Genomic DNA, 461,373 nt, shown 5'->3' on the forward strand with positions numbered 1-461,373 from the left:
ATCAAGGAAGAAATATCTTGTTCTCCTTTTTCTTTTACCCGGTATACTTCAATTTCTTTTAGCCATTTACTGGATCCTGAATTAACACTTGTCAATAAAGAATCGGTTATCTGATCTTTAGGAACATCAATATACCAGTGGGTTGAAGAGGGACCTATACTGGTGATTTCAATTTTTCGTGGATCAAAAAATAAATTGTCGGCATCAGGAAACATTTGTTTCGAACAATATTTTAGAAAATCCGCATCGAGCCAGGCTTTTTCGGAGCCGGGGCCATAATATTTTCTAATAACTGCTTTTGCCATATCCTCTAATACCGACTCATTCAAATTTTTAAAGATTTCCAGTGTCGCCTGGAACCTTAATTCACCTGCTTGTTCTGCATCAACTTTCTTGCCATTTGCAAGCTCCTCCATCCTATCTAAAATTTTTCCGTTCAAACGTTTAAATGAGGGTAAATCCATCCATTTTTGATTATCTATCACCCATGCACCTTCCTTAAGCATTGCTTTAAAAAAATCAGTCCCCCAATCGGACTCGACCATCGAACGACGTATCCCATTACTAAATTCACTCAATAACTCCCGCAATGAAAGACTATCCCAACCGGGGGCACTAAGCGCTTCTAACACATGTTCGAGGGTCTGAACATTATTAGAGCCCAGTATCCTATTTACCTGTGGCATATTAGTAAAAATAGTGCTGAGAATCTTACTCTTATTAATTTCTGCAGCCAGAACCCCATTGCTTTTAGCTTGCATTCCAAGATGCAATAAACCAACACACAGTGCATAATATCCGCAATCCCCCGCATCATAAGGGGGCTCGAGTTTGGAACGTTTTTGAACAGAATCACCTTTTGCGACACTCATTTTGCTTTTCATAATGTACTCAACATGCAAAACACATAATCAAATTATAGTACAATGACTCGGGCTGTTTTATTTTTCATCACATACTATCTTGCGTAGCACCGTGCTGTTTTAAAAAAATCTTTAAAATTAGTGTCTTAAGTAAAAATAGAAGCTAACATTGAATACAGATATTTTTATTTTTTTCCGAGAAAAGCGAGAAATAAAACTACTCGTTTTTTGATTGTCTCAAGATTACAATATGGACTATTTCATTGAATGATTATTGAATAGTTATGGACAAGGAAAGCAAATGATTACCAATAAATTATTTCAACGAGCTACCCTGATTTTTTATTTGTTAATGACCATACTTTCTCTAAGCGCCTGTGCGAATTCTGGCTCATCAAATAGTGGTATTGGTGAAGAATACGGTACCAGCGATCGGGGTTGGCATTAAAATGAAATTTGATCTTGATACAGAGCCAGGTCAAAATATCTCATCGTTGATTACTTTAATTTAAGAAAGTTTGTATGTCATTCTGAAGGCGGGAATGAGGAAAGCGATCCTATGCTTCCAAACTATTTATTCAGATAAGCCTTTTAGGGATACTCCTATGAGAATTTTTTTGTTCTTATTGGTCTTAATATACTGCGCTTTGGGTCAGGCTAAATCGATGATTGCTTTTGAACGTCATGGTTCGATTTGGACAGCTAATATAGATGGCAGTAATATCAAAAAAATTACAGAAGGATACATCCCTGAAATTTCCCCAAATGGAAAATATATTGCCTATAATGTAGTGGATAAGCGAAAATTCGAAAACCGTTACCTTGCAATCATCGCTCTTGAAACGGATCAAGTTACCTTATTGAAGAATATCCCTTCTCCAAACAACTTTAATCCAGTGTGGTCGCCTGATGGGCAAAAGCTATTATTTAATACCTTTGTAAACAATGATTGGCATCTGGCATTAATCAATGCTGATGGCAGTGGGTATCGCCTTATAAAAAATACCCAAAACGCATTCAGTCCGACATGGGCAGAAAATGACACTTCTTTTTTTAGCCATGATTTGTATTCAATTTATTGGAGAGACTTTGCAGGAAATCTAATAAAAAAATGGCGCATTAATGACATTATTCCACACGCGAGCATGAGTAGTGCTTCGCACATCCACGCGGCTCCCAATGGAGCAATGCTCATTATGGATGTAGATATGGATGAAACCATTCATAGAAACAATTGGAGTGAACCCCCACTTGCAATATGGACATTTGATCTTAATTCCGAAAAAGCAACTCGTATTACTTCGAAAGGCAGATTGACATGGAATCCTTTTTGGATTAACTCAGAAGAGTTTATTTTTTTAGAACAAGAAGCTAAAGATAAATCCCCCTCGTTATTTCGAGGCTCAATAAAAAGTCCGTCTAAAACACTCTTATTAAAAGATGCTCAAACTCCCAGTGTTTCAGGCTAGCGAATCATGTTCCTTTTGAAATAAGAAATAAATAGAGACAAATTAAAGTAAAATAGTTTATAAAGAAATAAGGCAAACTATAAAAAATACAATTATGGATCGTACGAAGAAAAAAAGTATTTTTGCTGGTTTATACGGAAATACTTTAGAATGGTTTGATTTTCTTCTTTATGCTAATTTTGCTCCCTTATTTGCACAAATATTCTTTCCATCTGATGTCTATTTTGTTTCCCTTCTCCTCACCTTTGGCGTATTTTCGGTAGGCTTTTTTATGCGTCCATTAGGAGGGGTATTATTAGGACATTATGCAGATCATATCGGTAGAAGAAAAACGTTGATTCTCTCCGTGTCGATTATGACCTGTTCCACAGCGTGTATCGCCTTAATCCCTGATTTTCATACTTTGGGAATCCTCTCTCCGTTGCTGTTCGTTTTTTTTAGATTAATACAAGGAATTGCCGTCGGAGGAGAACTACCCGGTTCGACTACTTTTCTCATAGAACATATGGCTGGTCATCGACGTGGTTTTGCCGGAAGTTTAGTTTTAAGTACTGCTTTTCTGGGTATTTTTTTAGGTTCTTTTACGGCCTCTGTACTCAGTGTTTTATTGACCGAGGATACGCTGCGATCTTGGGGATGGCGTTTCGCTTATTTAATGGGTGCCCTCCTTGGATTAATAGGCATTTATTTGCGTCGTACAAGTGTTGAACCCGAGGCTTTTTTGCACACCAAACCTACCACCGAACTTCCCGCAAAGCTTGTGGTCATAGCACATCAGCGCAAATTATTATTAGCTATTATTTTTACGAGCATATTAGCAATGAGCAATTATTTACTCATTGCTTATATAACCAGTTTTTTAGTGAAATCTGAAGGATTTTTATTAAAAGATGCTCTGGTTATAAACTTTATAGCACTACTGGTATTAACGATATTAATTCCGATAATGGGCTTATTATCCGATTTCTTAGGTAGGAAACCTATTTTTTTATTAGGAGCTGTTGGTATTTTTATTTTTATTTATCCTCTTTTTATTCTTTTTTTGAGCGGTAACTGGTGGCATGTCCTTGTGGGAGAAATAGGGCTAGCAATCATACTTGCACCATTGAATGCTACAGTGCCTACTATGCTTGCAGAGATGTTCCCCACCGCGATTCGCGCCAGTGGCGTATCTATTGGGTATAACATTGGCCAAGCAGTTTTTGGTGGAACCATGCCCTTAGTTTCCTTAACCTTGGTTGAGCTAACCGGAAATAAATATGCTCCTGCGTTATACATTATATTTTGGGTCGTTATCGCAATTATTTCGGTCCGGTACACCAAAGAGACTTACCTTGATGAACTGCATTAATGACTTTCAAATAGTCATGAAAAAAACTTGAATGGCTTTAATGATTGCTTAATAAAAATAGGATGCGGCGACTATGAATCACAAGATTATAAAAATTACTTTATTCAGTCTGTTTGTTGTTTATTCGACATTGGGTTTTTCCGAATCCCATAGAGACAGTGTTTCTAAAGAAGAAGTAAATGGTACCTTTATTATGAAATTTCCTGCCCCTCATAATGATATTTCCAATACCTTGACGGTTCGTGCTTTGGGAGGCGGCAAACTTAATATTTCCTTCGAATTAATTTATCCTTATATGGTAAATGGCGAGCTGCAAGCCAATACCGGGGAACTTTCGGGTGTGGCCAATATTAAAGGGGACACGGCCGTATACTCTTCTTCTGAATATGGCTCATGTATGATCACGATAACATTCCTCAAACCTGGTATGTTATCTGTTAACCAAGAAGGTTCCGATGCAGATTGTGGTTTTGGTCATAATGTTTACGCGAATGGGACTTATTTTAAGAAGAAAAAATAGTGATGAATCCCATCCTGTCTTGTCCGGATAGATTATAGGGAATTCGTCAACCTGATTTTATATTTTGAGTACTTGCACTTCAGGCAAACATTCAATATAGTGAAATATCAAGTTTGTATGTAGTTCCACATTTAGACTAATGGATTTAGCTTTAGAAGGAATTTTACATGACGAGACTAGAAGAATTAATTTATTCTCTGACTGCAGTTATAGTGCGCTATCATGACAGTCAACCGAAAGTAAAAAAATTAGTCACCGATACTGACGAAGAATTACTCAGAGAAAAATCACTCATTCGTGCCAAAGAAATCATCCAAAATAAGGATGTTCATTTTAAAATCCGCCTGAACGAGCTTATCAAGCAATGCAGTGATAGCGGCCGAAGACCTTTCTTATATTATATTTTGAATGAAATTACTTCGCTAAATACATTACTTAGCCAAAAAAACTCCCTTGAGCCTACCAAATTAGAAGAATACAAAAATCAAATTTTTCAAGTACTTGTTGATCTTAAAGTACTTTTAGAAACTCCAAAACACAAAACCTATAGAATGACTTATACCCAAGATGAAGATAGCAAAGAAATGACCATTGCTTTGTCGGGTTTAAAAAATGACGGGTATCTCGGCGGTGAACTATGCAATTCAGGGGATATTTTAAACGATAGTGTTTTAAAACGTTTTAACATCACTACCCAAACATCCAACGCTCGAATTAGTGACATTGCAGAACAAATATGCACCGAACATCAGCATACCCTTTTAGTAGCTGAGCTATCGGAAAAAAATGCCGCTCTCAACAAACTAAATTCAGAGCAGGAACAAGAGCTTGAATTATTATCAACCGAAAATAAAGAAGCTGAAAAAAAATTGTTAAGTTTCACAGCAAAAGAACGTACCGCTATTTATGTGTCCTATATTTTATTTAAACAAATGCAAGCAAAAGAAGAAAAACAACAAAAAGTGATTGAGCAACAACAAAATACCATTGGTGAGTTAAGACAACAAATTAGTGAATTGACCCATTCGGGCTCAAAATCCTCTAATCATAGGTTTTATACCCCTGCTATTTAAAAAGCCCGGAGATTGAAGAAGTTATATTTATTTGCTTAATCTGGGCTCGAAAAAATAGTGCAACCTGGACACTCGGCCCGGTATGACCTATCGCCGCTCAGTTCACTATTATCTTCAGTGCGCATTAGCAAGTCGTTTCCGGTAATAAACTTTAGCCTTTTTTGTTTTTAACTGAGCACTATTTAGATCAATAACAGAATAATTAATAAACTACTCGACATAAACAGTCGCGTAGCCAATCAAGAAATGGCCGTAACAATAAGCCACAAGCTGAAACCTAATAAAAAAGCTATAAATCCAGTCCCAAAATCTACAACTAATCCTACATCGGCCAAAACAACCAAAGGCTTTATGATGAGCCAGAGCATCTCTAAAAAACTAATAGCTTTAAAAATTGCACAATTAAGGTGCATTTTTTGCATTTTTATGGTAAATTAGTTGTCAATTTATTTCTTTATTGGATAGTTGATATGTTTTTTATGCGTTTAGATATAATATTAGTCGGATGTTTTTTGATGCTATTTCAACAGCCTGCTCATAGTCATGAACTCATAGAAAAACCGGTGTCACGAGAATATTTTTGTAACAAGGTGATGCAGCCACTTGCCTCGAATATTGATTTACTTATTAATAGCCATTACCAATAAGCGAAAATATACGTGTTTTTTTACAATTAACCGCGCCTAATCCTCTCGATTGGCCAGTTTACAACGCGCGCATAAACCTTTGATTTCTGTTGTGCAATTAATAATTGAAAATTGCAGTGAGTTTGCTAATTCTGTAATGCACGTGAAATCAATAATACATTCTAATTCTTTGACAAAATCACATTGATTGCAAATTAAAAATTGAGCTTGTCCTACATGATGCCCGTGCAAACAAGCAACATAAGATTTGAGGCTATCAATACAATGGATGAATCCCTCTTGATGCCAGAACTGAATCGCTCGATAAACTGTAGGTGGTTTGGGATTTTCAATTTGTGTGGAGAGTCTTTGCAAGATTTCATAAGCCCCTAGAGGTTTTCTTTCTTCTATTAAAATCTTGAGGACACGCTCTCTCGGGTCTGTGAACCGATAGCCATGCTGCACGCAATGCTTATAAGCCTTGTCCAACAAATTATATTTCATCAATCATATTATAATTTAATCACTTAATTCATTATACCACAGTCCTTGTTTTACAGAAAAATTATCAAACACCGGCACCGAATATTAGCTAAATTCCTCTGGTTTAAAAATTATTTAATATGACTTGTTCTTTGGCAAGACGATGTTACAATATAACACTTTCTGAGGCCTAGGATGCCTCGTAATAAAATACCAGACGCTGTTTTATCGGTTTAAACGAAATAAATTACTTGATCGTGCCGTTTCAAAATTACGTAATCTCTGTAACAGGTCTGAAGTGAATATTGATATACAACTGAAGTGGGCGTTGCTCCTCTTTAACATTTATGTTGTCCTTTAAATGGAGGAAACCAATGTATTGTAATTATAGATTCCGCCTTTCTAATAACGTGTCATCTTTGAATCTGGAGAACACTTCCACAAAAATCGAACAGATTTTGAACTCAGCACTAAGCTTAAAGCTCGTACGTATTGCTATCGATTTAACCAGTGAAGATAAAGGCATCAGTTTGTTATGTGAAGTGAACGATTCTATTACGATACAGACTGTAGTGACTCAGCTTTTATCAAAGGAGGGAATTATTTTAAGTGACATCATTGAAATGGAGACTATTGACTATCAAGAAGATATGCATATGGCCCCACTAATTTCCAAACCCACTCCCTCTTCTCCTATTAAAAAAAGCAGAAAAAAAACAAAACGTTTCAATTCCGATGATCATTTTGATGATCATACTCACGGTCATTCTGATGACCATTTTGATGATCATACTCACGGTCATTCTGATGATCATTTTGGTGATCATGCTCACGGTCATTCTGATGATCATTTTGGTGATCATAGCCATGGTCATTCTCATAATCTTTCTCACGATCCTTCCCAGGGTCATTCTCATTCGCACGGTCATGGCCACCTTCATACCCACTCCCACCATCACCACGGCTCTGAGGGGGATGAAAATCATTGGCTTAAAGCTGGATTAGGGTTGCTTTGGGGATTGGGTATGCTCGTTTTAGCAATTGGGAGTTTTAATATCCCTATGCTTGCCTATTATGCCATCACCGGTCTTACTACCTTAATGACCTTATATTTGGGAAATACTGTTTACAAATCAGCATGGCATGCATTGCTTGCAAAGGAATGGGATACGACCACTTTGTATGCAATAAGCACCTTGACTATCGTTGCGGTATCTATCGCTAGCTTGTTTATTCCTGGATTACCTATGATGTTCGAAGCAGCACCGCTGGTTTTAGGTTTCTGGCATTTAGGTGAAGGGATCGAACATACTTTAATTCATGAAATCAACAAAAAATTAGATGTCCGCGATTGTTTGTCTCAAAAAGCCTTATTAAAAGGTAATCCAGATAAAGAAATTTCCGTCAAAAATTTAATCCCTAATGATCTTATTATCCTTAAAAAAGGAGAGGTTATTCCTGTCGATGGAGTATTAACATCAAAAGCACTGCTTTATACTACACGCATCGATGGTTCACCGCACCTACAAGAATTTAATCCAGGCGATAAAGTTAAAGCAGGGATGCGCTTGGCGGATCATATTCCTTCATTGGAAATGCGGGTTACCAAAACATATCAAAATTCTTACTTATCTCTAATTGCAAAAAATATTGAACAAGCAAATGCTGAAAAAGCCCCTCTCGAACAATTTGCGAATAAATTATTAAAATATTTTATTCCCGGTCTGCTTACAATTGCACTGATCTCCGGCATCGTCATCGGTTCGGTGTTTAATCCTGTTTTGGCTATTCAATGTGTTATCTCAGTTCTTGTGAGTGCATGCCCATGCGCTTTGAGCTTGATTACGCCAATGGCAGTTAAAATCGGTATGAAAAAAGCATCCGAAAACGGAATCCATTTTAACAATGGTAAAGCATTACAAGCAGCTGCTGATATTGATACTGTTGTTTTTGATTTAAATGGCACCCTGACTCAAGGAAACATTGAAGTAGAGCGTCTGCGAATTTCTAATAGAAAATTATTAGCTCATGTTGCATTATTGGAAAGTAAGTCTGATCATCCTACAGCACAAATAATTAGGTCTTATATAGAAAATCAAGACATCGCTACAGAGTCGTTAAAAATCACATCCATTGATAAAAGTCATCACTCCGGAATAAAAGCTACTATTGAGGGTGAAACCTTCATGATTGGTAACGAAGATATGCTCAAAGCAAATGGAGTTACTCTTATTAATAAGCCTTATGATAATCCTGAAAATGGTAGCATTTATATTGTGCAGGGTACATCCGTAATCGGACAAGTTGCTTTAACTGACCCTTTGCGTAAAGATGCTATTGCCACTGTAAAGCAACTTCAACGCTTAGGTAAAACAGTGCATATTTGCACAGGTGCAGATAAAGTCACTGCCTTGAAATACGCAGCATTATTAGGTATTTCTGAAAATAATCTGTGCGCCAATACTGTAGGTGCGATCTCTAATCCAACGGAAATCTCAAAAATAAGTTATATACAACAGCTGAAACGCGAAGGCTGTAAAGTAGCCATGGTCGGTGATGCGGCCAATGATGTGAGTGCGATTGCGTATTCCGATCTTGGAATCGCGGTAAAATCCAGTATCGGAGATAGCATTACCCAACAACATGCAGGGGTTGTAATTCAGCAAGGTATATTATTTCCTATAGCGACTGCCTTCGACGTCGCAGAAAAAACCAAACAAAACATTGTCCAGAACTTATCCGTAAGTTTAAGTTATAACTCAATAATTACACTTGTAGCAGCCGGATTGTTTGTGGCAATAGGTTTTGCTCTTAATCCCGCAGTGGGTGTTGCCTTGATGGTACTCGAATCTGCGATTGTTTTAACTAATTTATATCGTTTTAAACATCAGGATGTGATGTCAGCAGCAAATGATACAAATGCAGGAAAGACGGTAGAAACTGCGGGGAATACAACGGTTAACCTGTTAAATACCTTTGGTTATGCCGCTGAGCCCAGCCCCACTCCCAGCAATTCCAATCCTCCGTCAACGAAGTCTAAGGCTCTAAGTTTCTTTGAAGCTAAGGTGGAACATTATGCGGCTCATCATGAAGCGCAACCAGGAAAGGGATGCGTTGTCTTTGATTAGAAAATCTTTGAGAAGATTCTAGACTTTGTTGTGAGCATAAACAAAACATTCGGATTCGAAATTGATGGCAACCTATTTTGGTGGCTTAAACCACAATAAACACAACCTAAAGTTACGTAACCAACGATTAAACTCAGTTCATTAAAACAACTCTAAAAATCCTTTTTATTATAACTTTTCCTATTCCTCCGGCTTTAGGTTCATCAAGACTAGATAGATAACCTTCTCAAAGCTCAAAACATGCACTATATGTACATTTGGTGTACAATAAAAGAAACAGATATTGTTTTTAGGACTTAGAAATGACATATAAAGAACTTCAGTTGTGGATCCAACAAATTGAGAAATTAAACCCAACAAACCAAGAGTTGATGGAGGAAATCAAAACGCTTAAAAGAATTGTCGACCTATGTAACGTTGCCACTATCTTTAATGATGTTAAAAATAGTATACAGGCTATAGCTGAGTTAGACAAATTAAATAAGATAAACTATGGCGAAGAGATGCTTACCGCAGAGGCACTTGCTAAAGAATTGAATTTATACGATTTCCAGGCGTCCCTGCCTATATCTAAAGTCCATAAAAAATTACCCCCGCCAGATCCCCCTCCAACAATAGAAACCCAAATTTTAAAAATTTTCCAAACGTATAAGGATAGAGTGGTGCAAGAAATTACAAAACTTCAACAGGATAATCTCACTTGGCATCAGCGTTTTGTAGATCATCAAGTAGAAACTAGAGACCATAGCACTGAGAATTTTGTAAATTTTTCATCCATATATAATAGAGGCGAACCAAGAGTGACTCCACCAAAAGTTGGATATAAAAGCAATGACGTGATCACGGATTACAGTCTTTCTAATGGAGATATCATTAAAGAAAAAGCAGCAACTAAATCAGAAGAAATAAGTCAGTATTCAATGATACTTGCAGAGAAATCCAGGTCATACAATTCTAATTTCGAATCTTTTAAAAGCGAATTTATTTATGATGATTGCTGTAAGGTAAAGAATGATCTTGCTGTTGAAGCGCTTAATGCAATAGTTGAACTAATAGAAAATACGAAGTGGCAAACTTGGAGAAGCAGATCCAGAATTGAAGTGGACGGAGAAGAGAAAGCAGTTCCCAATCATATTTATGAAATTTATCAGAAAGCACAAGAAGGCATTTCAGATCCTAGAAAAGCTAGCAGCTCAATGGAGGAAATCAATGAGATAGCCACAAGAGCGCTTAAGCATATGCCCTCAATCTTTAAAGAATTAAGGAAAAGAGATGAGCAAACTCAAAAGGCCTACGAGGAAATAGCCAGGCAAACAGCACCAAAATAAACAATTTTCCAGATTTTATGGAAATCAATTAGGAATACGAAGGTTTTATATAAAATGCAACCTAGGCGAGTTTTAAGTTATTAGACAAACCTTTACATAACCTACACTGCAACCTTTGGCGTGGTATCGCGAATGACCTCAATCTAGGAGCTTGATTATTTTCACGCTCAGTTACTTTTAAAAAAATCCTCCCTTAAGGAATCGTTGACCTGGCTGACATCGAATAAGACTCCTTTCCTATATCGAGCTTATCTGGCTTTATATTAGCCTGCCAAAATAGGGCTCTATTACCTGTGGGCTCCATCTCGGATGTATGATTTCGATTCTCAGTAGACTCTTCCCAAGTCAGATAACATGGATCCTCAAACCCATAATCCGCTAAATTGGTCTTTGGAAGTAACTTATTTTTGAATCGATCCCCATATAAAAGACACTGATATACTGAAATGAATTTTTGATAGTCTTTAAAAGAAAAATGATCATAAATCTTACTTCTGTAAGTATAAAGAATAAGTAACAGCTCTTTAACGGTTGTTGTGGGTTCCAAGGTCAGAACGATAGTTTCTGCACTATTTTTTTTATTGATTATAAATTTCATTGATGACCATTATTAGTTAGGCATTCTTTTAATATATTTTGAAATAACGAGAAAGCAAATAACATTCGAACTTTAAATAAAATTGATTTGGCAAATTCACTCTATGAATCGCAAGTTATAACTCAAATCCGAGCTCATTTATTCTAATTTCTGTAAGATAATTAACGGATGCACCAATAATTAGTTTATTTGTACTAAAATTATACTACATAACTATGTTGTATGGGTTCCAATGAGTGAAACAATTTACAGGCTTATCCTTAGAGGCAAAGCAACCTATGATGGTCAAAAAATCGAAGAAGCGATTAATGAAATCTTATCATTAGAGGATGAATATATTGGCCTAATCTGCTATGAGGCTTTTGAAGAATTAAAAAAAGCTCGAATCAGCGAAAATCATAATCAATATGTTTCCATTTTAGAAGCACTTAGCAAGGAGGACTTATTTGAAATTATTCTTGAATTTAAACATTCACTTCCCAAAATCGATAAAGAACTTAATCATTTGCAGAAGGATGTAGACGAACTGAAAGAGATTAACTTAGAAATCGAACGATTACAAAAAGAATGTGAAAGTAATACTGAAAAGATTATTCTACATGATAAAACAATGGGCACTCTTCTCTCAGCAGAACCAGGGATATTGGACCGTTTTTTAGCAGATGCAAAACCTGGTATAATAAAAGGTTTTTTCTTGCGTTTTGTACGCAAAGAATTAATTGAGGAAGCAAAAAGTAAATGTACTCAGTATGACTCGCGCAATTCTTTAATTGCAGAAATTAGGCGTTTAAAAGCAGACAATGCAAGACTAGAAGAAAAATCTGGTTTTTATACAAAACAAATGGACCAACTACAGAGCTCGGAAAAGGAGCATACACAATTATCAGCGAATAAAGTGACTTTACAAGCACAAATCGAACAATTAGAAAATGCTGTTGGATCCATCCCAATAGCTAAAAAATCTAAACATGTAGTCCAAGCTGCACAAAAGGTTGATGAAGATGATGAGCTGCAGTTTTCTATAGATCTGTAACGGATAATGGATATAAGCACTTCTTTTCTCCCAAATTTCACTATTACTTTAAAGAGTGAAGGCCAGTCGCTTAAAATTTTAAATACTATATACTGTTTCCATTAGAAAATACGCCTTGTGCTCTACTCCAAGAATTTCAATTTACAAACGATCATCAAACTGAATTAAACCGGATATCAAAATGAAAAAACTGTTTTACAGTCTGATTTTAATTTTATTGGGTATGGAGTTATTGTACTTATTTCAACCATTTCTTGGATTTAATATCGAGGTTTCGGAGCTAGTAGGGCAATCTCTTCCCTTTTTAAAATCACACCCTCCTACACATATTAATCTGAAGAATGATTTTATATTGAAGCCTTATATTCAAGGGCTCGACAAACCAAGATTTATGTATGTTACCGGCTCAGGGGATTTGCTAGTAACCGAGCCCTCAAAAGGAGCCCTCATCCTAATACCTTATAAAAAGCCGGAACAAAAACTCGTGCTTCTCACGGGTTTGCAAAAGCCTCACAGCATGGATTTATTGGATCACTACTTATACATTGCAGAAGAAAATGCGATTGGCCGAGTTAAATATGATGTACAAAAGGGACGTATTCTGGGGTCTTATGAGCGAATAATAACAAATATTCCCTATGATGGAGGGCATTGGACAAGAACTATTAAATTTGGTCCGGATGGATACGGCTATGTATCGATTGGTTCTTCGTGTAATGTGTGCATTGAAAAAAATCCTTTAAGAGCTTCTATCGCGCGTTTTAAACCCGGTGAGAATCATTTGACTGTTTATGCCAAGGGGCTGCGAAATGCGGTTGGGTTTGATTGGTCACCCATCGATGGAAGACTTTATGCAACTGAAAATGGACGTGATTATTTAGGGGACCACTTCCCTCCTGATGAGTTAAATCTTATTATAGAAAATCAATTTTATGGATGGCCTTATGCAAACGGAGATCGAGTACCCGACCCCAAATTTGGTATTGGAAAAGAACAAATTATTAATGGATCTCAACCGCCGGCATTCAAATTCGACGCGCACCAAGCACCTTTAGGCATTACTTTTATAAAAAATCCTGAATCTCCACTTTATAAAAAAGCATTAGTTGCCCTTCACGGTTCCTGGAATAGTTCAATTAAAGTCGGTTATAAGGTGGTGAGTCTTAGTTTTGAAAATGGAATAATAACTCAAAATGACTTTATTACCGGATTTCTTAAAGAAGGCAAAGTGATAGGTAGGCCGGTTCATATAGTCGAAGGTAAAGGTGGCGAATTGTATCTCTCTGATGATTTTAATGGAGTTATTTATTTAATTGAGGAAAAACATTAATCGGGCAATCGCCGCCCGAGTTTAACTTCTCAGGCTAAGCGCTATTCAAGTTTTTAAACTGATCTTGTATTAGTGTTGCCAGCCTGAAATCTGTTGTAAATAATGAACGGCCCCAGAGGAGTCAAACTTTCCTGCCTCCATTGACTCTTCTACAGTGTAATCATCATACAATTTAGAATGCTTTTCCAATATTTCCCGTTCCGGTGTCGCACTTCCAGCGGGGGGCCTACCAGGCAATGGCTTGGGTATCTCGTTAAAAAATCTGTATCTACGATTGTAGTTGATTTGATCGGTATAGACTGAATTTTGGGGATCCGCTGAGTATCCGTAAGTAAGCGACTCATAATTTTTTATTGAACCATCAGGTCGAGTACTGATATCAATGATCCGTGGATCCCAAGCATCCACCTCCCATGTGGAAGGATTGTTCTCACCTTTTAACTGCACTAATATTTCTAAATAGACATGATCACATTTAAGTGAGCTAAGAATACGAATTTTTGCAACTGCGCCTCTACGGGTAATTTCTTTACCAATCTCTACCAGAAGATAATCTGCAAGCTCATGGCAATTTCCTAAACCGGCATGCTCAATTAGATCATGTCGGTACATGTATTCATCTTCTTGGGTAGAGTTTAGAGGTTCGCGAACATTTTTAGTAAAATAGTCATTTTCTTTAATCTCGCGATGGTATTTTATATATCCACTTTTTTGATTACTGATTGTTATTTTTCTTCTAGTCTTCAAAATAGCTTCTGTACATATATTTACAAACTCTTTTCGTGATAAAAAAGGCATAATACTTTCCCAAAACTTTTCAATTAGGGACCTTATTATATCCTTTTAGTGTGTGTAAATTAAGCATAAAGTGGATTGTGTGGACTACTTTTCCCTCATTTACAGGGCGCGAACCTGTTTGCTTCTAACATCCAACTTAAGGTTTCTTCTAAAGTAAAACGGGAAAAGGAGCCTATAATTTGCTCAAGTTTTTGTTTGCATCCTACTAAATGCTTGACCTCATTGCTGCGAACAAACCTAGGATTTACGCCAATTTCCAGACTATGCCCTGTTAATTTGCTCAGCATGGAAAGTAACTGCTGCAACGAGTATCCTTGACCAGTACAAATATTAACAACTTCATTTGCAGTTCCGCCTACTTCTATAAGTCGTCGGTATGCGTGGACAACATCACGAACGTCAGAAAAGTCCCGCACGATGTCTAAATTACCTAATTCCAAAAAATCGGCACGCTGGGAAAAATGAGTAACTACTTTGGGTACCAAAAATAGAGATGATTGCGCTACTCCCGTATAATTAAATGGACGCACGATCGTAATGGGAAGCTCGTTCATCCAAAGTTTTGCCATCTGCTCCATAGATAACTTACTAACTGAATAATCATTGATCGGGGCGGCGGGCGCCGTTTCATCAATGAATTCGCGCTCTGTATTGCCATAAATATTTCCACTGCTGGCCAAAAGAACCTGTTCTGGAGGTTTTGATAATTGGGTTAAAGCCTCCAATAGATTCCGAGTACCGATAATATTCGTTCGATACATTGTTTCCGCATTATCCTGTCCTATAAAAGAAACCGCTGCCAAATGAACCACCACTGTAGGCTCTATTTCTTTAATAATATTGCTCAGCTCAGCTTGATTTAAAAGATCGGATGAAAAATAATTCATTCCTGGAATCGGATGAAGCGGTAACCGTTGGCAAAGACCGATGACATTCATTCCAGCACGCAACAGTTCCAAAGAAAGATAGTGCCCGGTAAACCCAGAAGAACCGGTAATCATAACCTTCTTCATTATAAAGTTACCCCACGCTTATTTCGTTCCAGATCTGCTTCTAACATCATTTGACATAAATGTTCTAAAGATATTTTAGACTCCCACCCTAATTTTTTTTTTGCTTTGGAAGCATCCCCAATGAGCATATCCACTTCAGCGGGCCGATAAAATTGAGGGTTAACTTGAACTATGGTCTTGCCGGTTCGTTGATCAATAGCTATTTCATGGGCACCACTTCCTTCCCAAGCAAGATCAAAATTTGCCGCTTGTGCCGCTAAGTTTACAAAATATCGCACGCTTTCAGTTCGTTGAGTTGCTAATACATATGTATCAGGCTCATCTGCTTGCAACATACGCCACATCCCATCTACATACTCTCTTGCAAATCCCCAATCCCGCTTTGCATCTAAGTTCCCTATTTCTAAGACATCGAGCATTCCTAATCTGATTTTTGCAATACCGTTGGTAATTTTTCGTGTAATAAATTCACAGCCTCGCAGAGGCGATTCGTGATTAAACAAAATGCCACTACAGGCAAACAAATTGTAGCTTTCACGATAATTAACCGTCATCCAATGAGCATATAATTTAGCAACTCCATAAGGGCTACGAGGATAAAACGGAGTTAATTCAGTTTGCGGTAGGGTTTGTACTTTCCCAAACATCTCCGAAGTACTTGCTTGGTAAAAGCGAATCATCGGATTCACTATCCGAATTGCTTCTAAAATATTTAAAGCACCAAGCGCGGTAATTGAAGAGGTCATAATAGGTTGTTCAAAAGAAGAAGTGACGAAACTCTGTGCTGCTAAGTTATAAACTTCTGTCGCTTGGCTTTTCCTAAGCAAGCCTATAATTGAACTCAAATCAGTTAAATCGAATTCAACTAAATGTAAATTTGGATGTTTATCGATACCTAATTCTTTAATTCGCCAAAAATTAGTTGCACTAGCACGTCGATAAGCTCCATAGACGATGTATTTTTTTTCCAATAGTAACTCAGCCAGATAAGCGCCATCTTGGCCGGTTATCCCAGTAATCATTGCGATTTTAGGAGAATTATTTAGTTGCATAGCTCCTCCTGTTCTGGTACTTCTTCCTTCTTAATCGAAAACTGATTCCAATCTGGTTCACACTGTTCTGGTGTTAATTGGGTATACCACTGCCCATTGAAAAGTACTTCCAAAAGTTGTTGGGTACTTTGTTCCCAAGTTAGCCATGGCATGTGTTCCGATAAAATATGGGTCTTTTCTTTGAAATTACCCACCCAAAAAAGAATTGCCTCAGCCAAATCAGTGGGAGCATTGGAATTAAAATAGGTAGCATGATTTCCTGCCACTTCCCGGAATACCTTAAGATCACGGGCTATGATAGGAAGTTTATATTTTGCTGCCTCAATTAAAGGCAAACCAAATCCTTCCCCTTCGCTTGCAGCCAACATACACGAAGAAACGGCGTATAGCTTTTCTAAATATTCATCACTCACCTGTTCCAGCCAGAATAAATGTTTAAACAATTCCGGGCTTGTGCGCAATTTTTTGACAAGATTATCGACTTCCCATCCCTTCTTTCCCACAATGACTAAATTAAATCGATGCCCTTGCGACCAGAGTAATTCAAATGCCTTGAGTACTTGTTGATGCCCTTTTCGTGGTTCAACCGTTCCAACCATAATAAAGGTTGGATCTTGTTTTAACTGTTGAAGTAGGTGTTCTTCATGACTATTGATCCCATGGGTTGGCAATGAATTTTCAATATCCGCTCCCAGGTGAAAATAGCCTATCTTGAAAGGACGGGCGTGTTCTGATTTAAAACTCTTTAAGTAGTCACACACATTATCAGCCACTGCTTTAGAGATACATAATGCACCATCGAACATGGAAATCGTGTTCATCCAGGCTTGGTGCATTTTCTCCGTTTTAGGAGTAAACATTTCCGGCATTAGAATGGGGAGTAAGTCATAAATAACAAAATGAATAGAAACGCCCTTTCGATGCAAATTCAGCAGATATTCTTTGTGTCTAGGAACAATACTGGGGCTTAAATCCAAACCTAAGAAAATATCCCCGGCATTTGCATCAATAGGTGAGTCTTCAAAATTTTCAGCAGAACACGCTAATAAATTAAGTGTGAAGTTACGGGCGTACCGATAAGTATGGCTCTCAGAAGCATAAACAGGCTCCACTCTATAACCGGCTGGAGGAGACTCCAATAATCTTTTTAAAATACTTCGTGTCACTCGTTGAATCCCTGATTTTACATCTTTAACAATGAGTACCGACACATCAATAAAGAATTGCCGTGTAGGGATTGATTTGGAAATAGACTGAGCCACATCTCTGGCTAATTGCATTAAATCGCGTGTATTTGGAGAATAAGATTTTAGTTGGGCTACTGACTTACCTAATGAGAAAATATCCGCTGAAGCGAGATCATACATTTTTTCAATGGAATGATAATATTTCTGTGCACAATCATAGGGCGCATGCTGAGTTCTTATATGTTTTTGAGCCAAGTCGCCCAGAGCCAATCGTCGATGTTTATCGTTCCAGAGGAGTTCTAGGGACTCTGTTAATTGATGATCAGTAAATTCTTCGGGTATCTTCCACACGCAGTGGTCAGGTATTTCGCTAAGACTACCATGTGCATTGATAATTGTAGGAACACCATAATTCATACAATCTAATACGGTTCCAGATGTTTCTCCCCGGGAGTTTTTTCGCAGTTGAATCGCTAGATCCGCCGCTGTTAAATATAACTCGTACGTTGGATTATCACACCATCCAGTAATAGTTATATTTGCCCCTGAACCCGCATTAATAGCGGTTAATAATTGGTTCTCATAAGAACTGGTAGACTGGTTTTCTCCTACAAAGATCAGCTTGCACTGTTTACTGTACACAAGCTCTGAATCCAACCAAGCCTTTATTAATCGATGGTTTTCTTTATTAGGCCCCAATATTCCAAAACTACATACTAAAAAAGCATCGGGGTTTAGACCTAATTGTTCGCGGGCGGCAATTTTATCAACGAGTTCGACAGGTTTTCTTAAATGGGGAATAACCGTCCATTCTCTTGCCGTATTGAGGCCATAAAAATGGTTTGCTAGATAACGAGAATATTCTGAATGAACAATAACGCCTGTTGCCTGTTGTAGGATGCGAAGGTTACATGGATATTTAGAGAGGGCCTTATCATGATCATTCACTCTATCAAGACATCCTTTATACCCATGGGAATAATATAATTCTAAATTTAATAAATTCTTGGTTTTATTCTGATAAGCGACATAATCGATAATACCGGATAGGAAAAAATCATGCAGTACAACAATACCAGGTATTTGTTGAATCAACTCAAACATATGTTGATGGAACATCGAGTTACCAAAATGATAAATCACTCGATCGTAATAACCAAGACCATTCTCCTTAAACCATTGAACTGAGCGAATGTGATGATTGGCTGTAATCCAGGAGTCATTAACCTCCTTTTGAGCGACAACAACTTCAATTTCATAAAATCGACTCAAAAAGGGCAAAAGTTCTGCACTATAATAGCTTATCCCACTACGTTCTGGGGGCAGAGGAGAAACATAGGCTAACTTGGGTCGTTGGTGTGAATTAAACGAGATGCCTTTCTGTTTCTTTTGTTTAACTAAGGCTTCTAATGCGTTAATCGCTTTGCGAGCGCTAATATCCCAGGAAAATAATTTAGATTGCTCCAGTGCCGCATGTTTCAATTCACAGCGAAAATCATCATTATCTAATACCTTTAAAAGCATATTTGCTATGGATTCATCGTCGCGAGGATCAAATAGATTGTCCTCTCTACCAATCACTTCTGGGATACTGCTGGTATTCGACCCAATTACCGCTTGACCACAAGACATCGCCTCAAGAACAGGTAAGCCAAATCCTTCATGCAGTGAAGGAAACACAAAAATTTTGCATAAATTATACAAGCTCAATAAATCAGTGTTGGATACAAATCCGGTAAATATTAATTCCTCAATAGCTAAACCCTGGGAGGCAGCCAATGAAAACAGTTTTTTCTTTTCCGAATTATTAATTGAGCATACCACCACCAATTGATGTTCATCACGAACGTCCTGAGGTAACTTCGCATAAGCCCGAATTAATCCTTCAACATTTTTACGAAAATCAATTCCCCCTGTATATAAAATAAAGGAGCGAGTTAAACCAAATCGAGCTCGGATCTCATCTTCTTTGGTTATCTTGATGGGCTTAAAATAATCATCTACTGCAGAAGAAATATTGATAATTTTGTCTTCTGAAAAATTTAAGTATTTTAAAGCTTCCTTTCTTGAATGTTCTGAATTAGATAACAATAGGTCTGCCTGTACCAGAGATTGAAGTTTTGTTAAATACCATTTTTTTATTTTTGAATCTTTTAGATAATGATCCGAATATACCAGGGGGATTAAATCGTGAAGTATGACGGCTACAGGTATTTTACTCAATCTGCCAATACTCGTAATCACACCCCCATCATTGGTTCCTTCAAAAAAACTCCCAATAAGAACTACATCGGGCTTTAAATGAGCCAGGAATGCCTCTTGTAGCAGCTCTGCAGTTTGATGAGACCAATTCTGTTCACTTCTAGATGCATTACGAGACCACACGCGAATATTCTCCGGTGGCAATATTCCCTCAAATGCGGTTCGTATAGGAACGATAGTTTCCGGAAATTGTCCATTAAGAGCAATAAACAGCTCATGCTCTCCACGATTTCTTGCAATCGCTGACGCGAGAGAAAGTACATAACGACCAATACCCCTAAAACGAGTGTGAGGTGTTTGAGCGCCTTGAAGATCTAAGACAATACGCATAACCACTCCTTCAATGCTTTCCATATGCCACTATCTTCATATAAATTGGAATTGAACCATACCTGAATCCCATCCAAGGTGGTCATGCCCGTTAGAGAATAAAGCTTCGGATTGAAATCAAATTTACAAGGTTTCTCATGAAGTAAAATCCATTTGTTTTGGGTGAACAGCTCTAACAATTCGCCTTCAATTGCTCGACTATGAGTTGCTACAAGCGTAAAACGAACTTTTTTATTTAATGAAGCTATCGAATGTTTTATTGATTTAAATTCGCCACCTTGAATATCAAGATGGAGGTAATCAACATGGTTATAATCATTTAAAATATCTTCTATCGTATAAGCTGGAACCTGCTTCTTAGGAAGCTCATATCCACGATAATCCTCTGCAGATGAGCTATTCGATACAGCCCCACCCCAGTCACCAATTCCATTTGCCGCATAAAATAGTGGCTCGTTGCTCTCACTAATACCCCCATAAATACAACGGGTAATAATCTGTTTTCCGGGTTTAATTACATGCTCATCCCATGTAGGAAGACCATTTTTAATAAAATGAGCCTTCATCAACGCAATTCGTTCTTTATCGGCTTCCACACCCACAAGAGTAATATCAGCTATTCCGTTTTGTTGAGCAATTTTAGCAGCGAATACTAACCAAGGCCCGTAGCCGGCACCTAACTCAATGCATACGAATTGGTTTTTAGCAGATTCTACTGCTTTGACAGCAGCGATGTATTCGAGCGCTTCTGCATGTAGCGTGTCACATGGAAAAGGGAGCCTACCAAGAGTGTGTTCATGGTGAGTATTATTAATAGAAAAAAAAGCTAAATCGGTTTTAATGCCAAAATAGTCTGTATAAAATCCTTTTTCCAGTTCTGAGTGTGGCTGATGATATTTTTCAAGTCTTTTTAAATCTTCAAGATTATACCCCAAATAAATCTGATTTTCTGTTAAATCCGTTTTCCAACAGTTGGTTTTTTCTAACATTATGCAATCCTTTATTTACATCTAATTCAAATAGTTTACAAAGTCTTTTGATGCTTATTTACTAAGCACCAACGTCAATGCATTGTTTCAGTCGAAAAAAAATATCACGCTCATGTTCCGATAAATGATTTAATTCGAATTCAACTTTATTTGTATTTTGGGCTAATATCTGTTGCCTGATTTTATTATTTTGTCTTTCATAAACTCTTCTAAAGTACGATCCAATCACAGGCCAATTTTGTCTTTTATAGCAGCGCATAGCCTTATTAAATCCCTTTATACGAATTTTTTTACTTTGTCCCTCAGGGGATTTGATTAAGTCTTTAAGTATTAATAACTTATTTTCGCCTCCATGCAGACGGGACAAGTAATACTTCATACCCTGTGGATCAGGTTCTCTATTCAATGCGGCAAGATAAGCATGATAAATAAAATCCTCTCCTTGTCGATGCAAAAGCACTTTGATAGAAGTGGCGTGTCTTATTGAAGTTTGAGTATTATGCTGCTGCATTTGCATCGATGCTTGCTCTATTCTACGTTGCTCTTTCTGCTCAATCAGTTCCTCATTTAAGGCGTTCATTTTTTCATGGGCACTATTTAATTCATTTTTTAAATTTTGAATATGTATTTGCTCTTTTCGTCGATATTCTTGTTCTGCAATGAGCCCATCGCTGAGGACACCTATTTTTTGGTTGGCACTATTTAATTCAAGCTGTAAGTTCTGAGCATGTACTTGTTCCTGCCTACGATATTCTTTGATTGTAATTAGTTCTTCGCTTAGGGCACCTAATTTTTGATTCACATTATTTAATTCAGTTTGTAAGTTTTGAACAAAGCCTTGCTGATGAGTTAGGTATTCTTTTTGTAAACCCACCTCCTGGACCAAAGCATCTTTTTCTTGTTGTAAACGTTGCATTGCGTCTTGCTGTTGTACTTGATTTTCTTTTGCTAAATTAAGTTGGTTTGCTGTTTGCTCCAGTAAGGTATTAATTTTTACCTTATAAGTCGCGAGCAATTCTTGACAAAGCCATGAGTTCTCAGTGATTTGCCATCGATCAAATATATTAGGGGGGCTCATAAAAGCATTAAGGAGTTCAGGATGTTCTTTGGCAACATAAAAACGATTGAGTCCATCGGAATAAACAAATAGATAATCGGCTGCAATCAGCAATGACTCCCATTGGGCATGATTTGTTTCAGGTGAATTAGGAACTGTCGCTTCAATTAATATTATCCAGGGGCGTAAGCTCGTGGAATCCCAACCGCTGAGAACTTGTTGCTCAAACCCTTCAACATCAATTTTCATCCAATGAATATCGTGCACAGTTAATGTATTCATAGCTGCTTGCAAGGTGAGCGTTGGCACTTGTACTTTATGGAAGGGTAAGCCTAATTCCTGGAGATGAGTTTCTGCAATGTGGTCGATGGCTGTACTTAATCCGGTTCCAGGAATAATATTAAAATCAAGTAATCCATTAGAGTCAGAGAGCGCGATTTGTAACACGGTTTCATCCGGTCGTTCGTTTCGCAATAGTTCAACAAATTCAGGGACAGGCTCAAAGTGAATGCCACGCCATCCCTTGTCGTAAAATGCCTTACTGACCGAGTCGATTATCGGATGTTGAGCACCAATATCAATATAGAATCCTTTCTGCACATGCTTTAGTGCGCGCCACAACATGATGTCTTCAAAATTTTGTGCGAAAGACATGAAGCTCATAAAAATCCCTTAATTTAATGCTATGCTGTTAAATTGACTTCTTCGACGTATACAATAGTTCTTCCGGAGAGGGCTCAAAAGTATAAGTCTTGTCCTATTTTTGTGAATCCATTATACTTTTTCAATTAGAAATAACAATCGTTTTAGCTCAAAGTTGAAGACTCTATCCCATTAGATTTTCTCTATTTATCGTATGGAAATTGCCATTAAATAGGATTTTTATGTCGTTGCAAAAGGACTCATTACTCAAAATACAAGCTCGGGTAATTGGCGCGCTGCTTATGCGGGAAATCTTAATTCGCTATGGTAGACATAATATTGGTTTTTTATGGATCATCGTAGAGCCCATGTTATTTACCTTGGGAGTGACTACATTATGGACATTGACCAAACTCACCCATGGTTCGAGTTTACCTATTACGGCTTTCGCACTTACTGGGTACTCATCAGTACTTGTGTGGCGAAATACAGTGACTCGTTGCACCATGGCAGTACGTGCGAATCGCAGCTTGTTGCATCATCGTTACATTAAAGTACTGCACTTGTTTTTAGCACGCATTACGCTTGAGATTAGTAGCGTGACAATGTCGTTTTTGATTTTATCCATTGCGTTCATCAGTATGGGATTAATGGATTTTCCGGATAATGTTTTAACGATTTTATGCGGTTGGTTATTGCTTATGTGGTTCGCTGTGGCGCTAGCCTTGCTGATTGGTGCGATTAGCGAGCACTTTGAAACAGTTGAGCGATTATGGCATACCGTAGCGTACTTACTTTTTCCCATGTCGGGTGCAGCATTCATGGTCGACTGGCTACCTGAAAAAGTGCAATCCATTGTTTTATGGTTACCAATGATACATGGTGTGGAATTAGTACGAGAAGGATTTTTTGGCTCCACGGTTCATACTCATTATTCAATTCAATATCTGTCTTCTTTTTGCTTGATCTTAAGTCTATTCAGTCTTGCGATGGTAAAAGAAGCGAGTAGACGCGTAGGTTCAGAATGATTCATATCGATAATATCAGCAAGGTTTATCCCGTTCGCAAAGGGGTACGTACCGTGCTCGATAAAATTAATTTAACCCTTGAGCGTGGTCAAAAAATAGGGATTTTAGGACGCAACGGCTCTGGGAAGTCAACCTTAATCCGTCTAATTAGTGGTGCCGAAAAACCGAGTTCAGGAAAAATACATCGGGAGATGAGCGTTTCATGGCCACTCGCTTTAGGGGATGCATTTCAAGACAATCAAACAGGACTCGATTGTATTCGTTTTATATGCAGAATTTATGGGATTACAAAAAAGCTCATGAACGAAAAAATCGAATTTGTTAATGATTTTGCCGAACTGGGTATTTATTTCCATGAACCTATTAAATCTTATTCCTCTGGAATGCGAGCGCGGTTGAGTTTCGCAATTTCCATGGCCGTTGAATTTGATTGTTTCTTAATTGACGAGGTGGTTGCAGTGGGCGATGACCGGTTTCACAAAAAGTGTTATGAAGAATTATTTGAAAAAAGAAACGATCGAGCGCTTGTTATTGTTTCTCATGATCCAGCTTATATAAAAACCCATTGTGAATCAGCAGCGGTGCTAAGCAATGGCCGGCTCTATTCCTTCGATAAAATAAATGAGGCATACGATTTCTATCAATCAACACGAATCAATGCACCCACTAAAGAACATGTCATTGCGGGTTATCGTTTTATACTCGGACGCGAACCTGAAAATGAATTTACGATTCAATTTCAACAATCGGCCTGTGAAACCGTAGAAAAACTAAGAAGATGCTTATTTTCTTCTGAGGAATTTAAAAAGCAATTATTCCACGATAAGTTTGAGGTGTTTTCAGATACACTTCACTCCAGCACCCCCCAAGAAGAGGACATTATGCTGGCATTTAATCTCCTTCTTGATCGTGATCCAGAACCAGATGAACTGAAAAAAATCAAAAAATCAAATAGTTCATTTGAACGATTACGAACTCGACTCCTGGAATCTAAAGAATTTCAGTTAAAGCTCAAAAGACTGTCTTTTTAAGTACAAGGCCTGGTAAGTGGCTCAAAGAGGTTTTTCCAAATAACATCCCTATTGAGCTAAAAATGCAGTTAATTTTAGACTGACTTTAAGAAGCCGCTATCGTTGCTGCATATAAAAATGGATTTAATGGCGCTGTAGCCGTAGCTAACACCCCCAGGAATTTTTGCAGTTCAGCCATCGGAGCATTCGATACATACAGAATATCATGATCCTTAATCGGGAAACTTTGAGCCACAAAAAAACTCCGCGGGTTTTTTAAATCCAGTCTATAAATCACCGGTACTCTACCCTCTGCGGTGATGAATCTAGGAGGTCTTGGCCAATGAATCGCCGTAGCCTGTTCGAAACGGAAAACGAACACGCCACTGATGTTTGCTCGGTGATCCTGTAGACCGCCTGAACGTCCCAGGGCTTGAGCTAAATTAATTCCTTGGGCCTCAAAATTAATTTCTTCACTTTTTCCAGTTGCCCCTAGCACTGTAAAGCTTTTAGATTGAAATAAGGCCGTAATTACATCCCCTGCTTGCAATACAATATTTTGTTGGGGATCACGGATGATAATATCTAGAGGTAAGGAATGTACTTTTTGTCCTCGGGTTACTTGGATCATGGTTTTATTTACTGGGGTTTTTACCCCTTTCGCAGCGGCTAATGCATCCAATAATCGCTCTTTACTAGGCGTTAATGGCAAGCGCCTACTCGAAACCACTTCGCCTACTATGGTCACTGCGGAGGTAGTATTTTTAGCAAGACGTACCAACACCTGAGGTTTATTAGCTTTACCTTTTAATGCACGTCGTATTTTATCTTGGATTTGTTGTACAGTTAGCCCTGCAACATGAATCGTACCGGCAAAAGGAAAACTTATCGTGCCCTCTTGGCTAATCACTTGGGAGGGTAAGGTGTTCATTGGGCTTGAGGTCTTTCCAGAACTCCCAACAAGGGTTGGTGAAGTAAACAATGTTGCTGGGGGTATTTCCCAAATGGAAAAATCAAGCACATCTCCAGGACCCACACTATAACGATTGGAGTGATTTGGTTTTAATGCATCAGAAAATAAATAATTTTTATGGCTTCGTGCTAATTGGTGGGTAATATCGGGAGTGATATCAATCAATTGAACATCACTATTTACGGGTTCAGCAGCCTGCTTTACTACTCGTGCACTGGGTCCACTCGACATCATGGTACAGCCTGAAGAAAGTACGCAGAGAACAACCAACGCTAAGCAAGACGGTTTAATCTTATATTTAATAATACGACGGTGCATAAACTCATAATCCTAACAATTAATTATTCCAAATGCTCTTTAACATTTGCAATCAGAAGGGATAGTACCCCCCAAGTAATAAGTCCCAAGATGAATATTGAAAAAATATTCCTACTACGATTCGGTTCAAATGAATTATCAGGCTCATTAGGATGAGCAATCATCTCTAAATATAATTGTTTGCGCTGCGCTTCGATTTGGGCTTTTTTTAATGAAGATAAAGCAAATACCAGTTGTTTATAGGCAAATTTTTTATTTAAAACCAATCGTTCATAACGGCGTACTTTGTTCGTGAGCGAGGTGAGATTTCCAGTGACCTTGTTTTTTTCCGTATTGATTGATAAACGTAAAGTTTCAATATTTTTTCGTAGTGAAGAAAGGTAAGGGTTACGCGGGGCCAAACTTTTAATTTGAGCTAATTGACCTTTTGCAGCAACCAATTCAGCTTCCATTTTGGATACATGCTGAAGCCTCATCGCCGATTCACGATTAGGATCAAAAACACCTTGAAAACCTCGATAATCCGACAAGGCGAGACTGGCTTCTTTTGCTTTTTGAATTGCGGCATCTACTTCTGCTTTTGCAAAATCAACATAATCTTTTCTTGATTGGATATTAAAACGATTAATAAATTGCTCAGCCAATTCCAACAAATATTGATTCATTTGATACGCATCTTTGGCGGTAAAAGCGCGCACTTGTAAGGTTGAAATGGAAGATGAGGAGTCAATGACAATATTGATTCGATTTTTATAATAACGATAAAGTGATTCAAAGCTAGAATCCACACCAAGTAATGCAAAACGGTGAAACCAATCAATCTTGTGGTCGCTATAAAGCTTTTTTAAATTAAGTCGGTCGTTCAGTTCCGACAATGCATCACGAGACAAGATATAATCATGAATACTATAATCTGCCTCCTCTGCCTTTGATAAAGGCGTCGAAGACAGTAAAGCAGATAAACCTAGGTTAACTGGAGGTTGCCCTGCTCTGCGCACAATAAATCGCGACTCAGACACATATACATCGGAAGCAAGGAAGCCAAAATAAAAAATAGACAATAATGTAGGAATAATAACTGTAAATACGAATAACTTATTTATTTTGTTTAAAAAAAGGGAAGCGCTTTGAAAAGATGATTTCCAGGGTAATGCAGTCACGGATGATAATCGATTAAATTGCTTCAAACTAACTCCTTTAGTTTTGGATCGATCTGGAATATTTCCTTTTTTTCCCCGCCTAGGTCGCAAAATATAGGGCTTAAGGGTATCAGCTTAACTTTGTGCCACTGAGGTATGCCGCGTTTTGCAAAAACAGTTCAAAACAAAGCTACAATCCAATCCCTTCGAATATACTGGGAATGGAAAATCTGAACTATGCCTTTAAAAGGGTAATTGGGGACATTCTACTGTCCTTAATTAAAAATAACAATGCAGGTAAATCAAGCACCCACAGACTAGTTCTGCTTATTACTAACTTTTAAAAAGAATTTATTATATTTTTGAACAATCAATCCTGCAAATGAATTATCTAGTTTAACTTTTTTATAAAAACTACCATTTAGTTGGGTTCTGGTGATTAGAAAATTAAGAAATTTTTTATACAAATCGTGATCGACAACCGTATTCAATGCTGATGTCCAAAAATCATCTAGCAATCCTTGATAAGTCAGTCCGGGAAGATTGTAAAGACACTCACCACAAACAAAGGTAGGCACTTTATGGTGTAATGCAGAAAGCCCGACTGAACTATTAATTACCACGACCCCAAGGGCATGCTCAAGTAATGAAGGTAAATGCTGATCATGGATGTATGCCACGCGTTCGTTTATTTGCGCTTGAATGGCCAACCGTTTAATTACATCTGCATAATCCACATATCCTCTATCCATAGGATGATGTTTAAATATGAGAAAGGTCTCGTTCTTCGATGATCGTGCAAAAGAATTTATAATGCACTCAATAAATTGTTTCACTTCTTTGAACTCGGAATGAGCTGTTACTTGATAATCAGAACAAACTTGCAAGGGAACTAAAAAATAGCGCTTACTTAATGCACCTAGGAGTTGTTGCTCAATGCCCGCTTCTCGCCATTTATACCAATGTTTCCTCCTTGCAGAACGCATCCATGCCAGTCCCTCTAAAATTTTAAGTGGCCTATGGTGAACATTTTTGCTAAAAAGACACCTGCCTAAAGCACCTATCGTAAAATAGCAGAATCCATACCAGATCATTTGCCAATAAGCGCCCTCTATTTGTTGTTCCTGATAATATTCACAGTACTGCGTGTCAGTTGGCTGAAAATGGGTAATCGCATATGAATTTGCATTGACCCCCATATACTCCAGAGTCACATAATTAGGTCTAATATAACCTTCTTCGAACACCCCAACGTCTATTTCATGTTGCGTTGCAATTTCAATAGCAACCCGATGTATCGGACGACAATCCCCATATACAAAAATAATGTCTATTGCAAAACGCTCTAAAAAATGTTCTAACCATAAAGGCCACTCTGCCAGACTTTTTCTATAGATCACTGCGCCAGACAAGAAAAAAAAGCAATCGCCTGCATTGAAGTTAATTTTATATACCTGCGCTCCTTGGGCTTTTAAGTCTTTCGCCAAACGAGCAAAGAAAGGTCCGACCGGTCCTTGAAGCAATAAAATGTTTTTACCTTGAAAAATAGAGGTAGAATTATTTTTATACATAAGTTCCATAAGTTCCTTTCCTGAAAGTAAGTACATAATATACAGAAAATAATCTTGGGATAAGAAAAAAATCGAGAAATTTGGTTCCACCTCTACAAAAAAAATTTAATCTTTGCCTCTCGCGTCTCGAATCTTTCTCTTAATTTTGGTTCATGGTATAAATGTTCTCGTATATGTATTGCAGTATACAGGCAGCATCAATGGATCATATTGTTCAATTGGCATGGATGTCTTTGCAATGAAAGTTCCCCCAATTTCATAAGCAATCTCAAGCTTAAATTGATTCATTCGGTGTTATTATCATTTTCCTATTATGTAGTCGGAATCCTTTAACATGATTAAAACACATGTCTTGTTTGCTTTATATTGATGTCACTCGTTTAATTCGAAGGCAATTGCAACAACTAAAACCAACCGGGATTGATCGGGTGATGCGTGCCTATTTGAAGCATTATCAAAACTCCGCAGGTGGTGTTATTTATTATTTTGGACGACTTTGGATTTTATCTGAAAAAGAATCCAAATATCTCTTTCATTCATTGTTGTTTGACCGTTTAAAGCCTAGAAGTTTCTATGCTTTCATCATTCAAGTTGTATTAAGTAGATTTTTTGAAAAAAAGCAGGATGGTATTTTATTATTATTAGGACATAGCAATTTAGAGCGCCCTCGATACGCCAAAGCCATTGAACGAATAGGACTGACCCCTATCTTCTTTATTCATGATTTAATTCCGATAACTCATCCTGAGTATTGCCGTGCAGGAGAAAAAGAAAAACATATTAAACGAATGATTCATGCCCTCAGCCTAGGAAAAGGCATTATTGTGAACTCTCAAGACACCTATAATGCTTTATTTAAGTTTGCACTTTCATTAGAAAAAAACCTACCCGCACTATGCATTGCAGCACTAGGAGTTGATTTACCTCCACCGCCGTTGTGTTCACGAACACTCGAGTCCCCTTATTTTGTGATGCTTGGTACGATAGAACCGCGAAAAAACCACCTAATGATACTTTATGTGTGGCAAAATTTAATTGATCGACTAGGTAGTAATGCACCTAAACTCATTATTATTGGCCGGCGTGGATGGGAGTGTGAGCATATTACTCGCATGATCGATCGTTGTACCAAATTACGTGGCTTTGTCTTTGAATGGAATCAATGTTCCGATCAAAAATTATCCTCATGCTTGCAACATGCTCAAGCACTCTTATTCCCTTCCTTTGTTGAAGGATATGGCTTACCCTTGATCGAAGCTTTAAATGCCGGTGTACCTGTTATTGCCAGCACAACACCTGCCCTTATAGAAATTGGTAAAAATATCCCAGAATATCTTGACCCCCTAGATACAGTGCAATGGATGAATACCATTTTGAATTATGCGCATTCAAACAGTACGTTAAGACAAAAACAAAAATCACGATTAATTGGCTATAAAGCACCGAGTTGGAGGAAGCATTTTTTGAGTGTGGAACATTTTATAAAATCTATTACACAGCAAAACATCGCAGGCTCTAAAGTTAGTCCTGCGATGTCTACAGATCATGACATCACTAGCAGTAAGCCCACACTGAGTGATTCAATGATTTATGCTTGGCGCATGCCTTATTGGAAGAGACCAATTATCCAACGATTTCTTACAGATCATGCTATCCGCTTTGTGCGTAGGGTACGCGCGATTAAACCTGAGAGCGTCCTTTTACTTTGGGGGTCGAGTCGGGCCCCATCTAAGCTGGATAGTACAGTTTCAATAGTTCGATTAGAAGATGGCTTTCTGCGCTCGGTAGGTCTCGGTGCCGATCTGACACGCCCATTATCTTGGGTTATTGATACGCAAGGAATTTATTACAATGCAACAAGCCCCTCAGATTTAGAATATATCTTACAATACTCTACTTTCGCTGAGCCATTATTGGAACGTGCAGCCTCTTTTCATCAACGGATCGTCGAGTTTGGGGTTACCAAATATAATCTACAAGGACAAACTTGGAAACCAACTACTCATGGCAAACGGATCATCTTAGTTCCCGGACAAGTTGAAACCGATGCTTCCATTGCTTTTGGAACTGGGATTATTAAAACAAACATAGAACTACTTCGAGAGGTCCGCAAAAAAAATCCTGACGCGTGGTTAATATATAAGCCTCATCCAGACGTGGTTGCAGGTTTGCGAGCAAAAGGAGTCAATGAACAAAACTCGCATCAATATTGTGACGAATATCTTGAGACAGTTTCTATCGATCATCTCTTAAAATACGTGGATGAAGTACACGTTATGACCTCTTTGGCTGGTTTTGAGGCGCTACTTAGGGGCAAAGAAGTTACATGTTATGGATTACCTTTTTATGCGGGTTGGGGATTAACAACAGATATGATGAATACCCCCCGACGCACTCGACGGCTAAAATTAGCTGAATTAATTGCAGGAACTTTATTACTTTATCCGATGTACATTAGCTGGAGTAAAGGAACACGAGTTTCCCCCGAAGAAGCTTTAGAGGAATTAATCTTGGGAAAAGAACTCAAACCAAGGATGAGCGCTACATTTTTTAGAATCTGTTATCGAATAGTACGCAGGTGGACAAAGCTCTATAAGTAATTCCGTCCTTGCTCCTTACAGATCAATCTAGATCTTAGAGACAAAGCGTGATAATTAATAAAAAGACTATATTAATTCAGCTTAATAATCATGAACATGAAATTTTTTTTCCGACAATTCTTTATTATGCTCAATTTTTTTACCCTATTTTCAAACAAAAAAACGTTTACGGGTCCTCTAGGCAATGTTATTGCTAATTACTGCGGCTTACATGTTGTTCGGATTATTCTGAGTGATGTAATACAATTTATAAAAAAGTTACCGTTTTACTTATTAGCACCTAAATCAGCTTTTGAGTTTAATAAAAATGGTCTATTGATCCTTGAAAATTTTCTAGATCCTCAAAAGTTTCTGTTAGTCCAAAAAGAAATTGAAAAACATATAAATCAATTGCCTCAAGCGCTACCTAATCTCGAACAACAAATGTATGGAGATAAGTTAAAACGAGCTACAGGGTATGATCGTTACGATGGTGACACTTTAAATCGTTTTGATCATGTTCCCAGAAATTCTATGGTGCAATTTGTTTTTAAAAACGCACGCATGCATCGCTTAACTCTAGCTTTATTTGGTATGCTGAATACACCGATGCGTTACTTCATGTATACGTTGTGCCATGGGGATGAAGCCTCATTACCTGACTCCCAGAAATTGACTCATCGTGATACATTTCACCACACTTATAAGATTTGGTATTTTACTCATGATGTAGAATTAGCTTCCGGTCCTTTCGAATATTCTACTGGAAGTCATGCCTTAACTTGGAAGCGTTTACGTTGGGAATATCGACGCAGCATACAAATCTGCTCTGACCAAACCATGTCGCGTGGAGGGGCATTGCGTATATCGGATGAAGAATTAGCAAATATGGATCTTAAACCACCACAATCTTTATGTGTGAAAGCAAACACGATGATAATCGCAAACACCCGAGGATTTCATCGTCGCGGTTTTGCTGAACAAGGAACAATACGTACGAGTGTTTTTGGTTATTTCAGACCTTTAGCTTTTTTCCCGCTGGTACATCCGTGAATAGTTTCGACGTACTATTTTAAGATTTTCTTATTATTAGATGCTCGAGGCAGCGACGATCCTAAGGGAATCGAGGCCGAAATTGAGAATACTCACCACCTTAGTAGCAAATACGTAGCTAGAGTTCCCAATTTTACTTTAAGATGCTCGAGATTCCTCTAGAACATCTTCTTACGAGATCTGTGAGAAACAAAATTAGTGTTTCGGACTCATGCCTTTCGCTTGAAGCTCTTGAAGGGCAGCTTTATTTTTATGTACATTTATATTCATCCCGGCCAACACTTCGGGGGTCTTGGTAAATTGGATATCAGCATATTCGATTACCTGAATATAATTACCCCAAGGGTCAAGGAAATCCAAAAATTTTCCGTCTATTAATTCCGCTCCAGCTTTTTTTGCCAATTCCTTGACCGTGGCACGATCATCGACCACGAGACCAAAATGACGTAAGTTGTCTTTATGTGAATTAGAGCTTTTCATTAACGCTATAAATTGATCTCCTAAATCAATAAAAGCGTGATGTTCATCTTTACCGCGCAAAGTAAAATTAAAAATTTTGCTATAAAACTCTAATGCTTTTTCCACATTACCCACTTCAAGGGCGATATGGTTAATTCCTATTAGATTTGCTTTTTCCATAGCGAGTTCTCCAGTGATTTTATAATAACAAATAATAGTCTAAGAAAATAAATTTCTTAAAAACTCGCTATAGATTTTTAATTCATTCATCAATTAGTGCACTATAAAAGACTGGTCTGCCAAAATTAAGAGGTCATTTTTATATGCAGTTAACAAGTGCTCGGTATCGTTTTCCATAATATCTTTCAATCCAATAAAGCATCCGAAAAAAATATAATGAGGTTATTTATAACCCATCGTCGTTTTGTCCTCTTCGGGATTGATATTTTTAAGCTGCGTAAATAAAAGGTCTACCTTCTCATACAATTGCTTGTCAGTCGCTGAGGGAGCTTGTAAAGAAGCGGTTTTTTTCTGAACTGCTGAAAGAACCGATGTAAGCTTATCAACAACAACCGGGTTATTGCGAACACCAATAGAAAAATGATCCTGTAAGGGATGCTCTTCCAAAACATCGATAATGCGACTGATTGACTTGGCATCAAAATGAGGTCGTTCTAATAACGCCTCAATAGCGAAGCTTAATGCTGTCGTGGAGTAAGAATAGCAATTGGATTGATACATGTTGCACATTTGCTTTTGGTTAATGAGTTGATCTGCAGAATCAAGAAACTTATTAATTTCTGGCTGAGTGAACGAAACTCCTGTTGGATAGCCAACAAAGTTGTATCCCTTACTTAGGTATCTTTTCTCATTGTCTTTTTGAGTATGGAACGTTACTCCATTTCGCAACCACTGGGAGAAATCCCAGGGGCTTTGACGTCCATATACAGAAAAAGTACCATTCTTACTGTTTTTTAAAGCAATAGCTGAATGTCTAATCGGCATGCCAGGAAGCGGTAGACCAGGTTTGGTCGCAAACATTAATTCAAAGGTGTCCTCTGTGGACGCATCCTTCAAGGAACACATTTTTTCGGGTTCTATAGGTTCTGGGCTCAATGAAATTGGCTGTTCTTCCTTAGCCTCTTCGTCCTTAGTCAGTAATTTTTGAGATTTATTTCTCATATGAAACAGAGCATACCGGCTAAATGCAGTCGCCTTATTCGAATATGCTATAGGACCTACTAACTTGGTTAACTTTGTAAGCATGCCAACTCCCTTTAATGCCAATTCAACACAGAGTGTACTTTATTTAGTTATCTTTAACACAGTATCCAGCTATCGTCAACGGCAAGCGATGGGAAAATAAAATTCACTATAGTCTATAATAATACAAAAATAGCATTAGAAATAGATTCTTGGAGGTAACAATGTTTACTCTAATAAGTCGACATGCTGGCAAACTAATAGGTACATCAGGAGCCGGGACTCTTTACCTTGCTTATGATACCTACAAATATAAACAACTGCAGGAAAAAATGACCGAACTGCAAATGTCCTCTCCAGAAGATCAGACTATTATTGACGCAGATCAAAAAAATTGGCTCCTATTAGGCCGGCAAAGTCCCGGTTATGTCCGAGATACTGACAAAACACCCAAGCAACATTTACATCACAAAATAAATTCGAGTACTCTTTGGTTTAAGACATTGGGGACCCAATTAGATAATGAAAAACACTTTGATTTATTTGTAGGCAGTGATTTCGTGGTTGAAATGTTTGCAAAAAAAGGAAAAACGCCAAAGGTACGGGTTCAACCCGAAAAGATGCTCAGCGATGACTTAGATACGATTAAAGATGATGATTTATTTGAAGTGGGTTTTGCACGGAAACAGGGCTTTGCAGATATCACCCAAAAATCTCCTTTTTTTCACTCATCTATCGCATTAAGAAGAATTAGTAAAGATGATGTTGCTAATTCAGAATTTGTGGTGGTTCGGGGAAGCGAAATAAAAGAGGTCATAAACAGAACAAATAAAGCGATTTGTGACGAACAATCGTGTAATCTTTTTAGCTCCAATTGTTATTCAGCATCAACCTATGCCAGTGCAGAACTTATTAAGGTAATCGATGAGCGCGTTATAAAAGCAGAAGACAAAAAAGAAGACTTGAAGGCAATTTCTGATGTACTTTCAAGACGAGCACTTGACAATTTTGCGCGTGGGGTTAGTAATAATTCGGTAGTTTCCGATCAATTGATTACTCAAATACCCAAAGTATTACAAAAATATGGGCTAGTAAATACCGAAAAACCCAAAACTCCAGATGGACCCACGTTATAAAATAATTACCATAAATCACAAGTATGCCTTTATAGGAGGTAGAAGATGAAATCCAGTAATATGTTTACAGTAGATGAAAATATTTTGAAAAGCCTTGGAGCAGATACTTTGAAAACGATTAGAACCAAAGGAATCCAAATGGAAGCAGAGATTGCTGCGAAATTGGAGGAATTAGAGTCATTGGTTGTGGAAGGAGTTTCTAGTGATGGTCTTGCTAAAGCCAAGGTGGATGGAACACATCAAATTATAGAACTTTCTTTGGATCCCTCCTATTCAGAATTAAACAATAAAACAAAAACATGTGCGCTGATGACTGAGGCAATAAATGATGCGATCTATAAAGTTAATCTAACCATCGAAAATGAAATATCTAATATAAAATATAGATATAGCGGAGAGGTTATCAAAAAATTATCTTAATCGTGTAATATATTTATTTGCGGTAATTATTTCGGTTCTAATGTATTTTTAGAGCGTTGATCATTTGCTTGGTCTTTATCCGTGTCTTCCTTGGTCGTGTTCCAAATAGATAAACCATGTAACGGTGAGGATTTTTTCTCCATAGATGAATCCTGCATCGTTAGGCTGGATTGGATCGCATGTTGATAGAGTTTATAACTTTTTAGGGCGTTATATAAATTCGCCACATGCCGATTAAAGCCGGCCCCACATGCTCCAGATAATAAATGATCGATATCTTCTACGAAATTACATCGACGTCCCGTTACGGCTGAATAGCTGCTGATGGGACCGTTGTTGGAGGTCAGAAAAATAAGTGGGTTCTTTTCTACTTTTTTTAATTGATCAAGATGCGTTTTAAATGCGGCGAGAGGTTCATGCAATTCAGCAGTAAGTTTATTCTGATCAGCACTCAAGAGCGTGTTTTCGAGAATTTGCGAAGCTAGAACCAACTTACCCATCAGATTTAAAGTAATCTCATTTACCCCATCAGCATATTCTTGTAACCCAGCAAAGATAGGGCTATTTTCAAATGCACTGCGGACGACTTGATGGGTTAAAAGCTGGGTAATATCTTTTTCGCTGAATAAGTTCAATGCCAATCCTTGCTCTAAATCTTTTGCATTAGATGCTTCCAGGGGTTCTTTATTTTTAAAATCTCGAAATACACCCGCTAGTTCAGAGGGGTTTTGGAAATCCGCAAATACCCAGTCTCCAGAAATGAATTCGGCGATTTGATTAATATCGTACGCATATCCACTTTCAGAAATAAAAATGTTCTCTTCAGGGATATCCATCAAATCTGCTTTATTTTTAACCGCAACAGTCTTTCCCATTTTCTCATTATCTTAGCTCGTCAAGGACAGAGTCAATTCAACTGAGTAATAATTAATTATACAACAATTTACATCAATTAATTTAGCTGGTATTTTTCAAATGACTTTGGAGTATAGGGGTAATCGTTTTTTTTCTCGAGTAAGGAACAATCCCCTTAATTTTGATAGTGTAATTAAAGGATAAAAAATGAAATGGAATTTTTCTTTTCTCTAGGAGTTTTTTCGCAAAAGACCTATTTTCAGGTGAACTATAAATTCTTGAATGCACTAAGGTTCTAATTGAGTCTAAGGGTTTACGTAGGATACTTAAACGTTCGGGAATTTAATATGCTCCATCAATTTTTCAAAGAGCCTCTTCTATCTTTTTATTTAAAACGTATCGGCGGTGTATTTCTTACTTTACTGGGTATCTTCGGATTCATAGTAACACTTCCTTTTTCATTTTTAGGAGGGACTCTGGGCTTGTTAAAGGCAATCCTTAATAAAACTGATCCATTGCCCTTAGGATTTCAAGGAATAAGAATTGGTTCTTTAGGTTCCATAGATGCAATTATTTTCGGAATAAAATTAACCCGTTCAACAACACCCGTTATGGAGGTTAACAAATTCAAAGAGCCGTTGCTAAAAAGAAGTGAATCAGACGTTGATGAGCACGCTCCAATTGTTGCCCCCGCTGACATGGAAGAAAGGGTAGAGACGACACCAACGCTAAAACCCAGTGCTCTTTCCGATACCTTTTTTTCCAAAACCGAGGTGAAAATAACATCAGAGATACCAACGGTTCTCTCTGAAACCAACGAGGTAAGAGAAACTCCCGTATTTTTAGTTAAAGTAAACCAAGTTATAGCTCAAGAAGAAGCACAAGGTATAATTAAAATAGACGATGAAGTCTCAAGTGTCACAGAACCTTATATCGACGAATTAATTCTACTTATCAAAGCTCCGACCTCAAAAAATGAGTTTTGGACTCGCTTGGAGCAAATGGGGAACAAGGACATTAAACTTCTTGTTAGTAAATTAAGCACTTATAAAGAAAAAGGCAGATTTAGTTCTACCGAACTGGATTATTTATGGCGTCAATTTATGGGTTTTGAATTTGAAATCTCAAAAAGAGAAAATAAAGCAAGCAAATTTGCAGTAATGCTCGAAGCTCTATCTGAAGAACAATTAAAAGCATCCTTTGACTCACCCGACTTCTTAAACGTGTTAAATAAAGACGCATTTGCAGATAGTGCGGTCAACACGTTTACTCGTAAGCAATTGGAATTGTTTGCCTCCGATAGCAAACGGCATGAACTATTAAACTCTCTCATCAAAAAACTCAACCCAAGTCCTTACTTATTAGGTAAACTGGTCTCTATTATGCCTTATGCCACTTGGAAATTGAGGATAGCGATCCTTGATCAAATAAGCCATATGGCGCATCCTGTCTCTTTTAAGGTTGAACTTACCAAATTAGTTGACCATTACATTCAAGCAAATTTTCAAAAATATAAAAAGCAACTTGAAGCCTCACAAGCAAATACTCAACACACCACACCCCCATCTCTGTTTACAAAAAAATGGGCACCAGTAACACCGGTTTCAAAGCCCATTTATATAAACAGTTCGTTACAAAAAAAAGAGTGGAGCGATGAGGCTTTTGATGCATTCATTAACGAGTTAAATAGGTCCACCTTTATTGCAAATGAGGGAAAAATAAGTGCAGATTTAGATAGCCTACCAGATTATCGAATTAAAATGCTTGTAGAACGAGCCACATCGGCAGCAGGCCCTAGAAATTTACTAAGTCACATTTGGATACTCGATTCCAAAACAATAAACCATAAATCGTCCCTAGAGTGTAGAGAACATAGATTAAAAATTATTTTGGAGAATATGACTCAGTCGCAGCTTGAGTGCTCGCTTAACGATAACAAATTTTGGGAAATTTTTAGAAATCCTCAAGAACCGTTTTGTGAAATGGCAGCACGCGTATTAACCCCCGAACAATTTACAACAATTAGTACCAAGGCACCGCTTGAACGCCATACAGATTTTGCAATAATCATTGCGCACATCAAGAAAGATAGCCCCAACGAAAAACAAAGACTGCAAAACATCTTGGAAGCAATTACCCCTCATACTACTCCTTGGATTGCTTTGGCCTTGGAGCGCCAGATAAAAAATTTATTAACACACGATAAACATCTATATGAACATTTGCACAATGAATTAAAAAGGTCACTTACACACTCATTAGAAAGACCTGATGTTAATTATAAATATAAACGAGATCGCAGTTTAAATAAGCAAGCAATTTCCTATCTTATTGAGTCCCCTTCACACACCTCTAATACGACACCGTAACCTTTAAAAAAAACCATGTAGAGAAAAAGGCCGCAAAACCACGGTCTCTAAAGACAATTGTTCTGCCATGAGTTGGATTTATTTAACATAAGTTGTGTAAGAAAATATTTATCTTTTTATTAATTAAATATAATCTAGATATTCATGCCCTAGGGCTTCCAATAGGTATGTATCACTATGGAATGGTGAATGATAAAAAGGAATTTGCAATAATGCGTATTAAAACACTATTAATATCCCTGAGCCTTCTTCTCTCTTCAATCAGCTATGCCACTATTAATATTGGTACGCTTATATTTAAACCCCCTTATATTTTCTCTCCCAAAAATGGATTTGATATCGATTTAGCACAATTACTATGTCAGCGCCTAAAAGAGCAATGTGACTTTATTCCCATGGGAATGGATGAATTGTACAAAAAACTACAACAGGGAAAAGTTGACCTAGCAATGGGGGGTATTCCGATTTCTCATGACCTTAAAACTAATTTCATTTACAGTCTCCCCTATATGTTAAGTAAGGGACAGTTCCTCATTTTAAAAAATAGTGAAATTAATTCAATTAATGAATTACAAGGAAAAAAAGTCGGTGTCCTGCGGAATCCGCTCAATGGTGGATTGTTTTATGAATATTTATCGACACATTATGCAAAATTATTTCAAATGAAACTCTATGAAGACGTTGAAGATTTATTAGCAGATTTACATAATAAAACCATAGCAGCGGCTTTTCTCAATCGCTCATCTGTAAATTATTGGACTCAGGAAGGTGGCGATCAATTTCAGCCATTAGGCGAGGTACATATCGTTGGAGACGGTGTAGTCATCTTGGCTCCCCCCAAGAATCAAGCACTCATCGGTCGGGTTAATAATGTATTAAAAGCAATAGAAAAAGAAAATACTTACATAAAATTATATAATACCTATTTTGCTGATGAATAATACATTTTGAAATCGCTAAAGAAAAACATTTGCTTGGATGTTTGCAATCCACTCAAACTGTTCTTTGGGGGGCTTTGTTTTTTCACTTTTAAATTTGCTTTCTAATTAAAGTAGTATTAAACAGCTGTGTAATCCGATAATAATGGAGTTCTGATTAATTAACAAAGGAGCATGTTATGAAAAAGAGCTGTTTACTAATTGCCTTATTTTTATCACCCCTTCTGGTTTTTGCACATTCAAAGAGTTCAGAGCATCTTATTTTTTCTCCATTGCCCAACAGTAAAAATACCATATCCAGACACCATACAAATGAACAAGAACCACCTAATCTGAGTCAAATGATGCAACGGACCATTGATTTTCCAACTCAAATCGTTCGTGTTCATGGTGATGTAAGCGGATTGAACCTCAGTTGTGAGGAAGTAGAACAGGAAATAGACCGGATATTTTCAAAAAAAATCTCTGCGAATCTGTTTATCTACAACACATATATTAACTGCAGTTATGATCCGGAAAGTCCAGAAGAATACGCCCGCAGTTTTTCAATCCAGAGTTATTTTGATCCACTAACAGATAAAGCCATCGATTATCTAAAATCGTATCTGGATCAATATAATGGATACAATTTATTTAATACCACCACCTTGCAAATTGAACCTGCTAGAGGCGTTATTACATCGATGAATTTCAATGCCGGTTTAAAAAGCAATCCCAACAAAACGCCCTTTATGCTCTATCATCAAGACCGAAGTAATTTCTATTTTAAAAGTAATTTCGAAATGAGAAAGAAGTTAATTGCCGATATCTATCAACGGTTTTATTCTAACGATCCCGAAATCATTCTCCCTTTTTTAAAACAATGGGTTTCCTCTTCTGCAGAAACCATCTATTACTCCATTTTAAAGGCTTCCAATTATCTTGAATTACAGCCTGAACGAATATTTGTTATGGAACAAGAAGGCGATATCTTTGTATCCAGTTTAAAATATTATTTTGCCAATCTTTGTATGCAAAGAAATCCCAATAAACATTGCCTGTGATTTATACGATACTCTAGTAAAAACCCCAAACCAAAGCCTTGGGCTGAAAGCCCATAGTTCCGATTGGGGTTAAAATTAAACAGCCCTGGCACCGATAACTGGGTGATTAATGGCTGTTTATTATGGGGCCATGCATTGTTCAATTAGATTGTCCGTTTTACTATGGTTTTCTTTTTGTTTTTTAAAGAAATTATTAAGTCCTCCAACAAGGGTATTCCCGGCAGAAAATAATTTATCGATAAGACTCGAATCCATCTCCATTTCAAAACATCCGACTGTATTGATGTCATTAAAGTCACGAACAATCATTTGCGAGAAACACATCAGCATGTAATTTTGAACCGTTTCATCCTGTTCTTTCTGCTTCATCTTTTTAAAGTCCACATCACTCTCTAATTTTTTCCAGGTATAAAAGTTAATACTACGCCCATGGTTAGGATCAAAAAAATAAGCCGTTTTTTTCTTTGGATCATAACGAAGATAGATAGCATGCCCCCAAGATGCTTGATTTGCGACTAGGTCCCCATCTTTTTTCATTGTATGATGGCCAATGGATATTTTTACAATTCCATAATTTTTTAATTTCGAGTTCTGTTGTTGAACCACTGCTTTGGAAAGTATTTGATAGAGAGCATCCGCACTAAACGCAGGATCCTCTGCATAATTAAATTCACTATGCAATGCTTGAATTTTCTTAAGATGAAGACGTTTTAACACTGCTCGCGATAAACCATTATTCGCCACCTCTCCTATATTTATTTGATATAAAGCTTGATTGTAACGATCTTGCGGGGAAATTTTCACTTCCGCTCGCCATTGAGAGTCGGAGAGTACTTGATTTCTAGCTAAGCTGGTCATTTCTCGAGTAATGACCCTGTAGGTATTTGCCTGACATACTCCTTCACCTAATATCTCGTTAGTACCCCCTATAAATCCCTGAATATTTTCATACTGAATTGGATCACCCCATTGATTAAAAAAGGCAAGGTCCTTTTTAACATCGTCTAACATTCGAGTTCTTATTTGACTGGAAGTGTTATCGGTTAGGGGAGAAAGAATTGCTTTTATCTGATCGTATTGGTCAGTAAATCCAGCCAGGCTATCTTTATTTTCTTTAATTTTTTTATCTATATAGCGATAAAACGATTGCAGCCATTTATTTTGTGATCTTTTCAAACAGCTATCAACATGTTGAGAAATACTTGGATTAGAGTCACACAATTCCTTTTTACATTGCTCATATTCTTGTTCTAACAAATGAGTTGCTTCAGCGATGATTTCTTGTCTTGCTTTAGTGAGTATGTGGATCAAGGGGGTTAAAGAAGACTCACCTCCAGCAGCGATAATTTTTTCTTTCAAAGCCAAAAGGTCAATTTGATGTTGCAGCTCCTTCAAGGTAGGGATCTCATGTTCTGCTTGGCCATTAAGAACTAGATTTTGCAATACATGCTTTATTTTTTGTTGGACTAATTCTTTATTAACCTTTATTTTGCTGGGATCTAAAGCAAGATCGGTGAAGACTGCTGACTCATGGGGATTTTGGAGGAATTTTTCAGGATGAGTGATCTGCTGATGTACAAATGCTCGCTTTAACACAAGCGAAAAGTCGGCGAAATATTCTTTAGGTAATCGGGTCAGTGCCTTTTTAAGCTTTGGAAACATTTTAATTACCACTTCTTCTTGGGCAGTAATCTCACCTCGTTCAAGCTTTACATTTAATTTAGACATTTCCTCTTCGTATTCTTGTTTTGTTTTTTTTCCTTGAGCATAAGCGATAATTCGAAGTTTATCGGATTCTGTCATCATCCGCTCACTATCACGAATATCCGTTCCGATTACATCCCAGTTGCTAATCATCTTTTCAGCTATTTGTTTGTTTGTGCTTTGCTCTAAACGATCATAAAGATTTATCAACGCGGCACGATTACACGCTGAACGCACATTCACCACAAACTGATCCAATGCTTGAACATTTTTGGAATAATCAACCAATGTAGGCTTATCAGACATGTGTTCGATCACATGCTGAATATCACGAACTACTATAGGAGCTAACATGGCTACATTATCAACACGTTCCTGATCCATTATTTTGGTTACTACCTGGAGAGGATTCGAATTCACTAATGAAAGCGATTCGAGGAGTTCATCTTCAGCTGCAATTTTTTTTAACTGCTCCGAGAGTATTTGTATAAATCCTTCATTAGTTGTTTCCTTAGCCTCTGATATGGATTGGGTTCGTTCGATTGCAATCGCAAACCCGGCAGGAGACCCCATCCACTCTTTCTTTTTTTCTTCAATCATCCTAAGTAACTGTTGCTCCGCAATAACTATTTTTTCCATGAACTCATTTACTTCGGATAGTGAGCGTAATGGAGGAGTATTGTCTTTTAGGAGTTTGGAGGTAGGCCAGTTTGTTTTATATAATTGTTCAAAGGGTATTTTAGAGTTTAGTCCCGCACATTTTTTTCTCAACTCATCTAGAATAGACTCATTGATTAGCACGATGAGTTCGTGAGTTAATCGTTGCTGTATTTGCTGCCAATATTCAAAATCATTTGCATGGATTGTTCGTTGCGTGGTATCGAGAAGTAACTCTTTTTCATGGATCAATTCTATAATTGCAGAAGGATTAAAAACGTTGAATTTATTGGGGATATCGGTTGGATTTAAGCTATCCCAAAGACTAACTAAATAACTATCAGGATGTGACCTTATTAAATTAAGTGCATCCAAAGCCATTAATTCATTCTTAAATTGCTCCAAATTGCTGCTCAGTCGAATTCTGTATTCATTTGGAGTTGGAAGCGTCTCTTGATTCTCAGTATAAAAATAGTGCGCTGTTTTTTGAAAAAGCCAATTTTTTACAACCTCAATATTAAATGCTCTTAATTTCTCCTCATCTAATTGTTGAGGCCAATCTCCATCCTTTTTCCAATAAGCAGCCGTATTCAAATATTCACATAATTGTCGCAGAGAACTCCTTTCTTCTAAGGAATCCAGTGCAGAAGGAACTGCACTCATCATCCATGCCATTTTATCGTCGCATTGAACTTTTATTTTACTTAAATACTCTGAGTAACGAGTACTTTCAATGGAATATTCATCATCTTCTGAGGTAATTGTAGGCAATATCTTTTCTGGTGGGAGTGGGATAAAATTTACATCCACTTGGTTCGGAAAATCATCGTAATAATAAACATATTGTCCACTATATATAGGATTAGGCATAAAAATCTCATCAAAATATAAACACTTTGCGCATTATATACAACATCATCCTTTATACCATGAGTAATGCCCTGATTTTTAAAAAATGTTAATAAAAAAGATCAGCCCATAAAAAAAAGATTTTATTGCAGCTACATCCTGATTGAGGAGCTTCCATTCTTTTTACAACTTCAAAGCCTCGGAGTTTTACTTTCCTTAATTAAGTTTTTGAGAATAACTTCTTTAGCTGGCCATTGTTGAATTAATGATTTATTTAATTGCGAACAATTTTCAGCAAACCAAGGGCCAAATTGAAGTAAGAGCATAGGTATTCTAGGCTGGATACATCCTTTGATCTCTTTTTGAGTATCCTTTGTACATGGGACTTTGCTTCCAAGGCAATTTTTTATAATGTCATCTGTTACAAACTGCCAATTTTCAGGTGGAGTAACCCCTAGAAAGGAAGCAGTGATAATTTTAGACAAGATATTCTGACTTATCGAAACAAGTTTTTGGGGATCAACGTGTTCTTCGCAAAATTCATGGCGAAAGATATCGTTAATTTGCTTTCCTATACGTTGCGCTTCATCCTTATTAAAACAGGGAATTATATTAGCATCTGATGCCTCCACTGGATTAGCACTGAGTAAATGACTAGTTAATAAAAGACTTAATCCAAATAGAATTCTTCTCATTCTTTAACCTTTAATAATTCGTAATAAATTAAATATAGAGGAAAAAATCAGCGGTTTCCTTTATCAGTATCATAACGATTTAAAAAATAGACCCCGAATTACATTTTAGGAATTTGGAATAATTCTTTATAGTGTTCTTCGCTAAAACCTATAGCGAGTGTTTTGTTATGTTCTACCAAAATAGGCCTCTTGATAAGGGACGTATTGGCGATAATGAACTCTACCTGTTCAGGGGCACTCAATGCTTCATAATGGTCTTTATATTTTCGGTATGTCGATCCCTTTTTGTTGACGGGAAGCTCGCCTAAGTAATCACCCCAAGCTTTTATTTGTGTAGGAGTTGGTGGAGTTTTTTTGAAGTCGATAAACTCATACTCAATTTGATTATTCTCTAAGAAAGTACGTGCTTTTTTTACAGTATCACAATTGGGTATGGCAAACATTGAAATCATTTTTGTGCAGAATCCGACGATTAACAGGGTTTCATTTTATAATGTTGCGTTAATTTCTTCTAGGATATGGTATTTCGAAATAGTACCTTCGAACTAAGGAAATCCATAGCCTAAATTCGTTTTCTTTTCCTATATAGTAATCAATCCTGAATTGCAGGTTTCCTAAAGTGCACGCCAAAAGTTGTGAAGGCATACAAGTTCTTAGAACACCATTTGGAAAACCACCCGCTGAGAGATGATTATGCCCAAATTAAGTATAATTCGTGATTATTATGAACCCCTTAAATTTATTAAATCTCACGCTCAAGAGAGACCAATTGATGAACAGAACTTAATTGAATATTTAAATAAAACGTATCGTCATGCTTTAAGAAAAATATTACTCGCCTATCCCGCATCTTTTGCAGAAGATTCACCCATATTCGATTTGTGTATTGATGTGATCTTAAACAGCGACGATCTAACTCAAGTCACTGTGGAATGGATTGAAACACAAATAAATAAAAATAAGGCTCTCAGTAAACTAAAAAATTTACAATCAGACGACTCCGATATAAAAAAACTTCAATTAATCAAAACGGTCACCAAGGCGCATCAAGAGAACTTGGTTATAGATAAATCCATTCTTTCTTTTATAAATAGTGCACTCATTTTTGAAGATCTTTTAAGTAAAGACTATACATACCGTATCTTTGCTTTTTCTGAACAAAACGCTTCCGAAAAGACAGCTATTAAAGCACTGAAAGAAGCCTTACAAGAAAATCCAGTGGATCTTTTAGCGCATTTATCCACCTTGCGTAGCGGTAAATTAGGTGACGCGATTAGGCTCTTTGTAAAGCAAGGACTGGCAGATAATTTATTGGAAGGCCAAATTGTCCGCACGGTAAGTGAGTTCATCACAGCACTACATCAGCAAGTTAACTCTAATTCATCTCTCATCGCCGGTATGTGTTAATACCCCGATCACAAAGATTAATTAAGGAGAATAAATAGATTTTGAACAACCAGGGTTCTCTTTAGGTTTACATACATTCAGCAGAGACTTTTTACTTAGATATTCGTCGGTCTTAAAAAAGGCAATCGCAGAATTTGGTGTTGCTAATTGGTTTTGTTCATATTGATGCAGTAAATTGCATAGTTCCGTATATCCTAATGCGGCTGCAAGTTCATGCAGTGATACAACAACTAAGGAGGATGCATCAATGGGTTGATTTGGGTGATTTTTTTTACGAACTAATTCGTCCACTAAGCCTTCATCTATTTGTGCAGCACGTGCAAATTGATACAGGGAATCGACCTGGATGTTTAAGCTCATGGTTTGGGTTAGTGGGCAAGCAAGTAATTCTTTTACAACATCGATATGGTTGCAGCAAATGGCAATTAACATGGGAGTAACCCCTTTAGCATCCGATACAAGATTCGGATCAATGCCCTCTTTTATAAGACTTTTAGCCATGACGGGATCATTATCTAATGCGGTAAGAAGCAGTAAATGGGAACCTGATTGTTTCATTTTTGTTGCATTAATTTGATGTATTGATCGGAATTCGCGGTGATTTTCCCATGCTGCCACGCGTTTTTTGAATTCTTCCTCATTTGATTTATTACAATAAATATTAGTTACAAACGCACATTGATTGCCCGACGAGAATGCGTTAAATACGCTCTGGGCTATCTCTTGTACCTTCGCTCCCGGGATGCGTTCAGGTTCATGACTCCCGTTAATAAATAGCCATTGATCCAGTGCCGGATCATATCCCACTGTAAGGGCATGATCGCCACTGCCAAGAATTAAAGCAATTGGTTTTTTTATTCCATTTAATTGACTTTTGAGGGTTAGAAAATATTGAAATAATTCCTCAGGGCTATACCCCCCTATAAAACAGCTTATCCTGCTAATTCCACCATTTTGTTCCAGCTTTTTGGAAAGTACTCGCGGAGCACTGAGCAATGTATCTTGTTTTAACTGCACGCCCTTTTCAAATAAAGGACCATGGAATCCAGGTCTCTGATATACTTCTACGCCCTCAAAAAAAGCCATATACTCGCGTTCTGGGTTAGAAAACGCTGTTTCCAATGAGTCTAGCTTTTTTTTGCAGTGTTCTAATTGCTGCTTTATAAAAATAGCGTATAAAAATTCATTCTCTTTCCTATTGAGTTCCCTTTTCAACTGACCAAAATCAATCTGCTCTACCTGTAACAAATGCAGGGACCATATTTTTCTCATCTCGCGAAGTTTATCGTCAAGATTTAACGTGTTTATTAAAGATTTTTTGGCTTCTTCTTGTAATTGCTGGCTAGGATTTACAACCTCTTCCTCCAACATATCGATAATTCTACGGATATCATCCCGTTCGTTATAAATATTGATAAGCTCTAGGAAACGTTTCTCAAATGGGTTGAATTCTTCGGCGAGAATTGCTTGCATTCCCATGTTGGCAACACCAAAGCACATTCCGCCAGGATCAGGGTGATATCCTGATTCGTTCATTAACTCAAAGAGCCAATCTTTATGCTCTTTATCTCTCACTTGTGGCACATTGCCTACTTTTTCATCACATTAAAAGAGATGCAAGCATAAAGCGTAGCTTGATGACTTGCAACCACCAACAATTGCAACCCAAACCCAGGGGCATCACGGTTACTTCTTTACAGGAACATTTTTTAACATGTCGCTAGATTCTTCCAGCGCATTATTAATTTTTGATACTACATCGTATTTAGAATGAAAAAATCTATTACGGCCGCTCTTTCCAACGGGTTGGGCTAAAGTCTTCGCCTCTTCTTTGGTAATTTCGGCTGCTTTAATATAAGTCTTAATCGATTGCCGCAAAGTTTTATCTAATTGAGAGATGATCTCGTAATAATTCTTTGATTCATCAATAGGCCTTGCAAAATCTCTCGTGAGTTGTTCCGTAGCACTCTGGATATGTTTTATCTTGTTTTCAATAACCTGGTATTTTTCATTATCTACCCCATATTTTTTTTCTAATTTATTGCGTATTTTTATCAGGGCTCGCTCTAAATTTACTGCTGCACCAACAACCATTTGCTGTTTTTTCTGAAAAAGATCATAAACCTCAATAAGGTGTTCTTGAGTATTATATTTTCTGATGTAGTCGGTATTATAATTTCTAATCAAGCCAAAAGTGTGTTTGGAAGGATTAAAATTCTCTACCTGATTCGTATATGTGTCGGAAACTTCGTCATATTCCTGGTAGTAATTTTTAGTTCGGGAACGATATTCTGAAGCTGGATATACATCGTTCGACCAAGGATCGCAAATATAAGCTTCTTTACCCCAGGTTTCCGGTTTTCGAGGGTCACTGTCTTTTTGTCTTCCAACTACAAGTACCACATGATTTCCGCCTTGTAATTGAAAAACTTCTGCATTTACATGAGGGACATAATGAGCAATATAATCTAAAGCCAATTCGGAAAGCTCATTACAATTTCCAATCGAATATTTTTTACTGCACTCAATAGATTGATAAAACTCATAAACATAATAGTCAAACTCTAGCCAGGAACTTACAGTTTTTTGAGATTGTTCTCTTACATCTTTTACTGCGTCGCTAAGACTTTTTTTCTTATCAAGAGGATAAGAATTATTAATAAGTTGAGTTCCACCTTCTATAATAAATTCTCTTGCGTATTTATTAGCGAGAAGAGCAGCATCCTTATTTGAGTAAGGAACAATAGCCTTGGGCAACTTCATAACAATCAAAATTAAGCAGATTTAAATCAAATTATAGTTCAGTATCTTCCTTTTCTGGGATTATTTAATCAATTTGACGCCTAAATGTTCCTATCAAAATAAATTACGTATGCTTTGTTTTTCCATGAAGAAACGCCGTAATGCGAGTACTTAGGGCATCAGGAATTAACTTAGCAGAATACGCAAGCATCTTATTTATGATCCCAGGAATAATAAATAGTTTATTTTGTTTAAGGCCTCGATAGGCCGCTTTTGCGACGTATTCCGTAGATTTGACCCCAATAAGACCTCGAGCTAAAAAACTATTTTCCATCCCAGCTTTTTTAAAAAAATCTGACTGGGTAGGACCAGGACAAAGTATGGAAATTGTAACCCCTGTGCCTTTTAATTCATAAGCCAGTGCTCGTGAAAAGAATACTACATAACTTTTTGAGGCATAATACATGGCCATAAAAGGACCGGGTTGAAAGGCTGCAGTAGAGGCGACTTGAAGTATCTTACCTCGACCTTTGTGGATAAATTTTTTGACAAAATAATAAGTTAATTTAGTTAATGCCGCCATATTGAGTTGTATCATTTCATTTAAATACTTCTCATCCATAGAGGAAAAATCGCCCAGGTAACCAATACCTGCGTTAATAACCAAACAATCTACTTCTATATTAAGAGTCTCAATTTGCTTCACTAAAGCAGCAGGAGATTTAAGTGCGCTGAGATCCAGTGGAATGATAGTTACCTCGACCGGATACTTTTCTTTGATTTGAAAAGCAAGCTCTTCCAACAGACGCTGATTTCTCGCAGTTAAAATTAAATAATGACCTTGACTTGCAAATTCAAACGCTAACGATCGGCCAATTCCTCTTGAGGCACCCGTGATGAGAGTCATCATTTTTAAAAACGTCGATTAATCACCTTCCCTATATTATAGATGATTACTGCACCAGATCGTGGCTCCCCCAAACAGACTATGCTTCACCTAAATTTAAAAGACTTGAGCTCGTTCTCTTCCAAATCACCCAAATAGATAGCGGGTTGTATCCCAATAGTGGAATCGGAAGTGTTAATTATCGTACCTATCTCCGTGTGAGCAGCTTTTTTTTCAACCTTAATAAATAGGGTCCCCGGGCGAGCTACTAAATTAGGTTTTTCTGCGCCATCAGCGATAATCAGCTGTACATCCAAAGATATATTGTTGTCATTAACAAAATTAGATAAAGAGCTTTGTACACTATCGTAACAAATTTCCACGCCCAACTTCAGTCCAGAAAACTCCTTAACTAAGGTGTCCTCCATCCCTGATTTGAAAAAAATTCGACGTAAATCCAAGTAATTTAAAAAACCTTCATCAGTATAATCAAAATCATAATTTGTATGGGGATATCTTTTTTTGTATTTTTCTACCTGGCCACGATGGAAAAAATATGCCGTGTTGCGATAATAATTTTGGGAATCGTGCTTTGATTTTTTATACCAACAAAATGTTCCTGGAGCAATTAACATGTCTGTGTCTTTGGACAGTTCTTGTATTCTTTTTTTAAATAAATTTTTTTGCGTTTGAGAATAATATTTGTGATAACAGGTTTCGGATTGATCTTTAAAAAGATACTCCGGTGCTACAAATATTGCTCGCGGTGGTGTCATTGCAGGCGGCTTTAATTGTTTTTCTTCCTTTTTTAGCACTTTAAACATTATAGACCAGGGTAAGCTTGTTTTTTTACTTTTAGGAGAAGGATGATTCATTTCATTGCTAGCTGTTTCTTGCAGCGTTTTTTTAGCAAGAAGAATGCGTTTTTCTAAAATGTTTAACCGTTCCTCAAAAGAAGAATAAAAAAACTCCTCATCGGGTTGAAATACAAAAACTTTAAAATTCGCAATTTCGCTTGAGAGGGAGTTGTTTTGCTTAGCTGTATTTTTAGGCGTGTCAATCACTTCTTTTTTATGACGCATACAGGAACCTTTAATGATAAAATGATAATTACCGTTTTGAGTTAAAAATTTACTAACTACGTCAAATCATATCAACTGAACACATTTTAATCAATTATTCAAAGCAAATCAGCTACACCCGTTAACGGTACAATGCGTGTAAAATTCCTCTCTTTGATGACTGACCAATAGTCCTATATAATCCTACTTACATCATCATGGTTGGGTAAAGGATACCAATGTTTCAATCCATTTTAATATTTGCACTTATGACATTTAGCCTCATCGCTCAAGCAGCCCTCCCTGATGATCCAATTCAGCGCTGCTTAGATGTTAGAAGGTTCGCCGACTTCACCACACGACAGAAAATGGCCGCCAAAGAGCCCGGAGTGTTGCGCTTTAAATTTCATAAAATTTCAGCATCTGAGCTACCGTTAGATAATCCAGCCGGCAATATGGGCGAAGTGATTAAAGCATTGAATAATCAGATTGAAAACTGCAAGAAACATCGAGGTGAATTTCAAGCAATGACCATCGCGGGTCATACATATAAACGACAAGAATGGTGTCATAATATCAACGAGAAAATGCTCGCTCTTGCAAAATCCGCCCGTGGCGATTTTAAAAAATATTTATCGAGCATCAAAACCGAATTTGACTGGTATAAAAGCGATGGCTGGCCCGAAAATCATGCGGGATTTAAAAAGGGTGAGTTTCAATTTACTGCTTATTATGCACCAGCTCCTGTTGAGGCACGCACCAAACGTGGCGGTGCATTTTTATATCCTATGTATAGTAATCCTGGTGTGGTGCATGTAGCTTCGGAATGCAAAAAATATAATTTGAAAGCGCCTCTTTGTGGGGTTGACCCACTCACTAAAATGGCACGTGGATTTTGTCTGAAGAATGCAGATGGCACATACTCCGTAGTGCCCGACCGAGAAGAGATTGAACACGGAGCTTTAAATCCCAAATATATACTTGGCTACGTTAAAGACCCAAATGATCCCGCTTTTTTAATGCTTGAAGGCTCTGGTTCATTAATTCTTGATGGCAAATTATTCCACATCAATTACGATGGGGCCAACGGCAGGCCACGCACTATGCTGGGTCGCATAGTCCAATGCGCGCAAGATCCGACCTGCGGCGGGAACCTGGACACAATGGAACGGTGTGCTAAAGATCCTAAATGTCATGATGAAGCAAAATTACGTTGTAATGTGTCTAAAAAAATTAGACAAAGTGCAGCATCGGAACAGTTGATTCGCCAATATTTAGATAACCCGCTTAACCGTGATAAAGCTGCCGACTTGCGCAATCGAGATCAAAGCTATGTATTTTTTACTAAAGAAGATGGCGGCCCTTATGGTTCAGAAAATATTTCTCTAACCCCCCATGCTTCATGTGCAACAGACCACAAGGTAATCCCTGTTGGTATGAGTTTTATCTACAATTGCAAAAAATCGACATCTTGGTGCGTAGCCCAAGACACTGGGGGCGCTATTATGGGGGCTCATGTGGATGTTTATACGGGAGAGGGAGACCAGGCGGGTGTGGAAGCAAATCAGCTAAATCATCCAGGCTCATTATATATAGCCCTTCCGAAACGTGGATAAGACTCAGAAAACTTTTCTTTAAACTCCAACGTAGCCTGGTTGTTCGCAACCAGGTTCAATCCAAGTTTCGCAATAATTCAAGCTTTGAAGGTATCTTTGAAATACCCATTTCTTAAATCCTCTTCAAAATCAGTTGGCCATATGGTTGCATAACCCGTATTGTACGTTTTGGTTATATCTGTGGCTTTGCACCTAATACTTACTTTGCCAAGTATAAGATAAGGATTTTGGGTGTAATCCGTTTCATCTTGCTCAATTAAGTCGAAATCATTCTCATCATACCCATAACGGGAGAGAATATCTTGATAATTATCAAATAAATCAGCTTCCATAATCTTAACTCCTCAAATTAAAATTATAGTACGTAATACCTGATTGCTAGCAACCAGACATCCATACCGGCTAAGCATTCCTCCACTATTACCATATGAACGGTATAAGCCGAGTTGTGACTTTTTTTTGATAGTCCGTATATCCGGGTAAATCATGGACGAGTATTTTTTCCTCATTTAAGATACGAGCAACTAAAAGGAATATGAAAATGGGAAGCAAAAGCAAGGTCCACAATGAACCGAGTGCAAGCGGCGTACCAATAAAAAGAAATAGGGCTCCAAAGTACATCGGATGACGAACCAATCCGTATAGGCCTGTGGTAATTACTTTCTGTCCTTTTTCCACACGAATATTGGCAGCAGCATAGGTGTTCACTTTTGAAACCAGATAGAACATGTAGAATGAGAACATCACGAACAGGTCACCGAGAATGGAAACATACCACGGCACTAATGACCATCCATTACGTACATCGAGCGGCGGTAGCAGGATCAGTACCAGGCAGGCAATATAGAGAAAAAAGATAATTATTTTCTGAATAGGTTCCTTTTCATAGGCTATCCCGACTTCAGTACGCCGCTTAAGGAGAGCAGGATCATGTATTGCAAGATATATACTGTAGGCAGCAGATGCACTAATAATTACCACCAGATAAACCCAACCTTGCCAATAGTTTAGGGTACCTGCAGGAATAAAAAGAAGCGCCAGAAACACAAGCATTCCTAAAACTGAAGATCGAATCAGCTGTTTATAGAGAGCGTTCATATCTACTTCTTTTCGGAAGTTATCATCAAATTATAGAACTTAAGTTCATCTAATACATAGCGCGCTTATACAAATACAACTATCAACATAGTCATGGCTAGTTTCAAAAAATCTGGAATAAGAGAAACGCAGGTATGGTTTTGATCCAATCTTTGTTAAAGAAATATGGCAAATAAGACGCCATATTGATTGAAATAAATCAAATCATTATAATCAAAGTTTAGTTTGTAGAGGCTTTTGTGGATAACAAATTTGAACTAAATTCTAAACCATCTTCACGTAAGTTATTTTTAAGAACGGATAATTCACCCTGCATACTTCCTAAGACAGTGGAGAAATATAATGCAACTCCGGCTATGCATTTAAATCTGCTCCCTAGCAATATAACTGGATATGTCGATTCAGGTTATTTGAGTACTTTTGAATACAAAAAAGGGCTAGGATTAGACTCGACCCTGGAATATAGTACCAATTACAAATATATTCACTTTCTTTTTTTAGACTCCGAAATTGCAGAAGTTATTCAATTAACTGGGGGAACGAGTGGATTGACCCATGATGGAGAACAGACCCATTTAATCGCGACGGAGGGAACCGTTTGGGAACTGCCTTGTTATCAATCGGAAATTCCACAAATTTTTTATACCGATGGGGTAGAGGTAGAATTAGGATCCTTAAAAGTTCGCTCTGCTTTTGAAGTTCTTCTTGGTGGGAATTGGGCTGATTTTGCGGAAATCATTAGCATTGAAGGCATTCTTGCCCATACATTATTCAAACAAGCACGGGGTAAAAGTGAAGAGGAGTTCTACACGCTTTTATTACAACTTGCACACCCGTATGTCATTGGAAAAACAGAAGTCCAGCCAGAAGCTTATCAACTACGCTATGATACGGCCTCAGAAAAAGCCATTTTAATTAATTGGTGGAACCGTTTATCCAGTTCAAATAAAAATCAATTAATCATTTTTTATTCCAATCTTCACAATAAATCGCAGAGCTACCCTCAACCTAATGATTTCAAGTTTTTAAAAGAACTACATCAGTTATATACAACTAAAAATAAATTAGAACAAAATCATCCTGAAATGCGGAGTTATTTCCATCTCGTAGAATCGGCGATCGATAAATTCGACGCGCTTTGTCGAATTTATAAAATGTATGAAAGTCCAAAACAAAGTTTTATTCGCATGGGGTTAATGGATATTCTCTCTGGTAATTTTCCTCAACAAATAACGCCAAATACTATTCATGATTTATGCAATACTCTAGAGACTTACATAGATTATTTAACATTGGAGACTCAATTTTGTCTGCTTGTTAGCGAGATCCATTCTTTAAAGTTAACCGTAGAAGAACAAGAAAAGTTATTCCCAACATTAGGTAAATTTGTATCCATTATTGAATTGAACTGTAAAAAAGATATAGATAATTTGCATGCAAGGCTAGATCATTACCGCCACAATATGGCGGATATTAAAATAAATTTACCCAAAATTAGAGACGGTCTCAAAGCATATAAATATCAAAAACATTATGCACAGGCATCAAAAGTCTGCAATTTTTGTAATGAGCTACAAATAATAGAGCTTCCTACTGGCACCTTAGCGGAGTGGTTAAAAAAATTTTATATGACTCAAGCCAGTACCGTTTTTCAATCATGCGATGAATTCGAAGAAGTCATTACATATGGTAAATTAATGGATAGTTTGCTGAATCATGCAAAAAGATTGCATGATTCAATCATAAAGTTCAATAAAGCAGGTGAACTCGATCCCCCCTTCAAAAAATATTTTCTTAGTGAATTACAAAATAATATCGTTTTTTCTATAGCATGTTTTAAAAAAATAAATGAACGCGATCCCTATCGCGCTGCTCAAGACATGGATTATAAAATTCAAAAGTTATCCAATTGGACCACCATTCTTGCAAGGGGAAATTATAAAACAATTTATCCAGAATCAGCTCGAATGTTCTATGAGCCCTTTTTTAATCCTCAGAAAAGAGATAGAAATCAAAATGAATCCCAATACGAATTAGGAGGTTATTCCAAGAAAGGCCGGACTTAGTTTTTGTATGAGCTCTTTATTCGAGTGACTAATGACCTTTTTTCGATTTACCTGAACTATAAATAAAAATTCTTTACCAATTTGCGTTTTCCTGAATTAATAAATACTTAATAAAATATTCCTGATAAATTCTTGTGATTTGAAATCAGGATAGAACCGATTTCTCTTTGCAATTTTGGAGTCTTTATGTTCACTCAGCGGATGATGGTAATTTTAGGATTCTTGTTTTGCACTCTAGCTTTCGGAGACAAAGTGTCTCCTATTGCTACGAAAATAAATCAGGTTATTTATATCACTTTGGACGGTGTTCGTTGGCAAGATATTTATCAAAATCAGCAGCATTTGCCAAAATTTTGGCAAATGCATGCGAACAAAGTTATTTTTTATGGAAACCCTAGGGGCAATAAGCCTATGTACACCGCTTCAGTACCGATAAGTCTTCCTTCATATCAAAGTCAAATGGCCGGGGCGGTACAACCCTGCGCAGATAATAAGTGCGGTAGAATTAAAGTTGAAACTTTGCCAGAAGTTATTATTCAGCAATTGCATCTACCTAAAAAGGATGTGGCAATCTTTTCCTCTTGGCCTGAGATTGCCTATGCTGTAGAGCATATTCCAGGGACAACATTCAATAATAATGGAAATGAATCAGTCTATGATCCTAACCATTTAAAACCAGATCAAGTAATGAAGGAATTGAACCAAAAACAACTTGAGGATCACCCTAAAGGCAACGATCGTTATGATCGTTACACGTTTGCCCAAGCATGGCATTATTTTATTACCTTTCAACCTCGCTTCTTATGGATCTCATTAAATGATGCCGATGAGGCGGCCCACGTCAATGATAGAACAGCCTATTACAAGATATTGTCCTATTATGATGGGGTACTCGATGAAATTTTGAGCTATTTAAAAAATAAGGGGATAGACAAACAAACCCTGGTCATAATAACTACGGATCATGGTCGCGGGGATGGGAGCAATTGGGTACATCATGGCCCGGAATATCCCGAATCTAAGAAAATATGGGCCTTTGTGATGAACGGACAATTGGCCCGCGATGCTGAAGATAAAAAGAAAAACCGCTATAGTTTATTGTCTATCCGTCCCACTATAGAAAAGGCTTTAGGTTTAGATAATTAACAGTTAAACAGTAGGCAACTGATTTATATTCATTTCAATAATAAGCTATATTTAAAGTACATCATCAAAAGGAACTGATATGGAACATACGAATATTGATACGCTTCATCCCGATACAAAAATCATCCAACGCCATAGGGGATGGTTTTTAGGTTTTGGAATTTTACTCTTGATTTTTGGGATGATTGGCTTGGGAATGGACATCTTTTTAACCATAGTCAGCATGTATTTTTTTGCCGCCTTACTTTTGATTTCAGGATTATCGCACTTTGCTGATGCGTTTAAACATAAAGAATGGAAAGGTACGGTTTGGCAAATTCTCGTAGCAATACTCTACATAATTGGCGCCGTTATTGTTTTATATGATCCTTTATTAGCATCGACCATCATAACAGCGTTATTGGCATGGACGCTTATTGTTATTGGTATTGTTCGCATTAGCATGTCCATATCCTTACGAAATACGCATGGCTGGGGTTGGATCTTATTTGCAGGAATATGCTCCTTAATACTCGGTATTATGATTCTATTGCACTGGCCAATGAGTGGATTATGGGTCATCGGGTTGTTTATTGCGATTGATATGATCATCAGTGGTTGGACTTACATTCTGATAGCAATCTCCCTACGCAACAAGGCTTAGCCGAGAATCTATCTCAAAGACACCATAAGGAATTAGTTCCTGCATCCGCGGGAGAACATTATAAGCAATGACATGGTGCCTAAAAGAAGGGAGGATACCCCAGGGGTGTGATCCACCCTTTTTACCATGCAACGTTCAAAGCATCCTGAAATAGAAATACTCTTTCTTTAATTTCTGCTATTCTTGTGTTAGTTATATAAATATTAAATTTTCAAGGAATGAATAATTATGAAAACTCTACCTATAGTTGCTGCTCTTTTGACAACTTCCTCACTAAGTTTCGCTGCATCTATTTCCTCTATGAGTAAAGCGGAAGTGACGGAAGCCATTACTGATAAAACGATCACCACAATATCAGCTGCTACCCTAAATGATAAATTACTCGCCAATAGTTTTACCGGCTACTATGGTAAAGACGGTAAGATGATGGGAGGATTTGCGAAACCAACCGAGGGAGCTCCCCAAAACGATAAAGGAACCTGGCTTGTAAAAGAAGACGGCAGCGTTTGCATGACTTGGGAACACTGGTTCAATGGAAAGGAAGATTGCGTTTATTTTTATAAGCTTAATAATGGATTACTGGTTGTAGGAGCGAACCAAAATTTTGAGAGTGTGATCTTAAATTCTGATATTAAATCAGGTAATCAAACTACAACCCCTCCTCAAACGAATCAATAATTATATTCTCTGATTGCGCTCTTTAGCAGCAATCAGAGAGTCGATACTCATTTCCAATGTTTCAATGCCAAAATTGTGTGGATATATTTACTAATTACTGCAATTTATTTACCCCCCGCTAAATCTGGGTTCTGCCACCAAAATTTCTTGATAAGAGCTGAAAAATAATGTAAAAGGCCACCACATTGAATAATTAGGAAAGAACGTGTTAAAAAAAATTTCTATAGGCTATTTGACTGGTTCACAAAAAGCTATCGAGAATCATCTATTATCAGATACGCTGGTACCAAAGACTCCCTTTACATGGGGACAAATGTTTTTTAAGCCTTATGAGTCGACCACAGAATATATTTATTGTGCTCGTCATACATTCATTTCTGCTGCTTTCCTTGGTTTGATTATTTTTGATCCTATGCGAGCATTAGAAATTCCTTTGATAGTGTTGGGGGGGGTTGCGGTATTATTTGGGGTAGAGACTGCTGGTAAAGCGATGGGTTCGAAGCAAATATCCTCATGGGCTTTTGAAGCAACCAATAATATAGTTCAACTTTTTTGCCAGGCCTTAATCGATCTTATTTTACTACCCGTATCCGCTATGGCTATGTTGACCAGGGTAGCTTCAACCGCTTTAAAAGAAAGAGGTATTTATGACTATGATGCCTCCTCATCGCAACCAGGAGAACATGCGATGGACCCTTTAACCCCCTAAATTTATATTTTATAGAGTAAGATGAGCAACGGTCTTAAATTGTTCATTCAATGCCGTTGCTTCAGCATAATAGACTGACTCAAATTATAGAAATAAACTATATACAATCAGAAATAAAACTTGTGCTGCAGTAACGGTTAATCCATTTTGTATCATTGCTTTGACATTTTCGCTTCCAGCAAAACCCATCGCAGCAAACATATTCGCCCCCGGATAAGCATAATTTGTAACACGGGTAGCAAAGATCATGCATAAAGCGAATGCGATCATGGGCAATTGCATTTGCAGCACACTTGGATAAAAGAGCTGATGCAACATTTTAATCGTTGCTTCCGCGGCCCCAGGCATGCCAAATGCACCGGTAAAGCCAATTAACATCGATAATATCGGCTTACCCCCTACATTAATTAAAGGAGTTAATAGTTCGGTTAAAGCACTAAATCCTCCTGCTTGATGAATTAAAACCATAAAAGGATCGAATAAAATAAATAAAAAGAAAAGGTGTAAACTTTTACGCATTCCCTCAACGAATAACCTAAAAATTTGATTTAAGCCTAATTTGCTCACCAATCCTGTACTAAGCCCTAGAAATAACATAACAAAAATAACATAAGAAGTTTTCGCATGCGAAAATAGGCCATAAATCAGGCAAGCCATAAACGAAATCAAAAACAGTAGGGTAGTGCGCTTTTGTTGTTTACTGGGCACAAATGGCTCTGAAGTGTCCTCATCTTCGCAAGATTCATGCGCATACTTTTGTTGTAATCGATTCGCCATAACCCAGGTCGTAATTAAAGTAACCAGGGCCACCGGAAGAGATGCATAAAGCAGGACCGTCTGGTAATTTAGTCCTGTAACGCCTAATAAAGCCACGACTGGGGGGGCAAAAGGGCCAAGAATTAAAGCTTCCTCCGCTGAAGCCTGCATTAATACCGCCAAACTCGGTCGCGATAGTCCTACAGACCCAGCAATCGGACGTAAGCTGGGTGCTAAAATTGCCAATCCGCCCGCTAAAGTGCCCAGCAAACCTACAATAATAAAAGAAGAAAGCACAATGCCAATTTTAGCGCGTCGTTGGGTATTAATTCCAATTCCATACACAATTTGATGCACCAAAGTATGACTGACCTGGGTATGCGTTAAGATCTCGCCCAATCCATGACCTAACATGATAATAAAACCCACTAAGGCCATGAAGGAGCCTAAAGCATTCGCCATAGAATTTCCAATGTCGATGGGGCTACTTAGATTCCACAAATAACCCAGTCCGACACAAATTGCAGTCGCTATTAAAGCATCGACATTGCGAAATAACAGTACCGCATAAAGAACAATAATGCTTAAACTGGCCAGCTGAATGTAAAATAACATTATTGGATCATCCCAATCTGATTTAATCCTTGAGTAATTCCTTCAATCCCCAAACCCGGCTTGTCTGACAAAATAATCTTACTGCCAAGGCGTTGCGCTCCGCCAAGTACATAGTTGTCACGAATTAAATAAATAGGATCTAGGTCCGCATAGAGGATATCCGGCTTACTTAGAGCAAAACTCGCTATCGCAGCGATGCCAATGGGTGATTCCAGCATACAACCGACCATGATGTTCATGTGTGCTGTTTTAGCAATATTATAAATTGATTGCGCATTCTCAAGGCCCCCTGATTTCATCAACTTAATATTGACACCATCACAGGCATTAATTTTTGCAAGATTCAGCGTATCTTCAGGAGAAAAACATGCCTCGTCGGCAATGATAAGACAATCAACCTGTTCACTAATCGCCTTTAAGTGCGCGAGATCTTGAGCATGAATAGGTTGTTCGACCAAGGGGATATTCAAATGTTGTTGTTTTAAAGAATTAATAACCATTAACGCATCTTCATAAGACCAGCCCTGATTGGCATCGACAAGTAACGTGATTGTATGACCTACCGCTTGGCGAATTGCACGGACGCGTTCAATGTCTTCAATTGGATTTACTCCTAATTTAATTTTTATAGTTTGATGCCCTTGCTGAACGAGCTCAAGCGCATCCTGCACCATAGCGTCAATCTCTTTAACGCTTATTGTAATACACGAGCTAATGCTATTCGTAGTACCACCCAATAATTTATAAAGGGGTAAACCTCTATGTTGGGCAAATAAATCATGCAATGCAATATCCATGGCAGCTTTCGCAGAAGTATTGCCGGCTATGGATTGATTATTCAATTGGAGTAATAAATTTAATTCAGCAATACTTCGCCCAATTAACTGGGGGCCGAGGATGGTTTTAATAGCAGTGATAATCGATTCGGTACTGTCGCCAGTAATTGCTGGGGTTGACGCGGCGGAACCATAGCCCCAATGGCCACAATCTGTTTTTATCATTACCACTACATCTTCAACACATTCGGTACGTCTTACGGCAGTAATAAAGGGGCGAATTAAGGGAATTGTTAATTGCGCAATATGAATCTCCGTAATCTTCATCGAAGCACCTTTTTTGTGTGGGTCCAGTTATAAGACATAGGGAATACCTTGTTTAATAACCTAAGAATGAGTAATAAGGGTATTATCATCACATCATAACTTAATTATGGGTTTTGGAGACAAATAATTTGTAAGGTAAATCGCTATTGCTTTTCATGCATCCACTAGGTAACCTTACTATTTTTCATCTTTAATTCAGGAGTCCATATGAAATCCATCACTGCATTTAAGATGAGCTTTCTTTTTTTAATGATAAGTCTCTGCTTTTTTGAAGCACATGCTGTTCATGCCGCACAATCTCCTAAAGAAGTTCGCATTCCTGAGTGCAAAGACATTCGCGTTCCTAACGCTGCAAACATACAAATTAGTAATGAAGGAACTCTTTATCGTTTCCATTTTGCGCTTCCTGCTTGTGGGCATGCTTCCTATCAAAATTACTATCCCACAGCCTACATCGTTCAAGAACTTGTGGAAGATTTTTATAAAAGCGGAACGGTGAAACTCACCGTAACCCAAGACCCGCCCTCTCAGCCTCTCGCAAAGGACACCTTCCTGCTTGAAGTAGAACAATCACTTTTTGGCGATCGTTTTGCTTTTCGAGAGGAAGTTCAGCTCGTTTATGAGCGTAACCACATCCATATGGTAAATCAATCTCACATCATCCCTGGCAGTGTTCGTAAAGCGTTAGAGCCCTATCAATTTTTACGTGATATTCAGTGGAAGAATGATTGCGAACAAGAATCAGCAGGCTGGTGCTATACATGGAATGGATATTTTTCAATCACTTGGGAATGGGATGGCCATCAAAATATTGAGAAGATGAAAAAGGAGGTAATCCAGAACATTTTACCCCTAGCTTTTAGAGAAACTTATCTTCGGTACGAACGCTACATCTATGAAGTAGCTAATCCTTAAAGTAATTGAAATAAAATATATAAGCGAGAGGTGCAATAAGCAAAGCATGTACGGGGCAAGCAAGCACCTTTGTATCCTCCAAAAATTTGATTTCAAACCTGAGTATTTGCATATTTATTTAACATTTTAATTGATTAATATCTGACCTCAAAATAAAATAAGTCTTCGATAGATATGGGTAGTTACCTGTATTTTCTATACTAAAAATACCAGAGGACTCTATGCAAAGTCATATTGAAATTACAGCTTTAAATCGTGGTGAGTTATTAAATCTGGCGTTGAGTAAGCTTATTAAGTATAAAAATGAACATCTAGATGAAGTGAATAAAGAATATAACTTTCAGCACCTGCCTTATGAAATAGAAAACCTAGCGGATCTTGTTTTTTTAAGAAGATATAAACCGCTCAATGGCTTATTCCCTTCCTCCCATTATATTTGTCACGTCAACAAGATGATCAAAGGAGTAGAACAAAGACTTGCTCAGTTTGAAAAGAGTAAAGTGATGATTGATCCAGTTATTGAGAAGTTGCAAGAAGAGTTAAATTTATCAATGAACGATGTGAATACCTTGAAAAAGCTCGTGTATATACCTCTTGATGACATGCCCTATGCTGAAGGTTTATCCTATGCAGCCTTGAATATCATTGAAGAACAAAACGTGCTTGAATGTGATTTGATTAAATCTAAGGTGGCTATCAAATTACTCGAACATGCGTTAACCCTTTCCATTAGAGATGAATCCGCCGGACTTTCAAAACGCCCTGCATTTCTACTGGCAGAAATTTATGCAAATGCAAGAAAAGAGGTCATAGGCCTCGTTGAATTTAATCCGGAAAAAGCTTTGTTCTATTTAAAGGAAGCATCGAAACATGGCTCCGAAACTGCGAAAAAATTACTGTTTGAAAAAAACCCAGTGATTGCTCTGTTAAAACAAAATGGGGTGGATGTTAACGAATCAAACGCTTTATGCCCACTTAGGATGTTTACCCACCCAGATAGTCCAATAACAAGTCCCCCTCTAGAGTCAACCAATATCACTTACCCTCAATAAGATTAATGACATATGTTAAGAACGTAACCTCGTTGCAAGCAACCAGGTTACACCCTAAACATCTGCGTATACTTGGGTATTTTCAGATTTTTTTTAGTAATTTAACAAGAGATTTAAGAATTATGAACTAAAAGACATCTATCAAAATCAAAAAGTATCTTCGGTTATGCCCCGTTTTTTATCAAAACATATCAATCAACTTATTGCAAAAATAATTGAGTTAGCAGGGAGGGTCATGACTCAATCTCATTCTTCTCCCCATAGTCTATTCAAACTTAGCCTTTAAATGCTAAGACCAAAAATGCTTGAGGATCGTGTTTAAAATAATTTAATATCATCGAGGTCCTCAGCAATGCCTGTTGTGAGCTACTAAGTTAAGGAGCGTTATGATCGTTATTTTCGTCCATGGTTGGAGTGCCACGAATACCGATAGTTATGGGGAACTCCCTCAATGGCTTGAAAGTCAGAGCAAGAATCAAACACTGAATATTCGAGTGGGCAATATTTATCTCGGCCGTTATATCAGTTTTGACGATTCAATAACGGTTGACGATATAGCACGTGCATTTGATCAAGCCTTACGTGATGAAATTGCGGATAAGCTTGGCGATGGAGAACGTTTTGCGTGTATCACTCATTCAACTGGTGGGCCAATTGTTCGGAAATGGATGGATTTGTATTTTAAGAATAATCTTGAAAAATGCCCATTAAGCCATCTTATCATGCTCGCCCCCTCCAACCACGGATCTGCCCTTGCCCAACTTGGTAAATCCCGTTTAGGCCGCATTAAGAGTTTTTTTGAAGGTGTTGAACCAGGACAGCAAGTCCTTGACTGGCTTGAGCTCGGAAGCGATATGAGCTGGCAACTCAATGAAAGTTGGCTTGATTATGAATGCACTGCTCATGGAATCTATTCCTTTGTACTTACGGGCCAGAAAATTGATCGACAACTTTATGATGCACTAAACTCCTACACGGGAGAAGCTGGCTCTGATGGGATAGTACGCGTAGCGGCTACAAATATGAATTATAGCTTGTTGAAATTACATCAGGAGGGAAATAATGGGGAAAATCTTGTTGTCTCCAAAATGATACGCTCAAAACCAATGGCATTTGGGGTTCTGCCTCGGCTTGCGCATTCCGGAAAAAATATGGGAATCATTCGAAGTGTTACTCTGGCTAATGCAGCAACCCACCCCACAGCAATATGGGTCATGCGTTGTCTGCAAGTAAAAAATACCGCTGCCTATAATGCAATAGCAATAGAGCTCGATAAACTTACTAAAGAAACTCAGAATAATGAGCACATCGAAATGGTGAGCACACTTATCTTTAAGCGTGAGTACATCACCAATCGCTACTCTATGATTGTTTTTCGACTTATTGATGACCGAGGCAATCATCTTGCCGATTATGATCTTTTTTTAACTGCTGGACCAAAATATAGCGAACAGGCGCTTCCTCAAGGGTTCTTCGTAGATCGACAGAGAAACCTAAATAATCGAGGAAAACTGACCTATTTTCTTGACTACGATATTATGGAAGCCGGGATTAATACACCCCAAATGCAAGGTAATCTTGGATTCCGGATTAGGGCCTACCCAGAGTCAAGTGCCCAAGCCCTTGCCTATTATAAAGTCCTTGATTTTCATTCCTCGCTTGCGGATATGAACCAAATCATCCATCCCAACGAAACCGTAATGGTTGAAATCATGCTTCAGCGACGCGTAGATAAAGCAGTCTTTCGTATTACTAATAATCTAACTCCAGCAAAAATTAGTGGAAAACCAACTGGTGAAAAAGTAGATTAGGGTTTCTGCATTTGCAAACGCACCTGGTTGCTCTGCAACCAGGCTACGCTTTAATTAATTGAAGAAACTCAAATACTCTTCTTCAGTAAACGTTTTAATAGGCTCATTGGAATTAGAATCATGGAACATGGATTGAGCACGTGGAGCAGTCAGTTTCGTGGCCTCCTGGTTCGTACCCGACTTTTGCTGAGTAGACATAAAAGGAAGAGGTAGAGCATCAGGTTTAGGAACAATAGTCTTACCCTCTATACAAATATTAGGATAAATTAGCGGATCAGGCATTGGAACCACGGTGTTTTTACTATTAAATGGAGATACATATATAGGCTTTAGATGGGTTCCCGTTGGAGCAAATTGGGGTGGGAAAAACCTTTGAGTGGTCCTTCCTTGTAACTTTAAAAGATTAGGCTGATTCCTTAATTTTACTTTTTCATCCCATGCAAGATACATTTTGTCTACAACAAGGGTTCGTTGTTTAGACTGTTTATCAGCAAGACCTTGCTTGGTTAAATCATTGACTAATGACACCTGTATTGGCGTACCATAAATTTGTTCTAAATAGTCTCTGGAAGCAATTAAAATAGGTCCCTCACACACTAGAGTAATATGTTCACTATTAGTCACCAGCGGAGTTGCCTTTTGTTTCTTTTTTTCATCCTCTTTAATTTTTGTTTCCAGCATTTTCGCAATTTTATGACTTGAACATCCATAGGCTGTAAACATTGGGCGTCCATGATGAGACTTGGCAGGTAGCCAAAGTACACTAAAATTATCACTTGGTGAAAAGAGTCCATTAAAATTATATGCTTCTTTTACTTGAGCACTCGTCTTATTCCTTTTAGTATATGAAGTAGCGCCTAAATATTCCTCCGAAAAATCAATGAGATCCTCTGTCATTGGTTCAGCTAAAATAGGTTTAATTGTTAGTGAGTTTTGGTTGTTATTTACGATAATCATACGGATATGTGAGTTATCACCATCACCCATATTTGACGCGTATATAAAGAATGATTTATTTTCAGATTGGTTCTCTTTGGGTACTTCTTCAACTTTTCCGTCAAAATACCTTTCTAAAAAATTCGTTGAAGCAATGACATAATTTCTATGGGTTTCTAGATAGTAATCGAGAAATGCAGGGGGGTGTTCCCCTAGATCCACATCCATAGAATAATCAGTCGTGAATGCTAATTTAATATTTTCCATCATCTTCTGAGCTTCTTCTGACGAACTGCATTCAAAAAGGCACAGATTATCCTCCTCATCTAAGGGAGATTTGGATTCACTAACTATCCATTTGGTTAAAGTAAGGTTTATCCCTGTAACAGATATAACTTTCATATATGACTCTCTTATTTATTTGGATTTTATTCGTTAAACAACTCATATATTGGAATTAAAAATGAATTAGTTAGAACATAAAATTGACAAAAGCTTTACATTTGCACATAAAAAGCGCAAATATAGCAGACAAATTAATTTATGAACAATAAAATTAAAGCCTGGCGCGAGTGGTGTGTTTCTAGAAAACCGTTTAGTTGCTGAAAATTCAAGAATTTATAAAATAGATGATACTGCTTGACCTTGCCGCAACGTTAACCCTTATTGTGTCTCTTGTGGCTTAAGAGGAATACGATATGAGGTATACAATTAAACAATTAGCTAAGCTTTCAGGTATCAGCACCCGAACTTTACGCTTTTATGATGAAATTGGTTTATTGAAGCCTGCATTTTATGGCGATAATCAATATCGTTATTATAAGGAAGAGCAGGTACTTTTACTCCAGCAAATTCTGTTTTTTCGTGAACTTGAGTTTCCTCTTAATCACATTAAGAAAATTTTGAGCTGTAATGATTTCGACAAAATAAAATCATTACAACAACAAAAATCTTCTTTGCAATCTCATGTTGAGCGAACACAAACACTCATACAGACGATTGATAAAACCATTTCCCATTTAAGAGGACAATATAAAATGAATATTGAAGAAATGTTTGAAGGTTTTGATCCCATCCAGCAACAAGAACATGAAAAATATCTAGTTGAAGCTGGGGTACTTTCAGAGCAACAAATTGATGACAGTTGGAAAAAAGTTTCTCATTGGAAAAAGCCCGATTGGGAGGCATTTAAAGCATCCGGGGAGCAATTAAATCGTGCACTTGCTGATGCAATAAGACAAGGCCTTAAAATAGACTCAAAAAAGGTTCAGGACCTTATACAACAGCATTATGATTGGGTGAATAATTGTTGGACCCCAACAAAAGAATCTTACATAGGGCTTGGACAAATTTATTTGGACCACCCGGATTTTCGTGACTTCTTTAATAAGTATCATCCTGATTTAGTTGAGTTTTTGACTGCAGCAATGGAAGTATATGCAAATCGTCATTTATCTTAATTTGCTTGCCTACCGTAAAAGTAGGCAAGTTTTATATTTTACTATAAGTTATAGAGGAGCAAACAAAAGCCAAAAAATCAACAGTCTTAATTGTTCAGAGCGTAGGTACTTTCTTTTTCGTGACGTTGATCGTTCCCAAAGCACTTCTGCAAAAATGAAAAGAACCATTCAAGAAAAATAAAATTGAGAAAAGAAGGTTTTTTAACAATATTAAAAGAGCGTGTATAGTCCTCATTCGTGTTTTCTCCGAAGACTATAAGTATATTGTGCAAATCACCCTTTTCATAAATTGACCGCCCATGAAGAATCATCTGTAAATCTTGGATCACACTGGACATACTTTTTCTATCAGGAGTTGAACGAGTACTTTTAGAATTAATACTGGGCACAAAAATACTTCTTGATTCCCCAAAATAAAAATCAGCGACCTCTTTACCGTACGAAGTAAATGATTGTCGTGCGTAACGCTTTAACAAATAATCAGCATTCTTATAATCTTCTAGAAATCCTGCATCTTTCCAAGCTTGTCGCCAATAATGCAAACCTTTGCCGCTCATATTAACAAATTGCTCAAATAATGATATTTGTTGCATTGTATTGAAATAATAAATTGATTGTCAAACTTGATTTAGGATCTGGAAAATTTTATAGCCATTCTCATCAGCAAGAATGGCTTCAATGTAAGGTTTTTTTGCTATTTCAGTTGTTCTAATTTCTGTAGATCAGTTTGTTTGTTATGGATGGATTTCAGAATTTCTCTCATCTGAGGATTATGGCTACATTTGAGTAAGAACGCCGTCATTTGCATTCCTCCTTTAAAATGATCGCTCATTTCACTGATATACATATCATCGAACTCCTTACCTGAAAGGTTATCAAACGACTTCATTTCCATAGGCTTCATTCCAGGAATTTGATAATTGGCATCAGAAGTCGCAGGTAATTTACTAAGTAATCCTTTCATCTTAGTAACCTCATTATTTTGACGTGCGAGCATTTTCTTTGTAATAGCCACAATTTTGGGATTTTGAGATTTCTTTATTGCCAGCTCCATTATTTGTATCCCTTGTTGATGATGGGTAACCATCATTTGCAAGTATTCTTTTTCGAGTGCTGCAGTTTGTTTCTTACCTTTAGGACATTGATTTTCACTCATATTCATCTGTCCCATATTTGATTGATCCATTGCAAAAACACATGAACTTATTAGTGTCAGCCCTAAAAGTATTGAACACTTCTTCATTTCCCTATCTCCTAATTATTTAAAGGACATTAAAATTATAGGTCATTACTACCAAATTGGTACTTTTCGCAACAGAATCTATCATAAAAGTAAATTTCAAGCCTAAATACAGGTTGTAGCTGTTGCTGGAACACGCAGGTTAATCATCTCATTATGCTGACTTTTCTTTGGCCAAAAAACTCCAGCGAGCAAGCAGCCTACCAACTCAGGATATCCTGGGATTGTTGGTTTTAATTTGGGGAAAACCGTCTTACATCAAAGGTCAGTAATTTAAAATAATCATAGGACATATAAAACTCCCCCTTATTTCCCAGGTTACTCCCCCAGGAATTGCGTAAAGTTAATAATCCCTTGTGTTTCTGGCCGTAATTATCAACAGCAACTGCATCATCATCGTACCCTGTAATGATCATCCCATGTGCAGCTTGTACGCTTGGCAAGCCAATCATTACATCTGAGGTAATTAACCAGGTGTCATTGTTGCTTTTATAATTTCCAACAGCACCCACAACTCCTATATCAAGGCGCGGTATCATAACCGCAAAAACCGATCGGTCACCGGAGATAAGCGCCTTTTTTACTTCATTTAAGGTCCAGGTAGAACTAATTCTCCAATATATATTGGACCAGTTAACCTGTTTGCCGAAGATCAATTCACTCATTGTGCTATATTCTTCGGGTTCTATAAAAGAATCCGGTTTCTTATTAGAATGAAGGGGATATTCAGTCAATCCACCACACCCTATTGTTGTTTGTTTGTCTTTATTTACAATTCCATACTGTTCAATCTGATTTATTACCGAAATAGGATAATTTCCATCCCAACCACTTAGAGCATAACCATGATCTTCCAGATAATTTCCGAGCTGTAAATGACAAAGTTGGCTAATATAATCTCCATGACCTATAACCGCATCGAGAGCACCCGTTATGGCAAATGTGATGCATGTTCCATGAGGTCCCTGGTCTAAAACAGGAACCTCGTTCATAGCCAATTGAACCCTTTTAGGAGTTTCATTATTTTGCAATGAAGGTGAGACCTGAGAAGGATTTTTGACAATATTTTTAATTCGTCCCTCTAGTAGCGTTTGAGCATCCTGAGACAGCTCGACTTTAAGCAATTGGATGACTTTTGGCTGATTTAACCCGCGGTGCGCGGACGAAGATTCGGTAGGCAGCTGTATGGAATGTTTTATGGAGCCAATAACATGAACATCGCCTGCAATGGCCCCTTTAATTATCAAGAAGGATAAAACAGCCACTTGCAGTAAGGAAGTTAAAGTTTTTGCTGGTTTCATAATACTCGACAATAATAAGTGATAAGGAACTGATTATTTTCTTTTATGAATCAATTTGCAACCTATGTTTACGGCCTTAAAATCAATAAAAATGATCCATCCAGGGTCCGCAAAAGATACTTTTTTAGTTATAAGACACCCGAGAATTATTTACACGAATAAAACCCTGCATGATTAATCAATAATAATTCCATTCTGTGTTAAGCTTTGACTCATAGATGAAAAAACGAGTTGATGATGATAAAAGTTGGGCAGTTTAATCGATTGAAAATGGTACGAGAAGCTCCATTTGGAGTATATCTTCAGGGTGGGGAGTGGGGAGAAATTTTATTACCCAATAAATCGGTCCCTAAAGGCGCGTTAGTTGGTGATGTAGTGGATGTATTTGTCTATTTTGATTCAGAGGACAAAATTATTGCGACAACAATGCGTCCTCTTGCCACCCTAGGTAGCTTTGCTTTTTTAAAAGTGATCGATGTAAACCCTGTGGGAGCTTTTCTTGATTGGGGATTAGAGAAAGATTTATTGGTGCCCCACTCCGAGCAACACCGCCCTATGGAAAAGGGGAAATTTTATCTGGTTTATTTAAAGCAAGATAATCAGGGACGCATCATTGCAAGCTCAAAAATCGACTATTTTTTGGATAAAACTCCAGCTCACTTTAACCCAGGTGATGAAGTGAGCCTGCTTATTGCAGAAAGTACCCCGTTAGGCCGAAAAGTAATCATTAACAACAGCCATTGGGGATTAATTCATACGGGCGATATTTTTCAAACTTTAACATATGGAAAAAAAATAAAAGGGTATATCAAAAAGATGCGCGAAGATGGCAAAATTGATATTACTTTACGACAAATAGGTCAAAGTAGCATCAATGACTTGGCGCAACGTATTTTATCTAAGCTCGAACAGTCCCAGGGTTTTTTAGCATTACATGACAAAAGCTCGCCTGCAGAAATTCAACAGATGTTTTCGGAAAGTAAAAAAAATTTTAAAAGTGCCATAGGCCAACTTTATAAACGAGGTTTGATTAATATTGAGGCCAATGGCATTCGATTACAAAAAGTAGAATAGATTAGAAGTTGAATTTATATTCCACCATAACTGTCAGTTTAACAATAATCCCTATGCAACGGTGTAATATAAAAGGAGGGTTTTTAAAAGAAGCTCTCTGCTGACCATCCTTGGTACAGGAGAGTGATCCTAGGAACAGAAATAAGCATAATAATCATCGTCTTTAGCTTTTGTATCTACTTTTGGAGCGTCAGTAAGATAGTGTTTTTTCACTTGAGATGAAAAAAAGCCCAGTTCCCCTTTTGCTGCTTGTAGATCTCGAGGTTTTGCACGAGTTACTTCTCTTAATCTTTTCTCATGTTGGCGTAGTACATGGTAGCCCAAGTCTGGATCCGAAAAGTGATTTACACCAATTTGTTCATCATAGTATTTTTCCTTTAGCTCGCTAATTTTTTGTTCCCTTGCTTCCGCACATGAACTTAGGACTGCTTCAGGATGATGTTGGAAGCCGATGGTATAAAATCTTCCAGTCCTTTTCTCAACACTTTCCACCATTCGGTCAAATTTACCCCGTCCAGTTACGTGAAGTGAGGTATTTTGGGGATCCTCTTGAACATGCTGATGATGCAAGCAAGTAACATTGTATTCGATATCACCCTCTTTTTGGTTTAGTTTATAACGTAATGCATTATTAAGTTGGCTTCCTTCATGAACCACTACCCTGCTATTGTAAGTAGGGTCTTTTGTTTCTTTATAAACCGCATCAAAATGCTCATAATGAATTTGATGTTGATCGGCATCTTCCGGGATGTCTGTCACTTGAAAGCGATGGAAATGTGCGACTGTCTGTTGTCCACGGCATATACCTAAAAGAGGAATATCTTTACTCTGGGCCAATTCCGTAAGGTCCCCTTCCAGCTTCTTACGTGGATCACTATCATCATGTACCGGGACATTAGGCCCACCGGGTAAATAGATCCCATTCACCTTACCCGTGAACGCTGGATGAGTTAATCCTTCCTGGGGGGTTACCGGAATAACATCAAATCCTTTACTGTGTAAATAATCAATTGTAAGGTCGCAATAGGTTGTACCTCCTTCCTTATCATAAAGCGCAACAATTTTAGGCTTTTCTTCCGACTGCTTTAATTGTGCTTTTTCCTCTTTACTTAAAGCGTATTCAAATTTTGGTCTTTCTTCGTTAGTATTTTGAACGGGACTCCCGTAAACAAATTCTCTCAATCTCTGAAACATAATAACTACCTCACTAACTTAGACCACAAACCATATATGGTCATCTAATATACAAATTGTACTCTTAAATTATTAAGTAATTATTATTAGGGCAGGTATTTTGATGCAATTTTTGTAGGCTTCGAATTTATTGCTTTACGCAGGAATCCAACAACCAACCTTGTTCTTAGCTAAGTTAGTGAAAAGAAAAAAAATTTGGAAAAAAAGTCGACGAGGCAATAACCGAGTTAGTGTATTAGGTATGAATTCTTTTAATTAAACCGAATAAATTATGGGGTTTTTAATCCAGAGTGACTTACCTCTTTGCCTTCCTTGGCTATAAGAGGCCTGTAGTATCAAAGAAAATTAGATCATGAAACTATAAAGTAAGCCTGAGTCGTCTCTGGGCTGTTTTTCTTTTGGTTTAGGCGCTTGTTCTAGAAAGTGTTTTTTAGCTTGATTGGTAAAAAAGCCCATTTCAGCTCTAGCGGCTCTTTCTTCTACTGATTTTGTTTTAGCTTCTCTTAGTTTCTGAACATATTTCATTTCGGTATCAAAGGAAGCCTCAGGATCAAAGAAAAGCGATTTTAAGCGATCTTCATTCGCTTCTTCTTCTACCTGAAGAATGCGTTCTTTTCTTTTATTCTCATAAGAACTTATAAGTACTTCGGGGTGATGTTGTACCCCAAATGAATAATACTTTCCAGTTTTTATTTCAACGCTTTCGACCGTACCATCAAATTTATTGCGGCCTGTAATATCCACATCATGATTATTTGCATTATCGCGTAGATGTTGATGATGAATGCATTTGACTGGGTATTCCATGGGCTCATTATCTCTCTTTTCCTTAAATTCATTTTGTAATGCAGCAAATAATTGACTTCCTTGTTTGACCACAACTGTATTATTCGAATCAGGATAATTCGAATTATCCGCACCTGAATAATGCTGTTCATAGTCTGGCAAATCATCAACCTCCAAACCATTATGATGACCAAGAGCTTGTTGGCCTCGACATACTCCAATGAGAGGAATATCTTTAGTGCGTGCAAGTTGCGTCAGCTGACCTTCAAACTGCTTACGTGGATCATCATCGCTATGAACGGGAATATCTGAACCACCAGGTAAATAAATACCATTAATAGATCCATCTGTAAAAGCAGGATGGTTTAATCCATCATTTGAAGAAACTCGAATAACGTCTAAGCCATCATTTTCAAAATGTTGAATGGCTAAGTCAGCATTCGCTGCCCCATCATTCTCCTCGTAAAGAGCAACAACTTTGGGTTTGCTCTCTGAACGTGCTAGTTGTCTCTTTTCGTCCTTATTTAATTCATATTGGAAGTTAGGTTTTTTTTCTTCCTTTGGGGTTTCAGGACGGGTTTCTGAAAATAAACCACCCAATGGTGACCAGGGTGATGAAAAAAAACGTGAAAACATATGCTCTCCATAAAATACAAGTGATTTGCGAAGGAGATATTAACATATATATGAAAAACTCAAATGGTAATTACTTAAATTTTGAACTGAAAGATATAATTTTTTACAATTTCAGCCAGTATGCTGGGTACTTTAAATCAAGGCATCGGCCAATTTTTTTCAAGAAATAGCTTCTATATAGTTTTTTTGCAACTTTGTTTGGGAGACACCCTGGCGGATGGAGTCCATTTAAAATAACGAGGAAAGTGATAAACCTTTTCTATAATTCAAGTTTAGCATCTAAATTAGGGGGTTTTTTATCATCTTCCATCCTTGATGATACAGTCTCAGGAGTGTTTTTGAAAAACCGATGAGTTTGTTGTTCTTCTACCAAATTTGGCTTTGTTGAATTTTCGTTTGCAACTAAAAGACATGAATTTATAGTTTCCTGTATAACGTCCGGATGAATACCTACTACCGAGTCCACCAACTCTCCAAGAATAGTATTTTCATCCAGTTTACGAGGAACAAAGGGCTCAAAACTTGCTACTAAACTTTTAAGAACTTTGTCCCGAACTCTATCCAACTCTTCTTGATGTTCGTATTGTTCTAAATAATCCTTTACCGTTATCGGATTATACCTAGAAAAAACATAATCGCTGGAAAGCCTATTAAACAATTCCGGGTATTTACGGTTATTTATTCCATGTTCTCTAGCCTGTATAAATAATTCCTCGGGACTCGGAAAATTTCCTAGTTTACCTTCGCGCTCATATAAAATACAAATTTTAAGTAAGGGTAAATCGAATCCTTGATGGAGATATTTTTGAATAAGCATAATTTCCAGTAAACTCAGATAAAAATCTTTTAAATCCGTTGCCGAGAAGTCTACAGCACGCACAAATAAACCCACTAATGAATCTTTTGTTGCATCAAGCAATACTTCATTCATTTCAAAACCACCGTTTTTGTCTTGAATTTCTTTAGCTAGCTCATCTAGTGTTTTAAGCTTTAGTTTTATAGTTTCTTCGGAAATGCTCTGTAGTTTAATGTCTTTTCTGTCTTCTCGTTTTTTTAATTTATCGGTCCTAGTGGTATTAGCATCCTTTGAATTAACATCATATACATAGGCTTCGTCTGCATTAATTAAAACCCCATAACGCCGTCCATCATATGAATAGGTCGGTACATACTTTTGGTAAACAAGTAGTGTTGTTGAAGATAGACAATTACCTTGTTTACTGATAAATAATTTAGCCTCGGTAGCCCAATCTGTTAAACTTACATGATCAGGCTCTACAGTTATTCGATTTACCGTTTTTGCAATGAGCCGATTTGCCTTAAAAAGAGTCCCGATTGTGGGTTTGTTTTCTTTTGTGTACATAAAGATCTCATACAGCTAATTGACTTATGTAAAAGTATAGATCAGAATGCAAATAATTAAACCAGGACGATAATTATGTTTTCTAATTTACCCAATGAAATTTTAGAAATTATTTGCTCGTATTTAAACGTTAAAGAAGAACGCAATCTTAGTCTTTTTTTTAAAAACGTGGAAAACGTAAGAAAATATACTCTGGAGAACCGATTAGCGAGAGTTCTTAACGGTTCAGAGCCGGTTATATTTTGTTACTTACTTCAATGCATTATAGAAAACGAAAAAACGGGACTTGCAATTTTACAAAATGAATATTGCAAAAATATCTTGATAACTCAAAAATCAAAATCTTTACCTCATTGGATTTTAGGTATTGGGGAATGCCAACCCCGTTTATTAGAATTCATTATGGAAGATAAGGATTACAGAAATTCACTAACCAAGTTAGAGACTGAATATGTCATAACCCATTATGAGAAATTATTATCTCCAGAATTGGCTGTAACAATCCATGAAGAATTAGCCAATAAAAAAGATTTTCCCTTCGAAGAAATATTATTAGATGAAGAAGAGGAGGATATACCCCGCCCTGCTTCCTTGCGATAGAGATATTAAGACTTAGTCCTATCCTCTTAGGCAGGTGTTGTATCAATCCGTATCCGTTCTTCTCGGTATTGATCAATATTGTGATTCAAATTTAGCGAACTGTTCTTCTAATTTCCATTGAAGTTGAGCTTTTTGATTCATTTTTAGAAAATTCTCACACGCTGGGATTGGCTGTTTTGTTTGGGATTTCATGGGGGTGCACAAGGGGTTCATAGCCTTATATTGTGAATTTTCCCAAAGATTATCGCCGGGTAAAAAAGAATAATACAGACTATTGCGGGCTAATTGTTTTAGGGTGAGATAAGACAGTTTTTGTTCTTCAACGGCACGCTCATATTGACGAGTTAAAGGCTCAAGGCTTATTCCTTCATCATCGGTTGATAATGCAACCGGTACACCATATTTTAAATATAAAGCTAAGGGATGATTGTCTCCTTTGATGCCTAAAATATAATCGTTACTACTTAGATTGACTTCAACGAGTACTTCTTTTTGAGCCATTTTATTTATTAATTCAGAGGCATTGTATTCGTATTGGATGTCAACACCATGTCCAATTCGTTCTGCAGAAGCAGTCTCTACGGCTTCATGAATATGAAATGTCAATCCGTCTGGTGTGACTAATTGAGGATTAAGTTCACCCGCATGGAGGGTAATATGAACATTAGGGTAGAGTTGATGCAAAAAAGCCACCATTTGCATATGTAGTCGATAATCGCGCATAGATATTGGACCATCCTCAGTCTGAACCATATTGATGCCTACTATACGTGGATCGTGTGAAGCAGATTCAAATCCTGCCAGTAATTGTGCAAATACCATCTCGGGTGGTTGTTCTCTACGAACCTGATACAAATAGCGAACCGTGATCTCACAACCTGCTTGTTCATTTTGGGTACCGCATTGTTGTAATGCATTCTTCTTAGCTTCATCTTTGTTCAAATTAAGAGAAATATTAGTCACTATTTGGTCAAAGTTAGCACTTAATAATTGATTGCGCAGGTATTCTAAATTAGGATTCCATCCCATACTTTTTCCGAGTTGACTGGCCTCGTTTCCATCTGGGGTCGTCATGATTTCTAAATAAAGTTCGTTTTGGGCTGCCGCACGTTCAGTTATTTCAGCTAAAATTTCTCCTCCATGCATTTTGGTAATCAGGCTAAATTTTCCAAAAGCATTAAAAAAATGATCATGACCTGATTCATTTCCCATTTTATCGAAATGGCGCATCGACCATGCGTCAATCAGTGAGTTGTATAACTTATTATTGAGTACCGCGTTAGCTAAATAATCTTCTGTGTTGCATGAAGGATTGATAAAAACCGACAAATTTTTATTCTCAATACATAAATCATCCATTTCCGCATAGTGAATTAAATTTTCAGGGAATGATGAGCCGCTCACGTGCATATGCAAATCTCCCCCTTTAGGCATCTGAGTTAGAAATTTTTTTAATAGCCTAGGAGTGCTTTTAACGGAATCAAAGTAAGATTGCGTATTTTCTTCAGGACTAGCGTAGGCTTGTATTTGAACTATTAAGAAACAAAACACATAAAAAAACTTATTCATATCGCGAACAATTTGCTTAAAATATCGACTATTTTTGCATGATAAAATTATTCGGTCAAATAAATTTGCTTTAATAAACATGCAATGACACGAATAATGAGACTACAAGCAATGATATTGATATAGAACTGTCCCTCTAAGGGCTCTAAAAAAATGTAAAATTATTCATAAGATTTGATTTTGTTGATAATTAAAAACCAATATCAGCTACTATTATCCTATAATTGATTTTGATCCACATTGAACCTAATTCCTTTCGTGGCCTTAGGTCGCCTGGGTCCACACGATATTATTGATCCATTAAGAGAGGTATTACTTTGGAAAAGCGTATTTTCATAGTAGGTCATATGGGTGCTGGCAAGTTTGTATTTACAGAAGCCTTGGCTAACAAATTAGGATGGCAGATTGTCGATGCAAATCCCAGTATTGAACGTTATATTGGACGACATACTCGAGAAATTCTTGGTGAGCAAGGCGAAGCAGCCTTTAATCGTTGCCAGGCCGAAATTATTTCTCATAGCCTAGAAAAAGAAAATGTTGTTGTCTTATTGGAAGAATGCGTAGTTTCGAGTGAGGAGTGTCGAAAATTGTTATCCTCTGAATTTGTAGTTTATTTGAAAGTTTCTATACCCACGCAGCTAGCTCGTATGAAAAATGGACGAACTTCCTCACTTCCAATCGATGATATGAAAAAATTTTTGGAAGAACAACATCGCGAACGAGACTCTTTTTATGAAGAGGTTGCTACTTTAGTCGTTGAATCCGTTGGTTATTCTGATCAAGTCTCGGAAATCAATAAAATTATTGATGAAGATGTTAGTAAAGTTATGAAGGCCTTGGAAAGTTAACCCATTCAGACTCATCCCTAAGAAGGCCATTTTGACCCAACCTCTTGAATTAGCTTGGTACTGGGTCAAAAATGTCCTACCAATGCTCATTCTAAAATACAACAGCGAATTTTCAATTTTTGATGTTATAAAAAGTTACCAAGTCAATAATTAAATCTCCCAATAGCTTTATTGCATTAAACCCTTATTCTATAAATGCCTCATCTATGATTTAGAATAATCAAAAAAAGGTTATGAACAATGAATGTTTACCACAATTCGCTTTTATAGCTTATGTAATGAATTTTCTTATCTCAATTTTAGGCATTACCTTCCTATTTGCCTTAATTTTTAATATTATTCCGGATGTGATACTTCAATGGAAAGATGTATGGTTGGGCGCTTTCATTACTGCACTTTTATTTTCAATAGGTAAATTTTTATTGGGTATTTATCTATCTCACTCCAATTTATCCCAAGGATTTGGTGCGGCTGGCGCTCTTATTCCAATTCTCGTGTGGATTTATTATTCCGCGCAGATTTTATTTACGGGAGCAGAATTCACAAAAGTCCATCTTCTTCATAAAGGAAAAAAGATTAGCAAAGAGGCACGGTTGGTAAGCAAATAATATAGGAATGAGAAAGGCGGATCCTATCCGCCTTCATCAATTAATGGATGGGGGCGTTCCAATCCTTTTCTAAGTCAGAGTAATCTCTATTCGGACGTCGTTTTACACTCATCACGATTCCTCCAGATTGTATTCCTCGCTCATATTCTTTTGCGCGTTCTTCTGGAATACCCCAACCAATTAATGCCCCAACTATTCCGCCTGAGATACTTCCGGCTCCCGCTCCGGCCAAAGCAGCAGCAATAGGTCCTGCAATTACGAGACCTAATCCCGGGATCACCAAACTAGTACCCACCGCAGCAAGCCCACCTAAGAGAGCGCCAAGCCCAGCTCCAATCGCGCCACCCACGCCTAGTCCTTCCGCAGCATAAGTTTCTTCGTTTTGGACTAAATCAGAATCATAATACTTTTTCTTGGAATCTTCTGACATAATGATATTAATATCATCTGGGCTGTATCCTCTATCTAAATAAGATTGATACGCTGCCTCTGCAGAATCTCGATCTGGAAAATATGCGGTAAGCATCTCATTATTTCGAGTTTCAGACATTGTCCCTTTTTGGACGCTATGGGTTCCTGTTCTAGGTCGTGTATAATTTGTCATGATAACCTCCTGTTCATTTTGTAATCCTTAATTGTAGAGTATAGTCCATTAATGGGATGATTGATTAATTATTGACCACTTATTCGACTTAACTTTTTTTGTAATAATGAGGTATTCAAAATGCGCTTGACAGACTATAGAAACCTGGTTGCAAGCAACCAGGTTACGTTTTAATTTCTACCTATTGGAGTATAACAACAGGTAAATTCAAATGGCTGAGAGTCGACCTGCTTGTTTAAATGTAAATAATATCCTTCATTCTTAAGTAATGAATTAACATTAAGTAAATGATCTACTTCATATAAATAATCACGATGCGGGGACTGCCAGTCAGAAATTTGAATGAGTGCTTTTTGTTTCGCTTCAAGCTCATTACCGGCCACTACAAAAATATTTTTATGTAATTCTGTAAATTGGGTTTTATCGTACCCCCCCAAATTTACGAAAAATAATTTATTACTATGATCTTCTGATTGTTCCTGTGAAACTTGAATCCTATATCCATCTGCATACTTTAAAATGCCCCAAGCATCTATATGTAAAGTTTTTGGTATTCCCCACCAGCTTTTTCTGAGTCCCTCATAGGTATCTTCAATGGAGTTGGCGACTAAAAAGCGTAGATCATGGAGTTCGATTAAAGAATTAGAGTGGCTTCCACCAATATAAATCACAAATAAATTCATCTAGTTATCCTTCAGTATTAAGAATTACATCACCACGGGGGGTAATTTTAATACTTTTCTTATTATTAATAATTATTTTTCAAATAATAGTTTATATGGCTTTTAGGCATGCAAGCAGCAAAATCTGCTCACCCCTTTTTTAGAGTATTAGCTGATTCTGTACCAGCAGATTCAGAATCGGGCGAAGTAGACTTTTGTGCCCCAGCGGCCGCTTCAGCTCCTGTATCATACTGCTTTACTTGGCGCCAATGGGTTGGCTCTCCTTGCTGAAAAGTTCTACTGAAAAAACTTCCCTGGTATTGATTTAAAGCGTTTGTATCAAGATGGAGCTTTAAAATTGATTTATATTTCCCTAAAGATGCATATTTATCCGCGCATTGTTCAATCTCTTGCACTATAGCTGTTTTTATTTGTTTCCATAACTCCTTATTTCCTCCTTCACGCGCTCTTAACATCATATCGCTTAATTGGGCTGGGTTATTGAGGGGAATATTCTCATTTGCCAAAGTAAAAGACATTTCTTTTACTGGGGAAAAATCTTTGTCGAAATGAATTTCTTCCAAACGTTGTAGGTCCTTTAATAATTCATCCCATCGCTGCTTATCCCCACGTAAACGGGCCCAATTAAGTAAATAAGCCAGTTGAGATAGATTTGTGGGAGTATCACTATAATCTACACAAGCCTCTTTTGAATTTAAATTTCCGCGTGCCACCAGACCATGGCAATTTATAAATTCGCCATATTTACCATTAAAATTTATACCGAAACTGAAACCTGACTCGTCTAAATTTCGACCATTACCGGCACAAAGTTGTAGACTGGTGAGTTGGAATCCTAACTCATTAAGTTGATTATCAAGGACTTCTAAAATTTCTTCATCATCAAACAAACCGTTTGGGTAGTGTGAACTGCTAAATCCAATTACTGCTTCAATTTCAGCACCTTCAGGCGCCTTAGCCACCATCGCAGCGATAACCTCTTTTCCCAAGGGTGAATCTAGAGTATAACTCGTAATACCTCCTGGAAAATGGATCAGAGATAACCGCTTCACTTCATTGTTTTTCTTGACGAAAAAGGCAAAGGATACACATTCAGTCATGCCAGAAGTGAAAATTCCATGAGCGTCCTCTGAACCTATATTAACCACGTTTTTTGGATCGCACTCAGCATAAAACGGCGCGTATTTATAAGAAATAACATCGTCATCGATCGGATCTATGTACATAATTAACCTCACACAGGATAATTATAGTACTGTGTGGATCATTTTTACCAATTGGGTCAGACTCGATTGATTGGCATCATGACGTAACCTTTGGGACGATTTAGCCCAGTTTTAGCAGTTAAATCAGGTTCTTAAGCTAGGAAACCCGAGATTTTGCAATTTCAAACTACTTCAATTTCAACAGGAGCAGTACCGGTTATACCGAGTTTTTTAGCAGCACCAAAGGATAAGTCAATTATCCTATTCGATAAAAAAGGACCTCGATCAGTAATCCGAACCACAATCGACCGGCCATTATTCAGGTTTTTAACCCGAACTCGGGTAGCAATTGGAAGCGTGGGATGAGCTGCTGTCATCGCATACATGTTATAGCGCGCTCCGGTCGATGTTTTTTGATGTCTACCGTGTGACCCATACCAGGAAGCAACTCCTTTTGCTTTGTAATTTTTGGCAGATTTCATCACATGATATGTTTTCCCTCTGACCACATAATGATCTGGCCCATTAGGTGGCTGATGCACACAAGCAACGAGTAGCATCGGGAGTAAGCCTGTAATGAGTCGTTTAATGGTCAACAAAATCGTATCATAGTTCATAAAATTTTCTTCTACTTCCGCAACAGATATTTTACATTTAAAGTTTCAATGTTATCGAGATGATCTTTTTTAAAAAATATCACGAGAACAAAAAACTTCCTTGCAAAAAAAATCATCAATGAGCAAAAAATTTTTTATCATTGCCCTTCAGTTGATTTGGATTATATATTTTTTTGATGAGTATATACCAATAAATTTTGTTGTATCACCTCTTTCCTAAATCAATGATGTTTATAAATAGTGGTTTCATGTTCCTGGAGGCTTAGTAAGATTTTAGATATTTAATTAAAAATGAAAAAAACAAAAACTCTAAAAAAATTACGGGTATTTAAGCCCCTTTTGTAGTTTAATGAGTATTTTCAATCTTAAAAAATCATTAAGTAATGAGTGGATTATATAAATTAACCAGGTTCAGTTTATTTCTAACTATTATCTTTTCATGCCAACAAATTTTGGCCAAAGATATCATTTCGCCACAAGCCGAAAATGAACCTCCAAATATAGGAAATTTTGCACTTCCCCCATCCCAACAACCTGGTCCTTTTCTCTCATTTGGCCAAAGTTTAATTGAAAAGGGTCAAATGCAATTTTATGTTGCACCAAATTATTTGAAAAGTAGAAGTGAGCATTTTTTAAGCACACCCATTTCATTTGTTTATGGCTTATCCGATAAAGCGTCCCTTTTACTATCACTCCCAATTGCTGCAAGTTATGTGAGCGATAATCATTCCTCGGGAATTGGAGATATTTACATTCAAGGAGAATACGCTCCTTATGACAATAGTACTTCAAAATATGCCGAACAGTTGACTGTTGTAGGTGGGTTGTCCGCGCCATCAGGTTCGTTTCGTAAAGACCCACCTACAGGTTTTGGGGCGCCTAGTTATTTTTTGGGAAGTACCTATAATCGCATGTCTGTAGATTGGCTATGGTTTGCTGCTTCTGGGTTAACATGGATAGAAAAAAATGGCGAGGTTAAATTAGGAACCCAATATCTATATCAATCTGGCTTAGGTCGAAACATTAAAAGCGTAACGGGGAAATACATTTTTTTTAGCTTAGTTGAAGTTCATGGAGTCCATATGGACAAAGATAAGGTCTCAGGGGAAGCAGATCCCGACACCGGAGGAGACTTATTATTAATTACCCCTTCTTTATGGTTTTCTACCAAGAAATTCTTTTTTCAGTTAGGATGGTCAACTCCAATTTACCAAGCCTTGAATGGGGAGCAAAGCAAGATTAACTATCATATCAATGGGGTTCTCGGTGTAACTTTTAACTAGGTAGTGATTGATTATGAAGCATTTATACTATCCCACTATAGGTGCCACTCATATTGATCAATGTGATAAGTATTAATTATATGATTTGGTTTGTTCAAAATTAAAGAATTAAATAAGCTTTATAGATACTTTGTTTGGGTCTGTCCAAATATCATTTAACTCCTCATAACATTCTTTACTTGGATGCAATTGTCCCTTGTTTCTATAAAAATTAGAAAAAACAGTTTGTTCTGCTAATTTTAATCGAGCATCTACTTCTGTATTAGCCCAAGTATCCTGGCCATTTTCAAGAAGATTTTCATAACCTCCTATATCTCTAATTATTTTTATTGTTTCCTTATCTATTATTCGTAATCTGTAATGATTCATTTTAGCTCCAGAAACTTAATATTCTCCTTTTGTTTTATATTAGCTTATTTTTAAATAGACCAAGGATTAATGAACACTAGATTCAAAAAAAATTTACAAAGTTGAGCCTATAAAATCTGCACAATTACTTGTATAGAACCCATCACTAATGAGGAGAACGGCAATCCACTTCATTTGAGGAATCTATTTGGAGATGCGACATAAGTAACCAAGAAATTAGGTAATAAAAAATTTATTAAGCATAATTCAAACATGTATTGGACAAGATAATTCAATATTAGCCACATTAACTCCCAAGGGGACTTCCCAGGCATTGGGAAATAACTTGAGTTTAAGTAAATACCCGCAAATTAATAATTCTTTATGTCGTTAAGTATAATTAGAGTTTTAATACTATAGTTATAAGTAGATGGCGTTTAAGGAGAATAATCATGCTGGGGACAATATTGTTAATTGTCTTGATACTCATTTTAATTGGTGCCTTACCAAGATGGGGGCATAGCAGAGAATGGGGCTATGGGCCCTCTGGTATTATTGGGCTTATTTTAGTAATTTATTTAATATTACTTTTGATAGGGCGGGTGCCTTTTTAGAATCTTAACTCTAAAAATAAACTCTACCTAGCGAAGCCATTGAATGAAATTATTTGTTGGGGGCTTTTGAAGATGGAAGGCTCCCTAGAGCAATTTACTTTTCTAATTATAGTAAATATTCCATCGGGTCCCAGGACTCTTGGGAAGGAATCTGCTTTTCGAATAGGAGGCACTCCTGGAATAATTGAAAAGAGCACATTGGGGTTCAATAAGCAGATATCCATTAATATGCAGACTATACTTAAAATAAGATTAATAATTGGATTAAATTATGAAAAAACATCCTTTCCAAAAAGGACTAGAAAAAGCAAACGAGAAATTAAAAGAAACTGATTTAGGGGTTTATAATCAAGAAAAGAAAGAAATTGGGCATCATCGAGATAATCATAAAAAAGGCAAAAAAAGATAACTCCTTCTCCACCCCAGTTTGTTCCTGAATATAATTAAAACTCTTTATAATCGGTTAAGCAAAGAAGGCTCGAGCACTTTTTAAACACCCTTATTTAATCGCATGCCACTCTTCATCGTGTTGCTCAAAGTTATAGCTTTTTATACTCATGCAAATAATCAAACAACTCTTTATCAGATAAATGCATCAGGTTTTTTTGTATCTTTAATTTTATTAAATCAGTCGCATTTTTATTAAGATGCTTGGAAAATAAACCCTCTATTTGAGCTGGCATTACAATTACCAATTCCTTATAAAGATTCTTATTTCTTGCTTCATTAAGTTCCAGGGCTATTTCTCTAGAGAAATTATTGTCTTGTACGTCTTCGATTTCTGTATGTGGGTCGTAGACTCCTCCTCCCCCCTTAGAATAACTTGAATTGTACCTTCCAGGTTTATCTGTAACAAGCTCACTATCCTTTAATTTATTTTCAGGACGACTAATTTCTTTAAGTAGATTCAAAGCATCCTCTTGATATTCATAAATTCGGCAATTATTCGTATTTGCAGTAACTATCCATTTCATTTCAATCTCCTTTTTAAAATCAGTGGATGCCTGGGATTTTATTAGTTTAGTACAAGATCTTGATGAGACAAAAAATAAAAATATGCTATCCCCTGCCATTTTGCAGAAAGATGAGGTTAAATATATTAAACCTGCGCATATATGAACGTAATACTATAGAACAATTTTCGACATAAAATAGCGGTAGAGAGATTTACATGAAAGGTACTATAACCGGTAAATTAGTAAATTTTGATCAAAAAATCATTGATCTACAACAGTCGACCAATATTCACATTAACCTCAAAATTAAGTATTATTGCACTCTTTTTTTTCTAGAGTAATAGTATGAAGCTAAGTGATTTAACAGCAATAGTTCGCGCCTCAGAAATAATGTATCAGCAAGTTGATAAATCTTCGTTTAAAGAATTAACCGAATTTATGGGAACTTTCAGTAAAATTTATTCCCTATTTCAAACTAGAGAACTCTATAAACTTGGTAATGCTGATATTCCATCTGAGCTCAAGATTTTTTTTGATGAAAATGACTCTGAACTTGATCTATTAACCCGAAAGACTTTAGCTTTGGCTGATTCTATTGACAATGAGTTTAAAAAATTTCGTGCCTCGAAAAACTCTTCTCTCATGGGACAATTTTTTTCATTCTTTGTGGAATCTGATTCTGATCGCAAAGTATCGTCAAGCAGTATATACAATACTGGAATGAGCCAAACAACGAGTGGCAGTTCGGTTACCCTGGATAGCATTCTAAAGATATATAACACCAAGGATAAAAATGTCGCCCTCCGAAAAGCAGCCCACCAAGGCAGTGTTACCCATGTTGAGTTACTAATTAATAACTTTGGGGCCGATATTAACAGCAAAAGTAGTAATGGCTTTACGGCTTTGGACTGGGCTTTCTATAATAATAAGATGGAGCCACAAGGCGTCTTCAATACACTATGCTGGCTAGGAGCAGATCAATCAACTCTTAAACCTCTTCTTGGAAAATATGTAACCGATGATGAGTCTGAATTTCCTACAAAGGATCTGGCTTTAGCAAGAGCCATGAAACAAGAAAATCAAAAAGATATCGGCATATTAGTCACTAAGTACAAGGCAGACACGGAAAAAGCTCAAGAAATTCTGAATGCTGAAACAAAATCTCTAAGCTTTTAATGGATAAAGCGGCGTAGGCTGGGCTGTAAAAGCCCAGCGTCCTGAGCATTCCTATTCTTGTTAACTCGAAAACAAAACATTAATTAATGGATCCATTCATTCGTAAGATCATGTCAAAACATATGTTTTTGGACGTAAACCATAAAATGCCCCTGTAAATTGCACTATAATTATAGAAATATACCCATTTGAGGTGATTTATGTGCAACTTACGAGATGTCGTTATCTTTTTAGCTGGTGCTGCGTTTTTGCATACCATAAGCCATATTGTTTTGCCATATTTTATTACTATGCCTCTGGATATGGGATTCATGGTGCTGACAACCCAATTTAATTTTTGGGTCATAGGTATCAGCGCTATAATTACAATTGCTTTGTTATGGTGGGCATGTAAGCTTAATAAAAAATAACTTTTGTGGCCAGCAAGCTCATTAGTTCCATTGTCCCTATGCTTTGTGGTTTTTGGACATGGAGCCCAAAATTATTCCTGCGTTCACAATCCCCATCTTTTCAAGATATAAAGGGGACTAAAATCTTAGCTCATTTTATTTGGCGCACTGGAATTTGCAATTAAACGTGTAGTTATATTCAATATATGAGAGACATCCTTGGTCGTTAAATAAATAACCTTGACTATATGAAAAAATACTCTTACAAATTGAAAGATATTCCCATTCACGTTTGAGGTTCATGGCAAGCTTCATTGATTTCAGGATCCACTTGAGCATAGGGCTTTTGTTATTATACTCGCCATTACATGCCTCTTTTATTGAGCAAACAATGGGAACTGCTGTAGTGAAGGATGCCACAGCTGTTTACTTTAACCCTGCGGCATTAACTATTTCACCCCATCAACAACTTATCCTCCTGAACACCCTGGCAAAAGCGCAATTTGAGTTTAGCGGGAGAGCGCAAAAAATACCTTTTGGTAATTTCGAGTCAGGATCAACAACCTCTAAATCCAATTTTTTCTTACCTTCCATGTATCTTAGCATTCCTATAAGTGAAAGATTCGTGGCGGGTTTTGCTGTCGTTGCAAATGATTTCAATCGCGAATTGGATAATCACTCAATTCTGCGCTATATCCTGGCACGCAATCAAACGAATAATATTGACTTCATTCCCGCGCTTGGCATTAAAATTAATCAATTCCTTTCCATAGGGGGAAACCTTAATTTTACCTATGCTCATCTCATCCAGGAGCCTATTTCTGCAGGCATACCCCGTTTGAATATTCCTGAAAGCCGTAGCTTGAATGACACTCAAGCAAACAGTTTGGGCGGTGATTTTGGGATACTAATTAAACCTGGTAAAAAGACAGCCTTGGGTTTTAATTACCGCAGTGCAGTGACTTATAATTTACAGGGGAGTAGCACGATAACTGGTACGCCGAGTATTTCTTCGGATGATTACCATTTTGAGTACTGGACACCAGCAAGAAGTGTCGTGACACTAAGCCATTTTCTTAATGAAAAATTAGGCTTTATAGGAACTGTTCAATACCTGCAATGGAATATCTTTAAAGAGGTTTCTGTGTATAATTTTGCTACGCAAGCCGCCTCCCAAGTATTTATAGTCCCCCGGGCTCGCATTAATTATCACTTTCACAACAGTTGGCTTTTAACCCTCGGGACAATTTATCAAGTTTCACCAAAGTGGGTAGTCCGAGTAGCAGGAACATATAATCAGTCACCCTCGAATGGGAGATTTCAAATAGGCCCTGGAGACAGTTGGATTACTGGTTTTTCCATGGGCTATCAATTGATGAACCATCTCACTGTTGATTTCGGTTATGGCCATGCTTTTTTTAAAAAGGAACAGATTGATATTAAAACTTCCCAGAATATTATAACGGGCACCAATGAAGGCGCCCATGACGCCGCCTCTCTCAAATTTACACTCACCGCTTAATGGTTACTTGAATGTGACATATATAATAGTCTAGATGGCAAAGTATATTTTGATGGAAAGAGATGGATATAGGCAGGGGAGCGGATATCAGAGTGAACGTCTAAGGATGAAAAATCTTATCTATAACAAACTTTTGATTTCCTTTTTTTTGGCGATCCCGTAAAAATCGTGATAAACCTTCTGAGATATTTTTTTGTTCAAGTAATTTTTATAATGTAGGTTCTGATTAAGCCTCACAACATGTTCCAATTGGAAATGGCTAAGTCATGGTATCCATTTTTAGTAATATAAACCACTTTCGATTATGACTTTAAATACTGAAGAAAATAATTTTAAAATGTAAATTAATAGGAGTACAAATGGTATTTTTTACAACTGCTGGAAGAGAACACACCCTTAATTTTAAGAAATTATCTGAATACGAAAACAATAAAGAAGAATATCTAAAACTTGCAGCTTCTTGGGCAAAAAAAGCATGGGGATATTTGCAAAATAATGATAAACAATTTTATCTCAAGGATGTTCGGGCAAAGCAGGATCAAATTTACGTTGGCACTTTTAATGATCAACCAGTGGGTATGTTTGGTTTATTTGAAAAAAATTTTCATCGATTTCAAAATGATGATGAAGATAGTGCTATCCGCGGTGAATTAAAAGTGGTTTATTTTGATTATATTTATGTAGAAGAAAACGCCCGGGGATTAGGTTTTGCCAGACAGCTTCTGGAGAAAGCAAAATCTCTAGCTGTTGAATTAGGTGCGGATTTTATTTACCTCGATACATTGAATCCGAAACTTAATAAAATGTATATAAAACTTGGAGCAAAAGTAATTTGTGAAGGGCAATACCTTGAAAATCCAACAGATGTTTTAAGTATTCATCTTTAGTAGGTATTCTTTTCTTTTAAAAATAGTCGGGCACTGCCCGACAACTCCATTCAAAAAAAGAACTTCTGAAAAAGATTACTTGCACCATAAAAAATTTAAATCTCTAAATACTCCAGAAAATGCATAAATGGTAATGACCCTTTTACAAGCGGTTCTGTATACTCTGAACTAAATCAATTAAGGAGCCATATTTTGAGTAGAACTTGGGCCTTCGTCAGAATGTTCTTGACGATGTCTCTTCAAATTAACCGTAGGTCTGCTGCCCCTTTGCATCCATGATAAAATAGGATAGTGTGACTTATCTTGTTCACTCCGCTGTCTAATTCTTGATAAAGTACTGGGTTTGAAATGAGCTAATTTAGAATAATCCACACCCTCTGAGCGAATTAATTGGCGTTGTTGTTCGAACGGCAAAGCGGCTAAACTTCTAACTTGCCCTAACTCAAATGTTAAAAAATTGGTTTTATATCGATGACTCACCTCTAATAGCGCAGGAAACTCGCTAAAGCCTTGTTTCTCAACATTCTGTTTTGGATTAAAAGGATCAAATCCTTCGGTAATTTGCGGATCAATGAGTGAGTGTTCATGAATATAAGGCTTTTTGTGATAATTGACCCAACGACAATGAGGATAGGACGCCTGAAAACTCCCATTTGTTTTGGTGAAAATAGTTTTTCCATATTTTTGGGCCGCAGCAAGAACACATCCATTTCCATAAGTTCCTCCTAATAATAAGGTCTTAGATCCTGCTCTTTGACACTCCTGATTAAAAGAACGCATGGTAGCTCCAGAAGCTATTTGTTCTTCAATTTTTTTCTGAATTAAATTATCGTTGCCCAAATATTGACTAATATTCAAAAATAACTCTTTTACATCCGTTGTATTGTAATGAATAAAGGCAGGATAAGAGGAATCTTTACACATTATGAGTCGTTCTTGAATATTATTTAAAATAGAAAATATATAGTTTTTATTCGAAATATCGTTAAAAATATTATGAAATGATTCAATGTATAAACTATCCCAGGCGGGTAAATGAGTGGCTTGACGATAAAAATAACGGTCGTTTATCCAACACTCTTTATGTGTTCTAAGACAGCTAAAAAATATGTCTAACTTTGCAACATCATTATCAAATCCACTCCGATATTGAGGATCGATTCGTAGTGGAGAAAGCATCGGGGTAAGAAATTTTAAAGCTCTTTTGGCATTGCTTAAAACACAGAAAGGAAGAATCTCATTTTCGATATTTTTGTCTTCTTTACTTCCAGTGATTATGAGTTCATTTTGATGTTTTACTACTTCATTCATTAATGCAAAAAAGTAAGCGACTTGTTGGGTTTTTAAAACAGAAGGGTGGGTTTCTTTCTGTAAACACTCAAGAAAAGCTTCCTCGTTTGGAAAATGTACTATTTGAGCAGCTAATTGATTCAAAGCAATTAAGGCATTTTGAAACTCTTGAATCGATGCAAAGAATGCCATCTCCTCCATAATAATGTCTATTCCTTCATTTAAAGGAACTTCCTCTCTTTGAGAGCCTTCTATGGCCTTGATTAAGCTAATCATCCTATCTCGTGTGAGGTTTTTTTTAGGATTTATCTTAAATCCTTCAATCGTACTCGCCTCTTTTTTATCTTGCATTAATGACAACCCTTAAATTTAACTGAGCAAAAAGTGTGTATTATAAAAATAAAATGGAAGAACTCCAGACAATTATCGAATTATTCAATGATCATATTTGGATAACGACCACTATAAGCATGCGTTCAGGGACCTAAGGGGAATTTCTATGTACTTTTTCAATCTAGACAAAAACTTCCTTAGTCTGATATATATATGGATACCCCAAAATCAAGGAAGAACATGAACAACATCATTCGTAAAGTTTTAATTTCTATCTCAGCAGGTACAATATTATTACTTAGTTTATCCACTTCAGGGTTTGCTCAGTGCAAAGGTAATGCCGAATCATTTGAATCGGGCACGGCGAAACATGAGAAATGGCAATCAATAGGCAATAGTTACAGCAAATCCACCCGACAAGCTGTCTTGTTTAAAGAAATGAAAGGAGGAATTGCCAAACTTCCTGCAGGCCACAACCATCCACCACATTTTTACAAACACAAATTGCTTGTTGTCATTATGGAAGGAACCCTTCACCTTCATATTAATGGTAAAACAACAACCTATAGCAAAGGAGAATATTTCATTCTACCTGCTTACACTTGCGTTAGCAGTCATTCTAAAAATGGCGCAACAATAGTTATGGTTGGAGCAAAACCCGGGGATAGTTATCCAGTTAATTCAAAAAACTAACCTCTTAATTTGAGTATTTGCCCTGAGATATCAGCAATGGGGGGCAGACGCAATTGATTGATGTTCCTCATTGATCAGGGAGAACAATTGAGCAATCGTAGGTTGGGTTCCTGAACCTACCTAAGATTGCTAAGCTGAAAATTGAATTTAATTCCTTATCTAAATGTCTTGGTGATATAATAATCAATATGACTAAGTTATATAAATTTATAGATTGGAATAGATGTTATGTTTTTAATTAGTTATAAAAATTCAAAAAATATCAAGATAAGAGAAAATTTTGAGTCAGATACCACCCTTGATAAGGAACTAATAGAAGAATTACTTAAAATAAGATCTGCAAATTTAGAACGATTTAATATGTTGGTCAAATCAAAAAGGACAGTTGTATTCAGTGATACAAACGATTTAAAAAAAGATGCAGAATATTTTGCAATTTTTAAGTCTTATGAGGCTAATTTAATAAATACCACCTATCTTAACCAACAATTTTGTCTTAATCTTGCAAAAGCCTGGCCAACAATTAAAGACATTTTAACGCAACTCGAAATAAGAAAAATTGCATTATCTTGCATGAGCCAAGACCCTCTCCAACGTGAAATAATTATCAAATTAGTTAGTAGTGATCGACGATTTAAATCACTAGAACATTTTAATTATGAAGTTGCATTTAGGTTAAATGCAGTCAAACTCATGAATAATGAGAAATTTCATTCGCTTGATGGTAATTATCAATATCCTACAGCTGAAGCTAATTATCTACAACTCAATAAAAACTATTGGATCCAAGCAAATAACAAATTAGGACTTTTTAAAGTAAAAGAAGAAGTATTACCCTCTGAAGCAATAGATTCCATTTTTGATGATACAACAAAAATAGTTCTTGAATGCCATAGCATGATGATGTGTATCCAGTATAAAGCATTATTAGATACTATCGGCGCAAAAAATTTTAATCACCTTTTTAAAAGCCACCCGCTTATAATCGCGGATGGTCTTTTGATTGGGGATCATAAACAGGAGATGTTAGAAATCTTTCCTTACTCTCCTGTCTTAAAAAAAGAAGATTATATCCCTGGCGATTGGTTGTATCTTTCCAATTTTCAAGAATACAGTCATGCAAGCCTGTATGATTATTCGAAAGATGGTAATGGCCTCCACACAATGTTTATGGGAAATGAGAAATATCGGGGTTTTGGCTCTCCGTTAATGACAGAAAAGGAAGCTGAGTTTCATTTTTTGGAAATTTATAACGAGGATTTTTGTGCATTTCCTATTGAATTAACACCTGAAAATATCGATATGAGGACCATGGGGCTGGATTCTTGCGAAGAAGAACTCCAAATAGGTAAAAAAGTAATAATATATGGACATATAAATTGTCCTCTACAAGAATGGCAACATGTTGAGTGTATTTATAACGGAAATGGAAGATTCGAGTGTAGTAAATTAGAAATGAAAAGCGCAACGGAAGAAGAGATTATATTAGCTTTATTAAAAAAATATAATTCATTACTTCCTAAAAAGAAAACCGAGGAGGATTTAAAAGATCTAAACATATTTAGGGGAGCGCATTATGTTAAAAGCATTAACTTTTCCGGCGAACGATTCAACTTCCTCTTTGAACCCGCTCTAAGCTTTAAATTTTTCGATAAACATAAATCTTTCGAGACCGATCTGAGCCAGAATATGAGTGATCTTTCTTTTAATTAGAATCTGTGTCCCCTTTTATTTTACCTAGCGACCCGCACTTTGGCTATGCAGCCTGAGGCAGTTGTATGCTGCATTCAAATTGCTCTATTCGCTTGATACATTCTTGTTTTGCATTATTGCATAGGGGATTAAAATTAGGTCCTGACTTCTCATTAAAAAAAAGTGGCGTTTTACTGTTTTGTGCTGAGTTACACATACCAATGACTCGATTAAATATATTCTCAATTGCGAAGCTAATTCCGTCTTTGTCAAACTCACAATGTTGAAGATCAGAAATAAAATCCGATAACTCAAATTGTAACCCATCGATTACATCGATATAAGTATAAGAAGATAGAAGCAACATGTAATCAATCAGTTCATGATCGTTATATATTTTATTGTGGAGTCTGATATCGATACTTTTTACCTTATCAGCATCTAAAGCGTTTTTATCGATGACGAAATGCACTACATTATTTTCTATTCTACGATATACAATCCACTCATTATCCTTATTTATTAGCGCAACAGTATTTTTATCGAGCTCAGCCTCAGTAGGCGGTTTATCGAGTATTACGAGTTTTGTATATCCATTATGATATATAACTAATGATTCTATAATTTGGTGAATGCACTGGATTAATGGTTGGGCTTGGTAATAATTTTTCCAATAACCATTTAAGTCATTGGATTGGGTATCCAATTGTGTAAAAACATTCTCGTGACTCAGTAGGGCTTGTACGTATTTATCATATCTAAATGAATTTTGATCCGCATATTCCATCGCATAACATACAGGAAGTAAGCCATTAGAGGTACGTTGGTTTACATTTATTTGCGGGTGTTTTATTAATAATTTTAAAATATCATAGTGCCCTTCCCTAATTGCAATTTCCAACGGATTTCCTTGATTCACATCAATTGCTTTATGCTTTAGTAATGCCTCAACAGCGTCAAAATTGCCACATTGGACTGCAGTACATAAGGGACTCTTTGAAGCACTATCGGCCAAATTCACGTCAATTCTTGAGTGATCTAATAGAAGTTCCAGGGTTTTTATTGACTCAGGAGTCTTTAAGCGAACAATTTGATTTAATAAAATTGGCTTAGATAATCCGCGTTGGTAATTTACATCGATATCGGGATGCTGAAGTAATTCGCGCACGATATTTAAATGTCCATTTTGGGCTGCAAGGTTAATGGCTTTATCGCGTTGCGGGCCTTCAAGATTCACATCGATAAATGAAATGATACTACCCGCGTGAACCAATGCAGAGAGTAGGCGCCGTTGTATATCTGGGTTTTCAAAAACTGAGTTAATTTCGGTGTGGCCTGCTTGTGTGAGGGCAAAGAGTATTCGAGATTGAAAATTGGGTTTCACTATTTCAATATCGAGTTCTTCCAAGTTTAAAATAGAAATAAAATCATTTGGAATAATCCCTGAATGTAGGGTTCCATTATGATTACGTACTATATAGGTGCCCTCTTGGGATAAATAGATATGACCAGGAAGTGCTTTTTCAGGATCATTTTCTAAACTCGAAAGCAATCCAAAGTTATAGGGACGCAATCCGGACAAATCAAAAGTACTCGTATCCACAGTTCCTGTACGTACTTCACCATGAATATTAAAAACCTTGTATTCGCCGGTATGGGAAAGATAAATAGTATTAGCGTGATAAGTAGGTGCAATAATTTGCTCAAAAGGCATCCAACGCCATAAGGTTTCGTCATTCATAGGGGTAACCTGTTTGCCTGTCGCCAATAAGGCTTTTGTCAGCGCAATATCCCCTCTTTCTGCAGCTAAATGCAATGCCCCGAATGACATGTGAGTTGAATTGAGTCCTATATCTGGGGAAGCTAACAATATATCAATTGTTTTACTGTCGCTTTTTTTATATAAGGCATACGGTAAAATACTGCTTTTTTTAATAGCAGGCTCTCTAAGCAATCGATGTATCACGTCATATTTATTATTGATCACTGCACCGCTCAAGGGATTAAGAGCATCTAAATAAATATTTGGAATACCAAACTTCTTTAACACTGCTTCTACAATTTCAACGCTACTATGAGCTGAAGCAAAAAATAGGGCTGATTCTAGTTCATGCATCGTAGCAGCTTTATTCATCGGATATTTTAATAGCTCGTTTACCACCTCCGCATGGCTGAACATTATTGCTAACATTAATGCGGAAAGATGACTGTCATTTATTCCATTTAAATCAATATCGTTTCTTTGGGCTAATTGTGAGACTTTATCGCTAAACCCATACATTGCAGCGACATGTAACAAAGTAGTTCCATATACATCTGTTCGATTAATATCGGATGTATTCTGCAGCATTTTTTCAAATGCTTGGTTGGTAATCTTAGTCAGATCCTGCGAAAGAGATTGAGCTCTTTCCATTTTTTTATCAGTATAAACACCAATAGAAATATTAACGATATCGTCTGTTAAGCGTCTTTTTTTAAATGCATAGATAATTTCTGCTGTAATCTCATCTATTGATTCACGTTCTAAAATATCATCATGATTAGTTAATACCCATTTATTGTTTTCTTTATCAAAAATAACGTGGATGTCATGATTTGCAGAGGAAATGACGCAACCGGGCGATACATCACCATACTTTTTATGGTTTCAAAAAAAGTTTTCAATCCATCACAATTATCATTGGATGCGGTAAATAGAAAACGATCGGGGTTGGGTAATGGAGAAATTGTTTTATCCACAGAATCCTTATCATACATTACTTCTTCAATTTTAAGTGTTTCAAGTTGATTGAACAATTGGCCATGATTAAGGTCTAAAAATTTCTGGGTTTCACTCGGGTTGAAGTGAGCCCAGATCTGAAAGAAAAAAGCATCTACGGTTAATAATATTTGTTCATTCTGGGATAAAGGGGCAATCGTTCTGTGTTCTCGCAAATCTTTATCGTGTTGCTTCGCGCTCAGTAATAAATCTTCTAATTGGTTTGGTTTAAGCCCGCGCAGGTAGGCCATTCTTGCTTTAAATTGATCAGATTGTCCTGCCCAATGCGCTCTTTGGGCCATAAGTGCTAATCCTTTACATACGCCTCCTTCACTAGTGGGATAGTGAAGTTCCTTCATCAGATCGATTATATTCATTATGCGCTCCTGGTTGATGTGCGATAGGCATGGCCTTCCTGATCTCATTTCTTTAATGACTCAAGAATTCAACTACATTTCAGACAATGATTTATCGACTTTAAGTTCAACTTTTATTTTAACTTTGGGAACTTAGGGAAAACTTACGCCTTATACGAAATAACTGCATATAAGAAAGAAAGTATGTAGGTGTGATGCTTAACAAACTTGTGTACGCGGTATTTAAATGGAGGGATAATTATTGAATAAATGGATAAATTAGGAAATCGCTCAATAGTTTACAAAAATTTAAAAAGCCATGTATCCCTCATTCTCTAACATGGCTAACCTAAAATTCTATTAAAAATTTTGGAGCGATGTACTAGCGACTAAATCATTTGTATTATCACTGAAAGTGGGCTCTTCAGGCTTTCTGTTTTTCTTCAGAACATTTGCGTTAATGTATTTTATGCAAGCGGACATCTTAGATAACTGACCTTGGGAATCATTATCACAAATCCTAAGAATATTGAGAAGATGGTCTTTTTCAAAAGTATCCGGCGGAATTTTTTGCCAAATATTGAGTCTTAAGCATTTTTGGTGGTGAATAATACGATCAAAAGATTCTTGGTTTAATAGATTACTTTGATTTAATAGTTTGAACAAAGGCGCCAGAGATTCGTCACATTGCGCAATTTTTTCATAATTTTCCTGTCCTTGTTCCTCCCTCAATAGATCAGCTGAATGAAGGCTGGAAACCATGGAGTGAAATGCTTCAAAATGTACTTTTCCAACAGCAAGATCAAAATTTCTTTGGGCAAGAGGTGCATTTAAAAGGTTGTTTTCTTGAAGGCAATTTAGGAGATCGATAAACTTTTTGGGAGCATTGCATGCAATAAGCAGCTTACGATTATTTTCTATGGAGGATAGTGAGAGGCCGTGTAAAGCGTTGAGAGCTAAAGGAATTTCTTTTGGAGAGTACATAAGGGCATTCCCGGCACAAATTTCCTTACCCATCCGTTCATCTAATAAACCTTCGAGTTGGAGGGTATGAACAACTGAAATAGCAACGAGAGGATTGTGACTTGTTTTTATCAGATCACGAATATCCTGAGCTAACGGTCCTTCTAATAAACCCGCTTGTCGGGCAAAACAAAGAGCCTGTACACTATCTCTAGAAGGTTTTTCTGCGATCAAAGTACGATCAGCTTGGTCTATTTTCTTTTGCGAACAATAGAGTAGATGGAGCGCTTTCCCAACTTGTCTCGGATTATATTCACTGCTTGCAATGGCATCAAGATCGGCTTGAAGGGTTTCTTTTGAATTTTGACTTGAAGCATAAATCGTTGAAATCTCACTATAAGAAAGAAACGCTACAAAGGAATCAAGAAGTTCATTCGGATTTTTATGATTTGCTATTCGTTCAAAATTAGCCTGTGCTCTGTGGCCAGTAAGAAAGACTACATTATGGGTATATTGGTCATCCAATTTTTCTTTATACGAAATTCCAATGGTCGATAGGGCATCCCAAAGATCATAGGGATTTTCATGTGCGGCTATCACATTAAAATTGTTTTCATTAAATAAATCAAAATTCCCTATAATTTGGTTGGATCGATGCAAATCACTTTTAGCAAAAGTGTCCAAAAAAGGGAATACGGAGCGCCAAAAAGATGAAAACCAGCTACTTAATAAAAAATTACAAATAATAAAGGCATTCTTTTCATTGGTTGGCTGTGTAAATTTGATTGGGAATATCCATCGTCGCCAACCCGAAAGTTCGTTATAATTTTTAAAAAAATTCGAAATGATGGTTTTATTAGTTTTAGATATTGCCAATTTCTTTACTCATAATGCTCGTTGGTGGTTGATTATACCAAATGATCATGTGGTGCAAAGTTTAAATTTTAATTATCTTGCCCTATAAAGACTCATTTTATTTGAGTGGTTCAAGACTTTCCATTGCTCAAACTAAGGGTTCGATCTGGTCTAGTAATTCCTCCTGTTCGATAAGGTTCACCAACAGATTTTGCCAATATACAGGCGTGTTAAACCATGGGAAACTTACCGGAAAAGCTGGGTCGTTCCAGCGTTTTGCAAGCCATCCTGAATAATGCAACATACGCAGCGTCCGTAAAGGTTCGATTAAATGACGTTCATGCGGCTTAAAATCATGAAATTCACAATAACCTTGTAAAATCTTGTCCAATTGTAAATTCATTTGATCCGTTTCACCAGAAAGCAACATCCAAATATCCTGTATCGCCGGTCCCATCAGGCAATCATCTAAATCAACGATATGAGGACCTGATTCACTCCATAACACATTTCCTGCATGGCAATCACCGTGTAAGCGTAGTGAAGAAACATTTCCAATGGCTTCAAAAACCTGTTTAATTTTGTGGAGTACCCTTTCTACAGTGTTGCAAAAATTGGTGACTAAATAATCTGGGATAAAATTTTGGTCAATAAGAAAGTTGTAAGGATCATGCCCATAATTTTGCACATTTAATTGAATGCGGTGATTGAATGCTTGGCAGGCACCTACTCGGTGTAAGCGACCTAAAAAACGGCCCATCCATTCCAGCTGCTCACTATTATCTAGTTCAAGTGCATGGCCTCCGCGTCTAGGAAAGAGTGCAAATCGGAATTCATGATGATGATGCAGGGTTTGATCCTTTATCATAAGGGGGGCAATAATGGGAATTTCATGTTGTGCTAATTCAAGAGAAAACTGATGTTCTTCTAAAATAGCTGCAGAACTCCAACGATTAGGCCTATAAAACTTAGCAATGAGGGGCTCAGCATTTTCTAATCCGATTTGGTAAACTCGGTTTTCATAGCTATTCAGTGCAATCAGGCTGCCTGTGCAAATAAAACCTGTGCTTTCAATTGCATCCAAAATGGCATTTGGATCCAGCTGCGCGTATGGTGTTTGATTCTCGTGATCCAAATGTGAGTTCTCTGGTGGTAAACATAGGGATGCATTATACACAAAGGCAATCCATAAAGATAAAGTTCACCCAGTTTAAATTTTGAGCTTGCATTTGGCTATTCATTGTAAATTAATTAAACAAAGTGATTTGACAAACAGACTTTCCTTATTAAGCTTTAATAGAAGAATTTAAAAAAGAGTATTGATTACCCAGGAATCTTACTAACTATTTGATATCGAATAAAAGTAATAACAGCTAGATGGGTAGCGTTACAATCGATTATATCCCTTAGTAATGAGAGTAAATGGAGAGCAGCAACTAAAGATACGGTAGCTGCTTAATCTTTAAATTATCAAACAAGGATGAAATAAAATGGCTAATTCAAATGTTCGTTCTGGAGAGGTTGTAGGTGTTGCAGTTAAAAACAACGCACTGGAAGATTTAGGAGAAGTCGCTGAAATGGTAATTGATAAGCTTTCTGGAAAAGTTACTTATCTAGTTCTTGATTTTGGAGGCTTCATGAATTTTGGTAATAAATATTTCGCAATTCCATGGAATGCTTTTACTTATAATCCTGATGAAGATTGTTTTATTTTAAATATAGATAAAGAACGATTGGAAAATTCCCCAGGTTTTGATAAAGATCATTGGCCTGATTTTTCCCCAGAAATGAGTAGAACAATTTCAGATTATTATGGTTTGTAAAATAAAGAGGGCTGGGATTTTACCCAGCCCTTATTGAAGGCCGACTCAAAATCATGTATCTGCATTTTTATTACGATACATATGGAAACAGCCAATTGCAGCACAGTTTTTTCACAGTAAACGGACTTAAAAATGAATTCGGTCTGATCAAAGCCTCTTCACTTAAGATTTGTATAAACTTCGCATATTACGAACATTACTTAATATTCAGTTAATTTCCTCTTTGTAAACTGTTTTTCATACCCGTTTCTTAAAGGCCTCAACCATGAAAAATCCCTTACACTTCATTTTTGAATCTAAAATTTATCCACATGCACGAACTCTACGTACCTCGCTTGGTACCAAATTTTTTGACTCTTTTATGGTTATTAACGGCGATATGTCGGTAACGGACGAAGATCCTTCCTTTGGTTTATTTGATGTCCTTACCTTAGGTATACCTGGTGCCCTTGCAAGACTTGACGTATTTATGACTGAGCGATATAACGAATTATCAAGAAAAAATAAAACTAATAGTTTCGAATCAACATTATTTGCAGTAAGCGGAATGATTAATTTTATTTTTAATCAAGTTCCGCGATTTCTTTTTTCTGGGATAGTAGCAATAGTCGCATTTTTACCAATAACTTTGCCGACTTATCTAATTGCAAATGTAATTGATAATTTAAGGGACGATAGTATGCCCAAAGCCTTCAACGTCAAAGGCACAGGAAAGGGCGGAGAAGAGAAAACACTGAAGGAAGCATTAGCTTGGCATAATTCTAAAAATACAACTAGCATTCTCTATGGCATTGAAGAACTTCAAAGTGAAAAACTGGATGAAGAAAGTGTAGTTTTATACATTCCCGATAACGGAAAATGCTGTAGGAGAGATTTATTTACCTTTAAATATCATTCGAATGACCTAGGCGTTAAGGCGTTGTTTACTCACAACATTGGTGGTGTTGCCAAACAATGCCCTGAGCAAGCGAGACAAATAGCTGAACAAAAATCTGACGAACAAACAGGATTGAAAATTTAAGCTAAACCGCAACCGTTAAAATACTCCTAAGAAAATTTTTTATCTTACTTTTCCACTTCCGTTGAGGAAAAGAAACGCACCAAATCTTTTAACTCCTCCTGTTGTACCTGAGCATTTATCCAATTCAGTTGCACCTGGGTGGTTAGCTGTTCTCGCTGATTCACTAGGAACAAAGTACTGTCCCCTTCATAGAATTTTTGTGACTCTCCTTGTTGAACCTTTAGTGCCAAATGATACTCTTTTTTTAAATAATCTACTTGTTTATGGATTCTTCTTATCCCAATGTAAAGATTGGTCAGTTGATTTTTAAGCTGCTCATACGTAAACCTTCTCTCGGCTCTTATTTGCTCCAATTCACTTTGGGTGCGAATTAATCTGCCTTTGGCTTCTCGTTGTAATACAGGAAATTTGAAAGAAACTCCTATAAAAGCTGCCTGTGGAATTAATTCAGGATATCCTCCACTGCCGTTTTGCTTAAATGTATATGCAGTAGCATCCAAATTGGGAAGTAGCTCATTTTGCGCTAAGTCACGCTTAAGCTTAATTATTCTTGAGTAATTTTGTAGCCTTTCTAATGAAGGATGGCGGGCTAACTGAGATAACCCTTGTGCTAATTGACGTGGCTGCATCAAAATATGCGAAGGAAGACTCTTTTCCAAAGGAATTTTAGGATTTCCTTTTTCATCTCTATAATACAAAGATAAATTAATTCCGGCCTGTTCAAATATCATCATTCCCTGGTTAAGTAATTGCTCTCTCTGGATTATTTGTTGCATATTTTCAATGATTGCCAGTTTAGGCAGATCACCTTGATTTGCTTGTTGTTCGATTGCGACCTGTCGCTTTCGAGCTAATTTCAATAACTGTCTAAAGGTTTTTAATTGCAATCCTGCTTCTACCCATTGCCAATACGCTTTAATTGTTTCTTGGTATATTTGAATTTTAATCGCCTCCGAGTCGTGCTTTTTCATTTCAATTGACTCAGCGGTAGTCAATAAATTGGTTCGTTCCTTATCAATTGCTCGGTCACGGAGTAAAGGAAATGAAAGTCCAGCTCGATACTCCCCTCCTGAATTCGTTAAGTAGTTTTGATAATAAATGGGCCAGTTCCCGTTCCCATTTCTATAACCTGCAAATAATTTGACTCCGTTATAGAAGGTAGGAACAGTAAGCTGGGTATCTCCGTAATTGTTAATATAGCCACCAAGGGGTTGTGATCGAGTGGCTGCATCGAGAGAGGGATCAAACCTTCCCAATGCACTCAAATGCTCGCCTTGAGCCTTGGTAATTTCCAGCCGTGCTATTTTAATTTTTGGATAATAATAAGAAACACTCCGGAGCACTTTATCCAGGGTTAATTTATTTTGTTCGCTTGCCGCACTGAAAGCCGAAAGGGGTAAACAAATAAAACCCAGGATGAGCTGATATTTAAATCCGGTAGGAGAGAAAAATCGATTCATGGCTGACTCTTCTCTGAAGTACTTTCAGGAGGGAAACCATTATATTGCCGCCACAGTTCGTACCATAAAGGCACCCTCCCCAATTGAACCCAACCATGAACACGGACACCCTGCCGTAAAAATCGTGTTTGTGGCCAAGGTTCATCAGGAACAATAACTGCACGAAATAATCCTATACCATTGTCCGTGGGATCTATAAAAGAAACAGTCCCTCCAAAAGTACCTACGGCAATTTCAGGCCAACCTCTAAATTGGATTGCAGGCCATCCTTCGAACTGTAAGCGAGCTTTTTGATGAAGTCGAACAAATGGAATATCATTGCCATCAATCCATAACTCCACCGCGCGTGATTCAGTCTCGGGAATGATTTGTGCCAGAACATCTCCTAATTTGACGACGACACTCTCTTGCCCTGTCAATCGTTTAAAAATAACACCGGCCACTTGTGCTTTTATGAGTTGTGTCTGTTGACGTGCAATTCGTACATCAACATCGACCATGTCAATATTTGCTTGTGCTAACTCACTTTGGTATTTTGAATATTCAATTTGTGCCAATTCAAACTGACGTTTTGAATTAATTCCTTGCTCGTACAATCTTTTTTGTCGTACTAAATTGGCTTTCCCCGCTACTATTGATTGTTCTGCGGCTTCTCTCCGCAGGGCTATCGCTTTCTTTTCCAACTCCAATCGCTTTAATAACTCCGGATCATTATCACTAATTTCAACTAGAAGATCGCCCGGTTTTACCCTCATCCCCTCATCGACATACCATTTTTTAATACGCCCATTGATTGGGGAGTTCAATGTATGAAGTCTTTCGGTTGGGGAGTAAGCGATCACCTTGCCATCGCCAAGAGCAAACTGTTGCCAAGGAGTAAAACTTAAAAATAAAACGATAACTAGAGCGATAATAAAAATTATTTTGGCAATTTTTTGCGGCTTTGGGAGTTTTGCAATCATGGTATAGGCATGTAATTTCATGGAAGCACCACGCAATTTGTCATTTCTTTAAGCTCATGAGTTTGAGTGATTAAGATCAAAATGGTATTTTTTAAATTCAGTAATCGCGTCATGAGTAAGTCAATTTTATCTTTCTCTAATCCATCAAAAGTTCGGTCAATAATGAGTAATTGTGGCTGCAGTAGGACAGCACGAATAACCATCAGGGCAATGAGTTCAAATTCTGTAAATTCATTTTGCCAATCATAAATAACTGTTTTTAAGCCATCAGGTTGATGCATTAGTTTTTTTGAGAGTCCCAATTCATTAAATTGCTCAATAATAATTTTGTGTGATGTATTTTTATGATTTAACACGAGATTGTCATAAATGCTGCCGGCAAACAATTCTGGTTTTCGCAACAATAAACTGTATTGACGTAGTGCTGTTCGATGCTCTTCATTACAAATACTTTGATTGACTAAAACGTCCATGTTACATTTTTTTCCAAAACCCAAAAGTGATTCGGCAAATGATTTGCAGGATTCTGCATCTTGAGAATAAACCACTAATGGCTTTTCCAATGAAGCATTTACTTTGGTCTCATCAAAGATACCTATTTCGATTGTCCTCATAGGTAGAAATAAAGCATGAAGCTCATTTTTGATTTCCTCAAGAGGTAAGTTCAGGACTGCATCCATCTTGCTTTCTGAGGACACTAAATCGTAATAATTTTCTAAAAGCACACCAAATCTTTTAAATGCATAAATTAATGCACCAAGTACAATTTCAGCAGCTACAAGTTGTCCCAAACTCAATTGATTTTTGATAACGAGATATCCTCCTAATCCCAAAAGGAGGCTACTTGAAAACGCAGAGAGGAGATAAAAACCAATTTGGTGCTTAATAAGTTGTCGAAAATGAGTGTTTCTTGCATTCAAAAAAGACACCAAATGCCTGTCGGACTGTAAAGTAGCATAGTGATTGTAGTTACTAAAGCGGAATAAAAATCGATTAATTAAAAGTTCTTCTAGCCAGGCACCTACTTGGTGTTTTTGCGCACACTCCTTTTTTGCACTATCTAATCCCTTACGATATGGGATGAAGATAATTAACACGATACTGAGAAGGATAAAAGTGTCAAAAATAATAAATAGCGGATGATAAACCAGTAGTAGTAATAACCCCAGGAAAAGTTGCAGACCTAAATTCACTCCATATAGCAAAAGGCTCGAAAGTGATTTTTTGATGGTAACCACTTCAAAAAAGCGATTCACCAATTCAGGACCATGATGCGTTGAAAAACTATCTAAGGACAAGCGAGTAAAATGATTGGTAAGGTTTAGACTTATTTTTACCATTAATTTTTGCTGAATGACCTCGAGAATTACTATTTGCCAAACATTTAAGGCACCAAGAGCCATCATCAAGATGAAAACAATGAGGCTCAAAGTAACTACAGGCTGCATTAATTTTCCAAAGGCAATTAGATTAATTAATGTCTGTGCTGCGATCGGGATGCTCAACGTTAATAGGCTTGCTACAAGACTGATGAGAGCAATTGATATCACTGTTGGTCTGTCTAAAACATCTTTAATAGAATTCATTTCTTTTCTAATTATCCTTTTTATCTTAAGACATTAATGTTTTAATTTCTTTAGTATAAAAAACTCAAGTGATTCAATCGCTTTATTATTTTCTTTCTTTTTTAACAAAGATACATGAATATCACTTAACTTTGGTAAAAAATCTTCATCAAGACGGTCAAGATCGCTGGGAATCATACTGCGTTGTATCGCAGTAATGCCTAAACCTGCCCGCACCGCAGCCATTTTCCCAGCAAAACTTGGACTACTAAACACAAGACGCCAGTTTAAGTGATGTTTCTCTAGAGAACCAATTACGTTCCCACGGTAGACACAAGGTGTTGGTGAAAGCACCAGCGGAATTGGTGTGGTTTTGTTAAATTGAGTCAAAAGCTCTCTTTTCGCTACCCAATCGACTGGCTCATTCCACACATCTACGCCTTCAGCAATTTGATTTCTTTGATTGGTTTTAATTAAGATCAAATCAAAATCGCCATGATTAAATCGCTCAATTAAATTAAGAGTCAGATCACACTCAACATTGAGCATCACTCGGGGATGCAGTCGGGAAAACTCAACTAGTACCTCCGATAAAATCATCGAAGCAAAATCCTCAGGTAAACCAAAACGAAGCTCGCCACGAAGATCTGGCGCTTTAAATCGGTCAAGTGATTCACGATGAAGTTCATAAATCCTCTTTGCATAGCCGAGAAAAAGCTCTCCATCAGGGGTCAGAGACAACTCACGCCCACGAAGAATTAATGGTTTTTCAATCAGTTGTTCGAGTTTTGCAATCTGCTGACTGATTGCAGATTGAGTGCGTCCGACCCGAAGGGCTGCTTTTGTAAAACTTTGTGTTTCTGCAACCGCCAAGAAGCATTGCAAGGTCACTGTATCAAGACTCATTAGAACTCCTAATGAAGTGCATAAAAATTATTAATTTTACTTATATCAGTTTATCTAATATATTTCCATTCTAGCAGAACAATTTCTAATGGTGAATACTGTGAATACAATAATACTTTTTTTATATAGTGCACTTCTGGCATGTCCAGCCTACGCACTGCTCATTAACTGTTTTAGTGACAGGAAAAGAGCTGGCTCTGCGGCTCGCTTGGCAAGTCTCTTTATCGGCCTTGGATTTATAATCGGTGTTTTTCTATTAAGCCATCTGAGCTTTTCAGAAATGCCGGTGACTTATTTGCTCATCAGCTTTAATACCTTAAGTCTATTATTATGTAGTTTAATTTTAGTAGTAAGCTTTATCGTTCATCGGTTTTCTCTAAGGTACATGGATGGCGACCGACTTTATTCGCGTTATTTTTGTACCTTAGCAGCCATTACCTTAAGTGCTGTAGTTATGGTTCTTGCTGACAACCTCTTTCTGTTTTGGCTTTCCTGGTCGCTAAGCAACCTGTTATTAGTTGTCTTAATGGTTCATAAAAGCGAATGGACTGCAGCCAGAAATTCGGGTCGGCTCACCCTAAATTGCTTATTAGCAGGGAGCATCAGTTTATTAACCTCCTTCATATTAATAACCTTAAGCACTGACACTACTTCCATTCAGGCTTTAAACCAGAAAGAAATTATAAGTTCTTCTGTTTTTGTGCCTGCAATGACGCTAATTATGCTCACCGCATTAACCCAATCCGCGATTTGGCCATTTCATCGCTGGCTGATTAGCTCTTTAAATTCGCCAACCCCTGTTTCTGCGCTGATGCATGCAGGTCTTGTAAATGGCGGTGGAATACTGATTGTAAAATTTGCCCCACTCTTTGCGGCATCGAGTCACTTACTCATGATTGTATTCATTCTAGGATCCATCTCAGCATTCTTAGGAACTTTTTGGAAGCTTATGCAGCATGATATTAAGAAAATGCTGGCTTGCTCCACCCTGGCGCAAATGGGATTTATGATGATGCAATGCGGTCTAGGATTATTTGCCGCCGCTGTAGCTCACTTGTGTTGGCATGGTTTGTTTAAAGCCTATTTGTTCCTAAGCTCGGGCTCTGTCATTGCGCAAAAAAGTAACGAGCCTAGAGAGTCTGCATACAAACCAATTATCTTTTTAATTGCAAGTATTGGTGGGTTTTTAGGCATGCTTGGTTTTGCGTTTATGACGAATAAGCCCATCCTATCTCTACAAGCAACCTCATTCTTACTGGTTTTTGCATTCATTGCAGGAACGCAATTGATGCTCGCATTATTGAGCAATCGCTTGTCGATCATCAACATGGCGATTGGACTCTTGATGTCTTCCTTAGCCGGTTTAGTTTATGGCGCAAGTATTCATGCGATTGAATTACTTCTTCCTAACTTAACTCAGTATTACTTGCCCAAGCTATCAATGCTGCATCTAGGTACTTTAGCTCTACTCGTATTGCCCTGGTTACTAATTAACCTTGGGTTTATGAAAAAAATTAAAGAATCCAATTTCTGGTGCAGGCTCTACGTGAACTTGTTCAACCAAAGCCAGCCTTCACCAAGCACTATCACAGCAGTACGGTCTGATTATAAATACTAATTACCCTAAGGAGTAATCATGAGCACAGCAAGAGTAATAACGAACAAAGAAAAAACAAATGAGCACCCTATAAAAACAAATACTTCAGTCAAAACCCAAAATAAGAGACTTGAAGTGCGGGCCTTAGTCGAAAATGCAGCCCAACGTATTGCTCCGGTTTGGCCATTAGAAACATTTATCGCGTGCAACCCCTTGCATGGATTTGAAGCTCAAAGTTTTGAAGAAGCCTTAGCAAAAGGTGGTTTTAGACGAAATGAAGCTCCACGCAATCGTCCTTTGGAAAACGTCAACCTGCAGATGATTAAATGGTGTGGTGGTTTTTTTGATGCTGGACAAGGTGCTATCGAAATGCCGCATCGAGACAAAGGGTTCTATTTTGGATTTTTAAAATTAGCGTGTTTTGACAAAAAGTTGCATCAGAATAAAAAAGAGGCAAAACAATGGTTAATGACTTTGCCTTGTTGCCCAGAAGAAGCAATTATGCTTTGTCTGGAAAAACTGCAGGTACCCGCAGACAAAGCCGAAGAATTCATCACCCAAACCTTTCTTTATTTACCGGGATGGGCGGGTTTTGTGAAATGGAAAACCCACTGGCAAAATCCCACAACAGCAGACAAACAACCGGTGACACTCACTGACTTTCTTGCGGTACGTCTGATCATTACCTGTTTGCTTTGGCCTGACGCAACTTGTGAAAAAAAAAGCGAAGAAAATGGCTATTTGGTTCAGGAGGCTCTTAAAGAAATAAAAAACAATGAAAAAAACTACGAGCAGGCATTGCTAAAAACACTGCTGCCTGAAGCTAATCAGGAGTTCACCAAGAACCAACGAGCAGATGCGCAACTGGTGTTTTGTATTGATGTCCGCTCAGAACCCATACGACGCGGTATCGAAAAGCTGGGAAATTATGAAACTCTAGGATTTGCTGGCTTTTTTGGCCTCCCCATTCGAGTACAGGAGTTTGGGAGTAGTAAAACAAAAGACTGCTGTCCTGTATTATTAAAACCACGTTTTCATGTTGATGAAAAACCAATTGCAGCAAATAGCTTTTTAATGGAGCAACACCAACAGGGAAAGACGATTAAGACTACCCTTGGCAAAATCTATCAAGAATTAAAATATAATTTTGCAACGCCTTTTGCTTTGGTTGAAACACTTGGTGCTTGGTGTGGCCTGAAGATGCTTTTGCAATCGCTTGCCCCAAGTTATACCAAAAAAACAAGCCAAGCATTAAATCATTTGATTGTACCTCAACTTCAAACAGAGCCCTCATTTGAATTAAATGAGGATAATGTGGAATGTGGCATCGCTTTAAGTGAGCAGATTGATTATGCCGAAACCGTATTACGACTTATGGGGCTCACTTCAGATTTTGCAAAACTGATTGTTCTTTGCGGTCATGGAAGCACCACCGAAAACAATCCCTACGCATCTGCTCTAGATTGTGGTGCTTGTGGCGGGAATCATGGTGGAACCAATGCCAAGCTTTTAGCCAGAATCCTCAATAAAAATGACGTTCGAAGAGCTTTGGAAGATAAAGGAATTCACATTCCAATCGACACGCTTTTTTATGCCGCACTACACAATACTACCACCGACTCTATTGAGCTTTATAACCTGGATACAAGTAAAGTAATTTATCCAGAATTAGTCAATCAGTTACTTATTGATTTGGAGAAGGCAAAATCGAGTAATAATTCAGAACGTGGTAGAAAATTAAATTCAAAGCATGCAGAAAAAGACATTACGCGAAGAAGTCAGGATTGGTCTGAAACAAGACCTGAATGGGGGCTTGCGCGCAATGCTGCTTTTATTGTGGCGTCACGGTCATTAACAAAAAACATCAATCTTGATGGCCGATGCTTTTTACATTCTTATGACTGGGAACAAGACCCCGAAGGAAGTTTCCTAGAAACAATTCTGACTGCACCCATGGTGGTTGCGCAATGGATTAATACGCAATATTTGTTTTCAACTCTCGATAATGTTGCTTATGGAAGTGGCAGTAAAATCACCCACAATGTCACCGGTAAAATGGGAATCCTGCAAGGCAATGGCAGTGATTTAATGCATGGGTTGCCTTTGCAATCAGTGATGAGTCGCGATGAAACCCCATACCATCAACCGCAACGTTTACTGACCGTAGTCTATGCACCAAAGGCACGTGTAGCAAACATCATTGCGCGTCAAGCGATTTTAAAAACATTGTTCTTCAATGAATGGGTTCACCTCATCATCATTGAACCAAGTGATGGTCAAGCCTATAAGCTCAATCAAGATGGCAATTGGATTTTAGCACACTAAAATGAGGAGAAAAAAATGAATGTTATCAAAGTTCAAGAACGCAAGGATATTGGTATTAACCTCCATCCTATGAAAAAAATAGAAATCATAGTCTCTGGAGAGCATGAGCAACTCATCAGCTCGATGATGGAAGAGGCAAAAGTCACCGGATTTACGATATTCAGAAATATATCAGGTAAAGGCCATAACGGATTTCATGAAGGAAAAATATTATTCAATGATAGGGCTTCATTGATTATGTTTCTTGCCGTAGCCCCGGAGGAAGTGATTGCAACCCTTGCTCTAGGAATGAAAACTTTATTTCAACAAAATTCCGGTGTAATGTTTGTTTCAGATGTTGATGTAGCCCGAATGGATTATTTCCACTCAATCACTGGAGCATAATGATGGACTATCGAAATAAGTCGGTTTTGCTTGCCTCAAAACATGAGAAAGAAAAAGCAATTGCTGAAGTATTTTTTGCTAAACTCTCGTGCACACTGGATGTGCACGATTTCGATACCGACCAATTTGGGACCTTTACTGGTGAGATAGCAAGGACATTAACTCCGTATGATACCTGCGTTTTAAAAGCAAGGCGTGGTGCGGAGCACTACGGGTATGATTTGGCGATTGCGAGTGAAGGAAGTTTTGGTCCGCATCCTGCATTTCCATTTATTCCCAGCGACCATGAAATCATGGTATTTTTAGATCGCAAAAACAATTGGGTGATTGCAGAGCAATTTACAACAACCAAAACAAATTATCGTATGATGACCATAACCCCAAAAACAGAGCTTGACGAATTTTTAGAAAAAGCCGGTTTTCCCGAGCATGCTCTAACCCTGCAAACCAACAAAGATAAAACGGTTATTGCCAAAGGAATCAGAGACAAGGAGGCCCTCGAGACCGCATTGTCTCTTGGCTTCCAACAAGAAAATGAACTCTTTCTTGCAACGGATATGAGAGCCATGATGAATCCCTTGAGGATGCAGGCGATTTCTGAACTCGCAGAAAAACTAGCTCATCGAATTCAATGTTGTTGCCCCAATTGTGGTGCTCCTGGTTTTGGGTTTAAAGAAACCTCAGGCAGTCTTCCTTGCAATGATTGCACATCCCCGACTTCCTTCTACCTTCACGAAGTTTGGGGCTGCATTCAATGTGATTATCGGGAGACTCACCCCAGGAAAGACGGGTTAGAAGCAGCTGAGCCACAATATTGTGATTATTGTAACCCTTAAAAAAGTAACCCGATTAGGAGTATATTGAAATGCAAGAAAAACCTTTAGTTGGCATCATTATGGGCTCTCAAAGTGATTGGCCGATACTCTCTGAGAGCGCAAAAACACTAAAGGGCTTGAAGATTTCCTTTGACGCAGACATTGTATCGGCACATCGGACACCAGACAAACTCCATGACTACGCACGAAATGCGGAAAAACGCGGAATACAGATTATTATCGCGGGTGCTGGAGGTGCGGCTCATCTTCCAGGAATGATGGCTGCAATGACCAGACTTCCTGTTTTGGGTGTCCCAATACCTTCTTCTTTACTTGATGGATTGGACTCCCTGCTTTCCATAGTACAAATGCCGGCAGGAATACCGGTTGGTACATTAGCAGTCGGTAAAGCAGGCGCAATTAATGCAGCTCTTTTAGCAGCAGCAATCCTTGCCAACAATAACCCGGAGATTTGCGAACGCTTAAATCAATACCGGGCGCAACAAACCCAAAAGGTTCTTGATAACAATAAACCCCAATTGGAGTCATGATGAAACTCGGTATTTTAGGGGGTGGGCAACTCGCAAAAATGCTGGTCTTGGCTGCCCACTCGTTAGGAATTAGTACGTTATGCTTATCACCCGATCCTAATCCCTGTGTGCGCCATTTAACTCGCCTAATTTCAGCATCATTTGATGACGAAAAAGCACTTACTGCGTTTTGTAATGAAGTCGATTGCGTCACTTTTGAAACAGAAAACATACCCTTGGCCTGTGCTGAGTTCATTGCCAAAAAAGTTCCATTTTATCCCTCTACTAAAGCGCTGCAGATAACTCAAGATCGCTTTTTAGAAAAATCATTTTTAAACTCATTAAAAATAAAAACAGCTCGTTTTACTGCGATTGAAACGCAAAAGGAACTGCAGGATGCCTTTATAAGTTGGAATAGCTCTGCTATTTTGAAAACAAGACGATTAGGCTACGATGGCAAAGGACAGTATGTTCTTCGTGAGCTGTCTGACTTAGCAAAAGCCTGGGAATTGATGCAGTCTTGTGATTTGATTTTGGAGCAGTTTGTTTCTTTTGAGGAGGAGCTATCGCTTATTGCGGTGAGAAATCAGCAAGAAGAGATTGAATTTTATCCTCTCATAAGAAATCAACATCATCAGGGCATCCTTCAATGGTCCGAAGCCCCATTGGAAAATAATTTATTGCAGCAAAAAGCCCAAGACATTGCCAGAAAGATTATGGATTCTTTGAGCTATGTCGGCGTCATAACTATCGAATTTTTTCACCACAAGGGCGAACTGATAGTCAATGAAATAGCTCCAAGAGTCCATAATTCTGGGCATCTAACCATTGAAGGAGCAATAACCAGTCAGTTTGAAAATCATTTACGTGCGGTTTTTGCTTTACCCTTAGGCCTTACGGAGCTTATGAGCAATTGCTTTTTGGTCAACTGCCTTGGCAAGATGCCCCCCATCCAAGCGTGCCTTGAGATACCAGGTGCCCATTATCATGATTATGAAAAAAAATCTCAACCTAAGCGCAAGGTTGGACATATTACTTTAGTCGATAAAAATCATGAGCGATACCAAGACAGCAAGCTGAAGCTCATCAAAATGCAAAATGAGTGCGCCATCGCTGATGGGTAATCTATGACAGGTAAGGTCAACGGGTAAAATAATGTTCATCGAGCAACAAAAAAGTATTAGAAAAAACTTTGCAATAAGGAGGTGTTACATCATAAAATTTGATTCGTACTGAGAGTAAATGTTTATGATTTATTAAATAAGCTAGGCTGAACTTAAGGACTATTTGAAATTGCTTTAATCAGTAAATAGTCTAGTTTTCAAATAATGTAAAAAACTCATAGGAATATTAATATGAAATTAATCAAACAGTTGTTCTTAGTTGCACTCATTTCCCTCTACAGCATCGCAGCAAGTGCAAGCGATACAATAGTTAACGTTGCTGAAGGCAACAAAGATTTTTCAACTCTTGTTTCTCTACTTAAAAAAGCGGGACTTGTGAGTGCACTTGAGGGAAAAGGACCCTTCACAGTTTTTGCACCGACCAATGAGGCTTTTGCCAGTGTTCCAAAAGCTGATTTAGATGCCCTTCTAGCAAGTCCCGACAAGCTGAAGGCTGTTTTACTTTATCATGTCGTCAATGGAGACATTACTTCTGATAAAATTAAACCAGGAATGGTTAAAACACTCAGCGGACAAGATGTTGATGTTACGGTTAAAGAGGGTAAAGTTTTTGTCAATAATTCCGAGGTTATAAAAGCTGATGTGAAAGCGTCTAATGGCGTGATTCATGTCATAAATCACGTTTTAATTCCTAAAGAGTAGTTACTTTGAGATGGCACTCATTTTTTTTGATTGTCATCTCATCAACATACGATAACTTCACGTACGGGGTCATGTCACGTAGCACGCAGGGGTCAGGGCTTGCACGAAACGCAGGGTCAGGCCTTGAATTGTGAATTTTCAAAACTATATTCGTAATTTTTTGATTATTTTACTCACACTAGAATAATGCACTCCCCAATTTCTTCACAATTCAAGGCCTGACCCCATTAAATGCATTAAATGCCCATCGATGAGTAAATTCATACATTTTTGAAAGAATCTATCGTTTTGAGAACTTTAACTTTATTTTCCCAAGCAAATAAGGGATAGAGCACCAACCGATAATACCTTCCATAATCAATACAATACCCAATGTAATATAAAAAAACTTTCCCATTTCAAGGATCGCAGCAATACACAATGCAGCACCAATTATTGTACGGTTTATCCGATCTGTTTTATCTATATTACAAGCAAGCTTCATTTAAATTCCTTTATTATTCAATTCTAAATTAACTTCAAATCCAGCATCGCTGGGTCGCTTAACCAGTTTATCTTTCTTACTTCTAGGCCGTGGGATAAGGCCTGGGATTGTAAATTTTCAAAACTTTAGTCGTAATTTTTGACTACTTTACTCACAATAAAATAATACAAGCAAAATATTCCACATTTTCTTCACAATTCAAGGCCTGCCCCCATGAAGTGACCCCATGAAGTGCATGAAGTGGAAATCATAGTCTCTGGAGAGCATGAGCAACTCATCAGCTCGATGATGGAAGAGGCAAAAGTCACCGGATTTACGATATTCAGAAATATATCAGGTAAAGGCCATAACGGATTTCATGAAGGAAAAATATTATTCAATGATAGGGCTTCATTGATTATGTTTCTTGCCGTAGCCCCGGAGGAAGTGATTGCAACCCTTGCTCTAGGAATGAAAACTTTATTTCAACAAAACTCCGGTGTAATGTTTGTTTCAGATGTTGATGTAGCCCGAATGGATTATTTCCACTCAATCACTGGAGCATAATGATGGACTATCGAAATAAGTCGGTTTTGCTTGCCTCAAAACATGAGAAAGAAAAAGCAATTGCTGAAGTATTTTTTGCTAAACTCTCGTGCACACTGGATGTGCAAGCAGCTGAACCGCAATATTGTGATTATTGTAACCCATAGTTAAGAGCAAATCGGGATGCAAGAACAACCTTTGGTTTAGCACCCTGTTTTTTGCTAACAATTAGCATCTGCTCTACTGCACCCTATACCAGTAATCTATGTAAAATGATAATTTATCCCGACTCTAACACTCCCAATAGAAGGAGTAAGTGCAGTACTCACAGCTGCACTTCCCCAAAGAACAGTGGGTGTTTCAGCACCATTGCGTTGAGCAAGTACAGCAGGCGTGTTCAAATTATTTAAACGATAGTATGTGTAATCAATTTTTGCACTCCAATTGGGTTTAAATAACCACTCCACTCCTGCACCAGCAGTCCAGCCGGGGAGAGTTTTACTTAAGTTATTTTGAATGGAGATCGCTGGAAAAACTGTTGGCCCTAATGATTCACGAGCTGTCCAAGAGGCATCCAATGCAACATTACCATAAGCAAAACCTCCTGTGCCGAAGATTAAAAAGGTTGGATGATACAGGTAGCCTAAACGAGCACTCACCGTTCCCAAATAATTAATCTTTTGTTTAACAGCCAGAGCCCCTACATAGTACTCCTCAAAGTCCATTAAATTGACCATTTTTTGCAAGGCATAGGAATGATCTGAATCAGTTAAACCATCCAAACTGATATCGAGTCCCAGTAGAACCTGTTTGCTCTGTTGATAATTGTAGCCAACTTGGCCTCCGCCTAAAAATCCATTGGAATGAAGCGAAAAATTGTTAGTAGCCACTTGAGCTAATGCACTTGCAATATTGCTAGCGCCTAATGGAAATGTTTGATTGATATAACTTGTCGAACCCGTGGTGACAACTTTATTGTCTTGAGAACTCCAGTATCCCGCATTAGCACCAAGATAAAATCCAGTCCAATTGGGCTCTGGGTTAATTGGCCCCATGCTGCCAGAAAATGTAAAACTACTGACAACAGTCATCATTAAAGAAAGCGCTATTTTTTTCATGTCTGTTTTTTGAAACTCCATTTTCGATTAGCCCAAATAGGGTTCAAGATACTATTAAAATTGTGCCAAAAACTGTGGGACACTCATATGGGTACCAGGTAGGTTATTATAAAAAACATCACCCGGTTTAACCGGTATCATATAAGACCAGTGAATTAAACCACTGACACCGTTTTGTCCACTATTCATTTGCATAATGAAAGAACATTGACCACTGCTTTTTACGTGCAAATCACCTATCCCAGTGACGAGATCCGTTCTTGATGAGGTCCCGGAATAAAAAGTAATGTAGACTTTTCCTTCGGAAGTCACAGAGCCTATTAAATATCTTTGCGATAAGACACTGTTACTTAAACTGGTATAAGATTGTCCAGTAAAATATCCATGATTATAACTGGAAATGACCCAAACCGTTTGGTCACTAACTGGAGTAAAATTAGCATTATCATAGAGATAGGCTAGCAATGTTTGGGGAGGAACTATCCATGTTGAATTTTTAAAACAGTATTGGTAGGGATCAGCTGAACTCAATGGTTCATTTGATTCAGTTGGCATAGAAGGAGGTAGTACTGAATTATCAATTGCATAGGATACTGATAATAAATTTGCTAGTACGATGGCAATTAAAATTTTATAACTCATTAATTATCCTTAACAATTTTGAGGGGTCTAATGAGATTCTACCTTACTTAAATTATGCCAATCAAACAAATTTTTCTTTCACTTAAGCTCTCTATCCTAAGTATAAATTTAGTTTTTAAAATACACTTTACGTTTTTATCGAGGCGATAAATGGTGACTTAAGTTGCCCTCCCTCTTTAACTCGCACTAATACAACCTCATAATGCCTATTGATTTCATTGAATGCAGAAAATGTCTCACTTAATGAATTGCCAAATTAAAACAGAGATTTGTCATATATTGTTTTGTATTAAGCTAGTTAAATTTTCATCTTAGGACGAACACGGCTTAAACCCCCGTCAACTGCAAGAACCTGCCCTGTTATCCAGCTATTCTCAGGACTAAGTAAAAACATAATTGCCTGGGCAATATCTTCTGGCGTTCCTATACGTCCAAGAGCATGCATCATTTTTGAGGCATTAGAGGCCAAAGGGTTATTTAATAAGGAAGCGGTAAGTGGGCTATTCACCATTCCTGGCGCTACGACATTAACTCTTAAGTTATTGGGTGCATAAGTAGCAGCTGCTGCTTGAGCAAGTCCGATTATCCCTGCTTTGGCTGCAGCAATTGCTTCATGATTTGCAATTCCAACCAATGCAGCTGCTGATGAAATCAATACAACCGAGCCGCCTTGTTTCATCATTAAACCAGCTGCACGAACTGTTGCAAATGCGGTTGTTAAAGAGGAATTAATGCTGGCTTGAAACTCTTCAAATGTTGTCGTGTGGGCACTCTTCAAAAGTAATGAGCCTGAGCAATTGACAACCCCATCAATGGAGCCGACTTTATGAAAAACTTCGGTAACTGCATCAAAATTACTGGCATCGAGTATAAAATCTGGATGAATCTTATGGTTATCCCTTGCAGTGGTGAATACTTTATCGCCACGCTTGGTCAAAAAAGTAGTAACCGATTGCCCTATTGCACTGCTTGCCGCAATAACCAAATAATGACCCATCGTGAAATTTCGCAAAAAAGGAAAATTGAATTCACTATGCTTGATTAAGTTTAAAAGTTCAATATTTTTCATAGAAAAACCATTAAATTTCATAGCAGATAAATCCGTTCTGCTAATAAATTAAAGGGACTCAGAAAAACACAGAACTTATGTGAACAAAGATTTTTTGTTACATTGAGACAAACAATCTAGTCATTGGAATTTAATCAAGATTATTGAATTATAATATTCCTACTAGTCAATAGCCGGATGAGGGAAATGCAATGGTACAAAAAAATGGTCTTGTTATATATTTAACTTATTTAGGAGCCCTCCCGTTTCTTATTGCTGCATTTTGCTCTCTTATAGGAATCACCGAGCTCCCATACCTCGGTTCCACACAACCATTGTTTTACTCTTATGCAACACTTATTGCTAGTTTTATGGCCGGAACTCTTTGGGGATATGTGATACGTTCGAATTCTTCTAGCCGCCTAATCCTTTTTGCAAGTGTCATAATAGTTCTAATGCTATGGGTTCTATGGGGCAGTAGTAAAACAATGCCTTATTCGGCATTTTTAGTCCCCCTTTACCTACTTCTTTGGTGCTTAGATTATTGGTTGTTAAAATACAAATATGAGGACCTTTCTTATTTTAAGATGCGCACAGGAGTAACCACCATTGTAATAGCAAGCTTATTGATAATTTTTTTGAAAGAATAGACGATATGTATTTGATTATTTATTGTGCATATACGATAATCTTATATTAGCCACGTAATGCAGTCATACTGCATTTTAAATGCAGTAGGTCATGTTCCTAATTTGATCAAAGACTACATTACAAAACTCAGTAGTACGAGCGGAGTAATGAAATGCTTGTAGAAATTCTTTCACGTGCCCAGTTTGGTTTTAGCATAGGGTTTCATATTTTATTTCCAACCTTGAATTTAGGCTTGGCTGTTTTTTTGGTCATCATGGAGTTTCTTTGGCTAAAATCAAAAAAAACAGTTTATCTCGAGATATGTAAATTTTGGACCAAGATTTTTGCTCTTACCTTTGGAATGGGGGTTGTTTCAGGCATTGTCCTTGCCTATCAAATTGGAACAAATTTTGGACCATTTATCACTCAATTCGGTAACGTTTTGGGTGCACTATTTGCCTATGAAACACTGACCGCTTTTTTCCTTGAAGCTGGTTTTCTGGGAGTGATGCTTTTTGGTTGGAAAAGAGTACCACCGGTATTCCATTTTATTGCAACCTTGTTGGTAGCTCTGGGGACAACCATATCTGCATTTTGGATTATGTCTGCAAATTCGTGGATGCAAACGCCTAGCGGTTATGAGTTAATTGGCGGAAAGTACGTAGTTGATAACTGGTGGTCTGTGGTGATGAACCCTTCATTTATACCTCGGTTTATCCATATGATTCTGGCCTCTTATGTGACCACTTGCTTTGTCATCATGGGGGTCGCCTCTTACTATTTGCTTCGCAAAAAAACAATGGAGGCAGCAAAGAAAACGATGTCCTTTGCACTTTGGGCGGCTTTGATTCTTGTTCCTATGCAAATTGGTGTTGGTGATGTTGTAGGTCTCATGGTTAAAGAGCATCAACCGCTTAAAACAGCGGCCATGGAGGGATTGTGGCATACTCAAAGTGGCGCTCCATTAGTATTATTTGCTTGGCCTTCTCAGACGCAACAACAAAATAACTATGCTATTGAAATTCCCAGACTTGCAAGCTTCATTAATACTCATGATTGGAATGGCAAAATGGTGGGTTTAGACTCTGTTGCACCTGACCAACAACCAAGAGTTGCTCCCGTATTTTTCTCATTTAGAATTATGGTAGGCATCGGTCTTTTGATGTTCGCCACGGCTATTGCTGGACTGTTTCTTCGTTACAAAAACAAAATTTATGAGACTAAATGGTTTCATTATTGGTGTTTTGCACTAACACCGCTCGGTTTTATTGCCAGCATTTCCGGATGGCTCACTGCTGAAATTGGAAGACAACCTTGGGTGGTCTACGGGTTATTAAAAACTCATGATGCCATCTCTGCGATTAGTGCTGAGGATGTGATTATCTCTTTTATACTGCTTGTGATTGCTTATGGAGTTGTTTTTGGGTTTTATCTGTATTATTTATTGAAACTCATTCGTTTAGGTCCTGAAGTCATTGATCAAGAACAAGTCGAACATCATGCATTTCAGTATATGACTGATCTAAATGTGGAGAAAAAATAATGCTTCCACTTATATTTGCGGTATTACTAGCTTTTATTGTCATGATGTATGTCATTTTAGATGGTTTTGATTTAGGGATTGGAATTTTATTTCCCTTTACCAACAGTGAAAGCGAAAGAGATAAGATGATGAATTCAATTGCCCCTGTATGGGATGGTAATGAAACCTGGCTGGTTTTTGGTGGTGCCATATTATATGGAGGATTTCCTCAAGTTTATGGGGCTCTTTTGCCCGTTCTTTATATCCCTATCATGTTCATGTTGATAGCATTGATTTTCCGCGGCGTTAGTTTTGAGTTTCGTTTTAAAGCGGATAAGTCGAAACCTGTATGGAATTGGCTATTTGCAACCGGTTCGATTGCAGCAGCATTTTTTCAAGGAGTCATCTTAGGATGTTTTGTTCAGGGGTTCTCAATGAACCCTCAGACGATGGCGATTAGTCAGTCCAGCTGGTTAACTCCTTTTAGCTTATTTACCGGAGTTGCCCTAATCAGTGGTTATGGGCTTCTTGGTGCTACATGGATGATTATCAAAAGCAGAAGCAGACTTCAGAGAAAAATGGTGCATTATGCCAGGGGGTTACTGGTTAGCGTAAGTTTCTTTTTGATTTTTGTTAGCATTTGGACTCCATTGCACAGCGCCGAAGTCTTCAATCGCTGGTATCAATTTCCCAATTTTTTAATATTAAGTCCACTTCCTTTAATTACGGCCTTTGCAATTTATCTTACCTGGAGAAACTTATCTTTAAATTCTAACAACGAACGCAAGCCTTTTATTTACAGTATTATCATTTTTTTGTGTTCTTATATTGGCATAGCTATAAGTGTTTATCCTTATTTGATTCCACATCAGATTACGATTTGGGAAGCTGCAGCTCCATCTTCGACACTCACATTTATTTTGGTCGGCGTGGCTATTATGTTACCCATATTGCTTGCATATACATTCTATGCCTATTCACTTTTTAGAGGTAAAACAGAGGAGCATTACCATTAGTCAATTATCAATTCATCAGCAAAGTGACAATTATAATTTAGCAAATACCTTTATAAGGAATATAAATCATGGCAAATCAAACTCGCGAAGGATTAATCAAACAGGCTAAGAGTGAATCTAGAGCAATCGCTTTAATTTACTCACCCATCGAGCTTCATGAATACATTGTTGAAATTATCGCTAAAGATTCTGATGAGTTCATTCATAAAGGAAAAGAACTATGGCATTTCAACTCTATTGACGAAGCTATGTCTCGGGCAGCAGAATATGGGGCAGAGGAATTTTTTCTGTGTGCTGATAATACTTACGATGAATGTGGCTCGGAAAGTGGCTCACCCAGTTTTGACTATATACCTCTTTACTCAAAGGCAAAGCACACCAAAAATAATTAATTATTCAATAGGTGAGCGTTTTAATTTAAAGAAGAGTTAGGGATTAATTTGATGAAGTCTTTAGGAAGTTTGATACACAGTTGGATTGTCAGTGAGAATCATTATAATCCTGACGAACCATTAAGTAATAAAATTGATTGGACTCGAGCCATCCCTTTCATCTTGATTAACCTTAGCTGTCTTTTGGTTTTTTATGTACGTTTCAGTTGGATTGCCTTGAGTGTTGCAGTCATTCTGTATTTTTTTCGTTTGTTTACGATTGGTGCGTTTTATCATCGTTATTTTTCTCATAAAGCGTTCAAAACCAATCGCTTTTGGCAATTCATTTTTGCAGCAGTTGCAGGAACGTCAGCCCAACGCGGTCCACTTTGGTGGGCAGCACATCACAGGCAGCACCATATGGTGTCTGATACGCCAGAAGATGCTCATTCTCCAGTTCAACATGGGTTTTGGTGGAGTCATGTAGGTTGGTTTCTAACAAAAAAGCATTACAATTACAATCCGGAGCGAGTTAGGGACTTGGAGCAATATCCAGAACTGGTTTTTCTTGAACGCTACGACATTTTAATGCCAGCATTATTGTTTTTTGTTCTTTTCATAATCGGTTGGATACTCCAGACTTATGAGCCTCAATGGGGCACTGGTATTGGTGAAATGTTAGTCTGGGGCTTTAGCGTTTCCCTGGTGGCATTGTTTAACACAACCGTAATCATTAACTCCCTGTGCCATGTGTATGGTACAAGACGTTATGAAACGCAGGATAACAGTAAAAATAATTTGTTCTTTGCTCTCATCACTCTTGGTGAGGGTTGGCATAATAACCACCATCATTATCCCGCGTCAGCACGTCAAGGCTTTCGATGGTGGGAAATTGATATTACTTATTATCTAATCAAACTTTTAGAACTCCTGGGAGTCGTTTGGGATGTTAAACCGATGCCGAAATCTTTATTAGAGCAGAATTTAGCTAAAAAGTAGTTAATCAAGGAGATGATAATGAAACTTATAGGACTTTTTTTCCTAACTATGGTCTGTATCTTTGTGTTGGATATGATTTGGTTGGGGATCATTGCGAAATCGGTTTATGCCCAAAACATCGGCATGTTATTACGTAAGTCGGAAGAGGGCATGACGCCTATTTGGTGGGCAGCAGGAGTTGTTTATGTTTGCATCGCCTTAGGAATTGTTTATTTTGTTCTGCCCAGCGCACAAGGTAATTACCTGCAAGCACTTACTGGTGGAGTAATCCTTGGATTGGTAACCTATGGAATTTATGATTTCACCAATTATTCAATCCTTGCGAACTGGCCTTGGAAGATAACATTAATCGATTTTATTTGGGGAATGGTCTTATGTGGACTGAGTAGTATATTTGCTGTCTTCATACAGAATCGATTTTTTTCTTAAACCAAGGAAAAAACATTGAAGTTTGCTTTTGATATTCAATGTATTTTTGTCCTCTTGATCGTATTGAGCCTTCTTCGGTCAAGGGGCCTGTGATGCGGGTAAAAACAATATATAACATCAAAGGCGAAAGTAAGCCTAGGTATCCTATGTTCGACTGTATCGCAAATAAAGCGAATCCAATCCAGCTTAACCAATCAAAGAAATAATTTGGATGGCGTGAATAATTCCATAAACCTCGGTTACATACCTCCCCTTTATGTTGTTTCTTAAACTGTTGCAGTTGCAAATCAGCTATAGTTTCTCCGATTACTCCTAGTGTAATAATACAAGATGCAAGGACATCGATCAGGGTCATATGAGTTAGTCCTGATTTGCTAATCAGTAAAAATACACTTGAAATGATTAGGATGAGCAGCCCTTGGAGTTGAAAGTTAATAAAAAAACCAAGAGAGGGGCTAATTTTCCAATTGGCACTGAGTTCAATATAACGCTTGTCCACATGTCCTTTTCTTATTCGCGTGTACCATAAATAGAGTGCAAGGCGTAAAGCCCATACAATGAGAAGAGAGCTAATAATGAGCGTACGAAAACTAAACGGTGTAAGGCTTAGATAAATTAACCCTGAAACCATTAATCCCAATGACCAAGAAACATCAACAACTGAAGGGTTTTTTAGAATACGATATAATCCCCACATAAAACACATCTGTAAAAAAAGATAACTTACTACTATGCCTATAGAATACATTATTTATCATCCTTTATCTTTTGATACCAGTAAACACAAAGTGGTAATAAAATTGACCAAATTATCCCGATAATAACAGAGGTCGTATTGCTGCCATACGGAAAAAAAGCAGCGCCTAAGCTCGCGCCAATGCGAAATGCCAAGGCAAAACCTACACATGACAAAAAGCCAAGTAAGAATAGGTGAGCAAATAAGCTACTCAATGTGGCATATAAAACAACCGTAAAACTTATCCATATCGTTATCATCCAAGGGGATGTAAAATAGGGAGAAAAAGGGTTTGCTGCATAAATTACAATTCCTTTATAAACCAAAGCACTGTCGATTATAGTACTGATGGAGACGACTATCGCTAGTAAAAGCCACAACCCTTCAAGGCTTCTTCTCGTTTGATATTGCCAGTACAATTGCAACACAACACAAGCAACTACAATAAGAGGGCTTATCCATGCATAGCCACGAGCAGCAAGAGTGATGCATGCAAACCAGGCAACATAATACGCAGTTGTATGAATTAGGAAATGTAATGTATTCATCGTCTTTTTCGCCACAAGGCATGAATATCGCTAATGTAATTGCTCTGAAAACCTGCAGCACAATAACAAAAATAGAATTCCCATGTGCGAATAAAAGACTCAGTAAATCCTTGTGCAAGAATTTCCTGTTTGTTCGCTAATAATTTTTTATGCCAATCATTCAAAGTAGAGACATAATGGTGGCCTATGTCTTCAAATGACAGCAATTGCATGGTTGTTTGACTGGCAATCGATTTATTTATGGACAACACTGAGGGCAGGCAGCCTCCAGGGAAAATATATTTCTTAATAAAATCAACCTCATCTTTTGCTGCTTCATAGGCTTGATCATTAATTACGATTGCCTGTAAGAAAAATAAACCTTCGGGTTTTAGCAGTCGATTACATTGACGGAAGAAGGTATTAAAATATTTATGTCCAACGGCCTCAATCATCTCGATTGAAACTACTTTATCATATTGCCCGGAAAGCTTTCTGTAGTCCTCTTTTAATAATTCAATCTGATGATCTAAGCCCAATTGACTGATTTTTTCTTTGACATAAAGATATTGTTTTTCTGAAATCGTTGTCGTGGTGACCTTGCATCCATATTCTTTCGCGGCAAAACATGCAAATCCACCCCATCCTGTACCTATCTCCAAAATATGATCACTTGGTTTTAGTTGCAATTTGTTACAAATGGCCTGAATTTTTTTCTGTGACGCCTCCTCCAAACTGATTCCCGAAGGTTGATAAAGGGCACATGAATACATCATTGAAGGATCTAGAATTAATTTAAAGAAATCATTTCCTAAATCGTAATGGGCTAAAATATTCTCTTTAGCCCGACGAATTGAGTTAATTTTTAATTTATAGCTTATTGTCCTAATGAAACTAAACAAACGGGCGATGGGACTTTCAATATTATTGAAGAGGGAGTCATTTTTTATAATAATCGCAATTAATTTTTGTAGGTTGTCTGCATCCCAAACTCCATCGATGTAACTTGCTCCAGCACCAACAGACCCACCCATGAGAATGGATTTATAGGCTTTGGGGTGGTTTATGGTAATGGTAGCAATTGAATCCTCTTTCTCTTTTTGATTACCAAATACATAGCTACCATTCGCATCATTGACTTTGATGGCTCCGTAGCTGATGCTGTTTAATAACTTGAAAAAGACTTTTTTGGAAAGTCTTGTGACCTTACTCTGGGTAGACAAATATTTATTTTGATCCATTAGATATCCTTTTATTCGAGCTTGGATGTGCATGAAATGGAACACCCTTAATCCATAATTTTAGTGCTTGCCAATAAATAGCAGCTGCAACTTTGTAAGTTATTAAAGGATGGTGCCAAAATATTTTTTTAATGGAGCAGTTATCTTGGGCCTTTAAAATTAATGTTGCATCAAAATCCTTCCTTCCTTCCGTATAATTTTCCATATGCACCACTATTTTTTCTTGACTCAGTTTCAAATTGAGTTGATAAGAATAATTCATGGACATAAAGGGAGATACATGTAGTTCTTTTTGAAATCGATAAGAATAGATTTCATTTTTAGGTTTGGCTGAATGTTTCAGCACATAATTATGCCGTTCACCCCAAGGTGTATTAGTGACCTCTAAAATTAAATAATCAAGATTTTGATTTGTCTCATCAAAGATAAAATAAATACTGATGGGGTTAAAGCAATACCCTAAACAGCTCAGTTGAGATAATAAATAAATTTTTCCTTTTGGGTAAGTTCCATACCGATTGATAACCAGTTGACGAGCATATTCATCAAGAGGGATAGTAGATTCGTTGAGATAATTTTTTCGTTTAAATGAAAACCAATTAAAACGCTCAATGGAAACTTGTTTGATGTCTTTGAAGGTATTATTTATGTGAGCCAGATCAAAGTAGAACATAAATAACTTATATGAAAACTGATGCCGTTTTGGAAAAAAGCGGCGATGTCGTACATAACCTGTAAAAATGGGATGGTTCATCATCTAGGCTCCTAGCAGCTTACAGGTATTGATCGCACTATTGACCCCGTCTTCATGAAAGCCATAACCCCAATAACTTCCAACATAGAATGTATTATTCATTCCATTAATCAAATTAATTTGCTTTTGAGCTTTTAACGCAGATAAAGTCAAACAGGGATGCGCATAGCGGAATGATTGGATTATTTGATTTTCAGCAATTTCATTTTCAAGGTTAACTGATACAAAAAAATCATCCTTAGAATGAATCGATTGCAGTCGATTCATATAATAAGTAAGTGTAGGAGCTGCACTCTGGTTATCGAGGTAATTCCAACTTGCCCAAGCCCTTTTATTTTTAGGCATTACATTTCTATCTTTATGAAGAACTACTTCATTCTCAGTATATTTTATTGCCGACAAAATATTGATTTCCTCAGGACTAGGTTTTTCGAGCATCATTAATGCTTGATCGCTATGAGTAGCGCACACAACCGCATCAAAGATATGTTCTTTAGAATCGATGATTAGTTTAATCTTATTAGGTTCTCGTATTATTCGTTCTACTTTTGAACTTAAGTGAACTTGATCTTTTAGCCGCTCAAGCATCGGTGTAATGTAGTTTTTTGATCCTTGTTTAATAACATACCAAAGAGGTCGGTTGAATAAATCTAGAAGCCCATGATTGTTATAAAAGTGTAATATAAATGAAGCAGAGCAATTTAGGGTATCGGCTTTATTTTTAGACCAAATAGCAGCCATCATTGGAATCAGATAACATTCTTTAAATTGCTCTGAATACTTGTTTTCCGTGATGAAGTCTTTGATGCTTATTTCGGGGTCGTTGGTTCGAGCCAAGAATTTTTTTGCATCAGAATTAAATAAAACGATGTCTTTGATGAGATGATAAAAGTCTAATTTAAATAGGTTTCGACGATCTGAAAAAAGAGTATTTAAATTATGACCACTGTACTCAAGTCCCCGAAGATCAGAGCGATAACTAAAACTCATTTCACTGGGTTGAATAGCTACATTTAACTCTTCAAGCAATTTACAAAAGTTGGGGTATGTTCTTTTGTTAAAAACGATGAAGCCGGTATCAATCGAGTATAGAGCTTCTTTAGTTTCGACAGATAGAGTATGTGTATGACCACCAAGATAATCGTTGGCTTCAAATAAGGAAACATCATGATTTTTGCTTAAAATATAGGAACTTGTTAAACCAGAAATTCCCGAGCCAATTACTGCAATCCTTTTCTTCAAAAATAATTCCTTTCTATAAGGGTTGGGTTTTAATTTAATGTTAAATAAGACACTTTGTAAGGGTATCTGTTCTTAAGTATTTATAGGAACATTTCGTCCTAGCTTATTTGTGGAGAAGAATTGTATCTCTGTATGCACTCCTGCTCAATCAGATTTTGAATTAGTTAACAATTACACCTTAGTTCTCTTGGAGGTCTAAAATTGTCTGCAAATGGTGCCCGATTTGGTGCCGCCATTAAAATCAGCCTAAGCTGCTTCTAATTCAATATGAATGCGTTGCCTAATCGCTGCACAATGTTTACCAGTGCATTTAATAAACTCTATACTTGATATAGCCATCGCTGGGCATGGCGCGTACGTCTGCTCCCTTGCCCATATTGACCTTGTACATCATTTTAAGCCATGCCGCACTTCATCTTCATATAAATTTTTTCCTGCATCGTCAGGGAAAATGGGTTCAAGAAGGGTTGCTATTTCCTTGATTGTTTCAATACAGGCTTTTGTCAAATTCTCTCTTTTTAACGTTATAGTAAATCCATTGATAATTGGATCCCAAGATTTTTCCTCAATTTTATTAGCAATCCTGTGATTGGGTAAAATATGAACATAATGTTCCGCTAGGGAGATAAACAGCAAAACAACAGGAGTCTCATGAGACACCGACTTAGTAATGGCCAAGATCTCCTCTGCACCTAAGTGAGATGCGCGATGGAACAGTAATTTTCTGGGTAAGAAGTAGAGCAAAACACGGTTTAAACCTGGAATAAAAGGAACCAGAAACATACATAACAATTGAATTAAAAAAAATAAAGGAAATTTATTTAATCCTGTAGTTTCCCACAATACAAAATTGATTAAACTTCCAAAAACAAAACCATACAGCATCATTTCGGCAATATAATGATCACTTCTGGGGACAACAACCACCGCAATTTCTGCACAAGTACGTTGCTCCGCCAAAGCAATTGCCTTGGTGATTTGCTCTGACTCTAAAGTTGAAAAAATCTTTACCATGATCCTGATGAACCTCCGCCGCCAAAACTACCGCCCCCGCCGCTAAACCCTCCACCGCCCCCTCCACCTCTTCCTCCGAATCGATTTCCGGAACCCGCAAATATTAAAAAGGCAAGACTAGGGTTGCGAATGAAAAAAATAATGATTAAAAGAAAGAAAAGCCATTCCAGCCAGCCGTATTTGGACGATGTTTGAGTTTTGGCTTTGGTTTTAGTAATTTTCCCCCCACCTAATACATCTAAAATACTCTGGGTTCCCTCGATAATCCCTTTTTGATACTCCCCTTTCTTAAAAGAAGGAAGGATAACCGTTTGAATTATTTGATTGGCTAACAAATCGGTAATAACAGGTTCTAATCCATATCCTACTTCTATCCGTACTTTTCGTTCTTTTGGCGCAACAATAAGGATCACCCCGTTATTCTTGCCTTTTTGTCCAATTTGCCAATGACGTCCGAGTTGATAGCCATAATCCTCTATATCATAGCCATTTAACGTAGGGAGGGTTAAAACCACTACTTGGTTCGTTGTAGTTCCTTCATATTTGGCTAATTGAGTTTCGAGGTCCTGCTGGGCCTGAGGGGTTAGGAGTTGCGCATTGTCGATGACTCTGCCCGTAAGGGTCGGGAAATTAGGTGCAGCAACTGCTAAGCTGCTGCCTAAATAAAAGAAAAGGATTAGTATGAATGCAATTAACGGACGCGCGTTCATACGCATAGGTTAAAAGCTCACCTGGGGTGCCTTTTCCGCACCTGTAGTTGCTGTAAATGAAGGTTTAATTTGGGCACCGTAAATTTTCGCCCAAATAATCCCAGGGAACGTCCTAATCGTTGTATTATACTCCTGAACGGTGTCGATATAATCTTTTCGCGCAATCGCGATTCGATTTTCTGTTCCTTCAAGCTGAGATTGCAGTGCCAAGAAATTTTGATTGGCTTTTAACTCAGGATATCGTTCTGCAACCACCATAAGTCTTGATAGGGTTGAAGACAGAGCGCCCTGTGCTTCTTCATATTTTTTCACAGCCACAGGATCGTTTAACATTTCCGGGGTAAGGGTGACTTTTGTTGCATTGGCGCGAGCATTAATCACATCGGTTAATGTAGACTTTTCAAAATTAGCGTACCCCTTAACTGTATTCACAAGATTAGGAATTAAATCCAATCGTCTTTGATATTGATTTTGTACTTGCATCCAGGATGCTTTAACTTTCTCATCCAATCTTGGAATTTTATTGATACCACTGATAATAAAAAATCCTAGAATAACGAGAATCCCTATAATAAATAAACCCGCTCGCCTCATATTAACCCCATTGATATTTATAAATTTTATAGTACGAATTTTACAGCATAAGTACAAGAGAGCATCCCGACGCACACCGAAAAGTGGCAATGGTTGATACACCTTAGTTGTACTTATAGTGCTGAAATTGTCTGCAAATGGTGCCGTTTTGGTGGCACCAATAAATATTTAATTCTTGATTTAGGTATCCTATCGCTGAGAGGTGTAAACCCGCAATAAACCCATTCTAACTTAGTGCTAAGATTCTTATCCCTATGCCTAAAGGTGGATGCAACTCGTTCGTGCAACTACTTTTTAGGCCCTTCTCCAAATTTAAATTCTTGTATTGGGTTAGTGCTTATTGGCTCTTTTGAATGATCAAAAAAGCCTTGTTGACTTTTAGATACCGTAGGTAAAAAAGCAGCTGATGTATCTTTAGACTTTTCTGATTCGGAAATTTCAGTTTTCTGTTCTTGAAATTTAATGAGCATTTCAGCAATTGATAGAAATCCTTTGGAATTGGCATACTCGACTGGAGATTTCTTATTATTGTCAATAACATCTATTTTAGCCCCTCCACCTACCAGCAATTCTGCGACCTCTTTTTTTCCCTGGGATGCAGCTACATGCAAGGGGGTTCTATTATCTTTACCCCGTATATTGGGATCTGCCCCTACGTCTAATAGGGATTCTACCGAAGTAGCAGTACCGAAAAAAACCGCATAATGTAATGGAGATATTCCTTTTCCTGGCATATTTGGATCTGCCCCGAACTTAACGAATGTTTTGAGAAGCTCAGTATGATTTGTTTTTATTGCATGATGAAAAATGGTTAAGTTACTTTTATCTTCAAAATTTGGATTTGCACCCTTTTTTAAAAGGACTTCTATCATTTCAGGATTGCCTTTTCTTAATGCGTATACCAAGGGGGGCAACCCATTTTGATCGAGAGTATTAAGCCCTCGACCTTCTTTAATTAACGCATCGATTATTAGGTTAAAGAGTGGCATATCACCTGAATTTATCGCGTGATGTAAGGCAGTAAGACCTTGTTTGTCTTGCATATCAGGATTAGCATGCCGCCTCAAAAGAGAGCCGACAATTTTATGTTGCTTCAATTGAATAGCGTAATGTAATGGAGGCACCCCATCACCATCTAACACATTAGGGTTAGCACCATTTATTTCAGGTAAGAGTGCTCTGACAAGATCATGACTGCCGCTTTTGACTGCGAGATGCAATGGACTTTTTCCAGCATAATCTAATGTGTTCGGATCCGCTTTCTTTTGCAAAAGTGCCTTAATCATTGCAGGTTTCTCAGATAAAACAGCCAAGTGGAATAAAGACATTCCATTCTCATCAATATGATTTAGGTCTCTTTTACTGGATAAATCCTCATGAGCCTTAGCCAAAAGAATATTGTCTAATTGTTTTTTAACCTCTGGGGAGACCTTTCGTATATTTTCCCTAAACTTGTCCATAATGATTTGTGGATTTTCATCGGAAATTTGGGGTTTTTCTTGCAACCAATTTTTTAATTGATGATATGCTTTGTCCACATGAGCACTAATTTCGATATTGTCCTTGGGTAACTGTTCAAAACACCTGTCCAGTTCTTTTAATGCTTCGAAAACTTGATGTAATTTAGCATTTAATATAATCATCTTGCGGTAGTCATCAGCATCAGTATTTCTAAGATTATGGAGCTCTTTTTCTAAGTGAGAAATGAGTTCATTTCGATTGTCTTGATCCTCACGCGGTTGTTTAAGATACTCAGTGATCCTTTTCAATATGATTTCTCTAACTTCAAGATGAGGTTTATGGCTGTTACGATACATTTTTACAAGAGGAAAACCATTTACTTTTGCTAAACTTGTATTGGTTTTATCAAATTGAAATCTCCATTTATTTAAATTATTGCTGGGTATTGAATGTAATGCTTTGGTAATGGAATCAATGATTAAGGATGCATTATTTTGATGAAACTTAAAAATTCTATGAATATCATCCACATTTTCGCGTATTATTTGCTGAACAGAATCCCATCTTGATAAATAGCTATCCAGTGCAACTCTAGGTTGATCTAATTTAGTAGGGGATGCATATAACATCCATGATTCGTACTCTTGACCCACAGGTGCTTTAAAATTATCTTCAAGTGGAAAAGTAAAGTGAGTTGTATTATCGGCAAATCGGACGCTTGCATCTAACGCATATCCACCTTCAGTTGCTAGTAAGAATAAAGAGAAAGCATCTTTAAAGGCCACTCTATCTACAATTCGATTGCGAGGTTCCGCCAAGAGCTCTCTTCTAACCTCCGACATTTTATTCGCTTGTTCCCGGATATAAGGATCCTCATTTTTTTGCATGGCTGCTATGTATTGATCTATTGATTTAACCTCTACAGTGCAATCATTCTTTTTGAATAAATCATGATAATGTGGAACATGTTCATCAAGACAATAATAGCAAATCTTATTCGAACATCTTCGTGAGACCTCAATAACATCCTCAACATCAGACCCTAACTTATTTTCTCCGGAAGAATCAATTTTAGGAGGACCAATCCATAAATAGTTAACATTGGGTAAATTCTTACTGTCCTCTTTCACAAAGGTATCTTCATGCTTTTTTAACACAATACGCTACCTCTAATTTCAATCACTCCTAAGATTAATTAAAAATCCTGATGATTTATTATAGTTTAAAATGTACACGATATTACCAAGTCAATGGGAAAAATAAAAAAGAATGAAGGAGCATAATGAACTATAGTTGAGGCTGCTCATTGAAAATGCTTTGCAGACCCTCACTTCTTGAATGATGAGATTAACGAAATGGCTAAGCCTATAGGCAAAAATTCTTGATATATCTTCTTTAATTCTGATTCGCTAATTTCCCCCCTTATAGCGCAATTATTCTCTATTTTTCCTACTATACTTTTTATAACTGCTCATCAAATCCTGGGCTAATCATGTATTCTAAAGAACTCAATCCAGATACGTTATATTCATGTGATCATTACTGGGGGAAAGACATTTCATTTCCTAAAGGAACTCAAGTGGGCAAAGACAGCTGGTTTGAAACGGCAATAGAACATGTCATTGGCTTAAGTGGTAATGATACCGGGGAGGGTCCGGGATTGGTTATCGAAGATATCGAACATTCTGATGTAGATATGTTATGGACTTCAGGCCTCAATGGATGTATGGGATTAGCCATCCTCGGCCTCAATCCAGTAACACAAAAAACAGACGTTTTTTTTACTCATGCCAGACACTATGAGAAGAACGATGCCACTACAGATAAAGATAACCCTATGTCTTTAGCACATCAATTCGTACAGTCGCATGAAGGTATTCGTGTTTTTTGGGGTACCGACTTCACGAAATATGGGAGTCAAACAGAAGCCCAACGTCAAGAGGCCCAAAAAAAGCTCAGCAATACTCTAGGGTGCTGGGTCCGGAACGATGATTGCTTTAACACTGCCGAAATGACCTTTTTCCCTAAACATAGTCTCCTTATACCCAAGTTACCTCCATCTGCATACAAGGATTACAAGGAAGACAACAATCGAGAGCGGAAAAAAGAATTCTCTGATAGCAAACAATTAGGCGAGTATAAACCTGATCCAAGTATAGAAGGTGAGATCCGCTTACATATTGCTGCCTTACGTAAAGACCGGAAATCTGCTGCCCGCTTATATCATCAGGATAAAAAAAGAGATTTGAAAATCCATGCGCTGACCGAAATATTGGAAGCTTATCATGTAGGCAATTATGATGTGTTAAGGCAATACCAGAGAGCAGCGAAAGAAAATAAATCTCCTTATATGGATCCTGATGGGAAAAAGATATGGGATTCCACCAAAGGCAAAACAGTAGAACTAGCGCAGAAAGCAGCGCAAGATGCGTTTAATAAGATTAGAGATATGGGGAAAGATGGGTGTGGATTACAAGAGAATGGGGAACCCATCCCGACTTATCGGCAATACCAACCTAAGACAAACGCTGAAGTATCATCTTCATTTCTGTGATAACCATGCTAATGGAACTTAGTTACCTTCCCCACTTTCATTCTAGGAATATTTTTTAAATTTTAATAAGAACAGTTCATCGTATTGGTGCTATTAATTAATCAGACTTATATTTAAGCGCATATTCTTCTTAACACTCAGAGATTATTTTTACAATTGCCCTACGCCATTTTTAGTCTTTGTACAAAGATGTAAAATTTTTCTGCATACGTATTTAGCGCAAATAGAGTCTTTGGAAAAACGTTTGGTACATCCTTTTATATAAAGAACTCGCATTTGTAAACGGACAATATCGTTAGTGTAATGAGGCATAAAGAGTGGCCCTTTATTAATACTACTCCGCTCGATATTTGCCTTCGCTATCAAATAGCTCTTCAATGATGGTTTGCATTTAATCTTGCCTGGCATTACGAAAAATTTCCCGCAAAAACCCTTTGATATTTAATAATGTCCAGATTTCCAACTTATACTTAAAGATTAAAAGTAATTAGACTTACCGTTTAATGTTGGCATACATAAGTCCCCAACAGCATCATTATTCCCAATGATAAATAAATAGCAACCGTTCCCCAAAATGAAATAGGTTCCTCTATGCGTGTAATAGTTCGTTTACAATATGTTTTACCTAATACTATGGAAATAAATCCACAGAGTAAGAATCCTCCCGCAACACTGCGTAAAATAGAAATATTGTTAGGATCAACTTTACACATCATAATTTAACCTTCGAGTCACACTTGCTTCGGCCTAATAACAAATTTAATCACTATCTGCTTTTCTAGCTCGCAACAAAATACCCTATTCTAAAAATTGAAAACATCTTTGGAGCGCTGTAATTCTTCCGGATTTTTACCCATTTTTACAGCCTGCTTGTATTAAATTGTTAATCAGTACCCAACTTTAGCCGAAAGACCTCGCCTTTCAATTCAATCGTATCTCCCGCAACCATCTTCTTTCTTTTTTGTTTTTCTATTACCCCGTTTACCAATACAGCGCCCGCAGCTATCATATCCTTAGCTTCTGCTCCACTCGAGGCGATACCTTCAAATTTAAGAATTTTGAAAAGTTCAACAGGTTCTTTATTAATGAAAACATCCTTCATATTAGTTAATACTCCAGTAATTATGGGTTGTCGCAATTTTTATTTTTTAAGGACGCAAGATAAAGGGCTTCTACTTCACTCCTTGCCCATGGTGTTCTGCGCAGGAATTTAAGACTTGATTTGATGCTGGGGTTCGAAGAAAAGCAATTAATCTTGACTCTTTCCGCCAAGCCTTCCCAACCATAACGAAGCAACAAACTATTTAAGATAGCCTCGAGGGTAATACCGTGCAGTGGATCATTAGAAGTTCTTTTCATCAATTACACCTTTCTTTATTGTCAGGTAATGAAAGCTTAAAAAAATAATCAACTATTCTATCTGCTATTTTTATTAAAACCATTATCTTTCAATTGAGTATAAAAAATTTTCTGAAGAATCGATTTCTGATTTCGTTAATAATAGATTTAAATCTAAAATTTTAACTAAGCCATTCATGAGTGGTAATTCTTTACCTGATCCGTTCCCATTTAAGGTCACTTACGGGGTCACACTTACGGGGTCACACTTACGGGGTCACACTTACGGGGTCACACTTACGGGGTCAGGCCTTGAATTGTGAATTTTCGAAACTATAGTCGTAATTTTTAACTATTTTACTCACACTAGAATAATGCAAGCAAAAATATTCTCCAATTTCTTTTAAACTAAATTGACCACTTTTGTACGCAACTTGAATTCCTTCATTTCTTGTACTGGTCTTTTGCTCTATCTCTTTTAAAGTGTAACTCTCTGTTTCATATTGAGTTTTTGGGATATCTATTAGATTCATTTGAGGGTCGATTTTTTTCAACATCTCATTAATAAACTCATCATTTCCCAAGTAAATTTGTTTTTTTAAATCACTCCATGGTGACTTACTCGTTATTCCATCAATGACAAATTCTCGATATTTATGAATGGCTACGGCCACATCTTCACTAAATAAACAAAGAATTTTATCTGTATGCAACCAATTGGGTTTAGACTCTTTTAATGTCGTAGCTTGATAACTACTCCATTTCCATTCATCTGGTGAAGTAACCATTTTTGCGCGTACAGGATTTAATACAATGTATCTTGATAACTCAAGCAAATAACGCTCTTTATCAACTAATATTGATTTGAATCGCCCTTGAAAAACGTGCCCCACGCGATTGTGGGTTCGATTAAATCTTTGAGTATAGACACCATTAAGTAATTGCATCCCTTTACTTAAATTTCCAGCTGGAGTCTCTATTAACAGATGGTAATGATTATCCATGAGACAGTATGCGTAACATACCCAAGTACATCTTAAGCATACCTCAGAAAATGTCTTTAAAAATAGATTTCTATCTTCCTCTGAAATGTAGATACGCTCCTGACCATCTCCTCTTGAGGTGATGTGATACAACGCTCCTGGGAACTCTATTCGCAGTGATCTTGCCATGTTGGACTATTAATTATCTTTTCCTTGACATGTTTTTAATTCATTCCATTCTGAGCGTCAATAGACTCCATCAATCTTCAATTGAAATTCACAATTCAAGGCCTGACCCCATTATTACACTGCAAGGCCTGACCCCATTATTAATATGGTCGTGAATTTTCCAAAACCGGAAATTATTTCGCTCACGCCCCTTAGCTTGAAAATACATGCTATATTTCATGAGAGAAGGATTGGAAAAAGTCGTTTAACTCATAAGCTCATTTTCACCATACGTTAAAGCTCTGGGCAGGAGGAGGTAGAAATGACTACTGCAGGGGTATACTACAAAGATTGCCCTAGAGGTATGACTATTGACGAATGGGCCGCACGTGTCGATTTAGCTGCACTCTATCGTCTTGTTGCCTGGAAAGGTTGGGACGATTTGATCTTCACTCACATATCAATGCGAGTACCTGGAAGCAAACACCATTACCTGCTAAGCCCATTCGGCTTGATGTTTGAAGAAGTGACCGCTTCAAGCCTGATAAAGGTTGATGTAGAAGGCAATGTGATTGAGTCGGAAAGCAAAATGATCAATCCAGCAGCTTTTGCCATCCACAGTGCAATCCATAAGGCACGAGACGATGCAAAATGCATTATCCATCTTCATACCCTAGATGGTGTTGCGCTTTCTGTGTGCGCAGAAGGGCTATTACCACTAACGCAGAATGCCATGATCATTGGTGGCGAGCTTGCCTATCATGACTATGAAGGTATTGTACTTGATTCTCACGAAGGGGAACAGCTGGTTGCTGATTTAGGCTCCAAACATCTCATGCTGCTTCGCAATCATGGAACATTAGCGGTGGGACCTAACTGTGGGGCTGCCTGGTTACTGATTTACTACTTAGAATCTGCCTGCTCCATGCAGTTGCGCGCCACAACCCATAGCAGAGAACTAAATAAACCGATACAGGGTATTCCTGAAAAAGTTCAAAAAATGAGTCGCGCTTGGTACGATGGAACCTTGGGGACATTTGCCTGGCCTACTTTTCTGCGAAAACTTGAGCGCATTGATTCTAGGTACCGAACCTAAAGAAACCTACGTATGAAAACATATACCATTTTAGAACAAGGCATTCATTTTCTTACCAGAAAGCATACGTCAATTCCTACACAAGAGCTTAAAGGAGAATGCGCCTGGAAGGCTAAGGAAATTGGAAGTCCTGAAACATTCGCCCATCATTTGTCTTTAGCGGAAATCAACGCTATAGATACTTTAGTTGATGAAGTGGAAGCAGTAGATATCAGCCTTGATGAAATCGGGCCAGGAGACTGGGGTAATGTCAATTTACAATTACTTATTGATGAATGTTGCACTGCATTGTTTAAAGGTCGAGGCTTTATCCTGATCCGCGGTATTCCGATTGAGCGTTGGTCAATAGCACGCGCTAAATTATTCATGGCAATTTTCGGCAGTCAATTTGGCCATTTAGGCATCCAAAACCCACAAAATGACCTCATTGGGGAAGTATGTAATCACCCTGAGGTAAATAATAACTATGCACGGAATTACCTCACTAACCGGGAATTTCTTCCTCATTGCGACGGCGCTGACCTGCTGGGGCTCCTTACCATCCGACCTGCGGCACAAGGCGGGGAAAGTCGCTTGACGAGTTCAGTTTCTGTATTCAATGCTTTACGCAGCGAGTCACCACATCTGATACACCGATTGTTTGAACCTGTATTACTCGACTTACGCAACGAACAAGCTCCAGGAACTCCCCCAGTTGTCTGGATAACACCTTGTGCACACCATGAGGGTCAACTTAAAACGGTTTATCTCTCAGATTATTTCCGAAGTGCAGAACGTCATCCGGGAGTTACAATTGATCCTGAAGCGAAAATTTTGTTTGACCTATATGATCGTCTTGCCACTCACCCTGATCTTGAATTACGCTTCACTCTAAAAGCAGGGGATTTACTGATTATCAATAACCACGTTATTCTCCATGCACGTGATGCATTTGTCGATGTACCCCATGCGAAACGACTTCTGCTTCGTTTCCTCGTATCCTCTAATCGCTAATTTAATAAATTATTGGAATTTGGAGTGTGCCCGACACTCAGTGTAGATACTGAGTTGATTATCGACAGTATCAATTTGTAAATACTTAACTCGTTTGAGAAGCAAAAAGATATGTAATTAACAAAGCTAAAAAATGGATTGATAATCAAATTAAATCAGGGACACTTAGACCAATCAAATAATACTAAATGGTGCCGCGATATAGTGGATAATGGGCTTATAAATCAAGGAGTTATATGGTGGGAGCGGCGGGAATCGAACCCGCGTCCGCAAATCCTCTGCCTTCAGCTCTACATGCGTAGCCGTGTCTTTTGATTTAACTGTGCATTCTCCGACGGGCAGGATACTACACAGCGATTCCCTGAATTTCGCATCTTAATACGGGATGGATTAAGACACTAGCTTATCTCTTATGACCGTTGATTCGATACCGATAAGCGGGCTCGGTCGATCACAATTCAAGGCCTGACGCCATTAATGCTTGATTTACACCTCTTTTTCTTTAATATGATTATAACTATTTGATAAAATCTGTTACAAAGCATACGAGGTTTGCTCTTCATTATGTACGTCATATTAACGAAATTTTGGCAATTTTAATTGAAAAATAAAGCAATACTCATTTCAAGTATGGGTAACATTATAGAATGGTTTGATTTTGGGTTATTTATTTTTATGGCTCCAATCATTGGGGGAAAATTTTTTCCTCAAGAATCTGCAAGCACTTCAACTATTGACGCCTTAATGGTATTTGCAATTGGCTTTATTTGTCGTCCTATTGGCGGTATTTTTTTTGGTTATTATGGAGATACTCGAGGCCGGGCAAAAACATTAAGAATTTCATTACTCATTATTACCTTATCCACCTTCTTAGTTGGTATTATTCCTACTTATAAAGAGATAGGAGTATTAGCTCCGACCCTATTTGTTTTACTGCGATTAATACAAGGATTATCCATAGGTGGTGAATACAGCGGTATAATGATTTATCTGGCTGAATCAGCTTCACCTAAACATCGGGGATTTATTACCAGTTTTGCAGCAAGTGGAGCAAATTTGGGGTTTTTATTTGCAACATTAACATTAATATTACTTAATTTATTTTTTTCTGTAGAAACTATCAATACGTGGGCCTGGCGGTTACCTTTTCTTGTAGTAGGTCTATTCGGTTCATTACTTACATATTATCGTTTTCAATTATCTGAAACCAAAGTGTACTCATATTTAAAAACAAATCATCTTATTGAAAATAGACCCTTTATTACTGCTATGAGATATGCCCCTTACCAACTCATTAAAATTTTGGGACTTACTTGTATGAGTGCCACATTTTATTATTTTTTTGTTGGTTATATCGCCACCTATTTAGAACATTACATGGGTTTCCCCTTCAAAACAGCGTTAACTTTTCAAACTATCATATTAATTACCATGTTATTTATCGTTCCCTTTGGAGGAGTTTTTGGAGATTATTTTAGTCGAAAAAAAATGATAATAATCACAAGCCTAGCTATTCTATTATTAATTTTCCCTTGTTTTTATTTATTGCAGTTTAAATCATTATTAATGACTTCTTTAGCTCTAGGTATAGCAACCCTTCTTAGCTCCTTAGACCAAGGTAATACCATGACCGCCATTGTTGAAAATTGCCCTGAGAATATACGTTACAGCGTCATCGCTTTTTCATACAATTTAGGAAATGCCTTATTTGGTGGGACTACCCCGCTAATTGTTACCTTACTTATAAACAATGTTAGTCCTACAGCCCCCTCATATTATCTATTTTTTATGGCCATTATAGGTTTGATTACAGCAATAACATTGCTTCCAAATAATCAATCCAGGGAGGCAATTTCTCCCGTACGGCCACAAGATCTATCGCTTTTGCCCATATTAAGCAAAACTAAAAAGTAAGTGCAAAACATACGTGCGGGGTCATACGTGCGGGGTCAGGCCTTGAATTGTGAATTTTCAAAACTCTAGTCGTAATTTTTTGACTCTTTTACTCACACGAGAATAATGCAAGCAAAAATATTCCCAATTTCTTCACCATTCAAGGCCTGACCCCATGAAGTTTCGTTTAGAAGATGGCTTATACCTTTTTGATACTCCAGGTATGTTGTGGCCAAAAATTGCTAATGAAAATAGTGGTTATCGGTTAGCTGTATCGGGGGCTGTTAAAGATACTGCCTTTGAATATGATGATATTGCCGACTTTGCAGCAGAATATTTACTTGTAGCCTATCCGGAACGCTTAATGGAGCGTTATAAACTGGAAGAAAAGCCTATGGGTAAAGAAGAATTAATTGCATCTATTGGTCGTAAGCGTGGCTGCGTCCGTAGCCGTGGTCATGTTGATATGCATAAAGCTTCCGTTATTTTAATTAATGAAATACGAGGTAAAATATTGGGTGCCATTACCTTTGAAATGCCAGAAAATATAGAAAAAGAAAATGCACATTTTGCTGAGATAGAAGCAAAGAAAATTGCCGCCCGTGCAGCGACGAAGTTAGCACGAGGCAGGGGACGAAAAAATAAAAGATAGTTGTATTTAAGGAATCAGTTTAAGTCTGAGATTTTAGTAAGCGTTCATTCTCATTATATAGATGGCTCCTTTACACCGAAATGCCTTAATTGTGGGATTTGGGGACATCCACCCTTCTGGATCGTTCATCGGGAAGAAAATCGGGGGTTTACTTTACTACCCGGCCCTAGTCATATGTTCAAAAGAATCAATGCCCTTTTAACCCCTTAGACGCGGTATTATTTAACTTGTAAAAAATAAAATACTTCAACCAATTTATGAGTGGTCTTTGTTTTAAAACAAAGTCAAATGAATAAGCAGGAATAAAAAGAGATTAATGGGGAACTATAATATAGTTGGCCCTAATATGGTTAATTTTTATTAAAATTGATTATAAATAATTGACTATAATAAAGAGGGAAACTATTAGCTTAAGGAAGAGACTATGATTTTCAGGGTTCTGACCATATTTGGTTACTGTCTGATTCTAGCGGCTTGCTCTACAACTAAAGATAACTCGGAACAATCACAATTTGCATTAATGGAAAATACAATTTTTCAAAATGCAAAAAAAAATGGATTAAAAAAAACAGATATCACTATTTACAGAAGGCAAACCTTTTTAGGGAATCATTACGCAATTGTAAAGTGCAATAACTCTCAAAAATGTAAAAATTCGGAAATAGTAATACCCGTTTCCAAAATCAATAGTTACTCTGTCCGCTCCTATAATTATAGTCCGAATAATAAAGCTAGGGGCTCCTCACCTTCATACATAAATACTGGAAACCCAGGTCCCGGATTTTCACCTTATCCCAATAACAATTGATAGAGGAAACCAAAATGAATAACAAAACATCGGGCCAACAAAAAGAAGAAATAGAACTCGAAATACATAAAAAATTTTGGGCTGTTTACTCTGATAACACAAAAACTCTTTCTAGTATATGCCGACAGCTTGCATTTGGAGAAGGTGGTGTTTGCTGGTTTTTTATACAAGAGGCATACTTTTCATTTGAAATAAAATTAATTCTAACTTTTTTATTACTTTTTTTTGTTGCCGATGCTGGCCAATATTTATTTTTAGCTACAAATAATAAAAAGCAGGCAGAATTTTATGAAGAGTTATTAAATAGGAACGACCCAGTGATAACTAATAAAGAACAAGTTCAAAGACCAATTAAAATAAACAGCGCCGGTAACATTTGTTTCGGATTAAAACTAATTTCACTCGCCATTGCTTCACTGCTATTAATAGCAACGTTTTATTATAATTCAAATAATATAAATGCAGGTTCTATTAAGCCTATTGTCAAAACGCGATTAAACTAAGATGCCATCACTGCCATCCAGATTATATGCTACCTTGCTCAATAATCTTTTGTATTTGCTGAATACGAGCTTGGATGTCCTTAAGATCAAATTTCTTATTTAAAAAAATCTATTCCATATTATTGTGTTTTTAGGACACCTCCCTTCTTGACTAGTTCATCAGTAAGAAAATCGGGGTTTTCCTAACTTCTTGGTCCTATTTTAAACGTTAATTTAAAATAAAATGAGTAAACAATTAACTTATTAAAATTTGTCTAAAATTAAAATAAATAGTAAGGAGATGTAATGAGCTCCGTTGAATGGAAGGATGTTAAAAATAAACCCGATAAGCTAATAATATGGCTCAGCATGCACTCAAAAATAAATGGAGGCAATCTTCCTATTATCATTAACGATTTTTTTACTACAGATTTTCAAAATTTCTTATTTCCGCAATTAAATTGTTTGACTGAATTTTTCAAATTTAATTCGAAATTGGATAATTCTCTCTGTCAACAATTAATCTATGACTCAATAAAGGAACTAATTGAAAAAAAACAAGAAAATTCAGATAACTTGTTAAATTTATTAGAAGATAAAATTAATAAACTAGTATTAGTCAATGAAACAAAGCATTGCCTCACCTCTATATCTGCCAAAAAAGTTTCATTTAGACAAATTCGAATATTTGAAAGTGAGATTAAATTTTACAAAAAATTTCCTTCTAAGTTTCAATCCAGAAAAACTATTTTAAATAGGTATAAATATAACGAACTAAAAACGTTTATAAAATGTGTGATCACTACTAATACCTCATCTAATGAATTAAATGACCATTTAAATAATATGGACATATTTCGCGCTTTAGTTAATATCTACATTAATAGTAATTGGGATATGACTTTTGATGGACGTTCTGAGCCCATAAACAAATTGAGGTTAGGCTCACACCATACCCTACATAAGATTCAAGGTGATCTTTTAAATCAGGATATTCACTGTGAAATTAATTCATCATCTACTGAACTAATTAATATCCCAAAAGAAACAAAAAAAAGAATTGAAAGGGATTTAAAAATTATTCATAAATGTCCTTATAAGGATATTATAAAAAAAAGTCTTTTATTGTATATAAGATCTTTAGACTGGAATGAATCGAATCTTTCATTAACCATTTTATGGAATTCAATAGAACTTTTACTTTCGAAGAAGAATCAAAACCAACGAACTAAAATTAAGGACTTTCTCAATAGATGCGAGGTTATTTTCCCAAATGAATCGTATATTGGAGAATGTCTAAATGCTATTCGGTTAATACGGAATAATTTTGTACATAATTATGAGGGTTACGAGCAGTCACGAAAACTTACTTTTCAACTACAATATATTTATAAACACATTTTGGCATATCACTTAAAGTCTCTAAGTCATTGTAATGACCTTAATACCGCAATAGATGAGCTAGACCAAATTTATAGTTTAACCCCAAGGATTACCTAGAGACATAAAAATAGTTTTTAGACATCCAAATCATGTTTTTTGGAACATTCTGTACAAACATGCTCTTTAGCTGTATTATATTTTGCCATCACATAAATCGAACATTTCTACTGCATATTATTTGCTGATCTTCTTCTCGAGCATAATGAATAATTGGAAACATATATATAAAACTATCCTCTGCAATAAGGTCACTAATTACATCAATGTATTCATTACTAGGTTTTTCGGTGCAAAAATCAGCCACACATTCATTTATTAATCCGGCCAACAAGTCTGCTATTTGCAACGCAGCATAATTTTCTGAATTTTCAAATTCAAAACTATGTATTGGTAAGTAATCAGGAAAAACATAAAAACCCTTATCTTGGACTTTTGAATTTAATATCCTTGGCTTATCCTTTGCAATCCCTTGTAATTTATTAATAATCCATTCTCTTTTTTTAATACCCAGGAAGCATCATGGACTACATCAAAATTTTTACCATCAAAAAAATATGCCCAATGATTTAGTAGCTGATACACGCAGGGTAATGTGGTATCCAACCACGACGGTTTGACGGATTCATCTTGAAATGACCCGCCATTAATAAGTTTCACACTGTCTTCAAAAGTCGTATTTAAAATCCAGTTATAAATTAGAGCTTCCTGTTCACATTCATTTGTTAAAATTTCAATATGTTTAATTAAAGACTCATACCCCTTCTCCGACTTCTCCTTTATAAAAGATGAGTACAGATCAATCAATTTAAATATATAGTCTAATCCTTTAATTCTAATAAAATGAAACCATAAAGCGTGCATCCTAGAGAAGGTCCAATCCGGATCACCAGTAACATGAGATTTATTAGGAAATTTTTTTTCATAAGCGCTATCGTGAAATAAAGTTAAAAAGGAATGAAATAGAAAGAGAGGTTTATATACAGAATACGCTTTAAAACAAGAGTCTCCGTTTTTCTTTAATTCAATCAGGACATTATAACATTTATCAACTCGTCCTTTTTTTCCCAGACTTGAATATTTGACTTCTTTAGCTTGACTTCGAGGGAAGTGGCTTTTCAGAATCTTTTTGCAACTACTTTCTGAAAAATTATGTGACGCAAAAGTAATAAAAGGCTGTTTCTTATCTTTGAATCCCTGCTCGGTATTACCTGACTCATCAAAATAAACGACATTTATACCTTTGCTCCCTATCATTCGATGGATTTCCTTATTGATCTAGCATTACATTTAAACTTTATTACTATTTTGTGCTCTTTCCGCCTTAGTTTTACTCCTTTATCAAAATTGGCAACTGACTATCTGTCAACCGTGAGCTTTAGATCCAGTATAAACATATTCAATTCATTGGTTGATATATTTATATAGTGTAGTTTTTCCTACGCCAACCATTTTGCAAATGGATTGAATTGAATGTTTTTTATTAGCATAAAGAGTTTTTACAAGTTCTTTTTGTTCATCACTAAGCTTTTCTGGCCTGCCTCCTTGTCGACCTCTAGCTCTTGCAGCTTCAAGACCCGTAAGGGTTCGCTCTTTAATTAAGTTACGTTCAAATTCAGAAAGTGCTCCAAAAACATGAAACATAAATTTGCCAGAAGGTGTTTCAGTATTAATGGCCTCGGTAACGCTATGAAAACCTATTCCCTTTTCCTCTAATTTACTGACATAAGAAATAAGATGTTTAAGGGATCTCCCTAATCTATCCAATCGCCAAACGACCAACACATCCCCTTCTCTAAGAAAATTTTCAACTTTTTCTAAACCAGGTCGCTCAGAGACAGAGCCACTTATTTTATCTGTAAATATTTGCTCACATCCTGCTTTCTTTAATTCATCAAGCTGTAAGTCCAAATTTTGTTCATGTGTTGAAACTCTGGCATACCCTACTCTCATTATTCCTCTTGTTCAGAAAGGCTAAAAGAATAGATTAAAATGAACTTTGATTAATGTATAGAGTTTTCGAACTGATTTTCGTGGTGAGTTAGACATTTTGAATATCAATTTTATTCGTTCGCAAACCCATCATTTTGTGGAAACCCGTTAACACAGAAATTCGATTTGATATAAATCCTTCTTATGGATATGTTAGTATTAAACACTACATATAATCACTTGAAATAAATATGGACGATTCATTAACTAATTTAATTATAAAACTTGAAGAACAATTATTAGAGAAGACTGATTCCTTAACCAATTTGATTGATTTAATTGATGACGAGTTTATTGAGATTGGAAGTAGTGCTAATGAGTACAATAAAAAAGCAGTAGCAGAATGGCTTAAGAGCAATGATCAATCTGAACGTACAGCTTCTTTATTCAAAGCACAGCAACTTTCTGGAGATATGATTTTACTAACCTATATTAGCTCTATAAAGGATACACCTGTTTCAGAAACTAAGCAGGCTGCAAGATCATCTATTTGGCGTTTAAGAAATAACAAATGGCGTATGATTTTTCATCAAGGAACGCCAATTAAATAATCTTATCCATCATAAACTTCGGATATCTAATTTTTTTCAATTCAGCCTGCCATTGGATTATGTAATAATCTTTTGCCCCATTTTAGCAAATTTCTTATGGATCAGGTACGTTATCTACCACAAGTTACTTCCCCCCATATAGCTACAATATGTAGGTGACTATAGTCTAACTAATTAAAACTCCTTTTTGGGCATAATTTGGGTACTTTTAAAATATACTATTTGAGAGAGAATAAATGATTAAAAAATAGGATTTCAAATATAATCAAATAGTTACTTATTAATGTTTATTTCAATGAAGCAATAATCAGCGGGAACAAATTAATAAAAATTTGTTATAAATCAATAGCTTGGTGGAGGCGGCGGGAATCGAACCCGCGTCCGCAAATCCTCTGCCTTCAGCTCTACATGCGTAGCCGTGTCTTTTGATTTAACTGTGCATTCTCCGACGGGCAGGATACTACACAGCGATTCCCTGAATTTCGCATCTTAATACGGGATGGATTAAGACACTAGCTTATCTCTTATGACCGTTGATTCGATACCGATAAGCGGGCTCGGTCGAACGGGATACTGGGTTTATTGGCCAGTACACAGTGATGGTTCATCTAAAGTGCTTATTAGGCAGCGATAGCTTCCCCACCAGCAAAGTTTTCATCGTTTGCATTTATATTTATTTGAGTCTGATTTACGAGAGTTCTCATTCTCGGCATGCACCTCTGGTTTTGCAACCCACGTCGAAGCCAGGTCGCCCCCTTTGTACACTATAAGTATAACATAAAATGTACACACAATAGCAGTTTTCTTTTGAAAATTCAGAGGGAATTTCCTGGGTTTGAGACTTTGCCCTCACCCAGGTTTGCTTTAACCTTGAATTCCATTGTGACGTAATAGCGCATCAACCGTTGCTGGGCGGCCTCGGAACTCTTTATAGGCCTCGGCCGCTTTCTTCGAGCTGCCGACTTCCAAAATATGATGCAAGAAATCGCGTCCGGTTTGGGGATTTAAAACTCCTTCCTCTTCAAATCGAGAAAAAGCATCGCTGGACAACACTTCTGCCCAACTGTAACTGTAGTACCCTGCTGCATATCCACCAGCAAATATATGACTAAAACTGTGTGGAAAACGGTTATATGGTACAACCGGGATCACGCTGGTTTTAGAACGAACATCAGCCAAAATATTCTCAACCAAGGAATCTTGGCTTGGCATATACTCTTGATGAATACGGAAATCAAATATAGAAAACTCCATCTGCCGTAACATCGCCATCGCCGATTGGAAATTTTTAGCAGCGATCAACCGCTCAAAAAGCGATTCGGGAATCGGTTCACCGCTGTCCACATGTGCGGTTAAAACATCCAAACCACTTTTTTCCCAGCACCAATTTTCAAAAAATTGACTGGGTAATTCTACGGCGTCCCACTCTACCCCATTGATGCCAGAAGCACCTAGATAATCGACTTGAGTTAAAATGTGATGCAGACAATGACCAAACTCATGGAATAAAGTAACTACTTCCTCATGGGATAACATCGCGGGTTTATTGGCGGATGCTTTGGCAAAATTACAGGTCAAAGTTGCTATCGGCAACTGTACCTTACCATCCTCCAATCTTCTGCGACTTTGCAATGAGTCCATCCACGCACCGCTGTGTTTGTTGGGTCTAGCAAATAAATCAGTATATACGTAGCCTCGAACCGTTCCATGTTCGTCGACCACACAATAACATTGGACATCTTTATGCCAAATATCCACACCCTTTACTTCTTCAATTGACATGCCATACAGCTTTTTAACTAAATCGAATAACCCTTGCATGACCTTAGGTTGTGGGAAATAGGGACGTAGATCTTCTTGTGACAAGGTAAATAAAGCTTGTCTTCGTTTTTCAGACAAATAACCCACGTCCCACGGTTTGACGGGATTTAGCTTAAATTGTTCTTTGGCAAATTGCTCCAGCTGCTTGAATTCCGTGGCAGCTTGGTCATGGATGCGCTTGACCAAGTCATTCATAAATTCTCTAACTTGATTGGTAGACTCGGCCATTTTGGTCGCAATGGACAATTCTGCATAATTGTTAAAACCTAAAAGCTCGGCTTTTTCGTGACGCAAGGCTAAAATTTCATTGATTAAAGGTGTATTGTCATAGGTATGCGCATTGGGTCCTTGGTCTGAAGCTCGCGTAATAAAAGCTTGATACATCTCTTCACGTAATGCCCGATCTTCGGCATAGGTCATTACCGCTTGGTAACATGGATATTCCAGAGTGAGTACATGTCCATCAAGGCCTTTTTCGGCCGCGAGTTCTTTCGCTGTATTTAAAGCGTGTTCCGGTAATCCGGCCAAACGCGTTGAATCTTTAATGTGCAACGTAAATGCTTGCGTGGCGTCCAAAATATTATGTTCAAATTGATTGGTTAATTCATCGAGGCGCGTCTGAATTGCTTCAAATCGTTTTTTACGCTCTTTATTGAGTGCGACTCCAGATAATTCAAAATCACGTAAACTATCGGCAATCAACTTTTGTTGCACTGGATTCAACGCGTGCTTATCAATGGATTTAATGGCCTCATACAGTTCATGGTTATGGCCCATTGCCGATTCATAGGCTGAAAGAAGCGGTAAGCAGGCATCATAGCATTTACGTAATTCTGGAGAATCCATGACACCATGCAAATGCGACATCGGCGACCAAAATCGCTCCAGCTCATCTGCCATATCCTCCAAGGGATACATTAAATTATCCCAAGTATAATGGGGGCTTTCTTTGAGCAAACTTGAAACCTCTTCCAAATGCTTTTTTAAAAGGGCATCCAGATGAGAATGAAAATGATTTACATCAATACGACTAAATTGGGGTAACCCTACTGGTGCAGACATGCTTTACCTTTGAAAATTGATACAAGAAGTAAAGCATAACATTCAATTAATAAAGCCTCTATACTTCGATGAATCATTCATGGAGTAATCCTGGGCTCTTATTAGGTAAGTTTTAGACTTGAGTGTTCAGCAGCTTATCATTTGGCAGCATTAAGGATTTCGCCGTAATCCGAAGGAAGAGTTTAATAATAGCTGCTCTAATTTAGATACAACACAATTGACCATCCAGTTGCAAATCATCTTCTTCATTGTGTTGTACATCGCGAACAACCTTGGGCTGTTCCTTTTGGTTAAAAAATCCCAACTTTGCCAAAGCGGTGGAACGGTCAATGGTATCTTGAGGCCGGCTCTTATTAACCTCTTCTGCTATAGCAAAATTAATAAAACAAATCGTAACCAAACACATTGCGGCAATCAGTGGAATAATTGGATTCGCGGCAAACATAGGAAGAGCACAACACATTGCCAGAAAAATTAGAGTGGTCGTGGTTACATGGGAACCGAGTCGGAAGCGTTCAAAGTCAATTTGGTTGTCTATAGCCTTAATATGTTCCTTAATTTGTCTTTGCTCTTTCTCATCCCTTGTAGTACTTAACATGGTCACATAGTGCGATCGCAGCTCGCTTAAACGATTCAGTTCGATATATGCTCTTGTCATTGCCATGATGACATCAAATGCAAAAACAGAAAGCGATACATAAATTCCAAATGGAGCCAAAGCACCAGTCAAAATAAAACAATTAATGAACCCTGAACTAACCCAGGCAATGTCATTTCCTAACTCGAACCAGCGACGTTTTAATTGAGTACTCAGACGTACATACCAACCTAAAGAGTACTCTTTATCATCCATCCACCATCCGGGCACCGTATGTTTTATTAGCACAATTAGATTCACTAACAAACGAGGTAACCAAAAAAACCACGATAAATGCGCCAAAATAGGATCGGTTACTGTATCCATAATTTTGACAAAATTTCGATAGGACTCGGAGCTCGTCTTCAGAAGAGCCAGGAGATCCAATGCCCTTTTGGAACGGATTAATAACAAACGGTATAAATTGATCTCGATGGTGGTATTGCGAACTTGTTGGGTAAACGACGGAGTTTCTTCTACTTTTTTCGATTTTTGTGTAGGAGCGCCTATTAGTTCTAACAATTCACGATATAAATTCTGTTGCTGACGTAAGCGCGTGACTTCTCTGGGGATGATCAAATAGTTTTTATAGATCTCTTCCAAAAGCTCAGCCATTATTAATGCAGCAAACAGCTGTTCTTTGAGCTCTTCTTGGGCGATTGCCTGTTTCGACAGGAATTTAGCTCTTAATTGTTGTCCTAAAAGGCTATATTCAAGATTCAACACCAGATGAAGAGGGACTATCTTACGATAAAAATCCGGACCTAGCTTTTGAATATGCTCTGATGCCCAGTTCTTAGGAATTTGCCCAGCCTGAGGAAGACATAATTCAGGAAAGCTTTCTTGTAAATGCCGAATTAGTGGGGTCATGATGTCCTAAAATGAATTTGGAATTTCGGGATATCAAATAAACAATTCTATATTTATCATTTGTTTATTGTCTATAAATAACTTCAAAAGTAAAAAAATAGGTCTGATTATATATAAAATTACACAAAAAGAAAATTTATGAACTATTTTAACTATTTATTGTTGCTATGCATGAGTATTTACCAATTAAAAATATACATGCTCTTTTGGTGCTTAGGAAGTCTTTTTATTAGAGTTATTCGATCTATACTATAGGTAGGTATTTTGTGGTTTTAGGAATGCTCATAAAACGAAAAAATAGGACAAAATTAGCTCTTTTTGCAAAAAAATGATCAAAAATGCGCTTATTTTCTTGCTGATTCCTGTCTTCTGAGCGACAATATCACACCCAGTTAAGTGCACAAGAGAATCCATGAATCTTTCCAAAGAATTAGCTAATGCCATTCGCATTTTAAGTGTAGACGCGGTAGAACAAGCCCAATCAGGACATCCCGGAATGCCTCTAGGGATGGCGGATATTGCCACCGTGTTATGGAACAAATTTTTAAAACACAATCCGCAAAACCCGCTTTGGTTTAACCGCGATCGCTTTGTATTATCTAATGGACATGGTTCCATGTTGCTGTATTCCTTACTTCATCTGTCTGGATATAATCTCTCCATAGATGATTTGAAAGATTTTCGCCAATTAAACTCGAAAACTCCGGGACACCCAGAGCTTGGTCATACCCCTGGAGTGGAAACAACTACCGGTCCTTTAGGGCAAGGTCTAGCTAACGCAGTGGGAATGGCATTAGCAGAGCGCGTTTTGGCGACTCACTTCAATCGCGATGATTTTGATCTTGTGGATCACTATACGTATGCTTTTACAGGTGATGGCTGCCTCATGGAGGGTATTTCCCATGAAGCATGTTCGCTCGCCGGAACTTTAGGTTTAGGGAAACTGATTGTCTTCTACGATGACAATGGGATTTCGATTGATGGTAAAGTGGACTCTTGGTTTACTGATGATACCGCACAACGTTTCAAAGCCTATCATTGGCAAGTCATCGAAGCAGTCGATGGCCATGATATGGATGCGATTGAGCAAGCCATTCTTAAAGCTCAAGCCAATAGCACCCAACCTACCCTGATTATCTGCAAAACTATAATCGGGCTTGGTTCTTCCGTCGCAGGCAGTGAAAAAGCTCATGGTGCCGCCTTGGGGGCAAAAGACATTGCCAATGTGCGCGAATTTTTTAAATGGAAACATGATCCTTTTGTGATCCCTGATGCCATTTATCAGCAATGGAGTCATAAAGAGCAAGGCGAAAAAGAAGAACAGCAATGGCTCACTCTTTTAAACGACTACCAACAACACTATCCACAAGAACATTATGAATTTTTACGCCGTATTAATGGCGATCTCCCAGATGATTGGGAAAGTAAAAGTAATGCTTTTTTTGAGCAATGCCTTACTAATGACAAAGCGATCGCGACTCGTAAATCGTCACAACAATGTATCGAATATTTCGCTCGTATGTTGCCGGAAATGCTCGGGGGTTCGGCTGATTTAACGGGCTCCAATAATACGGATTGGTCAGGCAGCAAAGCCATCACTGGCGAAGATTACTCGGGTAATTACCTGTACTATGGGGTACGGGAATTTGGTATGGCTGCAATCATGAATGGCCTGGCCGTCCATGGAGGATTTATTCCTTACGGGGGTACTTTCCTTGTGTTCGCAGATTATGCACGCAATGCCATCCGTTTAAGTGCATTAATGAAACAACGCGTCATTTATGTCTTTACCCACGACTCTATTGGTTTAGGCGAAGACGGTCCAACCCACCAACCCGTAGAACATGCGTCCATGTTGCGGATGACTCCAGGCATGAGTGTATGGCGTCCTGCAGATTTAATGGAAACAGCCGTTGCATGGAAGCTCGCTTTGGAGCATCATAATGGGCCAACATCCTTACTGCTTTCAAGACAAAATTTACCTGCATTGCCCCATGGAGCAACCGCAGCAGAATTAATAACTAAGGGAGGTTATATCATAATGGATTGTGATGGCACACCGGATGCCATCTTGATTGCAACAGGCTCGGAAGTGCAGTTGGCACTCGCGGCCGCAGAGCAAGTGAAAACACGTGCACTTAAGGTGCGTGTGGTTTCTATGCCTTGTGCAGAGCGATTCCTGGAGCAAGACCAAAATTATAAAAATCAGGTATTGCCCCAAAACGTCCATACACGTATTGCAATTGAAGCTGCAAGTTCGGCTTATTGGTACCAATTCGTTGGTTTGCAAGGTGCCGTAATTGGCCTGGATCGTTTCGGTGTATCAGCTCCAGCAAATCAGGCATATCAATACCTGGATATTACTGTAGAGCGTATAATTAAAACTTTGGAAGAATTAGTATCACATTAAAACATTATTAAAAATTTGTAGCCTGGGTGGCAAAGCATCACCCGTGGAAACCATCAAATATCTCGGGTCATGGCTTTGTCTTACCCAGGCTACGATTTACTGCTATTAAGTTAAAGAACAACCGTTCCCGCGAAAGTAGGAACCCATTTCTAGCGAGGCACCGCGCTACTTTAAGAATAGATTCCCGTCTTCGGGGAATGACAACATCCTTAACCTAGCGAAGCAACGATTAGAAGCTTAACTTGAGATAGTAACTCATTACTAAAAATTGGAGAGAAGTAATATGACAATACGTGTCGCTATTAATGGCTATGGCCGCATTGGCCGTTGTATCTTAAGAGCAATTTTTGAATCCAAAAAACAAAATGAATTTGAAATCGTTGCAATCAATGATTTATCTGCAATTGACACTACAGCCCATCTGACCCGTTATGACACAACACATGGCCGCTTCGCATCTGATGTCAGCGTGGAAGGCGACATGTTAGTAGTGGATGGCCATGCCATCAAAATCATCGCAGAACGGAACCCTCTAAATCTGCCTTGGAAAGAGTTAAACATCGATTTAGTTTTAGAGTGTACTGGCTTCTTTACTGAACGCGAAAAAGCAATGCAGCATATTACTGCGGGTGCTAAAAAAGTATTGATTTCCGCTCCAGGAAAAAATGTGGATGCAACCATCGTTTATGGCGTGAACCACCAAACGCTCAAAGCGTCTGATCTCATCGTTTCTAATGCATCTTGCACCACCAATTGCTTAGCACCCGTTGTGAAACCTTTAAACGATGCCTTAGGTATTGAATATGGTTTATTAAATACAGTGCATGCTTATACTAATGATCAAATGCTTTTGGATGGAAGTCATGAAGATTTACGTCGTGCTCGTGCAGCAGCGCACTCTATTATTCCAACTAAAACCGGTGCAGCCGCAGCGGTAGGGTTAGTTTTACCTGAGTTAGCAGGAAAGCTCGATGGTTTTGCGATGCGTGTTCCGGTCCTTAACGTTTCTGTTATCGATTTGACCTTTACAGCAAAGCGTGAGACTACCGTAAAAGAAGTGAATGACATCGTACGTCAAGCCAAAAGTCGTATCTTACAAATCAATGATGATCCTTTAGTATCCTGTGATTTTAATCATAATCCTGCATCATCTATTTTTGATACTACTCAAACCAAAGTATTTGGAAACCTAGTGAAAATCGTAGCCTGGTATGATAATGAATGGGGCTTTTCTAATCGTATGCTTGATACAGCACATCAAATGATGAGTTGCTAAACCCCAGTTTGGAGATATTGATGAGTCTGATACAAATGAGCGATATAGACCTGTCTGGGAAACGGGTACTAATTCGTGAAGATCTAAATGTTCCAATCAAAGAGGGAATTATTACCAGCGATCAACGCTTGCAAGCGGCATTACCCACTTTAAAAGCAGCCTTAGATGCTGGTGCGGCAGTGATGGTTTTATCTCATTTAGGCCGTCCTGAAGAAGGAAAGATTGAACGACGCTTTTCGATGAAACCTATTGCAGAATACTTGCAAAAACATTTGAACTATCCTGTTTATTTCGTAAGTGATTACCTCAATGGTGTGGTTGCTAAACCAGGAGAGTTAGTCGTTTGCGAAAACGTACGTTTCAATGTGGGTGAGAAGAATAATGATGAGCAGCTAGCCAAAAAACTTGCAAGCCTTTGTGATGTCTTTGTTATGGATGCCTTTGGTACAGCGCATCGAGCCCAAGCTTCTACCTATGGTGTCGCTCAATATGCACCAGTTGCCGTTGCAGGTCCCTTATTAGTTCGTGAACTCAACGCCATAGAGAAAGCACTCGCAGCGCCCCAGAAACCGATTGTTGCCATCGTTGGTGGTGCCAAAGTCTCTACTAAACTCAGTTTATTACGTCAATTAGTCACTTTGGTTGATTACTTAATCCCTGGAGGGGGTATTGCAAATACATTCCTTAAAGCCCGGGGTTTTGAAATTGGGGTTTCACTTTACGAAGAAGCACTACTGGATGAGGCACGAGAAATTCTCCAAATTGCTGAAGAAAAAGGATGTCGCATACCTTTACCCACTGATGTAGTAGTCGGTAAATCGTTTAGTGAACAATGTCCCGCATATAATAAGTCGTTACAGAATGTTGCCACTGATGACATGATCCTTGATATTGGTCCCATGACCGTTAGTGAGTATGTCGACATTATTAATGAGGCTAAAACCATCATTTGGAATGGCCCGGTTGGAGTTTTTGAATTTGCACAATTTGCTTATGGAACCCGGGCGTTGGCGATTGCAATTGCCGAAAGTGATGCCTTTTCCATCGCAGGTGGTGGGGACACGCTTGCTGCGATCGATCTCTATGACCTAAATCAGCAAATTTCTTATGTTTCCACGGGAGGTGGGGCATTTCTTGAGTGTTTAGAAGGAAAAACCTTGCCAGCTGTTGCCATTTTGCAGGAGCGTGCAAAAGATGTTAAGACAAACTAAAATCGTTGCCACATTAGGGCCGGCTAGTAATACTCCGGCGACACTTCGTGCCATGTTAACCGCAGGTGTTGACGTGGTACGGATTAACTTTTCCCATGCTGACGCCTCCGCATTACAACTTATTGCTTTAGTTCGAGGGATTGCAGAAGAATTAAATTGTCCACTGGCAGTAATGGCTGATTTACAAGGGCCTAAAATTCGTATCGGTCGTTTTAAAGAGAAATCGATCACTTTGATTGAAGGCCAAGAGTTTACTTTGGATTGTAATGCCGCAGAATTACTAGGAGATGAACAGGAAGTTTCTGTCGCATATCCCGACCTTGCTCGTGAACTGGCTCCAGAAGATCATTTATTACTAAATGATGGTTTAGTTGAGTTGGAAGTTATGAGTATATCTGGCTCCAAAATTCATTGCCGTGTTATTGAAGGCGGGGGCTTAAGTGATCTTAAGGGATTAAACAGAAAGGGAGGCGGGTTAGCAGCCAGGACCATGACAGATAAAGACAAGCGTGATTTACGTACAGCCATCGAAGCTGAAGTAGATTACATCAGTTTGTCTTTCGTAAAAGACGCTGAGGACATTCGCCATGCTCGTAGGCTCATGACTGAATTTGGCAAAAAAATACCCGTTATTGCTAAAATTGAACGCACGGAAGCATTACACTATCTAACCGAAATAATTCAAGAGGCAGATGCAATCATGGTTGCGCGTGGCGATCTAGGAGTTGAGATAGGTGCCGCTGAAGTCCCTGCAATCCAAAAGCACATCATTGGTGAAGCACGTCGATTAGATAAAGTAGTCATTACCGCAACCCAAATGATGGAATCGATGATTAACAATCCTCAGCCTACCCGCGCAGAAGTCTCAGACGTTGCCAATGCTATATTGGATGGGACAGATGCCGTGATGTTGTCTGCGGAAACAGCCAGTGGCCAATTCCCAGTTAAGGTGTTGACTATGGTCAATAAGATCTGCCTGAGTACTGAAAAACATGCTAGTTTTTACTATCACAACAATAAAACTGAAGCCTGCCATTATCAGCGAGCGGATCAGGCTATTGCCATGGCAACCATGCATGCAGCCAATCATTTTCCCATCCAAGCAATTATTACGTTGACCGAATCAGGGGATACCGCTTTATGGATCTCCAGACAACAAAGTAGAGTCCCTATTATCGCGGTTTCTGCTAACAAACGAACCATAGGTCGTTTGTGCCTTGTCCATAATGTTTTTCCAGTGTTCATGAATTATTATCAATTTAATGCGGAAACATTGAATCAACAAGTGCTTGAAGAGCTGGTAAAATCAGGTCATCTTGGATCAAAAAGCTTTGTCTTATTAACACGGGGTCGAATGATCGGTACCGCAGGAGGTACAAATAGCATGGAGATTATTCGGGTCTAGACTTAGTTATAGGATAGTAGATAGAAGAACAGTCCATCTACTATTTTGCGGGTGTAGTTCAATGGTAGAACCTCAGCTTCCCAAGCTGATGGCGTGGGTTCGATTCCCATCACCCGCTCCATTGCAATAGAACCGATGTAAAATCGAAGGCTTATGCACCAATGGCTCACATTTTCATAATTGGAGAAGAAGGATAATCTTTATGGAAATTTTCCTCCTCTGCAGCGAGCTCTTGTTCTTTACATTCCAAACATTTTCCACAACCACAACGGATCGTTCGAGAAACAACTAAAGGTGTTGTGCCCCCTACCCCCATACCCAAACCCGTGGCTATGATCCAAGGTAGAGGAGTAAAACAGGAAACTAGAATGCCTCCGATTACACCGAAAGTACAACCGCAACCGACTGCAACTTTCTCTTCTGGGGTGATGCACGATTTACTTAGTGGAACGTTCCATGTTTGATTGATATCATTTTTTTTGGCTTTAACGGCAATCTTAAGTTCTTTAATCGTTTGTTCTTTTTCCTCTCGCTTTTGGCGAACAAGTTCAGCCTGTTGGACTCGTAGGTGCTCTACAAATTGAGTATGTATCTGTGAATAGGTTCCATTATATTCTTTGTTACATATTTTAACGTAGAGCTGCTTTGGATATTTAAAAACCAGTTCTTTGAAGGTTGAATTAGTCCTAGCTAAATGATTTAAAGACTGCACGTCAAGAAAAAACATCACCAGATAGATTACGTCATTCGGAACTTGAGAAAAGTGTCCTTTGTTAGTTGCCTTTTGCGCTTCTCTTTTTTTAAACACAACGCCCCCATATCGATTAAAAACGGAATCGGTTGATATTAGCCAATAATATTTAACATTCAAATAGTTATTTCATTAACTTTCATTTCTTAATATAAAATATATGAACGCTGTTTGTATTTTGAAGGGATCATGAAGTTAATGCGGGGTTAGGTTTGCGGAAGAACCTGGGTATCGCTATGCTGCACCCAGGCGACATAATTCGAAGTAAAAAGTGAATTATTCGATGATTTCCTTTTTCTCACTTCGAGATAACCCCAATTTCTCTTTCAAACGTGCTACTGCATCTGGATCATATTGCCTTGTCGTTTTATTTTTAACGACTACAGCCGTAGTTCTCGGGGGTTGTGTTGGGGTATTTAAGCTGTTATAGGTTGAAGAACGGACTGGATAGGTAGGAAAGTGAGCCTCAGTGGATGAGGACGATTGGGTCGTTACCTGCGATTGAAAAGTCGTACTTTGTGGGGTAGAAGCGGCTTGATGTGTCGTCTTTTCTACTTGCGTTTTTCGAGCGTTTCTTACACTTTTTTCAACACGTTTTCTAATTTTGGTCGCAGCATGTTCCGCCTCTTCTTCACTTACCTCAGCAACTTCGTTACCTTGTAAATCAACACGCATCTCTCGTAGCTTGAGGCATGCCAAATAATCAAGTCGACGCGTAAATATAACCACGGCTTCTCTTAATTTACTTTTGGAAATTCCTGATTTTTCAGCTTCATCGGCATGCAGCAAAATGTCATCCATAATCCCCACTTTTAATGGACGGATTCTTAATGAATTATCGAATGCTGCGGGAAAATGTGCAGCGAGCCACAATAAGGCATCTGTTCGTGCTTTTTTAGAACTATTTTTTTGAGCTTTATTAATAACGGCGGTGCGTGGGTGCAGCTCCTGTTTTCTCATTAGTGGACCCTTGTTAGATATTGAATGTCATATCCTGAAAATGAAATCATTCGCCTTAGGAATGAGCGCACAATGTACAATGTTTGATGATTGTTTGCAAGCACTCTGAAACATGTTCAATACTTATATAAAAACAAGAAATCAAAGTAGAAAAAGAGGCCATGATAGTCCTATAATGAAAACAGGAAGGTCGTAATTTGATATAGATGCGATATGATTTCTGTATCTCGCCGAATTTGTCCCTTTGATTACGACTTATGGAGCACATATGACAGATTTTATAAAAAAATTATTTATATTATTTATTGCCTTATTCTTTCCATGGGTCATATTTCTTATGGATGATAATCCTGGGGGGGCCTTTATCGCCTTAGCATTACAAGCCACTGTCATTGGATGGCCATTTGCAACCGGCTGGGCTTTGCGAACACACTATCCTCCCAAAAAAGAAAAGCAACAATAAGATCATAAGGAGAACTATGTTAACTCGCGTCATTGTCAATGGGGCTAACGGTAAGATGGGCTCAATGGCCTGTGAAACTCTAAATAACCACAACGAATTTGAATTAGTCGCACAACTTGGCAAAGAGGATAATTTGGCGCAAGCCATTAAAGACACCCAAGCCCAGATTGTGGTTGATCTTACGCGCGCAGATTGTGTCTATCAAAATAGTCTTACGATTATTAATCATGGAGCCCATCCAGTTATTGGAACTTCAGGACTTCTACCCCACCAAATTAAAGAATTAACTGCCTTTTGTGAGAGCCGCCGTCTGGGAGGAATCATTGCCCCTAATTTTTCTATAAGTGCAGTTTTGATGATGATTTTTGCGGCCAAAGCAGCTGAATATTTTCCCGAAGTTGAAATTATTGAAGCACATCATCAACAAAAGCTGGATGCTCCCTCCGGGACTGCCTTAAAAACTGCTGAAATGATTGCTGCAGCACGGAAAAATCCTAAAAATAAATTAAATCTCAAAGAATTAATCCCTGGGGCTCGCGGAGGGGTACATGGTGAGGTCAATATCCATTCCTTGCGTCTACCTGGTGTTATTGCTCGTCAACAAGTCATTTTTGGTAGTGTCGGTGAAACCCTAACCATTACGGACGATTGCATTGACCGACGTTCTTTTATGCCGGGGATCATTTTGTCCTGCCAAAAAGTTTTAGGGTTATCTACATTGATTTATGGACTCGAGCATTTACTCTAAGCAAGGGCTTCATCGCTGACTCCCGCAAATAGGTCGCGGAAGATAGTCCCATAGCAAACGAGGATGATTGGGAAAAAATGGCGATATCCCATAAATAATTATTGGGACAATCTGTACTGAGCCTTGGTTTAATAGATGTTGACACTCCCTCCTTTCTTTTTTTAGCTATAATGCATCTAGATGCTAGCAATATTTAATTAGAGATGGCCCCCCAAATAAATATTAAGGTGGAAAGGATGCGTCAACGTAAATATTTTGGTACAGATGGCATACGTGGCCGAGTTGGGCAATCAAATATTAACCCTGAGTTTATTTTAAAATTAGGCTGGGCAGTAGGAAATTTACTTAATCAAAAGCCAGGAAGCAAAGCGGTAGTGGGGAAAGACACCCGAATATCCGGCTACATGTTGGAATCTGCTTTACAAGCAGGTTTATCCGCATCTGGAGTTGATATTGCATTGTTAGGGCCTATGCCTACTCCTGGAATAGCATATTTTACTCAAACCCTTAGAGCGGATATGGGAATCGCAATTAGCGCTTCTCATAACCAATTTGAAGATAATGGAATTAAATTTTTCTCATCTGAAGGTGGAAAATTTCCTGAGAGTATTGAGTTTGCAATAGAGGCTGAATTAGAGAAAAAATTGCAGACCGTACCTTCCGCGCAGTTAGGTAAAGCAATACGGATTCATGATGCGGCGGGGCGTTACATTGAATTTTGTAAATCTACAATTCCTTTCAAGTGCCGTTTTACCAATTTTAAAATAGTCGTGGATTGTGCCAATGGGGCAACCTATAATATCGCCCCTAATGTATTTTCTGAATTAGGCGCAAAGGTAATTCCCATAGGGGTGAAGCCTAATGGTTTTAATATCAATCACAATTGTGGATCCACAGCACCTGAGTTATTACGGAAAAAAGTCCTCGATTCAGGTGCGGATATCGGTATTGGTTTGGATGGTGATGGGGATAGAGTTATTTTAATAGACTCCCATGGCAATCTGGTTAATGGCGATCAGATTATTTACATTATTGCTAAGGACAGATACCAGCGAGGGGTACTACACGGTGGGGTGATAGGTACTTCGATGACTAATTACAGTCTTGAGCACGAACTTAAATCGTTAGGGATCCCTTTTCTCCGATCTCAAGTAGGGGATCGATACGTTCAGGAAATGCTGCGAGCAAAAAATTGGAAACTTGGTGGAGAATCCTCCGGTCATATTATTTGTTTTGATAAAACCACCACAGGAGATGGAATTATAACCGCCTTACAAGTTTTGGCGATTATGACCAGGCAGAATCAATCACTATACGAACTGACGCAAAGCATTCATTTGTTGCCTCAAGCCCTCATTAATTTTAAAACCAAAAATGCCACCTTTCTTCTCTCCCATCCCGACGTAATCCAAGCCGTTAAAAATCTGGAAAAGAGTTTGAAAGGTAAAGGGAGAATTTTACTAAGGCCTTCGGGTACAGAACAATTATTGCGAATTATGGTTGAAGGAAGGGATCAAATTGTAATTAATGGATATGCACAAATGTTACACGATATTATATCTAGTTTCGATAAAACATAATTCAACCCTAAATACCCAGGAATAGCTAGCACCGCTGACAGCTAGGAATGGGAGCGAACCTTCAGATTTAAAACTTGCGCAGGCAAAACAACCGGAATTTTGGCGTGTTTAATTATTTCTAAAATTTGCGCAAACTTTTCAGGGTTAATATGTCCTGGGATTTCATTATTATCAATTTGGTTAAAAACGAGAATAAGCCAGCTGTTAGAGTCAGATGCCACGTCTATTAGACTTTTAATCACTGCAGGGTTTGTTTTATTAGATACGGGATAGGACTTTAAATTATATTTATCATTTAAAGGCAAGGCGTTCAATTGCTCATCTAAAAATCGACTGGAGCTGTAAAATTGTTTTGAAAACTGCATCATTTTAGATGATTTATTATACGAACAAGGTGCCACAAAATTTTCAGCGCGCAATCCTCTTGATTGTAATACCTTTTTAGAGGCCAACAATTCTTTTTCCAAATTATAACTGAAGTAACTGCAATGTCCTGAAACTGAGTAGGAAACTGTTTCCCAACCTTTATTTTGTAATGATTTCAATTGATTCCATGATAAGTAGCTATATCCACATATAGAATCGGTGGGAACAGAGATCGCGGCAACAAATTTATTTGCATCCATAAGCTTTAAAACATCTTGCGAACCTTGAGATGAATAAGCCCCATCAAACCAAATGGTTACCAATCCTCGCGTGGGTTTAGGAATGGAAGGGATGCTTGCAGGGGGGGTGGTGTCAAAGGGTGCGTGTGTACAATTGTATCTTTTCGTTATTGCTACTGTAAATCCAATTAAAATGATTAAAGGAGCGATGACACCCAAAAAAAAATAAACTCTGAAGACCGTAGCCATAATCATCCCATCGTATTCCAGTTGATTCGATTCAATCACTCAATCAACGAGCTCTCGTGACCCTTTGATTGTAAATCAAATTTAATAATTTCACAGTTTTTTAAGGGATTGGAAGTTTCAAATTGTCTAAACTGTTGCATCCATTGGGGTGTTACCTCCCACCCGTGCTCTAATCCAAATTGAAATGCCCTAAAAAAAACACCGTGCCCTATAACAACAATAAATCCTGTGCGTAAAGATAATTTTTCATAAAAACTTTGAACGCGTTCTATAAAATGTGCAAAAGCCTCTACTTGCTCTCCATCACAAAATAAGGGATTTGCTTCTTGCCAATACCATTCGATGCGTTTTTTTCGTTCTGCACTATCCATGTTTTTTAATTTTATGGGCGACAAATAAGCGAACTCCTCTATGGGCCAAATCTCTACTGGGGTCTGCGGCCATAATTTGATAATAGGTTCTGCCGTTCTTAGTACCCGCTGCAAGGGTGAACGAATAATCAAATCCGGGGCTCTTTTGATTTCTTTAGCCACAGTGCAAGCCTGCTGGATACCTAGCGGTGTTAAGTCTGAATTATTTGGTTTATCCGTCCACTGGTGGATGTTAACAAATGTCTCACCATGACGAATTAACCAGAGAGTTAATTTTGACACAATTCCATCCATTCACTAAAAGGTAAAAAATGCTCGGTCCAATAGCGTACCATCATCGTTTCTTTAAAAGGCATAAGATGCTCAGGGAGCTCTTCATTATTTATATCTTTTATGAGTAATTTGGGCATATCGATTCCAGAGGCAGTGGTTAAAGGTAAGGTGCCGGGAAAACGAGGATTTATTTCCAAGAGTTTAAATATATTATCGGCAGAAGCTTTAAATTGAATATTGGCCGCATATTTGATATTCATAACCTTGGCAATTGAAAGAGCCGTTTGTTGCAATTCAGGAAAAAAGACACTGCGCGCTGTAACTGCTATACCCGAATCAATTTTCATCCTCAAACGAGGTACTGCTGCAAGAGGTCGGCCACTGCTATGGATATACACATCCACAGAGTATTCTTCTCCTGGTAACAATTCTTGAATTAAATAGCTGCCATCTCGGGGCAATCGCTCAAAATCGTTAGGATCTGTTATTTTCACGCATCCTCTGGATCCGGCACCAACTCGTGGTTTTGCAAAGCAGGGAAAACTAATTTTTAAAGAAGAGACATCTTCCATTACTAAATGAAAATCCGGTACGGGGGCTGTGTCTTTACATAGGTTGAGTAACAAATATTTATCAAAACAATTTTTTAAAGTAAGGTATGGGCTTAAAGGAATTATTGTGCCTATGTCTTTAAAAGCCTGGTCATGCGCTGCTAAAGGAGCTAATTCACTATCGACCGTGGGAATAAGGAGATCAATCTTATCCTTTTGACATAAATCCAGCATCTTATTTACAAAATCTGGTGCATCTCCCGGTAAAGACAAGCTGCGTTGAGCCGGAGGTACCAGATATAAACCCGCAGCATTGGGATCCATATCGCACATATAAATCGTATGGTCTTTAGCAAGACTTTTCCAAACACTAATTGCGGAAGCCCCTCCTGCACCAGTTAAAAGAATATTCATGTGACCTCCTGTACATTTATTTCTTCTTAAGGGATGACGATTTTTAGCTTATCTGTTGCTGCCGGATAACCTCCATCGCCTCTGCCATGCTGTAGTTTATATAGCGTCCCCAAAATGCAGCAGTTGCACATACGAGCTCGGAGCTAAGATAGGGTTTTGAAACCGATTGCGATTTGTATAAAGCTATTATTTCTAATTTTCGTTCGAGAACACTTTTAATATCAATAAATAGATTGGGCTTAAAATTAACCGTAGATGAAGGAGATGCATAGCAATATATATTTTTAACCTTACGGGCGGCAACAAGTGTTGCATGATGTACGTTGCGGTGATCTTGATGGGAGTCATGCAAAGAATGTGTATAGATATGCGTTGGATTAACTTCTTTAATGACTTTTTCAATATAGTTGATGGTGACACTGGTATTCGAGATTTGCGTGTCCATCAGATTATATAGATATAAATTGGCATTCAATTCGCGGGCAGCCTGTTCTGCTTCAATTTTACGTAATTGGGGATCACCACCTCTCTCACCCAAGGAAAGAGTCAAAATGTGGATAGAATCTTGGTTTAATTGATGGAGCACAAGACTTCCTCCACAACCAATTTCCACATCATCGGGATGGGCACCAATGGCCAAAATTACATTTTGCTTTTCACGTGAAGGTCTTGCTTCGTTCACTAATTTATAGACAGTTTCTACTAATTTATTTTTTTCTAATGGCCTAAATACAAGTGCATCTGCATGGAACTCTAGAGCAGCCAGGATAAAGTCTATTTTTTGATTGGCGGTAATGATTAAAACAGGAGTAAAAGGACTGGATATTTTTACCATCTTGGTTATTTCTAAAACATTACTATTTTCCAAATTGATATCGGTAATAACAAGATTCCAATGCTTTTTTTGCAACAAGTCCTTGGCTTCGATCAAGTCTTTGGCAGTGGTTATTGCCATGTCTTTTTTGAGCCAATTCGTTATTTTGTTAACAACATCTGCAGAACTTCCAATAATTAAAATGTTGTATAATTTCATTGGATCTAATCCGTTATTTCCTATCAGTTAAAAACCATTATTTTTTTATATTGAAAAATATCGTAATTTACCGAGTCACGAGTCCATTCTTCTTATTTACTATGCAGTATTTTATACCCTGATTCAAATATTATAACTCATATAACGCATTTTGATTCTAAATGAGGATAAACTGATGTAATGTATATCCTTTAATTTAAATATATAATAATAATTATGGTGTTAAACTGGCTTTTATTTGTCTAGGTATCCAGATTAGATTATTACAACCATTTCGTTTCACTTTTAAGTATACCTTGCGGGTGTGAAGCTTGATTGAGTGCAGGGAAGTAAAAAGGATTTTATATGTATATTTCGGTTAAATTTAAATTTTTAATTGTTTTACTTATTGCCTTTGCGTGGTTGTCCTTATCTATTTATTTAACAATTCCATGGATAAATGATCTGAGTGAGTACGTTAACTGGGTTGGGGCTTGGATTATTATTTCACTTATTGCCCTCATACCAGGTTTTATGTATGCGTTTTTCCTTGCCTCTTATATTTTCGACAAACGACCCAAAATTCGCCCTGTGCATGAATGGCCTGATATCTCCGTAATTGTACCCGCACATAATGAAGAATCAAATATTGTAAAATCGATCCAATCGGTATTTAACCAAGACTATGCGGGGCGTTTTGAAGTAATTGTTATTGATAATGCATCAACAGATAACACGCTTGCTTTGCTCAAAGAACTGAAAATGGAAAACTTAACTGTGCTGGAGGAATTGACCAAGGGAAAATCTCATGCACTGAACACAGGGATCGCAAAAGCGAAATATGACCATGTGCTCACATTAGACGCTGATACGTGTTTAATGAAAAATGCGTTAACTGAAATTGTGAAAAAATTTTTGAATTGCGCGCACCTGCCTACCCCTACGGCTGCCGTTGCAGGGAGTATCTATATTCAAAACTCCAGAGCGACTATGATTACCCGCATGCAGGAATGGGAGTACTTCCATGGTATCGCTGGGGTCAAGCGAATGCAAAGTTTGTTTCAAGGCACGCTGGTGGCACAAGGCAATTTTTCATTATATAAAAAGTCTTGCATTACCGAGGTGGGTCTTTGGCAACATACAGTTGGAGAAGATATCGTTTTAACTTGGGGATTATTATTGAAGGGATATCGTATAGATTTTGCCGAAGATGCGATAGCTTTTGCAAATGTGCCTGAAACTTATAAAAAATTTTTCCTGCAACGAAGCCGATGGGCTAGAGGGTTGATCGAGGCGTTTATTGCATACCCAACCATACTACTCCAACCCAGACTGATTACTTTCATTGTATACTGGAATTTACTTTTCCCTGCCATGGATGCGGCTTTTTTCTTTATTTTTATTCCAGCAGTTATTGCTGCCCTCTTCTTTGGCTTTTATTTAATGGCAGGTCCAATGACTCTGACTGTCATCCCTCTAGCAATTCTCTTGAATACCATCTTATACAAAGGACAAAAAAAAGTGTTTCAACGCCATAACCTCCATGTAAGGAGAAATAGACTGGGTTTCATATGCTATTTATTGTTTTATAACTTTATTATGAGCCCTGCTTGCATTCATGGTTATATGTCCGAGATTTTTAGTCTTCAGAAAAAGTGGGGAACAAAATAATGGGGTATTGCCGATTGATCGGAGCGTTAAGCGTGGTAATTCCGATGACTCTATTTGCGACTATTGCCAACACTTCAGCACCGCCAAAAACCAGCACCTTGCCTGAATCACAAAACAATAGTGATAATAAACAAAGCCTTAATATTACTAAAAATCCTGTTGAATCTAAAAAAAACCCGCAGGATCTGGAAGTAGCTAAGCCATTAGTAAATAAAGTCAATTATGAAGTTTTTTTATTAACTGCCCAGAGCTATGAACTTTTAAATAATTCTTCTGAAGCTTTAGTATTCTATAACAGAGCATTAAACTATGCGCAGACCAACGATGAAATTGAAACCATACGCTCAAAAATAGAAAAAGTTAAACAATTGCCCGTTAATGGTACTTTGAATGAAGAGCCTATTATTCAGTCTGCAAGAATTAATATCGCCAAAAAATACATTGATGAAAACAAAGGACAAGAAGCATTAAATGCTATAAAGCCACTATTAACCCAATCTCCTAATTTTGAGGTGTTCATTATAACAGCCCAGGCTTATGCAGAGATGGATAATCCTTCGGTTGCCATGGAATATTTCAATAAGGCGCTCCTTTTGGCCCGTTCAGATGTCGAAATCCAAATTGCCAAATCAGGCATTGATAAAATGAGCAAATGGTTGTCTGAATATAACAAGGCATTAATTGTAGAACAGAGTGATGTAGACGTTACCTTAGTTAAGAAATACATCAATGAAAACAACGGGATCAAAGCGTTGGAGGAGCTGAGGCCTTTACTTTCAAAGCCCCAAGTCCCCTTTGAAGTTTTAATTTTAGCAGCCCAGGCCCATGCCGAGTTAAATGAGCCTGCCCTTGCATTGTTTTACTATGAAAAAGCAGAGTTATTGGCTGACTCAGAAATTAAGCGCCAAATTACAAACTCCGGGATCCAAAAAATGAAAACTTGGCTTGCTCAAGCTAAAGTAAGTAAGAGCGCTACACCAAAACAGGATCCCAAACTGGATTTGGCAATCAAATATATCGACACGAATCAAGGTAAAAAAGCCCTTGAAATCCTTAAACCGCTGCTCAAATCCCAACAAAATTTTAAAATTTTCCGTTTGGCAGCACAAAGCTATGCTGAAATAAATGAACCTTCCCTTTCCTTGAGTTATTATAAAAAAGCCCTTAGTTCTGCCAAAACAGCCGATGAACAGAAAATTGCTTCCGAAGGCATTAAGAAAATGAACAATTGGTTGGCAAAAGAACGCAAGACAGCCAAACCTGCGCTCTCTCCCCTACAAATTAAATTAAACCTAGTAAGAGAATATATTTCGAAGGATCAAGGAGACAAGGCTTTAGAACTCTTGCAGCCCTTACTTTTGGATAAACCCAATTATCAAGTATTTATGCTTACCGCACTAAGTTATGCGCAAACTAATAAACCGCGACTGGCGTTAAATTATTATAGGAATGCACTGCCACTTGCCACAACTCCTAAAGACAGAGTGGCAACTCTATTGGGAATTGGAAAGATGCATTTCTGGATGGGGCAATACTTTCGTGCTGAACGAGCTTATGCAGAGATATTTAAATACCCTACCAACTCCAGGGAGTTCGATTTAGCCTTGGCCGGGAAAGTAAAAAGTCTTGCCTATGCAGATAGGCCTATCCGTGCATTTAAAAGTATCCCACCTGATTTGATTTATGAAACCCCTGAACTGGTGGTAGCGGCTATACAATCTTCCCTCTGGTCAGATTGGGCGGATATTTCAAAACAAATTTCGCTCGATTATGAACCTATCATAGCAAAAATCCCGCCTGAATCTGCTTTAGGAAAGGACATTAGCGATGCGTTTTGGCAAATTAATCAAGCAACATGGCCCAATGCTATCACTCCAGGTTATTTTTATTCTATTGATAGTGACGATTATCAAATTTCGCGCGGGTCTTTCAATTATAGCCACTATTGGTCTCAAATTTTTCAAAGTGAGGCCGGGTTCATTGATACTGTTTATACTCAACCCCTCTCCAAACAACCTGCATCGATTCAGTCTTTATCCAAGTTAGTATCCAAGACCGTATACTTTGGAGAAACCATAAGACCTACGCGTCAGCTAATCCTAAGTGGAAGAATTGCACCTTCAGATTATGAATTATGGCGCCCCTTTTTATGGTCTTCTCAATTAACTTATCGACCTAGCGATTATGTGAGTTTTCTTGTCCAGGGGTTTCATGAAGCGGTTGAGGCTTTACCCGCATTATCGCAACATATTACTGCAACTCAAGTTCATGGCAACATCAATTTAGCACCTCTTCCTTATGTTAAAGTACGTGGTGTACTAAATAATATACGTTTTAGTGACACCAATAATCGAGATGGATATTTCGTGTCCGTAACGACGCTTCTTTCAACTGAACTGGGATTAAGTTTTATTCTTCAAGAAAAAGCCTTTAGGAGTAAGTTTGTTTCTCCATATTATTTCAGTCCCAATAAGTATGTTTTGGATACAGCTATTTTGAGATTCGGCAGAAGGTATGCAACCCGTTGGCATTACTATATAGACGGAGGATTGGGAAGGCAGTTTGTAGGTGTCGATAATGTAGATTCTCGCCCCTCAAGAACCTGGCAGTGGGGCTTAGGATTAAATGGTCCGATAACTGATAGGGTAATTTTAAATTTATATTATTTGATGACAACCCAAGCGGCCAATTTTACCAATTCATCCGTGTACAAATATCAGGCAGGGGCGGTGGAGCTGAAATTTTTGATTTAAAGTGCTAAAAAGCGCTCCCATCGCTTACAAACTTTCGAAGCTTTAATAACAATAGATTGTTAGAAGATCTTACCCCTGTATCTTATACATTATCAAAACAGGGGCGCTGCATGGAAAGTGTTTTTATAGAAATAACTAATGAAAGACGTTTGGTTCACTCAAATGAGACTCTTTGGACTTGTTAAACAGAAGGGACCATTCCTCTACAGTCTTTTCAACCATTCCCGTAAAATCTACATCGTCATGTGATTTAAAAAATTCACGTGCACGTCCATAAACTGAATTGGTTGCCTCAGTTCGGCTTTCATCTGATTCGGGTCGCTCCAAGATTATTTGGAATATCTTTTCCAAACGAACTATATTATCTTTTCCAGAAGAAGGACTCAGCATTAAGTCATAAATTTGTTTGATTCCATCAGGAATTGTTACGGGTTCAGAAAAATATTTCATTGGTGCCGTCTCAGAAAAGAATTTTACCGTCCAACGCCCGCTCGTATCTTCTGATGGAGTAAATAGTCTTTTTTCATTGATTAATAAATGGAGCGCATCATAAAGCCGATTACAGTTAGCTTTACCTAATTGGCGCGCAACCAAACGGCAAAGCAATGTTTTTTTGGGAAGCAAATATTCTTTTACTTTTTTGGAGCCTCCAATAAAAATATTTTTTACCTCATTATCTGTTGCAGCCCGATCATCTTCTTTAAGCGCTTTCTCGTTATCCAGCCGTTTTTTAATTTCTGAAGCAATATCTTCAGGTAAGTACCATTCAGGAGTTTTGATACCTTCAGAACCTGGCGCATTCTGCCCAGCATGTTCATGATGATGACGACTCATATACAGATCGGCTACTAAGGAAACAAAACGAATGCGATTTTTTTTATCCGATTGTTCATCAAATTCAGGCCAGCATCCATAAAGTTCTTTATAAAGAATCATCGCATCAGTGTGAATAAGCTCTATAGCTTTTCTATCCTTGCCACTGACACATGAGCCGTATGGGTGCCCTCCAAGAGCCATAATAATTAACTGCTCCAGAGAACTCAAAAATAACTCCCTTCCCGCATAATCAAAAATAGTTGCGGTTCCTGGAGCGGATTCTAAAACGCTTTTATATTGTTTCAGAAGTATCTTAAGGCCTGGACATGAAGGTTCTAATTTCTCGGCAACAGCCAATAAATTCAAACTGTCTTTATCTGTGGACTGAGTATAATAGAGCCTTTTTGCTAAATTATAGGGATGATTATTCTGCAGAATAGTTTGCTTCTCAGCACGTCGTTCTACTGCTGCACGTGCTAATTTGTACAGCTCTAGATCTGGAGGTAAGGCGGGTAAATAATCTTTAATCCAAGTTGCATAATCAGTTGCGTGAATTGGACTAATTAGGGTTTGCAATATTGCAAGTTGATCCGGTTGCGCATACTCCATCACTTTATCCAGATTCGAATCGATATGACGTTGCTGGACCGCTGCCGGCCAGTTTAATCCATCTCGAGTGGCAATATGGCTTGAACGGTATCGCTTTTTTGAGAGTTCACGAAATGTTCCATCCTGACTCACTGCGAATAAACTGTGAACTGCATAGTTTGCCGGCAAAGGCAGCGTTCGATGACGACTGGATAAAAAAGAAACTGCATCTTCGACTCGTTCACAACCTTTTAGTACATGCTCCAGAAAATACTGTTGATGTTCGGACAATACCCAGTACCACTGTGGAAGACTCGAAATGGACCCTACTGTAGCAGAGCATTCTCTCTTAAAACTTTCTGAGACAATTAACTTCTTAAACTTGTTTAAATGAAAATCCAAAGTTGAGGGATCAGGAGCTAACACTCGGATCATTTCTTGCAAATGCGGACTCAAATCATTAAACCAGGCTGGAAGTGGCGGAGAGCCTGAGGCAATTTGTTTTAGATCTGCATTTAAACTAATCGCTCTTTTTTTAATTAAGTCCCATTCGATTAAAAAACTAGTAAAGTCTTGGGTGACTTCAAGATGGCTTTTTATACTGGAATTCAGATTACAAAAATAGGCATGTTGATACTCTTCAAGCTTATAAACCCAGGAAGGGGTTTTTGGATATTTACACGCTTTTATTTGTTTTAATTCTTTTCTAAATTGCTTGTAGTGAGGAGGAAGAGATTCGTCAAGTTGCAGAATATAATCGCCGTCTTTCGACTTCATAGGCGTTAATGTTGCCAGATCGTAGCGACCTTCACGCATCAATTCATATTGTTCTGCTTCATTGAGTAACTCAATTGCTTCTTTAATGGAAACATCCCATCCCAAAGTAATTAGCTCAACTAATTTTGCAGTGTATTTTTCTAATTCCCTATGTAACTCATCCATTGATCCTTTTGCAAACAACGCTTCTTCTTCGCATTCGCTTACATAATCTTCTAAAGTGCTTTTGAGCAAAAAACTGCTTTGTGGGGCTAATGGGTAAGCATCACTAAGAAAGGTGAATGCTTTATGAAGACTGTTAACCCGACGCACAAAACTACGGTGATTGTCTGGCTTCTTGTGGTAAGTTTCTAGAATATAGCCCGGAAAGCGGTTTTCTAAGGCTCGTAGTAATTCAGATGATAATTCGGTACCATGAGGTACACGCAAAATAATTCCTTTTCCCATCGATTAATTTCCTTAACGACTTACCCCAGTTTAAAGAACTCCCTTACGTTAATTCAAAAAGAGGTTATATTAGTCCTAATCTCTTCATTATTATTGTATAAATAATTCCCCGAAACAATTACAATAATCACTTAATTTGATAAAAATAATAAAAAGGAGTTTGTTAATGAGCTACATTGTACAACATTATATTGGTGGACAATTAATCAAGGAAACGAACACGACGAGCCATCCTGTCTATAACCCAGCGTTAGGCGAAGTGATCGGTCAAGTGCATTTTGCATCTAAATCACTCTGCGATAAAACGATCGCTACCGCCAAAGAAGCTGGCACACAGTGGGCACAAACTCCTGCAATAAAAAGAGCACGAATTCTTTTTAAATTCCGCGATTTACTAGAAAAAAACCAATTGGATCTAGCACGCATCGTCACTCGGGAACATGGCAAGACTTTAGATGATGCAAAAGGTTCTGTAGCACGTGCTATCGAAGTAGTAGAACTACATTGCGGTCTCGTCAATCAACTCCAGGGAGATTTCTCTGCGGATGTAACCAATGGAATTGACTGCCATACATTACGTCAACCCATAGGTGTTTGTGCGGGTGTCTCACCTTTTAATTTCCCTGTTATGGTTCCGGTCTGGATGATGATCCCAGCGATTGCTTGCGGTAATACATTCATTTTAAAACCTTCCGAACAGGACCCGTCCGCCCCCGTCCGTCTCTTGGAATTATTAAGTGATGCCGGATTGCCTGCTGGAGTTGCCAATTGCTTGCATGGCGATAAAACAACCGTAGATTATTTACTGGCTCATCCGGATATCTCCGCCTTCACTGCAGTAGCCTCTACACCGGTTGCGCAGCATATTTATACTACCGCAGCAGCTCATGGAAAACGCGCCCATACCTTTGGTGGGGCTAAGAACCATTGCATTGTGATGCCTGATGCGGATCTCGAGCAAGCTGCCTCGGCAATTGTGGGTGCGGCGTACGGCTCAGCAGGTGAACGATGCATGGCCATATCGGTCGTGGTGACTGTAGGTGAACACACCGCCGATGCGTTAATTGAAAAAATGGCGCCCCAAATTAAAGCCACTCGGATCAATGCCGGGGATGTACCAAACACCGATATGGGGCCATTGATTAGTGGGCCACATCGAGAGCGAGTACTCGCAGCCGTCGATAAAGGAATTAGTGAAGGGGCAAAATTAATTATTGATGGTAGATCCTTTAAGCATTCTGAACATCCCCAAGGTTTCTTCATGGGACCCTGCCTGTTTGATCATGTCCATGAAAACATGTCCATCTATCAAAATGAAATTTTTGGACCAGTTCTGGTGATTGTTCGTACCGATAATTTTGAAGAAGCGCTCGCTTTGGTGAACAGAAATCAATACGGCAATGGGACAGCAATTTTCACACGCGATGGATTTACAGCCCGCGAATACAGCCAACGGGTCCAAGTTGGAATGGTGGGAATTAATATACCTATCCCTGTTCCTATTGCCAATCATCCTTTTGGCGGTTGGAAGCATTCTTCTTTCGGAGACACCAATATGCATGGGCAAGAAAGCGTCAATTTTTATACGCGACGCAAAACAGTTACCAGCAAATGGCCGGTTAGTGAAATCAAAGAAAGTGCTTTTATCATGCCCACGCATGATTAAAAAGAGTAATTAATTTAGATTGGGTAAAGGCGACGCCATAGTTCCACCTATCCTAAAATAAGCTGTCCTCCCACGAAGGCGGCATCCATGTCTATTTTAGGATTAGATTCCCGCCTTGGGGTGACATAAGTCTAAAAGGCGGGACGCCATAATCTCAGGCTAAATTTTTACATTATGGAGAAACTCAATGGCAAAAATAGGATTTGTAGGACTAGGGCATATGGGATTGCCTATGGCGATTAATCTGGTTAAAGCAGGTCATCAGGTCACCGGCTATGATTTACAACAAACAGCCCTGCAACATTTTTCCCAATCCGGTGGTCTTATCGCACCCAATGTCCAGGAAGCTGCTCAAGAAAAAGATGTATTGATTACGATGTTGCAAAATGGACAACAAGTATTGAATGTTTGTCATAGCAATAATGGATTATTTCAGCATGCAAAAAAAGGAGCTTTATTTATCGATTGCTCCACCATTGATGTCAATAGCTCGCGTGAACTGCATCATTTAGCCAAACAACACCAGCTCCAAGTGGTTGATGCGCCCGTATCCGGCGGCGTTGCCGGAGCAGGAGCCGCTACTTTAACGTTTATGGTTGGTGGTGAAGAGCAAGCGTTTCATGCGGCTCAACCTATTCTAGCCTCTATGGGACAAAAAATAATTCATACTGGCAGTGCAGGAAGCGGTCAAGCTGCCAAAATATGTAATAACATGATCCTAGGGATCTCCATGATTGCTATTTCTGAGGCATTTATTCTTGCAGAACAATTACAATTGTCTCCTCAAAAACTTTTTGAAGTAGTAACCAATGCATCAGGACAATGTTGGGCAATGAGCAAATATGCACCTGTTCCTGGAGTGTTAGAAAATGTCCCTGCTAACAACGAGTACAAACCAGGATTTGCTGCAGCAATGATGCTAAAGGATTTGTTGCTCAGCCAAGATTCAGCTCAGTCAGTGAATGTAAACACTCCTTTGGGGGCTAAAGCAACTACCCTTTATCAACATTTTATAGATCAGGGCATGGGCGATTCTGATTTCTCAGCCATTATAAAACTCATTTCCCAAGGCACAGAGGTATAACATGCATTCTCATTTGCGCACTCCCAAATTAACGCCAACCGAAGATTCAATAAGTGAGTTTTGGTCGGAAGTAGCCCAACAAACTGTAGATTGGCTTCGCCCCTGGGATTCGGTGCTTACGGGTGGGCTAAAACACGGTGATGTGACTTGGTTCAAAGGCGGGAAATTGAATGTTAGTTTGAACTGTATTGACCGCCATTTATCCCACAAGGCAAATCAACCCGCGATTATCTGGGAAGGAGATGATCCAGACCAACATAAAACGCTGACCTTTGCTGAACTACATGCCGAAGTGTGTCGGATGAGTAATGTGCTGAAACAGTTAAACGTACAAAAAGGCGACAAAGTAGCCATTTATTTACCGATGATTCCTGAGGCAGCAATTGCCATGCTTGCATGTACACGTATTGGAGCCATCCATACCGTAATATTTGCTGGATTTTCAGCCCATGCATTAAGACAACGCATTTTAGCATCTGAATGTGTCTGCCTAATTACTGCAAATCATTTTAATCGTGGTGGTAAATTGGTAGGTTTAAAGGAACAGGTGGACGAGGCCTGCAACGATTTATCATTACCAAGGCTGCTCATCAAAACGAGTGAGGATCCAGTCCCTATTGATAAAAATAAAGACCATTGGTGGCATGAGCTTAAAGAAACAGTAAGCGCACACTGCGATGCAGAACCTATGGATGCGGAAGATCCCTTATTTATTTTGTACACATCAGGAAGCACCGGCCAGCCTAAGGGAGTAGTGCATACCACTGGAGGCTACCTCGTACAAACAGCGTATACGCATCAATTAATTTTTAATTGCCAATCCGACGAAGTATTTTGGTGTACTGCAGATATAGGCTGGATTACTGGACATAGTTATGTAGTATTTGGTCCTCTTTGTAATGGAATTACCACGCTGATGTATGAAGGGATTCCTACCTGGCCTGATTTCTCTCGGAATTGGCAAATCGTCGATAAACATCAGGTAAATGTGTTTTATACGGCACCTACCGCCATACGTGCCTTGATGCGTGCGGGAGATGAATGGTTGGCTTCTAGTTCACGAGATTCTTTACGTTTACTTGGCTCTGTGGGAGAACCCATTAATCCTGAAGCTTGGCAATGGTATTATCAAAAAGTAGGCAAAGGCCGATGTCCAATTGTGGATACTTGGTGGCAAACCGAAACTGGAGCAGTGATGATTAGTCCCAGAGCCGATGATCCGATTAGTAAACCCGGCTCGGCACGTCAACCTATTCCCGGTATTATTTCTGTGTTACTCAATGAGAATGGCCACGAAATAACTGGAGCGGGCGAAGGGTTTTTAGCAATAAAGTATCCTTGGCCTTCTATGGCGAGAACCATCGCTGGAGATCATCCGCGTTATTGTATGACCTATTTACATCATGGTTATTACATTACCGGAGATGGTGCAAAACGCGATGAAGATGGTGATTATTGGATTACGGGTCGAGTCGATGATGTGATTAACGTTTCCGGACATCGCTTAGGTACAGCAGAAATCGAAAGTGCGCTTGTTAGTCATCCCGCCGTTGCCGAGGCAGCGGTTGTGGGTATTCCCCATGATCTTAAAGGCCAAGGAATTTATGCCTACGTCATTTTAAAGAAGGATATCAGGCCCGATGACACCTTAAAAACCCAGTTGATCCAACAAGTTAATAAAGAAATAAGCCCGATTGCAAAACCTGATGTCATTCATATTGTTAATGATTTGCCCAAAACCCGATCAGGGAAAATCATGCGACGTATCCTGCGCAAAATTGCAGCAAAAGAAATACAAAGTCTGGACGAGCTAGGTGATATCTCCACCTTGGCAAATCCCCAAATCGTAGAAAAATTGTGGAAGGAGTCGAATCAAACCTAAAGCGTTTTAAACTCTTTCATAAAATGGATGCTAAATCCAAATAGGAAAAAATCTGGGTTATCACTTCGCTCTGACCCAGACTCAAATGATCACGCCCCAAAATGGGCAAATTTTTAGCAATTTGTTGACTAAATGCAAAAAATGTATTGCTTTATATGCGAAATACGATTAAAATTAGTCACGTTTTAGCTAAAGGTCAGATCCCCTAAAATGCAAGAAGCCCCGGATTGTTTTGATTTTTCTCAGCTGTCCTTGGAGGAAATTGCCAATTTACTCCAACGTTTTAGCGTGCGCCTAACTCCTGATGAAGCCCTCACCATACAGAATTCCCTCTTAAAGCGACCACCAACTTATGCAGAATGCATTTTATGGTCTATTCAGGGATCTGAACATTGTTCTTATAAAAGCAGCCGCAAACATCTCAATAAGTTCAATACCAAAGCCCCCCACGTCATCCTGGGTCCTAAAGAAGATGCCGGAATTGTTGCAGTAGCAACGGATAAACAAGACAGACGTTACGGCATTGTGGTAAGCCATGAATCGCATAATCATCCCTCACAACTTGTACCTTTCGAAGGTGCTGCGACTGGAGTGGGTGGAAATGTACGCGATGTTTGCTGTATGGGCGCGGAAGTAATTGCAGTGGCGGACAGTTTGCGTTTTGGCGATATTGATCGCCCAAAAACGAAATGGATAAATCAAGGAGTTGTTCAAGGAATTGCAGGTTATGCGAATCCTCTTGGCATTCCAAATTTAGGTGGTGATACTTATTACGACGAAGCCTATAATGAAAATTGTCTGGTTACTGTCGTTACATTAGGAGTTGTCAGAGAAGATCAAATCATCCATTCTTATGCCCCACCCCACGCAGAGGGCTATCAATTTATTTTAGTGGGTAAACCCACAGATAATAGTGGCTTTGGCGGGGCGGCTTTCGCTTCAGCAACCCTAAGTGAAGAACAACAAGAACAAAATAAAGGAGCAGTGCAAGAACCTAATGCGTTTTTGCAACGACATATTCTTAAAGCCAATTACGCCATGTTTGAGTTTCTGCGCGAAAACAATCTTATTGATCGGGTAGGATTTAAAGATCTAGGTGCAGGAGGAATTGCTTGCGCCAGTGTTGAATTGGCAGAAGCCAGTGGCTATGGGGCAGAAATTAATCTTGATCTGGTGCCAACCAGCATGAATAATCTATTACCCGCGGTGGTACTTTGTTCGGAAACCCAGGAACGCTTTATGTGGGTTGTCCCTCAAGAACTCGTTGACACCTTCTTAAAGCATTATAACGAGCGCTTTGCCCTTCCAGAAATCTGCGATGGCGCCCAAGCAACTGTAGTAGGAACCATAAGAAATGATGGTTTATACATTGTTAAAGCTCAAGGAAAAGAAATTGTCTCCGCTCGCGCACAAGACATTACCCAAGGCATTCTTTATGATCGCCCTTATAGTACGAAACAGAACAATCATAGAGAACCAGAGCCGATTACAGTAAGCGATTTCAATGAACAACTATTGGATTTACTGGCTCACGAAAACATCGCTTCTCGTGCGCCAATTTATGAAAGTTATGACAAACAAGTTCAAGGTCGCTCAGTCATCGAGCCAGGGTGGGCTGATGCGGGGGTCATTGCTCCATTTAATGAAAATAAATATCCACCAGAAATTCAGTCTACCGGCGTTGCCTTATCCGTCGATCATAACCCGCGTTATAATAAAATCGATGCCTATTGGGGTGCTGTCAATGCCGTTATCGAATCGGTACGCAACATCATAGCCGTAGGCGCCTGGCCACTTGCGCTTACTGATTGTCTGTGTTTTGGTAATCCCGAAAATCCAGAACAAATGGGCGAGTTTGTTGATGCAGTACGTGGCATTGTCGATGCATGCAAGGCAGTAAAAATGTTCGCTGATCGTAATGTAACCTTACCCATTATATCGGGAAATGTTTCGCTCTATAATGAGTCAGCTCAAGGAGCCATTCCACCAAGTCCTATAATCAGCTGCATTGGTTCAATCAACAATTATTCCAAAGCCATAAGCTATGACTTCAAACAGCCTAATTCAGTTCTATTAATGATTGGCGAACGCAAAGATGAATGTGGCGGTAGTGTGTATTACCAATTACATAATCAATTAGGCAGTCAACTACCTAAACCCAATCTGAGTTCATTTGCGGATGAAATCAGCGCCATACACGCCGCCATGCAAGCTGGTCTTGTATTGTCAGCCCATGATATTTCAGAAGGGGGTATTGCAGTTGCGCTTGCAGAAATGAGTTTTAAAAATGAAATTGGGGTAAATGCGTTTATTCCTGGTAGTTTATCCAATGATAAAAAACTGTTTTCAGAAAGTGGCGGATTTATCCTCGAGGTTTCACTCGAACACCTAAGCGCATTGGAAGATATATTTCGTAATTATTCGGTTTCGTTTCAACCTATAGGCGAAACAACCGCAACCCCAATCTTGGTAATCAATTCGGTTATCAATCTATCAATCAGTGCAGCCAAAACTGCGTGGGAAAATGGTTTAATTGAGAGGCTTATATAATGTCAATTATTGATTACAAAGCTGCGGGTGTAGATATAGAAGCAGGGAATCAAGCAGTGCGGAGTATCAAAAAAGCGGTAGAAAGCACTTTTTCTCCACGAGTTCTTACCGGAATTGGCAGCTTTGGCGCTATGTATGATCTCAAAAGTTTGTTGCAAGACTATGAGCATCCCGTTCTCGTGCAAAGTATCGATGGGGTTGGTACGAAAATGATGGTAGCAAAAATGATGCAAAAATTTGATACCATCGGAATGGATTTAGTCAGCGCCACCACCAATGACATTATCGTCTTGGGAGCAAAACCTCTTACCCTTCTTGATTACATTGCAAACGACAAATTAAAACCAGAAATCATCGAACAGATCATTAACGGGATGGTCAAAGCCTGTAAAGAAAACCACATTTCTTTAGTTGGCGGCGAAACTGCCGAAATGCCAGGTACCTACTTGCCAGGCGAATTGGATTTGGTTGGCATTATTACGGGTGTTGTTGAAAAAAATAAAGCGATTGAAGGTAAAACAATCGGTGAGGGCGATCTCGTCGTCATGTTTCCTTCAAGTGGTTTACATACTAATGGGTATTCGTTAGCAAGAAAGCTGCTTTTTGATGTTGCTGGATACAAGGTGGAATCTCAATTTCAAGATTTTTCTCAGAGCATTGGTGAAGAACTTCTAACACCGCATCTGAATTACACCCGACCTATTTTAAGTATTTTGGAAAAAAATATACCGATTAAAGGAATGGCGCACATTACAGGTGGAGGATTACTGGAAAATATTCCCCGTATTCTGCCGAAACAATTTGGCGTTGAAATTACTAAAAAACAGATTCCTGAACTGCCTATATTTAGTCTATTGCGTAAGTTAGGAAATCTGGATGATGAGCAGATGTATCGTACTTTTAATATGGGCGCAGGATTAGTTCTTTTTATCGCACCCGATACATTATCGGCTATTCGCGAAGTGCTCCGCGATTTTCCCTCCTTCCCTCTTTATGAAATTGGACGTGTAGTGAAAGGAGATCAAAAGGTGAGGCTGTTATGATACGTATTGGCTTAATTCAATTCCCAGGCTCCAATTGCGAACGCGAAACAGCTCTTGCTGTAAAACGGGCCGGAATGGAACCTGTTGAGTTTTTATGGAATGAACCTTTAGAAAAACTACGTACCTTGGATGGATTTATCCTTATTGGAGGTTTTTCCTATGAAGATCGCTCGCGTGCAGGAATTATTGCAGCACTTGATCCCGTAATCCAAGAAATCAAAGCTCAAAGCGAACAAGGAAAGCCCATATTAGGAATCTGCAACGGCGCCCAAATACTCGTTGAATCCGGTTTAGTTCCTGGCCTAAGGAATCGTGAAATCAGTATGGCCCTCACGGAAAATAAGCGCATTGCTCACGGGAAAATCGTTGGGACAGGCTTTTATAATGCCTGGGTGCATATGCGTCTGGCTGAAAATCATCAACATAATGCATTTACGCGTCATCTAACACCCCAAGATTTAATTCACCTGCCTATTGCACACGCCCAAGGACGTTTTCTTATGCCAGAATCCTTGTTAAAGCAGATAGAACAACAGGGTTTAAATTTATTTCAATATTGTGATGCCGAAGGTCAAGTCATCGATAATTTCCCGATTAATCCAAATGGCTCCGCAGGCAATATTGCGGCAATTACCAATCAGGCAGGCAATGTCATGGCCATGATGCCGCATCCAGAACGCACCATAAATGGAGACCCTATTTTTACTTCGATGCGTGATTATATCGAAGAACTTAAAGGTAGGCGGAATGAAGGCGCAGCCTTTGCGAACACGTCGCAGGATGTAGTGGAGGAAAGGGTAAATCTCAAAAGTTTCAAGAAAATCCCAAGCAGTCATATCTGCCTTGTCAAACTGATTATCACCGATAACCAAGCCCTAACTGTACAAAAAACGCTAAGACGTTTAGGTTTTCCAGTAACAGTGAATCGGTTGGAACACTGGGAAATTGAATGCGATTCTGCAGAACATTTTGCCCAACTTAAAAAAACAGGACTTTTATATTCGGATCGTAAAGAACGAGAAGTTTGCGCAAGTGAACTCCACACTCCAAATACCTTAGCTTATCTTGTTCGCGCAAAAGAAGACTTGCAGGGACAGCAAACGTTGCAAACTCTTAATACTCACTATGCAGTACCTAAAATAAGTAAAATTAATCATGGTGTTTTATGGCAATTTACCAGCGATGAAACCAATATCTCTGCGTTAATAGACCATATTTTATTAACTCACATTATCGGGAACCCTTATGCTCATGAATGCTACCAATACGACCCCTCATTATGATAATGAAATTCGAGAGGCCTTAGCTTTCTGCTTGGATAAAACAAATTTGCCCGTGGGCAAAAAATACCAGGGAAAGGTAAGGGATTCGTATGATTTAGGTGATTCTATCATGTTAGTAACCACGGACCGACTCACCGCGTTTGATAGACCTCTTGCTCTCATTCCTTATAAAGGTGCCGTACTTAACTTAACCAGTGCTTGGTGGTTTGAACAAACCAAGAATCTTGTTCCTAATCACATCATTGCAGTTCCTGATCCCAATGTCGTGATTGCCAAAAAATGCACCGTTTTTCCGATTGAATTTGTAGTGAGAGGCTACATTAGTGGTACAACCAGCACTTCATTATGGACTCAATATCAAAATGGGGTACGGGAATATTGTGGAATTACTTTTCCTGAGGGATTAAGTAAAAATCAAAAACTGGACCAACCTGTTTTAACTCCTACGACCAAAGAAAAAATTCATGATCGACCTATCTCACCTGCCGAAATTATTGCAGATGGATGGATGACTGAAGAAGATTGGTTAGAAGCAAGTGCTTTAGCGCTTAAACTCTATCAACGGGGTACGGAAATCGCTAAAGATCATGGTTTGATTCTAGTAGATACTAAATATGAATTCGGTCGCGATGCCGATGGTAAAATCATCGTAGTAGATGAAATTCATACTCCGGATTCCAGTCGTTATTGGCTTGCTGACAGCTATCAAGCACGTATTGCCGAGGGCTTAGAACCTGAAAATATTGATAAAGAATTTTTGCGTTTATGGTTCGCTAAAAATTCAGATCCGTATCACGATGAGCAACTTCCTCAAGCACCCCAAGAATTAATTGAAGAACTTTCCTCACGTTATATCCAATTATATGAGCGTATTACCGGTAAAAAATTCAGTTTTGCAGAACATAAAGAACCTGCTGAGCAACGGATCATGCGCCATATTGCAAATTATTTGAGGTAAGCAATGTGTGGGATAGTAGGTATTTACAGTCATGAACCAGTAGCCTTCGAATTGTATGAGAGTCTTATTCATTTACAACATCGAGGGCAAGATGCTGCGGGCATACTCACTTGTGATCAGCGTTTCTATACCAAACATGGATTAGGTTTAGTTCGGGAAATTTTTACTTCTGATAACGTTTCCACATTGCAAGGAAATATAGGGATTGGTCACGTACGCTATCCCACTGCTGGTGGCTATACGGCAACCGATGTCCAACCCTTATGGATTGGGAGTCCACGAGGTATAGCGCTTGCCCATAATGGTAATCTGTCCAATTATCAAGAATTGGCTGATGACATTCGTTTAAAGCAACATCGTCATCTTAATACTTCTCTTGACTCGGAAGCACTATTACTCGTGCTTGCGGATAACCTAGCTAGTAATGCATCCAGCCATGAGGAAAATTCAGATAGTTTTTTCGAGCTTTTAACCCAAGCCGTCTCGCATATTTTTGAACGAATTGAAGGAGCATACTCAATTGTATCCGTAATTATTGGCAAAGGTCTTGTTGCCTTTCGCGATCCTCACGGTATCCGCCCGCTGGTTTGGGGAACACGTGAAAATCCTGATGGAACTGTTGATACTATTTTTGCATCAGAAACTACTCCTTTTTATGCCTTGGGCTTTGAACCTCGCGGGGATATTTTGCCCGGTGAAGTTGCCTTTGTGGATCTTAAGGGAAAACTACACCGCCGTGTTCTAAAAACCGAACAATTTAGACCTTGTGTGTTTGAATATGTTTATTTTGCACGTCCGGATGCAACACTTAATAACGTCAGTGTGTATCGCGCTCGTTTACGCATGGGACAAAATCTAGCGCAGCAATGGAAGCAAAAACACCCTGAACTCATACCAGATATTGTTATTCCCGCTCCGTTCACTGCAAATACTGCAGCTCTTTCATTTGCTCATGAATTAGGAGTCCGATATTCCGAAGGCTTGTATAAAAATCCATTTATAGGACGTACCTTCATTATGCCTAATCAAAAGGCACGAAGTCGAAATATTCGCTACAAATTAACTCCTCAGCAAACTGAAATTAAAAATAAAGTGGTGATGATTATTGACGACAGCATAGTTCGAGGAACAACCTCTCGGGAAATTGTCAAAATGGTAAGAGAGTCGGGAGCAAAGAAAATCTATTTTGCTTCCACATCGCCCCCCCTTAAAAATCCCTGTTTTAGTGGAATTGATATTCCCTCACGCAAGGAGTTGATTGCGGCTAATAAAACTGAAGATGAAATTGCCCATTATCTTGGTGTGGATGTATTACTCTATCAATCCAATGAAGATTTGGTTGAAGCAGTTACACGTCGCGGGGAGCATCAAATCAAAAAACCGTGTATGGCGTGTATGGATGGCGATTATTTTTGTAAAAAACTCACTTCAGAAAAAATGAAAGAACTGGAAGAACAACGTGAAACAAGCAGACTTACTACTCCCCCAAAAATAGAGGATAACCGCGAATGAACATTCTTGTTATCGGCTCTGGCGCACGTGAGCATGCACTGATCAAAGCCTTAGACCGGTCGCCACAAAAACCGTCATTGTTTTGTTATGGCACGGCAATTAATCCTGGAATCCAGCAATTAACTCATCAATATTGCGCAGGGGATATTACCAATTGTACGGCAGTAGTATCAAAGGCAAAACTTTGGGACATTGAATTAGTCATTATCGGTCCAGAAGCCCCCCTTGAACAAGGTATGGCTGATGCTTTTTGGCAAGCAGGAATCCCCACCATCGGTCCGAAAAAAATATTGGCCCAAATTGAAACCTCTAAAGAGTTCGCACGCGATCTGATGCAAAAGCATCATATAGCCGGTTTACCACGTTATAAAAAATTTACCCACCTCGATGAGATTGAGACTTTTCTCAATGAACTTGGCGAAGGCAATTACGTTATTAAAGCAAATGGATTAATGGGTGGAAAAGGGGTTAAAGTTGCTGGAGATCACCTGCATTCAATTGCTGAAGCTTTGGATTTTTGTCAGGAAATTCTTGATAAAAAGCAGACTATTCTTATCGAAGAAAAATTGATTGGGCAGGAATTTTCATTCATGTGTTTCGCTGATGGCAAGAAGCTGGTTCCTATGCCTTTGGTGCAAGACCATAAACGTGCTTATAACGGCGATAAAGGACCCAATACCGGTGGTATGGGAAGTTACTCCGATACCGACCATCAATTACCTTTCTTGACTGTACATGATGTTCATGAAGCCTTGGCGATTAATAACGCCGTCTTTAAGGCCCTATCTACGGAATGCGGTGAATCCTATATTGGCATTTTATATGGCAGTTTTATTGCAACTAAAAGTGGGATTTATGTTATCGAATTCAACGCACGCTTTGGCGATCCGGAGGCCTTAAATGTATTATCAATTCTGGAGTCTGATTTTGTTACCCTATGCCAAGCCATGGTAAACGGTACTCTTGCTGAAGAAAACGTTAAGTTTTCTAAACAAGCCACTGTGTGTAAATATGCAGTCCCTGAAGGTTATCCTGATGCACCTAAGAAAAACTTTGTCGTAGAGTTTTCAAAAGTCACCTGTCAAGATCATTTATACCTTTCATCCGTAAATCAGGTAGATGATCAAATCCTTGCTGAAGGTTCACGCACTGCGGCTTATGTAGGAATTGCCGATTCAATTTTTGCTGCAGAGCAAAACGCTGAAAAGGAAATTTCATTGATTGAAGGTCCTTTATTTCATCGTCAGGACATAGGAACTAAGCAACTAATTCAACAACGAATTGACCATATGCAAAGGATACGCGCATTATGATTCGCATCGCCGTACTTGGTTCAACCCGAGGTACTAACCTTAATGCACTGGTTGCTGCAATAGAACAACACCATTTAGCGGCATCAATCGAGCTGGTTTTGAGCAACAAAGAGGATGCGCTCATTTTGGAAAAAGCGGCAAACTTTGGAATTCAATCCATGTTCGCCAATCCTCAAGGACTCAGTCGTACAGAATTTGATAATTATCTGTCTGCGATACTCAAACAACATCAAATAGAATTGATTGTTTTAATTGGTTATATGCGCATTTTATCCGCTGAATTCGTCTCCCAATGGGAAAATAAAATAATCAATATTCACCCGTCTTTACTGCCAGCTCATGCAGGGCTGATGAATCTTGATGTCCATCAATCTGTTTTAGATGCAGCTGATACTGAAACCGGTTGCACTGTTCACTTTGTTACCGAACAAGTCGATGCAGGACCAATTATTTTGCAGAAAAAATGTCCCGTTTTTCCAGGCGATACTGCTGAACTTTTGAAAGCTAGGGTGCAAGAACTCGAAGGATTAGCCTTGATTGAAGCGATACAGATGATTGCTAATTCCGAGAATAGTCGGAGTTTACTTGGATGCCAAGCTACACCTACCAAGATGATAAATAGTTAACGCGGGAAATTATGCCTAAAATACTTGTATCAATACTTATGGGCTCAAAATCTGATTGGACCATTATGGAAGAAGCCAGCCGAACTCTGGAACAATTTAACATTCCTCACGAAGTTCGCGCTTTATCTGCACATCGTACCCCAGATGCATTATTTGAGTATCTCAAATCTGCAGAAGAACGTGGCGTAGAAATTTTTATCGCTGCCGCAGGTGGTGCGGCTCATTTACCCGGGGTTGTAGCAGCTAAAACACTAATACCTGTTCTAGGTGTGCCCATGCCCTCTTCAACATTCACTAATGGTCTTGATGCGCTTTTATCCATAGTCCAAATGCCAGCGGGAATTCCGGTAGGAACCCTTGCAGTGGGCAAAGCAGGCGCTATTAATGCGGCTATTTTGGCAGTAACAACCCTCGGCAATCAGTATCCTGTATATCGTGAAGCGATTAAAAATTACCGCGCGACTCAAGCACAAAAAGTACTGGAACATGCTGAAATTAAGTGATAACTCGAACACATATCGTTTCACCTCAGCCTATAAATTTATGGGATGAGGTGAAACTATCTGCAGGGTGATGCTGAAGAAATGTCATAGCTTGCATCATCACCTAACTGCTCGTGTAATCCCTTGCTCACTGCCATAAAAGTATTAGTTAGATTATCTAAATAAAGTTCTTCTGATAACTTCATTCCATCTTTCATCATTTGCATAGCGATTATGTGTTGCTCTTTTGACAGTGACGCTGCGAGTTTTGCACTGGTTTTAGTTAAGATTTCTTTGTACTCCTGATGTTTATCAGTTAGGTTGTTTTTGTTTTTTAATTCCGCAAAAATGCGTAACATTAAATGGAGACGCGTTGTTAGGTCATTTTTTTCACTTAATTTAGTCGATTTAAAGATCACTTCAATTGCATTTCGCTGACTTTTACCCACAGTAGCAGTAAGAAATTGAAAACTTTCTACGCTATCAATAACATAGGGCAGCAAACCTCCGTATTTAAGAAGGGAATTTGATTCAATTACTTTCGTATTTCCATTTGAAAAAATATCCAGTGTTGTATTATCAATTTTTTCAAAGGACCGAGCCTTCATAACCGCGGCGAGTTGTTTTTTAAGACCCTCAATTGAGTGTACCAGCTCTTTATCAACACAGAGCAGTTCAGAACCAGTGGATCTTTGCTTAACCATAAATCGATACAAATCATGTAACAAGGAATCAATAATCAAATTGATATCATGTGTTAAATGTTTACTCACGGAATGATCTTCATTGACCTCTCGAAACCATTTGCAAACTAGGGACATGTTGTATTTATCGGGGAGGTTAGTCGCAAGGTTTTGACAAATTGGGAGTAGCATTTCATTAGGAAGACATTCAATTGCTGGACTTTCTTGCTCTTGTTTGCGAGAGTCCGTTTTCGCTCTAGAATTTTTAAAAAATCGGTCACCTCGTAACATTAAAATCCCTTTTAACATTAATGCGACTTAGGTCGCCGTATCACCTCAAATCGTCTTGTCGATTCGTCCTTATTTTTCGAAAAAAACATATTTGTTCCTGGAGGTAAAACCCCGGAAAGTCCTTTAATCACAATATGTCTTGTCTACCTTACTTCATCCTGACGATAAATCAAACCATTGGTTTAGCAAAGCGATCAATTCCCCCACCCCTTCCTTTTTTGAAGATGAAAAAGATTGAACGGTTATCAAATGGGTTGCCAGTTCATAATGTTTACGCACTTTGGCTAAGGTATTTTTTACTTCACTACGGCTTAATTTGTCGGATTTAGTCAATAAAATATGGACTGGTAGCTCCCGGTTTAATGCCCAATCGACCATCATTACATCTAAATCTTTCAAGGGATGACGAATATCCATCAATAAAATCAAACCTTTTAAGCTTTGCCTGACTTCAAGATAATGCGCCAAATTTTTTTGCCAGTCCATTTTCACTTGCAAAGCGACTTTCGCATACCCATAGCCTGGTAAATCAACAAGGCGACGCGTTTCATCGATGCCAAATAAGTTAATTAATTGGGTTCGACCGGGTGTTTTACTGGTACGTGCCAAATTTTTGATGCCAGTGAGACAATTCAAAGCACTTGATTTTCCAGCATTTGAACGTCCAGCAAAAGCAACTTCATATCCGGAGTCCTCAGGTAACTGAGGCACACGGGCAGCACTTTTTAAAAAAACAGCTTTAGAATAAGGATTTTCCAACATAAGAATTATAATATTTTGGGATTCAACCAAGGCAGTGTACCATTACTTGGTAAATTTATTATGAGAAATCGATGAAAAAATTTGTACTCACTTTTATCCTTTGCTTTCCATTAGTTCTTTTTGCTCAAGAAAATACCTTATCTGCACCCAACAAAGCGGTAGTTTGTTCCGCATGCCATGGACAACAAGGTAATAGTCCAAATCCTGACTGGCCTAATATCGCAGGACAACATCCCAAATACTTTATAAAGCAACTCAACGATATGAAAGATAGCGCGTTACGTAACGCACCAACGATGAATGCGCTTGTTGCTACCCTTAGTAAACAGGATATGGATGACTTGGCAGCATATTATGCTAAAATGCCTCTTGCTAAGGGCAGTACACCTAGAGAATTTCTTACACGGGGTGAACAAATCTACCGTGGAGGAGATTTTGCAAAAAGGATAACGGCATGCATCGCCTGCCATGGTCCCAAGGGTACGGGCAATGCTCAAGCTGGCTTCCCCATACTGTCTGGCCAACATGCTGCTTATACCGTGTTGCAATTAAATGCATTTAAAGACGGGAAGAGGAAGAATGATTTAAACCATATCATGCAAGATATTAGCAGTAGAATGAGCCAAGAAGATATGGAAGCAGTCGCACATTATATTGAAGGGTTACATTAGGAAACTAAATTATGTTAAAAAAATTAATCGCTGTATTCTTTCTTTTACCAGCAATGGCCCTGGCTGCATCATTTGTTGAGGGGAAGGACTATCAAATTGTTACCAATCCAAACGTAATGAATAATAAAAATAAAGCGCCCATTATTGAAGAATTTTTCAGTTATGGCTGCCCCTGGTGTTACAAAATAGAAGCACCTCTCAATTCTTGGGTTAGTAAAATGGGCAATAACGTTCAATTCGAACGTGTTCCAGTGGTATTTAAACCATCATGGGAGCTCTACGCTAAAGCGTATTATACTGCAAAAACCCTTGCACTTTCTGATAAAATGACGCCCTTACTGTTTAAAGCCATCCAAGAAGAAAGAAAGCCCCTCGACTCCAAACAAGCTATGATCAGTTTTTTTGTTGCTCAAGGAGTGGATAAAGAAATCGCGAAAAGTGCGTTTGAAAACTCACCAACCATTGATATGCGTGTTCAAAATGGAATGAGCCTCATGGGCGCTTATCAAATTAATGCAGTGCCTGCCTTTGTGGTAAATAATAAGTATAAAACGGACTTACAAATGGCTGGTAGTCCAGAGCGTTTATTAGAACTATTGAATTATCTCACGCGAAAATCTGCTTAATAAGCTGACTATTATAAACCTGCAAATGCCTGGGTGAAGGCACAAGCCGCAACCCAGGCCGAAACTACGTTTCACGCTACAGTGCTTAGTCAGCAGAAATTGGAATAAAGATAGAGACAATGCTTCACGTGAAACGTTAAAACGCGTGCTCGATGGATTTTTTCTGATATATCAATTCTCGTGCAGCGACAAATCCCATCATGTCACTTAACATGGTACTTACAACCTCCAATATTTCCTTGAAGATGCTTGCAAGTGGGCTAGTGAGAAAAGTACTTAAAACAGGGCTATCTTGTTTATAGAAGTTATTGGCCTGTTCCATAAGATCTAATGTTGTTCTACAAAACTCGATTACTTCATCTACATTTGTAGAAGCGAACAATTTTTCAAACTGAGCGTTGTACTCTGCCCTTGTTTCTCCTTTTAAAACCAGGTTCTGGTGCTTCTCCGTAAACAAGTGGGTACGATTAGGATTGGTGAGTTTTAAATAATTATTAAAGAATTCATCCAGGAGTGGCTTAATGTTGCTTAAATGTTTGGCTAGATATATGCGAAGGGTTATGTGGTAAAAAAGTTGCTCGACATTCATTTTATTACGGGAGGAAACTTCTAAATACTCAAGGCCCAGCTCATCAGCTAATTCCTTTGCTTGCGTGGAGCTTACCTCTCTTCGTTTCTCTATGTCCGCTTTGCAACCGACAAGAATCATTGGAAGATTTTGCTTGGTTACTCTTAAACGAGCTACGTAGTCTTTCGTGTGCTGCAAAGAAGTTTTATTAGTTAAATCAAAGCAGACTAGCGCTCCATCAACCGATCGAAAATAAGAACCAACGATTTCCTGTAATTTAGGCGTACCTGAGGCATCCCAGATGCGTAATTGGACTGTTTTATTGAACAACTTAATCCATTTTATTTCTTGGTCAACACCCATAGTGTCCATGTAGGTATCATAACTATAGAGAGAACCCCCACAATACGCCTGCACCAAGCATGATTTACCAACGGCGTTATTCCCTAGAAGAATTATTTTGAAATGCTCGTCATACTCTTGTTTGCGTTCCATGCTAACAACCCCTCCTTGGATCAAATCTGCACAAATAATAACAAACTATTCGCTCTAATTTAAGTGGTCATTGTCCCCAAGGAGGAATTTAACGAAACGGTTTGGATTAACATTTTAAATCTTTTATGCTCCCTTACCTGGATTTTCCAAACTTAAAATTCCGGTATTGAAATCATAAGCAAAAATCTCAGCATAACGTCCCCAGTCAATCATGGTACGTAATACACGGTCGGCTTCTTTTTCACTTAGATAATCTTCAAGCTTACTCAAAAAACGTTCTTCAGAAACTCTATGTCCTACTTTTTCATCTAATACTCGGCGGATGTAACGGGCAAGAGGTACCTTTTCCAATAATCTCTGCGCGAATAATTGTTTACGCTCTTGAAGATCAGCTTCAGCAAATTGCTTTCCTAAGTCGCTTAATTGGATATCTCCTGCAGAAACTTTAGCGAAACCTAATATTTCCAATGTTTCAAGTATGGGAAATAGGTCATCAATATTCATCATCAACTCATCTGCAAGCTCTGGTAGATCAATACGCTCTTCAAAAGAGGTCATCGTCTCAATCAAGCCAGTAAGTTCGGAAGGTTCTACATCGGGTAATCGGTATCCTAAACCGATTTGTCGCTCTCTTTGGGCTCGTTTTGCTTTTTCTTTAGGCCCAGTCGTCATTAATGTATAAATTTTATCAACCAAAGCCCGAAACTCAGGTGACTCAGGATCTCGTGGCTGCGGTAAGGTAACAGGTAATTCGGCGCGGATGTACCCTGGATCATTCCCAAAAATTACTATTCTGTCAGCTAATGTAGCAGCTTCTTCAATATTATGAGTCACTAATAAAATCCCATTGGTATTGGTTTTCTTTTCTGCCCATAATTCCAACAAGTCGGACTTCAAGTTTTCCGCGGTAAGTACGTCAAGGGCGGAAAAAGGCTCATCCATCAATAAAACATCGGGATTAATGACTAAGGCTCGCGCAAAACCAACCCGTTGACGCATCCCACCGGAAAGTTCCTTTGGAAACGCCGATTCAAAACCATCAAGACCAATAATATCAATCGCTTCAATGGCTCGATGCCTGCGCTCATCCCGACTTACTCCTTGAGCCTCTAGTCCAAGCTCTACATTTTCCAATACGGTAAGCCAAGGCATTAAGGCAAACGACTGGAAAACCATTGCAATCCCAGCGACAGGACTGGTGACCGGTTTACCCCTATAAGTTACGGTTCCACCAGTGGGGGCTATAAGACCTGCAATAATACGCAACAAAGTTGACTTCCCTGAACCGGATTTACCTAATAAGGCAACGATTTCGCCTTCTTGAAGCTTAAAGTTCACATCCTCAAGCACAAGCAAATCTTGTTCTGCTGCTTTTTTAAAAGACTTGCGTAAGCTTTCTATTGCAATAATGGTTTCAGACATAAGTATCTTTAATTAAGGTTAAAACGTTCTTCCGCCAAGCGATAGAGCGGACGCCAAATCAAATGGTTAAAAGTAAGTACATACAAACACATCATTGCAGTACCTAAAGCAATTTTTGGAAAGTCTCCCGTTGCCGTGCTGGCTTGGATGTATTCTCCCAAACCTGTAGCTCTAAGGGTAGTATTCCCCCAACTCACGAACTCTGCCACAATGCTCGCATTCCATGCACCACCCGCAGCTGTGATGGCGCCCGTAATATAAAAAGGAAAAATGCCAGGCAATGCTAACCTTTTCCACCAGAGCCACCCCTTCAAGCCAAAATTGTCTGCAGCAAGATAGAGTTCTCGCGGAATAGTCGATGCTCCTGCAATCACATTAAATAAAATATACCATTGAGTTCCAAGAATCATGAGTGGAGTCACCCATAGTTCTACATTTAAATGAAACGCTACGATAGCTATCACAAATAAAGGATAGAATAAATTTGCAGGGAATGCTGCTACAAATTGAATCACTGGCTGTATTTTTTGTGCAATTCTTGGCCTTAGACCAATCCACACGCCTACTGGAATCCAAACTAAGGAGCTAAGAAATATCATAGAAAGTACCCTAGCCCCGGTTGCTGCTCCCAGCAAAAACACATGCAAAATATCGCTCACTTTCAATTCTGCAAGAATAAAGCGCAATAAGAACCATGCTCCAGCACAAACGCTAATTAAAACTAAGATGCTCCAAAGTCGATCGAGACGCTTCTGCTTTTTAAAGTCAATTTCCCTTATTATTTTTGTCTCATTGATTCTCAGCCAACGCGCATTGACAAAATGATCGGAAAAAATGCCAAGAACTTCAGCAAACTGCTTCATTAGTCTACTGCCACGAATCCAATCCACGAGCCAAGATTGATATTCCGCTCCATCATGGGAGGGCTCTGTTTTAAACTTTTCAGACCAGGCAATTAGAGGACGAAAAAAGATTTGATCGTATAAAAATATAACAATCATCATTGCTAAAATAGCATAACCCACCGCATGTAAATCTCGTTGCTGAATTGCCAAGGCAATATAAGACCCTACGCCCGGCAATCGAATGTCTTGATGCGCTACTGAGATCGCTTCAGACAAAACCACAAAGAACCAGCTAGCAGACATAGAAACCATCATGTTCCACAACAAACTCGACATGGAAAAAGGCACTTCCAATTTCCAAAAGCGTTGCCAGGCCGAAAGTCGAAACATAGAAGACACTTCTTGTAAATCATGGGGTAATGTTTTTAAGGACTGATAAAAACCAAACGTCATATTCCATACTTGTGCACAAAAGATAGCAAAAATGGATGCACATTCAGGTCCTAGCAAACTGTTAGGAAACAAGCGGATGAATCCGGTTACTGTAATCGATAGAAAACTTAAAACCGGGATAGATTGTAAAATATCAATCGCAGGAATAATGATTTGTTCTGCACGCCGATTTTTTGCAGCCCAAAGTCCTATCGTAAACGTAAATATAATCGAAAAAAACAAGGCAATAAACATACGAAGTACCGTACGTAATGCATAAAAAGGAAGATTGGCAGGATCTAATGAAATGGGTATCTGCTCTCCCAATTGATAGGGAGTGGCCATTTGCGAACCGGCCCAACCTAAAAAGAACAATATGGAAAAAATAAGAACAATGAGCAGCAAATCCCAACGATTTACATATCGGCCAAATCTATCAGGATTAGCAAAGTAGAACCGACTTTCGCGCACAATGCCTCCTCAATAACTTTGTCGACACCCAAAATACACTCTGCAACTGATTAATCACGCAGTATAATAATTGAAAAAAAAAATGAAACTCAAGGGCCAAATATACGCCTATACCTCGCAAAATTTTCCGCCCTGGAATAATTTTAAATTGATACGGGAACAGCTGCTTGTTTCAGGATAATAAAATATCATAAAGACAGCTTGTCCGATAGATTAAAGCCGTTAATATAAACCTTTCTTCTGATTAAAAAGGAGAGTGTTGTGCTCAAAGATAAAAAAGTCACCTGCAGCAAACGTAATGAATTCGTGAATTGTACTAATATTCAATAATTTAGTTTTTTGCTTTCTTTAAAATGAAATAATTTGCACAAAAATTGAACTTTCCAAAAATTTCCGTGTCTAATATAGTGAGCATTTCCCCCGAATGCTTAGCTTCGCTTTACCCCCTCTTAAGCGGAGCAGTGTTTAGATTTCATTATCTAAACATCCAATTTGCCCCGGCAGCAGCCGGGGATTTTTTATGTGTATTGAATGAGCTACACTATAAAACAAGATCATTGGGAATTTAAGAAATCATCCGATAATTGGCTACACCTTAATGCACTAAGTTGAGCCTATCCCTAACGTGACATGTGCTTTGAAACAAAGAATAAAGGCTCAGTAGCTCGATCTCGCGGGAGGGAAGAGGAACAAGAGGAACATATTCTTAACTTAGTAATTAAACTACACTCTACTTTTTATTGTAAAAGGGATATGCTTATGAACAAGAAATTAGTCTTTATTTTCTTATCAATTTTTTTCCAATTTAGCTATGCACAACCAGAGCCCGCCCAATTATCCGTCTGGGTTAATGAGGCAATCGTAGCCACCTATACTTATAGCTATAAAAATTACCTTGAAGATCAGAAGAAAATAGCTAAGTACTTTGCAGCGGACGCCTGGATATCCTACAGCAAGGCGTTAAATGCCTCCAAATTACCAGAGGATGTCCAAAAAAATCTCTATAATGTGAGTGCCGTAGCTACTGCCCCCCCGGTAATCACCAATATCGACCCAACACATTGGAAAGCAACAATGGGGCTTATCGTAGCGTATCAAAATCCACAATACCAACAACGTCAACATTTGAAGGTAACGATTAATTTTATGGTTGCGCCATCAGGACAAGGAGTGCGGGGATATACCATCACCAGTTTACAATCCGTAGTAACCAAACAACCTTGTAAATGTGATGTTGAAGAAGACAGTGATTCAATGCCAGCTACTACCCCAGCACCAGGTCAGCCTAACCCAAATAACGCCAAACCATAAGTCCTAGATGCATAAGGATTAACATGCCAATCAAAATCAAAATCATATTTAATTTGCTTGGCATGGTTACATCTAGAGCAGACTCCTCAGGGTCATTGGGATTATAATAGATATCAATTGCCGTATTTTCTTGAAAAGCAACAGCCGCTTTATAAGCAATGCCACGGGAATATTTACTATTAGGATTGTTATGGGCTGTATCTAAAAACAAATATTCTCCCGTTAAATCTTTGTCATCAACTTGATAAGTATATTCAATTTTAGGCCAAACACTATGACCTACTTTAGTCCAGTCGCATTTAGTAATATAACCTTTAACTTTTAGCCACGATTGTGCTTGTACCAATACTTGTCTATCACGCCAAAAATGCCGGAGGAGTATTAGGAGGAATACTAACCACCCTAAATCCAACATCCAACGCCAAATATTTAGCCCAGTCATTAAAGTAGTCCTAATAAATATGCTGTATGGAATATACAGTATATATCGCAATAGGTATAATCACCCACACTAAGGTGATTGAAAAAAGGACGTACAATGATTGCTAAAACCCCTCTCCATGCCACACATCAAGCTTGTGGCGCCAAAATGGTTGATTTCCATGGCTGGGAAATGCCTTTGCATTATGGTTCTCAGCTTAATGAGCACCACTATGTTCGTAAAGATGCGGGCATGTTCGATGTATCGCATATGACTATTGTTGACATTCTTGGCGCCGGTGGCCGTCAATTCTTACGTAAACTTTTAACCAATGATGTGGATCAGCTTGAACACAACGGAAAAGCACTTTACAGTTGTATGTGTAATGAACATGGTGGAATTATTGACGATCTAATCGTCTACCAACGCGCTTCTGATAATTACAGAGTGGTTCTGAACTCGGCAACCCGACAAGATGATTTAGCTTGGATTCGCCAAAAAAGTGAAGGCTTTGCCGTTGGTTTACAGGAACGAAGAGAATTGGCAATGATTGCCGTGCAAGGACCTAACGCGATAGAAAAAACAAAAAAAATTCTTACTCCTGCGCAAATTGATGCCGTTTCTACTTTAACGAGTTTCGAATGCGTGGATGTGGAACAATGGTTTTTTGCGCGCACTGGATATACGGGAGAGGATGGATTTGAAATCATTGCCCCGCAAGAATTCATTATCCAATTATGGAATGATTTAATGCAGGCTGGTGTTCATCCTTGTGGATTAGGTGCCCGCGACACCCTTCGCTTGGAAGCAGGAATGCTTCTTTATGGGCAAGATATGGACACTACCACCAGCCCCTTAGAATCAGGACTCGGTTGGACTATTAAATGGGAACCCGCCGATCGTGATTTTATTGGGATGGGAGCTTTATTTTCCCAAAAACAAATTGGAATAAAACGAAAAATGGTGGGGCTCACTTTATTAGATAAAGGTATCATGCGTAATGGACAAAAAGTAATAATCCCAGGTTGTGCTGATGGAATTATTACTAGTGGGAGCTACTCACCTACACTGGAAAAATCTATCGCCTTGGCGAGAGTTCCAGCTGAAACAGGTGAAGAGGTAATGGTTGATATTCGCGGAAAATTAGTTCCTGCAAAAGTTGGAAAACCGCGTTTTGTAAAATCAGGAAAAGCGATTTAAAACATCGGATCCAGTTAAGTAAAAATAAAAACGTATAGTCTGAATGCAAAAAAGGATCGAGTTTTCTCGTAACTTTGTAGATTTCTAGATTTAATTTGACTTCAGTGCTATAGAATTAAATAAGGACAATGCAATGAATGAGTTGAAATTCACAAATACCCATGAATGGATAAAAGAAGATCAAAATGAAGTAACCGTGGGCATTACCGACCATGCCCAACAATTATTGGGTGATATGGTTTTTGTTGAGTTGCCTGAAATTGGTGATGAAGTAAGTGCAGGAGAAGAACTTGGTGTAGTTGAATCAGTAAAAGCTGCCTCTGATTTTTATGCACCCGTGAGTGGTATCGTTACTGCCATCAATGAAGTAGTAGTCGAAAATCCAGCTCTTGTTAATTCTGAACCCTATGCAGCGGGTTGGCTTGTCAAAATGAAGCCCAGTCATCCAGACGAAATTAATAGTTTATTGACTGCGGAACAATATCAAAATGAGATCGCTGAGGAGCATTAATTATGCCTTATATCCCACACACTCCCGAAGATAGCAAAGCCATGCTTGATTCCATTGGGGTTCGAGATACTCAAACCCTATTTGATGAAATTCCATCGTCTTTGCAATATGCAGGGTTTCAAAATATACCTGCGGGTATCAATGAAATGGATATGCTCAAAGAAGCAAACAATCTGGCTAATAAAAATAAAAATGGAATCTGTTTTATGGGCGCAGGATGCTATGAGCATCATATACCTGCAGCAGTGTGGGATATCGCTTCTCGTGGCGAGTTCTTAACCGCATACACTCCCTACCAAGCCGAAGCCAGTCAAGGTACTTTGCAGTTGTTATACGAATACCAAACCATGATCTGTGAATTAACCGGTATGGATGTATCCAATGCATCGATGTATGATGGCGCCACCGCATTAGCCGAAGCTATTTTAATGGCTGTCCGAGTGAATAAACACAGTAAAACCAGTCGTGTGTTAATCCCTGGGACAATTCACCCCTTCTATCGTGAAACCATTGAGACCATCCTGCGAAACCAGCATATTGAAGTGCTAACATTGGCCTTTGATGAAAAACAAGGGATTACCCCTCTTTCCGCATTAGAAGCATATACAGGAGAAGATATTACTGCCTTGGTTATTGCGCAACCCAACTTTTTTGGATGTTTGGAACACGTTGATGAGCTCAGCGATTGGGCCCATCATAATAATGTTATTAGTATTGCCTGCGTTAATCCTGTCTCACTTGCCTTGTTAAAGCCGCCAGGTTCATGGGGGAAACATGGTGTTGATATTAGCTGTGGTGAAGGCCAACCTCTAGGCTGTCCTATGGCATCGGGCGGTCCCTATTTTGGGTTTTTAAGCACCCGCATGGCTCATGTACGCCAAATGCCTGGTCGAATTATCGGCTGTACTTTGGATAAAGATGGAAAAAGAGGATTTACTTTAACCTTGCAAGCACGGGAACAGCATATACGTCGGGCTAAGGCCACCTCAAATATTTGTACTAACCAAGGTTTATTAGTGACCGCCGCGACAATCCATATGAGCCTTTTGGGCGCTGAAGGATTACGCCAGGTTGCAAGTCAATGCCATCAGAATACTCATGAGTTAGTAGATGCTTTAACCCAAATTGAAGGTGTAGAACAAGTTTTTTCTGCCCCTTATTTTCATGAAGCAGTACTTAAGCTCAACCAACCTGTAGAGCACGTGTTAGAACAATTAGCCCAAGCAGGTATTACTGGTGGTTATACCCCAGGAATTCATTATCCTCAACTGAAAAATACCCTTTTAGTCTGTGCTACGGAAATGCGTACTGCAGAGGAAATTGCACTTTTTGTCCGAACCTTGAAATCCATCCTGTCCCAACGAGGTGACTCATGTTTGTAATTCAGTTAACCTACTTAGTTCCTCTAAGTGAAGTAGATAAATACCTACAAGCACATCGAGAGTTTCTTGATTACTACTATAAGCAGGGTTTATTACTGGTTTCAGGTCCTATGAAACCTCGAACAGGTGGAATTATCATTGCAGCCACAAATGATCGCGCCTATCTCGAATCTATCTTCAAAGAGGATCCGTATTATTTGGCGGAAATTGCGGAGTATCAATTTATTGAATTTACCCCTGTCAATCATCGAGCTGAACTTAAAGAATTTATTCAAAAAATGGAAGGCAAATTATGTTGATTTTTGAATTATCTAAAAAAGACTGTCAGGCAACAGCGCAAGCGCCAAAAATTTCAGCCAGTAAATACGCGATTCCTGCTGAATTGCAGCGAAAAACGCCCCCCAAAATGCCGGCATGTTCCGAATTGCAAGTAGTTAGACATTTCACACGTTTGTCTCATAAAAACTTCTCGATCGATAGCAATTTTTATCCTTTGGGTTCCTGCACCATGAAATATAATCCCCGAGGGGTTCACAAAGCCGCATCCATACCCAACTTTCTCAATCGCCACCCTCTAGCGACTGAAGATAACAGCCAAGGTTTTTTAGAGCCTTTGTATCGCTTGCAAGAACATATTGCTGAAATTACAGGGATGGCTGGGGTATCTTTAACAGCAATGGCAGGCTCACAAGGAGAATTTGCTGGCGTTGCAATGATAAAAGCTTATCATCAATCTCGAGGCGATACAGCACGCGATGAAATGCTGATTCCCGATGCTGCCCATGGTACCAATCCAGCCTCTGCAGTCATGTGTGGCTTTAAGATTGTTGAAATCCCCACTGCTGCGGATGGCGACATCGATTTAGAGGAATTGAAAAGCAAGCTGGGGCCCAGAACAGCCGGCATCATGCTAACTAACCCCTCTACATTGGGTTTATTTATGCGTCAAATTAAAGAGATAGCGGCTCTTGTTCACCAAGCTGGGGGATTATTGTATTACGATGGCGCTAATCTTAATGCAATTTTAGGAAAAGTACGACCCGGTGATATGGGCTTTGATGTGATGCATTTAAACCTGCATAAAACCTTTGCAACCCCACACGGTGGGGGCGGACCTGGTGCTGGTCCAGTAGCGGTAGGTAAGCGTCTGCTTCCGTTCATACCCTTACCGATAGTGAAAAAAACCGATTCGGGATATCAATGGGCAACCCGGCAAGACTACCCACAAAGTATTGGACGCCTGTCTTGTTTTATGGGGAATGCAGGTATTTTACTGCGTGCTTATTTTTATATGAGAGTACTGGGTAAAGAAGGTTTACTTCGTGTTTCAGAATATGCGACGCTTAATGCAAATTATCTACTTAAAGAATTAACTAAAGTAGGATTTACTGCAGCCTATCCGCAGCGACGCGCCTCTCATGAATTTATTATTACTTTAAGTCCAGAAAAGAAAACATATGGCATTACTGCAATGGATTTTGCTAAAAGGATGTTGGATTATGGCGTGCATGCCCCCACAACTTATTTCCCTTTACTCATTCCCGAATGTCTTTTGATTGAACCTACGGAAACGGAGAGCAAAGAAGAATTAGATCATTTTGTGCGGGTTATGAAAAGCATTAGGGAAGAAGCAGCCACAAACCCTGAGTTGGTTAAAAATGCCCCCCATACCTTGCCCGTCAAACGGTTAGATGATGTGAAAGCAGCACGCGAGTTGGATTTAAATTATTTTGCCACTCATAAAGAAACCTAGATCCATTTTGGGATTTTGATATAAAAAATTGGCTATAGCGCATAACCCTTTATAAACCTCACTTGGACGTATAAGTACGATACGTTCGAGTGATGGATCTTCCTTTTTCAGGCTACATTTAAAACACATAGAGTACGTCTTGTGCATCAACCCTATTAGGTCTATAACTATAAAATGGAATTAATAATTTTTTTTACCCCATTATCACCTACGCTATAGAGACACGATAATAGCGTTGTATTATAAAAGAAGGAATGTATAAAGTGCTCCCCAAGAACCTTACAGTTCTGCATTTTCTTTTACGAGACATACAAGCCTGTATGGATTTACGCTACATAGAAAAAATTCTTCCTTTGCCTATGCTCGAAATCGTGCCCACCAGCCCAGACTATTTTGTTGGATTAATGAATCTTAAAAATAAATGCATACCCATTCTTGACTTGGCTATTGCTATGGGTTTAACCCGAAATGAAACCTATCCTTTGAATATACCCATTTTATTATGCTCCGATGGAACACATCAGGTGGGTTTGATTGTTGATAAAATGCTTGAATTGAGCTCCATTGATGAACAGCAAATTGAAATTCATGAAGAATTTACGAGTGATAACTCACCTTTTCTTGGCGCCGTGACTTTGGAAACAGGGGTTTCGCTGTTAATCAATATCGATTGGATTTTTGCTTTAAAACTAACCCACTTCAACCAGATGGCTACTAATCATGAGTAATATGAGCGCTAATTTATTAGATGACATAAAAAAGCTCGAACCCGCATTTATGGAATTAATCCATACCCGTTATGGACTTATAATCCAGGTAAATCAAGCCCAAGAATTAGCAAAAAACATTACTGACGCATGCATTAAATTTAATTATCGCCCCCTAGAATACTTAGAGCAATTGAAAAGTTGTGCCAGTAACTCTTCTTTACTAGCAGATTTAGTTGCAGCAATTACAGTGGGAGAAAGTTACTTCTTTAGAGACAAAAATCAAATGCAATTACTTGAGCATAAACTGCTCCCACAATTGCTAAAACGAAAAGCAGAAGAAGCTACTTTAAAAATTTGGAGTGCCGGTTGTTCTACAGGTGAAGAAATATATACCATTGCCATGTTGTTGGCTAAGCTCATAACCAATCTTGATGCATGGGATCTCTATTTAATAGGAACTGATATAAATACGGCTGCACTTCAAAAAGCCATTTCAGGAATATATGGACAATGGTCCATGCGCTCTATTCCAGAAAAATACCTACAACGATATTTTCTAAAAAATGAGCGCTCCTATGTTTTATCACCTGAGATTCGTGATTTGGTGCAATTTAAATACCTTAACTTATGTGATAAGACCTATCCATCTATAATCAATGGAATATACGAGGTTGATTTAATCTTATGCCGCAATGTGCTAATTTATTTTGATAACGAACTGGTTACAAAAATTATGAAAAAGATAAGTGCATGCATGTCTGGAAGCGCTTATCTTTTACTGGGCGCATCAGATCCTATAGTTACAATGGGGACAAATCTTGCTTTTCATTATGATGGTGCAATCTATTTTTCCCTAGAGAATAATGATGAAAGCGAACAAGGATTTTGAATGATGATCAAAGAACAAAAACATGCTTCGGAATTGATACCCAAAAATAAAGAAGCCATTAAAATACTGCAGGCCAGAGCAAGGCAACTTGCCCAACAGGAACTCGATACCCACAAAAATCAGGGTATTACTTTCGTACGCTTTAGCCTAGGTCAAAATGAACATTATGGGATCCCTTATCAATACGTTCAAGAAGTGTTACGGAATGTATGCATCGCTCCTGCCCCTTTCGTCCCTCATTTTATTACTGGGGTGATCAACTGGCGGGGGGCGCTGATTACAGTTGTAGACCTACTTAAATTTTTTCATCTAAATCATTCAATTCCAAGTACCGAACAACAGAATGAATTCATCATTGTTCTTCAGATAAATAATATAACTCTTGGCTTACTTGTTCAGCACGTCGAAGGTAGTGAACTTTATCTACCCAGTGAATTAGCTGAGCCTTTATCCTCTCCGAATGTGCCCCATCCAGAATATATTCTGGGATTACACCATGCCGCTACGGCAATCATTAATGTAGAAACGTTAATATCAAGTTTGAGTCAAGAAATTAAACTGCGCTTATATAAGATAGGAGAGGTCCATGGAAACTAATGGGAATAAACGATTTGTTATTACAGTACGCGCTCGTTTGTTAATTGGCTTTATGACCCTTAGTTTACCTGTAATTATATCCATTTTGTTTTTGATACCCAAAGTGAATAACGTCGTTTACTTGAATCAGGAAATTCGTCGTGAAAACTTACCGGAAATTCTAGATAGTCAAATTTATCAGACACAAGACCTTCTCGAGCATTGGGCGATGACGGGAGATCCTAGCTCCAAAGAACATTTGGACCGTTTGTGGAGCGAAATTAATGAAGTTAGAGACCGATGGGATCAAGTAATGCACTCCCTAGGAGATAAAAAATTACAAACTAAATGGGATAAATTGCAAGAATTATATATACCTCTTTATGATATTCAAAAATCCTTTATCAATTCCCCGAGAGATCCCAATAATTCCAATAATGTAGAAAATAGTAGGAATAAAACAAGAGAAGTCGAAAACGCAATGATCGATATTATATTAGGTTCCTATTCTTTAGAAACAGGTAAGAGAACTGGTGGCTTGTATGCATACGTATCGCAAGAAATTGAAAAAAATACAGATGAAATAAATGAAAGCTTAAATTCCTTAAAATCATCTGCTTATGCATTATTAATTCTTGCCGCTTTTTTAACTTTAACAGTGCCTTATGTCACCCAACGTTCCATAGCGAGGCCAGTGGATAATGCAATTAATATTGCTGAACGCATCGCCGCCGGGGAACGTGATATCGATATTAAAATACGAACTGCAGATAAATTAGGCAAATTGCTGTTATCGTTAAAAACAATGCAAGAGGCGATTAAGAAAAATGAAGAAATCCTTCGCAGCAAAGAAGAGGAATCTCGAGAATTATTTGAAAAATTAGTCAATTCATCGAAAAAATATCGACTACATAGCAGTAAAGTGGCTTCAGGTGATCTTAGAGAGCGTCTTGAAATAGATAAAGAGGATATATTGCAGGATTTAGGCAAAGATTTAAATTTGATGACCGATGGACTCGCATCCATCACCAAAAAAATTAGTAAAGTCAGCAATGATATAGTCACGATGGTGGGTACGGTACTTACCTCTGCAAATGAACAAGCAGAAAGTATTACTTCTCAAGCGTCTGCTATTAATGAAATCAGTGCTTCCTTGGAAGAAATAGATAAAAGCTCAAAACAAACCATGACTAAAGCACAAACACTCCGCGAAGTGGCTAAAAATACTTATGAACAAGGGAAACTGGGTAGTGAATCCGTAGAGCAAAGTATCCAGGGTATTAAAGCTTCAGAAGAAAAGATGAAGATAATAGCCCAAACCATTCTTGATTTAAGTACTCACACGCAACAAATTGGGGACATTACCTCGGTAGTTAATACGCTTGCCCAACAATCCAAAATGCTCGCCTTGAATGCATCGATCGAAGCATCCAAGGCGGGTGAAGCGGGAAAAGGATTTGCAGCAGTGGCAACAGAGGTGCGAAATCTTGCCGAACAGTCAGAGCAATCCACCGTACAGGTACAAAAAATTCTTGAGGACATTCGACGCACTACTGAACGCGCGGTTACAGTGACCGAAGAAGGAGCCAAGACTCTTGATTCAGGAATAAAACTCGTTGAAAAAGCAGGTCATATTATCCAAGCTTTAAGTAAAATGATTAATGAAGCGTCCATTTCAAGCCAACACATTGAAGTAGCCATTCGCCAAGAAGCGGTTGGAATTGAACAAATCGTTGAAAGTATGAATGAAATTAATCGAACTACTTCAACTTTTTCGAGTGGAATTAAAGAAATGATGACATTTATCCATAATTTGGATGGTATTGCCAAACATCTAAAGGAAGATATAGGTATCTATAAAGTTTAGGAGCTCCATATGACTCCAGACGATGAATTACTGGCGACATTTAGTGCAGAACTTCAATCATTACTGACGCTTATCACCGATCACTTAAAAAAAATGGAACAAAGTGAATCGAGTGATTTAAGTCCTATGATGGAAGAAATTTCCCGCGCAGGACGAAACATTAAAGTTTCTGCATTTTCTCTAGATGTCGATGATCTGGGGAAAATGGCTGAATACATTGAGAAATTGTTTGAACCGTCAAGGAACGTTTCCCTTGAATTAATTAATTTAGGATTTCGTGCTGTAGATGGAATGCGTGAAATTCTTCATGATTTTATAGAAAAACAACCGCTTTCTGAGGAGCATCATGCATTATTGTATCAGTTACAGCATGCTCTCTCCGATGAGGAAAAAATTGTAGAGTCTCAACGTTTAGAGGGACAACCTACCTCTGATTCAATTGAAAAACCAACGCCTAAAGCCTTGGATAATGAATTTATAAAAAAACTGGTTGAAACATTCAAATTAGAACTCCAGGAAAATTTAATCACTATTACTGATGGTTTATTGCAACTTGAAAAAGGAACTTTATCTGCAGAGGAATCCAAGAGTTTATTGGAAGAACTTTTTCGAATTGCTCATAACATCAAAGGTTCTTCTCGGGGTATAGGGGCTCTCGATGTTGGTGAGATTGCACATCATATCGAAACTTTATTTGCCGCAATCCAAAAAAAGAGTATAAGAATTTCTTCGAGCCTGATTAATCTTTGTCTGCAATCGATCGATTATATGAATGAAGCCATGCAATGTTTCAGTGAACAAAAACCACTATCATTCGATTTAAAAAATCATTTACTGCAACTCGAACATCATACTGAATTATCCAGTGAAGAAATGCCATTACCAGAAGCAAGGGCAGAATTTTCGACGGTTAAAAAAGCGCCTCTGCCTCAAGAGGGACAAGTAAAAACAACTGAATTTGAATCAATCCGGGTTTCGTTACAAAATTTAGATCGGGTTTCAGTTTATACCGAAGAAATTCAAGCCATTAAAATTGCCATCGAAGAATATTACAACAAATTAACGAAGATAAATTTTAAAATTGAAAATCTGGTTCAAGCATGGAAAAAAAATAAGGCTACTCTAAACATTTTTATGCAAGAGAAAGAAGAATCAGAGGAATCTTTGTTTGCTACAAGTTTTTTTGAATTATCAGAAATCCATGATTCGACGCGTTTAATGCAAAGGGAGATGCGAATCCCGGTTAGCGAATTATCCATTTTATTAAATGCACTCCAGGATGAGATTCGCACTTTGCGACTTATTCCGGTTACCACTCAATTACGTTATCTACCACGAATCGTGCGTGATTTAGCCCATGAATTGAATAAACAAGTGAATCTTGAAATAAATACTAATGATGTAAAAATTGATAAAATGATCCTCGATGGCTTAAAGGATCCGATCGTTCATCTTTTACGTAATGCAATCGACCACGGGATAGAACAAACCGAAGTCCGTAAAGCCGCCAGTAAATCACCTCAAGGAAATATTCGCATCAATGTCAACCAGGAAGACAATCAAATTGTATTCAAAATCATTGATGATGGTGCCGGCATTAAAACCGATGATGTGATTCGCATCGCGTTGCAAAAGAACATAATTACCCCATCTGAGCTTGAAAATATGAAAAAAGAAGATATTTACGAGCTCATTTTTCGACCGGGTTTTTCCACTCGAGAAATTGCAACTGATATTTCAGGCCGTGGCGTCGGTTTGGACGTCGTACGTTCTAATTTGCTTAGGCTAAAGGGCCAGGTCAGTATCGAAAGCCAACCCGGGGAAGGAACCACTTTTTTTCTGAGAGTACCCCTCACCTTATCTACGGAACGTGGATTAACGGTTGCCTGTAATGAGCAAATATTTGTAATCCTTACCAATTCTGTAGAAACAATTATGTTATTAAAAGAACATGACATTATGATTGTGGAAGGAAGTCCAAGTGTTCTTGTCAACGAACAACCAGTTTTGTTATGCTCATTGTCTAAGGTACTGCAACTTGGTGAAAACAAACAGAATAAAAAAGAACATATCTCCGTGGTGGTAATCAAAAAAAATGGGGACTGTATTGCCTTACTTGTCGACGAAATTATTGGTGAAAGGGAAATTGTACTTAAACCGTTGCAAGAACCATTAACACATATCCCTTGTGTCATCGGAGCTACTCTAACCGGCAGCAATCAAATTAATTTCGTATTAAACTCCGCGGAGATTATTAGAAAAATGCTGCTATAGTGAACTATTACCCATGATTAAAATTTTAATTGTTGATGACTCACCAACCGAAGTTGCATTAATTCAACACATCATAGAATCTGAAAAAGATATGGAAGTCATTGGGATTGCCAAAAATGGAAAAGAAGCAATTGACCTGACTACCCTATTAAAGCCCGATCTTATTACGATGGATATTCAAATGCCTATTATGGATGGGCTCGAAGCCACTCGCATTATTATGGCCCAGAATCCGACACCCATAGTAGTGATTAGCTCCCTGGTGAATGATGAGTCACTCTCTGCCACGTTCCATATCCTTGAAGCAGGTGCGTTAACTGCATTAGCCAAACCCGTTAATGTATTTTCTCCTTCTTTTGAAGAAAGCAGTCAACACATTGTTGATACCCTAAGAAGCCTCTCTGATATTCGGGTGATCAAAAAACCGCTAAAAAAATATTCACCTCTTGATGAAAGCAAAAAGCATAACCCAGAAGACACGAACAACATAAATTATGAAATTTTAGGAATAGGCGCTTCAGTGGGCGGTCCTATGGCATTAAAGGCCATTCTCTCGAAATTAGATTCTAGTTTCCCAATACCTATAATGATTGTTCAACATATGAGTCCAGGCTTTCTTCGAGGATTTGCACAATGGCTTGCAGAAAATTCACCGCTTCAAGTAAAAAATGCGGTCGATTATGAACCATTACAAAAAGCAACAGTATATGTGGCCCCCGAACACAAGCATATGGAAATTGAACGTGTTCATGAACAATTAATATGTAAACTAGTTGATGGGCCTCCTGTTTCTGGTTTTTGCCCTTCGATTACACGATTGCTGAACTCTATTGCTAAAGTTTCTGGAGATAAGGCGATTGGAATTCTATTAACTGGAATGAGTGATGATGGTGCAGAAGGTTTATTGGCATTAAAAAAAGCTCATGGACATACATTGATTCAAAACCAGGAGAGTTCCATTGTTTTTGGTATGGGAGCTGTGGCTCAGTCCTTGAATGCTGTAGATCAGGTCCTTGGCTTAGAGCAGATTGCAAGTTATTTAACCAAAATTTGTCCATCAAAACATGAGTAGCTCTTTTATGGAAAAAGAAAATCCCGTAGTCTTGGTGGTGGATGACAGTGCCACCATGCGCTTAATTACCTGCAATGCATTACTTAAAGTAGGTTTTGAAGTAATTCAAGCTGAGAATGGTGAGGCCGCATTATCCTTACTTAAAACCTCGAAGCCTGATGCTATTTTGCTGGATGTAGAAATGCCTGGTCTGAATGGTTTTGAAGTCTGTGCAGCGATTCGAAAATTACCCGATTGTCTTTTCCTTCCTATTATGATGGTCACTGGATTAGAAGACTATGAATCCATTAATAAAGCCTTTAAGGCTGGAGCTACTGATTTCACCACCAAACCAATTAATCCAACGCTATTAGGATATCGTGTCCGTTATATGGTACGGACTAATTCGTATTTTCAAGAACTACAAATTGCTGAACAAAGAGTCAAAGCCTTGAATGAAGAACTGATAAATAAGTTAGTTGAAATCCAGCAAAATGCGATTGCAGTAGCACGCTTTGTTCCTCAAGATTTTTTGAAAGTTCTAAATCGTAAAAATATTGCAGATATCAAGCTCGGCGATTGTGTTGAAAAAGTCATGACCGTTCTTTTTTTGGATATAAAATCGTTTACTACACTCGCTGAACGTTTAGCGCCTGTTGAAATTTTCACGGTTTTTAATGAACTAATGAGTTATTTAGATCCTGCTATTTTAAAAAATTCTGGCCTTATTGATAAATATATTGGTGATGCCATTATGGCATTATTTAATAGTGCCGATGACGCTGTGACCGCGGCATTGGATATGTTAGAAGCTTTAGATCGTTTTAATGCCACCCGAGTTCACGATAACCTAAAACCGATTAATGTAGGAATTGGGATAAATACCGGTAATTTGATTGTAGGCACTGTTGGTTTTGAAAAACGGATGGATTGCAGTGTCATTAGTGATGCAGTCAATATAGCTTCTCGACTTGAATCATTAACTAGAAGTTTCAATATTGAACTTCTCATTGGTGAACAAACCTATGAAGAATTAAAACAAAAAGAAAAATACAATTTACGTAGTTTAGGTTTAACCCAAGTGAAAGGCAAAAGCTTATCTATAGAAATTTATGAAGTTTTTAATCATAACTCCCCCACTGAAATGCAGTTAAAAAAGGATTCAGCTACTCTTTTTAAGGACGCTGTAACGCATTATGAAGCAAAAAAATTTGCGGATGCGGCAAATTGCTTTGAGCAAATCGTACTAAAAAATCCAAATGACTCACCAGCACAATATTATTTGCAGAAATGCAAAGAAAAAATGTAATGAGTCATTTTATCCAGGTTAAACGAGTGATGACCCTTCTTAACCGGCTTTAATTTGATCCACTACTTGTTGGTTGAGATGGGTCACAATTAGACTGACTAATTTAACTGCTTGCTCATAATCACGTTTATCAAACATTCCAGCTTGTTGATGTGCATAGCGAATAGGAACTCCGATATTGATACTAGGAACCCCTGAACCTGAACCTTGAACTTTTGAGCCATCTTGACCATAACCCATTTCTGACTCAAGTTGCACTTGAATATTATTTTTTTTTGCTAAATCTAAAATCCAGTTAAGTAGTTCTTGATGAGGAATCATGGAGCGATCATAGACAAATAAAGTAGGACCTTTACCCAAGGCTATTCGGCCTTTGCGTTTTGCAATTAAAGCAGGATAATCATCGGCAATACCTACCTCAACATTAATGGTAATATCGGGATGAGTACTTTGATATACAGTACTTGCCCCACGTAGCCCCACCTCTTCCTGTACGGTTGCTGCTGCATAGAGTTGATTAGCTTTATCCTGGTTTTTTATAGAGTCTAGAACATCGCCAATAAGCGCCAGCCCCAAGCGATCGTCAAGAGCCTTTGCTAAAAAGCGGTTTTCACTCAAAGAACTAAATTGGCTTGCAGGAGTCACTTGCAATCCTGGACGCACATTGAATTTGCTTTCAGCCTGCTCTTTTGTTTCTGCCCCGATATCAAGAAAAATAGCATTCCCCGAGGGCAACTGATTTTTCTTGGCTTCATCAATAAGATGGGTCGAGTCCATCCCTGAATAAGCTAAAATAGGCCCATTAGGCGTGGATATCATCCAACGCTGTGCAAAAATTACGGAAGTTGGAATACCGCCTAAAGGAATAACTTTGATAAAGCCATCTGGAGTAATTGATTCAATCATATATCCTACTTCATCCATATGTGCCATTAACAAGACATTAGGACCTTTCTGATTTCCTTTGTATTGGCCAATTAGATTACCCATTCCGTCTACTGTAATACTGTTCATGGATTGCTGCCATTGTTGCTTTACCGCATCCCGAACAGACTTTTCAAAACCAGATGCACCTGCCAAATCCGTTAATTTCGCTAAAGAATGATTGTCTGCAATAGCACTTGTTGCGCCAAGCAGCGTTAACCCTGCTGTGAAGAGATTTAATTTTTTCATACCAATGTCCTTATCTAAAATCGGGTGTGAGAAACGTTGAATCAATAAGCCGGTAAAATCCATCCTCTTATTCAAAGGCTTTCCCTGAATCTTCTATGCTTTGCTGAAAAACTATTCTCAGGATCCGAAAGATCCTGCCAACCACCCGTAGCCTCACGGAAAAGCCGCGTACGTAGACTCCGGATATGATTAAGAAATAGTATTTGTTCACAGGACTCAGCGGATGTTTTTTTCCGAATTATTGTGACCTTATTCTACTATAGTAAGCCTCAAATATTTAGGCTATTATTGCCCTTTTCATTGGAATAATTTTTGCCATGCACACTGCCATTGTAATTCCGGCCCGCTATGCTTCTACTCGTTTACCAGGAAAACCTCTGGCAATGATTCAAGGGCAAACGATGTTGCAACGTGTAGTCCGCTTATCACGTGCTGCTGCGGAAGGATTAGAAAATGTGTCGGTAGTTGTTGCAACAGACGATGAGCGAATTGTCCATCATTGTAAGGAATTAGGTGTTGCATCAATAATGACTCCACCAGAGGCGCCAAGTGGAACGGATCGTGTCGCCGAAGCAATACGCTCTATGGAAAGTCAACCCGATTTCATTTTAAATATGCAGGGCGATGCTCCTTTAACACCGCCAGATTTTTTACGTGCATTAATCGATGCGTTCACTACTTCTCCTTGTGACGTGATTACCCCCGTAACTCAATTAACCTGGGATCAGCTGGACAATTTGCGCCAAAATAAGTTAGCCACTCCCTTTAGTGGTACTACCGCCGTATTCGATGAACAAACAGGCCACGCTTTTTGGTTTAGCAAAAATATTATTCCTGCCATCCGCAAAGAAAAAGAATTACGTCAAAACAGTGATAAAAGTCCGATTTTTCGTCACATTGGCTTATATGGTTATTCGCGAGATATGCTCGAACGCTATATTAACTTGCCAGAAAGTAAATTTGAAAAAATGGAAGGTTTAGAGCAATTACGTATCTTGGAAAATGGCTATACAGTTCGTTGCATTCCCGTTGACTATAGAGGTCGTGCCAGTATGTCAGGCATTGATAGCCCAGAGGATATTGCTCGTGCTGAAGCATTGATTGCCCAACACGGTGAACTATTAGAGAGTATGTAACTATGAGGACTCGATTACTGGTTGCTCGTCATGGAAATACTTTTGCGCCTGGCGAACTGGTTCGAAGAGTAGGCATTACTGATTTACCGCTGGTAAATAGTGGCTTCACTCAGGGAAGCAAACTGGGCAACTATCTGAAAACCAATGGTCTTATTCCAGATGTAATTTTTACTTCGAAGCTTAAACGAGCCATACAGACTGCAGAACAAGCCCAAAAGGCTATGGGGACCCATTTGTCGATTGAAACGCTGGCCATTTTCAATGAAATCGATTACGGGCCTGATGAAAATCTGCCCGAAGAAAAGGTTGTTGCACGCCTTGGAAAGGAAGCAATTTATGCATGGGAAACACAAGCTATAGTGCCTGAAGGTTGGAATGTCGATCCCTCTTTACTGATTCAGAATTGGGTTGATTTTTCTATGCGTATTCGTAAAGAATACCCCGGGAAAACATGTCTGGTAGTTACCAGCAATGGAATTGCTCGTTTTGCGCCTTATTTAACGGGTGATTTTGCAGCATTCAGTGCGCAATATGGAATCAAAGTCGCAACCGGAGGATTGTGTGTCTTTGAGCATAAAGAGCCATCTGGGACATGGGATTGTCTTGCTTGGAATGTAAAACCTCAGTGATGTTGGAAGATTTTTCATGAAATTATGGATGATAGGATGTTCTCTATTTATAAGTTCCATTTGCAATGGGGCTTCTCAATATTGTTCCCCAAATCAGCCCTGTTGGCCCACTCAAGCACAATGGGACGAGTTTAATAAACAAGTAAATGGGCATTTACTACGCGGACAATCCCCTTTATCTCCTTGTTTTAAGAATTCTAAGAGCCCTTCATGCCAAAAGGTTCTGCATGAGTTAAAAAATCCTTATTTTATTGAGTCACAAGCTGGGGCAACCCAATCCAATGGGTGGGTCGGTGGCTGGCAAACCGCAGTGAGTTCTTATGTGGTAGCAGTGGAAAGCGCCCAAGAAATAGCTGCTGCAATTAATTTTGCACGCACGCATCGAATTAAACTTGTGGTGAAAGGCACTGGTCATGATTATCTTGGTCGCTCCAACGCACCGAACTCACTTTTAATCTGGACCCATCCCCTTCGTGAGGTCACTATTCAAGATCATTTCATTCCACAGGGGTGCCCTGCAACCCAGACTCCCACGACTGCAGTCACGGTTGCCGCAGGCACACGATGGATAGAGGTCTATAAAGAAGTCACTACCCACAACGGCCGCTACGTTCAAGGGGGAGGTTGTGCCACAGTCGGTGCTGCGGGCGGATTTATCCAAGGAGGGGGATTTGGTAGTTTTTCCAAAAAATTTGGCACCGGTGCCGCTGGTGTTTTAGAAGCCGAAATTATTACTGCAGATGGAGTCATTCGCACTGCTAATGCCTGCCAGAATCAAGATTTATTTTGGGCATTAAAAGGTGGAGGTGGAGGTACCTATGGCATTGTCAGTAAAATTACATTGCAAACCCATGACCTTCCCAATCTATTCGGAAAAGTTAAAGGTACGATCACTGCGAAATCGGATGCAGCATACTTCCAACTTATTCATCATTTTATCGAGTTTTATCGTCTCAAACTCCATAATGACCACTGGGGGGAACAAGTTGCTCTAACCCCGGATAATAAAATGAATTTCTCGCTCGTTTTTTCGGGCTTAAGTAAAACCGAAGTAGACAAACTTTGGCAACCATTTCTTAATTGGTTAGCAAAAAAACCCGAGCAGTACCAATTTAGCCTTCAGAGTGCAACTCGTCCTCCTAGGCACTACTGGGATTTTGATTATTTGCTTGCTAATGCACCAGAAGCTATTGTGGTTAACAAAGGAAAAAATGCGCCCCCAGATGAATATTGGTGGGCATCAAATCAATCTGAAGTATCTATGTATATTAATTATTATTTATCCATGTATCTTCCGTTCACATTATTTACGGAGGAAAACGCAACATCATTGACCAAAACACTTTTCGACGCATCGCGTTTTGTTGAACTTACACTTCATTTCAATAAAGGATTGTCGGGTGCCCCAAAAGATGCTCTTGCACGTCAAAAAAATACGTCCATGCATCCTGAAGTACTTAATGCAGCGGCTTTAGTCATTATTTCAGGGGGTCAACAATATACCTATGCCAATGTTGCTGGACATGAACCGGATTTAAATAAAGCTAACGCAGCGATAAAGCAAGCCCATAAGGCTATGGAACGACTACAAACCTTAAGTCCCAACTTGAGTACTTATCCAAATGAAGCAGATTATTTTATTAAAAATTGGCAATCGGCTTTATGGGGATCCAATTATCCGAAACTCCTGCAAATAAAACACAAATACGATCCTCAAAATTTATTTACCTGCCATCATTGTGTGGGAAGCGAGTAAGATTGATAGAGAATAGATTCTAGCGGGATGAAACGCAGCGTAACCTGGGAACATTTTGGGATGAAACCCGGGTTACGCTCACACTTCAGTCTGGTTACATTTTAAACATCATCAAAGTAATTTTTTAATGTTTGCTGTACGTCCAAATTGAGCTCACCAGAATTAGGATCAATCGCACTTACTGTATCCCCAAGATACCCGATCGCCCAGAAGAATATATTGTTGGTTTCCATATTCGCTTGCAAATAAGGCATGAGTGCATTTGTAAAAAAGGCCTTGCCCTTTGCAGTTTTCCAGGATGCCTCACCCAGAACAACTGGATAACCTGCCTTATATAAAAATCCCCACGACCAGTCGAATCGTAATTGACTTGGAGTTCCTGGCGCAGTTTCCCAGCCAGCGACCTCAGCAGGATATACATGGGGTGAGAAAACGATATGGCTGTTTTGCGCTTGTGAATCGCCCAACAACCACTGCAATGCAGTCTGGTTTATTCCTTGACTCACTAATTCTTTTTTAAATTTATCCTTATCAAATACGGGAACTCCAGTTTTAGCTTGTTTTTCATTGAGTAACGGCTTGAAATCTTCCCCCCAATTCCCTTTAAAAAACATCCGCTCTAAAGTGCCACATAAAGCTGGATCAGGTGAGTGACTGTATCCATTATCATTTACGATCTTCGATTTGGGGACACAAATTACAGGATTGTTTGAATCATCATTTCCTGAATCAGGCCCTTCTACAAAGAGCAACAGACTAGGATTGTTTTTCTGAATTGCATTCGCAGCTGTTGCTATGACTTTTGTCCAGGGTACTTGAGAGTCATGCATTTTAAACCAATTTAAACGATAAGGTTCATTAAAAATATCAATGCCTAACACATTGTCTAAGTTACGCTTTTTAATTTCTGTAGCTAAAAGAGAAATATCTTGTTCGTAACGTTTCATATCATATACAGTACCATCTCGCATTGAATCGCCATAACCATGACGGTGATGGATGTCAATCATTACTCGGATGTTTTTCTTTTTTAACTCCTGTAAAACCGTCCAGAACGCTTGTTTTGGACTTACTGCTTTTTCACAAGCACTTCCATTACTTTGCCATGTTTTACAAAATAAGCCATTACCCGCGCTGGGAACCGCTTTATCTGAGAGCCACTTATTCAAATCAACCTCATGTTGATCATCATACAGAACCTCTGGTTGTATCGGTAATCTTAAGGTTTTAAAACTAACCCCTGAGTTTTTATCTACGCCTGAACTCGGGAACTCCCATGGCTTGCTAATTAAATTCATCATTCCATAAGCTCTTGGGCTAGAACTTAATGAGGGAATTGCATAAAAAGGATTGCTCTGTAAGCCTTGAACCACATTGGTGTCTTGGAATCCAGACCATGAGAGTCCGTCAATATGAACCAGCTGACCTTTATCAGTGTAAATTTTACTTTCCCGAGTCTGGTAGGAGTGCGCATTCCATGCAAGCATTAGTAATAAACAACTTCCTAATACATTCATTTTTTTCATTCACTGTACCTCCAAATTAATATGGATACTTACTTAAAAGGGGGATTATTTAATCACCGCCACATCATTTAAGACAAAAAATAGATGAGTTTTGCAAAATTTTAACAAAACAGATTGATTTCAATTGGCGCCAAACAAAAGCCTGATGGGTGCAAACCCGAGAATCGTAATCCATTCAAAATTCTCGAGTTACACTGCAAACAAAAAAAGGATCATTATCCTACATGGGAAAAACGGCGATCGTTTTCATAAATTGACTTTTTAACCAATTCATCCATGTCCGGACTAGGTTCGCAAGACTGATAAACAACTTTTAAGGGAGAAACATCCACAGTTGATTTGGTGATATTATTTTGCAAATAACCATCTAGATTTCTAAAAGTAAGATACTTATCTGTAGCAAACTCTTGGCATTCGGCCATAGTTTCGTCTTGGCATATTGAAAATTTAATTAAATGCTCTGCATGAAATGGTTCATGACTTTTTGAAAACACGTACTGCATATCGTACAAAACGCTATCAGCGCCAGCACAAAAATAAGAACCGGATTGAAATGTGTTATTTTCGAATACATCACTACGAATAAAACGACCTTCTCCAGGTTGCAAACCCGCGAGAGTTACTTTATGAGTTGCTATTTCTTTAGGATTGTCTGCAAAAGCATAACCAGTTAAAACCAAACCCAATATTACCGAGGCTACTTTCATCATTCTGTTTTAACTCCTAATTTTGAAATAAATATTCTCTGTAATGATTTTATTCTCCTTTAAACCAATACAAAGAACAGGAAAACAAGAGCTATTGTCTAAAAATAAAACACCAACTCTGATTAATTTCAGTCCGTCATTATACCCTATTTCATACGAATAGTGTAAAAATTTATAAATTAATTCGCATTTTGCTCGAAAACAGCCTATGTAAATGAGTCTGGAATTGGTGAGCTATCAATACATTAAATGCAAAGTCTTTTTCGGGAAGATGACATATTTTTTGCTCTCTTTGTCTTTTTTATTAACCGAATAAAAATTATTTTGTTACAATGCCCAAATTAAAACTAGATGTGCTTTTAATGAATGTCTAAAAAATTAATCCAAAATTTCAGAACTGCATTAATACATTATTTGAAAAATCCATATGATGAGAAGAATAAAAAAAATCTAACCGAATCGGCTTTCGCTATATATGACTATGCTGCGAAATTGAATAATAGCATGGAACCCGATAAATATATGACATCTATCGATAACATGGTTAAAGCGGCAGTTCGGGGAATCAAAGTACATCCTTACCTTGCAGAAGTATTGGATTCGTTTTCTCGTGAATTAGGGATGTTGGATCAGAAGCATAAAGCATATGCATTTCATGTCCTCACCATCACTTATAACTGGTATTTGAGAGAGCGTGTAATTGATCCGAAACAATTCGCTCGGAAAAAATTAGCAACAATAAAGAAAACAATCCAACAATTAAAAGTTACTAACAATCCTTATGTTGAAGAATTAGAAGCTGCCCTAACTCAACTCACCGCATTAGTTAAGCAGTATTTTAAATTAACGCCGGAGAAGCAATTACACGAGCATTCGGTCCTTGAAGAACGACTCAATTTTACTTGTGCGGAGCATCGAGCCGCCATTACTAGTGATGTTCGAGTTAAATTTGCTTTTTACAGTTTCCTTTCCCTAATTTTTAGTATTTTTGATGTATTGGGATTTTCTCTTGCTGCCGAATGCAAAAAAACAAATAGCTTTTTCCAAGAGGCTTCATTAACTCCCCAAAATACCCTATCCGATTTTAGAATCCCCTTTATTAAAGTTAAAGATAATTTTGAGGATGAAGAGCAATTACTTATTTTTGGTATCTCATAAAATTATTAGAGGCCTGTTTTCAGATCGTCCTCACTTTCAAGACTGTCAACTATAGTTGAATCGGGTGCCGCATGAAGATGATGTTTTCCAGTGGGGTTTTTTAAAATCTTATGCGTGGGATGAGGCGATTTTCGTTCAATTTCTTCAAAATTAGATTTGTTTACCAACCCATCTGTCTCGGAGTAATGGATTTCTATGGGAATTGGTTTTTGGACATGCTCTTCCGTTAAATATCGTGTTAAATTTTTAAAAGCGCTCGCTACAAAAGAGATAAAATCAGAAAACGACGAAAGCGCAGAAGCACCACCTTCTCGCCTTATCCCTCTTTGCCCTATAAGATGAGCATGTTCATCTTTATCGCTCGGATTCGATCTAATCGTTGGTAGATTACCGATAATTTGCAACAGTGGATTTTTCATAGCTGCTGGGGCTATTAACTGAATTTTCTTTATCTTATCTTTAGGCATATTTGCAGGTGGATTATCATTAAGTTCATGGATCATTTTTAATGCATTAGCAATAACAGCACCTCCTAAACTGTGGCCTAATAAGATTATTTCATCCACATTGGGATCTAAATAGGCCTTTTCTAACATACTATAAAAATCTAATTGCATTTGTTTTATATTTAAATCCTCTTTCCCACGAGCTTCGTCAAAAGCAGCCCCCGACTGGTCATAACTTTTGACTGTGTACCCTTTTCTGACATATTGGTTAGCAACCACATTAAAAGTATTTACGCTGTCTTGTAATCCATGGACAGCTAAAACCAATTTCTTGCTAGGTTCATTTTTCGTAGAATCAGACCACGTTTTTATTTGTAACGTTCTTTTATCTTTCTCAGGGTTATATTTATTAAATTTTTCGGGATGCTTTGCAGAGAAATCAATAATAGCCTGCTCTATATAATTCTCAAATCGACTTGAAAAACCTCTCTTAAAACTTGATGATAAGAAATGGCTGGCAATCTCTTTAACCGCATTATCAATATGATGTGGTGGTATTGCTTGATTCTTTTGATATTTAGCTAATATCCCTCTGATTGCTCGAAGATCGCGTGCCCTGTTCTCATTAGGGTTAGGATTTAAATCTTCATATCGCTTACACGCATATTCTATTACTTTGGCAAAATCATATATTATGTTTTCTGTACTATAGCTAGCATAGGGCTCTAATGCGCTAAAAGCTTTGTGCATTGTTTTATTTATTTCTTCATTCGCCTTAGCTTCTTTTGACTTTCTTTTAGCAATAACAAAAGTGGCTAAGCAAGTATGCCAATCTTTAGTATTGGAATAGTTTCCTTCAGGAGTTTTTTTTGCTTTTTCTACTATGGAGGAAATTACTTTATTTATTTCTTCTGGATTAATTTTTATAATTTTTTTTGAAATTAAACTGGTTAATGCCAACTTACATGCTTCTACTAAAGCGGCATCCTTTCTGGATTCGACTACGAGGGCATCTAATTTTTCTTGGTATAAAAGAAGGGCAGCCCTATTGTAATTAACAAAATCAGGGTTGTTCTTAGTAAATATTTGATACGCCTTTAGACTTTTAGGTTGTTCAGGAAACCTAGCGCTCTCTTTGTATTTTTCTATGCAATAGACAGTAAAAGCTTCATCTAGATAGCTTAATTTAAGCGCTTTTGGATTAGAAACATTTTTCTCATTATTAAGGTTTGGAACTTTAGAACTTAATGTTGTATATATGTTTTTATAGCTATTACCCATTTATATCTCACTCAAAAATATTTTTTCTGATATGTATTTTAAGTTCTTCTAGGATGTAATTTTTATTCATATCGTATAATTATTATACCACAATTTGTCTGCTTGAATTTTTATCGCTTCATTGATACCGCACCGCTTTCAATCAATTGTTTGGACTGCAACAGTGGTCAACTCATTACCATTATGACAAGTAAATAATAACTATTTGATTTCACGCCAAAAAAGGCTTTGCTATTAAAAAAAAATGGGTTATAACTCTCTTTTACCTGAATCAAGGATTGACAGGTATCTAGGATGGGTCAGCATGATGCTGAATATTATTTTTTCATGGAGTGAGAAAATGAACAGTAAAGTATTTTCGCAACGCTTCAATCGCGAGTTGGCTTCATTGGACTTTCCAGAGGAATTAACTGAAAAAGTCAAAGCCGTAGCTAAGGTATTTGGAATTTCACGTCATTTAGCAAACTCTTTAATCTTTGGTCACATACTTCCAGCAACCGAACAACTTAACCGAATCGCTGAGATTTTAGAAGTATGTCCCAAATGGTTATGTGGGGCAACCGACCGAAAAAAAACTTATCACGCTCGTGAAACTACAGAATGATGTATAATAGTTAAAGTTGAGATAATTATTATATATTTGTAAAATGCTGTATCTGATCTTAGAGTCGATTATTGGATACAGCATATGTATCTATTTTCATCATTGAATATAGCTTTTATTCGCGGGTTATTACCATCATGGAATGCTTAAGTTTTTGTATTGCCAAATCAATTGATTTATCACGTGTTGACAATCATTTTAAAAATGCTTCGACTGACTTTACCTCATTGAAAACTCGAGATGTCCTAAAGTTAAGTGCAAATCACAATAAAGACCACACTATATTCATTTTTAAAAATGGCACGGTGGTTTCCTGGGGAATCAAACGTTATCAAATTAATGATTATCTAAGTACCATTAAGCTATTGGTTGATAAACCGGTCACTCTTTTGGTACATGATGAATTTCATTATCAATTCCGTGATAAAACTACGATAGAGCCACATGATTTTTTTGATGTGGATTGCTTGACTATAGAGGATGAAAGCGATGAGCTCAAACTCAGTCTCTCTTATGGGTTTTCTCAATCAGTAAAATTACAATATTTTGAAACAATTATTGATGCGCTAATTGAAAAATACAACCCTATGATACAAAGCCTTTCGCATACTGGTGAAATGGAAATTAGCCGTACTCAAATACAACAAATAATTGGAGAGATCCTGGGTGCTAAAAGTGAAATGAATCTAATTAGTAATTTCCTTTATCATCCCAAATACTTTTGGCAACATCCAACTTTAGAAGAACACTTCACTATGTTGGAACGTTACCTACACATTCAAAGACGTGTCAATGCAATTAATCATCGACTCGATACACTCAATGAAATTTTTGATATGTTTAATGGTTATCTCGACAATCGACATGGCCATAATTTGGAGATTATTATTATCGTTTTAATTATTTTGGAAATTATCGTTGCCGTTTTAAACCTACATTTTTAATAAATTAGCCTTTAATTAGAGCAAATTAACCCAAAACAAGCTATTCTTTACAAAAACGAATAATAATTTATTATTAATTATGCTTAGTAAAACAAATCAACTTAATAAAGATCAGCTCAAAGATCTAGAATACTTAAAAACCGTTTGCAAAAAAAATGACGGTAGTGCGCCTAATTTGTACACTCATTTGCTCATGCAAAAAAGAAATTTGCCTACACTCGTCCTGAAGTATGACAGAAAAAAATTGATTGGCTTTCTAAGTGTTTTTTTCTTTTACGAAGATGCAGTTGAAGTTTCTCTAATGGTTCACCCGAAGTATCGTCGGAAAGGCATTGCCAAAAAATTGCTTCACAATATATTGCCGCTAGTGCAAGAACAAGGTTTTCAAAAATTGATTTTTTCTAGTCCTGCACATATCAATAGTTCGTGGTTATCTGAGCTTGGTTTTTCATATTTGCATAGTGAATACTATATGGAGCGGCGTGATTTAAATCCATTGCTGGATTACAAAAAAAATCTAACATACCGCACTGCTACAGAGAAAGATATTCCATTGCTTTGCGTCTTAGATGAAGCGTGTTTCTTCAAAACCCAGGCAGAGTTAGTTCCTCGTTTTGAACACATCCTAGGGGACAGAACTTATCAAATAATTTTGGCCTTTGAAGACAATCATCTTGTAGGAAAAGCACACATACGCTGGGAAAACCATGGCGCAACCCTTTCTGATATCGCCGTTTTACCCATTCGACAAGGGAAAGGATTAGGGACAGCCTTGATTTCTCACTGCATCAATTATGCTCTAAGTGAAGGAAAACCTGATCTCAATCTGGATGTCGAAACGCACAATCAAAAAGCGCTTAATCTATATACCCGTCTTGGTTTCCTAACTCAAAACTCATGTGATTACTGGGAAATTAACCTCTACGATTTGCAAAAACGAATTAAACCAAAACAAAAACTTGGATAACTTAGCTTACAAAACAGGTTCCTATCTAAAGAAACAGATTATATTCAATGTCCTGAGTCAATCATTAAGTTCAAAGATTGTACAATACTACTAAGGAATGGGATTCACCCCTTTGCGGAAATGACAATGCGAGTAATCATACTTTAATTTTAATCTATAACACCTCCTCATATAGAGCTTGACAGAATTTAAACCCCGCCTTTAGTATTGTCCTAAAAAAGCCGTAACAACAATTTTATCGCAAAATTGTTCGTTCAGCTTACATGAAACGTTTCACATATTAAAAATAAAAGGGATCATTGATGAAAAAAAGGGTTGTTATAACCGGCATGGAAATAACTTCTTCCATAGGAACAGGTGTAAGCAAATTCTGGGAAGCGGCTAAACAAGGGCAATGTGGAATAAAACGCATCCAGAGCTATGATCCTTCCTTGTATCCAACCCAAATAGCAGGAGAAATTACGGATTTTTCACTGGATCATCTTCCTGAGCTTAATAAAAATAAGCGGTATCCACGCGTCGCTCAATTTGCCCTCCATTGCACCCATAATGCCATAGAACAATCTGGACTCACTCCCCAGGAACTCAGCAAAACAGGTACTTTTATCGGCACTGGGATGGGGGGATATCCGGAATCAGAAAGCAGTTATAAATTTTTTTTCAATGATAATTGGAAAAAAATGCAAGCTTTGACGGTGATTCGAGGAATGTCTAACTCCATTGCTAATTTTATTGCCATTGGATTTGGTCTAGGGGGACCCAATTCCACGATTTCGAATGCATGCGTTTCCTCAGCGGATGCTATAGGAACTGCTTACCAGCAAATTGCTCATGGCAGACTTTCCACCGCAGTCTGTGGCGGTACCGAAGCTCCTCTTTGGGAATCAATGATGTCTGCTTGGTGCAAATTAAAAGTCATGTCTACCAATAATGAGACCCCAACAAAATCCTGCCGACCCTTTGATCTGAATCGTGAGGGGATGGTGATGGCAGAAGGAGCTGGGATTTTAATTCTTGAAGAATTAAATCACGCCAGAGCACGAGGAGCCACGATTTTTGCGGAAATTATTGGTTTTGGTTCCAGCTGTGATGCATTTCATATTACCGCACCTTCATCAGAAGGCCAGCAACGTGCGATTCAAGGGGCACTAGATGATGCTAAATTATCACCGCGAGATATTCAATATCTCAAAGCCCATGGAACTGGAACCCAATTAAATGACAAAATTGAAACGCAAACGATTAAATCAATATTTGGTGAAAGAGCCTATGAAATCCCAATTACCGCACAAAAATCGATGATTGGGCATGCCATAGGAGCCTCTGGGGTAATGGAAGTCATTTCCACATCATTGAGTCTACAACATGATCTATTATTACCTACAATTAACTTAGAAACACCAGATCCTGCTTGTGATTTGGATTATGTACCTAATGAATCCCGGAAAAAAACAATTGATATCGTACTATCCAATCATTTTGCTTTTGGAGGTGCCAACGTGGCGTTAATTCTCCGCAGATATATCAAATAAATGAGATTGTCGTAGCCTGTTCAACCCAGGCTACATATATCTTAGTTGCACTCAAGACTTCCTAAAACATATAACCTACACTAAACAATAATTCCGTAGTATATAAATGAGGCATACCGGGACCTTGATCTAAGGTCGCTCCATCATCACCTAAATAATTTTTACCCCAATCTGCAAATTCAACCCCTACACCGACTTGCCAGTTTGGAGTTAACATTTTTTGCACGCCTAACCCAAGGGTGTAGGAAAAAGCAACGGTACTGGCGGTATCAAACCAATAGGTAGGATACAAAACAGGATCTATTGTAGTAGGAAGCCAATCATGAGCATGGTTCCAACCCACACCAAAACTACCACTTAAATAAGGCTGAATAGATTGAAAACCGCAAGCAATGAGTTTTCCTTTAAACTCTGCACGTACATGACTTACCTTATAGCTATAGGTATAAACATCCGGAACCCCATCAACAGAAACTGTTCCCGAAAGACCCGCATCACTCGCTGCAGCCACGCCGAGTCCGAATTGGGCAATCACATTGCTTGCACCAATAAAATGCTGTAGCCCAAAAAATAATTCACCCGATCCTAACCAGTCGGATCTCGAGTCAGCAAGGTATAAGTTGTTCTGGGGAGGGGGGAAAGGATAAAGATATTGATCTTTACCTGGATTAGACCATGCAGGTCCTCCGCTGACGATAATAATGGATGACCAAACCTGGGGTAACACGGGAGCATAAGGATCTACCATAGCATATACATTTACGGTAAACAGCGCACAAAACCCTGAGGCTATTATTTTTTTCAACATACCTATCCTTTTGATTTTTAATCACGAAATCCTAAGCATTCAGGCTAATTTTATACAGTATTTGGACCTACTTTTCTATACTTCATATCACTACATTTTAACTGCGCGTGCTCTGCTTTACTGAGAATCCAAAAACGTTCCATAATCACTGTCGCGGTGAAATGCAACCAAACACCTGTTCCCCATTCTTTTCCAAATTAAAAAATGAAAAGATCTTAATAAGGGCTCGCTCTGTAAATGATTCTGTACCAAGCAAAGGAGTCGTTTAAAACATAGCAATGGGCGTTTCTTGGGTATATAATCAGCTATTTTATAAAAAAAGGCTAACAAATGAGTTATTCACTACGTGATATAGCAAATAAGATCCAAGGGGTAGTCATAGGTGATGACTCAATAAAAATCTCTTCATTGTCTCCTATTGATGAGATTGTACCTGGAAGCTTAGTATTTGCTGACAGTAATGAAAATGTGAAATTGGCAGAGGCATCACAAGCAGCTGCTATATTAGTCAACACTCACATCACTGCTTCTCAAAAACCAATAATACAAGTAAAACATCCTTTCAAAGCTTTTATCACTTTGATGCATCATTTCAATCCACCACAAAAAACAAGACCTGGAATTCACCCCACTGCAGTAATTGGCGAGGGTGTACAATTAGGAGAGGAGGTATTTATAGGCCCCTATGTGGTAATTGAACCCGGTTGTGTTATTGGAGATCATTGTATTTTAAAAAGTCATATTCATATTGGTCGTGAAGTGACTCTGGGTGCCCATACTACCATCCATTCTCATGTCACTATTTATGACACCTGCCAAATTGGTTCCCGAGTAACTATTCATGCCTCTACGGTTATTGGCTCTGATGGTTTTGGTTATACCTTTGTTGATGGCAAGCACCTGAAAGTCCCTCATATTGGCCGAGTCATTATTGAGGATGATGTAGAGATAGGTGCGAATACCGCCATAGACCGTGCCACAATGGGAGCGACTGTTATTGGAGAAGGAACTAAAATTGATAACCTGGTCCAAGTAGCCCATTCAGTTAAATTGGGTAAACATAACATATTATGTGGTTTCACAGGCATAGCAGGAAGTACGACTTCCGGAAACAACGTCATTTTTGCGGCGAATGTTGGGGTCAGCGATCATGTACGTATTGATGATGGGGTTGTATTAGGCGCTCGCACCGGAGTACCACCCAACAAACATTTAAAAGAAGGAAATGTTTATTTAGGCAATCCAGCTCGTCCTAAGGATATTGCCATTCAACATGAGTTAGGCGTCAATCGCATCCCTTTAATACGCAAAAATATTAAAGCACTCTCCGAACAAGTTGAATCATTAAAGAAACAATTAGCCAAAGCAGAGGCAGAGTAACTATGACATCCCCCTTGATTCTCATTGATGGTTCATCCTATTTTTTTCGTGCCTTTCATGCATTGCCGCCTTTAACTAATTCCAAAGGCCAGCCCACAGGTGCCATCTATGGGGTAGCTAATATGATTAAAAAGCTCATTAAAGACTACCAACCAGAAGAATTGGCTGTAGTCTTTGATGCCAAGGGGAAAACATTCCGAGATGATTGGTATCCCGAATATAAAGCGCATAGACCCTCCATGCCCCAAGAGCTAAACTCTCAATTTGAGCCATTGATCCAGATACTGGAAGCGATGGGACTTCCCATATTGATTATCGAGGGAGTTGAGGCCGATGATGTAATCGGGACTTTGGCACGTCAGGCGACGGAACAAGGAATTTCTGTGGTCATATCGACAAGCGATAAAGATATGGCGCAACTTGTTAATGAACACATTACATTAGTCAACACCATGAGCAATACCATCATGGGAATCGAAGGCGTCCGAGAAAAATTTGGGATAATACCAGAGCAAATGATTGATTATCTCACCTTAATTGGCGATAGCGTCGATAACATTCCAGGAATAACCAAATGTGGACCAAAAACCGCTGTCAAATGGCTTACAGAATATCAATCTCTGGATAATCTCATCCAACATGCGACGGAAATTGGTGGCAAAATTGGAGAATATTTACGAGAAGGTATTCCCCATCTGTCATTATCCAAGAAATTAGTGACTATAAAAACCGATGTTGCTTTACCCCTAAGTTGGGGGGAGTTAAAGCCTAAACCCATGAAGAAAGAACAACTTATTGAATTAACCCGTCAATTTGAGTTCAAAAACTGGCTGAAAGAGCTATTAGGGGAAGAGGAAAGTATATCCGCGAACAAATCAAGCATCTCTAGCACTCCTTACGAATTGATTACAACAAATCTCCAGTTAAATCAGTTGCTTAATCAACTGGAGGAATCCGAAGAATTTTGCATTGCTATAGAAACTACCAGTATCGAAATCATGGCTGCAGAAATCGTTGGAATCTCTTTAGCACTTAAAGAAGGGAGATGCGTATATATTCCATTGACCCATCTAGATGGGACAACTCAATTAATTCGTGAGGAAGTATTAACTGCATTAAAACCTATTTTGGAAAATCCTAAAATAAAAAAAATAGGGCAAAATCTTAAATACGATTATGCAGTATTGAAAAATCAGGGGATTAACCTTAAAGGTGTGTATTATGACACCATGTTAGAATCATATGTGCTCAATAGTGCCTCTGGACGTCATGATGTTGAGTCTATGGCCTTAAAATATTTAGGACAAAAAACCATTGGCTACGAAGAGGTTGCAGGAAAAGGCGCCAAACAATTGCGTTTTGATCAAGTTCCAGTGGCTAAGGCAGCTGCTTATGCTGCAGAAGAGGCAGTAATTACCCTGCAACTTCACAATAAATTGTTCTCTATGATCCCAGAATCGGTACAAAATGTCTTCAATGAGATAGAAATGCCTTTGGTTCCCGTGCTTGGCGATATGGAGCGCCTTGGAGTGCTTATTGATTCCATAACTTTGGAACAACATGGGAATCGATTAAAAGAGCGCATCCATGCCTTAGAGCAAGAGGCATTACAATTAGCAGGTAGACCCTTTAATCTGAACTCGCCCAAACAATTACAAGAGATCCTCTTTGATTCACAAAAGCTTCCAGTGATCGCAAGAACACCCACGGGCCAACCTTCTACAGCCGAGTCTGTATTGCAAGAGCTCGCGTATGACTACCGTCTTGCAGCAGTAATTCTTGAGTACCGTAGTTTAACAAAACTTGTTTCTACTTATATTGATACCCTACCTAAAAAAATTAATCCGCAAACGCACCGAGTTCATACCTCGTACAATCAGGCGGTCGCTGCCACAGGTCGACTTTCTTCTAGTGAACCCAATTTACAAAATATTCCTATTCGCAGTGAAGAAGGCCGGCTAATTCGTACTGCATTTATCGCACCTGAAAACTGCCTCATTTTAGCAGCAGATTACTCACAAATTGAATTACGAATTATGGCTCATTTATCACAAGATGAGAACCTGTTAAAAGCATTTGCTCGGGGTTGGGATATTCATACGGCAACAGCCAGTGAAATTTTCCAAACACCCCTAGATGAGGTGAGCAGTGAGCAACGGCGTCGCGCTAAAGCCGTTAATTTTGGTTTAATTTATGGGATGTCAGCTTTTGGTCTAGCAAAACAGATTGGTGTTGAACGTCAGGATGCACAATATTACATCGATACTTATTTCCAACGTTACCCTAAAGTTTTGGAGTATATGAATCGCACCAGGCAGCAAGCCCATCATCAAGGTTATGTGGAAACTTTGTTTGGTCGACGTTTGTATTTACCTGAAATTAATGCACGCAACATGGTTCGCCAAAAGGCAGCAGAGCGAACTGCAATTAATGCGCCGATGCAAGGTACTGCGGCAGACATCATAAAAAAAGCCATGATATCTATTGCCCACTGGCAAAATGAGCAAAAAAATCCACCGGCCAAGATGATTATGCAAGTCCATGACGAGTTAGTCTTTGAAGTACAAGCCCAAGAGATTGAATCAAGCAAAAAGATAATTCGAGAATTAATGGAGCATACAGTAGAACTTTCCATTCCCCTTGTAGTCTCTATTGGTATAGGCCCTAATTGGGATGCAGCTCATTAGAGTGATGCAATGTCAGTGAGGTTAGGATACGAAGCAGCAACGCTTCATTTATACATGATGCGTTGCCCAATAAATATTTAATGCATCACCGTATTCAAGAGGTTTAATAATTTGTCCTCTTACATTTAAGTCTTTGATCGCAAGCTTATCCTCTTTTGTATAAGCATTTGTTAAAATAAACACTTCGGTAAAAGCTAGGGAAGGATCTTTTCGGATTATTTTTAACAGATCAATTCCATTCATTTTAGGTACATTAATATCCAGAAGAATAACTTTTGGATGAATTTTTGCTTCTCCATCCCGCCCATATAATTTATTTAATGCCTCTTCACCATTAGAAGCAACTTCAATAGCGCACGACTCTTTAACTTTTTTAAAAATACGTTTTACACCCTCGACATCAACAATATCATCCTCGATATACAAAATATCAACGGTGTTTCCTTGGGATTCCATAATCATTCTCCTGCCGCGTTTCTGTTTTTATAAATATCACAAAATCACGGTTGTTAAGATAGATTCTGAAGTGAATTATCCTAATTATATTGATTCGTAATTTAATTATAGTATCAATAAAAGAGCATTATGTGAAAAATTTAACTTTATTGCCTATAATCTATATTACCAAGTTATAAGGAATAAAATTATGTATCAATTAGATAAATCCATTAATTTTATGCTTGTGGATGACGATGAAATTGATATTAAAGATATGCAAAGAACTTTTAAAAAAAATAAGATCGACAATCCACTTCATGTAGCTACTAATGGAATAGAGGCTCTAAATAAATTATTAGGCATAAATGGAGAAAAAAAATTAAAACCTACCCCCAAAATTATTCTTTTAGACATTAATATGCCTAAAATGAATGGGATTGAGTTTATGAAAACTCTACGAACCAATAAAAAATTAAAATCCGTTTTGGTTTTTATTCTCACTACTTCGAATAGTGAAAAAGATAAAATGGATGCTTATAACCTGAATGCAGCTGGCTATATTGTAAAACCATTTCAAATTTCAGATTTTATGGAAGTCATTTCATCATTACATCGTTATTGGAATCTGCTTGAATTTCCAAGCAAAAAAGCGGAATAGTACTGTAATTCATTATTTAATGAGGGTGTAAATCTTGTTTTTTAATTTGCTTGGGCCAGGTAAAGGACATTGAAGTTCCATGTCCAACCCGAGATCGGACCATTACTTGTCCTCCCTGGGATTCAACAATTTTCTTTACTATACTCAAACCAACACCCGTCGACTCCAATTCATCTCTTGATTTAAGGGTTTGAAAAACAACAAAAATCTTATCAAAAAACTCAGAGGGTATTCCGGGACCATCATCATGAATCGTAAACAGATAAAATGCCCCTAATGTGTCTAGTTCAATATTAATTTTTCCTTTTTTGCGATGGTGATGCTTTATGCTATTGCCGAGTAAATTGGATAATACCTGCATTAAGGGGATCCTTGCGGTTTTAAAAATCGGCAGATGTTTTGGATAACGTATTTCGAATCGCCCATCTTGATTAAGATTTTCAATAATTTCCTTCAAAATTTCTTCGGTATTCACCAGCTCAAGATTCAAATCGATCCGACCAGCTCGTGAGTATTGTAATATTCCATCAATTAAATTAGCCAGGCGCAAAGTACGTTGCCGTAATAATGCCAAATGTTCTTTCGATTTATCATCTAACTTATCCATATTATCTTCTTCAATCCAAGTCGCTAAACGTTCGATTGCACGCAGCGGCGCCTTCAAATCATGCGAGGCAATATAAGCAAATTGTTCTAATTCTTCGTTCGTTTTAATCAATTGATTTTCAATTTTCTTTGCTTCAGTAATATCTTTGGATATCATCACATAACCAATCGGGTGGCCCTCATTATCCCGTCGTACTGTTAAGGTCACCGAGGCAATAAAAGTCGACCCATCTTTACGAAGGCGTTCAAATTCCTGATCGGCTTTTCCTTCTTCTAATGTTTTTTGCACAAACTTCTGAGCAATTCCTGATTTAATGTCTTCAGATTTAAAGAGGTCTAAAATATTTTTCTTGTTTACCATCTCGGTCGCATGGTATCCGTAATTGCGGTAAGCTCCTTCATTCCATACAATTATTTTCCCATCCAAATCAGTTGCAACAATGGAATACTCAATCGAGCTTTCTAAAATATTTTGCAGGATGCTTTTTGCATAAAATGCTTCTTCCGTCTTAATAGGTTGTACCTCCAAGTCAAGTATGCTCTCTTTTATTGGGGCATTCTTTTTGCTTTGGTGATGTTTATTTTTGTCCAATTTTTGCCCTAAGGAATTCAGATCCTCATCACTTTCTTTTTCATGAATTTTTTTTGTTTTCTGTATTCTCTGTGGTTGGTGATCCGAAGACCCATGCATTAGCTCATAATCCATAATTTGCGGTTCCCTAAAAATAGATTTATCTATTTGTTATGTACACAATATATATAAATTATAGCGTGAATTTGAACCCTTTGCTGACGACACCAAAAAGTAAGTCAGAACAATCTAGATGCTATCTAGTTTACAGCCGCCACTCTTTTAGCATGGGGTGCATGTGAAAATGCTGGTTGTTTTTTTCCGATTGAGTCATCAAAATAATAAGCCCAAGTTTTTTCAATGCATGTCTGATTTACGGTTTTAGTCCAAGTGTTGTACTCATTAACCAACCGGTTATATTGAATAAAAACTTTAGCAAAAGCTCCACGCATAAATTCAGAGTCTGACCAGGCGATAAGAGGAAGATGAGGATATTTTTGTAATATTACTGCTGCAAGTTGTGGGCCATGAGTTGAGAATTCGTCAATCAAATTTAACTCACCATCAATAATAACCAGATCGGGTGCATGAGTATCTATAAAAGACAAAGCATCTTGGCTATTACTTACGACATCAATTGATATTGGAGCACTAACTGACTCCAAGAGTCTAGATAAGCAAAATGCATTAAAAACGTTGTCTTCGATAATTAATACACGCATAGCATCCGGGCTCCCTATAAGTTCATGATTAAGTATAAAGATCAAACCTTAAGGAAGAATTAAGAAATTATTTTTTTAAACTAATTTATTTTCTTGTTTATATAATTCAAGTTTCACGCACCACTATATATAATTACTTAAATTTATAGTGAGAAAGAACACAACCCATGCTGAATATTAAAACGGAAGTACTTAACGCCGAACATAGAATTCGTGGGTATATTCGTGAGACTCCCTTGGATTTCTCTGTTCCACTAAGTCAATTAACCGGGGTAAATCTTCATTTAAAATGTGAAAATTTACAGTATACAGGTTCATTCAAAATACGGGGGGCATTTAATGCTTTATTGTCTTTAAAAAAAGAAAAGCTAAATGGTATTGTCGCGGCCTCTACAGGAAATCATGGAGCAGCAATCGCCTACGGATTACATAGGCTTAATCTGCCAGGAATTATTTTTGTTCCCGAACATGTATCCCCCGTAAAAAAAGAAAATATAGGCTTTTATAATACTTCTCTTAAACTCTATGGCAACGATTGCGTAGAAACTGAGATACACGCCATAAACTATGCAAAACAACAGGGCATGGTGTATGTATCTCCCTATAACAATAGGCAAGTAATTGCAGGTCAAGGCACAATCGCCGTAGAACTTATGCGTCAACTCAATTCCATTGATGTAGTTTTTATACCTGTTGGCGGAGGCGGATTAATTGGCGGAATTGCTGGATACCTGAAAGCAGTTTCATCTAAAACTAAAATTATAGGGTGCTTGCCAGAAAATTCTCCAGTTATGTACGAATCGGTTAAGGCGGGAAAAATTATTTCCATGGACACCTTGCCAACTCTTTCCGATGCTACAGCCGGGGGCATTGAGCCAAATTCAATTACTTTAGATCTATGTCGCGACTATGTGGATGATTTTGTTTTAGTTTCTGAAAATGAAATTCAATCTGCGATCCTAACAATCATCAATACTCATCATTTATTAATTGAAGGTGCCGCAGGCGTTGCTCTGGCTTCATTTTTAAAATGTGCCAAATATTATCAAGGAAAAAATGTGGTGGTTGTTTTAAGTGGAGCTAATATTAGCCCGGAGACATTAAGGAAAGTAATCCAGTAGGGTTAAATAATTCCGTACAATTTTTTGCCTTAATCACTCATCATCCGCAGATAGACTGTAGGATGATGAGTTTAAACCATTTATTTAAAAAAACTTAATGGCCACCGCCCCCTTCTCCGCCATAACCTTTTTCATTACTTGATGAGATGGGTTGATCAGGCTGACTTGTATTGCAGGAACTGAATAATACAGTAATACCTAACAAACAACCTGCAAAAATCACTCTTCTTAATAGTTTAATTGTTAACATGACTTTCCCTTTTAATGATTTAATCCATAAATAGTCTAAGTCCAAAATCCTACTTCATAGATTGAATAATTCATTCTCAATAATATCTTAGTCGCCATTATTATAATCTGCAATTATCTCCTCAATTACCCGCCAAGATTTTGCACTATCCAATGGATTTGTACCCGGCAATTTCGCGCAGACAATTAATGCTTTCCACAAGGCCCATCCTCGAGCGCGAGCCCATGTTGCTTTATCCAGTTGCAGTGCCTTACGAAACACATCTCGGCTTGCCTTTTTTAAAAATGTCCAAGCTATGACCAAATCACATGCAGGATCCCCAACAGCCAATTGTCCAAAATCAATTACTGCATAAAGACGGCCTTCTCGGATCAATAAATTACCTACAGCAATATCGCCATGAACCCAAACCGGATTTTTATGCCAGCTCTCAGCTAGGGCCTCAGACCAGATTGAATAAAGAGTTCGGGTATCTGTTTGTTGCGCCAGAATTTTAATTGCCTTTTGAACTTCAGCATCATAAGTTATTAGTGGGCCGCCACGGTAGAAACTGTGCTCGCCTGCCGGTGGTCCATCTGCCGTATCAATTGCTTGCAATTCCACCAAGAATTTTGCAAGAGCCGTTGCAAATAAACTCAGATCGTTAACGCATTCAATCGAGGCTGTTTGTCCTTCAATCCATCGATAAATGGACCATGGCCACAGATAACCCTCAGCTGGCTCACCTTTAGCTATAGGTGATGGAATGGACAATGTTAAATGAGGAGCAAGATAAGGAAGCCAGTGCTGCTCTTTTTCTACTTGCAGCGCATAGAATGCCTCACTGGGCAGTCGAACTGACATTTCATTACCTAGATGAAAGGTTCTATTATCCCAACCACTAAATTCTACAGGCTTAATGGGTAAATTAGCCCATTGTGGAAATTGTGAATCAATCAATCTTCGTACAAGTGAAACATCAATGGATACCGTCATTGCTACCTTACACCTTAATCTTCCTTAGTTTTATACTTCGATATCATGCGCTAATAGACGTCTGTTCGCACGGAAATAAGTTACAGGAGAGTATTCCAATAAATCGGATAGTTTTTCCATATAAATACACGCAAAGCGATCCACTTGATAGGCAAAATAACTTTCCTCAGCACCCGCGCGAAAAATACGTTCCCATTTTGGATTAAAATAGCTTTGTTGTTCTTTTAACAATTTAGTGAGTTGGGCATCTATTCTGCTGATTTGCGCTTGTAATTCTTGTATTTCATTACTGTATTGTTTTGAATCTTCATCAATCATTTTAGTGTACAACTCAACGTATTGTTTTTCTAAACCTTTTTTAATGTCCATTGCCTTGCTGATTTCTTTCTCTATAGGCATGGCCCGAGCTTGCGCTGCTATTTCCTCTCCCAACTCTTCAACCACTAAAGCAGTGCGCCAATTGCAGTCTTTTTTCAATCTTAAGATATCTCCGTAAATGTGATCCCCAATATAAAGAATCTCATCACCTCGGACATGTAAATCTTCGGTGAATTTTTTGGCATTTCCTCCTTGGTACACGCCTGGAACTATTGGACCCACAGTGTTAGTCATGGTACCAACGGCTGGATGAATTGATAAAAAACGAAGATTATCGTAAAAAAATCGTGGTTTATTAGCTAGGGTAATGACAAATTCAAATAAATTAATCCAACTTTCACCCTTCTTCAAGAAAGGGTTAATTGCATATTCCAGTAAGAGCTTCGTATAGGAAAAGTCAGAGTTGGTCAGGATAAATATTTTTTTACCATGATGGATGAAATGCCGAAGCCCATCAACCAACGCGCGTTCTTTAATAACATAGGTCGGTAAATTTTTGCTAATGATGGTTTTTAAGCTGCCATCAGAGTGAACTTTATCCACACAAAATTGTACATCTTGTGCTATGGTTTGATAACTGGGTATTTCCTCAGGATAAAGCGTATCTTTCAAATGAACCAACTGGCCATATAAAACGCAAAAGGCAATGGAAAAAGAAGTATCAATTGCCATGTAATTTGGATCACTCAAATCAACATAGATACTTCGATAAATTTTCTGTTGTTCTGCATAATCGATAGGTTTCGTGCCATGATAACTTTGCCGAATTGCCCCATAACGACTGAGTTTTAAAATATTGCCATTTTTTCTATCAATGACCAAACCACGGATTGCATCATGATAATTGAAATTTAATTTTTTAATTTGCTCAGGATAATGCTTTACATCTACTAACTGCTCTTTAACCAGCTGATAAACCAGCGACTCAAAATTCTCAGAATTATAACGAATCAAGGTATGGTCCATGTCCAAACCAATTAACTTGATTTTTTTCATGTTTAAAATTCGGTTTACATAAACTTTATGTTCATTCATTAGCCTAAAACCTATTTAGTTATAAAGTAGTATTACTTAATTTTTGGCCCATAACTCATGGTATAGAAACAAAGCATGATCCGAGAATTGTTCAGTCACCACACATCCAGGAATCTTCGATTTAATCTACTTTACTTGCTTAATACCCTCGGGAGAAGCAAGCAAAATCACATCAGCTGTTCGACGTGCAAAAATCCCGTTTTCCACAACTCCAGTTATCCGGTTAATCCGATCTTCCAAATCCATAGGTTCATTAATTGTTAAATTAAACACATCCAGAATAATATTCCCATTATCGGTAACAAAGCCTTCTCTATATTCGGGATCTCCACCCAATTGCACTAATTGTCGAGCAACCAGGCTTCTTGCCATGGGAAGCACCTCAACGGCTACAGGGAAGTTTCCCAAATGCTTCACAAGCTTTGAGTTGTCTACGATGCAAATAAATTTTTCTGCTACTTGGGCAACAATTTTTTCGCGCGTATGGGCTCCACCGCCTCCCTTAATCATTTCGCCATGCTCAGTCACTTCATCGGCACCATCAATATAAATTGGCAAATCCTGGACCGAATTTAAATCAATCACAGGAATACCTTCTTTCCGTAATAAAGCCTCTGTGGCTTTGGAACTTGATACACAGGCATCAATTCGGTGTTTTATAGTAGCCAGCTCTTTAATAAAGAAATTCACTGTAGAGCCTGTACCAACACCCACCACCATATCGTCTTCAATGTATTGCAGCGCGGCTTTTGCCGCGTTCATTTTTAATTCACTCATTAGAAACCGCTCCCTTTTCTTTGCCTTATAATTTCATATAAAGAAACACCAGTGGCTACAGAAACATTTAAACTTGTTACACTGCCTGACATAGGCAAAGAAAATAAACCATCACAATGTTCACGTGTTAGACGGCGCAGCCCCTCACCTTCAGCACCCATCACAATAGCAACATCACCAGTGCAATCTATTTGGTGTAGAGAACCGGTTGCCTCGCCTGCTGCACCATAAATCCAAACTCCATTTTCTTTTAAAAGCTTCATGCTACGTACTAAATTGGTAACCCTTACCAAGGGAACTGATTCCGCCGCACCACATGCAACTTTGCTTACTACGGGAGTAATACTGGCGCTTTTATCTTTAGGAATGATCACAAAATCAACACCTGTTGCATCTGCAGTACGCAAACAGGCTCCTAAATTATGGGGATCGGTCACTCCATCTAGGATAAGAATCAAAGTAGGTTGTTTACTAGATTCCAGTAATGCAAGCAAATGTGACTCATTGTAATCGGGCAATGACGAAGCACTTGCAACGACTCCTTGATGGGCAAAGTCTGCAAACCGCTGGTTCATTTTTTGGGTGCTTAGCTTTTCGATAGGGACATGTGCTTGTGTGGCTTTATCAATGATATCCTGCAATCGTGTATCTATCCGGTCTTCACTTATATAGAGTTTCTTAGTCACTCGATGCGGATTGGTTAATAAAGCAGAAACCGCATGTACACCATAAACATACTGCTCACTCATGACTTACTGTTTCCTCCACCGGCTCAAAATCAATTTTACGCTCATCCAGATCCACGCGAGCCACTAAAACAGTCATTTTGTCCCCCAAACGATACACTTGTCCGCCGCGGGTCCCAATCAAACGATGTTTTACAGAGTCAAAAGTATAGTAATCATTCTTTAATGAAGTGACATGAACTAAACCTTCGACGTAAATTTCATCAAGTTCGACAAAAATTCCAAAACTAGTTACTGCAGAAATTCGTCCTTTGAATACTTGCCCTAATTTATCTTGCATGTACTCACATTTTAACCAAGCAACTACTTCTCTTGTTGCTTCATCTGCTCGTCGCTCCGTCATAGAGGAATGTTTGCCCAATCGATTCATGTCTTCGTGGGTATAACTGAATTCATAAACAGGATGATTCTCTAACAAATGACCAATTGCACGATGGATTAATAAATCAGGATAGCGTCTGATAGGCGAAGTAAAGTGCGTGTATGCAGAATAAGCGAGACCAAAGTGCCCTTCATTCGCTTCAACATAATGCGCTTGTTTTAAAGAACGGAGCATAACTGTTTCAATCAAATGTTGATCGGGTCGACCTTCTATAGAATTCATAGTGCGCTGAAAATCTTTGGGCCCGGGTTTCTTACCCCCGCTTAATTGTAATCCTAACTCACCTAAAAACTGTCTTAGAGCCGTAATTTTATCCTCTTCAGGAGCAGCATGCACCCGATAAAGAGTCGGAATTTTTGCTTTTTCCAAAAATCGTGCCGTCGCTACATTTGCAGCCAACATACATTCTTCAATCAATTTATGAGCATCATTGCGAATCACTGGGATGATGCATTGAATTTTTTTATTTTCATCAAACTCAATTCGCGTTTCAGTGGTTTCAAAATCCATTGCTCCGCGAAGTTTACGGGTTGCTAATAAAACATGGTACAAATCATAAAGGGCTTGCAACCCTGGCCATAAAGCAACATGTTGTTCGTCTGTGTGGCCCTGCTCCAGCCAAGAACCGACCTGGGTATAGGTCAATCGGGCATGGGAATGGATCACTGCACGATAAAAACGTGCACGTGAAATTTTGCCCTCATTGCTAATGGACATTTCGGCAACCATACACAGCCGGTCGACATGTGGATTTAACGAACATACACCATTAGATAAAGCTTCCGGTAACATAGGAATTACTTTACCAGGAAAGTAAACCGAATTACCCCTGCGTGCGGCCTCTTTATCCAAGGCAGAATCTTGCATTACATAGTTACTAACATCTGCAATTGCAACATACAATTGATAGCCACCTTTAGGCTTTTTATAACAATAAACCGCATCATCAAAATCCTTAGCATCTTCCCCATCAATCGTAACAAAAGGAAGGCTGCGAAGATCGGTTCGCCCCTTAATTTGTTCCTCAGTAACATGTAGGGGAATTTTTGCAACTTCAATGCTTACATCCTCTGGCCATTCAAAAGGTATTCCGTGGGCATACAGTGCAACTTGGATTTCCATCCCTGGCGCCATATGCTCACCCAATACATGAATCACTCTACCGATGGCTTGGGTTCGCTTACTGGGAAATGAAATTAATTCAACTAAAACGATTTGACCATTTTTTGCGCCATTCACCATTTCTTGTGGGATAGAAATATCCTGCGTCAGATGTTTGCTATCAGGCAAGACAAAACTTACCCCATGATCGCTAAAAAAGCGTCCTACTACGGAGGCATTCGCATGCTCAATTACTTCATGAATTTTTGCTTCAGGTCTTCCCCGTCGGTCCACACCCGCTTGATAGGCAAGAACAATATCACCATGCATTACCGCCCGCATTTCTTTAGCGGACAAAAACATATCTTCCGAGCCATCATCCGGAATAAAAAAACCAAAGCCATCTGGATGTCCTTGGACCGTACCCCGTGACAGATTAATCCTTTTCATAAGACAAAACCGACCACGTCGATCCTGCATAATTTGGCCATCGCGCAACATGGCCTTCAGCCTAAATCCCATAGATTCTTGTTTGTTTTCATTACTTATGTGTAGTTTGTCAAATAATTGATTGCGCGACATGGGTTTGCCGAATTCATTAAGAACTTCCATGATGAATTCGCGACTTGGGACAGGATCGTTATATTTTTCACTTTCTCGTGCATAAAAGGGATCTTTTGATTTTTTGCTCACTACTTATCCTGTTTGTATTTAGTTATCATCATATTTAAGTTATATATCATTTGCTCAGTTCTACCACTTATCCATAAAAGTAGCAAGATAAGGGGGCAACCGCCAGTAATTCTCCCAAAGTAGTTAAGAGCCCTCTATCTAAACGCATTCTTTAAGAAATATTGCTGGATTTATATCTATTTTCTATATCTTCAAGAACTTCTTTTGCACAAAGATTTGTTTGAATTAATGCACCAATTAGAATCTGCTGCGTCATCTCACTACTCATCGTGGAGTCACGAGATAATACAGAATAAACATTTTGCATAAACTGGAGTTTTCTTTCTTTATTCTCTAGCTTATCTTCAGTTTTTGTATCAAACAGCTTTATGTACATACTCATACTCCAAAATTAAAATCTCGTGGAGATTGTGCAAATGAATTAACTCTTGTTACTTATTGTTCTTAGGCATAGGAATCACAAAACCTCGTGCCCCCACTGCAGCAGTTAAGGCAGATAATGACATATCTTCTGCTGCCCAAAACGTACTTTCTTTACCATTATTAGGGATTTTCACCCCCTTCCATTTACACACGGCAATGAGACCTTCACAGGGCACTTGTTGTTCATGGCCAGGTTTAGATTCAATGCAATTTATCGGAAATGGACCCTTGTTCAATGCTAATGCAGACCAATTACCACCTTGTAAACGAGTTGTCCAACCTGCGCTAGCGCTTGGCTCAGTAACGGGATGGGTAATCCATAAATCAGCAGAAGTAAGATTATGGATAAAGATCAGACTGCTTTTTTTACCTTGTAGAGTCACTGACTCACCTTGAACAGCAATCGCCTGACATCCAACAGGGAGAGTGGATTCAGCAGCAACAACCATAGATAACATGGAACAACAAAGAAAAGTGAAAACTCTCATTACTTTCTCCAAAAAATAGACCAATCTGATTGTTCAGATTATGTAGGCAGCGTGCAAAGATAAAATTATATAGTTAGGCTATATTACTTGTCAGCCTTACTTGCTAAAATCATTCTAACATTCGACTGACAATTCAATTATATGCAGATCTGGGTAGATGCCGATGCGTGCCCTAAAATAATTAAAGAGATTTTATTTCGCGCCGCGGTCCGTACAAAAACACGACTCACCTTGGTGGCTAATTCCTTTATTAATTATCCTCCTTCACCTTTTATCGATGCAGTTCAAGTCGTTAAAGGCTTTGATAGTGCAGATCATTATATCACAACTCATTTACAACCGTTTGATTTAGTTATCACTGCGGACATCCCTCTTGCCGCAGATGTGATTGCAAAAAAAGGATTGGCAATTAATCCTCGTGGAGAGGAATATACGGAAAACAACATCAAACAGCGTTTAAATTTACGAAACATGAACGAGCAATTACGCGCTACCGGGCATTATTCGGGTGGTCCTGCTGCCTTAAGCATAAAAGAAAAAACTGCCTTTGCCAATGCATTAGATCGCTGCTTAGCTAAAAATATAAAAAGTTGACAAATAATTCTCAGCAACCTAGATTTAAATATAATCCAGATGGAATGGTACAACTGCATGAAGCGGGTTAGACATATTCTATTTTTTATACTTTTAGTGATTACCCCACTCGCTTATAGCAATACCGTTATAGTAGGCGTTTCAAAATCCGCACCTCCTTTTTCTGCAATAGACGGGAGTAATCATTATTTTGGTTTTTGCATCGATCTAATGAATGAAATATGTAAACGTCTCAATATTACTTGTGAATACAAACCAGTCACCATGAAAAACCAATTGGCTATACTCAATGCAGGAGATATTGATATTACGTTCCCGCCCAGCCCCATCCCTCAATCCCTCTCCGCAAATTATGTTTATAGTTTGCCCTTTATGACAAGTGATGGACAATTTTTAACAATGTCCTCAAATATAAAAACCATTGAGGATCTTAAAAACAAAAAAATAGGGACTCTAGAAGCAAGCGACCTCGAGGATACCCTTGCGCTGTATACCAGCAGAGATAATATAAAATCCTATCCAAAAATTTCTTTAATGATTACCGCATTGCTCAATAATAATGTGGATGCAATTATATTGAACATCAATATCTTTAAGTATCTTACCATCAATAAAGTGATTAACTTTCAGCCTGTAGGGAAACCTATTGTGCTTGGAAATGGGTATGGAATCCTCGCACTTCCCAAAAATAGGGCGCTCATTAATGGTATCAACAAAGTTTTATTACAAATGGAAAACGATGGAACTTATGAAACCATTTATAATAAATACTTCGGCTCTAATTTGTAGCGTTATGCGGTATAGGTTAAACTGACACCTTTTCAAAGAGCAGGATTGAAACATGTCAGAGCGTATTAATGGCGAAGAAATCATCAATATACATAAAAACTCCATCCTCCAATGGAATACTTCCGGTATCGTGTATCAACAGCAAGAATTTTATCGCTTAGTAGAAGAAAATCATGCATTTAACTATCAGCTCTGGCTTGCAGAAGATAGAGCCCGTCGTGATGATCAGGGTTATGAATTTGTCTACCAGGCAAAGCGAGAAATTGATCGCTACAATCAATTGCGTAATAACCGTATGGAAGCAATGGATGAATGGCTTTTCCAGCAATTAAAACCAGCACATTACAATGTATGTCCAGTGCACTCTGAATCACCCGGCATGATCATTGATAGACTCTCTATTTTATCATTAAAATCTTATCACATGGGTCTACAAACTCAGCGCGAAGATGTCAGCGAAGAACATAGAAACAATTGTGCCCATAAATTAGGGATCATTAATCAACAATTAGAACAATTAACCCAATGCTTCAAAGAATTGCTTGAACAAGTGCAAGCGAAAAAGCGTACGTTCAGAGTCTATCATCAATTTAAAATGTATAATGATCCTACTCTAAACCCCCAATTATACTCTCGGTAGAATGCTGATTTAGGCTCGTGTCGCTCATTGAATGAGGAAGTGTGGCGGGTGGGTTTTTTTTATGGTAAAAGAAATTCCAAAATGAAGAAGCGGTTTTTGGCAGGGAATCAGAGGCTTTGCGTTTCGGACACTCACTTGATTCCCTTGGATGCCGGGTTTTCATATCATCCATCGGCACCCCGGCCTCATCCGATTCTTTAATTTTTGTACAACTAGGCTGGCCTTGAGGTGACCGTCCTAATCCACGAGCTAAAGCTCGAAAACCTAGAACTAATGAAAATAGGATTCCACTTGCAATGGCCAAGTCTGCCATTATCGAGGTATCGTGATAATGTCCTTCAGAATCAACCTCTTGGTAAAAGGTCAATGCAAAATTTGAGAAATTGTTTCCTTTAGATAAACCGGAAGCAAAAGAGCGAAATACTTCAAACCACTCTTGGAAAAAAGTCTGTGGGGAAGGATCGAGGTTAAGACCATCGGTTAATGATTTAGCAAACGTTTCTGAATCTAAAATATCAGCATCAACGTTGCTTTCAATATGGGTCTTCATCTCCCTAATTTTAGTGTAAGGATGATCTTTTTGGTCGTCTTGTTCGCGTCTTTTCATATGCTTATAATGAGCATTCAAGGTATACGCGGTCATCCCTATCATTAATATTAAGCCAGAAACGATAATTACTGCCAATAAAGCAGGAGGAAAGCTACCTGCAGTGATTAAAGAAAGTGAAGAAGCGGTAAATAAAATACTAGTCAATACCCCGTAAGCAAATAAACCATACTTCATACCTAACAAACCGGCTGTCAGATAACTGTACGTCAGTTGGTCTTGTAATAATCGGTGCTCTTCTTCAAAACTCCCAATTAAACGGCAAACCTCTCTTTTCAATCTTCTGATTTCTTCTAGATCTTCATTTTTAAGGCTATGCCTTGCCTGTAGCTCAAGCAATTTAGCATAGGTCAGTTCCAATTCTTTAGTAGTTAAGGCTAACTTACACCGAGTTTGGGTAACTTCTAGGCGCAACTGAAAATCATATTCTTCATAAATTCGTGAAATGACACAGGAGAGCGTGTACAAGGCGCCAATACTGGAGAGAGCAAGAAGAAGAGGGGGCGAAAGAACTGAAAGACTTACTACGCCAATATAAAGATATAATCCATCTAAAAATCCACCCGTTGCTACAGCTAAATACGCATGAACGCGTGTATCGGTATCCTGATATTCTATTTTCGATAAGTACGTCTTAAGATCTAATGGCGTTAAAGAGCTTAGTTGTTGAATTTTCAATAAAAGCTCTTTATTTTGATCCATTTGCGTTTTACGCTTCTCAACCATGCTGCGTATCCAAAGACGATTGGCGGCAGCAAATACACCTAAAAACAATCCTACAGGGATTACCATGTATTTGAGATCCATCCCACTGATTAGGCTTAATACCTGAACTGTGCTCCGCCATCCTTTGTATGCATTTTTTAAGCCTTTCATCAAATCACGAAAATAGGGCCAAGCAGACGCTATTAATTTTTTTAACGAATCCTTCTCTTCTTTATCATAGACACTGGCTAAAAAGGAAAAGGAAACCAAAAAAATCGCTTCTGCAGCAACCGCGGCGATTCCTTCGGGAGAGGTCAAAATTTTGTGCATTAGGTCGGGATCAGACTTAGCAATAAATACTTCCAAGAAGTATTTAAACATACTGTAAGAAGAGCTTAGAGAATCCATAACGGCATAAGCATGATAAACATAACGATCTTTATCGAGCTTTTGAGCGAGAAGTCTACTTTGCGCGTCAATACGACCGGCGATCGCCAAGAGGAAAACAAGGTCTTCGGATTTTAACGGTGAATCTTCTTCGCCCTTAATAGTCATTCTTACACACAGAAATGGCCACCAGTTAGGATGGGCGGATTATATGGATTATTGCTCTCGATGTCAATAATCGTTTCATCATGACTTAAAAAGATACAATTTTCAGGCAGTTGATCATGATATCACACTCAGTTCATACAAAAAATATTTATTAAATCCACTTACGGGTTGTGACTTAGGAGCCAAACCTGCTACGATATTGCCCTAATATAAAAACAACTCAGGTAAGAGGATTCAATGAGATCAATATTTGCTCTCTTTATTTTTGCAGCACTAATGACCGGACCCGTTATGGCATCGAATGAAGCACAAATTTATGGTTATGTTGAAAAAGTTTCGTTTCCCCAAAAAAATTTGACTCTATCAGCTAAATTGGATACCGGGGCTAAATCAGCATCGTTAAATGCGACCAATATTACTGAAATAACCAAAAATGGGGTTCCTTATTTACGTTTTACTGTTCCGACTAAGACTGGCGAATCCATATTTGAAGCGGAATACAAAGGCCGAGTGAAAATCAAAGTTCGGGATGGAGAACATGGTTCCGAGATTATCGCACACGCACCAATCAAACGGCCCGTTGTACTGCTTGATATACAACTTGGAGATAAGGTCAGAACAATTAAAGTAAATTTAACAAACCGCAAACGCTTCCTCTATCCTTTACTTTTAGGAAGAGACGCAATTATTGCTTTTAATGGTGCAGTTAATCCAGCACTCACATTTACGTTAAAAAATCAGAGTTTTAAGAAACAATGAAAAACAACACGCGTCATGTTTATGGATTGATCATTACACTATTTATCCTTGGAGCAGGAATTTTTTTGTACCGACACTTTGTTCTCGATGTGCCGTTAACTGATACTGAAACGATAAACAGTTGGATGGTTGAATCCAACTTGCGTTTCGTTGCGGACCCGAATACACCAATTAAAGCGAGTTTTAATATCCCTTATTTGCCACCCCATTTTGCTATTCTTGATGAGTATTTTGTCTCAAGAAATTATGGGGTAACCACTAACTTAAATGGTGATAATCGGGAAACCGTTTGGTCAATCCGGCGAGCCCATGGCGCACAATCGCTGTATTACAGAGCAATTTTTCGCCAAACTGAGGGCAATGAATCACCATTAGCGACCCCTCCTGCGGCCAAAACACAACCCCTGGCAGAAAGTCAAAAATCCGCTGTGGAAACCATTATCAGCCAAGTAAGACAATCTTCAGCTGATATTAAAACCTTTGCTCAGAGCACCATTAAAGAACTGAATAAAAAAGATGGGAATGCTAAATTATTAACAAGTAATGACTTTAGTGATGAGCACCTTATCAATGCCGCCATTTTAATTTTAAATCAGTCTAAAATTTCTGCGATCCCCGTAAAGGGAATTTATTTATCTCAAAAAAGCAAAGCGGAATTAAGTTCATTTTTGGCTGTATTCAATGGTAAAAACTGGATTTATATTAATCCTAAAACCGGGGGAGCCGGTTTACCAAAAGATTTTCTTATTTGGCAATATGGTAATGAGCCTGTATTTAACGTCGAGGGGGGCAAAAAGCCGCAATTTAGTTTAACTGTATCGCCCACGCCCATCAATGCTTTAAGTATTGCTAAATCGCGGGGTCTGCAATCCGATTCGCAACTCTTGCGATTCTCTTTGTTACAATTGCCGGTCAATGCTCAAGCTACCTATAAGATTTTATTAACCGTACCTATAGGTGCTTTTATTATCTTAATTCTACGAAACTTTATTGGACTCAAAACATTTGGGACTTTTATGCCCGTTCTAATCGCTTTAGCGTTTAGAGAAACACATGTAGTCTGGGGAATTTCTCTCTTTGTTATTATTGTCTCTTTTGGGCTACTGGCACGTTTTTATTTAGACCAATTGCGGCTGCTTTTGGTACCACGACTCGCGGCAATATTAACTGTCGTGATTATGCTTATGATCTTTATTAGTATCATCAGTCAAAATCTCGGCCTCGATGCAGGTCTCTCAGTTGCCCTATTCCCTCTGGTCATTTTAACCATGACTATAGAACGTATGTGCATTACTTGGGATGAACGAGGTGCATCAGAAGCCATCAAGTCAGGCGTAGGCAGCCTAATTGCAGCAGTTATCTCTTATTGGGCGATGAGTTATGAACCATTACAATATCTTGTCTTTGCTTTTCCTGAGCTGGTTTTGGTTCTGCTCTCGTTAATCTTGTGGTTTGGACAATATCGAGGATACCGATTATTTGAGTTGAAACGCTTTAAATCACTTGCGGGACACGTAAAATGATTAATCTGTTTCGCCGTTTAAAAAACCACGGAATACTAAGTATTAATCAGCGTAATTCAGATTTTGTATTGCGCTACAATCCCAGAAAGCTATTCCCTTTAGTTGATGATAAGTTAAAAACTAAAAAACTGGCTCTAAAAGCAGGTATTGCGGTCCCACCTTTATACGATATCATTGAAACGGAACAACAAATTAAAACCATAGAGGAACGTTTAGAACCTTATAATGACTTTGTTGTTAAACCAGCTCGAGGTTCTGGTGGAGATGGGATTTTAGTTTTTAAGGATAAAGTTTATGGTCGTTATCGGCAAATTAACGGCAAACTCACCACAACCCAAGAGCTTAGCTACCATTTATCCTGCCTTCTTTCAGGAGCATATAGTCTGGGAGGCTCCTCGGATTATGCAATTATAGAGAAACGAGTAGTGGTAGACCCCGTATTTGCCGAAGTAAGTTATGAGGGTATTCCTGATATTCGTATTATTAGTTTATTGGGTTATCCCGCTATGGCCATGGTGCGCCTCCCGACTCGCTTGTCGGGTGGAAAAGCGAATTTACACCAAGGTGCTATTGGGGTTGGAGTCGATTTAGCTACGGGAAAGACCTTAGGTGGCGTATATCATAATGACATCATCGATTATCATCCTGATACTTTGAACTCCATCGTCGGCATTGAAGTACCCTATTGGAATAAAATACTGGAAATAGCCTCCAGCTGTTATGAATTAACAGGTCTTGGCTATCTCGGTGTAGATATAGTCCTGGATAAAGAACACGGCCCGTTAATGCTTGAATTAAATGCAAGGCCAGGCTTGAATATCCAAATTGCTAATCGGGAAGGCGGATTAAAACGCTATCGAATAATTGAAGCCCATTATCAGAAACATCCCAAAGAATCAGTTGCTGAAAAAGTAGCGTTTAGTCGTCAACACTTTGCTCGCTTAAAATAAAGTATTAAGTCTTAGGAAGGTAGGAGTTTATGACGGAGGATCTCCTGGTTTTGGTATTTTATTACCCTAACACCCTTGAGACCCCACATTTAAAATGTCATTATTCGCTAATAATTTAGGCTAAACTCTGTTTCAGAGAGCGATTCATCTTCTTCCTCTCGTTCCATTTTTGTATTCTTTCTCTTTTTAGAAAGGTTTTCCCCAAATTGGAACGTTGGGCTCCAAGCCTTTCTTTTTTCATGGGTGCTTTCTTTATCTTTTTCTTTAGAATCTTCAGAAAAGCCCTCCCCTATTGAATCAAAACTATAACCTGGGGTGAGAATTTTTTCATGATCTTCTAAATCATGGCCTGGTGTTAAAATGTGCTCATTGGATACTGGACTCCATTGGAAATTCTCATGTTCTCCAGAATGGGAATAAATGGTCTCATCAATGTCCTCTAAACTATAGCCAGGAGTTTTTGGTATTACGTTTTCAATCGTGGCTTTATCGTTGTCCCAAGTAGCTTGGTAATAATATTGAGACTCATTAAAATCATCGAATACTTTAGCCAACTTGGTCGGTGAGGCTCCGTAATCATACCCCTCATAAAAAGCCAGAATTTCTTCACCAGGTTGAATTTGACGTGTAGTTATATAAGAATTAGTTCTAAAATCAAATCGAACATTCATTTCGCTTCGGTATTTGGCTCCTTCTACACAATAGGCTTCTGAGGCTTTATCTTTAGTATAAAGATATCCTCCCTCTCCGGATTGTACTAAATAATTCGTATCAATATTATTTTGTGCTGCCCATAGAAGCATCTCTTCGTTCTTTGTCGGGACCGCATCCATTTTCTGGCCAACAAGCCGGCATAGAGTTTTCTTTGCAGGAATTTTCTGGCCACTAAATAATGAATAGCGATTTTCTTCCTTTCCTCGTATCGTAGGAGCTATAAATAAATGATAGGGAGAGGTTTGTTTCAGCTGGAGTTTTTGTTCTTTTTGAAAACGCATCACATCTTCAAAGGTACTTAAGTCATAGATCTTTGGATCTAAATTTTTATCTAAATACATTTGCTTTTTTTGTTCTTGTTTACTTAACATGTCTGATCTTAGTAAAGTGAAAAATTCTTTTAGTTCATTAGGCGTACTTATTTTACTTATTGCAACTTGCTGCATTTCAGCGAGATCCTCTAAAATTTTAACCAAACTTTGAGGTTGACACACAATTTGAGGTCGCTCTGCTGTAAAATACTCATCTCCATAAGAAATAGTCAACTCATCAGCAAAATTAATTTTTCTGGCAGCAACATAATACGCATGATAATCAAAGTGAACTTTTCCGCTGTCATCCTGACGTTGCTTACAAATTACTTTTACTTCTAAATTGGGTTTATTTGCATGGTTAACCCAGCGCGTACTTGATCCTGATTTCAACAAATCGATGACTACCGCATATTGTTCCCTATCATCTAGATTTAATTTCCAAACGTAAGTGGAATCCCCTTGGTATTCTTCAACTATCCGCTCCATCTCTGCATTAGGACGAATACCAAATAAGTCTGTGCCTTTTATTTCTCCAACTATATCTCCAGGCTTAAACGATTTAGCCGCAAAGACTGCGAGTTGTTTAGGGCCCAGATTTGGACTTGCAGCAATTATAACGCCCTTATCATACTCGGTGCGTTGAAAGTTAAAATCGGGCTGAGTACAACTATACTTTAAATAATTACATAATCCTAAAAGAGAATCCTCCTCATCAGGAAAAAAAATGAGTTCCTCTTTTAGCATTTCCTGCCTGGCTTTTGTTTTGTCTGAGTTGTCTAAAAATTTAATGGTTTTTTTCATGTGATTCTTCACCCGTTTGATTGGGGTTGAATTTTAATAAAAAAAATTAACCTGTCCAGCTAATTTTTAAACAAATAGAGGGATTGAGTGGTAGCTTGGGAAAACATCATTTTTAAAGCGAGATTGTATTCCCTTGAATCCCTCTAGAGGAAAGATGTCTAGAAAACACCGAGCCAGTATTCATGTTACCAGTTGAATGAGAAATTTTCTGTGAAACTCTCAGGTGTTGTATTAGGAGTTTCTTTAAGCACCGTATATAAATCTTGACGGGTTTTTAGCCAATCAATGGTCTCTTCTCTATTTTGTAGTGCCTCTTTCGTGTCGATTTGTTTCAATTCTTGTTGTTTTTGATGCCAGAACAGCCCGTTAATATTATATCCCTCAGCAGATCGTCTTTGGGCGGGGGTGACACAAAGTTCTTTTATACGTTGTAAACTTTCTTTTTGGTGCTCTTGCAGCTCTTTTAGAATTATTTTCTCTTGGTTTAACGTCTTGCTAACTTGGGCGAATCCTTTTTCTTGTAGTTCAGCTTGCAATTCTTTTGCAATCGTATCCTTGGTTGTCTCAGGAGCCATACGCCCGACACGAACATTTGAAAGGATTCTACTTGGTAAACCAGGATGTTGTTCACCTGTTCTAACGAAAGCTTGAGTAAAAATACGACTTAACATAATACGAACCATCCCTTGCAACAGAAAAGTTGCTCATTATGTCATAAAAAAGTTACAAAAAAAATTCTCGAAGAAATATAAAATAATAACCAATTTGATTCAATTTGTCTCTTTTATATAATATAATGTTGAAGAGATGCGCATATTTTAGGGAATCGTATGTTTTTAAAAACTTTTTTTCGCCCCAAACCTCCGAGTGGTCCCAGACCTCCAATGGAATGGCTAAATGAACGATTTAAAATTAGTGGTTTAAACGATCTGATTCCCATAGCCGCTCGAGAAAAAACACAAAGCACCGCAAAAGTATTTTATAACCCACATTATTTTACAAGTAATGATTCAGGGGTTCCTTTTTCCTTAGCAAGGGCTTTATGCAAAATACCTGCAGTTAACGTCGCCGGAGATCGAGAGGGGATATTTCAAAATGGCACTCCCTTCCCACAATCTCCCAATTACTTTGAGCAAGTTCCCTTAAATCATCCCGAGCTACTTTCACCCACTGAACGCTTAACGGCTGCCAAAAAAATTATTTTTTCCAATAGTACCGTTGTTGCTGTGGGGGGGTATCCTACATCGAACCCCAGAACCCTTAAGAAAGATCCCTATGAGATAGGAATCTTTTCTCTCGCGGGAGCTAGTTTTGAAAATCATTATCTACATTATTCACTGTTCATGCTGGATCCTGTGAATCCCAAAATTGAACATCCGAAGTTTGCTCATTTATTCGAAAACTTACCGACTAATTTTAAAGAAGCCCAATCATCACTGGGGTCGTATGATTCAGATGGTTTTATTACCCGTATTCGCACTGGTTTTCCATTTCTATCTCGTTCAACACCCGACAAGTTCTATTCTTCCTTTTATAAAAAAAATGCGGTTATTTTTTTAGCAGAAGCTTATTACCGTCATCAATTGGAAGATATTTCAATGTTATTAGCTTCAGTAAATGAAGCAGCTAAGTCATCAGGAAAACCCGCTTTATTAAAAGCTACCGCCGTAGGAATGGGTTTTTTTGCTAAGGTGAATGGAGAATATGATATCCAATATCTCCTTTATCCTCGTTTCCTTCGTGCATTTCAAAAATTATTACAGGAAAACTCCTATCCTTGGATAGCAAAAATTGAATTCCCTACATTCGGCGAATCATTTCAAGAACAATTTGACTCGATTATGAAAGAGCCCTTCGAACATGTTGAAGTATATCGAGAAAACCGTGATGTTCTGGAGTTTACTGAAGAAGAGACTGAAAACTATTATGCTTGCGCAATCAATCCTTCTGATGCATTTTCCTATGCCGGCAATGAATGGGCAATGGGTAGTGTGGAGGCAATGATCGGTTTAAATTCATCATTGCGTTTCGATCAAATACCCCTGGTAAATCGCCCCCTGCTTGATTCTGACCATCATATTCCGGTCAAAATCAGCAGTAACTTCGAGGCTGAACTTGGTGAAATAGGACCCAGCAAGTTACAGATGCATTTGTAAAGGAGAACCCACAGCACTAATAATTGCGTCCACTATTTTTTTATCTCCGTCAAAGCGTCGCTCTAAAGCTTCTTTACTTAAGGAGCCATAAGTGTTTTGGCAGATCGTAGTAAACGTTTCTTCACAGTTATTGATCATTAGCCAGGTCAGAACGGTTCCTTCGTTAAGTAAATCACTTGCTCGCATTGATTTTGGTAGAGAGCTGTTATACTCAAACATGGCATTAGGTACCAAACCACCACTCAAGAATTTTTCTCGGAATTTAGGACATGTCGAAGCAATAAATTGTTCAAATGGAACATGTTCTACCACCAGCTGCTCTTTTTCATCATCATGTCCTTCACTTTCAATTCCAGTTTCCAATTTCAATATTGAGAGAGAGGTAGCCTTGCCATAAAACTTATGTATCCAAGCATTTTCCGTATGCGATGAGTTTTTCTCCATGAAGCGAATTAAATCCTTTAGCGAAGAACATGCCCCCCAAGCAAAGGGACCTTCATTAAATTTTTGGTAACGTTCTACATCAGAAAAACGGATTGTTTGCAATGCATAATTTGGAACCCGCGGCACTAAACCATTTTGTTGAAACAATTTCTCAAGACTTCGCCCATCCACGCGTAACAATAAAGTGGAGCGCTGGAGCCCTACTATTTTATGACCCACTACTGGGTCGCTAACATTAAAAAATTTCTTAGGAGAATATTTTGCCCACATACAACACCTCAACAAAATTACATCATAGTTGAAATTATACAGAGGAAATATTAAACAAATATTAAGCGCATCGCCCAACAGGTGGACTCCATGCGATAAGCAAAAATTAATTCAATAGAGGGATATATAGCTACTTATAGAAGAGGAGAGAAATACCTATTGCCGCACACCTTGTGCATGTTGAATAAATAAGCGTTTTATAGACATAAAGCGATTACAAAAACTTAATCCTAAACCCCGTAATGTAACAAGCGGTATAAAGGAATTACTAAATAATCGTTTGAAACCTTCCATCATCAAAATAATTTGCCATACCGCATTCTTGCGTTCACGTTGATAAGCACCTAAGGCCTTTTTAGAGCATAACTTATCTTGTACCCTATCCAAACACTCTATCCAGGAGCGTACGTCAGCCAGTCCAACATTTAAACCCAAACCAGCCAAAGGATGGATGGTATGTGCGGCGTCACCAAGAAGCAACCAACGGTCTCCTGCATACTGTTTGACATGGCGCATCTGTAAAGGGAATTGGTGACGTCTGCTTAGTACTTCAACCTGACCTAATTTTTTAGCAAACGCATGGGTTAATCTCTCATTAAACTCCTGTTCGGGAAGACTCATCAGTTTTTTTACCTGTTCTGGATCAGTGGACCAAACAATAGAACATTGATGTGCATCAGCAAGTGGCAAAAATGCCAAAGGTCCATCAGCACGAAATACTTGGTATGCGGTGCGTTGGTGGGGTTTCTCTACCGACACAGTGGCTACTAGAGCATGTTGTTCATAAGACCAGCTGTTCAATGGTACCTGCAGTTTTTGCCGAACGGGGGAATTAGCTCCATCTGCAATCATTAGCAATTGCCCTTCCCAAGTTTGCTCAGAGCTGCACACTTTTACTCCATCTGTCCCACTAAATACCTCCTCAACATGGCTATCAGGAAATAAATGAATCGAGGTTTGGTTGGAGATTTGCTGTAATAAAGCGTGTTTCAACACAGATTCTTCAATAATATTCCCTAGATTCGGTTTTCCTATATAGCGGGAGTCGAAATCAATATGAGCCTTACTTTCAGCATCCCAGACATACATGCAACTGTAGGGAGAACGGCGTGTCTTATCCAAGTGTTGCCAGACATTTAATTGTTGTAGCAATGTTTGTGATGCAAAATTAATTGCATAAACACGCGGATCGGGTTCTGAACAATCCACTTTTAATGAGCCTGCATCAATAACGGCTACGGAATTACCACGCTGAGCCATGGCTAGGGCAGCAGTTAAACCCACAATGCCACCGCCAATTACTAATACATTAAATTGCAGACTCATTTTTTTTCCTTCATAAACTATTTAGCGCTTGGGTAATGCGATTTCACACACCAAATCCGGAACCACTCCCCCGAACCCTTGTGCATATCGTGCTAAAAGATTCTTCAATACAGGAAGGTTATCCAGGGCAAGCAATCCTAATCCCCGTGCCACTCCAAATCCTGGGAAACGACTGGTAAATACCTGAATTAAACCATCTGTTAAACGAGTAATCGCTTTTTGATCATGAGCTCTTAATTGCATATAAGTTTGCAGCATTTCCGCACTAAGTCCTTGATCAACAATGCATTGCGCTAAAGTGGCCACATCCCTAAGCCCTAAATTAAACCCTTGTCCCGCTACGGGATGCAAAGTATGCGCTGCATTACCTACAAAAACTACAGGCCATTTGGCTTGTATAGGCATTAAAACTTGTTGTAAGGGATAAGAAAAGCGCTTACCCACTTTGGCAAAACGACCTAAGCGATAACCAAAAGCACGTTGTAATTCTTTTAAAAAAGCAACTTCTGATAAAGACAATAAGCGTTCTGCTTCCTTAGGAGGAACCGCCCAAACTAATGACATTCGATTTTCTTGCATGGGTAAAAGTGCCAATGGTCCATGTAGAGTAAAACGCTCATAAGCATGATAATTATGGGGCTTCAGTAAGCCCACGTTCGCTACAATTGCCTGTTGACCATAAAGTTTGGTCTTAGCAGGTAAGGAACAAAATCGGCGGGCTAAAGATTGCGCACCATCTGCCGCAACAATTAAACGTGCAACAACATTCATTTCTCCTGAATCAGTAAGAATTGTTGCCGCGTGTTTTTTATAATCCAAGGACTTAAGACTTGCTGGTGCAATAATCCGGTCGTGAGGTAATAATTGATGCAAGGCCTGATTGATATGCTGCATTTCCGCAACATAGCCTAACGGGGCACCAGGCTCTCCTTGCAGGCGAGATATCCCAAAATGGTGTTGCTCGGAAACATGAATCGTATTTATAGGAGTTGCATGATCCTCGAGAAGATCCCAAACGCCAAGCACGGTTAAAATGTGTCGACTCGCAGGAGATAAAGCCAACGATCGAGCATCAAAATCAGGATTTATTTTGTCACTAAACGGTTTAGCTTCTACCAACAAGGTATTATAGCCTAATCCTTGCAAAGCAAGCATTAAGGTAGCTCCCGTCAAACCTCCGCCAATGACCAGTATATCAATTTCTTTAATCACGCATTAACGCCTCAATATCATCTACCTCTACAGGCAATGCAGCAGTTAATACTTCATGACCTGTTTTCGTTACAATTACATCATCCTCGATACGCACTCCAATATCCCACCAACGTTTATCTACCCCTGGAGTCTGCGCACTAATATACAAACCTGGCTCAACAGTTAGAACCATTCCTGGCTCTAAAGGACGCCACTCGCCATTAATTTTATAAAGACCACAATCATGAACATCTAAACCCAACCAATGTCCTGAGTTATGCATGTAAAAAGGTTTATATGCTTCTTTAGCAACTAATTCATCCACATCGCCGTGCAAAATCCCCAACTCACAAAGACCTTCCGTTAAAATTCGTACCATTATTTGTTGTACCGAATTCCAGGGAAGTCCAGGTTTAATCGCTGCAATCCCTGCTTTTTGTGCTTTAAGCACCAGTTCATAAATACTTTTTTGTTCTGAGCTGAATTTGCCATTGATTGGAAAAGTTCTTGTGATATCCGCAGCATAATTTTCAAATTCACCCCCCGCATCAATTAGTACCAAACTGCCTCGGTGCAGGGATTTATTGTTGTCGGTGTAATGCAGAACACAGGCATTTGCACCACCCCCTACAATGGGATCATATGCGACACTTCGACACCCATGACGACTGAATTCATAAATCAGTTCTGCCTCCAACTGATACTCATGCTCCAAATGTTTGCAACGACGCATTGCATGTTCATGCGCTTTAACAGAAATAGTGGCTGCTCGGCGCATTAAATCCAGTTCTGCATCGCTTTTAAATAAACGCATTTCACCTAATATTGGCTCCAAATCACATAAATAATCCGGTACTTTCACTCCTCGTCGTACTTGGCCTTTAAGAGTCACCAAAGACTGCATGATGGTTTTTTCCATCTCTGGATTTCGCGCTAGAGCATAATAAACAGCTGATTTACCACTTAATAGTCTCGGTAACTCTTCCCCAACACGATCTATTGGAAAAGCAGTATGCATGCCTAATTCCGATAGAGCTCCCTCTTGTCCTAACCGTTTTCCCGTCCATTGCTCTTCAGCAGGATTGCGAGGACGGCTAAATAAAATACTCTGCGTATCTGCGCCATTAGTCAAAACCAACAATGCATCAGGCTCATTAAATCCAGTTAAATAATAAAAATTGCTATCCTGACGAAAACGATAATGTGCGTCCCCATTACGTACCACTTCCTGAGCCGCCGGAATAATAGCGATACTGCCTTCAGGTAAGTTCTTTGCGAGTTGCTTTCTTCTTGTTTGATATTCTTGTTGAGAAATCATATTAACATCCTTATTAATGGGTCATTCCAGTATGCCCGCCACGTTCTTTTTCATTCATTACTAAATCACTGTGTAACCGGAGCACTGCCATTCGTGCATATTCACTGACTTCCATTAATGCACGTTCATCTTCTTCGTCTACATCTAAGGTATCACAGTCAAGCTCGGCAAATTCAATAAGATGTTGAAATGCATCTTGTGCTTCATCTTCATGGAATTGGTTAGCAGTAATACCCGCCAAAGTTAGAGCCTGAGTAAACCCTTCGCACCATTCACTAAAAGCTTGCGCTCGGACTAACAAGGATTCTTCATCATCAGGGAGCAACATTTCAAATTCAAAATCCATCGTATTAATTTGTTGCTGGCTGATAGAAAAAACCGAAAACATAGCTAAAACTGCATTACGACTGGCATCATCTTTTTTATTGTTTAATAAAGCACGCAAGTAAGCTTCACCCTGACCGTCAGCACCCGCACAAAGATAGCCACACATCATTCCATGTAATAAACTGGAAGATATGTGCAACATCAAAACAGAAATCGTTGCAGAAAATTCATCATAATCCGGCAAATGCAAATGTGATCTTTCTTGGGACATATTCAACTCATTTATAAAAAATATCCAATGATAACCGATTTAACGGAAGCGTTCACCCTACTAATTGCTGCTTACGAGCAAAATTGTTACTATTCACCTAGGCTCTCTATGGAATTGCAAAGGTCTTATATCATGACGCAAATGAAATCGTGTACTGTTAAATTGTTAAATAAAACTTATGAAATTAAATGTCCTGAAGGCGAAGAACCCAATTTATTGCTCGCCGTGCAGAAATTAAATAATCAAATAGGGATTAATAAAAAGAAAGCGAAACAGCTGGATGAGTTCCAAATCCTATTACTTGCTGCTCTTGATATCAGTCATGAATTGATATTATGCAAAAATAAACAAGCACACCAACAGCATCAAGTAACCCAATTTATTAACTCGCTTGAAAATAAAATTAATAAAATGGTAGGCGGTGAAATGGTGGAACGCCTTTCAGAATTAGATTAGTTTTATTGTAAATTTTCGCCTCCTCGCCTTGGGCGGGGAGACAAATTTAGGCTTTTTTAATAAGAGAAAGCGAACCAATTCGATTAAAAGGATTTGAGATGAGACGCCAATGGTATGTAGGATTTGGGGTAGCTTTATTAATTACATTTGCTCTTTTTGCTATGTTCCATAGCATTAAATGGTTTATCGCTTTTCTTATTCCCATTATTGTCATTTGGATCTATGACCTGGTCCAAAAAGAACACACGATTCTGCGCAATTTTCCTGTATTAGGTCATGTTCGTTATTTCTTTGAGTTTCTTCGTCCAGAAATCCAACAGTATTTTATTGCCACGGATGAAAGTGAACTTCCATATAATCGTGAAACACGTTCACTTATTTATGAGCGTGCAAAAAATACACGTGATACAGTACCTTTTGGTACAGAACGCGATATTTTAAGCGTCGGATATACTTGGGCGCTTCACTCTTTAGCACCCAAACACCACTCGGAAGTTGAACCAAGAATAATGGTGGGAGGGCCAGATTGTCTTCAACCCTACAATGCCTCCCGATTTAATATCTCAAGCATGAGTTTTGGTGCGCTTTCGGGTAAGGCGATCATGGCCATGAACAAAGGGGCCTTGCTTGGGGGGTTTGCTCAAGCCACAGGTGAAGGAGGGTTAAGCACCTACCATTTACAAGGCGGCGATTTAATATTTCAATTTGGGACCGCTTACTTTGGTTGTCGGGACGCTCAAGGAAATTTTGATGAGAATGAATTTGCTGTCGAAGCCAATCGTAAAGAAGTAAAAATGATTGAAATTAAACTGTCTCAAGGAGCCAAGCCTTCCCATGGAGGTATTTTACCTGCTGCCAAATTAACTGAAGAGATAGCTAAAGTAAGAAAAGTCTCGATGGGAAAAGATGTTATCTCGCCCATGGCCCATTCTACATTTACCACTCCTGTTGGATTACTCCTTTTCGTAAAAAAATTGCGTGACCTCTCTCACGGCAAACCCATTGGTTTTAAATTATGTCTAGGACGTAGAGATGAGTTTCTTGCTATTTGTAAGGCCATGCTCAAAACCAATATCCTGCCTGATTTTATTACGGTAGATGGCGCTGAAGGAGGAACAGGTGCGGCACCAGTAGAATATGTTAATTTTATCGGTACCCCTTTAGAAGCAGGTTTGGTGTTTGTGCATAATGCATTAGTGGGGATTAATGTACGAGATAAAATACGCATCATCTGCAGCGGTAAAGTTGCCAATGGTTTTGATTTATTAACCAATATTGCAATGGGTGCCGATATGTGTAATGCCGCACGCGCTATGATGATGGCTGCCGGTTGTTTGCAAACCAAACAATGCAACGCCAATACGTGCCCCACAGGGGTTGCAACCCAGAACAAACGGTTACAATATGGTTTAGTGGTCGATCAGAAAAAATATTATGTTGCCAATTATCATAAAAACACCATGAAGAGCTTTTTGGAAATGGTGGGTTCTATCGGTTTAGACAATCCCAGCGATTTGAAACCCAGCCACATCATGAGACGAGTCAACGTACAAGAGGTTAAATCGTTTAATGAGATTTATGAGTATCTTACACCGGGGCAACTCCTAGGGCCCGACATCCCTGAAAGCTATAAAATCCATTGGGACAAGGCCGATCCCGACAAATTTTAATTAATAAACATAAAGTCCTAAGTACAGCCTCGGCAAAACCGGTTATGTATTTTAAATCCCGGTTTCGCTGTGCTGACCTTTCTTCTGGGTTATTTCCACTTAATATTGCATCCCAGACTTGGTTTTTGTTCCGAACTGACAGGTTTACCTGCAAGAATATTGTCCAGTGCATTTTGTAAATGAGCACCAGTTACAGGTTTATTATTCCCTGGCGTGGATTCATCCAAACAGCCGCGATATACACATAGCAAATCCTTGTCAAAAATATAAAAATCGGGTGTACATGCAGCGTGATAGGCTTTGGCTACCTCTTGCGATTCATCATATAAATAAGGGAAGGGGTACTTAAATTGGTGTGCTTCAATTTTCATTTTTTCGGGACCATCTGCAGGATATGCCTCTGCATCATTAGAACTGATCGCGATAAATTGCACTCCATCTCTTTGATATTTTTCTGCCAACTCCACTATTTTAGTCTGGATATGTTTGACATAGGGACAATGATTGCACAAAAACATAATCACTGTCGCGATAGGTGATTTAATTTGGGCAAGCGATACCCATTGATCGTTTCGTGTATCAATTAAAGTAAAATCAGGTGCCTTACTTCCTAATGGAAGCATATTTGATGCAGTTGCTGCCATAATTACCTCGTTTGAATTAATTCAATCCGAATTGGGATAATCTCGTTTGGCGAACATGTTAAATGAAAAGTTGTAGGCGATCAAATGGCGTAATACTTGAGGTTCATAGCTTACTATCTGCTCTAAATTACAGGTCGAGAATGCATTTCATTTTGGGGTTCTTCTTGTTTTTTGAGTTGGTTTTCCTCACGCAGTTGTTTTAATTCCGCTTTAAAATCCTTCATCTCCAATGGGGAAGATCTTTTTTTTCACAGGTATTAGTTACATTTCCACTTGTGAAGAGTAAATATTCAGCAGGATCCCAATCGCGCTATTATTGACTTTAATCCAGATGGCCATGATATAATCAACTTAACCCGATAGCGAGAGATTTTAGAACCAATGCTAACAGCATGGGAAGCATCCTGAAGTCGGCGTTGTGCAAGCCCACCCTGGAGTGGGAAGCCTGAACCGCCTCATCCGCTACCCACTTGAACCCCAGGGTTCATAATCCATGTCTGTCGGGCTATCCCTTCATTAATTGCTCTTTTAATAAAAGATATTCGTCTCTGACTTTGGCTGCCGCCTCAAACTCCATATTTTTTGCATGCATATACATTTGTTTTTCCAAAGTATTGATGTGTTTCACGAGCTCTTGGGTTGACCAATGTAAATAGTCTGGGCTTGGTTCTGCAATGGTAACGTTGCGTTTTCCTTGATATGCGCCTTCCATAATATCGGTAATGGACTTATTAATTCCTTTGGGAATAATTCCATGTTCTTCATTAAATGCTTTTTGCTTTTCCCGTCTGCGGCTGGTTTCTTCCAAAGCCCTTTGCATGGATCCAGTCATCTTATCCGCATAAAGAATAGCTCGCCCATGCATGTTACGTGCTGCGCGCCCTATAGTTTGGATCAAAGAGCGATCAGAACGTAAAAAGCCCTCTTTATCTGCATCAAGAATAGCAACTAGAGCGACTTCGGGCATATCCAAACCTTCGCGTAATAAATTAATCCCCACCAACACATCAAAAACGCCAAGCCGCAAATCACGAATAATTTCCACGCGTTCAACCGTATCGATATCCGAATGCAAATAACGCACTTTAATACCATGTTCATTCAGGTAATCGGTTAAATCTTCAGCCATTCTTTTGGTTAAAGTGGTTACTAAAACTCGTGCATTTTGTTGAATCACTAGCCGAATTTCCGACATTAAATCATCAACCTGGGTACGTACTGGCCGAATCTCAACTTCCGGATCGATAAGCCCTGTAGGCCTCACCACCTGCTCAGCAACATTATCTGAATGCTCTTGTTCATAAGGGCCAGGAGTTGCAGAGATGTAGATAGTTTGTGGGGAGCGTCCTTCAAATTCTTCGAATCGTAATGGTCGATTATCCAGTGCTGAGGGAAGTCTAAAACCATACTGGACCAAGGTTTCCTTACGGGAACGATCACCTCGATACATACCCCCAATTTGTGGAATAGTGACATGGGATTCATCGATAATCAGTAGGGCCTCTTGAGGCAAGTAGTCAAACAAGGTTGGCGGGGGTTCACCCGCTTCACGTCCAGATAAATAACGAGAATAGTTTTCAATACCAGAGCAATAACCCAATTCCAACATCATTTCGATATCAAAATAAGTACGTTGTTCCAAACGCTGAGCTTCCACTAATTTGTTTTGTGCTTTAAATTCTGCTAAGCGCTCCTGCAACTCTTCCTTAACCCAATCTACTGTTTGTAAAATACGCTCCCGAGGAGTCACGTAATGGGTTTTAGGAAAAACGGTAATTCGAGGTAGTCGTCGCAAAATTTCGCCAGTAAGCGGATCAAACTGGGAAATATGTTCCACTTCATCATCAAATAGCTCAATACGTACGGCTTCGCGCTCTGAATCAGCTGGGAAAACATCAATAATGTCCCCATGTACTCGAAATTGTCCCCGCTCTAGTGACAAGCTACTGCGTGTGTATTGCATTTCAGCAAGTCGTCTTAAAATTTTACGCTGATCGGATTGTTCTCCGCGGGAAAGATGTAATACCATACGCAAATAGGAGTCAGGATCGCCCAAACCATAAATTGCGGAAACTGTTGCGACGATAATCGCATCTTTACGTTCAATTAAGGCTTTGGTTGCAGACAAACGCATCTGTTCTATGTGCTCATTGATGGATGAATCTTTTTCAATGAAGGTATCCGAAGCAGGCACATAAGCTTCCGGCTGATAATAATCATAGTAGGAAACAAAATATTCTACCGCATTATCGGGGAAATAGGTTTTAAATTCGCCATACAGCTGAGCAGCAAGCGTTTTGTTTGGAGCCATAATTAAGGCAGGCCGGCGCATGGCTTGGATAACATGTGCTATAGTAAAAGTCTTGCCTGAGCCAGTAACCCCTAAAAGGGTTTGTTTGGATAACCCTGATTTCAAGCCGTCAATTAATGAGGCAATGGCTGTCGGCTGGTCGCCAGCAGGCTTATAATCGGCATATAGTTTAAATAAATCTTTCATATCTTTATAGTATATCTCACAGGAGCAACAAATGGATATCGCATTAGCAAAACGCGTGCAAAAAGTTAAGCCTTCACCTACTTTGGCCGTAGCAGCAAAGGCTACCCAAATGCGTGCTCAAGGGCATGATGTTATTAATCTGGGTACCGGTGAACCAGATTTTGACACACCCAATTATATTAAAGAAGCTGCTATTGCTGCCATTAATCAAGGGTACACCAAATACACAGCGGTTGATGGCATTCCTGAACTCAAAGAAGCCATTAAAAATAAATTCAAAAACGATAATAATCTTGATTACCAGCTCAATCAAATTTTGGTTTCAGTGGGTGGAAAACAAAGCTGTTACAACTTATGCCAAGCGCTACTTAATCCTGGAGATGAAGTCATTATTCCTGCTCCATACTGGGTTTCTTACCCTGATATGGTGTTACTCGCTGAAGCAACTCCGGTAATTATTTCCACGACTCCTGCGCAACGTTATAAAATTAATGCCCAGCAACTTGAAGCAGCGATTACCCCCAAAACAAGAATGATCTTTTTAAATAGCCCCTCCAATCCATCGGGGGTCGCCTACACGCTGGATGAATTAAAAGCTTTAGCTGAAGTCCTGAAAAAGCATCCACAAATTATTATTGCTACGGATGATATGTATGAGCACATTCTTTGGAGCCAACCTTTTGCCAATATTCTCAATGCATGTCCTGAGTTATATGATCAGACCATTGTATTAAATGGCGTCTCTAAAGCTTATGCGATGACCGGTTGGCGCATCGGTTATGCAGCAGGTCCTCTTCCATTAATGAATGCGATGAAAACCATCCAATCCCAATCTACTTCAAATCCTTGCTCTATCGCCCAAAGAGCAGCTGTAGCAGCCCTAACGGGTGGCAATGAAAGTGTATTAGAAATGGTAAAAGCCTTTCATCAACGACATGATTTTGTAGCCTCTCGGTTGCAGGAAATCCCAGGAATAGAAGTTATCCCAGCGGACGGTACTTTTTATATTTTCCCCAGTGTGCAAGCCATTATAGAAAAACGTGGATATGCCAATGACCTTGAATTTTCTGAAAAATTGTTAACCGAAGCGGGTGTGGCTTTAGTCCCGGGCTCTGCATTTGGCAATGAAGGCTGTATTCGCTTATCCTTTGCAACCAGCATGAGCATATTAGAAGATGCCTTAAACCGCCTACAACGTTTTTGTAGTTAAACCCATCACCCTTCTCCCGCAGGGGAGAAGGTGCCCCAAGGCAAATGTGGGATATAAATAACTCTTTTAAATAGAGCAAGGAAAGAAAAACTCCCTATATAAAACAAATTTTAAAAAATTATTAGTAAATCTACTTGACCCCCAATCAGAATCGTTTTAAGATTCCGACCCTATTCCCCGGTAGCTCAGTCGGTAGAGCGGATGACTGTTAATCATTAGGTCACAAGTTCGAGTCTTGTCCGGGGAGCCACTTAGGTCGATGTGGCATATTCAAGAAGACATCAAACGGTTTCCTCGTTGTAAACATTAACTTTCCTGCGTTCATTTCCAAGTTCGGAAATAATATTGTGATAATTCGTCGTTTTTCCTCAAGTTCCGAACTTTTGAACAAATCATGAGCTTTAGATGCTAATGCAAATATAGTGGATAGAGATTTATTAAACCCATCGTCCGCTTCGGTTAATCTTTGCAGCCTAACTTCTACATTATGCCTTTCAGCTTGTAGGCCTGTGATCATCTCATCGTATTCTTCTTTCGAGACTTGAGCATCCCAAAACAGCTCTCTAGCCCTTTTTATTCGAGTCTGAATGGTTTGATACTGTGTTTGTAATTTATTGCTTTCTTGAATCTGATGCTCATACTCAGCAGCGGAGCTTTTCTTAAGCTCGGTATTTAGTTCAGCTAAAATATGGTCTGGTATTTTCATCCCTTTTAAAACGTCCTCTATTTGAATCAATATTTTTTCTTCACTCAAATGATGGCAGTAAGAGCAATCACCTTTGCTTTTCGTGGGACGCATGTAAACATATTTTTCCTTCTTTAGTTCAGGGCTATAACCACATCCGCAGTGATGGCATTTTAATAATCCTTTTAACACGAAGGGTTTTTGTGTTCGTTTAGACTTACTTTTTCTTTTGCCATGCTTGACCAATTGGCATTCATCGTATAGCTCTTTAGAAATTAACGCTGGATGTACATGTTTGTACAATATGTCATTGTATTTCATATACCCAGAGTAAAACGGGTTTTGTAGAATCTGCTCAACCTGACTTTTGCCTATTTGGCATCCTTTTTTACTCCTCAGTCCTTCCTCGGTTATTTTCAAACGTATTTCGTTCATTGAATACATGCCTGTGGCATAATCCTCAAACATTTTTTTAACAAGGCTTCCACGCAACGGATCAATATAAACGTTTACTTTTTCTTTTTTCTTATCCATCCGTTTGCTATTGAGGTAACCAAGAGGTGAATCGCCAAGGATCGTCCCATCAGCCAGCTTTTTTCTGGCACTGCGCTTCACATTGTCTGAAATTTTATTTCGGTAATCATTGGCAAGCAGCACATCAAGATTTTTTCTAAATTTATCGGAACTATCCATATCCTTATGTTCAATAAATTCACTTTTCGCATAATGAATCTCGATCCGACCTTGTTTAATTAACCGTTGCAACTCGATGTATTGTTCGTCAAAATCTCGCTGCAACCGATCAACACCATAACAAAGTACAATAATCTTATCTTTTTGACCTTTAACAAAATTGACCATTTTTGAAAATTCTGGCCTTCCAGTCGCGGTGGAGCTTTCAACAATCTTGAATTGCTCTATGACCTTAAAATTCTTTTTTATGGCATATTCATAACAGCATTGAATTTGTGCATCCAATGAATGACCATCTTCTTGATCTTTTGATGATACTCTGGCGAATATTACTGCTTTCATAACTCATTACCTCTTTAAAATTGCTACTACTCCAGCTCAAATGCCTTTAAAATACCCGCTCTGTCATGCTCAGGGCTGGTACCATAACATGAAATAATGACACCCTGGTCTTTCTCATGCCCTAAATTTTGAGCTAAATTGGAAATCAACAAGGGCGCGCGATCACTTCGCATCATTTTTCGCGTGATTGTATGTCTAAATGAATGAGGCTTATGATATGGGAGCCCGTTATTATTAAATGTCTGTTTGAAAATAGCTCTAATGGAGGATTGGGATTTGATAGAGTCTCTTTCCAAAATCAGGCATTGCAGACCCTCCTTGGTAAAACTAGGTGTTATTTTAGGAAAAAGAGGGCATGTTTTTGTAAAACCTTGGAGTTTAAGAAACTCAACAAAATCTAGCACATTATTGTATAAATCCTGTATGTTTCCGATAAAGTATGCCGTGATGTGTTTTGCAAATTTCGTGTTGACCAAATTTGGATTTTGTACAAAAGCCCATGCATCGAAATCCCTAAAATATTTAATAGAACCTATGCGCGCCGTTTGTAAGGCGCTGATTCTTGGTGTAGTAAGAAGGGTGAGACTGATAATAGCTTTATTCCTCATTTCAATGGGGGTGCCAGAAGGCATTTGACGTATAGTCGAGATAATCTCTTCTATTGTATAACTCTCCTGATAGTTTGTAGCTCTCGCTCTATTACGGTTATTTCGAGAAAGAGTGAAATATTGTACATCATCGTATTGGATATATCGGTCATAACCCTTCTGCCTGCTTAACCATTCGAAAAACTCTCTTAGCTGAGATGTATAGTGCTGCAAATAAGATTTGGAAATATTTTGACCAGTTCGTTTGTTTTTCTTATCAGGCAAGTATTCTTTGAAGCCCACTGCTAACTTGGTATTAAATTTTTTGAAATCCAGAAAATTAGAATAAACCTCAAACTCATGAATGGCTTTAACATAACTATCCACTGTTTTTGGATCACGTCCTTTGGCGTTTTCAAGCATTCCAAAAAACTTGGTTTTTATTAACTCGTTTTGTGAGTTGTATTTGATCTTTTTCATATGCCCTCGACTAATGATAATTGCTTGTTGTTAGATGAGTTTTAGGCTGAACATTAAGAGGTATCTTGAATTATTAGAGATGGCTCACTTGAACCATTATTTGCTGTGCTATTTAAGTGAGTCTTGCAGGCGGTAGGTGAAAGATTACATATTGTCACCAGTTGAGCCTCGTTGATAACGAAGATTTCCTCTAATTTCACTTGCTCATTTTGTTTATAGAAGCGAGCTATTTTGTTATTGCATGCAGGACAAGTAGCCGCCGCTTTAATGCTGCCATTTTTATTTTTGTACATGGATATGGTGTTATTTTGAGGGATAATTATTTCTTGGCACTTCATGCATTTGAATTGATTAAACTCAAGCTGCTTCTTGTGGCTGGCATTTCTTTTTTCCAGGAAATCTTTAAGTGCCGCACCATATATCAAGATAGGTTTTCTGGTAATGGTTTCCAGATCATCAGACTTTACCCAGTCTCTAACAGTTTGAGGATGGAGTTTCTTCTCTTTGAACAAGTCGCAAATTTGCTCAACAGTATATGAGCGATATTGCTTAACAAGGTGGGGATTGTAATATTTGAACATTTTGATTCACCTTACTCATTACATTTTTTAATTTGCTAAAAATAGCGGTTTCTATTTCTTGGCTGGCTGTCTTATTGATTGGATGGCATATGGTGAAATTGCCTTTACTGGGGTAAGTCAGGCGATAACCATCACCATTTATTTTTTTATGAATAGCAATACTGGAAATATAAATACTGTCTTCAATAACAAAACTTGCGAAACCAATTAACCCATCGCGGGGCTTGATGAATTCAATGTGTACTTCTGATATCTTCATTTTTAGGCTCATGATGTTGTTTAGACTGAGCCACTCTTGCTTCTACTTGTTCCAAAACCTTAAAGAGGTTCACCAAGTTATCTGCTGCAAGCTGTGCTTCCCCTGCTGAGATATCTTCGTAATATTCTTTAATTGAATCGGTCAAATTTGACATGGCTCATACAATTTATAACGGTATAAGCTCAAGATAACGGTTTTTTTGATAAAAATATAAACAACCACTAGAGATGATTTATGACCTCTAGTGGTCATAAATAAATTTGTATCTGTATTTGAGGAATGGGAACAATTGAAGTCGAAATTTTCGACCTCAATAAAAGACGGTACTACTTCAAACTTGAGGTAACAGATTGTGACCTCAAGCTTTAGAGCCTGTGATTATTTTATCAATCTGCATCATCAATCTAACTGATCTACAAGTGTAGATTTAATCGTTTCAACAGCATCCAACAAACTCCATCCTTCCGTTGCGATACCTTGACCACTTTCTGTGACAAAACCTAAAGGGCGAGAGTGATTATTTTTTAATCGAGGTGCAAGTAAGGGTTCTATATCATCAAGAAAAGCAGAGTCTTGTAACTTTAAGTCCAAGTTATTAACAAATAACTTTTTAGTGATTGTTTTGTTGCCACGAGTCATATATTCAGAAAATACAGCCATGGTTTTGGTCGGATCAAATTCTTGTTCTTTGATCGCAAGCCATAAATCAAATGCATCACGTCCTTTTTTCCTTTCATATAGCGCGCGTAATTTTGTAGCAAGCAATTCTTCAAGCTGGAAGGTATTAACCTCTACATCCTGATTAAACCAATCAGACTTAACGGCAAAAGGCTTACTTAAACGATCGAGGATAGAAAAATTTTCATGGATATTGATTTCAATTTTGATCTTTTGTTTGCTTGATGCTGAAATTTCTGGAGAAAAGTAAAAGAGAAGTTTGAAGCTTTGTCCTGTTTGCCGGGTTTTGGGTTGTCCAAGCCATGGCTCTAAACAGTTTCTCAGCGCATCAATAATTTCCTTAATTCCCCCTTTGGAAGTCCTCACCAAGTCGATATCCTCACTGTATCGAGCAGCGGGGGAGAAAAAAAGTTTATGTAAGGCAGTGCCACCACGAAAGGCTAATTGTTCAGCTAAAAACGGATTAGAAAAAATTTCAACAATAGCGCGAGATAAAATTAAATCTTGTTCTACCTGCATATCATCTGTCCATGGTGCAGTTTGTCTCCATTGGATAATTTGCGCGAGAGGGATCATTCGTCAGGTTCCACCGTAGTATTGACAATCACATGCCATTTTTTATTACGTTCAATGGGGTTATACGGTACACGGGATACTAGACGCACCCAATGTAATGTTTTCCCCTCCAAAGCGGTATATAGCGTATTAGCAAGCTCTTCAACACCTAAGAACTCAAGAAACCAACCTAATCGCTGTACCCAGAATAATTCCGTATTAATCTGCATTAGCTCTAATAATTTTTTGGCATCTAATGTTTCGGCCAAATCAGAGAGAATAGTTGCTACATTGTTGATGCCAGCCGCATGTTGTGGCGAGCTGACCAGATCAGCAGCCAGTAGCTCAGGGGTTGCGACATCAATCACCCCCGCCAAAGTATTAAATTTTTTAACCAATCGATTATCGATTTGTTTTTTGGCAATAAATTCGATGTGTATGCGACCACAATGAATAGGTGAGCGATTCTTTAATGTGACTACCTGAAATCGCTGTGGTTTCTGATGGGCTGCTCCATAATATTGGGCAGCACTCAAAAAACCAACATAATAAGGCAAACCCCAATAACGCATCAAATCAGGAATAAACATATCTGCCGGCAAACAGCCATACACTTGATACTCTGGGGGTATAATTAGGTAAAATCCCTTTGCCGGGCTAACTATCAAATTGTTTTTCTTCAAGCGGTGTAAGGCGTTTAAACAGGGGACTTTTTCGAGGGCGAGCGCCTTCTCTGCATCCGCAGTGGTAAAGGAAAAACGACCTTGACTCCGTAATTCATTGATAAAAGTAAGCGCTTTCATATGCTATTTTTTGTGTTTATACTCTTTCAGTATATCACATTTAGTTATATTGGAGGATAGTTAACACAAATTTCTGTTCTAGTGAGCTTCAGGCCTTGATTAAGCAGGGCTTAGATTTTAGCGCTTTAAAATGGTTGTTACACCACTCATATAAGGTGGGTCTTTTCCAGTCATTACCTGCAAGTGCATCGTTGTTCTTGTAGGGTGGAAATGAACTTAATAATTCAGAATGCTCTGCCTCCAGTCTACTAGCGATGGTGTTGCATAATTGACTTGCCGAAGAATAATCCTTGCTAGATAATTCTTCTTTACAAAGGGCCTCTACCTTCTCCCTGAGCGGCTTGTAAGCCTGATATGAGTTTTCCCCTCCTTTGCGCTTTTCTTGTGTGTAAAAACTGTCTTCAAACACCATATCCTCAAATTCTAAAAAATTTAACTCGAACTCAGGCAGATTGAAGGGATCATCGATTTGTTCTTCGTCTCTTTTAGTAACATCGATTTCAAATATCTCGCATATGGGATTTTGGATAACTCTGATTTCCTTTAATTGATTGGCGGGCTCAGCCTTAAAGTTCATTATTAAATAACAGTGTTTTTCATTCCTTACGTTTCGATATTTTTCTAATACGTTCTTATAACCCTTAGCAAGACCGGTGCTATTAGCATGCTTAATGTGAAGGATAAGACGATTCTTACCGGATATAGTGAATTCAAGAGTTAGGTGCCCATCCTTCTGCTTAAAATTAATGGATATATTACTATTCTGTGAGACTAACCAAGCCCGGCAAACAGTAAAAAATAACATAGATGAGTAATGGCTTCTGACATGTTTATACACTGAATTGTGCAGAGTCCAGAATGTTCGCCATATTTCTTTATTTTCAATGGTATCCCTGAAGTGATGAATAATACCGGTTACGGCAAACATTAGTGACTCAGGATCATCAGAGCAGTTCTTGGCCTCCTTTGATAATTCAACATTGATAAATTCTTGACTATCTTTCAGCCATTTATAAAGCCCTTCATAATCCTTTTCTAAATCATAAGGCTGAACGTTATATGCTTTTAAAGCAGTTAAGGTTTCAACAAAAAACTCTTTGTTTGTTTTCAACTCTTTTAGCAATATTTCTTTTCGATATGCCTTTGTGGTTTCAAGCCAAATATCGCCTATGTCCCTGTTTACAATATCGCGTAATCGTTCGTTATAAGCGGCCAATTCTTCAACGATAGCGTCTACGTTATCCGCAACAGGCAGATTTACAAAATATCGCAAGGAACCAGTTTAATCCGTTGTTTTGAACAAGGATTAAAAAGAAGGTTGTAAGAATTAAGATTTCTTGTGGTATGGCTACGACTGCCTTTTAAATCAAGCTGGGCCATTATCTCTTGTGTGTATCGACAAATGTCATCATCAATAATATTTTGAACCATATCACTGATTCTATCGCCAGCTATGCCATCTTCTAGTAATGGTAATAGCAAGAATATTTCGGGGTTACCCTCTGCCAAATCCACAATCTCTTTTGCACTTTGAAGTATCTTGTCATTAAACTCGATACCTGATCCTCGTCCTTCTGTATTGCCTGAGCTATAACCAATACAGGTATATTGATATTCAGGAAAGCTCACCATTCTTTTAGCTACTCGCCAGCATTTATCCCCCACGTAGGTTGATTTTTGTAATAAGAGGAGCAGATTGGCAAAGAAGGTTTTATAGGTTTGGTAGGAGTTTCTAATTATTTCGCTTGCACTATCTTTTAATAAAAGAGGCTCAACAAAAACTTTGGTATCAAAATTCAATATAGGGTCAAAAACCCCCAGTTCATTGAGTCTTGCTTTATCAATATTAAAATGATCTGAAAAGTGTACCGGTTTTTTAGAGTTGATTACATTCTTGGTTCTATTTAAAGAGTAGGCTTCAAGCCTAGCTGGTGTTCAACCCCCATTTTTTGTTGGTTATCATACCCTAGCTTGATTTTATAGCAATATGCAATTTTAGAAGGAATTTTTTAGATAATTAAAGCTTTAGCTTTGTATCTAAAGGATTAGGAGTACCAACAATAATTTCCGAGGTTGTATCAGCTGCGAATTCACTACCTCTTATACTCGTCATAGCACTTCTATATTTAGCTGACGAGTTAAAAGTGAGACCTTCGCGACACGAAAGCCATTGACTGACCGGTGTAAGTGAGCCAACCACAGGTTCCGCAATTTTTTGAAAAATAGAGGGGCCATCTGCACTATTTGTAAAACAAGCCACTGATTGGTTAGTCGAGAGATCAATTGCAGCAAAATTACGACCAGTATGATTATCGCCCCAATGAAAAGCAACCTGTCGACCATCTGGCGTTTGTTGTAATCCAATGCCTAATCCCCACGCTATTTGACCTAAAACGTCGGAAGAGACCCCAGCTTTAATACCCTTAGTATCTCTATCTGTTAAGGTCGGAACAACAGGAGTAAACATTTCTCTTCTAACAAACTTATCAGTGGTACATTGTCTTAAAAATTTCCCATAATCTGTAGCAGTTGTGTATAAAGAGCCGGCTGGGTGCACACCATAAAAACGCTGATGTAGATTGGTACTCCCCGAATCATCATGACCTACTGCCAAACTTTCTGCGCAATCTTTAGGACGATGACCAATAATAGATGTGATAAGCGGCAATTCATAGGCCTCCGCAGGTCTTGAAAAAATAGTGCCTGGTAAGCTTTTTATAGAGGCTTTCATTGATTCAAGTTGCAGATTTTCTGCTTCATCAAGCCGTAGATTTTTTTCAGTGATATGCAAACTACCCTCTCTTCTTTCAGCCACATACAATTTATCTCCAGCACAAATGATACCCACTTGACTATTCAATAACGTATCAAGATGCTCAGGCATAAGGGCCCCTTCAATATCGGGAAGCTTTACCAAACTACATCCAGTTGGAGGTAAAAAACTGCTGTGAGTCATACCTATTTTAGCAAATTCTTCCTGAGCTAAATCCTCGAGCTTCTTTGGTGCCATGATTTTTTCCGCAACTTCTTGTAAAAACCGAAATGCTTCCCCTGAATAATCAAATCCCTCACCAACAGGACAAGTATAAGCAAACGGGACTCCATGTTCTGGATCAAATTCATTTGGTAATCCAGCTTGATGAGATAAAATCATGCGAGCAGTTAATTTTTTATAATTTTCCTGTTCTCGCATTTCCAGAGGCCCAAATCCATCGGTGTGCCCCCTTTTTGAGGTTAGATCTAGAATGTTGTTTTTAAGCTTTGGATCGGTAAGCCTATTAGTTAAATCGCTTAGATCAATTTTTTCGTCAAGCTTTCCCTGCTGCACTTTTCCATTCGGATCACGAACAATGTATTTGTCTTCGCTCAAGTAGATCTTACCAACCTCTGCCAACTCATGGTTACCCTCTGGTAATTCAGACATTAGAGCAAGTGTGTATCGATCAGAAAAATATTCATAAAGAGGTTTATCTAAGGCTATTTCCCCTCGTTCAGCCATTTTTATAATCAAATAAGCAAATACTGGTTTGCTTAGCGAAGCAGCTTCAAAAACAGTGGTATCAGTTACTGCTTGAGGCGCAGCCTTATTTGTAACACCCACAGCTTGAGTCATGATCTCCCCAGCAGGTGATGTAATTGCTACAGATACCCCTGGTATTTGAGCTTGCTCTATTATAGTTTCTAAGGGGCTTTTCATAGTTCGTACCTTTTTACTATGGGTGCAATTGAATTACTCTAATTGTAGCTTAATTGAAATATCTAAATCAAAAAACATCAACATGTAATTTTTATTCGATTGTCAGTGATTGGCGAATAACACCTGCCAAAATTTACCACTTCCTCCCGCCTCTGAGTTCGTAATATACTTACTATGGGGAGCCAATCCCAGTCTGGTTTTTGGTGAAATTCAATCAAACCTTAAATTTTACGTGTCGAATATGTGTCGAAGTTTGGGGTGATATTCCCGGCTATAATCGAACTATATAAACTTGTAGCAGGAAATCCAGCTAAAATAATTCTTCGATTAATGGGATTGCAGTTGAGTTTATGTAAACGGAGGCCATAATAATTACGGAGTTTCTGTAACTTTATTTATCCATCCATCTTCCCAAATATTATGTGGTTGCTAATTAAAATGCTTTTGTTGCATGTATTGAACGATGGCACCAATATTCGAATTATTAATTTGCCAACGAGTTCGGGCTTATAGATTAGCTTATTATTCTTTTCAATTTGGAGGGTTAATTGATTTCGTTTTTCATCAAATTTACATTGAAACGCTGATCTATCCCCAATGACCGATAAAAGTTTATCTATATACATCACAATACCCCTTCCTTTGTTCATAATTATAGATCGTTCAAAAAAATGAACAACATAAAAAAATGAACCAAATGAATGTACAGATTTATGTTGAATAGCGGAATAATATATACCGTAATTATTACGCCTTCCATGCATTACTTGTTGCTTGTATTATACAAAAAAATCAGCAAGAAAGCTTAATATGAAAACAATATGCGTGTATTTAGGAGCTAGTTTTGGAAACAATGTTGCATTTAAACAAGCTGTTAATAAGCTTGCTCATGAAATTGTTGATCACGGGCTTACACTTGTCTATGGTGGCTCTAGTCTAGGGATGATGGGTTTATTAGCAACTACAGTTAAAGAATTGGGGGGCAAAGTAATAGGAGTTATAACTACTCACCTTTTAGACAAAGAAAAGCCGTTAGATACTCTAGATGAGCTTTATATAGTTGATTCAATGCAAGAACGTAAAAAAATGCTTCAACAATTGGCTGATGCATTTATAGTTATACCTGGTGGGCTAGGAACACTAGAAGAAGCAATTGAAACCTGGAATGCAATAAAAATAGGTGAACTTAACAAAAAGATGGGATTCCTTAACGTAGATGAATATTTTGTAAAACTATTTAGTTTTATTGAACATTGTCAAGAAAATGGATTTATACACGCTAAGCAATCTACTATACCTATGATACACGCTGATCCTAGTAGTTTACTTGATAATTTAATTCAATCAGAAGAACTTCTTGTAATGGATAAGAAACCTGAATTGGTTTGAAAATGTAATAGGTACCTTATGGATGGTATAAATTTAGAAAAACATCATGCTTTACACTTTGAAATAGGCTAATTTTAAAAATGTTAAAATTTAGTGATGATCAATTTAAGTGAAGGAAGCTCTCCTTTAATCAAATGCCAATAGAATTTGAATAATAAATCAAAATCAAACTTGATAAGGTTTAAACTATTATAACCCCATGCTAAAATCAAAATTTAATTCGTGAGGGATCTACTATGGGCATCATATCGCTTTTCGAACAACTGGCTAGCACAACTCACCATAAAATAAATCTTGATGAGCTATTAAAAGAAGAAGATGTTAACATTCAGCAAGTATTTGCTAATAACGATGCCTCGTTTCTAAAAACCCTTTTCAATGAAAAAGCAATACTTGCTGATAGAACCACAATTTTTGATCTCTAGACCTTCTAGATCTTTTAGCATTAGATATGCAAATTAATCCAAATACATCTTCACTGGTTGTTGTTGGATGTGGAATTAAGTTTTTCGCTCATTTAACAACAGAGACAATTGCTTATATACAACAGTCTGATATCGTTCTTTATTTGGTGAATGATCCTGTTCTAAAGTCATGGATACAAAAGCAAAATCAGAAAACAGAATCGTTGGACTTTTTATATCGCTCATGCTCTCATCGTGCAGAAGCCTATCAGCGTATTACTAATTATGTTTTAGATCATCTATACCAAAAGAAACATGTATGCTTTGCCCTATATGGTCATCCAAGTGTTTTTTCCAAACCGGGATTAGAAGCAGTTAAGCAGGCGCAAAAAAAAGGTTATTTTGCAAAAATCTTACCTGCTATTTCTGCAGAGGCTTGTCTTTTTGCTGATTTATTGATAGATCCTGGCTCTTTAGGATGTCAATCATTCGAAGCATCGGATTTTTTAATTCACCAGCGACAATTAGATTCTTCGTCACACTTAATCTTGTGGCAAATTGATGCGGTAGGCATTATTGACCATGAATCAACAAATAATAAAAAAATGGGGATTTTGCTCTTATTGGATTATTTGCAGCATTTTTATAAGCCTATGGATGAAATTATTATCTATGAAGCTGCCCAATATCCTGGTTTAAATCCTAGAATAACCCGTACGCAGTTACAGTATTTACCGGATATTCAATTATCGACTATTTCAACCTTATATATTCCCCCTGTAAAAAAAACTCATTGTAATGAGACTATATTAAGTACACTCGGATTAATGTAAATGACGGATTATTTAACAACTTTGGCTAGAAAATATGCAGCAAATTATAAAGGATTATCAAAGCATTGTTGGCAGGGTATTATGCTTATTTGTATTAATACGCTTACTATTGGTATTTGCTTTTTCCTGTCGCTCTACTTTGTTACTATTAGGCAGTTTACTCCATCCATGGCTGGATTATTACTTTCTTGTTATGGTATGGGTACTGTTTTAGGAGGACTTATTACTGGTAAATTGTCAGATACGTTTTCACCTCATCTTATTTCAATCTCTAGCCTTTTAGTGCAATCTACAACGTTTTTTCTTTTAACTTACTTACATTCAGTCTTCGCATTAATCCCAAATATGTTCTTGCTTGGATTTGCAGCTTATGGATTTAAAACCTCCAATAATGTATGGATGCTTAGCTTATGTCGAAATGATACAAATTTACGGTATAAAACGATTAGTATTTCACATGTTGCTGCCAATTTTGGATTAGGATTGTCAGGAGTTCTAATTGCTAGCATGACTACTTATGGATTTAAGTCAATTTTTTGTTTATCAAGCTTATTGCTTTTGTGCTCTGCACTTTATCTTTTATTTCAGAAAAATACGAGCACCACTGTACTGTTACCAATCAAAGGACCGCATTACTACGAGCATTCAAATGCGTCTCAAATAACTATATTATTGGTTATTGCATGTGTTTTTCTTGTTGGATTAATTATTGCCCAGTTAAGCACTACTTATCCTCTCTATATTCAAAAGTTATTTCCACATTTAGGTATTAGGGCCGTAAGTATTTTATTTATCTTAGATACTTTTCTAATTGTCTTTTTCCAAGCTCCATTGACTACCTTAGTAGGTGGGCAAAATAAATTATTAGTAACAGGAATTGGGGCTTTATTAATGGGAATAGGGATGTTGGTTTTAAGCTATTCTTCTATATTTGTGCTGGCTATTTTCTCATGCATTATTTGGACAACTGGTGAAATGCTCTTTATCTCTACGGCCCAACTTTTATGTTATGAGCAAAGTAGCAATCAGAAAAAGGGACAAAGCGTAGGATTATTTCAAACTGCATTTGCAGTAAGCAATGTCATTGGACCCGCCATAGGAGGTATCATATATCAAAATTGGGGGGGAAATTTACTTTGGTATTGCAGCATGTTCATTGGGATAATGTGTTTTTTTCTGTGTTGGTATGGCAGCAGAACCTATACTAACACATCCTCTTAGGAAGGAAGCATCTGCTGCAAATATTGCTTCTGATGCAGGTGGAAATAAAGTATCATTAAACCGCTCATCACTATTTAGCAGCTCAAGAGAGTTTCTAAGAATGTTATGAGTATCAATAGAATTATGAAAGTAGCTGAACTTAACAAATTTTGCTATTTGCCCAACAACAGTATCAGAAGACAACGCTCCATCTTTTGATAATTCTTCAATGAAAATATTCATGATATGCTCTAGTTCGCGTACCTCATTTATTGTACTGGAGGCAAGACGTGATCTTGGTGAGAATATACGAGTAGCAGGATGCTGTAATGAATAATATATTGGGAAATAATCTGTTTGAAAATTAAAATGTTTAGGTTGCATCACTGTTGGCCTATATTTTTTTAGGCCATAAGACTCCACAAAAACTTGCTGCAAAATATCTACCGGCAAAGCATTATTATCTGTTGCAGGAGCATAACCAGGAGCAGCCCCCAAAGCAGTAGCAAATAGATGTTTTGCTGTATCGACAAGGTAAGGATTGGGTTTTAAATTACGATTTTTTTGTATGATCGAAAAAGTGATATCATAGTAAATTCTGTTTCGCTCATACTCATATCGATACCATGCCAATTCGTGCAAATATTGTTTTAAAGCTTTCCAACCCGCATCATTATGCAAACTAATTAACCAATTTTCTGAGAAATAAACAATACAACAACGCCAATCAGTACAAATTACCCTACTATTGACTACCTCTCTAAAAACTTGCCAATGTTCATATAGCGATTTTGCTGGTCGACTTTTAATATTAAAATCTCGCTGTAAATTTGAATGATTTAAAGTTGCTCCTATATTAGGTAACATAAATGTTGATCGCGCTCCGGCTGTTGAAGACAACAATCCATTGGGCGTATAAACATGACTCTTTCTTTTATTTAATATGGTTGAGAGAGGAAAAATATCCCCAGGTTTATAAACAAGCCAGGGAATTGTGATTTGTTCATTTTTCAAATCAATATAACACTCAAGCTCTTTCTCAAGAATCATGCCTAAAGGCGTGCCATTTAAGCTATATCCAAGATGCTGAAGAATATCTTGTGGAACATTGGGATCCGTGATTCGGTAGTAGTCTCCATTTATATTCGGAAATAAGGAGCTGCATGTGTCAGCATCGGTATCACCATAAAGATAATAGGCGATATAAAGAGGGTAAGATTGATTCGGCGATAACTGATCTACGATACTTGTGAATATAGGCTCTACTTTTGCAAAACGATGACGAATATCTGACCAAAAACATTTAACCAATCCATTTCTTTCATCAACCGCTGTATACATCAATGCAACATCCTGTATTTTAGGTTGTGTCCTCATTTTTTGCCTTGAACCAAATGAAGTCACGTTCTAGTATGATCTTGTAAAAAACCTCCGATTTTAGTTCCACAAAATAAGGCATGTCAACAAATTAGATTCGCCACTATGATCCTTTTTTAATTAATTTGATTATTATTAGGCTCTTAAATTTAAATGAAAATAAAGCAATTTTTTTCTTTAATATTCGATGTTTCAATTAATCGAGCTCAACCTTTAAGAAAAAACTTATTTTATAAATTTAGATATGAAATCTATCAATTAAAAATAACTTTGGAAAAGGACTGATTTTTAATCAGAAGTATAGGATTAAATATGGAATTATTATGGAAGAAAAAAGCATCATTGAAGTCACTCTAAATACTCAGGAGAAACAAAAACTAACGCAGGCGTTTAAGGATATTGTCTATAACCCATCTGGAGATGAGCAATACATCCAATTGCTCCGGAAAAAGATATACAAAGTATTACCCGAAACATTAATTAATACACTGACAATCCAACGCAGTGTCGATAAACTGGTTTCTGCAATAGTAATTAACAACATTCCAATCGATGAAGCCATTTATGGAAGCCCAGATTTCGAGCAAACGGGAAAATTATTTAAATCAGGAACTCTTAGTGAAAACATCATCACCGCCTTTGCTTCTTTAGTAGGTGAGCCTTACTCTATATATTTCGAGGGGAAGGAGCTTGTTAATAATTTAACCCCACAGAAAAATACTCGATTTGATTATACGGGTATGGGTTCGGAAGTAGAGCTTGATTTTCATATTGAAAATGCAGCGTTACAGTATATTTCTGAGGATGATTATTCGCCATCCGGTATATTCTTTCTAGGTATTCGAATTGATGAAACCATTGAACCAACAAAAACATTCATCGCCGATACTCGAAAGGCCTTAAAATTACTAAGCCCCTATGATTTGAAGATCTTATATGGAGCGAATTTTTATTTAAACCTCCCCTATCGGTGGCGAGAAATTTTCTCTCATGACGCAATGGTAAAATGCTCTGTAATCAGAGGTGCATTGAATAAACCTCGCATAAGTGTCGCCTTTTATTCGAATATGATACTGCCAATCAATCATGCAGCCAAAATGGCATTAGCCCATTTTCACCAGGCAGTCAAAGAAACATCTGAGGTCATCCACATTACTCCAGGAAAATTAATCTATGTGGATAATCGTTTTACCCTGCATGCGCGAGAGCGATTTACGCCAACCTACGACAACCAAGGTTGTCCTTATCGATGGATCCAACGCATCTTTGTAAGCCCCAGTTTATGGGCATTCAGGAATTTTCAAACTGTAGGAGGAAGAGTCTTTCTTCCACATTCTAATAAAGGAATACACAATCATGTTTTTTCACACATCACAGAAGTTGCCTAAAGGACTCTTTAAAGCCTGTGTTGTTCCCAGGCCTATTGCCTGGATCAGCACTAAAGATACTGATGGCAATCCTAATTTAGCGCCTTTTAGTTATTTTAATATCGTCTGTGAAGACCCGCCAATGATTATGTTTGCTACAACAGGTTCACATGGTAGCGGTGGTGCAAAGGATACGTTAAAAAACGTTGAGGAGACTAAAGAATTTACTGTTAATTTAGTGAGTTATATCAATAAGGACGCAATGAATATTACGTCCCTAGATTTTTCACGGGGAATTAATGAATTTCAAATGGCTGAGGTGGGCCATTTGCCCGGAGAAACTATTCAATCCTATCGTGTTAAAGGGTCTCCTATTAGTCTGGAATGTATTTATCACCAATCGGTTCAATTACCGACACCTAATGATTCAGGTTTAATCAACAGAATGGTTATTGCGAAGGTTGTTGGTATTCATCTTAATCCTGACATTCTAACCAAGGATAAACGAATCGATACCAACAAGCTCAATGTGATTGCACGAGTAGGATACAACGCTTATACCAAAGTCAAAGCGCATTTTGAGTTAAACAGACCTTGCGGATGCTGTAATAAATTAATGGATTAAACATAATGAATAAGAAAACAATTAGAATAGGTATTATCGGTGGAATGGGACCTTTAGCTTCTGCATCATTTGTTGAAACTCTTTATATCACTTATCTCAACAAGAATGATTTAAAAGAAGAGTATCATCCTCCTTATGTATATCTGTATTCTGAGCCTTTGCAAACTCAATCTACAGCGTTGATGTCTGTAAATCAAAGTAAAGCGGAGCTCTTAGCAAAGCTGGAAAAAAATATAGTCCATATCATACAGATGGATGTCGACTGCATTGTTATTTGTTGCTTTACGGCCCATACATTACTTCCTCAATTATTGCCTGAATACCAGGCTAAAATTTGCTCAATGGTAACACGAGTTTTGGAACATGTGCTTGCACAAAATAATCAATTTATCGTTCTTTGCGCTTCTTCTGCCAAAGAGGCACAGGTTTTGGAGAGTCATCCACTTTGGGAAAAAGCAGCACAGCAAATTACTTTTGTTGGTAATGAGGCGCAAACACAACTAAATTCCCTGATTAAAGCAGTGAAGGACAATCAGGTGAATGCGAGGCTTCTGGATGATTTTTTAGAATTTATAAGCCAATTTCCAGAACATCAATTTATTATTGCTTGCGCAGAACTCCATATCCTACTTAAAAAGCTCCAAGACTACTCTCAAATACGATTCGCTCACGTGTTTGATCCCTTTTATCACGTTGCTCAAAATATCTGGGGTTAATTAGCATGAAAAAACTCGATTTATTCCCCATTGCAAGAGCCATGGAAACCATTTGCCCTAGCGTTATAAGTGATTTAAAAACTAATTGGAACGAGACTCTGTCTTGCTATATAAAACAAATTTGGCAAAAACCGATTTCTTGTGTAAGCCCAATAGCACGTCAATCAAGAACAAAGTTCTATTCAGCATTGAAGCTTTTCCTTGGGTTACAATCCATTAATTTTGAACGTGCTTTTTCTGAATTTGACCGCTATCCCATTTTGCAAACTGGACCCCATTGTCAGTTGTACACCAATAAAACTGACTTTAATGCAGTCTTGATGAGTTGGATGGGAAGTCAATACCATCAGCTAAACCATATGTTTATTTTAAATAGCGTCACACGTACGCTGCAATGGAGTAAGCAGCAAGGACCAGGATGGCTTAACCTAAAACAAGAAGTGATTAATTTATTTGCTTTGACACCTAAACAGATGTCCAAACTGAGTGTTTGTTCATCCTACCCTGGATTAACTTATTGCATTGATAATTTCTCCCAATATTTGACTCAATCGGATTCTTGTGAACAAAAAGGAATAGAAAAATTACTCACATCAATTGACTCCAAAGAATATGAGGGATTTATTCCAGCATTCACCTTATCGAATCGAAACTTACTCACACAGTGTGATCATGCCCAAGAAATCCAGCCAGTGATCCTAAATGATAACTTCACATCACTTTTAGTAGCAGAACACTTAGGTGAACCGGACGGAATTATTTATCAACTTATTTTTTCACCAAAACAACGTAGCAAGTTGAAACATTTAGTCAATCTCTTAATTCATGAGAAGAGTCATCAGTTCTTAAAACAGGGAACAGATTTTTTTTGGGGTGTTAGAGACAGCAAGATACGTGCCTTAAAAGTGGATGATAATGTTCTTAAAGAAGAGACAACCAATGTAAGTAAACAGTTAAAAATACCATTAGAGCATCAATCCATTCGTACGGCTCTCATTAATGGTCAATTAATTCCCAATATTTTTTTAAGCTTTCTTGTTTTATGCCTCATGCCTCAAATTCGAGTCTTGGGTGGAACTCGGCAGATTGCTTATCTTCCTTTAATCCAAAAAATCTTTTGCAAACTACTCCGCCCAAATGTTGTTGATGAGCAAGAGCTTCTGCAAGAGATGTTAAGTAATGATTTAAATGCATGGGGAACCAACTTTATTCGGGATAAGTCTACACCGCTTGAATGGCTTGGTCGTTTACCTGCTGGAAAGGAATTCTCCTCACTAAGCACTTATTATCTAGATAAATCGGTAGCAGAAATTACACAAGAATTAACGATTTTTAAGGAGCATTCGCTATGGAAGCATATGATATAAACCCATCTCCTTGTTTACTAGTCATCGGCGCACGAGAACATACGTTACAAAAACTTAAGGCGATGAATATCCGATATATGCTAATCCAGTCTCAACAGGATCCTTTAACCGCGTATTTGGATGAGCAAATCGTATTCGTTGATACTTATGAGAATCTTTCAAAACTAAGTCGAATGGCAAAACAATTACATCAAGTTCACCATTTTAGAGCGATTGTTTCTTTTACCGAGTTTGGTTTATATCCTGCAGCATTAATCGCTGAACAATTGAACATTAAAGGCAATGCCGTATTTCCAGTAGAACATACTCGCGATAAATTGAAAATGCGTCGTTTACTAGAGAAAAATCAGTTTAATTCTATTGCTTATCGAAATTGTACCAGTTTAGAAGACGTATATACCTTTTATGATCAAATAAAGGCTCCTTTTATCCTCAAACCCGCTCATGGCGCAGGAAGTAAAGGTGTTTGCTATGTTGGCACCTTTGAGAATATCACTAATGCATGGAATTGGGCGATACGGCATGGCAATCAAGAACTTATTGCAGAAGAGTATCTTTTAGGCCAAGAATACAGTGTGGAATCCTTAAGTTTGGATGGGCAACACCAAATCATTGCCATTACTAAAAAGCTTACAACTGAATTTCCCCATTTTATTGAATTGGGTCATTACTCTCCTGCTCGCCTAACTCCAGAAATACAACAAAAAATACAGCAAATAATTCTTCGATTTTTAGATATTATTCAGCACCAAAATGGCCCGGCGCATACTGAAATTAAAGTACACCAAGGTGAAATAAAAATCATTGAATCACAAACCCGAATGGGAGGCGATCAAATTTGGGAGCTGACCGAATTAACCACAGGAGTGGATGTCATTTCTGAAACGGTGCTCCATTTATTGGGATTAAGTCAAAAAACAAGAAATAAAGAAGAAAATGCTGCTGCTGTTTTATTTTTTGCGCGTGAATTTGAAGAGATTCTTGATATTAATGGCCTTGACTCTGCAAACAATTTACCAGGAGTTGTTCGTATTCATTGTACCCTGAAAAAAGGTCAGAAGTTTGGGAAACTCAGCTCTTCTCAATCCAGGCAAGGATATATTTTAGGAACAGGACGTGATATTGATGAAGCGATTTCTACAGTGCGTTTCGCTATGGAACAAGTACAAATAACAACAAAAGTGCACCAGGATTAGGGAAGTAATATGTCAGAATCTATGTACCTTAGCACCACTCGATCAGATAAAGCATTTTTTAACATTTCTCTCTTTATATTCGCGTTTTTTATCATAAAATTAGGGCAATTTTTGATCGTACCTTTTTTAGCAATTTACTTGAACCATTTTTCACTATCCCCTATTTCTATAGGGGTTATTATTGCATCAGGACAATTAAGTCATAGCCTGACAAGCATATTCATAGGACACCTATCTGATCGTTACCCTCCGCAGCAATTATTCATCATGACTTTATTTGGATCGGCAATTGCCTATGAGTTTCTTTATCAAAGTCAATCATTAGTGTGTTTTATTGTGTTAAATATCATCATTGGTGTATTCCGAGCTATTTTTGATATTGCATCAAAAACGTTGTTGGCCACCAGCATCAATGAGCAACAGAGAACTATTGCTTTTGGTTTGCGATATGCGGTTTTAAATCTAGCAGCTGCTTTAGGTCCACTCATTGGCGCACGTTATGCTGCTGAACACTCCACTCCGCTGTTTCAGCTCATCGCATTCTGTTATCTTTCTACTGGTTTTTTATTGTTAATGTTCTGGTCAAAAAATAAAAATCATCAAACCACCAAAGACTCTCATAGCTCAAAAAGCGTATCCGTCATGGGTACATTGCGACTAATCGCCACGAACTCCTCTTTAAAAAGACTCTTTCTGATTAGTTTCATCTGTTACAGTTTGTATTCCCAAATAACCTCTTCGTTAGCCCAATATATTGTGCAGCAATTTGACGATGGCGTTGTGATGTACAGTAACATGCTAATCGTCAATGGAATAACCTGTGTTTTGCTGCAGATTTTTATTGGACCTCTTCTTAGAAGAGTCAATTATATGTTACTTGCATCTACGGGGTTATCCTTATTTGCCATAGGTTTCCTGGGATTTTGTTTTGCCCAAACTGGCTTAACACTGAATAGCTCCATGCTGATTTTATCCCTGGGTGAGGTTATTTTTTTTCCATTGAATGATGTGTTTCTTGCTAAAATGACACCACCTCATGTGATGGGTAGTTGTTATGGAGTTCTTAATGCCTCCGCAATTGGTTTGGCTGTTGGACCCATTTTAGGAGGCGCAATCTATCAGTTAGCTAACTATTATTCTTTATTTTTAATCTGCTCGATAGGAGCTCTACTTACCATTTTTCTTTATAGAAAATTGTCGCTTTGAATGATACTGATTGAAACAACAACACTAAAAAATAAAAAATCCCTAAAATCCGAGCATGAATAAATCATGTGGGAACTGTTTTAACCAAGTATTAATATGGGTGTCCCACTAACCCCTTTTGTCCCATGCATTTTTTTATAAGTCTACAATACACTGAACCAATCAATCCTCTTTTACCGACTCATTTAACTCAGCTTCAATTTCTTCGACTGTTGGTAAACTACCTTTCAGATCAGTGGGAATTGATTTAGAGAAGATATATTCTGAAACGCCTATGGGTGCACTAATGTTTCGCAACGCATATTCGGCAACGACTTTATTTTTCGATTTGCATAGCAAGATTCCAATAGTTTGGTTATCGCCCGGCTTTCGTAATTGAGCATCAACAGCTGCTAATAAAAACCCAACTGTATGTTCTGGTTTAAATTTCGTATTTTTCAATTCGATGACGACAAATGCTCATAATTTGAGCTGGTAAAACAATAGGTCAACAAAAAACTCCTGCTGGGCCAACAAGTATTGCTTAAGCACTATCCTACTAAAATAAGCGACATCCCAGTAATTGTTAACAGTGTTGCGAAAAGCGTCCTGACAGAAGTCTTTTCTTTCAAGATAAAAATTGAGAGAAAAAATACAAATAAAATTGAGGTCGAGCGTAACCCGAGGATAACTGCTGAATGAAAATGAAGAAAAGCAAAAACTGCCATGCTGTAGCCCAAACCTGCTAGTAAGCCAGCAATAATATATTTTTTCTTGCCTTGATTTAATGTTTCCCATGTTATTTTCTTGAGTAACAACATGGGTAGAAATAATAAAAATGCTTTAAGAACAAATAACCAACTAATATAAGATAAAGGATTACTTGCCGCTCGGATACCATACGTATCGATGGTAGAATAGGAAAAAATAAAAACTCCTGTCCCTATTGCATAGGCAATTCCTTGTAGTGAAAACGGTGATTTTTTAGTTATCCTAGTAAAAATAAACGAGATGATACCCAGTGATAATACAACTACCCCCACAAATTCATGGGTGGAAATGGGGTATCCTACATAATGATGCCAGTAATATAAAGCAAAAAGGGGCGCGCTGCCTACAGCAAGGGGATAAACTGCGCTAACTAATCCATGCTTATACGCATTACTAAGGAAGAGTATATAGCCAGTTTGCACGATGGCACTCATCACAACAAAGCTAAAAGTCGCATAATCAAGCAAAGGTACGATAAACAATAAAGGTGCCGCTACCATGAATTGAGGTATAACCATGAGCGTAACAAACACAACATTATTACTTGATTGTTTTATTTGAATATTCCAAATCGCACTGCCAAAAGTGGATAAGAGAACCAGTAAAAATATTAATGTTTTAAATGACATTAGTAGTCTTCGCAACGTTCGTTAACCTGACCAGGGCAAAAGAGGCTGCACGAATCTGGTCAACCATCACTAGTCAGGTGGATGTAGTTTCCAAGCCGAGACTTTATTTCTTATTCATAACAACAAACTTGAGGAATAGTAAAGTCAAGATTACAACTGGAATAATAATTTCTGAAATAATAATACCAGCGTTATAAGGTGCGAAATTTCCATGTAAAATCATATCTCTAATATGACCATATAAAGCTCCTATTATAAAAAATGACCATCCTAATCCCGTAGCCAGCCAAAATTTTCCTCCAATAAATAAGGATAGGATCCCTAACAATGCCCATGCGCCATCGTGAAACCCTACTTCAAATTGAAATGGACTGCCTGTAGGCCAACCAATCATTTTAGCGGTCATATCAGGAAAGAATACATGGCCGATAAAACCAATTAAACCGATAAGACCTACCGTAAAAAATAGGAAATAGACTAAGTATAAATCTACGATCTGTTCAGCAGAATAATGTTTTCGCCTAATAAAATAGTGAATCGTTGCAAACAATACACAAGCTATAAGAATCACGTTATTAATCATTTTTATCCCCTAATTTATCCTATGTTAACCATAGCACGGCATAAAAAGATAATCAGCGAGTTTATAGTTTTGATGTCAGTTTTTGTCGTCTTAATAGAGATGGTGTTTGGCGCGAGAGCCTTATTCATTAACTCTTAAAAGTATTCTTTTCTTCTTTACCTTTATCTTCAGAATGTTGACTATCGATTTCTTCAATCTTACCTTGTAAATTGGATCGCCAAATACTATTTTTTATCAGTCGGCTGTGTGTTTTCTGGGTTTCCTCTTTTCGTGTTTGCCAACCTTTCTGCCAATCTGGGTTTTCCCAAAAAGGAGAAACCCGCTTTAAGGTGGTTAGATCCGAATTGGTTTCAAGACTTACAAACTTAACCGTATCCAAAGCAACTTTGGAGAATTCGGGTCCAAATTCTGTAGCTAATTTATACACTCTGCGTAGCTCTGTTAGCGTAACCCATTTATCGGAGGGGTCTTCCTCTCTTTGAGCAATTTGTTTTGGCTCGTAGCTCATATTGCCTTTTCCGACTACAAAAATTAAGGGAATTATTGGTTTGCCTTCTTTCTGTCTCTTATAATTTTCGAGAATTAAGTCATTGAGAATAAACTTAAAATAATTATACATGGAGTAAGGGTTGTTTCTGCTGAGATCAGTATGTTTGCTATCGTAGGTATCAGAATTTAAAGCATTGATTCCATCATGTTCATTGATTGCCATACAAAGCTCTTTATAGGCATATTTGCTAAAACCAAATACTACCACTTCGGAACTTTCGCCACATAACTCTCTTATAGATTTTTCATCAACTTTCATATTTATCAAACAAAAAGTGAGATTAATATAATTATAGATTAATAACAGAGCATTATGGTGAGGATATGATTCTTTACATACATACAGAAGTTTCTAAGGTCCAAAAATGCAGCATTGAAATCTGCTTGAGGTGCCCTGAAAATATGACAATAAATGAACTTCATCTCACAACTAAAAACAAAGTTGACTTTTTTTGATCATTTTGGTCTACTGAATTTGGTTCGACGTATCATCGTTGAGCCAAGGATATACCTAATGGAAGGATACAATTGCTTAGAATACTGCGATGAGTAGAGCACTTCTTTCTTGTTGCATGTTCGCTATCAAAATAATAAAAACATGGTGCTGTCAGCGTATGGAATTCAATCTGATAACACCAGAAGCTGTTGTGCCTATGGAAATTAACGTACCGTCTTCTATTAAATGTGGACTCTTATCTTTATAAAAACTCATTAACTGATTTTTAGAATCAAGATGTAAAAAATAGAAGAAGGAACCTGAAAAAGGATGAAAAAAATGATGGCGAGAATTAAATTATTTAAACCCTCACCCCAAAAAAGCACTGCCTCTATTATCAAAGACGTACACGCCGAACATAAGCCAAGCCTTCTCAAAGGATCTTATACGGGTGAGAGATGGCGACACAAAAGTATGGAAAAAACCTTAGATTGGATCACCGATTTAAAAAAATCAGAGAAATTGGCCCAGCAAGCACAAATTAATTTAAACTTATGGGCCAAAAAAAAATCACCTTCACCCAAGTTAGTTGAAGTAATTCCTAAAGATTGGGGACTGGCAACACTTGAAGCGACCAAAAAATATGGGGTCTCTTATTCTGTACTCAATATGGCAAATCCCCAATTTCCAGGCGGTGCTGCCTTAGAGGGGGGAAGTGCCCAGGAGGAAAATATATGGCATCGAAGCACCTGTGCTCAATCTTTATTGGATCCAAGCATTTATTTAGATCAAAAAGCTCAAGCATTTTGCTACCATGAGGCAGCAAAAAAGCTTCTAGAAGCTAAGATAAAAATGACCCAGGAAGAATATGAGGCTTTGAAAAAGCACAGCGGGGAAACCGACACCCAAGGATATAAAGTATTTTTTAGCCCAGAATCCAGGATATGTTTCAGAGGTCCTGAAATAGTTTTTCCCAAAGATCCTGAGGACTTTACATCGGCACGCTATACGGCAGACAGCGGCCTAAGTTATGCCTTTCTTCCTGAATCAGATATTTTCCCGTTTTATGAATTAAGATCCGCCGCGCCGCAACTTCCTTTCACACCCCACGCCTTGGATCTTGAAACCAGGAATCAATATATAGCGGATTTACGAAGACGTATCGCCGCCCAGCTTGATACATTAATCCTTGCAAAACAACCCAACGCAATTTTAGGAGCCTGGGGTTGTGGGGAATTTAAAAATGACCCGCAAATCGTAGCCAAGATATATGGTGAAGAAATTGAAAAACGAGCGCATTTCTTCGACCATATTGTGTTCCCGATAATTAACACCGGTTCATACAATAACTACGCAATATTTAATCAACACCTCACGGATATAAAACTGGGGGCAAAACCTGCTGTTATTTCCAATTTAACACTTGAGTAAATTTATGCCACACCAAAAACTGTGTTAAAAGCTTGTCCAACCAAGCCCAACGTTTTGAGCAGAGCATTCTGCTCTTCCATCTTTGTACATAGAAATTCAACCTTTTCCTCACACTACTTTGCTCCAATTCAAGCTACACTTGTTATATAACTCTTGAAGGATCGTGAGAATGAGTAAAGAACCTCTTGTTATTGGTGACATGAAAATTAAGCCTGGAGAACGCAAAACGGTTTTTTTACCCATGCCCAAATTATATGATTGGACTCCAATTTGTTTGCCAATACATGTCATTAACGGGATAGAGGAAGGGCCTTCGTTATGCCTTACTGCTGCCATTCATGGTGATGAAATCAATGGCGTTGAGATTATTAGACGCTTCTTGAAAAAAAAGGGGCTAAAAAATATCCATGGGAATGTTATTGCAATTCCTATAGTTAATGTATACGGTTTTTTATACCAGGAACGATACTTAATGGATCGAAGAGACTTAAACCGATCGTTTCCCGGCAGTTCAAATGGCTCACTTGCCTCTATTCTTGCACAAATTATCAGCAAGCAAATTTTATCCCAATCTACTCATGCAATTGATTTACACACCGGATCCAATCACCGCTTTAATTTACCTCAAATTAGAGCAAATCTTGATATGCCCGGTATTGAAGATTTGGCTCGAGCTTTTAATGTTCCAGTCATTTTACATTCAACCTTTAGGGATGGTTCTATGCGCGAGTATGCAAATGAGCAAGGTATTCCTATTTTAGTCTATGAAGGAGGAGAGTCTTTACGTTTTGATGAGTTATCCATCCGAACCGGCATTAATGGTATTCTAAGTGTGATGGGAGCCTTGGGAATGGTTCCGCCCGGTAGATACAGAGTAAAAAAATATACCTCTACGGTATCTAGGAACAGTTATTGGATAAGAGCCCCCATAAGTGGCATTTTAAGACACCTTAAAAAATCAGGCAATCGAGTCGCCAAGGGACAGGTAATTGCGGTTATCGCCAATCCAACCAGTACCGAAGAATACAAATTAAAATCACCCATTTCTGGAATTATTATTGGTGAAAATATGTTGCCACTTGTGCATTCAGGCCAAGCCTTGTTTCATATTGCTAGTTTTGAAAAATTAACCCTAGTTGAAGAGCAGCTTGGAAATCTGCAAGAGGCTTTTGATTTGAATGATTATGAAGATTAATGCATTTAAAAATAATTCAACCATAACCGTAATAATGCAGTTACTGCCTGGGGTGATTCCATAGGCGACATATGACCAGAGTCTTCAATAATTGCTAATTTGGCATTTGGAATTTTGTCTGCCAGCTCTGCATGGACAGATAGAGAAAAATTTTTATCTTGGCGTGCGTGAATGACTAAAGTAGGTATTTCCAGTGATGGCAAGAAAGAAGTGCACTCTTGGCGAGCCAGCAGTATTTTTTGTTGGGCAATAAATGCCTGTTGGCCCACACTGAGAAACATGGAATGTACTTCTGGTTTAACCCGCTCATCATACACATAATGTTGTACTAGCTCAGCAGCAACCGTTTGAAAAGCACCTTGCTCCACTTTTCGTATCAATTCTATTCTTTTTTGCTCTTTTTCTTCAGAGTCTTGTTGGGCGGAAGTATTCAATAAGCATAATTTTAAAATGCGTTCAGGAACTCTTCTGGCAAGCTCCAGTGCCAACCACCCACCCATCGAATGGCCTGCCAAAAAAAACGCCCCCTCAACATGCCCTAACACTCTTTGGAGTAAATCCTCGGTGGAGGTACCGTGTAATAAGGGAATAATTTGACAATTCACCAGATCGTGCAAATGATTTGCTTGATAAGACCATACGCGATGATCCGACAAAACTCCCGATAAAAAAACCAAAGTTTTTTTTGACACAATAATCCTTGATTAAGACCAAAGTTTGTAAACCAAAAACATCAAATATAAGCGCGTCGACCCACACCATTTTATTCCTGCAACAGGTCTATTCCATACCAGGACTGTTTAGATTATTACGAAGCAGATAATCTAGTTGTCTTGTGGTGGTGCTGGGTTATCTTTCAGAATTTTACAGTGTAATAATTTCCAATAACCAAATAAATTAGTTTTTCGGGTGGATAGAAGCTTTAGGGCTTGGTAATCAAGAATTGAGTGCATCGAAAAATCCGACTTAAACCCTATAAGCTCATTAACTCGAGCAAATATCTTCTCAAAAAAGCGCATTATCGGGTGCTCCGATGCGAAATGATTCACGAATATAATTTCTGCCGTAGGTTTAGCAACACGGGTTAATTCTTGAAGAAAGGCCTTCACATCTGGAACCACTGAGGCCACATACATGGCAACAATAAAATCAAACCGATTATCAGGAAATTCTAAATGAGCCGCATCCATAATCTTTAACTGTACCCGTTCCTCCAAGTGATTTTTGACCACTTGTTCCTCAGCTTTTTCCAACATTTTTTCGGAAATATCAATCCCCGTAATCATCAAATCAGAACGATAAAGCGGTAGCGACAAACCGGTACCAATGCCAATTTCAAGTACTGTAGCATTTTGTTTTGCCGCTTTATTAACAATTTCAGCACACAAGGAACGGCCTGGGTTAAAAATGGAACCAAACAAAAAATCATAGAAGGAAGCATAAATGTTATAAACTTTTCTAATTGAAGCTACAGACATAAAGCACTCCAGCAAATACCAATAATTTAAAATAACGGTTGGTTTCTTTACTTATCCAATAGTTATAGAGTTTCTATTTCCAATAATTAAATAATAGTCCATGCGTACCGAATATAGGATCACTTTGAGGTACTCCGACATGTTTAATTTGCTCAATCACTCGGGGATGTTCTTCGGCCTTACCATAATTCATATCAAAATCAACATTCCCTGGGTAAGCACCGATACATTGAAAGTCGCTGGATAAGTGCAAACTTTTATGCGCAACACCGGCAGGAATAATAACCACATCACCATGACTTACTGAATAAATCGTACCGTTATCCCCTCCAAATTGAACTGTTCCTTCCCCCGCAAGCATCACTAATACCTCATGGGTCCTACTGTGATAATGATGATAGTCATAAATCGAATCTACCCATGAATTTCCCCAATGGTTTTGTTGTAAAAGCTCTTGGAGTTTCTGAGGGGATTGGTTTTTAACTACTTCCATTTGCTTGTATATTAATAAAGGGTAGCGAGGGTTATTTGGGAACAAACCATTTGCTTTGATAAGCTCATGAAATACTTCTTGGGGCGTTACTGATTTAGTCATATCATTTACTTCCTTGTTACTTCAGATGAAAACCATGCTACGAGACAGAGTTATTCCCATATCTCCATTGTAGTTTACTCAATCACGGAGGAGTAGGGACTGAAGGCTCATTTTCCGATTCTTCTTTTTTTGCAATTGAAAAAAATTGAGTTTTATTGCGCTGTTTTCTTTCTTTTAAAATTCCATCGGCATAACCTGTCCTTGGGTGTTGGCTAAGTAGCGCCTCTTGATAAGCAACCCGCTCTTGTCCTTTGTAGGAGTCAGGATCATCGGAAGTAATACGGCCATCCGGGCCTCTGTAGAATATGGATAATTGGCGTTTTATTCGGGTTGAAGGCAGTTCATTGCGCGGTTTTTGTGGATTATTTCTTAGCATTATATCTCCTTTATTCTATTCCAAATAGAAGTCCATAGTTCTTCCCAAACTTTATATCAAATCTAGAGCGATGAAACAATACAATTCAATTTGATCAATAATAAAATTACTGACAAAATAGCATTCACTTTGGTCCCTAATCTAGATTATTTTTTATTACATGTCATTAAAAGTTGACTTAAACCACCCTATATTTTTATTAAAAAGCAAAGTCTATGAAGCAAGTAAAAATTTATTAGATGGATTTGGATTTAATTACTTTCAATATTTACGTTGTTTTGCAGACGGCTCCATTAATTGCTTAACAAACAATACCGGGCTTTTTGAATACTTCCAACATATTGATAATGCTCCAGTAGTATTCTCTTCATTTGACGATGAGCATGAAAATAATCATTCATACTGGTTTTTTTGGGATCAAGAGTTGCCCCGTACCCCCGTGCAAATTGCTCGCGAAAAATTTAATTTGCACAACGGACTCACTTTAGTTCGTCGGAGTAAAAATTATTACGATATGATTGCGGTAGCCTTACCCTATGAACATGCGAATCCCGGTTCGTTTTATCTCAATAAACTCAAGGCAATTGAGCAATTTATTTTTGACTTTGACCTGCAAAATAAAGATTTAATTCAGATACTGAATAAAAATCCGATTGCATTACCCGAAACCTATCGCGATGTAAATTATAAAGAGCTTTGTTTGAAGCAAGGCAGAATTCCTGTGGTTGGAAAGAACGAGAAAACGTACATTACCGCTCAAGAATTAATGTGCCTTAGATTATTACTGCAAGGTGCAACACACAAACAAATCGCTCAGCTACTTGGGCTTTCTCCTCGTACTGTGGATACCTATTTACTGCGTATTAAACAACGCACAGGATTTTCTTCCAGACTAGAAATGGAACGAATGGTTTATTTAAGCTCGGTACTATAGAGTTCATTCATTTTTGTCCGTATTCAGCACGGACAGACAATTTTTTCTTATCTTTTATACTCCGCCAAGATTTTATTATTCAGGAGAAAAGTCTCATGAACATTTTAGAAAAAAAACCAGCCGAAAAACTATTTAAACAATTCTGTGAGGGATATGAGCAAAGAAATGCATCCTTATTGCTTAGTCTTTTTAGTCAAAATACCAATGTTTGGGGATCAGGAGTCGATGAATATCGGGTGGGTTTAAAAGAAATAGAAGAACAGTTAAGAAGAGACTGGAGCCAATCAGAGCAAGGTAAAATAGAAATAATTCACTTTGTTCCCACTCCAGATGAGGCTTTGTGGGCTGCTGCCATATGCCGTGCACGAATGATCATTGATGGAAAAGAATATTTATTTGAGCATTTACGCGGCACTTTAACTATTGAAAAGGAAGATGGAGTTTGGAAGATCGCCCACATGCATTGTTCTTTTCCTGATTATAGAAACCCTGCAAACGGTTCGTTCCCAGTTGGTAATGAATAACCCAAAGTAAACATATAACGTAAGCCTGGGATTTATCAAGCTTAAATCTCAGCTTCTACTCCCTCTAACTAATAAAAAAAGTCCATCTAAACCATCTAACCAGCAAAAAAAAAAAGAAGACCTATACTTAAAATAAAATTCATTATGAGGTGGGGTATGCCAATTTCATTTGAATCTTGTATAGATAAATTAAATTCTTTTTGTTTAGCCCAGGAGAAGAGTTTAGGCTTTTTTGGTTTTTTTGGTTTCCAAGGAAAAAAACCGGTTCTATCAATAATTAACCTATTGAGTGATACTCAGTTATCCCCTCTGCAAAGAAACCACCAAGCTATAAAAAAAATAAGCACGCTCCTTGCTGATCCCCAATATTCTTCTGCTCCCAAACTCAAAACTCTATTGAATAATGTGAAAGAAGATTTAATACGATTTCTTTATAATGAACGAATTTTTATTTACAAGGGCGATACGGAAAGTTGGGCTAATTGTAAAAATATAAATGCTCTACACATAGGTTCTACTATAAAGGCGGGGAATTATTATTGTCAAAGAACACTTCAACAATGGTTAGAGTTTGCTTCCTACCAACAAACTCCCTACCAATTGAATGAGAGCGATTGTGGATGGAAACTTCATTTTTCTTTTGATCGTGATACACCCGGAAATTTTGAAAAAGGCATAAATATTGTGATGAAGCACTTAGTAGAAAAAAATATTCCTTTATTCAAGATTATTCCAGAAGACAAACCCATATCCCCCAATACAACAGGAAAAGATGTAACCGTTTATCTTTCCGACAATCGACCGATAAGCGAATGGGAACATTTAATCCAGGAAATCGAACATTCTCTAGCATCAGAAGATGTGATACCTGGTAAACAAGCAAATCATACCCATATGATTCAAGGAGGAAAATTTACTTCCTACCGAAATGATAAAGATCCTCAGGGAAATTACACGCAACAAGGATTCAATCCAGCGAACGAACCTGATGAGTTGGAGAACATTCGTGTGCCCACTTTATCTTCTTCTGTTCCTACCATGTAGTTCAGGGCCCAATCCGTAGGGGGTGGAATAGAGTTGATTTTTCAGTTATGAATGGGAAAATTCTGATATGTTGAAAGGTGATTTTAGCTAAGAAGTTATTATATTTTGGTTAGATATAATAACTTCTTTCTCAAAATTGTTTCGATCTATATTGTTAGTAATTGCATCCATCAAGAATCTTGTCTTTTCGGTCTGCTGTACATAATCCAAAGAACTTATCAGCATCTCCATCCGTTGGTTGCTTATCAAATAAGGCAAAATAATAGGAATCGAAATCATCAGATCGAGTCTTCCACCAATTATAATAAGTCCCTTCATTGGCTAAAGATGCATCTGGATTTTGTTGTGCAGATCCCTGACTTGGCCACCCCTCTTCGGTTACAATAATTTCTTTTCCGGGAAATTTATTTTTGATGGCTTCATAGCGATTCATAAATTCAGTTGCCGCACCGGATATTGGGGTATACGGTTTACTACTCCAATAAGGGTAAATATTAGCGCCAATGAAATCGAGTTTCCCAATAATTCCATAAGGATCACTTGCAGCTAACTTCAATAAAGCCCCATCTTGTTGTGCAGTTCCAATCACTGTTTTATTCCCTATTGCACTTTTAAGACGGCTAATATCTTCAGAGATATGTTTTTGTACTAAGGTATTGGGTTGGGTAAAATTCCAGTTGGTAATATCCTCATTTCCTACTGCAATTCCAATAATGCATTTTTTATTATCTTTGTTGTATTTATTCACACTCGCAATAGCATCATCTACCTGTTTTTTTCGGGCAATATCACACCAGTTATCACAATGATCTTTTCCTGGATCAAACTCATACACTCCTAACATTAATTTTAGCCCTAAAGGACATGCTATATCAGCCATAGTTGCTGTACTTTTGCCATCTACCGTAGAAATTCCGGCATAAAATGTCTTAATGATCGTAAATCCATTTTGTTGTGCGATACGAAGATCTTTTATAATTTCGTTTTTCATGCCCTGTAAATTGTTCTTTATCTGGGCATCGGTGAACGCTTTGCTGTGGGCAGGATCATAATTAATCCCACGATCTATTGCCCAACAAGAAAACGCAACCAAGGAGAGCATGCCACCAATTAATGATTTCATTGTGAACTCCAAAAGAGCATTTAACTAATTTTAGGCACATAACCCACGCTCTTCAAGTAACACCCCTTGAAAATCTCTTCCCCAACGATCCCGCCCCCAACCATCATAAAGCAATTAATTAGTTCATTTTTTTCGTTTTTTTACCGCGTAAAACAAAAAACCTACAAATTGTCTATAATTATTTTGTCCCGATAATAAAAGTGACAGCTTTGGCTTAATCTTATTTTTAAAAAATAGTGAATTATATTTTGAACTTTAACCATGAGGACAAGTAAAATGGATCTAAGTAAACGTATAGAACCAAAAACCTGGGCTTTCATTGAAAAAATCAAGAAAGCTGGGGGTAAACCGCTTTATGATCTTCCGGTGCAAGAAGGAAGGGCTATTTTTGATAAATTGCAAGAATTGCCTTTAGAAAAAGAAAAAACTGAAGTGGACATTGAAGATCGTTTTATTCAACACGCGAATGGTAAATTAGACCTTCGCATTGTTCGTCCTAAAGGCTCAAAAGAAAAACTTCCAGTAGTTATGTTCTATCATGGAGCAGGTTGGGTTTTTGGTGACTGGCAAACTCATGGTCGTCTTGTCCGTGAACTCTCAGTGGGTGCACATGCTGCCATTGTATTTGTCAATTATTCTTTAGCACCTGAAGCACAATATCCAACGCAAATTGAAGAGGATTACACCGCATTAAAGTATGTTGCAGAGCATGGTAAGGAATTAAATCTAGATACCTCTCGTTTAGCGGTCGCCGGCGATAGTGTTGGTGGAAATATGGCAGCAGTAATGACGCTACTTGCAAAACAGCGTGGTGGGCCAAAAATTGATTACCAAGTGCTTATTTATCCTGTAACTGATGCAAATTTTGAAAATGATTCCTACAAAGAATTTGCGGATGGTCCATGGTTAACCAAAAAAGCAATGGAATGGTTCTGGGATAATTATTTACCGGATAAATCAAAAAGAAATGAAATAACAGCTTGTCCCTTACGAGCGACTACTGAGCAACTTAAAGGATTACCTCCTGCACTTGTAATCAACGGTGAATGCGATGTATTGCGGGATGAAGGTGAGGCTTATGAGCATAAGCTTAATGAAGCAGGTGTCCCCGTTACTGGGATTCGTCATCATGGCACCATTCATGATTTCCTTATGATCAATGAACTTGCTGATACTCCAGCATGTCGCAATGCCATTGAAACGATTAATAGTCATTTGCGTATGGTCTTTGCCAAAAAGCACTAATTCATACGTGTTGCGGATACTGCATTAATGCAGTATCCCTCTTTATTTTTGACTAAGACAATTCAAGATCTGAGATTGTTTTTTTTTCAGAATCTCTTTTTTTAACTCCGGTGAATAAGGGTTCTTGATATCCCCCTGGAACTCCATTTTTGGAAAAAACAATTTGCCATAACTGGTTCGTGCGTGCTCGAAATGTACCTGCGCAGGCCAATAAATAATAGCGCCACATCCGATAAAAACGCTGGTCATAGTGCTCTTTTAAGTAGTCCCAATTTCGTTCAAAATGTTCATGCCATGCCATTAGAGTGTGATCATAATAAGCACCGAAATTTGCCCAGTTTTCCATGGTAAATACCTCCTCCGAAGCAACACTAATTTGTGCCATAGAGGGAATCATACCGTTTGGAAAAATATATTTGTTAATCCAAGGGTCTGTAGTGGTGGTAGTCGAATTACCGCCAATAGTATGTAACAAAAATAAACCATTATCCTTGAGACAATCACGGGCTTTTTGCATATAGGTACGGTAATTCCGATAACCGACATGCTCAAACATTCCTAAAGAGACTACCCGATCAAATTGTTCATGAACATCGCGATAATCCTGAAAACGGATCTCAATGGGTAGCCCGGAACAGTTCTGTTTTGCATATTCAAATTGTTCTTTGGATATGGTGATACCGACGACATTGACTCCGTAATTTTCAGCAGCATATTTTGCAAGAGCCCCAAAGCCACAGCCTATATCAAGTACCCGCATCCCTGGCTCAAGTTTTAATTTTTGGCAGCTTAATTCCAATTTATTTAATTGTGCGGTTTCTAGATCATTCGCATTTTTCCAGTACCCACACGTATAATTCATGCGACTGTCTAACATGGATTTAAATAAATCATTTCCCAAATCATAATGTCTTCGACCCACTTCCAGGGCACGCTTTCTTGATTGATGGTTAATTAACTTTAACCAAATTAATTTCGGCCATAACCATTTGTCGGATTTAATTTTTTGATCCAACTGAGCCAGGAGAATGCGTGTAAAAAATTGATCGAGACTTTTACAATCCCACCATTCATCCATATAGGACTCACCAAGTGCCAATGAGCCGCCGTTAAAAATACGGGCATATAATGCTTCATTGTTAATTTGAATATCCCAGGGTTCACTCCCATTGGGAGTGATTCCTGCTGAATGCAAAAGGTCCGTTACAATTTCTTTAATTTGTTGGTTCATTAGTAGACTCATCCCTTTGTACTACACACCTTAAAAAAATCTAGTAAGTAATTTCTTAGCAAATAATAGTACTTACTTATCCTATGTCCCTAGATAGCAAAAGTCTTCATACACTACGCATCTTATGCATTCAATACAAACAATCATAAGCAAAAAATATCATCTATCAATCTATCTTAATGCAATGAGATATTTAATTAAACTCATCTTCCTCAATAAAATAATATACTGATTTCCCAATCAAGGCATTATGTATTACCTTATCATCATGAATGTAGTATAGATGCTATAAGAACTCATCAAATTTTATTAATCACTACCCGCAACGCTTGCAACTTTAAAGCAGTACTGTGAATAAATTCCTCACTATCAATAAGTTGTTTTTTGTAAAAAGCAATCTCTTCCTCTCGTATCGAGGGATTAATCTTTTTTAAAGCATCCAGTCGATTTACTTCATGAGAGATATTTTGTTTCATTTGTACTGTTGCTTTCTCCAAAAGCTCTTGTAGTTGCGCTTCTGCTACTTTTTTACTTTGTACCAATATATTCTCTAGATCCGCACGAATCTGCTGAATGATTGGGTATCCTAAATGACGTTTTACAGGCTCACACAATTGATTCAATTGCGTATAATCCAAGATCTTGGAAAGATCCTTTCCTGAGACATCCATAAGCACACGAATTGGTGTAAGTGGTAAAAAACGATCTAATTGCAAATATTTTGGCGCTGCGCAATTCGCTGTAAAAAAGGATTCTAAAAATAATGTTCCAGGTTTTATGCTTTTAATTGAGATTGTCGCTAAAGTTGCATTACCTACCTCAGAATCCAGGATCATTTCCATAGATTCACAGACCATTGGATGTTCCCAACTTAGGAATTCAACATCCTCACGCACCAAAGCTTTGGAACGCGAATAAGTTATCGTCACCCCATCCTCTTTTAGCCCTGGGAAATGACTGGATTTCATATGATCTGTGGGACGCAATATCTCTGAAGCTTCAGAATGGTATTCATGATCGATGCCATATTCCTGAAACACTTGAGCCATATAGTTTTCCAAACCCAAACAGTTTTCTTCTGCTTCAATAGCTGCAATCAATTCTTCTGCTTCTGGTGCGTTGCATGAGTTTAACTCCAACAGCCGATCACGTCCTTCATGAAGTGCTTGATTAATTTGTTCCGCTCGCTTTTTAGTCTCGACAATCAGTTGTTCCAATGCTTCATTATTTGCATCTACCGTATCCAGAATAGGCAGTAACTGATCTTCAAATTCTTCATAAAGAGTAAAACCAACAGAGCAACTTTTGGTAAATAAATTAATCCCTTCGTGATACCAGCGAAATAATTTTTCTTGTACCGTATTCAACAGATAAGGAACATAAATTTCTATAGTATGCCGCTGACCTATCCGATCAAGTCGGCCAATACGTTGTTCCAGTAAATCAGGATTTAATGGTAAATCAAACAAGACTAAATGATGAGCAAATTGAAAGTTTCGACCTTCACTTCCTATTTCAGAACAGATAAGGGCCTGCGCGCCATTTTCTTGTTCGGCAAAATAAGCTGCAGCCCGATCGCGTTCAATGATCGATAAGCCTTCATGAAAAGAAGTAGAGCGAAGCCCTACCTTTACTTTTAAATACTGATCCAATGAAATGGCGGTATTTGCTTTGGCACAAATGACCAGCACTTTTTGGGGAAAAACCGCATTGATTTTGTCTGCTAACCATCTCACTCTAGGATCATGTTCAAGCCACAATTCCTTCGCTACAAGTTGTTCGGGATAAAGCTTTCTCTGTCCTTTTTGTTCCTCAAGAGAAGTATAAATAGCAGGACACTCCAAAGGATTCGCATGCACTCGACGCTCAGGAAAACCCTGAATCGCTGCACGTGTATTACGAAATAGGACACGACCCGTGCCATGTCGGTCGAGTAAATCTTTAATGATTTGGCTCACATCCAACCCAGTTATTTCCCCTAAATAGGCTTCTAATTGAGACTTATGTTCTGGTTTTAAGGCATCCGTGGATGTGTGTTCGCCATAAGTTAGCAATTCTTGTACTAACTTATTGATGTGCTGGTACCCTTCTTCTTCTTTTTTAAATTTAGAAAAATCATAAAAGCGTGAAGGATCGAGCAGCCTTAAACGAGCAAAATGACTGGCAATTCCCGCTTGTTCTGGTGTCGCAGTCAGCAGCAACAAACCTTTACTTTGTCCCGCTAGTTCTTCAATACATTCATACTCAGGACTTTTTTCTTTCTCGGACCAATGCAAGTGATGCGCTTCATCGACAATTAACAAATCCCACTCACTGCTTAGCGCATGTTGGCGTGCTTTTTCATGTTCCATTAAAAAATCTAAACTGCATAAAACCAATTGTTCATTTTCAAAAAGATTCTCTTGCGTTGTACCGATCTGCATCCCTTCTTCTTCATCTAATTCGTATACAAGTTCATAGCGCTCCGCATCAATAATGGAGAAATACAAATTAAAACGACGAATCATCTCCACAAGCCATTGATGAATCAAAGTTTGCGGTACCACAATCAAAACTCGATTAGCACGGCCGGTACATAACTGATAATGGAGAACCATACCTGCTTCTATGGTCTTACCAAGTCCTACCTCATCGGCAAGCAAAACTCTAGGGGCATAACGTTGTGCTACTTCCCGGGCGATATAAACCTGATGCTTCAGATGGCTGGTTCGTGAACCCAATAATCCCCTCACTGGAGATTGCTGAAGTCTGCTGACATGATTGAGTGTATCAATTCTCAATTTAAATGTATTTAACTTATCAAGCAATCCACTAAAAAGTCTTTGTTCTGGAGTGTTGAGCTGGATAAAACAATCCAGAGATAGCTCACTAATGCGATGCTCCTTCCCTTCTTCATCTACTCCTGTATAAAACATCAATCCTTGACGTTCTTCAACCTGGGTTATATACATTTTTTGTTGGTCAGATGTAATTACTTCTTCACCAGCTTTATAAATAATACGACTTAGTGGCGCACTATCTGTAGAATAAATTCGTTCCTCACCAGCAGCGGGAAAACTCAAGCTCACTTGCCTGCCATTTAACTCAATAATGATCCCTAAGCCCAGTTGTGTTTCGGTGTTGCTAATCCAGCGTTGCCCAATATTAAATGTCATAAAAAATCATCTTTAGTTGTTAAGTGCGGATAAAGTAATCAAAAATTTAAATAAACTCAACTTGACTTGTATCCTTTTTTTGAATAGCATGACTCGGTTTTAAACAACTTGAGGGGCATACAATGGATGCAAAATTAGATGACAATGTGGATGGACAATTTTACTCTACACGAAGAACATCAAATACAACTTATACAAGAAAAGCTGCACCAGTTAAGATTGAGGCCGAAAGCTCAATTTTTGATCTTTGCTTAGGATCTAAAGAAGTAAGGGAACAAACCCAAGAAAATTATAAAAATAAAGCATCCGAATTCTTTTCCAATGTCAGAAGAGCAGCCCCTGGTTTCTTTGAACCTTATAGAAACAAAACCGAATTCGGTATTTTCGCAGCAGCCCCACTTGCTGCTCCCGTCATTTTATCCCTTGTGAGTGCTGCAACTGCAATCACTGCCGCAGGAGCCGCACTAACTGCTTTAGGAAGTTTAGTTTTTGCCGCAGGTTCAGGATTACATGGTTTACGCAAACCTGAAGCCAAAGAAACGGCACATGGAGCGCTAATTGTTGCAGCTCAGGCTGGTATTGTTGCGGCTGCTTGTGCTGCAATTTCAATTGCTGCTGCTATAGTGGCTGCTCTTATAGCTCCAGTAGCCTTGGCTTATTTTGTTACTCGTTCGGGTGCGACTATTGTTGATGCGATGTCTCATTGCCTTCCTTGTTGTTCTTCGGAAGAAAATGAAAGATCCTATACAATTAGTATGAGTAATTAAGCAAGATGATTTAAAGTTGGGCTGCAAAGCCCAACTCCTCATGCAATATATTTTTAACTCGTTAAATAATTCCTATTTAGTGAGTAAACCTCTTATTCATTCTAAAAAACAAATTTTCCTTGTTTTTTTAAGTTATCCTGGTTAAAAATAGTAGGCACAGGAAGATTATTCAACAGAAAGGAAATCGTATGGCTACCAACGTAGAAGAGCTTCAACATCTTATCGAAATTGATACCCCCCAAACTAAACCAATAGACTCAGAACAAGTCCCGATAGAAGAAAGAGTAAAAGCTCAATTAAAAATTCTCAATGAAGATACAGGACAAGATAAGCTCCAAAAAATTACCATTACCAAAGAGCTATTTGATGAAATTAAGAAAAGCCTCCAAAATACAATCAAAAGCATGGAAAAGAATCCGAGTATTTTCTCACGTGCTGCAGAATACTGGGGTGAGTTGCCACTTTGGCAAAAAATTGTTGGCGGTGTCGTATTAACTGTTCCTACTTTAATCATTGGAATCATGGCACATGTGGGTTTCCTTTTGGCACTTTGTGGCGTCACCGCGGTTACTTATACCGCAGGAGGAGTCATTCTGGATGATCATCATAAATGTAGTACTAGTGCTGTAGAAAGTTTACAAAAAGGAATTTTAGGGCTGGCGGATCTTTTAGAACTTACTATTAGTGCATTAGAGATTATTCGTAAACAATTAGTAGTGGAAATTCAAAAATTTGCCAAAGAAAATGCAACCCTAGTAGAAAATATCGAACATTTAAGCAAACAGATTGATGAGATAGACAAACAAATTTTAGCTACCTCCGGAATCAATAAGGCCTTAGGTGAAACCAAAGATGGATTAGAAGCAGTCTCTAGTCAGCTCAAAGACGACGTCAGTCTAAATGCTGAATTTTTACAACAAAACCAAGTGAAGTTAGATCGCATAACTGAGGCATACAGTAATAGTAAAAAAGAATTAGCAGAAAAAATCGAGGAAATTAAAAAAGTTAAGTTAGAGCTTGAAGCAGAACTTAGTAGAGCGAGAATGATGGTAGAGACTCTGAGTAGCACCGTAAAAGAATTATCCAACACGGTCATTGGAGAGGATCAACGGAATGCGTTTAAAGAAAAAATAGATGCCTTTATACAACAGAAAGAAGGAACTTTTTTAGGAATAGCGACTGATTTCGAACGATCTGGACAGAAGTTTAAACAGGTGCAACAAGAGCTTGAGACTACAAATGGCAAATATGAAGAACTCCTGAAAAAGCAAGAGGAACATATTACTGTACTCGCAACGCTTAGAAATCAGGCTCCTACAGAACAAATGCCCAGAACTTCGTTTGGTGAGTTACTGGGCAAGAATGGAATTTATGCCACAAAGCAAGAAACACCCACCCAGGATGGAACACCCTCTTCCTCACTTGAACTAAACTAGAATTACCCAGGGTTAAAATAAACAGGGTAGTCTAGTGGAGTGAAATGAAAGCCGGTTTTCTGGTAGAAAGTTCTGGGGTTAGGGCTGACGCCCTTCCCAGACTAAACCTTTAAGTTGACGACAGTACCCTCACTTATTCTTTCCTACCCTCTAAATTCAAACCATATGCTTCTAAGGCTGCTATAACGGAGGGGCGTTGGCTAATTCGATGATACCATTTGATTAAATGAGGAAATTGTTTCTCATCGATGTTTTGTTGGTAAAAAATTTGAAAACAATAAATCCAGGGCCAAATAGCCATATCCGCAATAGTATAGTCAGAGCCGCCTACGTAGATGGCATACGTTAACTGTTTTTCCATAATACCAAGCAAACGCTCACTTTCATCCGCATAACGTTTGATTGCATAGGGAATCTTTTCCTCTGCACGGTGAAAATGACCTAATTGACCAAACATAGGTCCTATATGTGCGGCTTGAAAAAAACACCATTGTAAAATTCTATATTTGTCTTGGGGTGATTCCGGTAGAAATTGGTGGTGCTTTTCGGCAAGATATTGCAAAATCGCTACACTTTCAGACAAATAAAAGTCTTTTTCCGAATCATACAACACGGGAATTTTATTATTCGGTGAAATTTTTAAAAATTCCGGATTAAATTGTTCTCCTTTGGAAATATCTATTAATTCAATCGTATACGATTGACCCAACTCATGGAGCATAATGGTTGGTTTAATCCCATTAGGTGTACCAAATGAATATAAGGTGTACATAAGACCTCCCTGTTTTAATCCTAAACTGAAGCGAGTGTAATTTTATTCAATTATGCAGTCTGGCTCTGCTGCAAAAAGATAGAAGCTTAAAAAATCTTAAATTTTGGGCAGATATTACTGTAAATCCCAAATTGTTGATTAATAAAGGATCCTTCTGTACGCGCTCCATACATCCAAATATTAACTGTCCTTTATTAAACATCCGCATGATTTCAAACTCTTAATCGTAGCATAGGACTGATAACCTCGCACTAGATTAACAAGCCCCTTTAGCATGCCATACCTGCTTCCAATCGATTAAGACGATATTTGCTTAACGTGTGCGGCAAGCGTATTAGAACCCTGACCACATTAAGGTCTATGAGCTTCCTGTTCTGTAGATTTGTCATAAATCTTGTTTTCTTTAGTAAGAACTTGTAATCTGTGACGCTCACGAACTGCATCATACTCGGTTAAACACATTTTTCCTGGGCTTGTAAACACAGTTTTAAATAAACCGTTTAATCTTAAACAGTTACCGAGTTTAGGTAATACAGCAATCTTTCTGAAAACAACATAACTTTCACGATCACTTGGAATTTGCTCTGCCTCGAGCTCTTGAAACCGAGAATCTTTCTTTATTTTTCTGTTAAGCATGGAGCTGTCAGAGTATTGTTGAATAATTGAACCTTGAAATTCCAAAGGATAAGCCAAAGTATCTTTGGTGTCGGAAGCATCAGGAAAAATATTTATCATGTTATATAGTCTTATCTTCTCCTCTCTTGCAACTAATTCCAAGGGAAGCCTATCTTCTAACTTTGTGAGAGCTTCATTTACTACATCACCAGTTAAAAAATAACATTTTCTGAGATGTATCATATTGGCAAGATTCAAAGCAATTAAACCTCCATCAACAACATACAATGATAACACCCACATACAATGAGCCATAAAGTTTTGCCATTTAGCATCATCAATATATTCTTGTTCTTCGTAGCCTCCATTTGATTTTTTATTATATTGCTCAAGATTTCTATATGGAGGAGAAGTAATTGCTAAGTTAAATTTCCCAATATTATCAGGGTCAATTGTAACTTCCTCAATTTTTTTAGGAATATGTTGTGATATAAATCGATCTTTACCCGATAATGGTTTTAATAGATGAGTCATTTGCTCATAAGGTTCAATTAAAGCCGGGTTAGGATCAATACTTAGGTAGGAATCTATTGAGGGATGTGCTAATGCAGCTATTCTACGAGCTCCCCATCCTCCACACAGATCAAGAAAATGAATTCGTTCCGCTTTGAATTGATAATGCTTTTTTAATACTTCAATCACCTTCAGCAATATAATTGGAGAATACTGGGAGACTGCTAACTGCCGAGTAAGTACTTGGTTAATCTCTTTAATTCCAATTGATTTTGGCGAATTACCAATTGAAGAAACCTTTTTAGCATGTTGACGAAACAATTCCCGCAATTTATATGTTATAGCTGAATTATTTTCCTGCCACATGTCATAGACAGAAACTTTTCTTGAATCAGCAGTTGCTTTAAACCGTTCAATTTGGGTAAAGAATTCAACGGCGGTTTTACCTGCTTTATCACCTTTTTGCGATACAACGGTATGATAAAGGGGATAGGAGCCGTTTTGAGTATACCCATTACTTAGTAAATATTCACTTTGTTTAACCAGCTCTTTAAAATCCAGAATCGCTTCTTCCTCACTTATTGGACGTTGAGGAAAAGGCATTGGCTTAAGGGGATTAGCATAAATTTCTTTAATACATCGAAGGGCCATTATTTGAGAATACAAATTATGAATAATTTCTGTAACATTTTTATTTATTTCAACATCATCGGCCTTTTCCTCATCTAAACTTTTATCCTCTTGCATTATAAATAAAGGAATTAATTCCTCAGATATATTGTGTAAACCTACCAGAAAAAAGTCATAATTGATATTAAGCATCTCATCAACAACGAATCGCTCTCGATCTGCAGCAAAAATATAAAATTGAGCACACTTCGAAATTATATCTTTCAATTTAGTTCTATTTTTTTCCGAATCGACAAGTAATTTCCAAGTGTTTTGAAGGGCTTTTATTTTTGAATTATAACTCTCGAGTGCAGGTATCCCATCGAGTAAGTTAAGAATGTTCTCATTTAGAAAAGAGCTTAATGCTAGTCCTGGCCGCCCATCTTGTTTTTGTCTTTTTTTGGCTGGTAATAAAGATGTAGAATCAATTGGGCTATTTCTTTGTTGTTTTGAATTTATTATTTGAGTGATGGACTCTTGTCTTTTTCTCTTCCTGGTTAATAAGGGATAAACTTCTTGAGAAATCCTAGTAGTAGTTTGACTCTCGCTGGGGATACTCGTTGCTGCTTTCTCTTTTCCTTTTTCTAGTGGGGGAACATAGGGTTCTATAATTGGCAAATAGGGTGCTGGTGTTTGTAATGAGCGACTGGCTAAATTTGTTGGCGCCGCAGGTATACTATTAAAGGGCTGAGCAGTCCTGTCTTGTTCTTCACCTCTTTTAATAAAAGTTGGTTCATATTTACGTTTCATAATTTAATTTTCTCAAGCAAAAGCAATAAAGGAAGACACTCAAAACAATGTGACATTAATTTATTCTATATGAGCATTTATATGAATGTGTGATTTTGGAAATAATCAATTTATAAAATGGAAATTATTGGTAAGCTAGTAAGACATCGTCAAGTTAACTTTTGAATACACAAGAAAAAAGGAGTAAATTATAAACTATATTCAGTTTTTGCAATGGAGCCTGCAGTCTTACTAGTGAACAAGATAATCTGCAATCTTGTCCTATTGATCATTTAAAATCTTAATCAACCTCTAACATGTACGCACGTTTAGATGCAAGGTGCTTAGTTATTTTTTTTAGGCTATTCTTAGAAATCATAAGCAGTGAAAAGGATTAACATGAGCTTTAAAGATAAAGTGGCCATTCTTGGCAGTTCTCGCACGCCCTTTGTGAAATCGCAAACCTACTATTTAGGGAAATCCAATCAGGATTTGTTAGGTGCTGCATTGGCAGATCTGATCAATAAAACTAAAATTCAGGGTGAAATATTGGGTGATTTTATTGCCGGAGCCATTATGAATCATCCTTTTGATTGGAATCTGGCGCGCGAAACGGTTTTAGGGAGCTCCCTATCACCAGAAACCCCAGGATTAACCATCCAACGTGCCTGCGGTACTGGTTTAGAATCTATCAATTTGATTGCACTCAAAATTGCCAGTGGACAAATTACTGCGGGAATAGGTGGCGGGACGGATACCAATTCAGATACCCCATTAATTGGTCAAAGAAAATTAACCCATTTTTTAATTAAATTTCAACAAGCAAAAAGCTTTAAAGAAAAACTTGGTATGCTCAAAGAGTTCCGCTTAGGCATGTTAAAACCTCAATTACCCGAGGTTCGCGAACCCCGAACAGGTCTATCCATGGGAGATCATTGTGAATTGATGGTTAAAGAATGGCAAATTTCCCGCTTAGCTCAAGATCAATTGGCTTTTCACTCACATCAACATGCAGCACAAGCCTATGATGAAGGATTTTATGATGATCTGATTACACCGGTTGATTCCTTAAAACGTGATACGATTACTCGCAAAGATACTTCTTTGGAAAAATTAGCCGCCTTAAAACCCGCTTTTGATAAATCTGATAAAGGCAGCCTAACCGCAGGAAATTCAACCCCACTCACCGATGGAGCTTCTGTGGTACTATTAGGCTCTCCTCAATGGGCTGATAGTCATCAGCTAAAACCGCTCGCTTATTTTGTTGATTGTGAATTGGCCGCGGTAGATTTTGTACATGGTGCGGGCTTATTAATGGCACCGACGATTGCAGTTTCTCGTTTATTGGCCAGAAATCGACTCACCTTACACGATTTTGATTATTATGAAATTCATGAAGCCTTTGCCGGTCAAGTACTGTGTACTTTAAAAGCCTGGGAATCCCCTGAATATTGTCAAAAGGTTTTGAACCTCAAAAAACCTTTAGGGAGTATTGATCCGCAAAAAATGAATATTAAAGGCGGGAGCCTTGCTTTAGGTCATCCATTTGCAGCTACAGGTGGACGATTAGTCGGTGCTGCAGCCAAAATACTTGCCGATAGAGGGCAAGGGCGTATTCTTTTAAGCGTTTGTACAGCCGGAGGGATGGGTGTTGCAGCTATTATTGAACGTTAGCTCAGCGTACCAATCCTTACGATCCAGAGACCCAAAACCTGGGTTTGATTTTAAAACCCAGGTGCCTTGGTAATTCAAACAATTGTAAAAGATCTTACCTCTGGATGAACTCTTTCGCTATGAAGCTCTTTGGTTTTACGGGCAAAAAAATTACTTGCCAGATAGGCACTAACACCCACCGTTGAAGAAACTGCCTCCGTAACAGCCAAAGGTGGTTTTTGTTCTTCATTATTTCGTTTGAAGAAAAAACCGCCCCCATAAGTCGCGTTTGCTGCTACATTAATGGTTTTTGTAAGCAACACATTTAAATCACCAAAATACAGTGGGACTGTGAAATTACTGTTCCCTAAATTAATTCCTATTTTAAAAGGTTCTGCGATTACCGGTCCATTATAATGTGCACCCCTCACATGCTCTTCGCTATGAGGTGGGTAAGTAATACTAGGGATGCTTTTTTCTGAAAAATGGAGAAATGCTGCGGTAACGGTATGGCTTAACATGGCATTGGCTATAGCTCCCGTAAACGCTTCCGCACCTACAAATGCATATTCTTTGTAACTAGGCTTAGCAATTTGTATGCCTTTCGTGCATGCATAGGAACGCCGCTCTTCCCTATTTTGTTGCCAATGATTAATACTGGCACCTAAAGTTTTTAAAGCGACACCTGAGGCGACACAAATAGTACTGGCAGTTTGCAACGTTCCGGCATTAATATAATCAGTAAGATTGTACGTGGTGCCATTATTTATATCTTTACCGTAAGACAAAGGAAACGATTCAGTAAAGCGATAGTTGTCCAAATTTATAAGGTCTACGCCTAGGGTAAAGTTACCCTTGGCTTCTACAGAGCCATAATAGGATGCGCTCACATCGTGTAAAGAAAGCGCATTAGAAACTGCAAATGCGGCACCGCCAAGAGTACATGCTAATGTAGCGCAGAGATTCACAGTATCTGCTACTGAATGAACTGCGGTATCCAACACCCAATTTGTTGCCGTCCAAAATTTATCCATCCACCGCATAAACATACCTTTTATTGATCGAAAAAAAACTCGCTCTGTTACTTAGCGAGTCGAATATGACGAATTTTTGTCTGAATAATCAGAACATAACTATTTCAACTGGTCAATATTATTTACAAGCTGAGCTATGATATTGCTTGGAGAATGTAAAAAAATTGCTCGTCGTATGTTCGGCTAGAAGTGACGCAAATAGGAATTTACCTCATTGGCACGATTTGTAAACAACCAATTGATCCCTCGATTGAGTTCTCTGTATAAACTATATTTAGAATCAACCATCCCCACCCCAATGATTTGTTGAGCGGCCTTTAACCTGTTAAGGGTTTTGTTATTAATCATAAAATAATGACCTAATACCCCGCCATAATTCTCTTTTAAACTCACATTACAAAATTGATGTACATTGTCATGAACTGCAACCAACAACAGGGCATTTTTTGGAAATTGCGACAAAGAAGAAAAAATCTGCGAATCCAAGGTAAGCAGATGATAATCCTCAACGGCAGATAGTCCCTGTAACGATTGGCTTAAGGCTTCCCCGTCCTCAAACGGCTCTTTTAATTCGATAAGTAAATGCATACTGCCCCCATAAGCAGCGATAACTTCATCCAGGGTAGGTACCTCGGGAACGAGAGCACGTAGTTCATTGAACTTTAGATGGGAAATCATTTGATCATGCCCCCATAGTCGCTTTAATGTGGCATCATGATTTACCACCAACACTTTATCTGCTGTAGCGCGTACATCAAATTCAATACCCCAACATCCCAATTCTTTTGCCAAATTAAATGCCGCAAGCGTATTTTCCATGATGCCTTGAGCATGATTGTGCGCTCCTCGGTGAGCAATCAACCGCGCGCTCTTTATGGTTTCTAAAGAGGGCTTGTTTCTGGGCATAAGAGCAAAATAACTATCCACTGTTTTTTGCAAAAAATTAAGTAACACGATGATATCCTAATGTTTTTATCCTTTTATTCTAAACAGGGAACATTGAAAACGCAAAAATAGCTGATTTCTCTTGCAACTTGTGTAAAAATAATAGACTTTTTAAGTTGATGAACAGTCTATGCCATTAATCACCACCGATATTAATCGGGCGATTTACGATTTAAAAGCAGGGAAACCTGTAGCCATCCCTACCGAAACGGTCTATGGATTAGCTGCACCTATTAATAATGAACAGGCAATTAGAGCAGTTTTTGCAATGAAGGAGCGCCCATTAAATCATCCTTTGATTGTTCATGTGGCTCCCAACTGGGATCTCAACAAGCTAGTTCAAGATATACCTCCTTATGCCCAGCAGCTCATTAAAGCATTTTGGCCAGGCCCTCTAACCCTGGTATTGCATTACAAGCCGGATCAAATTAATCCATTAATTACGGGTGGCCAAAATACCGTAGCCATTAGATGCCCGGCCCACCCCGTAGCCCAGGAATTATTAACCAAATTAGACATCCCTTTAGTTGCTCCCTCTGCCAACCCTTTTGGGAAAGTCAGCCCCACAACGGCACAGCATGTCAGTGAATCATTCCCTGACAAAGAATTAACCATTTTAGATGGAGGCCGCTGTACCGTAGGTATTGAATCGACTATTATTGATGCGACGCATGTGGAAAATTATCAAATTTTACGGCATGGACTACTCGATGAAAAAGCCATCGCAAAAGTGATTGCAACTCCGTCATTTCACCATGAAAATACACTCCGAGTTCCAGGTAAATTAGAAAGTCATTACCAACCCCATAAAACCCTATATTATTTTTCTTGCTACGATACACTTGCAGCTTTTTGCACAAAAAATTCTGAGAAAGTCTATGTCATGGCTAGTAATCGGCCCATAGGGATCCGCGAAGATCATTTTCATCTCTTAGAAAGCCATCCTAAAAAGGTAGCCTTTGATTTGTATTATCAATTAAGAAAAGCCGACGCATCCGATGCGGAGATTATTGCAATCGAACTCCCGCCTCCTACAGGAGAATGGCAAGGAGTAAGAGAGCGTATTTTAAAAGCAGGAACTTCTTATTCCAATTAATCTGAATATGATGACTTCAATAATTAGAAAAAGCATTGACAGATCAGCAAAATATGAGTAACTTAGCGCCACAATGCCGAGGTGGTGGAATTGGTAGACACGCTAGCTTCAGGTGCTAGTGGGGGCAACTCCGTGGAGGTTCGAGTCCTCTTCTCGGTACCATTGTTCACTTAGAACACTCCAAATTATACTTACTTTTGTTCCAGATTACGCACTCATTCTCCTTAAATACTACTCCTATCTCCTGGTTTTGCTGTTGTAGGCGATGTGGTTGATGGTGTGGGTGTTGGTTTAGTGGGTTTATTAGGAGGGTCTAAAAGATTATTCGTGTAAAAATCAAGGCCAATGCAATTCCCCATTTTTTTGCTCCATAAGGATACATTTTTTTCGTTTATATTTTGGGGGAGCTCTGAATAAAACTCAGTTTGACATTTATCAAAACTTGCAGGAATTAATGTCACACATTTATCATAGTTTATATTTGCATTTTGCAACAAGGTATTGGTCTTTGGATCATCAACTAAGCGACGACACATCTTTGATGGGGCGAGTTCTTTAAAAGCAGTAAGCCATTCATCCTTAGACAAGCTCTTATTCGGTGTTGCCAGCGCAATGGCCGAAAAAAATATACTGCTCATACCCATTATGCTGACTAAACCTTTTTGAGACATGATAGTTATTCCCTTAATAGTATTCATTAAAGGATAGACTTAAATAATTTGTTTTTCATAAATTTGGTACAGGATATTTTTATTACTTTATAAATTGCTATGGAATTCCACTGGGAAACATACCTCGCGAAAGCGTATAATAGATCGACCCTAAAAGGAGGAGCTCATGGACATCATTATTGGCGGCGGAACGGGATTAGTAGGTCAAATATTAGTACCAGCATTACTGCAGTCCGAACATAATATTTATGTGATTGGACGAGATAAAGAAAAAATTAAACATATCTTCCCAAATACCATCCATGCTGTCACTTGGGATGAGCTTCATACATTAGATCCGAATGAATTTGATGTGATTATTAATTTGACTGGCGAAAACATTGCAGAGCATCGATGGAGTATGAAAACCAAAGAAAAATTACTTTCCAGTCGTATTGAAACAACCAACCAATTGGTACTTTGGGGTAGCAAAGCTACAACCAAGAAACCGCATTTGTATAATGCCAGTGCGGTGAGCATTTATGGTTTACAGAAAAAACTAGCTCAAGACAATATTACATTTTCTGAAACAACGCCCGCACTTAGCACGGCTAAAACCAGCTTTGCAACGCAACTGGTTACTCAGTGGGAAGATGCGGCGAGAAGAGGCTTTGATGCGGGTATGCCTGTTACGTTAATGCGTTTTGGCGTCGTATTAAAACGTGGGGAAGGTATGTTAAAAAAATTGGAATTACCTGCTCAATATGGGATGGGAGCAGTGATTGGTTCTGGTGAACAACCCCTCGCATGGATTGATAGCACTGACCTGGTTGAGGCGATACAGTTTTTGTTATCAAATCCAAAAATAACAGGGCCAATTAACCTGGTCGCACCACAGCAGGTGTCACAAAAAACGTTTACCAAGACGCTCGCACAGGTACTTGGAAAACCGGCGTTCCTATGGATGCCTGCATGGGCAACAAAGCTTTTATTTGGTCAAATGAGTGAGGAATTATTACTATCAGGACAGACTGTAAACCCGCAGCGACTGGCAGAATATCAATTTAATTTCAAATATCCCACTTTATTATCCGCTTTAACTAAAGAATTTAGAGGTGAAGAATTACCATGAGTCTACGCATATTATCCTTAGATGAAGTCAAGCAAAGCATCACCATGAGCCAAGCAATAAAGGCGATGGAAAATGCATTTATTCAATTGGCTAAGCAGCAAGTTAAATTACCATTAAGAACAGGTATCCCAATTGAGGAAGAAGAGGCGCTCACTTTAACTATGCCTGCATATCTAGCCCAAGATAAAACATTAGGTTTAAAAGTGGTTTCTATTTTTCCCAAAAATAGCACGCGCAACAAACCCGCTATTACCGGTTTTATTATGTTACTGGATTCAACTACTGGCGAACCGCAGGCGCTCATGGATGCCAGTTATCTCACTGCGTTAAGAACAGGAGCAGTTTCTGGATTAGCAACCCAATATTTTGCCACAGATGATGCAAGCCATGTTGCACTCATCGGTTCAGGAGTTCAAGCGGAGACTCAACTGCAAGCTGTCGCCACTGTGCGTGATATAAAGCAAGTATCTGTCTGGTCAAGGAATATTAAGAATGCAGAACAATTTGCAGCTCAATTCGCCAACCAATATCACATCAATGTATATGATCATATTTCTTCAGCGGTTAAAGATGCAGACATTATCTGTACGGCCACTGCCAGCACCGAGCCATTAATTCACTTGCGCGACCTGAAGCCCCATGTCCATATTAATGCCATAGGCTCACATACCGCTATGATGAAAGAAATCAGTAGTGAAGTATTAAACCATGCTGTTGTGGTTGTTGATCAATTAAGTGCGGTTATGGCTGAAGCAGGGGAAATCATTAGTGCAATACAGCAAAATCAATTAAAACAAGAGGATATTATTGAGATAGGTAATTGGCTACTCAGTAAGGATGTAGAATATAAAAAACAAATCAGCGTGTTCAAATCAGTAGGGCTCTCAATACAAGACCTAGGTGTTGCTTCGGTTGTGTATCAGAATGCTATAAACAACCATCTAGGAACGTTGTTTAACTTAAACTAACGAAAGTAAAGGAACCGTATCAATTTTAGCTTCGTCTCACCAGGCTACAGTTTAATCGCTCTAAACAGGTCATCATAAGTGTTTAAGACGAGGCGCCCCCTATTTTTAGCGGGCTATTTTAGTTCTCCTAACGCTTCACCTAAGCGTATAGGACTTCCTGCTTGCAAAGCGTCACTCCAATGCACTTGCGCACCGTTTGCAAACATCAAGACTACCGTGGAGCCTAATTTAAAGTAGCCCATTTCATCACCTTGAACCATTTTCTTTTGTTTCTTATCCTTGTTGTATTCGAAATCAACACGATTTTTACTCCGTTTGATGTCCCCATGCCAACTGGTTCCTATCGCTCCAACTATAGTGGCTCCCACCATCACCATCACCATAGGACCTACCTTGGTAGAAAAAAAGATTGCCAGCCGTGCATTTCGCGCAAATAATTTTGGCACAACCCGAACGGTTGAAGGTTGTACTGAAAATAAAGCTCCGGGGATATAGGTCATCGATACGATTTCAGCATCCATTGGCATATGCACCCGATGATAATCTTTCGGTGATAAATAAATTGTTGCAAAACGTCCATTTACAAATTCGGCTGCCCTATCTGTATCACATGCTAAAAGATCTGCGACTGAATAATAACGACCTTTTGCCTGAATTAATTGACCTTGCTCTATAGTTCCTAGTTCGCTTATGCAACCATCTACCGGTGAGATAATGTCTGCCTTAGCCAATGGCCTACATTCTGGTTTTAAATGGCGGATAAAAAAATCATTAAAACATGTGTATGCAGTGGGATCTTCAATTAAAGCCTCACTCATGTTAACCTGATATTTTCGTATAAATCTCTGAATAATATAGTTTTTTACTTTGACATTTTTTACTTCAGCCAAACAACCTGCGAGAGTTGTAAGGCCATGTTGAGGGATCAGATATTGAGGTAATGTTTTTATTAAGTCAAAAGACATGTGAAACTCGCACCGCGTTTTTAGAAAAGGGGATAATAACCTATACTTCCCGTGGTCACAAATACAGCGGTGTTGTATCCTTACTATGATTCGATTCGCCAGAGGTAATTTGTAACTGACGATGCGAAGCAGAAATCGTTTCACGATGATATTTCAGATTGGCAAGATAAAACGCTTTATGCGTATCAGTCATTTGAAATCGATCAACTACTTGATATTTTTGCTCCTGCAACATCATCGGATATTTAGAAACTTCTCTTTTAATTGTTTCTACTATTTTGACAAATAAACACTCATTTAATGTTGAGCTCTCACCTCCATTCATAAAAATCATGGCAAGTGCTTTCGAATTACAATTTCCTTCTATATACCCTTCTACTTCCGATCTCCTGGATACCCCTATAAGGTTGCCCCATGTTTTTGATTCATATTTTGTTAAAGTAGAATTGATTAAGCTCTTAAATGATTTAGAAGTTAGGGTATCTACCCAATCATAAATCGCCTTATACATCATGTTCATGCCTCCATCGCTATAAGGGTGAGTAAATCGCTTGTTTTCCTTCGCAAATGAAACCACATCTCTCGTAAAATCGGCGATTCCCTTTTCAAAACTCTTATCTTTATCCCTAATTGCCAAGTCTATACTGGGTATAGGATGTTTTTGCAACATAAGAGGAGTAAGCCCCAGGATTAGTTGAGTATTCAATGCGCCGTTATCTAGAGGTCCTGAGCTTAAAACATAAGCCAAGCGATTATCACCACTTTCATTTCCGCTTGTCTTTAAATATTGCCTAACCGGTTCGGCTCGTTGCCGAAATGATATTAAAGGTAATAAAGGTGCATATTTTTTATCGATAATTTCGTTAATATAACGTTCTAATTCCTCAGGCTTAAGGCTTTTTGCCCAAACAAATAACGAATCATGATATTGTTTTTTCACATCTTCATGGGTAAAAGGCAATACATCCCTTTTTACGGAAAGCAAAGCTTTTTCCATAAGCTCATCGGTAGTAGTCAAATGCAATTGGAAACTAACCTGTTCCGCTAGCAACTTAAGACTTGAAGCAATACCATTAAATTCAGCAGCATGAGTTGTCGTATTGGCTAAAGCTTGGCGAATTTTTAAGTTATACGTTTGATAAAGTAAGCTGAGCTTATTGGAAAATTCAAGATTGTCTTCTTCGGTAAGATCTTTACGTTCTTTTTCATAATACGCTTTGGTGACCGCACGAAATTCATTAACAAATGCGACCATTGATAATACTGCATCTCGTAATTTACTGTCTTTATCCACACTAATTTTTGATTCAATGGTTTCAGCAGACAGTAAAGGGAGGTTGCCAAATAACTCCCATGCATTGGTTAAGGTTTCATCGGTGGCGTTTTTACTTACCAACTCGGAAATTTGTACATAAGGGGGATTAGTAGCTTCTTTAAGTAAAGCGTTTGTTAGTCGGTAGGAGCTGTAGATCAACTCTTTCATTATAGGGGCAAATGCATCACGCCAAACTTGATGATAACGGTTTTGCAATTCACCAAGATCATACTTAAGCGTCTCTTCTTTTGCAAAGTTGGTTGCATTTTCTTTTTTGGTCCATTCTTCTACCTTGCGGTAAAAAGAGGGTTTTTGATAGAGCGCCAAATACGTAGGCGGTAACGGTAAACCATAGCCGTTATCCATACATCCCATATAAAAAACTACAACTCGGTACAAATTATCATAATGTTCCTGATATAAACTCATCATAAAATCAACAAATGATTCTGTATTTGTTTTTTCATTACAAAAACGAGGATACATCTCTTCATATTTTGCCCTTAAACTGGGATCAGTTTCATCTAATGAAGTGTAGTTTAAAGGTAAATCCCCGAAGAGTTCCGTTAAGCGCTTGCGTTGTACCTCGGGCTGAAAGGTTAATAGAGCCTTCAAAGCTGCAGCCAGCTTTTGTTCTTGGGCAACCGAATTTTGCGCCAAACGTGCGAACTCAACTGGGTCTGCATAAGCTTTAGGCAATCGTTTAAGCGCGAGTTCTTGTACCCCAGGTATAATCACCGGAATAGTCTCTTGCCCCGGATGGGTATAATGTGGCCAATGATAAGGCATAGAGTCTTGAACATTAGGAAAAGTCTCATAATCACGAACAGTTAGGGTAATGTGCTTTTTGGGAACACCGATTACTGATCTTGGTTCTTTCATATAGATAGTGAACCAATAGAAAAACATGTCAAAATCGATATCACCGTTTAAACTCAGGTTATGCGGATGCGCATCATCATCATCAAGAAACCATCTGCCGAGCAAAAGTTCCATGATGTTTTTCTCAATAAGTGTTTTTACACTAGGAGCAACTTGTTCCTTTAAAGTACTATTTATAGGAATCCCTTCTTTAGCAAAATGAAAGGGCTTGAAGTCTTCAACACCAATGGAGAGCGTTCCGATTAATTTATCTTGGGTGTGGCCTCTTTTTGCGGTAATTTCTAGAATATGACTCTTTACCGTTTGAAGCTGCTCTAGAGTGAACGGTTGTTCCGGCTTAAAATCGGGAATATCTTTGATTAAAATGGTATCTTCTTTTACCAATCCCTCTGGAGTTTTAACCACGTATTTCAGAGAATCATCGTGATCTAATTTAATATAAAGGGTGTTTTCTTTTTGGGGGCTATTCGATTCAAGGTTATCAGATAATAATTCTATATCATATTGCTCAAATACTAAGCGTTCTTCGGCAGATCTTTTTCCTTGAAACAACCTCTTGAATGAGGAAGTCGCTACACTTATTTTGGCTAATAATTCGGGGTAGTGATTTTTTGGTTCTAATCTTTTAAAAAAAGCTTTCTTGGTAACGCCATCTTCTTCAAAAGTAACGTGAAATGTTTGATGCGAGCTATCGGAGATAGGGTTTTTTTCAGAATAAGTGAGTTGACTATGTCTTAGCGCCTTTTTTGGAATTCCCATATGTTTAATCCATTAAATCACAGTAGTCCTTTAGAATAGTTCATATTAAGCAGAAATATTCAATAAGTTCAAGAATAATTTTCAAACAGATAACTAGGAAACTAAACAATACGCTTCAAGCTCTAGCCACATCACCAAAAAATGATCTTTAATATGATAGGCAGCTTTTTTTATTATAACTCAGCAAGTTACAGTAGAGGTCTGGAATTATAAGAATGCCCTAGCCCGGAGGGAGATAAGTTCTCGGGGCTAAGGCTGTAGCCTATAACGGCTACACTTGTTTAACTCATTTCACAACATGGATTGAATGACCACCATTCATTCTCATCCTTTGTTTCCGGCTCTATAAGCGACAGGACTTCTTTATCAAGAGCTCGGATCTCTTCTCCTGAGCTGGTTTGATTAAAAAACCAAAAATTTCCAGTCTTGTGGTATTTATATCCATTGGCCCCTAATAAGGAACAAGCGGCGATCACTATATTAGCAAGGACAATGATCGCTTTGTAGATATACGAGTCACTTTCAGGATCAACAATATCAAGTATTTTCTTTTCAGCTTTCTTTAATTCGGTACGCATGTCTTTGGCAATACTCGGATTCAAAAGCATTTTATAAGCAATAGTATATAATGAAATTCTATAGTCTGCTTCTGCTTGTTGCCATTTTTCATACGTTGCTCTATTTGAGGAATCCCCCGACAACCGCCCATGAATTATTTTACATTGTGCTTCCACACGTAAAATTACTTGGCGAAACCGTTGGGCTTTTTCATTCTCTTCCTCTGCCGCGAATTCCACCATTTCAGTTTTGAGCTTTAAATCTTGCATTTGGCTAACGCAAATAAATCGCTCCCTTAAATGTGTAGCTAAAGCCAATTGCACAGGATCGGTTATTGCAAGTACTGCATTTCCTTGGGTCTGGATCCCATTTTGTACGCCAGCATAAAGAACCTTTATTAATACCTTTCGAGTATTTTCCTCAATATGTTTCAACTGGGGTAAAAAAAGACGTAAAGCTTGCCCCTGAGAGTTTTTACCCAACACCAAGTGATATGCTTTGGGCACGATTGCGGGTCCTATCCCTCGGTCTTTTACTTCTACTTTCCCCACTCCTGATTCCCTTAATAGAAGTAGTGCTTTACTGGCTGCTTCAAGTTCTTGAGGCTTTAACTCACGTAGACGTGCGGGAACATCATGCAGACCTGAAAGCTCATTACTAAAATGCTTGAGAATTGATTCTTGCAAATGGCGGCGAGGAACTAAGGCCACTCGTTCCAGTTCTTCAATATTGTGCGTTTTTCTTTGATCCAAAGCAACCAAGGTCGAAGCCATTAAGGGATAATCCTTGGTGGCATCAATTATTCGTTGATAGCCATCCGCAGATAAAGATCCTTTGACCCAAAAAATCAAGCAAAGTCTCTTACAGTCTTCATCGGGTAGCGAATGGATAAATCTTAATTCCTCCAGTTTTTTAGGATCTTTAAAAAATTGGGGAACATCTTCCGTGAGAGCCGGTTCTAATGTTACTAAAGTATCTATTGCCTGGTAATAGGCATCATCAGATAAGATAAGACGGATTAAATCTTCAGGATAATTTTGTTGTATTAAAAAAGGAAGTAATTTAATTTGCGTCTCATTCCACATAAAACCACTGAATTTTTTTATGAACTCAAAATTCTTCAGCAGCTCCCGATTTTGTTCGAGGAGCCCTTTTTCATAAAATATGATTGTGATTTTTAACAAACTCTTATTTATCCGCTCATCATCAGTGAATTTAATTTTTAAAATTTCCTTACACAATGGGCTGGAGGGCTTCAAAAGTTGTTGAATTAAGGGAACAGGCAAAGAAAATTCATTTAGTATTTTGTAGTGAAAAAGCAAATCTATAGCTGGATTTTCTGCAAATAAATCGCGTAAATTGAAATCGCGAAAAGGAATAGACGTGCGAACTGTCGCAGCATCCTGTTCTACATGTAACTTTTTCATCAATAATGCAATACGTTGAAAACGTAAATTGATTCCATTATCTTTATTGAATGCTTTTTGTATTAAATATTTGGGCAGAGCAGAGCCAATTTGATTTAATAGTGGATCCAAAGAGGAGCCAGAAGAAATGCTGATCCCAGAGCCAGGTACTGTAATAAACGGCTGTAAATCAAAACTCGCTGCACAGATAATTTCTCGATCCTGTGGTACTGCATGTCCTTTTTTCATTAAGCCGATTATCCATTGTTTTGGATCATCCTTTCGATACAAAACCACAAGACCACAGTCTTCTTCTGCATCGTTAATGTAGGCGAAATCCTGACGAATCAACTGAGCATGATAGACTTCCAAAGTTTCATCTTTTTTCTTTAGAGGCTGGGGACCAAATAAATAGGCTAAATTACCTGCAGTCATATTACCCTGCAGAAAATGACTTCCTGATGCCTTCTTTTGCCAAATATTTAAATGTTTTATTGCTTGCGGTACAGAGCCAAGGAAATTAATGACTTCCCTATAAATTATTTTGATGCCATTTTTTTGTTCTGCAATTGCCCAGTCCTGTCCAAATGCTTGGAACATTTGTTGTGCATTTCCCTGTACGATAAAAGGCATAATTCATTTCTCAATATGACAAATTGAGAGTATTATAACCAATAATTGGCGTAAATGGTGATGATTTTTTGCTAAAATTGCATTTTTAATACCTCGTTATCCGTTTGTGAAGGCAAAGAAAACCCCCTCGTTCTCCGGCTTGTCCGCAAATCCGTCATTTCGCTCCATTTTAGAGCCTAAGGAAAGCCGCAGAAGAGTACACTTGGCAGGTCTATTTAGAAGTTACTTTATTAAATGGAACATTTACTTGGAAAAGAAAAGAACATGAAATGTAATATTATAGGTGCTGGCCGGTTGGGTAAAAATATAGCCTTATCCTTGTTTAAAGCGCAGCTCTTTTCATCCATTTCAATTTGTAACCGAAGTTTGGATAATGCCCAAAAAGCATGTCGTGAGATAGGTTTCGGCCAAGCTTTCGACAAAATAGAACGCTTACCTGCAGCAGAGGTAACCTTTATCTGTTGTAATGATGATGTTATTGAAGACGTTGTAAGAACTTTAGCTCATAGCGACACTTTAAAGCCCGGAAATTTCGTGATTCACTGTAGCGGCGTACTCAGTTCCGCTTCACTTGCCCCATTAAGAAAAAAAGACTGCTTTGTGGCGAGTTTTCATCCTTTAAAAGCATTTAAGACAAACTATCTCGAGCCCTCCGCGTTTAATCGTGTCGACTGTGTTGTGGAGGGAGACAATGAAGTATGTGAATGGTTAAAAATCCTATGTAAGCAATTGAACGCGCAACTAATTACTATTAAACCTGAAGCAAAAGCCGCATATCATGCCGCAGCCTGTATGGCTTCGAATTATTTAATTACCTTAGCAGCTTGCAGTGAAGAATTATTTCTAAAAGCGGGAATTAATAACCAACAAAGTCGGCAGATGATGGTTAATTTAATGCAAGGAAATCTAAATAATTTACTGCAAACAGAACAGATTGCAGAATCCCTAACCGGGCCCTTGGCCCGAGGCGATGCCCAAACCATCGCCTTACATTTGGACGCCATTGATAATGCAGAAATAAAGCGTTTATATCAAAGCGCCGCTTTAGCTACATTGCCGATGACGCAATTGTCTATGGAAATAAAGCAGAATATTAGCGACCTTTGTAATCTAGAGTAGCCAGAATTTTAGCCAGAGTGCTGAGGGAAACTTGGGGAATTTCGCACCAACCCTCTGGTTTAGGTCTTCGTTTCCACCAGGCTAAAATTTCACTACCACTCAGTCCTAAAATTAAATGTTATTTTAATACCATACTCCCATTGCCTACTGATGGGATTTCCTCTGGGGAAGCGTAGGGTAACTCACCAGAACGTTTTTTGGGCTCAAGAATCTTTTCTTCAACTTCCTCTTTATCTGCTTGTGCTAAACCTAACCCTGAAAGAGCTTTTATACCAGCATTGTAATCAGTGCTAACTGAGGAAGGGACAGAACTCTGTATTTCTTGTTTCTTTTCTTCATTTTCTTCATTTTCTAGCTTTTCCATACTTCCTTTCTTGAATAAATCCTTTTCCTCACTGGTTAATGTTTTTCCTTTGCCAGTAAATAAATTGTCTTCACTTAAAACCTCAAGCACCACATCTCGTGTTCGCTTATCCTGACCTTTATGTGCTTGAGTTTTGCTCGCACCGGTTGCGTCAAGCTTCATTTCCCTATCCGCCGCATTGTTGGTGTCGAATAAACCTGAATAGAATTTTCTCACACCCGAAAATGCGAATAACACTAAAGGCACTACAAGAAGCATGGGTGATATCAAAGCAATACGAGCAGTCCATTGCAAAAAGGGACTTCTAATATCTTGCACCGCTGAAAAACTGCTTACCTTTGCAGCACCACCTTGGTCCTCGCGGGAAATCGCAGCAGCACCACCATGCATGTTACATTTGCTCACTGATTTAGCTATTGCAACCCGTAATTTCTCGGGATCGGCTGTATTACCTTGTGTATAAGCTATCATTTGCTTATACACTGCGCGTTCATGATCTCTCAACCCATTTTGATTTCCTGCATGCTCCACACGCTCATGAATACTTTTTAATAACGCAAAACGTAACATAACATCCTGATTTCGTTCATTACCGCTTTTACAACCGCCAGTGGAGGCCCATTCGATATACATACTGAGAGCTTGACTGAGTTGGCCAAAGCGACTGTCCCAATGCTGATTGGTTGCAATCATGCGAGCTAGAGAATTGGAAGCTAGGGTAGGTAAGTGATTAGGTCCGATTTCATTTTTATTAGCTTCTAATTGAGTTTCGTTGTCCAACTGCGCTTTGAACCCTTCTTTAAAAGCTCTAATTTCCTTAATTAATTTTTCACCTTGCTGGGATTCAGCAAAATATAGGGGTCTGGACTTATCGTTTAGAAATTCACGATACCCCTTAAGTACTTTCGTATTTATTCCAGATAATTGTTCTTTTATTTTGTCACTAAGAAAAGCACTATTTTCTTGTAGGGTATGCAGCATTGCCATTTCGGCACTTAAGGTAATATCATCCAATTCCAAAGACCCGGTGAAATCTAAAAATCCCCGGTCCTCTCGATAACCTAAATCTCGAGTTTGACGATTGGTACCTATATTTTGTATGTATATGAAATTATTCTTTGGGGGTTGTTCTTGTTGTTGAATTTCGGCCAATTTTTCCATCTTTACTAGCTCATCTTTTAATCCCTTCAAATGACGGTCCTTGGCCAATATTGGTTCGTGTTTTGCTCTTAACCTTGAAAGCGCTGACTTCTTCTGTGCTATTTCTGAATCTTGTTGGTTTGAAATGCCCTCCTTTAAACCCCTTAACTCCTCCTCTGCTTCTCTTATAATTCCATTCGCTATCCCCACTTCAACCGTTAAATTGGGATTTTCCTTCTCAAATCTAGCGATTTGATCTCGGAGCTTTTCCACGCGTACAATCCATGGGGTATTAAAATCATGCATGGCTTGCATGATATATAGGGCACTTGCTCTTTGTCGGTTACTCTTATCTAAATATTGATCAAAAAACTCGGAGTGAAACGAAGTGAATAAGCTCTCCACAGCAGGTCCATCTTTTTCACCACGCATAGCGCGCATTTCATCATGGAGAAAACCAAATTTCTGTACTAAGTCTTTTTTTATTAACTCATCCGACATACCATGAAAAATCAGTGCTGGGGAGGGAATACGAGAGCTAACAGCAGAAGTCGGTTGCAAAACACCATCTTGATCACGATAAGTATATGTAACCCGTCTAAAGGCGGCTTGATCTTGTCGGCCTTCCTTGAAGTGAGGCTTATCATGGGCGGTATTTTCAGTACCTGTTATCAACATACCCTGTTGTAAATAGTTCGAGGTGTGAAAATAATCGAATCCTGTCGCAGTTTGATGCGTAAATGAATCTTTATTTAAGCGGCTGCTTAGATTTTGCATGTACTTTAAAATTTCATCTCGACCCAAATCTTGGGTTTTCAAATGTGTCACGACACCTTCTATGAGGATTTTTTTTGAAAAGTCAGCTAACTTAACTCGTTCTTTAGCCAAATTTTTATTAAGTTTATAAAGATCCACAATACCTTCGTTATTGGTAGCTTTGGAAACCGCATTCTTATAAGATTCAGCCACTTTATCCTGAAGAGTTAAAGCTGCTTGATGACGTATATTTTGCCAATCCTCTTTACCAATCTTAGATGGCTCTTTATCAAAATGTTCGGAGACACCCTCATAAGTTTTAACCATTAAGCACATATGAGCATAGCTTTCTTCAAAAGAGGCGACCATGCTCCCTCTTTGATGGGCCACTAGGTTTTGCCAACCATACTTCGCCACAAACATAGCACGGAGCTTTTTGAATAACTCTTCATTATTCTTAGGAGCCTTATCAATACAGCCTAAATCAATGGAACATAAGGTAGTTGATGTGGGGGTACGGCCGCCAAGTAATTTTGTGAGATCAGAGTCGATCTTGCCTTCTAGTACTTCCCTCCTGACCTTTGATTCTTGCTTATAGCGAATGCTTTCTAGTGCTTGCTTATTGAGGAGGGGTAACGCCTCTGTTATTTTATCAAGAACTTCATTTCGCTCTTCTAGGGTAAGCGTTAACTCGTAAACTAAACGTCCTTGAGGATCAAACAATAAATCTGTTTCATCCTTAACACGCTCGAAAGTTTTTTGATATAGATAATCTTGATATATGGCATTGGCTTTGGCTACCGCATATCGTTTGTTCTCAATATCTATTCCTAATTTGAGTGCATTAAAATCTTCAAGTGCGGCCTTATATTTTTTATGTCCGTCAATAACTTCTTTAATTGTTATAAATTCTTTGAGTTCGGGAGACAAATTTTGGAAGTCTGCATTTATTGCATATATCGCTTGTTGGGCAGCGCTGTTCTCACCTTTTTGTGCCGCCAGAGCGAGTAATTTCTGATATACAGCGATTTGGATTTTCGGGTCGTCTTTTGCTAGGTTTTCGAACGCTTTTAAATAATCTTCTTTACGTGCCCTAGTAATTTTGCCTACATCCTTGGCGGGGGGGGTATTGTCGACAATCGCATTGATGCTATCTAACGCCTTTTGGGCATTACTTTCCTTGCCATCTTGAGCAGCTTTATTGAGTAATTTTTCATAAATTGCGACTTGGGTAGCCGAGTCTAATTTTTTAAATACATCTAGATATTTATCATTAGCAGCACTAATAACATTATTGAAATCATGCGTTACATCCACTTCTTGAAACCAATTTGGGAGAGCATCGTTTATGCTTTTTAAGGCTTCTTTGGCAGCAGCTTGGTCGTTATTACCTTCTTCACCGGCTTTATAGAGTAATTTTTGGTAAATTGCGATTTGTACATCTACACGCCGTATTTCTTTGAACTGCTCCAGATATTGTCCATTACCCGCATTAAGAACCTTATTGAAATGTTCTAAGAATGACATCCCGACTCCTAAAATAGTCTTTATGATCATATTTTAGCATAGGAAACATTATCTAAACCTTATGTAAAGCAAAAGTGGTCAACAGAGCAGAGTGTGCCTCATGATGCATTAGTGTAGTTTTGTGAATATAGTAAATTCTAGAGTTATTTAAAAATGCCGATCAATATCCAAAAAATATACATTGTGCTCATATTTTATCATACAAATATTATGCGATCCTTAAGTTATTTAATGAAAGGATTTTGAGAAAATCAGCCGACTTCCCTTCCTCCGTCACGCGACTTGTTCGCGGATCCAGAGAATAAATTCGTACGAGGAGTAGAATTGAATGGCCAATACTCCTAATACTTAGGATGGCTAAAGTTCAACTTCTTTTTCCAAACCTTGCGGGTGAACATTTTTCTTCGCTTTTCTTTTCTCGTGCCAGGTTTGCAGCATCACAAAAAAGGCAGGGACAAAAACTACAGCGAGGCAAGTCGATGCCAACATCCCACTGCATACCGCAATGCCAATGGACTTCCGTGCATTAGCCCCAGCACCTGTTGCAAATACTAAAGGCATCACTCCCAGAATAAAGGCAAAAGAAGTCATTAAAATAGGGCGAAAACGGGTTTTAGCACCAATTACAGCAGCTTCCATAATCGATTTATTATGAAGCTCATGCTGTTCTCTTGCTACTTCAACAATTAAAATGGCGTTCTTTGCAGCCAAAGCGATCAGCAGCAATATCCCAATTTGGGTATACATATTATTAGAAAGACCCAAAGCGGACAAAGCGAGAACCGTTCCAATTAGGGCTAAGGGAACGCTTAATAGAATTGCAGCAGGAGCGATCCAGTCTTCGTATTGACCGGCAAGAATCAGATAGACTAAAACCAGTGACAAAATAAAGATATAATAACTCATATTTCCGGCAATTTTTTCCTGATAGGCAGTACTCGTCCACTCATAAGAAACACCTGCTGGCAAAACTTGCTTCGCTAAGCGCTCCATCACTTGCATGGCTTGGCCCGAACTATATCCTTGTGCCGCAGCCCCATAAATATTACTGGAAGGGTATAAATTATAAAGAGAAATGATGGACGGTCCCACGGTAGGTGACATATCAGTCAGGGTTCCCAATGGCACCATTTCACCGGATTTATTTCTAACGTAATAATTACGAACATCGCCAACCGTCATGCGAGAATCTGCATCTGCCTGAACATAAACCTGAAACACCTGTCCGAATTTTGAGAATAAATTCACATAAGAGGAGCCAAGATAGGTTTGTAAGGTATCCGATGCATCGCCCACAGAAACGCCCAAAGCTTCTGCTTTGATACGATTGATTGGCGCAGCAAGCTGAGGGACTGAAGCACGGAAAGAGGTCATCATCCTTTGTAACTCAGGTTGCTGACTTGCGTAGCGAATCAACTGATCGGTAGCCGTTTGCAATTTTTGATAATCGAATGATCCATCTTGCAACTCCACTTGCATCTGAAAACCACCCGAAGTTCCTAAACCTTGAATGGGTGGAGGAATCATAACTAAAATTTTAGCGCCAAGGGTCTTTTCCGCGATGGCATTAAGCGCTTTATACATCGACAGCAAATCCTCTTTTTTACCTCGAACACTCCAATCCTTGAACATCACATACAAAACTCCACCATTGGCAAGGCTCGAGCTGCTATCTAATAGCGAGATCCCATCAATGGTGATCACATTGGCAATTCCATCGATTTTAGATACTTGGTCGCTCAAATCACGCAATAAGGCTTCCGTGCGACCTAAACTGGCACCATCTGGAAGCTGCACGTTCATCATGGCATAACCCTGGTCTTCAAGGGGAATAAACCCAGTGGGTATACGGCTAAGGCCTAGAATTGCCAATAGCACCAAAGCAAGGCCAATGAGACAAACTGATTTATTATTATGGACCAGTCTGTCAATGAATCTGAGATAGGTATTTTCAATAGGGTAGTAATACTTATCAAATAAACGAAAAACAATATTTTTCTTTCTTTGCGGATCAATGGGCCTGAGCCATAAAGCACACTGTGTGGGCTTTAAGGTCATAGCGTTAATCGCACTAATGAACGCGGTTGCGGCGATAACCAAAGCGAACTGGGCGTACATCGCTCCAGTCAAGCCAGGCATAAAACCTGCCGGAACGAATACCGCCATTAATACCAGCGTAATACCAATAATGGGACCCATTAATTCGGCCATCGCATTAATTGCTGATTGTTTGGGTGGCGTCCCTCTTTCAATATGTTGGGTTACGCCTTCAACAATTACAATCGCATCGTCAACCACAATCCCAATTGCTAAGACCAACGCAAATAATGTCAATAAGTTAACGGAATAACCTAAGGCCAACATCGCGAAAAACGCGCCAATGATGGTTACCGGTACCGTAGTTGTAGGAACTAAAGTGGCACGTGCATTTTGTAAGAAAAGCAGAATAACAACCAGAACCAAAATGCCCGCTTCGAACAAGGTTTTATATACTTCGTCTACGGAAGCCTTCACGAAAACGGTTGTATCAAACGGGATTGAATATTCCATCCCTGGTGGAAATTTTTTTGCCATTTTCTCAACGGCTTTACGTACTTCTGTTGCCACTTGCAGTGCATTGGCTCCAGGAAGCTGGTAAATACCAATTGCCGCCGCCGGCTTGTTGTTCAGTTTCGCGATCTGATTGTAGCTGTTAGACCCAAGCTCTACACGACCCACATCGCGAATACGTACAATTTGAGCGCTACTACTTTGATTAGCCGTTTGATTGGACTGTTGTGCGATTGTTTTCACAATAATATTGGCAAATTGATCGACATCAGCAAGTTGTCCCGGAACATTCACTGTAAATTGATATGAGGCTTTACTGCTGGTAGGTGGCGCACCAATTTGCCCGGAAGAAACTTCCTGGTTTTGATGACTAATGGCTTGCAGAACATCACTTGGATTTAGGGAGTAAGCCAACATTTTTTTGGGATCAAGCCAAACACGCATCGCATATGTCCCGGTTCCAAAAATAAGCACATTTCCTACCCCAGGCAAACGCGACAACTCATCTTGCATATTAATTGCAGCATAATTATCCAGAAATAGTCCATCGTATTCATTATTTTTGGAGGTTAGGGTAATAAATTGCAGAATTGCCGTTGATTTTTGTTGGACCAAAACCCCTTGTTTTTGCACTGATTCAGGCAGCTGAGCCATGGCAGATTGGACCCGGTTTTGCACCAATACTTGGGCAAAATTAAGGTCCGTGCCGATTGCAAAAGTAACAATCAAAGTATAGGTACCATTATTCGTGCTGTTGGATTGCATATACAACATGTTTTCCACACCATTCACTTGTTGTTCAATAGGCAGAGCTACTGTTTTGATGAGTGTTTTCGCATCCGCTCCAGGGTAGGTGGTGGTTACCTGTATGGTGGGTGGGACTATGGCAGGATATTGAGATACGGGTAATATAAATACAGCTACCGCGCCCAATAGCACTATGAGTAGTGCGATAACGTTTGCCAATATAGGCCGCTCAATAAAAAATTTAGAAATCATTCTGCCGTTTTCTCACTTGTTGTAACAATTCCTTCGAACAACGCATGCCTGACACAATTAATGCTTGGCTTCCCCATTATTTTTTGGTGGTGTTGTCTTCTCACGTGGCTCAACCTTATTACCAGGAGTCGCATTTTGCAGGCCTTCAATAATTACTCTGTCTTGAGCGGTAAGTCCCGTTGCAACCGCCCGCATTCCCTCTTCTACACTACCTAATTTGACCCTTTTCGTGACCACAACATTGTTCTCATCCACAGTCAATATATAAGAGCCGATTTGGTCATAAAGGATTGCAGTGTCCGGCACAGTTAATTGTTTTTTAGGTCTGGAGATTGCAACTCGCACTTGCACAAAAAGGCCAGGAACAAAAATGTACTCTTTATTTTGTAAAACAGCGCGAAGCTCCATAGTTCCTGTAGACGCGTTAAGACCGGTATTAACAAAATCGAGCGTTGCCTTATACTTCGTTTTAGGATCATTTTGTAAGCTTACTTCTACTGGAATTTTATTAATATCTTCCGGTTTAAACCCACGTGCGCGAGCCGCCGCGCGTAAGTTGATTAAATCAATCTCATTCAGATTAAAGTAAACATAGATGGGATTTATCTGCTCAATGGTGGCTAAATTAGTGGCTTCTCCATGTCCCACAAGGTTACCTATATCCACCAAATGCCGACCAATACGTCCATCAAATGGAGCCGAAATATGAGTATAACTATAATTAATGGCCGCATTTACTTCATCAGCTTCTGATTTATCCAATTCTGCAGCAATCTCGAGAGTTTTGGCGTACCATTTTTCAACTTCATTTAGCGAAGTGGCATGCTCTTTGTACATACGCTGTTGGCGTGCATATTCGGATTTGTTGTATATAAGTGATGCTTTTGCTGCAGCAACAGTCGCTTTCGCAGCCCTAAGTTTTTCAAAATAAGGCTCGGGCTGAATGACAAAGAGCTCTTTGCCTTTTTTTACAAACGTACCATCTACAAACTCGATTGAATCAAGATAACCTTCGACACGTGCAACCAAATTGACCGAGTTATAAGCTACGGTACTCCCTGTTTGGGTCACATATTCTGCCATTTCAGCAATGATGGGTTTTTGCACGACAACGGCAGGTACCGGGATGGTCGGCGCATTGGTTTTGCCAAAAAAATGTGAAATCAAATAAATAAGAAGTAAAATAGCAACAACTATCCCGGCAATTTTGACTGACTTTGAATCTCTGTTAAAGTTCATACCCGATACCATTTTATTTAATTTCCTAATGTTCCCTTAAAATACCCTCACCCCAACATCCCTCTGCCGATATGAGGAGAGAGACTTTTTGTTTGCTGCGTTTCGGTACATCGTTTAATCCTTTACCATTTAGGTAAATAAAGTTGTTTTATTTCATCTTTCTTCGACCGCGGCGGCTCATGATTTTGCTGTTTAAGCAAAGTACCCCAGTTCGTGCGTGCTGCCATTTCAGCTTTTATTTGTTGGGGCACCACATCATTCGCACCGCGAATTTGCCAACCCCCACCCAGCGCACGATAAAGAGAAACCAACGCCAGTGGAATATTTGCCTGGGCATTAACAAGCGAGGTCTGTACGCTTAATTGTTGTTGCTCAGCATTTAAAACCGGGGTGAAGTCTACTTCACCATCAACATAGCGTATTATTGCCAGTCGTAATGTTTTAATCGCAGCATTATTTGCTTTGATTAACGCATGTTCTGCTTTTTTAGCTTCAATATAGGAAATAATACTATTTTGAACTTCTTGCTGTGCTTTCAGCACCAAATTGACGTAGCTTAATAAAGACTGCTGGAACACAGCATCTTGGGCGCGAACTGCGTTAGTAATTTGTCCGTAATTGAGTATTGGCCAGCTAAAAGTCGGGCCCGCTGTAACGGAATGATTCGCCCATTGAAATATATCTGACAATGAATTTTGACCAATATTATTAGAAGAAAAAACAAATGTTCCATTTAAGGCAAAGGATGGAAAAAGATTTGCTTTTGTAGCGCCTATTTTAGCCGATTGTGCAATGGCATCCATACGCGCTTGATAAATGTCTGGGCGTCGTGCCAAGGTTTCGATAGGAATTCCAACAGCTACAGTTGAAGGCGCTTTGGGAATTCCTTTACTTTTTCTCAGTGCCCCATCAACACCGTTAGGCACCGTACCTAATAAAAGGGCCAAGGCATTTTTTTGTTGTTCTAAATTATTTACCAGAGACGGCAGAGAGGCTTCAGTTTGTGAAAGCTCGGTCTGTGCTTGTTCCACATCAATGAGGTTGGTTTGGCCTGCATTATATCGAGCACGAGCTATCTTTAATCCTTCTCTTTGGACCCTGATGTTCGCTTTCGTTACCTGGATTTGTTTCTCATAAGTACGAATTTGGATGTAGGTACTGGCAATATCTGCAGTAAGCGTGACCAAGGCGTTATCATAGGCAGCAACCGAAGATAAAAATGTAGCATCATTGGCTTGAATTGCTCTTCGATATTTACCCCAAAAATCAATTTCCCAATTCGCAGAAAAACCTAATGATAGGGTTTCAAAAGATGAGGGCAAAACCGTTTGCAGCTCACCCCCACCAATTTCATAATAGGTGAAGTTACCAATAGCTGCCTGTTGCTGCGGATATAGCTGACCTACCGATTGGGCTAATAGTGCTCGGGTTTGTAAAACTCTTACTCCAGCGCTTTGGAGGGTCAAATTGTTATGATACCCTTGACAAATTAAGGAGGTCAGCACGGGATCATTAAAAACTTGCCACCATTTCGTGGTGGTAAAAGGGGCCTCTCTTACCGTTGCATCCTTTTTTGGCCAATGAGCAGCAACTGGTTTTATCGGCTCCTTATAATTAGGGCCAACCATAAAACAAGAGCTTAGTAACAGGCATGCAACAAAGGTAAAAATTTTTAACATGGGTACTCAGATTTCCCTATCTAAACTATTTTCCATTATTGGAAATGACTTGAGCTTATTACTTCAAGCACTTTATCACTCCTATGAATTATTTAATAGATCATTGGAGTAAATCCTGGGTTAAACGATGGGGTCCCTGTCATTAGGAATTCATAGCTTGGTGCAGCCCGCTGAATTCGGGATATTTTTTGGCGCTTATAACCTGGGTTTTGGCCCAGGTTATAATTCAATTCAGAATTATTCTGAAGTATTGACTTGCAGGTGAGTCACATTTTGCAAACCACGTGGCAAGCGATTACCTCGTCGTCCGCGCTCTCCTTTATAATGTTCCAGATCGGCACCTTTCAATGTAAAATGACGCTTACCCGCATGCACGGTGAGTGAGTCCGCTGCAGAGAGCACTTGCAAATCAATAACATACTCTTCCCGTGATAATGCTTTAGCAGTAGGAATACTAATTAATTTATTTCCTTTTCCTCGAGATAACTCAGGTACCTCTTTTGCAGAAAAAATTAGTAAGCGGCCAACACTTGTGGCACAGGCAACAAACAACTCATCATGTTTAGGTAAGACGCGCGGTGGCAAAATATGGCTGGATGCCGGTAATTTAATACAGGCTTTGCCGTTGCGATTTTTCACATAGAGATCGCCTATCTTAGCAATAAACCCGTATCCCGCATCACAAGCTAATAACACCAACTGTTCCGCTTCGCCACCAACTACCGCTTCAAACAGGGCACCTTCAGCAGGATTAAGCTTCCCGGTCAAAGGCTCACCCTGCCCTCGAGCCGAGGGCAAAACATGACCCGGCAAAGAATAAACTTTGCCCTCGCTATCGAAAAAGAGGATTTGTTGATTTGAGCGCCCCATGGCTTGAGCCTTAAACTCATCCCCCGCTTTATAACTCAGCTCACTTCCGATTACATCATAACCTTTAGCTGCTCTTATCCAACCTTTTTTAGAGAGCACTACTGTAATGGGCTCATTAGGTAAGATGTCCTCTTCTTTTAATGCTTGTGATTCTTGGCGTACTATAATTGGTGAACGCCGCGCATCACCAAACTCATCTCTGTCTCTAATAATCTCTTCTTTAATCAAGGTTTTTAATCGTTGCTCTGAGGCTAGGATGTTTTGCAGATAATCGCGTTCAGCACAAAGTTCATTCAGCTCACCGCGTATTTTTATCTCTTCCAGCTTTGCTAAATGACGCAACTTCATCTCTAAAATCGCTTCAGCCTGACGATCACTAAGATTAAAACGAGCCATTAATCCTTGTTTAGGCTGCTCATGTTCACGAATGATGGCAATAACTTCATCGATATTTAGATAAGCAATTAGTAAGCCTTCAAGCACATGTATGCGATCGAGCACTTTTGCCAAACGATACTCCAAACGTCGTCTCACTACGGTTAATCGATATGCCAACCATTCGCTCAGGATATCTAGTAAATTTTTTACCCTGGGTCTGCCATCGAGTCCTATCATATTAAAATTAACTCGATAACTGCGTTCCAAATCTGTGGTTGCAAATAAATGAGACATCAATCCTTCGGCATCGACTCGATTTGAACGCGGGATAATAACTAGTCGCGTAGGATGTTCATGATCGGACTCATCACGTAAATCCTCAACCATAGGAAGTTTTTTCTGTTGCATCTGTAACGCAATTTGCTCGATTACTTTCGCACCCGATACCTGATAGGGTAACGCAGTGATGACAATATTTTGCTTTTCCTGACTATAAACAGCCCGCATTTTAATTGAACCATTACCTGTCTCATACATGTTCGCTATGGCTTCGGGCGGAGTTATTATTTCAGCTTCTGTTGGAAAATCTGGACCCTTGATATATTGACTGATTGCGTTTAAATCGGCTTGAGGATTATCCAAAAGATGGATGCAGGCATTAGCCACTTCGGTCAAGTTATGGGGCAGAATATCTGAAGCCATCCCCACAGCAATTCCGGTTGCACCATTCAATAATATATTAGGTAAGCGTGCTGGTAATAATGAGGGTTCTTGTAAAGTTCCATCAAAATTATCAGTCCAATCCACAGTACCTTGTAATAACTCTGAAAGTAAAATTTCCGCATAAGGCGATAAGCGAGCTTCCGTATAACGCATGGCGGCAAATGATTTTGGATCATCAGGGGATCCCCAGTTGCCTTGACCATCCACAAAGGGGTAACGGTACGAAAAGGGTTGGGCCATGAGTACCATGGCTTCATAACAGGCACTATCACCATGAGGATGAAACTTACCTAGCACATCCCCGACCGTACGCGCTGATTTTTTATATTTGGCAGTTGCCTTCAAACCCAGTTCAGACATCGCATAAATAATACGTCGTTGAACAGGCTTTAATCCGTCTGCAATATGGGGTAAGGCCCTATCCAATATGACATACATTGAATAGTCTAGGTAAGCCTTTTCTGTAAATTCAGTTAATGCTTTGCGTTCTGTTACTTCATTCATTGTTTTTTTATTCATGGGATTAATAATTACTATTTAACCATCGTGATGCTCTATTGGAAAGTAATTTTATCAAACTCTGGTTAGTGCATATATAGAAAGAGCTTATAAATTGTGAATAACTTTGTGTGTACGTTCATAATTATGGGGAGCAAATTTATAAGTCATTGAAATTTAATGCATTTTAAAATATGCTTTTTTTCATATCATTTTTATCCTGTGGATAACTTTGTGTATTACAAATAAATATAAGATCAAGTGGTTGTAAATTAAAAGAAATCATAATCTTTTTTTATTCACAATTTTCTCTGCCCGGTCAATTTAATTGATAATGATATATAATTGAATAAAGGGGAAAATGGAATTGACCTATATGAATAACAGCAAAAAGCAAAGTCAGAACTCGCTATTTGCCAATACGGATTCTCAATTTAGCAAAGTCTTGCTTTATTTTATTTTTATACCGGCCCTTATACTCGTAATAATGGATGGCATTTTTGCCTATCGTCAATCCAACAAACTGGTCGAAGCGAACCGTTGGGTAACCCATACTTATGAAGTGATTCATACTACAGATGAAATACTCTATGCCATAGTCAGCATTAATTCGCAGCAAAGAGGCTATCTTATCTCAGGTGATAATCAGTTTATAATGAATATGGATAAGATAAAAACCAGCTTCAAATCAAATTTCGATAACTTGCTTGAATTAACCAAGGATAACCCCTCCCAAGCAGAACGCGTCACGCGTTTTAGAGATTTAACCAACCAACGACTTAGTCAATTAAATCAAACCATTCAATTAAAGATGAATAATCAGTTAAATACACAAGAGGGTATCGATTTTTTCCGACAAGAAGTTGATCTTTCCAATCAAATTAAGGGCTTAGGTCAAGAAATTAAATCGGTTGAATTAGTCCTGCTCAAGGGAAGAAATGATATGGTGTTGACCGATACCCAACTGGCAAACCTAATCAATATAGTTGGTGGTATTGTTAGCATATTCGGGTTAATTTTAGTATTCATCCTGGCCAACAAAGAGCTTGACCGAAGCCTCAAGGCAGAACGCGACCGAAAAAATGTGGAAACGCGCTTAAGGAGTATTCTAGAAAGCGCCACAGACATGATAGCAGCCGTGGATAACAATTGCCGCTACATTATTTTTAATGAAGCTTATCAGCGCGAATTCAAACGTTTATTTGGTAAGTCTATTTCTGTAGGGATGAGTTTGGAGGAGGCATTTGCCGAGAGTCCGAGCTCAAAAAATAAATTAATCGAGGCATGGAAGGAGTCACTAAAAGGAGAAGAAGTTGTTAAAAATATTGAGGTGGAACTTCAAAAAAAGCGGGTGATCTATGAAATTACATCCAGTTTAATTAGCGATGAAAAAAACGTAATTAGTGGCACAATGCATATTATCCGCAACATTACCAAGCAACTTGAAGAACAACTTGCTCTTAAAGACTCTTATGAAAAACTCAACGCCGGAATGCAAGCTCTACAAGATAAAAACGAACAAATTACGCTGCTTGTCGAGATGAGCGATATCATGCTCGCGTGCAACTCTCAAAATGAATTAAGTAATGTTATGACCAAATATTGCCAGCGAATGTTGCATTTTGCCAGTGGTTATTTGTATGTGATGCATCCCTCAAAAAACTATCTTGAACTAGCAACAACTTGGGGCGAGCCAAATACTCAAGAAGCTACTTTCACTCCCGAACAATGTTGGGCACTTCGTTTGGGGAGAATTCATCATGTTCGGTCAAACCACCATGAATTAATTTGCAATCACGTAAACATTACCAAAGAACAAAACTCAACATACATCTGTGTGCCATTAATGGCGCAAAATGATATTTATGGTTTGTTATACTTAGAAATTGTAGAAGAAACCCCAATTGCATTTTCTGAAAGTCAGCGTCTTTTAATTACTGCGTTTGCCGAGTTAACTGCACTAGCCTTTGCTAATGTTCGTTTAAGGGAGAATCTCCGATATCAATCCATGCGTGATCCTTTGACCGGTTTATATAACCGACGTTATTTAGAGGATTTTCTTTTAAAACAAATTCACCAATCAGAGCGCACTAAAGTGCCACTCGCTGTATTGATGTTAGATTTAGATCACTTCAAAAAAATTAATGACACTTATGGGCATGATGCGGGTGATGCCGCCCTAAAAGAACTAGGAAAAGTGTTACAAGATGATATTCGTATAGGGGATATTGCTGCACGTTATGGTGGGGAAGAGTTTATAATTGTCTTTTATGACACCAATGCCGATATGATTAAAACCCGTGCTGAGAGCATAAGGCATTCCGTTTCGCGAATACAAATAAAATATGGAGCGCAACACGTAGGTCCAATAACAATTTCTATCGGTATATCTGTATTTCCTAATAATGGGCGTACCCCAGAGGAATTAATCGAGTCAGCTGACAAAGCTTTATATTTTGCAAAAGCAAACGGCAGAAATCAGGTTATTTTATATTCAGAAATTGGCAATAAAAAATTTCCAACGCCTGAAAAAAAGAATGGGGAGAACAAAACAGATAATCGAAGATTAATGTAATTTGGTTAAATTCCCAATTTATGAATATGAAGAAGAAAAACCATGGTGAATTGGAGCCTCTTTAATAAAAAGTATAAAACAAAAGAGGCTACAAAATTGGAACTACATAACTATTTAACTATTTTTCTAACTTTTTGAATAGCTCGAATTTGTGCAACAGCACGAGCTAATTCTGCAGCAGCTACGGAATAATCCATTTCACCGCCTTTGCTTGACATTGCAGCTTCGGCTTGCGCTTTAGCAGCAAGAACAGCAGCTTCATCAAGATGATCAGCACGCTCAACCACATCGGCAAGAACAGTCACACAGTTGGGTTGTATTTCCAGCATTCCACCTTGAACATAGTAAATTTCTTGGTGACCACCAGGCAAGGTAACTCGTACCTCACCTGGCTTTAGAACTGTAAGCAAAGGTGCATGACCGGCTGTAATACCTATTTCGCCTAATTCTCCGGTGGCAACTACCATTTCTACTACACCAGAGAATATTTCATGTTCAGCACTAACAATGTCTAAGTGCGTTGTTCTAGTCATATTTGCCTACCTCACAAGGTCTTAGCTTTAGCAACCGCTTCCTCAATGCTACCAACCATATAAAAGGCTTGCTCAGGTAAATCATCATATTCACCCGCGAGAATACCTTGGAAGCCTTTGATCGTATCTTTCAAAGAAACGTACTTTCCTGGAGAACCAGTAAATACTTCAGCAACGAAGAATGGTTGTGACAAGAATCTTTGGATTTTACGCGCACGAGTAACAACACGTTTATCTTCTTCAGATAATTCGTCCATACCCAGAATAGCAATAATATCTTTTAATTCTTTATAGCGTTGTAATGTTTGTTGTACACGACGAGCTGTATCGTAATGTTCTTGTCCTACAATTAATGGATCTAATTGTCGAGAAGTAGAGTCCAAAGGATCTACTGCAGGATAAATACCTAACTCAGCAATTTGACGTGACAATACAACTGTAGCATCCAAGTGAGCAAACGTAGTTGCTGGGGATGGGTCAGTTAAATCGTCCGCAGGTACATATACCGCTTGAATTGAGGTGATAGAACCAGTCTTGGTAGAAGTGATACGCTCTTGCAGCATACCCATTTCTTCAGCAAGTGTTGGTTGGTAACCCACTGCGGAAGGCATACGGCCTAAAAGTGCTGATACTTCAACACCTGCCAAAGTATAACGATAAATGTTGTCAATAAATAACAACACGTCACGGCCTTCGTCACGGAATTTTTCAGCCATAGTCAAGCCAGTTAGTGCCACGCGTAAACGGTTACCTGGGGGCTCATTCATCTGGCCGTAAACCAAGGATACTTTGTCTAATACATTAGAGTCTTTCATTTCATGATAGAAGTCATTTCCTTCACGAGTACGCTCACCTACACCCGCAAATACTGAGTATCCACTGTGCTCAATCGCGATGTTTCGGATTAATTCCATCATGTTAACGGTTTTACCCACACCGGCACCACCGAATAGACCCACTTTACCTCCTTTCGCAAAAGGACAAAGCAAGTCAATAACTTTAATACCTGTTTCAAGCAATTCCTGACTTCCAGCTTGCTCTTCATAACTTGGCGGTTTGCGGTGAATTGACCAATGCTCTTCAGCACCAATTGGACCTGCGTCATCAACTGGACGACCCAAAACGTCCATGATGCGGCCCAGAGTTTTTTTGCCAACAGGCACTTGAATAGGATTCGCTGTATTTTCAGCTTTTAAACCGCGCTTAAGTCCTTCGGTTGTTCCCATTGCAATAGTACGAACTACACCATCACCCAGCTGTTGCTGTACTTCAAAAACCAAATCACCATCAACAAGTTTCAATGCATCATTGATTTTAGGGACATTCTCACGGGGGAATTCCACATCCACAACCGCGCCAATAATTTCTACTACAGTTCCTAAGCTCATTTTATACCCTCTTATAAAGCGGCTGCGCCACCGACAATCTCTGCTAACTCTTGAGTAATAGCAGCTTGTCGAGCTTTGTTATAAGCCAATTGAAATTCTTTAATCAAATCACCGGCATTATCCGTTGCGTTTTTCATTGCAATCATTTTAGCCGCTTGTTCACAAGCAATATTTTCAACTACTGCCTGATAAATCTGTAATTCGATATAACGTTCTAAAAGATTATCGAGCAATTCCTTAGCATCAGGTTCATAAATATAGTCCCAATGATGCCCCATTACATTGCTGTCTTCTTCTGATTTTGGCAATGGTAGTAATTGTTTCACCACTGGCTTTTGAGTCATGGTGTTAACAAACTCGTTGTATACAACATGCAATGCGTCAATGGTGCCATTACTAAACGCATCAAGCATCACTTTAACGACACCAATTAGGTCGTTAATGCCCGGTGTATCACCTAGATGATCTTTTGAGCCTAGAACATTGCTTCCTACTCGTTTAAAGAATGCTTGTCCCTTACGGCCAATTACAGCAATGTCAACCTCTTTGCCTTGCTCTTTCCAGCTACGCATCGTACGTACGGTTTCACGCAATAAGTTTACGTTGAGACCACCGCACAGACCGCGGTCTGTGGTAACCACAATTAGCCCAACACGATTAATCTCGCGGTGGGTCATAAAAGGATGTCTGTACTCTGAATGTGCACGAGCAATATGCTTAACTACACTGTAGATTTTACTGGCATAGGGTTTGGATGCGCGCATTCGTTCCTGAGTTTTACGCATTTTGCTTGCCGCCACCATTTCCATCGCACGAGTAATTTTTCGAGTCTTATTAATACTCGAAATTTTCGAACGGATTTCTTTTGCTCCAGCCATAATATCACTTCGCCTTAAATTGACTTACCAACTTGCTGTACGTTTAAAGTCCTCTACAGCTTTTTTCAATTTTGCTTCAATGTCATTATCGTAAGCACCCGCTTCACTGATCAGCTGTAGTAGATCGGGATGCGAGGAACGCATATAGTCATGTAATGACGCTTCAAACGCAGCAACTTCACTTACAGGTACATCATCCAAGTAACCTTTTTCAACAACAAACAATGCAGTTCCCATTTCTGCAACAGATAATGGCGAATATTGTTTTTGTTTCATCAACTCAGTAATTCGCTGACCGCGCTCTAACTGCTTACGCGTTGCATCGTCTAGATCTGAAGCAAATTGAGAGAACGCTTCCAATTCACGGAATTGAGCTAGTGCTAAACGTGTTCCACCGCCCAGCTTTTTCATAATTTTGGTTTGAGCAGCACCACCAACACGTGATACAGAAAGACCGGAGTTAATTGCGGGTCTTACGCCTGAGTTAAATAAATCAACATCAAGGAAGATCTGACCGTCGGTAATTGAAATAACGTTTGTAGGAACGAATGCAGATACGTCACCGGCTTGCGTCTCAATAATTGGCAATGCAGTCAATGATCCTGTTTTTCCTTTAACTTCACCATTTGTTAATTTTTCTACTTCATCAGCATTAATTCGTGCAGCTCGCTCTAACAAACGTGAGTGCAAATAGAAAATATCACCAGGATATGCTTCACGACCAGGTGGTCTTCTTAACAACAAGGAAATTTGTCGATAAGCCCATGCCTGTTTGGTTAAGTCATCGTATACAATTAATGCATCTTCACCGCGCTCCATGAAGTACTCGCCCATGGTGCATCCAGCATAAGGTGCGATGAATTGTAATGCAGCTGAATCAGACGCACCCGCAACGACTACAATGGTGTGCTCTAATGCGCCGTGCTCTTCAAGTTTACGTACTATTGCTGCCACAGATGAAGCTTTTTGGCCTACTGCTACATAAACACACTTAACGCCAGTGCCTTTCTGATTAATGATTGCATCAATTGCGATTGCAGTTTTCCCTGTTTGGCGGTCACCAATAATGAGCTCTCGTTGTCCACGACCAACGGGGATCATAGCGTCAATCGCTTTTAATCCGGTTTGTACGGGTTGGTCTACAGATTTACGTGCAATAACGCCAGGAGCAACTTTTTCAATAGGAGCCATTCCTGATGCATCGATAGGACCTTTACCATCAATTGGATTTCCTAATGCATCAACAACACGACCTAAAAGCCCTTTACCCACTGGAACTTCAAGAATACGTCCAGTACATTTGCCTTTCTGGCCTTCAGCTAAAGTAGAATAATCACCAAGAACAACCGCGCCTACCGAGTCTCTTTCAAGGTTGAGAGCCAGACCAAAAATTCCGCCTTGGAATTCAATCATTTCCCCAGCCATTGCATCCTCAAGGCCATGCAAGCTCACAACACCGTCTTTCAAACTGACAATAGTACCTTCATTACGTGACTCAGATACTACACTAAAGTGTTCTATTTTCTTTCTGATTAATTCACTGATTTCAGAAGGATTTAACGCTACTTGTTCTGACATGGAAACTATCCTCTAAATTATGCGGCCAATTCTGTACTGAGCTTATTAAGCTTGCCACGAACTGAACCATCTATAACTAAATCGCCCGCTCGAATTATTGCTCCACCAAGCAAGGAAGGATCAATACTGATTTTTAACGAGACCTTGCGCTGTAAGCGCTGACTTAATGATTCGATTAAGCGCTGTTGTTGCGCATTTGATAAATCAGAATAACTGCTAACATCAACACACAGAGTTTTTTCTTGCTCTGCACGATGTGCTTCATAGAGTGCACAGATATCTGGAAGCAATAACAATCTTTTATTTGTAGCCAATAAAGTAATTAAATTGTTTAATGGCGTATTTTCATTTGATTTTACATTGATTGCTGAACACAACAACTCGATATGCTGCGCTACCGTTGTTCCTGGATTAGCAATAAACTTCTCCGCTTCAGGCATCAGCACAGCTTGTGCAAGATTTCCCAAATGTGCTGACCACTCAGCTAATTTTTTTTCCCCTAAAGCATATTCAAATATGGCTTTAGCATAGGGTCTGGCTATGGTGGTACTATCAGACATTTTAAATCTCTTCTATCAAGTTATCTAACAAAGCAGTATTTGCTTTAGCATCAATTTCGCGCTTCAAAATTTTCTCAGCACCACTTATTGCTAAGTTTGCAACCTGTTTACGGAGTTCATCTTTAGCATGATTGACTTGTTGCAGTAATTGCTCTTGTGCCAATTTCACTTGCATTTGCGCTTCATGTTTTGCAGCTTCTTTTGCTTCTTCGATGATTTGCGCAGCACGTTTATTAGCTTTTTCAATGATGTCTGCTGATTGAACTTTAGCTTGTTTCAATTCATCTTTTACACGATGTTGTGCCAGTTCCAATTCTTTTCGACCACGCTCAGCAGCTGCTAAACCATCGGCAATTTTGTCTTGTCGCTCTTCCATTGCTTTTGCTAATGGAGGCCATACTAACTTCATGGTAAACAAAACAAACGCTGCAAAAACGAGCATTTGTACTATTAATGTTAAATTAATTTCCACCGTTTAATCTCCTGTAACAATTAGGGCGCCTGGCGCCCTGATCATGTGTTATCAAGAACCCAGGTTGCTTAGGAAAGGGTTTGCGAAAGTAAAGAACAATGCGATACCCACTCCAATCATGGTTACGGCGTCTAACAGACCTGCAACGATGAACATTTTTACTTGTAACATTGGAACCATTTCTGGTTGACGAGCTGAGCCTTCAAGGAATTTGCCACCAAGCAAACCAAATCCTATCGCTGTGCCCAATGCACCTAAACCAATTAACAAGGCAACCGCAACAACGGTCATACTCTGAATTTGTGCTATTAAACTAGCGGCTTGCATATTTATCCCCTTTACAATGGATGAAAATTAAATCGGTTAATGATCTTCGTGTGCCAAACTAAGGTAAACAATCGTTAGCACCATGAAAATAAATGCTTGCAATGTTATCACCAATATGTGGAATATTGACCATGCCAGCGCCAAAATAAATTGTGCTGAGCCTAAAGTCGCAGTACCCAGTGTTGATGAAGTTGCAGCATTTAAGGTTAACAGCGCGATCAATATGAATATTAATTCGCCTGCATATAAGTTACCAAATAAACGAAGTGCTAGTGAAATTGGCTTAGCAACCAGACCAACCACTTCGAGCAGCAGGTTAAAAGGTATGAATCCAGGGTGATTAAAAGGTTGTAAGGTTAATTCTTTGAGGAACTTTTTGGGACCTTTTATTTTAATACTGTAAAAAATAATTAGAATAAATACTGAAAGGGATAATCCAAAAGTTAAGTTTAAATCGTTGGTTGGCACTACTTTAAGATAATGGATTCCACCAGTTTGAGCCAGTGCCGGTAATATATCTACAGGCAAAATGTCCATGAAATTCATCAGGAAAACCCAGAGGAATATGGTTAATGCCAAGGGACCTATTAAGTTATTCTTGCCATGGAAGCAATCTTTAACCTGATTATCTGCAAATTGCAGCATAATTTCCGCAAAGTTCTGTAATTTACCGGGTATGCCCGTAGTCACTTTGCGTGCACCAAAATACATTAGCCCACAAGCCAAAATTCCTAAAACAATAGAGAAAAATAATGTGTCAAGATTCAATGTCCAGAAACCACCCGAACCCAATTTCATATCACTAACGTTATAAGTAAGATACGTTAAATGATGCTTAATGTAGTTTGTGCTAGATACCATTTCAGTCACTTTCAGGCCTATTCTGTTTATTTACAATAATCAACGGGGCAAACCAATGCGTCATCTGTATCATAATGTATGCCGCAAAAAACGCTAACGGTGTGATTTTAAAAAGCAAAAACACCGCAGTGAATAGGAATATGGATATAACTATCTTTAATGCTTCGCCTTTATAAAAACTATTTACAATCTGTCTGGCTGAACGTGCACCTTGATACTTAAATAGTTTGCTTGCAAAATACGCATTAGGAACAATACACACCATACCACCAAGCAATGCTGAACTCGCTGCATTAGTACTATATACTAGTGCACATAAAGCTGCAAAGACCAATGTAACGCCTAACTGTATAAGCCATAATCGTACAATTCCGCGTTTACTTAGTTGTTTGTTCACATATTCACCTAAGTTTCACCGCGCGAATTATAAAGCAACCCACAGGAATAATCAATGCCATATTTTATACATATGCGATTGTTTATTGATTATTGGCCCAATATTATCAAGCGATACGATTGACCTCTGGGATGGGTAGAGGCTGTTCTTATGTGCTAACTCGTCTTTGATGGGGTCTCAAGAGTAAAAAACCCATATTGCAGAACAAATCAAAAGACGTTCATTTCTCCATATACTTATTGGGTTTTCTTCTGTCGAAGTCCCCTTAAACTCGATTTTAGCGTCTATAATTAAAGTGTGGAACTTATTATCGCAACTTGGGTAATAAGTAGTGTTTATTAACCTCGCAAAAGGAAAGAACATGCCTGATAAGATCCAACGTACTGCAGCCAGTCTGCAACAAAAAATGCTCGCTCGTTATAGCGATGGGTTACATCATAAACATAACAAACATCATCTAGAATATCGACAACACTATAGATCCCACCCTTGTAATCAAACCAATGGCTTTAATGAGGAAGAAGAAGAGTTAAATGGCTCTACGGGATTAGTACGTCAATCTAATTTAAGGAAAATGCGTAAACGACCTGATAAGGGAAATTTCCATTAATATACATTCATCCTAAAAAAAGCGGTTGGATGTATGTGCTGCTTGAATCAATCGTTTTTTTTAGGATTATCCTACAGAATTATCTTGATAAGTAAAATATTTTAGCATTTTTACCACGCGTACAACGTCGCTGGTCTCTCGTGCCATATTAACTACTTTTTCAGCTTGTTCTTTATGAACATCTCCCATCAAATAGACCACTTGATCGGAAGTAACAATTTTAAATGCATTAGGATCAATCGAATCATCTGCAAACATTTGGCCGCGAATTTTCGCGGTTATCCAACTATCTAGCATCAAATTAGATTCTTCAGTACGAACTTGTACTTGATTAAATAAACGTCTATAACCTTTTACCTTAGCTAACCGGCGACTCAATTTGTTTTTCATTTCTACTGATGGTACGTGGCCAGACACTAAAATATCACCATTGAACACGGCAATATCAATCACGCATTCATTATTTTTGAAGGCGTTATCCACGGTTATCGCATTATTCACCTTAATATTTAAACTGTAATCATCCAGTTTTTTATATACATTATGTCTGTCGTAAACCATAGTAGCGCCAGTCCATAAGCCGCCTACACAGCTAGATAAACCAAATAGAAGACCTGCAAGTAATACGGCAAAACATCCTTGTTTTAACATTTTATTTAATGAATATATTGGAAAATTTTAACGACTTTATCCACACCATTAACGCGTCGCGCTGCATCAACTGCAAGAGCAGCTTGCTGCTGGTTAACGATACCCATGAGATAAACTACTTTATTTTCGGTCACAATACGAATCGATCCAGACTCAAGTCCCTTTTTGGCTAACATTCGGCTACGGACTTGACTGGTGATCAAACTGTCTTTGGATCGTTCTGTAAGCGGTAAAGGATATCCAACTGAGATTTCATTATAAACTCTATGGGTACCAGGAGCACCTCGGGCTATTTTTTCTGCTAAATCGCGTAAAGATGGAGTAGGCGTTTGTCCTACAAGTAAAACCGAACGATTAAAACTCGTCACAACAACTCGTGAATCACTAAACTGTCGATTTGTAACTATTGCCTTATGAATAACATGAAATAAGCGCGCATCAGCCTCCATAGTGATGACACCACGGCGATCATAAACCATTCCAGCCACTGCTCCAGTTACTACAGCCGCAACACAACCTGTGAGTAAGGTTGTTGCTAAAAGAAAAGCGATTGATTTTAATTTGAAACTCATTTTTTTTTACCCCAACACCTGACCAAATAAGGACTGGTCAATTAAATCACAAAAGCAGTGCAAGATGAACAAGTGCATTTCTCTAATTCGTGCTGAATTATCTGAAGCAACGCGAAGCTCAATATCTTCTGGGCCTAAATGATTTGCAAGTACACCTCCATCCCTTCCACTTAAAGCTACGGTGTCCATTCCTCGTTCATTCGCAGCATGCAGTGCATGCAACATACTGTCCGAGTTACCCGAGGTAGTTAGTAAAAGTAATACATCATTTTCTTGCCCTAACGCCTGAATTTGTCGCGCAAAAACCTGGTTATAATGATTATCATTTGCAGAATAGCTTAAACTGCTCGCATCTGTACTTAAATTAATTACCGGAAGAGAGGGTCTTTCCACTTCAAATTGGTTCAACATAGCGCTTGCAAAATGCATGCAATTGGCACTCGAGCCCCCATTTCCACACAATAATATTTTTCCATCCGCAAGCAAGCAATTTACTAAACGTTGTCCCGCTCTGGCGATTGAATCAGATAACGAGTCAGCAAGTGCTATTTTGGTTTCTATATTGACCCCAAACAGATGTCTTACTCGATCTTCCATTTGTCCCATCATGTTAAACCTCTACTTCATAATTTTTTGTAGCCTGAGTGGACACTTCCATCACCCTGAACTCTTCGCTTACCCAAGCTATGTTTAATTAATAATCTGCACCAAACGCATCCTTTATCCAATTAATGGAAGCTGTTGCTCCATCAATACTTACCACATCAAAACGAAGAGCGAATTGATCATACATTCGATGCTTCAGTAGATAATGGGTCGCTGCTTTAAGTATCTTTTGTTTTTTTGTATAAGTAACACTTGCGATCCCACCACCAAATTGGGTAGAAACCCGCGAACGTACTTCTATAAAAACTAATTGTTCTTTATCACGCATAATTAAATCAACTTCACCCAAGCGGCAGGTGTAATTTTGCATAATTAAAGTAAGACCTTGTTTTTTCAAATAAGCTAATGCTTTTTCTTCCGCAATACGGCCTTTTTCATAAGTCATCACTTACACGGTCTCACCTAAGGAATGGACAAGGCCTTGTTTGAACTGCCCCCATTCCAACACACGTGCAACGTGTTGAGACGGCTGCATGTATAAAATTCCTTCCCCATTACGTGACTTATCCGCAGGGAATAGCATTAATTGATTTAATTGGGTGGCCAAAGTATAACTGTCTATTCCTAAAGCATACAATCGGTTATAACTGTTAAATTGTTCAGGCCAATTGCGTGTACCTGCCTGATGCGCAAACACCCAAGGAATGTCACAAAAAATAATCCCATCCAAATCTTTATCTTTCAGTGGATTAGCACTCCCGCTATAAACACTTGCCGTAGCATACACAGGAACGTCTCCTGCATAATAATAATTCAGTAAAGGCATAATTTGACGCGCTTTTGAGGGATAGGCCAACAGAAATACCATATCAAAATCTTGCCTGCGACTAATAATTGGCTGAATCCTTTGTCCTAATAATTCCCTTAATTTTTGTTCACGTTGCTGACTATCACTGATTTGTAAAAAATCTTTCATTTTTTTATTCAAATCATCGCTAGCACCATAGCGTAACGTACCAACAATTCGACCACCACCTTTTTGCCATTGTTGCTCAAACGCTTTGGTGATCTCTTTTCCCCAATCATTTCCTGGGGCAATAATTAACGCCCGATTATATCCTTTATTTTTTGCTCTAATGGCTACCTGGGTTGCTTCATTTGCGGGTGAAAGCCCAAATGAATAGGAATTTTCCTGAATATTAGTATCCGCATCATTTAATAAGAGGGTAGGAACAGGGTGTGGTAAGGCCGCAACGGTAGCTACTTGAGATTTTGTTAAAGGCCCTACAATGTAATCGGCACCCTCATCAATTGCATTTTGATACAAAGAGGCAATATCACCTTTATTGGTATCATAAGATTTCACTTGCATGGAGGATTCACTGTTATTATTTTTATATGCAGCCATAAACCCATCACGTACAGCGGTTCCTGGTCCTTGCAATGCACCACTCATAGGTAACAAAAGTGCTACTTTTTTGGGTTGAGGACGCATTTTATTTGCCATCGAGTCCAGAGGATTAGGTAAAATAGTACCTGCTGGGTGATTATTGTACTGAGATTGCCATTGATTTAAAGCAACCAGCAGAGACTTTGGATTATCACGATACTTGCGTGAAATCAAAGCAAGTTGAATCCAACCTTGAAACACAGGTTGGGTTGATGCTTGAGTAGCCAAATTGCTTAATTCGGTTTGTGGCATCCGGGTCAGGGTTAACCAAAGGGTGCGACGATTATTATCCAGGCTTTCTTGATCTGCCAACAAAGTTTCAAGTTTTATCCGCTCATTAATTGCCTCTAATTGTTTTCCTTCTCTGGAGTAGGCTTGAGCCAAGAGTTCATGAAGCTGAATTTTTTGATATGCAGAAAATGAATTCATTTCGCTAATATTGGCTAATTTATTTAAAGCCGTTTTAGGTCGATCACGGATTAGGTCAATTTGGGCCAATAAAAGATTTTTTTCATCTCGAAGTTCCGGTGTTAACTCAGAAGTCTGTGCTAAAATAGCAGCACCTTGCCGCCATTGGCCCTCTGAGATCAAACGCCCTGCAGCCAAGAGTAACGATTCTTGCTTTTCAATTCCTTCTTGATTTTTAGCCTGAGTCAGATAATTTGCAGTAGGTTTAGAATAAGGATTCGCTATTTTTTTCTCTACCTTTGGTGCAGGCACTGGCGCTGCCATTTCGGGAGGATTCACGGCGGTAGTACACTGACAAAGAAAAAAAGTAGATGTCAGTAAAAAAAAAGCGCGAATTTTTATTAACATGTTTTTCAAGAATTGAATGAGCAATAATGCAAGAGGATAAACTATGACTAACTCACTAGCAACAGGGACAGGAACGCTTTATATCGTTGCAACTCCCATAGGAAATCGTGAGGACATTACCTTTAGAGCCATAGAGGTACTTAAGTCTGTTGATTTTATTTTAGCTGAAGATACCCGTCATTCCATACAATTACTTAGCTCTTTAGGAATAAAAAATAATCTGGAATCACTCCATGCGCATAATGAAAATGATAAAAGCAAACACATTATTGAACAACTTTTATCAGGAAAGTCCATAGCCTTAATCAGTGATGCGGGGACTCCATTAATTAGCGACCCCGGTTATCTATTAGTAAAATTAGCTCGTCAACATCAAGTTCCGGTTATTCCTATCCCAGGAGCGTGCGCCTTAGTCACTGCTCTTTGTGCGGCGGGCATTCCTACAGATTCTTTTTTGTTTCTAGGTTTTCTTCCCGCGAAACAGCAAGCAAGGAAGAGCAAATTAGAATCCTTAAGATCAGAGCCTCATACTTTAATTTTTTATGAGTCAACCCATCGCATATTAAACTGTATTGAAGATATAGGTACCATTTTTGGGATTGAGTGCGAGTTAGTTTTAGCCAAGGAACTTACGAAAACATTTGAGCGTTTTATTTCAGGAACTACCGAGGAGGTTAAGAATTGGCTTTTATCCGCTTCAGCCCACGTTAAAGGTGAGTTTGTCTTACTTATCCCTCCTCGTCCTATTACTCCACTGGAAAACGACAATGAAAAACTGCTGCAGGTATTACTAAGTGAATTACCTCTAAAACAAGCAGTAAGCCTTGCGTGTAAAATAACTGATGGCAATAAAAATGAGTTGTATGAACAAGCTTTGACAATAAAAAACAAAGAATAAGGAAGCGCTTTTTTGGCGTCGCTTCCTTTCAAACATCACTACATACAGTAACAGCTCTCTTCTGAATCATCGACGGTAAGCAAAGGAAGTTTGTCGTATTCTTGTTCCCATACCGAATTGGGTTTCTCTAAGGCATCTGGATCTTCTTTTTTACTGCAGTGTTGATTATACGCATGAGACAACTCGCACCCTAAGTATAAAACAGTGAAAGCCAGTCCTACAGGCCAACAAGTTGCCCAGGCGGTAATTAGAAAAATAGGCACAACCGTATTTTTTATCAATGTGAAATAAAAGTCCATACGTGCCGCTTCAAATTCTCTTTCTGCTAAAGCACGTTCAGTTCCTACCGCATGGTCCAGTCTCAAGCTCTTTTCCTGATATTTATTAAAAGCGCCACTGGATCGATACATAGCTACCGCGATAGTGCATATGAAGAAACAGACAACAGGTGCTGCAGGTCCAGACAAGGCCAATGATGCTGTAAAGCCAATCATCAATAATGCAGCAGCTGAAGCATTAAAATAAAAAGTGCGCTCCTTTATTTGCCATTTGATCTCTTCCTCTATAATTTGCTTTTTGAGAACATTAACTCGGGCTTGCTGCTGAATGGTTAATTGGGATTCGCTCTTTACTCCGCAAATAGTCCTAATTTCCGTTTCATATTGTGATGTTTTAAGTACATATTCTTGTCTTGCCAAATAACATTTATACAACGTCATACAGACATCAAAGCCTAAAAAGATACCTGTAATAATACCTGCTGTAGGATCGGGTATGTGGGTGATGTGGTTGAGATTGGTCATAAAGTTAACTACGGACCAAACCAAATCATTTGCATTACTTCCGTGCCGTTTAAAAATCTCATATTTAAAACGGGCCCAAATTTCTTCAGGAGTATTCTTACCTTCTCCCTTTGCGGGGAAAAAGGTATGTTTAATCAACGTTGCGGTATCGATTAAAAGGGTTCCTATAAACAAACCAACACTAAAATAACTTAGTATCCCATTCGCGGCGTTAAGTGTTCCAATGACTTGATCTACATTTGTGTTTGGACCCAATATTGAATAATCGAGGTTATCAAGCCAATGGAGCTCTTTTGCAAGTGAAAAACCAGATACTAGGGTAAGGCGGGTAAACACCCATTGCAAACGGCACAAATTAATAAATGCCAAATACTCACGCATTCTAGAGCTGTGAGCTGGAGCACTCAATAAATTATAAAGACTATTTTTAAAACCGTTTATTAATGATTCCAAAAATGTTTCTTCTTCTTCAGCAGAATCTTTAATTCCCAATAAATAATTTCTTATTTGTTCTTTAAATTTCTTATATTCTTCTTCTTTATTTTGTTGTGAATAGGCTTTATGGAATTGTTCTAACAGAGTAGCGCAATAGTAACAATATAACCAAAAAACTTTATTTTTTTCATCACTCTCATTTCTTTGCTTCTGCAATACTGCAAATAAATCCAGAAATTCAGCTTCAATGATTTTTTGATTTTCCAAAATAAATTTATAGTTTAGCTCAGCTGCGCGGTTTTGGGTTTCTTCAATGGCAGCTTCAATATTTATACTAAGAGGGGTTTTAAAGAATTTAGCTTTGTCATTGCGCCATCTCTTATGCAATTTTGGGTCTGCCATAATAATCCCCCTAACTTTACAAAAAATTTACAGAGTGTTTTTTTTAGTACATTATCATCTGCTTGAGATTTTGACAAGATTTTTTTGTTTGTTTTTTTAACATAATGTTTCAAAACAGTAAAGAAAGAATTTTCGATGCAAAGAAAAACTTAAAGGATTTATTTACCAATGCAAAAACTAGAAAAGATTCGCCCTAATAAATCATCGGAACTGAACTGACCTGTTATTTCGCACAGGCTTTGATGGGCAAGACGCAAATCTTCGGCCAATAACTCTCCAGCGCGATGATCGGTCAATTGTTGCTGTCCAATAGAAAGTAAATTCTTGGCCTCATCCAATGCCTGCAAATGTCGTCTTCTGGCAAGAAAGTGACCTTCATTAGGTTGGTAACCTACAACCTGTTTTATTACTTGTTTTAAGCCATCAATTCCTTCACCTGATTTTGCGGAAAGGTAAATATCATGATGGTTAATTTGAGCACTGTGGCCTAAGGTATCAATTTTATTGAATACCGTAATAATTGGCACTTCCGCAGGTAAGGCAGCCTTAATTTCCTTAGTTAGATATTGATGGTGTTCCAGGTCATTTACATCTACAACATGTAAAACACAATCTGCTTTTTTTAATTCTTGCCAGGCTCGTTTGATCCCTTCTTTCTCGACAATATCATTAGAATCTCGTAAGCCGGCGGTATCAATAATGTGTAAAGGGATGTCATCCAATAAAATATGCTCACGCATAATGTCACGTGTAGTGCCTGCAATTTCGGTCACTATGGCCACATCACGTCCCGCTAAACAATTAATTAAGGTGGATTTACCCGCATTGGGTCTTCCGGCAATCACCACAGATAACCCTTCTCGCAACATCACTCCCTGATTGGCCTGGGAACGTATGAGATCTAATTCAGTTAAGATATCGTGGAGCAAATTAGCGACCTTACCATCATTAAGAAAATCAATTTCTTCTTCTGGAAAATCTATTGCAGCCTCCACATACAAACGTAAGTAAATGAGCTTCTCATTTAATTTATTGATTTTATTTGAAAACTCCCCCTGTAGAGACTTTAATGCCATTCGCGCTGCAGTCTGTGAGCTGGCTTGAATTAAATCTGCGATTGCCTCTGCTTGGGTTAAATCAATTTTGTCATTTAAAAATGCACGTTCAGAAAACTCTCCGGGCCGAGCCAGTCGAGCTCCTAGATGGATACATGTTTTGGTCAGCATATCAAGAACTACAGGAGATCCGTGTGCTTGAATCTCAACCACATCCTCACCCGTAAATGAGTGAGGAGCTTTAAAATAAAGCATAATTCCTTGATCTATTAACTCATTAAGTTGTTGCGCTGCCTCATTCTCAGCAAATGAATAAAACGAACAAAAAGTTGCTTTGCGGGGTAGTAATGATTTGTTGCCATTAAGGGAAACGGCAATGGAGTATGAATTTGGACCGGATAAGCGGATGATTCCTACCCCACCTCGACCTGGTGGGGTAGCTACAGCTACGATAGTTTCTCTAGACATTTATTTAGCTGGGACCAGTTTTTTTGCTGGCTTTTCATCGGAATATTTACGTGTAATGTACCATTGTTGCAATATAGACAAGGTATTATTCACAATCCAATACAGAACCAAACCTGCTGGAAAATTCCAAAATAAACCAGTAAACAACACCGGCAAAAACATCATAATTTTTGCTTGCATAGGATCGGGTGGTGCTGGATTCAATTTTTGTTGAATCAGCATGGTAGCTCCCATGATTAACGGCAATACATGATAAGGATCAGGTGAAGCCAAATCTTTAATCCACAAGATAAATGGAGCTTGTCTAAGCTCAACACTTTCTAAAAGAACCCAATACAGTGCAATAAATACAGGAATTTGAATAACTATTGGCAAACAACCACCCAAAGGATTTACCTTTTCTTGTCGATACAATTCCATGGTTGCTTGGCTGATTTTCGCTTTATCATCACCATAACGTTCGCGTAAGGCTTGCAGTTTGGGTTGTAATTTACGCATACCTGCCATTGATTTATAGCTGGCAGCCGATAAACGGTAAAAAGCAAGTTTAATCAACACGGTTACCAAGACAATTGACCAACCCCAGTTGCCAATGAAATTATATATTGCTTTCATCACCGAAAATAATAACGAAGATAAAAACCATAAAATTCCATAATCAACGGTTAGGTCGAGTGATGGGGCAATCCCTTTTAACACGCTTGTGATTTCTGGTCCTATATACAATCTGGAGCCAATTGTGGCTTGCTCTTCGGGTTTAAGAGTAATCGGTTTGCTTACAGCGCCAATAGTGTAATCATTATTCACCGCGCGTGTATAAAACTTGTTCTCCGCATTAGACGCAGGAACCCACGCACTTAAAAAGTAATGTTGTTGCATAGCAACCCAACCACCTTTACTATCCACATCAAGATTTGCTTTGTTCATATCGCTAAAGCTTACTTTTTGATAGCGGTGTTTTCCTGGTTCTGAATAAGAAGCCCCAGTATATGAACCCACATGAAATACACTTGACTTATCTTCTTTAGGTGAGCTTCTTAACAGCTGGGTATTCAAGTATCCAGTCCATACCTCGTTGCCCCGATTAACAATTTTATAATTTACCTCAATAAGATAGCTGCCTTTAGTAAAAATAAATTCTTTTTTTACCTCGAGTCCTTCGCTATTTTTTCCATTAAGCGTCACCGTTAATTGCTGCTGATCAGGTGACATTTCGTAATGTTGTTGCGGTGATGTAAAGTTAAAATCTTGCGCTTGGACGTTTTGTCCTGAAGCTACAAAAAGATTGCTGTTTGCAACATAACGCTCATTGCCTTGATTTTGTAAGAGAAGAAATGGTTTATTTTTATCATCCACGCTTTGGGGATAATCAAGGAGTTGTCCTGAGACAACATCACCGTGTTCGGGATCAATAGCCACATCTAAAACATCAGTTTTAACCTGGATAAGCGGGGTATTACTACTTTTAGGTTGTTCCGCAATTGGATTGATAGGGTTAGATGTAGACGTATCGGATGGGGTGACTTGCGGTAGCAAAGGTTGCCCACTTTTTTGTTGCGTACTCACATTTTCTGTTGGTAGAGACTGAGGTGGATAGTCTATTTGCCAGGCATTCCAAAGTGATAAACTAACTAGCGCAAGCGCCATATATAAAACAATACGTCGTATATCCATCAATGATTCTCGTTGTTGGGGAGTACAGGATCATAGCCGCCACGTGACCAAGGGTGACAACGCAATACTCTTTTTAAAGCCATCCATAAACCTTTGGTTATGCCACAGTGTTGGATAGCGCTTTCAGCATATTGTGAACAACTTGGGTAGTATCGGCAACTAGGCTTTAACAAGGGGCTAATCAAATATTTATATAATTTGATTGGGAAACAAACTATTTTTCGTAACATGAGATTAATTTTTTCCATGTTTTGCTCATTCTAGCATTTATGATTGCATTTGTTTGTTTTGCTACGCCTTGTCTTGCTAAAAAAACCACATCGAATGCAGGCAATTCTTTTTGTCGAAAGCTTTCTCTTAACAGCCGTTTAACACGATTTCGATCATGAGCTTTTGCTATCACTTTCTTTGATAACGCCAGCCCAAGTCGAGCATAACCTAAATTATTCTCTCTAAAGAGAACGATAAATTCGGATGTTACAATTTTTTCTGCTTGCTCAAACACATGATTATAATCATATTTTGTTAATAATCGTTGTGTTTTTTTAAAAGCAAACACTTAGGCAGTCAAACGTTTACGGCCTTTAGCACGACGACGCTTAATTACTAATCTTCCTGCACGAGTAGCCATACGCTCACGAAAACCATGGTCACGTTTACGTTTTAAATTACTAGGTTGAAAGGTACGTTTCATGATGAACCTGTTAATAAAATTATGAGGCTGGCAATAATAGAGAACTTTTTTTCTACTGTCAATTTGGATAATTGATTATTTTTTGTATCTTTCCTTTTTTTCACTTTTGTCTGTTAATAACTACATTATTTTATTTTTTTAAAATATTTTATTGTTATTATGTTTCTATCTCTTGTTAGTAACTTTGTAATTGTCATTTAAAACAATAAGTTAAGTTGCAACAAACTCTGTTTGTAAGCTCTTTTTAAGCCTGTGATCTATTTGTATGTATTTTTAAATTCGGATTTATTCAATACTTTATTAGCATCTTATACCCGTCATTCGATCCCATCTATTCATAGCTAACTTGATTCAATCTGCTTTATATTTAATCTTATTTTTAACATCACCTTGGCAAATCTCATTAAAATTAAAAATGGTACATCCCTCACATAGTTCTTTGTAACCTTTGAATTTGAATTGCCTGCGCCCCTTTTTTCCTCTTACTTCTGAAATACGTGCACTTTTTTTGTGGATAACTTTTCTTTATCCCCAAGGCTGAGTATAATTTGCTTGCAGCGGCATCTTAGTAAACCGAAGAAATTCTATTTCTCGATTTTATACGTAATAATTTCATACTTAATTATCTTGCTGTCCAGGTACTTTCAGTGGCATATTTAAATGCTGTGGATAATTAGTTTTATATTCTTTTTACCACCCTTATTTAATGAGGAGTTATGTTGTGTCAGCATCTGTTTGGCAAAAATGTTTAGGTCTCTTGCAAGATGAGTATTCTGCTCAACAATTTAATACCTGGTTGCGTCCTTTACAGGCTCACACAGATGAGCAACGTTTCGTTTTATTTGCACCTAATCGATTTGTTGTAGATTGGGTAAAAAAGCATTTTTTTGCACGAATTGAAGAGCTAATAAAACAATTTTGTGGTGATGAGATTAAATCGATTTCTATTGAAATTGGCACCAAAACTTCGAGTACTGAGTCAGATTCAGGATCCTCTAGTTCTGTTGGATCTTTTTCATCCGATGCCAATGTATCTACTTCAGTCAGTTCCCCCTCACTTAAGACGGTACCTAAGAAAGCTGTCGATTATAAGAGTAGTCATTTAAACAAAAAATTTGTCTTTGAAAGTTTTGTTGAGGGTAATTCCAACCAACTTGCTCGTGCAGCATCAATGCAGGTCGCTGAACGACCCGGCGATGCCTATAATCCACTATTTATTTATGGCGGTGTGGGTTTAGGGAAAACCCATCTGATGCATGCTATTGGTAATGCCATATTAAAAAATAATCCGGATGCAAAAATCCTTTATTTACATTCTGAACGTTTTGTTGCGGATATGGTTAAGGCTATCCAGACCAATTCTATCAATGAATTTAAACGTTTTTATCGCTCTCTTAATGCTTTACTTATTGATGATATACAGTTTTTTGCCGGTAAAGATCGATCTCAAGAAGAATTTTTTCATACCTTCAATGCGTTATTGGAAGGACAACAACAAATTATTTTAACCAGTGACCGATATCCTAAAGAAATTGAAGGAATGGAAGAACGTTTGAAGTCACGTTTTGGCTGGGGGTTAACGGTTGCGGTTGAGCCACCTGAGCTCGAAACACGTGTTGCTATTTTAATTAGCAAAGCGGAACAGTCGAACATCGAATTACCCTATGAAGTTGCTTTTTTTATTGCAAAGCGTATTCGTTCCAATGTTAGGGAGCTCGAGGGAGCATTACGTAGAGTTATTGCCAATGCTCACTTTACTGGGAAGCCTATTACTATTGAGTTTGTTCATGAAGCGTTGCGTGATCTTTTGGCTCTACAGGATAAGCTCGTTACCATCGAAAATATCCAAAAAACGGTCGCTGAGTATTATAAGGTCAAAGTGGCTGATATTTTATCAAAACGCCGCAGTCGTTCCATTGCTCGCCCTAGACAAATGGCGATGGCTTTAAGTAAAGAATTAACCAATCATAGCCTGCCTGAAATTGGCGATCATTTTGGTGGCCGTGATCATACAACAGTTATCCATGCGTGCAGGAAAGTTAAGGAATTGGTTCAGGATGACAGTGATTTTGCAGAAGATTATAAAAATTTAATGCGTATTTTGTCTTCTTAGTCAATTAGGAAAACTGCTCAAACATCACGGTGTTTTGCGAAAATCTAGTAGAACGCTTGATTAAAAAATTCATCCAGGTCTTTTAAAATACCTGGTTCCGCTTCTCCTGAGAATCTTTATTCAGATTTTTATTAGGAGCGATGAAGCAATTATTTTATTATTATTAAGTGTTAAATGGAGTTCTATCTTGTTTGAATTCGCTATTAAAAAAGAGGATTTACTTTCTCCGTTACTTACCGTTGCTGGCGCTGTTGATAAAAAGCAGTCTTTAGCTATTTTATCGAATTTTTATCTTAAATTATCCGAAGATACGTTACATATAACTGCTACGGATCTTGAAATTGAAATTGCTGCCCAAGTACCTTGTGAATCGGGTCAACAGGTAGGGACTATCACGGTACCTGCGAAAAAATTTATCGACATCATTCGCTCTTTAGATGATGAGCCCAGCCCTAAGGTAATTGTTGATAATGCTCTTTTAACCATCAAACAAGGTCGGAGTTCATTTAAATTAACTACGTTACCGGCTGATGGTTATCCTTTAAGCGAAGATGAATGTAACGAGGTTGAATTAACTATTCCCCGTTTGGTTTTATTAAAGTTATTGCAATCCACGCATTTTGCTATGGCCCAACAAGATGTTCGTGTCTTTCTTAATGGCTTATTTCTTGATTTTGAACCGAATCTAATTTCTGCTGTTGCTACAGATGGGCATCGGATGGCGATTTGTCGTCATCAATGTTCTAATACCAATGAAAAGAAACTTTTATTACCTAAAAAGGGAATCCAGGAGTTGCTCCGTCTTCTCAATAGTATTGACGATGATGAGATATTACTGGCTGCCGGAAAATCACATTTTAAATTAGTATCACGTCAATTTATATTCTTATCTAAACTGATTGAAGCGCGTTTCCCTCCGTATACAAAAGCGATTCCTAAAAATCAGGATAAGCAGATTATTATCGACTGTTCTATTTTTAAACGTTCTTTGTCACGTATTGTTATTTTGGCTCATGAAAAATCAAAAGCAGTTATGCTTCATTTGCAACCTGGCATGTTAACTTTAATTGCTAATAATAATGAACAAGAGGAAGCGGTTGAATCTTTAATCGCGGAAACACAGGGTGATGAATTAAAAATTGGTTTGAATGCTACTTATTTGCTCGATGTGCTCTCACATTTTGGGGATGGACAAATCCGTCTGTCTTTATCAAATACTGACAGCAGCATTTTAATTGAGTCATTAGATGATGATGATTACCAATATATTATAATGCCCATGAAAATATGATCCTTTCTGAATTAAAAATTCACCATTTACGAAATCTTTTATCAATAAATCTGGGCTTAAGTCCCAGATTTAATTTTATATATGGGCCAAATGGAAGTGGAAAATCTTCTATCCTGGAAGGACTTTACCTCCTAAGCTGTGGCCATTCATTTCGCTCACGGGAAATCTCACCCATTATTTCATATGAACAATCCTCTTTAACTGTTTTCGCTCGAGGACAAGAGCAACAAACTATTAGTATTCAAAAATCCTATTCTGAACCCACTCAAATTAAGTTAAATAACCAATTTTGCTCTACTACCAGCCAATTGGCCTACGCTTTACCTTGTCAGATTTTTTATTCTGATCTTTTTCAAATTATCGATGCTGGTCCTTCAATACGACGAAGTTTGTTGGATTGGGGTTTGTTTCACGTGAAACATAACTATCTATCTTTATGGAAAGAATACAAAAGAGTATTAAAGCAACGCAATGCCCTGTTGAAACAACATGCCCCTGTAGCGCATTTTATCCCCTGGGATAAACAACTTAGTCAAATAGCCACACAATTACATGCTCTACGTGAGGAGTATTTTACGCAATGGAAACAGGAGTTTGTCACGGTGCTAAATAGGCTATGTCAATTTGACTGCACGATAAGCTACTATAAAGGTTGGGACAAGAAAAACTCTGGCAAAGAATTGGAACAAATATTATTAGAGAGTTTTGCTGCTGATAAGCTAAAGACCTACACCCAATTTGGTGCACATCAAGCGGATATATTTATTGAAGTTAATCAAAATAAGGCTAAGCAAGTTTTATCTCGCGGACAACAAAAAATTATTCTTATTGCTTTACGATTAGCGCAAGCCAATCTTTTGCACCAAAATTGCTTGTATTTAATTGATGACCTCCCCGCTGAATTGGATGAAACCCATCAAAAGAAACTTATGGAATATCTAGCTCAACGCGCGGGTCAATATGTAATAACTTCTACTATATTTCCAGCAGAACTTATTTCTGAAGTTTCGGATCAAGAACATTTAACCTATCAAATCAATGAAGGCGTATTAAAAAATCCAAAATAAATGTTTCACGTGAAACAAAGCAAAAGTCTTAATGCATTAGTGAAATAATCTAATCAAAAATCGAATTTTATCGATTATTGCCTACTAATTCACCTCATCTAGATTATATGTAAAGTTCCTGAATGACATATAAACGAAGCGTAAAATATGCTATGATAAGGGATTCAGAACACCACCAAATAGGGTAAGAGGACCACCTAATGAGCGTTGATGCCAGTTACGATTCAAATAATATTAAAGTCCTAAAGGGTTTAGATGCAGTTCGAAAACGCCCCGGGATGTATATCGGTGACACGGATGATGGTACCGGTCTGCACCACATGGTTTTTGAAGTTGTTGATAATTCAATAGATGAAGCACTGGCAGGATACTGCAAGGAAATCTTCGTTACGATTCATTCGGATGAATCAATTAGTGTCAAAGATGATGGGCGAGGAATCCCCGTTGACATTCATAAAGAAGAAGGCCGCTCTGCTGCGGAAGTCATCATGACTGTACTTCACGCCGGAGGGAAGTTTGATGATAACTCCTATAAAGTATCAGGGGGGTTGCATGGTGTTGGGGTTTCAGTAGTTAATGCCTTATCGGAAGAGTTGCATTTGACAGTGCGTCGTCATGGTAAAATTCATGAACAACATTACCGCCATGGGGTTCCAGAAGCGGCAATGGCAGAAACAGGTGATGCAACCAGTACCGGAACGCAAATTTGGTTTAAACCAAGCGCAGAAACGTTCTCCAATATTGAATTCCACTATGATATTTTAGCCAAACGATTAAGAGAATTATCCTATTTAAACTCCGGTGTGTGCATTCATTTGTTTGATGAACGATCTCAACGACAAGATACCTTCCATTATGAAGGGGGAATAAAGGCATTCGTAGAGCATCTAAATAAAAATAAAAATGTCATTATACCCACCGTGTTTTCCATGTGCGCTGAAAAAGATAATATTGTCGTTGAACTCTCTATGCAGTGGAATGACTCATATCAAGAAACTCTTTATTGTTTTACAAACAATATTCCCCAGCGTGATGGTGGAACTCATATGGCTGGATTCAGGGCTGCATTAACAAGAACCCTAAACAATTATATTGAAACTGAGGGATATGCCAAAAAAGCTAAGGTTTCCCCAACAGGAGATGATGCTCGTGAAGGATTAACTGCAGTACTTTCGGTTAAAGTACCTGATCCTAAATTTTCTTCACAAACAAAAGATAAATTAGTCTCTTCCGAAGTAAAATCTGTGGTTGAGTCCAGTGTCGCTGAGAAGTTCAATGATTTTCTCTTGGAAAATCCCGCATGTGCAAAAGCAATTGTCGCAAAAATAATAGATGCGGCGCGAGCAAGAGAGGCCGCGCGACGTGCTCGGGAAATGACACGCCGTAAAGGTGCGTTGGATATTGCCGGATTGCCTGGAAAACTCGCGGATTGCCAAGAAAAAGATCCAGCATTATCCGAGCTTTATCTAGTAGAGGGAGACTCTGCAGGGGGTTCTGCAAAACAAGGACGAGATAGAAAGTTCCAAGCGATTTTACCGCTCAAAGGTAAAATCTTGAATGTTGAAAAAGCCCGCTTTGATAAAATGCTAGCATCACAAGAGGTTGCTACGCTTATCACTGCCTTAGGGTGTGGTATTGGACCCGATGAATATGATCCCGACAAAGTTCGTTACCATCGTATTATTATCATGACCGACGCCGATGTTGACGGTTCACACATCAGAACCTTATTACTTACCTTTTTCTATAGGCAAACACCGGAATTACTTGAGCGTGGTTACATCTACATTGCTCAACCACCGCTTTATAAAGTTAAGCGTGGAAAACAAGAACAATATGTTAAAGATGATGAAGCTTTGTATGAATATTTAACACAAAGCGCTTTAGATGGAGCAGCATTCTATCCAGGAAAAGACGCTCCGGCAATTGCAGCTATGGCATTGGAAGATTTGGTGCAACAATATCGCCGGACTGAAAAAATTATCAAGCGCTATAAAAGAAGATATCCTACCGATATCTTGAAACGAGTAGCGTATTTGCCCATGCTGCATAGCGAAGATTTCACTCAACAAGAAAAAATAGCCAACTGGTGCAAACAATTGCATTTAAGTTTGCAACAACTTGGAAGTAAAACAGAGCAGTACCAAGTTGAGGTACACCCTATAGCGGATACGAGCCAATTTATACCTCGCATTATTGTTACTCAGCATGGAATGGATAATTATATTCCGATGAATGTCGAGTTTTTCTACTCTAAAGACTATAAAGAATTAGTTAATTTAGGCTCTAAATTGGCAAGTTTGGTAGAGGAAGGAGCGTATGTTAAACGAGGTGAGAAAGAACTGCTCGTAGAAAACTTTGAACACGCCTTAAATTGGCTTATGGAAGAAGCCAAAAAGGGTCAGGCTATTCAACGTTATAAAGGTCTTGGAGAGATGAACCCCAGTCAACTTTGGGAGACTACTATGGATCCTTCCGTACGTAGGATGCTGCAAGTCAGTATTGAAGATGCCGTGGCTGCAGATGCTATTTTCACGACATTAATGGGAGACAATGTTGAGCCAAGACGCGAGTTTATAGAAAATAATGCTTTAGAAGCTGAAAATATAGACGTATAAAATGTCAATGTGCTTATTCTATAGACTGAATGATTACCATTCCCCGGATTAAGGTACAAGCCTTAACCCGGGAAATGAAAACTCAGAGCCGGCTTCGTTCTATCCAAAGGCACCTAAAGTAACGCCAGTAAATCATCATTAGACCGCATCGCCACTAGTATTAACAGCCTACGAAAAACATTCTGGACAAATGATATCTCCTATGACAGGATAACTGCGCATTAATCGCCCGATGTGTAGAGGATACATTGCAAGCGCTCCCAAGTGTATCCTGCCATTAAGTCAATTATTCCCAGTGTTCCTAATGCAAAGTAAGAACATTGCTAGGCTCGCAAGCAATGAAGGATTTAATTATGTTGATATAAGGAGATATTATGAAATTGAAGTTAAACGGTTTGCCGTTTAAATTATTAGTTACATCCACTGTACTCGGTGTATTGAGCCTTCCAGCCTATGCGTTACCCAACGCGACAGGGGTAGTCCATAATCCTATTCATTATAAACCTAATACCCCTCATTTTGTACCCAGTGGATTAACACCGAGTCAGGTACGTGTTGCTTATGGATTTAATTCTGTGAGCTCACAAGGTAAGGGGCAAATTATTGCAATTGTAGATGCTTATGACGATCCAAAAATTGAAGCAGATTTAGGAGTTTTTTCAAAACATTTTGGTTTACCTGCCTGTACAACAGCAAATGGGTGTTTTAAGAAGATCTATGCAGAGGGTAAAAAACCAAAAACAGATGCTGGATGGGCTGGAGAAATTGCTTTAGATGTGGAGTGGGCACATGCTGTGGCACCTGCAGCTAAAATCATTTTAGTGGAGGCAACAGATGATACCATCGGTAATTTATTTAAAGCCGTGCAAGTTGCGGTTAAAAATGGAGCAACTGTGGTATCGATGAGTTGGGGCGGAGATGAATTTCGCGAAGAAACTACCTATGATCCCATATTTAATAATCCCAAGGTGACCTTTGTCGCTTCTTCAGGAGATAGTGGAAAAGGAACCCTTTATCCCGCATCCTCACCTTATGTTCTGGCAGTTGGCGGAACTACATTACTTGTGGATAACTACGGAAACTATCAAGGAGAAGAGGCATGGTCAGGAAGTGGTGGAGGAGTGAGTATTGTAGAACCCTGGCCTGCACATCAAAAAAAATTGCCAATTCCAAAATCCCCTAATAAACGTGGGGTTCCTGATGTAGCTTATAATGCGGATCCAGAAACAGGCTTTTCGGTGTATAACTCGGTTCCAAGTAGCGATGGGGTAGGTTGGGCCGTTGTCGGTGGCACAAGTGCTGGCGCCCCTCAATGGGCAGGTATCGTAGCGATTACTAACTCATTCTATTCTAAAGTATACGGCACCCATTTTATTAGCGTGCTTTATGCTGCAGCAAATCCTGGTAAATATCATTATAACTTTAATGATATTACCACTGGAAGTAATGGAAAATGTGGTTATTATTGTACCGCCCAAAAAGGGTATGACTATGTGACAGGATTAGGAACTCCAGAGTTGGAAAACCTAATTCATGACTTGGTAAATTATAAATAACAAAAACATTTTCTAATTATGTGGAAGCTGGTTCTTCTGACGTTAATTAGCATCACTTGGGTGAGTTTACGGACTAAGGAGAAAAGGTCTCAGGACACAATATAAGTTATGAAGAGATAGAAAATGTGAGCTGACGGTATGATAAAAACAGTCTCTCTTCGAATCATTAATAGATAGAAGAGAGACTTTTTTTCTTACGGAGAAATAAGATATATTAAGCATTAGAGTGTGCTGCGTCCTTGCAGCTGAGTACATCCCATGTACTGGTCCCTGTAGTTTGACTTCCTGTCAGACAATTCCGTGTCGTCCTTTATAGTTACAGTATAGTCTTTTGGTTGTTGTTGTCATTGCGTGGATAGAGCAACAGAACGTAAGAGATATCTCAAAGAGGAGCACGTGTTCTCTTGGGTTCCTGTTGGGTAATGCAATGTATTCCCCCACCACCGGCAAATACATCCAGTGCATCAATTTGGGTAATATGATAACCGGGATACAATCGTGTAAATAATTGATAAGCTGCCTTATCTTGTGACTCATGACCAAAAGCTGGCATGACAATCCCTTTGTTCGCTAAATAAAAATTGATATAGGATAAAGTTAATCGCTCGCCATCCAGATAAGTTGCTGGGGGTTGCTCTACAGTATAAACTTCTAACTTTCGGCCCTTTGCATCAGTTGTGGATTTAAGAATTTCAAGATTTTCGTGTAAAGCAGCATAGTTTGGATCTTCTTTGTCATTAGTAATAAGGCATAAAACTTTTCCCGGAGCAATGAAACAGGCAATTTCATCAACATGTCCATCGGTTTCATCACCTAATAACCCTTTGTTTAACCAAACAATTTTTTGATAACCCAGAAAATCATACAGGTAATTTTCAATCTCTTTTTGGTTAAGCTGGGGATTGCGATTTTCATTCAGCAGGCATTCACGAGTGGTTAAAATCGTTCCTTCGCCATCGACATGGAATGAACCACCTTCCATAACCAGGGGTGCTGAAAAGGATAAAGCATGCGTTTGTTTTAGGATTGCAGCGGCAATTTGATTATCCAGAGCGCAATCTTCATAGTTACCCCCCCAAGCATTGTGTATCCAATTAACCCCCGCTAATTGTTGTTTTTCGTTTAACAAAAAAGTAGGTCCGGTATCCCTTGTCCATGAATCATTGATGGGAAGGGTAAATAATGTGATTCCATCCCCACATAAGCTTTGGGCTGACTCTTCATCTCCAGGGTTAACTAACATAGTCACTGGTTCATATTGAGCAATAGCTTGAGCAACACGAGCATAAGCGGTTCGTGCTTTTTGTAGACCTATCTTAGACCAAGTTTCAAGATGACAAGGCCAGGCCATCCAGCAGCGTTCATGTGGATGCCACTCAGCGGGCATAAAAAATCCACTTTGTTTTGGTGTCATCTTATCTTCTCCGAATGTTTTCATCTAAATAAGTTAATTGAGAAAAAATGCTTCTTAATTCATTTAAATATAATAGCGTTGTTTCTTTAGGTAATTCGGCTTGGATTAACTGTTTCTCATAGGATTGGACCAATTTTTTCGTATCAAAATGAGCCAGATTTAAAACATTGGTTACAGTATCCCCACTAACCAAATCATTTAACTCAAACTGTCCATCATCAAAAAGTTTGACATCCAGTGAGTTAGTATCACCGAATAGATTATGTAAATTACCTAATATTTCCTGGTAAGCTCCCACTAAGAAAAATCCTAGAGAGTAGGGATTGTTACTGTCATAAGGAGGCAACATTAGTGTTGAGTTCACACAAGAGCTGCCAAGATATTCTTTAATAGTGCCATCTGAATCACAGGTTAAATCTTGTAACACACTATGCATGACTGGTGTTTTAGTAAGTTGTGAAATAGGAGCAATTGGAAAAATTTGTCCTATAGCCCAGGCATCTGGAATCGATTGGAAAAACGAAATATTGCAAAAAACCTTAACGGCCATGTCTTCATTGATTTTCGCCAATAAAGCTTCTTCAGTTGGATTTTCCACATTGAGGCGTGTTTTAAGTTCCAAGCATATATTGGTATAAAATGCCTCTACTTTAGCCTTTTCCTGTAAGCTGATAACCCCATGCTTAAACAAAGAATGGGCTTCATTCAATGAGTGCTCGGCATAGTTATAGATTTCAATAGGTGAGCTCGCGGTTATGGAATGATAGGTATCATAAATATCCCGAATCACATGAGAATCATCATTGGTAATTTCGGGTAGCGAGGGAGACTTATTAATTATTTCTATATCACTAATATCAGAAATTAAAACGGCGTGATGGGCTGTTAATGCTCTTCCAGATTCTGAAATAATATTAGGTTCAGGAACATTTGCTTCCTGACATAAATATTGAAGGGCGAGGAGAATATGAGTGGCATATTCCCGCAAGCTGTAGTTCATGGAGCAACCCTGATTTGAATGCGTTCCTTCATAATCCACGCTAAGTCCACCACCCACATCAATAGTATCTATTGGAGCATCCAGCTGTCGTAACTCGACATAGTAGCGGGACACTTCTTGCATGCAGTGACGAATATCATGAATATTGGCAATCTGTGAACCTAAATGACAATGCATCAGTTGCAAACAATCGAGCATGTCGTTGGCTTTTAATTGATTCACTAATTCGAGTACTTGTTTTGCGGTAAGGCCAAATTTGGATTTGACACCGCCCGTGTGTTCCCATTTTCCTGCACTTTTAGTAATTAAGCGGATGCGAACGCCAAGAGAAGGTTTTATTTTCAAGCGGGCGGATTCTTTTAAAATAATATCCAACTCAGAAATCTTTTCAATAACAATAAAAACCTTATGACCCATTTGTTGGGCTATTAACGCGGTACGAATATAATAACTGTCTTTATAACCGTTACAGACTATAGTACTGTTTTGCTGATTGCCCAGCATGCCAATAACCGCCATGAGCTCAGGTTTTGAGCCTGCTTCCAGTCCTATTGAATGATTCGGTGCCTTCAATAATTCGCGAACAACACTTTGCTCTTGGTTTACTTTAATGGGATAAACCAGTTTATAGTGACCCGTATATTCATTTTCTTCTATGGCTTGCGAAAAGGCTTCATAAATACGGTGCACTCGGTCATGTAAGATATCAGAGCAACGAATTAGAAGCGGTAAATGCAATCCTGTTCTACTCGCCGCATTAACAATAGCTTGTAATTCGACACCAGGCTTTCCGGGTGCCTTACTCATTTCAATATTCCCTTTGGCATTAATACTGAAGTATCCCTCACCCCAGTTATTGATGTTATATAAATTTTCTTCAGATGGTGCACTGATGTTCATAATATAGATATTCCAAAGGGATTAACGTGATTTTACCAGCTCATGGTAGGTGGAAGGTTCTCGTTGTTGTGCAAAAGGAAATAGCCTTCCCCACAATGCACGTTGACTAAAGTCTAATTCTGCAACGAGTACTGCTGGTTTGTCGCGAGGGGCTTGCGCCAAGATTTCACCCATAGGGGTGCTAATAAAACTGCTACCATAAAATTCCAATCCATCTTCACAACCAATTCTATTGGCCGCAATGATAAATGTATTACTCATGATCCCTTGCGCAACCATAACTTTTTGCCACATGGGTTGCGTATCAACCTCAGGAGCCGTAGGCTCACCACCTATAGCGGTTGGGTAAACTAAGATTTCGGTGCCTTTTAAACCATAAATCCGAGACAACTCGGGAAACCATTGATCATAACAGGTGGGTAATCCCCAGCTATGCCCTGCGATCTGATGAACAGGGTAATTGGAATCCCCGGGTTTAAAATAGAAGTTTTCATGGTATTTTTCACCGCTGGGGATATGTTGCTTCCGGGTTATTGCACAAAGCTCTCCCTTATTATTGTATGCCACAGCAGTGTTATAACCTGCTTTTTCAAAGAGAGAAGCGGTTATGTAAAGATTATAAGTCTTTGCCATTTTACTGACGAATTGGGCGGTAGGACCTGTATGGATATCTTCCATGAAAGGGGCAGGATCTACATCTGAGCGCGTACAAAAATAAGGACTTAGAGTAAGTTCTTGCAAACAAACGACAACAGCTCCTTGTTGTGCTGCATCATGGATCCCAGATGCCAGTTTGTCTTGATGTTCTTTAGGGTTTTCGTGCCATTTTTCTTGTACTAATGCGACAGTCAGTTTTTCTTGCGTCATTAACTTACCTCTCTTGAAATTAAGGATCAAAAAAAAGCGCCCTTACTTTGTAAGGGCAGATGTAATTAAAGCCAGTTAGGAGAACTATCTTGTGTGCTTTCATATTCTTCCTCTTCATCAAAGAGTTCTTTTTCATCAGCATCACTACTGGATTCAAGTTCTTCCTTAGTTTGTTTTTTTCTATTCTGCGGCGGAGTTAGTGAGTTTCTAAATAAACTATTTGGATGTCCGCCTTGAGATTCATTTTTCTTTTGCTCTATGCTTTCTTTTGTTTTTATAGAATCAGCAATCTGTTTGAATGGATTGGTTTCATCATATACTTCAGTGTGCAACAATTCTAAGTGGCGTTTAATGGATACTTGCGCCTCAGCTTCAAGAGAGCCTAATTTACTTCCAATAGTTGCTGCATGGTCTTTCAATAAAGTGCGACACATATTAATAAACATCTTGCAAGTCTCTTTATTGAAATCGCGACTGGTAAAAAATTTCTCTGGATTGTCTCCTAATAACAATCGTTCAATATTTCGACGCAGCATGAATGCAGTTTGAATTTTTTCGACCAGAATATGCTTGGGAAAGGCAGTGCTTATGTTATGAGCGATATGACTGCGTTCGTTTTCAGGGGTGCATAAAGCCAATCGTTCTGCAATTGCTAATTCATTACCTTCAAGTACGTGCTCGGCGAGGGAGCTAAAACGATGAAAGGAAGCGGGATAAAATTCTTGTCTTGAAAATAACGACTGAGGTGCCTTATTTCGTGGATCAAGTAAGGAAGTGATACGCTGCCTGACTTGATATGCTTCTGAAATTACCGAGTGAAATGATTCTTCGCTTTTAGTTAGGTCACTCAATGATTTTATATGATGCCCATATTGTTTGAATTCTGACTCAGGACACTCAGCAATGATCTTCGTAGCAAGAGCAATTTGTTCCTTAGTGCTTAATGCGTTGAGTTCCTTAGCATTTGTTGCCAATGCGTCACCATTGCTGAGGTGCTCATAGGGATTTTTTAGCGTAGTTAAATCTATACGAGTAAATGCCATTTAATCCTCCTTAATGAAGATGAGAAAGTGTAATGAACAATATACAAAGGAGTTACTCCAGCAAAATAAAAGTTATCTCCTTTGTTCTCTTCCGGCCTAAGTCACCGAAATTCCTTTTTAATCGAATTCAGAGTTAAATTTGCAAACTATAGTAACGGATTAAAATCGAACTGTCATGAAATTAATCTAAAGTTTTGTCAAAAAATGTCGAATAACTGATCAGATGCATGTTTTGCCTTTAAAAAATACAATAACAACAAGGAGTGGGCAATGTCTAAAACTCATTTACTACAAGACCCCTTTTTAAATGAATTACGCAAAGAAAAGGTGCCTGTATCTATTTTTTTGGTCAACGGAATTAAACTACACGGGATTGTGGACTCTTTTGATCAATATGTCGTCATGTTGAAGAATTCAATCACCCAAATGGTTTACAAACACGCAATTTCTACAGTCGTTCCTTCACGTGCAATAAAAATGCCGGCTGAGGATGAAAATTCTGGAAATGAAGGGCCGGAGGAAGGCTAGGGAATTGAATAGGCCATAGTTAAGAATATTCCCCAGGGCCTACGTTCCGCGACCTGTTCGCGGAAACCAAGGAATGTAGGCTTCGTAGCTGGATCCCGCGAACAAGTCGCGGGACGTATGTAGGGAGAATATATTCTTAACTTAGTCCCATTAGAGTATACCAATCTTCATTACCATTATTTGTATCTATATTGTTATTCCCACGAAGGCGGTAATCCATTTCGAGAAAAGACACAGTGCTCTTTTAAGAATAGATTCCCGCCTTCGCGGGAATGACAACGGTTTTACCCCGTAAGCCTCGGGGGTCGATTCGCTGAACTAAGCCTTCTGTATTTCTCTCTCATTGGGCTTGTTTATCTACGCTCCTAAGAGAGAGAAATACACTTTTGAAGTGTACCTACGTGCCTTACATAAATTTTCTTCAGGGCACACTTAATGAAGTGTTAATAAAATATATTCTATAATATGTTATAAATCGATCATATTTGATTACTTTTGATCAGGGAATCCATCTATGTCCATGTCTAAAACTGAGCCTAAATATTATTATCTCGAAGATACAGTTGCGAAAATATTCATTGCCCGCGGCGAGGCGAGTTTTCTGAAAAGAAACAATAGAGAAGATAATCAAGAAATAAAGAGAGATTTATATCAGCGAGCGCCAGTATTTCGCGTACCACAAATTAGGGAAACAATGGAGGCTTGTTACTTACCCACCTGTGAGCTTCATTTATTGGAACAAGTGCTACCTGAGAATCTTGACGAATATAAAGGAAGCTATGTCTATTGTAACAACAATGAAGATAAAAAATTGTATTACATTGACTCAGATGGAAAGTCTAAAGAAGTACCAATTACAGATTTTATAAAATTTGATGATAGGCTCAAAGAGATTAATCAACAGGAAACGAACTTATTACATCTTAGTACAGAGCAAGTTATTGAGTTGATAACATCAAACGGAGGGTTTACTCACGATAAGGATCCGATTAGGAATCGTTATTTTCAAGGTGATATATTTGCAGGAAATTTAAAATTCCTATTGGGAAACATGCCCTTCTATGATTTGAATGATCCCGAAGCGGATGAAAATTCTCCTAAGGTTGTGGACGAAGGTGGTGGTTATCTTGATGCAAAAGGTAGTCCTTCAGGTGTATCAATCTTTGCTCAAATAGGTAAACCTGAAAATTGGATGATTATAGTAACAAAAGATACCCATTTACCCCCAGAGCAGCGTAAAGCATACGTCTTGTCTTCAGTAGATTTAAGAATATTTTTAACAAAGGAATTAAAAACAATTGAAGAGAGTAACCTACCCAAGATGGATGCTTTGCAGCAAGCAGCGGATTCCCCGGCTATAAGTGCGATATTAGGTAACATCTTGGATGAAAATGGAAAGATTAAGGAGCATGCTAATATCCTCTTCAACTTATTTACAGGTGTATTTTATAAAGACCAAAAGTTTGATGATGATCCACAATGGATGGATTTAGTTGAAAAAAGAGCTGCAGATATAATAAAGAATCAGATTTTAATTGCTTTACATGAAATGGGCATGCAATTGAGCCTGAAGCAAGTAAAAGCATGTATCGACGATAGTGATTTATCAAAACTATTAAATTTTATTCTAGAAAATGATAAATCATCGGATAAGATTCAACATATCCAACTTGCACTTAATCTAGAATCATTAAACCAAATAGAGCGATATTCTGACTTTGAACAAGACTCAGGAGAATTTATTGCTTTTTTTAATAATTTAGCAAGTCAAACTGAAAATCATAATTTGTTAAGCTCAATTTTACAAAAACAAAAACTAGATTACTTACGGTCTCTGTATAAATGCAAAAATGCAGATAAATTGATGAAATCTATTCTGCAGGACGACGAGCCTTTCTTAAGACTACAAAAAATACATGAAATTGTTGACGCGGCAAAGAAAGAGGGAGCTAAGAATAAAAATGTTTATTTATTAACTGTTCAGTTTTTACTAGCACATCCAGAACTTGAAGATAAGATTAAGAAATTGGTTGATTTTTTAAATAACGCTCCAGGGATTGAACATATTCAACTAGATAAATGGATTCAATTTTTATCTCAAAATTTGGATGATGCTAAGCTATTAGATTCTGTGACACGTACTCTAACGAAACTCGATGCGTTAAGAATAACAGATTCTAAATCATATGAATTGGTTCTAAACGCAGAATTCCGACAGATAGTTTTGGATTTAGAACCTAAAGAAAGTAAAGAGCCTAAAGACGGTAAAGTTGTTGTTCAAGATGTTAAAGAAGCTAAAAAAGTTAAAGATACAGAAGACATTCAACGCATTCAATTAGCAACAAATCTGGCTGAATTAGGGCATTTGTCAGCTTTTTCTCAATTGTCTCCTAACATTCACTGGGTAAGCTCATTTAATCAACTGGTAAAAAACAAGGCTTCAAGTGATATTTTAAGCAAAAGACTAAAAAGCGAAGATGTTGCTAAAGCATGTAAGCCTCTATTAGAAAACTCCTTATTGAATGGATTAGTTACTGAACAAATTGGACTTAATGAAACGCAGATATATACAATTCTAGAGCCAAAAAAAGCGCTCACCAAGAAACTGCAGACAATTGCTAAAGAAACTAATGAAGAATTGGCAAAGAAACTGCAGACGATTACCAAAGAACCTGGAGATCAGAAGGCCAAAGAAAAGAAAGTTAAAGAAGTTAAAGAGGAAGTAGCTAAGAGAAAAAAAGCTCTCGATCAATTGGCTCTAGATCTTGATAAAATAGGTGTTCTCGGGTGGTTTGATAAGCTTAAAAAGGAGGACAATAAATTTTTGGAATTGTTTCATAATTTTGTTAACGTTTCTAATAGTGAGTCATTGTTACAGATGCTTTTCCAGGATCCTCTGGGGTTAGATAAATTAAGGTTAATAGCTCTTAGTAACACAGCTACTCCTTTTTTTACTAAATTTGTAGCTCTACAGCAGACTGACAATGTAAACTTTAAAAATATCAATGCTAATCTACGATGGCTTGTTGGTGAAAATTTACCGCCCACAACTATGTTGGTGGCAATGGAGCTTTTATTTAAACAACCCAAGATTACGCATGACGAATTCAAAGACGTTGTTTTTGGATTTTTGAAAGATACATATATACCCAATTTTACCTCGTTGAATACCCAAGCACTTTCAGATTTCCTATCTAAACATTATAAAAAAGGTGATGAAGTACGTTTAGAAGTAAGAAATAGCTTTCATAAGCTTGCCGAAAATAATATAAGAAGTGAAGAGCACTATCTTAAGGTTTTAAAGTCTCCTGATTTTAGAAGGAATGTGCTAAGCCTGCCGCAAATAAGTGAGGGGAAGCAGCCCTGCGGCCTTTTTGAAATGCACACTGTTCCCAGCCTGGACCAATTAAGAACTGGTAGCTCACGTTATATCCTTACCGGAAAAGGACTATTCTATTTTAACGCCGAAGCACCAGAAAGCAAGAGCCTTCTGACTATATCGGAAGATCCGGCAACAATAGCTTCATTAAGGAAACAATTTACTAAACTACCTATTGTTAACTTAACCAAGGAAGGGTTTAGACAACTTTCAGAAATTGTTCCTATTAAAGAATATAATGCCCAACGCATTAAACTGATGAGTTCTCTTTATGAGATGGGGCATTTAGAAAAATATAATAGGCTTGCCGCTAATAATGAGTTAGTCTCTTATTTTAATAAATTCCATGTGTTCCTACATCTAAAGTATGCAATGCAAGACAAATTAGATAAACCTTTCACTTCAGACATTATATCTTTATTAGAAAACAAGCGATTAAGAGCATTGATGGATGCAAATATTGAACCTAATACTTTTGCTTCTACTGCTCAGATTCAGCAATTATTAAACTCTAAGCACCCAAAGTCGATGGCTATGGATATATTATTGGCACTTAATTTAAAAAATAAGATTGCCTATAAATTGGCATTTATCGATTCGCCTAAGGCAAAAAACTTCAGGGTAATATTATCTGACTTGAATGACTCTGAAGAAATGGAAACTGCTACAAAATCCAAAATAATTGAAACTCTTTGTTCGATTGAGTTTGGTGATAGATATGGTCGTGGCGGCAAAGATGTTTTTAGTTTGTATTTACGTGACGAGCAAGGTACACAATTTAAAGAAATAGTACGTAACTTACTTCCTGTAAGTGATCAGGAAGAACCTTGTGATTTCTTTAAGAGGGATATCGCTCCTGGGGCCGATGAGTTAGCCACATACCAACGGTCACGTTTTATTCTTACTGACAACGCGCTTTTATATTTTAACAAGGCTGACCAAAGGCTTCTGACATTATCGCAAGATCCGTCAACAATAGCCTCCTTAAAAGCACGTTTTTTTAATCTACCTATTGAAGCATTAACAGATGAACGGTTTAAACAACTCACACAGAGTGTGTCTATTCATAAAATCAACGCACAGCTAACAACGCTTGCTTTCAATCTCTGCGAGTTTGGGCACTTAGACAAATATAATCAATTTACTGACCTGCAGCAGATTTCTAACTTTAATAAATTCTATGATATTCCAGATCTAAAAAAAGTGCTGGAAGAAAAATTAAATATCAGTGTAGAAGAGGCTAAAAAATTATTAGAGAACAAATACTTACTTTCTCTGCTTGATTTAGGTGTTGAACCTACGAAAGAATTGGTTGAGCAGTTACTAAATCCAGAGGAGGCAACCCCCCAATTCCAAGCTACATCATCAAAAAACCAATTTTTAGATATACTTTGGCAACTTGATATAAAAAATAAAAAGGCCTATACATGGGCGATGGACGATTCCTCTGATGATGCAAAAAATTTTAAAAAGGTAGTAATTAAAATTAGTAAAGAGAGCCAACCAGAAGCAACGAAAACTAAATTGATTGAAACTCTTTGTGCGCTTCAAACTACAGGTAAAGATGTTTTTAGCATGTATTTAAATGAGCAGGAACAAGGCAAAAAATTTAGAAGCTCCCTGTTTAAAATTGAGGCAACGTGCGCGAAGATAGCCGATCGATGGAACGAAGAGAGGTCAGAAGCTACTCAGGCAAAAGCTAAATCATTTGCAGCGGCAGGGCAAGAATATCGAGAGGGTTTATATGGGGCAGTCTTCGATAATTTGAGTAAATTGTCTACCGGATGTGAGCTTTATATTGGGTCTGAATTACCCGAAAAAGCTGATCAACTCGCCAAAAACAGTTATATATTTATTAACACGAATGATACTAAGAAACTATATTACATTAAGCCTGATGGAAAATATGAGCAAGTAAAAATTGATAATTTCGGTACATTTGAACAAGAAATAAGCGTCCTTAAAAAAGACAATAAGGATGCGTCCCAAATACACCTGGATGCTGAGCACATTGAGAAGCTTGTAACAGCAAATGGAGGTCACATACCGTTTAAAGAAGAGTTCGGGACGAACATTGCGAAGGCCTCTCAGAATATGCTGTCTGTTGTTGATGTACGTAGGCGAAATTGGCTAATGGCAATTGTGGAAACTTTGGCTGACGCTCTAAATGTTATTTCTTTTACAGGATTTAAGCGTGTTACGGATTACGTTGTTACTAACTCAAAAAAAACAACCTTTTTCTCGCAAACCACATCGGGTCACGAAGTTCGTAATTTAAACGAGTCTCTTAAGGATCCTCAAAAGATCATGAAAGAGTATAAGAGCCAGTTAAAAGGTGGAAATGAAGAAGCGGAACACTCGGATGGTTTTGATGTGAAAGTATAATTACGTTTTCTCTATTCTATGTTGGAAAGAATAGCCCAATGCCACTGGAATCTAGATTCCAGTGGCATTGGGCTAATTAAGGAAGATTTTAACTTAAGATAGAGGCAAATTTAGAAAATAGTGTGAAATATGGATGTTGATCAATTTAATATGAAAAGTTTCGTTACCCACGGCAACCTTCTTAAGTATTTTATTTTTATACAGTAGTTATTCTTTACGCTTTTGAAATTTTTTATCAGTTTTCTTTTTTAAAAATTAGTTCTACCTCAATTGTATTTCTTGGCTTGTTAATCGGTATGTGCAGTTTATTCGGTAGCGATTTTAGTAAACAAAAGTTACACCTTACCACGGTCAAATCTATTTGTATCTCTATTAATGGTTCTTTTTAATTGCTCTAGGTGCTTCTTTTATCCATCCTTGGCTCCATTAGTTGCACAAATTTCACGCATCATTTTAAACTGGAAAATCTCTTTCAGAACAAACCAAGGCCCTTATTTGATTTTAAAAATACATTAACTTCATTTATGAAAATAATGGGCTCACTAAAAACGATTCAGTACTTTTTATAGTGATTTGGGCCAGAGGGCCTTAATCTATGCAGTGACAGTAGTACCTTTAGTTCCTGGGGTTCATTCCATTTCTCGATATTATGGATTTAAGGATTATAGTAAAAAAGCATTATGGACAAATGAATTAGATAACTTAGATGTTATTTGTAAGGATTTCATTGCCAAAAATGTTATATTAGTTAAAAATTTTAAGCAGCCAACTTTTAGTGTCTACCATAGTATGAAGTCTAAGCGCGCACGGTATAAAAGAAATGATGTGCACTTATTTTCGTTACAGTTTAGAAATATTATATGGTTCAGATTCCTCTAGTCATGGTAATAAAAAAATATATTTTCGGAGAACAGCTTAGTGTTTGAACGTCCTCAAGGTGGTGAGCGAGCGATACTGGTGCAACTGGCACTACCGGGAGTTGATGCAGATAAGGCATTGCAGGAATTTGAAGAATTAGCTCTTTCGGCAAAAGCGGAATTATTAGATTGTGTTTTAGGTACTCGCGCAACTCCTGACGCCAAGTATTATATTGGTAAAGGAAAGGCGGAAGAGATTGCTCAGATGGTGAAAGAGCTTGATGCAGAATTGGTTTTAGTAAACCATGAATTATCCCCATCACAAGAGCGAAATCTGGAACGTTTATTTGAATGCCGAGTAGTCGATAGAAGTGGTTTGATCCTTGATATTTTTGCCCAGCGCGCCCGAACCTTTGAAGGAAAGCTGCAAGTTGAGCTGGCTCAATTACAACATTTATCAACTCGACTTATCCGAGGCTGGACCCATTTGGAGCGCCAAAAAGGGGGTATTGGCTTGCGAGGCCCGGGGGAAACCCAATTAGAAACAGACCGCCGATTATTGCGAGAGCGCATTAAATACATTAACAAACGTTTGGAAAAAGTACGTAGCAGCCGCGACCAGAACCGCCAAGCCAGACGTAAAGCCTCTTTGCAGACCGTGTCTTTAGTGGGTTATACCAATGCGGGGAAATCCACTTTATTCAATGCACTGACCGGCGAAAGCATTTATGTGGCTAACCAGTTGTTTGCTACATTAGATCCCACCATGCGTCAGCTCAATTTACCTGGCTCTTCTTCGGTGATTTTAACCGATACAGTGGGTTTTATTCGAGATTTACCGCATCAATTAGTAGAAGCATTTCGTGCTACTTTAGAGGAGACACAACAGGCCGACTTATTATTGCATGTGATTGATATTTCGGATCCGCACTGGCGGGACAATGTGTTTTCGGTGCAACAAGTTCTAGATGAATTGGGAGTTCATGATGTCCCCATAATTCAAGTATTCAATAAAATTGATTTGCAAGAAGGTTGGGAACCTAAAATTGATTATCAAGAAGACAAATGCAAAGTATGGATTTCTGCGGCATCCAATTTGGGCTTAGATTTACTTAAAGAGGCTATAAGCAATCAGTTGCATGGAGCGGTGCTTGTGGAAGATGTGGTACTAAAAGCGACCCAGGCAAAATTGCGGGCGCAATTGTATGAGTTGGGTGCTGTTTTAAGTGAGTCACATAATGAAGACGGGGATTGGTTATTGAAGATTCGTCTTACCAAACCACAAAAACAACGTTTGTTTGCAATGGATAGTCCACCATCTTTGTAACTGCTTGGACCTTACGATGTCATCGTTTATGCTCGATAAATAATTAGCTCAAAATGCTCTGATTTATCTTCTTTTGGGGAGTTTATTAGGAGGAATTGTTGTTTATCCTTAGTACATTCCCACACAGGCGAGTCTCGCACTTAATTAATTCCTTACGGTGTTTGCGAAATGGATTCCCGCCTATGCGGGAATGACCACTGAGCTTTCGACGCAACACTAATCTAGATTTATGTTTTTTTTATCACGGTGTCTAGGGTTTTAAGATCTTGACCACCATAAAGAGTATTAACAAGTTCTCCTTGTGGATTGATAACGAAGGTAACAGGCACGCCAATTATATCCCCTAATCCTAATGCTAGGGCAGGGTCAGTAGCTAATGATGGGTATAAAATATTAAATTTTCGAATCAGTTTTTTTTGCTTATCTACTGGAAGTCCATCATAGTTTACAGCGAACAAGAGGATGGGATCATTTTCGTGTTTTCGATAAAAATGATTCAATTCGGGAATTTCGTCAATACAAGTTTTACACCAGCCTGCCCAATAATTAATAAGAACCCATTTCCCTTTCAAAGAGGAAAAAGAAATTGTATTTCCTTGGGTATCTTTAAGGAGAACATCCGCCTGACCCATGGCTGTTGTGCTTATCAATATCAATGCTGCAAATAAGGTTTTTATTTTTGAGTTCATAGTTATCTCATGCACTATTTAGAAGCTGCTTTGTACTATACCAAAAAACACTCCTAAAATCGCATAATTCGAATGAGTTTGCTTGCCTATAGACCCTTGTCCAATGATTTAGGTATGATGTTTGAATTTTAAAAATAATCGAGATCTCCAATGGCTAAACTTTATTTCTATTTTGCAGCAATGAATGCAGGAAAGAGTACGGTGCTCCTGCAATCAAGTTATAACTATCGTGAACGCGGCATGAATACTTTATTATTTACCCCGGCCATAGATAATCGGTATCAGCAGGGTATGGTTTATTCCCGTATTGGCTTATCCGAACCAGCTTTGATATTTAATTCAAAAGATGATCTATATCAACACGTCGTAGCGCAAGAAAAAAAATACGCATGTATTTTAGTGGACGAAGCCCAATTTTTAACGCGAGCACAAGTACATCAATTAACCGAAATCACGGATCAATTGAGTATTCCGGTGCTTGCCTATGGATTGCGTACGGATTTTCGCGGTGAATTATTTGAAGGGAGTCAATATCTTTTAGCGTGGGCAGATGAATTGATTGAACTCAAAACCATTTGTCACTGCGGACGCAAAGCGACCATGATTTTACGCTTAAATGCTCAAGGAAAGGTCATCACTGAAGGGGAACAAGTTGTTATTGGTGGTAATGATATGTATTCCTCTACGTGTCGTAAGCACTTTAAACAACGAGAACCAGGAATCATTAGCGTTATAAAAGAACAATTGACAGAATCCTAAAATTTTATCAGGGCCCTCCATTGCTGAATCTCAAGGACCCCACGTGCCGGAAAAATCTTCCTCAACACTTAAAGTTTATGATGCAAACTGTCGGTAATTGTAGGAATTTGTTCTTTCACAGGGTTAGCTTCGATTATCTGCTGTGCATATTCAACTAGTTCTTCGGAGGCAATAGGAATTTCTTTGGGAACATCCTGCAAAACCATGGTTTCTCCAGATGTTGTATATTTTTCTAGAATTTCTTGATACCTCGGTGAACCCATCATGCACGCTGCGTCAGCCATAGTTAAAATTCTAAAGCCTTCTTTGGCAATTCCCAATTCTTGTGCTCTTTGATTCATTTTATCGAAATACTTAAAAAATAGGGGACCTTCAGCGGTGGTAGTTGAAGCAATCTCGATGGACATTATTCTTTTACGAAAGAGTGGGTTAACGAAGGTTGTAGTATCTAGGGTATCTGCTTTAATAAAACCGCTTAAAATACGACCAGCTCCTTGCACAAGTACTAAACTATGCAAATCAAAATCAAATTGAGGGCGCCAATCATCTTCTTTAGTGGCGCCCAAAACTACGGTGGTTTCATTATTTCCCTGAGCAAGATCAAATATATTCTCACCTCGTGTATATTCGCCAGGTGCCTGTTGTGCGTTGAGAATACTTTGATAATATTCGAACTGTTCTACATCGATATGTCTTGCAGTTTGTGGACGAATATATACTGCAGGTAGACACATGGATGCAATGGCCCCTTTTGCAGCAATGAGCTGAAATCCTATCATATATTCTTTAACCGTATGTGGATCCGGTGAGGTCGACAGTAACACACAACTTTTAGGGTTATGGATAAATTCAGCAATGTTTAAAGAAAAAGGTCTTCTAGTGTATTTTCCAGCACCGAATCTTCCATCGATTGCAATACTTTCTACTTCATCAAAACCTGCCATCCCTCGGTGAATAATATCTAATCCATGGGGTAAGTTACTGAGCATTTGATGATATTCGACTTTGGCCCTTTTAATAGGCACATGGTGATGCTTACCTTCAGAGGGTAGATCGCGTGCGGGGCTAAAAAGCCTTCCAAGGCTACCGGATTTTGCCAAATGGTTTAAAATTAGACGACGGGATGGACTAACAGGTGCATTTCGCGTGACTCGGCCTAACATAACTTGGCCCTCCGGGCTAGGTGATTAAATTTAAATTCAACTGCTTATTATATAATCATAGCATAGGGTGGGTTTTGTTCAAAAATCAGGCATAAAGAGTGACGGTATATTATTGAACAAAGGTTTTTAAAGAAAGTAAGGAGAAAATTTTAAAATGTGGGTGGACGTGTGGTAGTAAAACTCGCTTAAATTCCAATTTATTGGAATCTAAGCATTTTTGTTGGGAATTAAAACTTATGTTCCATTTGTTGTTGTGATAATGTCTCTGTTTCATATTTTTCGGGATTGGCCTCGATCATCTGGCGCGCATATTCCACGAGATCCTCTGAAGCAATAGAGACTTCTTCGGGAACCGCTTGTAATATCATGGTTTTACCCGAGGTAGAATATTTTTCCAGAACTTCTTGATATTTATGTGAGGCCATTAAAAAAGAGGCATCAGCCAACGTTAAAACTCTAAAGCCCTCTTCAGTAATTCCTACTTCTTGTGAGCGCTTGTTCATTCTATCAAATTGTTTTTTAAAAGCGTCTCCTTCGGAGGTATTTGTTGAAGCGATTTCTATAGACATTATTCTTTTACGAAAGAATGGGTTGAGAATGGTGGTAGTATCTACAGAGTCAGCTTTTGTAAAACTACTCTTAATGCGTCCAGCTCCCTCTACAAGTACTAAACTATAGAGATCGGTATGAAATTGAGGGCGCCAGTCATCCTTTTTAGAAGCGCCCAAGACTACCGTAGTTTCATTATTTCCCTGAGCAAGATCAAAAATATTTTCCGACCGTACACGATTCCCTAACTCCACTGCCCCATCAAGAATTTTTTGATAGTATTGGAACGATTCAACATCGACATGTCTTGCTGTTTGCGGACGTATATATACTGCAGGTAAACACATTGACGCTATGGCCCCTTTTGCATTAATGAGTTGAAATCCTACCATGTACTCTCTAACGGTATAGGGATCCGGTGAGGTAGAAAGCAACAAACAACTCTTAGGATCATGTATAAATTGAGCAATATCTAGACAAACAGGTCTTTTAGTATATTTACCTGCTCCGAATTTTCCTTCTGTCGCAATACTTTCTACTTCAGCAAATCCTGCCATGCCACGATGAACGAAATCTTCTTGTTTTGGCAAACTGTCAAGCATCTGATGATAATTTACTTGGGCTTTTTGAGTCGATATAGGATGTTTTTCATGGCTGTGTTTTCCGAGATGCTCAAGTTCCTGGTAGCGAAGGTTATGGCTAAAAATGGTTCCTAACTTACCACTAAAGGATGAAGACTTTATCTGTTTTAGAACCACAAAACTCAATGGGCTTAACTCGCGTACTTTGCTCCACATAATATCTCCGCATTGTATTTGGCCAATAATGATTATTTTTAGGCACTTTAGCTAAGCATAGCACAGTGAGATTTTTACACACAAAATGGTTTGAGATGTGGTTTCATAAAATCAAGCCTGAGACCCAGCAGCAAGATCGAATTATGTATTTTGAGCTATGCTATATTAGCAAAAGGAAATCAAAGTTGTTGTTAGTAATATGGAGCGTATTTCATGAGCGAAATTAAAGTAGAGCGATTAATCAAAGGTATCCTCGTCCGCGAAGGAGCGGGTGTGAAATTACATCGCTATATTGGGATAGAGAGAAGCAATGATTTTGAACCTCTGCTTTTACTTGATTATTTCAATAGTGCGGAGCCCCTAGATTATATGGCTGGGTTTCCTTCCCATCCTCATCGAGGCTTTGAAACTATTACATATTTACTGGATGGCAGTATTACTCATGAAGATAATAAAGGACATAAAGGAGTTATCGCTGCAGGCGATGTTCAATGGATGACTGCAGGAAAAGGGATTATTCACTCAGAAATGCCCTCCGCTAATGGCAAACTACATGGCTTGCAACTGTGGTTGAATTTGCCTGCTGCAGAAAAAATGCGTGCGCCCTTTTATCAAGAAATGCAAAGCGAACAGCTACCTGTGGAAACGCATGATTCAGGCGCTCGGGTAAAAGTCATTGCAGGTACGACTGATAAAGGAACTCATTCGCCAATTACAGGTATTGCTACTCAACCTTTGTTATTTGATATTATTTTACCTCCTGGTGCCAGCATGCAACAGCATATTCCCCATGATTATCAGACAATCTTGTTGGTAATTTCTGGAGCGGTTCGTATCGGTGAGCAATTAGTCCAACACGATACTTTGGCAAAACTTGGTGCCGGAGATAATTTGCTTTTGAACGCTGAGACTGCAAGCCAATGTATTCTAATTGCCGCGGCAAGACTCCATGAACCTATAACGCGACATGGGCCATTTGTAATGAATACTCAGGAAGAAATTATACAAGCGCTGGACGATTATCGTAATGGTAGATTCTAAGCGTTTGTGATGTACGGGCTTATGTTCACTAAATTTGGTCTAAAATAAAATTAATGGAATTGAAACTAAACAAGTGAATAGGAGTAAAACCTGTGCATCCACGAAAGGAGCAATCTGCCAAAGAAATCTATAGGATAGTCGATCAATACTGTGCAGAAAATCGTCACGGTAAATACAGGACAAGCTCGGCTATTCCTCTAGTTTTGGGCATTTCAGATACGGATGCTCAAAAATTGATTAATAAAATTATGATTGCATTACCTGATTGTTTTTTTTATTTGGCAAAGCCCGAACGTATCAGGGAAATGATTCATTTTATTGCGCAACAGTATTTGCTTTTCCAAGCACAAGAAAACATTCATGATGAATTTTTTCCGAATTTACTTATTAATTTTGTTAACCATTTAGTCGAAGAGATTATGCTTCGTTATTACTCATATGCATGAGCAGGTGATTTTATGACTAGAGAAGAGATAATTCAGGGCACGGGTTTGAGAAGCCAAGATCTGAATGTACTCCTTTTGTTGGAGAAAATAATCCAAGCAGATACCCAAAAGCTTCACGTTGCCTTAACCGTTGCAGAAGAAAACCAGATTATTACTTTTTTAGAGAACGCTATTGGTAATCTGGAGTTAAATAATCAACTCCTGGAGTTAGGAAAGTTGTCGAAACATGATACAGGAGTCAGTTTTGCTGTGGTAAATATGATGAGAAATGTAACCTTTAAATCAAGGCATTGGCCTGAATTTAATTTGGATGGATCACATCAGTTAACTTTACCTCATTTAGGTGCCTTATCTGATTTAGCCTCTCTCACTCGTGATTTAGCCGTCTTCGATTGTTTGGGTTTAATAGTTGAAAACTCCCCATTGGCTGAGCTTTATCATGATGCTCAAAAGGCGATAAAAGAAGGTTTTTCCAAAGATCTCGATGTTTCTTCCAAAGCTATGGATTTTGAAATTAAAGCAACCAAAGGTGCGCCCATGTTTCTCCACCCAAATCGTCAAAAAGATGAATTTGTCTTGTCTGAATTTCTCTATAATGAGGAATATAAAATTAAATTGGATAAGTTAATTGAACATGATGAAACAAAAGAATTATTAAAGAAGCACTTAGGTGATGATTGGTTAATGCAGTTAGAACATAAATTCGGAATAATTCAACGTGAAACTCATGATAGACAATTAATAGGTCCTCTTCATCAGGGACTTATTTCTCAAGATTCTACGGCGCTGGAACAATACCTAGCGGAAGATAAAAGCCCGGCAACACTTATTTGTTCTCCATTTGTAGGTATTTGTACGATAGCGGTTATTAAAGAATTAAACCTACAGATAATACAAGAGTTGCAAAATAAGGGGGTAGAGAATATTCCATCTCCTGTACTGCAATTACCCCTGAGTGAAAAGCTTGAAGCATTATCCCCTGCTTCTTTTATCGATTCCTTGGATAAGTGTAGGGCTTTAGAGCGTTTACCTGGCCAAGCAACACTTATGATGAAAGAACGTTTGAGTGGGGCTAAAAACGAAGAGGAAGATAAGCCGACCAATCGACCTAAATAAGGTGGGGACAATAAATTCTCGCCTCTACTCCTTCTCCCGCAACCAAAGGAGTAGTTTATCTATCGAGATAAAAAGGATTTTTAAAAAATAGACTCCCTTCTCCCATTTGGTAGAAGAAGGGCTAGGAATAAGCTTAATTTAGCCACGTAGCCAACAACGATTCCATTGTTTTCCTTGCCTCTTTTAATGCATCAGAATCAAATGTAGAGGGGCTATGTAAGTCATCGCAATGAGCGGCTCCTTGGATCAATTGGTAGGTCAATTTAGGATTAATTGCATTTCCATTTTTTTCTGCTAAGGATAAAGTGGACCAAGGATCGTTTTCTCCATTGGTAAAATAAATATTTGAGCTTAAGATGTCCATTAAAGGAACGTATAAAGTGTTATTAAGTTCTATGGTGTTAGCAGGTTGAGTTAAACCAAACAAACGTTGGCATACCTGATGATGGTAATCCATATTAATTAACGAAGATCGAGTGGAAAGCGAAGCGTTAGGATGAGCATTTTGCCAATAACCGTATTCTTTGCAGGATTGATAGTACCACTGGCGCATGCCTAAGCCATCCTTATAATCACTAGGATTTTCGCTCATGGCGCCCTGCGCTGTCATTTCTACGGCACTAACATGCATGTCCTTGTATAATTTTTTGGCAAACTCAGCATAGCCTTGAAGTGGGGTTGGACTTGCAGATAAGCTGGTGCAAAATTCATCGCGCATTCCGTATTGTACTGCGGCAGCTCCGGTGTCAGCGATCAAGTATAAAAAATCAACAGGATCTTCAACCGCAGATGCATCAAATAACGCTTTCATTTGGTTCCATTTCGTGGCATCACTTAAACTGGCTTCCACGGTACTGACTGCCGCTCGCATTTGATTGGCACACTGAGAACCTGCCACTTGAGTCACATGGGCATCATATTCTACAAAGTCTTCTTTAGCCATTACTGGCGCGGATGATGCTAAAGCCCCGACAACTAAATAAGGAAATTTTAAACGATAATAAGCGGATAACGAACCAGGGTAAGAGCCTCCAAAAGCGACCCACTTCCCAGTCCAGTTTTTTTCATTGGTTATGCGGCGTTGAAAGTAAGCCAAATCATCCAATGCAGCTTCTGTAGTTAAAAAACGTAAGTTTTGGGTTGATAATGAATTGAAGGGCAAACTTTCCCCATAGTACCGATGTTCCAGAGCAATCAGTTTGGCATGGAACTTTTGTGCATAATTTCTGATTGCGCCATTTAGGGCACGTTTAGTACAAGCCGCTTCCCCGCAAATATAAAAAAATACCGGAGAGTCATTTGTTGGACCATAAGTTTCATCAATGTAGTAGCGTTGAGAAAAAGTCCCTACTGAAGCTTCATTATGATCGATTAATTGTTTAAAGAAGTGGAGTTGAATGGTTTTTTCAGCAACTAAAGGAATTTTTTCTGTTTGTTTTATCTGCAGATATCGCTCCACCACTCCTGCTTGAGCTGCAGAAAAAATAGTGCAGAGACTAAGGGATAGTACGGTCCATTTTTTGGTTAACATCATATGCATTATCCTTAATGTGATATAAAGCCTGTTCCTAGTACTGATGGTTTTTTTACGGTCCTATAATACCAATGCCCCACCATATACAGAGCTTATATTTTTTGCAAGAGCAATAGAAATGTTTTGTGCTTTGAAAAAAGAGTTATTTTTCTGAGGTAAATAGAATAAAAATAATATTTGTACAATTTACTTGGATATTGGCTATTTTCATGCCATGATGATGTCATTGTGAATTTTTTGAGTGATTTTTATGTTAAAAAAAATTCTAAGCTTTGCTCTTGTTTTTATCACTTATGATGCCTTTGCAGTCACGGAACTTGATTTATATAGGGCTCCCCTAAGCAGTTTGCATCAATTTTCCCTGAAACCACCCGCAAAAGTAAGTGCACGCACAGCAGCCCCAATTTTAGAAAAAAATACCCTACAACCTGTAAGTCAAACTCAGGAGCACTCAAAAACGATATTGCGGTATCAACAAATATATCGCGGGATCCCTGTTGTGGGTGCACAAGTCATGATTACTAAAGAGGATGCACAAGTAAATGGTCATTTACTTAACGACATTCAGCTGAATATTCAACCTACTCTAACTTCGAAACAAGCTATTGAATTGGCCAAAAAATCTTGGTTTAGTTTTAATTCTGAAGCGCCTATTAATGATGAGTTGAGTGAGTTACAAATTAGGGCGAACCAAGATAATGAATTGAAGCTGGTTTATCAGGTTTCATTTAAAACAACGCAAACGGATAACAAACCTGCCTGGCCATTTTTCATTATAGATGCACAAAATGGGGCAATCACCAAACAGTGGAATAACATAAAAAATTACATGGATACCGGTCCCGGGGGCAATGAAAAAGTTCATGAGTATTGGTATGGACGAGATGGACTGCCTTTCTTGGAGGTAACCCAAAGTGGCAGCCAATGTGTGATGAATACTGCAAAAGTAAAATTAGTTAATCTAGCATCTGCTTGGGACTGGAATGATCTTGTGATTACTCCATTTCAATATCCGTGTAGCAAGAATACAGAAGAAAATATCAATGGTGCATTTTCGCCAACCAACGATGCGTATTATTTTGGCCAGACTATAGTAGATATGTATAAAGAATGGTATGGAATTAATGCACTACAAGATTCTAATGGGGCCCCCATGCAACTTGTTATGCGCGTCCATTTTGGACAACATTATGACAATGCATTTTGGGATGGACAATTTATGTCTTTTGGAGATGGTGAGGATTTTTACCCCCTAGTTTCTCTTGATGTCGCAGGCCATGAGGTCACACATGGTTTTACCGAGCAACATTCAGGTCTTGAATACCATGATCAATCCGGTGCTCTTAATGAATCCTTGTCTGATATGGCAGGACAAGCATCACGTGCTTATCTTTTAGAAAAATTCCCGCAACTTTATAATAAATTGTACCTGGAACCCAATACGGTAACCTGGGGTATTGGTGAGACTATAGTTCGAGATTCATTTGGAAAAGCTTTACGCTTTATGGATTTTCCTTCTTCTGATGGCAGTTCAGCAGATTGTTTGGATAAAAATTTAGCGCAAAGTCAGGGAGCCTATTGCGCCATTAGTTATCCTGACTTAGTGGCATATGCAAAGTCACATATATCCAATCCTCAAGAAAGACAAAGTTTTATTGTGCATACAGCAAGCGGAGTGTTTAATAAGGCCTTTTATTTATTGGCTAAGAATGTGGGAATTAAAAAAGCATACCAGGCGATGATTATTGCCAACAGTAAATACTGGACTCCTACGACGAACTTTACTCAAGGTGCTTGTGGGGTTCTTTATGCTGCTAAAGATTTGCAAATTGAATCACAAATTGTTAAATCGGTGTTTAGCCAAGTAGGTGTGAGTACCACCAGTTGTAAGGCCAATTAAAGCACTATCTTTTTCCTGCCTCGGACGAGAACTCTCTTGTTGGGGTGGGAGAAGTTTGTTCATTTTGCTGCATGCATTTAAGAATCGATCATTTTTTAGGATAATCGAGCAAATTCTTTTCATTTGTGTGCTGGGGTAATTCATAAAGCTTTTTTTTTGCTCTACATGTTATTTCCCGATCAACATAATTAGTATATAATTATTAAGTTTTTAATTTTAAGTTTAAAATTTTAATGGTCATCTTTTTTATTACTTTAAGCATCCTGATATTAAGCTTGCTTTGCGTTGTCGTGATGGTGTACAAACTTTCTCGCCAACCTGCTGAGCCTATATCATTGATGCAATATTTAAAATTAAGTATAAGCGGAGTCATCGCTTTTATCGCAGACACTTTAGGCGTGGGCAGCTTTGCTGTGAATGTGGCCTTGGCAAAATTGACGGGCACGTTTCGTGATGATGAAATGCCTGCTGTAAATAATGGCGCCCAAGTTATTCCCGGGACAATCGAATCATTGTTTTTTATGGGTTTGATTGATGTTGACTTAACTACCCTTCTAACTTTAGTTATGGGTACCTGTGTGGGTGGCTTACTTGGTGGTTTTGTAGTCAGTCACTTAAGCAAGCAAGCGATTCGTTTGGCGATGGTTTGTTGTTTTGCTTTAATTATCCTACTGTTAATCTCTCATCAATTCCGTTTATTACCTGTGGGTGGTGAATTAACTGAATTGCATTCATGGAAATTGGTTATAGGCTTTCTGGCAATGGTGGTTTGTGGTGCATTAACTTCGGTGGGAATTGGTTTGTTTGTAATGGTACAAGGTGTACTGTTTTTAATGAATATTTCGCCTGTAGTTGCATTCCCAATTATGACTACAGCGGGAGCCATGCAGCAACCATTAACTACTTTAGTGTTCTTAAAACACGATAAAATTCCTTTAAAGAAAACCCTGATTTTAAGTCTTTCAGGTTGTCTAGGCGTCTTTATTACGATCCCTATTTTTATGCAGTTAACTATTACCTGGTTGCATCTCCTTTTATTGTTCATTTTGATTTATAATTTCTTTGCTGTAGGACGTTCGTTTTTACGTTCCAGACCCAGCAAAAATTACGTACAAACCTCAACACCAGCTTCCCTTGTAACAGCAGAATAATAGTTATACTTCACACGCTCATTTTGTGGGCGTGTGAAGTATAGTATGATTAGCTAATTTTTAAAAAGAAAAGAATGCCCTATGGATGAACCAGTCAGTAAATCACAGAAAAAACGAGACGCCGATTTTTTGCAGAAAATGGGTGTACAACTAATCGACTTGAGTTTATCCAAACTTGAGTTGCTTCCCCTTCCTGAAAATTTGTACAAAGCAATTATCGACGCCAAAGCAATTAAAAGTCATGGGGCCAAACGAAGACAAGCCCAACTAATCGGAAAATTAATGAGAGCTGCCGATCATGAAGAAATTTTAGCCGCTTATGAGCGTTTACTTGAAGAAGAAAGTGCGGTAACTGCCTCCTTTCATGAAGTTGAGCATTGGCGTGAGCGTTTGATCAATGAAGGTAAAGAAGCATTAACCGCGTTCATTGAAGCCTACCATCCAGAAGATGTTCAACATTTAAGGCAATTAATTAAGAAAGCAGTTGATGATCAGCAAAAAGAAAAAAATACAGGCGCTGCCAAAGCACTTTTCCGCTATTTGAGGTCTATCATAGAATGAAATATTCTTTATTCGTAAGCTGTCCGCGGGGACTTGAATATCTATTAGAAGAAGAATTAAAGTCATTAGGTCTAGCGGTTACGCGAGTCAGCCCACAGGGCGTTTACGGAGAGGCCAATTTATTGACGGTATATAAGTTATGTCTCTGGTCAAGAATAGCTAATCGTGTGCAATTAATTCTTTTTAGTGGGTACGCAAGTAATGAGCAGGCAATACATCAACTGTGTACCGAGTTTCATTGGCAGACCGTTTTTTCGCATGATAAAACAATTGCGATAGAATTCCACGGAGCATCCGAACGCATTCGCAATACTATGTTTGGGGCCCAAGTAGTTAAAGATGGGATCGTAGATCATTTCCGTAGATTAGACCATTCACGACCTACAGTAGACAAAGAAAAGCCACAAATTCTTATTCATGCCTATTTGAAAAACGATGTGGTCACTGTGAGCTTTGATCTCACAGGATATAGTTTACATCAGAGAGGATATCGTCATAAGGCAGGCGCAGCCCCTATAAAGGAAAATGTCGCCGCCGCATTGCTAATGCGGGCTAAATGGCCAGAATTAGCGGCTAAAGGTTATGCTTTGCATGATCCTTTTTGTGGTGCAGGAACCCTAGTGATTGAGGCGGCGATGATGGCCGCGCACATTGCTCCAGGTTTATTACGTCAGGATCAGTCGTTACAATATTGGGCGCAACATCAATCCTCACTATGGGAAAAATTGCGGGTAGAGGCCTTACAACAAGTTAAACCGCTGCCTGTAACTTTATTAGGAACGGATGCAGATCACAAAATAATTGCTGTAGCTCGTGCAAATGCGGAACACGCAGGTGTTGCTCCCTTGGTTAATTTTAAACACCAAGCATTGAAAGAAATGGATGCTCCCACAACAAAAGGATTGGTCATATGCAATCCTCCCTATGGTGAAAGGCTTAGTGATGCGACCCATTTAGTTCCTCTCTACCAGCAGCTTGGTAAGATTTTGCATGCGCATTATCAAGGTTGGAAGGCAGCAGTTTTGACCTCTAACCCTGTTTTAGGTAAAGCATTAGGATTACGGGCGAGCAAACAATACACCATATATAACGGCGCTTTGGAGTGTAAGCTTTATTGCTTGGATATTCATGTGACTAATGAGCTTAAAGGCATGATGAGTAATAACCTATCTGAAAGCGCACAGATGTTATTTAATCGCCTGGAAAAGAATTATCGTCATTTACAAAAATGGGCCAAGAAACACCAAATTTCGTGTTATCGAGTATATGATGCGGATTTACCTGAATATGCCTATGCCATCGATATTTATAACGATTATGCAGTTCTTCAGGAATATGCTGCTCCGGCAAGTGTTCCGCCCCATAAAGCAGAAAAGCGAAGTTTAGAAGTATTGCAGGTTACTCCAAAAGTATTAGAAATTGAACCCGATAAAATCGTTGTAAAACAACGTAAACCACAAAAAGGCAGCGAACAATATCAAAAACTGGGACAAAGTAGAACCACCATGGTGGTCACAGAAGGTCCGGCAAAATTTAAAGTTAATTTGTATGATTACCTGGACACGGGTTTATTTTTGGACCATCGCTTAATGCGCTTGAGTTTTGGGAAATTAAAACCAGGAACACGCTTTCTTAACTGTTTTTGTTATACGGCCACTGCCAGTGTTCATGCGGCCTTAGCTGGAGCCCAGACTATTAATGTTGATCTGTCCAATACTTATTTGCGTTGGGCTGAAGAAAATTTCAAATTAAATCATCTTGATTTATCGAGACATCAGTTTGTGCAAGATGATTGTCGAGAATGGTTGAGAGGTACTCGCGATCGATTTGATGTGATTTTTTTAGATCCGCCAAGTTTTTCTAACTCCAAGCGGATGACGGACACCTTGGATATTCAACGGGATCATGTTTCTTTAATAAATTCTGCTATGCGTTTACTCAATCCCGATGGTATTTTATATTTTTCTACCAATTTGCGGCAATTTAAATTGGACGCCCAACTTAAAGAAAAATATTCAGTACAGGATATTAGTGCGCAGACTATTGATCAAGATTTTAAGCGAAACCAAAAAATTCATCATTGTTATAAGCTAATGATGCCGCAATTTGCGAGTATTTGACACCGATTCATTTACAGAGAGTAAAAATGGAAAAGCAAAAGGGAAGAAGGAGAAGATTATTAGCCCCTGCTAATGTCTACCAACATATGGTTCGTAATGCTTTTTTTGGGCTTTTAATCACTTTACTGGCGCTTTTTATAGGAATGTGGGGATATCATTATTTGGAGAATATGTCTTGGATTGATGCATTCATGAACGCGTCCATGATTCTTTCCGGGATGGGACCAGCATCCAATTTGGTAACGGACCCTGGAAAAATCTTCGCAGGGTGTTATGCATTATTTAGCGGACTGGCATTTATTGCAATTATGGTAATCATCCTTTCACCTTTGATTCATCAGTTTTTTCGTAAAATTCATTTGGAAAGCAAAACAATCTATGCTGATGAGTAGGAGTAATAGCGAACGAATTACAGGGTATTCCTTTCCATACCATATATTTGCTCCCTCAAAGACTGCATGAATCCAGCCATGAAAAAGAGCTCTGCAACCAGAAATAAGGGCGCGATGAGTGATTGACTCAAATTATCCATGAATGCTGGTCTTTTGCCTTCGAGATAATGACCATAGAATTGTAATCCCCAGCCTACGATAAAAAAGATGACAAAGGACCAAAGACCTAATGGGGTCGGACCATCTTGACTGAACCAATTTGCAATCAATAATAAGATAAGCATAATTGGAGTAAGTGCTAACGCGAGTTGCCAATTTAAACGATAGTAATAAATTAAGCTGATTAAGGTCATTAAACAGGCAAAATTAGTTGCAAAGATCCCGGGGACGATAATTTTTACGAAACCAAACAGAATCATCACCGATAAAATAATGAGCGGTACACCCGCCATATGCGTATAACGTGTTTGAATATTTTGATGATAGCCGGCATAAAATTGTGCTTGTTCAATAAAAGATTTCATTTTAAAAACATAGACTAATAGAGTTTTATAAAACATAACACATTCTCTTAAGAAAAACAGTTATTCCCGCTAATCTGTGTTTCTCAAGATGTTTGACTAGGGACTATGAAGACTTCAACCAATTTAGCTACCTACTTATCAAAGGTGTATGCTCCTACAAGATAGAGCACATTTCCATTAGTTGAGGAACCCGGTATATAAGCGGCTTTTAAAGAGAGTTTTTTATAAAATAAACCCGCCCATGGGACTGCTCCAGGGAAAGGAATGCTGTGTAAAATATCAGGACGTGAGGTAACTAATACGGAAACTCCCAATCCGGCTTTAAAATTTTGGGTCAATTGAGCAACTTTCAAATAGGCATACCCTACAGTAGGTTCAATCTTACGATGAGACTCAAGGAAAGCAATTGCATAAAGACCGTGCCAATTTCCTTTTTCATCAAAAAAACCTTTACCCAATCCCCCGCCCCAAGCTAATTCGTTGTATTTTTTTTCTTGCAATAGTTCAGCAGGATAGGTAAAGCGGTTATGCCACGCATAACCTGAGAAATAAAGTTCTGTGTTGCCTTCAGTCCATGTTTGGTGAAGCCGATAACAAAGAGGCTTAAATATAGGAAGCCAATATTTACAACCCTTGGGTTCTTCGGTGCTAAACGTTAAGAGGTCTTTTTTCTTTCCATTATTCTGCACGGTTCCATTACTGCTTGATACTTGCGTTTGGTTAGCTTTTGGGGTAGATGAAATTACAGAGGATCTGTTACTGTAAGTATTTAAAGAAAATAATATCAATAGACCAGTAGCGATCTTTCGTAAGGTTGTTTTTTTCATTTAATTTAAAACCTATGCGGGATCTAAACAACAAACATAATTTATATGCTAACTTTTCCCATTTTGGCAGCGTTCTTGCTTATAAATAAATAGAACTATGACGTTTCAAAATCGTGAGCATACCATGGACTTGTTTCGTAAAAAAGAAATTAATGAATCCTTTGATGGTGAATCCCATCTTGTTAAATGTCTTACTGCTTTTGATCTGACTTTCTTAGGTATTGGGGCCATTATAGGTGCAGGTATTTTTATTTTGACAGGGGTGGTAGCGGCATCCGACGCGGGTCCTGCAGTGATATTTTCTTATATATTGGCTGGATTTGCTTGTGTCTTTGCTGCTTTATCTTATGCGGAATTGGCGGCCTCAATTGGCGGATGTGGCAGTGCTTATGGCTATGCTTATGCGGGTTTTGGAGAGTTAATTGCATGGATTGTAGGTTGGGACTTGCTATTGGAGTATGCCATTTCTGTTTCGGCAGTGTCGGTAGGATGGAGCGGTTATGCCAATGATTTTCTCATGGTACTAAAAATAAATCTTCCTAAAATGCTTTTGCATGGGCCCATAGAGGGGGGGAGCTTTAATTTATTGGCGTTTGTCATTATTGCATTTTTAACCGGATTATTAATTTGGGGGGTCAAATCAAGTTCCCGAGTTAATAATATTATGGTGATGATCAAACTTGTCGTGATTTTACTTTTTATTGTGATTGCTTCAAGGGAGGTTTATCCGCCTAATTGGTCCCCCTTTTTGCCTTTTGGATGGGGAGGAGTAATTAAAGGGGCTTCATTAATATTTTTTGCTTATATTGGATTTGATGCCGTATCTACAGCGGCAGAAGAGGCGATAAATCCACAACGCGATTTACCTATCGGTATCATAGGGTCACTATTTATTTGTACGATTTTATATATTATTGTTGCAGGGTTATTGACGGGTATAGCTCACTACAGCACCCTCAATGTTGCATCGCCCATTAGCCATGCTTTATTGGTTTTAGGTTATAAAACAGTAGCTAGCTTTATCAGTGTGGGTGCAATAGCGGGATTGACTACCGTAATGTTAGTATTATTTTATGGTCTAACCCGGGTTATGCTAGCCATGACTCGCGATGGTCTATTACCCAAGATTTTTTCACAAACAAACAAATACACTCATACACCCATACGCGTTATTTTTCTCTGCGGAGTGTTAATGTCTTTACTTGCCGCCTTTTCCCCAATACATGTTTTGGCCGAGTTGGTTAATGTCGGCACCCTGTTTGCTTTTTTTATTGTTTGCGCCGGTGTTCTCTATTTACATTATAAACAACCCAGCATGCCTAGACCGTTTAAAACTCCTGGGATGCCCTACGTTCCTATTTTGGGGATGCTTAGTTGTTTTTATTTAATTATTCATTTACCTCTGATGACGATAATCCGTTTTATTATTTGGATGGCTATTGGGCTAGTGGTTTATTTTGTCTTTAGTTATTCAAATAGTGCTTTAGCAAAAAAATAATTTAAAAGCATGTTTTGCGAGTTGGGGTCTGCTTTTTGCTCAATTTCTAATAGGAGCAACAATATTTTTCTTCTATGTTATAAATAAATTTAATTCCTTACCGTAAGAGACTAAAAAATAATACAAATTACTTTATAATGGCCCCGCAGATCATTAAATAAACAGAAATGGGGGTGTTATGGAATCATCTATAGAAATAAAAGACCGAATAAAGACAAATAAAAACACAAATGGATCAATTATAAGATTAGAACCTGAATATGCATCTTATTTGCACGGTTATCCGGGTGCTTATGGTTTCAATGTAAATGCATTACAAGAACTTGCTCGTGGTGACTCGCTCCCTATTAATAACCTGGAACATGCCTTATACAACACAAAAGCAATTGTTACAGAACTTGTTAATGATGGGGTTGAAATTGCTTTTGTTGCAGAAGAAGATTGCAGAGAGTTAAAAAAAATATTAGAAGAAGTTCCTCAGAGTTTGTGGAGTTTGACTTTTGAACCCCAATTAATCATGCAACAAATAGAGAATTCATTAAGCCAAGGTCCTAACTTTTTTGAAGAGCAAAGGAAAAAATATGATGTCCAACAAGAGCGTCATGATGAGGTAGAAGAAGTTCAATCGAAGCCGAATTAATTGATTAGAAATGGATCTTGCAAGATAGTTAACGGTGATTACTATGATGAGATGTTTATGACTCCTCTTAGATATGACTTAATACCAATGCAGCTGAAATTATTGCAGCTGCTGGTAGGGTAATGAGCCAAGAAAAGAAAATTCTTTTAATAACACGCCAATGTGCTCCACCAACTCCGTTAATTAACCCAACACCAGTAATTGCCCCTGTTACGGTATAGGTAGTGGATACTGGAATGCCACATTGAGTCGCAATAAAAAGTGAAACAGCTGCTCCGGTTTCAGCAGCACAACCCTTCATGGGATCCAACTTTGTGATTTGAGTTCCCATTGTCCGCACAATCCGCCACCCTCCAGCCAAAGTTCCAAGACTAATTGCAGCCTGACATGAAATAACTACCCAAAATGGGACATAAAAAGGACCTTCAATCCATGCCGAGGAAAACAGTATTATGGAAATAATGCCCATCGTCTTCTGTCCATCATTGCTCCCATGGGTAAGACTTAGTAATGCGGAGGAGCACAATTGGAACCCTTTAAATAATTTAAATTTAGTATCTTTTTTATTGTGCAGAAATTTAGCAAAAAAATAAGTAATAACCAATGCAATAATTAAACCAAGCGCGGGTGATATAAAAATCCCTCCAATCACTTTAGCAAACCCTGACATTTTAAGTGAGGAAAATCCTCCCTTAGCAATAGCGGCGCCCGCCAGCCCCCCAATAAGCGCATGGGATGAGCTGGATGGAAGTCCATAAAACCAAGTAACCAAATTCCAGAAGATGGCGCCAATCAATGCGGCTAAAATAAAATGAGTATCAACAAAATCAGACTCAATCAAGCCACTGCCTATAGTTTTTGCTACCGTGAGATTAAAAACTAAAAATGAGATGAAATTAAAAAAAGCGGCCCATATGACTGCTTGCTTGGGGGAGAGAACCTTCGTGGTCACAATAGTAGCTATAGAGTTTGCGGCATCATGAAACCCGTTGATAAAGTCAAAGATATAAGCAACTAAAATAACAAAAAGTGTAAATAAAATAGCTGTGTCCATAGCAATAGCTCCTTGTGCCATAGCTTGATAACCTAACGAAAACACAGCCTACCTAGAATAGTTTATCTTGGGTGAGCAATGCGAAATCTCTACGCTCTGCTTTGGATGAAACTCAGGTTTTGCAATCTTATTCTACTCCATTCAATCCTTAGGTTCGTATTTGCTCTGTTTCCTCAGGCTGCTAAACATAGTAACTACTTTTAGTCATTAATTTAGATACTACACGCATTAATTGTTTAACCATGTAAGGGAGTTCAATTGCTCCAGCGTTCAACGCTGTAGCTGCATGTTGTTCTTCGTCTTCTTTCATTTTAACGAGAATCGCATGTGATTTTTTATCTTTTGGGGGTAATTTTTGTAAATGACATCTTAAATGATCTGAAACTTGGCGCTCCGTTTCGGCAACAAAACCTAAACTTACTTTATCTCCAGCAAAACCAGCAAATGCTCCTAATAAAATTGAGCCAGCATACCAGAAAGGATTTAATAAACTTGGTTTTGAACCGAGCTCAGCCAATCGTTCTTCACACCAAGCTAGATGATCTATTTCTTCAGCGGCTGCATCACTCATTTGTTTTTTAATATGGGTTAAATGTGCTGTTAAGGCTTGGCCTTGATACAGGGCCTGGGCACAGACCTCCCCTGCATGATTGACACGCATAAGACCAGCTACATGTTTCTTTTCTTTAATAGAAAGATCGATGTCAGTAAATGATTCTGCTGGGGATGGACGAGTATTTATCCGCTGCGCTGGGGGAAATAAAGTACGTAGCGCATTGTCTACTTCGGCGATTAGGGTTTCCAGTATACTCATAAGTAAATGGTTTCTTATTGACAATTGACCACTATAGTAGCTTGAATATCATCAGGATTGAAGTCATTGTTAGTTTTTGCCGATCCTGTCGTTATAGACCCCTCTATTTATTAGAAAGTGTTTGACCTACATCAACCCATTCATTCTCCACGGAAGGGTTATTTTTTTGTACCGCTCTTGTTGTATTTCTCGGGTTAAAAGAATTGTTTGGATCTACATCAACCCATTCATCCTTCACAGAAGGGGTTCCTGTGCGTTTTAGGTGCGTGCTTACATTGCTACCAACGGGGGGAACCACGCTAATCGTGATTTCATTGTGTTTCGCAGGTTGACTTTCTTCAGGGTAAATAGTTTGCCTTCCTAACCGATGCAAAATACCTACAGAAGAGATGAGGGTCATTAATGAAAGCATCGCCCCTGATGCAGTGGGAAGGGAGACACTGATTAAAGAAAAAAGTTGAACAAAAGGATAAGCTAGATTACTCAATAGGGTAAGTGCTCCTGGCCCCATAGAGGGCATTAGTGCTGCCGAAATAGGTGGAGCAAAAAACGAGAGAGCAACTACCGCAGCACCGATAAAACATACCGAAGCTAATGCGCTGAGAAATCCTAAAACGGGATGGACTCTTTGAGCTTCCTTAAAACTCGTTATGGGCGAGGTTATGGTGCGCGTTAGATAATAAGCCCCTTTAAATAAACCTTCCAGCCCCATCGTAACAAGCAATAAAGCACTACGGATGCTCTGTGTGAACCAATTAGTAGGAGCCCAAGAAAGTGTTATGTTTTTTAAGAATGAAAATGTTTCACTCAGAAAATTAAGTGGGAACTCCGTAAAAAACGAGAGTAAATTGGTTAACGGAGCAGTAATGAATTTTAAGGTGATAAAATAAGCGAGTTTGGATCCTTTAGGATCAGATGGCCAGCCTAAAAAGTAGTGACCAAAATGATAATTATCCCTTACTTGTGTATCAATAAGAGGCAAGAAGGTATCTTGCCAGGCCTTTTTCCAAAAGGAAAAAATTGACATATCTAAAGTTTTGGGGGCGTTTTGAGTCTGGAGTTTTGCTGCTGCATCGGTTACTGGATTTTTTAGAGCGTCTAATAGGTTTTGGGGAGAAGGATCAAAATTGCTGTTTAACCTATCTGCTAAAATCTCGATGAGACTGCCTGTATGGTAACCGCAAGTAATCCCATCAAAAAAAGATTGGGTCCCCAAAGAGTAATAAGTTGCAGAAGGGATTCGTTTAGAACTTATATGGTTTAAATCGACATTAAGCTCTTTGCTTGCCCATGGGTTTAAAGAATGAAATGCAGCTCCGAGGATCCCGATGACAGTATTTTTTGAGCGATTACTCGCAAAAAAACGTTTGGGATTGCTGTACTTGGAATCATAGATTTTAGGTACTCCATTGGGTGGAAGATGCATGGTAACAATATGCTGTTCAGTGGCTCCCTGACCTTCAACTCCAAAGAGAACATGCTTGTTGGTTAAATTGTTTTCTTCAAGATAATTCAAGAAATGGTTAAGTGATTTCACTGGTATCGAGTTATGCACAATAACCACGTCACCGCGCTTTTCAAAGCTGTATCCTAAGCGAGAGGGTTTATTAGTGAATAAATACGGATAGATCAAGTTACCAAGTGGGAAATAGCCTGTCATCAATATTCTTTGGATTATTTCTGATTCATTTAAGTATACATTGATCAGTATTAAGGCATCCTTAAGTTAGGTTAATTCACTTCGAATGGATGCTTTATCCGAATACCCTCTTCGTTATTGGTTAAGCCAATTTTGTAAAGCGTTCACCGTTTCTTGGTGAACTTTAAGAAGTTGCTCATAGAGTGTCGGAGGGTAGAGTTTCGGATTCTTTTGAAAGTGTTCTTCTAATATCTCACAGGTATGGCGCATGCGGAGGGTACCACAATAAAGTGCACTACTTTTCATTTTATGCGTTAACTTGTTGATTTCAACAAGATCTTGATTGTTCCAAGCTTGAGCAGTTTTAATTAAATCTTTGGTATTTTCTTCGATAAGAAGGTGCAGTATTTTTTTGAGTGCTTCTTCTGAACCTAGATTGTTAATACCCTCAGTACGATCAAATAAAGGATACTCATCAAATTGCAAACTAGATTCTGGCGGTGTGATCGTCCCATTAGCTGGTGAAAATTTGGAATTGCTATATCGAACTAATAGCTCCTGTAGCAAATGAGTGCGAAGTGGTTTCGTGATTACTTGGTTCATCCCAACATTTAGGCATTCACTTTCAATATCAGCTATTGCATGGGCCGTCAAACCAATGATGGGGGTGGGAGGATGGTTATGGCTTTGTTCATACTGACGCAGCTTTTTAGTTAATTCTATTCCGTTAGTGTCAGGTAAACCAATATCACTTAATACCCAATCAAAAGTATGAGATTGAAATAGCTCTAATGCTTGGGTACCTGTTGAGGCCGAGAAAAATCGGATGCCAGCTTGTTGTAAAAGATTTTCTATCAAAGTTAAAGCAATAGCATTATCTTCAATAATTAGCACTAGAGGAGAATGATTTATTTCTTTAGAAGCTGTCCGATTTACAAAGGAGGTGAACGAAGTGGGCTCCTGAGCATCGACCGGTTTATTCGCGCTTTGAGCAGGAACCGTTAATGTGAAGGTGGTTCCAACGTGAAGCGTAGAGTCGACCCTTATCTTGCCTTTTAGAAGTTGGGTATAACGTTTCACGATATGTAAGCCTACTCCATGCCCTGAATAAATGCCCTGCGATGAAGGGGTTGCGCGATAAAAGCGTTTGAAAATTTTGTCCTTATCTTTAGGTCTAATTCCCGGACCCGTATCTTTGACAAAAAATTCAAGAAATGCTTTTCCATGATGTAATTTCGGCCTCACTCCAATTTCAATAAAACCCTTTTCCGTGAATTTAACGGCATTTCCTAAAAGATTTAATAAAATTCGATGCAGTTTTACCGTATCGGTAGTTATCCATTCGGGCGTATTGCAGTCAATACTAATTAATAAATCCAATTTTTTCAAAGCGATGGTTGGACGTTCAAGATCTGCAATACTGTGGATTAAATCCTGCACATTACAAACGGATTCCTTAATGATATTTTCTTGCTGGCTACCTGCAGCAATTATATCCAGTACCCCATTAAGTAACGCTAAGAGCTGTTCTCCGCTAATGTTGATCATACGCGCATGTTCTTTTTCGCGGGTATTTTGAGCTTCTTGTTCCAGAATGCTCGAGATCCCAATAATTCCACTTAAAGGTGTACGAATATCATGACTCATATTGCGAATGAATTCGTCTTTGGCATAATTCGCGGCTTCTGCTTTTTCTTTCGCTCTTTTGAGCTCTGATTCAATTTTTTTTAGGTGAGTAATGTCAATGGTATTGCCAAGAATGCCGATAATGTTCCCTGATTTATTCAACAAAGGTCTTTTAGTCGAAAGTAAAATCACCTCTTCGCCTGATGGCAAAAGAGTTTTCTCTTCTCGTGACAACTCAACATTTTTTTCAATCACTTCCAGATCATTTGCTCGATAGATGTTGGCGGTTTGTTTACCAAAAATTTCATAATCGGTTTTGCCGAGAATTTCATTTTCATCGCATTTATGGATAAATTTCATATGATAAAGACTTTGGACACAGCGTTGATTCATACCCGACCAGACACCGTTTAAGTCTTTCCAGTAGACATCTCCAGGTACCGCATCAAGCAGATTTTTCAATTGGGTATATTGTACTTCCAGATGTTCAATTTTATTTTGTAAGGTATGAACTGTTTTTTTTAAATCAGCGATTAAGTGAGCAGTGTTGGAAGTTTCTTTTTTTGCCATTTTGTTCCGTGATAAATATAAATTTAATTCAGCGTAATTTTGAGTGCCCAAACCTAACAAACATGAATTATCCTGTATTTTAAGGCTTGGTCAATCGCCTCTATTGACACAAAAATTAAATAAGTGTCCACTTATTTTTAAGCATAGCATAGATAAAGATCTCTAACTTTTTATTAATATAGGTTTTTTATTGAATTGATTGTTCTTAAAATCGATATCATGTTTTATTTGCATTCTGTTATAATGTGCAAAACTGAATATCCGGTAATCTCATGCTCACTCCTGATGGACATTGTGCAAATAAGATCGAAAAAGTAATGCTGTTGGCATTGTGGGCTAATACTTTAAGAGACGAAATTCAGACACAAGGCTTATCCGAAACAAAAAAATTAATCTTTGCAGGTCTTGGAAAACCTACCTATCCTATTAATACACATACGATTGCATCGTATCTTTCATATTGGCAAAAACTAGACCATTTAACCAATAAATGGAAAATAGACCCTCACCAGGTTGAAGAAGATATTGCTATCGATTATGGGGATCCTCGTGGTGATTACGGACCACGAGAATTAATGGCAGACATTATGTCCCGCTGGTATGAGACTGAAATTAAACCGCACAACGTATTATTTACTGTAGGAGGTATTGGTGCCTTACGAGTATTATTTGAAACCTTTAATACTCATTATGAAGACGTTCCGGGATATCGAATTATCACCCCTTTCCCTTATTACAGTGCCTATTCCAACAATCCATTGCATTGCTTGCATCCTATTCATGTAATGGATGCGCCGGGATATAAACTTACCGCACGAGCAACAGAAGAAAGCATTAAGGAAGCTTATTCCCTTGCTGAAATGGATCACGGCTGGCCCAAAGCCATCCTAATTTGTAATCCATCCAATCCTCTCGGAAACATTATTGATGCAATTGAGTTAAAAAAAATTGCGGAGGTTTTACGAAAGTATCCTGATTTGTACATCATTTTCGATGAAGCTTATACTGAAATGAGTTTTTCAGAGATGCCTTCCTTCTTAAAAATTGCCCCCGATCTTAAAGAACGAGTGATAATCTTACGTTCGGCAACAAAGGCCTTGTCTGCAGCTGGGGAACGCATGGCGGTTCTTTTAGTATTCGAATCCAGTTTGATGAATGAAATGCTCAATAAAAACATAAGCTACTTTATCCATGCGCCGCGTTCAGCCCAAGCAGCTTACGCACAAACTATGGCTAATTTTGGGGCTGAGGAAAAAAATAATATTGCTGCATTTTATAAGAAAAAGGTCGATTATGTGGTTGAACGGTTAAAAGCCATGGGAGCGGCAATGCCCGATCCTTTATATCAGATAGAAGCTACTTTTTATGTTCTTGCTGACTTTAGCGATATGTTCGGTCTGCCTTTGCCAAAAGATGTTGCTCGCGTTTTACAAAGATCGGGTGTAGTAAAGACGGATGAAGAGCTAGCCTATTATCTATTATTTGAAGACAATCTTATGATTACCCCTTTATCCTATTTTGGGTTGTCAAAACATGATGGCTTCATGCGCATTACATGTAGCGGTCGTGAAAATGAACTCCATGATTTGATGGATCGATTGGAGAACAGGTTATTTGGATCACGAAAAAATAAGAAGGATGTTCTATTAGAACGCATCAATCACATGCTTCCTGAATTAGAGAAAATGGATGCCCATATGTTTGACTTGATTTGTCAAAAACTGCAGGCAACGAATATGGAAGAAGATACGTGTCTGAATTTAAAATCAAAGAATCAAATTATAAGAAAAATTTATGATACGGTAGTTGATTTTTTTGAACTTATGAAACAAGAGGCCTAATCAATCTGGAATAACCCCGCCTGCATTGTTCTGCAATCCTATTACTAATTATACCGAAGCTCAGCCCGTATACCTGAAACAATCATTTCGTAGGATACAGGCTAAACAAAAATGAAGAGTAGTTAATTCTGAATAAATTGTTTGATTGTTAGAGTTAATCGATTCACTAACTCATCTATCTCATCTTCATTAATGATCAGTGGGGGTAGAAGTCGTACTACAGTATCCGCAGTAATGTTAAAAAGTATGCCATTTTCTAGACCGAGTAAACGCATGTCAGCGGCCGGACGGTCCAGTTCAATTCCTATCATATATCCCTTACCACGAATTCCTTTAACGCCGGGATGTTCACCAAGATTTTTAATTAATTTTTCCATTAACAGCGGACTGTTTTTGGTAACTTTCTCACAAATTTTGTCACGTTCTATAACTTCTAACACCGTTAAAGCAGTAGCACATGCAAGAGGATTGCCTCCAAAAGTTGAGCCATGATTTCCTGGTTTAAATAGATCTTTTGCTTTTTTACTCATCAGACAAGCACTTATAGGAAGGCCATTACCTAAACCTTTTGCTGTAGTCAGAATATCAGGTTGAATGTCATAGTGCATGCAGGTAAAAAGTTTGCCGGTGCGACCATTCCCGGTTTGAATTTCATCCAATATAAGCATCCAATCATGTTGTTCGCAAAGTTTGGCCAAAGAGCGAAGATAACTTTCCTCTGCTGCATGAATCCCTCCTTCTCCCTGAATGGGTTCAAGCATAACCGCAACCACATCCTCTCTATTGGCTGCAATAGTATGGACGGCATCCAAATCATTAAAAGGAGCGCGAATGAAACCGGGGACCAAGGGTTCAAAACCTGCTTGTACTTTTCGGCTTCCTGATGCGGTTAAAGTTGCCATTGTACGGCCATGGAACGCGCGTTCCATCACAATTATGGAGGGTGTTTCTATTCCTTTTTTATGGCCAAAAAGACGGGTTAACTTAATGGCCGCCTCATTGGCTTCAGCACCGGAATTAGCAAAAAAAACCTGATCCATGCCTGCCATAGTTGTTAGTTTTTCGGCAAGTAATTCTTGTTGTTTGATGTGAAAGGTGTTCGATGTATGGAGTAGTTTAGCTGCTTGCTGCTGTATGGTTTTTGTGACATCAGGATGAGCATGGCCTAATCCACAAACCGCGATACCACTTAAAGCGTCAAGGTAGGCCTTGCCTTGCTCATCATACAACCAAATCCCTTCTCCATGGGTGAAAGTTATTGGCATAGGATTGTAACTCGTAATTAAAGCCATAATGTTTTCCTTAAAAACTGAAGGATCTCCACTCAAAATTATCTCCCCCAGAAGGGAGAGATAGGTTGCGGTCACATTATAGACATAACTTTCTTCCCTATGCTATATGAGGGAAGGGATCCATGGTAAAAAGAATGATTTTTATTTAAAATTACTGGCTACAAAATCCCAATTAACTAAAGACCAGAATGCAGTGACATAGTCAGGGCGTGCATTTCGGTAATCAATATAATAGGCGTGTTCCCATACATCACAGGTCAATAGAGCGGTTAAACCTTCAGTCATTGGGGTTCCTGCATTGCTTGTACTAATTATTTTTAAAGCACCGGCATTATCTTGAACAAGCCACGCCCAGCCTGAACCAAAAGTAGCTATGGCGGTTTTTGTAAATTCTTCTTTAAATGCGCTGAAGGAGCCAAAATGTTTGTTAATTGCTTCGGCTATTTTGCCTTTAGGCTCACCGCCACCATTAGGGCTTAGGCAATGCCAGTAAAAGGTATGATTCCAAACTTGGGCAGCATTATTGAATACTCCCCCTTTTGCTTTTTTGATGATCTCTTCCAGATCCATGGATTCAAATTCGGTACCTGGGATTAATTTATTTAAATTGGTCACGTAAGTTTGGTGATGTTTGCCGTAATGATACTCTAAGGTTTCACTGGAAATGTGAGGTTCTAACGCATTCTTGGCGTATGGTAACTCAGGCAATGTAAATGTCATCCTAATCTCCTATTATTTTTATTCAGTGCGAGTAAGTGTAGCAGGAAGGGTATGATATTCAATGAAGATTATCCACAATATATAAAAAAAGTAGTTCAGTTTTGAACAGTAGAAGTGCTTATAAGCAGAGTATACTGTGGGCTTGTTGCTTACTATTAGAGCAAATGGAGCATTAGTTGGCATTTAAATTAAGATCTGTTAATCTATTAAGCTAAAAATTTATTGGTTGCGGGTTTTATAGGTTTTCGCGATAATGAGCAATAATTAACTTATTATAAGGTGTGTGCGTGGATACTTTAGAAAAAATTAAAAAGCAAATAGCGGAAAATGCCATTCTGCTTTATATGAAAGGCACGCCGAAGATGCCACAATGTGGATTTTCTGCTCGTGCAGTACAATGTATCGAATCTTGCGGTGTAGATTTTGCCTATGTAGATGTTCTTGCTAATCCTGATATTCGCCAAACATTGCCACAATATGCTGATTGGCCTACTTTCCCCCAACTTTATGTGAAGGGTGAGTTAATCGGTGGTTCTGATATCATTGCTGAATTATTTCAACAAGGTGAATTAGAGCCCATGCTGCGTGATGCAATTGCTGCATAATATAATTAGTTAATACCATAATAATAACGACAATGATGGAGATCATAGAATGAGTGTATTAGTGGGACGAAAAGCTCCTGATTTTACCGTAGCGGCTGTTATGCCTAACGGTGAGATTATGGATAAATTTAATTTGCACGAGCATTTAAAAGGTAAGTATGGACTCGTGTTTTTTTATCCTCTGGATTTTACTTTCGTATGTCCTTCTGAGTTGATTGCTTTAGACCATCGTATTGATGAGTTCAAAAGCCGTAATGTTGAAGTGGTTAGCGTTTCAATTGATTCACACTTCACTCACAATGCATACAGAAATACACCAATTAACAAGGGTGGTATTGGCTCAGTGCGCTATGTTATGGCTGCTGACATGACTCATAGCATTTGCCAATCCTATGGAGTTGAACATCCGGCAGCAGGCGTTGCATTCCGTGGAGCATTTATTATTGATACCAATGGCGTAGTTCGTTCACAAATCGTAAATGATTTGCCTATTGGTCGTAATATGGATGAAATTTTAAGAATCATAGATGCAGTACAGCACTTTGAAGAAAATGGTGAAGTATGTCCTGCAGGTTGGGAAAAAGGTAAAGCAGGTATGAAGGCATCAACAGAAGGTGTTGCTGCTTATTTATCAGAGCATTCCGACTCCTTGTAAAAAAGATCCCGGGAGACACCAAGAGTCGTCCCGGGAAATGAAATGTCCCGCTCTAGTATCGTGAAACAAATTATTGTTCACCTATCCTAACTAAATATTTTGCTGTGCGGTTTTCCAGATGTTGACCATACGGCAAAATAAATCGGCGGTTTTTTCTGCATCATAAATAGCTGAATGTGCTTCTTGAGCATCAAAAGGAATTCCTGCTGCTTGAGCTGCTTTGGCTAAGACGGTTTGTCCATACATAAATCCACCTAATGTGGCCGTATCGAAACAAGTAAACGCATGAAAGGGGGATTTAACTCCCGTTCTTTTGATGGCTTCCTTTATAAATAACAAATCAAACCACGCATTATGCCCCACCAAGACAGCACGTTGGCATTGAGTTTTTTTTAGTGCAGCAAAAATAGGTTTAAATAGATTTTCTAAAGCAGTTTTCTCATCTAACGCAAAACGTAGAGGTTGGTATGGATCTATTTGATTGAATTCTAAGGATTTTTGATCCAATTCAGCGCCTGGGAAAGGCAAAATATGTTCAAAATGACTTGCCCCACGATGAAAATTTCCGTGTTCATCCATAGAAACTAATACGATACACATTTCTAACAATGCATTCTTGCATGGATCTACTCCGGCTGTTTCTACATCAACCACTATAGGCAAAAAACCACGAAATCGTTCTTTTATATTCATATTAAATACACTATCGCTTGGGCGCATGAATACTCCATGGAATGGTTTCACCTGCAGCGATGGGAACAACTTGGCTGGAGCCTAAAGGCAGATAAGCGGGTATGGTTTGAGGAGATTTAATTAATTCAATATGTTGTTGATTGATCGGTAGTTGATAGAACTCGGCACCAAAGCGACTAAGAAAATGATTGAGTTGTTTTAACTGGTTCATTTCATCAAATACCTGCGTGTAAAGAGCGAGAGCAAATGGTGCAGAATAAATTCCTGCACATCCACAAGCACTTTCTTTGGTACTGACGATATGAGGAGCACTATCCGTTCCCGCAAAAAACTTAGAATTACCGCTACACGCGGCCCCTAGTAACGCTTTTTGATCGTGTTCATGCTTTAAAATAGGTAAACAATAATAATGGGGTCTCAGCCCCCCAGCCAGCAACTTATTACGGTTATATAATAAATGATGTGGAGTAATCGTTGCTGCAACTGTTGCTGGGGCATCGGTGACATATTCGACCGCAGCCCGCGTTGATATGTGTTCAAGCACTATTCTTAGTTTGGGAAAATTTCGTACGATCGGCTTTAGATATTCCTCTATAAATAAGGACTCACGTTCAAAAATGTCACTATGGGTTACTTCTCCATGAATTTGCAATACCAGGTTGCTACTTTGTAACACTTCAAAAAGGGGATAAAGATCAGTTAACGACTTTGCACCTGCCTCTGAATTGGTCGTTGCCCCTGCTGGGTACAGTTTGGCACCAAGAATATAAGAAGTTTTCGCTGCTTCTTTTAATTCTTCAGGACGTACGAAATCATTCAGATAAAAGGTCATATACGGTTCAAAGGTAGCCCCTTGAGGGAGTGCTTTTAGAATTCTAGTTCTGTATTCACTTAGGGAGGACAATGAGGTTAGAGCTGGCTTAAGATTTGGCATTACTAATGCGCGAGCAAAATGCTGGGCCGTATCAGCCACAGTGTGTTCTAGCATCTCATTATCTCTAAGATGGACATGCCAATCATCCGGACGATTAATTATTAGCGTTTGCATAGTAAAGATTCCTGCGTTTTTGCCGATAATTAAGGATAACATGAAACAAGTCACGAGAATGAGTAAAAGATGGCATTTGTGGATCAAAAAGGACAATTTCTAGCATGTATTGCATTGAGCACAGTGCTTATAATAGATACAGGACATGCAATGACGCAGATTCAGTTTGCAAATCCTTTAGGGGCAAAGGGATGGCGGGTCAGCCGTAACCCGATACGTTGTGGGTTATCCCTTACTATCCCTAATTTTGGTATTGCCTATTTTGAACAGTATGCAGCCCAACCACCCCATTTTATTATACGAACATGGAATGAAGTACAGCAGTATTTACCTGCTAAAATCATCATAAAATCGCCCAATTGGAAACCAGATCGACCTGCGGTTCTAGCAGGGGAATTAATGGTTAAACCGGGGGAATTTGGCATCTTTCTAAAACGGGATGCAAGTTTAAAGCTGCTTACGTTTCTTTCACAAGGCTATGAGCCTAACTTCAGTTATCGAGCCGAAACAGGATTTAATACCCTTGTTGCTTTATCACCTGTGGGTTTTCAAAAACCCTATTCTCGCTATCAAGAATGTATTGGAAGCTTGTTACCTTTTGATTATGAACAAGTACGCGAGAGTGTGTTCCATTATAAAGAAGATGGAAGCGAATTAAGTGATAAGGATAAGGATCAATTGCGGCGTATTGCACGCTATGTAGAGGCCGATGCTCAAATAAATGAACTAAGAATTATTGGTTATGCAGATGCTAATGGGCGCAAAGGGTATAATAACGCAGTATCTGAAAATAGAGCACGAATTGTGGAAAAATATCTGCTACAACTTGGTGTACCTAAAAACATACTTCATGTGACTTGGGTCGGAGAATTGTATCCTGTAGCGAGAAATGATACAGATGTCGGTCGGGCAGCAAACCGAAGAGTCGTGATTACACTCATAAAAAAATAAAATAAGTCGACTCAAAGGAAGCCAAAAGAATTAATTAATTGCACTGTCCTTGAATTTTAGAAAAAGATTGCAAGTTGTCATAGATGCTCTATATTAGTAATCCTGTACACGCTATTTCCATTTTTTTTTAGGCCGTGCACAGGCTTCATTTTTTATAAACAAAGCCAAAGAATCGTCATGGTGCTCAAAAAAAATATCCAGTGCGTAAAAATAGCATATCCAATTGAAAAATATTAATTTTTTTTTGTAAATCTTCTTGACTTATTCTTTTCCACTGCTAATACTCACACTGTTGCATGCATCGACCTGAAGCGACGAAGGCATGCTAATGACAACTCCTAGTAGAGAGTTATCAATGAAATAGGAAACAATAATAATTTATGCGGAGACATAAGCATGTTAAGTTTAAAAAAAACCACTTTAGCAATTTTAGCTTTAGGAAGCAGTACACTATTTGCAGGTACCATGGGTCCAGTATGTACCCCAGGTAACGTTACAGTTCCTTGCCCAAGTACTGGATGGAACGTTGGCGGCCAAGCATTGGTATTGCAAACAATGACCGATAACGACGTTTCTTTGAACCTCGACATTACTCCATCAGGCATTTCTTTAAATACAGAATTAGACGCTCAATGGAACTGGGGCTTCCAAATTGAAGGTTCTTACCATTTCAATACTGGAAACGACATTACCTTAACTTGGTATCACTTAGATACTGGTTGGAACAACCATGAATTTACTCCTGATTTTGCTCCAGATGTATTAATTGGTTATGGTCATAAGAACCGATGGGATGCAGTTAACGGTGAATTCGGTCAATTCGTTGATTTCAGCGCGAACAAGAAAATCCGTTTCCATGGCGGTTTCCAATTTGCTAGCATCAAGAGAAGCATGCATGCATTTGGAACAGACTTTGATAATGGTGTTCCAGACTATACTCTAGGATTTGAAGGGGACACTCAGTACAACGGATTTGGACCACGTACTGGTATCGACATGAACTACGTATTCGGTAATGGCTTTGGTATTTATGCTAAAGCAGCTGCTGCAGTCTTAGTGGGTTCACAAAAACACAGCTACGATGTTGATTTTATTGACCCAGACGGTTCTAATCCAGTTCTTCCTAATGTGTTCACCGTGGATGTTAGCGGTTCTAGAACAGCAATCGTTCCAGAATTAGAAGTTAAGTTAGGTGCTAGCTATGACTATGCAATGGCACAAGGTGATTTGGTTCTGGATGCTGGTTACATGTGGTTCGACTACATTCATGCGTTAAACGGCACTGTATTGCCAGTTACAGCAACTGATTTCGCTGCTGCTGGTCCTTACTTTGGCTTGAAATATATAGGAAACATTTAATTCGCTATCATTTTAATAAATTTAATCGATACTGTTGACTTTAAGAAGGTCCGGTTAGATAATTGAGCAAGGTACGCTCTCGGTATAGAGCGAATATGCGTACCGTTGCTAACAATTTAAATTGGTAACGAACGGAAATAATAATAAAAAGTGGAGATAAGCATGTTAAATTTGAAAAAAACAGCGTTAGCTGTTCTTGCTTTAGGTAGCAGTGCAGTATTCGCTGGTACCATGGGCCCAGTTTGTACCCCAGGTAACGTTACTGTTCCTTGCCCAAGTACTGGATGGAACGTTGGCGGCCAAGCATTAGTATTGCAAACAATGACCGATAACGACGTTTCTTTGAACCTCGACATTACTCCATCAGGCGTTTCTTTAAATACAGAATTAGACGCTCAATGGAACTGGGGCTTCCAAATTGAAGGTTCTTACCATTTCAATACTGGAAACGACATTACCTTAACTTGGTATCACTTAGATACTGGTTGGAACAACCATGAATTTACTCCTGATTTTGCTCCAGATGTATTAATTGGTTATGGTCATAAGAACCGATGGGATGCAGTTAACGGTGAATTCGGTCAATTCGTTGATTTCAGCGCGAACAAGAAAATCCGTTTCCATGGCGGTTTCCAATTTGCTAGCATCAAGAGAAGCATGCATGCATTTGGAACAGACTTTGATAATGGTGTTCCAGACTATACTCTAGGATTTGAAGGGGACACTCAGTACAACGGATTTGGACCACGTACTGGTATCGACATGAACTACGTATTCGGTAATGGCTTTGGTATTTATGCTAAAGCAGCTGCTGCAGTCTTAGTGGGTTCACAAAAACACAGCTACGATGTTGATTTTATTGACCCAGACGGTTCTAATCCAGTTCTTCCTAGTGTGTTCACCATTGATGTTAGCGGTTCTAGAACAGCAATCGTTCCAGAATTAGAAGCTAAGTTAGGTGCTAGCTATACTTACGCAATGGCACAAGGTGATTTAACTCTGGATGCTGGTTACATGTGGTTCGACTACATTCATGCGTTAAACACAACTGTATTACCAGTTACAGCAACTGATTTCGCTGCTGCTGGTCCTTACTTCGGTCTGAAGTATGTTGGAAATATTTAATTTCTTAATTGATTAAGATCTTATAAAAGCCCGTCAAATGATGGGCTTTTTTTTTCTAATGGAGTATTCATGTTTAAGAAAACAACTATAACTGTATTGGGATTGGCAGCAAGTGTAGCTACTGCCGGTGGTATGGGTCCTGCTTGTACCCCAGGGAATGTTACAGTTCCATGTGTAACAAAACTCTGGGATTTTAGCGCTCAAGCGCTCTACCTAAGATCAATCTATGGTAGTGAAAAATCGATACAATTCGGTACATTACCAGTAAATAAAGAAATTCAGAATGATTGGAATTGGGGCTATTTTTTAGAAGGGTCTTACCATTTTAATACCGGTAATGATATTACCGTCAATTGGATGCATTACAGTACTTCTACCGGACCGACAGAGTTTTTCGGAGTTTTGAATATCCCGGTTACGGGTTTACCACCTATTCCAGCTCCATTTGATTTTATTAGTCGCAATAGAATAGACCAAGTTAATGTCGTGATGGGACAACATACTGATATTAGCATGCGTAAGAAAATGCGCTTCTATGCGGGTATGCAGTACGCAAATATCCAATCGACTGCTACAAATTATTATATAACCGAATTTATTCCTGCACTTGTGACAAATCCTTTTAGCAAATTTGACAACACTGACTATAAAGGATTTGGACCGGTAGTTGGAATTGACTATGCTTACAACTTGACAGACTCTTTAAGCGTGACTGCAAATGGAGGTGGCTCAGTGCTTTATGGTACGAATCGCTACCACGCAGGTTTTGTCGTATCCCCTCAGCAGGCAATTGTTGAGCAAGTATTCTTTCGTAAAAGAGGTATTGTTCCAAGCCTAGAAGCAAAACTTGGTATCAATTATGCGCATCCTACACCAATAGGTCTTGCCAATATTCAAGCGGGTTACCAAGTAGTGAATTATTTCCACGTTTTGGAAGAGCAACCACTCCCCAATTTATTTGGTCCAATACGTCCTGTAGATTACGGTCTTTTTGGTCCCTATTTCGGTCTGAAGTTAATTGGAAATGCATAATTTGAACTAAAGATGCACTTTCCGAATAATCCTCAAAAAAAAACCCATAGATCGACTATGGGTTTTTTTTTGATGATTGCAATAAGTAACAAATTTTAAGCAGATTTGTGAAAAAGAGGCTAGCCACTCCTTGTTTACCAAGATATAATTTTCTGCCTTTCCGATGTGGAAGTAAAAATAATGAGCAGGAGTACCGCATGCAATATAAAAAAATCATATTGGCCCTAGTCTGTTTGTCATCGCCACTCTATGCGGAACATGATCAGCAGTTGCAACGTCAAATAGCCCGTTTACAGAAACAAGCGCAACAATTACAAACTCAATTAGATTCCTTACAGAAAGAACTAGTTGCTCAGAAAGTGAGTCAGTCAAGCAAGCCAAATAAGAAGCAAGCTAAAAAATCAGAGCCAGTTGTTCATAAAAAACCAGCAAAGAAACATGAAAATGAAAAACATGAAAAAATGGTCAAATACCATTCATCCACGCTCTCAGTTCATACCCCAGAGGAACATCCAGAATCTATTGGATTTTATCCAACTGCCTTAGTGGCTGAAAGTCGAGTTGTTACTTATATTGCTGGGACACCTGTCGTGACCTCTCCGTATTTAGGGGATAGACCTGCATTCGATGGGTCAGATTATATTGTGAATATTTCCAGTATTAACCGTGACATTCGTTTGATGCAACAACGTCGAAAATTATACAGAGCCTATAGAAATATGGGTTATCCGATTCCAGAGAGACCAATTATTGCACTAAGTGGGAAAGCTGAGCCTGTGGGCATGATCAATAGTGATTTTGTTGGTGGAACCAATGTTGATTTGACTTTGGGCTCGAGCGAGGTAGATGTTGCTGCTGCGTTAAATCAAAATGTCGAGGCATATATCGCACTGGCCTATGATGAGAGTCCTCCTGATGTGGGTCCAAGAATTAATAACTCCGCATTTAACCTTAATATGGGTTTTGTGAATGTCGGTAATTTGGATAAGACGCCCTTTTATTTTACTGCTGGGCAGTTGTATGTGCCTTTCGGACGTTATTCTAGCGCCATGATTAGTGCCCCACTGACCCTAAATTTAGCTCGTACTAAAACAAGACCTTTTATTATAGGTTATAAATCACAAGAAGATACCGGGCCATTTGCTGCGGCCTATATATATCGAAGTGATACGACCTTAGGACGCGCTGGTGTAGGCGGTGCCAATGTCGGTTATGTGTTTGCATTTACGGAAGCCACCGGTGAAATAGGTGCAAGTTACATTAGCTCCATCGATGATGCAGCGGGAATGCAAAATACTGGGGGTAATCCCGGCACTTTTGGTGGGTTTGGCTCATTACTTAATGGCAATGAATTAGTCCGTAAGACGGATGCTGTCGATATTTATGGAAACATGGGTTATGACCGATTTAACTTTGCTGCTGAATGGGTGGCTACTATTGAATCATTTAGAACCCAGGATTTAAGTTTCAATGGACATGGTGCAAAACCACAGGCATTACAAACAGAAATTGGTATGACGTTTAAAGCCTTTAACCGACCTGCATCTATCGGTGTGGGTTACCAACATACCAAAGAGGCCCTTGCATTAAACCTACCAGAACACCGTTTCATTGGCGTATTTAATATTTCTATCTGGAAAGATACTGTAGAAAGTATCGAATATCGACATGAAATAGATTATGGATCTAACGATTTCGCTAATGGTGCTTCTGCCCCTGGTTTTGTCAATGCCCCCACACTAGGTACCGGAGGTACAGCGGATACAGTTTCTGCTCAAATTGGGGTTTATTTCTAAAATAATATCATTCAACCTGGGTGAAAGTACCCCCTGTCACCCAGGGTTACAGTGCATCATGCAGAATGCATAATCTCATAGATCGATACGTTACATCTTCTCCCTGCTTATCCTACTGATTTTGCAATGCATGCAGCAATAAAGACGCAATTTGTGCTATCTTTTAACATATAGCGTATTTTATTAGGAAGGGAGCATGTGTGCATCCTACATCATGCCAGGGTCCACAGACACGCCAACACATCGACTAATCTATTTATTGCGATCCAGTGTTCTGCTTATTTTTATTCTAGTTTTTTATACGTCCTGTTCCTATGCAACTAAAGTCGTTGAACTAAACATTAAAGGAGCAATTGGGCCTGCTACGGCAGATTATGTGATTCGTGGTATTGATAATGCACAACATGCAGATTTAATTATAATTACGCTGGATACTCCCGGCGGGCTCGATGAATCAACCCGAAATATTGTTCAAAGCTTTTTATCCTCCAATATTCCTATAGTAACTTATGTCAGTCCGAATGGTGCTCGAGCGGCAAGCGCAGGGACGTATTTACTTTATGCGAGTACCTTGGCCGCCATGGCGCCCGGAACACAATTGGGTGCTGCGAGTCCGGTTAATTTAGCATCAGGGTTCAGTGACACAAGCCCCTCCGATAAACAAACTACCATGGAGAAAAAAATTACCAATGATGCAGTAGCTACCATAAGGTCACTTGCACAATTGCGAGGTCGCAACCCAGATTTTGCACAAAAAGCGGTTTTAAATGCTGAAACAATGACAGCTACTGAAGCTTTAAAGCAAGGGGTTATTAATTATATTGCAAATAATGAGAGCGAATTGCTGGCGCAGATGAATGGCGTCTCAGTGATACAAAACAATCAAAAAATAACACTTAATACCAGTAATGCTAAAATTGAATTAGTGAAACAGGATTGGCGCACACAATTTTTATCGATAATTACCGATCCCACTGTAGCTTATCTTCTTCTTTTACTAGGTATATACGGTATTTTTTTTGAGTTGGTAAACCCAGGACATTTATTTCCGGGGGTTATTGGAGCGATTTCCATATGTATTGCGCTTTATGCGCTGCAATTATTACCAGTTAACTACGCTGGGTTTTTTCTTATTATATTGGGAATTGCATTTATTGTAGGAGAAGCATTTGTGCCCGCTTACGGTTCTCTAGGAGTGGGCGGTACCATTGCATTTATTATTGGCTCCATTATGTTAATTGAAACCGATAATCAAATGTACCAAATTGCGTGGTCGGTAATTGTTGCAATGGCTGTTGTAAATATCCTTTTTTTTGTTCTTCTTCTCGGGATGGTATTAAAAGCAAGACGACAAAGTGTAAAACATGGTTTAATCGTTTTAATCGGGGCCAAAGGTCGTACGCTTGGCAATATAAATCATGAAGGACAAGCAATGATTCGTGGTGAAATTTGGAGCGTACATTCTAAATTACCTATAGCCGCGAACAGGCCAATAAAAGTGATTGGAGTTTCAGGGCTTAAAATGGAAATTGAAGAGGATTTGAGCAATCAAGGAGAATAATATGGGACCATTTTTTACGGTAATTATCGTTGCAATTTTACTACTTTTGATATCAGCAGTGAAAGTCTTTAGGGAATATGAGCGCGGCGTTGTATTCATGTTAGGCCGCTTCTGGAAAGTGAAAGGGCCCGGTTTAGTGCTTATTATTCCAGTTATTCAACAAGTTGTACGAGTCGATTTACGTACTATAGTTATGGACGTACCCAGCCAAGATGTGATCTCTAAGGATAACGTTTCAGTACGCGTGAATGCAGTTTTATATTTTCGGGTGGTGGTCCCAGAAAATGCAATTATTCAAGTAGAAAATTACTATGAAGCAACCAGTCAATTGGCGCAAACTACACTCCGTTCTGTATTAGGCCAACATGAACTCGATGAAATGCTTTCTGAACGCGAACGCTTAAATAGTGATGTACAGAAAATATTGGACTCACAAACAGATAATTGGGGCATTAAGGTGTCTAATGTGGAGATAAAACGAGTCGATTTGGACGAAAGCATGATTCGTGCAATTGCAAGACAGGCTGAAGCTGAGCGCGAACGGCGTGCGAAAGTGATTCATGCTGAAGGTGAGTTACAAGCTTCAGATAAATTGCTGCAAGCATCTCAAGTTTTGGCACAACAACCGCAAGCAATGCAGTTGCGTTATTTGCAGACATTAGCTGCTATAGCCGGCAACAATAACTCCACTATTGTGTTTCCCATGCCGATGGAGTTAGGTGATATTTTATCGAATATGGCCTCAAGGAAAAAATAGATATATTAGAAGGTAGCCTGGGTGACGGCACGCCGTAATCCGGGTTTTCAACCTTAAAATCACTCTTATTTTATCGTTTAGATTAAAAAACTCGCCGTGGTTTTAATGTAAGAGAAATTTTACTGAGAATACTCACTATAGGCAGCAGAATTATATAAGAGACGAGTTCAATTATTTTGAATAAATGCTTTCGTTTCCCTTCGGCTAAGGCGTAATTTCGACTAAATTTTTCAAATAAGGGCCAATCGCAAATTTTAAAACCATTGGGGGATTTATAGCCTATAAAAAAGTAGCCAGTAAAATATCCATAAAATTGAAACAATTTTTGTGGATAAAAGACATAGGTTGCAGCCGCAGAGGCTTCTAAATAGCTCGTGTAATGCCAGCAATTTTTAGGCAAAAAGAGCATATCTCCTCGTTCAAGCGTAATGTGATAACCTTCTGCTTGGTTTAATCTTGGGTATTGTTTCAATAATAAATCCCAGGATTGACCAAATTCCACTAGACTGTCTCCAACAAAAGGAAGCTTATAGATATTTTGGCTTTGCTCTTCAGTAAACAATAACACCTGCTTTTTTCCACTTAAGCATAAGTGAAGATTACAGCAATGCTCTCTATCAAAGTGGATTTCTGTATGCGCTCCCTTACCTCCAAAAAAATAAAGAACTTTTAAATTTTTGTTAAAGTACCTAGGTCGAAATGGAATTTTTTGCCAAAGGGGCACATGACGTTCTATTGCTGCCGAATGTTTTGGAAAAGTTTGACCAAAAATTCTATAAGGCTTATTATTTTTAATGTGGGACATCACGGTTGAAAAATTACCCCGATCGTAAGATTTCCAACTATGATTTTCATAAGTATCATAGGTGATTACCCCTTCCAGAAGATTTTCAAAATATTCAATGGAAAACTTGTCGGTAAATTGTTTAATTTTAATTAAGATAGGTTCTTTTGAGCGATAAATAACATGTTTAATATATTCTTCTTGACCGTATTCGTACTCAATTTCTTGTATTTGTTTTATTTTCATTTCTTAACCTTTTGGACAAGATAATAAAAATAATATTTTCTACCCCAAAATTTTTCTTTTCGGGCGTATTTTGCGACGTAATGGAGCGCAGGATTTTTAAATCTAATTTTCCACCAAGGAAGGAAGATTAATCCGCATACCGCAGCAATCGTTGGAAGTTCGGATATAATTTGACTTATATCATCCCCAGCAATGGACAAAGCCTGTCGGTAAAACCCTTCTTCATTGACGATTAACCGTTGATAAAGTGAGGCTTGTACCTGCTTGGTAATATTCACTTTTTGGATTATTTTTAGTTTATCGTTGTTCTTAATAAATTGTTCTAACTTGTTGGATTGATCTTTATTTTTAAAATAATGATCTGCATAACAAAAAAATCCACCTAGAGATAAGACCCGCTCTACTTCAGAAAAAAAATCCTCGATTCGAGGATAAAGATGAGAGCTTTCAAGATTGATAACGATATCAAAACATTCATTACCTAAGGGGAGATTTTCGGCATCAGATTGAATGTAATTTACTTTATCCTCGTCGTAAAAATGACGATTGGAGTTGACTACTAAACGGTTAACCAAATCGACTCCTAATGCATAATCGGTTTTTAACAGTTCAGAACTTGCTTTAAGGCCAAGGCCATTGCCACTTCCTATCTCAAGCAATCTCTTATAAAAAAATTGGGTTTTGATTAGGGGCCTAATCAGTGAGTAAAGAAGTAATTGAGAATATATATCTTGCACCTCAGAGATTTTCGAAAAATCGAAATTTAATTCTTTATATTCGTCATGTATTTTTTTATCCCAGAAACCTAGGTTCAAAAATACTTTATTATGATGTAATTGACCAAAAGTGTTATAGCTGTCTTGAATCAATTTTTTAATAAATTTGATTTCTGAGCGATCTAGGTAATGATGCCTCATTACGAAACCAATTTGCCTGGCCGCATGGCTATAACTTGGGATTTCTTCATCCATTTGATTCGAGTAATTATGCAACTCATATGATAAGTATAAACGATTTTTGGTAAGAGATAGTCATCAATCATTTTGGCGCAAGATCAATACAATCTTTCGTTTATCTGACTTTTATGATAGAACACTTCTTTTGAAGAATTCATGAGGTTTTATTGTGTCGATTAAATCAGATAGATGGATAGAAAAAATGGCCCTTGAACATGGAATGATCTCTCCATTTCAACCCGGACAAGTGCGTGAAAATAACAATGGCCGCATTATTTCCTACGGGGTATCCAGTTATGGATACGACGTCCGTTGTGCGAATGAATTTAAAATTTTTACTAATATAAATTCCGCTATTGTCGATCCTAAAGCTTTTGATGAAAACAGCTTTGTTGATGTGCAATCTGATGTTTGTATTATTCCACCGAACTCCTTTGCATTAGCGAGAACAGTAGAGTATTTTCGCATTCCACGAAATATCCTAACTATTTGTTTGGGTAAATCTACTTATGCACGTTGTGGGATTATTGTGAATGTTACCCCTTTAGAGCCAGAGTGGGAAGGCCATGTAACTCTGGAGTTTTCAAATACAACTACCTTGCCCGCTAAAATTTATGCACATGAGGGTGTGGCGCAAATGCTATTTCTGGAGGCCTCGGAAGTTTGTGCGGTTTCGTATCGTGATCGCGGTGGAAAATATCAGGGCCAAACCGGCGTTACTTTACCTCGCACGTAATCTTGAATAAACAATAAAATTTAATAGTCCGAAGAATTGGCAAACTATCTCCATTAAACGAACAAAGAGCTTACGTTCCCGCGAAGGCGGGAACCTTTGCGAGACATAGTGCTGATAAGAATTGACTCCCGCGTCCGGGGAATGACGAAATGAATGGGACATCCTTCTTGGTTTTAGATACGAAATTCCAAGAGCGGTGCTCAGACTATTTCAAGCTTTACAACAAACTACCCTCAGTCTTCATCGGGTAGTTTGTATTTATCACGCGATGCATCAACGCGTTCACGTAATTCTTTTCCCGGTTTAAAGTGCGGACTGTATTTTGCTTTAGTCACTACTTTTTCACCTGTTTTGGGATTATGGGCATTACGAGGAGGTCTATAATGAAGAGAAAAACTTCCAAATCCCCGGATTTCTATTCTTTGATTTTTAATGAGTGCTTCACTCATTAATTCCAATATTCTATTAATGCCATCAGCCACTTGCTTTTCAGTAAGATGCGTCATTCGAGCAGCGATGTGTTCAATGAGTTCCGATTTGATCATACCCACCTCGTGTTGTCGCGTGTTTCAAAGTCTGCTACCAATACAGATTAGGTGCTGACAATGGTCCCTTGTTTTATAAGTATAGACTGGGAAAAAAATTATTCAATGTTTTCAAGACAGTTAGTCTAAAGTTGTTTTTCGTGTATGAATATAGGCGAAAACCACACCCCAGCTCATTTCAACTTTGGTATGGGCGGTTACAGTAAAATGAATGCAGGACAATGTTTTACTAGTTGTAATTATTGTTTTCAGCTGCGATAGCTGATCCAGCTTAGCACAGAGGTTTTCCCATGTGGGACCAAAAAAAGCAGTAGAATTAATAAAAACAAGGGTTGCCTCGTTTAGATTCGCTTCTAGAAAATCACCTAGAATAAACTGAATCCTTTTAGCTTGGTCGGTATAGTGCTTCAATGCTGCCAATTGCTTGACTCGTCTGCATGCATCTAAGTAGAGCTCAGGAAATAATTCGATTCCCACGCTTTTGCGGATGGGGAAAACCATGCTGCAGGCCAAAACCGCTTTCCCTATTCCCGAGCCCAAGTCATAGAATACTGTGTTCTCATCTGGGTTGGTTAATGATAAGAGCGCGATAAATGATAAAAACTCAATTTCTCCATAAGCATATTCCATTGCATCATGCTTCTGGCGAGCATCCTGAGAAAGGAGAAAGCCGTTAGCATCTGTGTAAATTTGGCGAAATACTTGGGCGTGTTCTAGCAGGTTTAAAGATTTTTGCCATCGGTTTATACTGGCTTGTTTATGTTTGTACCTTAAATGAAGCAGCAAGGTTAAGAATATAATGAGCAAGCAAACAAAATAAAGTATAGAATGTCTCAAGAGTAAATTCCTTTTCAAATAGGAAGCTAATTATAGCTGTTTCTCTGGGACCTTGAAAAATAAGACACTAATCAGTATATCTTATTCGCTTGTTGAGACGCTACCTGTTTTCCGAATTAAAAGTATCGAAGAAGCTAATTGGTTTCGTAAGTTTTTTACGCTAGTTTATTCGCTTTAGAGAAGGTTGGTGTTGACTATTTGGATCTTAAAAAGTTTTTTTCTTATCCACTTCATCTGATCACAAAACATAAAGTCTATCTTATTGCATTATAATCGAGTAAAATTTCTGCATGTAGTATAGAATAATAATGTTAAGTATTATTTTTGTTTAATAGTTTTTGTTTCTAAAAACGGGAGTTACTGTAAATTATGTCTTACGATGTTTATAGTTAATATTTCCTTAATTTTGATTCATTAGAATGAAGTTATATTGAGGGGTAGGAGAGGCATTATGGCTGGTTTTTTTAGTAATCGAGCTTATGTACATCAGGAAGCTAAGCCACGCGCAGAATACAATTTTATCAACGTTGGTAATGAACAATTCCATGCTGTTGCTGTAGCAATGATTGATTCGTTACAAAGCGTTTCCCAACGGGGTAACGATGCAACTTTGAAAAAAATCTTGGAGCGCTTTTATCTTCATTTCCCCAAATATATAAATAACCAACCTTATTTAACACTTCCAGAACGTATGAGTATGTTACTCAATACTTCTCGTAAGTCAGAATTAGTGGACTGCATGGCTTACGTATTACGTCAGCTTGCAGTAGATGAGATCTATACTAATCCATTAATGTATCGTGAAGTATTTAATGGATTAAGTGCTGACACACCCAAAAGCTATTTGCGTAATCCAGAGGTCGAACTCCCATCCAGTGCTTTAAAAGCCTTAGCCCAGGCGCTGGAAATTAGTATAACGCTATCTTTTAAAGAACTTGGAAAGGAACTGAGAAAAAGAGAGGTGTATGAGGGAGAAACAGGTTCTAATAAAATTAATTTAGTAATCCAAGTGCAAGGGGATCAGCATTTCCCTGCCGTAAAACATAAAGCAGATTTTGCCTATGTTGGTCAGTTAGCCATTAATGCTCCCAAACCTATTGAACATACCAAAGAGCAGGGAGAAACTTTAAGCGATATTATTGGGCTAATTGCGGAAGATAATAAACAGCTGTTGCAGTCTTATGAGCAATGGCGTAAGACTATTTTAAGCATGGTTGTTGCAGGTGAATTAAACCGCGAACAATTAGTGAGACTCTATATTACTTTTTTACCTGCTCAAATGAATAATACAATCTCGTCTGCTCTTGAACATGCAAATAGAAAACCCGTTATTGCTGGTATTCCCCAAGAACGAGAACAACAAATGATTGAGCTTCTAGCAAATGCTTTATCAAGCTGGATTAGCACAAAACAGGTTGAGCCCGATAGTTTATTTGATCAAATAGAAAATCAATCTGCTATTTCATTGAGATAATCTTTATTTAGGCTATCGAAGCAGAATCTGGTTAATACCTAAATTCCCTCTTCTGCTTCTAGGTCTGCAATTACAGAAATCCGTGCTCTTTCATCCATTCATCATTGGGAAATTTTGACATGTAATTCCGAATGGAGTCGGGCAAAATAACCAAGCATTTTTGATCCTTGCTTAATGATTTTGCAGCGTGCAGAGCCGCCCACATTGCTGCGCCTGAAGAGCCTCCTACCAGTAAACCCTCTTCTCGGATTAAATCTCTTGCAGTTCGGAATGAATCCAGATCATTCGTTTTAATGTATTTATCAATCAAACTATTATCTAAAACTTCTGGGAAGAAGTCATAACCTATCCCTTCCACGGCATAGGATTTAATTTCAGTGCCGCCACCAAGGATCGAACCTTCTGGATCGACACCAATAATCTTGATCTCTGGGTTATATTCTTTAAGACGTCTGGCAATGCCCGTAATTGTTCCGCCAGTGCCTACCCCGGCAACAATCATATGTAGATCTTTGCCAAAATCATCAATAATCTCTTGAGCAGTACCCTTATAATGGGCATTAGGATTATTGGGATTTGCGTACTGATCGAGGATATGAGAATTAGGAATTTCTGCTTGCAATCGTTTCGCTAAAGAAATATGGCTTTCAGGATCGTCATATGCTGCTTCGGTTGGGGTGCGATAAATCGTTGCCCCCAAGCGCTCAAGTACAGATTGTTTTTCCTGACTCATTTTTTCGGGCATGGTAATGATGACTTTGTAACCGAATACAGCGCCTGCCAACGCAATGCCTATTCCTGTGTTTCCAGAAGTTGGTTCGATGAGCGTGTCACCTGGTTTAATACGACCATCGCGTTCCGCATGAACAATCATTTCATACCCAATACGATCTTTAACAGAGCCGCCTGGATTGAAAAACTCGCATTTTGCATACAGTTTGCAATTTAGATCACGACCTAAACGATTAATTTTTACTACAGGAGTGTGTCCGATGGTGGCGAGTATGTTGCTATAGATCATATTTAGTCCTTTATTGAGAGTGGTTTGATTTTGATTATATGGTTTTTATGCAAAAAAAAAAATTTCTTGTTGGATTTAGGTGGTGATTTTAACTTTTTTAATTTATATTTATTTTTCAAACAACAAAAGCAGGGAGCAAAATATGTTTCATTTAAAGTCACTTAAGTGGTGTTTTGGTATCGCTTTATCTTTGGGATTATGTGCATGCATGGATATGCAGCGTTCTGAGCATATGAATACACAAGGCTATGAACAAATGAATACTCAAAACAAGCAACAAGCAGGGAATAAGCCTAAGGCACAAAAGACCTATGCATCAAAAGATCCTACGCAAAAAGCAACCCCAGGTCCTAAACGTAATGCTGCACCACAAATACCTGTAATACAATAATGTTGCGCATCTAACTTTCCCGCTATTAAGCGGGAAAGCAATTCCCTAATTGAAGTTATAGCCCACGGACTCCTCATCTCTGGCTATACACTCCTGTTCCAGTTCTCTCTGTAATTCCATTAAATTCAGTCCATCTTTAATCATTTCATCTCGTACAAATTGTCGCGAAGCATAATTTCCAAAGAAACTCATTTTTTTCTTACTCGCTTTTTCAAGGCCTTGATGAGATGTTCTTGCGTTTTTATGATCCTGCGTTACATTTTGAACAGAAGGAATAATTCTTTTTTCTTTCATACTTGAACCTTATTTTCCTATAAATTTTAATAATCATCCTTGTATTTTAAGAAGCAAATTCATTTTTGCTTCGAATACGCTAATGATTTAAAAGAGCATGCCTATTATATACATAACAGACATACCCAAAATTAGCAGAGCAACTATGTAATAGATTCACATTGTTTTTTCAAGCGATTATTTAAAATAATTATTCAGGGGCAATCATTTTTTCTGGTCTGACTAATTCCGCAAAACGTTCTGCCGTTAAAATCCCAAGCTTGACTGCTGCTTCTTGTAAGGAGCAATTGTCATGATGCGCAGTTTTAGCAATTTTAGCTGCTTTATCATAGCCTATGTGTTGATTAAGCGCTGTGACGAGCATTAAGGAGTGATGTAAGTAATAGTCAATCACCTTGCGATTGGCTTCAATCCCTTCTGCACAAAACTCTTGGAATGAATGGCAAGTATCAGCAAGCAAATTAAGCGAATGAAGTACATTAAAGATGATCACCGGTTTAAATACATTCAGTTCAAAATTACCCTGACTGTCGGCTATGCCCACCGTTGTATCATTTCCCAGAACTTGCGCACAAACCATAGTCATTGCTTCACATTGAGTAGGATTGACTTTCCCTGGCATAATGGACGATCCAGGTTCGTTTTCTGGAATAATTAACTCACCAATACCACAACGTGGACCAGACGCTAACCATCGAATGTCATTTGCAATTTTCATTAAAGCGCAAGCTAAGGTTTTCATTGCTCCATGGGCATTTACCAAAGGTTCATGGGATGCTAAAGCGGCAAATTTATTTTCTGCGCTAACAAAGGGTAATTGGGTTATTTGCGCAATATGTTGTGCTACTTTGGTTGCAAATTGAGGATGGGTATTTAACCCCGTTCCTACCGCAGTTCCACCGGCAGCCAGTTCATATAATTCGGGCAATACCCCTTCAAGGCGATGGAGGCAGGCATCAAGTTGAGCAACATAACCTGAAAATTCTTGACCTAAAGTGATAGGAACAGCATCTTGTAAATGAGTTCGGCCTATTTTGACTATATCTTTAAAGGCAGCCATTTTGACGGCGAAAGCATCACGTAAGTTTTTAACGGCGGGGATTAATTTTTTATTGAAAGCAATGGCTGCCGCAATATGCATGGCAGTGGGAAATGTATCATTTGAAGATTGAGACATGTTCACATGATCGTTAGGATGCACTGGTGATTTACTTCCCATGGTACCACCTGCCAATTCAATAGCACGATTTGAGATTACCTCATTGGCATTCATATTGGATTGAGTACCGCTTCCTGTTTGCCACACATGCAAAGGAAAATGGTCGTCTAACATCCCTTTGCTGACTTCATCGGCAGCTTGAATAATTAAGTCCGCTTTATCTTTGGGTAATTTCCCCAAATCTAAGTTGGTTAATGCGGCAGCTTTTTTCAAGATCCCAAAGGCATGGGTAACTTCGCGCGGCATAATATCCTTGCCTATATTAAAATGATGTAATGATCGCTCAGTCTGTGCTCCCCAATATTTATTGGCAGGAACAGCAATCTCACCCATGCTGTCCGATTCTATACGTGTTTTGCTCATGGTTTTTTAATTTCCTTAATGCGTTAAATAAAATAAAAAATTCTATCACATAGGGCTAAAATAAGTAATTTTTGTTATAGTATTGGCAAGTAAAGGTACGGGGCCTGGATGCATCAAAGCACTATCTAAGCTACGTAAGAGAACAAAACACATGAGAGCAGTACGTATTTATCAATCTGGAACCTATCATCCAGATCAGCTTTTAGAATTATCTCCAGAAGCCAGTCAGCATGTTGGGGTTGTTTTGCGCATGCAACCTGGCGAGTCGCTTACTTTATTTTGTGGGGATGATCACGAATTTTCTGCAACTATAGAATCAGTTAAGAAAAAACAAGTTATTGTACGTATTGGTTCGAGTACCCATATAAGCCGAGAATCGCCCTTAGCTATTCACTTAGCACAAGCCATCTCCAAAGGTGAGCGTATGGAGTTTGTAATGCAAAAAGCGGTGGAATTGGGTGTGGCGAGCATTACTCCTATTATTACGAAGCGTTGTGTCGTCAAACTAGACAAAGAACGCATGGCAAAAAAACTGCACCAGTGGCAGGCGATTGTCATTGCTGCCTGTGAACAATCTGGACGTAATACGGTTCCCCAAGTACATACCCCGATGTCCCTAGAGGATTATATGCATGCGGCGCAAGCAGAATTAAGGTTTATCTTAGATCCAGGTGAAAATAAAAAGTGGCGCGATTATGCGATTAGCTCATCGGTAGTTGATTTGCTTATTGGTCCTGAAGGTGGGCTAAGTGAGGATGAAGTTCAATTTGCTTGTAAGCATGGGTTTCAGCCTTTATCCTTAGGCCCAAGAATTTTACGTACGGAAACCGCGGCGATTACTGCATTAAGTGTGTTGCAAGCCGTAGGTGGTGATCTATAATAGAACGTGTGGACCAGTTTTTCCTGCAACAAAAATCGTGAAAAATATAAGTGGTGCGGGTTGAATGACAAATCTTTTGACTGTAGTTAAGATGATGGGAATCATTCAGAAAATTTTTCAATCAAACTATGCCCATACCGTTGCAGTAAAGGTTGGCAATTAACGAATTTTAAACAACAGAGGTTGAACATGAGTGATCTTATTAAAACGATAACAGATGCAAGCTTCGAACAGGATGTAATCCAGGCAAATAAGCCTGTATTAGTTGATTTTTGGGCTGAGTGGTGTGGACCATGCCGTGCACTGACCCCTATATTGGAAGAAGTAGCTGCTACTCATGGTGAGCAAGTAACTTTTGCGAAAATTAATATTGATGAACATCCTCAAACTCCTGCAAAGTTTGGTGTGATGAGTATTCCTACCTTGATTTTATTTAAAAATGGTCAAGTTGAAGCGGTTAAAATGGGTTTGCTTTCAAAATCTCAATTAAGTGCTTTTGTTGAAAGCCACGTTTAATTTTTATTTTCTATATAAAAAATGTTGTATCTTTTACTAAAGCTGTGATAGCCTGTCTGCAATATGTGGTATAATTTGAATATATCACATAGGCAGCAGAATCCTTAGCTGCTATTCTTAATAATATTTTTCCCGGATACCCAATTCGATTAATCAACAAATCAAGTGAGAAGTATGAATCTTAGTGAACTTAAGCAATTGCCTATTGCCGATCTTTTTAACATCGCACAAGAGATTGGTGTCGAAAACCCTTCCCGTATGCGCAAACAAGAAATTATTTTTGCGATTCTTAAAGCTCATGCCTTAAAGGGTGAAGACATCCATGGTGATGGTGTTTTAGAAGTCCTGACGGATGGTTTCGGTTTCTTGCGTTCTGCCGATGGTTCTTATTTGGCAGGCCCTGATGACATTTATGTATCACCTAGCCAAATCAGACGTTTCGGTTTGCGTTCTGGCGATACTATTTCCGGTAAAATTCGTCCTCCCAAAGACAGTGAACGTTATTTTGCTTTGTTGAAAGTTGATGAAATCAACTATGATTCCCCGGATAGTGCCAAAAGAAAAATTTTATTTGAAAACCTTACCCCTCTGTTTGCTACAGAGCGCTTGGTGATGGAGCAAGGAAATGGCAGCACCGAAGATTTGACCGCGCGAGTAGTTGATTTATGCGCACCTTTTGGTCGAGGACAACGTGGCTTGATTGTTTCCCCACCTAAAGCGGGTAAAACATTAATGTTGCAAAATATTGCACGTTCTATAGAAAAGAATTATCCAGAATGTTACCTCATTGTGTTGCTGATTGATGAGCGTCCAGAAGAAGTAACTGAAATGCAACGTTCTGTTAAAGGTGAGGTAGTTGCCAGTACCTTTGATGAGCCCGCTAACCGCCATGTTCAAGTTGCTGAAATGGTGATTGAAAAAGCCAAACGCTTAGTTGAACACAAACGTGACGTGGTTATTTTACTTGACTCAATTACTCGTTTAGCTCGCGCATACAACACGGTGATTCCTTCTTCTGGTAAGGTATTAACTGGTGGGGTCGATGCGAATGCATTGCAAAGACCAAAGCGTCTCTATGGTGCTGCACGAAATATAGAAGAGGGTGGTAGCCTGACTATTATTGCTACGGCTCTGGTGGACACAGGTTCAAAAATGGATGAAGTGATTTACGAAGAATTCAAGGGAACCGGTAACATGGAAATTCACTTGAGTCGTAATATTGCGGAACGTCGAGTGTTCCCTGCAATTAATATTAATCGTTCAGGCACACGTCGTGAAGATCTATTATTAAGCCCAGAAGATCTTCAACGTACCTGGATATTGCGTAAAATTCTGCAGTCGATGGATGAATGTGATGCAATTGAGTTCTTGATCGAGCGCATGAAAAATCACAAAACCAATGCTGAATTTTTTGATGCAATGAAACGTCAAGAGTAATTTAAGTTTTAAACGCCTTCAATGCTACCGGAGTAAGCGATGACTCTCGAGCATTAGGTTAAAGAACTTCGTCATTCCCGCGTATGCGGGAATCCATCCCTGAATTAGTTTTGGTTTTCATTAGAGTTGGTTTCCCGTATACGTGGTATTGCCTTTAGGGTTTTGTCATTTCGAAACGGGAATCAATCTTAAAGTGACCCTGTGTCTCGCTAGAAATAGATTCCTGCCTTCGCGGTAACGATTCTTCTCATCAACTTATTGGCAGTGCACCAGTATGGGATGACCAATTTACTTAGCATTAAATGCAACGAGGTTAAAGGGGATAATTAATGAAATACTCTGATCTAAGAGATTTTATTGCACAATTGGAATCACGTAATTTATTAAAGCGCATAACCTACCCTGTATCGCCAAATCTTGAAATGACTGCAGTCAGTGATCGTGTTCTACGTTCTGGCGGCCCAGCCCTTCTTTTTACTAATCTTCCCAACCATCAAATGCCAGTTTTAACCAATTTATTTGGTACTGTTGAGCGTGTAGCGATGGGAATGGGAGAAGACAGTATTAGTGCATTAAGGGAAGTAGGCAAATTATTGGCTGCTTTAAAAGAGCCTGATCCTCCCAAAGGATTCAAAGATGCGTTTAATAAACTTCCATTGTTAAAACAGGCATTAAACATGGCACCAAAATATGTAAGCGGTGCAGAATGTCAAACCCATGTGTGGGAAAAAGATGAAGTAGATCTTACTTCGTTACCTATTCAAACATGCTGGCCTAAAGACGCAGCGCCCCTGATAACGTGGGGCCTTGTAACTACCAAGGGACCTCATCAAACACGTGAAAACATGGGGATTTATCGACAACAATTATTGAATAAGAATCAATTGATCATGCGTTGGTTATCTCATCGTGGAGGAGCATTGGACTACCAGGCATGGCAACAGGTTTATCCGGGAGAACGTTTTCCGGTTTCCGTAACTTTAGGGGCAGATCCGGCAACGATACTTGCAGCAGTGACTCCAGTACCTGACACTTTGTCTGAGTATGCTTTTGCTGGTTTGTTGCGAGGTCAACGTACTCGGTTAACACGGTGTATTGGGAATGATCTCCATGTTCCCGCGAGTGCGGAAATTGTTTTAGAAGGCTATTTAGAGCCTGGAGTGGAAGCTCCCGAAGGACCCTACGGAGATCACACAGGGTATTATAATGAAGTCCAATCTTTTCCTGTGTTTACTGTCGAACGTATTACTCATCGAGATAATCCCATTTATCATAGTACCTATACGGGTCGGCCCCCGGATGAGCCAGCGATTTTAGGGGTTGCCTTAAATGAAGTATTTATCCCTTTGTTACAAAAACAATTCCCAGAGATCGTAGATTTCTATTTGCCGCCAGAAGGGTGTTCTTATCGTTTGGCTGTAGTCACAATGAAGAAACAGTATCCTGGGCATGCGAAGCGGATTATGATGGCGGTGTGGTCCTTTTTAAGACAATTTATGTATACCAAATTTGTAATTGTCTGTGATGATGATATTGATGCACGCAACTGGCACGATGTGATTTGGGCAATGACTACACGAATGGATCCGGCACGAGATACCGTGATGATGGAAAATACGCCAATTGATTATTTGGATTTTGCTTCGCCTGTTTCCGGTTTGGGTTCTAAAATAGGACTGGATGCCACCAATAAATGGCCAGGCGAAACACAAAGAGAATGGGGCGAGCCGATTGTGATGGATGAAGAAATTTTGAAAAAGGTGAATGGATATTGGTCTTCACTGGGGTTAGATGAATGAAGGTAAAAACAATTAAAGCTCTTGTAGAGGATATATCCCCGCTGACGGACAGCATCATGCGGTTGATTTTAGCACCTGAACAGTATATAGCCTACCAAGCGGGTCAATATCTACAGATCCTTTTTGGGGAGGAAGCGTTTAGTTATTCCATTGCTAATGCACCCCTAGGATCCCATAAATATGAACTTCATATTCGTCATAGTTTGGAAAATCCTTATAACCAGCGCCTATTTGCGCATATAAAGCAGCATGGTTCAGTAACTATTCGGTTACCTTTTGGGGAGTGTTCTATTGAACATTTGCATCCACAACGGCCTATATTATTTATCGCCGGTGGTACTGGTTTTGCCCCAGTTAAAGCCATGATCGAGCAGTTATTGTCCACTCCCGATACTCGACCCTTTGAGTTATTTTGGGGTGCCCGCTTGCAAAATGATTTATATATGGATGAGAAAGTAACGAGTTGGCAGGCACATGTTAGTCGTTTTACCTATGTTTCTTCAGTCTCAGAAGACAATGCGGTGCCTCTGGTCTCTCTGGTATTAGCAAATCATCCGCATGATCTTGGCGAATGGCAAATCGTCATTAGCGGTCCGTTTGATATGGTGTATAGTACGCGTGATGCATTAGTAAATAGTGGTGTTTCACCTAGCTATTTATTTTCAGATGCATTTAGTTTTGAAGCAAAATAAGGAAGAGTTTTATGGAGACTTTATATCAAATTCTGGGGCTTATTGGCGCAGGAATGATTGTTTTTATTTTGTACCGTACAATAAAAGGAAGGCCTGAACAATTTAGCAAGGAAAATTTAAATAAAAGTTTTTATACCATGGGGGTTTTGGCGCTTGTTTTAATTGGTTTTATAGCGCTTTTAGTTTTAATTTTAAGAAATACCTAAAACTTTCCAGCAAAGTGCAAACTATCGCACGTCATTTCCAGGGGGAATTTATGACGAGGAGGCCTGAGTTTTGCAAATGTATAATCAGTACCATCGACTGGAGTTCCCTAACTCCATTCGGGATGACGGATTGTGGTACTAATGAGGAGGATTGGCGTTCTTATACCGTCCTTCCTGTTCTTTTAAATAATATCCAATATGGGGATTATTAATTGGCATTTTGCTTGTATCTGCGATCAGCATACACTCTTCAACGTAGGTAATTTGACTGCTGTCATCAACTAATAAGCGATACCAAGGGTTTCGAGTGGCAAATTCACGTTTAGGTGCTTGTGGATTGTAGCGTCCTGATGCCTGAAATAAAGGATCTACATCCACTACAATTGCTCGATAGCGACTGTTTTTGTGAATCACTAAATCTCCAATATTGAATTGGGCAATTTTATTCATATAAGCCTCTTTGTTGGGCGTCTTGTATTCTATATCGGTAAAACTAAAAGAAGCTTAAGGCCGTAGAAGGAGAGAATCGCTGAATTTAAATTGCAAGTTGAACGCCGTGAGTATAAAGAGTTATTTAACCCGGAACTATTTACATAGGAGAGTCCCGGGATGATTAAAATAATTACCCAAGTAAATATTTCTTAGGTGTTCTGTTAGCCGCCTGCTAAAAATGTCCCCAGATCCTCAAGGGTTTCATCAACTGGAGCTTCTATTTCTTTCTGATCTTCAGTCTTATCAAAGAATAAAGAGGCTCGCCCTGTTCTTGCTTTTGAAAAGATTAATTTCCCTAGTGTAATAACGCTAAGCAATATGTTGAGTATGGTTTCTGGCCATGCCACATGGCCGCTCATAAGGTCATCTTGACTATGCAATCTTGCTTTAATAGTCATTTTAAATTTTCCATAAGCTTCATTTTTTGGAAGTTGGTTAGGGTTTTGACAGACAAAGTGATCGACATCTTTTTTAAGAGCATCAGCCAGCTGATTAATTATGTTCTGTTCCTCCGCAGCTAAGGTTGCTGCATAAGCCTTCATACCTTCTATACCCTGGTATAGGTGTTCCATTTTTAAAGCATAATCGTTTAATTTGCCTTTTCTTTTCCTCAAGGAGGACAGCACTTGAGCTGCTGTTAAAGAGCTCGCTTCTGTGGCAATGGGTCCTGAGTCTGCTTCTATGAGCTTTACCACAATTCGGTTAAGGGTGGCTTGCATTTTGATGCCGTTAAATTTATCAATTTGGGAGGTAATCGTATGGAGCAGCTCGTTACTATTTCCGGAATCGACGTATTTTTTTAGAAGTCCATTCTGTGTATTAATAATTTTGTCTATGAATTGATAACGGGTCTTTTTATCCCTAGGAAGAAAAAAATCCTTAGGATAATAATATTGGTTTCGATCATTGACATATGCGGTGAGCTCTTTTTTAAGTTTGAGGGCTAGTTTTCCTCGCTCTTTTTTGGCATTTAGATTTTCTTGATTCTGCTTTTTTCTTCTATTCGCGTCTTCTTCTTTAACTTGTTTTTGTCTTTCTTGTTCTACCCTTTCTTTCTCACCTTCTGGTGGGTGTTCGCCCTCTTTTTCTTCACGTTTTTGTTTCTCTTGTTCTATTCTTTCTTGCTCTTGTTGTTCGAGGTCTTTAATTTGTTGTTCCAATGAATCCACTTGTACTGCCAGTTCTTTCACATTCTCTGTTTCTATCTGGTTTATCTCTTTTTCGAGTAGAACAATTTGCTCAGAAATTTCATCCCGATCCACATGGTTTTTAACTAAGTTTATTCTAATTTGTTCTAACTTTTCTAAACCGGAGGCTAATTCTTTTTCCGTTTGTTCGTCCACTTCAAAAGGAAATGCAAATAGTTCAATTTTTTTTGGAACAACTTTAGATAAGTTTTCTCTATCTGTTTTGTCCCAAGTCCAAGTGTACTTTTTAGGATCTTCCTCAAGTAGTTCGAGTAATAAGGCAAATCCTGTGTTTTTGGGATGTTGGGTACTGGTAATGCCAGATTTATTGGTAAGTTCGGCCAGGAAATTTTTATTATAACCCTGGTGAAGATGTTCATTTACTTGTTTTAATAACGTGTTTAACTTCCTGGAATGTTCAAGTCGCTTTTGATTGCTTTGCTGTTCTTCCTTTAGAGTGGTTAGCAATTCTTGAATATAGTCCAAAACTGCTTGTTTCTTTTCTATATTTAATGGTATTGATGTTTTTGGAAAGGTTTTCGCTATAGTTAAAGCGGATGGTACCTCATGTTCTATAAGTAGCTTATTTTTTTGATTCAGTGCTTCTACAGCCTTTCTTTGTTCATTTATTTGTTGCTGTAACTGCACGATTTTTTCTTTGTGCTCTTCAAGTTGTTTTCGTTTATTTTGATGCTGTAGGATTAAATCTTCTTTACTGATCATTTCTTTTGCTCACATCTAAATGATTAAAATCGGTGCGCATTATATAGTGTATTTGTCTATTAAGAAAACTTATTGTGTTTAAAATAATTCATAAAAGAGCTAAATAAAGTAAACCGCTAAAATGATTCCAATTTCATAAAGAAGGCAAAGGGGTACCGCAAGCATGATTTGAGAAAAAACATCGGGGGGAGTAAGGAGCATACCTACTATAAAAGCGCCAACAATGACGTAAGGCCTGATTTTTTTTAAGGTGATCACTTCAATAATGTTTAAGCGCACGAACACAAAACAAAGTAATGGTACCTGAAAACAAAATCCGAAAATCATTAGCATTCGGGTGATAAAGTCCAGAGCATAAGCCATATCAGGCATATAACGCACTCCTTTAGGTAAAGCATGTGCAAAAAAATGGAACATGAATGGTAAAACCAGATAAAAGCAAAATAAGACGCCAGCAAGGAATAGCAAAAGACTAAAGATTAGGGAGATACGTAGTGTAGTTTGTTCTTTTTGATAAAGCCCAGGACTGATAAAACGCCAAAGTTGAAATAACGCAAAGGGGGCACTAAGTAACATGGCCGCATCAGCAGCGAGTTTAAGTGGAGTAAATACAGGGGATGTTATATGGGTAGCAATTAAACCTTCGTGCGTCGAAAGTACATGCAATAGTGGGTTAACTAGAGTTTGGTATAAATCATTAGCAAGGAAGAAAAAAATAAAAAATAAGCCTCCAAACCAAAAGAGCGTATATAACCCACGACGTCGTAGTTCTAAAAGATGATTTAACATATGGGATCGCTATGAAATAATATCGATATTTTTTTTCACATTGCTCAGATTGTGAAGAGCGTTGTTAAGCTTCAGCAAACTCTTTTATTCCTTTGTTTTTAATTCCAATTTTCTCGGGTCGAATTTCTCTTAAACGATTAAATTGATCGACAAAAACTACCGTAGGAACCAGGCTAGCGCATTCTTCTTCTAATACCTGAGTAAAGGAAGCAATAATGATTAAATCACCGGGAGTTACTAAATGGGCTGCTGCTCCATTAACACAAATTTCAGTAGATCCTGGTCTCCCCATAATTGCATAAGTTTCAAATCGTGTACCTGCGGTGATATTCCAGACATTGACTGCTTCATAAGGTAATATGTTTGCTGCCTTGAGCAGTTCTGGAGAAATAGTGATGCTTCCCTCATAATCCAAATCGGCTTCAGTGACACACGCACGATGGATTTTGGATTTTAACATTTTTCTATAAGCCATTGTGATTCCAGCCTTGTTCATAGTGGGCGAATTTTACACCAAATTTTGAAGTTTATGCTATATAAATTTGTCACTTTGCTTTCAAGCATCCTATCCCTGGTTGTGGAAAACCGTGAGGTTCCTTCTCTTTCTTGAGGCTACTTTTTATTGAGGATGCACGTTATAATTGACTTTTACTTTATGGGGATTAATGGTGAGGCATAGCCCACGTAAGCGTTTTGGCCAGAATTTTCTACAAAGTCGACCTATTATTGATGGCATTATACGCGCTATTAATCCGCAAGCAGAAGATAATATACTGGAAATTGGTCCTGGTCTTGGTGCTTTAACTGAGCCGTTGTTGCGCCGATTAAATCATTTAACCGCTGTGGAAATCGATACCGATTTACAAAAGTATCTTTCGGAATTGCCTATTGCACAAGGGAAACTGCATCTCATTGCTGCAGATGCGTTGACTCTTGATTACAGCCAATTTGGTCCTCACTTACGCGTGGTAGGTAATCTACCGTATAATATTTCCACCCCTTTGCTCATTCATTTATTGCAGTTTGCCTCATCTATAGAAGACATGCATTTTATGTTGCAAAAAGAAGTAGTAGAACGGATGGCAGCAGAACCCGGTAATAAGGCTTATGGACGACTCACGGTAATGTTGCAATATCATTGTGCTGTGGAGCATTTGTTTGATGTTCCCCCTGAATCTTTTGATCCGCAGCCTAAAGTAGATTCCGCGGTGGTTCGTCTTGTGCCCCATCGCGCTTCCCCCTTTAAAGAAGTATCCGTGGCACAGCTAGAACGTTTGGTGGCTTGTGCATTTTCCATGCGTCGTAAGACGTTGAATAACAACTTAAAAGGAATCATAACGGCTGAGCAATTATGCACTTTGGGTGTTGATGGAAATAAACGTCCAGAACAGATTTCTATTTCGGAATATGTGCAACTAGCGAAATTTATTTCTAATTAGTGTAAAATTAATCATCATGGATATAATTTTTTCAACTTGGAGTTATTAAATTATTATGGAGATGGCTTTGTTTCATCGTCAGCGTCAGCGTAAAGGTTCTTTATCTTCACAAGGTAAATCTTTAAAAGATTTAACACGTATTGTTAATGCAAATCTTCTTTTATCGGAGGATAGGAGACAGATTTTATTAAAAAAAATACGCATGTTATCTGCTTTGGAAACGGCACGATATGATAGCTTATGTGGCATTCTCATTGATAACATTGTTCACTATTGCCAAAATTTACCCGAGACAGCGAACAGTTATTATTCGCAACAAGGTGGCTTAGTGGATCATGCACTGAACCGTACGGAAGCGGCGTTGAGCCTTTTTCAAGAGTTTATGGTACAGGATCAGCCAGAATTATTATCCGAAGAGCAAAAGCTTTGGCAATATGCTCTTTTTTCAGCTGCACTTCTTCAAGGCATAGGCAAGTTATTTGTTGATTACCGCGTTAGTTTCTATGACACAAATGGCCAATTTTTAAAAGAATGGAATCCCTTACTTGAAAGCATGACCACTACGGGAATTTATTATTTTTATGAATTTGAAAAAGAGCCTGAAATTGAATTTCGGCGTCGTCTGAATCTATTATTGGCAAGAACAATTATGCCAGGAAGTGGTTTTGCCTGGATCGCTTCTAATTCTGAAGTTCTGGCAGTATGGCTGGCTTTATTAAATGAGGACGAACGCTCTGCTGGTACCCTGGGGGCTATATTAATTCGAGCGGAAGCCATTGCGATTCAGCGTTATTTACTTGAATTTATGACGCGAGGTATTGCGGCTGCTTATGGAAGCGGGCGCTATCGTGCGGGTACGTTTTCTGGTGGCCAGCCAGAAACCTTATTAGAGAAAGAACAGGCTCTAGGCATGGAGTTTATTCAATGGATGATTAAGTCCTTAGACTCAGGTCGGATTATGATTAATAAAGCTCCATTATTTATGGTTCCTGGAGGTTTGTTGATGTGTGCGGAAATGTTTCAACTATTCGTACGCGAACATCCGGAATATAAAAATTGGCAGGCGGCTCAAAATGGATTTTTATCTTTGAGCCTGCATAATCGAGCCGCTGATGGGGGTGTATTAAGCCGATTTGATATTAAAGGTAAAATGGAGAGTGGCGTTGTATTTTCTAAGTATGCGCTCGCTCTGCCTGAATCCGTAAAAGTGGTTAATCCGATTACAGGAAAAGTAGAATCCATGTCCGCAACCGAATTGATTCATAAAGCACAATTTAGCAGTCAGCTCACCCAGCAACAAAATATTGGATTGGCCAATTCCTTGCAAAAATTGGATGCCGCTGGAAAATGGCATGCGATTGAAAACGAAGGGAGTGCATTAAGGCCAGGAGCAAAAAACGGTGCCTGATTATGCAATTGGTGATGTGCAGGGTTGTTATGAGCCATTACAGCGACTTTTAGAATTAATCGATTTTGATGATAAAACCGATCGGTTATGGTTCGTTGGTGACTTGGTGAATCGTGGGCCTGATTCTTTATCGGTTTTACGTTTCGTTAATTCCTTACCGATTACGCCAATAGTGACTTTAGGTAATCATGATTTACATTTGTTAGCTACATTATTTAGTGATAAGCCTTGGAAGGGGCATGATGATACCTTGCACGAAGTATTATATGCTGAGGATGGAGAAGTTCTAGGTCATTGGTTGAGGAAGCAATCCATTTTGTATTACTCACCAGAGTTTAATGTGGTGATGTGTCATGCTGGAATTTGTCCTGTATGGGATTTGTCACAAGCAATACAATTTGCTCGAGAGCTAGAAGATGTACTTGCGGGGGAGGGGTACCGCGAATTTTTATCGCTTTTATATGGTAATAAGCCGGATATGTGGTCTGATGATTTAAAAGGGATAGACAGACTGCGGGTGATTACCAACTATTATACCCGGATGCGTTTTTGTGATGCGCAAGGAAAACTCGAGTTGAGTTATAAAGGAACTATTGCTCAAGCGCCCGTAAATCTTTATCCTTGGTATGAAGTGCCTCATCGTAAAGAAATTGATGTGGATATTATTTTTGGGCATTGGGCTGCTTTAATGGGGAAATGTCCTCATCCTAAAATTCATGCAATAGATACTGGATGTCTGTGGGGTGGCCAATTAACTGCATTGCGTTTGCAGGATATGCAACGATTTGCAGTGTGGAACAAAAAATGATGTTATTAAAAAAATTGCGTTTCATAAATTTATCCCATAGGTCATGGCATGTTTTTGAGCGCCTAAAAAATATTCCATACTACGTCCCGCGATTTTTCCGCAGCATTCAGGAATCTCTCCACCTCATTAAGACCCACCAACCCGTCGCCTACGTCGTAGGACATAGGCTAAGTAGAATATTAACCTTCTTCTCAATGGGTTGCCTGTTTGCGACTAGTGTTTGGTCGCTCCCTGTGGAGGATTCACACGTTAAACAAGCAGAGGAACGGCTCCAAAAAGCGATTAAAAATCCTGAGTTTATGTTACATAACTGGATAGAACTGCCCACCTCTCCTGCATCACGAAATAAAAGCCTCCATCACTTGAGTTTAAGAGAAGCAATTTTGTTGGCTTTACGATATAACCCTAATATTCAAAATGCTGAATTGGATCGAATTGTTCAACGCTACCAATTACGTTTGGCCCATAATCAATTTGAATTGCAATACGCTTTGGGTGCTTCTGGAGTTATTCAAAGAAGTAGGTTTAATGGCGTGGGTAGTGATACCACCCGAACGCTCCTCGCCAGCCCTGAGTTTAATTTGAAAACAAAGCTAGGGACCGAAGCTAATTTATCAATTAATAATAACGTCAATGAAAATAACAATTATAATCCGGTGTTGAATTTTTCTTTGACTCAGCCTTTGTTACGTGGTTTCGGAAAGGCAGTAAATGAAGCGGCACTTTTAGATGCTAAAGACAACGAATGGCTCAACAAATTGAATTTGCAGCAATCGGTTGCGGATCAAGTTACCCAAGTTATTGTGGCCTATCGTATGCTTATTTTAAGTGGTAATAATTTACAAAATCAGCGCTTGCAGTTAAAAGAAGCCAAAAAATCGTATGAAATTAATGAGAAAAAAATAAAGGCAGGACAATTAGAGCCTACGGGTAACATTCAGCAATCATACCAAATTGAATCCTTAAGTTTGATGGTGGAGCAGGCGGAAAACGATTTTGAAAACTCCTCTCAAGATCTGCTGCAGACTATTGGCTTGGATCCAGAAATGCATATATCCGTTCCTAGTGACGTTGCCTTAGATAAGCTTGCGGTCCCTAATTTACAGCAGTCTATTGAGCAAGCGTTGAATCATAATACGGTTTATTTAGCACAAAAAATGACCTTACGCGCAGATGAACGCGCTTATAAAGTAGCGAAAAATCAACAATTATGGCAGTTGGATTTGTCAGGAAATATACAAAGTGGGGTTGTAAATGATGTGACGGGTGTGAATGGGGGATTTAATGGAATTTATAATGGAAATAACATTACCGAGGCAGCCCGGGTTACCTTAACCGTTCCTTTGCATGACATCAGCCGTCGCAGTCAATTAATTAATGCCAAAGTGCGCTTGGAAAAAGACCGGTTAAATTTACTTGCAACCAAACGAGCATTAATAACGAATGTAACCAATACCATTAATAATATAAGAAGTTTGGCAAAACGTTATCAATTAGCTCTCAAGCAAGTAAAGTTAGCGGAGCAATCTTATGAATTGGAGAAGAAAAAACAACAAGCAGGTATATCCAGTGCCTTGGATGTAAACAACACTCAAAATCAGCTAATTCAGGCTCAATCTGGATTAATCAATGCAAAAATTGCATATCTAAATCAGATATCAAGCCTGCAAAGAATCTTGGGAACAACCCTGAATCATTGGCAAATTAAATTAAGGTATGGTGGATGAATAGGTATTTAAACACATCAAAAGTCATCTTTTTATTATTAATCGGGTTGCTGGTGTCTTCATGTGGGCATCATAAAGAGCAAAAAAAAGTTGCATTACATCAGTATAAAGTTGAAGAACAAACTTTGCATAAGACTTTGCATTTTACCGGAACAGTGCAGCCGTTACATGAAAATACTATAGCCAGTCCCATGGAAGCGGTAGTAGAAACAATGAATTTCCATTATGGACAATTAATAAAAAAAGGCGATGTAATTTTAACTCTAAACTCCACCGAGTTGCAGAGGCAGTTTAATGACACTTTAACGGAATACCTAAAAGCCAAAGACAGCTATACCATAGCGAAGGCCAAATTCGTGGGGACCCAGGATTTATGGGATGCGGGTTTATTGTCCAAAAATAATTACATGAGCGAGAAATCCAATGTGGACACAGGGCGAGTTACCTTGATGCAATCTACTCGTAAGCTGACAGAAATGTTGGAAAAGCTTGATGAAAATAACCCCCGAAATTTATCGGCATTAAGTTTGGCGGATTTTGATAAAATTAAAAAAATTTTAGCCTCTAATCATAATGTGATTCGTTTAAAATCCCCGCGAGATGGGGTCCTACTATACCCACCAAAAGCGGGTGAAGATAAAAGCGTACGTGCTACAGTAGGCTCGACTGTTAAGTCGGGACAGGTCATTGGGTTGATCGGTGATTTATCAGGTATCAGTATTGAAATCGATGTTCCAGAAATTGATATCACCCAAATCCATGCAGGTATGGATGCTTTAGTGAGCGGTGTAGCTTTTGGTAAATACCAATTAAAAGGACAATTGGTTGCAGTAAATGCCCAAGCCTCCAATAATAATGGATTACCCTTTTTTACCGCGGTGGTTGAGGTGAAGAAGTTACCTCCTGAAGCACAGAAATGGATCAAGGTGGGTATGAGTGCCTCCATCGAATTAACTGTGGATAATGGCAAACAGCTCATCATTCCGATTGCTGCAATAAAGCGTGAAAAAGGACAAAGCGTTGTTAGTCTACAAACAAAGCCAGGCGCTCTTGAAAAACGCGTTATTACCACAGGAGCAGCACAGGCAGACACAGTAGTTGTTGAGAGTGGTTTAAAAGCGGGTGATGTGGTGGTTTATGAGTGAGGACACAGGTATTCTTGAGCGACCCTTAAGTTCCACGAGGACATCCCGTCGTGGTCCGGAGAAAAAAAACCAACAACCGCTTATGAAACTTACGGATATTGTCAAGACTTATCATCTCGAAGGAATCAGCACCACTATATTAAAAGAAGTATCGCTGACGGTTTATGAGGGAGATTTACTTGCTATTGTAGGAGCTTCGGGTTCAGGTAAATCTACTTTGATGAATATTCTAGGACTCCTGGATAAAGCAGACAAAGGGACTTATCTATTGAAAAATCGTAATGTTGCTGCGTTGACTGACGATGAAGCAGCAGAATTACGTAATCAAAACATTGGTTTTGTTTTTCAACAATTCAATTTATTACCAAGATTTACTGCCATGCAAAATGTAGCCTTGCCATTGATTTATCGCGGTGTTGGGACTGTTGAAATTAAGGATAGGGTACTTGCCGCCCTGGAACGAGTAGGAATGCGTCAATATGCACAGCACCGACCCACACAATTATCCGGAGGACAACAACAACGGGTTGCAATTGCTCGTGCATTAGTAACTGAGCCGCAAGTAATTTTGGCAGATGAACCAACAGGTGCACTCGATTCACGTACCGGTAATGAAGTAATGAATTTATTTTTGAGTTTGCACGCACAAGGACGTAGCATCATTATGATTACTCATGATGAACAGATCGCTGCATTGTGTCAGCGCAAAATCACTTTGGTGGATGGAATGGTGATGGCGGAGACTGGTACATGAAATTTTCCGGACATTGTCAACAAGCTTTAGTAAATTTGACTGCCGCCAAGTTGCGTTCTTTTTTGGCCGTTTTAGGTATTTTAGTAGGGACTGCTGCGGTTGTGGCTTTAATAAGTTGTGGGCAATTGGCGACCGAAAAAGCATTAGCTCAATTTAAGTCTTTAGGTACAGACTTATTAGCAATTGCGGTTTATCCAAAAACGAGTGACAAATCTTCGGGAAGTATGGAATCAGTCAGTGCAGCGCAATGGGAACAAATGGCTGAGCGTATTCCTTATATTATTGATATGGCTCCCTATAGCACTGCATATCAACCCCTGAGTTTTCAAGGAAAAATGATGCAAGGAGCGGTCATCGGGGCCAATGAACATTTACCCAAAATTGTTCATATTAAATTAGCTGCGGGCCATTTTGTTTCTTTTGTTGAATCTTATGAACATTATTGCGTCATTGGTGCGGGTTTGGCACGCCAAATCAAAGAGATTAGCTTTGATGATCCCATTGGAAAGCAATTACGTATAGGACAATCTTTATATACAATCATTGGTGTCGCTAAACCTTGGAAGGAAAATGGGTTTTTCAATGAAGACATCAACCAGGCGGCAATAGTTCCCTTGGGGGGTATTGCCCTCATTAGCAAAGAGGCTAAAGTAAATAATGTGGTCTTGGAATTGAAACCCGATAGTCCTATCGATGAGGTGGTTGAGGAAATAAAACAAACGATTGGTTCAATTGCTCCTAAATTGAGTGTATTTTCACGTAGCGCCAAACAAATTATTGCCAGCATGGAAAATCAGGGCCAAATTTTTACCTTGTTACTGGCGGTGATCGGAGGAATTTCGCTTTTGGTGGGTGGAATTGGGGTAATGAACGTCATGTTAGTTTCTGTGAGTGAACGGCGGAAAGAAATTGGTATTCGTAAAGCGGTCGGAGCTAAAAATAGTGAAATTCAAGCCTTATTTTTAGTCGAATCGGTGATGCTTTCTCTATTAGGAGGGATACTAGGGGTTATTTTAGGATTAATTTGTACCCGTATTTTGGCCTATTTCAGTGATTGGAATTTTTCAATCTATCTTTTGCCTCCTGCGGCAGGCTTTTTGGTATCAGCAGCTACTGGAATTTTCTTTGGTTTTTATCCTGCACGCCGTGCAGCAAAGTTGGAGCCTGTAGTTTCTTTACGTAGTGAGTAAAACAAGTTAACGTTCCTAAGGTTCGAGCATATCTACACGATGGAGCTTATACCCTTTCCAGCGAAGCGAACCTGAAATTCGCCGCACCTAAAACCCAGAACCCCGCTTTGCTGCCCTAGGCCTATGTTAGATTTCCAGAATTTAGTCTCTATTGCACTGAATTTATAAGTACTTTATGATGAAAAAATTGTTTTTATCTAAACGGACTTATCTGTGTTAAAAAAATCTTTAGGGGTGATGGCTCTAACAGTAAGCATGGTTTCTTTTGCTTTTGCTGAGACCCCCAAACCACAACCTACTCCTGCGAATATAACAGTTCCTTCAAGTTATTTACCCGTAGTGATTCATGAGACGTTTCAAAGCGTTTTGCAACGCATGAGTAGTGAAAAGCAAGCCATTAATGACCGACAACAAGAGCTGCTAAAACAGCGTTATGATTTGAGTAATAATCCTTCTCAAACGGCAAAAATGTCCAATGGGAAACCCATCCAAGAAGGGGTTCGCGTGAAACTCCCTGCAGGCGTGACCTGGGAACAATTAGCTAAAATGAGTCCAGATGATGTGAAGAAACAAAACCTTTTTCCACAAGGTTTCTTACCCTTACCTCATCCCAATCATCCAGAAGGGGGAATGTTATTTCCTAAATTTGCGATTAATGAAATTAAAAAACAAGAAGACCGTGATTTAACTCGGTTTGACTTGGATTTTGATATTCCAGATCATTTTTTACCTCCTTTTCCTGCTCCTATTTTTTTAACTACCCGACCTGATCTTGGGGATGTTTCTCAAGGTAAATTAGTCACTATTGAGAATTATTTCGAATTGTTCAATGGTTTATTAAACCCCAAACAGTTAGAAGGGTTACGCCTATTAGTTACCCCATTCCCGCAACAACAATTTAACCAAACCGAAGACCGACGGACTGTTAAACCGAGCCGGGGGGTCTCTTGTTTTGATTGTCATGCGAACGGCCATACGAATAAAGCAACGCATTTGGTCGGTGATATAAGACCGCAAGAATTTCGTCATCGCATCAATACTCCAACCTTACGGGGTTTAAATATTCAAAGATTATTTGGATCTCAGCGTGCGCTAAAAACAGTGGAGGACTTCACTGAATTTGAACAAAGAGCAGCTTATTTCGATGGGGATCCTGTTATTGCAACTAAAAAGGGTGTTAACATTCTGGAACGTGGTAGCCAAGTTCATTTCATGGCCGAATTCCAAGAAATTTTGGATTTTCCACCCGCACCTAAATTGACTTGGGAAGGAAAGCTTGATCCTGCCAAAGCAAGTCCAGCAGAGTTACGTGGGCAAGAAGTGTTTTTTGGCAAAGGAAAATGTTCTAGTTGTCATACTCCTCCTTATTATACTGACAATACCATGCATAATTTACAGACCGAGCGATTCTATCAACCACAAATGATTAACGGCATGAAAGCAGTGGGTGATGGACCTATAAAAACATTTCCTTTAAGAGGAATAAAAGATTCTCCACCCTATTTGCATGACGGTCGTTTGTTAACGTTGGCAGATACCGTAGAGTTCTTTAACCTGGTCTTGCAATTACAGTTAACACAACAAGAAAAGGCGGATTTAACAGCATTTATGGAAGCACTTTAATACTCACTGTATAATCCTTTTATGTTGGTGTCCCGGACATAGGTCCAGTACACCAACGTGATTAGCTTTTTTGTCGTACCGCGAAGGTTTTCTAATCAGTCACCATGCTGGTGCAAGAATTAGATCCCTGTTCGCGGGGATGGCAGTAATTTTTAAGCCAATGGCAGTGGCGCTTTGAGATAGATAAAAGCTCGAGGTTTGCGGTTTAACCAGGCTGTATGTTTTTATGAGAAAGGGTCTATCTTAATATCGAGATGGCAATCAAGTAACAAAATCAGGGGGAAAGGCTATGAAAAAATGGGGACTTGCGATAATCGCATACGTTCTGGTACATCATGTTGCCTTCGCACAACAGAATTGGAATGAGTGGGTCGCTGGAGTTAGAGCAGAAGCTTTGCAACAGGGGATTTCATCAGAAACGTTTGATGAGGCGTTTGCGGGTATCCATGAGCCAAGCCATCAAATTAAAGGATTTTTACGTTCTCAACCAGAACATCGCCTTACGTTCATCAAATATCGTAACACGCGCGTTGATAGTTACAGAATTGCCATAGGACGTAAAGAATTCAAGAAGAATCAAGAAGTCTTGGAGGCTGTGGCCAAAAAATACGGGGTAAATCCTTGTTTCATTGTTTCATTTTGGGGAATGGAAACCAGTTATGGTACTTACATGGGTAATTTCCCTGTAGTGAAAGCTTTAGCCACTTTAGCATATGACTCCAATCGCAAAGATTTTTTCCGTAGAGAATTATTTATTGCTTTGCATATCTTGGATGAAGGACATGTCAGTTTAGCCGATTTCAAAGGTGAGTGGGCTGGTGCTTCAGGCCAACCCCAATTTTTACCTTCAAGCTGGGTGAAATATGCGGTTGATTATGATGGTGATGGACGAAAGGATATCTGGAGAAGTAAGCCTGATGTCTTTGCTTCAATTGCAAATTACATGAAGCAAAATGGATGGCAATCAGGGGAGCCTTGGGCTATCCAAGTCAAATTACCCCATAAATTCGATATGGCTATGGCAGGAAAAACCATTGTGAAGCCTGTGAGTGAATGGAGTGCGCTGGGTGTACGTACCGAAAATGGCGAGCCATTGCCTTATCAAAATCTGCAAGGCAGCATAGTACAGCCATTGGGCGGCCCCACCTTCTTAACCTTCCCCAACTATAAGATGATTTTACACTATAATAATTCAATATATTATGCGGGAGCTATAGGTTATTTAGCCGATAAAATTTGCCAAGGGCAACAAAGGTAGCATGATGGATGATTATCTTGATAAAACAGCCAGTTTAACCCCGTTAGCTAAAAGGATAATCTGTGAAAAAGCCACAGAATATCCTCACACTGGGGCATATAATTATGTTATGACTAATGGCACTTATTTATGTAAACGTTGTGGTTTAGCCTTATTTCGCGGCTCAAGCCAATTCAGCTCGGGGTGTGGCTGGCCAAGTTTTGATGATAATATTGTTCATGCGGTCAAACAGCTACCCGATCCTGATGGTCAACGCATGGAAATCCTTTGCTCGCGCTGCGATGCACATTTAGGGCATGTCTTTACGGGAGAATACTTCACCCAAAACAACTTACGCCATTGTGTCAACTCCGCTTCTATTGATTTCGTTGCGGACAGTCAGGTATTAGATACGGAAGAAGCGATAATGGCTGGCGGATGTTTTTGGGGAGTTGATCATTTTTTAAAACAAATTCCCGGAGTTCTGCGTGTTGAAGTGGGTTATACAGGGGGCGTTACTTTAGAACCAAGTTATGACCAAGTTTGTCAGGGAAATACTGGGCATTATGAAGCAGTACGTGTTATTTATGATAAAGCTAAGACTGATTATCACCACGTTTTAAAGCGATTTTTTGAAATCCATGATCCCACGCAGAAATCAGGTCAAGGTCCTGATATAGGTCAGCAGTATCAAAGTGCAGTATTTTATTATGATCAGGAACAATTAACAGAAGCAGAAACGTTAATCCAAATGTTACAAAAAAAAGGCTTTACGGTTGCGACTCGACTTTTTCCTGTGCAAACATTTTGGCCGGCAGAAGAGTACCATCAAGATTATTATGCCAAACATCAGAAAGCACCGTATTGTCATCAACCAGTAAATCGGTTTGATTAGAGCGTAGGGTGTGGAGGTACAAATATGGAATTTACTTTTCGGATTGCTAAGAAAAAAGATAAAGAAGAAATTTTTGGTTTAATCAAGAAACTCGCTGAATATGAAAAAAAGAAACCTGAAGAAATTAATTTGACCCTGGATAAAATTGAGTCTCATGGTTTTGGTCGAACTAAATTTTTTAATGTATTATTAGCTGAGTACAAGAAAAAACCAGCTGGGTATGCTTTATTTTTTTTCTCTTATTCTGCCCCGGCAGGAGCGCCAGTTCTTTACATTGAAGAGTTGTTTGTAGATGAACTTTATCGTAATCATGGTTTGGGCACGGCCTTGTTATCTAATCTTGCACAGTTGGCAATTGAAAAGGGATGCTGTCGCATGGAAGGGCATGCATTTACCTGGAATAAAAAAGCTATTGAATTTTACGAATTTATAGGGGCTCATCGGCGTACGGATTTGTTGCAATTTCGCTTATCAGACGAACACTTGCAAAAATTAGCCGCACAAAAATAGAGTTTTTATTTATTTCAGTTTTTTCATGACTATACCCATGAAAGGAAATGCAAGTAATTGGATGGAAATGGAAAAAATAACTAAAGCGAGAATGGACGTATCATAGAGAACGCCCATTAAAACACTACCCAAAAACCAAGATACTCCAAAACCTGTATTGAAAATTCCATATGCTGAGCCGCGTTTTTCTTTAGGTATCATACCGGCTATGATGGCGCGCATCAGTGACTCATGAGCACAAACCCCAATACTCCATAAAATTACTCCTAATATAGCCAGAGTGGAAGTACCAAAAAAGACTAAAGGGGCAAAAAAACAGGATATCAAGGAGACAAGGACGAGAATAATAAAACCATGTCGGTCATAAAGATATCCGAGAAATGGGGCACTTGCTATATTGAATCCTTTGGCTAGGGCATAAGAAATGGGGATCCAAAGTGGAGATAAAATATCTTCTTTTTGAAAGTGATAAGCAATTAATGGGAAATCGGCATAGCCAGCTGCAATGAGTGCTGCTCCTGATAAGTACAGCCAAAAAGCTGTATTCATGCTCATACCGCTAATTTCCAGGGTATCATGATGTACTTCTAAGTCTTGGGGGCGAGGATAGAGCCAACGTGACAAGAATAAAGTGCCTAAAGCAAATAATGCAGGAATTAAAAGCAACGCGAAACAATAGCGATATTCCACTTTAAAATAAAGTGCGAGAGCCACAATCAAAGGACCTATCATCGCCCCGGTTTGATCCATTGCTTCATGTAAACCAAAAGCCCAACCCATTCCTTTTTGGTGTCCTGCATGAGCAAGCATGGCATCTCGCGCAGGTGTACGAATCCCTTTTCCTACTCGCTCTGTAATAATGAGGGTAGCAGCAGCCCACCATTGTTCCGCGATGGCTAATAAGGGAACTGCTAATAAATTACAGGTATAACCAAAAATAGTGAGCGTCCAATATCTATGAGTACGATCCACAAGATAGCCGGATACCAGACGTAGTGTATAACCTAATAATTCTCCAAAACCAGATACAAAACCCACAACAGCGGCATTGGCTCCTAATAACGCCAAATACGGTCCAGTGATACTGCGTGCACCTTCATAGGTCATATCCGCAAAAAGACTCACAATACCGGTGAGAATGATGAATTTAAGCGCGGCATCCTTTGATAGGTTTTTTTGATCGCTCATGAGTTGCGTCTCTCTAAGATCATAAATTTTGTAACCTAAGTTAAGGCACAGTAAAACCTAAGTCATTGCGAGGGTAACGACTGGTGCCTTCTCATTAGGCCACAATTTTATAAACCTATTATAAGCATCTTAAAGGGCATTTAAATATAGATGTTCGAAACCAGAAAAAGATAAACTGTGATGTTTCCTTTGCGCGGGGTTACTGGTATCAAGACGTAACCCAGGAAACTGGTTCAATAGAGCTTTAAAAATGCTGTGCATCTCGATGCGTGCCAATTTTGCACCCAGACAAAAATGACTGCCATAACCATAACTGAAATGTTGGGGGTGTTTATTATTAGGATTGATGGCATCTGGGTCGTCAAAATAATGGGGATCACGATTAATGGCATGTGTCGATATGAAAATCACCTTGCCTTTTTCAATCAATTTATTTCCTATCATCGTTTCATTTTTAGTGACTCGGAAAATAAACGTTACTGCGGGATCAAGCCGGTTGCATTCTTCAATATATCTATCAAGTAGATGACAATTATCTCTTACTTGTTGCCAAAGTCCTGGTTGATTTAACAAAATAAATAAATTATTGCACAGCTGATCAGTGGTTGTGACTTGACCTGCAACTAACATCATAATTGCTTGAGAGATAATTTCATCATCGGTTAAGCCAAAATGGGCTTGATGCTCCAACAAGATACTTAAAAAATCGGATCCTGGTTTTTTTCGACGATGGACAATTAAATTTGAAAAATAACTATAGAGTTGTTTGGCACTTTGATTGACCTGAATTCCATCCTGATCTTTATAACTGGTTGAGCCACCAAAAAATTGCGTCATATTATTAGACCAATGATAAAAATCAAGACGTTCACTATCTGGAATTGCGAACAACTCTGCAAGTGTCACCGAAGGGATGTGTTGGGCCAGTTGAGTAACAAAATCAAAAGGTTTATCTGCAGTATACTCTGCCAAACAATTTGTTATAGTCTGCTGAATTAAGGGTTTCAATTGTTCCAGACAGTTGTTACTAAAGCCATGATAACAAATCCGCCGGCGATCAGTGTGTTCTGGAGCATCACTCATCACCATCATTTTACTGACCACTTTAAAAAAATCAGTAATTAATGACAAATTCATCTCGGGCATGCGTGTTATAAAAAAAGGGGTGCGATCACAAGTAAAATCCTCACTTGTGAGGACTTGTTTGGCTAATTTATAGGAAGTAACTACAAAAAATTTACCGGCTTCCCACCAAAACAATTCGCCCATTTCTCGCAAATGATTGCTGAATTGTTCTGGGCTGGTGGTTTGCTTTAACTGCATTAAAGTATAGGGTTTCATAATATTTGGATCCTTCTTAAATGTCTTGGGCTATGTCGATGAAAAGCGTTACGACCATGCAGGAGTGAAAAATTGTCGGCAAGCAGAAAATCACCTTGTTGCCATTGATGTTGATACATATGTTCAGGCATCCGCATCCTTTGACTTAAAGAAGATAAAATGGATTGCGATTCATCCTCATTTTTACCTATTATTTTAACGTGTACTGGATTTAAATAGTCTTCACCTACAGGTTCAGCAAATCTTAAGATAACCTGTTGAGTTTCTGGATGTTTATTGATTAAATTACGAGTAATGGTGCCCCCATAATGTGCTAGTTTTTCGGTATGAAATACGAGCGCATACTGTTGCCACTCTTTTTTTTGTGCATCGCTTGCAGTATGCCAAACCATTTCTGTGTTAACAAATAGAGTTTCCCCACCACTCTCTGCATTGGGTGCCTGCAAACAATGAAAGAGCAAAAAACGAGGTTCTTGATGAAAAGCTCCATCCCAATGCAATGGGACATCTCCTTCCGTAAAGAGATAGTTTTTGGGCTTTTGATCTACTTTCATTTCCATTACCGGACCAAAATCCCAAGAAAGTAACTGGGCTTGCTTTTGACAATATTGGAGCAAATCATCCCGTTGCAGAAGATTAAAGCCTCGTAGAAGCACAATCTTATGTTGAGTCGTTTGCTTTAGGAGCATTTCCAATGATAAATCGGTCAGCTTACGACCATGATCCGCTTGAATTAGATGAGGGCAAAATCGCTGTTGTTGGTTCATGAGTAGGCCTCCAATACATAATGATCTTTATTTAATCGTGCTCCCAATTGCTCAGCTTCTTGCCTTTTTATGAGTTGCCATCTTTTGCCTTTTTTAAGTAGAACATTATGCCAAGGGGTACTCCAACGATTTGATGTAGGTAGTAAGTGAACTCCTATTTTCTCTGAGCCACAAGGCTGGGGATGAATCGACAATCGCACGGATTGTGGAAAATAATTTGTTAATAATCGCGACCACGCATTCGAGCGACGGATTACTTCATAAGCAATTTGTTTGGCTTGCTGGCGTGTTTTGTTTTTTGTTTGTCCAGGTTTTAAAGCGAATTGATCCTCAACAATAAAACGGTGAATCCCGTTAAATTGATAGCGAGCGTGCGGATCGGTTGCTACATGTTGTTTTAATTCATCTAAAGATTGACCAAACTCGGCCATTAATAACTCCCGCATAATCTGATAGTTATGGCAGGGATAGACCTCATCAAGCGCAAATGTAGATAAATGAGTTAATTGGTATTCTTTGATAATTTGTTGAATTCCTTTTTGATATACATCTACATGATCATCACTCACCAAAACTAAATCATTAAAGACGCGACCGTCAGAACAAATGATTAATTTAATACCTACAGGATAAATTTCTTCCAGGGTTTGGCAGAGTCGATTCAAATTACTCAAGCCAATGATTTCACCTCGATCCGGTTTTTCGGAAAGGGTTTTTTGTCTATTGGCTGATTTTGCAGGGAAGGCAGGAAGAATGAACGTTAGGGCGCGTTGTTCCTTGATAGCATGGTGAATTTTATCTTGCGGATGGCCAATGCATTCTGGGCATAAAATTCCATTACACTTTGTCTCGGCAAACTCACTAACTCGTCGTTGATTAAACAATACCTTTAATAGCGCAGTTGTTATGTCTTGAATGTTATTTATTGGCATATATTGTCCCTCTTGCTGTTTCCCGTATGTGGAGTAAACAGATTAGATAAAATCTTTATAAGTTGATAATATTAAGTTTTAATAAACTTAATAGAAAAAAATTATGGACATTGATTTTGATGCTTTACGAGTTTTTGTAGTAGTAGTCGAGTGCGGTGGATTCAATGCGGCAGCACGGATCTTATTTAAAAGTCAGCCTGCAATTACTACATCAATAAAAAAATTAGAAGAGCAATTAAATTTGGTATTGTTTGATCGCAGTCATTATCGACCGGTTCTCACAATAGAAGGCGAAAAACTCTATCGTCGAGCTCAGTCTTTAATTGGGCACTGGAAAAACATTAGTCAATTTGCAGAACTACTGCAATCTGAAGCTGAAAGTGATATCACGATTGCCATCGATGTCTTTTTTCCTCTGTCGACTTTGAAACCTCTGTTAAAACATTGGATTTATACGTTTCCTAATACCCAATTTCATTTTCTTTCCGAATCAATTGGAGGGGCGTGTGAACGATTATTGCGAAATCAGGCAGACCTGATTATTAGCGAAAATTTAATTACTAAAAAGGCTGTCGAGGTCATCCCGCTTCGGTCTGAGTTTCTAGTCGCTGTTGCATCCCCCGAATTTATTCAATATTACGGTACCCAATTAGGTGATTTGGATACGCTTTCTGAATGCATGCAAGTGATCCTCCGTGATTCCTCGCAATCTGATTTTTCCTTCGGTGTCATAGAACATGGACATCGATGGACTGTGAGCGATGTAATGGTGAAGAAAGATATAATTGTTGCAGGTCTGGGTTGGGGAAGATTGCCCTTGCATATGATTAGCCAGGAGCTAGCGGATGGTAGGTTACAGAGCTTGCAAGGGAATCATTTCGATAAACGGTTAGTTACTTTAGGCGCGATTCGTTTACAAAAACCAGCCAGAGGACCGGTAGCCGAACAACTTTGGCAGGATTTAAATAATAAAAATATAGCAAGTTTTGAACAATAAAGTAAGGAGTAGCTCGGCCTAATCATGAAATTACTTAATTTTAAGGTTGAAGCCAATAACAAATTCTATGGAAATAAAGTGGAAGCGTAAAAGTTGAATTATACTTATACAATATAAGTTTTCAAAAAAGCCTACACTTTTAGAGGAAATATATATGTCTCAATCAAAAGATGAGGAAGAGATTCCATTAGGTCCACCGAAACACACCTCGCAAGTGGACAGTTTACTACCAGCTGAAGAGGAGGAGAGCAAAAAGAAAAGTATTCGCATTCAAAGCGAACAGGTAGAAGCTTTCCTTGCAGCCTATAAGGAACATTGTGGGGCGAAATGGTTTAAAGATCATCCTCCTAAGAAGGATGAGAATGGCGGATTGTCTTTAACTTTTAAATCAGAGGAGGACATGGCGTCGTTCTTCCAAAAGCAGGCAAAAGAAGGAAAAAGTTTTATTATGGTCGATGCAGAAACCAATAAAGTGATTGCCTATTCTAATGGTGATGGCAAGCTTTATCAAACGACTAAAGAGGGCCCTAAAGCCTATGAAGGTGGTTCTTTGCTCCCAAGTAAAGAGGCGATGAAGGACCTTCCTGACTTAGATGGTTTTAAACTGCCCGCAAAAGATGAACCTGAACAGAGTAAGGGGGCTAAGTTACAATAAGATAAAATTTAGGACACTTGCTCTTTTTTATATTGATCGTCTGCTTCTTTTGCCTTACGTTGATTTTCTTGCAATTGCAGGGCATTTAGTTGCTGTTGCCAGAGCACAGCAGCTTGTGCTCTTATTCTGTTCAATGCTTTTACCAATAATCCTAAATGGGTTGCCAACATAGGGAGTTTTTTGGGGCCAAATACAATGAGGGCAACAATAAAAATAACCAAAAGTTCGCCACTACTCATAGAGGTTTGTTATCCTTTTTTGGGTGCTCATCAGCTTGATTTTCATTCAAGGCCTTACGGAAATTTTTAATGGCCTCGCCAAGATCGGTACCTATAGTTTTTAATTTGGAAGTACCAAAAAGAGCTAGAATAATGACTAAAATTAACAATAAAGAAAGAGGGCTGATTCCACTTAGTCCCATGTTTAATTCCTCGTATTAGGGTTAATAAGTACAAACAACCCTGCCAGAATTGCTCCTGAAAGGGCAAGCGGGGTGAGTTGTTTGTGATGGATAAGATGCGCATAGTCAAGCAGGCACACTAACAGGAACGAAAGTCCCGCGCCGATCGCAATACTATTCCAATGGACTGCTGGTTTTTCATTTTCAGGCTGAGCATTAGCGCGCTCTTTATTTATTATTAATTCTTCTTTTTTAAGCTCTAGAAAATCAAAGAGCAGTTTTGGCATATGGGGCAATTGTTCCGCAAGAAAAGGTAAATTTCGTTTTAATTGGGTGAAAAAAGCTTTAGGACCTATTTGATCTCTAACCCACTTTTCAAGAAAAGGTTTGGCTGTAGCCCATAAATCCAAGTCTGGATAGAGTTGACGTCCTAAGCCTTCTACAGCAAGGAGCGTTTTTTGTAATAAAATAAGTTGTGGTTGTACTTCCATATGAAAACGTCGAGCAACCTGAAAAAGACGCAATACTACTTGTGCAAAGGAAATATCTTTTAAAGGTTTTTCAAAGATAGGTTCACATACCGTACGAATACCGCTTTCAAATTCATCTACACGGGTATCACGTGCAACCCAACCAGATTCAACGTGTAACTCCGCAACACGCCGGTAATCCCGATTAAAAAAGGCCAATAGATTTTCTGCTAAATACCGTTTGTCATTGTCATTTAATGTCCCCATAATGCCAAAGTCGATGCATATATATTGGGGGTCTTTGGGATTTTTATAAGAAACAAAAATATTTCCTGGATGCATGTCTGCATGAAAAAAACAATCACGAAATACTTGAGTGAAGAAAATTTCTACACCCCGCTCCGCCAGTTTCTTTATATCAACCCCATGTGCTTGTAAGCTTACGAGATCGGATACAGGGATGCCATGTATTCGTTCGAGCACCATCACATTAGATCGTGAATAATCCCAATAGACTTCTGGAATATACAGGATAGGAGAATGCTCAAAATTACGTCTTAATTGAGCTGCATTAGCTGCTTCTCTTAGTAAGTCGAGCTCATCGATTAAGGTATGTTCAAACTCTGTTACAATTTCTTTTGGTTTTAAACGCCTAATCTCTGGCCAATAACGGTCCGCCCATTTTGCAATAGTATGCATAATACTCAAGTCTTGCTCAATAATGCGTCGCATGTTGGGCCTAAGCACCTTGACGATCACTTCCTCGCCTGTTTTCAAAGTTGCTGCATGCACTTGCGCCATAGAAGCCGATGCTAAGGGTATGGAATCAAATTCAGCAAAAACCTCATAGGGAGACATGCCATAAGCTTTTTCAATAATGGCCATGGCTTGTTCGCTAGGGAATGGAGGGACTTTATCTTGTAATTTGCTAAGTTCAATCGCTATATCCAAGGGCAGAATATCAGGGCGCGTCGAAAGCGCTTGACCGAATTTAATAAAAATAGGCCCTAATACTTCCAAGGATTTACGAAGTGCTTCTCCATGCGTTAATTGTTCTTTACGAAACCAATTCCAAGGATTTAAATAGACAATAAAGCGTAGCGGTGCAAATAATCTCAATGACACGACTACATTATCTAGTCCATTTTTAGCTAGAACATAGTTAATATGAATAAGACGGATGAGTTTTTTAATGGATTTCATAGCGGCTTATTAGTTGATTTACATGAGCTTGCAAACGCTCGACACTTAAAGATAACTCGTCTACTTCAACAAAAAAATCTTCCAGTTCATATTTCGTTGGCATGACTCGTAATTCTTCTTGCAGATATTCCGTCACATTTTGATGAAAGGAATCATCCACTTTCTTTTTGAATGCCATCCCTTTACGCACAAAAGAACCGATTTGATGAGCCACTACATCACCAGTAAAATGAGCCAGATGGCCTTCCCAATCGATATCCATTTCGTCAAACAATTTTTTTACATGCTGTCCTAATTCCGTATCTCCAGTCATGCGAATTTTATCATTAAACAAAGAACGGGCTTTGGAAGCGGGTAATAAACTCAAGCGGATCAATCCTAAAGGGTTGCTGTGAATAACTGTGTCCGCTTTGCTATCGAAGCAATCAAGTAAGACAATTTCGCCATCCTTAAAATGTATAAAAAAATTAACGTTTAAAGGGCTTATGATTATTTCAAGGGTTTTATTATCAAGCGCTTTCAGCTTGGCTGGCATTTGCTCATCCAGTTTGGCCGCTTTGTTAATGGCTATTTGAAGAGCCTTTAGGGAGTATTTTTTTAACATAATGCACTCAATATTTATAGGCAATGTGCAAGGCAACGATACCACCACTGAGATTATCATAGTGACAGTCTTCGAATCCTGCATCCTCAATCATTTCTTTTAGTTTGAGTTGATTGGGATGCATGCGTATGGATTCAGCAAGGTATTGGTAACTGGTTTTATCTTGCGCAATAAGCCCCCCTATTTTAGGTAAAATATTAAACGAATACCAGTCATAAATAGGTTTTAAACCAGGAAATGTGGGGGTGGAGAATTCAAGAATCATCACTTTCCCTCCGGGTTTGCACACACGATACATTGAACGAAGCGCTTCTTCCTTATCGGTTACGTTTCTTAAACCAAACGCCATAGTAATACAATGAAAACTGTTATCAGCAAAGGGCAGACATTGCGCATTACCTTGTACGTAATCAATATTCTTATATAAACCTTCATCTAATAAGCGATCACGTCCTACATTAAGCATGGCTGAATTTATATCAGTGAGAACAACTCGACCTTTATCACCAACCTTCTTACATAATAACCGTGTTAAGTCGCCACTGCCTCCGGCTAAATCTAAGACAAGTTGTCCGGTACGCACTTGGCTATGGCCTACCGTGTAGCGCTTCCACAGATGATGAATACCTAAAGACATTAAATCATTCATCAAGTCATATTTTTTTGCTACGGAATGAAAAACTTCGGCTACTTTCTTTTCTTTCTCATCCCAGGCAACAGTAGAGTAACCAAAATGGGTTTTCTTTTCTTGATCAGTCATACAGGACACGGATTTGTTATTTAATACTCCATATTAACTGATTTTAGTCGAGATACACAGTCCTAATGTCTTCGCTTAGTTAACATTACTTAAGATTTTTATAAAGGATATTATTTTTTCATAAAATACCTGCTGAAAGGATTCCGTGCTCCAAATTTAAAAACTGAGAGTATTTTTTGTTCCGACATTCACTTTTCAGTCAAAGTTAAATACTATTGCGCGAAATTTATTTCTTTTAATCCTTTTTTAATCAAAGGCGAGATAAAAATTTATGAAATCAATTCTTGAACTCATTTCCATGATGAATATGGACGGTTCTTCGGCAATTACCGATGTAAAAATAAAAATCAATCAATTAATGGGTTTAACTGAAGGTGGGTTTAATATCGGCGAATCAATGAGCCGTTCTGGAGAGGATGGGGCCTTAACGGATTTGCGGACTACAGCTTCTTTAATAACCACGGATCCTAAAACAATAGAATTAAGAAGACGTTTAACCTTATTACAAAATAAATATAATCTTATTAAATTTGAAGAAAAAATTGATGAAGAGGCCAAGCAATCTACATTTATTATCACTGACGTTGTTTATCCTGAATTTCTGCATACGGTTATGAACGTTCAGCTTATAGAAGATATGAATCCTCAGGAAGTCAATTCTGTTGTTATTAGAAATATGAGGCCGGAAAATAGATTTACGGTGGAGAAACGCAATAATGCGCAATACCTCGCTCCAATGCAGTTCCTAAATGATAACTATCAATTTATCGTTGTACCTAAAAATCTAAGTCTTTTACAGGAGAAACTAAATAGTTTAGCGCCTACTACATCGTTCCGGTGTAATTAAACTCCTTTTGTTATTAGCCTCTCCTTAGGTGTCATGTACTTTGGAGAGCAATCCACTTTAGTTACGGCTTTTCTCCCCATTGGGGTGAAGAGCTATTATTTAAAAATTTTATCGCTTCCTTAGGGGAAGAAGGACTGTTAAAAAATAGCCCTCTTCCATTCACGGGAGAGGGGCAGGACTAGGTTTAAAAATGCAGTGCAAAATGCAATTTTAGAATTGGCTCACGTTTGCAGATACTGATTTTGCAGGCTTGACAATTTCAGCAATATTAATAGAGTTTACAATAGCAGCTAGTTCTCCATTTTTGGCTGCCTGAGGAATATGGTTGATGTCGAAAGTACCTTCGTGTAACGATTTAATAATGCTATCAACAGCCTTAAGTTTTGCTGTTTTCGAACGAGCTTCTCCTCCAAACCAGCGTGCCCAGGAAGTATAGAACTCGCCGCGGCTATCTTTTTCTCGCTTATCTCTATATTCCATTAACTTGACTATTGACTCGTAGTAATTACTTAGAGCTTCACTATTTATTTGACCCTGACGATCTGAATTTTGCTTAATTGCGTGTACAATAGGCTTTATCGCAAACAGCCGCTCTTCAGGTAGTAGTGCTACTTTTAAATAAGCGTCTGATGGAGGTGCTGTGTGATCAATTTTATAGGGTACCTGAATATGCACCACGCTATCCGAACTGTCATCAATAGAGGTACTGTCTTCAACAATAATAACGTTTTTAGCGCCTTTATTTGCTTTATATTCATTAGCAGTTTCTAATTTTGACTTCTTGTGTCCACCTAAAATTTCAATATTTGCAAAATCAATTTTTGCCTTTGTTAATGCCGATTGAATTTCTATCTTCGTAGCACATTTAGAGCAAATAATAATGTGGTCACCACGTTTTTGCAGATCTTCGAAAACCTGTTTGGTTGTATCTGGAAAAAACAAAACTCTATTATTATCGCCCAATCCGTTTTCTGAGCTTAATGTGTCATCCATATCAAACAAAACGATATTAGCCATAAAATAACCTCAACAGAGAAAATTGGTAGTGTACTCTTTGGTTTTAATTTGATCAACTAAAACATAGAGTACACACGTTTTATATCAGTTATACATAGGATGCACGATAAAGTTCATTGCCTGAGTGGTCTTATTTACCCTTTCCACTGAAAAATACTTCAAAGGGTAGCTAATGTTTGCAGATACTGATGCTCATCAGGAGGAATATTATTTTTTTGTGAGAGCCACAGGTATTCGGCCAACTGCTCCATCATTAAATGTTCTACTACTAATGAGTCATTGTATTTGTTGATCAAATTTTTATAGATTAAATGAATGCCCGCAGGACGATCGGTTGCAATTTGTTCTCTAATTGCAAGATGAAGTCCCATGTGGAGGAATGGATTCGGTTCCCCTGACTCGGGGAAATAGGATTGTAGCTGGAATTTATCTTGATTTTCGAGGAGCTTATGATATTCAGGATGGGCCAATATTACTTGAACAATCTCATTTTCTAAAGGAGACAATAGTTTTTTATGTTGGTATTTTTCCCAACTGGAAAAAAACATTTGTCTTGTGTCTTGGATGGTATCGCCGTAAAACATGTACTGCTCAATTTGTGTAAAAGGTTGAGTTTAACTGAAGTGGGTTTGAACAACAATGGGAAAGGGCTTTTGTTGTTTATTCCTCGGTTGACATGGATAAATGGTTATGAGATATTCGCATTGCGAGGTTGGACTTGCTATGTGTCATTCCACTGGGTCAATTGGCGACACACTGATTGGCCCTTTCTATCACATCGATGTACCGATTAATTCTGAAATTAAACTTAAACAATCCGTCCCAAGTTTAATGCCTATAAAAGCCATTAATAAACCACTGAGTAATTCGATCCCTTTCCATACGTTAGTTTTTGACAAGACATCAGAAAAATATCGTGCGGTGAAAGTTAATGAGCTAAACCAAATCAAGCTTGAGGTAAGTACCCCCAGTAGAAAAATATGTTCTTGCTCCGGATATCCGCTGCTGCCACCACCAATAATCACCAGAGAATCAATAATGGCATGGGGATTAAGTAAGCTAAATCCCAGGGCCAGGAGGATGATTTGAGTTCTGTTACGGGGTTGATGAGATGTATTTTCTTCAGCATCAGTTGATTTTGAAAACGCACGAGATAGTGCTTTTGCGGAATAAAATAGTAAAAAAGCAGTACCTAACAACATCATCCAGATTTGCAGAACAGGACGAAGTAGGAGCAATTCATGCAAGCCTGTTATACTGGAGCAAATTAAAATAAAATCACAGATAAAACAAATAACAGCAGAGAGCATTGCGTGATTTTTTTGTGCACCTTGTTTGATTAAAAAAATGTTTTGCGGTCCTAAGGCAATAATCAAAGATAAGCCTAAAAGTAAACCATTAAGATAAACAAACATAATCACGATATAAAAATAATCAAAGATAGCGATTATAACATTGCAACTTAGGCAATGTGGAGTATAAAATGCGTCGATTATTCTGTCTCCGCAAGAGAAGCGTACAAAATAAGAACAAATAGGAGGGAGCGTGGGCTCTTTGTTACTAAGAAAGCTAATCGTCACGGCAACTGTGGCGGTGCTTGGCCTGGCAGGTCAATTATTACATGCAGAAAATGAACCTGCTCAAGAGAAATTATCAATTATTAATGGGTATTATCCTGCTTATCCACCGACAGCTCCAGCCACTGGTGAACAACAGAATTTAATTCAGCGGGGAGAGTATTTGGCCAAGATGGGGGATTGTATTTCCTGCCATACCAATGTTAATGCTCGCACACCTGCATATGCTGGTGGATTACCAATAGATACTCCTTTCGGGACATTTTATAGCCCTAATATTACTCCAGATAAAGAAACGGGTATTGGTAACTGGACTGAAAAAGATTTTATTCGTGCTCTTAAAGAAGGTCGTGATCCTAAAGGAAGAAACTATTTCCCAGTATTTCCCTATATTTATTTTTCTAAAATAACAGATGATGACGCCCGAGCTCTATACGCTTATTTTATGAGTCTGCCTCCGGTTAAATTACCTAACAAATCATTGCCTTTCCCTTTTAATGTTCCAGGTTCTCGCTTTACACTTTGGGGCTGGAATTTATTATTCTTTTTCCCTGAGGGACATGGATTTCAATATGAGAAAGGCAGATCCCCTGAGTGGAATCGTGGAAAATATATAGTTGATGGTCTAGGACATTGCAGTATGTGTCATACCCCATTAAATGTATTTGGGGCTCCAAAAAATAAGTATTATTTAACGGGTGGATTTATTGATGGATATTGGGCACCAAACATCACCAAGTATGGATTGGAGTCAGGAACCCATCAGGAAGTCGCAGATGTATTCAAATTAAATAAGCTTCTCAATAATGCAGGCCCTGTGGCAGGTCCTATGGCAGAAGTAAATCATAACAGTCTGATGTATTTGACTGATGCCGATAGAATGGCTATAGCTACATACCTTAAGACCGTAGTAAGTGAGGAACCTTTAGGATTACCCGCTTCCAATGAGCCCCCCTCGCTGGATCGCGGAAAGCAAGTTTATTTCACGGCGTGTGTCATTTGTCATCAAGACGGTGCCATGAGTGCTCCTTTGCTGGGTAGTTCACCAAGCTGGTACGAGCGTTTAAAGAATAGTGGGTTAACGGGTTTATATCGTCATGTCATTGATGGGTATAATTTGATGCCTATTAAAGGCGCCTGCGTGACCTGCTCTGATAACGACATCATTTCTGCTGTTGATTACATATTAAATGAGTCATTAACCCGCACCCAATTGATAAACCTGAAGTCAGGTGGCGCAGCAAAAGCTCCTCCAAGTGGGGAAGCCGTTTATAACGAGCACTGCGCAGCCTGTCATAATGATGGAAAACAAGGTGCGCCTAAAATTGGTGATCAAGAAACATGGAAATCATTGATTGCAAAAAATATGGATGTATTGATTGAAAACACCGTTCATGGGAAAGATCATCCAAAAAACGGAGGCTGTGATCAATGCACCACGAATGAGGTAATCGAGGCAGTTAAATACATGGTCAGTAAATCTAAAACTGAAGGAAATTACTCATTGTGGTAGTGTCGTATTGCTGAACAAGAACCCCTGCGAATGGGGGAGACCAAATTAAAAATATAAAACTAAATTGGAGCCAGTTCATACTGGCTTTCTTGACAAGACGAGGAATGGGGATGTTAAACAGGTTAAAGATCTGTAGATTATTAACGATGCTAGGTGCCTGGGTTGCGAGCCGACCACTATTCGCTGCTGCGGATTTTTGGCAGTTAAATATGCACAAAGGGGTCACGCCTATCAGCAAAGACGTATATTACCTGCATATGGTATGTATGGCTGTTTGTGCCATTATTGGAGTCGTTGTCTTCGGTGTGATGATCTATTCAATGATCCATCATAGAAAATCTAAAGGATATAAGCCCGCTAAATTTCATGATAATCCTCGATTAGAAATTGTCTGGTCGATCATTCCTTTCTTGATTCTTGTTGGACTTGCAGTTCCTGCTACGCGGGTTTTAATCCGAATGGATGATACAAATCAATCCGAAGTAACCATAAAAATAGTAGGTTATCAGTGGCGCTGGCAGTATGAATATCTTGATCAGGGAATTAGTTTTTTCAGTACCCTATCTACACCATTTGCGCAAATTCAAAATAAACAGAAAAAGAATGAGTGGTATTTACTCGAAGTAGATAAGCCCATGGTGGTACCTGTGAATAAAAAAATTCGCTTTTTAGTGACTTCAAATGATGTTGTTCACTCTTGGTGGGTTCCAGAATTAGGTATTAAGCGCGATGCAATACCGGGATTTATGTATGAAGCGTGGGCAACTATTGAAAAACCAGGAACTTATCGAGGTCAATGTGCGGAACTTTGTGGTGTAAATCATGGCTTTATGCCAATAGTAGTTGAGGCCGTGACTCAGGATGATTTTGATAAATGGGTCGTCGCGCAAACAAAAAAAGAAGATCAGTATGCGAATCAAGAAGAGAATCCTCCTACCCAGAAAACGATGAGCCGAGATGAGTTACTTGCATTTGGGAAGCAAAAATACGAGCAATTTTGTTCTGCCTGTCATCAACCCAACGGCAAAGGTATCCCACCGCTATATCCTGCGCTCAGAGGTAGTTCGGTCGCAACAGGCCATCCTGTTTCCCGGCACCTGGATATAATCCTTAATGGTATTACTGGTTCTGCAATGCAGCCTTATAAAGATCAACTTACCGATGAAGAAATAGCTGCGATTACGTCTTATGAACGTAATGCCTGGGGTAACAACACAAATGATGTCGTTCAAGCCGCAGAAGTTGCTGCACAACGTCAGAAAGCTAATCAACAACCAACCATGGTTAATAAAGTTCAAGCTGGAGGTTTGCAATGAGTAGTTATACATTAGCGCACGATGAAAAACATGATGATCATGGTCCAGAACAGGGTAAAGGCATTTTAGGCTTTATAAAACGCTGGTTGTTTACTACCAACCATAAAGATATCGGCACACTTTATCTGTGGCTCGCAATGATCAGTTTCTTCCTGGCTGGTGGCATGGCGCTAGTGATTCGTGCAGAGCTGTTTCAACCTGGTCATCGCTTTGTTGATCCGAATTTCTTTAACCAAATGACGACATTACATGGGTTAATTATGCTATTTGGGGTGGTAATGCCTGCATTTACCGGAATGGCTAACTGGCAAATTCCTATGATGATCGGTGCTCCAGATATGGCTTTGCCCCGATTAAATAACTGGAGTTTTTGGCTTTTGCCCTTTGCGTTTACATTATTACTTTCAACCACATTTCATGCAGGAGGTGGCCCTAACTTTGGTTGGACGATGTATGCACCTTTATCTACCAAATATGCCCCTCCTAGTACAGATTTTATGATTTTCTCGATCCATATGATGGGTATTTCATCCATTATGGGTTCGATTAACATTATCGCAACGATTTTAAATTTACGTGCCCCAGGTATGACATTGATGAAAATGCCAATGTTCGTATGGACTTGGCTAATTACTGCCTTTTTGCTAATCGCGATTATGCCTGTATTGGCTGGAGCAGTCACCATGATGTTGGCAGATCGTCATTTCGGCACCAGCTTCTTTGAAGCTTCAGGTGGTGGAGATCCCATACTGTTTCAACACGTATTCTGGTTCTTCGGACATCCAGAGGTGTATGTTCTTGTATTACCCGCTTTTGGCGTGATTTCCGAAGTTATACCTACGTTTAGTCGTAAGCCATTATTCGGCTATTATTTTATGGTATACGCGACCGTCAGCATTGCAATATTGTCATTTATTGTATGGGCACACCATATGTTTAC

The 461,373-nt window shown here is 38.5% G+C and carries 412 protein-coding genes, 3 tRNA genes and 3 other RNA genes (2 of these 418 only partly in view); 209 read left to right on the forward strand and 209 right to left on the reverse strand.

Annotated elements, in window-relative coordinates:
* A protein-coding gene (locus tag ACWTE2_RS05805; protein WP_454784570.1) for a hypothetical protein crosses the window boundary here: on the reverse strand, window positions 1-884 show its 5' portion. The gene continues 445 nt to the left of window position 1, outside the view; only the first 884 of its 1,329 coding nucleotides appear in the window; the start codon lies at window positions 882-884; the stop codon falls past the left edge of the window.
* 280 nt (window positions 885-1,164) lie between these two features.
* Between ACWTE2_RS05805 and ACWTE2_RS05810 the strand changes: the two genes are divergently transcribed.
* From ACWTE2_RS05810 to ACWTE2_RS05830, 5 genes are all read left to right on the forward strand, one after another.
* Window positions 1,165-1,311 carry a hypothetical protein gene (locus tag ACWTE2_RS05810; protein ID WP_182391817.1) on the forward strand — a complete coding sequence of 49 codons (147 nt, stop codon included), beginning with the start codon at window positions 1,165-1,167 and terminating at the stop codon, window positions 1,309-1,311.
* Window positions 1,312-1,468: 157 nt separating this feature from the next.
* Window positions 1,469-2,332, forward strand: coding sequence for a TolB family protein (locus ACWTE2_RS05815; protein WP_454784571.1), 864 nt, complete (start codon window positions 1,469-1,471; stop codon window positions 2,330-2,332).
* A gap of 94 nt (window positions 2,333-2,426) precedes the next feature.
* Window positions 2,427-3,683: an MFS transporter gene (locus tag ACWTE2_RS05820; RefSeq protein ID WP_454784572.1), complete on the forward strand. Its 1,257-nt coding sequence runs from the start codon at window positions 2,427-2,429 to the stop codon at window positions 3,681-3,683.
* 73 nt (window positions 3,684-3,756) lie between these two features.
* Window positions 3,757-4,203 carry a hypothetical protein gene (locus ACWTE2_RS05825; RefSeq protein WP_454784573.1) on the forward strand — a complete coding sequence of 149 codons (447 nt, stop codon included), beginning with the start codon at window positions 3,757-3,759 and terminating at the stop codon, window positions 4,201-4,203.
* A 167-nt stretch (window positions 4,204-4,370) separates the two neighbouring features.
* Window positions 4,371-5,276, forward strand: a complete 906-nt coding sequence (locus ACWTE2_RS05830; RefSeq protein ID WP_454784574.1) for a hypothetical protein — start codon at window positions 4,371-4,373, stop codon at window positions 5,274-5,276.
* Window positions 5,277-5,515: 239 nt separating this feature from the next.
* Here the strand turns inward: ACWTE2_RS05830 and ACWTE2_RS05835 are convergent, their stop codons facing one another.
* A complete protein-coding gene (locus ACWTE2_RS05835; protein ID WP_454784575.1) occupies window positions 5,516-5,689 on the reverse strand; it encodes a hypothetical protein in 174 nt (57 codons plus the stop codon).
* A gap of 270 nt (window positions 5,690-5,959) precedes the next feature.
* On the reverse strand, window positions 5,960-6,406 hold the full coding sequence (locus ACWTE2_RS05840) for a Fur family transcriptional regulator (RefSeq protein WP_454784576.1): 447 nt from the start codon (window positions 6,404-6,406) through the stop codon (window positions 5,960-5,962).
* A gap of 1,004 nt (window positions 6,407-7,410) precedes the next feature.
* Between ACWTE2_RS05840 and ACWTE2_RS05845 the strand changes: the two genes are divergently transcribed.
* Both ACWTE2_RS05845 and ACWTE2_RS05850 read left to right on the forward strand, forming a co-directional pair.
* Window positions 7,411-9,513 (forward strand): heavy metal translocating P-type ATPase, encoded by a 2,103-nt coding sequence (locus tag ACWTE2_RS05845; protein ID WP_454785016.1) that lies wholly within the window; start codon window positions 7,411-7,413, stop codon window positions 9,511-9,513.
* A 302-nt stretch (window positions 9,514-9,815) separates the two neighbouring features.
* On the forward strand, window positions 9,816-10,841 hold the full coding sequence (locus ACWTE2_RS05850) for a hypothetical protein (protein WP_454784577.1): 1,026 nt from the start codon (window positions 9,816-9,818) through the stop codon (window positions 10,839-10,841).
* A gap of 193 nt (window positions 10,842-11,034) precedes the next feature.
* Here ACWTE2_RS05850 and ACWTE2_RS05855 read toward each other — a convergent pair whose 3' ends face one another.
* Entirely contained in the window at window positions 11,035-11,439 is a 405-nt protein-coding gene (locus ACWTE2_RS05855) for a S1 domain-containing protein (RefSeq protein WP_454784578.1), read from the reverse strand.
* Window positions 11,440-11,671: 232 nt separating this feature from the next.
* Between ACWTE2_RS05855 and ACWTE2_RS05860 the strand changes: the two genes are divergently transcribed.
* The gene (locus ACWTE2_RS05860; protein WP_454784579.1) at window positions 11,672-12,472 is read left to right on the forward strand and encodes a hypothetical protein; all 801 of its coding nucleotides are present in this window, start codon (window positions 11,672-11,674) and stop codon (window positions 12,470-12,472) included.
* Window positions 12,473-12,653: 181 nt separating this feature from the next.
* The gene (locus tag ACWTE2_RS05865) at window positions 12,654-13,802 is read left to right on the forward strand and encodes a PQQ-dependent sugar dehydrogenase (RefSeq protein ID WP_454784580.1); all 1,149 of its coding nucleotides are present in this window, start codon (window positions 12,654-12,656) and stop codon (window positions 13,800-13,802) included.
* Between the two features lie 69 nt (window positions 13,803-13,871).
* On the opposite strand, the gene ACWTE2_RS05870 is transcribed toward ACWTE2_RS05865, so the two are convergent.
* From ACWTE2_RS05870 to ACWTE2_RS05895, 6 genes are all read right to left on the reverse strand, one after another.
* Window positions 13,872-14,600, reverse strand: coding sequence for a hypothetical protein (locus ACWTE2_RS05870; protein ID WP_454784581.1), 729 nt, complete (start codon window positions 14,598-14,600; stop codon window positions 13,872-13,874).
* 95 nt (window positions 14,601-14,695) lie between these two features.
* Entirely contained in the window at window positions 14,696-15,613 is a 918-nt protein-coding gene (locus ACWTE2_RS05875) for a GDP-mannose 4,6-dehydratase (protein WP_454784582.1), read from the reverse strand.
* On the reverse strand, window positions 15,613-16,665 hold the full coding sequence (gene gmd, locus ACWTE2_RS05880; RefSeq protein ID WP_454784583.1) for a GDP-mannose 4,6-dehydratase: 1,053 nt from the start codon (window positions 16,663-16,665) through the stop codon (window positions 15,613-15,615). Before gmd ends, ACWTE2_RS05875 begins: the two co-directional genes overlap by 1 nt.
* The gene (locus ACWTE2_RS05885) at window positions 16,656-20,444 is read right to left on the reverse strand and encodes a glycosyltransferase (protein ID WP_454784584.1); all 3,789 of its coding nucleotides are present in this window, start codon (window positions 20,442-20,444) and stop codon (window positions 16,656-16,658) included. Before ACWTE2_RS05885 ends, gmd begins: the two co-directional genes overlap by 10 nt.
* Window positions 20,429-21,433 carry an FkbM family methyltransferase gene (locus ACWTE2_RS05890; RefSeq protein WP_454784585.1) on the reverse strand — a complete coding sequence of 335 codons (1,005 nt, stop codon included), beginning with the start codon at window positions 21,431-21,433 and terminating at the stop codon, window positions 20,429-20,431. Before ACWTE2_RS05890 ends, ACWTE2_RS05885 begins: the two co-directional genes overlap by 16 nt.
* Window positions 21,434-21,494: 61 nt before the next feature.
* On the reverse strand, window positions 21,495-23,144 hold the full coding sequence (locus tag ACWTE2_RS05895) for an FkbM family methyltransferase (protein ID WP_454784586.1): 1,650 nt from the start codon (window positions 23,142-23,144) through the stop codon (window positions 21,495-21,497).
* 230 nt (window positions 23,145-23,374) lie between these two features.
* On the opposite strand from ACWTE2_RS05895, the gene ACWTE2_RS05900 reads away from it, so the two are divergent.
* Together ACWTE2_RS05900 and ACWTE2_RS05905 are read left to right on the forward strand one after the other, a co-directional pair.
* Window positions 23,375-24,160, forward strand: a complete 786-nt coding sequence (locus ACWTE2_RS05900; protein ID WP_454784587.1) for an ABC transporter permease — start codon at window positions 23,375-23,377, stop codon at window positions 24,158-24,160.
* Window positions 24,157-25,191 carry an ABC transporter ATP-binding protein gene (locus ACWTE2_RS05905; RefSeq protein ID WP_454784588.1) on the forward strand — a complete coding sequence of 345 codons (1,035 nt, stop codon included), beginning with the start codon at window positions 24,157-24,159 and terminating at the stop codon, window positions 25,189-25,191. The genes ACWTE2_RS05900 and ACWTE2_RS05905 overlap by 4 nt, the downstream gene beginning before the upstream one ends.
* Window positions 25,192-25,276: 85 nt before the next feature.
* Here the strand turns inward: ACWTE2_RS05905 and ACWTE2_RS05910 are convergent, their stop codons facing one another.
* The 3 genes from ACWTE2_RS05910 to ACWTE2_RS05920 all read right to left on the reverse strand — a co-directional run bounded on the left by ACWTE2_RS05910 (window position 25,277) and on the right by ACWTE2_RS05920 (window position 29,180).
* On the reverse strand, window positions 25,277-26,461 hold the full coding sequence (locus ACWTE2_RS05910) for a polysaccharide biosynthesis/export family protein (RefSeq protein ID WP_454784589.1): 1,185 nt from the start codon (window positions 26,459-26,461) through the stop codon (window positions 25,277-25,279).
* 23 nt (window positions 26,462-26,484) lie between these two features.
* Complete coding sequence (locus ACWTE2_RS05915) at window positions 26,485-27,648, reverse strand: KpsE/RkpR family capsule polysaccharide export protein (RefSeq protein WP_454784590.1); 1,164 nt, start codon at window positions 27,646-27,648, stop codon at window positions 26,485-26,487.
* A 269-nt stretch (window positions 27,649-27,917) separates the two neighbouring features.
* Window positions 27,918-29,180, reverse strand: coding sequence for a capsule biosynthesis protein (locus ACWTE2_RS05920; protein ID WP_454784591.1), 1,263 nt, complete (start codon window positions 29,178-29,180; stop codon window positions 27,918-27,920).
* Window positions 29,181-29,518: 338 nt separating this feature from the next.
* Between ACWTE2_RS05920 and ACWTE2_RS05925 the strand changes: the two genes are divergently transcribed.
* Both ACWTE2_RS05925 and ACWTE2_RS05930 read left to right on the forward strand, forming a co-directional pair.
* Entirely contained in the window at window positions 29,519-31,771 is a 2,253-nt protein-coding gene (locus tag ACWTE2_RS05925) for a capsular polysaccharide export protein, LipB/KpsS family (protein WP_454784592.1), read from the forward strand.
* Window positions 31,772-31,861: 90 nt separating this feature from the next.
* Window positions 31,862-32,803, forward strand: coding sequence for a phytanoyl-CoA dioxygenase family protein (locus ACWTE2_RS05930; protein ID WP_483099543.1), 942 nt, complete (start codon window positions 31,862-31,864; stop codon window positions 32,801-32,803).
* 195 nt (window positions 32,804-32,998) lie between these two features.
* Here the strand turns inward: ACWTE2_RS05930 and ACWTE2_RS05935 are convergent, their stop codons facing one another.
* Together ACWTE2_RS05935 and ACWTE2_RS05940 are read right to left on the reverse strand one after the other, a co-directional pair.
* Complete coding sequence (locus ACWTE2_RS05935; protein ID WP_454784594.1) at window positions 32,999-33,442, reverse strand: VOC family protein; 444 nt, start codon at window positions 33,440-33,442, stop codon at window positions 32,999-33,001.
* Between the two features lie 222 nt (window positions 33,443-33,664).
* Complete coding sequence (locus ACWTE2_RS05940) at window positions 33,665-34,528, reverse strand: hypothetical protein (RefSeq protein WP_454784595.1); 864 nt, start codon at window positions 34,526-34,528, stop codon at window positions 33,665-33,667.
* 161 nt (window positions 34,529-34,689) lie between these two features.
* Between ACWTE2_RS05940 and ACWTE2_RS05945 the strand changes: the two genes are divergently transcribed.
* Entirely contained in the window at window positions 34,690-35,601 is a 912-nt protein-coding gene (locus ACWTE2_RS05945) for a hypothetical protein (RefSeq protein ID WP_454784596.1), read from the forward strand.
* A 45-nt stretch (window positions 35,602-35,646) separates the two neighbouring features.
* Entirely contained in the window at window positions 35,647-36,021 is a 375-nt protein-coding gene (locus ACWTE2_RS05950; RefSeq protein ID WP_454784597.1) for a YbaB/EbfC family nucleoid-associated protein, read from the forward strand.
* 26 nt (window positions 36,022-36,047) lie between these two features.
* On the opposite strand, the gene ACWTE2_RS05955 is transcribed toward ACWTE2_RS05950, so the two are convergent.
* The gene (locus ACWTE2_RS05955; protein ID WP_454784598.1) at window positions 36,048-36,896 is read right to left on the reverse strand and encodes a hypothetical protein; all 849 of its coding nucleotides are present in this window, start codon (window positions 36,894-36,896) and stop codon (window positions 36,048-36,050) included.
* A 327-nt stretch (window positions 36,897-37,223) separates the two neighbouring features.
* Between ACWTE2_RS05955 and ACWTE2_RS05960 the strand changes: the two genes are divergently transcribed.
* From ACWTE2_RS05960 to ACWTE2_RS05970, 3 genes are all read left to right on the forward strand, one after another.
* Window positions 37,224-39,245 carry a hypothetical protein gene (locus tag ACWTE2_RS05960; RefSeq protein ID WP_454784599.1) on the forward strand — a complete coding sequence of 674 codons (2,022 nt, stop codon included), beginning with the start codon at window positions 37,224-37,226 and terminating at the stop codon, window positions 39,243-39,245.
* Between the two features lie 212 nt (window positions 39,246-39,457).
* Window positions 39,458-40,186, forward strand: a complete 729-nt coding sequence (locus ACWTE2_RS05965; RefSeq protein ID WP_454784600.1) for a transporter substrate-binding domain-containing protein — start codon at window positions 39,458-39,460, stop codon at window positions 40,184-40,186.
* Between the two features lie 176 nt (window positions 40,187-40,362).
* On the forward strand, window positions 40,363-41,226 hold the full coding sequence (locus tag ACWTE2_RS05970) for an Lpg0189 family type II secretion system effector (RefSeq protein WP_454784601.1): 864 nt from the start codon (window positions 40,363-40,365) through the stop codon (window positions 41,224-41,226).
* A 120-nt stretch (window positions 41,227-41,346) separates the two neighbouring features.
* Here ACWTE2_RS05970 and ACWTE2_RS05975 read toward each other — a convergent pair whose 3' ends face one another.
* The 3 genes from ACWTE2_RS05975 to ACWTE2_RS05985 form a co-directional block, all read right to left on the reverse strand.
* Window positions 41,347-44,457 (reverse strand): hypothetical protein, encoded by a 3,111-nt coding sequence (locus ACWTE2_RS05975; RefSeq protein WP_454784602.1) that lies wholly within the window; start codon window positions 44,455-44,457, stop codon window positions 41,347-41,349.
* A gap of 170 nt (window positions 44,458-44,627) precedes the next feature.
* Window positions 44,628-45,131 (reverse strand): hypothetical protein, encoded by a 504-nt coding sequence (locus tag ACWTE2_RS05980; protein WP_454784603.1) that lies wholly within the window; start codon window positions 45,129-45,131, stop codon window positions 44,628-44,630.
* Between the two features lie 98 nt (window positions 45,132-45,229).
* Window positions 45,230-45,583: an arsenate reductase family protein gene (locus ACWTE2_RS05985; protein ID WP_454784604.1), complete on the reverse strand. Its 354-nt coding sequence runs from the start codon at window positions 45,581-45,583 to the stop codon at window positions 45,230-45,232.
* Between the two features lie 241 nt (window positions 45,584-45,824).
* Between ACWTE2_RS05985 and ACWTE2_RS05990 the strand changes: the two genes are divergently transcribed.
* Entirely contained in the window at window positions 45,825-46,538 is a 714-nt protein-coding gene (locus ACWTE2_RS05990) for a hypothetical protein (protein WP_454784605.1), read from the forward strand.
* A gap of 21 nt (window positions 46,539-46,559) precedes the next feature.
* Here ACWTE2_RS05990 and ACWTE2_RS05995 read toward each other — a convergent pair whose 3' ends face one another.
* The 4 genes from ACWTE2_RS05995 to ACWTE2_RS06010 all read right to left on the reverse strand — a co-directional run bounded on the left by ACWTE2_RS05995 (window position 46,560) and on the right by ACWTE2_RS06010 (window position 51,248).
* Window positions 46,560-48,122, reverse strand: coding sequence for an ankyrin repeat domain-containing protein (locus tag ACWTE2_RS05995; RefSeq protein WP_454784606.1), 1,563 nt, complete (start codon window positions 48,120-48,122; stop codon window positions 46,560-46,562).
* Window positions 48,123-48,224: 102 nt separating this feature from the next.
* Window positions 48,225-49,301 carry a hypothetical protein gene (locus tag ACWTE2_RS06000; protein ID WP_454784607.1) on the reverse strand — a complete coding sequence of 359 codons (1,077 nt, stop codon included), beginning with the start codon at window positions 49,299-49,301 and terminating at the stop codon, window positions 48,225-48,227.
* Between the two features lie 103 nt (window positions 49,302-49,404).
* The gene (locus ACWTE2_RS06005; RefSeq protein ID WP_454784608.1) at window positions 49,405-50,190 is read right to left on the reverse strand and encodes an SDR family NAD(P)-dependent oxidoreductase; all 786 of its coding nucleotides are present in this window, start codon (window positions 50,188-50,190) and stop codon (window positions 49,405-49,407) included.
* A gap of 83 nt (window positions 50,191-50,273) precedes the next feature.
* Window positions 50,274-51,248 carry a carbon-nitrogen hydrolase family protein gene (locus tag ACWTE2_RS06010; protein ID WP_454784609.1) on the reverse strand — a complete coding sequence of 325 codons (975 nt, stop codon included), beginning with the start codon at window positions 51,246-51,248 and terminating at the stop codon, window positions 50,274-50,276.
* A gap of 218 nt (window positions 51,249-51,466) precedes the next feature.
* On the opposite strand from ACWTE2_RS06010, the gene ACWTE2_RS06015 reads away from it, so the two are divergent.
* The gene (locus ACWTE2_RS06015) at window positions 51,467-52,843 is read left to right on the forward strand and encodes an MltA domain-containing protein (protein ID WP_454784610.1); all 1,377 of its coding nucleotides are present in this window, start codon (window positions 51,467-51,469) and stop codon (window positions 52,841-52,843) included.
* A 77-nt stretch (window positions 52,844-52,920) separates the two neighbouring features.
* On the opposite strand, the gene ACWTE2_RS06020 is transcribed toward ACWTE2_RS06015, so the two are convergent.
* Together ACWTE2_RS06020 and ACWTE2_RS06025 are read right to left on the reverse strand one after the other, a co-directional pair.
* Window positions 52,921-53,175 (reverse strand): hypothetical protein, encoded by a 255-nt coding sequence (locus ACWTE2_RS06020; RefSeq protein WP_182391856.1) that lies wholly within the window; start codon window positions 53,173-53,175, stop codon window positions 52,921-52,923.
* Between the two features lie 88 nt (window positions 53,176-53,263).
* A complete protein-coding gene (locus tag ACWTE2_RS06025; RefSeq protein WP_454784611.1) occupies window positions 53,264-53,941 on the reverse strand; it encodes a methyltransferase in 678 nt (225 codons plus the stop codon).
* 239 nt (window positions 53,942-54,180) lie between these two features.
* Here ACWTE2_RS06025 and ACWTE2_RS06030 point away from each other — a divergent pair, with 239 nt between their 5' ends.
* The 5 genes from ACWTE2_RS06030 to ACWTE2_RS06050 all read left to right on the forward strand — a co-directional run bounded on the left by ACWTE2_RS06030 (window position 54,181) and on the right by ACWTE2_RS06050 (window position 59,183).
* On the forward strand, window positions 54,181-56,007 hold the full coding sequence (locus ACWTE2_RS06030) for a hypothetical protein (RefSeq protein WP_454784612.1): 1,827 nt from the start codon (window positions 54,181-54,183) through the stop codon (window positions 56,005-56,007).
* Window positions 56,008-56,193: 186 nt separating this feature from the next.
* The gene (locus ACWTE2_RS06035; protein ID WP_454784613.1) at window positions 56,194-57,153 is read left to right on the forward strand and encodes an alkaline phosphatase family protein; all 960 of its coding nucleotides are present in this window, start codon (window positions 56,194-56,196) and stop codon (window positions 57,151-57,153) included.
* 79 nt (window positions 57,154-57,232) lie between these two features.
* A complete protein-coding gene (locus ACWTE2_RS06040) occupies window positions 57,233-57,796 on the forward strand; it encodes an HdeD family acid-resistance protein (protein WP_454784614.1) in 564 nt (187 codons plus the stop codon).
* A 228-nt stretch (window positions 57,797-58,024) separates the two neighbouring features.
* Window positions 58,025-58,474, forward strand: coding sequence for a hypothetical protein (locus ACWTE2_RS06045; RefSeq protein ID WP_454784615.1), 450 nt, complete (start codon window positions 58,025-58,027; stop codon window positions 58,472-58,474).
* Between the two features lie 205 nt (window positions 58,475-58,679).
* Window positions 58,680-59,183 (forward strand): hypothetical protein, encoded by a 504-nt coding sequence (locus ACWTE2_RS06050; protein ID WP_454784616.1) that lies wholly within the window; start codon window positions 58,680-58,682, stop codon window positions 59,181-59,183.
* A gap of 84 nt (window positions 59,184-59,267) precedes the next feature.
* On the opposite strand, the gene ACWTE2_RS06055 is transcribed toward ACWTE2_RS06050, so the two are convergent.
* Window positions 59,268-60,554 carry a Na+/H+ antiporter NhaC family protein gene (locus ACWTE2_RS06055; RefSeq protein WP_454784617.1) on the reverse strand — a complete coding sequence of 429 codons (1,287 nt, stop codon included), beginning with the start codon at window positions 60,552-60,554 and terminating at the stop codon, window positions 59,268-59,270.
* Window positions 60,554-61,657, reverse strand: coding sequence for a dipeptide epimerase (locus tag ACWTE2_RS06060; RefSeq protein ID WP_454784618.1), 1,104 nt, complete (start codon window positions 61,655-61,657; stop codon window positions 60,554-60,556). Before ACWTE2_RS06060 ends, ACWTE2_RS06055 begins: the two co-directional genes overlap by 1 nt.
* A gap of 207 nt (window positions 61,658-61,864) precedes the next feature.
* Here ACWTE2_RS06060 and ACWTE2_RS06065 point away from each other — a divergent pair, with 207 nt between their 5' ends.
* From ACWTE2_RS06065 to plaB, 3 genes are all read left to right on the forward strand, one after another.
* Window positions 61,865-62,572 (forward strand): hypothetical protein, encoded by a 708-nt coding sequence (locus ACWTE2_RS06065; protein WP_454784619.1) that lies wholly within the window; start codon window positions 61,865-61,867, stop codon window positions 62,570-62,572.
* A gap of 221 nt (window positions 62,573-62,793) precedes the next feature.
* Window positions 62,794-63,624, forward strand: a complete 831-nt coding sequence (locus ACWTE2_RS06070; RefSeq protein WP_454784620.1) for a hypothetical protein — start codon at window positions 62,794-62,796, stop codon at window positions 63,622-63,624.
* A gap of 386 nt (window positions 63,625-64,010) precedes the next feature.
* Complete coding sequence (plaB, locus tag ACWTE2_RS06075) at window positions 64,011-65,435, forward strand: phospholipase PlaB (RefSeq protein ID WP_454784621.1); 1,425 nt, start codon at window positions 64,011-64,013, stop codon at window positions 65,433-65,435.
* Between the two features lie 54 nt (window positions 65,436-65,489).
* Here the strand turns inward: plaB and ACWTE2_RS06080 are convergent, their stop codons facing one another.
* Complete coding sequence (locus ACWTE2_RS06080) at window positions 65,490-66,773, reverse strand: hypothetical protein (protein ID WP_454784622.1); 1,284 nt, start codon at window positions 66,771-66,773, stop codon at window positions 65,490-65,492.
* 296 nt (window positions 66,774-67,069) lie between these two features.
* On the opposite strand from ACWTE2_RS06080, the gene ACWTE2_RS06085 reads away from it, so the two are divergent.
* A complete protein-coding gene (locus ACWTE2_RS06085) occupies window positions 67,070-67,831 on the forward strand; it encodes a MerR family transcriptional regulator (RefSeq protein WP_454784623.1) in 762 nt (253 codons plus the stop codon).
* Between the two features lie 86 nt (window positions 67,832-67,917).
* Here ACWTE2_RS06085 and ACWTE2_RS06090 read toward each other — a convergent pair whose 3' ends face one another.
* The 3 genes from ACWTE2_RS06090 to ACWTE2_RS06100 form a co-directional block, all read right to left on the reverse strand.
* A complete protein-coding gene (locus tag ACWTE2_RS06090) occupies window positions 67,918-68,388 on the reverse strand; it encodes a hypothetical protein (protein ID WP_454784624.1) in 471 nt (156 codons plus the stop codon).
* Between the two features lie 137 nt (window positions 68,389-68,525).
* A complete protein-coding gene (locus tag ACWTE2_RS06095) occupies window positions 68,526-69,074 on the reverse strand; it encodes a DUF305 domain-containing protein (RefSeq protein WP_454784625.1) in 549 nt (182 codons plus the stop codon).
* Between the two features lie 230 nt (window positions 69,075-69,304).
* Window positions 69,305-70,372, reverse strand: a complete 1,068-nt coding sequence (locus tag ACWTE2_RS06100; RefSeq protein WP_454784626.1) for a C1 family peptidase — start codon at window positions 70,370-70,372, stop codon at window positions 69,305-69,307.
* 234 nt (window positions 70,373-70,606) lie between these two features.
* Here ACWTE2_RS06100 and ACWTE2_RS06105 point away from each other — a divergent pair, with 234 nt between their 5' ends.
* Window positions 70,607-71,446: a CvfB family protein gene (locus ACWTE2_RS06105; RefSeq protein ID WP_454784627.1), complete on the forward strand. Its 840-nt coding sequence runs from the start codon at window positions 70,607-70,609 to the stop codon at window positions 71,444-71,446.
* A gap of 129 nt (window positions 71,447-71,575) precedes the next feature.
* Here ACWTE2_RS06105 and ACWTE2_RS06110 read toward each other — a convergent pair whose 3' ends face one another.
* From ACWTE2_RS06110 to ACWTE2_RS06120, 3 genes are all read right to left on the reverse strand, one after another.
* Complete coding sequence (locus ACWTE2_RS06110) at window positions 71,576-72,640, reverse strand: gamma-glutamyl-gamma-aminobutyrate hydrolase family protein (protein WP_454784628.1); 1,065 nt, start codon at window positions 72,638-72,640, stop codon at window positions 71,576-71,578.
* Window positions 72,641-72,985: 345 nt separating this feature from the next.
* On the reverse strand, window positions 72,986-74,062 hold the full coding sequence (locus ACWTE2_RS06115) for a gamma-glutamyl-gamma-aminobutyrate hydrolase family protein (RefSeq protein ID WP_454784629.1): 1,077 nt from the start codon (window positions 74,060-74,062) through the stop codon (window positions 72,986-72,988).
* Between the two features lie 259 nt (window positions 74,063-74,321).
* The gene (locus ACWTE2_RS06120; RefSeq protein WP_454784630.1) at window positions 74,322-75,425 is read right to left on the reverse strand and encodes a hypothetical protein; all 1,104 of its coding nucleotides are present in this window, start codon (window positions 75,423-75,425) and stop codon (window positions 74,322-74,324) included.
* A gap of 75 nt (window positions 75,426-75,500) precedes the next feature.
* On the opposite strand from ACWTE2_RS06120, the gene ACWTE2_RS06125 reads away from it, so the two are divergent.
* Window positions 75,501-76,025, forward strand: coding sequence for a hypothetical protein (locus ACWTE2_RS06125; RefSeq protein ID WP_454784631.1), 525 nt, complete (start codon window positions 75,501-75,503; stop codon window positions 76,023-76,025).
* Window positions 76,026-76,097: 72 nt separating this feature from the next.
* Here the strand turns inward: ACWTE2_RS06125 and ACWTE2_RS06130 are convergent, their stop codons facing one another.
* Complete coding sequence (locus tag ACWTE2_RS06130; RefSeq protein ID WP_454784632.1) at window positions 76,098-77,594, reverse strand: adenosine deaminase family protein; 1,497 nt, start codon at window positions 77,592-77,594, stop codon at window positions 76,098-76,100.
* Window positions 77,595-77,911: 317 nt separating this feature from the next.
* On the opposite strand from ACWTE2_RS06130, the gene ACWTE2_RS06135 reads away from it, so the two are divergent.
* Both ACWTE2_RS06135 and ACWTE2_RS06140 read left to right on the forward strand, forming a co-directional pair.
* Complete coding sequence (locus tag ACWTE2_RS06135; RefSeq protein ID WP_454784633.1) at window positions 77,912-78,442, forward strand: shikimate kinase; 531 nt, start codon at window positions 77,912-77,914, stop codon at window positions 78,440-78,442.
* A 233-nt stretch (window positions 78,443-78,675) separates the two neighbouring features.
* Complete coding sequence (locus ACWTE2_RS06140) at window positions 78,676-79,050, forward strand: YihY/virulence factor BrkB family protein (RefSeq protein ID WP_454784634.1); 375 nt, start codon at window positions 78,676-78,678, stop codon at window positions 79,048-79,050.
* A 40-nt stretch (window positions 79,051-79,090) separates the two neighbouring features.
* On the opposite strand, the gene ACWTE2_RS06145 is transcribed toward ACWTE2_RS06140, so the two are convergent.
* The 4 genes from ACWTE2_RS06145 to ACWTE2_RS06160 all read right to left on the reverse strand — a co-directional run bounded on the left by ACWTE2_RS06145 (window position 79,091) and on the right by ACWTE2_RS06160 (window position 82,159).
* On the reverse strand, window positions 79,091-79,654 hold the full coding sequence (locus ACWTE2_RS06145; RefSeq protein WP_454784635.1) for a hypothetical protein: 564 nt from the start codon (window positions 79,652-79,654) through the stop codon (window positions 79,091-79,093).
* Between the two features lie 170 nt (window positions 79,655-79,824).
* Entirely contained in the window at window positions 79,825-80,337 is a 513-nt protein-coding gene (locus ACWTE2_RS06150; RefSeq protein ID WP_454784636.1) for a DUF1543 domain-containing protein, read from the reverse strand.
* Window positions 80,338-80,465: 128 nt separating this feature from the next.
* Window positions 80,466-81,563 carry a hypothetical protein gene (locus tag ACWTE2_RS06155; protein WP_454784637.1) on the reverse strand — a complete coding sequence of 366 codons (1,098 nt, stop codon included), beginning with the start codon at window positions 81,561-81,563 and terminating at the stop codon, window positions 80,466-80,468.
* 161 nt (window positions 81,564-81,724) lie between these two features.
* Complete coding sequence (locus tag ACWTE2_RS06160; protein ID WP_182391879.1) at window positions 81,725-82,159, reverse strand: septal ring lytic transglycosylase RlpA family protein; 435 nt, start codon at window positions 82,157-82,159, stop codon at window positions 81,725-81,727.
* Between the two features lie 383 nt (window positions 82,160-82,542).
* Here ACWTE2_RS06160 and ACWTE2_RS06165 point away from each other — a divergent pair, with 383 nt between their 5' ends.
* Window positions 82,543-83,442 carry a transporter gene (locus ACWTE2_RS06165; RefSeq protein ID WP_454784638.1) on the forward strand — a complete coding sequence of 300 codons (900 nt, stop codon included), beginning with the start codon at window positions 82,543-82,545 and terminating at the stop codon, window positions 83,440-83,442.
* A gap of 108 nt (window positions 83,443-83,550) precedes the next feature.
* Here the strand turns inward: ACWTE2_RS06165 and ACWTE2_RS06170 are convergent, their stop codons facing one another.
* Window positions 83,551-83,811 (reverse strand): hypothetical protein, encoded by a 261-nt coding sequence (locus tag ACWTE2_RS06170; RefSeq protein WP_182391880.1) that lies wholly within the window; start codon window positions 83,809-83,811, stop codon window positions 83,551-83,553.
* Between the two features lie 431 nt (window positions 83,812-84,242).
* Here ACWTE2_RS06170 and ACWTE2_RS06175 point away from each other — a divergent pair, with 431 nt between their 5' ends.
* Both ACWTE2_RS06175 and ACWTE2_RS06180 read left to right on the forward strand, forming a co-directional pair.
* Window positions 84,243-84,404 carry a DUF3309 family protein gene (locus tag ACWTE2_RS06175; RefSeq protein ID WP_454784639.1) on the forward strand — a complete coding sequence of 54 codons (162 nt, stop codon included), beginning with the start codon at window positions 84,243-84,245 and terminating at the stop codon, window positions 84,402-84,404.
* A 271-nt stretch (window positions 84,405-84,675) separates the two neighbouring features.
* On the forward strand, window positions 84,676-84,813 hold the full coding sequence (locus tag ACWTE2_RS06180; RefSeq protein WP_182391882.1) for a hypothetical protein: 138 nt from the start codon (window positions 84,676-84,678) through the stop codon (window positions 84,811-84,813).
* A gap of 130 nt (window positions 84,814-84,943) precedes the next feature.
* Here the strand turns inward: ACWTE2_RS06180 and ACWTE2_RS06185 are convergent, their stop codons facing one another.
* Window positions 84,944-85,378 carry a host attachment protein gene (locus ACWTE2_RS06185; RefSeq protein WP_454784640.1) on the reverse strand — a complete coding sequence of 145 codons (435 nt, stop codon included), beginning with the start codon at window positions 85,376-85,378 and terminating at the stop codon, window positions 84,944-84,946.
* 327 nt (window positions 85,379-85,705) lie between these two features.
* Between ACWTE2_RS06185 and ACWTE2_RS06190 the strand changes: the two genes are divergently transcribed.
* From ACWTE2_RS06190 to ACWTE2_RS06205, 4 genes are all read left to right on the forward strand, one after another.
* On the forward strand, window positions 85,706-86,536 hold the full coding sequence (locus ACWTE2_RS06190) for an ankyrin repeat domain-containing protein (RefSeq protein WP_454784641.1): 831 nt from the start codon (window positions 85,706-85,708) through the stop codon (window positions 86,534-86,536).
* A gap of 200 nt (window positions 86,537-86,736) precedes the next feature.
* Complete coding sequence (locus ACWTE2_RS06195) at window positions 86,737-86,946, forward strand: hypothetical protein (protein ID WP_182391885.1); 210 nt, start codon at window positions 86,737-86,739, stop codon at window positions 86,944-86,946.
* A 370-nt stretch (window positions 86,947-87,316) separates the two neighbouring features.
* On the forward strand, window positions 87,317-88,447 hold the full coding sequence (locus ACWTE2_RS06200; RefSeq protein ID WP_454784642.1) for an OmpP1/FadL family transporter: 1,131 nt from the start codon (window positions 87,317-87,319) through the stop codon (window positions 88,445-88,447).
* A gap of 359 nt (window positions 88,448-88,806) precedes the next feature.
* Window positions 88,807-89,334: a GNAT family N-acetyltransferase gene (locus ACWTE2_RS06205; RefSeq protein ID WP_182391887.1), complete on the forward strand. Its 528-nt coding sequence runs from the start codon at window positions 88,807-88,809 to the stop codon at window positions 89,332-89,334.
* Between the two features lie 177 nt (window positions 89,335-89,511).
* Here ACWTE2_RS06205 and ACWTE2_RS06210 read toward each other — a convergent pair whose 3' ends face one another.
* Window positions 89,512-90,975, reverse strand: a complete 1,464-nt coding sequence (locus ACWTE2_RS06210; protein WP_454784643.1) for a hypothetical protein — start codon at window positions 90,973-90,975, stop codon at window positions 89,512-89,514.
* Between the two features lie 222 nt (window positions 90,976-91,197).
* Here ACWTE2_RS06210 and ACWTE2_RS06215 point away from each other — a divergent pair, with 222 nt between their 5' ends.
* Window positions 91,198-91,650 (forward strand): cupin domain-containing protein, encoded by a 453-nt coding sequence (locus ACWTE2_RS06215; protein ID WP_454784644.1) that lies wholly within the window; start codon window positions 91,198-91,200, stop codon window positions 91,648-91,650.
* A gap of 228 nt (window positions 91,651-91,878) precedes the next feature.
* Window positions 91,879-93,363 (forward strand): transglutaminase, encoded by a 1,485-nt coding sequence (locus ACWTE2_RS06220; RefSeq protein ID WP_454784645.1) that lies wholly within the window; start codon window positions 91,879-91,881, stop codon window positions 93,361-93,363.
* 43 nt (window positions 93,364-93,406) lie between these two features.
* Here ACWTE2_RS06220 and ACWTE2_RS06225 read toward each other — a convergent pair whose 3' ends face one another.
* The 4 genes from ACWTE2_RS06225 to ACWTE2_RS06240 all read right to left on the reverse strand — a co-directional run bounded on the left by ACWTE2_RS06225 (window position 93,407) and on the right by ACWTE2_RS06240 (window position 99,409).
* Window positions 93,407-95,755: an ankyrin repeat domain-containing protein gene (locus ACWTE2_RS06225; protein ID WP_454784646.1), complete on the reverse strand. Its 2,349-nt coding sequence runs from the start codon at window positions 95,753-95,755 to the stop codon at window positions 93,407-93,409.
* Window positions 95,756-95,886: 131 nt separating this feature from the next.
* Window positions 95,887-96,477: a hypothetical protein gene (locus tag ACWTE2_RS06230; protein WP_454784647.1), complete on the reverse strand. Its 591-nt coding sequence runs from the start codon at window positions 96,475-96,477 to the stop codon at window positions 95,887-95,889.
* A 339-nt stretch (window positions 96,478-96,816) separates the two neighbouring features.
* Entirely contained in the window at window positions 96,817-98,295 is a 1,479-nt protein-coding gene (locus ACWTE2_RS06235; RefSeq protein WP_454784648.1) for a hypothetical protein, read from the reverse strand.
* Window positions 98,296-98,422: 127 nt separating this feature from the next.
* Window positions 98,423-99,409: a serine/threonine protein kinase gene (locus ACWTE2_RS06240; protein ID WP_454785017.1), complete on the reverse strand. Its 987-nt coding sequence runs from the start codon at window positions 99,407-99,409 to the stop codon at window positions 98,423-98,425.
* 355 nt (window positions 99,410-99,764) lie between these two features.
* On the opposite strand from ACWTE2_RS06240, the gene ACWTE2_RS06245 reads away from it, so the two are divergent.
* The gene (locus ACWTE2_RS06245) at window positions 99,765-100,097 is read left to right on the forward strand and encodes a PRC-barrel domain-containing protein (protein ID WP_454784649.1); all 333 of its coding nucleotides are present in this window, start codon (window positions 99,765-99,767) and stop codon (window positions 100,095-100,097) included.
* Between the two features lie 265 nt (window positions 100,098-100,362).
* Window positions 100,363-101,118: a hypothetical protein gene (locus ACWTE2_RS06250; RefSeq protein WP_454784650.1), complete on the forward strand. Its 756-nt coding sequence runs from the start codon at window positions 100,363-100,365 to the stop codon at window positions 101,116-101,118.
* 44 nt (window positions 101,119-101,162) lie between these two features.
* Here the strand turns inward: ACWTE2_RS06250 and ACWTE2_RS06255 are convergent, their stop codons facing one another.
* Genes ACWTE2_RS06255 through ACWTE2_RS06270 form a run of 4 tightly spaced genes read right to left on the reverse strand, consistent with a single transcriptional unit; the run spans window position 101,163 to window position 106,011 of the window.
* Window positions 101,163-102,578 (reverse strand): TolC family protein, encoded by a 1,416-nt coding sequence (locus ACWTE2_RS06255; protein WP_454784651.1) that lies wholly within the window; start codon window positions 102,576-102,578, stop codon window positions 101,163-101,165.
* Complete coding sequence (locus ACWTE2_RS06260) at window positions 102,575-103,561, reverse strand: HlyD family secretion protein (protein WP_454784652.1); 987 nt, start codon at window positions 103,559-103,561, stop codon at window positions 102,575-102,577. Before ACWTE2_RS06260 ends, ACWTE2_RS06255 begins: the two co-directional genes overlap by 4 nt.
* The gene (locus ACWTE2_RS06265; protein ID WP_454784653.1) at window positions 103,558-105,126 is read right to left on the reverse strand and encodes an ABC transporter transmembrane domain-containing protein; all 1,569 of its coding nucleotides are present in this window, start codon (window positions 105,124-105,126) and stop codon (window positions 103,558-103,560) included. The genes ACWTE2_RS06260 and ACWTE2_RS06265 overlap by 4 nt, the downstream gene beginning before the upstream one ends.
* A gap of 33 nt (window positions 105,127-105,159) precedes the next feature.
* On the reverse strand, window positions 105,160-106,011 hold the full coding sequence (locus ACWTE2_RS06270) for a LysR substrate-binding domain-containing protein (protein WP_182391898.1): 852 nt from the start codon (window positions 106,009-106,011) through the stop codon (window positions 105,160-105,162).
* A 100-nt stretch (window positions 106,012-106,111) separates the two neighbouring features.
* Here ACWTE2_RS06270 and ACWTE2_RS06275 point away from each other — a divergent pair, with 100 nt between their 5' ends.
* The 7 genes from ACWTE2_RS06275 to ACWTE2_RS06305 all read left to right on the forward strand — a co-directional run bounded on the left by ACWTE2_RS06275 (window position 106,112) and on the right by ACWTE2_RS06305 (window position 113,488).
* The gene (locus ACWTE2_RS06275) at window positions 106,112-107,629 is read left to right on the forward strand and encodes a proton-conducting transporter transmembrane domain-containing protein (protein ID WP_454784654.1); all 1,518 of its coding nucleotides are present in this window, start codon (window positions 106,112-106,114) and stop codon (window positions 107,627-107,629) included.
* A gap of 18 nt (window positions 107,630-107,647) precedes the next feature.
* Window positions 107,648-109,933 (forward strand): DUF2309 domain-containing protein, encoded by a 2,286-nt coding sequence (locus ACWTE2_RS06280; RefSeq protein WP_454784655.1) that lies wholly within the window; start codon window positions 107,648-107,650, stop codon window positions 109,931-109,933.
* A gap of 15 nt (window positions 109,934-109,948) precedes the next feature.
* Complete coding sequence (locus ACWTE2_RS06285) at window positions 109,949-110,317, forward strand: P-II family nitrogen regulator (RefSeq protein ID WP_182391901.1); 369 nt, start codon at window positions 109,949-109,951, stop codon at window positions 110,315-110,317.
* Window positions 110,317-111,153 carry a DUF6671 family protein gene (locus ACWTE2_RS06290; RefSeq protein WP_454784656.1) on the forward strand — a complete coding sequence of 279 codons (837 nt, stop codon included), beginning with the start codon at window positions 110,317-110,319 and terminating at the stop codon, window positions 111,151-111,153. The genes ACWTE2_RS06285 and ACWTE2_RS06290 overlap by 1 nt, the downstream gene beginning before the upstream one ends.
* Before the next feature lie 29 nt (window positions 111,154-111,182).
* Complete coding sequence (gene purE, locus ACWTE2_RS06295) at window positions 111,183-111,683, forward strand: 5-(carboxyamino)imidazole ribonucleotide mutase (protein WP_454784657.1); 501 nt, start codon at window positions 111,183-111,185, stop codon at window positions 111,681-111,683.
* On the forward strand, window positions 111,680-112,786 hold the full coding sequence (locus ACWTE2_RS06300; RefSeq protein ID WP_454784658.1) for a 5-(carboxyamino)imidazole ribonucleotide synthase: 1,107 nt from the start codon (window positions 111,680-111,682) through the stop codon (window positions 112,784-112,786). The genes purE (ACWTE2_RS06295) and ACWTE2_RS06300 overlap by 4 nt, the downstream gene beginning before the upstream one ends.
* Window positions 112,787-113,017: 231 nt before the next feature.
* Window positions 113,018-113,488: a fasciclin domain-containing protein gene (locus ACWTE2_RS06305; RefSeq protein WP_454784659.1), complete on the forward strand. Its 471-nt coding sequence runs from the start codon at window positions 113,018-113,020 to the stop codon at window positions 113,486-113,488.
* A gap of 280 nt (window positions 113,489-113,768) precedes the next feature.
* Here ACWTE2_RS06305 and ACWTE2_RS06310 read toward each other — a convergent pair whose 3' ends face one another.
* Window positions 113,769-113,972, reverse strand: coding sequence for a YgaP family membrane protein (locus tag ACWTE2_RS06310; RefSeq protein WP_454784660.1), 204 nt, complete (start codon window positions 113,970-113,972; stop codon window positions 113,769-113,771).
* Between the two features lie 240 nt (window positions 113,973-114,212).
* Between ACWTE2_RS06310 and ACWTE2_RS06315 the strand changes: the two genes are divergently transcribed.
* The gene (locus tag ACWTE2_RS06315) at window positions 114,213-114,518 is read left to right on the forward strand and encodes a P-II family nitrogen regulator (protein ID WP_454784661.1); all 306 of its coding nucleotides are present in this window, start codon (window positions 114,213-114,215) and stop codon (window positions 114,516-114,518) included.
* On the forward strand, window positions 114,518-114,664 hold the full coding sequence (locus ACWTE2_RS06320; RefSeq protein WP_454784662.1) for a hypothetical protein: 147 nt from the start codon (window positions 114,518-114,520) through the stop codon (window positions 114,662-114,664). The genes ACWTE2_RS06315 and ACWTE2_RS06320 overlap by 1 nt, the downstream gene beginning before the upstream one ends.
* Window positions 114,665-114,760: 96 nt before the next feature.
* Here the strand turns inward: ACWTE2_RS06320 and ACWTE2_RS06325 are convergent, their stop codons facing one another.
* The 3 genes from ACWTE2_RS06325 to ACWTE2_RS06335 all read right to left on the reverse strand — a co-directional run bounded on the left by ACWTE2_RS06325 (window position 114,761) and on the right by ACWTE2_RS06335 (window position 117,254).
* The gene (locus tag ACWTE2_RS06325; RefSeq protein ID WP_483099544.1) at window positions 114,761-115,636 is read right to left on the reverse strand and encodes an outer membrane protein; all 876 of its coding nucleotides are present in this window, start codon (window positions 115,634-115,636) and stop codon (window positions 114,761-114,763) included.
* 33 nt (window positions 115,637-115,669) lie between these two features.
* Window positions 115,670-116,257 (reverse strand): hypothetical protein, encoded by a 588-nt coding sequence (locus ACWTE2_RS06330; RefSeq protein ID WP_454784664.1) that lies wholly within the window; start codon window positions 116,255-116,257, stop codon window positions 115,670-115,672.
* Window positions 116,258-116,555: 298 nt separating this feature from the next.
* Window positions 116,556-117,254, reverse strand: coding sequence for an SDR family NAD(P)-dependent oxidoreductase (locus tag ACWTE2_RS06335; protein WP_454785018.1), 699 nt, complete (start codon window positions 117,252-117,254; stop codon window positions 116,556-116,558).
* A 263-nt stretch (window positions 117,255-117,517) separates the two neighbouring features.
* Here ACWTE2_RS06335 and ACWTE2_RS06340 point away from each other — a divergent pair, with 263 nt between their 5' ends.
* The 6 genes from ACWTE2_RS06340 (at window position 117,518) to ACWTE2_RS06365 (ending at window position 122,272) form a co-directional block, all read left to right on the forward strand.
* Window positions 117,518-117,955, forward strand: coding sequence for a DUF3429 domain-containing protein (locus tag ACWTE2_RS06340; protein WP_454784665.1), 438 nt, complete (start codon window positions 117,518-117,520; stop codon window positions 117,953-117,955).
* Window positions 117,956-118,107: 152 nt separating this feature from the next.
* Window positions 118,108-119,478: a cytochrome ubiquinol oxidase subunit I gene (locus ACWTE2_RS06345; RefSeq protein WP_454784666.1), complete on the forward strand. Its 1,371-nt coding sequence runs from the start codon at window positions 118,108-118,110 to the stop codon at window positions 119,476-119,478.
* Window positions 119,478-120,473 (forward strand): cytochrome d ubiquinol oxidase subunit II, encoded by a 996-nt coding sequence (gene cydB, locus ACWTE2_RS06350; RefSeq protein ID WP_454784667.1) that lies wholly within the window; start codon window positions 119,478-119,480, stop codon window positions 120,471-120,473. Before ACWTE2_RS06345 ends, cydB begins: the two co-directional genes overlap by 1 nt.
* Window positions 120,474-120,541: 68 nt before the next feature.
* Entirely contained in the window at window positions 120,542-120,865 is a 324-nt protein-coding gene (locus tag ACWTE2_RS06355) for a hypothetical protein (protein ID WP_454784668.1), read from the forward strand.
* 51 nt (window positions 120,866-120,916) lie between these two features.
* Window positions 120,917-121,843 (forward strand): acyl-CoA desaturase, encoded by a 927-nt coding sequence (locus ACWTE2_RS06360; RefSeq protein ID WP_454784669.1) that lies wholly within the window; start codon window positions 120,917-120,919, stop codon window positions 121,841-121,843.
* An 18-nt stretch (window positions 121,844-121,861) separates the two neighbouring features.
* Complete coding sequence (locus tag ACWTE2_RS06365; protein ID WP_454784670.1) at window positions 121,862-122,272, forward strand: DUF2177 family protein; 411 nt, start codon at window positions 121,862-121,864, stop codon at window positions 122,270-122,272.
* Here the strand turns inward: ACWTE2_RS06365 and ACWTE2_RS06370 are convergent.
* The 9 genes from ACWTE2_RS06370 to ACWTE2_RS06410 form a co-directional block, all read right to left on the reverse strand.
* Complete coding sequence (locus ACWTE2_RS06370; RefSeq protein WP_454784671.1) at window positions 122,247-123,020, reverse strand: DUF1295 domain-containing protein; 774 nt, start codon at window positions 123,018-123,020, stop codon at window positions 122,247-122,249. The two genes, ACWTE2_RS06365 and ACWTE2_RS06370, sit on opposite strands and share 26 nt — an antisense overlap.
* Window positions 123,020-123,556, reverse strand: a complete 537-nt coding sequence (locus ACWTE2_RS06375) for a DUF2878 domain-containing protein (protein ID WP_454784672.1) — start codon at window positions 123,554-123,556, stop codon at window positions 123,020-123,022. Before ACWTE2_RS06375 ends, ACWTE2_RS06370 begins: the two co-directional genes overlap by 1 nt.
* Window positions 123,553-124,776: a class I SAM-dependent methyltransferase gene (locus ACWTE2_RS06380; protein WP_454784673.1), complete on the reverse strand. Its 1,224-nt coding sequence runs from the start codon at window positions 124,774-124,776 to the stop codon at window positions 123,553-123,555. The genes ACWTE2_RS06375 and ACWTE2_RS06380 overlap by 4 nt, the downstream gene beginning before the upstream one ends.
* The gene (locus ACWTE2_RS06385) at window positions 124,763-125,533 is read right to left on the reverse strand and encodes a DUF1365 domain-containing protein (protein WP_454784674.1); all 771 of its coding nucleotides are present in this window, start codon (window positions 125,531-125,533) and stop codon (window positions 124,763-124,765) included. The genes ACWTE2_RS06380 and ACWTE2_RS06385 overlap by 14 nt, the downstream gene beginning before the upstream one ends.
* Window positions 125,534-126,772, reverse strand: a complete 1,239-nt coding sequence (locus tag ACWTE2_RS06390; protein WP_454784675.1) for an NAD(P)/FAD-dependent oxidoreductase — start codon at window positions 126,770-126,772, stop codon at window positions 125,534-125,536.
* A 390-nt stretch (window positions 126,773-127,162) separates the two neighbouring features.
* Window positions 127,163-127,786: a hypothetical protein gene (locus ACWTE2_RS06395; protein WP_454784676.1), complete on the reverse strand. Its 624-nt coding sequence runs from the start codon at window positions 127,784-127,786 to the stop codon at window positions 127,163-127,165.
* The gene (locus tag ACWTE2_RS06400) at window positions 127,780-128,502 is read right to left on the reverse strand and encodes a TPM domain-containing protein (RefSeq protein ID WP_454784677.1); all 723 of its coding nucleotides are present in this window, start codon (window positions 128,500-128,502) and stop codon (window positions 127,780-127,782) included. Before ACWTE2_RS06400 ends, ACWTE2_RS06395 begins: the two co-directional genes overlap by 7 nt.
* Window positions 128,503-128,505: 3 nt before the next feature.
* Window positions 128,506-129,090: a LemA family protein gene (locus tag ACWTE2_RS06405; RefSeq protein ID WP_182391914.1), complete on the reverse strand. Its 585-nt coding sequence runs from the start codon at window positions 129,088-129,090 to the stop codon at window positions 128,506-128,508.
* Between the two features lie 287 nt (window positions 129,091-129,377).
* Window positions 129,378-131,708, reverse strand: coding sequence for an ankyrin repeat domain-containing protein (locus ACWTE2_RS06410; protein ID WP_454784678.1), 2,331 nt, complete (start codon window positions 131,706-131,708; stop codon window positions 129,378-129,380).
* A 335-nt stretch (window positions 131,709-132,043) separates the two neighbouring features.
* Between ACWTE2_RS06410 and ACWTE2_RS06415 the strand changes: the two genes are divergently transcribed.
* On the forward strand, window positions 132,044-133,105 hold the full coding sequence (locus tag ACWTE2_RS06415) for a hypothetical protein (RefSeq protein WP_454784679.1): 1,062 nt from the start codon (window positions 132,044-132,046) through the stop codon (window positions 133,103-133,105).
* A gap of 500 nt (window positions 133,106-133,605) precedes the next feature.
* Here the strand turns inward: ACWTE2_RS06415 and ACWTE2_RS06420 are convergent, their stop codons facing one another.
* From ACWTE2_RS06420 to ACWTE2_RS06435, 4 genes are all read right to left on the reverse strand, one after another.
* A complete protein-coding gene (locus ACWTE2_RS06420) occupies window positions 133,606-133,821 on the reverse strand; it encodes a hypothetical protein (RefSeq protein ID WP_454784680.1) in 216 nt (71 codons plus the stop codon).
* A gap of 167 nt (window positions 133,822-133,988) precedes the next feature.
* Window positions 133,989-134,207 (reverse strand): RNA-binding S4 domain-containing protein, encoded by a 219-nt coding sequence (locus tag ACWTE2_RS06425; protein WP_182391918.1) that lies wholly within the window; start codon window positions 134,205-134,207, stop codon window positions 133,989-133,991.
* A 20-nt stretch (window positions 134,208-134,227) separates the two neighbouring features.
* Window positions 134,228-134,464, reverse strand: a complete 237-nt coding sequence (locus ACWTE2_RS06430) for a VF530 family protein (protein WP_454784681.1) — start codon at window positions 134,462-134,464, stop codon at window positions 134,228-134,230.
* Window positions 134,465-134,748: 284 nt separating this feature from the next.
* A complete protein-coding gene (locus tag ACWTE2_RS06435) occupies window positions 134,749-135,615 on the reverse strand; it encodes an REP-associated tyrosine transposase (protein WP_454784682.1) in 867 nt (288 codons plus the stop codon).
* A 301-nt stretch (window positions 135,616-135,916) separates the two neighbouring features.
* Here ACWTE2_RS06435 and ACWTE2_RS06440 point away from each other — a divergent pair, with 301 nt between their 5' ends.
* Both ACWTE2_RS06440 and ACWTE2_RS06445 read left to right on the forward strand, forming a co-directional pair.
* Window positions 135,917-136,690 (forward strand): class II aldolase/adducin family protein, encoded by a 774-nt coding sequence (locus tag ACWTE2_RS06440; RefSeq protein ID WP_454784683.1) that lies wholly within the window; start codon window positions 135,917-135,919, stop codon window positions 136,688-136,690.
* A 12-nt stretch (window positions 136,691-136,702) separates the two neighbouring features.
* The gene (locus ACWTE2_RS06445; RefSeq protein WP_454784684.1) at window positions 136,703-137,683 is read left to right on the forward strand and encodes a TauD/TfdA family dioxygenase; all 981 of its coding nucleotides are present in this window, start codon (window positions 136,703-136,705) and stop codon (window positions 137,681-137,683) included.
* 237 nt (window positions 137,684-137,920) lie between these two features.
* On the opposite strand, the gene ssrA (ACWTE2_RS06450) is transcribed toward ACWTE2_RS06445, so the two are convergent.
* Window positions 137,921-138,256: a transfer-messenger RNA gene (gene ssrA / locus ACWTE2_RS06450) on the reverse strand.
* A 27-nt stretch (window positions 138,257-138,283) separates the two neighbouring features.
* Between ssrA (ACWTE2_RS06450) and ACWTE2_RS06455 the strand changes: the two genes are divergently transcribed.
* The 4 genes from ACWTE2_RS06455 (at window position 138,284) to ACWTE2_RS06470 (ending at window position 143,018) form a co-directional block, all read left to right on the forward strand.
* Entirely contained in the window at window positions 138,284-139,597 is a 1,314-nt protein-coding gene (locus tag ACWTE2_RS06455; RefSeq protein WP_454784685.1) for an MFS transporter, read from the forward strand.
* Window positions 139,598-139,751: 154 nt separating this feature from the next.
* The gene (locus ACWTE2_RS06460) at window positions 139,752-140,228 is read left to right on the forward strand and encodes a YlqF/YawG family GTPase (protein WP_454784686.1); all 477 of its coding nucleotides are present in this window, start codon (window positions 139,752-139,754) and stop codon (window positions 140,226-140,228) included.
* A gap of 822 nt (window positions 140,229-141,050) precedes the next feature.
* Window positions 141,051-141,539, forward strand: coding sequence for a hypothetical protein (locus ACWTE2_RS06465; RefSeq protein ID WP_454784687.1), 489 nt, complete (start codon window positions 141,051-141,053; stop codon window positions 141,537-141,539).
* A gap of 285 nt (window positions 141,540-141,824) precedes the next feature.
* Entirely contained in the window at window positions 141,825-143,018 is a 1,194-nt protein-coding gene (locus ACWTE2_RS06470) for a hypothetical protein (RefSeq protein ID WP_454784688.1), read from the forward strand.
* Between the two features lie 88 nt (window positions 143,019-143,106).
* Here ACWTE2_RS06470 and ACWTE2_RS06475 read toward each other — a convergent pair whose 3' ends face one another.
* From ACWTE2_RS06475 to ACWTE2_RS06485, 3 genes are all read right to left on the reverse strand, one after another.
* A complete protein-coding gene (locus ACWTE2_RS06475; RefSeq protein ID WP_454785019.1) occupies window positions 143,107-143,472 on the reverse strand; it encodes a DUF3800 domain-containing protein in 366 nt (121 codons plus the stop codon).
* Window positions 143,400-144,215: a DUF3800 domain-containing protein gene (locus ACWTE2_RS06480; RefSeq protein ID WP_454784689.1), complete on the reverse strand. Its 816-nt coding sequence runs from the start codon at window positions 144,213-144,215 to the stop codon at window positions 143,400-143,402. Before ACWTE2_RS06480 ends, ACWTE2_RS06475 begins: the two co-directional genes overlap by 73 nt.
* Window positions 144,216-144,362: 147 nt before the next feature.
* Window positions 144,363-144,911 (reverse strand): recombinase family protein, encoded by a 549-nt coding sequence (locus tag ACWTE2_RS06485; RefSeq protein ID WP_454784690.1) that lies wholly within the window; start codon window positions 144,909-144,911, stop codon window positions 144,363-144,365.
* A gap of 230 nt (window positions 144,912-145,141) precedes the next feature.
* Between ACWTE2_RS06485 and ACWTE2_RS06490 the strand changes: the two genes are divergently transcribed.
* Complete coding sequence (locus tag ACWTE2_RS06490; RefSeq protein ID WP_454784691.1) at window positions 145,142-145,501, forward strand: nuclear transport factor 2 family protein; 360 nt, start codon at window positions 145,142-145,144, stop codon at window positions 145,499-145,501.
* A gap of 351 nt (window positions 145,502-145,852) precedes the next feature.
* Here the strand turns inward: ACWTE2_RS06490 and ssrA (ACWTE2_RS06495) are convergent.
* The 3 genes from ssrA (ACWTE2_RS06495) to ACWTE2_RS06505 all read right to left on the reverse strand — a co-directional run bounded on the left by ssrA (ACWTE2_RS06495) (window position 145,853) and on the right by ACWTE2_RS06505 (window position 149,891).
* Window positions 145,853-146,257, reverse strand: a transfer-messenger RNA (tmRNA) gene (ssrA, locus tag ACWTE2_RS06495).
* Between the two features lie 108 nt (window positions 146,258-146,365).
* Complete coding sequence (locus tag ACWTE2_RS06500) at window positions 146,366-148,384, reverse strand: M3 family metallopeptidase (RefSeq protein WP_454784692.1); 2,019 nt, start codon at window positions 148,382-148,384, stop codon at window positions 146,366-146,368.
* A 202-nt stretch (window positions 148,385-148,586) separates the two neighbouring features.
* Complete coding sequence (locus tag ACWTE2_RS06505; RefSeq protein WP_454784693.1) at window positions 148,587-149,891, reverse strand: hypothetical protein; 1,305 nt, start codon at window positions 149,889-149,891, stop codon at window positions 148,587-148,589.
* Window positions 149,892-150,303: 412 nt separating this feature from the next.
* Between ACWTE2_RS06505 and tkt the strand changes: the two genes are divergently transcribed.
* From tkt to ACWTE2_RS06530, 5 genes are all read left to right on the forward strand, one after another.
* On the forward strand, window positions 150,304-152,301 hold the full coding sequence (gene tkt / locus ACWTE2_RS06510; RefSeq protein WP_454784694.1) for a transketolase: 1,998 nt from the start codon (window positions 150,304-150,306) through the stop codon (window positions 152,299-152,301).
* Between the two features lie 283 nt (window positions 152,302-152,584).
* Window positions 152,585-153,577 carry a type I glyceraldehyde-3-phosphate dehydrogenase gene (gene gap, locus ACWTE2_RS06515; protein WP_182391960.1) on the forward strand — a complete coding sequence of 331 codons (993 nt, stop codon included), beginning with the start codon at window positions 152,585-152,587 and terminating at the stop codon, window positions 153,575-153,577.
* A gap of 20 nt (window positions 153,578-153,597) precedes the next feature.
* On the forward strand, window positions 153,598-154,788 hold the full coding sequence (locus ACWTE2_RS06520; protein WP_182391961.1) for a phosphoglycerate kinase: 1,191 nt from the start codon (window positions 153,598-153,600) through the stop codon (window positions 154,786-154,788).
* The gene (gene pyk, locus ACWTE2_RS06525; RefSeq protein WP_454784695.1) at window positions 154,772-156,193 is read left to right on the forward strand and encodes a pyruvate kinase; all 1,422 of its coding nucleotides are present in this window, start codon (window positions 154,772-154,774) and stop codon (window positions 156,191-156,193) included. Before ACWTE2_RS06520 ends, pyk begins: the two co-directional genes overlap by 17 nt.
* A 47-nt stretch (window positions 156,194-156,240) precedes the next feature.
* Window positions 156,241-156,314: transfer RNA gene (locus ACWTE2_RS06530), tRNA-Gly, on the forward strand.
* Between the two features lie 45 nt (window positions 156,315-156,359).
* Here ACWTE2_RS06530 and ACWTE2_RS06535 read toward each other — a convergent pair.
* Together ACWTE2_RS06535 and ACWTE2_RS06540 are read right to left on the reverse strand one after the other, a co-directional pair.
* A complete protein-coding gene (locus ACWTE2_RS06535; protein WP_454784696.1) occupies window positions 156,360-157,001 on the reverse strand; it encodes a hypothetical protein in 642 nt (213 codons plus the stop codon).
* A gap of 219 nt (window positions 157,002-157,220) precedes the next feature.
* Complete coding sequence (locus tag ACWTE2_RS06540; protein WP_454784697.1) at window positions 157,221-157,904, reverse strand: ProQ/FinO family protein; 684 nt, start codon at window positions 157,902-157,904, stop codon at window positions 157,221-157,223.
* A 268-nt stretch (window positions 157,905-158,172) separates the two neighbouring features.
* Between ACWTE2_RS06540 and ACWTE2_RS06545 the strand changes: the two genes are divergently transcribed.
* From ACWTE2_RS06545 to glmM, 3 genes are all read left to right on the forward strand, one after another.
* A complete protein-coding gene (locus tag ACWTE2_RS06545) occupies window positions 158,173-158,367 on the forward strand; it encodes a hypothetical protein (RefSeq protein ID WP_182391965.1) in 195 nt (64 codons plus the stop codon).
* 16 nt (window positions 158,368-158,383) lie between these two features.
* Complete coding sequence (gene dapB, locus ACWTE2_RS06550; RefSeq protein ID WP_454784698.1) at window positions 158,384-159,115, forward strand: 4-hydroxy-tetrahydrodipicolinate reductase; 732 nt, start codon at window positions 158,384-158,386, stop codon at window positions 159,113-159,115.
* A 236-nt stretch (window positions 159,116-159,351) separates the two neighbouring features.
* The gene (glmM, locus tag ACWTE2_RS06555) at window positions 159,352-160,695 is read left to right on the forward strand and encodes a phosphoglucosamine mutase (protein ID WP_454784699.1); all 1,344 of its coding nucleotides are present in this window, start codon (window positions 159,352-159,354) and stop codon (window positions 160,693-160,695) included.
* Window positions 160,696-160,736: 41 nt separating this feature from the next.
* Here the strand turns inward: glmM and ACWTE2_RS06560 are convergent, their stop codons facing one another.
* The 4 genes from ACWTE2_RS06560 to ACWTE2_RS06575 are packed head-to-tail and all read right to left on the reverse strand — an operon-like array spanning window position 160,737 to window position 164,191.
* On the reverse strand, window positions 160,737-161,588 hold the full coding sequence (locus tag ACWTE2_RS06560; RefSeq protein ID WP_454784700.1) for a polysaccharide deacetylase family protein: 852 nt from the start codon (window positions 161,586-161,588) through the stop codon (window positions 160,737-160,739).
* Window positions 161,585-162,202 carry a histidine phosphatase family protein gene (locus tag ACWTE2_RS06565; protein WP_454784701.1) on the reverse strand — a complete coding sequence of 206 codons (618 nt, stop codon included), beginning with the start codon at window positions 162,200-162,202 and terminating at the stop codon, window positions 161,585-161,587. The genes ACWTE2_RS06560 and ACWTE2_RS06565 overlap by 4 nt, the downstream gene beginning before the upstream one ends.
* The gene (locus ACWTE2_RS06570) at window positions 162,190-163,158 is read right to left on the reverse strand and encodes an ATP-grasp domain-containing protein (RefSeq protein WP_454784702.1); all 969 of its coding nucleotides are present in this window, start codon (window positions 163,156-163,158) and stop codon (window positions 162,190-162,192) included. The genes ACWTE2_RS06565 and ACWTE2_RS06570 overlap by 13 nt, the downstream gene beginning before the upstream one ends.
* Before the next feature lie 43 nt (window positions 163,159-163,201).
* On the reverse strand, window positions 163,202-164,191 hold the full coding sequence (locus tag ACWTE2_RS06575; protein ID WP_454784703.1) for a PIG-L deacetylase family protein: 990 nt from the start codon (window positions 164,189-164,191) through the stop codon (window positions 163,202-163,204).
* A 345-nt stretch (window positions 164,192-164,536) separates the two neighbouring features.
* Between ACWTE2_RS06575 and ACWTE2_RS06580 the strand changes: the two genes are divergently transcribed.
* Complete coding sequence (locus ACWTE2_RS06580) at window positions 164,537-165,841, forward strand: glycosyltransferase family 2 protein (protein WP_454784704.1); 1,305 nt, start codon at window positions 164,537-164,539, stop codon at window positions 165,839-165,841.
* A 14-nt stretch (window positions 165,842-165,855) separates the two neighbouring features.
* Window positions 165,856-168,594, forward strand: a complete 2,739-nt coding sequence (locus tag ACWTE2_RS06585) for a tetratricopeptide repeat protein (protein ID WP_454784705.1) — start codon at window positions 165,856-165,858, stop codon at window positions 168,592-168,594.
* A gap of 135 nt (window positions 168,595-168,729) precedes the next feature.
* On the opposite strand, the gene ACWTE2_RS06590 is transcribed toward ACWTE2_RS06585, so the two are convergent.
* The gene (locus ACWTE2_RS06590) at window positions 168,730-171,222 is read right to left on the reverse strand and encodes an oxidoreductase (protein WP_454784706.1); all 2,493 of its coding nucleotides are present in this window, start codon (window positions 171,220-171,222) and stop codon (window positions 168,730-168,732) included.
* A 166-nt stretch (window positions 171,223-171,388) separates the two neighbouring features.
* Between ACWTE2_RS06590 and ACWTE2_RS06595 the strand changes: the two genes are divergently transcribed.
* The 11 genes from ACWTE2_RS06595 to purE (ACWTE2_RS06645) all read left to right on the forward strand — a co-directional run bounded on the left by ACWTE2_RS06595 (window position 171,389) and on the right by purE (ACWTE2_RS06645) (window position 185,642).
* On the forward strand, window positions 171,389-172,888 hold the full coding sequence (locus tag ACWTE2_RS06595) for a CoA-acylating methylmalonate-semialdehyde dehydrogenase (RefSeq protein WP_454784707.1): 1,500 nt from the start codon (window positions 171,389-171,391) through the stop codon (window positions 172,886-172,888).
* Between the two features lie 187 nt (window positions 172,889-173,075).
* Window positions 173,076-173,972 carry a 3-hydroxyisobutyrate dehydrogenase gene (mmsB, locus tag ACWTE2_RS06600; protein ID WP_182391976.1) on the forward strand — a complete coding sequence of 299 codons (897 nt, stop codon included), beginning with the start codon at window positions 173,076-173,078 and terminating at the stop codon, window positions 173,970-173,972.
* A 1-nt stretch (window position 173,973) separates the two neighbouring features.
* On the forward strand, window positions 173,974-175,854 hold the full coding sequence (acs, locus tag ACWTE2_RS06605) for an acetate--CoA ligase (RefSeq protein ID WP_454784708.1): 1,881 nt from the start codon (window positions 173,974-173,976) through the stop codon (window positions 175,852-175,854).
* Between the two features lie 210 nt (window positions 175,855-176,064).
* Complete coding sequence (gene purL, locus ACWTE2_RS06610; protein ID WP_454784709.1) at window positions 176,065-178,404, forward strand: phosphoribosylformylglycinamidine synthase subunit PurL; 2,340 nt, start codon at window positions 176,065-176,067, stop codon at window positions 178,402-178,404.
* Window positions 178,404-179,447 (forward strand): phosphoribosylformylglycinamidine cyclo-ligase, encoded by a 1,044-nt coding sequence (gene purM / locus ACWTE2_RS06615; RefSeq protein ID WP_454784710.1) that lies wholly within the window; start codon window positions 178,404-178,406, stop codon window positions 179,445-179,447. Before purL ends, purM begins: the two co-directional genes overlap by 1 nt.
* Window positions 179,444-180,730, forward strand: a complete 1,287-nt coding sequence (gene purQ, locus ACWTE2_RS06620) for a phosphoribosylformylglycinamidine synthase I (protein ID WP_454784711.1) — start codon at window positions 179,444-179,446, stop codon at window positions 180,728-180,730. Before purM ends, purQ begins: the two co-directional genes overlap by 4 nt.
* Window positions 180,693-181,688, forward strand: coding sequence for a phosphoribosylaminoimidazolesuccinocarboxamide synthase (locus tag ACWTE2_RS06625; protein WP_454784712.1), 996 nt, complete (start codon window positions 180,693-180,695; stop codon window positions 181,686-181,688). Before purQ ends, ACWTE2_RS06625 begins: the two co-directional genes overlap by 38 nt.
* A gap of 3 nt (window positions 181,689-181,691) precedes the next feature.
* On the forward strand, window positions 181,692-183,200 hold the full coding sequence (purF, locus tag ACWTE2_RS06630) for an amidophosphoribosyltransferase (RefSeq protein ID WP_454784713.1): 1,509 nt from the start codon (window positions 181,692-181,694) through the stop codon (window positions 183,198-183,200).
* Window positions 183,197-184,513, forward strand: coding sequence for a phosphoribosylamine--glycine ligase (gene purD / locus ACWTE2_RS06635; protein ID WP_454784714.1), 1,317 nt, complete (start codon window positions 183,197-183,199; stop codon window positions 184,511-184,513). The genes purF and purD overlap by 4 nt, the downstream gene beginning before the upstream one ends.
* Window positions 184,510-185,139 (forward strand): phosphoribosylglycinamide formyltransferase, encoded by a 630-nt coding sequence (gene purN, locus ACWTE2_RS06640; protein ID WP_454784715.1) that lies wholly within the window; start codon window positions 184,510-184,512, stop codon window positions 185,137-185,139. Before purD ends, purN begins: the two co-directional genes overlap by 4 nt.
* Before the next feature lie 11 nt (window positions 185,140-185,150).
* Window positions 185,151-185,642 (forward strand): 5-(carboxyamino)imidazole ribonucleotide mutase, encoded by a 492-nt coding sequence (purE, locus tag ACWTE2_RS06645; RefSeq protein ID WP_454784716.1) that lies wholly within the window; start codon window positions 185,151-185,153, stop codon window positions 185,640-185,642.
* Window positions 185,643-185,698: 56 nt separating this feature from the next.
* On the opposite strand, the gene ACWTE2_RS06650 is transcribed toward purE (ACWTE2_RS06645), so the two are convergent.
* Both ACWTE2_RS06650 and yihA read right to left on the reverse strand, forming a co-directional pair.
* Window positions 185,699-186,595, reverse strand: a complete 897-nt coding sequence (locus ACWTE2_RS06650) for a hypothetical protein (RefSeq protein ID WP_454784717.1) — start codon at window positions 186,593-186,595, stop codon at window positions 185,699-185,701.
* 153 nt (window positions 186,596-186,748) lie between these two features.
* Window positions 186,749-187,357 carry a ribosome biogenesis GTP-binding protein YihA/YsxC gene (gene yihA, locus ACWTE2_RS06655; protein ID WP_182393727.1) on the reverse strand — a complete coding sequence of 203 codons (609 nt, stop codon included), beginning with the start codon at window positions 187,355-187,357 and terminating at the stop codon, window positions 186,749-186,751.
* A 71-nt stretch (window positions 187,358-187,428) separates the two neighbouring features.
* Between yihA and ACWTE2_RS06660 the strand changes: the two genes are divergently transcribed.
* Both ACWTE2_RS06660 and ACWTE2_RS06665 read left to right on the forward strand, forming a co-directional pair.
* Entirely contained in the window at window positions 187,429-188,028 is a 600-nt protein-coding gene (locus tag ACWTE2_RS06660; protein WP_454784718.1) for a c-type cytochrome, read from the forward strand.
* Between the two features lie 11 nt (window positions 188,029-188,039).
* The gene (locus tag ACWTE2_RS06665; RefSeq protein WP_454784719.1) at window positions 188,040-188,654 is read left to right on the forward strand and encodes a thiol:disulfide interchange protein DsbA/DsbL; all 615 of its coding nucleotides are present in this window, start codon (window positions 188,040-188,042) and stop codon (window positions 188,652-188,654) included.
* Between the two features lie 136 nt (window positions 188,655-188,790).
* Here ACWTE2_RS06665 and ACWTE2_RS06670 read toward each other — a convergent pair whose 3' ends face one another.
* The 3 genes from ACWTE2_RS06670 to ACWTE2_RS06680 form a co-directional block, all read right to left on the reverse strand.
* Window positions 188,791-189,717, reverse strand: coding sequence for a Rab family GTPase (locus ACWTE2_RS06670; protein ID WP_454784720.1), 927 nt, complete (start codon window positions 189,715-189,717; stop codon window positions 188,791-188,793).
* Between the two features lie 123 nt (window positions 189,718-189,840).
* Window positions 189,841-191,139 carry an ABC transporter ATP-binding protein gene (locus ACWTE2_RS06675; RefSeq protein WP_182391990.1) on the reverse strand — a complete coding sequence of 433 codons (1,299 nt, stop codon included), beginning with the start codon at window positions 191,137-191,139 and terminating at the stop codon, window positions 189,841-189,843.
* An 8-nt stretch (window positions 191,140-191,147) separates the two neighbouring features.
* The gene (locus ACWTE2_RS06680) at window positions 191,148-192,887 is read right to left on the reverse strand and encodes an ABC transporter permease (protein WP_182391991.1); all 1,740 of its coding nucleotides are present in this window, start codon (window positions 192,885-192,887) and stop codon (window positions 191,148-191,150) included.
* A 759-nt stretch (window positions 192,888-193,646) separates the two neighbouring features.
* On the opposite strand from ACWTE2_RS06680, the gene ACWTE2_RS06685 reads away from it, so the two are divergent.
* Window positions 193,647-194,198, forward strand: coding sequence for a DotI/IcmL family type IV secretion protein (locus tag ACWTE2_RS06685; RefSeq protein ID WP_454784721.1), 552 nt, complete (start codon window positions 193,647-193,649; stop codon window positions 194,196-194,198).
* Here ACWTE2_RS06685 and ACWTE2_RS06690 read toward each other — a convergent pair.
* A complete protein-coding gene (locus tag ACWTE2_RS06690) occupies window positions 194,173-194,640 on the reverse strand; it encodes a DUF3592 domain-containing protein (protein ID WP_182391993.1) in 468 nt (155 codons plus the stop codon). The genes ACWTE2_RS06685 and ACWTE2_RS06690 overlap by 26 nt on opposite strands.
* Before the next feature lie 96 nt (window positions 194,641-194,736).
* Between ACWTE2_RS06690 and gcvT the strand changes: the two genes are divergently transcribed.
* The 12 genes from gcvT (at window position 194,737) to ACWTE2_RS06750 (ending at window position 208,141) form a co-directional block, all read left to right on the forward strand.
* Window positions 194,737-195,819 (forward strand): glycine cleavage system aminomethyltransferase GcvT, encoded by a 1,083-nt coding sequence (gcvT, locus tag ACWTE2_RS06695; protein WP_454784722.1) that lies wholly within the window; start codon window positions 194,737-194,739, stop codon window positions 195,817-195,819.
* Between the two features lie 133 nt (window positions 195,820-195,952).
* Window positions 195,953-196,330 carry a glycine cleavage system protein GcvH gene (gene gcvH / locus ACWTE2_RS06700; protein WP_182391995.1) on the forward strand — a complete coding sequence of 126 codons (378 nt, stop codon included), beginning with the start codon at window positions 195,953-195,955 and terminating at the stop codon, window positions 196,328-196,330.
* Between the two features lie 2 nt (window positions 196,331-196,332).
* Window positions 196,333-197,712, forward strand: a complete 1,380-nt coding sequence (gene gcvPA / locus ACWTE2_RS06705) for an aminomethyl-transferring glycine dehydrogenase subunit GcvPA (RefSeq protein WP_454784723.1) — start codon at window positions 196,333-196,335, stop codon at window positions 197,710-197,712.
* Complete coding sequence (locus ACWTE2_RS06710) at window positions 197,703-198,011, forward strand: YciI family protein (protein WP_454784724.1); 309 nt, start codon at window positions 197,703-197,705, stop codon at window positions 198,009-198,011. The genes gcvPA and ACWTE2_RS06710 overlap by 10 nt, the downstream gene beginning before the upstream one ends.
* The gene (gcvPB, locus tag ACWTE2_RS06715; RefSeq protein WP_454784725.1) at window positions 198,005-199,465 is read left to right on the forward strand and encodes an aminomethyl-transferring glycine dehydrogenase subunit GcvPB; all 1,461 of its coding nucleotides are present in this window, start codon (window positions 198,005-198,007) and stop codon (window positions 199,463-199,465) included. Before ACWTE2_RS06710 ends, gcvPB begins: the two co-directional genes overlap by 7 nt.
* A 254-nt stretch (window positions 199,466-199,719) precedes the next feature.
* Window positions 199,720-200,193, forward strand: coding sequence for a chemotaxis protein CheW (locus ACWTE2_RS06720; RefSeq protein ID WP_454784726.1), 474 nt, complete (start codon window positions 199,720-199,722; stop codon window positions 200,191-200,193).
* Window positions 200,186-201,064 carry a CheR family methyltransferase gene (locus tag ACWTE2_RS06725; protein ID WP_454784727.1) on the forward strand — a complete coding sequence of 293 codons (879 nt, stop codon included), beginning with the start codon at window positions 200,186-200,188 and terminating at the stop codon, window positions 201,062-201,064. The genes ACWTE2_RS06720 and ACWTE2_RS06725 overlap by 8 nt, the downstream gene beginning before the upstream one ends.
* The gene (locus tag ACWTE2_RS06730; protein ID WP_454784728.1) at window positions 201,065-201,661 is read left to right on the forward strand and encodes a chemotaxis protein CheW; all 597 of its coding nucleotides are present in this window, start codon (window positions 201,065-201,067) and stop codon (window positions 201,659-201,661) included. It begins immediately after the preceding gene.
* On the forward strand, window positions 201,651-203,507 hold the full coding sequence (locus tag ACWTE2_RS06735) for a methyl-accepting chemotaxis protein (protein WP_454784729.1): 1,857 nt from the start codon (window positions 201,651-201,653) through the stop codon (window positions 203,505-203,507). The genes ACWTE2_RS06730 and ACWTE2_RS06735 overlap by 11 nt, the downstream gene beginning before the upstream one ends.
* Before the next feature lie 9 nt (window positions 203,508-203,516).
* Window positions 203,517-205,781 carry a chemotaxis protein CheA gene (locus ACWTE2_RS06740; RefSeq protein ID WP_454784730.1) on the forward strand — a complete coding sequence of 755 codons (2,265 nt, stop codon included), beginning with the start codon at window positions 203,517-203,519 and terminating at the stop codon, window positions 205,779-205,781.
* A 13-nt stretch (window positions 205,782-205,794) separates the two neighbouring features.
* A complete protein-coding gene (gene cheB / locus ACWTE2_RS06745; protein WP_454784731.1) occupies window positions 205,795-206,853 on the forward strand; it encodes a chemotaxis-specific protein-glutamate methyltransferase CheB in 1,059 nt (352 codons plus the stop codon).
* 7 nt (window positions 206,854-206,860) lie between these two features.
* Window positions 206,861-208,141: a response regulator gene (locus ACWTE2_RS06750; protein WP_454784732.1), complete on the forward strand. Its 1,281-nt coding sequence runs from the start codon at window positions 206,861-206,863 to the stop codon at window positions 208,139-208,141.
* 39 nt (window positions 208,142-208,180) lie between these two features.
* On the opposite strand, the gene ACWTE2_RS06755 is transcribed toward ACWTE2_RS06750, so the two are convergent.
* The gene (locus tag ACWTE2_RS06755) at window positions 208,181-209,314 is read right to left on the reverse strand and encodes a M42 family metallopeptidase (protein WP_454784733.1); all 1,134 of its coding nucleotides are present in this window, start codon (window positions 209,312-209,314) and stop codon (window positions 208,181-208,183) included.
* A 317-nt stretch (window positions 209,315-209,631) separates the two neighbouring features.
* Here ACWTE2_RS06755 and kdsB point away from each other — a divergent pair, with 317 nt between their 5' ends.
* From kdsB to ACWTE2_RS06770, 3 genes are read left to right on the forward strand one after another with little or no spacing between them, the layout of a single operon-like run.
* Entirely contained in the window at window positions 209,632-210,450 is an 819-nt protein-coding gene (gene kdsB / locus ACWTE2_RS06760) for a 3-deoxy-manno-octulosonate cytidylyltransferase (RefSeq protein WP_182392007.1), read from the forward strand.
* A gap of 2 nt (window positions 210,451-210,452) precedes the next feature.
* Window positions 210,453-211,079: a histidine phosphatase family protein gene (locus tag ACWTE2_RS06765; protein ID WP_454784734.1), complete on the forward strand. Its 627-nt coding sequence runs from the start codon at window positions 210,453-210,455 to the stop codon at window positions 211,077-211,079.
* Between the two features lie 16 nt (window positions 211,080-211,095).
* Entirely contained in the window at window positions 211,096-212,835 is a 1,740-nt protein-coding gene (locus tag ACWTE2_RS06770) for an FAD-dependent oxidoreductase (protein WP_454784735.1), read from the forward strand.
* Window positions 212,836-212,936: 101 nt separating this feature from the next.
* Here the strand turns inward: ACWTE2_RS06770 and ACWTE2_RS06775 are convergent, their stop codons facing one another.
* Window positions 212,937-214,361 carry a cellulase family glycosylhydrolase gene (locus ACWTE2_RS06775; protein WP_454784736.1) on the reverse strand — a complete coding sequence of 475 codons (1,425 nt, stop codon included), beginning with the start codon at window positions 214,359-214,361 and terminating at the stop codon, window positions 212,937-212,939.
* 215 nt (window positions 214,362-214,576) lie between these two features.
* Window positions 214,577-215,071 (reverse strand): hypothetical protein, encoded by a 495-nt coding sequence (locus tag ACWTE2_RS06780; RefSeq protein WP_454784737.1) that lies wholly within the window; start codon window positions 215,069-215,071, stop codon window positions 214,577-214,579.
* Window positions 215,072-215,434: 363 nt separating this feature from the next.
* Between ACWTE2_RS06780 and ACWTE2_RS06785 the strand changes: the two genes are divergently transcribed.
* Entirely contained in the window at window positions 215,435-216,226 is a 792-nt protein-coding gene (locus ACWTE2_RS06785) for a hypothetical protein (RefSeq protein ID WP_454784738.1), read from the forward strand.
* Between the two features lie 5 nt (window positions 216,227-216,231).
* Here the strand turns inward: ACWTE2_RS06785 and ACWTE2_RS06790 are convergent, their stop codons facing one another.
* Window positions 216,232-217,953 carry an alpha/beta fold hydrolase gene (locus ACWTE2_RS06790; protein WP_454784739.1) on the reverse strand — a complete coding sequence of 574 codons (1,722 nt, stop codon included), beginning with the start codon at window positions 217,951-217,953 and terminating at the stop codon, window positions 216,232-216,234.
* Window positions 217,954-218,293: 340 nt separating this feature from the next.
* Between ACWTE2_RS06790 and ACWTE2_RS06795 the strand changes: the two genes are divergently transcribed.
* The 4 genes from ACWTE2_RS06795 to ACWTE2_RS06810 all read left to right on the forward strand — a co-directional run bounded on the left by ACWTE2_RS06795 (window position 218,294) and on the right by ACWTE2_RS06810 (window position 222,000).
* The gene (locus ACWTE2_RS06795; RefSeq protein WP_182392014.1) at window positions 218,294-218,557 is read left to right on the forward strand and encodes a hypothetical protein; all 264 of its coding nucleotides are present in this window, start codon (window positions 218,294-218,296) and stop codon (window positions 218,555-218,557) included.
* A 137-nt stretch (window positions 218,558-218,694) separates the two neighbouring features.
* Window positions 218,695-219,501, forward strand: coding sequence for an RMD1 family protein (locus ACWTE2_RS06800; RefSeq protein ID WP_182392015.1), 807 nt, complete (start codon window positions 218,695-218,697; stop codon window positions 219,499-219,501).
* Between the two features lie 79 nt (window positions 219,502-219,580).
* On the forward strand, window positions 219,581-220,468 hold the full coding sequence (locus ACWTE2_RS06805; protein ID WP_454784740.1) for a GNAT family N-acetyltransferase: 888 nt from the start codon (window positions 219,581-219,583) through the stop codon (window positions 220,466-220,468).
* 302 nt (window positions 220,469-220,770) lie between these two features.
* Entirely contained in the window at window positions 220,771-222,000 is a 1,230-nt protein-coding gene (locus tag ACWTE2_RS06810) for a beta-ketoacyl-[acyl-carrier-protein] synthase family protein (RefSeq protein ID WP_454784741.1), read from the forward strand.
* 61 nt (window positions 222,001-222,061) lie between these two features.
* On the opposite strand, the gene ACWTE2_RS06815 is transcribed toward ACWTE2_RS06810, so the two are convergent.
* Window positions 222,062-222,808 carry an outer membrane protein gene (locus ACWTE2_RS06815; protein ID WP_454784742.1) on the reverse strand — a complete coding sequence of 249 codons (747 nt, stop codon included), beginning with the start codon at window positions 222,806-222,808 and terminating at the stop codon, window positions 222,062-222,064.
* Between the two features lie 330 nt (window positions 222,809-223,138).
* Between ACWTE2_RS06815 and lpxD the strand changes: the two genes are divergently transcribed.
* Window positions 223,139-224,188: a UDP-3-O-(3-hydroxymyristoyl)glucosamine N-acyltransferase gene (gene lpxD, locus ACWTE2_RS06820; RefSeq protein WP_454784743.1), complete on the forward strand. Its 1,050-nt coding sequence runs from the start codon at window positions 223,139-223,141 to the stop codon at window positions 224,186-224,188.
* Between the two features lie 2 nt (window positions 224,189-224,190).
* Entirely contained in the window at window positions 224,191-226,875 is a 2,685-nt protein-coding gene (polA, locus tag ACWTE2_RS06825) for a DNA polymerase I (RefSeq protein WP_454784744.1), read from the forward strand.
* 48 nt (window positions 226,876-226,923) lie between these two features.
* Here the strand turns inward: polA and ACWTE2_RS06830 are convergent, their stop codons facing one another.
* Window positions 226,924-227,331: a response regulator gene (locus ACWTE2_RS06830; protein ID WP_182392021.1), complete on the reverse strand. Its 408-nt coding sequence runs from the start codon at window positions 227,329-227,331 to the stop codon at window positions 226,924-226,926.
* A 190-nt stretch (window positions 227,332-227,521) separates the two neighbouring features.
* Here ACWTE2_RS06830 and ACWTE2_RS06835 point away from each other — a divergent pair, with 190 nt between their 5' ends.
* Window positions 227,522-227,971, forward strand: a complete 450-nt coding sequence (locus ACWTE2_RS06835; protein ID WP_454784745.1) for a response regulator — start codon at window positions 227,522-227,524, stop codon at window positions 227,969-227,971.
* Window positions 227,972-227,987: 16 nt separating this feature from the next.
* On the opposite strand, the gene ACWTE2_RS06840 is transcribed toward ACWTE2_RS06835, so the two are convergent.
* Both ACWTE2_RS06840 and ACWTE2_RS06845 read right to left on the reverse strand, forming a co-directional pair.
* Window positions 227,988-229,286 (reverse strand): sensor histidine kinase, encoded by a 1,299-nt coding sequence (locus ACWTE2_RS06840; RefSeq protein WP_454785020.1) that lies wholly within the window; start codon window positions 229,284-229,286, stop codon window positions 227,988-227,990.
* A gap of 122 nt (window positions 229,287-229,408) precedes the next feature.
* Complete coding sequence (locus ACWTE2_RS06845) at window positions 229,409-229,870, reverse strand: response regulator (RefSeq protein WP_454784746.1); 462 nt, start codon at window positions 229,868-229,870, stop codon at window positions 229,409-229,411.
* Window positions 229,871-230,037: 167 nt separating this feature from the next.
* Between ACWTE2_RS06845 and ACWTE2_RS06850 the strand changes: the two genes are divergently transcribed.
* On the forward strand, window positions 230,038-230,991 hold the full coding sequence (locus ACWTE2_RS06850; protein ID WP_454784747.1) for a threonine/serine dehydratase: 954 nt from the start codon (window positions 230,038-230,040) through the stop codon (window positions 230,989-230,991).
* Window positions 230,992-231,085: 94 nt separating this feature from the next.
* Here the strand turns inward: ACWTE2_RS06850 and ACWTE2_RS06855 are convergent, their stop codons facing one another.
* The 8 genes from ACWTE2_RS06855 to ACWTE2_RS06890 all read right to left on the reverse strand — a co-directional run bounded on the left by ACWTE2_RS06855 (window position 231,086) and on the right by ACWTE2_RS06890 (window position 238,239).
* On the reverse strand, window positions 231,086-231,241 hold the full coding sequence (locus ACWTE2_RS06855) for a hypothetical protein (RefSeq protein WP_182392025.1): 156 nt from the start codon (window positions 231,239-231,241) through the stop codon (window positions 231,086-231,088).
* A gap of 87 nt (window positions 231,242-231,328) precedes the next feature.
* Complete coding sequence (locus ACWTE2_RS06860; protein WP_454784748.1) at window positions 231,329-232,216, reverse strand: aminoglycoside phosphotransferase family protein; 888 nt, start codon at window positions 232,214-232,216, stop codon at window positions 231,329-231,331.
* A gap of 30 nt (window positions 232,217-232,246) precedes the next feature.
* Window positions 232,247-233,629 carry an HAD-IG family 5'-nucleotidase gene (locus ACWTE2_RS06865; RefSeq protein WP_454784749.1) on the reverse strand — a complete coding sequence of 461 codons (1,383 nt, stop codon included), beginning with the start codon at window positions 233,627-233,629 and terminating at the stop codon, window positions 232,247-232,249.
* 126 nt (window positions 233,630-233,755) lie between these two features.
* Window positions 233,756-234,406: a ribose-5-phosphate isomerase RpiA gene (gene rpiA / locus ACWTE2_RS06870; protein WP_182392028.1), complete on the reverse strand. Its 651-nt coding sequence runs from the start codon at window positions 234,404-234,406 to the stop codon at window positions 233,756-233,758.
* The gene (gene rlmB / locus ACWTE2_RS06875; protein ID WP_182392029.1) at window positions 234,406-235,155 is read right to left on the reverse strand and encodes a 23S rRNA (guanosine(2251)-2'-O)-methyltransferase RlmB; all 750 of its coding nucleotides are present in this window, start codon (window positions 235,153-235,155) and stop codon (window positions 234,406-234,408) included. Before rlmB ends, rpiA begins: the two co-directional genes overlap by 1 nt.
* On the reverse strand, window positions 235,148-237,328 hold the full coding sequence (gene rnr / locus ACWTE2_RS06880; protein ID WP_454784750.1) for a ribonuclease R: 2,181 nt from the start codon (window positions 237,326-237,328) through the stop codon (window positions 235,148-235,150). The genes rlmB and rnr overlap by 8 nt, the downstream gene beginning before the upstream one ends.
* Before the next feature lie 151 nt (window positions 237,329-237,479).
* Window positions 237,480-237,704: a hypothetical protein gene (locus ACWTE2_RS06885; protein ID WP_454784751.1), complete on the reverse strand. Its 225-nt coding sequence runs from the start codon at window positions 237,702-237,704 to the stop codon at window positions 237,480-237,482.
* A 55-nt stretch (window positions 237,705-237,759) separates the two neighbouring features.
* A complete protein-coding gene (locus ACWTE2_RS06890) occupies window positions 237,760-238,239 on the reverse strand; it encodes a hypothetical protein (protein WP_454784752.1) in 480 nt (159 codons plus the stop codon).
* Window positions 238,240-238,380: 141 nt separating this feature from the next.
* Between ACWTE2_RS06890 and ACWTE2_RS06895 the strand changes: the two genes are divergently transcribed.
* From ACWTE2_RS06895 to ACWTE2_RS06905, 3 genes are read left to right on the forward strand one after another with little or no spacing between them, the layout of a single operon-like run.
* On the forward strand, window positions 238,381-238,833 hold the full coding sequence (locus tag ACWTE2_RS06895) for a YaiI/YqxD family protein (protein WP_454784753.1): 453 nt from the start codon (window positions 238,381-238,383) through the stop codon (window positions 238,831-238,833).
* A 57-nt stretch (window positions 238,834-238,890) separates the two neighbouring features.
* Window positions 238,891-239,622 carry a transporter substrate-binding domain-containing protein gene (locus ACWTE2_RS06900; RefSeq protein WP_454784754.1) on the forward strand — a complete coding sequence of 244 codons (732 nt, stop codon included), beginning with the start codon at window positions 238,891-238,893 and terminating at the stop codon, window positions 239,620-239,622.
* A gap of 52 nt (window positions 239,623-239,674) precedes the next feature.
* Entirely contained in the window at window positions 239,675-240,262 is a 588-nt protein-coding gene (locus tag ACWTE2_RS06905) for a DUF4254 domain-containing protein (RefSeq protein ID WP_454784755.1), read from the forward strand.
* On the opposite strand, the gene ACWTE2_RS06910 is transcribed toward ACWTE2_RS06905, so the two are convergent.
* Entirely contained in the window at window positions 240,231-242,129 is a 1,899-nt protein-coding gene (locus tag ACWTE2_RS06910; RefSeq protein WP_454784756.1) for a hypothetical protein, read from the reverse strand. The two genes, ACWTE2_RS06905 and ACWTE2_RS06910, sit on opposite strands and share 32 nt — an antisense overlap.
* Window positions 242,130-242,366: 237 nt before the next feature.
* Between ACWTE2_RS06910 and ACWTE2_RS06915 the strand changes: the two genes are divergently transcribed.
* Genes ACWTE2_RS06915 through ACWTE2_RS06925 form a run of 3 tightly spaced genes read left to right on the forward strand, consistent with a single transcriptional unit; the run spans window position 242,367 to window position 245,361 of the window.
* Complete coding sequence (locus tag ACWTE2_RS06915) at window positions 242,367-242,888, forward strand: ATP-dependent zinc protease family protein (protein WP_454784757.1); 522 nt, start codon at window positions 242,367-242,369, stop codon at window positions 242,886-242,888.
* On the forward strand, window positions 242,885-244,411 hold the full coding sequence (locus tag ACWTE2_RS06920; RefSeq protein ID WP_454784758.1) for an inactive transglutaminase family protein: 1,527 nt from the start codon (window positions 242,885-242,887) through the stop codon (window positions 244,409-244,411). The genes ACWTE2_RS06915 and ACWTE2_RS06920 overlap by 4 nt, the downstream gene beginning before the upstream one ends.
* Window positions 244,408-245,361 carry an alpha-L-glutamate ligase-like protein gene (locus ACWTE2_RS06925; protein WP_182392039.1) on the forward strand — a complete coding sequence of 318 codons (954 nt, stop codon included), beginning with the start codon at window positions 244,408-244,410 and terminating at the stop codon, window positions 245,359-245,361. Before ACWTE2_RS06920 ends, ACWTE2_RS06925 begins: the two co-directional genes overlap by 4 nt.
* 107 nt (window positions 245,362-245,468) lie before the next feature.
* On the opposite strand, the gene ACWTE2_RS06930 is transcribed toward ACWTE2_RS06925, so the two are convergent.
* Entirely contained in the window at window positions 245,469-247,190 is a 1,722-nt protein-coding gene (locus tag ACWTE2_RS06930; protein ID WP_454784759.1) for an SET domain-containing protein-lysine N-methyltransferase, read from the reverse strand.
* A 185-nt stretch (window positions 247,191-247,375) separates the two neighbouring features.
* The gene (locus tag ACWTE2_RS06935) at window positions 247,376-247,861 is read right to left on the reverse strand and encodes a hypothetical protein (RefSeq protein ID WP_454784760.1); all 486 of its coding nucleotides are present in this window, start codon (window positions 247,859-247,861) and stop codon (window positions 247,376-247,378) included.
* A 159-nt stretch (window positions 247,862-248,020) separates the two neighbouring features.
* On the opposite strand from ACWTE2_RS06935, the gene ACWTE2_RS06940 reads away from it, so the two are divergent.
* On the forward strand, window positions 248,021-249,346 hold the full coding sequence (locus ACWTE2_RS06940; protein WP_454784761.1) for a type IV secretion protein Dot: 1,326 nt from the start codon (window positions 248,021-248,023) through the stop codon (window positions 249,344-249,346).
* On the opposite strand, the gene ACWTE2_RS06945 is transcribed toward ACWTE2_RS06940, so the two are convergent.
* The 5 genes from ACWTE2_RS06945 to ACWTE2_RS06965 form a co-directional block, all read right to left on the reverse strand.
* Window positions 249,329-250,060, reverse strand: coding sequence for a hypothetical protein (locus ACWTE2_RS06945; RefSeq protein ID WP_454784762.1), 732 nt, complete (start codon window positions 250,058-250,060; stop codon window positions 249,329-249,331). The two genes, ACWTE2_RS06940 and ACWTE2_RS06945, sit on opposite strands and share 18 nt — an antisense overlap.
* 156 nt (window positions 250,061-250,216) lie before the next feature.
* Entirely contained in the window at window positions 250,217-251,386 is a 1,170-nt protein-coding gene (locus ACWTE2_RS06950) for a UbiH/UbiF/VisC/COQ6 family ubiquinone biosynthesis hydroxylase (RefSeq protein WP_454784763.1), read from the reverse strand.
* 21 nt (window positions 251,387-251,407) lie between these two features.
* Window positions 251,408-252,541, reverse strand: coding sequence for an FAD-dependent monooxygenase (locus ACWTE2_RS06955; protein WP_454785021.1), 1,134 nt, complete (start codon window positions 252,539-252,541; stop codon window positions 251,408-251,410).
* Between the two features lie 49 nt (window positions 252,542-252,590).
* Window positions 252,591-253,898 carry a Xaa-Pro aminopeptidase gene (pepP, locus tag ACWTE2_RS06960; protein WP_454784764.1) on the reverse strand — a complete coding sequence of 436 codons (1,308 nt, stop codon included), beginning with the start codon at window positions 253,896-253,898 and terminating at the stop codon, window positions 252,591-252,593.
* 13 nt (window positions 253,899-253,911) lie between these two features.
* On the reverse strand, window positions 253,912-254,496 hold the full coding sequence (locus ACWTE2_RS06965) for a UPF0149 family protein (protein WP_454784765.1): 585 nt from the start codon (window positions 254,494-254,496) through the stop codon (window positions 253,912-253,914).
* Window positions 254,497-254,628: 132 nt separating this feature from the next.
* On the opposite strand from ACWTE2_RS06965, the gene ACWTE2_RS06970 reads away from it, so the two are divergent.
* Window positions 254,629-254,952 (forward strand): cell division protein ZapA, encoded by a 324-nt coding sequence (locus ACWTE2_RS06970; RefSeq protein WP_182392048.1) that lies wholly within the window; start codon window positions 254,629-254,631, stop codon window positions 254,950-254,952.
* A gap of 98 nt (window positions 254,953-255,050) precedes the next feature.
* The gene (locus tag ACWTE2_RS06975) at window positions 255,051-256,622 is read left to right on the forward strand and encodes an FMN-binding glutamate synthase family protein (protein WP_454784766.1); all 1,572 of its coding nucleotides are present in this window, start codon (window positions 255,051-255,053) and stop codon (window positions 256,620-256,622) included.
* Between the two features lie 89 nt (window positions 256,623-256,711).
* Here ACWTE2_RS06975 and ACWTE2_RS06980 read toward each other — a convergent pair whose 3' ends face one another.
* Window positions 256,712-257,266 carry a thioredoxin family protein gene (locus tag ACWTE2_RS06980; RefSeq protein WP_454784767.1) on the reverse strand — a complete coding sequence of 185 codons (555 nt, stop codon included), beginning with the start codon at window positions 257,264-257,266 and terminating at the stop codon, window positions 256,712-256,714.
* 350 nt (window positions 257,267-257,616) lie between these two features.
* On the opposite strand from ACWTE2_RS06980, the gene ssrS reads away from it, so the two are divergent.
* A non-coding RNA gene (gene ssrS / locus ACWTE2_RS06985) (6S RNA) lies at window positions 257,617-257,777 on the forward strand.
* On the opposite strand, the gene uvrB is transcribed toward ssrS, so the two are convergent.
* On the reverse strand, window positions 257,772-259,763 hold the full coding sequence (gene uvrB, locus ACWTE2_RS06990; protein ID WP_454784768.1) for an excinuclease ABC subunit UvrB: 1,992 nt from the start codon (window positions 259,761-259,763) through the stop codon (window positions 257,772-257,774). The two genes, ssrS and uvrB, sit on opposite strands and share 6 nt — an antisense overlap.
* Before the next feature lie 31 nt (window positions 259,764-259,794).
* Here uvrB and ACWTE2_RS06995 point away from each other — a divergent pair, with 31 nt between their 5' ends.
* Both ACWTE2_RS06995 and ACWTE2_RS07000 read left to right on the forward strand, forming a co-directional pair.
* Window positions 259,795-260,973 carry a pyridoxal phosphate-dependent aminotransferase gene (locus tag ACWTE2_RS06995; RefSeq protein ID WP_454784769.1) on the forward strand — a complete coding sequence of 393 codons (1,179 nt, stop codon included), beginning with the start codon at window positions 259,795-259,797 and terminating at the stop codon, window positions 260,971-260,973.
* A 174-nt stretch (window positions 260,974-261,147) separates the two neighbouring features.
* Window positions 261,148-261,223, forward strand: a tRNA-Asn gene (locus tag ACWTE2_RS07000).
* Here ACWTE2_RS07000 and ACWTE2_RS07005 read toward each other — a convergent pair.
* The 10 genes from ACWTE2_RS07005 to ACWTE2_RS07050 form a co-directional block, all read right to left on the reverse strand.
* On the reverse strand, window positions 261,194-262,693 hold the full coding sequence (locus ACWTE2_RS07005; protein WP_454784770.1) for a recombinase family protein: 1,500 nt from the start codon (window positions 262,691-262,693) through the stop codon (window positions 261,194-261,196). The two genes, ACWTE2_RS07000 and ACWTE2_RS07005, sit on opposite strands and share 30 nt — an antisense overlap.
* 26 nt (window positions 262,694-262,719) lie before the next feature.
* Window positions 262,720-263,760 carry a tyrosine-type recombinase/integrase gene (locus tag ACWTE2_RS07010; RefSeq protein ID WP_454784771.1) on the reverse strand — a complete coding sequence of 347 codons (1,041 nt, stop codon included), beginning with the start codon at window positions 263,758-263,760 and terminating at the stop codon, window positions 262,720-262,722.
* A 53-nt stretch (window positions 263,761-263,813) separates the two neighbouring features.
* Window positions 263,814-264,341 carry a helix-turn-helix domain-containing protein gene (locus ACWTE2_RS07015; RefSeq protein WP_454784772.1) on the reverse strand — a complete coding sequence of 176 codons (528 nt, stop codon included), beginning with the start codon at window positions 264,339-264,341 and terminating at the stop codon, window positions 263,814-263,816.
* Window positions 264,310-264,600, reverse strand: coding sequence for a septation protein SpoVG family protein (locus ACWTE2_RS07020; RefSeq protein WP_454784773.1), 291 nt, complete (start codon window positions 264,598-264,600; stop codon window positions 264,310-264,312). The genes ACWTE2_RS07015 and ACWTE2_RS07020 overlap by 32 nt, the downstream gene beginning before the upstream one ends.
* The gene (locus ACWTE2_RS07025; protein WP_454784774.1) at window positions 264,575-264,754 is read right to left on the reverse strand and encodes a hypothetical protein; all 180 of its coding nucleotides are present in this window, start codon (window positions 264,752-264,754) and stop codon (window positions 264,575-264,577) included. Before ACWTE2_RS07025 ends, ACWTE2_RS07020 begins: the two co-directional genes overlap by 26 nt.
* A gap of 245 nt (window positions 264,755-264,999) precedes the next feature.
* Complete coding sequence (locus ACWTE2_RS07030; RefSeq protein ID WP_454784775.1) at window positions 265,000-265,854, reverse strand: nucleotidyl transferase AbiEii/AbiGii toxin family protein; 855 nt, start codon at window positions 265,852-265,854, stop codon at window positions 265,000-265,002.
* A complete protein-coding gene (locus ACWTE2_RS07035; RefSeq protein ID WP_454784776.1) occupies window positions 265,851-266,636 on the reverse strand; it encodes a type IV toxin-antitoxin system AbiEi family antitoxin domain-containing protein in 786 nt (261 codons plus the stop codon). Before ACWTE2_RS07035 ends, ACWTE2_RS07030 begins: the two co-directional genes overlap by 4 nt.
* Window positions 266,637-266,724: 88 nt before the next feature.
* Window positions 266,725-267,909, reverse strand: coding sequence for a hypothetical protein (locus ACWTE2_RS07040; RefSeq protein WP_454784777.1), 1,185 nt, complete (start codon window positions 267,907-267,909; stop codon window positions 266,725-266,727).
* Window positions 267,894-268,436 carry a hypothetical protein gene (locus ACWTE2_RS07045; protein ID WP_454784778.1) on the reverse strand — a complete coding sequence of 181 codons (543 nt, stop codon included), beginning with the start codon at window positions 268,434-268,436 and terminating at the stop codon, window positions 267,894-267,896. Before ACWTE2_RS07045 ends, ACWTE2_RS07040 begins: the two co-directional genes overlap by 16 nt.
* 217 nt (window positions 268,437-268,653) lie before the next feature.
* Window positions 268,654-270,333 (reverse strand): serine hydrolase domain-containing protein, encoded by a 1,680-nt coding sequence (locus tag ACWTE2_RS07050; protein WP_454784779.1) that lies wholly within the window; start codon window positions 270,331-270,333, stop codon window positions 268,654-268,656.
* Between the two features lie 810 nt (window positions 270,334-271,143).
* On the opposite strand from ACWTE2_RS07050, the gene ACWTE2_RS07055 reads away from it, so the two are divergent.
* The 4 genes from ACWTE2_RS07055 to ACWTE2_RS07070 all read left to right on the forward strand — a co-directional run bounded on the left by ACWTE2_RS07055 (window position 271,144) and on the right by ACWTE2_RS07070 (window position 274,180).
* The gene (locus ACWTE2_RS07055) at window positions 271,144-271,722 is read left to right on the forward strand and encodes an LOG family protein (RefSeq protein ID WP_454784780.1); all 579 of its coding nucleotides are present in this window, start codon (window positions 271,144-271,146) and stop codon (window positions 271,720-271,722) included.
* Between the two features lie 236 nt (window positions 271,723-271,958).
* Window positions 271,959-272,147 carry a hypothetical protein gene (locus tag ACWTE2_RS07060; RefSeq protein WP_454784781.1) on the forward strand — a complete coding sequence of 63 codons (189 nt, stop codon included), beginning with the start codon at window positions 271,959-271,961 and terminating at the stop codon, window positions 272,145-272,147.
* 26 nt (window positions 272,148-272,173) lie between these two features.
* The gene (locus tag ACWTE2_RS07065; RefSeq protein ID WP_454784782.1) at window positions 272,174-272,959 is read left to right on the forward strand and encodes an SAM-dependent methyltransferase; all 786 of its coding nucleotides are present in this window, start codon (window positions 272,174-272,176) and stop codon (window positions 272,957-272,959) included.
* Window positions 272,960-274,180 carry an MFS transporter gene (locus ACWTE2_RS07070; protein WP_454784783.1) on the forward strand — a complete coding sequence of 407 codons (1,221 nt, stop codon included), beginning with the start codon at window positions 272,960-272,962 and terminating at the stop codon, window positions 274,178-274,180. It abuts the gene before it with no gap.
* Here ACWTE2_RS07070 and ACWTE2_RS07075 read toward each other — a convergent pair.
* Window positions 274,091-275,536 carry a hypothetical protein gene (locus ACWTE2_RS07075; RefSeq protein WP_454784784.1) on the reverse strand — a complete coding sequence of 482 codons (1,446 nt, stop codon included), beginning with the start codon at window positions 275,534-275,536 and terminating at the stop codon, window positions 274,091-274,093. The genes ACWTE2_RS07070 and ACWTE2_RS07075 overlap by 90 nt on opposite strands.
* A gap of 323 nt (window positions 275,537-275,859) precedes the next feature.
* Between ACWTE2_RS07075 and ACWTE2_RS07080 the strand changes: the two genes are divergently transcribed.
* From ACWTE2_RS07080 to ACWTE2_RS07105, 6 genes are read left to right on the forward strand one after another with little or no spacing between them, the layout of a single operon-like run.
* Window positions 275,860-276,924 (forward strand): Fe(II)-2OG oxygenase family protein, encoded by a 1,065-nt coding sequence (locus ACWTE2_RS07080; RefSeq protein ID WP_454784785.1) that lies wholly within the window; start codon window positions 275,860-275,862, stop codon window positions 276,922-276,924.
* Entirely contained in the window at window positions 276,893-277,528 is a 636-nt protein-coding gene (locus ACWTE2_RS07085) for a flavin reductase family protein (protein WP_454784786.1), read from the forward strand. Before ACWTE2_RS07080 ends, ACWTE2_RS07085 begins: the two co-directional genes overlap by 32 nt.
* Window positions 277,529-277,533: 5 nt before the next feature.
* A complete protein-coding gene (locus ACWTE2_RS07090; protein ID WP_454784787.1) occupies window positions 277,534-278,244 on the forward strand; it encodes an aspartate/glutamate racemase family protein in 711 nt (236 codons plus the stop codon).
* Between the two features lie 5 nt (window positions 278,245-278,249).
* A complete protein-coding gene (locus ACWTE2_RS07095) occupies window positions 278,250-279,611 on the forward strand; it encodes a hypothetical protein (RefSeq protein ID WP_454784788.1) in 1,362 nt (453 codons plus the stop codon).
* Window positions 279,593-280,807 (forward strand): ATP-grasp domain-containing protein, encoded by a 1,215-nt coding sequence (locus tag ACWTE2_RS07100; protein ID WP_454784789.1) that lies wholly within the window; start codon window positions 279,593-279,595, stop codon window positions 280,805-280,807. Before ACWTE2_RS07095 ends, ACWTE2_RS07100 begins: the two co-directional genes overlap by 19 nt.
* Before the next feature lie 9 nt (window positions 280,808-280,816).
* A complete protein-coding gene (locus tag ACWTE2_RS07105; RefSeq protein WP_454784790.1) occupies window positions 280,817-282,013 on the forward strand; it encodes an MFS transporter in 1,197 nt (398 codons plus the stop codon).
* A 162-nt stretch (window positions 282,014-282,175) separates the two neighbouring features.
* Here the strand turns inward: ACWTE2_RS07105 and ACWTE2_RS07110 are convergent, their stop codons facing one another.
* The 4 genes from ACWTE2_RS07110 to ACWTE2_RS07125 all read right to left on the reverse strand — a co-directional run bounded on the left by ACWTE2_RS07110 (window position 282,176) and on the right by ACWTE2_RS07125 (window position 284,783).
* Window positions 282,176-282,460 carry a PDDEXK nuclease domain-containing protein gene (locus ACWTE2_RS07110; protein WP_454785022.1) on the reverse strand — a complete coding sequence of 95 codons (285 nt, stop codon included), beginning with the start codon at window positions 282,458-282,460 and terminating at the stop codon, window positions 282,176-282,178.
* 83 nt (window positions 282,461-282,543) lie between these two features.
* Entirely contained in the window at window positions 282,544-283,392 is an 849-nt protein-coding gene (locus ACWTE2_RS07115; protein ID WP_454784791.1) for an EamA family transporter, read from the reverse strand.
* Between the two features lie 103 nt (window positions 283,393-283,495).
* Complete coding sequence (locus ACWTE2_RS07120; RefSeq protein ID WP_182392068.1) at window positions 283,496-283,975, reverse strand: DUF6790 family protein; 480 nt, start codon at window positions 283,973-283,975, stop codon at window positions 283,496-283,498.
* A 127-nt stretch (window positions 283,976-284,102) separates the two neighbouring features.
* Entirely contained in the window at window positions 284,103-284,783 is a 681-nt protein-coding gene (locus ACWTE2_RS07125) for a hypothetical protein (RefSeq protein ID WP_454784792.1), read from the reverse strand.
* A gap of 516 nt (window positions 284,784-285,299) precedes the next feature.
* Between ACWTE2_RS07125 and ACWTE2_RS07130 the strand changes: the two genes are divergently transcribed.
* Window positions 285,300-286,391: a poly(ADP-ribose) glycohydrolase domain-containing protein gene (locus ACWTE2_RS07130; protein WP_454784793.1), complete on the forward strand. Its 1,092-nt coding sequence runs from the start codon at window positions 285,300-285,302 to the stop codon at window positions 286,389-286,391.
* Window positions 286,392-286,560: 169 nt separating this feature from the next.
* Window positions 286,561-287,586, forward strand: coding sequence for a succinylglutamate desuccinylase/aspartoacylase family protein (locus tag ACWTE2_RS07135; protein WP_454784794.1), 1,026 nt, complete (start codon window positions 286,561-286,563; stop codon window positions 287,584-287,586).
* A gap of 5 nt (window positions 287,587-287,591) precedes the next feature.
* On the opposite strand, the gene ACWTE2_RS07140 is transcribed toward ACWTE2_RS07135, so the two are convergent.
* From ACWTE2_RS07140 to ACWTE2_RS07155, 4 genes are all read right to left on the reverse strand, one after another.
* Complete coding sequence (locus ACWTE2_RS07140) at window positions 287,592-288,278, reverse strand: alpha/beta fold hydrolase (protein WP_182392072.1); 687 nt, start codon at window positions 288,276-288,278, stop codon at window positions 287,592-287,594.
* Between the two features lie 132 nt (window positions 288,279-288,410).
* Window positions 288,411-289,064: a phospholipid N-methyltransferase PmtA gene (gene pmtA / locus ACWTE2_RS07145; protein ID WP_454784795.1), complete on the reverse strand. Its 654-nt coding sequence runs from the start codon at window positions 289,062-289,064 to the stop codon at window positions 288,411-288,413.
* A 73-nt stretch (window positions 289,065-289,137) separates the two neighbouring features.
* Window positions 289,138-289,659: a cupin domain-containing protein gene (locus ACWTE2_RS07150; RefSeq protein ID WP_454784796.1), complete on the reverse strand. Its 522-nt coding sequence runs from the start codon at window positions 289,657-289,659 to the stop codon at window positions 289,138-289,140.
* Window positions 289,660-289,741: 82 nt separating this feature from the next.
* Window positions 289,742-290,035, reverse strand: a complete 294-nt coding sequence (locus ACWTE2_RS07155; RefSeq protein WP_454784797.1) for a hypothetical protein — start codon at window positions 290,033-290,035, stop codon at window positions 289,742-289,744.
* A gap of 160 nt (window positions 290,036-290,195) precedes the next feature.
* On the opposite strand from ACWTE2_RS07155, the gene ACWTE2_RS07160 reads away from it, so the two are divergent.
* The 3 genes from ACWTE2_RS07160 (at window position 290,196) to ACWTE2_RS07170 (ending at window position 292,537) form a co-directional block, all read left to right on the forward strand.
* Window positions 290,196-290,969: a helix-turn-helix transcriptional regulator gene (locus ACWTE2_RS07160; protein ID WP_454784798.1), complete on the forward strand. Its 774-nt coding sequence runs from the start codon at window positions 290,196-290,198 to the stop codon at window positions 290,967-290,969.
* Between the two features lie 95 nt (window positions 290,970-291,064).
* Window positions 291,065-291,493: a nuclear transport factor 2 family protein gene (locus ACWTE2_RS07165; RefSeq protein WP_454784799.1), complete on the forward strand. Its 429-nt coding sequence runs from the start codon at window positions 291,065-291,067 to the stop codon at window positions 291,491-291,493.
* A 156-nt stretch (window positions 291,494-291,649) separates the two neighbouring features.
* Window positions 291,650-292,537, forward strand: coding sequence for a hypothetical protein (locus tag ACWTE2_RS07170; RefSeq protein ID WP_454784800.1), 888 nt, complete (start codon window positions 291,650-291,652; stop codon window positions 292,535-292,537).
* Between the two features lie 154 nt (window positions 292,538-292,691).
* Here ACWTE2_RS07170 and ACWTE2_RS07175 read toward each other — a convergent pair whose 3' ends face one another.
* On the reverse strand, window positions 292,692-293,660 hold the full coding sequence (locus tag ACWTE2_RS07175) for a glycoside hydrolase family 17 protein (RefSeq protein WP_454784801.1): 969 nt from the start codon (window positions 293,658-293,660) through the stop codon (window positions 292,692-292,694).
* Window positions 293,661-293,936: 276 nt separating this feature from the next.
* On the opposite strand from ACWTE2_RS07175, the gene ACWTE2_RS07180 reads away from it, so the two are divergent.
* On the forward strand, window positions 293,937-294,905 hold the full coding sequence (locus ACWTE2_RS07180; protein ID WP_182392080.1) for an alpha/beta hydrolase: 969 nt from the start codon (window positions 293,937-293,939) through the stop codon (window positions 294,903-294,905).
* Between the two features lie 52 nt (window positions 294,906-294,957).
* Here the strand turns inward: ACWTE2_RS07180 and cfa are convergent, their stop codons facing one another.
* Entirely contained in the window at window positions 294,958-296,136 is a 1,179-nt protein-coding gene (gene cfa / locus ACWTE2_RS07185; RefSeq protein WP_454784802.1) for a cyclopropane fatty acyl phospholipid synthase, read from the reverse strand.
* Window positions 296,137-296,435: 299 nt separating this feature from the next.
* Complete coding sequence (gene rapA, locus ACWTE2_RS07190) at window positions 296,436-299,291, reverse strand: RNA polymerase-associated protein RapA (RefSeq protein WP_454784803.1); 2,856 nt, start codon at window positions 299,289-299,291, stop codon at window positions 296,436-296,438.
* Window positions 299,292-299,413: 122 nt separating this feature from the next.
* Here rapA and ACWTE2_RS07195 point away from each other — a divergent pair, with 122 nt between their 5' ends.
* Together ACWTE2_RS07195 and ACWTE2_RS07200 are read left to right on the forward strand one after the other, a co-directional pair.
* Complete coding sequence (locus tag ACWTE2_RS07195) at window positions 299,414-300,058, forward strand: hypothetical protein (protein WP_454784804.1); 645 nt, start codon at window positions 299,414-299,416, stop codon at window positions 300,056-300,058.
* 188 nt (window positions 300,059-300,246) lie between these two features.
* Window positions 300,247-301,494, forward strand: coding sequence for a LegC2/C7 family Dot/Icm T4SS effector (locus ACWTE2_RS07200; protein ID WP_454784805.1), 1,248 nt, complete (start codon window positions 300,247-300,249; stop codon window positions 301,492-301,494).
* A 133-nt stretch (window positions 301,495-301,627) separates the two neighbouring features.
* Here the strand turns inward: ACWTE2_RS07200 and ACWTE2_RS07205 are convergent, their stop codons facing one another.
* The gene (locus ACWTE2_RS07205; RefSeq protein ID WP_454784806.1) at window positions 301,628-302,266 is read right to left on the reverse strand and encodes a glutathione S-transferase family protein; all 639 of its coding nucleotides are present in this window, start codon (window positions 302,264-302,266) and stop codon (window positions 301,628-301,630) included.
* 351 nt (window positions 302,267-302,617) lie between these two features.
* A complete protein-coding gene (locus tag ACWTE2_RS07210; protein ID WP_454784807.1) occupies window positions 302,618-304,813 on the reverse strand; it encodes a hypothetical protein in 2,196 nt (731 codons plus the stop codon).
* Between the two features lie 378 nt (window positions 304,814-305,191).
* Between ACWTE2_RS07210 and ACWTE2_RS07215 the strand changes: the two genes are divergently transcribed.
* Window positions 305,192-306,466 carry an acetyl-CoA C-acetyltransferase gene (locus ACWTE2_RS07215; protein ID WP_454784808.1) on the forward strand — a complete coding sequence of 425 codons (1,275 nt, stop codon included), beginning with the start codon at window positions 305,192-305,194 and terminating at the stop codon, window positions 306,464-306,466.
* A gap of 74 nt (window positions 306,467-306,540) precedes the next feature.
* On the opposite strand, the gene ACWTE2_RS07220 is transcribed toward ACWTE2_RS07215, so the two are convergent.
* Window positions 306,541-307,488 carry a hypothetical protein gene (locus tag ACWTE2_RS07220; protein ID WP_454784809.1) on the reverse strand — a complete coding sequence of 316 codons (948 nt, stop codon included), beginning with the start codon at window positions 307,486-307,488 and terminating at the stop codon, window positions 306,541-306,543.
* Window positions 307,489-307,662: 174 nt separating this feature from the next.
* Window positions 307,663-308,433, reverse strand: a complete 771-nt coding sequence (locus tag ACWTE2_RS07225; protein ID WP_454784810.1) for a glycerophosphodiester phosphodiesterase — start codon at window positions 308,431-308,433, stop codon at window positions 307,663-307,665.
* A 121-nt stretch (window positions 308,434-308,554) separates the two neighbouring features.
* Between ACWTE2_RS07225 and ACWTE2_RS07230 the strand changes: the two genes are divergently transcribed.
* Window positions 308,555-309,520, forward strand: coding sequence for an L-threonylcarbamoyladenylate synthase (locus tag ACWTE2_RS07230; protein ID WP_454784811.1), 966 nt, complete (start codon window positions 308,555-308,557; stop codon window positions 309,518-309,520).
* A 75-nt stretch (window positions 309,521-309,595) separates the two neighbouring features.
* Window positions 309,596-309,682 (forward strand) — tRNA-Leu (locus ACWTE2_RS07235).
* Window positions 309,683-309,744: 62 nt separating this feature from the next.
* On the opposite strand, the gene ACWTE2_RS07240 is transcribed toward ACWTE2_RS07235, so the two are convergent.
* A complete protein-coding gene (locus ACWTE2_RS07240; protein WP_454784812.1) occupies window positions 309,745-310,191 on the reverse strand; it encodes a hypothetical protein in 447 nt (148 codons plus the stop codon).
* 166 nt (window positions 310,192-310,357) lie between these two features.
* Between ACWTE2_RS07240 and ACWTE2_RS07245 the strand changes: the two genes are divergently transcribed.
* Window positions 310,358-311,302, forward strand: coding sequence for a TIGR01777 family oxidoreductase (locus ACWTE2_RS07245; RefSeq protein WP_454784813.1), 945 nt, complete (start codon window positions 310,358-310,360; stop codon window positions 311,300-311,302).
* Complete coding sequence (locus tag ACWTE2_RS07250; protein ID WP_454784814.1) at window positions 311,299-312,270, forward strand: ornithine cyclodeaminase family protein; 972 nt, start codon at window positions 311,299-311,301, stop codon at window positions 312,268-312,270. Before ACWTE2_RS07245 ends, ACWTE2_RS07250 begins: the two co-directional genes overlap by 4 nt.
* Window positions 312,271-312,383: 113 nt before the next feature.
* On the opposite strand, the gene asd is transcribed toward ACWTE2_RS07250, so the two are convergent.
* The 3 genes from asd to ACWTE2_RS07265 form a co-directional block, all read right to left on the reverse strand.
* A complete protein-coding gene (asd, locus tag ACWTE2_RS07255) occupies window positions 312,384-313,235 on the reverse strand; it encodes an archaetidylserine decarboxylase (RefSeq protein ID WP_454784815.1) in 852 nt (283 codons plus the stop codon).
* Window positions 313,236-313,290: 55 nt separating this feature from the next.
* Entirely contained in the window at window positions 313,291-316,191 is a 2,901-nt protein-coding gene (locus ACWTE2_RS07260; protein WP_454784816.1) for a hypothetical protein, read from the reverse strand.
* Between the two features lie 281 nt (window positions 316,192-316,472).
* Window positions 316,473-318,788 carry a hypothetical protein gene (locus ACWTE2_RS07265; protein ID WP_454784817.1) on the reverse strand — a complete coding sequence of 772 codons (2,316 nt, stop codon included), beginning with the start codon at window positions 318,786-318,788 and terminating at the stop codon, window positions 316,473-316,475.
* Between the two features lie 234 nt (window positions 318,789-319,022).
* On the opposite strand from ACWTE2_RS07265, the gene ACWTE2_RS07270 reads away from it, so the two are divergent.
* Entirely contained in the window at window positions 319,023-319,907 is an 885-nt protein-coding gene (locus ACWTE2_RS07270) for a Rossmann-like and DUF2520 domain-containing protein (protein ID WP_454784818.1), read from the forward strand.
* Window positions 319,908-320,025: 118 nt separating this feature from the next.
* On the opposite strand, the gene ACWTE2_RS07275 is transcribed toward ACWTE2_RS07270, so the two are convergent.
* From ACWTE2_RS07275 to parC, 5 genes are all read right to left on the reverse strand, one after another.
* Entirely contained in the window at window positions 320,026-323,694 is a 3,669-nt protein-coding gene (locus ACWTE2_RS07275) for a hypothetical protein (RefSeq protein ID WP_454784819.1), read from the reverse strand.
* Between the two features lie 357 nt (window positions 323,695-324,051).
* Window positions 324,052-327,243 (reverse strand): efflux RND transporter permease subunit, encoded by a 3,192-nt coding sequence (locus tag ACWTE2_RS07280; protein ID WP_454784820.1) that lies wholly within the window; start codon window positions 327,241-327,243, stop codon window positions 324,052-324,054.
* A gap of 57 nt (window positions 327,244-327,300) precedes the next feature.
* Entirely contained in the window at window positions 327,301-328,482 is a 1,182-nt protein-coding gene (locus ACWTE2_RS07285; protein WP_255464274.1) for an efflux RND transporter periplasmic adaptor subunit, read from the reverse strand.
* Window positions 328,483-328,604: 122 nt separating this feature from the next.
* Window positions 328,605-330,161: an efflux transporter outer membrane subunit gene (locus ACWTE2_RS07290; protein ID WP_454784821.1), complete on the reverse strand. Its 1,557-nt coding sequence runs from the start codon at window positions 330,159-330,161 to the stop codon at window positions 328,605-328,607.
* A gap of 237 nt (window positions 330,162-330,398) precedes the next feature.
* The gene (gene parC / locus ACWTE2_RS07295; protein WP_454784822.1) at window positions 330,399-332,651 is read right to left on the reverse strand and encodes a DNA topoisomerase IV subunit A; all 2,253 of its coding nucleotides are present in this window, start codon (window positions 332,649-332,651) and stop codon (window positions 330,399-330,401) included.
* Window positions 332,652-333,006: 355 nt separating this feature from the next.
* Here parC and ACWTE2_RS07300 point away from each other — a divergent pair, with 355 nt between their 5' ends.
* Entirely contained in the window at window positions 333,007-335,205 is a 2,199-nt protein-coding gene (locus tag ACWTE2_RS07300; RefSeq protein ID WP_454784823.1) for a sensor domain-containing diguanylate cyclase, read from the forward strand.
* 110 nt (window positions 335,206-335,315) lie between these two features.
* Here the strand turns inward: ACWTE2_RS07300 and ACWTE2_RS07305 are convergent, their stop codons facing one another.
* The 9 genes from ACWTE2_RS07305 to ACWTE2_RS07345 are packed head-to-tail and all read right to left on the reverse strand — an operon-like array spanning window position 335,316 to window position 342,199.
* Window positions 335,316-335,738 (reverse strand): F0F1 ATP synthase subunit epsilon, encoded by a 423-nt coding sequence (locus tag ACWTE2_RS07305; protein WP_182392105.1) that lies wholly within the window; start codon window positions 335,736-335,738, stop codon window positions 335,316-335,318.
* An 11-nt stretch (window positions 335,739-335,749) separates the two neighbouring features.
* The gene (gene atpD, locus ACWTE2_RS07310; RefSeq protein ID WP_182392106.1) at window positions 335,750-337,126 is read right to left on the reverse strand and encodes a F0F1 ATP synthase subunit beta; all 1,377 of its coding nucleotides are present in this window, start codon (window positions 337,124-337,126) and stop codon (window positions 335,750-335,752) included.
* Window positions 337,127-337,137: 11 nt separating this feature from the next.
* A complete protein-coding gene (gene atpG, locus ACWTE2_RS07315; protein WP_182392107.1) occupies window positions 337,138-338,004 on the reverse strand; it encodes a F0F1 ATP synthase subunit gamma in 867 nt (288 codons plus the stop codon).
* Window positions 338,005-338,028: 24 nt separating this feature from the next.
* The gene (gene atpA / locus ACWTE2_RS07320) at window positions 338,029-339,582 is read right to left on the reverse strand and encodes a F0F1 ATP synthase subunit alpha (protein ID WP_182392108.1); all 1,554 of its coding nucleotides are present in this window, start codon (window positions 339,580-339,582) and stop codon (window positions 338,029-338,031) included.
* Window positions 339,583-339,599: 17 nt separating this feature from the next.
* Window positions 339,600-340,142 (reverse strand): F0F1 ATP synthase subunit delta, encoded by a 543-nt coding sequence (locus ACWTE2_RS07325; protein ID WP_454784824.1) that lies wholly within the window; start codon window positions 340,140-340,142, stop codon window positions 339,600-339,602.
* 1 nt (window position 340,143) lies between these two features.
* Window positions 340,144-340,614 carry a F0F1 ATP synthase subunit B gene (locus ACWTE2_RS07330; protein WP_182392110.1) on the reverse strand — a complete coding sequence of 157 codons (471 nt, stop codon included), beginning with the start codon at window positions 340,612-340,614 and terminating at the stop codon, window positions 340,144-340,146.
* Between the two features lie 51 nt (window positions 340,615-340,665).
* Window positions 340,666-340,941 carry a F0F1 ATP synthase subunit C gene (gene atpE, locus ACWTE2_RS07335; RefSeq protein WP_010655291.1) on the reverse strand — a complete coding sequence of 92 codons (276 nt, stop codon included), beginning with the start codon at window positions 340,939-340,941 and terminating at the stop codon, window positions 340,666-340,668.
* 36 nt (window positions 340,942-340,977) lie between these two features.
* Window positions 340,978-341,802, reverse strand: a complete 825-nt coding sequence (atpB, locus tag ACWTE2_RS07340; RefSeq protein WP_454784825.1) for a F0F1 ATP synthase subunit A — start codon at window positions 341,800-341,802, stop codon at window positions 340,978-340,980.
* Between the two features lies 1 nt (window position 341,803).
* Complete coding sequence (locus ACWTE2_RS07345; protein ID WP_454784826.1) at window positions 341,804-342,199, reverse strand: ATP synthase subunit I; 396 nt, start codon at window positions 342,197-342,199, stop codon at window positions 341,804-341,806.
* Window positions 342,200-342,560: 361 nt separating this feature from the next.
* Here ACWTE2_RS07345 and ACWTE2_RS07350 point away from each other — a divergent pair, with 361 nt between their 5' ends.
* Window positions 342,561-342,809, forward strand: a complete 249-nt coding sequence (locus tag ACWTE2_RS07350) for a hypothetical protein (RefSeq protein ID WP_182392113.1) — start codon at window positions 342,561-342,563, stop codon at window positions 342,807-342,809.
* Between the two features lie 66 nt (window positions 342,810-342,875).
* On the opposite strand, the gene ACWTE2_RS07355 is transcribed toward ACWTE2_RS07350, so the two are convergent.
* The 5 genes from ACWTE2_RS07355 to ACWTE2_RS07375 all read right to left on the reverse strand — a co-directional run bounded on the left by ACWTE2_RS07355 (window position 342,876) and on the right by ACWTE2_RS07375 (window position 346,904).
* Complete coding sequence (locus ACWTE2_RS07355; protein ID WP_454784827.1) at window positions 342,876-343,460, reverse strand: BON domain-containing protein; 585 nt, start codon at window positions 343,458-343,460, stop codon at window positions 342,876-342,878.
* Between the two features lie 5 nt (window positions 343,461-343,465).
* Entirely contained in the window at window positions 343,466-344,032 is a 567-nt protein-coding gene (locus ACWTE2_RS07360; protein ID WP_454784828.1) for a BON domain-containing protein, read from the reverse strand.
* A 6-nt stretch (window positions 344,033-344,038) separates the two neighbouring features.
* On the reverse strand, window positions 344,039-344,638 hold the full coding sequence (locus ACWTE2_RS07365) for a D-sedoheptulose-7-phosphate isomerase (RefSeq protein ID WP_454785023.1): 600 nt from the start codon (window positions 344,636-344,638) through the stop codon (window positions 344,039-344,041).
* 88 nt (window positions 344,639-344,726) lie between these two features.
* Window positions 344,727-345,083: a YraN family protein gene (locus ACWTE2_RS07370; protein ID WP_454784829.1), complete on the reverse strand. Its 357-nt coding sequence runs from the start codon at window positions 345,081-345,083 to the stop codon at window positions 344,727-344,729.
* A 3-nt stretch (window positions 345,084-345,086) separates the two neighbouring features.
* Complete coding sequence (locus tag ACWTE2_RS07375) at window positions 345,087-346,904, reverse strand: penicillin-binding protein activator (RefSeq protein WP_454784830.1); 1,818 nt, start codon at window positions 346,902-346,904, stop codon at window positions 345,087-345,089.
* Between the two features lie 43 nt (window positions 346,905-346,947).
* Between ACWTE2_RS07375 and rsmI the strand changes: the two genes are divergently transcribed.
* On the forward strand, window positions 346,948-347,802 hold the full coding sequence (rsmI, locus tag ACWTE2_RS07380; protein ID WP_454784831.1) for a 16S rRNA (cytidine(1402)-2'-O)-methyltransferase: 855 nt from the start codon (window positions 346,948-346,950) through the stop codon (window positions 347,800-347,802).
* 38 nt (window positions 347,803-347,840) lie between these two features.
* On the opposite strand, the gene ACWTE2_RS07385 is transcribed toward rsmI, so the two are convergent.
* From ACWTE2_RS07385 to rpmH, 6 genes are all read right to left on the reverse strand, one after another.
* Entirely contained in the window at window positions 347,841-349,442 is a 1,602-nt protein-coding gene (locus ACWTE2_RS07385; protein ID WP_454784832.1) for a hypothetical protein, read from the reverse strand.
* Window positions 349,443-349,600: 158 nt separating this feature from the next.
* Entirely contained in the window at window positions 349,601-350,965 is a 1,365-nt protein-coding gene (mnmE, locus tag ACWTE2_RS07390; protein ID WP_454784833.1) for a tRNA uridine-5-carboxymethylaminomethyl(34) synthesis GTPase MnmE, read from the reverse strand.
* Entirely contained in the window at window positions 350,966-352,639 is a 1,674-nt protein-coding gene (gene yidC, locus ACWTE2_RS07395; RefSeq protein WP_454784834.1) for a membrane protein insertase YidC, read from the reverse strand. It lies immediately after the preceding gene.
* Window positions 352,639-352,887, reverse strand: coding sequence for a membrane protein insertion efficiency factor YidD (yidD, locus tag ACWTE2_RS07400; protein WP_182392122.1), 249 nt, complete (start codon window positions 352,885-352,887; stop codon window positions 352,639-352,641). Before yidD ends, yidC begins: the two co-directional genes overlap by 1 nt.
* Window positions 352,854-353,198, reverse strand: a complete 345-nt coding sequence (gene rnpA / locus ACWTE2_RS07405) for a ribonuclease P protein component (RefSeq protein WP_454784835.1) — start codon at window positions 353,196-353,198, stop codon at window positions 352,854-352,856. The genes yidD and rnpA overlap by 34 nt, the downstream gene beginning before the upstream one ends.
* The gene (rpmH, locus tag ACWTE2_RS07410; RefSeq protein ID WP_019232681.1) at window positions 353,199-353,333 is read right to left on the reverse strand and encodes a 50S ribosomal protein L34; all 135 of its coding nucleotides are present in this window, start codon (window positions 353,331-353,333) and stop codon (window positions 353,199-353,201) included. It abuts the gene before it with no gap.
* A gap of 721 nt (window positions 353,334-354,054) precedes the next feature.
* Between rpmH and dnaA the strand changes: the two genes are divergently transcribed.
* The 5 genes from dnaA to ACWTE2_RS07435 all read left to right on the forward strand — a co-directional run bounded on the left by dnaA (window position 354,055) and on the right by ACWTE2_RS07435 (window position 361,978).
* Window positions 354,055-355,446, forward strand: a complete 1,392-nt coding sequence (gene dnaA / locus ACWTE2_RS07415) for a chromosomal replication initiator protein DnaA (RefSeq protein ID WP_182392124.1) — start codon at window positions 354,055-354,057, stop codon at window positions 355,444-355,446.
* Between the two features lie 187 nt (window positions 355,447-355,633).
* Window positions 355,634-356,737, forward strand: a complete 1,104-nt coding sequence (dnaN, locus tag ACWTE2_RS07420) for a DNA polymerase III subunit beta (protein WP_454784836.1) — start codon at window positions 355,634-355,636, stop codon at window positions 356,735-356,737.
* The gene (gene recF / locus ACWTE2_RS07425; RefSeq protein WP_454784837.1) at window positions 356,734-357,804 is read left to right on the forward strand and encodes a DNA replication/repair protein RecF; all 1,071 of its coding nucleotides are present in this window, start codon (window positions 356,734-356,736) and stop codon (window positions 357,802-357,804) included. Before dnaN ends, recF begins: the two co-directional genes overlap by 4 nt.
* Window positions 357,805-358,004: 200 nt before the next feature.
* A complete protein-coding gene (gene gyrB / locus ACWTE2_RS07430; RefSeq protein WP_182392127.1) occupies window positions 358,005-360,422 on the forward strand; it encodes a DNA topoisomerase (ATP-hydrolyzing) subunit B in 2,418 nt (805 codons plus the stop codon).
* Window positions 360,423-360,796: 374 nt separating this feature from the next.
* On the forward strand, window positions 360,797-361,978 hold the full coding sequence (locus ACWTE2_RS07435) for a S53 family peptidase (protein WP_454784838.1): 1,182 nt from the start codon (window positions 360,797-360,799) through the stop codon (window positions 361,976-361,978).
* Window positions 361,979-362,360: 382 nt separating this feature from the next.
* On the opposite strand, the gene ACWTE2_RS07440 is transcribed toward ACWTE2_RS07435, so the two are convergent.
* From ACWTE2_RS07440 to ACWTE2_RS07455, 4 genes are all read right to left on the reverse strand, one after another.
* On the reverse strand, window positions 362,361-363,392 hold the full coding sequence (locus tag ACWTE2_RS07440) for an agmatine deiminase family protein (RefSeq protein ID WP_454784839.1): 1,032 nt from the start codon (window positions 363,390-363,392) through the stop codon (window positions 362,361-362,363).
* Between the two features lies 1 nt (window position 363,393).
* Window positions 363,394-365,292 carry a biosynthetic arginine decarboxylase gene (gene speA, locus ACWTE2_RS07445; protein ID WP_454784840.1) on the reverse strand — a complete coding sequence of 633 codons (1,899 nt, stop codon included), beginning with the start codon at window positions 365,290-365,292 and terminating at the stop codon, window positions 363,394-363,396.
* Window positions 365,293-365,313: 21 nt separating this feature from the next.
* Window positions 365,314-366,159, reverse strand: a complete 846-nt coding sequence (locus tag ACWTE2_RS07450; protein ID WP_182392131.1) for a carbon-nitrogen hydrolase — start codon at window positions 366,157-366,159, stop codon at window positions 365,314-365,316.
* 65 nt (window positions 366,160-366,224) lie between these two features.
* A complete protein-coding gene (locus ACWTE2_RS07455; protein ID WP_454784841.1) occupies window positions 366,225-367,202 on the reverse strand; it encodes a lpg0008 family Dot/Icm T4SS effector in 978 nt (325 codons plus the stop codon).
* Between the two features lie 270 nt (window positions 367,203-367,472).
* Here ACWTE2_RS07455 and hfq point away from each other — a divergent pair, with 270 nt between their 5' ends.
* The 3 genes from hfq to hflX all read left to right on the forward strand — a co-directional run bounded on the left by hfq (window position 367,473) and on the right by hflX (window position 375,678).
* Window positions 367,473-367,730: an RNA chaperone Hfq gene (gene hfq, locus ACWTE2_RS07460; RefSeq protein WP_454781520.1), complete on the forward strand. Its 258-nt coding sequence runs from the start codon at window positions 367,473-367,475 to the stop codon at window positions 367,728-367,730.
* Between the two features lie 514 nt (window positions 367,731-368,244).
* On the forward strand, window positions 368,245-373,494 hold the full coding sequence (locus ACWTE2_RS07465) for a hypothetical protein (protein WP_454784842.1): 5,250 nt from the start codon (window positions 368,245-368,247) through the stop codon (window positions 373,492-373,494).
* Between the two features lie 918 nt (window positions 373,495-374,412).
* On the forward strand, window positions 374,413-375,678 hold the full coding sequence (gene hflX, locus ACWTE2_RS07470; RefSeq protein WP_182392136.1) for a ribosome rescue GTPase HflX: 1,266 nt from the start codon (window positions 374,413-374,415) through the stop codon (window positions 375,676-375,678).
* Between the two features lie 227 nt (window positions 375,679-375,905).
* Here hflX and ACWTE2_RS07475 read toward each other — a convergent pair whose 3' ends face one another.
* A complete protein-coding gene (locus ACWTE2_RS07475) occupies window positions 375,906-376,367 on the reverse strand; it encodes a TlpA disulfide reductase family protein (RefSeq protein WP_182392137.1) in 462 nt (153 codons plus the stop codon).
* A gap of 150 nt (window positions 376,368-376,517) precedes the next feature.
* On the opposite strand from ACWTE2_RS07475, the gene ACWTE2_RS07480 reads away from it, so the two are divergent.
* Complete coding sequence (locus ACWTE2_RS07480; protein ID WP_454784843.1) at window positions 376,518-377,126, forward strand: thymidine kinase; 609 nt, start codon at window positions 376,518-376,520, stop codon at window positions 377,124-377,126.
* 68 nt (window positions 377,127-377,194) lie between these two features.
* Here the strand turns inward: ACWTE2_RS07480 and ACWTE2_RS07485 are convergent, their stop codons facing one another.
* Window positions 377,195-378,289, reverse strand: a complete 1,095-nt coding sequence (locus ACWTE2_RS07485; protein WP_182392139.1) for a hypothetical protein — start codon at window positions 378,287-378,289, stop codon at window positions 377,195-377,197.
* Between the two features lie 227 nt (window positions 378,290-378,516).
* Window positions 378,517-379,635, reverse strand: coding sequence for a hypothetical protein (locus ACWTE2_RS07490; RefSeq protein WP_454784844.1), 1,119 nt, complete (start codon window positions 379,633-379,635; stop codon window positions 378,517-378,519).
* A 213-nt stretch (window positions 379,636-379,848) separates the two neighbouring features.
* On the opposite strand from ACWTE2_RS07490, the gene ACWTE2_RS07495 reads away from it, so the two are divergent.
* From ACWTE2_RS07495 to ACWTE2_RS07505, 3 genes are all read left to right on the forward strand, one after another.
* On the forward strand, window positions 379,849-380,676 hold the full coding sequence (locus tag ACWTE2_RS07495) for a pirin family protein (RefSeq protein ID WP_454784845.1): 828 nt from the start codon (window positions 379,849-379,851) through the stop codon (window positions 380,674-380,676).
* A gap of 92 nt (window positions 380,677-380,768) precedes the next feature.
* Window positions 380,769-381,122, forward strand: coding sequence for a hypothetical protein (locus ACWTE2_RS07500; protein WP_182392142.1), 354 nt, complete (start codon window positions 380,769-380,771; stop codon window positions 381,120-381,122).
* A gap of 12 nt (window positions 381,123-381,134) precedes the next feature.
* Entirely contained in the window at window positions 381,135-382,238 is a 1,104-nt protein-coding gene (locus tag ACWTE2_RS07505) for a hypothetical protein (RefSeq protein WP_454784846.1), read from the forward strand.
* Window positions 382,239-382,371: 133 nt separating this feature from the next.
* Here the strand turns inward: ACWTE2_RS07505 and ACWTE2_RS07510 are convergent, their stop codons facing one another.
* The gene (locus tag ACWTE2_RS07510) at window positions 382,372-383,772 is read right to left on the reverse strand and encodes a S28 family serine protease (protein WP_454784847.1); all 1,401 of its coding nucleotides are present in this window, start codon (window positions 383,770-383,772) and stop codon (window positions 382,372-382,374) included.
* Between the two features lie 250 nt (window positions 383,773-384,022).
* On the opposite strand from ACWTE2_RS07510, the gene ACWTE2_RS07515 reads away from it, so the two are divergent.
* From ACWTE2_RS07515 to ACWTE2_RS07535, 5 genes are all read left to right on the forward strand, one after another.
* Complete coding sequence (locus tag ACWTE2_RS07515; RefSeq protein ID WP_454784848.1) at window positions 384,023-385,672, forward strand: M4 family metallopeptidase; 1,650 nt, start codon at window positions 384,023-384,025, stop codon at window positions 385,670-385,672.
* A gap of 233 nt (window positions 385,673-385,905) precedes the next feature.
* Complete coding sequence (locus ACWTE2_RS07520; protein ID WP_454784849.1) at window positions 385,906-386,823, forward strand: sulfite exporter TauE/SafE family protein; 918 nt, start codon at window positions 385,906-385,908, stop codon at window positions 386,821-386,823.
* 81 nt (window positions 386,824-386,904) lie between these two features.
* Window positions 386,905-387,384 (forward strand): ribosome biogenesis factor YjgA, encoded by a 480-nt coding sequence (gene yjgA, locus ACWTE2_RS07525; protein ID WP_182392146.1) that lies wholly within the window; start codon window positions 386,905-386,907, stop codon window positions 387,382-387,384.
* Window positions 387,381-389,504 carry a bifunctional 23S rRNA (guanine(2069)-N(7))-methyltransferase RlmK/23S rRNA (guanine(2445)-N(2))-methyltransferase RlmL gene (rlmKL, locus tag ACWTE2_RS07530; protein WP_454784850.1) on the forward strand — a complete coding sequence of 708 codons (2,124 nt, stop codon included), beginning with the start codon at window positions 387,381-387,383 and terminating at the stop codon, window positions 389,502-389,504. Before yjgA ends, rlmKL begins: the two co-directional genes overlap by 4 nt.
* A gap of 26 nt (window positions 389,505-389,530) precedes the next feature.
* Window positions 389,531-389,896, forward strand: coding sequence for a hypothetical protein (locus ACWTE2_RS07535; RefSeq protein ID WP_454784851.1), 366 nt, complete (start codon window positions 389,531-389,533; stop codon window positions 389,894-389,896).
* 17 nt (window positions 389,897-389,913) lie between these two features.
* Here ACWTE2_RS07535 and ACWTE2_RS07540 read toward each other — a convergent pair whose 3' ends face one another.
* Together ACWTE2_RS07540 and pagP are read right to left on the reverse strand one after the other, a co-directional pair.
* A complete protein-coding gene (locus ACWTE2_RS07540; RefSeq protein ID WP_454785024.1) occupies window positions 389,914-390,420 on the reverse strand; it encodes an Mpo1 family 2-hydroxy fatty acid dioxygenase in 507 nt (168 codons plus the stop codon).
* Window positions 390,421-390,551: 131 nt separating this feature from the next.
* The gene (gene pagP / locus ACWTE2_RS07545) at window positions 390,552-391,247 is read right to left on the reverse strand and encodes a lipid IV(A) palmitoyltransferase PagP (protein ID WP_454784852.1); all 696 of its coding nucleotides are present in this window, start codon (window positions 391,245-391,247) and stop codon (window positions 390,552-390,554) included.
* Window positions 391,248-391,371: 124 nt separating this feature from the next.
* On the opposite strand from pagP, the gene ACWTE2_RS07550 reads away from it, so the two are divergent.
* Both ACWTE2_RS07550 and ACWTE2_RS07555 read left to right on the forward strand, forming a co-directional pair.
* Complete coding sequence (locus tag ACWTE2_RS07550) at window positions 391,372-392,745, forward strand: amino acid permease (protein ID WP_454784853.1); 1,374 nt, start codon at window positions 391,372-391,374, stop codon at window positions 392,743-392,745.
* Between the two features lie 178 nt (window positions 392,746-392,923).
* Entirely contained in the window at window positions 392,924-393,385 is a 462-nt protein-coding gene (locus tag ACWTE2_RS07555; protein ID WP_454784854.1) for a hypothetical protein, read from the forward strand.
* Window positions 393,386-393,452: 67 nt separating this feature from the next.
* Here the strand turns inward: ACWTE2_RS07555 and ACWTE2_RS07560 are convergent, their stop codons facing one another.
* The 4 genes from ACWTE2_RS07560 to ACWTE2_RS07575 all read right to left on the reverse strand — a co-directional run bounded on the left by ACWTE2_RS07560 (window position 393,453) and on the right by ACWTE2_RS07575 (window position 399,088).
* A complete protein-coding gene (locus ACWTE2_RS07560) occupies window positions 393,453-394,439 on the reverse strand; it encodes an inorganic phosphate transporter (protein ID WP_454784855.1) in 987 nt (328 codons plus the stop codon).
* Between the two features lie 181 nt (window positions 394,440-394,620).
* Window positions 394,621-395,253 (reverse strand): 2-polyprenyl-3-methyl-6-methoxy-1,4-benzoquinone monooxygenase, encoded by a 633-nt coding sequence (gene coq7 / locus ACWTE2_RS07565; RefSeq protein WP_454784856.1) that lies wholly within the window; start codon window positions 395,251-395,253, stop codon window positions 394,621-394,623.
* Between the two features lie 103 nt (window positions 395,254-395,356).
* On the reverse strand, window positions 395,357-396,913 hold the full coding sequence (locus ACWTE2_RS07570) for a hypothetical protein (RefSeq protein WP_454784857.1): 1,557 nt from the start codon (window positions 396,911-396,913) through the stop codon (window positions 395,357-395,359).
* 114 nt (window positions 396,914-397,027) lie between these two features.
* Window positions 397,028-399,088 carry an ATP-binding protein gene (locus ACWTE2_RS07575; RefSeq protein WP_454784858.1) on the reverse strand — a complete coding sequence of 687 codons (2,061 nt, stop codon included), beginning with the start codon at window positions 399,086-399,088 and terminating at the stop codon, window positions 397,028-397,030.
* A 272-nt stretch (window positions 399,089-399,360) separates the two neighbouring features.
* Here ACWTE2_RS07575 and ACWTE2_RS07580 point away from each other — a divergent pair, with 272 nt between their 5' ends.
* Window positions 399,361-400,929: a pyridoxal phosphate-dependent aminotransferase gene (locus ACWTE2_RS07580; protein WP_454784859.1), complete on the forward strand. Its 1,569-nt coding sequence runs from the start codon at window positions 399,361-399,363 to the stop codon at window positions 400,927-400,929.
* A 122-nt stretch (window positions 400,930-401,051) separates the two neighbouring features.
* Here ACWTE2_RS07580 and ACWTE2_RS07585 read toward each other — a convergent pair whose 3' ends face one another.
* Entirely contained in the window at window positions 401,052-402,221 is a 1,170-nt protein-coding gene (locus ACWTE2_RS07585; RefSeq protein ID WP_182392158.1) for an aspartate aminotransferase family protein, read from the reverse strand.
* A 141-nt stretch (window positions 402,222-402,362) separates the two neighbouring features.
* On the reverse strand, window positions 402,363-402,941 hold the full coding sequence (gene sodB, locus ACWTE2_RS07590; RefSeq protein ID WP_454784860.1) for a superoxide dismutase [Fe]: 579 nt from the start codon (window positions 402,939-402,941) through the stop codon (window positions 402,363-402,365).
* Window positions 402,942-403,228: 287 nt separating this feature from the next.
* Here sodB and grxD point away from each other — a divergent pair, with 287 nt between their 5' ends.
* Entirely contained in the window at window positions 403,229-403,546 is a 318-nt protein-coding gene (gene grxD / locus ACWTE2_RS07595) for a Grx4 family monothiol glutaredoxin (protein WP_182392160.1), read from the forward strand.
* Window positions 403,547-403,595: 49 nt separating this feature from the next.
* Window positions 403,596-404,201 (forward strand): peroxiredoxin, encoded by a 606-nt coding sequence (locus tag ACWTE2_RS07600; RefSeq protein WP_454784861.1) that lies wholly within the window; start codon window positions 403,596-403,598, stop codon window positions 404,199-404,201.
* A gap of 90 nt (window positions 404,202-404,291) precedes the next feature.
* Here ACWTE2_RS07600 and rnt read toward each other — a convergent pair whose 3' ends face one another.
* Complete coding sequence (gene rnt / locus ACWTE2_RS07605) at window positions 404,292-404,921, reverse strand: ribonuclease T (protein WP_182392162.1); 630 nt, start codon at window positions 404,919-404,921, stop codon at window positions 404,292-404,294.
* On the reverse strand, window positions 404,905-405,942 hold the full coding sequence (gene pyrC, locus ACWTE2_RS07610) for a dihydroorotase (RefSeq protein WP_182392163.1): 1,038 nt from the start codon (window positions 405,940-405,942) through the stop codon (window positions 404,905-404,907). Before pyrC ends, rnt begins: the two co-directional genes overlap by 17 nt.
* Window positions 405,943-406,011: 69 nt before the next feature.
* Between pyrC and ACWTE2_RS07615 the strand changes: the two genes are divergently transcribed.
* From ACWTE2_RS07615 to ACWTE2_RS07645, 7 genes are all read left to right on the forward strand, one after another.
* Window positions 406,012-406,893: a flagellar protein MotY gene (locus ACWTE2_RS07615; RefSeq protein ID WP_454784862.1), complete on the forward strand. Its 882-nt coding sequence runs from the start codon at window positions 406,012-406,014 to the stop codon at window positions 406,891-406,893.
* A gap of 396 nt (window positions 406,894-407,289) precedes the next feature.
* A complete protein-coding gene (locus ACWTE2_RS07620; protein WP_454784863.1) occupies window positions 407,290-408,252 on the forward strand; it encodes an Lpg1974 family pore-forming outer membrane protein in 963 nt (320 codons plus the stop codon).
* Between the two features lie 162 nt (window positions 408,253-408,414).
* Complete coding sequence (locus ACWTE2_RS07625) at window positions 408,415-409,377, forward strand: Lpg1974 family pore-forming outer membrane protein (protein WP_454784864.1); 963 nt, start codon at window positions 408,415-408,417, stop codon at window positions 409,375-409,377.
* 69 nt (window positions 409,378-409,446) lie between these two features.
* Window positions 409,447-410,409, forward strand: a complete 963-nt coding sequence (locus ACWTE2_RS07630) for an Lpg1974 family pore-forming outer membrane protein (RefSeq protein WP_454784865.1) — start codon at window positions 409,447-409,449, stop codon at window positions 410,407-410,409.
* Window positions 410,410-410,606: 197 nt separating this feature from the next.
* Entirely contained in the window at window positions 410,607-412,205 is a 1,599-nt protein-coding gene (locus ACWTE2_RS07635) for an LbtU family siderophore porin (RefSeq protein ID WP_182392168.1), read from the forward strand.
* A 196-nt stretch (window positions 412,206-412,401) separates the two neighbouring features.
* Entirely contained in the window at window positions 412,402-413,766 is a 1,365-nt protein-coding gene (locus tag ACWTE2_RS07640; RefSeq protein ID WP_454784866.1) for an NfeD family protein, read from the forward strand.
* Window position 413,767: 1 nt separating this feature from the next.
* Window positions 413,768-414,523, forward strand: a complete 756-nt coding sequence (locus ACWTE2_RS07645; RefSeq protein ID WP_182392169.1) for a slipin family protein — start codon at window positions 413,768-413,770, stop codon at window positions 414,521-414,523.
* An 82-nt stretch (window positions 414,524-414,605) separates the two neighbouring features.
* On the opposite strand, the gene ACWTE2_RS07650 is transcribed toward ACWTE2_RS07645, so the two are convergent.
* On the reverse strand, window positions 414,606-415,553 hold the full coding sequence (locus ACWTE2_RS07650; protein WP_454784867.1) for a cupin-like domain-containing protein: 948 nt from the start codon (window positions 415,551-415,553) through the stop codon (window positions 414,606-414,608).
* Entirely contained in the window at window positions 415,550-416,524 is a 975-nt protein-coding gene (locus tag ACWTE2_RS07655; protein WP_182392171.1) for a class I SAM-dependent methyltransferase, read from the reverse strand. Before ACWTE2_RS07655 ends, ACWTE2_RS07650 begins: the two co-directional genes overlap by 4 nt.
* 154 nt (window positions 416,525-416,678) lie before the next feature.
* Between ACWTE2_RS07655 and dcd the strand changes: the two genes are divergently transcribed.
* A complete protein-coding gene (gene dcd, locus ACWTE2_RS07660) occupies window positions 416,679-417,245 on the forward strand; it encodes a dCTP deaminase (RefSeq protein ID WP_182392172.1) in 567 nt (188 codons plus the stop codon).
* Between the two features lie 233 nt (window positions 417,246-417,478).
* On the opposite strand, the gene ACWTE2_RS07665 is transcribed toward dcd, so the two are convergent.
* Window positions 417,479-417,790, reverse strand: coding sequence for an integration host factor subunit beta (locus ACWTE2_RS07665; protein WP_182392173.1), 312 nt, complete (start codon window positions 417,788-417,790; stop codon window positions 417,479-417,481).
* A 120-nt stretch (window positions 417,791-417,910) separates the two neighbouring features.
* Entirely contained in the window at window positions 417,911-418,627 is a 717-nt protein-coding gene (locus tag ACWTE2_RS07670) for a class I SAM-dependent methyltransferase (protein WP_454784868.1), read from the reverse strand.
* A gap of 451 nt (window positions 418,628-419,078) precedes the next feature.
* Here ACWTE2_RS07670 and ACWTE2_RS07675 point away from each other — a divergent pair, with 451 nt between their 5' ends.
* Window positions 419,079-420,101 carry an OTU domain-containing protein gene (locus ACWTE2_RS07675; RefSeq protein WP_454784869.1) on the forward strand — a complete coding sequence of 341 codons (1,023 nt, stop codon included), beginning with the start codon at window positions 419,079-419,081 and terminating at the stop codon, window positions 420,099-420,101.
* A 70-nt stretch (window positions 420,102-420,171) separates the two neighbouring features.
* Here the strand turns inward: ACWTE2_RS07675 and ACWTE2_RS07680 are convergent, their stop codons facing one another.
* Window positions 420,172-421,122, reverse strand: a complete 951-nt coding sequence (locus ACWTE2_RS07680; RefSeq protein WP_454784870.1) for a pyridoxal-phosphate dependent enzyme — start codon at window positions 421,120-421,122, stop codon at window positions 420,172-420,174.
* A 142-nt stretch (window positions 421,123-421,264) separates the two neighbouring features.
* Between ACWTE2_RS07680 and ACWTE2_RS07685 the strand changes: the two genes are divergently transcribed.
* A complete protein-coding gene (locus tag ACWTE2_RS07685) occupies window positions 421,265-421,513 on the forward strand; it encodes a hypothetical protein (protein WP_182392176.1) in 249 nt (82 codons plus the stop codon).
* A 45-nt stretch (window positions 421,514-421,558) separates the two neighbouring features.
* Here the strand turns inward: ACWTE2_RS07685 and ACWTE2_RS07690 are convergent, their stop codons facing one another.
* Window positions 421,559-421,807 (reverse strand): hypothetical protein, encoded by a 249-nt coding sequence (locus ACWTE2_RS07690; protein ID WP_454784871.1) that lies wholly within the window; start codon window positions 421,805-421,807, stop codon window positions 421,559-421,561.
* 190 nt (window positions 421,808-421,997) lie between these two features.
* Window positions 421,998-423,389: a class II fumarate hydratase gene (gene fumC / locus ACWTE2_RS07695; RefSeq protein ID WP_454784872.1), complete on the reverse strand. Its 1,392-nt coding sequence runs from the start codon at window positions 423,387-423,389 to the stop codon at window positions 421,998-422,000.
* Between the two features lie 151 nt (window positions 423,390-423,540).
* Here fumC and ACWTE2_RS07700 point away from each other — a divergent pair, with 151 nt between their 5' ends.
* The 6 genes from ACWTE2_RS07700 (at window position 423,541) to ACWTE2_RS07725 (ending at window position 428,919) form a co-directional block, all read left to right on the forward strand.
* Window positions 423,541-424,269 carry a 16S rRNA (uracil(1498)-N(3))-methyltransferase gene (locus ACWTE2_RS07700; RefSeq protein WP_454784873.1) on the forward strand — a complete coding sequence of 243 codons (729 nt, stop codon included), beginning with the start codon at window positions 423,541-423,543 and terminating at the stop codon, window positions 424,267-424,269.
* A gap of 189 nt (window positions 424,270-424,458) precedes the next feature.
* A complete protein-coding gene (gene trxA / locus ACWTE2_RS07705) occupies window positions 424,459-424,785 on the forward strand; it encodes a thioredoxin (RefSeq protein WP_182392180.1) in 327 nt (108 codons plus the stop codon).
* A gap of 174 nt (window positions 424,786-424,959) precedes the next feature.
* Window positions 424,960-426,222 carry a transcription termination factor Rho gene (rho, locus tag ACWTE2_RS07710; protein WP_182392181.1) on the forward strand — a complete coding sequence of 421 codons (1,263 nt, stop codon included), beginning with the start codon at window positions 424,960-424,962 and terminating at the stop codon, window positions 426,220-426,222.
* 329 nt (window positions 426,223-426,551) lie between these two features.
* Complete coding sequence (gene ubiD / locus ACWTE2_RS07715) at window positions 426,552-428,021, forward strand: 4-hydroxy-3-polyprenylbenzoate decarboxylase (RefSeq protein WP_454784874.1); 1,470 nt, start codon at window positions 426,552-426,554, stop codon at window positions 428,019-428,021.
* Window positions 428,018-428,713, forward strand: a complete 696-nt coding sequence (locus ACWTE2_RS07720; protein ID WP_454784875.1) for an NAD(P)H-flavin reductase — start codon at window positions 428,018-428,020, stop codon at window positions 428,711-428,713. Before ubiD ends, ACWTE2_RS07720 begins: the two co-directional genes overlap by 4 nt.
* Before the next feature lie 11 nt (window positions 428,714-428,724).
* Window positions 428,725-428,919, forward strand: a complete 195-nt coding sequence (locus ACWTE2_RS07725) for a hypothetical protein (protein WP_182392184.1) — start codon at window positions 428,725-428,727, stop codon at window positions 428,917-428,919.
* A 138-nt stretch (window positions 428,920-429,057) separates the two neighbouring features.
* Here ACWTE2_RS07725 and hspQ read toward each other — a convergent pair whose 3' ends face one another.
* The 4 genes from hspQ to panD form a co-directional block, all read right to left on the reverse strand.
* Window positions 429,058-429,369 carry a heat shock protein HspQ gene (gene hspQ / locus ACWTE2_RS07730; protein ID WP_454784876.1) on the reverse strand — a complete coding sequence of 104 codons (312 nt, stop codon included), beginning with the start codon at window positions 429,367-429,369 and terminating at the stop codon, window positions 429,058-429,060.
* A gap of 203 nt (window positions 429,370-429,572) precedes the next feature.
* Window positions 429,573-431,321: a hypothetical protein gene (locus ACWTE2_RS07735; protein ID WP_454784877.1), complete on the reverse strand. Its 1,749-nt coding sequence runs from the start codon at window positions 431,319-431,321 to the stop codon at window positions 429,573-429,575.
* Window positions 431,322-431,420: 99 nt separating this feature from the next.
* Window positions 431,421-432,110 (reverse strand): twin-arginine translocase subunit TatC, encoded by a 690-nt coding sequence (gene tatC / locus ACWTE2_RS07740; RefSeq protein ID WP_454784878.1) that lies wholly within the window; start codon window positions 432,108-432,110, stop codon window positions 431,421-431,423.
* Between the two features lie 64 nt (window positions 432,111-432,174).
* Window positions 432,175-432,585 carry an aspartate 1-decarboxylase gene (gene panD / locus ACWTE2_RS07745; RefSeq protein ID WP_454784879.1) on the reverse strand — a complete coding sequence of 137 codons (411 nt, stop codon included), beginning with the start codon at window positions 432,583-432,585 and terminating at the stop codon, window positions 432,175-432,177.
* Between the two features lie 193 nt (window positions 432,586-432,778).
* Here panD and rsmA point away from each other — a divergent pair, with 193 nt between their 5' ends.
* From rsmA to ACWTE2_RS07800, 11 genes are all read left to right on the forward strand, one after another.
* Window positions 432,779-433,549, forward strand: a complete 771-nt coding sequence (rsmA, locus tag ACWTE2_RS07750; RefSeq protein WP_454785025.1) for a 16S rRNA (adenine(1518)-N(6)/adenine(1519)-N(6))-dimethyltransferase RsmA — start codon at window positions 432,779-432,781, stop codon at window positions 433,547-433,549.
* Between the two features lie 55 nt (window positions 433,550-433,604).
* The gene (locus tag ACWTE2_RS07755) at window positions 433,605-434,957 is read left to right on the forward strand and encodes a conjugal transfer nickase/helicase domain-containing protein (RefSeq protein ID WP_454784880.1); all 1,353 of its coding nucleotides are present in this window, start codon (window positions 433,605-433,607) and stop codon (window positions 434,955-434,957) included.
* Entirely contained in the window at window positions 434,950-435,765 is an 816-nt protein-coding gene (locus ACWTE2_RS07760) for a symmetrical bis(5'-nucleosyl)-tetraphosphatase (RefSeq protein WP_454784881.1), read from the forward strand. The genes ACWTE2_RS07755 and ACWTE2_RS07760 overlap by 8 nt, the downstream gene beginning before the upstream one ends.
* Before the next feature lie 194 nt (window positions 435,766-435,959).
* The gene (locus tag ACWTE2_RS07765) at window positions 435,960-437,492 is read left to right on the forward strand and encodes a TolC family protein (protein WP_454785026.1); all 1,533 of its coding nucleotides are present in this window, start codon (window positions 435,960-435,962) and stop codon (window positions 437,490-437,492) included.
* Window positions 437,489-438,637, forward strand: coding sequence for an efflux RND transporter periplasmic adaptor subunit (locus ACWTE2_RS07770; RefSeq protein WP_454784882.1), 1,149 nt, complete (start codon window positions 437,489-437,491; stop codon window positions 438,635-438,637). Before ACWTE2_RS07765 ends, ACWTE2_RS07770 begins: the two co-directional genes overlap by 4 nt.
* An 82-nt stretch (window positions 438,638-438,719) precedes the next feature.
* A complete protein-coding gene (locus ACWTE2_RS07775) occupies window positions 438,720-439,391 on the forward strand; it encodes an ABC transporter ATP-binding protein (RefSeq protein ID WP_182393568.1) in 672 nt (223 codons plus the stop codon).
* Window positions 439,388-440,581 carry an ABC transporter permease gene (locus ACWTE2_RS07780; protein WP_182392192.1) on the forward strand — a complete coding sequence of 398 codons (1,194 nt, stop codon included), beginning with the start codon at window positions 439,388-439,390 and terminating at the stop codon, window positions 440,579-440,581. The genes ACWTE2_RS07775 and ACWTE2_RS07780 overlap by 4 nt, the downstream gene beginning before the upstream one ends.
* A 213-nt stretch (window positions 440,582-440,794) precedes the next feature.
* Window positions 440,795-442,204, forward strand: a complete 1,410-nt coding sequence (locus ACWTE2_RS07785; RefSeq protein ID WP_454784883.1) for a cytochrome B6 — start codon at window positions 440,795-440,797, stop codon at window positions 442,202-442,204.
* A gap of 289 nt (window positions 442,205-442,493) precedes the next feature.
* Complete coding sequence (locus ACWTE2_RS07790; RefSeq protein ID WP_454784884.1) at window positions 442,494-443,462, forward strand: lytic murein transglycosylase; 969 nt, start codon at window positions 442,494-442,496, stop codon at window positions 443,460-443,462.
* Between the two features lie 4 nt (window positions 443,463-443,466).
* A complete protein-coding gene (locus ACWTE2_RS07795; protein WP_454785027.1) occupies window positions 443,467-444,336 on the forward strand; it encodes a bifunctional methionine sulfoxide reductase B/A protein in 870 nt (289 codons plus the stop codon).
* A 24-nt stretch (window positions 444,337-444,360) separates the two neighbouring features.
* Window positions 444,361-444,846 carry a GNAT family N-acetyltransferase gene (locus ACWTE2_RS07800; protein WP_454784885.1) on the forward strand — a complete coding sequence of 162 codons (486 nt, stop codon included), beginning with the start codon at window positions 444,361-444,363 and terminating at the stop codon, window positions 444,844-444,846.
* A 9-nt stretch (window positions 444,847-444,855) separates the two neighbouring features.
* On the opposite strand, the gene ACWTE2_RS07805 is transcribed toward ACWTE2_RS07800, so the two are convergent.
* The 4 genes from ACWTE2_RS07805 to ACWTE2_RS07820 all read right to left on the reverse strand — a co-directional run bounded on the left by ACWTE2_RS07805 (window position 444,856) and on the right by ACWTE2_RS07820 (window position 449,074).
* Window positions 444,856-446,034 carry an MFS transporter gene (locus ACWTE2_RS07805; RefSeq protein WP_454784886.1) on the reverse strand — a complete coding sequence of 393 codons (1,179 nt, stop codon included), beginning with the start codon at window positions 446,032-446,034 and terminating at the stop codon, window positions 444,856-444,858.
* A 129-nt stretch (window positions 446,035-446,163) separates the two neighbouring features.
* Window positions 446,164-447,375, reverse strand: coding sequence for a cytochrome P450 (locus tag ACWTE2_RS07810; RefSeq protein ID WP_454784887.1), 1,212 nt, complete (start codon window positions 447,373-447,375; stop codon window positions 446,164-446,166).
* Window positions 447,372-448,142 carry a TauD/TfdA dioxygenase family protein gene (locus ACWTE2_RS07815; RefSeq protein ID WP_454784888.1) on the reverse strand — a complete coding sequence of 257 codons (771 nt, stop codon included), beginning with the start codon at window positions 448,140-448,142 and terminating at the stop codon, window positions 447,372-447,374. The genes ACWTE2_RS07810 and ACWTE2_RS07815 overlap by 4 nt, the downstream gene beginning before the upstream one ends.
* Window positions 448,139-449,074: an L-tyrosine/L-tryptophan isonitrile synthase family protein gene (locus ACWTE2_RS07820; RefSeq protein WP_454784889.1), complete on the reverse strand. Its 936-nt coding sequence runs from the start codon at window positions 449,072-449,074 to the stop codon at window positions 448,139-448,141. Before ACWTE2_RS07820 ends, ACWTE2_RS07815 begins: the two co-directional genes overlap by 4 nt.
* 103 nt (window positions 449,075-449,177) lie before the next feature.
* On the opposite strand from ACWTE2_RS07820, the gene ACWTE2_RS07825 reads away from it, so the two are divergent.
* Complete coding sequence (locus ACWTE2_RS07825; RefSeq protein WP_454784890.1) at window positions 449,178-450,071, forward strand: LysR family transcriptional regulator; 894 nt, start codon at window positions 449,178-449,180, stop codon at window positions 450,069-450,071.
* Between the two features lie 154 nt (window positions 450,072-450,225).
* On the forward strand, window positions 450,226-450,726 hold the full coding sequence (locus tag ACWTE2_RS07830) for a hypothetical protein (protein WP_454784891.1): 501 nt from the start codon (window positions 450,226-450,228) through the stop codon (window positions 450,724-450,726).
* Between the two features lie 8 nt (window positions 450,727-450,734).
* On the opposite strand, the gene ACWTE2_RS07835 is transcribed toward ACWTE2_RS07830, so the two are convergent.
* The 5 genes from ACWTE2_RS07835 to ubiE are packed head-to-tail and all read right to left on the reverse strand — an operon-like array spanning window position 450,735 to window position 454,163.
* Entirely contained in the window at window positions 450,735-450,965 is a 231-nt protein-coding gene (locus tag ACWTE2_RS07835) for a Sec-independent protein translocase subunit TatA/TatB (protein ID WP_454784892.1), read from the reverse strand.
* On the reverse strand, window positions 450,962-451,147 hold the full coding sequence (tatA, locus tag ACWTE2_RS07840) for a twin-arginine translocase TatA/TatE family subunit (protein WP_182392203.1): 186 nt from the start codon (window positions 451,145-451,147) through the stop codon (window positions 450,962-450,964). The genes ACWTE2_RS07835 and tatA overlap by 4 nt, the downstream gene beginning before the upstream one ends.
* Before the next feature lie 2 nt (window positions 451,148-451,149).
* Complete coding sequence (gene ubiB, locus ACWTE2_RS07845; RefSeq protein WP_454784893.1) at window positions 451,150-452,799, reverse strand: ubiquinone biosynthesis regulatory protein kinase UbiB; 1,650 nt, start codon at window positions 452,797-452,799, stop codon at window positions 451,150-451,152.
* Window positions 452,786-453,403 (reverse strand): ubiquinone biosynthesis accessory factor UbiJ, encoded by a 618-nt coding sequence (locus ACWTE2_RS07850; RefSeq protein WP_182392205.1) that lies wholly within the window; start codon window positions 453,401-453,403, stop codon window positions 452,786-452,788. The genes ubiB and ACWTE2_RS07850 overlap by 14 nt, the downstream gene beginning before the upstream one ends.
* 7 nt (window positions 453,404-453,410) lie before the next feature.
* Complete coding sequence (ubiE, locus tag ACWTE2_RS07855) at window positions 453,411-454,163, reverse strand: bifunctional demethylmenaquinone methyltransferase/2-methoxy-6-polyprenyl-1,4-benzoquinol methylase UbiE (protein WP_454784894.1); 753 nt, start codon at window positions 454,161-454,163, stop codon at window positions 453,411-453,413.
* Between the two features lie 271 nt (window positions 454,164-454,434).
* On the opposite strand from ubiE, the gene ACWTE2_RS07860 reads away from it, so the two are divergent.
* Complete coding sequence (locus ACWTE2_RS07860; protein ID WP_454784895.1) at window positions 454,435-455,010, forward strand: hypothetical protein; 576 nt, start codon at window positions 454,435-454,437, stop codon at window positions 455,008-455,010.
* 210 nt (window positions 455,011-455,220) lie between these two features.
* Here ACWTE2_RS07860 and ACWTE2_RS07865 read toward each other — a convergent pair whose 3' ends face one another.
* From ACWTE2_RS07865 to ACWTE2_RS07875, 3 genes are all read right to left on the reverse strand, one after another.
* Window positions 455,221-456,027: an HAD family hydrolase gene (locus ACWTE2_RS07865; protein ID WP_454784896.1), complete on the reverse strand. Its 807-nt coding sequence runs from the start codon at window positions 456,025-456,027 to the stop codon at window positions 455,221-455,223.
* Between the two features lie 158 nt (window positions 456,028-456,185).
* Complete coding sequence (locus ACWTE2_RS07870) at window positions 456,186-456,611, reverse strand: DUF1841 family protein (RefSeq protein WP_454784897.1); 426 nt, start codon at window positions 456,609-456,611, stop codon at window positions 456,186-456,188.
* 189 nt (window positions 456,612-456,800) lie between these two features.
* Complete coding sequence (locus ACWTE2_RS07875; RefSeq protein WP_454784898.1) at window positions 456,801-457,442, reverse strand: LysE/ArgO family amino acid transporter; 642 nt, start codon at window positions 457,440-457,442, stop codon at window positions 456,801-456,803.
* Window positions 457,443-457,572: 130 nt separating this feature from the next.
* Between ACWTE2_RS07875 and ACWTE2_RS07880 the strand changes: the two genes are divergently transcribed.
* The 3 genes from ACWTE2_RS07880 to ctaD form a co-directional block, all read left to right on the forward strand.
* Window positions 457,573-459,117, forward strand: a complete 1,545-nt coding sequence (locus tag ACWTE2_RS07880; RefSeq protein WP_454784899.1) for a c-type cytochrome — start codon at window positions 457,573-457,575, stop codon at window positions 459,115-459,117.
* A gap of 110 nt (window positions 459,118-459,227) precedes the next feature.
* Entirely contained in the window at window positions 459,228-460,433 is a 1,206-nt protein-coding gene (gene coxB, locus ACWTE2_RS07885; RefSeq protein WP_454784900.1) for a cytochrome c oxidase subunit II, read from the forward strand.
* Window positions 460,430-461,373, forward strand: the 5' portion of a protein-coding gene (gene ctaD, locus ACWTE2_RS07890) for a cytochrome c oxidase subunit I (RefSeq protein ID WP_454784901.1). The gene runs 676 nt beyond the window's last position; the window shows 944 of its 1,620 coding nt (coding positions 1-944); its start codon is at window positions 460,430-460,432; the stop codon falls past the right edge of the window. The genes coxB and ctaD overlap by 4 nt, the downstream gene beginning before the upstream one ends.

This window comes from Legionella nigrisilvae, assembly GCF_977063395.2.

What these genes read in the sequence shown, in the direction of transcription:
- ACWTE2_RS05810 (WP_182391817.1), top strand. Translation starts at nt 1,165, where the DNA reads ATGATTACCAATAAATTATTTCAACGAGCTACCCTGATTTTTTATTTG.
- ACWTE2_RS05815 (WP_454784571.1), top strand. Translation starts at nt 1,469, where the DNA reads ATGAGAATTTTTTTGTTCTTATTGGTCTTAATATACTGCGCTTTGGGT.
- ACWTE2_RS05820 (WP_454784572.1), top strand. Translation starts at nt 2,427, where the DNA reads ATGGATCGTACGAAGAAAAAAAGTATTTTTGCTGGTTTATACGGAAAT.
- ACWTE2_RS05825 (WP_454784573.1), top strand. Translation starts at nt 3,757, where the DNA reads ATGAATCACAAGATTATAAAAATTACTTTATTCAGTCTGTTTGTTGTT.
- ACWTE2_RS05830 (WP_454784574.1), top strand. Translation starts at nt 4,371, where the DNA reads ATGACGAGACTAGAAGAATTAATTTATTCTCTGACTGCAGTTATAGTG.
- ACWTE2_RS05835 (WP_454784575.1), bottom strand. Translation starts at nt 5,689, where the DNA reads ATGCACCTTAATTGTGCAATTTTTAAAGCTATTAGTTTTTTAGAGATG.
- ACWTE2_RS05840 (WP_454784576.1), bottom strand. Translation starts at nt 6,406, where the DNA reads ATGAAATATAATTTGTTGGACAAGGCTTATAAGCATTGCGTGCAGCAT.
- ACWTE2_RS05845 (WP_454785016.1), top strand. Translation starts at nt 7,411, where the DNA reads ATGCTCGTTTTAGCAATTGGGAGTTTTAATATCCCTATGCTTGCCTAT.
- ACWTE2_RS05850 (WP_454784577.1), top strand. Translation starts at nt 9,816, where the DNA reads ATGACATATAAAGAACTTCAGTTGTGGATCCAACAAATTGAGAAATTA.
- ACWTE2_RS05855 (WP_454784578.1), bottom strand. Translation starts at nt 11,439, where the DNA reads ATGAAATTTATAATCAATAAAAAAAATAGTGCAGAAACTATCGTTCTG.
- ACWTE2_RS05860 (WP_454784579.1), top strand. Translation starts at nt 11,672, where the DNA reads ATGAGTGAAACAATTTACAGGCTTATCCTTAGAGGCAAAGCAACCTAT.
- ACWTE2_RS05865 (WP_454784580.1), top strand. Translation starts at nt 12,654, where the DNA reads ATGAAAAAACTGTTTTACAGTCTGATTTTAATTTTATTGGGTATGGAG.
- ACWTE2_RS05870 (WP_454784581.1), bottom strand. Translation starts at nt 14,600, where the DNA reads ATGCCTTTTTTATCACGAAAAGAGTTTGTAAATATATGTACAGAAGCT.
- ACWTE2_RS05875 (WP_454784582.1), bottom strand. Translation starts at nt 15,613, where the DNA reads ATGAAGAAGGTTATGATTACCGGTTCTTCTGGGTTTACCGGGCACTAT.
- gmd (WP_454784583.1), bottom strand. Translation starts at nt 16,665, where the DNA reads ATGCAACTAAATAATTCTCCTAAAATCGCAATGATTACTGGGATAACC.
- ACWTE2_RS05885 (WP_454784584.1), bottom strand. Translation starts at nt 20,444, where the DNA reads ATGCGTATTGTCTTAGATCTTCAAGGCGCTCAAACACCTCACACTCGT.
- ACWTE2_RS05890 (WP_454784585.1), bottom strand. Translation starts at nt 21,433, where the DNA reads ATGTTAGAAAAAACCAACTGTTGGAAAACGGATTTAACAGAAAATCAG.
- ACWTE2_RS05895 (WP_454784586.1), bottom strand. Translation starts at nt 23,144, where the DNA reads ATGTCTTTCGCACAAAATTTTGAAGACATCATGTTGTGGCGCGCACTA.
- ACWTE2_RS05900 (WP_454784587.1), top strand. Translation starts at nt 23,375, where the DNA reads ATGTCGTTGCAAAAGGACTCATTACTCAAAATACAAGCTCGGGTAATT.
- ACWTE2_RS05905 (WP_454784588.1), top strand. Translation starts at nt 24,157, where the DNA reads ATGATTCATATCGATAATATCAGCAAGGTTTATCCCGTTCGCAAAGGG.
- ACWTE2_RS05910 (WP_454784589.1), bottom strand. Translation starts at nt 26,461, where the DNA reads ATGCACCGTCGTATTATTAAATATAAGATTAAACCGTCTTGCTTAGCG.
- ACWTE2_RS05920 (WP_454784591.1), bottom strand. Translation starts at nt 29,180, where the DNA reads ATGGAACTTATGTATAAAAATAATTCTACCTCTATTTTTCAAGGTAAA.
- ACWTE2_RS05925 (WP_454784592.1), top strand. Translation starts at nt 29,519, where the DNA reads ATGTCTTGTTTGCTTTATATTGATGTCACTCGTTTAATTCGAAGGCAA.
- ACWTE2_RS05930 (WP_483099543.1), top strand. Translation starts at nt 31,862, where the DNA reads ATGAACATGAAATTTTTTTTCCGACAATTCTTTATTATGCTCAATTTT.
- ACWTE2_RS05935 (WP_454784594.1), bottom strand. Translation starts at nt 33,442, where the DNA reads ATGGAAAAAGCAAATCTAATAGGAATTAACCATATCGCCCTTGAAGTG.
- ACWTE2_RS05940 (WP_454784595.1), bottom strand. Translation starts at nt 34,528, where the DNA reads ATGCTTACAAAGTTAACCAAGTTAGTAGGTCCTATAGCATATTCGAAT.
- ACWTE2_RS05945 (WP_454784596.1), top strand. Translation starts at nt 34,690, where the DNA reads ATGTTTACTCTAATAAGTCGACATGCTGGCAAACTAATAGGTACATCA.
- ACWTE2_RS05950 (WP_454784597.1), top strand. Translation starts at nt 35,647, where the DNA reads ATGAAATCCAGTAATATGTTTACAGTAGATGAAAATATTTTGAAAAGC.
- ACWTE2_RS05955 (WP_454784598.1), bottom strand. Translation starts at nt 36,896, where the DNA reads ATGGGAAAGACTGTTGCGGTTAAAAATAAAGCAGATTTGATGGATATC.
- ACWTE2_RS05960 (WP_454784599.1), top strand. Translation starts at nt 37,224, where the DNA reads ATGCTCCATCAATTTTTCAAAGAGCCTCTTCTATCTTTTTATTTAAAA.
- ACWTE2_RS05965 (WP_454784600.1), top strand. Translation starts at nt 39,458, where the DNA reads ATGCGTATTAAAACACTATTAATATCCCTGAGCCTTCTTCTCTCTTCA.
- ACWTE2_RS05970 (WP_454784601.1), top strand. Translation starts at nt 40,363, where the DNA reads ATGAAAAAGAGCTGTTTACTAATTGCCTTATTTTTATCACCCCTTCTG.
- ACWTE2_RS05975 (WP_454784602.1), bottom strand. Translation starts at nt 44,457, where the DNA reads ATGCCTAATCCTATATATAGTGGACAATATGTTTATTATTACGATGAT.
- ACWTE2_RS05980 (WP_454784603.1), bottom strand. Translation starts at nt 45,131, where the DNA reads ATGAGAAGAATTCTATTTGGATTAAGTCTTTTATTAACTAGTCATTTA.
- ACWTE2_RS05985 (WP_454784604.1), bottom strand. Translation starts at nt 45,583, where the DNA reads ATGATTTCAATGTTTGCCATACCCAATTGTGATACTGTAAAAAAAGCA.
- ACWTE2_RS05990 (WP_454784605.1), top strand. Translation starts at nt 45,825, where the DNA reads ATGCCCAAATTAAGTATAATTCGTGATTATTATGAACCCCTTAAATTT.
- ACWTE2_RS06000 (WP_454784607.1), bottom strand. Translation starts at nt 49,301, where the DNA reads ATGAAGTTGCCCAAGGCTATTGTTCCTTACTCAAATAAGGATGCTGCT.
- ACWTE2_RS06005 (WP_454784608.1), bottom strand. Translation starts at nt 50,190, where the DNA reads ATGATGACTCTCATCACGGGTGCCTCAAGAGGAATTGGCCGATCGTTA.
- ACWTE2_RS06010 (WP_454784609.1), bottom strand. Translation starts at nt 51,248, where the DNA reads ATGCGTCATAAAAAAGAAGTGATTGACACGCCTAAAAATACAGCTAAG.
- ACWTE2_RS06015 (WP_454784610.1), top strand. Translation starts at nt 51,467, where the DNA reads ATGTTTCAATCCATTTTAATATTTGCACTTATGACATTTAGCCTCATC.
- ACWTE2_RS06020 (WP_182391856.1), bottom strand. Translation starts at nt 53,175, where the DNA reads ATGGAAGCTGATTTATTTGATAATTATCAAGATATTCTCTCCCGTTAT.
- ACWTE2_RS06025 (WP_454784611.1), bottom strand. Translation starts at nt 53,941, where the DNA reads ATGAACGCTCTCTATAAACAGCTGATTCGATCTTCAGTTTTAGGAATG.
- ACWTE2_RS06035 (WP_454784613.1), top strand. Translation starts at nt 56,194, where the DNA reads ATGTTCACTCAGCGGATGATGGTAATTTTAGGATTCTTGTTTTGCACT.
- ACWTE2_RS06040 (WP_454784614.1), top strand. Translation starts at nt 57,233, where the DNA reads ATGGAACATACGAATATTGATACGCTTCATCCCGATACAAAAATCATC.
- ACWTE2_RS06045 (WP_454784615.1), top strand. Translation starts at nt 58,025, where the DNA reads ATGAAAACTCTACCTATAGTTGCTGCTCTTTTGACAACTTCCTCACTA.
- ACWTE2_RS06055 (WP_454784617.1), bottom strand. Translation starts at nt 60,554, where the DNA reads ATGTTATTTTACATTCAGCTGGCCAGTTTAAGCATTATTGTTCTTTAT.
- ACWTE2_RS06060 (WP_454784618.1), bottom strand. Translation starts at nt 61,657, where the DNA reads ATGAAGATTACGGAGATTCATATTGCGCAATTAACAATTCCCTTAATT.
- ACWTE2_RS06065 (WP_454784619.1), top strand. Translation starts at nt 61,865, where the DNA reads ATGAAATCCATCACTGCATTTAAGATGAGCTTTCTTTTTTTAATGATA.
- ACWTE2_RS06070 (WP_454784620.1), top strand. Translation starts at nt 62,794, where the DNA reads ATGCAAAGTCATATTGAAATTACAGCTTTAAATCGTGGTGAGTTATTA.
- plaB (WP_454784621.1), top strand. Translation starts at nt 64,011, where the DNA reads ATGATCGTTATTTTCGTCCATGGTTGGAGTGCCACGAATACCGATAGT.
- ACWTE2_RS06080 (WP_454784622.1), bottom strand. Translation starts at nt 66,773, where the DNA reads ATGAAAGTTATATCTGTTACAGGGATAAACCTTACTTTAACCAAATGG.
- ACWTE2_RS06085 (WP_454784623.1), top strand. Translation starts at nt 67,070, where the DNA reads ATGAGGTATACAATTAAACAATTAGCTAAGCTTTCAGGTATCAGCACC.
- ACWTE2_RS06090 (WP_454784624.1), bottom strand. Translation starts at nt 68,388, where the DNA reads ATGAGCGGCAAAGGTTTGCATTATTGGCGACAAGCTTGGAAAGATGCA.
- ACWTE2_RS06095 (WP_454784625.1), bottom strand. Translation starts at nt 69,074, where the DNA reads ATGAAGAAGTGTTCAATACTTTTAGGGCTGACACTAATAAGTTCATGT.
- ACWTE2_RS06100 (WP_454784626.1), bottom strand. Translation starts at nt 70,372, where the DNA reads ATGAAACCAGCAAAAACTTTAACTTCCTTACTGCAAGTGGCTGTTTTA.
- ACWTE2_RS06105 (WP_454784627.1), top strand. Translation starts at nt 70,607, where the DNA reads ATGATGATAAAAGTTGGGCAGTTTAATCGATTGAAAATGGTACGAGAA.
- ACWTE2_RS06110 (WP_454784628.1), bottom strand. Translation starts at nt 72,640, where the DNA reads ATGTTTCAGAGATTGAGAGAATTTGTTTACGGGAGTCCCGTTCAAAAT.
- ACWTE2_RS06115 (WP_454784629.1), bottom strand. Translation starts at nt 74,062, where the DNA reads ATGTTTTCACGTTTTTTTTCATCACCCTGGTCACCATTGGGTGGTTTA.
- ACWTE2_RS06120 (WP_454784630.1), bottom strand. Translation starts at nt 75,425, where the DNA reads ATGTACACAAAAGAAAACAAACCCACAATCGGGACTCTTTTTAAGGCA.
- ACWTE2_RS06125 (WP_454784631.1), top strand. Translation starts at nt 75,501, where the DNA reads ATGTTTTCTAATTTACCCAATGAAATTTTAGAAATTATTTGCTCGTAT.
- ACWTE2_RS06130 (WP_454784632.1), bottom strand. Translation starts at nt 77,594, where the DNA reads ATGAATAAGTTTTTTTATGTGTTTTGTTTCTTAATAGTTCAAATACAA.
- ACWTE2_RS06140 (WP_454784634.1), top strand. Translation starts at nt 78,676, where the DNA reads ATGAACAATGAATGTTTACCACAATTCGCTTTTATAGCTTATGTAATG.
- ACWTE2_RS06145 (WP_454784635.1), bottom strand. Translation starts at nt 79,654, where the DNA reads ATGACAAATTATACACGACCTAGAACAGGAACCCATAGCGTCCAAAAA.
- ACWTE2_RS06150 (WP_454784636.1), bottom strand. Translation starts at nt 80,337, where the DNA reads ATGAATTTATTTGTGATTTATATTGGTGGAAGCCACTCTAATTCTTTA.
- ACWTE2_RS06155 (WP_454784637.1), bottom strand. Translation starts at nt 81,563, where the DNA reads ATGTACATAGATCCGATCGATGACGATGTTATTTCTTATAAATACGCG.
- ACWTE2_RS06160 (WP_182391879.1), bottom strand. Translation starts at nt 82,159, where the DNA reads ATGAACTATGATACGATTTTGTTGACCATTAAACGACTCATTACAGGC.
- ACWTE2_RS06165 (WP_454784638.1), top strand. Translation starts at nt 82,543, where the DNA reads ATGAGTGGATTATATAAATTAACCAGGTTCAGTTTATTTCTAACTATT.
- ACWTE2_RS06170 (WP_182391880.1), bottom strand. Translation starts at nt 83,811, where the DNA reads ATGAATCATTACAGATTACGAATAATAGATAAGGAAACAATAAAAATA.
- ACWTE2_RS06175 (WP_454784639.1), top strand. Translation starts at nt 84,243, where the DNA reads ATGCTGGGGACAATATTGTTAATTGTCTTGATACTCATTTTAATTGGT.
- ACWTE2_RS06180 (WP_182391882.1), top strand. Translation starts at nt 84,676, where the DNA reads ATGAAAAAACATCCTTTCCAAAAAGGACTAGAAAAAGCAAACGAGAAA.
- ACWTE2_RS06185 (WP_454784640.1), bottom strand. Translation starts at nt 85,378, where the DNA reads ATGAAATGGATAGTTACTGCAAATACGAATAATTGCCGAATTTATGAA.
- ACWTE2_RS06190 (WP_454784641.1), top strand. Translation starts at nt 85,706, where the DNA reads ATGAAGCTAAGTGATTTAACAGCAATAGTTCGCGCCTCAGAAATAATG.
- ACWTE2_RS06195 (WP_182391885.1), top strand. Translation starts at nt 86,737, where the DNA reads ATGTGCAACTTACGAGATGTCGTTATCTTTTTAGCTGGTGCTGCGTTT.
- ACWTE2_RS06200 (WP_454784642.1), top strand. Translation starts at nt 87,317, where the DNA reads ATGGGAACTGCTGTAGTGAAGGATGCCACAGCTGTTTACTTTAACCCT.
- ACWTE2_RS06205 (WP_182391887.1), top strand. Translation starts at nt 88,807, where the DNA reads ATGGTATTTTTTACAACTGCTGGAAGAGAACACACCCTTAATTTTAAG.
- ACWTE2_RS06210 (WP_454784643.1), bottom strand. Translation starts at nt 90,975, where the DNA reads ATGCAAGATAAAAAAGAGGCGAGTACGATTGAAGGATTTAAGATAAAT.
- ACWTE2_RS06215 (WP_454784644.1), top strand. Translation starts at nt 91,198, where the DNA reads ATGAACAACATCATTCGTAAAGTTTTAATTTCTATCTCAGCAGGTACA.
- ACWTE2_RS06220 (WP_454784645.1), top strand. Translation starts at nt 91,879, where the DNA reads ATGTTTTTAATTAGTTATAAAAATTCAAAAAATATCAAGATAAGAGAA.
- ACWTE2_RS06225 (WP_454784646.1), bottom strand. Translation starts at nt 95,755, where the DNA reads ATGGAAAGAGCTCAATCTCTTTCGCAGGATCTGACTAAGATTACCAAC.
- ACWTE2_RS06230 (WP_454784647.1), bottom strand. Translation starts at nt 96,477, where the DNA reads ATGAATATAATCGATCTGATGAAGGAACTTCACTATCCCACTAGTGAA.
- ACWTE2_RS06245 (WP_454784649.1), top strand. Translation starts at nt 99,765, where the DNA reads ATGGCTAATTCAAATGTTCGTTCTGGAGAGGTTGTAGGTGTTGCAGTT.
- ACWTE2_RS06250 (WP_454784650.1), top strand. Translation starts at nt 100,363, where the DNA reads ATGAAAAATCCCTTACACTTCATTTTTGAATCTAAAATTTATCCACAT.
- ACWTE2_RS06255 (WP_454784651.1), bottom strand. Translation starts at nt 102,578, where the DNA reads ATGAATCGATTTTTCTCTCCTACCGGATTTAAATATCAGCTCATCCTG.
- ACWTE2_RS06260 (WP_454784652.1), bottom strand. Translation starts at nt 103,561, where the DNA reads ATGAAATTACATGCCTATACCATGATTGCAAAACTCCCAAAGCCGCAA.
- ACWTE2_RS06265 (WP_454784653.1), bottom strand. Translation starts at nt 105,126, where the DNA reads ATGAATTCTATTAAAGATGTTTTAGACAGACCAACAGTGATATCAATT.
- ACWTE2_RS06270 (WP_182391898.1), bottom strand. Translation starts at nt 106,011, where the DNA reads ATGAGTCTTGATACAGTGACCTTGCAATGCTTCTTGGCGGTTGCAGAA.
- ACWTE2_RS06280 (WP_454784655.1), top strand. Translation starts at nt 107,648, where the DNA reads ATGAGCACAGCAAGAGTAATAACGAACAAAGAAAAAACAAATGAGCAC.
- ACWTE2_RS06285 (WP_182391901.1), top strand. Translation starts at nt 109,949, where the DNA reads ATGAATGTTATCAAAGTTCAAGAACGCAAGGATATTGGTATTAACCTC.
- ACWTE2_RS06290 (WP_454784656.1), top strand. Translation starts at nt 110,317, where the DNA reads ATGATGGACTATCGAAATAAGTCGGTTTTGCTTGCCTCAAAACATGAG.
- purE (WP_454784657.1), top strand. Translation starts at nt 111,183, where the DNA reads ATGCAAGAAAAACCTTTAGTTGGCATCATTATGGGCTCTCAAAGTGAT.
- ACWTE2_RS06300 (WP_454784658.1), top strand. Translation starts at nt 111,680, where the DNA reads ATGATGAAACTCGGTATTTTAGGGGGTGGGCAACTCGCAAAAATGCTG.
- ACWTE2_RS06305 (WP_454784659.1), top strand. Translation starts at nt 113,018, where the DNA reads ATGAAATTAATCAAACAGTTGTTCTTAGTTGCACTCATTTCCCTCTAC.
- ACWTE2_RS06310 (WP_454784660.1), bottom strand. Translation starts at nt 113,972, where the DNA reads ATGAAGCTTGCTTGTAATATAGATAAAACAGATCGGATAAACCGTACA.
- ACWTE2_RS06320 (WP_454784662.1), top strand. Translation starts at nt 114,518, where the DNA reads ATGATGGACTATCGAAATAAGTCGGTTTTGCTTGCCTCAAAACATGAG.
- ACWTE2_RS06325 (WP_483099544.1), bottom strand. Translation starts at nt 115,636, where the DNA reads ATGGAGTTTCAAAAAACAGACATGAAAAAAATAGCGCTTTCTTTAATG.
- ACWTE2_RS06330 (WP_454784664.1), bottom strand. Translation starts at nt 116,257, where the DNA reads ATGAGTTATAAAATTTTAATTGCCATCGTACTAGCAAATTTATTATCA.
- ACWTE2_RS06335 (WP_454785018.1), bottom strand. Translation starts at nt 117,254, where the DNA reads ATGGGTCATTATTTGGTTATTGCGGCAAGCAGTGCAATAGGGCAATCG.
- ACWTE2_RS06340 (WP_454784665.1), top strand. Translation starts at nt 117,518, where the DNA reads ATGGTACAAAAAAATGGTCTTGTTATATATTTAACTTATTTAGGAGCC.
- ACWTE2_RS06345 (WP_454784666.1), top strand. Translation starts at nt 118,108, where the DNA reads ATGCTTGTAGAAATTCTTTCACGTGCCCAGTTTGGTTTTAGCATAGGG.
- cydB (WP_454784667.1), top strand. Translation starts at nt 119,478, where the DNA reads ATGCTTCCACTTATATTTGCGGTATTACTAGCTTTTATTGTCATGATG.
- ACWTE2_RS06355 (WP_454784668.1), top strand. Translation starts at nt 120,542, where the DNA reads ATGGCAAATCAAACTCGCGAAGGATTAATCAAACAGGCTAAGAGTGAA.
- ACWTE2_RS06360 (WP_454784669.1), top strand. Translation starts at nt 120,917, where the DNA reads ATGAAGTCTTTAGGAAGTTTGATACACAGTTGGATTGTCAGTGAGAAT.
- ACWTE2_RS06365 (WP_454784670.1), top strand. Translation starts at nt 121,862, where the DNA reads ATGAAACTTATAGGACTTTTTTTCCTAACTATGGTCTGTATCTTTGTG.
- ACWTE2_RS06370 (WP_454784671.1), bottom strand. Translation starts at nt 123,020, where the DNA reads ATGTATTCTATAGGCATAGTAGTAAGTTATCTTTTTTTACAGATGTGT.
- ACWTE2_RS06375 (WP_454784672.1), bottom strand. Translation starts at nt 123,556, where the DNA reads ATGAATACATTACATTTCCTAATTCATACAACTGCGTATTATGTTGCC.
- ACWTE2_RS06380 (WP_454784673.1), bottom strand. Translation starts at nt 124,776, where the DNA reads ATGGATCAAAATAAATATTTGTCTACCCAGAGTAAGGTCACAAGACTT.
- ACWTE2_RS06385 (WP_454784674.1), bottom strand. Translation starts at nt 125,533, where the DNA reads ATGATGAACCATCCCATTTTTACAGGTTATGTACGACATCGCCGCTTT.
- ACWTE2_RS06395 (WP_454784676.1), bottom strand. Translation starts at nt 127,786, where the DNA reads ATGGTAAAGATTTTTTCAACTTTAGAGTCAGAGCAAATCACCAAGGCA.
- ACWTE2_RS06400 (WP_454784677.1), bottom strand. Translation starts at nt 128,502, where the DNA reads ATGCGTATGAACGCGCGTCCGTTAATTGCATTCATACTAATCCTTTTC.
- ACWTE2_RS06405 (WP_182391914.1), bottom strand. Translation starts at nt 129,090, where the DNA reads ATGAGGCGAGCGGGTTTATTTATTATAGGGATTCTCGTTATTCTAGGA.
- ACWTE2_RS06415 (WP_454784679.1), top strand. Translation starts at nt 132,044, where the DNA reads ATGTATTCTAAAGAACTCAATCCAGATACGTTATATTCATGTGATCAT.
- ACWTE2_RS06420 (WP_454784680.1), bottom strand. Translation starts at nt 133,821, where the DNA reads ATGATGTGTAAAGTTGATCCTAACAATATTTCTATTTTACGCAGTGTT.
- ACWTE2_RS06425 (WP_182391918.1), bottom strand. Translation starts at nt 134,207, where the DNA reads ATGAAGGATGTTTTCATTAATAAAGAACCTGTTGAACTTTTCAAAATT.
- ACWTE2_RS06430 (WP_454784681.1), bottom strand. Translation starts at nt 134,464, where the DNA reads ATGAAAAGAACTTCTAATGATCCACTGCACGGTATTACCCTCGAGGCT.
- ACWTE2_RS06435 (WP_454784682.1), bottom strand. Translation starts at nt 135,615, where the DNA reads ATGGCAAGATCACTGCGAATAGAGTTCCCAGGAGCGTTGTATCACATC.
- ACWTE2_RS06440 (WP_454784683.1), top strand. Translation starts at nt 135,917, where the DNA reads ATGACTACTGCAGGGGTATACTACAAAGATTGCCCTAGAGGTATGACT.
- ACWTE2_RS06445 (WP_454784684.1), top strand. Translation starts at nt 136,703, where the DNA reads ATGAAAACATATACCATTTTAGAACAAGGCATTCATTTTCTTACCAGA.
- ACWTE2_RS06460 (WP_454784686.1), top strand. Translation starts at nt 139,752, where the DNA reads ATGAAGTTTCGTTTAGAAGATGGCTTATACCTTTTTGATACTCCAGGT.
- ACWTE2_RS06465 (WP_454784687.1), top strand. Translation starts at nt 141,051, where the DNA reads ATGAATAACAAAACATCGGGCCAACAAAAAGAAGAAATAGAACTCGAA.
- ACWTE2_RS06470 (WP_454784688.1), top strand. Translation starts at nt 141,825, where the DNA reads ATGAGCTCCGTTGAATGGAAGGATGTTAAAAATAAACCCGATAAGCTA.
- ACWTE2_RS06480 (WP_454784689.1), bottom strand. Translation starts at nt 144,215, where the DNA reads ATGATAGGGAGCAAAGGTATAAATGTCGTTTATTTTGATGAGTCAGGT.
- ACWTE2_RS06485 (WP_454784690.1), bottom strand. Translation starts at nt 144,911, where the DNA reads ATGAGAGTAGGGTATGCCAGAGTTTCAACACATGAACAAAATTTGGAC.
- ACWTE2_RS06490 (WP_454784691.1), top strand. Translation starts at nt 145,142, where the DNA reads ATGGACGATTCATTAACTAATTTAATTATAAAACTTGAAGAACAATTA.
- ACWTE2_RS06500 (WP_454784692.1), bottom strand. Translation starts at nt 148,384, where the DNA reads ATGTCTGCACCAGTAGGGTTACCCCAATTTAGTCGTATTGATGTAAAT.
- ACWTE2_RS06505 (WP_454784693.1), bottom strand. Translation starts at nt 149,891, where the DNA reads ATGACCCCACTAATTCGGCATTTACAAGAAAGCTTTCCTGAATTATGT.
- tkt (WP_454784694.1), top strand. Translation starts at nt 150,304, where the DNA reads ATGAATCTTTCCAAAGAATTAGCTAATGCCATTCGCATTTTAAGTGTA.
- gap (WP_182391960.1), top strand. Translation starts at nt 152,585, where the DNA reads ATGACAATACGTGTCGCTATTAATGGCTATGGCCGCATTGGCCGTTGT.
- ACWTE2_RS06520 (WP_182391961.1), top strand. Translation starts at nt 153,598, where the DNA reads ATGAGTCTGATACAAATGAGCGATATAGACCTGTCTGGGAAACGGGTA.
- pyk (WP_454784695.1), top strand. Translation starts at nt 154,772, where the DNA reads ATGTTAAGACAAACTAAAATCGTTGCCACATTAGGGCCGGCTAGTAAT.
- ACWTE2_RS06540 (WP_454784697.1), bottom strand. Translation starts at nt 157,904, where the DNA reads ATGAGAAAACAGGAGCTGCACCCACGCACCGCCGTTATTAATAAAGCT.
- ACWTE2_RS06545 (WP_182391965.1), top strand. Translation starts at nt 158,173, where the DNA reads ATGACAGATTTTATAAAAAAATTATTTATATTATTTATTGCCTTATTC.
- dapB (WP_454784698.1), top strand. Translation starts at nt 158,384, where the DNA reads ATGTTAACTCGCGTCATTGTCAATGGGGCTAACGGTAAGATGGGCTCA.
- glmM (WP_454784699.1), top strand. Translation starts at nt 159,352, where the DNA reads ATGCGTCAACGTAAATATTTTGGTACAGATGGCATACGTGGCCGAGTT.
- ACWTE2_RS06570 (WP_454784702.1), bottom strand. Translation starts at nt 163,158, where the DNA reads ATGAATATTCTTTTAACTGGTGCAGGAGGGGCTTCCGCAATTAGTGTT.
- ACWTE2_RS06575 (WP_454784703.1), bottom strand. Translation starts at nt 164,191, where the DNA reads ATGAAATTATACAACATTTTAATTATTGGAAGTTCTGCAGATGTTGTT.
- ACWTE2_RS06580 (WP_454784704.1), top strand. Translation starts at nt 164,537, where the DNA reads ATGTATATTTCGGTTAAATTTAAATTTTTAATTGTTTTACTTATTGCC.
- ACWTE2_RS06590 (WP_454784706.1), bottom strand. Translation starts at nt 171,222, where the DNA reads ATGGGAAAAGGAATTATTTTGCGTGTACCTCATGGTACCGAATTATCA.
- ACWTE2_RS06595 (WP_454784707.1), top strand. Translation starts at nt 171,389, where the DNA reads ATGAGCTACATTGTACAACATTATATTGGTGGACAATTAATCAAGGAA.
- mmsB (WP_182391976.1), top strand. Translation starts at nt 173,076, where the DNA reads ATGGCAAAAATAGGATTTGTAGGACTAGGGCATATGGGATTGCCTATG.
- acs (WP_454784708.1), top strand. Translation starts at nt 173,974, where the DNA reads ATGCATTCTCATTTGCGCACTCCCAAATTAACGCCAACCGAAGATTCA.
- purL (WP_454784709.1), top strand. Translation starts at nt 176,065, where the DNA reads ATGCAAGAAGCCCCGGATTGTTTTGATTTTTCTCAGCTGTCCTTGGAG.
- purM (WP_454784710.1), top strand. Translation starts at nt 178,404, where the DNA reads ATGTCAATTATTGATTACAAAGCTGCGGGTGTAGATATAGAAGCAGGG.
- purQ (WP_454784711.1), top strand. Translation starts at nt 179,444, where the DNA reads ATGATACGTATTGGCTTAATTCAATTCCCAGGCTCCAATTGCGAACGC.
- ACWTE2_RS06625 (WP_454784712.1), top strand. Translation starts at nt 180,693, where the DNA reads ATGCTCATGAATGCTACCAATACGACCCCTCATTATGATAATGAAATT.
- purF (WP_454784713.1), top strand. Translation starts at nt 181,692, where the DNA reads ATGTGTGGGATAGTAGGTATTTACAGTCATGAACCAGTAGCCTTCGAA.
- purD (WP_454784714.1), top strand. Translation starts at nt 183,197, where the DNA reads ATGAACATTCTTGTTATCGGCTCTGGCGCACGTGAGCATGCACTGATC.
- purN (WP_454784715.1), top strand. Translation starts at nt 184,510, where the DNA reads ATGATTCGCATCGCCGTACTTGGTTCAACCCGAGGTACTAACCTTAAT.
- purE (WP_454784716.1), top strand. Translation starts at nt 185,151, where the DNA reads ATGCCTAAAATACTTGTATCAATACTTATGGGCTCAAAATCTGATTGG.
- ACWTE2_RS06650 (WP_454784717.1), bottom strand. Translation starts at nt 186,595, where the DNA reads ATGTTACGAGGTGACCGATTTTTTAAAAATTCTAGAGCGAAAACGGAC.
- yihA (WP_182393727.1), bottom strand. Translation starts at nt 187,357, where the DNA reads ATGTTGGAAAATCCTTATTCTAAAGCTGTTTTTTTAAAAAGTGCTGCC.
- ACWTE2_RS06660 (WP_454784718.1), top strand. Translation starts at nt 187,429, where the DNA reads ATGAAAAAATTTGTACTCACTTTTATCCTTTGCTTTCCATTAGTTCTT.
- ACWTE2_RS06665 (WP_454784719.1), top strand. Translation starts at nt 188,040, where the DNA reads ATGTTAAAAAAATTAATCGCTGTATTCTTTCTTTTACCAGCAATGGCC.
- ACWTE2_RS06670 (WP_454784720.1), bottom strand. Translation starts at nt 189,717, where the DNA reads ATGGAACGCAAACAAGAGTATGACGAGCATTTCAAAATAATTCTTCTA.
- ACWTE2_RS06675 (WP_182391990.1), bottom strand. Translation starts at nt 191,139, where the DNA reads ATGTCTGAAACCATTATTGCAATAGAAAGCTTACGCAAGTCTTTTAAA.
- ACWTE2_RS06685 (WP_454784721.1), top strand. Translation starts at nt 193,647, where the DNA reads ATGAACAAGAAATTAGTCTTTATTTTCTTATCAATTTTTTTCCAATTT.
- ACWTE2_RS06690 (WP_182391993.1), bottom strand. Translation starts at nt 194,640, where the DNA reads ATGACTGGGCTAAATATTTGGCGTTGGATGTTGGATTTAGGGTGGTTA.
- gcvT (WP_454784722.1), top strand. Translation starts at nt 194,737, where the DNA reads ATGATTGCTAAAACCCCTCTCCATGCCACACATCAAGCTTGTGGCGCC.
- gcvH (WP_182391995.1), top strand. Translation starts at nt 195,953, where the DNA reads ATGAATGAGTTGAAATTCACAAATACCCATGAATGGATAAAAGAAGAT.
- gcvPA (WP_454784723.1), top strand. Translation starts at nt 196,333, where the DNA reads ATGCCTTATATCCCACACACTCCCGAAGATAGCAAAGCCATGCTTGAT.
- ACWTE2_RS06710 (WP_454784724.1), top strand. Translation starts at nt 197,703, where the DNA reads ATGTTTGTAATTCAGTTAACCTACTTAGTTCCTCTAAGTGAAGTAGAT.
- gcvPB (WP_454784725.1), top strand. Translation starts at nt 198,005, where the DNA reads ATGTTGATTTTTGAATTATCTAAAAAAGACTGTCAGGCAACAGCGCAA.
- ACWTE2_RS06720 (WP_454784726.1), top strand. Translation starts at nt 199,720, where the DNA reads ATGTATAAAGTGCTCCCCAAGAACCTTACAGTTCTGCATTTTCTTTTA.
- ACWTE2_RS06725 (WP_454784727.1), top strand. Translation starts at nt 200,186, where the DNA reads ATGAGTAATATGAGCGCTAATTTATTAGATGACATAAAAAAGCTCGAA.
- ACWTE2_RS06730 (WP_454784728.1), top strand. Translation starts at nt 201,065, where the DNA reads ATGATGATCAAAGAACAAAAACATGCTTCGGAATTGATACCCAAAAAT.
- ACWTE2_RS06735 (WP_454784729.1), top strand. Translation starts at nt 201,651, where the DNA reads ATGGAAACTAATGGGAATAAACGATTTGTTATTACAGTACGCGCTCGT.
- ACWTE2_RS06740 (WP_454784730.1), top strand. Translation starts at nt 203,517, where the DNA reads ATGACTCCAGACGATGAATTACTGGCGACATTTAGTGCAGAACTTCAA.
- cheB (WP_454784731.1), top strand. Translation starts at nt 205,795, where the DNA reads ATGATTAAAATTTTAATTGTTGATGACTCACCAACCGAAGTTGCATTA.
- ACWTE2_RS06750 (WP_454784732.1), top strand. Translation starts at nt 206,861, where the DNA reads ATGGAAAAAGAAAATCCCGTAGTCTTGGTGGTGGATGACAGTGCCACC.
- ACWTE2_RS06755 (WP_454784733.1), bottom strand. Translation starts at nt 209,314, where the DNA reads ATGAAAAAATTAAATCTCTTCACAGCAGGGTTAACGCTGCTTGGCGCA.
- kdsB (WP_182392007.1), top strand. Translation starts at nt 209,632, where the DNA reads ATGCACACTGCCATTGTAATTCCGGCCCGCTATGCTTCTACTCGTTTA.
- ACWTE2_RS06765 (WP_454784734.1), top strand. Translation starts at nt 210,453, where the DNA reads ATGAGGACTCGATTACTGGTTGCTCGTCATGGAAATACTTTTGCGCCT.
- ACWTE2_RS06770 (WP_454784735.1), top strand. Translation starts at nt 211,096, where the DNA reads ATGAAATTATGGATGATAGGATGTTCTCTATTTATAAGTTCCATTTGC.
- ACWTE2_RS06775 (WP_454784736.1), bottom strand. Translation starts at nt 214,361, where the DNA reads ATGAAAAAAATGAATGTATTAGGAAGTTGTTTATTACTAATGCTTGCA.
- ACWTE2_RS06780 (WP_454784737.1), bottom strand. Translation starts at nt 215,071, where the DNA reads ATGATGAAAGTAGCCTCGGTAATATTGGGTTTGGTTTTAACTGGTTAT.
- ACWTE2_RS06785 (WP_454784738.1), top strand. Translation starts at nt 215,435, where the DNA reads ATGTCTAAAAAATTAATCCAAAATTTCAGAACTGCATTAATACATTAT.
- ACWTE2_RS06790 (WP_454784739.1), bottom strand. Translation starts at nt 217,953, where the DNA reads ATGGGTAATAGCTATAAAAACATATATACAACATTAAGTTCTAAAGTT.
- ACWTE2_RS06795 (WP_182392014.1), top strand. Translation starts at nt 218,294, where the DNA reads ATGAACAGTAAAGTATTTTCGCAACGCTTCAATCGCGAGTTGGCTTCA.
- ACWTE2_RS06800 (WP_182392015.1), top strand. Translation starts at nt 218,695, where the DNA reads ATGGAATGCTTAAGTTTTTGTATTGCCAAATCAATTGATTTATCACGT.
- ACWTE2_RS06805 (WP_454784740.1), top strand. Translation starts at nt 219,581, where the DNA reads ATGCTTAGTAAAACAAATCAACTTAATAAAGATCAGCTCAAAGATCTA.
- ACWTE2_RS06810 (WP_454784741.1), top strand. Translation starts at nt 220,771, where the DNA reads ATGAAAAAAAGGGTTGTTATAACCGGCATGGAAATAACTTCTTCCATA.
- ACWTE2_RS06815 (WP_454784742.1), bottom strand. Translation starts at nt 222,808, where the DNA reads ATGTTGAAAAAAATAATAGCCTCAGGGTTTTGTGCGCTGTTTACCGTA.
- lpxD (WP_454784743.1), top strand. Translation starts at nt 223,139, where the DNA reads ATGAGTTATTCACTACGTGATATAGCAAATAAGATCCAAGGGGTAGTC.
- polA (WP_454784744.1), top strand. Translation starts at nt 224,191, where the DNA reads ATGACATCCCCCTTGATTCTCATTGATGGTTCATCCTATTTTTTTCGT.
- ACWTE2_RS06830 (WP_182392021.1), bottom strand. Translation starts at nt 227,331, where the DNA reads ATGGAATCCCAAGGAAACACCGTTGATATTTTGTATATCGAGGATGAT.
- ACWTE2_RS06835 (WP_454784745.1), top strand. Translation starts at nt 227,522, where the DNA reads ATGTATCAATTAGATAAATCCATTAATTTTATGCTTGTGGATGACGAT.
- ACWTE2_RS06845 (WP_454784746.1), bottom strand. Translation starts at nt 229,870, where the DNA reads ATGCGTGTATTAATTATCGAAGACAACGTTTTTAATGCATTTTGCTTA.
- ACWTE2_RS06850 (WP_454784747.1), top strand. Translation starts at nt 230,038, where the DNA reads ATGCTGAATATTAAAACGGAAGTACTTAACGCCGAACATAGAATTCGT.
- ACWTE2_RS06855 (WP_182392025.1), bottom strand. Translation starts at nt 231,241, where the DNA reads ATGTTAACAATTAAACTATTAAGAAGAGTGATTTTTGCAGGTTGTTTG.
- ACWTE2_RS06860 (WP_454784748.1), bottom strand. Translation starts at nt 232,216, where the DNA reads ATGACGGTATCCATTGATGTTTCACTTGTACGAAGATTGATTGATTCA.
- ACWTE2_RS06865 (WP_454784749.1), bottom strand. Translation starts at nt 233,629, where the DNA reads ATGAATGAACATAAAGTTTATGTAAACCGAATTTTAAACATGAAAAAA.
- rpiA (WP_182392028.1), bottom strand. Translation starts at nt 234,406, where the DNA reads ATGAGTGAATTAAAAATGAACGCGGCAAAAGCCGCGCTGCAATACATT.
- rlmB (WP_182392029.1), bottom strand. Translation starts at nt 235,155, where the DNA reads ATGAGTGAGCAGTATGTTTATGGTGTACATGCGGTTTCTGCTTTATTA.
- ACWTE2_RS06885 (WP_454784751.1), bottom strand. Translation starts at nt 237,704, where the DNA reads ATGTACATAAAGCTGTTTGATACAAAAACTGAAGATAAGCTAGAGAAT.
- ACWTE2_RS06890 (WP_454784752.1), bottom strand. Translation starts at nt 238,239, where the DNA reads ATGAGAGTTTTCACTTTTCTTTGTTGTTCCATGTTATCTATGGTTGTT.
- ACWTE2_RS06895 (WP_454784753.1), top strand. Translation starts at nt 238,381, where the DNA reads ATGCAGATCTGGGTAGATGCCGATGCGTGCCCTAAAATAATTAAAGAG.
- ACWTE2_RS06900 (WP_454784754.1), top strand. Translation starts at nt 238,891, where the DNA reads ATGAAGCGGGTTAGACATATTCTATTTTTTATACTTTTAGTGATTACC.
- ACWTE2_RS06905 (WP_454784755.1), top strand. Translation starts at nt 239,675, where the DNA reads ATGTCAGAGCGTATTAATGGCGAAGAAATCATCAATATACATAAAAAC.
- ACWTE2_RS06910 (WP_454784756.1), bottom strand. Translation starts at nt 242,129, where the DNA reads ATGACTATTAAGGGCGAAGAAGATTCACCGTTAAAATCCGAAGACCTT.
- ACWTE2_RS06915 (WP_454784757.1), top strand. Translation starts at nt 242,367, where the DNA reads ATGAGATCAATATTTGCTCTCTTTATTTTTGCAGCACTAATGACCGGA.
- ACWTE2_RS06920 (WP_454784758.1), top strand. Translation starts at nt 242,885, where the DNA reads ATGAAAAACAACACGCGTCATGTTTATGGATTGATCATTACACTATTT.
- ACWTE2_RS06925 (WP_182392039.1), top strand. Translation starts at nt 244,408, where the DNA reads ATGATTAATCTGTTTCGCCGTTTAAAAAACCACGGAATACTAAGTATT.
- ACWTE2_RS06930 (WP_454784759.1), bottom strand. Translation starts at nt 247,190, where the DNA reads ATGAAAAAAACCATTAAATTTTTAGACAACTCAGACAAAACAAAAGCC.
- ACWTE2_RS06935 (WP_454784760.1), bottom strand. Translation starts at nt 247,861, where the DNA reads ATGTTAAGTCGTATTTTTACTCAAGCTTTCGTTAGAACAGGTGAACAA.
- ACWTE2_RS06940 (WP_454784761.1), top strand. Translation starts at nt 248,021, where the DNA reads ATGTTTTTAAAAACTTTTTTTCGCCCCAAACCTCCGAGTGGTCCCAGA.
- ACWTE2_RS06945 (WP_454784762.1), bottom strand. Translation starts at nt 250,060, where the DNA reads ATGTGGGCAAAATATTCTCCTAAGAAATTTTTTAATGTTAGCGACCCA.
- ACWTE2_RS06950 (WP_454784763.1), bottom strand. Translation starts at nt 251,386, where the DNA reads ATGAGTCTGCAATTTAATGTATTAGTAATTGGCGGTGGCATTGTGGGT.
- ACWTE2_RS06955 (WP_454785021.1), bottom strand. Translation starts at nt 252,541, where the DNA reads ATGCTTGCTTTGCAAGGATTAGGCTATAATACCTTGTTGGTAGAAGCT.
- pepP (WP_454784764.1), bottom strand. Translation starts at nt 253,898, where the DNA reads ATGATTTCTCAACAAGAATATCAAACAAGAAGAAAGCAACTCGCAAAG.
- ACWTE2_RS06965 (WP_454784765.1), bottom strand. Translation starts at nt 254,496, where the DNA reads ATGTCCCAAGAAAGATCACATTTGCATTTGCCGGATTATGATGAATTT.
- ACWTE2_RS06970 (WP_182392048.1), top strand. Translation starts at nt 254,629, where the DNA reads ATGACGCAAATGAAATCGTGTACTGTTAAATTGTTAAATAAAACTTAT.
- ACWTE2_RS06975 (WP_454784766.1), top strand. Translation starts at nt 255,051, where the DNA reads ATGAGACGCCAATGGTATGTAGGATTTGGGGTAGCTTTATTAATTACA.
- ACWTE2_RS06980 (WP_454784767.1), bottom strand. Translation starts at nt 257,266, where the DNA reads ATGGCAGCAACTGCATCAAATATGCTTCCATTAGGAAGTAAGGCACCT.
- uvrB (WP_454784768.1), bottom strand. Translation starts at nt 259,763, where the DNA reads ATGAAAGATTTATTTAAACTATATGCCGATTATAAGCCTGCTGGCGAC.
- ACWTE2_RS06995 (WP_454784769.1), top strand. Translation starts at nt 259,795, where the DNA reads ATGGATATCGCATTAGCAAAACGCGTGCAAAAAGTTAAGCCTTCACCT.
- ACWTE2_RS07005 (WP_454784770.1), bottom strand. Translation starts at nt 262,693, where the DNA reads ATGAAAGCAGTAATATTCGCCAGAGTATCATCAAAAGATCAAGAAGAT.
- ACWTE2_RS07010 (WP_454784771.1), bottom strand. Translation starts at nt 263,760, where the DNA reads ATGAAAAAGATCAAATACAACTCACAAAACGAGTTAATAAAAACCAAG.
- ACWTE2_RS07015 (WP_454784772.1), bottom strand. Translation starts at nt 264,341, where the DNA reads ATGTTCAAATATTACAATCCCCACCTTGTTAAGCAATATCGCTCATAT.
- ACWTE2_RS07020 (WP_454784773.1), bottom strand. Translation starts at nt 264,600, where the DNA reads ATGAAGATATCAGAAGTACACATTGAATTCATCAAGCCCCGCGATGGG.
- ACWTE2_RS07025 (WP_454784774.1), bottom strand. Translation starts at nt 264,754, where the DNA reads ATGTCAAATTTGACCGATTCAATTAAAGAATATTACGAAGATATCTCA.
- ACWTE2_RS07030 (WP_454784775.1), bottom strand. Translation starts at nt 265,854, where the DNA reads ATGATCCCTCTCGCGCAAATTATCCAATGGAGACAAACTGCACCATGG.
- ACWTE2_RS07035 (WP_454784776.1), bottom strand. Translation starts at nt 266,636, where the DNA reads ATGAAAGCGCTTACTTTTATCAATGAATTACGGAGTCAAGGTCGTTTT.
- ACWTE2_RS07050 (WP_454784779.1), bottom strand. Translation starts at nt 270,333, where the DNA reads ATGAAAAGCCCCTTAGAAACTATAATAGAGCAAGCTCAAATACCAGGG.
- ACWTE2_RS07055 (WP_454784780.1), top strand. Translation starts at nt 271,144, where the DNA reads ATGAAAACAATATGCGTGTATTTAGGAGCTAGTTTTGGAAACAATGTT.
- ACWTE2_RS07060 (WP_454784781.1), top strand. Translation starts at nt 271,959, where the DNA reads ATGGGCATCATATCGCTTTTCGAACAACTGGCTAGCACAACTCACCAT.
- ACWTE2_RS07065 (WP_454784782.1), top strand. Translation starts at nt 272,174, where the DNA reads ATGCAAATTAATCCAAATACATCTTCACTGGTTGTTGTTGGATGTGGA.
- ACWTE2_RS07070 (WP_454784783.1), top strand. Translation starts at nt 272,960, where the DNA reads ATGACGGATTATTTAACAACTTTGGCTAGAAAATATGCAGCAAATTAT.
- ACWTE2_RS07075 (WP_454784784.1), bottom strand. Translation starts at nt 275,536, where the DNA reads ATGAGGACACAACCTAAAATACAGGATGTTGCATTGATGTATACAGCG.
- ACWTE2_RS07080 (WP_454784785.1), top strand. Translation starts at nt 275,860, where the DNA reads ATGGAAGAAAAAAGCATCATTGAAGTCACTCTAAATACTCAGGAGAAA.
- ACWTE2_RS07085 (WP_454784786.1), top strand. Translation starts at nt 276,893, where the DNA reads ATGTTTTTTCACACATCACAGAAGTTGCCTAAAGGACTCTTTAAAGCC.
- ACWTE2_RS07090 (WP_454784787.1), top strand. Translation starts at nt 277,534, where the DNA reads ATGAATAAGAAAACAATTAGAATAGGTATTATCGGTGGAATGGGACCT.
- ACWTE2_RS07095 (WP_454784788.1), top strand. Translation starts at nt 278,250, where the DNA reads ATGAAAAAACTCGATTTATTCCCCATTGCAAGAGCCATGGAAACCATT.
- ACWTE2_RS07100 (WP_454784789.1), top strand. Translation starts at nt 279,593, where the DNA reads ATGGAAGCATATGATATAAACCCATCTCCTTGTTTACTAGTCATCGGC.
- ACWTE2_RS07105 (WP_454784790.1), top strand. Translation starts at nt 280,817, where the DNA reads ATGTCAGAATCTATGTACCTTAGCACCACTCGATCAGATAAAGCATTT.
- ACWTE2_RS07115 (WP_454784791.1), bottom strand. Translation starts at nt 283,392, where the DNA reads ATGTCATTTAAAACATTAATATTTTTACTGGTTCTCTTATCCACTTTT.
- ACWTE2_RS07120 (WP_182392068.1), bottom strand. Translation starts at nt 283,975, where the DNA reads ATGATTAATAACGTGATTCTTATAGCTTGTGTATTGTTTGCAACGATT.
- ACWTE2_RS07125 (WP_454784792.1), bottom strand. Translation starts at nt 284,783, where the DNA reads ATGAAAGTTGATGAAAAATCTATAAGAGAGTTATGTGGCGAAAGTTCC.
- ACWTE2_RS07130 (WP_454784793.1), top strand. Translation starts at nt 285,300, where the DNA reads ATGATGGCGAGAATTAAATTATTTAAACCCTCACCCCAAAAAAGCACT.
- ACWTE2_RS07135 (WP_454784794.1), top strand. Translation starts at nt 286,561, where the DNA reads ATGAGTAAAGAACCTCTTGTTATTGGTGACATGAAAATTAAGCCTGGA.
- pmtA (WP_454784795.1), bottom strand. Translation starts at nt 289,064, where the DNA reads ATGTCTGTAGCTTCAATTAGAAAAGTTTATAACATTTATGCTTCCTTC.
- ACWTE2_RS07150 (WP_454784796.1), bottom strand. Translation starts at nt 289,659, where the DNA reads ATGACTAAATCAGTAACGCCCCAAGAAGTATTTCATGAGCTTATCAAA.
- ACWTE2_RS07155 (WP_454784797.1), bottom strand. Translation starts at nt 290,035, where the DNA reads ATGCTAAGAAATAATCCACAAAAACCGCGCAATGAACTGCCTTCAACC.
- ACWTE2_RS07160 (WP_454784798.1), top strand. Translation starts at nt 290,196, where the DNA reads ATGTCATTAAAAGTTGACTTAAACCACCCTATATTTTTATTAAAAAGC.
- ACWTE2_RS07165 (WP_454784799.1), top strand. Translation starts at nt 291,065, where the DNA reads ATGAACATTTTAGAAAAAAAACCAGCCGAAAAACTATTTAAACAATTC.
- ACWTE2_RS07170 (WP_454784800.1), top strand. Translation starts at nt 291,650, where the DNA reads ATGCCAATTTCATTTGAATCTTGTATAGATAAATTAAATTCTTTTTGT.
- ACWTE2_RS07175 (WP_454784801.1), bottom strand. Translation starts at nt 293,660, where the DNA reads ATGAAATCATTAATTGGTGGCATGCTCTCCTTGGTTGCGTTTTCTTGT.
- ACWTE2_RS07180 (WP_182392080.1), top strand. Translation starts at nt 293,937, where the DNA reads ATGGATCTAAGTAAACGTATAGAACCAAAAACCTGGGCTTTCATTGAA.
- cfa (WP_454784802.1), bottom strand. Translation starts at nt 296,136, where the DNA reads ATGAACCAACAAATTAAAGAAATTGTAACGGACCTTTTGCATTCAGCA.
- rapA (WP_454784803.1), bottom strand. Translation starts at nt 299,291, where the DNA reads ATGACATTTAATATTGGGCAACGCTGGATTAGCAACACCGAAACACAA.
- ACWTE2_RS07195 (WP_454784804.1), top strand. Translation starts at nt 299,414, where the DNA reads ATGGATGCAAAATTAGATGACAATGTGGATGGACAATTTTACTCTACA.
- ACWTE2_RS07200 (WP_454784805.1), top strand. Translation starts at nt 300,247, where the DNA reads ATGGCTACCAACGTAGAAGAGCTTCAACATCTTATCGAAATTGATACC.
- ACWTE2_RS07205 (WP_454784806.1), bottom strand. Translation starts at nt 302,266, where the DNA reads ATGTACACCTTATATTCATTTGGTACACCTAATGGGATTAAACCAACC.
- ACWTE2_RS07210 (WP_454784807.1), bottom strand. Translation starts at nt 304,813, where the DNA reads ATGAAACGTAAATATGAACCAACTTTTATTAAAAGAGGTGAAGAACAA.
- ACWTE2_RS07215 (WP_454784808.1), top strand. Translation starts at nt 305,192, where the DNA reads ATGAGCTTTAAAGATAAAGTGGCCATTCTTGGCAGTTCTCGCACGCCC.
- ACWTE2_RS07220 (WP_454784809.1), bottom strand. Translation starts at nt 307,488, where the DNA reads ATGCGGTGGATGGATAAATTTTGGACGGCAACAAATTGGGTGTTGGAT.
- ACWTE2_RS07230 (WP_454784811.1), top strand. Translation starts at nt 308,555, where the DNA reads ATGCCATTAATCACCACCGATATTAATCGGGCGATTTACGATTTAAAA.
- ACWTE2_RS07240 (WP_454784812.1), bottom strand. Translation starts at nt 310,191, where the DNA reads ATGTCTCAAAAAGGTTTAGTCAGCATAATGGGTATGAGCAGTATATTT.
- ACWTE2_RS07245 (WP_454784813.1), top strand. Translation starts at nt 310,358, where the DNA reads ATGGACATCATTATTGGCGGCGGAACGGGATTAGTAGGTCAAATATTA.
- ACWTE2_RS07250 (WP_454784814.1), top strand. Translation starts at nt 311,299, where the DNA reads ATGAGTCTACGCATATTATCCTTAGATGAAGTCAAGCAAAGCATCACC.
- asd (WP_454784815.1), bottom strand. Translation starts at nt 313,235, where the DNA reads ATGTCTTTTGACTTAATAAAAACATTACCTCAATATCTGATCCCTCAA.
- ACWTE2_RS07260 (WP_454784816.1), bottom strand. Translation starts at nt 316,191, where the DNA reads ATGGGAATTCCAAAAAAGGCGCTAAGACATAGTCAACTCACTTATTCT.
- ACWTE2_RS07265 (WP_454784817.1), bottom strand. Translation starts at nt 318,788, where the DNA reads ATGCCTTTTATCGTACAGGGAAATGCACAACAAATGTTCCAAGCATTT.
- ACWTE2_RS07270 (WP_454784818.1), top strand. Translation starts at nt 319,023, where the DNA reads ATGGAACATTTACTTGGAAAAGAAAAGAACATGAAATGTAATATTATA.
- ACWTE2_RS07275 (WP_454784819.1), bottom strand. Translation starts at nt 323,694, where the DNA reads ATGTCATTCTTAGAACATTTCAATAAGGTTCTTAATGCGGGTAATGGA.
- ACWTE2_RS07280 (WP_454784820.1), bottom strand. Translation starts at nt 327,243, where the DNA reads ATGATTTCTAAATTTTTTATTGAGCGGCCTATATTGGCAAACGTTATC.
- ACWTE2_RS07285 (WP_255464274.1), bottom strand. Translation starts at nt 328,482, where the DNA reads ATGAACTTTAACAGAGATTCAAAGTCAGTCAAAATTGCCGGGATAGTT.
- ACWTE2_RS07290 (WP_454784821.1), bottom strand. Translation starts at nt 330,161, where the DNA reads ATGTTAAAAATTTTTACCTTTGTTGCATGCCTGTTACTAAGCTCTTGT.
- parC (WP_454784822.1), bottom strand. Translation starts at nt 332,651, where the DNA reads ATGAATAAAAAAACAATGAATGAAGTAACAGAACGCAAAGCATTAACT.
- ACWTE2_RS07300 (WP_454784823.1), top strand. Translation starts at nt 333,007, where the DNA reads ATGAATAACAGCAAAAAGCAAAGTCAGAACTCGCTATTTGCCAATACG.
- ACWTE2_RS07305 (WP_182392105.1), bottom strand. Translation starts at nt 335,738, where the DNA reads ATGACTAGAACAACGCACTTAGACATTGTTAGTGCTGAACATGAAATA.
- atpD (WP_182392106.1), bottom strand. Translation starts at nt 337,126, where the DNA reads ATGAGCTTAGGAACTGTAGTAGAAATTATTGGCGCGGTTGTGGATGTG.
- atpG (WP_182392107.1), bottom strand. Translation starts at nt 338,004, where the DNA reads ATGGCTGGAGCAAAAGAAATCCGTTCGAAAATTTCGAGTATTAATAAG.
- atpA (WP_182392108.1), bottom strand. Translation starts at nt 339,582, where the DNA reads ATGTCAGAACAAGTAGCGTTAAATCCTTCTGAAATCAGTGAATTAATC.
- ACWTE2_RS07325 (WP_454784824.1), bottom strand. Translation starts at nt 340,142, where the DNA reads ATGTCTGATAGTACCACCATAGCCAGACCCTATGCTAAAGCCATATTT.
- atpE (WP_010655291.1), bottom strand. Translation starts at nt 340,941, where the DNA reads ATGCAAGCCGCTAGTTTAATAGCACAAATTCAGAGTATGACCGTTGTT.
- atpB (WP_454784825.1), bottom strand. Translation starts at nt 341,802, where the DNA reads ATGGTATCTAGCACAAACTACATTAAGCATCATTTAACGTATCTTACT.
- ACWTE2_RS07350 (WP_182392113.1), top strand. Translation starts at nt 342,561, where the DNA reads ATGCCTGATAAGATCCAACGTACTGCAGCCAGTCTGCAACAAAAAATG.
- ACWTE2_RS07355 (WP_454784827.1), bottom strand. Translation starts at nt 343,460, where the DNA reads ATGTTAAAACAAGGATGTTTTGCCGTATTACTTGCAGGTCTTCTATTT.
- ACWTE2_RS07360 (WP_454784828.1), bottom strand. Translation starts at nt 344,032, where the DNA reads ATGAGTTTCAAATTAAAATCAATCGCTTTTCTTTTAGCAACAACCTTA.
- ACWTE2_RS07365 (WP_454785023.1), bottom strand. Translation starts at nt 344,638, where the DNA reads ATGGGACAAATGGAAGATCGAGTAAGACATCTGTTTGGGGTCAATATA.
- ACWTE2_RS07370 (WP_454784829.1), bottom strand. Translation starts at nt 345,083, where the DNA reads ATGACTTATGAAAAAGGCCGTATTGCGGAAGAAAAAGCATTAGCTTAT.
- ACWTE2_RS07375 (WP_454784830.1), bottom strand. Translation starts at nt 346,904, where the DNA reads ATGTTAATAAAAATTCGCGCTTTTTTTTTACTGACATCTACTTTTTTT.
- rsmI (WP_454784831.1), top strand. Translation starts at nt 346,948, where the DNA reads ATGACTAACTCACTAGCAACAGGGACAGGAACGCTTTATATCGTTGCA.
- ACWTE2_RS07385 (WP_454784832.1), bottom strand. Translation starts at nt 349,442, where the DNA reads ATGGCAGACCCAAAATTGCATAAGAGATGGCGCAATGACAAAGCTAAA.
- mnmE (WP_454784833.1), bottom strand. Translation starts at nt 350,965, where the DNA reads ATGTCTAGAGAAACTATCGTAGCTGTAGCTACCCCACCAGGTCGAGGT.
- yidC (WP_454784834.1), bottom strand. Translation starts at nt 352,639, where the DNA reads ATGGATATACGACGTATTGTTTTATATATGGCGCTTGCGCTAGTTAGT.
- yidD (WP_182392122.1), bottom strand. Translation starts at nt 352,887, where the DNA reads ATGGAAAAAATTAATCTCATGTTACGAAAAATAGTTTGTTTCCCAATC.
- rpmH (WP_019232681.1), bottom strand. Translation starts at nt 353,333, where the DNA reads ATGAAACGTACCTTTCAACCTAGTAATTTAAAACGTAAACGTGACCAT.
- recF (WP_454784837.1), top strand. Translation starts at nt 356,734, where the DNA reads ATGATCCTTTCTGAATTAAAAATTCACCATTTACGAAATCTTTTATCA.
- gyrB (WP_182392127.1), top strand. Translation starts at nt 358,005, where the DNA reads ATGAGCGTTGATGCCAGTTACGATTCAAATAATATTAAAGTCCTAAAG.
- ACWTE2_RS07435 (WP_454784838.1), top strand. Translation starts at nt 360,797, where the DNA reads ATGAAATTGAAGTTAAACGGTTTGCCGTTTAAATTATTAGTTACATCC.
- ACWTE2_RS07440 (WP_454784839.1), bottom strand. Translation starts at nt 363,392, where the DNA reads ATGACACCAAAACAAAGTGGATTTTTTATGCCCGCTGAGTGGCATCCA.
- speA (WP_454784840.1), bottom strand. Translation starts at nt 365,292, where the DNA reads ATGAACATCAGTGCACCATCTGAAGAAAATTTATATAACATCAATAAC.
- ACWTE2_RS07450 (WP_182392131.1), bottom strand. Translation starts at nt 366,159, where the DNA reads ATGACGCAAGAAAAACTGACTGTCGCATTAGTACAAGAAAAATGGCAC.
- ACWTE2_RS07455 (WP_454784841.1), bottom strand. Translation starts at nt 367,202, where the DNA reads ATGGCATTTACTCGTATAGATTTAACTACGCTAAAAAATCCCTATGAG.
- hfq (WP_454781520.1), top strand. Translation starts at nt 367,473, where the DNA reads ATGTCTAAAACTCATTTACTACAAGACCCCTTTTTAAATGAATTACGC.
- ACWTE2_RS07465 (WP_454784842.1), top strand. Translation starts at nt 368,245, where the DNA reads ATGTCCATGTCTAAAACTGAGCCTAAATATTATTATCTCGAAGATACA.
- ACWTE2_RS07475 (WP_182392137.1), bottom strand. Translation starts at nt 376,367, where the DNA reads ATGAACTCAAAAATAAAAACCTTATTTGCAGCATTGATATTGATAAGC.
- ACWTE2_RS07480 (WP_454784843.1), top strand. Translation starts at nt 376,518, where the DNA reads ATGGCTAAACTTTATTTCTATTTTGCAGCAATGAATGCAGGAAAGAGT.
- ACWTE2_RS07485 (WP_182392139.1), bottom strand. Translation starts at nt 378,289, where the DNA reads ATGTTAGGCCGAGTCACGCGAAATGCACCTGTTAGTCCATCCCGTCGT.
- ACWTE2_RS07490 (WP_454784844.1), bottom strand. Translation starts at nt 379,635, where the DNA reads ATGTGGAGCAAAGTACGCGAGTTAAGCCCATTGAGTTTTGTGGTTCTA.
- ACWTE2_RS07495 (WP_454784845.1), top strand. Translation starts at nt 379,849, where the DNA reads ATGAGCGAAATTAAAGTAGAGCGATTAATCAAAGGTATCCTCGTCCGC.
- ACWTE2_RS07505 (WP_454784846.1), top strand. Translation starts at nt 381,135, where the DNA reads ATGACTAGAGAAGAGATAATTCAGGGCACGGGTTTGAGAAGCCAAGAT.
- ACWTE2_RS07510 (WP_454784847.1), bottom strand. Translation starts at nt 383,772, where the DNA reads ATGATGTTAACCAAAAAATGGACCGTACTATCCCTTAGTCTCTGCACT.
- ACWTE2_RS07515 (WP_454784848.1), top strand. Translation starts at nt 384,023, where the DNA reads ATGTTAAAAAAAATTCTAAGCTTTGCTCTTGTTTTTATCACTTATGAT.
- ACWTE2_RS07520 (WP_454784849.1), top strand. Translation starts at nt 385,906, where the DNA reads ATGGTCATCTTTTTTATTACTTTAAGCATCCTGATATTAAGCTTGCTT.
- yjgA (WP_182392146.1), top strand. Translation starts at nt 386,905, where the DNA reads ATGGATGAACCAGTCAGTAAATCACAGAAAAAACGAGACGCCGATTTT.
- rlmKL (WP_454784850.1), top strand. Translation starts at nt 387,381, where the DNA reads ATGAAATATTCTTTATTCGTAAGCTGTCCGCGGGGACTTGAATATCTA.
- ACWTE2_RS07535 (WP_454784851.1), top strand. Translation starts at nt 389,531, where the DNA reads ATGGAAAAGCAAAAGGGAAGAAGGAGAAGATTATTAGCCCCTGCTAAT.
- ACWTE2_RS07540 (WP_454785024.1), bottom strand. Translation starts at nt 390,420, where the DNA reads ATGAAATCTTTTATTGAACAAGCACAATTTTATGCCGGCTATCATCAA.
- pagP (WP_454784852.1), bottom strand. Translation starts at nt 391,247, where the DNA reads ATGAAAAAAACAACCTTACGAAAGATCGCTACTGGTCTATTGATATTA.
- ACWTE2_RS07550 (WP_454784853.1), top strand. Translation starts at nt 391,372, where the DNA reads ATGGACTTGTTTCGTAAAAAAGAAATTAATGAATCCTTTGATGGTGAA.
- ACWTE2_RS07555 (WP_454784854.1), top strand. Translation starts at nt 392,924, where the DNA reads ATGGAATCATCTATAGAAATAAAAGACCGAATAAAGACAAATAAAAAC.
- ACWTE2_RS07560 (WP_454784855.1), bottom strand. Translation starts at nt 394,439, where the DNA reads ATGGACACAGCTATTTTATTTACACTTTTTGTTATTTTAGTTGCTTAT.
- coq7 (WP_454784856.1), bottom strand. Translation starts at nt 395,253, where the DNA reads ATGAGTATACTGGAAACCCTAATCGCCGAAGTAGACAATGCGCTACGT.
- ACWTE2_RS07570 (WP_454784857.1), bottom strand. Translation starts at nt 396,913, where the DNA reads ATGACAGGCTATTTCCCACTTGGTAACTTGATCTATCCGTATTTATTC.
- ACWTE2_RS07575 (WP_454784858.1), bottom strand. Translation starts at nt 399,088, where the DNA reads ATGGCAAAAAAAGAAACTTCCAACACTGCTCACTTAATCGCTGATTTA.
- ACWTE2_RS07580 (WP_454784859.1), top strand. Translation starts at nt 399,361, where the DNA reads ATGCTCACTCCTGATGGACATTGTGCAAATAAGATCGAAAAAGTAATG.
- ACWTE2_RS07585 (WP_182392158.1), bottom strand. Translation starts at nt 402,221, where the DNA reads ATGGCTTTAATTACGAGTTACAATCCTATGCCAATAACTTTCACCCAT.
- sodB (WP_454784860.1), bottom strand. Translation starts at nt 402,941, where the DNA reads ATGACATTTACATTGCCTGAGTTACCATACGCCAAGAATGCGTTAGAA.
- ACWTE2_RS07600 (WP_454784861.1), top strand. Translation starts at nt 403,596, where the DNA reads ATGAGTGTATTAGTGGGACGAAAAGCTCCTGATTTTACCGTAGCGGCT.
- rnt (WP_182392162.1), bottom strand. Translation starts at nt 404,921, where the DNA reads ATGCGCCCAAGCGATAGTGTATTTAATATGAATATAAAAGAACGATTT.
- pyrC (WP_182392163.1), bottom strand. Translation starts at nt 405,942, where the DNA reads ATGCAAACGCTAATAATTAATCGTCCGGATGATTGGCATGTCCATCTT.
- ACWTE2_RS07615 (WP_454784862.1), top strand. Translation starts at nt 406,012, where the DNA reads ATGGCATTTGTGGATCAAAAAGGACAATTTCTAGCATGTATTGCATTG.
- ACWTE2_RS07620 (WP_454784863.1), top strand. Translation starts at nt 407,290, where the DNA reads ATGTTAAGTTTAAAAAAAACCACTTTAGCAATTTTAGCTTTAGGAAGC.
- ACWTE2_RS07625 (WP_454784864.1), top strand. Translation starts at nt 408,415, where the DNA reads ATGTTAAATTTGAAAAAAACAGCGTTAGCTGTTCTTGCTTTAGGTAGC.
- ACWTE2_RS07630 (WP_454784865.1), top strand. Translation starts at nt 409,447, where the DNA reads ATGTTTAAGAAAACAACTATAACTGTATTGGGATTGGCAGCAAGTGTA.
- ACWTE2_RS07635 (WP_182392168.1), top strand. Translation starts at nt 410,607, where the DNA reads ATGCAATATAAAAAAATCATATTGGCCCTAGTCTGTTTGTCATCGCCA.
- ACWTE2_RS07640 (WP_454784866.1), top strand. Translation starts at nt 412,402, where the DNA reads ATGTGTGCATCCTACATCATGCCAGGGTCCACAGACACGCCAACACAT.
- ACWTE2_RS07645 (WP_182392169.1), top strand. Translation starts at nt 413,768, where the DNA reads ATGGGACCATTTTTTACGGTAATTATCGTTGCAATTTTACTACTTTTG.
- ACWTE2_RS07650 (WP_454784867.1), bottom strand. Translation starts at nt 415,553, where the DNA reads ATGAAAATAAAACAAATACAAGAAATTGAGTACGAATACGGTCAAGAA.
- ACWTE2_RS07655 (WP_182392171.1), bottom strand. Translation starts at nt 416,524, where the DNA reads ATGGATGAAGAAATCCCAAGTTATAGCCATGCGGCCAGGCAAATTGGT.
- ACWTE2_RS07665 (WP_182392173.1), bottom strand. Translation starts at nt 417,790, where the DNA reads ATGATCAAATCGGAACTCATTGAACACATCGCTGCTCGAATGACGCAT.
- ACWTE2_RS07675 (WP_454784869.1), top strand. Translation starts at nt 419,079, where the DNA reads ATGGCTGGTTTTTTTAGTAATCGAGCTTATGTACATCAGGAAGCTAAG.
- ACWTE2_RS07680 (WP_454784870.1), bottom strand. Translation starts at nt 421,122, where the DNA reads ATGATCTATAGCAACATACTCGCCACCATCGGACACACTCCTGTAGTA.
- ACWTE2_RS07685 (WP_182392176.1), top strand. Translation starts at nt 421,265, where the DNA reads ATGTTTCATTTAAAGTCACTTAAGTGGTGTTTTGGTATCGCTTTATCT.
- ACWTE2_RS07690 (WP_454784871.1), bottom strand. Translation starts at nt 421,807, where the DNA reads ATGAAAGAAAAAAGAATTATTCCTTCTGTTCAAAATGTAACGCAGGAT.
- fumC (WP_454784872.1), bottom strand. Translation starts at nt 423,389, where the DNA reads ATGAGCAAAACACGTATAGAATCGGACAGCATGGGTGAGATTGCTGTT.
- ACWTE2_RS07700 (WP_454784873.1), top strand. Translation starts at nt 423,541, where the DNA reads ATGAGAGCAGTACGTATTTATCAATCTGGAACCTATCATCCAGATCAG.
- trxA (WP_182392180.1), top strand. Translation starts at nt 424,459, where the DNA reads ATGAGTGATCTTATTAAAACGATAACAGATGCAAGCTTCGAACAGGAT.
- rho (WP_182392181.1), top strand. Translation starts at nt 424,960, where the DNA reads ATGAATCTTAGTGAACTTAAGCAATTGCCTATTGCCGATCTTTTTAAC.
- ubiD (WP_454784874.1), top strand. Translation starts at nt 426,552, where the DNA reads ATGAAATACTCTGATCTAAGAGATTTTATTGCACAATTGGAATCACGT.
- ACWTE2_RS07720 (WP_454784875.1), top strand. Translation starts at nt 428,018, where the DNA reads ATGAAGGTAAAAACAATTAAAGCTCTTGTAGAGGATATATCCCCGCTG.
- ACWTE2_RS07725 (WP_182392184.1), top strand. Translation starts at nt 428,725, where the DNA reads ATGGAGACTTTATATCAAATTCTGGGGCTTATTGGCGCAGGAATGATT.
- hspQ (WP_454784876.1), bottom strand. Translation starts at nt 429,369, where the DNA reads ATGAATAAAATTGCCCAATTCAATATTGGAGATTTAGTGATTCACAAA.
- ACWTE2_RS07735 (WP_454784877.1), bottom strand. Translation starts at nt 431,321, where the DNA reads ATGATCAGTAAAGAAGATTTAATCCTACAGCATCAAAATAAACGAAAA.
- tatC (WP_454784878.1), bottom strand. Translation starts at nt 432,110, where the DNA reads ATGTTAAATCATCTTTTAGAACTACGACGTCGTGGGTTATATACGCTC.
- panD (WP_454784879.1), bottom strand. Translation starts at nt 432,585, where the DNA reads ATGGCTTATAGAAAAATGTTAAAATCCAAAATCCATCGTGCGTGTGTC.
- ACWTE2_RS07755 (WP_454784880.1), top strand. Translation starts at nt 433,605, where the DNA reads ATGGAGATGGCTTTGTTTCATCGTCAGCGTCAGCGTAAAGGTTCTTTA.
- ACWTE2_RS07765 (WP_454785026.1), top strand. Translation starts at nt 435,960, where the DNA reads ATGGGTTGCCTGTTTGCGACTAGTGTTTGGTCGCTCCCTGTGGAGGAT.
- ACWTE2_RS07770 (WP_454784882.1), top strand. Translation starts at nt 437,489, where the DNA reads ATGAATAGGTATTTAAACACATCAAAAGTCATCTTTTTATTATTAATC.
- ACWTE2_RS07775 (WP_182393568.1), top strand. Translation starts at nt 438,720, where the DNA reads ATGAAACTTACGGATATTGTCAAGACTTATCATCTCGAAGGAATCAGC.
- ACWTE2_RS07780 (WP_182392192.1), top strand. Translation starts at nt 439,388, where the DNA reads ATGAAATTTTCCGGACATTGTCAACAAGCTTTAGTAAATTTGACTGCC.
- ACWTE2_RS07790 (WP_454784884.1), top strand. Translation starts at nt 442,494, where the DNA reads ATGAAAAAATGGGGACTTGCGATAATCGCATACGTTCTGGTACATCAT.
- ACWTE2_RS07795 (WP_454785027.1), top strand. Translation starts at nt 443,467, where the DNA reads ATGGATGATTATCTTGATAAAACAGCCAGTTTAACCCCGTTAGCTAAA.
- ACWTE2_RS07800 (WP_454784885.1), top strand. Translation starts at nt 444,361, where the DNA reads ATGGAATTTACTTTTCGGATTGCTAAGAAAAAAGATAAAGAAGAAATT.
- ACWTE2_RS07805 (WP_454784886.1), bottom strand. Translation starts at nt 446,034, where the DNA reads ATGAGCGATCAAAAAAACCTATCAAAGGATGCCGCGCTTAAATTCATC.
- ACWTE2_RS07810 (WP_454784887.1), bottom strand. Translation starts at nt 447,375, where the DNA reads ATGAAACCCTATACTTTAATGCAGTTAAAGCAAACCACCAGCCCAGAA.
- ACWTE2_RS07815 (WP_454784888.1), bottom strand. Translation starts at nt 448,142, where the DNA reads ATGAACCAACAACAGCGATTTTGCCCTCATCTAATTCAAGCGGATCAT.
- ACWTE2_RS07820 (WP_454784889.1), bottom strand. Translation starts at nt 449,074, where the DNA reads ATGCCAATAAATAACATTCAAGACATAACAACTGCGCTATTAAAGGTA.
- ACWTE2_RS07825 (WP_454784890.1), top strand. Translation starts at nt 449,178, where the DNA reads ATGGACATTGATTTTGATGCTTTACGAGTTTTTGTAGTAGTAGTCGAG.
- ACWTE2_RS07830 (WP_454784891.1), top strand. Translation starts at nt 450,226, where the DNA reads ATGTCTCAATCAAAAGATGAGGAAGAGATTCCATTAGGTCCACCGAAA.
- ACWTE2_RS07835 (WP_454784892.1), bottom strand. Translation starts at nt 450,965, where the DNA reads ATGAGTAGTGGCGAACTTTTGGTTATTTTTATTGTTGCCCTCATTGTA.
- tatA (WP_182392203.1), bottom strand. Translation starts at nt 451,147, where the DNA reads ATGGGACTAAGTGGAATCAGCCCTCTTTCTTTATTGTTAATTTTAGTC.
- ubiB (WP_454784893.1), bottom strand. Translation starts at nt 452,799, where the DNA reads ATGAAATCCATTAAAAAACTCATCCGTCTTATTCATATTAACTATGTT.
- ACWTE2_RS07850 (WP_182392205.1), bottom strand. Translation starts at nt 453,403, where the DNA reads ATGTTAAAAAAATACTCCCTAAAGGCTCTTCAAATAGCCATTAACAAA.
- ubiE (WP_454784894.1), bottom strand. Translation starts at nt 454,163, where the DNA reads ATGACTGATCAAGAAAAGAAAACCCATTTTGGTTACTCTACTGTTGCC.
- ACWTE2_RS07860 (WP_454784895.1), top strand. Translation starts at nt 454,435, where the DNA reads ATGAAATCAATTCTTGAACTCATTTCCATGATGAATATGGACGGTTCT.
- ACWTE2_RS07865 (WP_454784896.1), bottom strand. Translation starts at nt 456,027, where the DNA reads ATGGCTAATATCGTTTTGTTTGATATGGATGACACATTAAGCTCAGAA.
- ACWTE2_RS07870 (WP_454784897.1), bottom strand. Translation starts at nt 456,611, where the DNA reads ATGTTTTACGGCGATACCATCCAAGACACAAGACAAATGTTTTTTTCC.
- ACWTE2_RS07875 (WP_454784898.1), bottom strand. Translation starts at nt 457,442, where the DNA reads ATGTTTGTTTATCTTAATGGTTTACTTTTAGGCTTATCTTTGATTATT.
- coxB (WP_454784900.1), top strand. Translation starts at nt 459,228, where the DNA reads ATGTTAAACAGGTTAAAGATCTGTAGATTATTAACGATGCTAGGTGCC.